The organism is Leifsonia poae, assembly GCF_020009625.1.
In the GTDB taxonomy this organism is placed as follows: Bacteria; Actinomycetota; Actinomycetes; order Actinomycetales; family Microbacteriaceae; genus Leifsonia; species Leifsonia poae_A.
Genome location: NZ_JAIHLP010000002.1, coordinates 1,436,036 through 1,892,465 on the forward strand (window position 1 = coordinate 1,436,036; position 456,430 = coordinate 1,892,465).

Here is a 456,430-nt window from a genome sequence, read left to right on the forward strand (position 1 = left end):
GCGACCTCGCCGAACGGCTGCAGCCGGTCGGCGCGACCTCAGCCGTCGGCGCGGAGCACCGTGCGCAGTTCCCGGCGCGAGGTGAGACCCAGTTTGGCGAGCACGTTGCGGATGTGGAAGTTCACGGTCGGCACAGAGAGGTAGAGGGTCCGGGCGATCTCGGCGTTCGTCATGCCGCTCTCGGCGAGTCGAGCGACCTCGCGTTCACGGGCGCTCAACGATTCGAGACGTTCGAAGTGTGCCGACGACGAGTCCTGGCCGTCGAGCAGTGCGATCGTGCGACGCAGCGCCGGACCGGCCCCGAGCCGGCGGTATGCGGCCGCGGCCGATCGCAGCATCCGCTCGGCCGTCCGCCGGTCGCCGGTGGCCAGCAGCAGCCGACCGGCGTCGAACTCGGCCTGCGCCCGGGGCGCGGGAAGAGTCGATGATGCGGCAGCGGCACGGTATGAACGCAGGGCACGCTCGGTGAGACCGTACGCTTCGGCGACGCGGCCTTCGAGCCAGTCGAGGGAACCGTAGATGGGCGTCCATCCGGCACCGGCGAGCCCCCGGAGCCGGGTGAGCTCGCGATCGGCTTCCTCTGCGCGCCCCAATGCCGCGAGCGCATCCACCCGGAAGCTGAAGATGCTCGCCCCGGCCAGCCAGCGCCCGCCGATCCGTTCGTCCGAGAGCGCGTCAAGCACTCCCTCCGGCCGGTCGGCGGCCCGGGCGTTCTCGACGGCGGCGAGCAGTTCGAGTTCGACCCCGAAAGTGTCGTAGTCGGTCACCGTTACCTCGACGGCTGTGCGGAGGTCGGCTGCGTGCGTCTGCTCGTCTCCGGCCACCGCGGCGAGCACGGCGCGAAGCAGGTAGATCAGCGGACGCGACGAGACGTCGATGCTGTCGAGAGCGACGAGGGTCGCTGTCTCGAGCAGGGAAGCAGCGTCGATCGGGCACCCGAGAATCCAGTAGCAGTAGGCAAGCAGCACCCGGGCGTGGCCGAGACTCCAGCCCGCGACACCGGAGGCGGCGATGGCCAGCCCGCGCTCCAGGTCGGCGGCTGCGGCCTCCACGACGCCGACGCCGGCGAGCACCCCGGCTCGGCAGGTGAGGGCGTCGACGAGCGCCGGGGAGTCGGCGGCGGTCGAGATCGCCGCCGACAGAGCGCCGATCTCGGCCCCGACCCGCTCGGCGTCACCGAGTCGGGCCGCGGCGACGATCGTGAGCCCGATGCAGCGCAGCTCGACGTCTTCGGGCGTCAGCAATGGTGCCAGCCGCGGGTCGCTCACCGTGCGGGGACCCTCGGCCAGCTCGACCGCGAAGGAGCGCGTGCGATCGAGCATCCCGAGGAGCGGACGGTAGTCGTCGGTGGTCAACTGGACCATCACGGCCATCATCGAGGCGTGGGTCTGCAGCAGGAGAGCGTCCGGATGCTCGATCGGCGCCGAGAGCAGTTCGGCGGCGAAGCCGGCCGCCCACGCGGTGTCACCGGTGATCTGCCGTGTCTGCAGCAACGCCAGGTCACGCACCGGGTCGCTCGGCATCCGCTCGAGGTCGGGGATGAGGTCGATGACCGTCGGACTCACCAGGGTCGCCGCGGCGAGCAGGCAGGATTCGACGACGAGCTCTGCGCGCAACCCGACGTCGGCGAGCTCAGCGGCCTTCCGGAGGTAGCCGATCGCCCGATCGGGGTGACCGCCCGCCGCTGCATCGCCGATCAGGCGCCGGAGTTCGGTGAGAAGGGTGGTATCGATCGTGCGGGCCGCGTTCAGTCGGCAGAGGAAGGCCCGATGCGAGTTCGGGAGCACATCCGCGGCCGCGCCCAGGATGACACGACGCCGCTCCTCCGGCAGACGTGCGAGCACGTCTGCACAGTAGAGATCGTGGAACGGCGCGACAGCACCTGCGCCGGCCGGGATCAGCAGGCCCGCGGCCAGGGCGTCGTCGATCCCGGCCTCCTCGCCGAGCGCAGACGCCACCGCCACGAGCTCGGAGCGGGCGACCGCATCCCGAAGCACGGCCGCGATCTCGACCGCGACGACCACGTTCGCCGGCTGTCCGGCATCCACACGCTGGAACGGGTTCTGCGGCGGGGCGGCAAGGGTGACGTCTTCGTCCCAGTGCGCTCGCGCCGCATCCGCCGGTCGTTCCATGGAGGAGACGACGACATCGATGAGCACGGGCAGACCGCCCGAGCGTTCACGGATGCGCTGGGCAAGTCGCAGCGATACCTCGATGTCGTGCACTCTCGACACGTAGTCGCGCACATGCGCGGCATCGAGCGGTTCGAGACGCACCGCCCGAACGGTGCTCCAGGCTGCTTCGTCGGCCGAAACGATCTGGGCGCCGATCTCCGCCGTGCGCGGGTCGTGGCCGCTGAGCACCAGGCAGACACCGCCGTGCGCCACGCGACTGAGCACGAAACGGAGCACCGCGAGGGAAGCGTCGTCGATCCACTGCGCATTGTCGATGACCACGATCAGCCGACGGGCGGGCGAAGTGTCGCGGGCGAGCGCGGGCAGGAGCACCCGGGCGACCGCGAGTGGGTCGGGCGACCCTGATTCGCCGAGGATGCCGAGCCGCAGGCCCGCTGCGTGAGCGAGCTTGTCGACGAGCCCGAACGGAAAATCCTTCTCGAAGGCGTCTGCCCCGACTGCGACGACGCGGTGTCGCGAGGCGGCCGCCGCGAACTGTCGGGTCCAGGTGCTCTTCCCCACACCGGTCAGCCCGGTGACGCTGACGAGCGTTCCGCCCGAGCGGCGGGCCTCATCGAAGACCGCCGCCGGGCGGTCGGCTTCGGCCAGGGCGGGGTGCGGCACAGCCGCGGGGGACACAGGCATCGGTGCACCCTTCCTTCGGTGAGCGCGGTGGCGAGCGAATCGGACTCGGCGGCGCAGCTGGGGACATCGTAACCGTTCGCGGGATCACCACCTGTTCACAGTGAATAGGTATCGGCATCGCGGCGTCAAATATCGGATTCCCGGTCCTACGGTTGGCCCGTCTCGCCGATCGAAGGATGTTCAGAATCATGGTCTCGCCCTCCTCGCGCGCCCGGCGCGCGTTCCCCCTCCTGTCTGGCGCCGCGGCCGCGGCACTCCTGCTGAGCGCGGTGGCTGCCGCCGCGCCGGCGACCGCGGCCACCGTGGTCGCCCCGGCGTACGTCGGCAGCACCAGCGGTGTGCCGTGGATGGTGCCGGCCGGTGTGCACACGATCCAGGTCGAGGTCGCCGGGAGCGCGGGCGGCGGCGGCGGACCGGTGAACTTCCCCGGCACGAGCTGGGCCCTGACCACCGACGGGAACGGCGGAGCGGGCGGCCTGCTCATCGAGACGATCCCCGTCACGCCCGGTCAGACCCTGGTGTTCTACACGAGCACCCACGGCGGACCGGTGGGATCGGCCCACGACGAGGGCGGCGGCGGCGCGGGATGGCTGCCGGGCGGCTCCGGCAACACCGGCTCCCTCCAGGGGCACTCCGGGGGCGGAGGCGGCGGCGCGAGCGCGGTTCTGCTGCGAACCGACACCGGCGACCAGCCTGTGGTCGTCGCCGCCGGCGGTGGCGGAGGTGGAGGTGCCGGTGGCGCGTTCGTCGGCTACGAGGGCGGCACCGGGGGCGCCGCCGGGGAGCCCGGAGGCGACGGCACGGGGGCGGGTCACGGCAACGGCCACGGTTTCGCCGGGAACGGCGGCGGCGGAACAAGCGGCGGAAACGCCGGAAGCAGCAGCAGCGCCGGCGGGGGCGGCGGAGGCGGCGGCGGCATTAATGCCGGATTCGGGGGCGGCGGAGGCGGCGGGGGCGGCGGAGGCGGCGCCGGCGGGTCGGGCGGGCAGAACTGGATCGCGCCGGATGCAGGCATCACCCAGTCCGCATCCACGTATTGGAACGGCGACGGTTACATCAGGCTGAGCTACACCGTCGCGCAGGCGACCTCCATCACGGTCGCGTCGACGACGAACCCCTCGGTCTTCGGCGCCCCGGCGGATCTGACGGCGACCGTCACGAACGGCGACGGCGCGACGATCCCCACGGGAACCGTCAGCGCGGTCGAGGCCGGCCAGGTGCTCGCCACCGCTCCGCTCGACGAGACCGGCGTCGCGCGGTTCCCTGGCCTGGTCACGACGGTCGGCGACCATCCCCTGACCTTCGGCTACGACCCGGGCACAGACCCGTTCGCGGCCGCGACGACCACGGCCGACCAGGTGGTCGACCCCGCGCCGACGCACTTCGCATCCCTCGGCACGAGCGGTGGGGGCATCGTCGGCGAGGCCGTGACCATCACGGGAACCATCGCGGTCGGAGCGGCGCCCGGAGCATCCGGCCCCGACACCTCCGGCCCCGTAGCGCCTGCGGCCGCCACGGCTGCGGCGCCGGTCGCCGCACCGACCACAGTGCTCCCCACCGGTTCGGTCGTCATCTCGAAGGCCGGTGGCGTGCTCGCAACCGTGCCGCTGAACCCCGACGGAACGTTCACGTTCAGCCCGGCCTGGGCGGTCGGAACCCTCGCGCTCACCTTCGACTACTCCGGAGACGCCAACTACCTGGCAGCCTCACCCGACTCGCTGGATGTGGCGATGGCACCGGGGGCGACTCGCACCGCCCTCTCGCTCGGCGTCGGCGCGCTGCAGCCCGGACAGTCGACGACGGCCACGATCACGATGGCGCCCCAGAAACCCGCGGCGATCGCGCCGACCGGAACACTGCAGCTGCTCGTCGATGGGCTCCCGTTCGGCATCCCGAGCACGGTGGATGCGACAGGGACGGTCACTGTTCCGCTCGCCGGTCTGTCCGCCGGCAAGCACACGGTGCGCGCGGCCTACCTCGGTGACCCGGCCTTCACCGCCTCGCAGAGCGACCCCATCGTCCTCACCGTGAGCAACCCCGGGATGCTGCTCGCCCAAACCGGCTCCGACCTGAACCCGGTCGCCGCCGTGCTCTATGCGGTGCTGCTGGCCACGGCCGGAGGAGCCCTGTGGCTCTCCGGAACGCGGCGATCGCGACGGAACGACACCGTCGGCCGCTGACAGACGCACCACGAGCCGACCGAGGGGGTCGTCGAAGCCGAACGGCTCCGACGGCCCCCTCCCTCGTTGTGGGGCGGTGCCCCCATCCCCAAGAACACACCCCTCGTTAACCTTCCGTTTACCGCTGCGGGGGACTCTGGTCAGACACCGGGAATAGCGTCACACGCGGGTCGCACCGACCCCGTCCTGTTGTTACTGATCCCCGGAAGGGACAACTGTGAAACTCAAGCGTTATGGCGCTCCTCTGGCCATCCTGGCCGCCGCCGCCATCTCCCTCACGGCCTGTGCGTCGAACGAGGGCAGCACCCCGTCGACCACCACCGCCGCGCCGTCGAGTCTGTCCGGCACGCTGAACGGCATCGGTTCGTCGGCACAGGGAACCGCGCAGACCACCTGGATCGCCGGATTCCAGCAGGCGAACCCGAAGGTCACCGTCAACTACGACCCGCAGGGCTCCGGCGCCGGACGCACCTCGTTCATCTCGGGTGCCGCCGACTTCGCCGGCTCCGACGCCGCGCTGAAAGACACCGAGCTCTCCGGCACGTTCGCCGCGTGCGCCGCCGGCACCAAGGGCATCGACCTGCCCGTCTACATCTCCCCGATCGCGATCGCGTACAACGTCGACGGCCTGAAAGACCTGAAGCTCGACGCTGCGACCATCGCCGGCATCTTCAGCGGCGCCATCAAGACCTGGAACGACCCGAAGATCGCCGCCCTGAACTCGGGTGCGACCCTCCCGTCTGCGGCCATCACGGTTGTGCACCGCTCCGACGACTCGGGCACCACCCAGAACTTCACCGACTACCTGGCGGCGAACGCTCCGGATGTGTGGACCAAGCCGGCCGCGCAGACCTTCCCGTACACCGTCGGTGACGCCGCCAAGGGCACCTCGGGTGTCGCGGACGCCACGAAGAACGCCAAGAACTCGATCACCTACATCGACGAGTCGGGCTCCGCGGGCCTCAGCATCGCGCAGCTCAAGGTCGGCGACAACTTCGAGAAGATCAGCGCCGAGGGTGCCGCCGCCGTCGTGGCCGCCTCCCCGATCGCCTCGGGTCGCGAGACCAACGACCTGGCCATCGCCATCAACCGCAAGGACACCACCAAGGGCGCCTGGCCGCTCGTCCTCGTCAGCTACGTGATCGCCTGCCAGGAGTACAAGGACTCCGCCAAGGCCGACCTCGTGAAGGGCTACGCCAACTACATCGTCAGCGACGCCGCCCAGAAGGCCGCCGCCGAGCAGGCCGGTTCGGCCCCGCTGTCGAGCGACCTCGCGTCGAAGGTCACCAAGGCCATCGCCAGCATCAAGTAACACCCACCGCTCGGCCTGGGTCGCGCAAGCGCCCAGGCCGAGCGGCGAACCCGCCCCGCGGGATCGAAACGCAAGACCCCCTCATACCCGATGAGAGATAGGCAGGAATGACCGCCGGAACCGCAGGTGCCATCAGACCGAAGGCGAAGATCCGCCTCGGCGACCGCGTCTTCTCGACCAGCACCATCGTCGCTGGATCCCTCATCCTCGCCGTGCTCGCCGCGGTCGCGATCTTCCTCGTCGTGCAGAGCCTTCCGGCCATCTTCGCCAAATCGGGAACTCTCCCGGGCGGCGCCACAAACTTCTGGACCTATGTCTGGCCGCTCGTGTTCGGAACGGTCTGGGCGGCATTCCTCGCACTCCTCATCGCGACCCCGCTCTCGATCGGCATCGCGCTCTTCATCTCGCACTACGCGCCGCGCCGCGTCGCACAGACCCTCGGCTACGTCATCGACCTGCTGGCCGCCGTGCCGTCGGTCGTCTTCGGCCTCTGGGGCATCGCGACGCTCGCCACGTTCGTTCAGCCGTTCTATGTCTGGCTCGGCGCCAACGTCGGCTGGTTCCCGCTCTTCGCCCCGCCGATCTCCGGCACCGGGCGCACCATCCTCACCGCGGCAATCGTGCTCGCCGTGATGGTGATCCCGATCATGACCGCCATCTGCCGGGAGATCTTCCTGCAGACCCCGCGGCTCCACGAGGAGGCCGCGCTGGCGCTCGGCGCCACCCGGTGGGAGATGGTGCGCATGGCCGTGCTGCCGTTCGCCCGCTCCGGCATCATCTCGGCGATCATGCTCGGCCTCGGCCGCGCCCTCGGCGAGACGCTCGCCATCGCTATGGTGCTCTCCCCCGCGCTCGTCGTGAAGTTCGCCGTGCTGCAGGCGCAAAGCCCCAACACCATCGCCGCGAACATCGCCCTGCAGTTCCCCGAGGCGACGGGCGTCTCGACGAACGCGCTCATCGCATCCGGTCTCGTGCTGTTCGTCGTGACGCTGCTCATCAACATGCTCGCCCGCTACATCGTCAACCGCCGCAAGGCCTTCTCGGGAGCCAACTGATGACCACCGCGACGCTGAACCGGCCGATGGCCAACTCGCTCACCGCCGGCAAACTCCCCCGCGGTTCGGCCTGGATGATGCTCGTCGGCTCCTGGGTGGTCTTCGGCGCCGTCTTCGGCATCCTCGCGGCCAGCGGTGCCACCAAAGACTTCAACATCGTCGGTGCGGTCTTCTTCGGAACCGTGCTGTTCGACATCGTCATCTTCTGCACCTCACTGCTGGTCGAAGGCTCCCGCAAGGCGAAGGACCGCCTGGTCACCTCGCTGGTGGCCACGGCGTTCATCATCGCGCTGCTGCCGCTGATCTCGCTGATGTGGACCGTCATCACCAGCGGCCTCGCCCGGTTCGACCTCACCTTCTTCACCGAGTCGATGCGCAACGTGATCGGCGACGGCGGCGGCGCGCTGCACGCGATCGTCGGCACCCTGCTGATCACCCTGGCCGCGGCGGTCATCTCGGTGCCGATCGGCCTACTCACCTCGATCTACCTCGTGGAGTACGGGCGCGGCGTTCTCGCCCGCGGCATCACATTCTTCGTCGACGTGATGACGGGCATCCCGTCGATCGTCGCCGGCCTGTTCGCCTACGCTCTGTTCGCGCTGTTCTTCGGCCCGGGCATCCGCAGCGGGTTCATGGGCGCAGTCGCCCTCTCGGTGCTGATGATTCCGGTCGTCGTGCGCTCCAGCGAGGAGATCCTCCGGCTGGTGCCGAACGAGCTGCGGGAGGCCTCGTACGCCCTCGGTGTGCCCAAATGGCTCACCGTGCTGAAGATCGTGCTCCCGACTTCGCTCGCCGGCCTCACCACCGGCATCATGCTCTCGATCGCCCGCGTCATCGGCGAGACGGCGCCGTTGCTGATCGTGGCCGGCTTCACCACCAGCATGAACTACGACCTCTTCTCAGACCGGATGATGACCCTGCCGGTCTTCGTGTACACCCAGTACACGCAGGCGGCGGGCCTGCACGCCCAGGCCTCCATCGACCGTGCCTGGACCGGCGCGCTCGCCCTCATCATCATCGTGATGCTGCTCAACCTCGTGGCCCGCATCATCGCCAAGATCTTCGCCCCCAAGTACGGCCGCTGAACCGCCCCCGTTCTGACAACCCAAGGAACCCACGTGTCCAAGCGCATCGAAGTAACCGACCTCAACGTCTACTACAGCAGCTTCCTGGCGGTCGAGGGTGTCTCGCTCACCATCGAGCCCCGCACCGTCACCGCCTTCATCGGGCCGTCCGGATGCGGCAAGTCGACGTTCCTACGCACCCTGAACCGCATGCACGAGGTGATCCCGGGCGCCCGCGTCGAGGGCGACGTCTCCATCGACGGCAACAACCTCTACGGTCCCGGCGTCGACCCGGTGCTCGTGCGTCGCCAGGTCGGCATGGTGTTCCAGCGCCCCAACCCGTTCCCGACCATGTCGATCCGCGACAATGTGCTCGCGGGGGTGAAGCTCAACAATCGCCGCATGAGCAAATCCGAGGCCGACGAGCTCGTCGAGACTTCGCTGAAGGGCGCCAACCTCTGGAACGAGGTGAAGGACAGGCTCGCCCTCCCCGGCTCCGGGCTCTCCGGCGGCCAGCAGCAGCGCCTCTGCATCGCCCGCGCCATCGCCGTCTCCCCCGATGTGCTCCTGATGGACGAGCCGTGCTCGGCCCTCGACCCGATCTCGACGCTCGCGATCGAGGACCTCATCGAGGAACTCAAGAACGACTACACGATCGTCATCGTCACCCACAACATGCAGCAGGCGTCGCGCGTCTCCGACCGCACCGCGTTCTTCAACATCGCCGGAACCGGCAAGCCGGGCAAGCTCATCGAGTACAACGACACCAACCTGATCTTCTCCAATCCCTCGGTGCAGGCCACCGAAGACTACGTCTCCGGCCGCTTCGGCTGATCCGCCGGCCGCCGGCTGCCGCTCGCCGATCCGCCGCCCGCCGGCTGCCGCCCCAGCCCCGCGAACCCGCACAAAGAAGCGCCCGAGTCCACGAATTGTTCGTGGACTCGGGCGCTTTTTCACGATTTCGTGCGTACTCGCGGGGCGGGGGCGGGGCGGGCGGGGCTAGGACGGGATGGCGACGATGGGGGCGGTGGTCGGCTGGGTGGAGCCGCCGTGCGGCTCCACGGTGACGCCGACCGTGTCGCCGGGGGCCATGGTGCCGGTGAGAACGCGCCAGGTGGTCGTCTCGCCGGTGGGGCTCATGGTCCCGGCCGCGGTGGCTTTGCCGTCGCGGATGTACCAGAGCTCGTAGGTCTTGTCGTTCGGCAGGCTGGGCAGACCGTTGGCGATGAGCGCCGAAGTGCCGAGTTCACCCGACCAGACGAGCGTCGCACTCCCACCGCCGGTGACATCGGCGGTCGCGCGCTGGGCGTCGGGCGCCGAGTTGATGGCGGCGAGCGCGCTGGCCTGCTGCTGCTCGAACGAGTTGCCGCCGGCGAGGGCGCTGCCGAGGAAAGTCCCCCCGACGAAGAGCACGATCGCGGCGGCGGCCGCAGAGACGATGGCGACCGGGCGCGAGAACCAGCGTGCACGAGCCTTGGTCTCGGCCGGGGATGCGGTGGGCGCGAACTCGGTGGCCCCCGCGGACGTGGTGGCGTGCGCGGGCACGGTGGCCTGCGCGAACTCGGTGGGCGCGAACTCGGTGGGCGCGAACTCGGTGGGCGCGAACTCGGTGGCCCCCGCGGACGTGGTGGCCTGCGCGGGCACGGTGGCCGGCTCGGCCACGGTGGCCGGCTCGGCCACCACATCCGGGGCCGCCGAGAGCTGCGGCGTGCTCGCCAGCTTCGCGAACAGCTGCGACTTCAGCGCGGGCGACGGGGTCACCGGTTCGGCCGCCAAACCCAGTTCGGCGGCTACGTCTTCGAAGGAGCGCGCCTCATCGGCGGTGTCGGCGCCGAGCTCATAGCCCAGGCGCGCCGGGGTGCGCGGATCCGCATCCGTCATGGTGTCACCCCCAGCTCCTGTCTTAGCCGTATCATCGCATCGCGCAACCGAGTTTTCGCTGTGCCCAAAGGGATGCCGAGACGCTCGGCCACCTCACTCTGGCTGAGGCCGCCGTAGTACGCGAGCGAGACGGCCTGGCGTTGGGCTTCCGACAGTTTGGCCATCGCCACCTCCACCCTTTCGTGCTCGACTCGCACCTCGACCGTTTCGGCGACCTGGTCGTATTCGGTCGGGAGGTCGCGGATCCCGATGCTGGTGTCCCTGTCCCGCGAGGCCTGGGCCGAGCGGATTCGGTCGATCGCGCGTCGGTGGGCCATGGTCATGATCCACGTCATCGCTCGACCCTTATTCGGATCGAACCGCGAAGCGGATTGCCAAACCTCCAGGAAGACCTCCTGCGTCACTTCCTCGGACTGCGCGTGGTCGACGAGCACGCGACGCACAAGACCGAGAACACGGGATGCGGTGGAGTCGTACAGCACCGAGAACGCGCCCTGGTCGCCGGTGGCGGTCTGCGCGAGGAGGTCGTCGAGGGAGACGACGGCCGCGTCATCCACATGGTCTCCGCTCTCGCTCGGCATGACTCCAGCATTGCAGATCCGGGGGTTTCCGTCTCGAACACACCCGAGACGATGAGAGGCCGGGCCGCAGAACGCCTCTCGGCGCGAGGCCGCTCGGAGCGGCTAATTTTGGAGCCCGGGGTTACTGCGGCCCGGCCTCCACCAAGTTTACCCGAGCCGCTCCCCCGTCCCGCGCGGGTGCGGCGAAATGCGTCCCATCCGCTTCGTTTGGGACACACTTCCCAGCTTTCGCGGCAGGTCAGTCGAGTGAGTCGGTGCGCCAGAGGCGCGCGCAGGAGGTCAGTTCTTCGGCGGTGCGCGAGAACCGGAGGGCACGCGTGGTCAGTTCGCTCGCCCGCTCGGGCGCGCTTGCATCCTGGTCGTCAGCGACCGAAGTGCATCCCGCCGCCGTCACCCGGCAGAACGCCGCGGCCCGGTCGAGCGCGACAGCGAAGTCACCCTCGAACAGCCCGCGCAGGATGCGGTCGGCGAGTTCCGTGATCTCGGCCGGCCCGGTAGGGGTCGATGCACCGGCCACCACGGGGTCGATCGTGGCAACCACCTCGCTGCCGCGCTGGAACAGCAGGGCGGTCCCCGCCGCATCCTGACGGATCAGCAACCGCAGAAGGTAGATGCGCCACAGAGCACCCGGCAGGCTCTTCGCATTCGAGCGCGACCACAACTCGGCGATCGCGTCGATTCCGTGCGAATCGGTGAACGCGACAAGGCGGTCCACGACATCCGTGTCCGGCTCGGCGCGGACCCGCGCCAACAGCGCATGCGCCGTCTCATGCGCGACACGGCTGATCTGGGCCGGATCTTCCCCACCCAGGAACGCCTCGAACATCCCGCTCGGAAACGTCGTCGGCTTGTGGAAACGGTCGGTCATGGCCTCCATTCTGCGCCCGTGACGAAGCACCCCGAAATCCACGATAGATTAGACACGTATGGGCCTGTAGCTCAGTTGGCAGAGCATCGGACTTTTAATCCGCGGGTCGTGGGTTCGAGCCCCACCGGGCCCACCCTTACTATCACTGGGGTCCCAGCCCATCGCTGGCTTTCAAGGCCGTGTGTTATGTCGCCGCGCGTCGGTAAGGAACCTGCCTCAATAGATCGGTGACACTTCGGGCTTTCTTGGTGGTGATACTTCTCCTCGATGTTTGAGGGATGAGTCGTGTTGAGCCTGTTGATCCTCGTGTCCGTCTCGCGATCGCCCAGTGGCCGCCGGATGCGCCGCGGGGAGCGGTGACGACGTTCTGTCTGGAGCACGGGATCGCAGCCTGAGTGCCCTGACGCCCCTCGCAAGCTGGAGAAGTGGTACGATATCTTGTACCACTAGGAGGACTCATGGCCATCACAGCAAGCGAGGCTCGCAGCGATCTGTTCGGCCTCATCGAACGTGTCAATCTCGACCAGACCGAAGTCGAAATCACGTCCAAGCGGGGTTCGGCCGTGCTCATGTCGAAGGACGAGTATGACTCGCTGCTGGAGACGACCTATCTACTTCGCTCCCCCAAGAACGCACGACGCCTCATGGACGCCATTGAGAGCGCCCGGGCGCGAGACTTCACCGAGCACGACCTGGCCAGTGAGTGACCGCAAGCTCGCCTGGACAGTGGGCGGCTGGGAGGACTACATCCACTGGCAGGGCCAGGACCGGCGAACGCTCAAGCGAATCAACCTCCTGATCGAAGACATCCTGCGTGACGACCCGTTCGAGGGCGTCGGCAAACCGGAACCGTTGAAACACGCACTGGCTGGCGCGTGGTCCCGACGCATCGATGAGGCCAACCGTCTCGTGTACCTGGTGGATGACGCCTACGTGGTTATTCTTCAGACTCGTTATCACTACTGACCTGAAGACGCCCCCAGGGCGTTCGAGATCGGTGGCTGCCCGAGCGGGTTCACTGTCGCAGACGAGGCTGCGCCGGTGACACTCTGCAACGGCGGCACGGTGTTCGCCAGCGAATTCCGCACATCACCCGCTCTCGCCCCCGGCACGGGAGGTCGCTACGACGGCGCCGAATGCGTCTCCGCCGCGTCGGCGCCTGTCGGCGGCGCATCCGTCGGCGGCGCGTCCATCGGCGGCGGTTTCCAGGCGGGCGGCGGGTCGGAGGGATGGGGCCGACTGCGGTTCGATCGGCCGCGCAGAGGGCACAGTCTGCTGAACCGCTCCCGCCCTGCATGAGATTGCGGGCGCGGTTGGCGCGCAACTGACAGTGATTCGTCCCGGGTTCTGTCCGTGGGGTTTCATCGGCCTGTGCCGGAGCCCACAGAACTGCGCCCGGAGGCCGTCGCGGGCGCTCTCCCGTGTCTCCGGTGCCCGCTAGCCTCGGAGGGATGACTTCGTCTATGACCCTCCCGCCCCGCTTCAAGAAGACCGACCGCCGCGCGCTGAGCGACGTCTCCGGCGCCGAACTGCGGGAGGAGGACACCCGCACCGCTGAACGGTTCGACGGGGACGATCTCACCGGCCGCGACCTGAGCGATGCTACCTTCGACCGCTGCGAGCTCATCGGGGTGGGCCTGCACGAGGCCGACCTGAGCGGGGCGAGCATCCTGGACACCCGGCTCGTGCGGGTGAACGCGCCGATCCTACGGGCCTCACGTTCTGTGTGGCACGACAGCATCGTCGAAGATTCGCGTATCGGCTCTGCCGAGCTGTACGACAGCACGTGGCGCGGCATCCGGTTCGAGAACTGCAAGCTCGGCTACCTGAACCTGCGCGGTTCGCAACTGCGGGACGTGCGGTTCGCGAACTGCCTGATCGACGAGCTGGACCTCGGTGATGCCACCGCGACGCGGGTCGCCTTCGTCGACACCACGATCCGCAAACTGGACCTGACCCACGCAACACTGAGCAGCGTGGACTTCCGTCAGGCCGACCTGCGGCAGATCGCCTCGGTGGAGAGCCTGCGCGGCGCGACCCTCAACGGCATCCAACTGGCCGACCTCGCCCCGGCGTTCGCGGCCAGGTTCGGCATTGTGGTCGAAGACTGAGTGGTAGAAGACCGAGTGGTCGAAGACTGAGCGGTAGAAGACCGAGTGGTCGAAGACTGAGCTGCCGGGCTCAGTCCACGCCGGTGACCCGGGCGCGCTCCAGGACGTAGCCGACCGCCACGGCTCCGGCCACACAGAGCATCACCGGTGCGAGCATTGCGGCGCCCTGGTTGGTGAACTCCATCACCAGCAGCAGGGCCGTCAGGGGCGCCCGCATGGTGACGGCCAGGAACGCGGCGGCGCCGATGAGTGCGAAGACGCCGACGGGGGCGCCCGGCCAGACGAGGTTCCAGAGGGCACCGACGGCGAGACCGAATGCGGCGCCGATCGCGAGCGACGGCGTGAGCGTTCCGCCGGCCGCACCCACGCCGATGGTGCCGACCGTTGCCACGACTTTGAACACCAGCAGGGCCACGATGAGGAGCACCGGCAGGCTCGCGGTGAACGCGATCTGGCCGAGCGAGCGGCCGTTGCCGAGGATGGCGGGGAACCAGATCGAGAGCACGCCGACACCCGCGAACACCAGCGGCATGGCGACGAGGATGCCCCACGATCGCGGCCGATGGTTCTGCGCGACCTTCACCAGACGCACGAAGCCGACCGCCGCGAAACCGACGATCGGCCCGGCCAGGATCGACCAGACCACCACCGACGGCGACAGCGGGAACTGCGGGATGGGGTAGAGCGGCGTCGACGGCACGACGAGCCGGGCGACGAGGGCGGCGATCGCCGAGGTCACCAGGGCCGGAATGAGGGTGGCGAAGCTCATCTCGGCGAGCAGGATCTCCACCGCGAAGACCGCGCCGCCGAGTGGCACGTTATAGACGGCCGCGAGTCCGGCACCGGCTCCGCAGGCGACGAGGACGCGCCGTTCCCGCGCACTCACGCCGGCCTTGTCGCTCAACCAGGAGGCGACGAGCGCGCCGACCTCGCGCGGTGCGACCTCACGCCCGATGGAGGCGCCCAGGCCGACGATGATCACCTGCAGGGCCGCGTTGGCCAGGGTGGTGAACCACGGCATCCGTTTGCCTTCGACGGCTGCCTCGACCGAGACGACGGCCACCTCCGGCCGGCGCCGACCCCAACGCCGCAGAGCCCACCAGCCGACGGCGCCGAGCACGCCCGCGATGGTGAGCGACACGACACGGTTGACCGGGGAGGACAGTAGCAGGCCGTCGATGAAGCTGCCCTCGGTGTAGCCGAATGCGAGGTGCTGGATGCCGTGCAGTGCCAGGTAGACGAGCGCGCCGCCGATGCCGGAGCCCACCCCGACGAGTGCGGTCACGACGACCAGGCGGAGCAGCCATTTCGGCGTGCTGGGGAGAGCGGGGCGCACTCGCTCAAGACTAGTCGGGGCGAGGGAAAAGTTCGCGTGTCGGCGGCAGACCCTTCAGGCGGCGTTCGCGTGCGAGCCGCTGTCGCGGATGCTCTCGATCAGCGCCCGGTATCGCCCCGGTTCGAGCCCGAAAGTGCGGCGGATCGCCTCCTCTTTGGCGGCGAGGGCATCGGCCGTGGCCGGGTCAGGGTGCTCGGCTTCGAAGAGCAGCAGGAGTCTCTCTCGGGGCGTCGGCATGCCGCCATCCTCCCCGCAGCCTCCGACATTCGAGGCGGCGCTGTTCAGATGTCGGCGTTTCAGGGCGATATGCCGCGGAGAGTTCCGTGGCGACGGAACTCTCCGCGGATGTGGGCGAAAACTCCTGCGACCGCGAGCGCCCGCGAGCGCGAGCGCGAGAGAGCGCTGCAGGCGGGGCGACGGGGGTGGGCGGTCAGGATGCGGCGAGCGCTCCCACGGTCAGCAATGAGATCGAGGTCGAGGTGCACGCGGTCACATCCGCATCCTTCACGAACAGCGACTCCGTCGACCCGGGCGGGTACACGCGGAAACCGTCGGCCTGCTGAGGCTTGCAGTCGTCGGTCGAATAGTTGAGCGCCTGGGTGATGCGCAGCGGCGCCTGCACCGAACCGCCGGGGCTGAGCGTCACCGTCGCGTGCGGAGTCGAGCGGTCGAACTCGGCGGCCTTGCCCAGCTGTGTGCCGTTCCCGTCGCCGACGAAGGAGACGCCCGGCCAGCCCTGCAGGGAGCATTGAGCGCTGCCGTTGTTGGTCAGCACGATGGTCACCTCCACGCTGCCGGCGGCCCCTCCGCCGCCTTTGCCGATCGTTCCGGTGAGGTCGGCGGTCGCGCACTGCCCGTCGATCGGGATCGGCGAACTGGATCCGGTCGGGCGCGGCGACGTCGTCTCCGTCGGAGATGACGAAGACGACGGCGATCCGGACGGAGTGCCGGAGGTGGTCGCGCATCCGGTGAGGACGACCGCGACGGCGGCGATGAGCAGGGACATCCTGACGGTGTGGGAGGTTGCCATGTACCCATCAGACCACTATCCGAAGGTGAACGAGTAGGCCTGGATCGAATTCGGCACCGAAACCGTGATCGTCCCCGACCTCGAATCGGCCGTTTTCACGAGTTCGTACGAGTTCGGTGTGCCGCTCACGGTGAGACTCTTCTTGACACCGTCGACCGTGTAGTCGACCGTGCCGCTGCCCGCAAGGACCATGCGCACTTCGTTGCCGGTGTACGAGAGGCGGATGCGCGCATCCGGCCCCGTGGGCTGCACGTACTGCGTCTCGAGGCTCCACGATCCGTCGAGTGCGAAATGGTTGGCCGCGAGTTCGGCGGGGAAGGCGAACTGTTTCGTGAGCGCGGAGTACTTCTCGCTTCCGCCGAAGTTGACCTGTTTCGTCGTGCCCAGATAGCTCTCGGGGGTGGTGCTGCCCGACTTCGGCGTGGTGTCGGCGACCTCGGTGGCGGCCGGCAGTCGAACGCCCGGGTTCGCGGCGGTGAGGAGCTGTCGGATCAGCTGCTCGGTCTGGGCGTAGTTGCCCTCCCCGAACTGCACATTGCGCACGACGCCCTTCGCGTCGATGAGGTAGTGGGCGGGCCAGTACCGGTTGCGGTAGTTGGTCCACGTGCTCAGATCGTTGTCGATGGCCACCGGGTAGGTGATACCGAAGCCTTTGGCTCCGGCCTCGACGTTGGCCGGCACCTTCTCGAACGCGTACTCGGGCGAGTGGATGCCGATCACATCGAGTCCGGCCGCCTTGTACGCCTTGTTCCAGGCGACGACATGCGGGATGGAGCGCTGGCAGTTGATGCAGGAGTACGCCCAGAAGTCGACGAGCACGACTTTGCCTTTCAGCTGCGAAAGAGCGATCGGCTTGTTTCCCGGGGTGTTGAACCACTGCTGGATGCCGGTGATGTCGGGCGCGGTGCCGCAACTCTCCAGGCTGCTCGCATCGTTCGTGCACTTGGAGAGGTCTTTGTTCTGGGCGTTGACGATGCCGCCGAGGTTGAGGGCCTTGCTCACCTGGTCGGAGTTCGAGAATTGGTCTTGCAGGGCGCTCGTGTAGTCGGGAACGAGCCGCTGCAATGCCTGCGGCAGGTTGAACACGAGACCGACCGCGAGGGCGATCATCAGCGCGCCGCCGGTGATGCGGATGCCCTTCTGGTGCTTGCGGAACGTCTTCACCCGTTCGGCGACCCGGCGACCCGCGAGAGCGAAGATGAGCAACGGAATGGCCGCGCCGAGCGCGAACGTCACTGTGAGCACGATGGTCTCCGGCCCGATCCGACCGGTGGATCCCGCGACGGTGATGGCCGCGAGCACCGGTCCGGCGCAGGGCACGTAGACGGCGCCGAGCGCGATTCCGAGCACGAACCCGCCGCGCTCGGTTCCCACATTCTTCTGCGGGATCCACGAGAACGGCTTCTCGAGGTACTCCTCGATCTTGGGGACGATCAGGCCGACACCGATCAGGACGAGCACGACGATGCCGGCGTAGCGGAGCACATCCTGAGGCAGATGGAGCAGGGCGAGGAGCAGTGAGCCGATGAGGGTGAACACGCTGAAGCTGACCACCAGGCCGAGGATCACCAGGTAGGGGCGCCAGCGCGAGACGGGCGGCATCTCCGTCGAACCACGGGCGCCCTGCACACCGCCCGAGAAGAAGATGACCGGCAGAACCGGCAGGATGCACGGCGAGATGCCGGTGATCAGGCCGCCGAGAAAGCCGATGAGGGCGAGGGTGAGATACACGGGCAGGCCTTCCGATAGGGATGCCAGGGGTTCGGAACGACACCGGATGCCGGATTGATTTCGTTTCTCTCCAATCCGTTCCCGCCGCAGCCTCCGAATGCCCCGATGTAGGCCGCCCCCAGCAGCGGTCGATCACACACAAAGGAGTAGTTCCCATGCGAGTTCAGAAGCGTCACATCATCGCCGTTCTGGCACTCGCCGCAGCGGCCACCCTCGGTCTCTCGGCGTGTTCGTCCGGCAGCAGCGGCTCGGGCTCGTCGAGCAGCTCATCCAAGGAAGCGAGTTCCTCCCCGAGCGCCTCCGCGATGGATCCGGCTGCCGATCTCGTCGGCAGTGGTTGCGCAGCCTACGCCAAGGCCGTTCCGACCGGCGCGGGCTCGGTCACCGGCATGGCACAGGACCCGGTGGCGGTCGCCGCCTCCAACAACCCCCTGCTCACCACCCTCGTCGCGGCCGTGTCGGGCAAGCTCAACCCCGATGTCAACCTCGTCAACACCCTGAACGGCAGCGAGTTCACCGTCTTCGCTCCGGTCGACACGGCCTTCGCGAAGATCGCCCCGGCCACCATCGACACTCTGAAGACTGCGGCCGGCGCGGACACGCTGAAGAGCATCCTCACCTACCACGTCGTCGCCGGGCAGATCGCTCCCGACCAGATCGACGGCACCCACAAGACCGTCGAGGGCGGCACCGTGACGGTCACCGGCAGCGGCGACAACATCATGGTGAACGACGCCAAGGTCATCTGCGGCGGCGTGCACACCGCGAATGCCACGGTGTACCTCATCGACACCGTGCTGATGCCGCCGGCCAACTGATCCCCTCCGTCTGGCCACGGCATCGACGTTCGGCCCGTCCCTTCGGGGGCGGGCCGTTCGTTGTGCGGGCGCGGAACGTCCGTGCAGACTCGCCCACGGATGGGATGATAGGCGGATGAACTCCATCGTCACCTGGGCCACCCGCTTCTGGCCGATCGTCGTGCCGATCGTCGGTGTGGTGTTGCTGGTGGCGGTGTGGACCGTTTCGCTCGGTCCGGTGCTCGTGGTGATCGTCGCCATCGTGCTCGCGGGCACCGTGCTCGCGGCCGTGCAGCACGCGGAGGTGGTGGCCCACAAGGTGGGCGAACCGTTCGGCTCCCTGGTTCTGGCGGTGGCGGTCACCGTGATCGAGGTCGCGCTCATCGTGACCTTGATGTCGAGCGGCAAAGACTCGTCCACCCTGGCGCGCGACACGGTCTTCTCGGCCGTCATGATCACCATGAACGGTATCGTCGGCCTGTCGCTGCTGATCGGGGCGCCCCGGCGCGGCACGACGCATTTCAATCCTGAAGGCACGGGTGCGGCCCTGGCGACGGTGACCGCGCTCGCCGCACTGACAATGGTGCTTCCGACGTTCACCGAGACGCCCGGGCCGCAGTTCTCGACCAGTCAGCTCGTGTTCGCGGCTGTCGCATCCGTTGCGCTGTACGCGATGTTCGTGATCACGCAGACGGTGGCCCACCGCGGCTTCTTCCTTCCCACCAAGGCCAACGGCAAACCGCTCGACGATGACGAGCATGCTGCGGTGCCGTCGACCCGCACCGCGCTGACCAGCCTCGGCCTCCTCATCGTGGCGTTGGTCGCGGTGGTGGGTCTGGCGAAGCTGGAGTCGCCCTCGATCGAGAGCGCCGTCGCGGCGGTGGGCTTCCCGCAGTCGTTCGTCGGCGTCGTGATCGCCCTGCTGGTGCTGCTCCCGGAGGGCATCGCCGCCGCGAAGGCGGCCTCGCGCAACCGGATGCAGACGAGCATGAATCTGGCACTGGGGTCGGCGATGGCGAGCATCGGCCTCACCATCCCGTCGATCGCGATCGCGTCGATCTGGCTGACCGGGCCGCTGCTGCTGGGGCTCGGCGCCAGTCAGATCGTGCTGCTCACCCTCACCGTCGTGGTGAGCGCGCTCACCGTCGTGCCGGGGCGGGCGACCCGCCTGCAGGGCGGTGTGCACCTGGTGCTGTTCGCGGCGTTCCTGTTCCTGTCGATCGTCCCCTGACGGGCTGACCGGGCGGGCCGCCAGCGTCGACCGGCCGTTACGGCCTCGGTGAACCCTGTCGCACGGCCGCGTCGAACAGCGTCTCGGCGGCAAGCTTCGCCGCGAGCGGGGTTCCCCCGCAGAGTGCTGCGCTGGCCGAGGCCCCGTCGAACAGCAGCGTCAGCTGCACGCCGAGCACGTGCGGCGCGGCCGCACCGGCGGCCAACGCCTGCCGTTCGAAGAAGTCGGTGAGCTGCAGTTTGAAGCCCTGGGCGACGACGGCCGCGGGATGGTCGCGGTCGCGCAGCTCGGTGGCCACGTTCACGAAGGGGCAGCCGTAGAAGTCGCTCGCCTCGGCTGCGGCGTGCAACGCATCGTAGACGTGAAGCACGCGCTCCCGTGGGCTGAGAGTGTCGTCGGTGTCGAAGTAGGAGGCGACCACTCGTGGGCCGTACTCGCTGAGCATCTCGGCGACGATCGCATCTTTGCCGTCGAAGTGCTGGTAGATCGAGCGTTTGGAGACCTCGGCTTCGATCGCGAGCTTGTCGACGCCGACCGCGTGGATGCCGTCGCGCAGGAAGAGTCGTGCCGCCGCGGCCAGCACGCGCTCGCGCGGCCGGGGTCTTGTCGTCGGCTCGATCACGGTCATGCGTTCGATTCTACGGACGCGGTTGCCAAAAGTAAACCGATCTGTGTACAGTACACAGATCGGTTTACATCTCGAAAGGACCCTCATGACCCGCATCACCGGACAGATCGCGCTCGTCACCGGCGCCAACCGAGGGCTCGGCGCGGCCTTCGTCGCCGAACTCCTCGAACGCGGTGTCGCCAAGGTCTACGCAGCCGCCCGCGCCCCCGAGAGTGTGGCTGTCACCGATCCGCGCATCGTCCCGATCGCGCTCGATGTGACCGACGAGGCGAGCATCGCCGCCGCGGCCGTCGCCACCGCCGACGTGACGCTCCTGATCAACAACGCCGGCATCGCCGTCAACCAATCGCTCGTCTCCGGCGACCTCACCGAGATCCGCCGTGAATTCGACACCAACTTCTGGGGTCCGGTGCTCGTGACACGCGAGTTCGCGCCGATCATCGCCGGCAATGGCGGCGGGGCCATCGTGAACATGCACTCCGCGCTCAGCTGGCTGGCGGTCGGCTCGTACAGCGCCACAAAGGCCGCGCTCTGGTCGGCCAGCAACTCCGCGCGGGTCGAGCTCGCGCCGCACGACATCCAGGTCGTCGGCGTGCACGTCGGCTGGGTCGACACCGAGATGGCCGCGAACGCCGACGGCGTCAAGGTTCCCCCGGCGCAGGTCGTGACGGAGGCGCTCGACACCGTCGAGGCCGGCGGAGCGGAAGCGATCGTCGGTGACGTCGCCCGCCACGTCAAATCGAAGCTCCACGAAGATGTGCGGGTGCTGTACCCGCAGCTCACCGCGAGCTGAGCCTCCCGCTACCCTCTGCCGCCCTCGGCATCGGTCGGAGTCAGCCGGTGAATCCTTCGGCACGGATCCCCCACGAGACCGTCCAGGTCTCACCGGGGGCGAGCCAGCGTACGCCACGACCGGTGTTGAACGCGTTGGCCGGCGCCGTCATCGGCTCGATCGCGATGGCGACGTCGGAGGCGGTGTCCGTTGCGAAGGTGCGCGAGGTGTACACCTGCACGTAGCGGAACGCCTCGTCTCCCCACACGACGACCCGGCGGCCGTCCGGGGCGGCGAGGATGTGCGATGCGCGGCCGGCGGTGACCGCCACATCCGCGAAGCCGTCGTCGAGCCGGAGGCCGCCGACCGCGCGACCGGAACGCAGGTCGAACTCCGTGCCGTCGACGGCGGACTCCCCCACGACATTGAGACGCTCGTCCACCTCGAAGTGCGTCGCGGCGGCGACGGTCACGGTCAGCTCGCCGGTGGGCACATCCCCGATCTTCGGGTACGGATGCGCGCCGAGCGCGACCGGCGCCGGCGCCTCCCCCGCATTCGTCACCGTGTGCGTGACAGCGAGGCCGTTCGCCTCGAGCTCGTGTCGCACCGTCGTGTCGAGCAGGAACGGATAGCCGGGCTCGGGAACGATCACGGCGGCCTGCGTCACTGACGACGCGGTGCGTTCCACGAGCTCGTAGGGCCGATAGCGCAGCAGACCGTGGATCGCGTTCCCCTTCGCCGGCTCGGTGAGCGCGAGCTGCCGCAGCACGCCGTCGTGCGTCCACGCGCCGTCTTTCACCCGATTGGGCCAGGGCGCCAGCACGATCCCGCAGCCCGACGGCGGCGTCGCCGACTCGGGAAACGGCTCGGTCAGGTCGACGTCACCCAGGCGCAGGCGGCGGAGACCGGCGCCCACCTGCGTGACGGTCGCGCTGAGGGTGCCGAAGGTGAGCTCGTGCTGGTTTCCGGTGGGGGCTCGCATGGATCAAGCGTAGGCCGCGGAGAACCCGCCCGAACGATTCCGGTCGGCCTCAGCCGGCGACGGTCACGGCGAGCCCGGCCGCGCGCAGCTCCGACACGGCGTTCGGTGCCGCCGACGATCCGGTGATCAGCTCGTCCACCTCGTCGAGCGTGGCGATCCGCCCCAGATGGGTGCGCCCCAGCTTCGACCCGTCGGCCACGACGACGGCACGGGTGGCCGCGCCGACCATCACCCGCTTGAGGTCGGCTTCGGGAAGGTTCACATTGGTGATGCCGCCGCGGGGATGCACGCCGGTGCAGCCGACGAAGGCCAGGTCGGCGTGCATCCGGTCGAGCAGCACGGAGGCGAGCGGCTCGACGAGGGAGTGCTGCAGGGGTCGGAGGGTGCCGCCGGTGACGACCACCTGGAAACGTGGGATCGCATGTTCCAGCTCGAGCGCGATCGTGAGCCCATTGGTGATCACGGTCACTCCGTCGAGGTCGGCGCGTTCGACGAGGGCGCGGGCGATGGCGGTGGTCGTGGTCCCCACATCGAGGATGAGGCTGGTGCCCGATTCGACGACAGCGGCTGCGGCCTGGGCGATGCGGCGCTTCTCGTCGGCGGAGGATTCGAGGGATTCCTCGAAGCTCGGCTCCCGGATTCCCACACCGCGCAACACCGCGCCGCCGTGCACCCGGCGGATCGACTGCTGCTGGTCGAGTTGGTCGAGGTCGCTGCGAACGGTGACGTCCGAGACCTGGAACGCCTCGCTGAGGTCACCCACGCGCACGAAGCCGTGTCGGCCGATCAGGTCGAGCATCCGCTCGCGGCGGAGCGCGGCGGGCAACGTTTCGGTCATATGGCAATGCTCGGCCGCTTCCGTATACTTGTCAATACGAAAGCCATTGACGACAAATACTTTCGAAACCGAAAGGGGTGGAGATGCCTCCCATCACGAAGCGTGAGCACCGGCTGTCCGACGGCCGCGACCTCATCTACTACGACGACGCCGACACCTCCCTCGCACCCGAACGCGCCGACGACCTGCGCGAACCGTCCGCCCGCCCCGCTACGGCCACCATGCGCCAAGATCCGCTCACCGGCGAATGGGTGTCGATCGCGGCGGCCCGCCAGAACCGGGTCTTCCTCCCCCCGGCGGAGTTCGACCCGCTCGCCCCGGCCACACCCGCCAACCCCTCGGAGGTGCCCAGCCGGTACGACGTCGCGGTGTTCGAGAACAAGTCGCCATCGTTCGGGCCGCTGCTCCTCGACGAGAACGCCCCGACAGGGCTCGACGATCTCGCGACGATCGGGCTCGGCCGCACCCGCACTTCGGTCGGACGCTGCGAGGTCGTCTGTTTCAGCCCCGAGACCAGCGGATCCTTCGGCAGCCTCACCCCGTCGCGCGCGCGCACCGTGATCGAAGCCTGGGCCGACCGCACGGCCACGCTCTCAGCCATGCCCGGCGTGCGCCAGGTCTTCCCCTTCGAGAACCGCGGCGAAGCGATCGGCGTCACCCTGCACCACCCGCATGGGCAGATCTACGCCTACCCGTACGTGACGCCGCGAACGGCCGCGCTCATCCGTTCTCTCGACAACTACGGGCCCACCCTGTTCGCCGACATCCTCGAACGCGAGCGCAGCTCCGAGCGCGTCGTGCTCACCGGCGAGCACTGGACAGCCTTCGTACCGTTCGCCGCGCGCTGGCCGATCGAGGTGCACATCCTCCCCCACCGGCACGTGGCCGACTTCACCGAGACGAACGCGGCGGAACGTGACGAACTCGCCACGCTCTATCTACGGGTTCTTCGTGGCGTCGACGCTCTCTACGACAGCCCCACCCCCTACATCGCGGCCTGGCATCAAGCGCCCGTCGGTGTGCGCCGCGACGAGATCCGCCTCATGCTGCAGCTCACCTCGCCCCGGCGCGCCGCCGACAAGCTCAAATTCCTGGCCGGCTCGGAGGCCGCCATGGGCGCTTGGATCGGCGATGTGCCCCCCGAGAAGGCCGCGGACCAGCTGCGTGAGGCCATCGCCCGCGCCGATCGGGACAACCCGGTCGGAACGCTCCCGGCACCCGTGACAGGATTGATCACCGCCGGCGGAGCACCGGGAATGCCCACCCCCGCAGGCCACGTTCCTCTCGACGAGCCCACCACCGCATCCCCCCGAAAGGCCCCCCGATGACCGACCTGCGTCAGGACACCCTCGACAGCTTCGCCGAGATCTTCGGACGCCCGGCCGATGGCCTCTGGTCGGCCCCGGGCCGCGTGAACCTCATCGGCGAGCACACCGACTACAACGAGGGCTTCGTCTTCCCGTTCGCCATCAACCGGCGCACCATCGCCGCCCTCGGCCTGCGCGACGACCGTATCGTGCGCGTCGGCAGTTCCTTCGCCGATGAGCTCGTCGAGATCGACCTCTCCGACCTGCGCCCCGAGGCGCTCAGCGGCTGGTCGTCGTATCCGCTCGGCCTCGCCTGGGCGCTCGGCGAGTTCGGGGCCGACCTGGATGCGGTGCCGGGCTTCGACCTGCTCCTCGACTCGAACGTGCCCGTCGGCGCCGGTCTGTCGTCATCCGCCGCGATCGAGAGCGCGGTGGGTTTCGCCCTGAACGACGTCTGGCAGCTCGGTCTCGACCGCCGCACCCTCGCACGCGCCGGACAGCGCGCCGAGAACGTGGCCATCGGCGCACCCACCGGCATCATGGACCAGTCGGCTTCTCTGCTGGGCGAGCGCGACGCCGCCGTCTTCCTCGACTGCCGTTCCCTGCACGCCGAGATCGTGCCGCTCGGGCTCGAGGCGGCTGGGCTCGAGATCGTGATCATCGACACCCGGGTGAGCCACGCGCACGCCACCGGCGGCTACGCCGAACGCCGGGCATCCTGCGAGGCAGGCGCCCGCGCGCTCGGCGTCGAGTCGCTGCGCGATGTGGGCGTCGACGACCTCGACCGGGCCCGCGAGATCCTCGATGAGGTGACGTTCCGCCGCGTGCGCCACGTCGTCACCGAGAACCAGCGCGTGCTCGACACCGTGCGCACGCTCCGCGAGCAGGGTCCGACCGCGATCGGCGACCTGCTCGACGCCTCGCACCGGTCGATGCGCGACGACTTCGAGATCTCGGTGCCCGAGCTCGACCTCGCCGTGGAGACCGCCCAGGCGAACGGTGCGATCGGCGCCCGGATGACCGGCGGTGGCTTCGGCGGTTCGGCCATCGCCCTCGTGCCCACCGACGCGCTCTCCCGGGTGTACGTCGCGCTCGACGGCGCCTTCGCCGAGCATGGCTTCGGTCAGCCCGATCTGTTCACCGTCACCGCATCAGAGGGCGCAAAGCGCGAGAATTGACGGTATGACCGCTGCCGAAGTCACCTGGTTGAACGACGACACCGTACAGCTCCGCCAACCGAAGACCTCGCATTGGGAGGCGCCGTTCCTGTTCCTGCTGTTCGGACGCAACCGGGCAATCCTCCTCGACTCCGGCGCCACCGCCGACGAGGCGGTCTTCCCGCTGCGGAGCACGGTCGAGAAGCTGATCCAAACCTGGCTGCGACGGAATCCCGCCCGGTTCATCCGGCCGTATCCTCTCGTGGTCGCGCACACGCACGCCCACGGCGACCACATCGCGGGCGATCCGCTGCTCGCCGACCGGCCCGGCACCACCCTCGTCGGTGTGACCCCCGCCGAAGTCATCTCGTTCTTCGGCTTCCCCACCTGGCCGGATGCGGTGGTCGAGTTCGACCTCGGCGACCGTGTGCTCGATGTGATCGGCGCCCCCGGCCACGAGTCGTCGGCCGTCGTCTTCTTCGACCGCGCCACCGGCATCCTGTTCACCGGTGACACCGTCTGCCCCGGCAACCTGTACGTGCGCGACCGGTCCCCGTTCGTGGCCACGATCGACCGACTCATCCGGTTTCGGGATGCGCCTCCCGCCCCCGTGCGCACTGTTCTCGGCGCACACATCGAGATGTCCACCGAACCGGGCGTCGATTACCCATCTGGAACGGTCGACCAACCGAACGAGGCACCACTGGCCCTCCCGCCGAGCATCCTCGACGACATCCGCAAAGCGCTCCGTAAGCCGGGCAAGCGCGTCGTGCGCGACCGATTCATCGTGGTGGACGAGGCCCGGGCCGAAGCGTCATGATCGCGCCCGCGTGATCGCGCGAACCCACTCGTAACCGAGGAGCAGCGGTTTCACCGGCCAATTCTCCCCCGCACGATAGTCGTCGGCTCTGCTCAGCCGGGCCGCGAGCTCGGGGGACTGTTCCATCAGGTATCGCCGCGCCCGCAAAGCGTGGAACGTATTCGACGCGATCGTGATCGACGGCGCCGACTCCAGAAGCGGGATCGAGAAGAGAATGTTCTCCCAGGTCGAACGCGCCCGCTCCTCCAACACGATTCGCTCCCTCGGAACGCCGAGCTCGACGGCGTACTGTGCCATCACCGCGGCCTCGGACCGGCCGCCGCGGGTCGCCGCGCCGCTGAAAACGAATCGGGCGGTTTCAGGGTCTGCCGACCGCACCGCGATACGGGTGCGCCATCGCTGCATCGCGTTCGAGCGACCGGTCGCCGCAGAACGGTACCCGAGCACGAGCACCACCTCACCGGGCTCCCGGCGGCCGGGGTCGAGGCGTCCGACCGGCAACGCCCGACTCGACGCACGCCAGGTGCACACCTCTGCACCCGCGACGATGGTGAATGCGACTGCCACACCGACCATCACGAGAACGCGCCCGATCGACCGTCCGGTGCCCTTGTCCGCTCGCCTCGCCATCCCCCATTCCAACACGCTCCGCCCCTTCCCCACGCAATCCCGACGGACGACCCGCTCACCCACGCCGGAAGGTCGGTCGCTACGGATTCCTCAGCGGCGTGTCGCAGGGAACGTCCTGCGGGTGCCTAGGCTGGCGGGATGAGCATCCTGAGCCTCGCCGACGGCAGCACCCCCAGCCTCTCCGAAACCGCCTGGGTCGCCCCAGGCGCCATCCTGGTCGGCCGCGTGCGGCTGCTCGACCACGCGAGCGTCTGGTACAACGCTGTGCTGCGCGCCGAGGCGGAGGAGATCGTGATCGGCGAGCGCAGCAACATCCAAGACAATGTCTCCTGTCATGTCGACAGCGGGTTCCCGCTCACCCTCGGCGCTGATGTCTCTGTCGGCCACAACGCGGTGTTGCACGGCTGCACCATCGAAGACGGAGTGCTCGTCGGCATGAACGCCACCGTGCTGAACGGCGCGGTCATCGGCGCCGGCTCGCTGCTCGCCGCCGGCACCGTCGTTCTGGAGGGCGCGATCGTGCCGCCGGGCTCCCTCGTCGCCGGCGTGCCCGGCAAGGTGCGCCGCGAGCTCACCGAGGAGGAGCGCGCCGGAATCATCGCCAATGCCGCCGCCTACCTGACCCACACCGCCGAGCACCGCGCCTGATCGGCGAGCCCGTCAGCGGCCACCTCGGCCACCTCGGCCACCTCGGCCACCTCGGCCACCTCGGCCACCTCGGCCACCTCGGCCACCCTGTTCTCAGGTGTTCGCCGCCGGCAGCTGCCGCAGCCACCTGAATACAGGACGGGTCGGCCGGTCGGAGTCGCGAACGCCTGAAAACAGGACGGGTCGGCCGGTCGGAGTCGCGAACGCCTGAAAACAGGACGGACCGGCCGGTCGGAGACGCGAACGCCTGAAAACAGGACGGACCGGCCGGTCGGAGACGCGAACGCCTGAAAACAGGACGGGCCGGCCGGTCGGAGACGCGAACGCCTGAAAACAGGACGGGCCGGCCGGTCGGAGACGCGAACGCCTGAAAACAGGACCGCGCAGGCCGATGTGGGGAACGCTAGTCGGCCAAGGCCCGTTCTGCGGACTCGACCACGTTCTGCAGCAGAAGCGCCCTGGTCATCGGTCCGACACCGCCGGGGTTCGGCGAGATCCAGGATGCGACCTCGGCCACATCCTCGGCCACATCGCCCGCGACCCGGCTCTTGCCGGTGACGGGGTCTTCGATGCGGCTCACGCCGACGTCGAGCACGACCGCGCCTGGTTTCACGTTCGCCGCCGTCACCAGACCGGCAACGCCGGCGGCGGCCACGATCACATCGGCGCGGCGCAGGTGCGCATCCAGGTCGACGGTTCCCGTGTGGGTGAGCGTGACCGTCGCGTTGATCTCGCGGCGGGTCAGCAGCGAGCCGATCGCCCTGCCCACGGTGACCCCGCGACCGATCACGACCACGTCCTTGCCCGACAGCTCGATGCCGTGCCGCAGCATCAGGTCGATCACGCCACGCGGGGTGCACGGCAGCGGGGTGGTGATCGGACGGTTGACGTTCAGCACCAGCCGGCCGAGGTTCGTCGGATGCAGGCCGTCCGCATCCTTGCCCGGGTCGACGAGCTCCAGGATGGCGTCGGTGTCGATGTGGGGCGGCAGCGGCAGCTGCACGATGAAGCCGGTGCAGTCAGGGTCGCCGTTCAGCTCTTCGACGACAGCTTCCAGTTCTGCCTGCGAGGTGTCTGACGGCAGGTCGCGCCGGATGGAGGAGATCCCCACCTCGGCGCAGTCGCGGTGCTTGCCGGCGACATACCATTGCGATCCAGGGTCGTCCCCGACCAGGATCGTTCCCAGTCCCGGGACCACGCCACGCTCCCGCAGCGCACTCACGCGCTCCGTGAGCTCGGCCTTGATCTCGGCCGCGGTCTTCTTCCCATCCAGAATCTGTGCGTTCATCACACTCTCCAAAGGTCAAGCGATCGAGTCCAGGGTTCCGCGCGGAAAACCGTCGCGGATCCGCGCGAAACTCTGGACTCGATGACGGATCGGATCAGATCGAGGAGGGCAGCTCGACCGGGAAGGCGTCCTGACCGGACGGGGTCAGGCCAGGGTAGAGCGGGAAGGCGGCCGTCAGCGCACCGACTCGGGCTCGCAGCGCCGGCAGATCGGCGCCCGGCTTCAGCGCCGCCGCGATGACCTCGGCGACCTCGGTGAACTCCACGTCGCCGAAGCCACGGGTGGCCAGCGCCGGCGTTCCGATGCGCAGACCGGAGGTGACCATCGGCGGACGCGGGTCGAACGGCACGGCGTTGCGATTGACGGTGATACCGACCTCGTGCAGCGCATCCTCGGCCTGCTGGCCGTCGAGCGGCGAGTTGCGCAGGTCGGCGAGCACCAGGTGCACATCGGTGCCCCCGGTGAGCACATCGACGCCGCCGGCCTTCGAGTCTTCGGCGGTGAGGCGGGCCGCCAGGATCTGCGCACCGCGGATGGTTCGCTCCTGCCGGTCACGGAACTCATCGGTCGCGGCCAGTTTGAACGCCGTCGCCTTCGCGGCGATCACGTGCATCAGCGGGCCGCCCTGCTGGCCCGGGAACACGTTCGAGTTGAGCTTCTTCGCCAGCTCCATGTCGCGCGCGACGATGAACCCCGAGCGGGGCCCGCCGATCGTCTTGTGCACGGTCGAGCTCACGACATCGGCGAAGGGGACGGGAGAGGGATGCAGTCCCGCCGCCACGAGACCGGCGAAGTGCGCCATGTCCACCCAGAGCTTCGCGCCGACCTCGTCGGCGATGGCGCGGAACGCGGCGAAGTCGAGGTGCCGCGGGTAGGCCGACCAGCCCGCGATGATGACCTGCGGCTTGTGTTCGAGGGCTTTGTCGCGCACCACGTTCATGTCGACGAGGAAGGTCTCCGGGTCGACACCATACGAAACAGCGTTGTAGAGCTTGCCCGAAAAGTTCAGCTTCATGCCGTGGGTGAGGTGGCCGCCGTGAGCGAGTTCCAGTCCCAGGATGGTGTCGCCCGGCGTCGCGATCGCCGACAGAACGGCAGCGTTCGCGCTGGCGCCCGAGTGCGGCTGCACATTGGCGTACTCGGCGCCGAACAGGCTCTTCGCCCGGTCGATCGCGAGCTGCTCGGCGATGTCGACATACTCGCAGCCGCCGTAGTACCGACGGCCGGGGTAGCCCTCGGCGTACTTGTTGGTGAGCACCGAGCCCACGGATTCGAGCACCGCGCGCGGCACGAAGTTCTCGGAGGCGATCATCTCGAGGTAGTCGCGCTGGCGGCCGAGTTCGAGTTGGAGGACCTCGGCGATCTCCGGGTCGACCTCGGAGAGGGGCGCGGTGAAGCTGGAGGGAAGTGCGTCAGTCAAAACTGGCTCCTTAGGACAGGGAGGGGGACAGAAATCCGTATCGACCCAGGCGCGCGGCCGATTCCGCCCCCGCTGATCAAAGGCATGTGTCGCTTCCCAATGGTGACCATTTGAGCGCCAGTCGCGACGCCGCCAAGCATAGCAAAACCCGCTCGGAGGTCGAGACCTTGCCGATTCGTTAGGACCCCTGCAATACTCGCTGGTGGCCGTCCCGCGGGCGGGCAGCGTCGGCCGCCACCCCCAAAGCTCTTACCCAGCAGAAGGAGAACGCGTGTCCGCGAACCAGCGAGTGTCCGTGATTCCGCAGCCGGTGTCGGCCGAAACGCGTGACGGCGCCCCGTTCACACTGGCGCCGACCGCCCGCATCAGCGTCGCCGGTCCGGGCGCCGCCGAGGTCGCCGGCCTGCTCATGGCCGAGCTCGCCTCGGACTGCCGCCGCGACCTCACGGTCGTGCACGAGCCGCCGGTCTACGGCGACATCGCGATCGTCATCGCCGAAGACGAGGTCGCCGAGGAGCACCGTGCCGAGGGGTACAGTCTCACCGTCACGGCCGAGGGTGTCCGCATCGGCGCCGCCACCGCGGCCGGGGCGTTCTGGGGCGTGCAGACCCTGCGGCAGCTCGTGCCGGTGGAGTGCGCGACGGATCCGCTGACGATCGCGCCGCTGAGCATCCGCGACCACCCCCGTTTCGGCTACCGCGGGGCGATGCTCGATGTCGCCCGCCACTTCTTCGGCCCGGATGCGGTCAAACGGTTCATCGACGCCATCGTGCTGGTCAAGGTCAATCACCTGCACCTGCACCTCACAGACGACCAGGGCTGGCGTATCGAGATCGAGAGCTGGCCGAACCTGACCGCGCACGGCGGGTCGACCGGCAGCGACGGCAGTCCCGGCGGGTTCTTCACCCAGAGCGAGTTCCGCGACCTGGTCGCGTATGCCGCCGAGCGGCATGTGACGATCGTTCCCGAGCTCGATATGCCGGGCCACACCAATGCCGCGCTCGCCTCCTACCCGGAATTGAATCCGTCGGGTGTCGCTCCGGAGCTGTACACGGGTTCGAAGGTCGGCTTCAGCACTCTGCAGACCGGTGACCCGACCACCGACCGTTTCCTCGCCGATGTGATCGGTGAGGTGGCAGCCCTCACTCCCGGTCCCTACCTGCACATCGGCGGCGACGAATGCCTGAGCACCTCCTCCGAGGATTTCCTCGGCTTCATCGCCCACGCTTCCGCCCTGGTGGCCTCTCAGGGCAAGACGGCCGTCGGGTGGCATGAAATGGGTAAGAGTGAGAACCTGCCGAGCGGTACCGTCGGCCAGTACTGGGACTTCCTGACCCCGCGCGGCTCGTCCGGCGATGAGACGCTCTCCTTCGTGAGGCAGGGCGGCGCCGTGATCATGTCCCCGGCCGATGTGTCGTATCTCGACATCGTCTACGAAGACGGGGACCGTCTCGGCCAGGATTGGGCTGACGGCCCGACCGAGCTCCGTTCGGCCTTCGTATGGGATCCGGCGCGCATCGTTGCCGGTCTGGGCGACTCCCACCTCCTCGGTGTCGAGGCGCCGCTGTGGACCGAGACGATGGCGACGGTCGAGGATGTCGAAGAGATGGTCTTCCCCCGTCTCGCCGCGGTCGCCGAGGTCGCGTGGTCAGTGGCGCCGGCCGACACCGAGGCGGTCGAATCCGCCCGTGATTTCGCCGATTTCGCCGACCGTCTCGCTGCGCTCGGCGAGCATTGGGCCGCCGCGGGCATCGCGTTCCGCCGGGTGCCCGGGGTGCCGTGGCGAGACACGGTCTCGGCCTGACGGGCCCGCTCCCGCAGGCTCAGGGGTAGCCGAGGTACCAGAGCAGCACCAATGCCACCGGCTGCAGGGCGATGCCGACGATGAGCACGATCATCCGCGCACGCCGATTGTGGGTGAGCGCGGGGGCGCCGGCGAGCGGCGCCAGAGGCATCAGCAGTCGGAAGAGGCTCTGCTGCGGGAGGAACACGGCGAACAGGTAGAGGCCGTAGCTCGCCGAGAAGGCCACCACTTCGAGCCCGAGCACCCGGACCGATGGGCGGCTGAGCAACCAGCTGAAACCGAAGATGGCGGCGACGACCAGCAGCACACCGAGCACGTTCGCGTACTTCCAGGTGAAGAGGAACCACGGCGTCAACGGGATGAAGGACACCCGGCCGATGAAGCCCGTCCACCACGAGAGCTCCGTCTGCAGATACGCGTCGGGGAAGCCGGTGACGGCGGAGGCGATCAGCGGCCAGACCAGTCCGGCCGCAGCGGTCACCGCCCCGGTCACGACGATCGCGACCTTCTGGCGCAGCGGGAACGGTTCGACCGCTGCCACGGCATCCGGCCCCGCCTGCGCCGCGCGCCGCTGCTGCACGATCCGCACGAGGAAGATGACACCCAGTGCCAGCGGCAGCGCGAGCTCCCCCGGTTTGGTGAATGCGGCAGCGACCCCGAGTGGCAGCGCCCACCAGTAGCTGCGCGCCATGATGGCCCAGAGTGCGGCGAACATCAGGAAGAAGAACAGACTCTCGGCATATGCGATCTGCAACACGAATGAGAGAGGGCCGAAGCTGAAGAGCACGGCCGCCCACAGTCCGCTCGTGGCGCCGACCCGCGAGGCGACGAGCCGGTAGAGCACGAGCGTGGCAGCGGCGCCGAACAGGGTCGCCACGATGACCCCGGCCGGGTAGAACCCGAGCCCGCTGACAGCCATCACTCCGCGCGCGATCCACGGGAAAAGTGGGAGGAACGCCCAGGCGTTCTGCACGACGTTGCCGGCGTCGTCGGTGGGGATGGTGGTCGGGTACCCCTGCTCGGCGATCCGCCGGTAGTACGACGCATCCCACGATCCGGAGAACGTGAAGAAGGTGGGGTCGGCGCGTGAACTCGCGAACGGCCAGTGCTCGGCGGTCGCGACGAGGAACAGGGTGAGCATCAGCGCGGTGGTCAGCACCCGCGACGACGCATAGACGACGAGGACGACGACCCACCATCGGGCGTCCCGTCCGGCCACCCGGATGCGCAACGGCGACGACGCCCCGCCGGCAAGTTCGCCGAGTCGTTCCCTCACACTCATGATCCTCAGTCTGCCCACTCCGGTCTGCGTGTACGTCGGAAGCCCGGAACCGATGGTACGCCGAGTCGGCAGCCGTCGCGCACGAGCCACGGCACCGCGGAGACCTGGGCTCGCTACGGCTCGCAGGCGACCGCATCGCGCCACACGCGCGGTCGCCTGCGAACCGGTCCTATTTGACGCTGCCCTGCGTGAGACCGCCCACGAGACGCTTCTCGATGAGCATGAACAGCACCACGACGGGGATGATCGCCACGATCGACACCGCGAACACGTACTGCCAGGCCGCGTCGTATTGCCCCACGAACTTCGTGAGGGCCACCGAGAGCGGCTGGTTCGCGTCCGTCGACAGGATCACCAGGCTCGCCGCGAACTCGTTCCACGACGCCACGAAGGTGTAGATGATCGCGGTGACGATTCCCGGCCACACCAGGGGCAGCTGCACGCGGAACAGCACCGACCATTTGCCTGCACCGTCGAGCTGGGCTGCCTCGTCGACCTCCTTCGGCACGCCGGCGAAGAAGTTGTGCATGATCCAGATCGCGAACGCGAGGTTGAACGCCGCATTGATGAGGATCATCGCCAGCCAGGTGTCATTCAGGCCGAGCGCCACCATCTCTTTGAAGAGGCCCGTGGCGAGCACGGTCGGCTGCAGCATCTGCGTGACGATCACGAGGAAGAGGAACACCCCGCGCCCCGGAAACCGGAACCGGGCCGTGTAGTAGGCGGCCGGAACGCAGACGACGAGCACAAGGGCCGTCGCGAACACCGAGATCACGATCGTGGAGATGAGGTTCTCAGGCAGCGGCGTCTCCGGCGTCGACCACATCGTGATGTAGTTCTCCGGATGCCAACTGGTCGGCAGATAGGTGGGCGGCACGGCGAGGATGTTGTTGCGGCTCTTCAGCGAGCCGACCAGCATGATCAGGTACGGCGCCACGAAGATGAGCGCGATCACCAGACCGGCGACCATCCGCCCGACGATTCGACCCGAGAAGCGGTTGCCGGCCGATCTGCGGGGGCGCGGCGGCCGCACGGGTGCGGCGAGGGTGGTGGCCGGCGCGGTCACGAGACCTCCTTCATCGGCTTGACGATCCAGAGGTAGAGCGCGACGACCACCAGCACGATCAGGAAGTTGATCACGCTGAGGGCGCTGGAGAGGTCGATGCGCTGCTCCCCCTGCAAGAGTTTGAACACGTAGGTGGTGGTCGTGTCCGCCTTGTAGCCGGGGATCGAGCCGGTCATCAATTTGAGGATCGGCAACGAGTTGAACACATTGATGATGTTGATCAGGCTGGCCAGTGCGACCGCGTTCCGCAGGTTGGGGAGGGTGACACCGAAGTAGGTGCGCACCGATCCAGCCCCGTCCATCTTCGCCGCCTCGAGCATGTCACCCGGGATGCCGGCGAGCCCGGCGAGTAGCGTATAGGTGGTGAAAGGCAGCGACACGAACACGGCGATCGCGATCGAGGAGAGGAAGGCGGGGAGCGGCTCCTTGGTGAACCCGAACGGTTCCGCGAGGATGTGCACATCCACCAGGAACTTGTTGATGATGCCGTAGAACGGGTCGAGGCCGTAGACGAACACGGTCGTCGTCATCACCACACTGGCCGCCCACGGGATGAGGATCGCCATGCGCACCCACTGCCGGCCGGGGAAGTTCTTGTTGAGGAACTGTGCAAGCGCCAGCGAGATCACGACCGTCAGAATCACGACCGCGACCACCCAGGCCAGCGTGTTCAGCAGGATGCCCGGCAGCTCCGGCCGGGAGAGCACGGTGATGTAGTTGTCCAGGCCGGCCGGCCCCTGGTCCACACCCACCTGCGAGATGTGCCGCGTGGAGTTGAAGATCATGTAGCCGGCGGGGAACAGCACGACGCCGAAGATCAGGATGAGGGCGGGCAGCGTCCACGGAACGGCACGCCAGAGGTCGCCGGCCCCCGAACTCGATCGCCGGGGTGGCGCCCCGCGACGGGGGCGGCCGCTGGCCGCCCCCGTCCGGGTGTTTTCGATGGTCTGACTCATGCCGGCGCGGCTACTTGCCGTCGGCTTTCGCCTGGATCGCCTTCAGCAGGGCGGACGGGTCTGCGCCCTGGCCCAGCTGACCGATCTGGCTCTGGATGGCACCCTGCGCCGCCGCCCAGTTCGGGTTCGTCGACGGGTAGAACTTCGCGTTCGGCAGCAGGTCGAGGAACGGTTTGATCGTCGCATCCGTTCCCATCTCCTCAGCGCCCGACTTGGTAGTGGGCAGGAAGCCTTCGGCTCCGACCCACTTGGTGTAGACCGCGGGAGTGTAGAAGTAGTCGAGGAACTTCTTGATCGAGTCGGTCTTGTCGGTCTTGTTCTTGAACGCCATCAGGTGGTCGGCGACACCCAGGGTGAACGCCGAACCGTCTTTGGTGGGGATCGGCGCGATGCCGTAGTTGAGGTTCGGGTTGCTCTTCTTGATCTGGCCGACGATCGGCGGCAGGCCGATCTGCATGCCGACCTGCCCCTGGATGAAGACGTTCATCAGCGGAGTGCGGTTCGTCGAGCCCGGGTTCTGCTCCGTGACGCCCGCCTTGATCAGCTTCTGCATCTCGGTGGCGCCGGTCACGTTCTCGGGGCTGTCGATGGTGAGGGTCTTCGCGTCGCCGTATCCCCCGCCGGCGCCGTAGAACCAGATCGCGGTCTCGGCCTGCGCCTCTTCGGCACCGAGCGGCATGCCGTAGCCGACGGTTCCGGAGTTCTTCAGCTTGGTAGCGTCGGCTTCCAGCTCGTCCCAGGTCTTGGGCGGTTCGCTGATTCCCGCCTTGGCGAAGAGGTCTTTGTTGTAGAACAGTGCACGGGCCGAGGCGATGAACGGCAGACCGTACTGGGTTCCGTCGATACTGGCGTTCTTGGCGAACGCAGGCTGGAAGTCGGCGAGGGTCTTCGCGTCGACGATGTCTTTGGCCGGGTAGAGCAGGTTGTCCGCCTCGAATCCGGCGAAGGCGTCGATGTTGAGGATGTCCGGCTGCTTGTTCGCCTGGATCTTCGTCTTGATGACGTTGTTGATGTCGGTCCACGCTTCGACATCGAGGTTCACCTTGATGTCGGTGTTCTTCGCCTCGAAGTCCTTGATGATCTGCTGCCACTCCGCCTTGGTGTTGTCGGAGTAGCTCGCCACCATCAGGTTGAGCGTCTTCGCGTCGCCGGACGAGCTGTTGGAGCCGCCCCCGAATCCACAGGACGCGAGTGTCATGGTGGCGGCCGACGCGATCGCGATCGCCGCCCCCCATCGCAGAGACTTCTTCATTGACTTCCTCACTCTCGATTGGAACGGACCGTCGCCGATAGAGGAGCATTCTGCGCGACAGTGCGTCTTGAATGATGCTTTGTGACTTATTAGTTGCAATAGCCGTCACTTGCATTCATCTGATGCTCGAATCATTGCGCGATCCCTCGCCTCGGTCAAGCAGGGAGGCCAACATCGTTACATGGCGTTTACACAGGCCGCTCAGAGAACCCGGCAATCCGAATTGAGCGATTGAAGATGATCACTAGACAGCACTATCGCTCATAAGTGATCATTGAAGTACCACCCTTAGAAACAGGAGACGAATCAGTGACGGAACGATCCACGCTGGGCGCACACATGGAAGCCGAGCTGAGCTCGCAGCCCGAGACCTGGGCTCGCGCCGCCGAACTGCGCGACGAGCAGAAACTGCTCCCCTCCGCCGGCGAGCGCGTCGCCATCGTCGGCTGCGGAACCTCGTGGTTCATGGCGCAGTCCTACGCCGCGCTCCGCGAGAGCGCCGGACTCGGCGTCACCGACGCGTTCGCCGCCTCGGAGGCGCCGACGGGATCGTCGATCTTCGCCGGGCGCGAGTACGACGCCGTCGTCGCCATCACCCGCTCGGGCACCACGACCGAGGTCCTCGAACTGCTCGACCTGGTGCGCGCATCCGGTGCCAAGACCCGCACGATCGGCATCGTCGGCGACCCGCAGACACCCCTCGTCGACCTCGTCGACGAGGTGGTGAAGCTGCCCTTCGCCGATGAGCAGTCGGTGGTTCAGACCCGTTTCGCCACCACCGCGCTCGCCTTCCTCCGCGCCTCCCTCGGCGAGAACCTCGATGCCGCCATCGCCGACGCAGCGGCCGCTGTCTCCGAGGAGCTCGACGACGCCCTACTCGGCGCCGACCAGTACACGTTCCTCGGCGCCAACTGGACTGTCGGACTGGCCCACGAGGCCGCGCTCAAGATGCGCGAGGCCTCCCAGTCGTGGACCGAGTCCTACCCGGCCAAGGAGTACCGCCACGGCCCCATCGCGATCGCCGCCCCTGGGCGCGTGACCTGGATGTTCGGGCACGCTCCGCAGGGGCTGGCCGACGATGTCGCCGCGACCGGCGCTCACTTCGAGAACAGCCAGCTGGACGGACTCGCCGATCTCATCCGGGCGCAGCGGGTGTCGCTCGCACGGGCCCGCCGCTTCGAACTCGACCCGGACAGCCCCCGCAACCTCACGCGATCTGTCATTCTGGCCTCGTGAAACCTCTGTCGTCCTCTTCTGCCGGCGCCGATCTCGGCGCCGGCGGCGCTGTACTCGCCTTCGATGTGGGCGGCACCGATATGAAAGCCGCTCTGGTAGACGGCGCCGGTGCGATCCGTGCGCTCGAGCGTCGGCACACGCCGCACGACGGCGAACACACCGCCGAAGCCGTGGTGGCCGCGGTCGCCGAGCTGTCCGCCAGGTTCCGTGCCGAGCATCCTGAGATCGAACCGCGCGCGCTCGGTCTGCTCGTCCCTGGCCACGTGGACGACGTCGCCGGTGTCGGGATCTTCTCCGAGAATCTCGATTGGCACGACTTCCCTTTCCGCGATCGCGTGGAGGAGGCCGTCGGTCTGCCGGTCTCGTTCAGCCACGACGTGCGCGGCGCGGGCGAGGCCGAACACCGGCTCGGCGCGGCCGCACCGTACGACGACGTCGTGGTCATGGCCATCGGCACGGGAATCGCCGGCGCGATCTTCGTCGACGGAAAGCTGTATGCCGGCGGCGGTATGGCCGGCGAGATGGGCCATTCGCGGGTGGCCGACGGCCCCGACTGCGCCTGCGGCGGCCGTGGCTGCCTCGAGGCGGTCGCCTCGGCCGCCGCCATCGCCCGCCGCTATACGGCCGCCTCTGGCCGGGCCGCCTCCGGCGCTAAAGAGGTGCTCGAACGAGCGCGAGCCGGCGACCAGGATGCGATCGAGGTCTGGGAGAGCGCACTCGACGCGCTCGCCCTCGGGCTCTCGCACACTGTCGCCCTGCTCGCCCCCCAGGCGATCGTGCTCGGCGGCGGCCTGGCGCAGGCCGGCCCCGCCCTGTTCGAGCCCCTGACCGCGCGACTCGACGCGCTCCTCACCTTCCACCGCCGTCCTCAGCTCCTCCCGGCCAGCATCGGCGAAGACGCGGGCGTGATCGGTGCCGCCTTGCGTGCGCGTGACCTTCTCGCCACCCGCACGCCCCTGGAGGCCGGCGCGTGATCCTCACCGTCACCCCCAACCCGGCGATCGACGTCACCTACCGGGTGTCCGCCCTCGACATCGGCGAATCCCACCGGGTCTCTCCGGCCACGCGCGCCGGGGGCAAGGGGATCAATGTCGCCCGCGTCATCGCCCAGACCGGCGGGCATGCGTTCGCGCTGACCACCGCCGGGGGCGCTGCGGGTCTCCGACTCGCCGACGACCTGCAGGCGAGCGGGCTTCCGCATGAGCTGATCCCGGTCGCGGCGCCGACCCGCAGCAGCGTCGCGATCGTCGACGGCGCGAGCGGGCTCACCACGATCTTCAACGAGACCGGCGACCCCCTGAGCGAGAAAGAGTGGACGGCGTTCGACGACGCCGTTGACAGGCTCGCCGTCGCCGCCACCTGTCTCGTCGGCTCGGGAAGCCTCCCGCCCGGTGCGCCCATCGACTTCTACGCGCGGCTCGTGCGCGTCGCCTCCACCTGCGGCATCCCGAGCATCGTGGATGCCACCGGCCCGGGTCTGCTGCTCGCGGCCGAAGCGGGCGCCGACGTTCTCAAGCCGAACCGCAGGGAGCTGGCCGAAAGCACCGGCGAAGACGACCCGATCGTCGGCGCGGCCCGCCTGCTCGAGCGGGGCGCCGGGCTCGTCCTCGTCTCCCTGGGCGAACAGGGGATGCTCGCTGTTCCAGCCTCGAACCCGTCTCGAGCTCTGCGCGCCGCGCTCCCCCAGCCGCTGCACGGCAACGCCACAGGCGCCGGAGACGCCGGTGTCGCCGCCGTCGCCGCTTGTCTGGCAGCCGGCATCACCGACCCCGCGACGCTTCTCAGCCGTGCCACCGCCTGGTCGGCGGCGGCCGTTCTCGCGCCACTCGCCGGCGAACTCGACCCGTCGTATGCCGACCTCGAAACCCGACTCGAACTCACCCCATACCCCCAGAAAGCCGACTGATGCCGCTCGTCTCCACCGCCGACCTCCTGCACGCCGCCGCCGCCCGACGCACGGGGATCGGCGCGTTCAACGTCATCCACCTCGAAACGGCCGAAGCACTCGTGGCCGCAGCGGAGGATGCCAGGCTGCCGGTCATCCTGCAGATCTCGCAGAACTGCGTCTCGTACCACGGCGGCCTGGAGCCGATCGCCCGCGCCACGCTCGCCGTGGCGGCCGGATCGCAGGCGAACGTCGCGGTGCACCTCGACCACGCCGAAGACGAGCAGCTCACCCGACAGGCCATCGACCTCGGTTTCGGCTCGGTGATGTACGACGGCGCCAAGCTCGACTATGAGCGGAACGTGGAGGCGACCATCCGCGTGGTGGAGTACGCCCACGCGAACGACGTCCTCGTGGAAGCCGAGCTCGGCGAGATCGGCGGAAAGGACGGCGCTCACGCCCCCGGCGTGCGCACCGACCCCGGCGAAGCACGCCGCTTCGTCGACGAGACCGGCGTCGACGCCCTCGCTGTCGCCGTCGGCAGCTCCCACGCGATGACGGAGCGCACCGCCACGCTCGACCTGGACCTCATCGAGCGTCTGCACGCGGCTGTTCCCGTTCCCCTCGTGTTGCACGGCTCATCCGGGGCCTCAGATGAGACGATCGTCTCGGCGATCCGTTCCGGCATCACCAAGGTCAACGTCTCCACCCACCTGAATGGCTTCTTCACCGACGCCGTCCGCCGCTTTCTGAGCGCGAACCCCGAGGTGGTCGACTCGCGCAAATATCTGCGCGAAGGGCGTTCCGCGGTGGCAGCCGAAGCGGCCCGTCTCCTCACGCTGTTCGCTGTGACGGAATCGGCCACACCCGGGAGGGCACACACGTGATCGAAGCATCAGCGTTGACGACGCGGCTGCGAGCCCGTCGATGAACAGGGCCGAGCGGTTGAACGCGGTGCTCGACCTCCTCGCCGAGTCGGGTCAGGTCGAGGTGGAGGACATCGTCGTCAAGCTCGACGTCTCGGCCGCCACCGCCCGCCGCGACCTCGACGCCCTCGCCTCCCAGCAGCTGCTCACCCGCACTCGCGGCGGCGCGGTCGGCCAGTCGGTGGCCTACGACCTCCCCATCCGCTATAAGCGCGAGCAGCACGCCCCCGAGAAGCTGCGCATCGCCCAGGCGGCCAGCGCGCTCGTTCCGCGCGGCTCCGTCGTCGGCCTGTGCGGTGGCACCACGAGCACCGCCGTCGCGACGGTGCTCGGGTCGCGACCCGATCTGATGGAGCCGTCGCCGCATCCGAATCTCACCGTCGTCACCAATGCGATCAACATCGCGGCCCAGCTGGTGATGCGACCGCAGATCAAGACGGTCGTCACCGGCGGAGTGGTCCACGCCCGCTCCTACGAGCTCGTCGGCCCCTACAGCGATGTCGTGCTGGAGAAGATCACGATGGATATCGCCTTCATCGGCGTCAACGGCATCGACGCCGTCGTCGGCGCCACGGTGCACGACGAGGGCGAGGCGAGCGTCAACTCGCTCATGGCGCGGCGGGCCACCCGGGCGATCGTCGTCGCCGACTCCAGCAAGATCGGCCGCAAGGCCTTCGCCACCCTCGGCGGGCCCAAGATCCTCACCACCCTGATCACCGACAGCGGTATCACCGCCGAGCAGCGGGCCGAGTTCGCCGATCACGGCATCGAGGTGATCGTCGCATGACGGGCGCCACCATCGTGCACTCCGCCCGGTTGGTCGCCGACGGGCGCCTCCACCCCGATGGCTGGCTGCGGTTCCAGGCCGGCACGACCACCGACGTCGGTTCCGGCGGCGGCTGGCGCTCCGCCATCGCCGACGACCCCTCCGTGTCGGTCGTCGACGCCAACGGCGCCTGGCTCACCCCCGGGTTCATCGACATCCACGTGCACGGCGGAGGCGGGGCGGCCTTCGATGACGGCGCCGACAGCATCCGGACGGCCCTCGACCTCCACCAGCAGCACGGCACGACCCGGGTCGTCGTCTCGCTCGTCACCGCGCCGGTGGATGCGCTCGCCGAGCGTGTCTCGGCCGTCGCGTCGCTGACAGCGACAGACCCGCGCGTTCTGGGCTCGCACTTGGAGGGCCCCTTCCTCGACATCGCCCACAAGGGCGCCCACGACCCGGCCCTGCTCCACTCCGCCTCCACCGCCGACATCGAGCGTCTGCTCGAAGCCGCCCACGGCACTCTGCGCCAGATCACGCTCGCCCCCGAACTCCCCGGGGGGCTGGATGCGGTCCGCGCGTTCAGTTCCGCCGGCGTCGCGGTCGCGGTCGGGCACACCGGCGCGGACTACCGCCAGACGCGGGACGCCTTCGAGGCGGGCGCGAGCATCCTGACGCATGCCTTCAACGGTATGGACGGCATCCACCACCGCGCGCCCGGCCCCGTGGCCGCCGCTACGCGCACGCCGGGGGTGACCATCGAGATCATCAACGACGGTGTCCACGTGCACCCCGAGGTGGTGCGGATGACGTTCGCCTCCGCCCCGGGACGCGTCGCTCTGATCACCGACGCGATGGCCGCCGCCGGCGCCCGCGACGGCGACTACATCCTCGGCTCGCTCGCCGTCGCCGTGCGCGACGGTGTCGCACGCCTCGTCGAGGGCGGATCGATCGCCGGCTCGACGCTCACCCTCGACAGTGCCCTGCGACGCGCCGTGACCGAGGTGGGCATCCCTGTGGAGGATGCGGTGCGAGCCCTCAGCGAAACCCCTGCGCGGGCGATCGGGCGCGGGCACGACCTCGGGCGGCTCGCCCCCGGATACGCCGCCGATGTGCTCTTGCTCGACGACGACTTCCACGTCATCCGCTCCTGGACGGACGGCGTTCCCCTGCCCGCGCCCCTGCCCCGCTAGCAGCCACCCGGACCCCTCCTGTTTTCAGGATGCAGCGGCGAGCGACGACCGCTCAGCCCTGAATTCAGGCTTGCTTGGTCACCGTCGCGGCGATTCACCTGAAAACAGGGGTGCCTCGGTTGAAAACAGGGGTGCCTCGGTTTCGCCCTGCTGCGCGGCGTGGACGAACTCCCTGACCAAGGTCACGGATTTCACCCCCGGCGAGCTCTCGACCCCGCTCGACACGTCGACGCCCCAGGGCCGCAGGGTTCGGATGCGCTCGGCGACATTCCCCGGCGTCAGTCCGCCCGCCAGCACCCAGTCCCGGCTCGGCGGCCGCTCGACGAGCCCGCCGCCGTCGAAAAGCCGCCCCGCGCCCGGTTCGGGGGCGTCGAGCAGCAGGTGGTCCGCCGGGTGGGGAGCCACCTCGCGCTCCGGCGCATAGTCGCGAGCCGCCATCGCCCGGATGGTCGGCCACCCCCGCTCACGGAGCTCCCGATGATCGGCGGCCGGCTCGGCGCCGTGAAGCTGCACCACGGCGACGCCGGACAGCTCGGCGAGCGCGACGACCTCCGCCAGCGGCTGGTTGCGGAAGACGCCGACCGTGAGCACGCCGCGCTCCCGGGCGTGCGCGACGAGAGGCGCCGCGTCGACCGCGGGAACGGTGCGCACGCTGCCCGGCGCGAAGACGAAACCGACCGCATCCGCACCCGCGCCGACGGCGGCGTCGACCGTCTCCCGATCGCGCAGACCGCACACCTTCACCCACATGTCTCCAGGCTAGTGGGGCCCCGCTACGCTGACCGCATGGCATCCGTGGGCTTCGTTCGAGACCTCATCCGACCCGACACCGGGCACGGGGCGCACCGGGTCACCTACGTCGAACTCTTCTTCGATCTCGTGTTCGTCTTCGCGATCACGCAGCTCTCGCACATCCTGCTGCACCAGCAGACCGGCCTCGACCTCCTGCACACTGTCATGCTCGCCGCGGCCGTCTGGTGGGTGTGGGTGTTCACCACATGGGCGGCCAACTGGCTCAACCCCGAGACCGGGTGGGTGCGCGGGCTGCTCATCGTGCTGATGCTGCTCGGGATGTTGCTCTCCAGCGCCATCCCCGAAGCGTTCGGCGACAAGGCCGCGCTGTTCGCCTTCTCTCTGGTGCTCATGCAGCTGACCCGGAGCGTCTTCACCTTCCTCGCCTTCGCGCGCGACCACCCCGAGCACGCGGTCAATTTCATCCGCATCACCGTGTGGCACGTGCTGCCGGGTGTGTTCTGGATCGCCGGCGCCCTCGCACCGGAACAGGCCAGGCTCTGGCTCTGGCTGGTGGCGCTGCTGATCGACTATCTCGGTCCGCGCATCCGGTTCTGGACGCCCGGGCTCGGACCCTCGCCGCTGAGCACCTGGAACGTCTCAGGCGAGCACATGGCCGAGCGGGTCAGTCTCTTCCTCATCATCGTGCTCGGCGAATCCATCATCGTCACGGGCACGGCGTTCGCCGAACATCCCCTCGACGGGGAGCATGTGCTCGCCTTCCTCGCGGCGTTCGCCGGAACAGTGCTGCTCTGGCTGCTCTACTTCAACCACGGCGAGCGCGGCGGCAGCGAGTTCATCTCGAACGCGCCGGAGCGGGGGATGATCGCCCAGACGGCGTACACATACATCCCCTTGCTGATGATCCTCGGCGTCGTGCTGGCGGCGGTGGCCGACGGGCTGATCCTCGAGCATCCGTCGGGCGCGGCCGGTCTCTGGCTCGCCTGGCTCGCCTGCGCAGCTTCGGCCGTGTACCTGCTCGGCAATCTGCTGTTCCGGCGCGCGGTCGGCGGCCGCTGGCTGTACGGCAACCTGGCCGGCATCGTCGTTCTGGTCGGACTCGCAGTGGCGGGGCCGCTGCTGTCGGCGCTGGCCCTGAGCTGGCTCGTGAACGTCGTCCTGTTCGGTGTGGTCGTCGCCGAGGAAGTCGTGTGGCGCAGGGAGGCGGGCCGGGCTGCGTAGCCCGGCCCACCTGTCTCCGCTCCGTCCCCCGCGGATCCCCCACCGGAGCTGACCAGGGTTCGGGTCGATGATCAGCTCACCCCACGGACGGGCCGTCGCCCGGGGGTCGGAACCGGTTCGAAGAACACGGTCACATGGGAAGAGACGCAGGAATCACCGGATCATGACGCGACTTCTCGAAGTTTTTTCCACCGGGGATAACGTGCGAAATATCAGACGTTTTTCAGCAAATCTCGGGCAGAATGGGGCGGTGGTGCGGCCACTCCCGAAGGCTGCCGACTCGCGCTGAAAGGGCTCGTGTGAATCACAATTCCGGGCCCGCTGATCCCGAGCGGTCCGACGCCGAACTCGTCGAGCTCACCCGCGCCGGCGACCGCGAGGCGTTCGCCGAACTCTGGCGACGGCACGCCCGCGCCGGGCTCACGGTCGCGCGTTCCTTCACGAGCACGTTCGACGCCGACGACCTCATCTCCGAGGCGTACGCCAAGATCTACCAGGCGATCGCCGCCGGCAAAGGACCGACGACCGCGTTCCGCGCCTACCTCTTCACCACGATCCGCAACATCGCCTCCTCCTGGGGCCGCGCCCGCCACGAGACCCCGATCGACGACGCGGAGACGATCGAGGATCCGGCGTTCAGCGAGGCGAGCACCATAGCCGCGCTCGACCGTTCCCTCACCGCGACCGCGTTCCGCAGCCTGCCGACCCGCTGGCAGGAGGTGCTCTGGTACTGCGAGGTCGAGGCGATGTCCCCCCAGGATGTCGCCCCGCTGCTCGGGATGAAGGCGAACGCCGTCGCCGCCCTCGCCTACCGGGCGCGCGAAGGACTGCGCCAGGCCTGGATCCAAGCCCACATCGCCGCCACCCCGGCCGACTCCGACTGCCGCTGGACCACCGAACGGTTGGGCGCCTACGCCCGCAAGAGTCTCGGCAAGCGCGACACCGCCAAACTCGAAGACCATCTCGCCTCCTGCGCCAAATGCACGATCGTGGCCGCGGAAGCGCACGAAGTCGGTTCCCGCCTCGCCCTCGTGCTGCTGCCGCTCACAGTCGGCGTCGGCGGGGCTGCCGCCTACGCGGCCTGGACGCAGACGGGCGCGAACTCCGTGAGCTACGCGCTCGGCGCATCCGGGGCCGTCATGCCGGCGAGTGCCACCGGTCACACGGTCGTCGCGACCGGCGCAGCGAGCACGGGCACGGGCACGACCGGAGTGGGATCGGCGACCTCGGCGTCTCACGGCGCGACCGGTTCGGGAAGCGGTTCCTCGACCGCCGGGCTGACCATCACGGGCCTTCTCGTCGCCGCCGCCATCGTCGGCGGCGTCGTCTTCGGCCCTCAGCTGTACCGGCAATTCTTCGAGCCGACCTCCGATGTCGCGACGGCCAGCGGCGACAACGTTCCGGCACCCGAGACACCGCAACAGCCGAAAGCGTCACCCGCCCCGACAGCGACCCCACCGTCGGCGCCACCGGTCCCGACCCTCCCCGTGGTCCCGGTCGTGGCCCCGACCGCGCCGCGAAGCGCACCCACGCCCGCGACCATCCCACCGGTGGCCGCGCCACCCACGACCGCACCGCCCACCACGCCACCGATCGTGCCGCCGGTGACCCCTCCCGCGGCCCCCGCAGTCACATCCCCGGCCGCCGACGCGAACATCACAACGGCCGCCCATTCGCTCGACGCGTCCGGCACCGCCGTCCCAGACGCCACGATCACCGTCACCGCCGTCTCCGGTCGTACCCGCTCCGCACCGATCACGGTCGGCATCACAAAGGCGGATGCGGCCGGGCGCTGGGGGCTCACCCTCGACCTTTCGGCGCTCACCGACGGGCCCTGGACCGTGAGCTTCGTCCAGACGACGGCCGACGGCGCCTCCGCGGCGCAGACGCGCAACCTGACCATCGACCGCTCTGTCGGAGCCCCGGTCATCAGCGCCGTCGACACCGGCTCCGACGCCTCCGCCGACCTGCTGGCGCCGATCGTCAGCGGAACCGCCGCACCCGGCGCCACCGTGCGCATCCTCGACAATGGAACGCTGCAGACCACGGTGACGGCCGACGGCAGCGGGGCGTGGATCACGCCCGAACTGACCGGCGTCTCCCCCGACTACGCCCTCACGGCCGAGCAGACGGATGGGCTCGGCAACGTCTCGCCCGCCAGCGCCGCGACCACCGGCCACATCCAGACCGCAACACTGACCGCCGACGGCGCCACCGGAAAGATCGCGCTCACGGTGCAGGGCCAGCAGAACGCCACCGTGCGGATCTTCGCTGACGGGAACGCCTCCAGCTACACTCTGCCCCTCGGCGCCGATGGCATCGCCAGCAATGTGTACGACTCCGTCATCACCGGCCCCCGGATGATCGGCGTCGCCTACATCGACGGCGCGCGCCGCGGCCTTCTCGTCCAGGTGCCGATCGTCGTAGCCTGAGGCCCGCCTCTCCGGGCGCTACCCCTCGACGGACGCAGGGGACTTCGTCATCCGCCCGATGACGAGCACGAGTACGAGCGCCGCGACAAGCAGCGCGATGTAGAGCATCGGCAGGGCCAGCAGCCCACCGGCCCCGAAGACGAGGGAGCCGACCAGGGCGCCACCGCCGATCCCGACGTTGAACGAGGTCGTGTAGAGCGCACTCGCCGTGTCGCGGAAGGCGGGGGATGCGGTGTGCAGCAGACGGGTCTGCAGCAGGGGCGGCAGGGCGCCGAAGGCGAGCCCCCAGACGATGAAGGCGCCGATCGCGAGTACCGGGATGGCCGCGAACACAGCGAGGGCGGCGACGGAGGCACCGGTGACCACGAGGGCGAGGATCAGCCCCAGCTGCGGCCTCAGACCGAATACCGACCCGGCGATCACCAGCCCGACGGCGCCGGCCACCCCGTAGAGGAAGAGCAGCCCGCTCACATTCGCAGACGGGATACCCATCTCATCGGTGAGGAACGGCACGACGAACGTGTAGAACGTGTAATGGCCGATCATGGTGACCGCGGCCACCAGGCACACCATCACCACGGCGACGACCGTCGCGTCTTTGGGGCGGGCCTCGCCGCGTCGGCGGCGGGGAAGCGCATCCGTCTCGCGTTCCACCGCGGGCAGCACCTTCCACACCACGACCGCGCCGATGAGCATCAGCACAGCGAGGATACCGAAGGCCGCACGCCACCCGAACACATGCCCGGCGAAAGTGCCGAGCGGCACCCCGAAGATGAAGGCGAGCGTTCCGCCGCCGACGGTGATCGAGACGGCACGGCCGATCTGCTCCTTCGGCACGAGGTGGCCAGCGTAGGCACCGACGATCGACCAGAACATGCCGTGCGCGATGCCGCCCAGCACGCGGGAGACCACCACGAAACCGTAGCTGGGGGCGAGGGCCGTGAGCAGGGTGCTGACGGCCAGCACGACGAGGATGCCCACCAGCATCCCGTGCCGGGGCCAATGCTTCGTCCACGCGGTGAGCGGTGTGCTGGTGACCACGACGGTGAAGGCGAACACGGTGACCAGCAGACCGATCTGCGCTTCGCTCACCCCGAGCGACCGGCTCATATCGGGCAGCAGCCCGGTGGGCATCGTCTCGCCGGTGATCGACAGGAACACGGCGGCGGCGAGCGCGAGGAGTCCCGCCCACGGGAAGGGAGGGGTGGAGAGATTTGGCGACGTTGAAGTGGCAGACATGGCGAACTGTCCAACGAACGGCGTTCCCCGGCTGGTCCGATCGTGACCGGAACGGCGGGTCGACTACGCGCCCATGTGCGCGCCCAGGGCCGTGCGGTCACCGCCGGCCGCCAACGAGTTTAGCGGAAGACACGGGCCGGATGCCCGACCGCTCGTCATCCGCGCTCCTCCTGCCGCCGGATGGACGCCCGCCCGAACAGCACTGTTCCCAGGTATCCGATGACGAGCGCGACGAGGACCCCGAGGTTGGCGTACGCCCAGTCGCCCGACCTCCCGCCGAGACCGAACGGCGCGAGCAGGTAGCCCTGCCAGGCCAACCAGCCGGCCGAGGTATTGGTCACGAGACCCCAGCCCAGCGCGGTACCGAGCGCGATGAGGGAGATGGGCAGCCGACGCACGCTGCCGTACCGGCCGCGCCGGTCGTAGAGCTCCTTCTCGGCGTAGTCGCGCCTGCGCAGGCTGATGTCTGCGACGAAGATCCCGCACCAGGCGGCGATCGGAACCCCGAGAGTGATGAGGAACCCTTGGAACGGGCCGAGGAAGTCGCTCGCGAAGAACACGACGAAGATGGCTCCGGCCGTCATGATGACCCCGTCGATCCCGGCCGCGACGTACCGCGGGGCGCGCAGCCCGGCGCTCAGCAGAGCGAGCCCGGAGGAGTAGATGTCGAGCACGGCGCCGCCGACCAGCCCGAGTACAGCGACGATCACGAACGGCACGAGGAACCAGGTGGGCAGCAGCGAGGCGAGCGCACCGATCGGATCGGCGGCGATCGCGGTGCTCAGCTTCGTCGATGAACCGGCCAGCAGCACGCCGAAGACGAAAAGGATGACCGGGGCCAGCGACGAGCCGAACGTGGTCCAGCCGACGACGCCCCGGCTTCGTGTCGAGCGGGGGAGGTAGCGGGAGTAGTCGGCCGCCGCGTTCACCCAGCCGAGACCGAACCCAGTGAGCATGAACACGAATCCGCCGATCACGTGCGGAAGATCGCCAGCCGGAAGGGCGGCGACCGCACCGAGGTCGATGTGACCGAGCACAAGCACGATGTAGACCACGGTGAGCACGCCGGTGACGACGGTGATCACCTTCTGCATCCGCATGATCAGGGTGAAGCCGACGACCCCGCCCGCGATGATCAGCGCGGCCACCACGATGAGGGCGACGATCTTTGTGAGCACACCGCCCTCCCAGCCGAGCCGGGTGAACACGGTGGCGGTCGCCAGCACGGCCAGGGCCGTGAGCACCGTCTCCCAGCCCACCGTGAGCAGCCACGAGAGCACGGATGGAACCCGGTTGCCCTCGACGCCGAACACCGCGCGGCTGAGCACCATCGTCGGCGCCGACCCGCGTTTGCCCGCCAGAGCGATGAAGCCGCAGAGCAGGAACGAGATGACGATGCCGACGACGCCCACGATCGTCGCCTGCCAGAACGAGATGCCGAACCCGAGCAGGAACGAACCATAGCTCAGGCCGAACACCGACACATTCGCCCCGAACCACGGCCAGAAGAGGTCACGGGCACGCCCCGTCCGCTCGCTCTCGTGGATGGTGTTCAGACCGTTCAGCTCCACACCCAACCCGGCGGCCGGCGCGCTGGCACGGTCGGGGCTGTCTTCGTCGACGCTCGTCATGCACCGATCCAACTTCACTGCGCGTCGCGCGTCAATCGGGGCGACGCCGTTCGCCGGCCGCGGGGTGCAACTCCCGCTACCCTGAACGAGTGAACGTCTCCCCCAGCTCGCCCACCGAACCCCAGCCCAACCATTGGGTGCTCACCTTCAGCTGCGCCGACAAACCCGGCATCGTGCACGCCGTGAGCGGCGCGATCGTCTCCGCCCGCGGCAACATCACCGAGAGCCAGCAATTCGCCAGCACCGACACCGGCCGGTTCTTCATGCGGCTGCAGGTGGAGTCCGAGGCGACGCGCGACGAGTTCGAGAGCGCGCTCGCGCCCGTGGTCGAGCAGTTCGGCATGGTGCACAACGTCGACAATGTGGGGCGTCCCCTGCGCACGCTGGTGCTCGCATCCACCGCCGCGCACTGCTTGAACGACCTGCTGTTCCGTCAGCGCGCAGGCCAGCTTCCCATCGAGATTCCGCTGGTGCTCTCCAACCACGGCTCCCTCCGCGACCTCGCCGGGTTCTACGGGGTGCCATTCGAGGCGCTCCCGGTGTCGGATGCGGCCGGCAAGGCGGCATTCGAGGCCCGCGTCCTGGAGGCGGTCGAGCAGTACGACATCGAACTCGTGGTGCTCGCCCGGTACATGCAGATCATCTCCCCGGAGCTCTGCGAGCGCCTCGCCGGCCGGGCCATCAACATCCATCACTCGTTCTTGCCCGGTTTCAAGGGCGCCAACCCGTACCGCCAGGCCCATGCGCGCGGCGTGAAACTGATCGGCGCCACCGCCCACTTCGTCACGAGCGACCTCGACGAGGGCCCGATCATCGAGCAGAACGTGGTGCGGGTCGACCACTCGCGCAGCGTCGCCGAGCTGGTGGCGATCGGTCAGGACGAGGAGAGCCGCACGCTGACGCAGGCGGTCAAATGGTTCGCGGAGGACAGGGTCCTGTTGGACGGGGCGCGAACGATCATCTTCCGGTGACGCCGGGCCTGCGTCGGCCGGTCGCCTTTAGACTGGTTTCGTGACCTCCACCCCGCAACCCCAGAGCGACATCACGATCGGCCCCAACGGCATCCTCCGGTTCCTGCTGGAGCTGTTCGCTATCGTCTCTCTCGGTTTTTGGGGGTTCGTCGCCTGGCCGCTGCCGTGGAACATCGTCATCGGCATCGGTGCCCCGGTGATCGCCATCGTGCTGTGGGGGCTGTTCCGCTCCCCCAAGGCCGTCTTCCGCATCGACCCGTTCGGCCGGGCGCTCGTCGAGGTCGTCGTGATGGCCGCCGCCGCCTTCGCTTGGTGGGATCTCGGCCAGCCGGTCGTCGCGATCGTCTTCGCCGCGGTCGCCACCGTGAGCGGTGTGATCAACGCCCGCTCGGAGTTCCGATGAGCCGGAGGGCAGCATGACCGGTCTCGTCGTCCACAGCGCCCGCAAAGTGGATGCGGACGGGCTCGTCGATGACTTCTGGTTCGTCGCAGACGGCGGCGTCATCATCGCCACCGGGAGCGGAACCGGCTGGCATGCAGCGGCTCACGGGTCTGGCCGCGAGATCGTGGACGCGGGCGGACACTGGCTCACTCCCGGATTCATCGACCTGCACTGTCACGGCGGTGGCGGGCATCCATTCGACGACGGCCCCGAGCAGATGCTCGAGGGTCTCGCCACCCACCGCGCCCACGGAACGACGCGCTCGCTGGTGAGCCATGTCGCCAACCCGCTCGCCGCACTGCGCGAGAGCCTCTCGATCGTCGCCGACCTCGCCGAGACCGATCCGCTCGTGCTCGGTTCGCACCTCGAAGGCCCGTTCCTCGCCCCGGCCCGTCGCGGCGCCCACGATGAGGCCTTCCTGCGCGAGCCGGGCCCGGAGATGGTGGAGGAGCTGATCGGCGCCGCCCGAGGCTCGCTGCGCCTGGCCACGATCGCCCCCGAGCTGCCCAACGCCTTGGAGAGCATCGGCGTGCTCATCGAGGCCGACGTCGTGGTCGGGATCGGCCACACCGAGGCCGACTTCGAACAGGCGACGCGCGCGTTCGAGGTGGGTGCCCGTGTGCTCACCCATGCGTTCAACGCGATGAACGGCATCCACCATCGGGCTCCCGGCCCTGTCGTGGCCGCGTTCGAGAACCCCGAGGTGACCCTCGAGCTGATCCTCGACGGCCTGCACGTGCATCCGATGGTCGCCAAGCTGGCGTTCACGGCCGCGCCGGGGCGGGTCGCCCTGGTGACGGATGCGATGGCCGCCGCGGGCGCCAGCGACGGCGATTACCGCCTCGGCTCCCTCAACGTGACCGTGCGCGATGGCCTCGCGGTGCTCTCGGGAACGTCCACGATCGCCGGTTCCACGCTCACGCAGGATGTGGCCCTGCGCAATGCGGTCACTCTCGTCGGGCTCGACCCGCAGCGCGCGGTCGAGGCGCTCACGCTGACGCCGGCCCGCGTGCTCGGCGAAGACCATCGGCTGGGCCGGCTCCACGCCGGCTACGCGGCGGATGCGGTGCTGCTCGACCACGAGTGGACCGTGCAGCACGTCTTCGCCGACGGCGTCGCCCTGCGCTGACCCGCCCGCAGCCCTCCGCCCCGGCTGCCGCCCCCGCCCGTCCGCCCACCGCCCGTCCGCCCACCGCCCGTCCGCTCACCACCCGTCCGCTCACCACCCCACCCTCCTGTTTTCAGGACATCCCCGCCTGCGACGACCGGTGGCACCTGAATTCAGGAGCCGGCAGCCCTCAGCCGCGCGCCTCTCCTGAGAACAGGTCGGTGCCGGAGACTGACGGAGACCGACGGAGACCGACGGAGACCGACGGAGACCGACCGAGACCACCGGGCCGAGCCTGCGCGCGGGGATCAACTTGCGTCGCCCGGCGCCAGCACGGTGACGAGCACGTCCACCAGCCGGCGCACATCCGCCTCCATGTCGATCGTCGGGTCGAGCAACCACTGCACCTGCAGCCCGTCGAGGGTGGCCGCCACGATCCTCGCCACCCAGGGAGCATCCGACTCGGTGAGACGCGGCTCGTCCGCGATGAGGGTCTCAGCGAGCCGCGCGTAGCGTTCGGCGAAGTATGCGTGGGCGGGATGCGCGGGATCGGAGGAGGCCGCAGCCAGGTCTGTGAACAGCTTGACCAGTCCCGGGGTCTCGGTGTTCTCGCGCACGATGGCGGTGAGTCGTTCGACACCCGAACCGGTGTGACGTTCGTCGCTGCTGCGGTCGCGTTCGGCGAGCACTCCGACCAGCAGGGCGTCTTTCGAACCGAAGTGGTGCAGCAGTGCCGCCTCGGTGAGGCCGACCCGTCCGGCGATCTCGCGCAGGGTCACACCCGAGGCGCCCGCGCCCGCGTAGGCGTCGAGTGCGGCCTCGAGGATCTCCTGTTTGCGGCGCGCGGTCTTGGCGTAGGGTCCGCGGGGGGCTCGGGCGGTCATCGCACCAGCGTAGCGGCGTTCACGCTCAAACCTTTATCGAGTTCAGTTTTAACGCTACGGTGGCGACAGCCGGCGACGACCGGTCAGACCCGTGCGAAGGAGCATCCGATGACCCAGCCCGCGTTCCACCTGCCCGACGGCTTCCTGTTCGGCGCCTCCACGGCGGCCCATCAGACCGAGGGCAACAACATCGCCAGCGATTGGTGGGGGTTCGAGCACAGCGGGCATCCGGTCATCCGGCAGCCGAGCGGTGACGCCGTCGACAGCCTGCACCGCTGGCCTGAAGACATGGATCTGCTCGCCGGGCTGGGTTTCAACGCCTACCGGTTCAGCATCGAGTGGGCCCGCATCGAACCCGAGCAGGGGGAGTTCTCCCGCGCAGCTGTCGACCACTACCGCCGCATGGTCGACGGCGCCATCGACCGCGGACTGAACCCGGTCGTGACGCTGCACCACTTCACCTCGCCGCGCTGGTTCACCGATGGCGGCGGCTGGAGCCGAGCGGATGCGGTCGACCGCTTCCAGCGCTACCTCGAGCACGCCACTCCGATCGTCGCCTCCGGGGTGTCGCATGTCGTCACGATCAACGAGCCGAACATTCTGGCGATCATGTTCGCCGTGCTGAACGGCGGTCTGCCGCCCACGGACGAAGCGGGCGCGATGCTCGGCCTGCCCGAACCCGACGCCGGCGTGCGCGATGGCCTGATCGCCGGCCACCGCGCGGCCCGCGCCTACCTCGCCGATGCCGTCCCCGGTCTGCAAACCGGCTGGAGTGTCGCCAATCAGGCATATCAGGCCGAACCGGGGTTCGAGGCCGAGACCCGCGCATACTCGCAGAGCAGAGAGGGTGTCTTCCTCGAGGTCAGCCGAGACGACGATTTCGTCGGCGTGCAGTCGTACACCCGCACCAGGATCGGCGCGGGCGGGCCGCTGCCCGTTCCGGACGGGGTCGAGCGCACCCTCATGGGCTGGGAGTTCTACCCGGCCGCCCTCGGCGAGGCGGTGCGGGCCACAGCGGCTGCCGTTCCGGGCGTGCCGATCCTCGTCACCGAGAACGGGATCGCCACCGACGACGACGAGACGCGCATCCGGTACACCTCGGGCGCACTGGCAGGCCTGGCGGCGGCGATGCGCGACGGGATCGATGTGCGCGGTTACCTGCACTGGAGCGCCATCGACAACTACGAGTGGGGAAGCTTCGAGCCGACTTTCGGCCTCATCCACGCCGATCGGGAGACGTTCGCGCGCACGGCGCGGCCGTCGGCCCACTGGCTGGGCGCCCTCGCCCGCGAGGGGGTGCTCCCGGCGGAGTGACGGCGCCGGCCGCGCCGAACGACCTCTTGACCTCGGACCGGCTCGGAGCTACGCTATGGATGTTTAATCGATTAACACGAGAGTCCGTTTCACTGCTTAATCGATTAAACAGATCGTGATCGACACGGGCAACGCCGACCGAGAGAGACGCCATGACGAAGACCGACCCCAGCCGCGCATCCGTCACGCTGAAAGACGTCGCCGCGCTCGTCGGCGTCACCAGCGCCGCAGCATCGATGGCACTCGCCGGCAGCTCTCGGATCAGTCAGAAGACGAGGGAGGCGGTCAAGAAGGCGGCGGACGACCTCGGCTATGTGCCGAGCGCGGCAGGCCGAGCACTGCGAAACCAGCGCGCCGGCGCGATCGCCCTCATCGTTCCGAACACGTCGAAACACGTGTTCGGGCACAGCTACTTCATGCACGTCCTCACGGGCATGTCGACGGAGGCAAACATCCGCGACCTGCAGGTCGTGCTCTCCACCACCACCGAGCAGGCCGGAGATGTCGCGGCATACGACCGCGTCGTGCGTTCCCGCAGCGCCGACGGCGCGATCGTGACCAGTGCGGCGGTGACGGACTCCAACCTCGAAGACCTCGTCGCCAGCGGTCTGCCCGTCGTCCTCATCGGCAACTTCCCTTACCTTCCTCGTGCCGTGACCGTCGGCATCGACGACGTCGCCGCCGGTCGCGAGATCACCGAGCACCTGCTCGCACAGCACGGATGCACGCGGCTCGTCCATGTCACCGGGCCGCTCGACCACCAGACCGGCATCGACCGGCGCGACGGCTTCCTCGCCGCGATGGACGAAGCCGGCCTCGGTGATCAGGCCGTCATCGTCGAAGGCGACTTCAGCGAAGAGGCGGGTCGCGCCGCCGTCGAGACCCTCCTGGACGAAGGCGCAGTTTTCGACGGGATCGTCTTCGCGAATGACGATATGGCCTTCGGCGGCCTCGAGGCGCTGACGGCGAGAGACATCCCGGTGCCCGGAGGGGTGCCGATCGTCGGCTTCGACGATTTTGGGCTCTCCCGGGTGACCACCCCCGGGATCACGACGATGCACACCCCCGCCGAAGAGATGGCCGCCCTGGCCTCCCAACGGCTCTTCGACCTCATCGAGGGGGTCGAAAACGTGCCGGCCCGCAGCGAGCTCCCGGTGCGCCTGGTCGCACGTGCCTCCTGCGGCTGTCTGCCCGGCTGAACCCCGCCCGACCATCCCCACCACCCACCACCCACCACGAAACCAGCAATCCGCAGCACCCGAACACCACAACCCCTGCCCCACCACTCGAAGGAGAGTCCCATGAGAACAACGAAGGCCCTGATCGCGCTCGGAGTCGCGTCATCGCTGCTCGCGCTGACCGCGTGCTCCGGCACGACATCCAGCTCGTCCGGCGGCAAAGTCGACCTGACCGTCTGGACCGGTTTCACCGGCGGAGACCGCCCCGGCTATGAACAGATCGTCAAAGACTTCAACGCCTCGCATCCGAACATCACGGTGACGATGACCGTGCAGCCGTGGGACACGATCCAGCAGAAGCTCCCGTCGGCCTGGCTCACCGGTCAGGGGCCCGACATCGCGGCCCCGAGCAGCGACCCGAACGCCATCGCGCAGTACGTGAAGACGAACTCCGTGCTCCCGCTCACCGCCACCGGTGACGGCGACGACAAGATCAACGTCTCCAAGCTCGCCCCCGGCACGGTGAAGGAGTTCACCTACAACGACAAGCTGTATGCGATCCCCGCCAACTTCGCCACGCTGAGCCTCTACTACAACAAGAAGGCCTTCGCGGCGGCCGGCATCGCCGCGGCGCCGACCACGCTGGCGGAGTTCCAGGACGACGCCAAGAAGCTCACGCTCGAGCAGGGCCAGAAACAGTATGGTCTGGTGCTGGCCGACAATCAGACGATCCAGATGTGGCCCGTGCTGCAGTGGCTCGCCGGCGGCGACATCGTGAACGACAAGAACTGCAGCGTCGTGCAGACCACGGCCGGCCAGAACAGCCTGAAGCAGTGGAGCGACCTCGTCGTGAACGACAAGATCTCCCCGGTCGGGCTCACCGGCGCCCAAGCCGACTCGGTGTTCTCCGCAGGCAAGGCCGCGATGGAGATCAACGGCCCGTGGGCCGCGGCCGGCTACAAGGCCGCCGGCATCGACCTCGGCATCGCGACCATCCCGGTCGGCGTGAGCGGAAAGGTCACGCTCGGCTCCACGGCGCCCCTGGCGGTCTCGGCCAAGACAAAGCACCCGCAGGAGGCCCAGGAGTTCCTCGCCTACTGGACGAGCAAATCCGTGCAGCAGAAGTTCTCGCTGCTCACCGGCTTCCCGCCCCTGCGCACCGACCTCAGCGACGACGCCAAACTGAAAGCCGACCCGACCGTTTCCGTCTTCGCCAGTCAGGTTCCTGATGCACGTCTCTACCTGCCGCACGTGCCGAACGCCACGCAGGTCGACGCCAACGGCTACGTGCCCCTGATCGGCCAGATCACCCGCGGGCAGTCCGTCGACTCGGCGACACAGTCGGCGGCGAAGACCATCGACGGCCTGACGGGGTGCAGCGGCCAGTGACCACCCACACCACCGACCGGGCCCGGTCCAGTTCCCCGCTGGACAGGGCCCGGCCCTCCCGGCGGGCGCCCGCCGGCCCCGCTGGGCGCCGCCGGCGGCGTCGATTCCAACCCGCTTGGCTGTTCATGGCGCCGAGCATGCTCATCCTCGGCGTGTTTGTGCTGTTCCCCATCCTGCAATCGCTCTACTACAGCTTCTTCAACTGGACCGTCGGGGCGACCACCCAGGAATGGGTCGGCTTCGGCAACTACATCAAGCTGTTCCAGGACCCCCAGTTCTGGAACGCTCTCGGTGTCACGCTGATCTTCACCGTCGTGTCGGTCGTCCTGCTCGTGGTCCTCGGCTTCGGCACCGCACTGGCGCTCCTCCGCGAGAACCTCGCCAGCCGGATCGTGCGCTCGGTCTTCTTCTTCCCGACCATCGTCTCGCTCGTCACGATCGGACTGGTCTGGAAATTCCTCCTCGACCCGGACATCGGTCTCGTCGGCGGCATCACTCACCTGCTCGGCCTGCCGCCGGTCGCCTGGCTGCAGTCGACGACGCTCGCACTGCCGACGGTCATCTTCGTCGACGTCTGGAAGAGCGTCGGGTTCGCCATGATCCTGTTCGTCGCCGGGCTCAAAGGCGTTCCGGCCGAGCGCTACGAAGCCGCCCGGCTCGACGGGGCCGGCAACGGCCAGATCATCCGGTACATCACCCTTCCGAGCATCCGGCCCACGCTGCTGTTCACCACCCTGATCCTGACGATCCAGTCGCTGCAGGTCTTCGACCTCGTCTATGTCATGACCGACGGTGGGCCGGTGTTCCACACCGACACCCTGGTGAATCTGATCTACCGCGACGGCTTCGTGAACTTCCAGACCGGGTATGCATCCGCGATCTCGTGGGTGCTGTTCGCGATCATCATGCTCATCTCCCTCCTCCAACTCCGATTGTTCAGGTACAACGATGTCGACTGAAGCCCGCCTCACCAGTCGTCGCCGGGTGAGCGCTCCCCGAGCGTTCGGCGCCTCCCTCAAATGGGTCTTCCTCGGCATCGGTGTCGTCGTCGCGATCGTGCCGTTCATCTGGATGGTCTCGGGGTCGTTCCGCAGCGAGTCGGATCTCTTCGGCAACCCGGCGAGCCTGTTCCCGACGACCTTCACCCTGCACGGCTACATCGCCGTCTGGGAGCAGCTCCCGTTCCTCCGACTGCTGGCCAACTCGTTCATCTTCGCCGGCGTCACGACCGCGCTCTGCCTGCTCTTCGACTCGCTGTGCGCGTATGCGCTGGCGCGGTTGCACTTCCGCGGCCGCAACGTGGCGTTCGTGCTCGTGATCGCGACGCTGATGGTGCCGTTCCAGGTCACCCTCATCCCCGTTTTCATCGAGCTCTTCCACTTCGGGTGGCTGAACACCTACCAGGGGCTGATCATCCCCCGGGCGACCAGTGCGTTCGGCATCTTCCTGCTCCGGCAGTTCTTCATCAGCATCCCGACCGAGCTCGACGAGGCGGCGAGGATCGACGGTGCCGGACATCTGCGCATCTACTGGAAGATCATCATGCCGCTCGCGAAGCCGGCGCTGGCCACCGTCGCCATCCTGAACTTCATGGCGTTGTGGAACGACCTGCTCTGGCCGCTCGTCGTCACCAGTTCCCCCGACATGCTGACGCTGCCGGCCGGGCTCACCCTTTTCGGCGGCCAACATGTCACCGATCACGCGGTGCTACTCGCCGGCGCCACCATCTCCCTCCTGCCCATCGCCCTCGGCTTCTTCTTCGCTCAGAAGTACTTCGTCGCCGGCGTGGCCACCACCGGACTGAAATGAGCTCATGAACGACAGATTCGACAGCGACCGCTTCGTCTGGCTGGCCGGCATCGAAGACACCTGCGTCTATCCGCCCGGGGAGTTCGAGATGCGCCCCCTCGACGAGTACGACCTCACCGAGCACACCCTGCACTGGCGGGAAGACCTCGACGCGGTGCGGAGCCTCGGCGCCTCCGCTGTAAGGTACGGCGTCAACTGGCCGCTCGTGCATCCGGCGGAGGGTGAGTTCGACTGGACCATGCTCGACGAACGCCTCGACTACGCGACCCGGGAGCTCGGTCTCACCGTGGTGGCGGATCTCGTGCACTACGGCACACCCACCTGGCTCACCGCGTCGTTCGCCGACGCGCGCTACCCCGCGGCGGTCGCCGACTTCGCCGGTCGTTTCGCCGCCCGATACCGCGGCGTCGTCGACCACATCACCCCGCTCAACGAGCCGCTGACCACGGCATCGTTCTGCGGATTGCGAGGAATCTGGCCGCCGGCCCTCACCGGCTGGGACGGCTGGACGCGGGTCACCCTGGGAATCGTGCACGGGATGGCCGCCACGATCGATGCGGTCCGGGCCGCCAACCCGGAGGCCGTCATCGTTCATGTCGAGGCGTCCTCGCTCTACCGTTCGGACGACCCCGGGCTGCAGGCGCATGCGAACCTCCTGGAGAGCGTCGGCCTGCTCCCCACGGATCTCCTGCTCGGGCTGGTCGGTCCCGACCACGACCGTCACGACTGGCTGCTCGCTCACGGCGCGCATGCCGACGAGCTGGCCCGTCTCACCGAGAACCCGCCCACGATCGACATCATGGGTGTCAACTACTACCCCGACCTCTCGCCGCGGACTCTGACCGGGCCGGCCTCCGAGGTGGTGCAGCACGCGACGAACCGTTGGACCGACGGGCTGGCGCAGAGCCTGCGCCGTTACGAGGCGCGCTACGGTCTCCCGCTCCTCATCACCGAGACGAGCATCGAAGGCGACGACGAGACGCGGACCAGCTGGTTCGATGCCTCGACACGGCTCGTCGACGAACTCCGAGAGGATGGCATGGACATCCGCGGCTACACCTGGTGGCCGCTGCTCGACTTCGTCGACTGGTCGTATGCGACCGGAGGTCGCAACGTCGAGGAGTTCGCCCTCCCCGACGAGCTCGTTCAGGCCCGCCGATCGTCCACCGATGTGCTCGCTGCGCCCGACGGGACCGCGGACACCGTCGTCGCGAAGACGCCGTTCCTGCGCCGGATGGGGCTGCTGCGTCTCGACGAGACCCCCGATGGCAGCCTCGACCGCGTCTGGACGGATGCCGCCCACCGGTACCAGCAACGGGCCGCAGAGAGCCTCGCCGCCTCCGACGCGGACGAGTCGCATGCTTGAGCCGGTTTACGACGGCTATTTCGCCGACCCGTTCCTGGCCCGCTTCGGCGACGAGTATTTCGTCTACGGCACCGCCGATCCCGCCCGTGACGACGGCACGACGTTCGAGGTGCTCCGCTCCCCCGATCTGCGCCACTGGCGATCGGCCGGCTCCTGCCTGGTGCCGGTGGCGCTCGAGCTCGGTGCCGACTACTGGGCGCCCGAGGTCGCCTTCGCCGACGGATCGTATTGGCTGTACTACTCGGTCGGGCACGGCATCGACGGCCACCACATCCGGGTCGCACGCTCGTCGTCCCCGATCGGGCCGTTCGACGACCTCGGGCTGAACCTCACACCCGACGAGTCGTTCGCGATCGACGCGCATCCCTTCCTCGACGACGATGGATCGTGGTATCTGTACTTCGCCGCCGATGTGCTCGACGGCGAACGTCCGGGAACGCACCTCGCCGTCGCGCCCCTGCACGGGATGACCCGGCTCGGCCCGACGACCGCCGTGCTTGCCCCGGATGCCGACTGGCAGCTCTATGAGCGCGACCGGCTGCTCTACGGTCGACGCCGCGATTGGTACACCCTCGAGGGCCCGACGGTCGTCAAGCGGGAGGGCGGCTATCGGCTGCTCTTCTCGGGGGGTTCGTGGGAGGGCGCCGGCTACGGCGTCTCGGCGGCCACCGCTTCGTCGCCGCTCGGGCCCTGGCTGCACACGTCTCGAACGGCCGAGGTGCTGAACTCCGCCGACACCGGGCTGATCGGACCGGGGCACTGCTCCGTGCTCCACACCCCCGACGGCCGTGACCTGCTCGCGTTCCACGCCTGGAATCCCGACCGCACCAAGCGCCAGTTCTACCTCACCGACCTCCCCCGCTGAGCGCCGCTCCCCCGCCCGGCGCACGAGCGGGTCGCGTCAGAGCGTCTGCCAGGCGGGCTTGTTCGCGTAGGCGTACCGGTAGTAGGCGAGGTTCTGCAGCCGAGAGGCGGCGGCCTCGTCCACGATCACCGTCGCGTGCGGGTGCAGCTGGATGGCGGAGCCGGGGTTGCTGGCCGAGACCGGCCCCTCGACGGCGCCGGCGACCGCATCCGCTTTGCCTTCGCCGAAGGCGAGGAGCAGCAAGTGCCGGGCGCGCAGGATGGTGCCGAGCCCCTGAGTGATGCAGTGCATGGGAACGTCGGCCTCGCTGGCGAAGAAGCGGGCGTTGTCGCGGCGGGTCTGCTCGGTGAGCGTCTTGACCCGCGTGGCCGAGGCGAACGAGGAGCCGGGCTCGTTGAACCCGATGTGCCCGTCGGTGCCGATGCCGAGCACCTGCACGTCGACGCCGCCGGCGGCGGTGAGAGCCTCCTCGTAGTCCGGTCCGGCGTGCTCGATGCCGTCGAGGGAGCCGTTGGGAACGTGGATGAGGGCCGGTGTCAGACCGAGCGGCTCCACCACCTCGCGGGTGATGACCGAGCGGTAGCTCTCCGGGTGCCCCTCCGGCAGCCCGACGTACTCGTCGAGCGCGAACCCGCGCACCCGCGAGACATCGAGCCCGATGTCGGCGACCCGGGCGGCGAGCGCCCGGTAGAGCGCGAGCGGCGTCGATCCGGTGGCCAGGCCGAGCACGGCATCCGGGGTGCGCTCGATGAGGTCGACCATGATCTGCGCGGAGAGTTCCCCCGCGGACTGCTGGTCGGAAACGACGACGATCTCTGCCACTTAGTTCTCTCCTACGAGTGCCGCGCCGATGGCCGCGGCTAGTGATCCTTCTGGGACGAGCCGCACGCGATCGGGGAGCGCGAGCGAAGCCAGGAACGGCGACGCCTGCGCCCACGAAGCGAGCACCTCGTGGACATCGCACAGCAGGCGGTCCCCGAGGTGGCTGAGGCCACCACCGATGACGACGGTCTCGACGTCGACGGTCAGCACGAGGACACGCACCGCGGAGGCGATGCCCGCAGCCAGCCTAGCCTTGATCGCGCGCGCCTCCTCGTCGCCGTCGGCGGCCGCGGCGAACAGTGCGCGAACAGGGAGTGGATCGTCGGTGCGCCACTGCCGGGCGATGCCCGAACCGCTGGCCACCGTCTCCAGACAGCCCCGCTGCCCGCAGGCGCAGAGCGCGCCGTTCGGGTCGACCGGGATGTGCCCGATCTCGCCGGCGATGCCCCGTGATCCGCGCCAGACCCGGCCGTCGACGACGAGACCGGCCGCGAGTCCGGTGCCCAGGTTGAGGTAGGCCAGGGTGCCGGTCAGGCCCATCAGATGCCAGGCGCCGAGCGCCGCCGCCTTCACGTCGTTCTCGATGCGCACACCGACGCCGAGACGTCCGGCGAGTTCGCCGCCGAGTTCCAGCCGGTCGAGCCCCAGGTTCACCGCGTGGGCCACGTGGCCGGATGTGCTGTCGACGAGGCCCGGGATGCCGATGCCGATCGATTCGAAGCCGCTGGCGGCGAGCCCGGTGAGCTCGCCCAGCCGGGAGACGGCCGAGACAGCGGTCTCCACGACGGCCGCCGAACCGAACCCGGTGGCGAGCCGGATGCGCTGGGCCAGGCGACCGGTCTCGTCGAGTGCCACGGCATCCGTCTTGGTGCCGCCGATGTCGATGCCGAGTCTCACGAGCCGGTGTCCAGCAGGGTCAGCAGGGCGCGGCCGATCAGTCGGGACGCCCCGAAGGTCGCGAGGTCGGCGTATGCCCGGTCGTCGCTCGGCCAGCCCATATCGACGACGAGCACCGCGTCGCGTTGCGCGCGCAACCGGTCGATGGCCTCGCGGGCGAACGCGTGACGGTGGTTGTCCTTGCCGATGACGAGCACGGGTGACCGGGCGGCGAGAACGAGCTCGGGGTTGTCGTCTTCGGTGATGACGACGGCGGGGTTGGCGGTGAAGGCGCGGGCGAGCGGCGCATCCGGTTCGGCCTGCGCTTCGGCGAACGGCCCCCAGGGTGCGACACCGACGGCGATGTTCGCAACCGTGTCGATGCGCACCACCGAGTATCGAGCAGCATCGGCCCGGATCCACTCGGCGGCGGCGGGGCTCACGTCGAACGTCTCGATCGCCACGGCCACGTCGGCGGGGTCGATGGCGCCACGGGCATCGTCCGGCGGCACCGGGATGCTCTGCCGCTGCGCATGCAGGTCGGCGGCGAGGGCGAGCACACGGCCGGCGGCTTCGGCGACCCGTGCGCCCGTCAGGCGGCCGGCGTCGATCGCCTCGGCAACGGCCCGCTCGATGCTGTCGAGTTGTTCGTCGGTGTTCTCCGTGCCGATGCAGAGCAGATCGCATCCCGCGGCGAGCGCGAGCACGGCGGCCTCCGGAATGCCTTTCTCCCCGCTGGCGCCTTTCATGTCGAGGGCGTCGCTCACCACGACGCCGTCGAACCCGAGCTCGTCGCGCAGCAGGCCTTGCACGATCGTCGGGCTGAAGGTCGCCGGCCGCTCCGCGTCGAGCTGCGGCAGCAGGATGTGCGACGTCATGATGGTGCGCGCGCCGGCTTCGATCACCGCACGGAACGGTCGCAGCTCGCGCTCGCGCAGGTCTTCGTGCGCGAGGTCGACGACGGGGAGGACGAGATGCGAGTCCTGGGCGGTGTCGCCGTGACCCGGGAAGTGTTTCGCGCAGACCGCAACGCCGGCCGACTGGAGTCCCCGCGTCCAGGCGGCGCTCTGCTCGGCGACGACCTGCGGGGTGGAGCCGAAGCTGCGCACCCCGATCACGGGGTTGTCCGGGTTCGAATTGATGTCCACATCCGGGGCGAAGTCGAGGTTGCAGCCGACGCGGCGCAGCTCCCAGCCGACCCGGCGGGCGATCGACTCCGTGTATGACACGTCGCCGCGGCGACCGAGCACCGCGTTGCCGGGGTAGGGCGATCCCGCCTCATGGTGGAGGCGAGTGACGTCACCGCCTTCTTCGTCGATCGCGACGATGGCGTCGGGGTTGGCCGCGTAGATCGCGTCGGTCAATCGTCGCAGTTGCTCGGCCGAGGTGATGTTCTGCCCGAATACGCACACGCCGCCGAGACCGTCGCGCAGACGTTCGGCCAGCCAGTCGGGCAGCGTGGTTCCGACGAATCCGGGCAGCAACGTGGCCGCGATGTCGGCGCGTCGCCGGGTTCGGATATCGGGATGCTCGGCTGTCGCGGCCGTCGGTCCGCCGCTCTGCGGGGTCTCGCTTTCAGGCATGTTTGTTAGTAAAGCTTACGAACATCTTCCTCGCAAGCCGCGGAAACCAAATTGCTCTGAACACCGAACAAACCAGGAGCGTTATCAATTCTTTACGCCGTCCGACTTGACAAACCGTTTGTAAGGGAGGTGTACTAACAAAACCACCGGGGCATCGGCCCCGTCGCGATGAAGCAACGAGGAGGAGGTGCCGCAATGCTGAACAGCCAGACGCCGCAGCGCGACCAGGCCCCGGCCTTCCCGACAGCCGCGTCCCCGCTCGGACGCCGCTCCCTCCGCGTGACCTCGAAGGCCCTCCCGGAGCACAACCGGCGGCACAACCGGTCCCTCATCCTCCAGACCCTCTTCCACGGCGGCTCGATGAGCCGGGCCGACCTCGCCCGCGAATCGGGTCTCACCCGGGTGACCGTCTCAGACCTGGTCAGCGAACTCGCCTCCGAAGGCATCATCCAGGAGCTCGGCCCGCGCACCGGGGCCCGCGTCGGCAAACCGGCCCGGATGATCGGGATCGACGAGAACGCGTACACCGTGATCGCCCTCGACCTCTCCGCCGACGACCGATTCGTGGGAACGATCGTGACCCTGCGCGGTGCCATGGTCCACCGTCTCGAGGTGCCGATCGCCGAGACCACCGGCGGCGGCGCCGTCGAACTCGCGCTCGCGCTCGCCCGCGACCTGCTGAAACGCGCGACTGTGCGCATCCTCGGCATCGGGATCGGAACGCCCGGAATCGTCGGGCACGACGGCGTGGTGCGCGAGGCTCCGAACCTCGGCTGGGTGGATGTCGACCTCGCCGGGCGCTTCCGCGCCGAGTTCGGCGTGCCGATCCACGTCGGGAACGACGCGAACGCCGCCGCCCTGGCCATCCACACGTTCCGGGAGAGCTCGGCCGAGAGTCTCATGGTCGTCACCATCGAGCACGGCGTCGGAGCGGGGCTGATCATCGGAGGCGCGCTCGTCGAAGGCGAACAGTTCACGGCCGGCGAGATCGGGCACGTCGTCGTCGACGAAACCGGCGACGCCTGCGCCTGCGGTCGCATCGGCTGCCTCGAACTCGCCATCGCCGTGCCCCGACTCAAGCGCCGGCTCGCCGACGCGCCCGCATCAGACCGGGACAGCGTGCTGGCCGATGCCGGCCGCGCGCTCGGCGTCGCAATCGCCCCGGTGATCAGCGCCCTCAACCTGAACGAGGTCGTCCTCTCCGGGCCCGCCGACCTCGTCGAGGGAGCATTCCTCGACTCCGCCCGCGACACCATCCGCGCCCGCACGCTCTCCGCCGTCAGCAACGGGCTCGATATGAGCCTGGCCCAGCGCAGCGACGAACTCGTGCTCCTCGGCGCGACGGTGCTCGTGCTCTCCGCAGAACTCGGTGTGTCATGACCCCGGTCGAACACACCCCCACGATGTCTGGGTCGCGTGCCCAGTCGTCGGGAGAGGCTCGCCTCCCCCGACACCCAGCGTGTTCGCCTCATCCGCGCGCACGGACCTTTCACCAAGACGCGGAGCAACCGCGCTCAACAACTAGGAGATAAATTGCGCAAGTCACGCATCACGGTGGTCGGCGCCATCGGCATCGCCGCCGCGCTGGCCCTGAGCGCCTGCTCCGGCGGCGGATCGGGGAGCTCCGGCTCCTCCGACGGCACGATCGGCAAGGTCGACGGCAAGGGCAAGACCATCACGGTCTGGGTCATGACCGGCGACCTCACGCCGAAAACACTCGACGCCATCAACACCGAGTTCACCAAAGAGACCGGGGCGAAGGTCAAGGTCGAGACCCAGCAGTGGACGAACATCGCCACGAAGATCACCACGGCACTCGCGACGAGCACGCCGCCCGATGTCCTCGACATCGGCAACACCCAGGTCGCGACCTTCGCCTCCAGCGGGGGCCTGCTCGACCTCACCAAGTACAAGAGCGACCTGGAGCAGGGCCAGACCTGGCTGGGCGGCCTCGTCGAGCCCGCAACGGTGAATGGCAAGCTCTACGGCGTTCCGTCGTTCGGCGCCGCGCGTGCGGTCGTCTACAACAAGGACATCTGGTCGAAGGCCGGCATCACAGCGGCGCCGACGACCTATGACCAGCTCAAGGCCGACCTCGACAAGGTGAAGGCCGCGGGCACCGCCAGTGACTTCTCCTCGTTCTACCTCCCCGGTCAGTACTGGTACGCGGGCCTGCAGTGGATGTGGGACGCCGGCGGCGACATCGCCACCCTCAGCGATGGCAAATGGAAGGCCGGATTCTCCAGTTCCGACTCGCAGAAGGGCCTGACCGAGTACAAGGCGTTCCAGAACGCCTACTCGTCGACCGCGAGCCAGTCGCTCAACACCGACAAACCCGACCAGGACCAGCTCTTCGCCGACGGCAAAGCCGGCGCCATCCTGGCCAACAACTGGGAGCTCGCCGCCATCACCAAGGACAACCCGTCGCTGACCAACGACAAGCTCGGCTCGTTCCCGCTGCCGGGTGCCTCCGGCAAGAACCAGCCGGCGCTGCTGGCCGGCTCCGACTGGGGCATCGCCCAGAAGAGCAAGAACCAGGATCTCGCTCTCGTGTGGTCGAAGATCGCCGCCAGCCCGAAGATCCAGAACGACTACGTCTTCGGCAACGACAAGTGGATCCCGAACAGCGTCGAAGGCTCGAAGAGCGCCGTCTCGAGTGGCAAGCTCGACGACAACCAGACAGCGTTCTTCACCGCCGCCCAGAACTCGAAGGCCACCCCGGCCTCCGGCAACTGGGCTCAGCTCGAAGACCCCGGCATGAAGCAGTTCTTCCAGTCGATCGCAACCGGAAGCAAGTCGGTCGCCGATGCCACGAAGGCCTGGGATGACACGGTCAACTCCACGCTGAACGGCTAGACCAGAACCCAACAGAAAGCAATCATGAGTTCCTCTACTGCGACATCCATCGCAGGCGAGGGCGTGGCTGCCGCCCCCCGTGGGCGGCGGCCTCGCGCCCCTCGCCGCTACTCCAAACAGTCGCGCACTGCTCCCTCTGGCTCTTGAGCCCGGCCGGGATCGTCATGCTCGCGCTGATCGCGGTGCCGATCATCTTCCTGGTCTTCACCTCGTTCACCGACTACGACCAGCGCTCCCTGTTCACCGGTGAGTTCAGCGGCGTCGGATTCGCGCAGTACGCAAAGATCTTCATCGACCCGAACTTCTGGTGGTCGCTCGTCCTCACGGTGTTCTTCACCGCGGCACTCGTGATCGGCAGCCTGGTGATCGGCGTCGGGGTCGCGCAGATCCTCACCCGCCTCGGCACCGGGATGCGCTACGTCGTGACCATCGTGCTCATCTTCGCCTGGGGCATGCCCAACGTCGCCTCCTCGCAGGTCTGGAACTGGCTGTTCCAACCGGGCTACGGCGTCGTCAACTGGCTGCTCACCCAGACGCACCTCTTCGGCGACCTCACCAACCTCGCCTGGTCGAACAACACCTGGCTCGCCCTCACCTGCATCTGGATGCTCGTCGTGTGGCAGGCCGTGCCGTTCATCGCCCTCACCACGTATGCTGCGCAGACCCAGATCGACCCCGCCTACCTCGAGGCGGCCCGCCTCGACGGCGCGAGCGAATGGCGCTCCTACTTCTCGATCGTGCTCAACTTCCTCAAGCCGACGCTGCTGCTCATCACTGTGCTGTCGATCATCTGGGACTTCAACGTCTTCAACCAGATCTGGCTCGTCACGCAGGGCGGACCTGACAACACGACGGCGACCCTCGGCGTGTGGACCTACCTGACCGCCTTCACCAACTTCAAGATCGGCACGGGCGCGGCCATCTCGGTCGTCACCACGATCATGCTGCTGATCTTCACCGCGTTCTACATCCGCAATCTGCTCCGTTCGGGGAAGACCTGTGAGCTCCATGACCGTCACCTCGCCCGACCTCATCGACGTCGAGTCCGGCGCCCGCGTCGCGGTGAACCCGCGCCGACGCCGCCGCAAACGGCGGGTCGGCACCAACGTCCTCGCGATCGTGTTCAGTCTGATCTGGATCTTCCCGGTCTACTGGATGATCAACACCGCTCTGAAGCCGCGCCCGGAGGTGATGACGCCGACGCCGCTGTTCCTCCCCGTGCATCCGACCCTCGACAACTTCATCGCCGCCGTCACGCAGACGAACTTCTTCGAAGCGCTGCGCAACAGCGTGATCGTCGTCTTCGGCGCGCTCATCGTCGCGGTCGCCCTGTCACTGTTCGCCTCCGCGGCGCTCAGCCGGTTCCGGTTCCGCGGCCGCAAGACGATCATGGTCATCATCCTGGCCATCCAGATGCTCCCGGGAACGGCGCTCCTCATCCCCCAGTTCCTGATCTTCAACGATCTGAACCTCGTCGGAACGTTCGCCGGTCTGATGCTTGCCTACGTGGCCACCGTGCTGCCGTTCTCGATCTGGGTCATGCGCGGGTTCTTCGTCGCGATCCCTGTGGAGATCGAGGAAGCGGCGATGATGGACGGTGCGAGCACCTGGCGCACGCTCTGGAGCGTGCTGTTCCCCCTGGTCGCTCCCGGTGTCATCTCGGCCAGCGTGTTCGGGTTCATCACCGCGTGGAACGACTACCTCGTGGCGTACACCTTCATGAAGGAACCGTCGCAGTACACGCTCCCTATCTGGCTCTCCTCGTTCTCCACACCGACGACCGGAACGGACTACGGCGGGCAGATGGCCGCCTCGGTGCTGTTCGCGCTGCCCGTCGTCATCTTCTTCATGATCATCCAGCGCAACCTCGTCACGGGGATGTCTGCGGGTGCGGTGAAGGGCTGAGTACCCGATCTCAGCGAAAGGCCCGGTGGATGCGTCCACCGGGCCTTTTTCACTGCGTTCGACGTCGTGCCACTACTTGCATTCGTCGGTGACGCTCGTGACGCCGGACTGGAACGCCTTGAGCTTGTCCTGAAGCGCGCTGGGGTCGATCGACGTCGGATCGGCCACGCCTTTCTTGATGAACTCGGTGTAGTCGTCCACCGCGCCGGCCGCCTCCGAGGTGGCCTTCTTGACGTCGGCGTTGGTGATCTTCGCATCGATCGCCTGGAACTTCGAGTCCAACTTCTCCATCAGCGCGGACGCTTTGGAGGGGTCGCTCATCGCCGACCCCAGTTCGCTCTGAATGCTGACGAATTCCTCGAAACCGCGCTTGACGATGTCGCACGCCTCGGAGTGCGACTGCGCGGGCTTGTCCCCGCCGGCCTTCGCGCCGCCGGAGCCGCCGGAGCCGCCGGCCGAACAGCCGGTCAGGGCGAAGACGGTGGCGAGTACAGCCGTGGCCGCGATCGTGTGTCGGTGTGCGTTCTTGTTCATGTCATCCCCTCGAGTCGCGGCTGGTCGGCCGCGCCAAGCACCCCCCAAAATGGTCTGGTGCGCAGATACGAACATAGCGAATTCATAGGATGCTGTCATATCGCCTCGTGAACAGCTCAGGGGCGCACGGAAAAGGGCCCGGTGGATGCATCCACCGGGCCCTGAACACCTGTCTGACGACTAGCCGAGTCGCGCTTTCAGGTTGTCGCCGATGGCCGCGAGGAACTCCTCGGTCGTCTGGTACGGCTGGTCCGGGCCGACCAGGAGCGCGAGGTCCTTGGTCATCTTGCCGGACTCGACCGTCTTGATGACCACGTCTTCGAGCGTGTGCGTGAAGTCGATCAGGTCCTGGTTGCCGTCGAGCTTGCCGCGGTGCGCAAGGCCGCGCGTCCAGGCGTAGATCGAGGCGATCGGGTTGGTCGACGTCGGCTTGCCCTGCTGGTGCTGGCGGTAGTGACGGGTGACCGTCCCGTGCGCGGCCTCCGCCTCGACGACCTTGCCGTCCGGCGTGGTGAGCACGCTGGTCATCAGGCCGAGCGAGCCGAAGCCCTGAGCCACGGTGTCGGACTGCACGTCACCGTCGTAGTTCTTGCAGGCCCAGACGTATCCGCCCTCCCACTTGAGGCTGGAGGCGACCATGTCGTCGATCAGGCGGTGCTCGTAGGTGAGGCCGGCGGCGTCGAACCTCTCTTTGTACTCGGCGTCGAACACTTCCTGGAAGAGATCCTTGAAGCGGCCGTCGTACGCCTTGAGGATGGTGTTCTTCGTCGACAGGTAGACCGGGTACTGACGGTCGAGACCGTAGTTGAAGGAGGCGCGGGCGAAGTCGCGGATCGACGCATCCTGGTTGTACATCGCGAGCGCGACACCGGCTCCCGGCGCCTGGTAGACCTCGAACGATCGGGCCTCGCCGCCGTCGGAGGGGGTGAAGCTCAGGGTGAGCGTGCCCGGGCCATCGAAGGTGAAATCGGTGGCGCGGTACTGGTCGCCGAACGCATGACGACCGATGACGATCGGCTTGTTCCAGCCGGGGACCAGCCGCGGGATGTTCGAGATGATGATCGGCTCACGGAACACGACGCCGCCGAGGATGTTGCGGATCGTCCCGTTCGGGCTGCGCCACATCTTCTTCAGGCCGAACTCCTCAACGCGCGCCTCATCGGGCGTGATGGTGGCGCACTTCACGCCGACACCGTGCTTCAGGATGGCGTTGGCCGCATCCACGGTGATCTGGTCGTCGGTCTCGTCGCGCTTCTGGATGCCGAGGTCGTAGTACTCGAGGTTCACGTCGAGGTACGGGTGGATGAGCGAATCTTTGATGGCCTGCCAGATGATGCGCGTCATCTCGTCGCCGTCGAGCTCGACGACGGTGCCTTCAACCTTGATCTTTTCCAATGGATCTCCTCAAGTCTGTGCCATGTTTTGGCCGAGAACAGCTTACCCGAGTCGAGCAACTATCTTGACATCGAGATAGTTTTCTGTGCATTCTCCCTGCGAGCCACAGGAGTGCGCTGTCAGCGAAACCGACGACTATGCCCGCGTCACCCGCGCGGGTTACCCTTTCGTCATGGCTGAGTTGAGACTGGAAGAGTTGAGCGCGTCGAACGTCGTGGCGGCGAACGCCCTCACGATGAAGCCGGGGCAGGAGCAGTTCGTCGCTCCGGTCTCGTACTCGGCGGCAGCCGCCGTGACCAACCCGGTGACCTCGTGGCAGCGCGTCGTTCGCGACGGCGACGAAGTCGTCGCGTTCATCATGGGCAACTTCGACCCGAACGCCGAGAGCGAAGAGTTCCGCTCGATCCTCTGGCGCATCAACGTCGACGCCGAAGACCAGGGGCGCGGCGTCGGAACGTTCGCTGTACAGGCGCTGGCCGACGAAGCGCGAGCCCGCGGGCTCGACCGCATCTACGTGATCTGGGAGCCTGGAGAGCTCGGCCCGGAACAGTTCTTCCTGCGCAGCGGGTTCCTGCCCATCGGCGAGACCCAGTACGGCGAGACGATCGGTGCCCTCGACCTCTGATCCGCGCGCGCTCGAGGAGGAGCCCTTCGTCGACCGCGTGCTCGCCGTCGTCGAGTCCATCCCGCCCGGCCGAGTGATGACCTACGGCGATGTCGCGGCGACTCTCGGTTCACGGGCAGCGCGGATGGTCGGACAGATCATGGCGTACTACGGCTCGGATGTGCCCTGGTGGCGGGTCGTGCGCGCCAGCGGGCATCCCCCGGCGAACCACGAGCACATCGCGCTGCCCTTGTACCGCGCCGAGTCGACCCCACTGCTGGGCGTCGGCGGCGCCGCCTACCGCGTCGATGTGAAGCGGGCCAGGTATACGCCCTGAGGCGAAGATCATCCGTAAGACCGATGAATCACACAGAATCATCCGCTTGAGTGGAACTCCACAGCTTGCATTCTCGGGAGATCACGTGCGCCATATCCGACTCGCCGGTCTTCTCGTGGCCACCTCGGCGACGGCGATCGCCCTCAGCGGATGCTCCGTCATCGCCGCTTTCACGCCCCACGTCGACTCCGACATCTTCGACACGGCGAAAGAGCTCACCCCGAGCGTCACCGCCGCGTTCGGCTCGCCCGCCTTCATTCCCGCCGACGCCACGATCATCCGGGTCGATTACGACACCGAAGGAACGGGCGCCATCCTCACGTACACCTCGAAGACGCATTTCGCCGCCGGAACCTGCACCAAGACCACGTCGATCCCCAAACCGAGCGTGCAAGACAGCTGGTGGCCGGTCGATGGGATGCCCAAGGAGGCCCAGAGCTGCCCGGGCGGGTGGGCCGCCTTCGCCATCGGCGACCAGGTGTACGCCAGCGTCGCCAAGAACTGACCCGGTGCCCCGCCGCGCGTCGGCGGCACGCGACTAGGTGTAGTGCCCAGGGACGTTGTTTGATTTGGCATCCGTGACATGGCGAGAACCTCCGGGCCAGAGTGGGAGTTGCTTAGACACTCACTCGAAACCTGGAGGTTCTCGTGTCTCACGGTAATGCGGCTTTGACGCCGCGGCAAAGGTTGCGTGTTGCGCGACTGATCATCGACGAGGGCTGGACCGTCGCTGCGGCGGCTGACTACTTCCGTGTTTCGTGGCCGACCGCCGCGAAATGGGCACGCCGCTACGTCGAACTCGGCCCGGAGGGGATGACAGATCGGTCCTCCCGCCCGCACGCGCATCCGAATCGGACCCCGCAGCTGCTGGTGAAGAAGATCGTGCATCTGCGGATCAAGAAACGCCTTGGTCCGGTGCAAATCGCTGGCCGGCTGGGGATGCCGGCGTCGACCGTTCACGCGGTTCTGGTGCGTTGCCGTCTCAACCGGCTCACCCATGTCGATGTGAAGACCGGGGAACCGGCCCGACGTTACGAACACGACTACCCCGGATCGCTGATCCATGTCGATGTGAAGAAGCTCGGCAACATCCCCGACGGCGGCGGGTGGCGGTTCGTCGGCCGAGCCCAGGGCGACAGGAATCGGGCGAAGACGCCGCGCAAAGACCGCAACCAGTACTACAACCCGAAGATGCGACACGCGTTCGTGCACACCGTGATCGATGACCATTCCCGCGTCGCCTACGCCGAGATCCACGACGACGAACGCGCTGAGACTGCGATCGGAGTCCTCCAACGGGCGACGTCCTGGTTCGCCGATCGTGGAGTCCGCGTCGAACGCGTCCTCTCCGACAACGGCTCCGCCTACCGCTCCCACGCCTGGCGACACGCCTGCACGGACCTCGGCATCCGCCCGAAGTTCACCCGCCCCTACCGGCCGCAAACGAACGGCAAAATCGAACGCTTCCACCGCACGATGAGCGACGGATGGGCATTCGCCCGCCACTACAACTCCGAGTCAGCCCGCCGCGCAGCCCTCCCCGCCTGGCTCCATCACTACAATCAACACCGACCCCACACCGCCACCGGAAAGCTCCCGCCCATCACCCGGCTATCGAGCAACCTACCTGGGCACTACAACTAGGTCAGAGGGATCGTCAGCTCGACGATGGTACCGAGGCCGGCCACGGACTGCACCTCGGCGTGACCGTCGACCGCCTCGACCCGGTCGCGCACACCTTCGAGTCCGCCACCGGGTTCCACCCGCGCGCCGCCCTGTCCGTCATCCTTGACGACGACGGAGACCGTGTGGTCGCTGCGGGTCACGGTGACGGCGCAATTGCGGGCGCCGGAGTGCTTCGCCGCGTTGGCCAGGCACTCGGCCACGCAGTAGTAGATCGTCTCTTCCACCACTTCGCTGAGCCGGTCCGGGATCTCCACCCGCACCTCCACCGGCAGGTGGCTGCGCTGTGCCAGTTCGTCGATGGCCGAGCGAAGGTCGCCGTCCGTGAGCACGGTCGGGTGGATTCCGCGGGCCAGCTCTCGCAGCTCGCGCAGCGCATCCGCCAGCTGCGCCGACGCGCGTTCGAGGTCGGCGACGAGCTCCCCGTGACCGGCCGACTGCGCTTTCGATGTCGCGATGCGCAGGCCGATCGCCAGAGACACGAGCTGCTGCTGGGAGCCGTCGTGCAGGTCGCGCTCCAGCCGGCGACGAGCCAGGTACCCCTCCTCCACGATGCGCAGGCGGGAGTCGCGCACCTCCTGCAGCGTGCGCTCCAACCGGTGACGCAGTCGGTCATTGTCCACCGAGAGCAGCAGAGCGGAGGAGACGGCGTCGAGCAGACGGTCATCCTGGCTGAGAGCCACGTCGTGCTCGATCAGGGCGATCGGGCCCTGATCGGAGTCGATGTCGAGCGTCGAGCGTCCCGGACGGTCGACGACGCTGCCGTTGGGCCGGCGCTCTCCGCCGGAGGTCTCGTAGCCGTTGAGCTGTTCATCCCACCAGTAGACCCGCAGGGAGTTGTCGTGCAGTGTGCGTGCGAGGCTCGACTCCCAGAGCGAGCGGTCGACCTTGTCGCGGGCGACGATCACGAGGTCGGCGACCCGGGAGCGCAGCCCGCGCGCGTAGAACACCCCGGCCACGAACGACGGCGGGATGAGCGCGATCGCGAACGGTGGGATGAACTGCAGCCAACCGCTGTCCCAGTCGAGCGCGAAACTGAGCGAGTCCTGCACGGTGCCGTAGCACCAGAGCAGCAGCGCCAGGGGCATCACGAACGCCACCCGCCGCGCGGGAAGGGTGCTCGACACCCACCGCATCGTCAGCCGCACCGCCACCGTGAGCATCAGGGCGAGCCCGACGACGCGCCAGGCGACTCCCAACCAGAAGTCGGCGTCTTCGCTGGGCAGCACGGCGTAGACGTTCGTCACACAGCCGCAGTCGGCGGGAGCGGGCGACGAGAACAACAGGATTCCCACGAATCGCACGAGGAAGGCCGCCATCACGACGAGCACCACGATGCGGTCGAACCGGGCGAGGATGCGACCGCCCGGGTAGCAGAGCACGAGGATGCCGACGAGCACCGCCCACAGATCGGTGACGCCCTCCAGCACCGGCCACACCCAGCCGTTCGAGCGGGTGATCGGATACCAGGCGCCCGCCGCCCAGAACAGCGAGGCACCGACCATCACCCAACCCGCGATCGGGCTGCGCACGATCTTCCAGGCGATGATCGCGCAGACCGCGTAATCGACACCCACGAGCACGAAGACGATTGCCCATCCGAGACCCTGCGGCCGAGGGCCGTAGTCGCCGGTGACCGCGCTCACCACCTGGGCGAGCACGTTCGAGCCGATGGCCAGCACCACGGCGAGCGCGCGGAGCCAGATGCGCGCGGCCCTCATCTCAGCTGTCCCGGCCGAGGAAGCGCAGCACGGCGAGCACGCGCCGGTGACCCTCGGCGGAGTCTTCCACATCGAGTTTGGCCATGATGTGACCGATGTGCGACTCCACGGTGCGCAGGCTCAGATGCAGCTCGGCCGCGATGCCCGCGTTCGACTTGCCTTCCGCCATCAGCCGGATGACGTCGCGTTCGCGCGCCGACAGCGTATCGAGCGACGCTTCGGCGGTGTGTCCGCTGACCAGCAGCGAGACGACCTCCGGGTCGACGACGGAGCCGCCGGCAGCGACCGAGCGCACCGCATTGACGAGGGTGTCCGCGTCCGCCACGCGGTCTTTGAGCAGATAGCCGGTGCCGCTGCCCGCGCTCATCGCCCGGATCGCGTACGCGGCCGTGGTGTACATCGAGAGCAGCAGAACGCCGACGGTGGAGCCGGAGGCGCGGAGCTGTTCGAGCGCCCGGAGACCCTCATCGGTGTGCGTCGGGGGCATCTTGATGTCGAGCACGACGGCGTCGATGCCGGAGTCGGCGGAGACGACGGCGAGAAGCTCCTCGGCCGTGTCGACCGACGAAACGACCTCGACCCCGCTGGCGCGAAGGATCTGGCCGATCCCCTCTCTCAGGAGGACGGCGTCATCGGCGACAGCGACCCGAAGCGCGCGAGATTCTCTATTGACACCCGCAAACACGCCGCTTACCTTAGCAGGCTGCGGATCGCCTCGCCGGTCAGTTCCGCTTTGCTGATGAAGCCTTCCGCCCCACTCTCTTCGACCCGGTGGCCGTAGTCACGCGAAGCCCGGCTCGATGTGAGCACGACGGCCGCACCAGTGGCATGCATGGCGGGAACCAGATCGAAGCCGCTGGCATCGGGCAGGCCGACATCGAGCAGGACGAGATCGGGAGCGAGTCGACGGCTCACCTCGATGCCACCGCGACCGGTGTCGGCGTCGCCGACGACAGCGAAGCGTTCGAGCCGGAGCAATTCGGTGGCCTGTGCGCGGAATCGTGCGTGGTCGTCGACGATCACAACACGGAGGCACATGTCCACCATCATCGCGTGTGGAGGGCCTGAGGCGCATCCGTGCTACCACCGAGCCGAAACAGGGGGCCCCCCGGATGCGGGGTTTCTGGGCGAAGGCCACCATGACTACTACGCCGACCAGAACCCGAGGGATGCCGGCTGGCCCGACAGGCGGCATCCCCTGGTCTCAGCGCGACAGCGAGGAGAAAGGCACATGTTCACCGCAACCCGCCCCGCCCGGCCCGGCCGCTCGACACCCGACGATGCGCCGCCGACGGGGTCGGTGGACCACAGCCCCTCGCGCTTCGACGGCGCCGGCGAACCCGACTTCGCCGGCCTCGTCGAGCGTCACGGCGTTCCGCTCGTCGTGCTCGACATCGGCCGGGCCGCGCGTCAGTACCGCGCGGTGTGCGCGGCTTTCCCTCTCGTGGAGGTGCACTACGACGTGAGCGCATTGGCGCATCCCGCCCTCATCGAAGCGATCGCGAGCAACAGCGGATACTTCGAGGCCGCCCACGATGGCGCCCTCGCAGCGCTCACCTCCGGCGACGTCGACCTCTCGCGGGTGCTTCATGCCACTGCGACGGCGAATCCGCAGGCGCTCGTCGCGGCCTACAACGCCGGCGTCCGCCGGTTCGTCGTCGACAGCCCCGCGGAGATCGAGCGGTTCGTCGGATTCCCGAGCGATCTGAGCCTCATCGCGCGGCTGCGTCCCGAGCACAGCCCCCGCGCCGCTCACGCACTCCCGCGTGGCATCCGCGCGGGCGACGCCTCGCACCTCGTACGCTTCGCCTCGACCCTCGGCATTCGCGTGGCCGGGTTCTCGCTCGGCGTCTCCGCTGAGGCCGGCGCAGGCGAGTACATCGCCGGAATCGCCCGAACGGTCGCCCTCATGGCGGACATCGAGTCGGCGACGGGGTGCAGATTCGACACTCTCGACCTCGGTGAGGGGTTCCCGGGCACGGCCGGACACCGCGCCGCGGATGCTGCCGAACTCGCCCGCGGCATCCGCGCCATCGTCTCCCCCGCGACCTCGCACGTGGAGATCACGGCCTCGGCCGACCGCGCCGTCACGGGCGGCTGCATCACCGTGATCGGTGGCACCGTCGAACGTGATGTCGATCCGCTGGTCGCAAGCGACTGCATCGACCGCGGCGCCGAAGTGGCGATCGTCGGCGGCCGACGGCCGGCCGCTCTGCTCCCCTTTTTCCGCGCGGTCACGCAGAGTGGTCATCGCATCCTGCGCGGAACCCGAACCTGGTCTTCGGCGGGCTGAACCTCAACCCCTCGCCCGTCGGAGACTCAGGACCACTCGCCCGTGCGGGACGTGCGGCTCGAACGAACGAACCGCACGTCTCGCGCGAGTCGAGGGATCAGACCAGCGAATCCCGCCAGGCCGCGTGCAATTGCGCGAACCGGCCGGTGCCGGAGATGAGGTCGGCCGGGGTGCCGTCCTCGACGATCTTGCCGTGCTCCATGACCAGAACGCGGTCGGCGATCGCCACCGTCGACAACCGGTGCGCGATGATCACCGCGGTGCGGTCGGCGAGCAGCGTTTGCAGCGCCTCCTGCACCAGGCGCTCACTCGGGATGTCGAGCGAGCTCGTCGCCTCATCCAGGATGAGCACCGCCGGGTTCGCCAGGAACGCCCGGGCGAACGAGATCAGCTGACGCTGCCCCGCGGAGACCCGGCCACCACGTTTGTTCACGTCGGTGTCGTAGCCGTTCGGCAGACCCCGGATGAACTCGTCGGCTCCCACCGCCTCGGCGGCCCGGACGATCTCTTCGCGTGTCGCATCCGGTTTGCCCAATGCGATGTTGTCAGAGACCGATCCGCTGAACAGGTAGGCCTCCTGCGTCACCATGACGATCGCGCGGCGGAGGTCCTTCGGGTGCAGATCTCGAAGATCCACGTCATCAAGCTGCACCACGCCGGCGGTCGGGTCATAGAACCGGGAGATCAGCTTGGCGAGGGTCGACTTCCCGGCACCGGTGGATCCGACGAGAGCGATGGTCTGCCCCGAAGGGATGTCCAGGGTGAAGTTGGGCAGGATGACGCGGTCTTTCTTGTAGGCGAACGTCACCCCGTCGAACCGCACGTGGCCGGTCGACTCCCACAGGTCCTTCGGCTTCACCGGGTCGGGAACCGTCGGCTCCTCCTCCAGCACACCCGAGATCTTCTCGAGCGCTGCCGCGGCCGATTGGTAGGAGTTGTAGAACATCGCCATCTCCTCCATCGGGTCGAAGAACCGACGCGTGTAGAGGAGCACCGCCAGCAGCACGCCGATGGCGAGCTGCCCGTCGGCCACCCGGAAACCACCGATCAGGAGCACGACACCCACCGTGACGTTGCCGATCATCACGAGCCCCGGGTCGAAGATCCCGAACAGCTGGATGACCCGCGCGTTCACGTCGCGGTAGTCCTCGACGAGGTCGCCGAACTCCTTCTCGTTGCGCTTCTCCTTGCGGAACGCCTTCACGGCGCGGATACCCGTCATCGTCTCCACGAACTGCACGATCAGCTTCGCCGACGCCACCCGCGAGATGCGGAACAGCGCCTGCGACCGCTTCTGGAACCAGCGCGTGAGGATGTACAGCGGCACCAGCGAACAGAACAGCACGACACCGCTCTGCCAGTCCATCGTGAACAGCATGATCGCGATGAACAGCATGTACAAGAAGCCCTGCACGAGCTGGTTGATGCCCGAGTCCAGAAGCTCGCGGATCGAATCGAGGTCGCTCGTCTGCCGCGAGATGATGCGGCCGGACGTGTACGACTCGTGGAACTCGAGCGAGAGCTTCTGGGTGTGCAGGAACACCCGCTTGCGCAGGTCGAACAGGATGGCCTGGCTGATCCGCGCGCTGAGCACCGTGTACCAAGCGATCAGCACGGCGCCGATGATTCCGGTGAACAGGTAGGCGATGCCGGCCGCGGCCAGCGGGAACCAGTCCTGTTTCAACAGGGCGGGAAGCCCGTTGTCGATGCCGAACGCGATGATGGCCGGTCCGGCCACCTGTCCGGCCGTGCTGACGACGACGACGATCGCCGTCAGCAGAAGCCGCGTCCTCAGCGGGCGCAACAGCGAGCCGAGCAGACGCAGCGAACGCTGGCGGATCTGCTTGCTCTCCACCTTGGTGAAGTCGTTGCGCTCTTCGCCCTCGACTCCGGTCACGGTTGCGGTGCTCATAGGTTCACCTCCTGAAGGATCTCTTCGTTCTCTTCGTCCTCGAGACTCGAGATGACGAAACGGTAGTGCTCGCTCGAGGCGAGCAGGTCGTGGTGGGTGCCGACCGCGGTGATGCGGCCCGCCTCCAACAACGCGACCCGGTCGGCGAGCATCACCGTCGAGGGACGGTGCGCGACGACCAGCGCGGTGGTGGAGGCGAGCACCCGGCGCAGTGCCGCCTCGACGAGCGCCTCGGTGTCGACGTCGAGCGCGGAGAGTGGGTCGTCGAGCACGAGGACCGTCGGATTCGCGGCGACGGCCCGCGCGAGCGCGAGCCGCTGACGCTGCCCGCCCGAGAGGCTGAGACCCTCCTCGCCGACCTTCGTCTCGACGCCCTCCGGCAGGTCGTAGACGAAGCCGGCCTGGGCGATCTCCAGCGCCTCGGTGAGCACGCGTTCCGCCTCCGTCGAGTGCACGTCGATATCGTCGCGGCCGAGCAGCACGTTCTCCCGCACCGATGCCGAGAACAGCGTGGCGTCTTCGAACGCCATCGCCAGGTTCTTGCGCAGGTCGTAGCGAGTGAGGTCGCGCACATCCACGCCGTCGATCCGGATGGATCCGCCGGTGACGTCGTACAGCCTCGTGGTGAGGGCCGTGAGCGTCGACTTCCCGCATCCGGTCAGGCCCACGAGGGCCATCGTCTCGCCCGGCTCCACCCGCAGATCGACGCCGTCGAGCAGGTCGGGGTAGCGCTCGGGCGAGTCCTGGTAGCGGAAATGCACGGCGTCGAACACCAGCTCTCCACGCGGGTCGACGATGTGCTTCGGATTCTCCGGGTCTTTGATGGTGTTGACCTCGTCCATCACGTCGAAGAACCGGTCGGCCGCGGTGCGCGTGTCGAACGTCATCGACAGCAGGAAGCCGATCGACTCGACCGGGAACCGCAGCACGGTAGCCGTGGCGAAGAACGCGACGAGATCGCCGACGCTGAGGTGACCCTGCGACGACAACCAGACACCGACCACCAGGCAGATGCCGAACGCCACGTCCGGCACCAGCAGCAGCCAGAGCCAGATACCGGCGATCGCCTTGGCCTTCTCGATCTCGGTGCCGCGCAGCTCCTCCGCCTGCGAGGCGAAGTTCTTGAGCGCGTATTTGCCGCGACCGAACGCCTTGAGCACCCGGATGCCGTGCACCGACTCCTCGACGGCCGTCGCCAGGTCGCCGGCCTGATCCTGGCTGCGGCGGGCGATCACCGAGTACTTGCCCTCGAAAATGAACCCGTAGATCCAGATCGGGATGGAGCACACCAGGAAGATCAGGCCGAGCAGCCAGTTCCAGCTGATCAGGATGGCGAAGCCGACGACGATCGTGACCACGTTCACCACGAGCAGCACGACGCCGAACGAGATCCAGCGGCGGATGAGGTTGAGGTCGCTCACGGCGCGCGACAGCAGCTGGCCACTCGGCCAGCGGTCGTGGAACGCCACGGGGAGGTCTTGCAGCTTGGCGTAGAGCCCGTTCCGCATCCTCGCTTCGACGTGGGTTCCAGGCGTGAGCACGAACCACCGCCGTAGCGAGATGAAGACCGCTTCGGCCGCGCCCAGCCCGACGACGAGCAGCGCCGCCGGCCAGACCTGGTTCGAGTCGCCCGAGTGGAGCGGGCCGTCGACGAGCCAGCCGAGCACCTGCGGGATGCTCAGCGCGACCAGGCTCGCCAGCAACGCTGCGACCATGCCGAGCAGGATGCGGGGCGCAGCCGACTTGGCGAACGGCAGGATGCGCATCAGGGTGCGCACGGTTCCCGCCCTCTCCTTCGTTTCTCTTTGAGGTGGATGCTGATGTTCAGCGACAGACATTGTTGATCCGATTTCTTTTGTCGAGAGTGAGTTCTTCTTCGCTCGGCGGCGTTCGGCGGTGCGGAAAGCCGAGGGTCGCCGATGGCGTCGTCCGAGACGCGCCGAGAGGTCGCCGGATTCCCGCCTTTTCGGGAGGTGTGAACAGCCGACCCGGTGGGCCGCGTGTTCGCCGGCGACGTTCGGCCGGAATCGCTTTACAGCCTGGGACCTACCAGGCCGGGGCGAGATCCGGGGACGCAGCGCCAACGGCGGCGGCGACGGGTTCGAACACGGTCACTGTTCGTGCGATACCTGTCGTTGTCATGGCGTCCTCCTCAGCCCAAGTGCGTTCAGTAGAGCCGCGCCGACAGATTTCTGACGCACGGCAGCCCTACAGCCTATGACTGTGTCTCGGGCCGGCGCAAGGGTGATGCGAAGAAAGTTCTCAGCGGATGCGGATCGACAGGCAGGTCACGCAGCCCTCGAGCTTCTCGAACTCCGAGATGTCGACCTGCACGACCCGGTAGCCGAGGTCTTCGACGAGCGCGACCGACTTCGGCGCGGACGACGACATCAGCACGGTGTCGTCCGAGAGCACGACGACCGCAGTGCCGTGGGCCTCCGGAACCGGCAGGAAGCGTTCGAACACCGACACGGAGTCGACGAGGGGCTCATAGCCGATGACCGTGCCGTCGGGCAGGGCGGTCACAGCGGTCTTCAGGTGCAGCGCCTTGGTCACGGGGACGGCGACGACGGTGTAACCGAGCGGGGCGACGAGCGCGCGCAGCTGACGGATCCCCTCGGCGTTGGTGCGGCCGCCGCGGCCGACGTATACGGTCTCGCCGACCTTCAGGACGTCGCCGCCGTCGAGCGTTCCCGGCGCCTCGATGCGCTCCAAGCGCAGACCCTGGGCACGCAGTGCCGCCTCGGTCCCCGGCGCCTCCGGCCGACGCTCCTCAGCGCCGGACAGCGCGATCACGGCCGTGTCACCGAAGACGATGGCGGTGTCCTCCACGAACACCGAGTCGGCCAGGCGATCGGCGCTGGTGACCTCGACGGTCTGCCAACCGGCCTCCGAGAGTGCTGCGACATACGCATCCCACTGCTTGTCGGCCAGCTCGGCGTCGATGGCCTCGCGCTCGATGTGGGTGACGACGCCCTCGGCGAGGTTCGTCGCCGGGATGCGCACCAGGGCGATCTTGCGGTCGGGCTCGAACCGGCTGCGCATGGACTCGACGATGCGGAAGAGCCAGCGGCCGAACGTGGCCGTGAGCGTGGCGACCACCACGGCGTAGAGCAGGTTGCCGCCGAGCAGCGTGCCGAACACGGCGCCGATCAGTCCACCGCTGAACGGCGAACCGCCGGAAGTGGCGGTCACCAGCGTGCCGACCACCGGGGCCAGCACGGCGGCCACGACGCCCGCGATGAGTGCCGTCCACCAGCGGTCGAACGCACCGATGATGGCCGCGATGAACAGCACGGCGAAAGCGAACACGCTCGTCAGCGAGTAGTAGTTGCTGACCGCGACGATGAGAGTCCCTGACGGGGCCGTCGACGTTCCCAGCGAGCCGATGAAGTAGGTGACGATCATCGCGGCGTGCGCGATGATCGCCACCACGAAGGCGACGACGAAGGATGCGATGAGCCGGCGGCCCCACGAGATGGTCATGGGAACCAACCCTAGCGGAGCGTTTCTATGCGTTCGCTGGTTCGCGCAGCCGCGCCAGGGCGATCTCCTCGGCCGCCTCCAGCGTCGTGATCCTCCGACCCTCGGCGACGGTGAAGATCTCGGTCACGGTGTCGCCGATCGCCTCGACCCGCTGCTGTGTCGCCTCCGCCGACGGCAGCACATCGCTCATCATCGACAGGAAGATCACCCCGCCCGCGTTCACGACGAAGTCCGGGGCCCACAGGATTCCGCGATCGGCCAGTCGCTGCGCCCCCGACCGGTGGGCGAGCTGGTTGTTCGCCGGTCCGACGACGGCCTTCACCCGCAGTTCGTCGATCACCCGGTCGGTGAGCACACCGCCCACACCGGCCGGCACGAACAGATCGCCCTCCACTGTGTGTGCGAGCTGCGGGTCGACCCAGGTCGCACCGAGGGCGTCGGCCAGCGCCCGCTTCGCCGGGTTCACATCCGTCACCGTCAGCTCGGCGCCTTCGCCGGCGAGTCGCATCGCGATGATCGAGCCCACGTGACCCAGGCCGAGCACCGTGACCCGGCGACCGGCGACCGAACGCGTCCCCACCGCCTTCTCGAGGGTGGAGAGCAGGCCGGCATAGACTCCCGCGGCCGTCGCGTCGCTCGGCTCGCCGACGCCGCCCTGCGACGACGGCAGCCCGCAGACGTGCGCGGTGCGGGTCGCCACGACGGCCATGTCTTCCGCGGACGTCCCCACGTCCTCGGCGGTCATGTACGCGCCGCCCAGGCTCTCGACGGCGTCACCCAGGTCGAGCATCGCGTCGTGACGCTCCTGAGCGGTGAGAACGACGCCCTTCGGCACGTAGACCACGGTCTTGCCTCCGCCACGGTTCAGCCCCGCGGCGGCATTCTTGAGGGTCATCCCCTCGGCGAGGCGCAACGAATCGTTGACCGCTTCAGCCCAGCTGTCGTAATTCCACACCCGGCAGCCGCCGAGCGCGGGGCCGAGCACGGTGGAATGCACCGCGACGCTGATAGTGAGACCGCTCCGCCTCCCCTTGACGACGTGCAGCGTTGCGTGCGGCAGGTTCACTCCGGTCGTTTCGACCAGGTCGATGGGCAGGACAGACATCGGTGTCTCCTCGTGGGATCGTGACGGTGGTTGCGGCCTTCTGGGCCGCCGACCATTTTGCCACGCCGCGCATCGCTGCGCATCCCCGAACCCGACGCGGGATCAGTGGAAGAAGTGGCGCTCCCCGGTGAAGTACATGGTCACGCCGGCCGCCTTGGCCGCGGCGATCACATCTTCATCGCGGATGGAACCACCGGGCTGCACGATGGCCCGTACACCCGCCGCGATGAGGATCTCGGGGCCGTCCGCGAACGGGAAGAACGCATCCGACGCCGCGACCGAACCGACCGCGCGCTCGCCCGCGCGCGTCACCGCGAGGTTGCAGGAGTCCACCCGGTTCACCTGGCCCATGCCGACTCCGACGGATGCCCCGTCGTTCGCGAGGAGGATGGCGTTCGACTTCACGGCGCGGCAGGCCTTCCACGCGAACTCGAGGTCGGCGCGAGTCGCCGCATCGGCCTCCTCGCCCGAGACGAGGGTCCACCCCTCGGAACTGAACTCGGTGAAGCGATCGGCGTCTTGCACCAGGACACCACCGGAGATCTGCTTGAACTCGGACGGCGTGCGGGCGTAACCCGCGGGAAGCTGCAAAATGCGCAGATTCTTCTTCGTCTGCAGCAGTTCCAGCGCTTCCGGCTCGAACGCCGGGGCGATGAGCACCTCCGTGAAGATGCCCTTCACCGTCTCGGCCATCGCGAGGGTGACGGTGCCGTTCGCCGCGATCACGCCGCCGTAGGCGGAGACGGGGTCGCAGGCATGGGCCCTCTGATGGGCGACGGCGATGTCATCGTCGACCGCGATGCCGCACGGGTTCGCGTGCTTGACGATCGCGACGGCGGGCGAATCGAAGTCGTAGGCGCTGCGGAGGGCCGCATCCGCATCGACGAAGTTGTTGTACGACATCTCTTTGCCGCCGAGCTGCGTGGCCTGGGCGATGCCGTGACCGGCCGGGTCGACGTAGAGCGCGGCCGCCTGGTGCGAGTTCTCCCCGTAGCGCAGCGTCTGCTTGAGCTCGGCCTGCACGGCGAACTGCGCCGGGAACTCGGCGGCGGAAGGCGCATCGCCGGCGAACCACGCGGCGACGGCGCCGTCGTACGCCGCCGTGTGGGCGAACGCCTCGGCGGCCAGGGTGCGCCGCTGCTCGAACGAGGTTCCGCCGGCGGCGATCGCCTCGACGATGCGGCCATAGTTCGACGGCGAGACCACGATGGCGACGTTGGCATGGTTCTTCGCCGACGCGCGAACCATCGCCGGGCCGCCGATGTCGATCTGCTCCACCACATCGTTGCCGACGGCGCCGCCGGCGACGGTCTCGATGAACGGGTACAGGTTCACGACGACGAGCTCGAACGGCTTGATCTCGAGATCTTTCAGCTGGGCCTCGTGCGACTCCAGTCGCAGATCGGCGAGCAGTCCGGAGTGGATGGCCGGGTGCAGCGTCTTCACGCGCCCGTCGAGCGACTCGGGGAACCCGGTGACGCTCGCCACATCGGTGACCGCGTGGCCGGCGCCGCGGATCGTCGCGGCGGTGGTTCCGGTGGAGACGATCTCCACCCCGGCGTCGACGAGCGCCTGCGCCAAGTCGAGCAGGCCGGTCTTGTCGCTGACCGAGATCAGTGCACGGCGGATCGGGACGATGTCCCGTTCACGGTAGAGGCTGGCGTCGTGGCGGGGTCCACTCATACTCTGGCGAGCTCCTTGAGGTCGATGTGTCCGTTGGCGATGTCGAGGACGGCGTCGATGAGCAGCCGCCGCTCCACAGGTTTGATGCGCTCGTGCAGCGCCGCCTCGGTGTCTCCGGGCAGCACGGGCACGCGCTCCTGACTGATGATCGGGCCGGCGTCGACGCCGTCGTCGACCACGATGAGGCTCGCGCCGGTCTGCGCGGCACCGGCGGCGAGCGCATCCCGCACGCCATGCGCCCCGGGGAACTCGGGCAGATAGGCGGGATGCGTGTTGATCAGGTTCGGCGTGAACGCGGCGACGATGCGCGGCGGAACCAACCGCATGAACCCCGAGAGGATGACGAGATCGGGCTGCCACTGCTCGATCTGCTCGAGCAACGCATCGCCCCACGCCTCGCGGTCGTCGAACGACGAGAACGGCACGGTGAACGAGGGGATGCCGAATGCTTCGGCGTGCGCGAGACCGTCTGCATCGCGATCGGCGCCCACCGCCACCACCCGGGCCGGGAACTCGGCGTCTTCAGACGCTTCGAGCAGGGCACGCAGGTTCGACCCGCCACCGGAGATCAGCACGACAATCGAGAGCACGCCCCCAGCCTACCCATTCCGCCCGACCACACCGTTCTCGATCGCGGGCCAGCGGCGCGCTTCAGCGGCGCGGGCGGGAGCGTGTGAGCGCGCGGGTCGCGAGGGCGATGAGCGCGGCCACGGCGACCTCGGCTGCGGCGATCGAGCCGACCAGCCAGGGATCGGGGCCGACGGTGTGCAGGCGGCCCGGGCCGAGCGCACCCGACGACCACCAGGCGAGCAGCCCGAGCTCGCTGCCCGCGACGACACCGATGCCGAGCGCGGTGAAGACGAGCCACCCGAGGCCGTGCGCGGCGCGCGCCTCGACGATCCGGGAACGCAGCAGCACCGCGGCGAGGAAGCCCGCGATCAGCGGGACCAGCACGCCGACGAGGCCGAACGCGAAGCCGCCGGGCGGGATCACCCCGAAGAGGGGAAGACCGGGGATCGGCCCGAGGTCGGTGCCGATCGGGCTCACCGAAGAGCCGGTGCCGATCGCGAAACCGGGGCCGACCAGCCATGACGCCAACCAGATCACGAGGTTGGGCAGCACGGCGAGCTGGCCGATGGTGAGCGCGGCGCCGCCCAGTGCCCCGGTCTGCAATTGCTCATAGAGGCCGATGATCGAACCGAAGTTGCCGATGATCAGCACCGCGAGGATGATCGCGGCACCGGCGATCACGAGTGCGGCGGCTGCGGTGCCCGCACGCAGGGCGGCGGAGGCGCCGGAGAGCACACCGTCGGGAACCGCCTCAAGCCAGCGGCGCACCACGACCGTGACCATCCCGGCGGAGCGACCGCGGTCTGCGGTGGCCCCGATCGCATCCGCTCCGGCGCGGGTCGAGCCGGCACCCGCCGGCCGGCCGCTCGCCGCCGACGAGCCGGCCGGTGCCGGAGCTCCTGTCGCTCCCGCCACCGCTGAGCTTCCGGAGTTCGAGACTCCGCCGGCCGAGACGCCCGCCGGGGTTGCCGATGCGCCGCCCGCTCGTGCTCGCAACGCTGCGAACCCGATGCCGCACACCACGCCCAGCGCATACACGAACGGGGGAAGCAGGATGCCCTGCCAAACCGAGGGCCGAACGGGTGCGCTTCCGGCGGTGAGCGTGACGATCGTTGCGAGTGCGGCGAACGTGACCACGGCGCTGACGGCACCGGTCACGCGATAGGGCGTCTCCGCCGCCCGGAGCCCCGTGCGCACACCGAAGCCGGCAGTCAGTGCCGCGAATCCGAGGGCGGCCATCGTGATCTGGAACGGCACCGTCGCCCCCGGGAGGCCGAGGCTCGCGCCGAGCTGCGCATCCAGGACCACCGTGAGGTTCACTCCGTGGCCGACCAGCCAGATGTCGGCGGAGGCGCGCCAGAAAGCGAACCAGTCACCCGCGAGATGGTACTGGGCGGCCCAGAGGGCGGTCAGCGGGACCAGGCAGAGACCGATGCCGACGGCGACGACGATCACCGCTTCCAGCGCGGCGAGAAGGGCGACGGTTGTGCGATTCATGACCGACAGGAGCCTACCCGTCAACGCCCGCCTGACCGCCTCGACACTTCGTGTGCTCAGGGGACGGTGAGGACCGGCGTCTCGTCGTCGACATTCTCGGGCACCGTGATCACGGGACGCTGCACCAGCTCCAGCACCGCGATCACCAGGGCGGCGAGCACCAAGGTCCAGATGATGAGCCCGGGCGTGAGGGGGCGCACGAGCAGTACGATCGCCGATGCGATCACGGCGACGGCCGCGCGCAGCAGAGCACGCTGGGCGTAGATCCACTCCCCGGTGCGGCCGGTGCTGATGCCGTGCCGTTCGGCCGCCTGGCGCACCCAGGAGATGCCGGACCCGAAGAACCCGCGCAGCTTGCGGGGAACCGCGAACGGCCCGGAGTACCAGGCGACAACGGCGACGAGCACGGCGAGCACCAGCACAGACACACCGGTGTCGTTCATCGAGGTGGTCACTGTTGCGAAGAGCGTTCGCGCCACGGGCGCGGGGATGAGCGACGGCGACACCGAACCAACGAAGACGAGCCGGCCGATCGCGAGACCGGCCACGATCACCACCATGCCGAGGGCGAGAGCCACCGCCGACCAGACCAGAGCGAGGGCACGACGGCGGGCGACGACCACGCCGGCCGCAAGGAAGAGCAGCGAGATCCACGGCAGCCAGGCGCCGGCGGCGACCGCGAGACCGTAGAACAGCTGGAGGGTCGGGAGCGACGAACTCTGCGCGATCGTGATCGTGCGATCGACGGTGGGGATCTGCGCGGCGAAGGTCAGCCCCTGCTGCACCAACAACTGTTTGACCCGGTCGATGATGGGCCCGAGCTGCACCCCGACCGAGCCGTCGGAGCCGACGGCGACCGCCGCCTTCGGGTCGCCCTGCATGGTGGCGACGAGCTGGCTGTGACTCACGCGCAGGGCGTCTTGCCAGACCTGGGCGAACGCATCGGACTCGACGAACGTGGTGATGGTGGACCGGACGAGAGACAGGATGCCCTGCGCGGCCGGGCCTTTCAGCGCGTCCAGAGCCTTCGTGGCGACCGGCCCGGTGCCGAGCGAGGTGATGCCGTCGATGACCTGCGAGGTGAACGCCGGGATGTCGACATTCTGCTGGATCACGTCGAGCGTCTGATCGGTCACGAACGACTGCACGCCGGGATCATGGGCGAGCGGCGCGTAGGTGGCGACGAACGAGTCGGTGTTCGTCAGCTCGACCTTGGCCCAGGATGCGACGACCGCCACCGGGGCCAGCACGGCGCCGATCACGATGAGGGCCGTGGCGAGAACAGTCCACCCCCAGCCGCGGCGGTGTGGGCCGGCCTGGACCTTCGCGGCGACCGACCCGTCGAGCGGAGGAAGAGGTAGCGTCGGATCGTTCTCGAGTGCGCCGCGCAACGAGGCATTCTCGCTTTCGAGCTGTGCGATCTTCGCGAGAAGCTCTGCGTTGGTCACGCGTGCCATACCTACCCCGATCCCCTGGTTTCTGCTCACTTTAGCGCCGCATCCGCGCGCTGCGAGCACAAAAGAGGGCCTCGTGGAAAAGTCCACGAGACCCTCACTTGTGGAGGAGCCGACTAGAGAGCCGCCAGAACCTCGCGCAGCAGCGTGGCGGTCTCTGACGGGGTCTTGCCGACCTTCACGCCAGCCGCTTCGAGGGCCTCCTTCTTGGCCTGCGCGGTGCCCGCGGAGCCGGAGACGATGGCGCCGGCGTGGCCCATCGTCTTGCCCTCGGGAGCCGTGAACCCGGCCACGTAGCCGACGACCGGCTTGGTGACGTTGGCCTTGATGAAGTCGGCCGCACGCTCCTCGGCGTCGCCGCCGATCTCGCCGATCATCACGATCGCCTTGGTCTCGGGGTCGGCTTCGAATGCGGCGAGAGCATCGATGTGCGTGGTGCCGATGATCGGGTCGCCGCCGATGCCGATGGCGGTCGAGAAGCCGAGATCGCGCAACTCGTACATCATCTGGTAGGTGAGCGTTCCCGACTTGGAGACGAGACCGACCGGCCCCTTGCCGGTGATGTTCGCCGGCGTGATGCCCACGAGCGACTCACCGGGGGTGATGATGCCAGGGCAGTTCGGCCCGATGATGCGGGTCTTGTTGCCCTTCTCCTGGGCGTAGGCCCAGAACTCGGCGGAATCTTGCACGGGAACGCCCTCGGTGATGATGACGAGCAGGGGGATCTCGGCATCGATGGCCTCGATCACCGCATCCTTCGTGAAGGCCGGCGGGACGAATGCGATCGACACATCCGCTCCGGTCTTCTCGATGGCTTCGGCGACCGTGCCGAACACGGGGAGCTCGACCTCGCCGTGCGTGACGGTGGTGCCCGCCTTGCGCGCGTTGACACCGCCGACGACCTGGGTGCCGGCTTTCAGCATGAGGGCGGTGTGCTTGGTGCCCTCACCGCCGGTGATGCCCTGCACGATGACCTTGGAATCCTTGTTGAGGAAGATAGACATGTTCTTCTCGCGCCCTTACTTCGCAGCCAGTTCGGCGGCCTTGTCGGCGCCTTCGTCCATGGTGAGCGCCAGCGTCACCAGCGGGTGAGCGGCCTCGGTGAGGATGCGGCGACCTTCGTCGACGTTGTTGCCGTCGAGACGCACCACGAGCGGCTTGTTCGCCTCGTCGCCCAGGATCTCGAGCGCCTTGACGATACCGTTCGCCACTGCGTCACAGGCCGTGATGCCGCCGAAGACGTTCACGAAGACGCTCTTGACCTGCGGGTCGTTCAGAATGACGTCGAGTCCGGCTGCCATGACGGCGGCGGATGCGCCACCTCCGATGTCGAGGAAGTTGGCCGGCTTGACACCCTTGTGCTTCTCGCCGGCGTAGGCGACGACGTCGAGGGTGCTCATCACGAGCCCCGCGCCGTTGCCGATGATGCCGACCTCGCCGTCGAGCTTCACATAGTTGAGGTCGCTGGCCTTGGCCTTCGCCTCCAGCGGATCCGCGGCGGCCTTGTCTTCCAGCGCCTCGTGGTTCGGGTGGCGGAAGCCGGCGTTCTCGTCGAGCGTCACCTTTCCGTCGAGGGCGATGATGTCGCCCTCCTCGGTCAGCACGAGCGGGTTGACCTCGACCAGCGTCGCATCCTCGCCCTTGTACACGTCGTACAGCGTGACGAACACAGCCGCGACCTTCGCGACGAGCTCCTCCGGGAACCCGGCGGCCTTCGCGATCTCGATGGCCGTGGCCTCGTCGACGCCCGTGATCGGGTCGACCGCGATGCGCGCGAGCGCCTCGGGCTTCTCAACCGCGAGCTGCTCGATCTCCATACCGCCCTCGACGCTGGTCAGCGACAGGTAGGAGCGGTTGGCCCGGTCGAGCAGAACGGAGAAGTAGAACTCCTTCGCGATACGCGCCCCACCGGCCACCATCACGCGGCGCACGACGTGGCCCTTGATGTCGAGGCCGAGGATGGCCTTTGCCGCCTCTTCCGCCTCATCGGGGTTCTTGGCGACCTTGACGCCGCCGGCCTTCCCACGACCACCGACCTTGACCTGTGCCTTCACCACGACAACACCGCCGAGCTTCTCGGCGGCCGCGCGCACCTCCTCGGGGGTGTCCGCGATGATGCCGGGAAGAACCGGCACCCCGTACTGCTCAAACAGGTCTCTGGCCTGATACTCGTATAGATCCACGGTTATCCAATCCGCTGGTGCCGGGCGCGCTTCTGGCGCTGCCTTGTGCTTTTCCTTCGGCGTTTCCGACGCAAAGTAGCTCGACGCCGAGACAAATTCGCCAGTGAGAACTCTAGCGCGTCCGGCTGAACGCCCGCGCAACGGCCGGGGACGGACGAGCAATTCCTCCACAGTCGAGAACCATGCCCATTTCTCCACCGTTCCCATCCGGCGCATCCCACCGCCACCTGGTCCGGGCGAGCGTGGATCCCATGACTCATCGCATCACGACATTCGTCACCGCCTTCGCCATCACCGCCTTCCTCCTCTTCGTCACGGTCGTCGCCTCGGCCTCGGGTGCGCGGGCGCTCACCTCGAACGGACACGGCGCCGGCTACCTCTCGAACACCGGATGGTGGCTCGGCTCCTACTCCCTCGACGACGGCTCACGCGGCTTCTGCCTCCAGGCCGGCCGCCCCAGTCCCATCGGCCACCTCTCCGACTATGTCGACGGCGACACGCTCGGCTGGTTCACGCCCGATCAGGCCGCGAAACTGGCATACATCTCCCGTTCCTGGGCGGCCACCACAGATCGGACCACGGCCGCAGCCGGGCAGATCGCCACCTGGATGATCTCCGGGCTGAACGGCAAGACACCGGAGGCGTACGCCGAACGAGCCGGCGCGGATGCCGCCGTCGTACTCGCCCGAGCCCGCGCCATGCTCGATCAGGCCGAGCGCGAAGCCAGCCGGGGTGTCACCGCGACGACGACGATCGAGCTGTCCGAGACGGGCGCCGGCCGGATGCGGGTCGACCTCGCCGTCGGTCGGCTCTCCGGTGAGGCTCTGGCCACCCCCGGCGCGCAGAGCGGCCGCGTCGAGCTGACGGGTGCGAGGTTCGCCGATGGAACAGACACGGCCGAGGTGCAGAACGGAGTCGATCTTCCGATCGTCCCGACCGGAACCGCATCGACGGTGACCGTGTCTGCGCGGGCGACCTTCGCCTCGCTCCCCTACGGCAGCCAGCTCCGGGTCGCCGTCCCCCGCAACGATGCGCAGGCTGTCCTCGTCGCCATCCCTGCCAGCGCCGGGGCCACGGCCTCCGCCGATCACACCGGAGCCTCACCGTTGCCGTTTCAACCGCGGGTGTCAACAGTGACCAGCGCCGCCACGGCGACCCCCGGTTCGACCGTCACCGACCATCTCACTGTCGATGTCGAGCTCCAAGACGACCTCCTACCCACCTGGGCGGTGTACGAGACCGCCGACGGCTTCGAGCCGGTTACTGCCGTCATCGAGAGCCGGCTCCTCGGGCCGATCGCCGGCGGTATCCGGCCGGCACCGACTGTTCCAGTCGACGCACCGGTCGTCTGCACGGTGGAGGTCGTCGTCACCGGCCCCGGCGAATATGAGACACCGCCGTGCACACTCACCGTCCCCGGTGACTACGTCTGGGTGGAGATCATCGATCCCGCACGAACGCCGGCCGACCAGGGCGGAACCCGGATGCGCCCCTGGAAGTCGTCGTTCGGCGTCGCTTCGGAGATCACACGCGTGCCGGCGCCGCCGACAACGGCCGCGGCGACCGAGCTGGCCGACACCGGATCTGCGCCCGCGGGCGGCGTGTGGGCGGGCGTCGCCGCCGTCGTGGGCGGGTCCGCCGTCGCGGCACTCGCCGCCGTCCGCAACCGGCGCACGAGCCACGCATCGAAGCGGGTGCGGTCATGATCGCGCTCCGGCGCACGCCCCTCCGTTCCGACTCTTCGCAGACTTCCCGTGCAGGATGTGGGCGTGAACACTCCGCTCGCGGGCTCCCTCACGGCCACAGACGTCGCCGGCGAGGCGCTCTACCTGGCCGGGGGCGGCCGAGCCCTCCTACTGCAGATCGCGCATCCGGCGATCGGCCGCGGGGTGGTGGAGCACAGCGACTTCGCCCATCGCCTGATGGAGAGACTGCACGCAACGATGACTTTCGTCTACGCCTCGGTGTATGCCACCCCCGAGGAGTTCGCGGCCGTGCGCCGCTCGGTGAACCGCGCCCACGCGCCGGTGCACGCGGAGGCCGACGGCGAGCGACCCTCCTACAACGCCTACGATCCCGAACTTCAGCTGTGGGTGGCCGCGACGCTGTACGAGACGATGATGACACTGTACGAGCGGTTCTTCTCCCCCCTCCCGGCCGCCGACGCCGACCGCATCTATCGGGAATTCACGTCACTCGGCTCGGCGCTGCAAGTTCCACAGCAGAACTGGCCGGCCGATCGCGCGGCCTTCGCCGACTACTGGCAGGAGACGCTGCGAACGCTGCGGCCGACCCCCGACACACGGAAGGTCGCCCGTCAGATCCTCTATCCCCGAGGGGTGCCGCTGTGGCTCCGAGGGCTCTTCCCCCAAGCCCGCCTGGTGACGGCCGGGCTCCTTCCGGAGCGGTTGCGCGACGACTTCGGCCTCCCCTGGAACGACCGCACCGCCCGCCGCTTCGAACGATGGATGCGCGTGGCCGAGGCGGTCTATCCGCGGCTCCCCACATCCCTGCGCCACCGGCCGAAAGAGCTGTACCTGAGGCGCTTGCGTCGCACTCTCCGAGACGAGAAGGCCACACGAGCCCGCTGACGGCGACGCGAACGATCCGAAAGCCACACGTTCAGCTCTCACCCCTGCGACCGCCGCAACCTCCCCTCCCGCTCGAACCAGCTCGCCCCGAGCACGAGAAGCATGCCGACAGCGGCACCGAGAGCGGTCTCCAACACCCGGTCGACAGCCAGCACGCCGAGTGGCACCGGGCTCACCAGATGCGAGACCGACAGGGCCATCGGCGTGACGAACACCAGAGCGGCGCCGTAGTGCCGGCCGACGAGGATCTCGGCGAACAGCTGGCAAACGACGATGATGACGATGATCACGATCGGGGAAGGAGACCAGAACAGCAGCACGACGGTCGCCACCACCCCCGCGACCGTCCCGACGACCCGATGCACCGCGCGGGAGATCGAATGCGCGGCCCGCGCGGGCGGGATCACCGCGACGAGACTCACGACCGCCCAATAGGCATGGCCGAGGCCGAACAGCAGAGCGACCCCTCCGGCGATCACGACGCCGACGACGTTCTGCGCGATCGCCAGCCAGACCCGCCCATCCCGAACAGCCCCACGATCCACGACCGGGCGCCGAGTGAGGTCTTTGAAGAGCTGAGCCCCCACCGTGCCGTTCGGCGAATCGCTCGGCGCCGAATCGCTCGGCGCCGACTCGCGCGACACGTGCGAGGCCCGCCGCGCATCAGCCCGAGCACGCAGGTGCCGAACGCCCCAACCAGACATCGTCAACAGCCACGAGAAGGCGGCGGCGGCCGCGGCGAGGCCGAGACGCAGGCCCACCTCCGAACCGGGGGTCGGGATCGCGCCGCACACCAGCAGCGCGAAGACGAAGAACAGCGGTTGGGCGGGCAACAACTGGAAGGTCGCGGCGAGCAGGATGCCGGCCGCCACGACGACGAGGAGCGCCGGGATGAGCAACCACAGCGGCTCGCCCGCCAGGGCGACCAGAACGCCCAACGCGATAGCGACGAGAAGAGCCACCCCGGCAACGGAAACACTGCGGATGCGCAACCGGTACGGCTCGTTGCGTCCGTACAGGGCGGTGAACGCGCCGAACGTGGCATACGCTGCCAAATCGAGACGGTCAACCGCGAGCAGGATGAGCAGCGGCACGGCCACGGCGAGAGCAGCGCGCGCCCCCACCTCGATGCTGACAGGAGCAGGCGAGGCCGATACGCCCGCGGTCGGCATCAGAGCTTTTCGATCGGAGCGATCTTGATGAGGAGCTTCTTCGCGCCCACCTTCTCGAACTGCACATGAGCCACCCGTTTGGCGCCCTCACCGGTCACATTCGTCACACGGCCGTCACCGAAATCCGTGTGGCGGATGCGGTCGCCCGAGACGAGCTCGAGGTCACCGTTGTCGCGCACCTGACCCGTCACCCGGTTGGGCCACTCGGCTTTCGGGCGGGAGGCGGCACCCGACGAGAACCCGCTCGACGTCAGGCTGTCGTTCCACCGCGAACCGGTGCCGCCGGCCAGACCAGGCTTGCGTGCGTTGAGCGCACGCGACTGCGTTCCACCGCGGCCATTGGCCATGCCGGGCGACTGCTTCCACTCGATGAGATCGGCCGGGATCTCCTGAAGATACCGGCTGGGCATGGCGACCGCGGTCTCACCGAACTGGGCCCGGGTCATCGCCAACGACAAGAACAGCCGCTTCTTGGCCCGAGTGATGCCCACATAGAACAACCGGCGCTCCTCGGCCGGGCCGCCCGGCTCGTTGGCAGACATGCGGTGGGGAAGAAGATCCTCCTCGATGCCGGTGAGGAAGACCGCGTCATATTCGAGGCCTTTCGCCGTGTGCAAGGTCATCAGCGAGACCGTGCCACTGGAGTCGTCGATCTCATCGGCGGCCGCCACCAGCGAGACCTCGGTGAGGAAGTCAACCAGACCGCCGTCCGGGTTATTGCGCGCGAACTCGCGGGTCACGGCCACGAGCTCGTCCACGTTCTCGGCGCGGGCCTCGTCTTGCGGGTCGCGGCTGTTGCGCAGCACATCGAGGTAGCCGCTCCTGTCGAGCAGGAAAGAGAGGATGTCGGCGACGGCGGAGACACCCGCCGGATTCGCCGGGTCGATCATGGCGGCGGCCTCGTCGAGCAGCGCGGACAACTGCAGGATCGCCGCCGTGACTTTGGGACCGAGACCGAGCGACCCGGCGTCGCGCATCGCCTGCCGGAACGTGACCCCGTTGTCGTCCGCATAGCTGCCGAGCTGGGTCTCGGTGGCCGGACCGATACCGCGTTTCGGCGTGTTCAGAATGCGCCGCAGAGCGAGCATGTCGTCGGGGTTGGCCACCGTGATCAGGTAGGCCATCGCATCCTTGATCTCGGCACGCTCGTAGAACTTCGTTCCACCCATGATGCGGTACGGCAGCGCGGACCGGATGAAGATCTCTTCGAGCGCACGGGTCTGGGCGTTGGTGCGGTAGAAGACGGCGATGTCTTTGTACGCCATGCCCCCACCGTGCAGCTTCTCGATCTCATCGGCGACGAACTGGGCCTCGTCGTGCCCGGAATACCCCGTGAAGCCGACGATCTTCTCACCGTCGCCCACCGCAGTCCACAGCTTCTTGTCTTTGCGGTCGAAATTGTTGGCGATCACCGAGTTGGCGGCGCTCAGGATGTTCTGGGTCGAGCGGTAGTTCTGCTCCAGCAGCACGACCTTGGCGCCCGGGAAGTCCCGCTCGAACTCCACGATGTTGCGGATGTCGGCACCGCGGAAGGCGTAGATGGACTGGTCGGAGTCGCCGACGACGGTCAGCGAGGCGCCGGGGATGACACCCACCGCATCGCGCATGGACTCGACGTGGTGGCCCTGCGCCTCCAACTCGTCGGCGATGGCGGGCGCGATGGGCATGGTCAGCTCGCGGATGAGGGAGTACTGCGCGTGGTTCGTGTCCTGGTACTCGTCGACCAGGATGTGCCGGAACCGACGCTGGTAAAGCGCGGCGGTCTTCGGAAACGCCCGGAACAGGAAGACGGTCTCGGCGATGAGGTCGTCGAAGTCGAACGCGTTGGCGGAGCGCAGCTGGCGGGTGTACTGCCGGAAGATCTCGAGGAACATAACCTCCTGCGGGTCGCTCAGGTTGGCCGTGCGGGCATACGTCTCGATGTCGGTCAACTCGTTCTTGAGCTTCGAGATGCGGTTGGCGGCCCCAGCGACAGTGAAACCGAGGGTGTCGGCGTCGAGCCCCTTGATGATGCGCTTGAGCAGGGCGCGGCTGTCGCCCGAATCGTAGATGGTGAAACTGTTCGTCTTGCCGATCGTCTCGGCCTCGCGGCGGAGGATGCGAACGCACGCCGAGTGGAACGTCGAGATCCACATCCCCTGGGCCGCGCCACCGAGGAGGGCCTCGACGCGTTCGCGCATCTCGGCCGCAGCCTTGTTGGTGAACGTGATCGCCAGCACTTGGCTCGGCCACGCCTCGCGGCTCTCGATCAACCCGGCGATGCGTCGGGTGAGCACACTCGTCTTGCCCGAGCCGGCGCCGGCGACGATGAGAAGAGCCGCGCCGCGGTATTCGGCCGCCACGCGCTGCTGGGGGTTGAGCCCGGCGAAGAGCCTCTCTTTGGCGGCGTCACCGCCCTCGGCGCCCGAACCGCGTGCAGACCCGGCACCGCGCGCAGAGCCCGCGCCCGCGTCGCCGCCCGACGGCCAGCCGTCGAGGATGATCGGGGTGGCGGAGGGCACAGCGGGGGTGGGCGAAGGACCGGGGTCGGAGAGGCTCGTCATGTCTCCACCGATTTTAGTCGCCGCCACCGTCATCCGCGGTCGCCCGCGAACCGAGGGCACCGACGTGCCCCGCGCACGCCGAAAGCACCGACGACCGGAACCGCCGACTGCACGAGGATGCCGCGGCTCAGTGCCCGTCGCGCACGGCGACGGCGAGATCGGGGTGGTCGGCGAACACCCCGTCCACGCCCGAACGCAGCACAGCGGAATACATCTCCGCCCAATCGCCCCAGGCACTCGTGAGCTCACCGACCCGGAACTCCGGGGGCAGGAACGCGTTCTCGGGCCGAAGCGTCCAGCAGTAGACACCGAGCCCGGCGGAGTGCGCCGAGTCGACGAGGTCGAATGCCAGCGCCTCGTCGTCGTCCGGCGCTGCCGGGACCCGCTTGGTGGGGAGCAGCAGCGAGGTCTCGACGCTGATCCCGTCCACCCGGTCGGCGGGGGCGGCCGACGCGAGCGCGTAGAGGCCCATGGCAGTGAGGTCGTCGCTGTACGCCGGGGCGGCCGAACCGAGCGCCGCCACCCGATCGGCCGGGGCGCCCGCCGCTTCGAGCAGGTAGACACGCCGGCCGCGATGGCCCCGCCGGTAGAGCTGCCCCAGCACCGTCTTCTCGAAGCTCTCGACCACGAGTTCGGGGTTGTCGGCCCAGCCGGCCTCGGCCAGCTCCGCCGAGAACAGTTCGTCCAGAGGCAGGCCGATCGACTCGAAATAAGTGGCGTGTTTGAGCTCGGCGACGATTCCGAGCAAACGAGCGACGTCTTGTGACGCACGGTCGACGATGTCGAAGAGGTCGCGCATCCGCAGAATCGGGTAGCGGCCGTCGAAGGTCGAGCTGGCCTGCCGAACGCCCGCCAGCCTCTCCCTGGCACGCAGAGTGGCCAGCTCCGCCCAGGTGAAGTCCTCGGTGAACCAGCCGGTGAGCCGAGCGCCGTCGATCTCCTTCGTGGTGCGGCGGTCCGCGAACTCGGGATGCGTGGCCACGTCGGTCGTGCCCGAGATCTCGTTCTCGTGCCGCAGCACGAGAACGCCGTCTTTCGTGGCCACCAGGTCGGGCTCGACCGCATCGGCACCGAGCGCGAACGCCAACTCGTATGCCGCCCTCGTGTGCTCGGGGCGGTAGCCCGATGCGCCCCGATGCCCGATCACGAGCGGGGCCGTGTGCGCTCGCATGGACCGATCCTAGCCCGCGCTCGGGGGCTGGTCGCCCGCGCATCCGGGTGACAGAATCGTCCCGTGTCCGCCCCGGAATCATCCGTGCCGTCCCGCTGGCGCGAGCCCGCCACCCGACTCGAGCTGCACTGGGGGCGCTACCGGCCGCGCCTGATCGGGGGTCTCGCCGCGGTCGTGGCCGGAACCGGGCTCATCCTGATGACGAGCGCCTACAGCCTGCCGCTGCTGCTGATCGGCTCCCTGCTGCAGCCGGCCGGGTGGGCGGTGCTGCCGTCCACGATCGGGCGTCGGGTGGCGGTGGTCGTCCCCTGCCTCGGTTTCACCTGGCTCATGCTCGGCGGCTCCGGGTTCGCCTGGTGTTTCACCGTCCCGCTGGCGGCCTGGCTCCTGGTGCGGCTGCGCCCGCTGCTGTCGTTCGTCGTCCTCGTGTTACCGATCGTCTCCAGCCTGATCCTGGCCCGCGTCGTGACCGACTACTGGCAGACCTGGGTGTCGATCCTGGTGAGCACCCTGGTGATCGTGGCGGCGGCCTGGCTGGGCCGGCTCCTCGCCATCCTGGCCGATTCAAGGCAATCTGTCAGACCTCTCAGAAACGCACCGGATAGATTGGACTGAAACGCGGTCATCCCCCGACCCACGACGTGAGCAAGAGGACCAAATGTCTACCTCGAATCCGGCATTTTCGCGAACGCCCGCCTTCCAGAGCGGAGCGACGGCGGCGACACTGAGCGCCGAGAACCTGCAGGAGATGTACGAATCCCCGTCGGCCAACGCGGTCGACACCGACCGCATGACGGTCGAGGACACCGTCGTCAAGACGGCGATCAGCTTCGGCGTCCTGCTCGTCGGCGCCCTCATCGGCTGGGTCGTCCCGGTGCTCTGGATCCCGGCCGCCATCGTCGGCCTGGTGCTGGCGTTCGTCAACATCTTCAAGAACCGTAAGAAGCCGTCGCCGGCGCTCACCCTCGCCTACGCCGGTGCACAGGGTGTCTTCATCGGCGGCATCTCCGTCTTCTACGAGTCGGAGTGGGGCGGCATCGTCCTGCAGGCCGTCATCGGAACGGTCGTCGTGGTCGGCGTCACGCTCGCGCTCTTCGCCAGCGGCAAGATCCGCGCCTCGGCGAAGGCCACCAAGGTCTTCTTCATCGCCATGATCGGCTACCTGCTGTTCTCGGTGATCAACATGATCCTCGTCTGGACGGGCGCCAACAGCGACCCGTGGGGCTTGAGCGGTTCAGTCAAGATCTTCGGCATCCCGCTCGGGCTGGTCATCGGCGTTCTCGTCGTGATCATGTGCGCATACTCCCTCGTGCTCGACTTCGACGCCATCCAGCAGGGCGTGAAGAACCGGGCCCCGCGGGTCTGGGGCTGGGCCGGCGCGTTCGGCATCATGGTCACCGTGATCTGGCTCTACTTCGAGCTGCTCCGCCTCTTCGCCATCGCGCGAAACTAGCGGCACACGAACGAGAAGAAGGGCCGGGATGCGCATCGCATCCCGGCCCTTCCGCCGTTGACGGGGAGGGTCACTCCCACTCGATCGTTCCCGGTGGCTTCGACGTGACGTCGAGCACGACCCGGTTCACACCGTCCACCTCGTTGGTGATGCGGTTGGAGATCTTGGCCAGAACATCGTATGGCAGTCGCGTCCAGTCGGCGGTCATGGCGTCTTCGCTGGAGACGGGGCGCAGCACGATCGGATGGCCGTAGGTGCGCCCGTCGCCCTGCACGCCCACGGAGCGGACATCGGCGAGCAGCACGACCGGGCACTGCCAGATCTCGGCGTCCAGGCCGGCGGCGGTGAGCTCCGCGCGAACGATCGCGTCCGCATCCCGCAGCAGCTCGAGGCGCTCGTGGGTGACCTCGCCGACGATGCGGATGCCGAGACCAGGGCCGGGGAACGGCTGGCGGCCGACGATGACCTCCGGAAGACCGAGCTCACGGCCGATGGCGCGCACCTCGTCTTTGAACAGCGTGCGCAGCGGCTCCACCAGTTCGAACTGGAGGTCTTCCGGCAGGCCGCCGACGTTGTGGTGGCTCTTGATGTTGGCCGTGCCGGTTCCGCCGCCGGACTCGACGACATCCGGGTAGAGGGTGCCCTGCACCAGGAACCGGATGGGGTCGCCCTCGCTGGCCGCCTCGGCGATCAGATCGCTCTGGGCCTGCTCGAAGGTGCGGATGAACTCGCGGCCGATGATCTTGCGCTTGGTCTCCGGGTCGCTCACGCCGGCGAGCGCGTCGAGGAACTGCTTCTCGGCGTCGATCGTGACCAGGCGCACACCGGTGGCCTTGACATAGTCCTCTTCGACCTGCCGACGCTCGTCTTTGCGCAGCAGCCCGTGGTCGACGAAGACGCAGACGAGCTGGTCGCCGACGGCCTTGTGCACGAGGGCGGCCGCCACAGCGGAGTCGACCCCGCCGGAGAGACCGCAGATGACCTTGCCCGAGCCGACCTGGGCACGGATGGCCGCCACCTGGTCGGCGATCACGTTGCCGCTGTTCCAGTCGGCGGGGATGCCGGCGGCGCGGTGCAGGAAGTTCTCGAGCACGGCCTGGCCGTGCGCCGAGTGCTTGACCTCGGGGTGCCATTGCACGCCGTAGAGCTTCCGCTCGTCGTTAGCGAACGCCGCCACGGGTGTGGATGCCGTGGAGGCGAGAACCTGGAAGCCCTCGGGCGCGCGCGACACGGAGTCGCCGTGGCTCATCCAGGCGGTCTGCTCGTCGGGCTGCCCCGCCAGCAAGCTGCCCGCTCCGTGACTGGCCGCGTCGGTGACGGTGACGTCGGTGGAACCGTACTCGCGCTGACCGGTGTGGGCGACCTCGCCGCCGAGGGCGGTCGCCATGACCTGGAAGCCGTAGCAGATGCCGAGCACGGGCACGCCGAGGTCGAAGATCGCCGAGTCGAACTGCGGCGCACCCTCTTCGTAGACGCTCGACGGTCCGCCCGAGAGCACGATGCCGACCGGGTTCTTGGCGGCCACCTCGGCCGCCGTGACGGTGTGCGGCACGATCTCGGAGTAGACGCTCGCCTCGCGGACGCGTCGGGCGATCAGCTGCGCATACTGTGCGCCGAAATCGACGACGAGAACAGGGCGGGTGGCTGCGGGCTCGGTACTAATTTGATGCCTCCACGAGGGTCGCTTCTTCGGCCTCCCGGCCGGCCAGATAAGACTTCACCTGCTTGCTGATGCGGGCTTCGACGAAGAACGACAGGAACGGGATGACACCGCCGAGGGCGATCTCCACGAACTTCACGGCGTTCCACCGCATCAGGCTCCACAGGCGGAAGTCGGAGAACAGGTAGACCACGTACAACCAGCCGTGCGCGATCAGGATGCCGGTGCTGAGGTCGACACCCGTCGGAGCCACTGCCGTCTTCACCGGCACGAAGGCGAACACACCGTAGTTGCTGAACGCGAAGAGCTGGTAGCCGAGGATGTACTTGATGACCATCTCCACGCACAGCAGCAGCAGCATGATGCCGGTCACGTACGCGAAGACCTGGTAGAACTTGAGGGCCCCCCGGATCTTCGGGAAGTCTTCAGGTTTGGGGGCGAGGGGCATGGGTCCAGTCTACTTTCCTAAAGCCGGGCCGCCGGCTCGCGCTCCAGCTCCCGCAGCTCGTCTTCCTTCTCTTTGGCATCCTTCACGAGACGGAACCAGAAGAAGATGGCGAACCCGGCGAACACGATCCATTCGGCGGCGTAGAAGATGTTGAGCCAGTTGAGCGTGCTCCCCTGGATCGGCGGCGGCGAATCGATCTTCACCAGCCCCTCCGGCGGCGTGCGCTCGACGACGTATGCAGAGAACACATCCGTGCCGTCGACTCCGGTCCAGAGGTTGTAGAGCGCCGCGGCCGACATGGTGGACATCACGGTGGGATGCGCCTTGTCGGTGGGCACCACCGGTGCCTCGGTCGGCAGCAGCCGACCGACGATGGTCTGCGAGGTTTGCGGTTCGTTCGCCAGGCGGGCGAGCACCGACTCGGCGGTGGCCTTGTCGGCCGCCCATCCGCGGGCGACGGCCATGGCGACCGGATGCCCGTCGGCATCGTCGCCCTGAACGGTCACGTGGGCCACCACCCACCAGCCGGCGGTGCCGTAGTTCAACCGGCCCTCCAGCAGCTGGTAGTCGGTGGGCACGAACGACCCGGTGAAGGTCACATACTGACCGGTGGCCTTCTCCTCGATCGGACCGTTCGGTTTCGCCACCTGAGCGAGCGGGAGCACGGTCTCGCTCGGAGCGTCGATCACCTTGCCCGACTCGATGGCTCGTTCGAGCTGCCACTGGCCGAGCGCAGCGAAGCCGGCGGCCAGTGCGAGGCAGAGGACGAGCGCACCGATCCAGCGAGGGCGCAACATCATTCGGAACAGCGTCGTCTCTTCGCTGTCGGTGGTCTCGCTAATGGTTCAGTCCCGCTTTCGGTCCCCGGTGATGTCTTGCTGCTGCATGGCCTGGTCGACCACCCGGTCGATGGCCTGCCGGGTGTCGTCGGAGTGCTTGTCCGACTCGAGGTCGGCTGTCGCCGCTTCCACGAGCGCGATCTCCTCGTCGAGCATGGGATCGCGTTCTTTGGTGGCGGAGCGCTTCTTCTTCGATGATTTTCCGGTCCGCAGAATCATCCCACCGATCTTCTCGGAGTTTGCTGCGAGCAGGGGGCCGATGACGGCCATGATGAGCACGTAGAGCCCCGCGAACGGCTGTATTCGCTCATCCAGCCCCGCACTCAACGATAGCGTCGCGAGGATCAGGGCGAACTCTCCGCGGTTCTGGAGGATGACGGTGGTGTTGATTCCCGCTTGCGCGCCCATCCCGTTCAGCCAGGCCACGAACTGGCCGGCGAGGATGTTGAGCACGATCGTGAGCACCACGGCCAGCAACACAGGCACGACCACGTCAGGGAACTTCGCGGGGTTGAGTGCGAGACCGAAGTTGAGGAAGAAGAAGGCGGCGAACACGTCGCGCAACGGGATGGCGATCTGCTCGATCTTCTTGCGGTACTTCGTGGCACCGAGGACGAGCCCGATCAGGAACGCGCCGATCGCATCCGTGACCCCGAGCACCTCGCCGATGCCGGCGAACAGCACCGCGAAGCCGAAGAACAGGATGGTGAAGAGTTCGTCGTCTTTGGTGTGGAACAGCCGCGAAACATACCGCCCGCCCCACCGCGCGATGGTGAACATCACCACGAGGAAGGTGAACGCGATCGCGAGCTTGCCGACGATCGGCCAGAAGTCGGTCTCGCCGCTCAGCACCACCGAGACGATCGCGAGGTAGATCGCGATGAAGATGTCTTCGACGACGGTGACGCCGAGGATCATCGGTGTCTCTTTGTTGGCGAGCCGCTTCAGCTCGATGAGCAGCTTGGTGACGATGGCGCTGGAGGAGGTGGCCGTCATCCCAGCCACGATGAGCGCCTCACGGGTGCCCCAGCCGAGCATGAACCCGAACGCGAGGCCGACACCCATGTTGACGACGATGTACGAACCGCCGGAGATGATGAGTTTGCCGAAGTTGCCGAAGAACTCGTCTTGATCGAACTCGAGTCCGAGATTGAACAGGAGCAGGATCAGACCGAAGATCGCGATCAGTTCGATGTAGTTCGACTCGAAGTTGAGCGGGAACCAGCCGGTGTGCGGGCTGGCCAGCAACCCGACGAGCATATAGATGGGAATCGCGGGGAGACCGATCAGCTTGCCGAGACGCCCGAGCACGTAGGCCACGAGCAGGAGGATGCCGAGAATGATGAGGTCTTCGCCGAGATGCATGACTACCCCCCGGGCGGTGCGTCTACGGTGATGCGCGCGGGCAGTTCACCGGTACGGAAGAAAGCGAACGCCTTCGCCACTTTCTCGGGCGATCCGGCGACGACGAGGGTGTCACCGGGGAAGACCTTGAAGTCGGGGGCGGGCGCCGGGTTGGCGGATTCGCCGCGCACGACGGCGACGACGGTGAGCCCGACGAAGCCTCGGTCGCCCGGCGCGCCGAGCTGCTGGCCGGCGATGTAGTCCTCGTAGTCGACCGAGAACCAGTCGATGCTGAGCCCGGGGATCTGGTCGAGGGCGGTGAGCGACTCGGTGATCTGCGTTCCGCCGAGCAGCTCGGCGAGGGTGTGCGCCTCGTCTTCGCTCAGCCGCAGCGAGACCTTCGTCACATCAGCGCCGTCTTCGTGATCCGAGAAAGTGATCAGGTCACTGTGTCCCGACCGGTGCGCGATGACACCGACCTTCCCTCCGTCATCGGTGACGAAGGTGTGCAGCACCCCGACCCCGGGGAGCTTGACCCGTCGAACGTCAACCATTTTCCGTCTCCATAAACATTGGGGGCAGTCAGAAAAGAATACCGGACCCTCCTGAAGGTGGCTCCGGGTTTCGTGGTGTAGTGGGGCCGTGCGGTCGGCGCGCACCGGTTTCGACCGGGTCGCACACCGACCGCCGCCCGCGCTACTCGCCCGCCTGCGCGGGCGGTTCCGTCGAGCGTTTCGTCGACGCCGGCTTGGTGGCAGCAGGTTTGGTGGGGGCCGGCTTGGTGGAGGCCGGCTTGCGCGGGGCGCGTGCCCGCGTCGCCGCGCGAGCCTCCTTCGCCATCTTCGCCGCAGCGGCGTCGACGTCCACGATGTCCGGCGCTTCGAGACGGATGCGGTCGGCCGACTCGTCGTCGGGCTGCAATTGGCTCGCACGTTCGGCGGCGACCCGCTCGAGGTAGGTCTGCACCTCACGATCTTCGCGCGCCTTGTTCCAGCCGAGCACACCGGCCATCAGTTTCGCCGCGACCGGTGCGGCGGAGACGCCCCGGTCCCAGGCCTCGATCGAGATGCGGGTGCGCCGGGCGAGCACATCCTCCAGGTGCAGGGCACCCTCGTTGGTGGCCGCGTAGACCACCTCGGCTCCGACATAGTCGTCAGCGCCGGGCAGCGGTTCGGCCAGCGCCGGATTCTCGCGGATCAGGGCGAGGATGTCTTCGGCCAGCGTGCCGTACCGATTCAGGAGGTGCTCGATGCGCGCGACGTGCAAGCCGCTCTCGGAGGCGATCCGTCCGCGCTTGTTCCAGGCCGCCTGATAGCCCTCAGCACCGACGAGCGAGATCTCCTCCGTCGTGCTGCGCGGGATCTTGCCGTCGAGCGCGTCGACGGCCGCGTCGATCGCATCCTTCGCCATGATGCGGTAGGTGGTCCACTTGCCGCCGGCGATCACCACGAGGCCCGGAACCGAGTGCGCCACGAGGTGCTCCCGGGAAAGCTTCGAGGTCTGCTCCGACTCGCCGGCCAACAGCGGGCGCAGACCGGCATAGACGCCCTCCACATCCTCGCGCGTCAGGGGCACGCCCAACACGGAGTTGACGTGCGCCAGCAGGTAGTCGATGTCGGCCGCGGTGGCGGCGGGATGCGCCTTGTCGAGATGCCAATCGGTGTCGGTCGTGCCGATGAGCCAGTGGCGTCCCCACGGGATGACGAAGAGCACGCTCTTCTCGGTGCGCAGCAGAAGCCCCATCTTCGACTGGAACCGGTCGCGCGGAACGACGAGGTGGATGCCCTTCGACGCCCGTACCTTGAACTGGCCGCGCTCCCCCACCATCGCCTGGGTGTCGTCGGTCCAGACACCGGTGGCGTTCACCACCTGCTTGGCATGGATCTCGAACCGCTCATCGGTCTCCAGATCGTGGGCTTGCACGCCGACGACGCGTTCGCCGACCTTCAGAAAGCCTTCGACGCGCACGCGGGTGGCGACATGGGCGCCGTAGTGCGCCGCGGTTCTGGCCAGGTTGGCCACGTAGCGGGCGTCATCAACCTGGGCGTCGTAGTAGGTGATGCCGCCCACCAGCGCGTCGTTCGCGAGGCTCGGGATGGCGCGCTGCACCTGCCGCTTGCTCAAGTGGCGGTGGTGCGGCACCCCCGGCGGCCTCAGTCCTGTGTAGGAGAAGATGTCGTACAGCAGCATGCCGGCCCCGACATACGCCCGCTCGACGACCCGCTTCTTCAACGGGTAGAGGAAACGCACCGGTTTCACCAGGTGAGGGGCGATCCGCTGCAGCAACAGACCGCGCTCGATCAGTGCCTCGCGCACCAGACGGAAGTCCAGCTGCTCGAGGTAACGGATTCCGCCGTGCACCAGCTTCGACGACCGGCTCGAGGTGCCGGACGCGAAGTCCCTGGCCTCCACGAGACCCACCGAAAGCCCGCGGGTCACGGCATCGACGGCGCTCCCGGTGCCGACGATGCCGCCACCGACCACGAGGATGTCGAGTTCGGTCTCTTTGAGCGCGCGGATCGCGTCGGCGCGTTCGGCCGGGCCGAGTCGTGACGAAAACGACACGGTGGGGGTTGAAGTGGACTCGTTCATGACCATCGTTCTCTCCCTTTCCCAGCCGTCCTCGGCCGGGTGCTCTAGTGCGCGTTGTACGGCGCGACGACGACTTCGACGCGCTGGAACTCCTTCAGATCCGAGTAGCCGGTGGTGGCCATCGAGCGCCGCAGCGCCCCGACCAGGTTCGCGGTGCCCTCGGCGACGGGGGCCGGACCGTAGAGGATCTCCTCCAGCGGTGCCACCTGGCCGACGGCGACACGGTTGCCGCGCGGAAGCTGCGAGTGGTGCGCCTCGGCGCCCCAGTGCCAGCCACCGCCGGGAGCGTCGGTGGCGCGGGCCAGCGTCGAACCCAGCATCACCGCATCCGCACCGCAGGCGATCGCCTTGACGATGTCGCCCGAACTGCCGAGGCCGCCGTCGGCGATGACGTGCACATAGCGTCCGCCCGACTCGTCCATGTAGTCGCGTCGCGCGCCGGCCACGTCGGCCACGGCGGTCGCCATGGGCGCGTGGATGCCGAGGGTCGATCGGGTCGTGGAGGCCGCTCCCCCGCCGAAACCGACAAGCACGCCGGCGGCGCCGGTGCGCATGAGGTGGAGGGCGGCGGTGTAGGTGGCTGCGCCGCCGACGATCACCGGCACATCCAGCTCGTAGATGAACTTCTTGAGGTTCAGTGGTTCGACGTTCTTCGAGACGTGCTCGGCCGACACGGTGGTGCCGCGGATGACGAACAGGTCGACACCGGCCGCCACGACGGTCTCATAGAGCTCCTGGGTGCGCTGCGGGGAGAGCGCGCCGGCAACGGTGACGCCGGCCTCGCGGATCTCCGCCAACCGGCTGGTGACCAGCTCGGGCTTGATCGGCTCGGAGTAGATCTCCTGCATCCGCGCCGTCGCCTTGGCGGTGGGCAGGTCGCGGATCTCCGCGAGCAGGGGTTCCGGGTTCTCGTACCGGGTCCACAGACCCTCCAGGTCGAGTACGCCGAGCCCGCCCAGCTGTCCCATCATGATCGCCGTCGTCGGCGACACGACCGAGTCCATCGGCGCCGCGAGGAACGGAATGGAGAACTGGTAGGCGTCGATCGACCACGACACCGAGACATCCTCGGGGTCGCGGGTTCGCCGGCTCGGCACAACCGCGATGTCGTCGAAGGCATAAACGCGGCGAGCGCGCTTGGCGCGCCCGATCTCAATCTCCATACTCACCCGATCAGTCTATGGCGAGGGCGCGCCGGATGCGCCGAACGCGTCGTTCGCGGCAGAGTGTACGCATGACGATCCAGGCCGATCCCCTCGAGAAGCTGCGCACCAGGACGAGCGAAAAGTGGCGAGCCTACCCCGACGATGTGCTCCCCCTGTTCGTCGCCGAGATGGACTATCCGCTGGCCGAGCCGATCGCCGCGGCCCTCCGCTCCGCGATCGACCGCTCCGACACGGGATACATCGGCCCGGACGACCGGGTTCAGCGAGCCTTCGCGAGGTATGCCGCCGACACCTGGGACTGGCCGGTGGAACCGCACCGGGTCAGCACGACGACGGATGTGAGCGTCGTCATCGTCGAATCGCTGCGGCTGGCGATCCGCCCGGGCGACCGCGTGATCATCACTCCGCCGGTCTACCCGCCGTTCTTCGGAATGATCCCGGAGGCCGGTGGCGTCGTCGAGGAGGTACCCCTGCTCGTCGGCGACGACGGCTGGTCGCTCGACCTCGCCGGCATCGAGCGCGCGTTCGCGGCCGGCGCCCGGGCCCTGCTACTCTGCAACCCGCACAACCCGCTCGGCCTGGTTCACAGCCGCAGCGATCTGACAGCGCTGGCCGATCTCGCGGCCCGGTTCGACGCGGTCGTCGTCAGCGACGAAGTGCATGCGCCGCTCACCCACTCCGATGCCGAGTTCGTCCCGTTCCTCGATGTCTCCGACGCCGCTCGTGAGCACGGCATCGCCGCGCACGCCGCCAGCAAAGCCTGGAACCTCGCCGGACTCAAATGCGCGCAGTTCGTCACCGCGAGCGACCGGATGACCGACCTCCTCAGCGCCCTGCCGTTCGAGGTCGAGGTGCGCACCAGCCACTTCGGGCGGATCGCCACCGAAGCCGCCTACACCGCCGGCGGCCCCTGGCTGGCCGAGGTGCTCGCCGACGTCGAGATGAACCGACGGCTGCTGGCGACCCTCCTCACCGAGTACCTTCCCGGGGTGCGCTATCGGGAGCCCCGGGCGAGCTACCTGGCCTGGCTCGACTTCCGGGCGCTCGGCTGGGGCGACGACCCGAGCATCCCGGCGCTCGACCGCGGTCGTGTGGCGCTCATCCCCGGCCCCGCTTTCGGCGCTCCCGGTGCCGGCTTCGCTCGCCTCAACTTCGCCTGCTCCCCCTCGATCCTCACCGAGGCCGCCCTTCGCCTCGCCGCCCTGGACCCCCTTCGTTGACAGGCGGCAGACGCATCGAGAACAGCGCGAAATCGATGCTTCTGCCGTCTCTCAGCGGGCCCGCGTGACGCGAGACTCGGTCCAGACCGGGGTCCCGGATTCGGTGACGGTACCGTCGGCGCCGAAGACCAGGAAGCGGTCGAAGCCGCGAGCGAACCAACGGTCGTGCGTGACGGCGACGACGGTGCCCTCGAAACCGCGCAGCCCGTCCTCGAGGGCCTCGGCCGACACGAGGTCGAGGTTGTCGGTGGGCTCGTCCAGCAGCAGCAGAGTGGCACCGGAGAGTTCGAGCAACAGAATCTGCAGTCGTGCCTGCTGCCCGCCGGAAAGCGACTCGAAGGTCTGCTCGCTTGAAGAAGCAAGGCCGTAGCGGTCGAGAACGCGACTCGCCGCATCCCGGGGCAGGCCGGCACGGAAGTCGTCTCCGCGGTGCAGGATCTCGAGCAGGCTGCGCCCGACCAGCTCCGGATGTTCGTGGGCCTGCGCGAACAGGCCGGGCATCACGCGCGCGCCCAGCTTCGCGACACCGGTATGCGGAACGGGTGAGCCCGCCTGATCCGCCGAGGCGAGATGCCCCGCAGCCGGATCGGGGTCGGTTCCGCCGGAGGCGAGCAATCGCAGGAAGTGCGATTTGCCGGAACCGTTCGAGCCGAGCACGGCCACCCGCTCGCCGAACCAGATCTCACCGCTGAACGGGCGCATGAGACCGGTCAGTTCGAGGTCGAAGAACTCCGCCACGCGGCGGCCGGTGCGGGCCCCGGCGAGGCGCATCGTCACGTTCTGCTCGCGCGGCCTGGCCTGAGGCGGCCCGGCCGCGAGGAACCGGGCGAGCCGCGACTGCGCCGCCTGGTAGGCATTCGCGAGGTCGCTGTTGTATTTCGCCTTCTGCTTGAACCGCAGCACCAGCGCCTTCAATTTGGTGTGTTCCTCATCCCAGCGACGGCGGAGTTCGTCGAGCCGCGCCATCCGTTCGTCCCGCGCAGCGTGGTAGCCGGCGAATCCGCCACCGTGCGTCCACGTGGTGTTACCCGCTGCGCCGAGCTCCAGTGTGATGATGCGCTCTGCTGCATTCGCAAGCAGTTCCCTGTCGTGCGAGACGACGAGAACGGTCTTGGGCGTGGCCCGGAGCTGCTCCTCCAGCCACCGTTTGCCTGGAACATCGAGATAGTTGTCCGGCTCGTCGAGCAGGAGCACCTGCTCCGGGCCGCGCAGCAGGGCCTCCAGCACCAGCCGCTTCTGTTCACCGCCCGAGAGCGTCGTCACATCGCGGTGTTGAGCACGCTCGAACGGGATGCCGATGGCCGCGATAGTGCAGCTGTCCCAGACCACTTCCTGGTCGTATCCGCCTGCATCCGCGTACTCTGCGAGCGCCGAGGCGTACGCCAGCTGCGTGTCGGTCTCATCGCGTGCGATGATCGCCTCTTCAGCGGCCGCCAGCGCGTCCGCCGCGTTCCGCACAGCGCGGGGCGCGACCGACACCAGAAGGTCGCGCACTGAACGTCCGTCGCGAACGTGTCCGATGAACTGGTCCATCACGCCCAGGCCGCCGTCGATGCCGATGCTTCCTGCATCCTGGCCGACCTCGCCCCGGATGATGCGCAGCAGCGTGGACTTTCCGGCCCCGTTTGCACCGATCAGGGCCGCGACGGTGCCATCACCCACGCGGAACGACACGTCGTCGAGCAGCGGGCGGCCATCGCCCAGCGCATAACCGATCCCCGACACGTCGATGTAGCCCACGTGAGTTCCCTCATCCGATGCGAGCCCGGCCTCCGGGCGCCCGTGTCGACCGAGCCTTCCAGCCTAGACGGCGGAAACACGAGATGCCAGTCTCTGCGGAGCCTGCGCGGGACCCGCCGAGACCGGCATCGCGCGAGGCGTCAGCGACGGTAGTTGGGCGCTTCGACGACCATCTGCACATCGTGCGGGTGCGACTCTTTGAGCCCGGCCGCGGTGATGCGCACGAACTTGCCGCGCTGCTTGAGCTCGGGGATGGTGCGGGCGCCCACGTAGAACATCGACTGGCGCAGCCCGCCGATCAGCTGATAGGCCACGGCCGCGAGCGGACCACGGTAGGGCACCTGGCCCTCGATGCCTTCTGCGATCAGCTGCTCATCGCTCGGAACGTCCGCCTGGAAGTAGCGGTCGCGTGAGTACGAGGTCTTCTTGCCCCGGGTCTGCAATGCGCCGAGCGAGCCCATCCCGCGGTAGTTCTTGAACTGTTTGCCATTGACGAAGACGAGGTCGCCTGGCGATTCGTCGCACCCGGCGAGCAGGGAGCCGAGCATGACGGTGTCAGCGCCGGCGACGAGGGCTTTCGCGATATCGCCCGAATACTGCAGGCCGCCGTCGGCGATGAGCGGAACCCCGGCCTCGCGCGCCGCGAGGGAAGCCTCGTAGACGGCGGTGACCTGCGGGACTCCCACACCGGCGACCACGCGGGTGGTGCAGATGGAGCCCGGGCCGACGCCGACCTTGATCGCGTCCGCACCGGCGTCGATGAGCGCCTGTGCGCCCGAGCGCGTGGCCACGTTGCCGCCGATGACATCCACATGGGAGGCGCGCGGCTCGGACTTGAGCCGTCGGATGATGTCGAGCACACCGGCGCTGTCACCGTTGGCGGTGTCGACGACGATCACGTCGACTCCGGCGTCGACGAGCGTCATAGCGCGGTCCCAGGCGTCGCCGAAGAAGCCGATCGCGGCGCCGACACGGAGACGGCCCTCGGCATCCTTGGTGGCGTTCGGGTATTTCTCGCTCTTGTCGAAGTCTTTCACCGTGATGAGGCCGCGCAGCTTGCCGTCCGCGTCGATGAGTGGAAGCTTCTCGATCTTGTGCTGCGCGAAGATCGCGACGGCCGAGTCGGGGTCGATGCCGACCGGCGCGGTGATGAGCGGCTGGCGGGTCATCACATCGCGGACGAAAGTCGTAGTGCGTTCGAACGGCGAGACGAATCGCATGTCGCGGTTCGTGATGATGCCGACGAGTGTTCCGTCCCCCTCGACGACGGGCAGACCGCTGACCCGGAACTGACCGCACAGTGCATCCACCTCTTCGACGGTGGCATCGGGTGTGGTGGTGACGGGGTTCGTGATCATCCCGGACTCGGAGCGCTTCACCTTGTCGACGTAGGCCGCCTGGTCTTCGATCGAGAGGTTGCGGTGCAGGATGCCGATGCCGCCGTGCCGCGCCATCGCGACGGCCATGCGTGACTCGGTCACCGTGTCCATCGCGCTCGACAGCAGCGGAGAGGCCACCGTGATGCGCTTGGTGAGGCGGGAGGACGTATCCGCCTCGCTCGGGATGACATCGGTGTGCCCGGGCAGGAGCATCACGTCGTCGTAGGTCAATCCGATGAAGCCGAACGGATCCGTCTGATCCATTTCACCCCTTTTGCGTCGCGAGAATGGGAGAATCCGCCCGCCTCGGCGCCACGGATAATCAATGGTAACGGCAGAATGGCGGGGTTTTATTCCGTGCGGCCGGCCGGGATTCGCTGCAGAGACGACGAAGGCCCGGATGCCGAAGCATCCGGGCCTTCGCGGGGGCTGTCGTCAGCGGACGACGACGGCCAGAACGTCGCGGGCGGAGAGGACGAGCAGGTCGTCGCCACCGAACTTGACCTCGGTTCCGCCGTACTTGGAGTAGATCACCTTGTCGCCGACGGCGACGTCGAGCGGGATGCGGTTGCCGTTGTCGTCGATGCGACCGGGGCCCACGGCGACGACTTCGCCTTCCTGCGGCTTCTCCTTGGCGGTGTCAGGGATGACCAGACCAGAAGCAGTGGTCTGCTCAGCCTCGACCTGCTTGATGACAATGCGATCCTCGAGCGGCTTGATGGAGACCGACACGGTTGACCTCTTTCTTACTAACACTGACTAGACGAAGACTGGAGTTAGCACACTCGCACTGAGAGTGCTAAGTCGAGTTTAGAGGGTTCATTAGCAGTCACGCAACGTGAGTGCCAAGAGGGTAGCGTGAAGGCATGGAACGCTCGGAGCTGCTCGAGGTGCTGTCCGCCGACGGCCTGCGGTTGCTCGACGCCCTGCCGCCCTACCGTTCGGCCGACGATGTGCTCAGAACAGTGAGCGATCTGCGCAAGGCCGGGCACTCCCCAGCCCTGGTCGCCGCCGTTCTCACACAGGCGAAACTCCGGGCGAAGGCGCAGTCGAAGTTCGGGCCGTTCGCCGATCGCATGCTGTTCACCGAGGCGGGACTGGAGCAGGCGACCCGCCTCGCCGTCGCCGCCCGGCACGCCGGCCGGTTCGCATCGGCCGGGTTCGGCCGCATCGCCGACCTCGGCTGCGGCATCGGCGGCGATGCGATGGCCGTGGCAGCTCTCGATCTGGAGGTCACCGCCGTGGAGGCGGACGAGGTGACGGCCGCGATCGCCAGCTACAACCTCGCGCCGTTCTCGAACGCCACCGTGCTGCACGATCGGGCCGAGAACATCGACCTGCGCGGTATCGACGGCGTTTTCCTCGACCCGGCCCGCCGCACGGCCGGCCACGGCCAGACCTCGCGCATCAGCGACCCCGACGACTATTCGCCGTCTCTCGGCTTCGCCTTCGAAATCGCCACGGGGCGATCGGTGGGGGTGAAGCTCGGCCCGGGTCTCGATCGCGACCTCATCCCGTCGTCCGCAGAAGCGCAATGGGTTTCCGTTGACGGGCAGCTGGTGGAGATGGGCCTGTGGTTCGGCGCGCTCGCCCGCCCGGGCATCCGACGCGCCGCCCTGCTGGTCACCTCGGACGACGCCCACGAGTTGACGGCCTCCCAGGACAGCGAAGACGCCGACACCGGACCGCTCGGCGAATACCTCTACGAACCCGACGGCGCCGTCATCCGCGCGCGCCTGATCGGCGATCTCGCCCGCGCGCTCGACGCCCGGATGCTGAGCGACGGCATCGCCTACCTCACCGGCGACACGGCGGTCAGCACCCCGTTCGCCGTCGGCTTCCGCGTGCTCGAGACGCTCCCGTTCCAGGAGCGAGACCTCAAGCGGGCCCTCCGCGAGCGCGGCATCGGCACGCTCGAGATCAAGAAGCGGGGGGTGGATGTCGACCCGGCCGCGTTGCGCAAGCGCCTATCGCTGAGCGGCACGGCCTCTGCCACGATCGTGCTCACCCGCGTCGGCGGCAAACACACGGCGCTCCTCGTCGAGCGCCTCGCCCGCTGACCCACCGACCGTGCGGCACGGACCGCCCCGCAACGACGAAGACCGGGCCGACGCTCGCGCGTCGCCCGGCCCTCGTGTGTCGGAAGATCAGTAGTTGTATCCGCTGGACGACAGCGCGAGGATCGCGATGATCAGCACGGCCCAGATGGCGAGCGAGAAGAAGATGCTCACGAAACCGGTGATGATACCGGTGAGCCAGAAGCCCTTGGCGGCCGGTTCCTTCTTCTTGCCGATGAAGCCGAGGATGACCGCGGCGACACCGAACGGGAAGCCGATGCCGTAGACCCAGCCGAGTACGACGCCGATGATGCCGCCGACCATCGACAGGATGCTGAGGATCGGGGACTTCGCCTGCGGGGCGTAGGGCTGCGCATAGCCGGGGGCGGGCTGACCATAGACCGGGGCGCCGTAGCCGGGCTGCTGGGCGTACGGCTGCTGCGGCTGGCCGTACGGCTGCTGCGGCTGGCCATAGGGCTGCTGCGGCTGGGCGTACGGCTGCTGCGGCTGGCCATAGGGCTGCTGCGGCTGGCCGTATGGCTGCTGCGGCTGCTGCGGCTGCTGGCTGTAGTCAGGCTGCGCAGTCGGTGCGACCGGAGGCGCAGGCGGGGCGACCGGAGGCGCGGGCGGAGCGTCGGAGACGGGCGCGGCAGGCGGGACCGGCGGAACGGCACCCGTGTTCTGCTCGGCCGCAGGGGCGGGCGGAACTGCGCCAGTCTGAGCGTTGGGATCCACCGGCTCGGCGGGCACGTTCGGATCGGTCATGAGGCCAATCTCCTTTTCTGAGAAACTGCTGTAGCGCTGCAATAGTGGCAGGCGGGTCTCAGAGGTGTCAACGAAGATGGCCCCCCGGTCGCGCCATCCCTTCAGACTATCCGTCGAGCGGCGTTTCATGCGGTACTTCGCAGAATTCGGCACGACGGTACGAGAGGGCGTCGTACCGCTCGCTCAGCCCTCGACGTGGATCCGGGTGACCGGCAGTGTCGAGTCCGCCGCGAACCCGAGCGTGCTCGGCGGCCGGCCGGCCATGATCAGCTGCGCACCGAGAGCCGCGATCATCGCACCGTTGTCGGTGCACAGCGACAGGGCCGGGATTCGCAATGCGACGCCCGCCGCCGCCGCACGTTCCGCCGCGACCTCCCGAACCCGCGCATTCGCGACGACCCCGCCGCCGAGCAGCAGCCGGGGGACCCCGTGATCGCGGCAGGCCGCCATGGCCTTCGTGAGGAGCACATCCACCACCGCTTCGCGGAAGCTCGCGGCGACGTCGGCGACGGGAACGGGTTCGCCCGCATCCTGCCGCTGCTCCACCCAGCGCGCGACCGCGGTCTTGAGGCCGGAGAACGAGAAATCGTAGCGATGGGCCTCGAGGTCTTTCGGCTTGGTGAGGCCACGGGGGAACCGGATGGCCTTGGGGTCGCCATCGACCGCCACCCGGTCGATCTGTGGCCCTCCCGGGTACGGCAGGCCGAGCACTCGCGCCACTTTGTCGAAGGCTTCGCCGGCGGCGTCGTCGATGGTCTCGCCAAGCAGCTCGACATCGGAGACGAGGTCGCGCACCAACAGCAGCGAAGTATGTCCGCCGGAAACCAGCAGGGCGATCGTCGGCAGCTCGACCGGATGCCCCGGGCCGCCGGCCGCATCCATGAGGTCGGCCCCCACATGGCCGACCAAGTGGTTGACGGCGTAGATCGGCTTGCCGAGCGACACGGCGAGAGCCTTCGCCGCACCGACACCGACCATGAGCGCCCCGGAGAGACCGGGCCCGCAGGTCACGGCGATGGCGTCGATGTCGGCCAGCTCGATCCCGGCGTCCGCGACGGCGGTGCGGAGCGCTGGGGTCAGCGCCTCGAGGTGGGCGCGCGCCGCCACCTCGGGAACCACGCCGCCGTAGCGCGCGTGCTCATCCATCGACGAGGCGATGGTGTTGGCGAGCAGGGTCGTGCCGCGCACGATGCCGATCCCGGTCTCGTCGCACGAGGTCTCGATGCCGAGGACGAGCGGGGCGGGATGCGAGGGGTCGATGCGATTCATGCGGTTGTCGTCTCCGGACGGGGAACGACGAGACGCATCACGATCGCGTCTACGTCGTCGGGCTGGTAGTAGTGCGGGCGCACGCCGATGTCTTCGAAGCCGAGCTCGCCGTAGAGCGTCTGGGCTCCGGGGTTGTCGGCCCTCACCTCGAGGAACACCTCGCGGGCACCACGCTTGCGGGCCTCGCCGACGAGCGCCAGCATCAGTGTGCGTCCGAGGCCGCGCCGGCGGGCGGGCTCGGCGACGGCGATGGTCTGGATGTCGCCCTCGGCCGCGCCGCGCGGCGCGAGTAACCCGGCGTACGCGTCGATGCGCTCGGGATGCTCCGGGTCGAACGCGACGAGGTAGTACGTGTGCTCGCTCCGCACCTCGGAACGCATCGACCGCTCCGACCAGGCGTCGGTCGCGAAGGTCGACCGCTCGATCGCCATGATGGCGTCGACGTCATCGACGGTGGCGCGCCGCAACTGCCAGACAGTGGTGGGCGGTTCCTCTGTCATGCGCCGGCCCGGCTGGCTGACCCGCTCATGCGCCGGCCCGGCTGGCTGACCCGCTCATGCGCCGACCCCGGTCATGCGCTGACCCGCTCATGCGCTGACCCGCTTGGGGCCGTTCGACAGCGTCACGTCGGGCGAGCGCAGGTAGAGGGGCTCGTCGGCGGCGAACGGACGGCCGTTCGCGAATTGGAGCTCGGCGAGCATCCCGAGCGCCCCCGCCGAGACCACCGTCGCGTCGAAGCGCGGAAGCGCGGCGTGAGGAATTTCATCCGGTTTGGCGAGCCCGGGACCGTCTTCACGGATCGGCAGCCCGGCCTCGTCGACACCGACGTAGGCCGACCAGTAGCGCTCGCGGCGTCGCGCATCCGTGACCACGAGCAGCCCGCCGGTGTGACCGGAACGGTACCGCTCGAAGGCGACCGCGTCATGGCTGACCGCCGGGACGAGCGGCTTGCCCGCGCCGAAGGCGAACGCCTTGGCCGCGGCGATGCCCACACGCAGGCCGGTGAACGGCCCGGGACCCATGCCCGCGACGACCCCGGACAGGTCGGCGACCGGAACGCCCGACTCCCGCAGCACGGCCTCGATCAGCTCGCCGATGACCTCGGCATGACGCATCGTGTCGGACTGTGAGCGCTCGGACAGGATGCCGCCCTCCCGATCGACGACGGCAGCGCTCGTTCCGGCGGAAGTGTCGATCGCGAGAAGCATGATTCCAGCCTAGGCGCAGCGGCCAACTTCTAGCGTTCGCCGGTGCCGATGCCGGACCAGCGCCCTCCGAACCCGGTGATCGCGACCTGACGGGGTTCGTCGGCGTCGAGGTCGGCATCGTCTTCGATGTCGTCGTCTTCGGCCGGGTCGTCGTCGTCGGGCAGGGCGGGGATCTCGGCGGCTGGGGTCGCTGCCCCGGTCGGACGGGCGATGTCCACCTCCAGCCACGATTCGGCGATGCCGTCGAGCATCCCGCTGCCCCACTCGACCACCACGATCGAGCGGGCGAAGTCGATGTCGAGGTCGTCGAGCTCGAGAGCACTGCCGAGCCGGTATGCGTCGACGTGCACCAGCGGTGCTCGGCCCACCAGGCTGGGATGCGTGCGGGCGAGCACGAAGGTGGGGCTCGTCACCGGCCCGCGCACCTGGAGCCCGTCACCGATCCCTCGCGTGAGCGTGGTCTTGCCGGCACCGAGCGGGCCGCTCAAGACCACGAGATCGCCGGCGCGGAGGATGGCCGCGAGCTCGATGCCGAGCGTGTGCATCTGCGCAGACGTCTCGACCACCCGGGTTACCGGCGGCCACACGAAACCGGTCACGGTCGCCCCACGTAGGTGCGCCGCACCCGGGAACCGATGCGGGTCACGATCTCGTAGTTGATCGTGCCGGCCGCCTCCGCCCAATCCTCCGCCGAAGGCACTCCAGTGGTCGGGTCGCCGAAGAGCACGACCTCGTCACCGACCTGCACGGCATGATCGCCGACATCGACGACGAACTGGTCCATCGCCACGCGGCCCCTGACCGGGAAAGTCCGGCCCCCGATCGCCACCGTCGCACGATTCGACGCGTGGCGCGGGATCCCCTCCGCATAGCCGAGCGGAACCAGCGCGAGCGTAGTCTCCTGCTTCGTGCGATACGTGTAGTCGTACGAGATGCCGGTGTCGGCCGGCACGCGGCGCACAGCCGCGACGCGACCGCGGAGAGTCATCACCGGTCTCAGGCCGAGCTCGGCGCTCGTGACCCCCTCGAACGGTGCCAGACCGTAGATTCCGATGCCGAGTCGCACCAGGTTGAACCGGGCATCCGGGATGCGCAGGGCGGCGGCCGACGCGGCGAGATGCCGCAGCTCGGGCGTGAGCCCGGCCGCCGCGGCGGCGGCGAGACCCCGCGTGAAGACGGCGATGGCGATGGCGTCGTCCTCCGGCGAGGCATTCGACACATGGCTGAAGATGCCGCGCACGACGATGTCGCCCGCGCGCTCCAGCGCGCGCGCCTTCGCGAACGCCTCCGCCCATTCGGGCTCGGAGACGCCGTTGCGGCTGAGGCCCGTCTCCAGCTTCACTTGCACGAAGGCCTGACCGTGCAGGCGGCCCTCCGTCACGAGCCGTCGGCGGGCGGCGGCCACGGCGTCGAGCTGGGCCGCCGACGAGACGCCGATATCGATGCCGGCCTCGATCGCCGGAAGGAAGTCTGCATCCGGATCGTGCAGCCAGGCCAGGATCGGCGCGTCGATGCCGGCCTCGCGAAGCTGCACGGCCTCGCCGAGGTCGGCGACTCCCAGCCAGTCCGCTCCCCCGGCCAACGCGGCGCGCGCGCACTCCACAGCGCCGTGACCGTAGCCGTTCGCCTTGACCACGGCCATCAGGTGCTCCGTGCCGACGACCTCGCGCAGGTGCGCCACATTGGCGGTGAGGGCGGCCAGATCGATCACGGCCTCACGGAACGCCGGCGGTTCAGCCACGGTCGGCCCTCTCGGTCACGACGAACGCCATCGCGACGCCCGCATCATGCGTCATCGACACGTGGATGTTCGCGATGCCCCGCGCCCGCGCGTCGCGCTCGACGACGTTGTGAAGCACGAAACCGGGGTCGCCCTCGCCGTCGGCGACGATCTCCATGTCATGCCAGCGAACCCCCTCCGATCCGCCCAGCGCCTTGATCAGCGCCTCCTTCGCCGCGAACCGCGCGGCGAGCGAATGCACCGGCAGGCGGCGCTCCGCCTCGGTGAACAGCCGCTCCCGCAGGCGTGGGGTGCGTTCGATCGCGCGGGAGAAGCGCGCAAGATCGACAACATCGACCCCGATACCGGCGATCATGGGCGCCTACTCGACCGTGACCGACTTGGCGAGGTTGCGCGGCTGGTCGACATCGAGACCTTTGGCGGCCGACAACTCCATCGCGAAGATCTGCAGTGGGACGACCGCCAGCAGCGGCTCGAACAGGGGGGCGGCCAGCGGGATGCGGATGACCTCGTCGGCGAACGGCAGCACGGCCGCGTCCCCCGCCTCGGCGATCGCGATCACGCGGGCGCCGCGGGCGCGGATCTCCTGGATGTTCGAGACGACCTTCTTGTGCATCTCATCCGACCAGCGGGGGCTCGGCACCACCACGAACACGGGCTGGCCCGGCTCGATGAGCGCGATCGGCCCGTGTTTCAGCTCGCCGGCGGCGAACCCTTCGGCGTGGATGTAAGCGAGCTCCTTCAATTTGAGCGCACCCTCGAGAGCGATCGGGTAGCCGACGTTGCGGCCGAGGAACAACACGGAGCGCGTGTCAGACATCCACTTGGCGAGCTGGGCGATGGCATCGTGCGATTTCAGCACCTCGGCCACCTTTTCCGGAACCGCCGCCAGCTCGTCGATCGCGTCGCGCTGTGCCGCGTCTGACAGGGTTCCGCGCACCCGCGCCAGGTGCAGGCCGAACAGGTACAGCGCGGTGATCTGGGCGACGAACGCCTTCGTCGACGCGACGGCGACCTCCGGGCCGGCGTGCGTGTAGAGCGCCGCATCCGATTCGCGCGGGATGGTGGCACCCTGCGTGTTGCACACCGAGATCGTCTTGGCGCCGGCCTCGCGGGCGTACTTGACAGCCATCAGCGTGTCCATCGTCTCACCCGACTGGCTGATCGAGATGACGAGCGTGCTCGGCGTGATCACCGGCTCGCGGTAGCGGAACTCGTGGCTGAGCTCCACCGAGACGGGAACCCTGGCCCACTTCTCGATCGCGTAGCTGCCGACCATCCCCGCATACGAGGCGGTGCCGCAGGCGATGATGGTGATGCGGTCGATACCGGCGAGCAGCTCGTCGCCCAGCGAATCGAGCTCGGGGATGTGCACGGTGCCGTCGACGAGACGGCCGCGCAGGGTGTTCGCCACCGCATCCGGCTCTTCGGCGATCTCCTTGGCCATGAACGACGACCAGCCACCCTTCTCGGCGGCCGCCGCATCCCAGGCCACCTCGAACGGCTCGACCTCGACCGGGGCGCCGGTGAAGTCGGTGACCGAGACCGACTCGGGCGTGATCGTCACGATCTGGTCCTGACCGATGGCCATCGCGTGGCGGGTGTACTCGACGAAGGCGGCGACATCGGAGCCGAGGAAGTTCTCGCCTTCGCCCAGACCGATCACGAGCGGGGAGTTGCGACGCGCCCCCACGACGACATGCGGCTGGTCCTTGTGCAGCGCGAGCAGGGTGAACGCACCCTCCAGACGCGAGACCACCCGGCGGAACGCCTCGTTGAGGTCGCCGGTCGTGCGGTACTCCCGGCCGAGCAGCACCGCGGCGACCTCGGTGTCGGTCTCCGATTCGAAGGTGAAACCGTCGGCGAGCAGCTCGTCTTTGAGCGTCGCGAAGTTCTCGATGATTCCGTTGTGGATGACCGCCAGCCGGCCCTCGTCTCCCAGATGCGGATGCGCATTGCGATCGGTCGGGCCGCCATGGGTCGCCCAACGCGTGTGCCCGATCCCGGTGCCACCGTCGGGGATGGGGTGCTCTGCCAGGTCTGCGCGGAGCATGGCGAGCTTGCCCGACTTCTTGGCGGTATTGAGCCCGCCGTCGGGAGCGATCACCGCGATGCCGGCCGAGTCGTACCCGCGGTACTCCAGACGTTTCAAACCGCCCAGAAGCACCTCGAGGCTCTTATCGGTACCGACGTACCCCACGATTCCACACATGCAGCCGATTTTAGCCTGGGCCGACACCCTAGACTTGTCGCCTATGGCGGAGCACGGCACAGCACAGGGCGGATCCACAGGCAACGGCGATTCGTCGCCGTTCGTCGAACTGTCCCGATCCGATTGGTCCGAGCTCGCCCAGAGCACCCGGCTCCCGTTGAAGGAGACCGAGATCGTGCAGCTGCGCGGCCTCGGCGATCCGCTCGACATGCGCGAGGTCGAAGAGGTCTATCTGCCGCTGAGCCGCCTGCTCAACCTCTACGTCGGCGGGGCGAAGCAGTTGCACCGGGTGACCAGCCAGTTCCTCGGCGAACGGGCGGCGAGCACGCCGTTCGTGATCGGTGTCGCCGGTTCGGTCGCGGTCGGAAAGTCCACGATCGCCCGCCTGCTGCGGGAGCTGCTCTCCCGCTGGGACGACACCCCCCGCGTGGAACTCGTCACGACCGATGGCTTCCTGCTGCCCAACGCCGAACTCGAGCGGCGAGGGCTGATGGAACGCAAGGGGTTCCCCGAATCATACGACCGCAAAGCCCTGCTGCGGTTCGTCACGGCCATCAAGAGCGGCGCACCCGAGGTGCGCGCGCCGTTCTATTCGCATCTCAGCTACGACATCGTGCCGGATGCGGAGATCGTCGTGCGCCGCCCCGACGTCCTCATCGTGGAAGGTCTGAACGTGCTGCAGCCCGCCGGTGGCGGCAATCGGCTCGCCGTGAGCGACCTGTTCGACTTCAGCGTCTACGTGGATGCGCGCACCCGCGACATCGCCCACTGGTACGAGGAGCGCTTCCTCAAGCTGCAGCGCGGAGCCTTCGCCAATCCGAAGTCGTACTTCCACCGGTTCGCCGAGCTCACCGAGGAGCAGGCGCGCAGCCGCGCGGCGGGGATCTGGAACAGCATCAACGAGCCCAACCTCACCCAGAACATCCGCCCCACCCGCTCGCGAGCCAAACTCGTGCTGCGCAAGGGCACCGACCACACCGTCAGCTCGGTCCTTCTCCGCAAGCTGTAGCGGGCTCGTGTATCTGAGGTCGTTAAACCACGAGTCGTGAGGCTCTGGCCTGGGCGGCTCTGGTGCCGTAGTCATGAGGCATGGGTACTCCTCGCTCTCGAGCCGCTGAGCTGTTCGGCACCCGGGTTCGCGAGGCGCGCGTGAAACTCGGTCTGAGCCAGGAGAACATCGCCAGCCTCGCCGATATGCACGTCACGAACTACGGCCGGATCGAGCGCGGCGAAGCCAATTGCGAACTGCACACGATCGTGCGCTTGGCCACCGCGCTCGACACCGATCCGGGCAGCCTGATCGCCGGGCTCTACGGCCCCGGCATGCTCCCCGGCCGTCGCCGCGCATTCTCCGCAGCCGACTTCATCGCCGCCCAGCGCGCAGCAGAGTAGCGCCGCACCGACCCCAGCCCCGCCGACCCCAGCGGTGCCGACCCCAGCGGGGCCGGCGCGCTACAGGCTCAGGCGCTCGCGCACCACGTCGGCGAGTTCGTGCGCCAGACGCTCCGCCGTCTCCTGGTCAGCGGCCTCCACCATGACCCGAACAAGCGGTTCGGTGCCGGAGGGGCGCAGCAGAACGCGACCGGTGTCACCCAGCCCGGACTCCGCATCCTGCACGGCCGCCCGCAGCACCTCGTCGGTGTGCACGGCGTGGTGGTCGACGTTCTTCACGTTCACCATGAATTGCGGGTAGACCGTCATCGCCTTCGCCAACTCGCCCAGCGTCTTGCCCTGACGGGCCATCTCGCTCAACAGGTGCAGCCCGGTGAGGATGCCGTCGCCGGTGGTCGCGAACTCGCGCATGATCACGTGGCCCGACTGTTCCCCACCCAGCGAGAAGTCGTGTTCGTTCATCTCTTCGAGAACGTAGCGGTCGCCGACGGCGGTCTCCACGACGCGGATGCCGTGCTCCCTCATGGCGATCTTGAGCCCGAGATTGCTCATCACGGTAGCGACGAGGGTGTTGTCGCGCAGCTTGCCCCGCTCGGCCATGCCGATCGCGAGGATGGCCATGATCTGGTCGCCGTCTACCACGTTGCCGTCGGCGTCGATGGCGAGGCAGCGGTCGGCGTCGCCGTCGTGGGCGATTCCGACATCGGCGCCCGCTTCGAGCACGGCCCTCGCCAGGTTGTCCAGGTGGGTCGAGCCGACGCCGTCGTTGATGTTCATGCCGTCGGGCGAGTCGCCGATCACGGTGACGCGGGCGCCGGCATCCGTGAAGACCTCGGGCGAAACCCCGGCAGCGGCGCCGTGGGCGCAATCGAGTACGACATGGATGCCGTCGAGCCGGTGCGGCAGACTTGCCAGCAGGTGCACCACGTAGCGGTCTTCCGCGTCGGCGAACCGGCGGATGCGACCGACAGAGGCACCGGTGGGAGCCAGCTTCTCGAGGGCGAGATGCTCCTCGATGCGGTCCTCGACGACATCCGGAAGCTTGGTGCCGCCGCGGGCGAAGATCTTGATGCCGTTGTCGGGTGCCGGATTGTGCGACGCCGACACCATCACGCCGAAGTCGGCGTCGATGTCGGCGATCAGGTACGCCGCGGCAGGAGTCGGGATGACGCCGGCGTCGAGCACGTCGATGCCCGAGCTGGCGAGCCCGGCCGCGACAGCGGCCGAGATGAACTCGCCCGAGACACGGGGGTCACGGGCGACGATGGCCACCGGGCGTCTGCCGGCGGCACGCCGCGCCTCCGCGCTGCGGCCTTGCGTCAGAACAGCAGCAGCTGCCTGAGCAAGGCCGAGCGCGAGGTCGGCGGTGAGGATACCGTTTGCGAGTCCGCGGACTCCGTCGGTTCCGAAAAGGCGTGGCATGAACCGAAGCCTAAGCGTTCGGGACGCTTAGCGCTTGGAGAACTGCGACGCCTTGCGGGCCTTCTTGAGACCAGCCTTCTTGCGCTCGATGACGCGAGCATCACGAGTGAGGAAGCCGGCCTTCTTGAGGATGGCACGGTTGTTCTCGCGGTCGATCTCGTTCAGCGCACGGGCGATCGCCAGACGCAGCGCGCCGGCCTGACCCGAGGGGCCACCGCCGGTGATGCGGGCGACGACGTCGTAGCCGCCGATGAGGTCGAGGACCTTGAACGGGTCGGTGATGAGCTGCTGGTGCAGCTTGTTCGGGAAGTAGTCGGCGAACTCACGGCCGTTGACCGTGATGGTGCCGGAGCCCGGAACGAGGCGCGCGCGGGCGATGGCCTGCTTGCGACGTCCGACGGCGGCACCGGGAACGGTGAGCACGGGACGCTGCGCCTGGGGGGCCTCGCTGGCCGGGGTCTCAGTCGAGTAGGACTCGACGGTGTCGGCCTGAGCCGACTCGATGCTGTCTGCGATCTTCGCCACGATGGTGATAATCCTTTGTCTCTAAGTCAGAAGGGTCTGCTGGCGCGCTACTGCGCGACCTGGCCGAGGGTGTACGGCTTCGGCTGCTGGGCGGCGTGCGGGTGCTCGCTGCCCGTGTAGACCTTCAGCTTGCGGAGCTGGGCGCGGCCGATCGAGTTCTTGGGGAGCATCCCGCGAACAGCCTTCTCCACAGCGCGGATCGGGTTCTTCTCGAGGAGCTCGGCGTAGGTGACGGCCGAGAGGCCACCCGGGTAGCCCGAGTGACGGTAGGCCTTCTTCTGCTCCGCCTTGGCGCCGGTGAGGGCGACCTTGTCGGCGTTGATGATGATCACGAAGTCGCCCGAGTCCATGTGGGGGGCGAACGTCGGCTTGTGCTTTCCACGGAGGAGAGCGGCGGTGTGGCTGGCGAGACGGCCGAGCACGACATCGGTCGCGTCGATGACGACCCAGTCACGCTGGATCTCGTCTGCCTTCGGGGTGTAAGTGCGCGTCACAGTAGTGGCTGCTTTCTGTATCGAACGGAGGTGTTCGTGAATCCCACTCCAGGGCGGTTTCCACCTCGATGAGGCGAGAACCGAACGTTCGGAGGGCTCACGTTCGTGTGTCGCGCCGCCAGGGCGCGGACACCAAGGGTCAATACTACGCGAGCGACGGGATGCGGGTCAAACCGCGCCCCCTGCCACCGGTGGCGGGTTGTTCTCAGCCCTGGGGCTGAATCCTGGCCGAACCTGCTGCAGGCGCGCCACTCTGCCTCTAGCGTGAAGGCCATGAAGCAACTCCTCCTCCGCGGACAGGTCTACCTCGACGCCGTCATCGCCGTGGCGTTCCTCCTCTTCTGGTCGGTCGCCGAGGCCGGGCGGCATCAACTGGTTCCCGGCACGCGCTCGATCGAGGCGCCGTGGTGGGCGGCTCTGACCCTCACGGCCGTCGCCATCGCCCTCTGCCGACGGTTCCCGGTCTGGGCGATGGGCGTCACCATCGCCACGCTCGTCGGGCAGTTGCTGTTCCCCTCGGCGGTCTTCACCGATTCGTCGGTTGCGGCGTACGGCGGATTCCTTCTGATCATCGCCGGCGTGAGCGCCAGCGTGCCGCCACGGCTGAGGGTCCTCTCCATCGGCTTCGCCGTGTTCGTCGCGGCCGGCGTGTCCGGACTCCTCTGCCGATCATGGTGGTCGGACTCCTGGCCGTCGCAGATGCGCTTCTACGATGACGCCGGCACCGTCGTCGGCAATCGCATCGCGATCGTCTCCGGGTGCGTCGTGCTCGTCGCGGTCGCCTGGTTCCTCGGGTTCCTCGCCCGGGTGTGGCAGCAGAAGCTGCAGGACGACCGCATATTGGCAACGACGACACGGGAACTGCAGCGGGCCGAGGTGGATCTGCTCGTCTCCAGCGAGCGCGACCGCATCGCCCAGGATGTGCACGACATCATGGCGCACTCGCTCTCGGTGATCATCGCCCAGGCCGACGGCGCCCGGTTCGTCGCGGCCCGTCGGCCCGAGGCCGTGACCGGCTCGCTGGAGAGCATCGCGACCTCGGCCCGCACATCGCTCACCGAGGTGCGGATGCTCATCGAGTCGCTGGTGTCCGATCCGGTCGGTCACTCCAACCCCGCGCTCGCCGACATCGACGAGCTCATCGAGCGGATGCGCGCCGCCGGCCTCGAGGCCACCGTCGAGCGGTTCGGCGACGCCGCGCCCCTCACGGCAACCCAGGAGCTCGCCGCCTACCGCATCGTGCAGGAGGGGCTCACGAACGCGCTCAAGCACGCCGGACCGGCCGCGACAGCGCGGGTGGTCTTCGACTGGCGCGGCACCGGTCTCGCCCTCACGATCGCCTCGAACGGCGACGGGGATGGCGCCGATGCCGAGCCCACCACCCGGGGCCGCGGGGTGTACGGGATGCGCGAACGTGCCCGCCTCGCCGGCGGCTGGCTCACAGCCGGTCCCGATGACGAGGACTCCACCGGGTATCTGGTCACCGCCTACCTGCCCACCGAGCTGGTGGCGGCGGGAGCATGAACGCCATCCGCGTCGCGATCGCCGACGACCAGGTGCTGTTCTGCTCAGGCGTGCAGATGCTGATCGAGTCTCAATCCGACCTCGCCTTCGCCGGCGCCGCCCACGACGGGGTCGCCGCCGTCGACCTGGCCGCCCGGGAACGCCCGGATGTGCTGCTGATGGACATCCGGATGCCGCGCCTCGACGGCATCGAGGCCACCGAACGCATCGTGCAGGCCGCCGGGGACGCGGCCGACGCGCCGAAGGTGATCGTGCTCACCACCTTCCACCGCGATGAGGCCGTCGCGAGAGCCATCCACGCGGGTGCGCACGGGTTCCTGATGAAGGACACGACGCCGGAGTTCGTTCTCGCGTCGATCCGCATCGTGCACTCGGGCAGTCCGTGATCGCCCCCAAAGACACCGCCGAGCTCTTCCGCGCCCCCGGCTCGGCGGTGCGGCGACCGGCCGAAGAGACGCTCGACCCGTTGTCGGCTCGCGAACGGGAGGTTTTCCTGCTCGCCTCGCGCGGACTCAGCAACGCGGAGATCGGGGAGGTCTCGTTCATCAGCGAGGCGACGGTGAAGAGTCATATGCGCAGCATCCTGGCGAAACTCCAGCTCACCTCGCGTGTGCAGCTCGTGGCCTTCGCCTACGAGAACGGTCTCGTGCGTTAGCGTTCGGCGGATGCGGGCTGCAGCGAGCGCAGGGCGCGCGTCTGCTCGGCCCGGATGGCGAGACCGACGTCGTCCGGATACCCGACCTGAATGAGGGTGAGCCCGCGCGCCGGCATCACCCGGAACAGGTTGCTGCCCCGTCGGCGTTCGTCGCGCAGTTCGGCCACGGCGTCGAGCTCCAGTTTGCCCTCGCCGACGGCGACGCAGGCGCCGACCAGGGAGCGGACCATGCTGTGGCAGAACGCGTCCGCCTTCACCTCGGCGACGAGCACACCGTTGTCGTCCCGGCGCCAGCCGAAGGTGAGAAGCGTGCGGATGGTCGTCGCGCCGATCCTCGGCTTGCAGTAGCTCGCGAAGTCGTGAAGGCCGAGCAGGCTGAGTGCTGCCGCATCCATCGCCGCCTCGTCCAGTTCGACGGGCACCCACGTCGTCCGGTGGCGTTGCAGCGGGTCGCGTGTCGACCGGGTGTCGGCGACCCGGTACTCGTACCGACGCCAGATGGCCGAGAAACGCGCATCGAACCCGGCGGGCGCCACGGTGACCGAACCGAGCACGATGTCGGCGACCGGGCCGAGGATGCCGTTGATGCGTCGCCCGAGCACGGTCGCCGCATCCGACGGCACCGTGTTGCCGCGTTTCCGAACGAGGCTCGCGACCTGCTCGGGGCTCAGATCGACATGGGCGACCTGTCCGACGGCGTGCACGCCGGCATCGGTGCGCCCGGCTACGGTGAGCCTCGGGGCGTCGCCGTGACGGCGGAAGATCGTCGCGAGGGCGGCCTCGATCTCCCCCTGCACCGTGCGGGCGCCCGGCTGGCGGGCCCATCCGTTGAATCCGGTGCCCTGGTAGGCGATGTCGAGGCGAAAACGGGTCGGCGCCAGGTCAGTCACACCACAATTGTAGGGAAGCGCCGACACTGTCAGGAGGCGTTGTTATCGTGGAGGGTCTCTCTGCCAGACCTTCCCGCTATGACCCCCACCATCATTTCTCCTCCTCGATCCGCGCCCGCCCCCGGCCGGCCGCCGGCGACCGCGGCCGCGCGCCCGGTGGTCGCCGCGCGCCGCTACGCCGGGCTCGACGGCCTGCGGGCGTTCGCCGTCTCGGTCGTTCTCGTCTACCACCTGTTCCCGGGCGTGCTGCCCGGCGGGTTCATCGGTGTCGATGTCTTCTTCGTCATCAGCGGCTTCCTCATCACCAGCCTTCTGCTCCGCGAGCACACCGGAACCGGCCGCATCGACCTGCGGCGGTTCTGGGTGCGGCGGGCGCGCAGGCTCGTGCCGGCCATCGTCGTGCTGGTGCTCGTCTGTTCGAGCGCCGCCCTCCTGATCGGCGGAGACGTGCTCGTCGGGCTCGGCCGCCAGGTGCTGGGCGCGGCGACGTTCAGCGCCAACTGGCTCTCGATCGCCGCCCACGCGAGCTATTTCAGTCAGGATTCGCCGGAACTGTTCCGCCACCTGTGGTCCCTCGCCGTCGAGGAGCAGTTCTACCTCCTCTGGCCGCTCGTTCTCGTAGCGCTCGCGCTGGTGCGACCGTGGTGGGCCCGGCTGGCGATCGTGAGCACTGTCGCAGTGGCTTCTGCCCTCGCGATGGCCCTCCTCTACACGCCGGGAGGCGACCCGACCCGCGTGTACTTCGGCTCGGACACGCACAGCTTCGGGCTCGCGGCGGGCGCCGCGCTCGCGATCATCGTCGCGCGCATCCGCCCCGTCGACCTGGATGCGGGCGAGAGCACCCTGCAGGTGTTCGTGCGCCGCTGGCTCCCCGGGCTCGGGCTGCTGTCGCTCGGCGGACTCCTCGCCGCGGCGATCGCGATGCACGACGACGCCGCGTTCACCTACCGAGGCGGTCTCGCGCTCGTCACCGTCCTCAGCGTTCTGGCGATCTGGGCAGCGGTCTCCTCCGGATCGCGGCTGGGTCGGCTGCTCGAGCTGCGTCCACTTCGTTACGTCGGCGCCCGGTCGTACGGCCTCTACCTCTGGCACTGGCCGGTCTTCATCCTGGTGTGCGCGTTGGTGCCCGATGAGCACGACCCGGTCATGGCACCCCTGGTCGGAATCGGTTCGCTCGCGATCGCGGTGGCGGCCACACTGTTGTCGTACCGGTCGATCGAGTTGCCCATCCGGCGGCACGGGATGCGCGGCGTAGTCCGGTACGCCGCCCAGCGGATGCGCGCCTCCTCCGCCGGGCGTGCGCGCGGAATCGCGACCGCGGCCGCGACCGCGCTCCTCGCCGCTGCCACGGTCGCCGCCATCGCGCTGGCCCCGGCCGCGACGGGCGCACAGACGTTCATCGAGAACGGCAGGGCGGCACTGCAGAAGCCGTCGGCCGCGCCCTCTGCCATGCCGACGCATCCTCTCCCGGCGCCCACGCCGCATCCCGTCGCCGCCGGGCCCGAGATCTCAGCATTCGGCGACTCTGTGATGCTCGCCTCCGCGCCGGCGCTGCAGGAGTCGTTTCCCGGCATCGCGGTGGACGCCGTCGTCTCCCGCCAGATGAACGCGATCCCCGACCTCGTTCGCACGGCCGATGCCGCCGGCGCCCTGCGCCGTGTCGTCGTCGTGGGGCTCGGAACGAACGGGCCGATCTCCCCCGACACGCTCGAAACCCTGCGCCGGGCCGTCGGGCCCGCCCGACAGCTGGTGCTGGTGACCGTGCAGGCCCCGCGCTCGTGGACACCCGGCGTCAACGCGACCCTCGGCGCCTTCGCCGCCGCGCATCCCGAGCAGGTCGCTCTCGAAGACTGGCAGGCGGCGATCGCACCGCGCCTCGACCTGCTCGCCGACGACCAGATCCACCCCGGGATGAGCGGCGGCCGCGTCTACGCGGAGGCACTGCACGCGGCGCTCGTGCGCCTCTCAGAGGTGGCGCCGGCACCCGTCGGCCACCCGTGGGACAGGATCGACACCGGATCCCGCTGAGCGCCCGACCCTTGCCGCCCACCGCGGACCGCCGCCGCGAGGGGGTCAGAACTCGCGCACCAGGCAGAGCTCCAACGTCGAGCGGGTGAAGCCCATCCGCGTGTAGAGTCCGAACGCGCCGGACGGGTTCTCGGCATCGACGTCGAGGGTCACCCTGTCCCAGCCGAGCGCTGAGCACGCCTCGAGCGTCCGAGCGAGCAAGGCCGGAGCGATCCGCTTGCCCCGCCACGCGCGCGTAGTGCCCACAGCGCCGATGTAGGCGCCGGTGAACCCCTGACCCGCCCAGTCGTCCTCGTTCACCTGGCAGAGGACGAAACCGACGACCTCCTCGCCGTCCACGCCATCCACGACGGCGAGGAACGAGATGTCCGGGCGGAAGGTTCCGCCGATCCAGGCCCGCCACTGCTCCCCGCTCATCGGCTGGCTTCCCCAGTGATCCCGGAACGAGTCGGTGCGGGCCGCGTGCGTCGCCTCCGAGAGCGACTCGCTGAAGGGCACGATGCGCACGCCGGGGGCCGGCTCGACCGACGGCACAGGCTCGCTCAGCGCCCGCTCCAGTGCCACGAAATAGCGGGTGATCCGGAAGCCCGCGTGCTCCAGCAGGCGCGCCGTCTGCGGGGCGCGCTCGTCCGCGTAGGCCAGCATCCAGGCCGGGAGAGACTTGTCAGACCCGGCGAGTTGCTGCAGGGCGCGCCGCTGCGACCATTCGACGAGTTGACGTCCGATCCCGCGCTCGCGGAACTCGGGATGCACGCCGCCCTCCAGAAAGGAACGCACCAGCGTCTCCTGCAGCGGCGGCATGACGATGAGACCCACCGCCACAGCCCGCCCGTCGGCTGTGAGTCCGAGCAGGGAATCCTTCCCGAGGTCGACGAAAGAGTACCCGAGGTGCTCCGCCACCTCGTCGCGGGTGCTCAGATAGTTCGGGTGGTCGGCGGCGTCGATGGCCTGTTGCAGCCGCCACACCGCATCCACATCGTCGGCGGTCACAGCACGCCACTCAGCGATCAGGGGATGCGTCGGGCGGTAGGTCTGGGGCGACGCGACCCGTTCCCTCACCGGCTTCAGGTCGTCTGCGGTCTCGGCCATGCCTTCAGCCTACGCAGGGCGGTGGTGCCCGAGAACAAAAAAGGGGCCCCGCATCCGTGCTGACGGATGCGGGGCCCTCTCGGTGAAACTGCTTACGCCTTCTCGGTCTCCGCCTCGGCGGTGGTCTCCTCGGCCTCGGTGACCTCGGCGTCAGCCGTGGCCTCCTCGACGACCTCGGCCTCGGCGGCCTCGGTCTCGACCGACGCCTCCTCGACCGGAGCCTCTTCGACCGGAGCCTCTTCGACCGGAGCGGCCTTGGTGCTCGACTTGGTCGACTTCACCTTCGGGGTGACCGGCTCGAGCACGAGCTCGATCTGCACCATCGAAGCGTTGTCGCCCTTGCGGAAGCCCAGCTTGGTGATGCGGGTGTATCCACCCTCGCGCTCCGCGACGAGCGGGGCGATCTCGGTGAACAGCTCGTGCACCACACCCTTGTCGTGGATGGTGGCGAGCACCCGGCGACGGGCGTGCAGGTCGCCGCGCTTCGCGAACGTGATCAGACGCTCGGCGATCGGACGCAGGCGCTTGGCCTTCGTCTCGGTGGTCTTGATGCTCTTGTGCGTGAACAACGCAGCCGCCAGGTTGGCGAGCATCAGGCGCTCGTGGGCGGGACCGCCTCCGAGGCGGGGGCCCTTGGTGGGCTTAGGCATGATCGGTTATCTCCAGGTTGAAAAGTCGAAAGGCGTCGTCAGAAGACAAGCCTCAGATGGTGGTCTCGTCTTCTTCGTAGCCGCTGTAGAAGTGCGCGCCGTCGAAGCCGGGAACCGAGTCCTTGAGCGACAGGCCCATCTCGGTGAGCTTGTCCTTGACCTCGTCCACCGACTTCTGACCGAAGTTGCGGATGTTCATGAGCTGCGTCTCCGACAGCGAGACGAGCTCGCTGACGGTGTTGATGCCCTCACGCTTGAGGCAGTTGTACGAGCGGACCGACAGGTCGAGGTCCTCGATGGGCATCGACAGCTCGGAGCTGAGAACGGCGTCGACCGGCGCGGGGCCGATCTCGATGCCCTCAGCAGCGGTGTTCAGCTCGCGGGCGAGACCGAACAGCTCGGTCAGGGTGCGACCGGCCGAAGCGATGGCGTCGCGGGGGCTGATCGCCGGCTTGGTCTCGACATCGACCACGAGGCGGTCGAAGTCGGTGCGCTCACCGGCACGAGTGGCCTCGACACGGTAGGTGACCTTGAGGACGGGCGAGTAGATCGAGTCGATCGGGATCTGACCGGCTTCGCTGTACTCGTTGCGGTTCTGGGTGGCCGACACGTAGCCGCGCCCACGCTCGATGGTCAGCTCGACCTCGAACTTCGCCTTGTCGTTGAGCGTGGCGATGACCAGCTCCGGGTTGTGGATCTCCACCCCGGCCGGAGCCGAGATGTCGGCCGCGGTGACCTGGCCGGAGCCGGTCTTACGCAGGTAGGCCGTGATCGGCTCGTCGTGCTCGCTGGAGACGACGAGACCCTTGATGTTCAGGATGATCTCGGTGACGTCTTCCTTGACACCCGGAACGGTGCTGAACTCGTGCAGAACACCGTCGATGCGGATGCTCGTCACGGCGGCGCCGGGGATCGAGGAGAGGAGCGTGCGACGAAGGGAGTTGCCGAGCGTGTAACCGAAGCCCGGCTCGAGGGGCTCGATCACGAACCGTGAACGGAACTCGGAAATGTTCTCTTCGGCGAGCGTAGGACGCTGTGCAATGAGCACTGTTGATTCCTTTCGGCTAAGTGTCCGCTATATGACACTTGCGTTAGTGGGTATTGAGTTGTCGCCCGCCATCGGCGACGACCGCAGCGCGGTCGTCGCCGATGGCGGCGGAAGAGAACTGCTTAGACGCGGCGACGCTTGGGCGGGCGGCACCCGTTGTGCGCCTGCGGGGTCACATCGTTGATCGAGCCGACCTCGAGGCCGGCGGCCTGCAGCGAACGGATCGCCGTCTCGCGACCCGAGCCCGGGCCCTTCACGAAGACGTCGACCTTCTTCATGCCGTGCTCCTGAGCCTGGCGCGCGGCCGACTCCGCAGCGAGCTGCGCGGCGAACGGGGTCGACTTGCGCGAGCCCTTGAAGCCGACGCCGCCCGAGGAGGCCCAGCTGATGACCGCACCGGTGGTGTCGGTGATCGAGACGATGGTGTTGTTGAACGTCGACTTGATGTGGGCCTGGCCCACCGCGATGTTCTTCTTTTCTTTCTTGCGCGGCTTGCGAACGGCCGACTTGGGTGCTGCCATGATTTCTCCTGAATCCTAAAGGCGAGGCTGCTGGCGAAGGCCTAGCGAGCCTTCTTCTTGCCGGCCACGGTGCGCTTCGGGCCCTTGCGGGTGCGAGCGTTGGTCTTGGTGCGCTGACCGCGGACCGGGAGGCCCTTGCGGTGGCGGATACCCTCGTAGCTGCCGATCTCGACCTTGCGGCGGATGTCGGCGGCGACCTCGCGGCGAAGGTCACCTTCAACCTTGAAGTTGCCTTCGATGTAGTCGCGGAGAGAGACGAGCTGGTCGTCGGTCAGATCCTTGACGCGGATGTTGCCGTCGATGCTGGTGTCGGCGAGGGTCTTCAGAGCCCGCGTGCGGCCGACGCCGTAGATGTAAGTGAGTGCGACTTCCACGCGCTTCTCGCGCGGGATGTCAACGCCTGCTAGACGTGCCATTTTTGGCTTCTCCTGTGATGAGTGGAGGTGTGGGGCGGTTCCGGTGCTCCGGCCTCCAACCGGGGGTGTCCCCTGCTCGCGCAGGTTCTGGAACCGCTTTTCTTTGCTCGATATTGAGTTGTGTCGGCCGGCGGGATTCGCATCCCACCGGCCCGGCTGCTAGCCCTGGCGCTGTTTGTGGCGCGGGTTCTCGCAGATGACCATGACCCGCCCGTTGCGACGGATGACCTTGCACTTGTCGCAGATCTTCTTGACGGAAGGCTTGACCTTCATGTTTCTCGTACCTTTGTTCGCTGTCCTCGTACCGCGCCAGGGGCTACCCGGTGGCGCGGCCGTTACTTACAGCAGCCTTTACTTGTAGCGGTAGACGATCCGGCCGCGGGTCAGATCGTAGGGGCTCAGCTCAACGATCACCCGGTCCTCGGGGAGGATCCGGATGTAGTGCTGACGCATCTTGCCGGAGATGTGGGCAAGAACCTTGTGGCCGTTCGTCAGCTCAACGCGGAACATCGCATTGGGCAGAGCTTCGACAACAGATCCTTCGATCTCGATGACACCGTCTTTTTTGGCCATAGCCTCACTGTCGCTAAAAGTATGGGTTGCTGGTCGTGCGTTGATTGTGATGACGGCACGCGAAAAGCGCGGCCAAGACACCAAGGATCAATCCTAGGGGAATGTCTGGATTTTCGCGAATCCTTGTGTAGGATTCCGCGTTCGCCCTGCGCGCACAGTCGCGCTCAGGCGATCGGCACGGGGGTGATCCCGAGCGGTGCGAGGCCGGCAGCACCGCCATCGTCGGCGGTGAGCACCCAGATGCCGTCTTTATGCACGGCCACGCTGTGCTCCCAGTGGGCGGCGGCCTTGCCGTCTTCGGTGGCGACGGTCCAGCCGTCGTCCTTCACGTACGTGTCGGGGCCGCCCAAGACCACCATCGGCTCGATCGCCACTACGAGCCCGGGGCGCACCTCGGGGCCTTTCGCGCGCACGCGGTAGTTGAAGACCGGCGGTTCCTCGTGCATCCGCCGACCGATGCCGTGCCCGATGTAGTCGGTGAGGATGCCGTAGTCGCCCTGCGACAGGATGTAATCCTCCACCGCCTCCCCCACCTCGTTGAGGTGGGCGGCGGTCGCGAGTCGGGCGATACCGCGCCAGAGCGACTGCTCCGTCACATTCGAGAGGGTCTGCCTCTGGGCCACGACCTCCGGATGCGCTGGGTCGGGCAGCACGAAACTGCGCGCTGCGTCCCCGTTCCAGCCCTCCAGGATGGCGCCGCTGTCGACCGAGACGATGTCACCGGGCTGCAGGATGCGCCCGCCCGGGATGCCGTGCACGACCTCGTCGTTCACCGATGCGCAAATGGTGTGGTGGTAACCCTGCTCCAGCTTGAAGTTGGGTCGCGCGCCCCGCGCCACGATCGCCTGCTCGGCGATCGAGTCGAGGTCGAGTGTCGAACGCCCGGCCGCGATCGCGGACTGCACCGCATCGAGCGAGGCCGCGGTCGCGAGACCGGGCGCCACCATCAACCGGAGTTGTGCGGGCGACTTGTAGAGCGAACGCCGGAAGACCAACGGACCTAGGCCACCGACTCGTCGCGCTCGGAGGCAGGCAGGATGCCGCGCTCGGTGAGCGCGGACTTGATCCGCTCGGCGACCTCATCGATCTCTCCGAGACCGTCGACCTCGATGAGCAGGCCGCGTTCGCGGTAGACGTCGACGAGCGGGGATGTCTCGCGCAGGTAGACCTGCTGCCGGTGGCGGATGGCCTCCTCCGAGTCGTCGGCGCGCCCTTGTTCCTGAGCACGCTTGGTGAGGCGGGAGACGATCTCCTCCTGGTCGGCGACCAGCTGGATCACCGCTTCGAGCTTCTGACCGTTCGCGTGCAGCAACTCGTCCAGGTAGTGCACCTGCTCCAGCGTGCGCGGGTACCCGTCGAGCAGGAAGCCTGCTCGGGCGTCCTCCTCGGCGATGCGGTTCTTGACGAGTTCGTTCGTGAGCGAGTCGGGAACGTAGTCGCCCGCATCCACGATCGCCTTGACCTGAACGCCCAGGGGCGTCTGGTTCTTGATGTTCGCGCGGAAGATGTCGCCTGTGGAGATGTCGGGGATGCCGTAGGTGCCGGTGATCCGCGACGCCTGCGTTCCCTTGCCGGCCCCCGGGGGACCCACGATCAGCATTCGGGTCATCGCAGCAACCCCTCGTAGTGCCGCTGCTGCAGCTGGGAGTCGATTTGCTTCACCGTCTCCAGGCCGACGCCGACGATGATCAGGATGGACGTGCCACCGAACATGAAGTTCTGACTCGCACCGAGCAGAGCGAAAGCTATGAGCGGGATCAGCGCGATCAAACCCAGATAGATCGAACCGGGCAGGGTGACGCGGGTCAGTACGTAGTCGAGGTACTCCGCGGTCGGACGACCGGCGCGGATGCCCGGGATGAAGCCACCGTACTTCTTCATGTTGTCGGCGACCTCTTCAGGGTTGAAGGTGATCGCCACGTAGAAGTACGTGAACCCGACGATGAGGAGGAAGTAGAGCAGCATGTAGAGCGGGTGATCGCCCTTGGTGAGGTAGTTCGTGATCCAGGTCACCCAGGGCGCGGGGGCCTTGCCGGCCGCCGGCTGGTTGAACTGGGCGATCAGCGCCGGCAGGTACAGCAGCGACGAAGCGAAGATCACGGGCACCACACCGGCCATGTTGACCTTGATGGGGATGTACGTGTTGTTGCCGCCGTACGTGCGCCTGCCGACCATGCGTTTCGCATATTGCACGGGGATGCGCCGTTGCGATTGTTCGACGAAGACCACGGCCGCGACGATCAGCAATCCGATCGCGGTGACGATCAATAACGTCTCGATGCCCTGCGACTGCTCGATGGCCCACAGGGAGCTCGGGAACTGCGCCGCGATCGACGTGAAGATCAGCAAGGACATGCCGTTGCCGATGCCGCGCTCGGTGACCAGCTCGCCCATCCACATGATGAGGCCGGTGCCGGCGGTCATGGTGATGACCATCAGCATGATCGCGTACCAGGAGTCGTCCGTGATGAGCTGCGTGCACTGCGAGACCGCCGTGGTCCCGAACAGGGCGCCGCTGCGGGCGACGGTGATCAGCGTGGTCGACTGCAGGACGCCGAGCGCGATCGTGAGGTAGCGGGTGTACTGCGTGAGCTTGGCCTGGCCGGCCTGGCCCTCTTTGTAGAGGGTCTCGAAGCGCGGGATGACCACGCGCAGCAGCTGCACGATGATCGACGCGGTGATGTACGGCATGATGCCGAGCGCGAAGATCGAAAGCTTGAGGAGCGCGCCACCCGAGAACAGGTTGACGAGCGAGTAGAGACCGGAAGTGTCCTGGTTGGCGTTGAGGCAGGCCTGGACATTGCCGAAATCGACGAACGGCGCCGGGATGAAAGACCCCAGACGGAAGAGGGCGATGATGCCCAGGGTGAAGGCGATCTTCCGGCGAAGATCTGGCGTGCGGAAGATCCGCGCGACGGCGCTAAACAAGTTGCGTCCTGCTTTCCTGTAAGGAGTCAGCCGGGTGACCAGATTTTCTGATCACCCGACTGCACTACTTTACGGGGTCGGTCGGGATCCGGTGGTTCCCATGACCCTGGTGACTACTTGATCGAGCCACCCGCGGCGACGATCTTCTGCTCAGCAGAGCCGGAGACCTTGTCGACCGCGACATTCAGCTTAACCGCAATGTCGCCGTTGCCGAGAACCTTGACCTTCTCGTTCTTGCGAACAGCGCCCTTGGCGACGAGATCGGTGACGGTGACGTCACCGCCCGACGGGTAGAGCTCGGCGAGCTTCTCCAGGTTCACGACCTGGTACTCCACACGGAACGGGTTCTTGAAGCCGCGAAGCTTCGGAGCCCGCATGTGGAACGGCAGCTGACCACCCTGGAAGCCGGGACGCACCGAGTAGCGCGCCTTGGTTCCCTTGGTGCCGCGGCCGGCCGTCTTACCCTTCGAGCCCTCACCGCGTCCGACGCGGGTGCGGTCCTTCTTGGATCCGGCGGCGGGGCGCAGGTGGTGGACCTTGAGCACGTGCTCACGGGTCACCGGAGCCTCGGCGGCCTTCTTGGCGGGAGCCTTCGCAGCCGGCTTCTCAGCCTTGGCAGCGCTGGTCTCGTCCTTCGAAGCGGCGGCGGCCTTGGGGGCAGCAGCCTTCGCGGGCGCCTTCTTCTCGGCGGCCGGCTTCTCGGCGGCGGCCTTGGGAGCCGCAGCCTTCTTCTCGGCAGCAGCCTTGGGGGCGGCAGCCTTCGCCGGCGCCTTCTTCTCGGCGGCCGGCTTCTCGGCGGCAGCCTTCTTGGTTGCTTCGTCAGCCATTAGTCAATCTCCTCGACCTTGACAAGGTGAGCGACGGTGTTGACGTACCCGCGGTTCTGCGAGGTGTCCTCACGGACGACGACGTCACCGATGCGCTTCAGACCCAGGCTGCGAAGAGTATCGCGCTGGTTCTGCTTCTCACTTACTTTGGACTTGATCTGCGTGATCTTCAGACGAGCAGCCATCAGGCACCTGCCTTCGCGGTCGCGGCGGCCTCGGCCAGCGCTGCCTCAGTACGAAGCAGGCGCGCCGGGGCGACCTGGTCGTAGTCGAGTCCACGGCGGGCTGCGACGGCACGAGGTTCCTCGAGCTGCTGCAGCGCCGCAACGGTCGCGTGCACGATGTTGATCGTGTTCGACGAGCCGAGCGACTTGCTGAGGACATCGTGGATTCCGGCGCACTCGAGCACGGCGCGCACAGGACCACCGGCGATAACACCGGTACCGGCGGCGGCGGGGCGCAGGAGCACCACACCGGCGGCGGCCTCACCCTGAACGGGGTGGGGGATGGTGTTGCCGACGCGAGGAACGCGGAAGAAGTTCTTCTTCGCCTCTTCGACACCCTTCGAGATCGCCAGCGGCACCTCACGGGCCTTGCCGTAGCCGACACCGACGAGACCGTTTCCGTCACCGACCACGACGAGGGCGGTGAAGCTGAAACGGCGTCCACCCTTGACGACCTTCGAGACGCGGTTGATCGTCACGACGCGCTCGAGGAACTGGCTCTTGTCCTGGTCGCGGCTTCCGCGATCACGGTTGGGGTTGCGCTCACGGCCGCCGCGGCGAGCCTCACGAGGCTCCTGCGTGCTGGTCGTGGAGGCCGCAGTCTCCACCGGCGCCACGGCGTCGGCTGTCTGCTCAGAGGCCACGGTCTGCTCCTTGTTGTTCTGTTCGTCGCTCACAGGTTCAATCCACCCTCTCGAGCTCCTTCGGCGACAGCGGCGACGCGACCCGCGTACTTGCTGCCACCACGGTCGAATACGACGGCGTCGATGCCCGCGCTCTTGGCACGCTCGGCGACGAGTTCGCCGACCTTGCGGGCCTTGGCGGTCTTGTCACCGTCGAAGCTGCGGAGGTCGGCCTCCATGGTCGACGCCGACGCGAGGGTGTGACCCTTGCTGTCGTCCACGACCTGCACGAAGACGTGACGGGCCGAACGGTTGACGACGAGACGGGGACGGACCGCGGTGCCCTCGACCTTCTTGCGAAGGCGGGTGTGGCGACGCGTACGCGCAGCGGTCTTGCTCTTTCCTCTGGTTCCGAGAGCCATGGTTACTTACCAGCCTTTCCGGCCTTGCGACGGACAACCTCGCCGGCGTAGCGCACACCCTTGCCCTTGTAGGGCTCGGGCTTGCGGATCTTACGGATGTTGGCGGCAACCTCACCGACGGCCTGCTTGTCGATGCCGCTGACGGTGAGCTTGTTGTTGCCCTCCACCGTGAACGTGATGCCCGCGGGCGGCTCGACGTTGACCGGGTGCGAGAAGCCGAGAGCGAACTCGACGCCCGCGCCCTTCTGGGCCACGCGGTAACCGGTGCCGACGATCTCGAGTCCCTTGGAGTAGCCCTCGGTGACGCCGATGATCTGGTTGTGGATCAGGGTGCGGGTCAGGCCGTGCAGCGAACGCGAAGCGCGCTCGTCGTCGGGGCGGGTGACGAGCACCTTGCCCTCTTCCAGCTTGACCTCGATCGGGGTGGCGACGGTGAGCTGAAGCTCACCCTTCGGCCCCTTGACGGTGACGGCCTGGCCGTCGATCTTCACATCGACCCCGGCAGGGACGTCGATGGGCAGTCTTCCAATACGCGACATGACGGACTACCAAACGTAGGCGAGGACTTCCCCACCCACGCCCTTCTTCTCAGCCTGCCGGTCGGTCAGAAGACCGGAGGAGGTGGACAGGATGGCGACGCCGAGCCCGCCGAGGACCTTGGGGATCTCGGTGGACTTCGCGTAAACGCGGAGTCCGGGCTTCGAGACGCGCTTGATGCCGGCGATGGAGCGCTCGCGGTTCGGACCGAACTTGAGGCTCAGAGTGAGCGTCTTGCCGACCCGCGCATCCGTGACCTCCCAGGCGGCGATGTAGCCTTCCGCCTTGAGGATGTCGGCGATGTGCGACTTGAGCTTCGAGTGCGGCATCGACACGGTGTCATGGTGCGCCGAGTTCGCGTTGCGCAGTCTGGTCAGCATGTCTGCGACCGGATCTGTCATTGTCATTGCAGATGTTTCCTTTGGTTCACCAGGTTTCGTTCACCCGTTACACGAGTGACGACCTGTGGTGGAAGCGGGCCGGCCGGATCGGCCGGCCCGACAGGGGAGAACTAGTTCGACGCGTCGTTCGAACGGAAGGGGAAGCCGAGCTGCTTGAGCAGCGCACGGCCCTCTTCGTCGTTCCTCGCGGTGGTCACCACAGTGATGTCCATTCCGCGAACGCGGTCGATCCGGTCCTGATCGATCTCGTGGAACATCGCCTGCTCCGTGAGACCGAAGGTGTAGTTGCCCGTGCCGTCGAACTGCTTGTCCGACAGACCGCGGAAGTCGCGGATACGGGGAAGGGCGAGCGAGAGAAGACGGTCGAGGAACTCCCACATGCGGTCGCCACGCAGCGTGACGTGTGCACCGATCGGCTGACCCTCACGCAGTTTGAACTGCGCGATCGACTTGCGGGCCTTCGTGACCTGCGGCTTCTGGCCGGTGATCTTGGTGAGGTCGGCGACCGCACCATCCATCACCTTGCCGTCGCGCGCAGCCTCGCCGACACCCATGTTGACGACGATCTTCGTCAGACCCGGCACCTGGTGCGGGTTGGTGAAGCCGAGGTCCTTCGCGAGCTGCGCCGAGATCTCGTTCTTGTACTTCTGCTTGAGACGCGGCTGGATTTTGCCAGCGGCGGTTGCAGTGTCGGTCATTACAGGTCCTTACCAGACTTCTTGGCGTAACGAACGCGGACCGTCTTGGCGACGCCGTCCTTCGTCACGGTCTCCGTGCGGAAGCCGACGCGGGTCGGCTGCTTGGTCTCGGGGTCGACCAGGGCGACGTTCGACACGTGGATCGGGGCCTCGTGGGTCTCGATGCCGCCGGTCTTGGTGCCGCGCTGGGTCTGTCCGACGCGCACGTGCTTGGTCACGAAGTTCACGCCCTCGACGATGATGCGGTTCTTCTCGACCTGCACCTCGATGACCCGACCCTGCTTGCCGCGATCTCCGCCACGAGCCTGGGTCGCACCAGTGATGACCTGCACGAGGTCACCCTTCTTGATGTTCTTCGCCATGACTTAGATAACCTCCGGTGCCAGCGAGATGATCTTCATGAACTTCTTGTCGCGGAGCTCGCGACCGACCGGTCCGAAGATACGGGTGCCGCGCGGGTCACCGTCGTTCTTCAAGATCACTGCGGCGTTCTCATCGAACTTGATGTACGAGCCGTCCGGGCGACGGGTCTGCTTGACCACACGCACGATGACGGCCTTGACGACGTCGCCCTTCTTGACGTTGCCGCCCGGAATCGCGTCTTTGACCGTCGCGACGATCGTGTCGCCGAGACCGGCGTAACGACGGCCCGACCCACCCAGCACGCGGATGGTGAGCAGCTCTTTGGCGCCCGTGTTGTCGGCGACCTTGACTCGGGATTCCTGCTGAATCATTTGGCCTTCTCCAGAATCTCAACCAGGCGCCAGCGCTTCGAGGCACTCAGCGGACGGGTCTCGTTGATGAGAACGAGGTCGCCGATGCCGGCGCTGTTGTTCTCGTCGTGCACCTTCACCTTGGAGGTACGGCGGATGACCTTGCCGTACAGGGGGTGCTTCACGCGGTCTTCGACCTCGACGACGATGGTCTTGTCCATCTTGTCGCTGGTCACGTACCCGCGGCGGGCCTTGCGGTATCCACGGACGAGGGCCTCGTCGGCCGCCGACTCCGCGGCCGCAGCCTTGGTGGTCTCAGCCATTACTTGGCCTCCTCAGTCTCGGTCTCGGCCTCGGCTGCCGGAGCAGCCTCCTTCTCGGCCTTGGTCTTCGTGGTCTTCTTCGCGGTCTTCGCGGCGACGACCTCGACGGGGGCCGGGGTGGGCCGAATGCCGAGTTCACGCTCACGGATGACCGTGTAGATGCGAGCGATGTCGCGCTTCACGGCGCGCAGGCGGCCGTGGCTCTCGAGCTGACCGGTCGCGGACTGGAAGCGCAGGTTGAACAGCTCTTCCTTGGCCTTCTTCAGCTCGTCGACGAGTCGCTCGTCTTCGAAAGTGTCGAGCTCAGCGGATGCGAGCTCCTTGGATCCGATCGCCATTACGCGTCGCCCTCCTCGCGCTTGATGATGCGTGCCTTGAGGGGCAGCTTGTGGATTGCACGGGTCATGGCCTCACGAGCGAGCTGCTCGTCGACACCCGAGACCTCGAAGAGGACCCGGCCCGGCTTGACGTTCGCGACCCACCACTCCGGCGAACCCTTACCGGAACCCATGCGGGTTTCGGCCGGCTTCTTCGTGAGCGGACGGTCGGGATAGATGTTGATCCACACCTTGCCGCCACGCTTGATGTGACGCGTCATGGCGATACGAGCGGACTCGATCTGACGGTTGGTCACATAAGCGGGGGTCAGGGCCTGGATGCCGAACTCGCCGAAGCTCACTTTCGTGCCACCAGTGGCCTGGCCGGAACGGCCGGGGTGGTGCTGCTTGCGGTGCTTGACTCTACGTGGGATCAACATGGTTATGCCTCAACTCCTGCGGCGGCCGGCGCGGTCTCGGCGGGGCGTTGCCCCGTCCACCGCGACGCGGACGGTCGTTGCGCTCGGGGCGGGTCGACTTGGTGTTCGCCTGCTCGCGAGCGAGTTCCTTGTTCGTGATGTCGCCCTTGTAGATCCACACCTTGACACCGATACGACCGAACGTGGTCTTGGCCTCGTAGAAGCCGTAGTCGATGTTCGCGCGGAGTGTGTGCAGGGGCACGCGGCCCTCGCGGTAGAACTCCGAGCGGCTCATCTCGGCGCCGCCGAGGCGACCCGAGACCTGGATGCGGACACCCTTGGCGCCGGCGCGCTGGGCACCCTGCAGACCCTTGCGCATCGCGCGGCGGAAGGCCACGCGGGCGGAGAGCTGCTCGGCGATGCCCTGAGCGACGAGCTGAGCGTCGGCCTCGGGGTTCTTCACCTCGAGGATGTTCAACTGGATCTGCTTCTTCGTGAGCTTCTCGAGGTCGGCGCGGATGCGCTCGGCCTCGGCGCCACGGCGACCGATCACGATGCCCGGACGGGCGGTGTGGATGTCGACGCGGACGCGGTCACGGGTGCGCTCGATCTCGATGCGCGAGACACCCGCGCGGTCGAGCGACGTCTGCAGCAGACGACGGATCTTGACGTCCTCGGCGACGAAGTCGCTGTAACGCTGGCCCGGCTTGGTGCTGTCGGAGAACCAACGCGACACGTGGTCGGTGGTGATTCCCAGACGGAAGCCGTATGGATTGACTTTCTGACCCATTACTTGCTCGCCTTCTTCGAAGCCTTGGCAGCCTGGACCTCATCCGGCGTCGCGAGGACGACCGTGATGTGGCTGGTGCGCTTGTTGATGCGGAAGGCTCGGCCCTGCGCACGCGGCTGGAAACGCTTGAGGGTCGTACCCTCGTCGACGAATGCGCTGCTCACGTACAGGTCCTGCTCGTCCAGGTAGGTGTTCGAAGCGTCGGCCTTGACTCGCGCATTGGCGATCGCCGAGGCGACGAGCTTGTACACCGGCTCGCTCGCACCCTGCGGGGCGAACTTCAGGATGGCCAGGGCCTCCTGTGCCTGCTTGCCGCGGATCAGGTTGACGACGCGACGAGCCTTCTGGGGGTCACGCGGATGTGTCGCACGCGTGCGATCGACTCCACCATTTCTCTCCTCCTTACGCCACCGCGTTAGCGGCGGCGACCCTTCTTGTCGTCCTTCACGTGTCCACGGAAGGTGCGGGTGGGCGCGAACTCGCCGAGCTTGTGCCCAACCATGGTCTCGGTGACGAACACCGGGATGTGCTTGCGACCGTCGTGCACCGCGATGGTGTGACCCAGCATGGCCGGGACGATCATCGAGCGGCGCGACCAGGTCTTGATCACGTTCTTGCTGTTGGCCTCATTCGCCACAACGACCTTGCGAAGCAGGTGGTCGTCGACGAAGGGGCCCTTTTTGAGACTGCGTGGCATCTTCTACTCCTACTTACGCTTCTTGCCGGCGGTGCGGCGACGAACGATGAGCTTGTCGCTTTCCTTGTTGGGGTGGCGGGTGCGGCCTTCCTTCTGGCCCCACGGGCTGACCGGGTGGCGTCCACCGGAGGTCTTGCCCTCACCACCACCGTGCGGGTGGTCGACCGGGTTCATGGCGACACCGCGGACGGTCGGGCGAACGCCCTTCCAGCGCATACGGCCGGCCTTGCCCCAGTTGATGTTCGACTGCTCGGCGTTGCCGACCTCGCCGATGGTGGCGCGGCAGCGGGCATCCACGTTGCGGATCTCGCCCGACGGCAGACGGAGCTGCGCGTAGGGACCGTCCTTGGCGACGAGACGAACCGACGCACCGGCGGAGCGGGCCATCTTGGCGCCACCGCCCGGCTTCAGCTCGATCGCGTGGATGACGGTACCGGTGGGGATGTTGCGCAGCGGCAGGTTGTTGCCCGGCTTGATGTCCGCTCCGGCGCCCGACTCGACGATGTCGCCCTGCGACAGCTTGTTCGGGGCGAGGATGTAGCGCTTGGTGCCGTCCACGAAGTGGAGCAGCGCGATGCGCGCCGTGCGGTTGGGGTCGTACTCGATGTGTGCGACCTTGGCGTTCACGCCGTCTTTGTCATTGCGACGGAAGTCGATGACACGGTACTGGCGCTTGTGGCCACCACCGATGTGACGGGTCGTGATGCGACCCTGGTTGTTGCGGCCACCGGTCTTCGAGAGCGGGCGGAGCAGCGACTTCTCGGGCGTCGATCGGGTGATCTCGGCGAAGTCGGCGACGCTCGAACCGCGGCGACCGGGGGTCGTGGGCTTGTATTTACGAATAGCCATGTCTGTTTTCCTCTAGATCCCGGCCTTAGCCAACTGCCGTGAAGATGTCGATGGAACCGGACTTCAGCGTGACGATCGCACGCTTGGTGTCCTTACGCTTGCCCTGGCCGAACTTGGTGCGGCGGGTCTTGCCCTGACGGTTCAGGGTGTTGATCGACGCGACCTGGACCTTGAAGATGCTCTCGATGGCGAGCTTGATCTCGGTCTTGTTCGAGCGCGGGTCGACGAGGAAGGTGTACTTGCCTTCGTCGATCAGGCCATAGCTCTTCTCGGAGACGACGGGGGCGATGATGACGTCGCGCGGGTCCTTGTTGACGGGCATTACGCGTTCACCTCTTCCTTGTTGGACTTCGACGCGATGAACGCTTCGAGCGCACCCTTGGTGAAGACGATGTCGTCGCTCACCAGAACGTCGTACGCGTTCAGCTGGTCGAAGTGCAGCACGTGCACGGTCGGGATGTTGCGGACGCTCAGGGCGCTCACCGCATCGTCGCGCTCGAGCACGATGAGCACGTGCTTCGAGGTGGCGACACCGGTCAGGTACTCCACGACGGCCTTGGTCGACGGGGTCTCACCGAGGGCGAGCGACTCGACGGCGTGCAGCCGGCTTCCGCGGGCGCGGTCGCTGAGGGCACCGAGCAGGGCGGCGGCGATCATCTTCTTGGGGGTGCGCTGCGCGTAGCTGCGGGGCACTGGTCCGTGGACGATGCCACCGCCGGTCATCTGAGGGGCGCGGATCGAGCCCTGACGAGCGCGACCGGTTCCCTTCTGCTTGAACGGCTTGCGGCCGGCACCGGAGACCTCACCACGACGCTTGGTCTTGTGGGTTCCCTGACGCGCAGCGGCGAGCTGGGCGACGACCACCTGGTGGATCAGCGGGATGTTGGTCTGAACGTCGAAGAGCTCGGCGGGGAGCTCGACGGAGCCCGCCTTCTTGCCCTTGACGTCGAGGACGTCAATCGAGGTAGCCATGGAGACTAGGCCCCCTTCACTGCGTTGCGGACGAATACGATGCGGCCACGGGCACCGGGAACGGCTCCCTTGACCAGCAGGAGGCCCTTCTCGGCGTCGATCGCCTGAACCTTGAGGTTCAAGACCGTGACGCGCTCGCCACCCATGCGACCGGCCATGCGCATGCCCTTGAAGACACGGCTCGGGGTCGAGGAGGCGCCGATGGAACCCGGCTTGCGGTGGTTGCGGTGAGCACCGTGCGAGGCGGAGACACCCTTGAAGTTGTGACGCTTCATCACACCGGCGAAGCCCTTGCCCTTCGACGTTCCGACGACGTCGACCAGCTGGCCGGCCTCGAAGGTCGCGTCGACGGTCAGCTCCTGGCCGGCGCTGTAGTCAGCGGCATCGGCGGTGCGGACCTCGGTGAGGTGACGGCGCGGCGTGACGCCGGCCTTGTCGAAGTGTCCGGCGGACGGCTTGTTGACCTTGCGCGGGTCGATCTGGCCGTAGGCGATCTGAACGGCGTTGTAGCCGTCGACCTCGGGGGTGCGGACCTGGGTCACGACGTTCGGCGTGATCTCGATGACGGTCACGGGGATGAGCTTGTTGTTCTCATCCCAGACCTGGGTCATTCCGAGCTTCTTGCCGAGGAGGCCACGGGAGGTCTTGGTTTCGATGTTCGACATGGCACTCCCCCTTAGAGCTTGATCTCGATGTTGACGTCGGCCGGCAGGTCGAGACGCATGAGCGAGTCGACGGCCTTGGGCGTCGGGTCGATGATGTCGATGAGGCGCTTGTGTGTGCGCATCTCGAAGTGCTCGCGGCTGTCCTTGTACTTGTGGGGCGAACGGATGACGCACACCACGTTCTTCTCGGTCGGAAGCGGCACGGGGCCGACAACGGTCGCGCCCGCACGGGTCACGGTGTCGACGATCTTGCGCGCCGAGGTGTCGATGACCTCGTGGTCGTACGACTTAAGCCGAATGCGGATCTTCTGTCCCGCCATGTCTGACTCACTCTCTTGTTATGGCGTCTTACGAGCCCGATTCCCGAAGGAGCCGGCCTCGCATTGGACGCAGGTGGCGAACGGGGGCGTTCGCCGCTGGTCTTTCTTTCACTCTTCTTCTGTCAACTCACCGACCCCCGCGCTCGGGCGTGTCGCCCGTTTCGAGGACAGAGATGACCCGTGTTCTCGAAGGAGGTCGATTAAGCGTTGCTCTGCTACCCGCGGCCTAACCATCTGCCGCTGATCGAATGAACGACCTCGCGGTGGGCTATGCACTGCCTGGCAGTGATCCGTTCGGAGCACGCGCGAGCGCACTCGTTCCGAAGTGTTGAACTAGACAAGTTTGCCAGAGTATTGGCTTCGCTGCAACCCGGGCGTGTCGCGGACGACGAAGAGCGGGGCCGTGCGACTGCCCGACCCCGCTCGAATGACGCCTCGCGCCGTCACTCCTTGCTGTTGCCTGTGGTTCCGCTCACGCGGTTCCCGAACTCTCCGCCCGGGGGCCGGTCAACGGTTCGGCCTGGTTTGCGAGGTTGTGGATACCCATACGCTCTCCCTTGTTCGGCGGTCCGTCCGGTGTGAACGGTGACCTTATTCTGCGCCGCTGCGGCGGTGAGGTAAACCCCTAGTGAACATCACCGCGACGGCGACGCATCCAGAGCACCAGTCCGGCGCCCAATCCCAGCAGCACGGCGGCTCCGGCGAGCGGACCCATCGTGTCGCTGCCCGTGTCGGCCAGCCCGGTGGAGGAGCCGCCTGCGGCGACGGTCGTGGTCACGGCCGGGTCGCAGTGCGTCGAGGGCGGCGGGTAAGCCACGGTGGATGCGGTGGTCGGGTTGATCCGCACCTCGACGACCGCACCGGTGCGCAGGTCGTAGAACGGTGCGGCCGGGTCGAGCACCCAGGTGCCGTCACCCAGCTGGCGCCAGCCCGGCCAGCCGTTGCCGTGGCCGCTCGCGTCCACGCTGGCTCCCGGCCAGAGCTGGGTACCGGTGATGGTGTCGCCGTTCACCCAGCCGCTCGGCAGAGTGACGTAGTTGACCTTGCTCGCACCGTTGGCGAGCAGCGCCGCCTCATCTCCGGCCGGGATGCTGGTATTGCGGGCGGCGTACGCGTCGGCCGTCCACCAGATGAGCGCGATCTTCGGTGCGGTCGTCAGGTTGTACGGCGTGATCGAGTACGACACCACCGGGGCGTCGTTCACACACAGTGCCTGAGCGCTCACCGCGATCGACTTGACCTTCGTCGTGTCGGTCGAGCAGTTGTCCGAGGTGTCGGAGTCGTGCTGGGCGCTGGTGACACAGGCCCGGTTGTCGATGTTGGGATAGGGAACATCGATTCCGGACCGCGAGAGGTCACCCACGGAGGCCCGGAAGGTCAGGACAGCCGTGGCCCCGGGGTTCAGAGAGCCCGAGTACACGAAGGTGAGCGTCGAGCCCGCCTCGGTCACACTCCATCCGGGCGGCGCCACGAGGGAGCCTGCCACGAAGGTCAGCCCCGCGGGCAGTGCGTCGGTGACCGTGACCCCCGTCGCCGCATCCGTTCCGGTGTTGCCGACGGCCAGCTGATAGTCGATGACCTCGTTCTTCCCCGAGTCGATGACTCCGCCTTCACCGCCGTCCGTCGTGGAGTGGGTCTTCACGATGTTCAGGTTGACGCTGGGCACGCGGTGGGTCGTCTCGCAGCCCGGCTGATCGCTCGGTTGCGGGCCGTATGGCGGCGCCGGCGGGCAGGAGCCGCCCTGGCCCGGCGTGACGACATTGTCGATGACGACACCGGCGGCGTCGTCGTTCACGATCACCGAGAACGACACCGTCTCGCTCGCCCCCGCCTCGAGCGTCGGGACCTGCCAGGTGAGCTGATTCCCGGAACGGCTGAGCGCAGCCGGCAGGGTGCCGGTGAGATGGGCGTTGTCGAGCACGTTGCCCAGCGAGTCGACCGCTGTCGCGCCCGTCACCTCGGCATCCGAATCGTTCTTCGCCGTGAGCGTGTAGGTGATGGTCTGACCGGGTTCCACGACCGAGCCGCTGGCCGGGTCCGCCGTCTTGGTCAGCGTCCAGTGCGGGGTCGGGTGGTCGGTCGTGCAGCTCTCGTCGCACACACCTCCCGGCGGAACGGTCAGCACGTTGACGATGTGCACGCCATAGGCGCCTGCGTTCACCCGCACGGTGTAGCTCAGGCTGAGCGAGTCGTCGAAACCGGTGATGGTCCACACCAGGTTCGTGCCGACGATCGCGGCACTCCCCTGCGTGGGCTCGAGATCGCCGACGAGTGTCGCGTTATCGAGCACCTTCGACATGTCGTCGGTGATCACCAGCGAGTTCGGGAGCATTCCGCCGGTGTACTGCACGTTGAGCGTGTAGGTGATGAGCTGACCGGGAACCACCGTCGTGCCGGAGGCCGGATCGCTCGTCTTCGAGACCGACCAGGCGGCCGGGATCTCGCGGTTGACGACGACGCAGCGAACATTCTGGTTGCCGGGGACGTTGACCTTGAAGCCCAGCGTCCCGACGTTGACGACGGTGCCGTCTGCGTAGGTGCAGACCGCATTGAGACCGCCCTGCTGCACGAGCTGATAGTTGTCTTTCTGGGTCTCAGCGACGGTCACGGGCACCGAGGTGGCGCCCGCGGGCACGGTGAGCGTGTACGTCACCGAACCGGTGGCACCATTCGTGGTGAGCAGCTGCGGGCTGTAGGACAGCCCCGTGCTCGTCGCGGTGAACGCCCAGCCGGCCGGCGTGCTGTCGATAAGGGTACCGTCGGCGTTCTCGATGTGCTTCACGACCGAGAGCGTTCCGGTGGTGGAGCCGCTCGACGAGCCAGGAGGGGTCGACGGCGAAGGGCTCGGAACAGCGAGCGCCTTCGTGCTCGGCGCGGTCGGCGGAACCACCGGTGCGGCGGGTGCGCTCGGCGACGGAGTCGCCGCCGGCGTCGAGGACGGCGCTGGATCAGGTGACGGGGCCGCCGATGGGGCCGGAGCCGGATCAGCCGCCGGCGTCGCCGACGGGGAGGGATCAGGCGTCGGCGTCGTCGAGGCGGTCGGCGCAGACGCCGCAGGAGAGGAGGCGGGAACCGCATCCTCCGCATTCGCCGGAGCCGTGAAGCCGGTGATCGCCAGCGCGAGCACGATGGCCGGCGCGGCGATGCGCGCGGTCCAACCGGTGAGACGGAAAGGCGTTCGGGCGCGCTTCTCGGTCGATTCGTCGTCGAAGTGGGCAGAGCTGTGCTGACGTCGCATGTTGGGGACCCCCTTGGCAGGTGCGAGCCATCCTCAGTTCGGGTATTGAGGTTTTCTCAGCTTAGAGGACCACGGCGCGAAAGTCTCGTATTAGTGAGAAAATCTCACTCTAGCGCATGCCCCCTTTGTGGGGACGCAACGGCACGACACAAATAGAAAAGGGGCCGGGCCGCGAACGGCCCGACCCCTTTCGGAGCAGTCGGAGACTACTTGATGATCTTCACAACGGTACCGGCGCCCACGGTGCGGCCACCCTCACGGATGGCGAAGCCGAGGCCCTCCTCCATGGCGATCGGCTGGATCAGCGCGACCGTCATGTCGGTGGTGTCGCCGGGCATGACCATCTCGGTGCCCTCGGGCAGCGTGATGACGCCGGTGACGTCGGTGGTACGGAAGTAGAACTGCGGACGGTAGTTCGCGTAGAACGGGTTGTGACGGCCACCCTCATCCTTCGACAGGATGTAGGCGGTGCCCTCGAAGTCGGTGTGCGGCGTGACCGAACCCGGCTTGACGACGACCTGACCGCGCTCGACGTCCTCGCGCTTGGTGCCACGGAGGAGCAGACCACAGTTCTCGCCGGCCCATGCCTCGTCGAGCTGCTTGTGGAACATCTCGATACCGGTGACCGTGGTCTTCTGCGTCGGGCGGATGCCGACGATCTCGACCTCGGAGTTGATGGCGAGGGTTCCACGCTCGGCGCGGCCCGTGACGACGGTTCCACGACCGGTGATCGTGAAGACGTCCTCGATCGGCATCAGGAACGGCTTGTCCTTGTCGCGGATCGGGTCCGGGATGGAGTTGTCGACGGCTTCCATGAGCTCGAGAACGGAGTTGACCCACTTCTCGTCACCCTCGAGAGCCTTGAGGCCCGAGACGCGAACGACGGGGGCGTTGTCGCCGTCGAAGTTCTGGCTCGAGAGCAGCTCGCGAACCTCGAGCTCGACGAGCTCCAGGATCTCCTCGTCGTCGACCATGTCGGACTTGTTCAGCGCGACCAGCAGGTACGGAACGCCGACCTGCTTGGCGAGCAGAACGTGCTCACGGGTCTGCGCCATGGGACCGTCGGTGGCGGCGACCACGAGGATCGCGCCGTCCATCTGAGCGGCACCGGTGATCATGTTCTTGATGTAGTCGGCGTGCCCAGGGGCGTCAACGTGCGCGTAGTGGCGCTTCGGGGTCTCGTACTCGACGTGCGAGATGTTGATCGTGATACCGCGCTGACGCTCTTCCGGAGCCGAGTCGATCGACGCGAAGTCGCGCTGCACGTTGGTGGCCGACGGGTACTTGTCAGCAAGCACCTTCGAGATCGCCGCGGTGAGCGTGGTCTTGCCGTGGTCGACGTGACCGATGGTTCCGATGTTGACGTGCGGCTTAGTCCGCTCGAACTTGGCCTTAGCCACTGGGTCCTCCTCAGGACTCTCGTGTAGAAACCCCGGCCGATGGTTTTCGGCCGGCAACTCTACGGGATTGTTTACCTATGTTACTTGGTTGATCCGGGGTTCCGGAACGCTGGCGGACCAGCGATCCGGAACCTCAAATCCGTCAGGGGCTCTCCTGCTATTCGCCCTTGTTCTTCTGGACGATCTCGTCGGCCACAGCCTTCGGGACCTCCGCGTAGCTGTCGAACGTCATCGAGTAGACCGCGCGGCCCGAGGTCTTCGACCGCAGGTCACCGATGTATCCGAACATTTCCGACAGCGGGACGTTGGCGCGGATCACCTTGACACCGCTCGCGTCCTCCATCGACTGGATCTGGCCTCGACGGGAGTTGAGGTCACCGATCACATCGCCCATGTACTCTTCCGGCGTGCGCACCTCGACCGCCATGAGCGGCTCGAGCAGCACGGGGTTCGCCTTGCGCGCGGCCTCTTTGTAGGCCATCGAGCCGGCGATCTTGAACGCCATCTCCGAGGAGTCGACATCGTGCGAAGCGCCATCGACCAGGGTCGCCTTGACGCCGACGGTCGGGAAGCCGGCGAGGACGCCGACCTGCATGGCGTCCTGGATGCCGTGGTCGACCGACGGGATGTACTCACGCGGCACGCGACCACCGGTGACGGCGTTGACGAACTCGTAGCTCGTCTCCGGCGTGACATCCATCGGCTCGATCGTGATCTGGATCTTTGCGAACTGACCCGAACCACCGGTCTGCTTCTTGTGCGTGTAGTCGTACTTCTCGACCGAACGGCGGATCGTCTCGCGGTAGGCCACCTGGGGCTTGCCGACGTTCGCCTCGACGTTGAACTCGCGCTTCATGCGGTCGACCAGGATGTCGAGGTGGAGCTCGCCCATTCCCTTGATGACCGTCTGACCGGTCTCCTGGTTCTGCTCAGTGCGGAAGGTCGGGTCTTCCTCGGCGAGCTTCTGGATCGCGGTGCCCAGCTTCTCCTGGTCGGCCTTGGTCTTCGGCTCGATCGCGACCTCGATCACGGGCTCCGGGAACGTCATCGACTCGAGGACGACCTGGTTGTCCGGGTCGCACAGTGTGTCACCGGTGGTGGTGTCCTTGAGGCCGATCACGGCGTAGATGTTGCCCGCGGTGACGAAGTCGACCGGGTTCTCCTTGTTGGCGTGCATCTGGAAGATCTTCCCGATGCGCTCCTTCTTGCCCTTCGTCGAGTTCACGACACCAGAGCCGCTCTCGACGCGACCGGAGTACACGCGAACGTAGGTGAGGCGACCGAAGAACGGGTGGACGGCGACCTTGAAGGCCAGGGCCGAGAACGGCTCGGTGGCGTCGGCGTGACGGAGGATGACCTTCTCTTCGTCGCGCGGGTCGTGCGCCTCGATGGCGGGCACGTCGAGCGGCGACGGGAGGTAGTCGATCACAGCGTCGAGCATCGGCTGGACACCGCGGTTCTTGAACGCGGAACCGCAGAGCACCGGGTAGATCTCGCTGTTAACGGTGAGCTTGCGGATGGCGCCCTTGATCTCGGCGACAGTGAGCTCCTCACCGCCGAAGAACTTCTCGAGCAGCGCGTCGTCGGTCTCGGCGACGGTCTCGAGGAGGGCCTGACGGTACTCCTCGGCCTTCTCGACGAGGTCGGCGGGGATCTCCTCGATGGCGTACTTGGCGCCCATCTGAACGTCACCCTTTGCGTCTCCACGCCAGGTGAGCGCACGCATCTCGACCAGGTCGACGACGCCCTCGAAGTTGGACTCCGAGCCGATCGGCAGCTGAAGGACCAGCGGCTTCGCGCCGAGGCGCTTCACGATGGTGTCGACGGTGAAGTAGAAGTCGGCGCCGAGCTTGTCCATCTTGTTGACGAAGCAGATGCGGGGGACGTTGTACTTGTCGGCCTGACGCCACACGGTCTCGGACTGGGGCTCGACGCCCTCCTTGCCGTCGAAGACGGCGACCGCGCCGTCGAGCACGCGGAGCGAGCGCTCCACCTCGACGGTGAAGTCCACGTGGCCCGGGGTGTCGATGATGTTGATCTGGTTCTTGTTCCAGAAACAGGTCACGGCCGCGGACGTGATGGTGATGCCGCGCTCCTTCTCCTGCTCCATCCAGTCGGTCGTCGAGGCGCCGTCGTGGGTCTCGCCAATCTTGTGGTTGACGCCCGTGTAGAACAGGATGCGCTCGGTCGTGGTGGTCTTGCCGGCATCGATGTGGGCCATGATGCCGATGTTGCGGACCTTATGCAGGTCGGTGAGCACGTCCTGTGCCACAGGGTTCCTCCGAAAAGTAGAAAGTGGAAGGGGTACCGGTTCGGATGTCGCACCCCGAAGAGTGCAACACCCGAACCGGTCGAATCATTACCAGCGGTAGTGCGCGAACGCCTTGTTCGACTCGGCCATCTTGTGCGTGTCTTCACGACGCTTGACGGCGGCGCCGAGACCGTTGGACGCATCCAGGATCTCGTTGGTGAGGCGCTCGGTCATGGTCTTCTCGCGACGACCCTTGGCGTAGCTGGTGAGCCAGCGCAGCGCGAGGGTGTTGGCGCGGTGCGGCTTGACCTCGACCGGCACCTGGTAGGTCGAGCCACCGACGCGGCGGCTGCGGACCTCGAGGGTCGGGCGCACGTTGTCGAGCGCCTTCTTGAGCGTGGCGACGGCATCCTGACCGTTCTTGGCGGCAACGCCTTCGAGCGCGTCGTAGACGATGCGCTCAGCGAGGCCCTTCTTGCCGTCGAGGAGGATCTTGTTGACGAGCTGGCTGACGATGGGGGCGCCGTATACCGGGTCTGCGACGACGGGGCGCTTGGGGGCTGGTCCCTTGCGAGGCATTACTTCTTCTCCATCTTCGCGCCGTACCGGCTGCGAGCCTGCTTGCGGTTCTTCACGGCCTGGGTGTCCAGCGCGCCGCGAACGATCTTGTAACGAACACCGGGGAGGTCTTTGACACGACCGCCGCGGACGAGCACCATCGAGTGCTCCTGCAGGTTGTGGCCCTCGCCCGGAATGTAGGCCGTGACCTCGGTTCCGTTGGACAGCTTCACACGCGCCACCTTGCGCAGAGCCGAGTTCGGCTTCTTCGGGGTGGTGGTGTAGACGCGGGTGCAAACGCCGCGCTGCTGGGGGTTGGCCTTCAGGGCGGGCGCCTTGGTCTTCGTGACCTTGGGGCTGCGGCCCTTCCGAACCAACTGCTGAATGGTTGGCACTGAACTTCTCCTTTTATGGACTGCACGGTGACAGTTGTTGCTTTGTCCGTCGGTCTCCGCACATCTGTTCCATGTTCTGGGCAGACAGGCCGGGACTTCGGGGAAACCGATCGACGCGTGATCCCGCTTCCGAAGAGTCGGGATCTGTTCGTCATCGATATGCCGTGGGGGCGCGAGACTTCCGTGCAGAAAGTTTCGGCCCATCGGATGAGTACGTGCCTGCCCGCTCGCGGCACCCGCTTTCTGGGCACCAAACGAACGCGCGACAGAGCGCACACCCGATAAATCTTAGCTCTCGGTCGGGTTGCGGTCAAATGGATGCGCGGCCCACCGGCGCGCCGTGCGCCCCTACTTCACCAATTGCGAGTAGATGGCCGTTGCTCCGTCGAAACGCACGGTTCCGATGACCGGGAACGGGATGTCGGGGGTGCCGACCTCACCGGAGTTCCCTTTTCCATCATGGGCGGTCCCTGTCATCTGCGCAGCGCCCAATTTGGTGCTGACGACCGCGTAGCCGGCCTGCGCCCACTCGCCGATCGTGAACTCCGGGCGGGTGACGATGGACCATTCGACCGAGTCGATCGTGATGCCATCTCCACTGACGGCGTGGAACGGGCATCCGTCCGGCACCATGTCGGTGGAAGCGGCGCAGGTGTCCAGATAGTCGTTCACCGCCTGGTTCGCCGCCTTCTCCCCGTCATTGGTCAGGCCGATCGACACCGCCGCCGGCTGCGGCTTCGCACCGCCGAACCCGATGGCTGTGACGCTGAACGTCGGCGCCCCGAGCATGGTGTCGGTGAAGGCGGGGTGAACGTCGTACGTTCCCGGGAAGGCCCGGAGTTCGACATCCGGACCGCTCTGCAGGGGCTGGCCGGCGATGGTGAACGGCAGCTGCTCCGGCCCGTCGAAGGCGATCGCCACCCGGGTGAGCGCGACCGGGCGCAGCTTCCAGTGGTCGAAGACGACGAAGTCCTGGCCGGTTCGGGTCAGCGCGAACGTCTGCGTGTAGGTGTGAGCGGCCTGCTTGATCGTGGCCCTGACGGTTGCGGTGCCCCCCTTCACCGTCGGTGCGGCGAGGGTGAACCCGCTGATGTGTCTCGCCGCCTTGGCGTATGCCTTGTCGGTGAGCAGCACATCCGACTCGCTCGTCGTCGTTCCGGTGAGGGCGAGCGCCCGCGACACCGTGCCGTGCACCAGGGCTTCGAGGTAGCGCGCGACGGCGACCCGCGGCGCGTTCTCGTTCATGCTGACCACGGAGGCGACGGTGGCGACCCCGCCCGCCATCACGACGACCGAGACCGCCGCCACCACCCACCAGTACCAGCGGATGCGCGGCCTCCGACGCGGCGCCCCTCCGGGTGCTGCCGCCGCCGGTTCTGCCGCATCCACCCCTGGATCCGCCGGCCGCTGGGTCGTTTCGCTCTCCGCCACGGTGATTCCCCTCGTCAAGACTGAAGCCGAGTGTAGTGGCGTGAACGACGGAGCGCGGGCACCTTTTCAGGTGCCCGCGCTCGACGATGGTTCGGGGCGGTCAGCCGCCGATTCCCTTGGCCAGTTCGCTGTCGACGTTCTGCAGCGTGTCGGCCGCTTTCGTGAGGAACTGGGACATTCCGTCGAGGCCGTTGACCGCGTCCGTGGTGCCCTTGGTGAACTGCTCGTACGAGGTGTGGAAGGCGCCGGAAGCCTGGTCGGTGACGAAGCCTCCGTTCACCAGTCCGTTCACCAGGTTCTGCAGCTCGTGCAGCTTCGCGGTGATGTCGTCTTTGCCCGAGGTCAGGCGGTTGGCGGCATCGGTCATCTCGCCGTACGTGACGTTCATGTTTGCCATGACGTTCAATCCCTTCGTTGTCCGTGAAGGTCAACCCCTCGGGCCGACCAGCTATCGGTAACCTATCGACGGCGGCCGCCGCCGGGGAATGGGGAGGACTCCCCATCCACTGTTCACGTCAGAGGGAACGGCCTGATCAGGCCGCGGATTCGCCGGTGCCGAGCGCTTCGCCCGAGCGCCAGAAGTTCAGCGCGCAGACCACTCCCGCCGCCACCAGCAGCAGGCCGAGCGCGAGGAATCCGATGAACAAGGGAAGGGCCGCGGCGAGCGCACCGGGGGCGGATCCGGGGCCGACAGCCTCCGACAGCGCCGTCGTCGACAGGGCGGCGATGAGGCCACCCAGACCGGCGAGCCACAGGTCGAAGCGCCACCGGTAGTCGAACCACCGCCAGAACCGCTGCCCGCCCGCAACGACACCGGGCCGGATGCGCCCGCCCGCCTGAGCCCTTCGGAACGCCCGCTTCTTGATCAGCGAGACGAGAGCGGCCACGGTGATGCCGAAGGCGATGGCGCCGTAGATGAGCCAGTACTGCGCGAACGCATTCTGGTCGCCGACGCTCGACGGCCAGCCGCCGGTGAACCAGGAGAGGACCGGGAGCCCGACGAGGAGCAGCGACACCAACAGACCGACGACGATCCAGATCAGATGCCACCCGTCCGAGAGCACAGAGAACCCGGAGACCATGGTGGCCTGCGGGAGAACGGTATCGGGCGGCGCGGGATTCCGACGCATCGACCCGCGTCTCAGCTGCTCACCCACAATCAGGCCGCACATCGCGAGCAGCAGGAGGATGCCGGGCAGGGCGCTCATCCCGATTGTTGCGAACCCCCGGATATCGTCGACCGCGCCGTCGTCGGTGCCTGCCGGGTTCGAGGCGAGCCCGGTGAGCACGAGGCCGCCAGCGACGAGGAGCACGAAGGCGAGCGCCGCGAGGACGGCGCCGATCACGCTGAGCACCCGGCCGAACCGACGGTTGGATTCGGCGACCCGGGCGCGGCGCCGTTCGAGCGCCTCTCCGGTGAGCTCGTCGTTCACCTGGAGATCTCCTCGGAGGTCGGGGCGGGCTCGGCCCAGGTGAGAGAGTCGACGATGGCGTCGAAGAAGACCGTGTAGAGCTCCGGGTCGTGTACGGTCGGCGCCGAGACGGTGATGCTGAGCAGCCCTTCCCCGTGCGGATACGGAACCGAGTATTCGAGGAACAGCGACGGCTCACGCAGCTCGCCGATCGCATCCTCGCCGATCTCGCTGGTCCGAGCCACCGGTCCGGAACGGTGGTCGAGGATTTCCGCGCCCGGGCGGGCGGCCATGAGGCGCGCGGCGAGGTCCGGCCCAGCGAGGTCCGGGCCGCCCGAGCCTTCGGCGGGCCACGCCCGGTCGCTCACGATCAGCGCGGCGGGCAGCGGGATGCCGGGAAGCACCTCAAGGGACATCCAGAAGGCCGTCGCCCCAGCGGTGCGGGCGCGCTCGGCCGTGCGCACGAGCTCGTCGCGCGCGTCCTTGCGCACGCGGGCCAGCCTGTCGTTGCGGCCGACGCGCTGTAAGACGAGGGCTTTGACGCGCTCGCGCATCACGTCTCCGTCGTCGAGGGGGACCTCGGCCCAGGTTCCGGGGAGCACGATCGAGTACGCCCCCTGCGGGGATCGCGCGGTGTACGTCACTCGGCCGCCTCGAGCGTGAGCGTGAGAGTGGCGACGAGGTCTTGCACATCCTGAGCCATATCGGTGAAGACCCCCAGATTCTCGGCGGATGCCACAAACTGCACCGCCTGGGCGGCATCAGGCGGGAACACGACGGCGACGACCCGCTCCTCGAGCTCCGCTCCCCCGTCGGCGCCCGCGTGGGCGATCAGGTTGTGCGAGCCGACGAGTTCGCCCGCGTCGATCTGCGTGCGCCAGGTCTGAACGGCGAAGTAGCTGTAGTCGGCATCCGGTACGACGACCGGGGCGGCGAGCGCGGCCTCGCAGCGGTCCGGCGACCCGAGCAGCTCGATCGGCGCGAGCGAGAAGGCGAGTGCGGCGCCGGCCCTCCCGATCTCAGGAAAGGGGATCCAGACCGCGGCGGTGAGCGCCGGATCGTCCATCGACCGGAACCGCGAGCGGGCCAGCTCCAGTTCGTCGGCGAGGTGGGCCTGCACCACCTCGTCGGCCACCAACGAGGAAGCGAGCGAGCGCCCCCACTCGGGATCGGAGGCGGACGCCAGCGGAATCGCGTGCCATCCGCTCGGTGTCCCGATCCCGAACGTCAGGATGTCCCTGCGTGTGCCCTCGGCCGTCAAGACGTCTCCCCTCACCGTCACGAATACGCTAGCGGCTACTTGGTGCCGGTGTGCGCGATGGTCCAGGCGTCTTTCACGACGCCGATCGTGCTGCTCGCGGCTCCGCCGATCGTGTCGGCGTCCCCCGTGACGAACGACGTGCCGGTGCCGATCGCCTGACCGATCGGGTTGCCGCCGAACCCGGTCACCGCGCCGGTGACCGTCGTCAGCGAGCTCTGGAGCTGGTAGACCGTCGCTGCGCCCGCCGTGAACCGCATCCCGGTCGTGGCGAGGCTCGGATTGTCGATGGCGAGTTTGAAGAAGCCGGCAAGATCGGCGTTGATGCCGACCCCTTTGCTGAGGCTGAGGTTGAACCCCGGGAAGGCCACCCGTGCGGCGTCCTTGATCAATTCTGGCCCCGATTTCGTGCCGTCTTTGAACGCCTGGAGTGCCGTCTTCTGCGCCTCGCTGCGCACGAACGGCGCCGTGAAAACGTCAGAGAGCGGCTTGCTGAGGGCTTCGCCCGCCGAGGAGGCGCTCATGAACTCGGAGCTGTGCGCCCCGACACCTTGCAGCCGTGCGAGCTGGCCGCTGTCCGTCACGCCGGTGCGGATGATCGCCGTCGCCCGCAGGTTCTTGGCGACCATCGCGAAGATCTTCCCGCCGAACAGGGTGACCACCGCTCCGACCGCCGCGAAGATGACATCCCCGAAGGAACCGGTGCCGTTGATCAGGTTCACGATCGACTGGACGAGGTCGATGATCGCGCCGATCGCGCCGAGAACGATGAGGATCTGCCCGAGGATGGGCACCCAGGCGAAGAAGATCGCCAACACTCCCGCCCATTTGCAGACCACTTTGAGGATGTCGAACAGGGTCGACCCCCAGTTGTCCCACCAGGAATCCTCGAGGCCGTTGTTGTGCTTGTCCACGACGTTGACGATGGCGGTGATCGCGGCTTCGGCAGCCGTGTTCTTGGCGTCGAGCGCGGCATGCCACTCGCCGTGGGCGGCCCGCAGGTCGGCGTCGGCCGTCTCGGCCGCGTCCTGCGACTTCGTGGCCGCGGTGGTCGCCGTCGCCTTGTCGGTCTCGGCGGCCGAATCCGCCGCGTGCCGCGCTGTCGCCGCTTCGCTCTTCGCGGAGTTCGCTGCCTCCTGCTTGCTCTCGATGTGCGCGATGGCGGTCGTGGCGTCGTCCTGAGCAGTGCGGAGGGCCGAGGAGTATGCAATCAGCGCATCCGCCGTCTCGCGGTAGCGGTCGTGCGCCTTGTCGATATCGCCGGCCACATCCTTCGCCGAGTCGCGGAACGAGTCGACGGCCTTGCTGACCATCGCGTCCACATCGCCGATCCTCCGCAGAGTAGTGACCGAGCGCTGGATCGCGTCGGCGATCTCGGCATAGTGCCGCGCCTTGGACAGCACGAGATCGGGGTCGCCCTTGAGCGGCTGGTACTCGACGTCACTCATCTCGACTCCTTCTCTCAGCTCGCCCGCGGCGGCGCCGGATAGTCCTGCGGCTGGCTCGCCGCGTCTTCGAGCGCCTTGGCGAGACCCTGGTCGACCTGTGTGAACCCGTCGGTGACGGCACCGACCGACTGTTCCAGCGTCTGAACGGATTCGGTCATCTTCTTGCGCTTGTCGTTCCACTTGTGGGCGAAGTCGCGGACATGACCGCTGAGCCCGTCATGGCCGGTGGCCTCGGCCACGGCGTCGCTGAAATCGTCGGCGCCCGTGAACTCCGCGACGATGGATTCGAGGTCGCTCTTCAACTGTCCGAGCAGCTCGAGATCGAGCTTCAGATCGGTCATGACGGCCCCCTTCGCGGTTCTTCAGGCTGCAGCCAACCTATCGAGGGCGTGCCGCACGGGCGATGGGGAGCGGTCCCCATCCTCGGCGACGGCCGCGCTCGGTAGGGTTCTCGGGAAGGCCCCGACCGCTCGGCGCCGATTGGGGAACACGTGCGACTCAAACTCACCCTGGCCCGCGCATCCGGGGCCGGCGACGACATCGTGGTCACCGCCGACGCCGCAGCGAGCATCTCCGAGGTGGCGGCCACCATCCAGCGGATCGACCCGCGCACCGGCACCGGCGCCTCGCCGGTCGACGCCCGCGCCCTGACGCTGCGCGCCGCACTCCCCGGTCAGCCCGAGCCGCTCATCCTGCCCCGGATGCGCCCGTCGGCGAGGCCTGGATCGGCAGCGGGGCAACCGTGAGCCTGGCCGACGCCGGTATCTACTACGCGCCGAACGATCTCGCCGACGCCCCGGTTATCGCCACCGCCCGCGTACTGAGCGGTCCGGATGCCGGCCGGGAGTTCCCGCTGCGCCGCGGGACGACCGTGCTCGGCCGCGACGGTGCCAGCGACATCGTGCTGCACGACCCGCTCGTGTCGAAGAAGCATGTGCGTCTGGAGACCGGCGACGGGGTGGAAGTCGTCGACCTCGGCTCCGCCAACGGGGTGGTCGTCGACGGCGGGATCGTCTCCCGGTTCACGATCAGGCGCTCCGAGACCCTGCTGATCGGCGACTCGGAACTGCGGATCACCGTGGCGGGGATGAGCGGGGTCGTCGCGGCACCGCCCAAGGCCGGCCCGATCTTCTTCAACCGTTCCCCGCGCGTCGAACAGCGCTACGCGGGCCAGGCCTTCCAGGCGCCGGAGGTTCCGGGAGAGAAAGAAGATCCGCCCTTCCCGCTGCTCGCCATGATCACCCCGGTGCTTCTCGGCGGGGCGATGTTCGCGCTCACCCACCAGCCGACGACACTGCTGTTCGTGCTGCTCTCCCCGGTGATGCTCGTCGGCAACTTCGTGACCGGGCGCTCCCGAGGAAAGCGCACGCTCAAGAAGGCCATCGCCGTGTTCGAGAAGCGCCTCGGAGCACTGACAGAGAAACTCGAGAAGGAACGGGAGCGCGAGATCGAGCTTCGCCGGGCCGAGTCGCCGACCACAGCGGCCGTCCTCTCGGAGGCCGTTCAGCGCGGACCGCTGCTCTGGACTCGTCGACCCGAGCATTGGTCGTTCCTCAACGTGCAGCTCGGAATCGGTTCGATGCGCTCCCGCAACACGGTCATCCACGCCGACCGCGGCGAGATGCTCGTGGAGTTCCAGGAGCGGCTCGATGCGGTGATCGCCGACCACGAGCGGGTCGACGGCGTGCCGGTGATCGACAACCTCTTCGAGTCCGGCGCCCTCGGCATCGCCGGCCCCGCCGAGCACACCGTCGGGTCGGTGAACTCGGCCCTCGTGCAGCTGACCGCGCTGCACTCGCCGGCCGAGCTGGTCGTCGCCGCGCTGGTGTCGCCGCGCTGGTCGCGCGAACTGGAGTGGCTCAAGTGGATGCCGCACACCTCCTCGCCGCACAGTCCGCTCGCCGGCGGCCACCTGGCCGACAGCGCGGCGAGCGCCGCCACCGTGCTGAGCGCCCTCGAAGGCGTCGTGGAGAGCCGGCTTGCGAGCATCCGGGGCACCGCACGACGGCGCGGGGCGATGGAGCAGGATCACGCCGCCATCGAGCGCGGGGCCGACGTGGGCACAGCGGAGACCGGCGAGGGGACGCTGTCGCCCATCCCCGCGATCGTCGTCGTGATCTCCGACGATGTCTCGCTCGACCGGGCCCGATTGGTGCAGCTCGCCGAGGCCGCGGCCGACGCGGGGATCTTCCCGATCTGGATCGGCGCGGAACCCGCCTCACTGCCCGCCGTCTGCCGCACCTACCTCGCGCACGACGGGAGCGCCGATCGCGCGACTGTCGGGTTCGTGCGCGTCGGCGAGACGATCGACGACGTGATCACCGAACCGGTCGACAGCGCGCTCGCCCTCGACTACGCCAAGCGCATGGCACCGGTCGTGGATGCGGGTGCCCTCGTCGCCGACTCCAGCGACCTCCCCCGCTCCATCTCGGCCGTGACACTGCTGGGCCACGACCTGCTCGACACCTCCACCGCGGTCATCGACCGGTGGCGGCAGAACTCCTCGATCCACGACCGCACGCCGGGATCCCCGCCCGTGAAGCGACGCGCCGGAACCCTGCGCGCGATCATCGGTTCGGCGGGGATCGACCCGATGCACCTCGATCTGCGCACGCAGGGCCCGCACGCGCTCGTGGGCGGCACCACCGGCGCCGGCAAGAGCGAGTTCCTGCAGGCCTGGGTGCTCGGGATGGCCGCGGAGTACAGCTCCGACCGCGTCACGTTCCTCTTCGTCGACTACAAGGGCGGGTCAGCCTTCGCCGACTGCGTCACGCTGCCGCACTGTGTCGGACTCGTCACCGACCTCAGCCCGCACCTCGTTCGGCGAGCCCTCACCAGCCTGCGGGCAGAACTGCACCACCGCGAGCACCTGCTCAATCGCAAGAAGGCGAAAGACCTGATCGAGCTGGAGAAGCGGGGCGACCCGGAATGTCCGCCAGCGCTCGTGCTCGTGATCGATGAGTTCGCGGCATTGGTGGGAGAGGTGCCCGAGTTCGTGGACGGCGTCGTCGACATCGCCCAGCGCGGACGCTCGCTGGGCATCCACCTGATCATGGCCACCCAGCGGCCGGCCGGTGTGATCAAGGACAATCTTCGCGCCAACACCAATCTGCGCATCGCCCTGCGGATGGCCGACGAGTCGGACAGCCAGGATGTCGTCGGTGTGGCCGACGCCGCGCACTTCGACCCGGGCATCCCCGGCCGTGGCATGGCGAAGACCGGGCCGGGCCGCCTCACCCAGTTCCAGTCGGCTTACGCCGGCGGCTGGACCTCCCGCGAGCCGGAGCGGGCCGGCATCGACGTTGCCGAACTGCGCTTCGGCGGCGAGAACCGGTGGGAGGAGCCGCGCCCGCTGGTGGATGAGGAGCGCGACCTCGGCCCGACCGACCAGCAGCGGCTCGTAGGCTCGATCGTTCGGGCTCAGACCGCCGCGCACATCCCCGCGCCGCGCCGACCATGGCTCGACGAGCTCGCAGAGGCGTACGATCTCGGCCTGCTGCGGCAGCGCACCGATGCCGAGCTGCTGCTCGGGGTGAGCGACGTTCCCGACCGACAGCAGCAGTCACCGGTGTACTTCACTCCGGATGTGGACGGCAACCTCGCCGTCTACGGCACCGGCGGTGCGGGCAAGTCCGCCGTGCTGCGCACCCTCGCCTCGGCCGCGGCGATCACCCCGCGCGGCGGCCCCGTGCGCGTCTACGCCCTCGACTTCGGAGCGGGCAGCCTGCGGATGCTGGAGAAGCTGCCCCATGTCGGCTCGGTCATCCCAGGCGACGACGTGGAGCGGATCATCCGCCTGTTCCGCATGCTGAAGACGGAATTGGAGGAGCGCGGGCCTCGCTTCGCCGAAGCCAACGCGTCGAGCATCACCGAGTATCGGCGGTTGACCGGGCGGCAGGATGAGCCGCGCATCCTGCTGCTCATCGACGGGTTCGCCAACTTCCGAGACGACTTCGAGATTCCGGCCGGCCGCTCCCTCTGGTACGACGTGTTCAAGGACATGCTCAGCGACGGCCGGCAACTCGGGATGCACGTGGCCCTCACCGGCGACCGCGCCGGCGCCATCCCCACCGCCATCCGGTCGCTCGTGCAACGCAAGGTGGTGCTTCGGCTGGCGGACGACGGCTACGGGATGCTCGACGTTCCGAGCGACATCCTCGGCCCGTCGTCGCCCCCCGGCAGGGCGATCGTCGACGGCTACGAGACGCAGATCGCGGTTCTGGGCGGCAGCGGCTCGGTGTCGGAGCAGTCCGCGGCCACCACCCGGCTGGCGGAGGCGATGCGGCGCGCGGGCGTTCCGGAGGCGCCGGCGATCGGCGCCCTCCCGCGCGAGCTGGCGCTCGACGGCCTGCCGACGGCCCACGGCGGCCTGCCGGTCCTCGGCGTCAGCGACATCGACCTCGGCCCGTTCGGTTTCGAGCCGTCGGGCACGCTGCTCGTCGCGGGTCCGCCCGCAAGCGGACGCAGCAGCACGCTGGCCGCCCTTGCCGCATCCGTCGCCCGCTTCGACCCCGAGACGCGCCTCTACTATCTGGGCAATGCGCGATCCCCGCTGGCCGGAAACGCGCTCTGGTCCGACGCGGCCACCACCCCGGATGCGGCTGCCGCGTTGGCCCGCGATCTCACCGCCGCAGTCGCCGACCCCGACACCGAGGGACGCATCGCGGTCTTCGTGGAGAGCATCGGTGACTTCCTTCAGACGCCGGCCGACTCCCCGATCGTCGAGCTGGTGCGGGCGGTGCGCCGCAGCGACCACCTGCTGGTGGCCGAGGCCGAGTCGTCGGCGTGGGGATCGTCGTGGCCGCTGCTCGGCGAGGTGAAGAACGGTCGGCGCGGGCTGCTGCTGCAGCCGGACTCGGTGGAGGGCGACCTGCTGCTGAAGACTCCCCTGCCGCGCCTGAATCGTGCCGAGTTCCCGCCCGGCCGCGGCATGTACATCGCCAAGGGCACATCCGCCCGGGTGCAGGTGCCGTTGGTCGGCTGAGCTACTCGTCGTCCCGTTCCCACGGCCAGCGCGGCCGCCCCCGCTGACGGAAACGGCCAACGAGAACCAGCTGGTAGAGCAGGGTGATGACGAACCCGGCGATCCCGGCTGTGATCGAGTACCAGCTGCCGAGCTGGTCGAATGCGAACAGGAAGTAGTGGAACGGCTGGGCCGGATCGCCCGCGGCTCCGGCCACCCCGCCGGCCGCCGCGAAGATGATGTAGGCGGCGAATCCCACCGTCAGCGCCACGATCGTCGAGATGCGCTGACGTTCCGCCGGAACGTGTGTTCCGATCGCCAGCAGGAAGCCGAACACGGTCAGCACCGCCGCGCCGCACATGACCGGGCCGACGAGCGGGCCCACGGCCGGATCGCTGATGACCTCGGTGTTCGTCGCGAGCGAGATCAGCCCGAATGCCGCGACGAGGATCGCGAGGTAGAGGAACGCGGCGAAAACCGCCACGATGGCCGCATACGAACGATCGTCACGCATGGCCGTGGCCGGCTGAGGGTCAGTACCCGCTCTGCTGCGGCGACGCGTAGGCGGCGACCGCCTGGTTCTGCGCATCGGCGAGCTGCTGGTCGTAGTCGGCCAGCGCCTCCGCATTGCGCACCTTCAGCTTGCGCCCGCGGGCGGCGAGCCATGCACCGGTCCACATCGAGATCTCGCGGGCGATCACACCGGCGATGACCGCGAACGGGCTCAGCCACAACCGGGCGAGCAGCACCGAGATCTCGGAACTGTTGAGCGAACTCGCCAATCCCGCGTCGAGCACCGAAGCGCCGACGAAGGCGAAGTAGACGAAGACGGCGACGAACAACCCGCCCAGCGTGTAGGCCCACCACCGCGCGCGGTTCACGATCTGGATGAGCACGACCATGCCCACGAAGAACGCGACAATGGGAACCCAGCCGGCGGTCTGCGCCAGGAAGAACCGGTTCAGATCGTGCAGGAACTCGCTGCCCGGCGTCAACCAGTAGCCGATGAGCACGACCGCGGCCACCCACAGAACGGCGAAGACGATGGTGCCGACCAGGGCGATCAGGATGCCGAACCCGCGGTTGCTCTTCTTCTTCGGCGGCTCTGGCCGCTGCACGAAGATCGGGGTGACGGGCTGCGCATACGCCGGCTGCGGGGCGCCGACGGGGACCGCGGGGTCGGGCGCCCAGGTGGCCTCGCCGACAGGGGCGGCCGGAGCCGGGTAGGCGGCGGTCGCGGGAGCTTCGACCGCAGCGGCAGCGGCAGCGAGCGGTGCCGCCGATTCGGCCGGGGATGCGGTGTCGACGGTGGCCGTGCCTGCGGCGGTGACGTCACCGGTCGACGAACGAGCGACCGCCGCGGCGATGTCGTCATCCGTCGCGACGACCGGTTCGGGCTCGATGGCGCGGGCCGGAGCCTCCGGCGCCGGCGGTGCCTGCGGTGCCTGCGGTGCGGAGGCGACGGTTTCGTCGGCGGGAGCGGTACCGGCCCCCGGGTGGTTCACGTGTCCGCGTGCGGAGACCGGGCTCGATGGCGGGTCGGCGACATCTGCGTCGGCGACGGCATCCGCCTCGGGCGCGACGGTCTCCGGCTTCGGCTCGGATGCGTCCGGCGTCGTGTCGCTCATGATGCCACTCCTCGATCGGCCCCCAGCGGGCGTCCATCAGTGGTGCCCACTGTAGCAACGAGGGTGACGGAATCAACGGGCGGCGTGCGGCCGTCAGGCAGATCCGTTATTTCTCAGCGGCGGCCTGCGCCGGCGTGCCTCCCGCCGCTCCGGAAGCGCTGCCGGCCTTCGCCGTCGACGCCGGAGTGATGGCGTAGATGAAGCCGCCGATCGTCGCATCGACGGAGCCCGCCGCCGCTCCCGCTGTTGTCGTCGGCGTAGACGACAAGGATGTGACGAGGAAGAGTCGCTCCCCCTTCTGCGCGCCTTCGATGAAGTTCAATGCCGATGCGAGCGTCCCCCTGACCGTCATCTGCACCGGCGATGCGAAGAAGTTGGCGGAGGTGACGAGCGGGTTCGTCACGGTCGCCGGCGCTGCGACGGCCGTCGGCGTCGGCGAGGGAGACGGGCTCGGCGTCGCGCTGGAACTCGGGGTCGAGGTCGGCGTCGGAGCGGCCGGCGGGACCACCGGCTTGTACGACTGCGCATCGGAGAACGTCAGCGCCTGGATGGTCACCCCGTTCGACCCGGCAAGGGCGTTCAGCTCTTTGACGAAAGGAGAGGAATCGGTGTCGGCGGGCACCGACGCCGCAAGCGTCGCCAGTTCGGCGTTGAGCTGCGGCAGCTTCTCGTGGTCCGACTTCAACTTCTCCAAGACCGCACGGTAGCGGTCATTCGTCTGATCGACCGTCTGACGCTGTGCGCCCGCCGTAGCCGCGGCGTCCAGCTGCGGCTGCACCCCCAGCAGCCAGCCGAAGGCGACGATCACTACAGCCGCGAGTGCGGCCCCGATCATCCAGATCCTGTTCCTGTCCATGCCTATTTCCCCTTCGGCGCGAACCGCTTGGAGTACGCGGCCTCATTGATGTGCATGACGATGTTGACCGTGTACTGGTGGGTCTGATCGTCGAGCGTGACGGACCCGGGGGTCGCATCCACGAAGCCGGGCAGGCTCGCGAGCGAGTCCAACCACGACGGAACTTGGGGGAGCGTCGGGCTCTGCGCGGTGAAGCTCAGCGTTGCGACGCGGGCCCCCTGCAACGGGACCGTCGGCTGCGTGTACGCGGTCAGCGGAGACGACGAATCGATGTTGATCGTCTGGAGCACGACCTCCGCGGGGAGCGTCGCCTGGACCTTCAGCAGATAGTCGCGCCAGTCGATCTCCGTCGAGGCGCCGACCTCTTGGGCCGCCTGCACGAGTTTGACCTCTTCCTGCACTTTCCGAACCTCGATGAACTTCTGCTGCTGCGCGAGCAGGCTGCCCGTCTCGGTCTGCGACAGCGCAAGATCGCTTTGAGCGGTGAGCGAGAGCGCGCTCGCACCGCCGACGCCGGCGAACGTCAGCACGAGCACGCCCAACACACCGACACCGAGCATTCGGTGTTGAGATCGGCTCTTGCGCTGCGCCCTCACTTCCGGCGGCAGCAGATCGACGCGGGGTTCGGCCCCCACGGCCAGGTCGAGACCGGACTGGCTCATGACCCGCTCCCCACGGCGAGGCCAAGTGCGACGCTGAGACCGGAGCGACGCATCCGCAGATCGTCCGCCTTGAGCGTGCGGGACAGAGCGAACGAGCTGAGCGGGTCGCCGACCACGACCGGCAGCCGTGTCATCTCGGCGAGCGCCTCGGGAAGACCGTGGAGCGTCGCCCCGCCGCCGGTCACGATCACCTGGCCGACGACATCGGGCTGTCGGGTGTTCACGTAGTAGTTGATCGTGTTCCGCAGGCTGTTCAACAGCTCGCTCGTCACACGATAGATGATCTCGACGGCTCGGTGGTCCTCGACCGTCGCGACCTCCGAGGCCAGGCCAAGGCGGCGTTTGATGCGTTCCGCTTCGCCCACCTCGATCTCGAGTTCGACGTGCAACGCCTCGGTGAGGTCATTGCCGCCGGTGGGGATGATCCGTACGAACTGTGGAACCCCCTCCCTCGCGACGAGGACGCAGGTCGTGTCGGAACCGATCTCGACCAGTGCCACCGTGCCCGCCACCTTCGGCCGCGAGACAAGGACCCGACTCAGAGCGAAGGGGATGAGGTCGACGTCCACTGTGGTGAGACCGGCGAGCCGGGTGGCCCGGACGTTACCGAGCACCGCCTCCTTGATCGCCGCCACGAGGAGGCCGTTGACCACCGGGCCGGACTCCCCGACCGACTCCGAGACCGGGTAGAAGTCGAGCAGGGCGTCGGCGACGGGCACCGGGAGCATCTCCTGCACTTGGAACGGCAGCGACTCCCTGATCCGCTCGATCGACATCTTCGGAACCGTGAGGTCGCGGGCGAGCACGCGCTGGTTGCCCATACCGAGCACAACGTTCTTACTCTTGAACCCGCCCAGGCTCCAGAGCCGCTTGAGTGCAGAGGCGACGGTGTTGGGTTCCAGCACTTCGCCCCGGCTCGCCGCCCCCTCAGGGAGAGGGAGCTCCGCGTAGCGCACCAGCGTCGGCCGGGCCTTCGCCGCGTCGATGAGCTCCACCGCCCGGAGCGAGGAACTGCCGATGTCGATTCCGACAACACTCGATGCCATGTCGTTCTCCTTGTCTAGGTCAGCCCGACGAGGGCGAGGTAACTGCTCCAAAGCGGTCCGCCGGCGACAACGCCGATCCAGGCTCCGGCGAGCATCCACGGCCCGAACGGGATGCCGCTCTTCCGACCGGCACGACCGGTCACCAACAGGACGATGCCGAAGAGACCGCCGAGGAGGAACGCCGCGAACGCGCCGACGAGGAGCGGGCCGACTCCGAGGAAGCCGAGGTACCACCCGAGGACTCCTGCGAGCTTCACATCGCCGAATCCCATCCCCCGCGGCGAGACGAGCGCGACGATCAGATAGAAGAGGAACAGCCCGATCATCCCGGTGACCGCCGTGAGCAAGGCGCCCGGCCGCTGCGCCAGCAGAGCACTGGCCGACAGGAGCACGATCCCGACGAAGGCGGAAGGGAGAACGATGGCGTTCGGAAGCGTACGCGTGTCGATGTCGATGGCCGCCAAGACGACACTGACAGCGGCGAGGTATAAAAAGGCGACGAGCTGAAGGACTGCCGCGACGGTGGACTGAGTGCTCGCCGCGGTTGCCAGTGCCGGCGCGGCCATCACCGCCACCGCCACGAAGAAGACGCCGGTCACGGCCTCGACGACCGGATAGCGCGCCGAGATCGGTTCACCGCAGTCGCGGCACCGACCGCGCAGGATCAGCCAGGAGAGCACCGGGATGTTGTCGTATGGACGGATCCGGCCCCCGCATCCCGGGCACGCGCTCGGCGGGGAGACGATGGACAGCCCGGCCGGCACCCGATAGGCCACAACGTTGAGGAACGATCCGATCAGGAGACCGAAGACGCCGGCCCCGATGAGCAGGGCGACGAGCCAGGCGGCAGCGAGAGGGGCGATCATCCGGCGCTCCCATTCGGCGCGAACGCCGTCTTGACCTCGACGAGAACGCTGACCCCGTAGCTCGTCGACACCGGTGACAGGAACTTGGGAGGAGCGATGTAGCGGAAACGCGGGTCGTAGACATAGTTCTTCGTGTAGCCGTTCGAACCGCTGCGAACGATTCCGCGGAACTTCTGCGCGATGGCGCCGACCACGTTGAGCGTGCCTCGACTACCACCCTTGTCGTAGTTCTGCACCTGGAAGGTGTGCGCGACGGAGAGGATCGCGGCGTCGATCGTGCGGTTCTGCCCCGTCAGCAGAGGAGTGCCGCTCGAGTTGACCGGGTTGTAGACGAAGAGCGCGTTGTTGCCGACGAGCCCGAGGATGTCCGCATTCGGGTCGACGTATGTGAGATCGCCCGTGATGTACACGTAGTTGTCGGCGGCGACCGTCTCAGCGCCACGCAGTTTGCCCTGGATGAAGACGTCGCCGTTCCGCTTGTCGTAGGACGATGTGCTCGGAGCCTTTTCGTTGGCGATCGGGTAGCCGATCCCGTTGCCGTTCGCCTGCCCGCTCGCACCGGTGCACGAGACGGTGGAACCGGAGCGCGTGCAGCTCGTGGTGCTCGGAAAGTCGGTGCTCGCCCAATAGTTGGGATCGGACGCCGTCGCCGGAACGTTCTGCACGAAGATGAGGTTCTGCGCGATCACCGGGATCGTCGCGCCCGCGGAGGAGCCGAGCTGACCGGTCGCCGTGCCGACCACGCCGCACTGCGCGGGAGTCGTTCCGCTGGTCGGCGTGGCACCGGCCACGTTGGTCGCCTTCGTCCACGGCGAGCGAACGGTCATGGTCCCGTTGGCGTTGTAGACGATCGACGTCGGGCCGGTGTAGAGGCAACCGGGGCGGGGAACATCCACGGGCAGATCGGAGCGCACCTCGTTCTTGAGTGCTCCGTTGGTGGGCGGCATTCCGACGACCGGTGAGTAGCTGGGGCTCAGCGGGTCATCGAAGACCTGCCCTGAGCATGAGTTGCCATTCGAATCCTTCGCGACGTAGCGTTTGCCCGCCGTGGGGTTGTACGACGTGGTCACGGTCTGCTTGAACTCGGCACTGCAGATGCGGATCGCGTCATTGGAGTGCACGGGGCCGTTCACGACATCCCCGCTATCGAAGGCGATCTCACTGCATCCTGAGGACGGTCGCCCGGCCCAGTAGTACTTCGTGCAGCTCGTCGGATCGGCACCGCTGAGGGACGGATCCTGGATCTCGTAGTTCGTGAAGTAGAGGAAGTCGATGAAACCCTGCTGCTTGAGGTTGACCACGACACTGCGCGTCTCCGTGCCCGAGCGACCCGTCGAACGGAGCCGGAGCACGCCGGTCGATGCGTACTTCGAGCTGTCCACTTCATAGCGGAAGGATCCGGCCGAGGCGCCCGAGCTGGCGGGAACATCCGCCCAGGTGCCGCTCGTTCCCAGACCGAAGGCCGGGTTCGCCTGGTTTCCGATTGGAAGCGACACGCTGCTTCCCGCGCTGAAGGTGGACGCCGGATTACCGTACTGCTGATAGGTGTTGTCGTTCGCCAGACGGCTCTCATACTCTTCGACGCCGGCATACGCGGCGGCCATCGCGTTGTTCCAGTTCTGGTCGGAGCGCGCCTTCTTCATACCGCCGACGGAATACGCCAACGCTGTGGCGACAAGCACCATCAGCACGGCGCCGATGCCGATCACCATGATGATCGCGACACCGCTCTGATCCTCCCGCAGCCGGCGCCACCGGCCAAGCCCGGTCACGATCCCCCCACGCTTCTCGCGAGACCGAGATTCGGGATGCCCACGGTGTTCTGCAGCGCCACCTGCTGCGACGAGTCGGTGAGGCTCGACTGCACGGTGAGGGCCACCTGCACCGCAGCGATCGACCGCAGGGTCGTCGGATCCACGATGCCGCCGACGGGCACCGGGATCACGCTGCCGTCCGCTTTGAGGTAGGTGTAGACCGGCGCTCCTGCGGTCGACACGGTGGAGGCCAGGGTGCGGACGGAGGTCGGCGGGGTGTGCACCAGATCGGTCGGGAACGTCCAGTACCCGTTCGCGTCGAGGGTCGCCGCCCAGCGGGTCTCCTTCAGCACGCCGGACGCGATCGAGAGGTCGATCTCGACCGGCAGCTCGGCCGAACCGTCGAGGTTGATGTACGCATAGATCGTCAGCTGCTGGCCCGTCGCCTTGACGAAAGCCGGATCGTTCAGCGCCTGACCGTTCACCGGGTTGTCTGTTCCCGCACGGATGACACGAGAGACCTCGTTCATCGCGTTCGAGGCCTGCGCAGAATTCTGGTGCACGTCCCTCCCGACAGACATCGCCCGCATCGAGCTGATGTAGAGGCCGGTGACGACGGAGATGAAGAGGGAGAGCAGCCCGATCGCGACGATCAGTTCGGCGAGGGTGACGCCCCGTTCGTCGTCACGGAGGCGACGGAGGGCGCGCGACCTCATGAGACCGGTCCTCTCGGGTCGAAGGTGATCACGTTCGACCCGGTGAGCACGACCTTCGTGTTCACCGGTGTCATGCCGCTGGTACCGACCTGGTTGGTGGTACCCGTCGTCGTGGTCGCTTGATAGAGCTTCCACGAACCGTAGGGAAGGGCGATCGTGTAGTTCCCCGTGGTCGTCAGGGTGAAGGAATACGTCACGCCGACGGCGCAGCCCGGGTCTCCCGTGCCGGGAGCAGTTGCCTGCGAGACGGCGTTGAGCGATTTTCCCTTCGTCACGTCGAGGGCGACGGTCACGACCCCCATCGGGACCCGCGCGGCGGCCGGCGGCGCAGCACCGGGCGCGGCCGCCACCGGGGCCGGTCGTTGGCCGGCGTAGGTGACGCCGGCGACGACCGTCGACGGCCAAGCCAGTGGATCGACGGAGGCGCAACCACCCGACGGGAGCGTGGGGTCGACGTACTTACCGGCCAGCATCGTGTAACCGTCAGCGAATGGATGCAGCTTCGCGACGCCGGTCGTCGCCTTGGCCACATATATCCCGTAACTGTTCAGATAGCTCACGTCGAGGTTCGACGGCAGCAAGACGGGCGGCGATGCCGGCGCATTGACGGCGAAGTTCGTCGTGAAGAGTCCCGCGTTGTCGAACTGGAAGCCGGCGGAGGCGGATGCTCCCGCGACCACTCCCACTGTGGTCGTCGCCGAGTTGAGGCTCTGGTCGGAGGAGATGTACCCGGACTTCGAGATCGTCACGTCGTAGGTGCCCGGGGTGACTTTGAGAATGTAGCTGCAGCCTTGGACGTCGGTGGCGGCCGGAGTGACCGTCAGGGCGGCGGCCGTGTTGCCGCTGACGCCGGTGGTGGGCACGGCGTTGACCGCGACACCGGGCATCCCGGACCCGTTGGCGCCGATGACGTGCACGAGGATCGTGCCCTTGGTCGGGTCGTTGATTCGGCTGTTCGGGGCAAGGATGGTATCGGCCATCGCGGGGACGTCGGTGTTGCGCATCCCGTCCCAGCTCACCGAGACGTTCACGCGCTTGTAACGGAGGGTATTGCCGCCGGCGTCGGCGCCACAGGCCGCCGTGGTGCTCGAGTTGGTCACCCAGTTGGTCTTTCGATCGACGCGGAAGGTGACACCGCCGACGACGATCGTCTTCGACTGCGGCAGATCGTTGACCGTGAAGATGTCGTCCACGGAGCGGACCAGGTCGATCTGCGAGGCGGCGAGGTTGACGGCGGTCTCGCGGTCCTGCGCATCCCGGACGTTGACGAGGCTGGCGGTGACGCCGAGCGCGACACCGACGGAGATGATCGCGAAGATCGTCATCGCGACGAGGATCTCGATGAGAGTCAGGCCGGTCTCGTCGCGGGCGGCCGGGGAGAGTCGGCGGCACAGGCTGCGGAAGATGTTCACGGTTCACCTCCTTCGTTCGGGTTCAGGAGTCTGGTGCAAAGGGGTGGGGGTGAAGCGGCGCGATACGCGCGGCTCCACCCCCGATGGAAAGGCGTTCTACTTCGCTGCGGTGAACGTGCCGTCCGCAGCGCAGGTTCCCTTGGCCGCCCCGAGCTTGTCAGTGGCGGCGTAGGTCGTTGACGTGACACCGGAGTCGCCCTCGACACACCATGAAGTGTTGTCTCCCGCAACCGTCAGAACCAGGCTCTTGGTATTAGCCCCCTTGGTCAGTCCGTAGTTGGAATTGAGGCTGGTGATGTCACCTGCAGTCGGGAGCGCGCCCTTGTCGGTCTGGTAGGCCACGATCGCCGTCTTCGCGTTCGTCACGTCGGACTGGACGGCGCTGTCTTTGGCGTTGTTCTGGATGCCGAGGTAAACGGGGATCGCGATCGCGGCGAGGATGCCGATGATGATCACGACGACGAGGAGTTCGATGAGCGTGAAGCCCTTCTCATCCTGTTCGAGAAGGCCCTTGCGGCGAGCGTTCAGCTTGCCCATGAGTCGGAAGTACATTGCGGTGTCCATTCGGTCGGGGATGCAGGTTGCGGACGGGGCGAGTCCCTTCCGGTGGCTTGATGCTATTTGGCAGGAAACTCTCGGCAGAATCCCACGAAAGGGGGTGATTTCACTCAGTTTTCACCCCAGTTATAGGGGGAAAACGGCGAGGCGACTCCCAGATAGGGGGTGCTATTTCACTAGGCTGGAGATTTGGAAGATCGGCATGTAGAGCGCCACGACCATGCCGCCGATCACCACACCGAGGAACGCGATCATCAGCGGCTCGATCATCGCGGTGAGCTGCTCCGTGGCCGCAGTGACCTCTTGGTCGTAGAAGTCCGCGATCTTGTTCAGCATCGTCTCGAGCGAACCGGAGTCCTCTCCCACGGCGATCATCTGCGTCACCATCGCCGGGAAGACGGGTTGCTGGGCAAGGGGCACAGCGATGGACTCCCCCTGCCTCACCGACTCCGCGACACGGTTGAGCGAGTCTTCGATCACCCAGTTGCCGCTCGTCTCACCGACGATCTTGAGGGCCTGCAGAATCGGCACGCCCGAGCCGATCATGTTCGAGAAATTGCGGCTGAATCGGGCGACGGCGATCTTTTTCAGCAGCGGGCCGAAGACCGGGATCCTGAGCTTGATCGGGTCCACCCGCATCCGGACGCGCTCAGCGTTCTTGTTCTTCGACCACCAGACGGCCGCGACGATCGCGAACACCAGCAGAACCGGAGCGATGTAAACCATCGCGTGCGAGAGCTGCACGAGGATCTCGGTCGGCAGCGGGAGCTGGCCGCCCAGCGACGTGAACATGTTCTCGAACACGGGGACGATGAACAACAGCATGGCCACCACGGCCAGCAGCGACAGGATGAGCACGATCACCGGATAGGTGAGCGCCGACTTGATCGTGCCTCGGAGCTTCACTTCCTTCTCGAAGTTCGTCGCGATCGCGTCGAGGGAGGAATCGAGGAACCCGCCGGTCTCGCCCGCCCGAACCATGTTGATCATGAGAGGCGGGAAGGCCTCGGAGTGTTTGCGCATCGCATCCGAGATCGAGACCCCGGTCTCGACGTCGTCCCTGACACTGCTCATCATCTTCGCGAGCTTCTTGTTCTCGGTCTGCTCCGCGACGATGTTCAGCGTGCGCAGCAGGGAGAGTCCCGAACCGATCATGGTGGCCATCTGGCGGCTCATGATGGCGAGGTCCTTCAACTTGACCCCACTGCCGAAGCCGAGACTGATCTCACGGTTCAGACCGGTGCCCTCGGGCGCCTCCTCGATCGAGACCGGGGAGAGCCCCATGGTGCGCAGCCGCGATGCAACCGCTGACTCGCCCGGCGCATCCAGGCGCCCCTTGACGATCTTGCCGTCGGCGTCGCGACCCCGATAGGCGTAGGCCGTGGTGGAAGCCATCTATCGCACCGATCCCGAGTAGCTGTCGCCGAAATCCGGGCCGCTGGCCGCAATGGCCTGCCCGGAGACGTCGATGGACGACTCCACCCGCTGGATCAGGCGGCCGATCCCCTCCGTGTCGTGCGCCTTCTCCAGAGCCGCCCGCCGGGTGATCGTGCCGTTGTTCACCAGGTCGGCCAGATGCTGGTCCATCGTGTGCATCCCTGAGTCGCGGCCGGCCTGCATCATCGAGGCGATCTGGTATGTCTTGCCCTCGCGGATGAGGTTCGCGATGGCAGGGGTCATCATCAGCACCTCCGTGGCGACGACGCGACCCCGACCCGATGCCCGTTTGACCAGAGTCTGGCAGACGACACCCTGCAGAGTGGCGGCCAATTGCGCGCGCACCTGGTCCTGCTGGTGCGGCGGAAAGACGTCGATGACGCGGTCGATGGTCTGCGGAGCGTCCTGCGTGTGCAGGGTCGCGAAGACGAGGTGCCCGGTCTCGGCCGCGGTCAACGCCACCGAGATCGTCTCCAGGTCGCGCAACTCGCCGATCAGGATGACATCGGGGTCTTGGCGGAGCACATGCTTCAGGGCGTTGTTGAAGCTGTGGGTGTCGTGGCCGACCTCGCGCTGATTGACGATCGCCTTCTTGTGCACATGCATGAACTCGATCGGGTCTTCGACGGTCACGATGTGGTCGGCGCGGGTGCTGTTCACCAGGTCGATCATCGCAGCGAGCGTCGTCGACTTGCCCGAACCCGTCGGTCCGGTGACCAGCACGAGACCGCGCGGAAGCTGGGAGAAGCCGCCGATGCTCTCGGGGACGCCGAGCTCGCGCAACTGTTTGATCTCGGTCGGGATCAGACGGAAGGCCGCACCGACGGAACCGCGCTGCTGGTAGAGGTTGACGCGAAAGCGAGAGTTCGCCGAGATGGTGAATGCGAAATCCAGCTCCAGCTCGCGTTGGAACGTCTCGAGCTGACGAGGGGTGAGCAGGCTGGTCAGAGCATCGGCGATGCGCTGTGTTCCCCACGGTTCGGTGGATCCCGCCGGGGTGAGGGCCCCGTCGATGCGGACCATCGGCGGCGCACCGACGGTCACGTGTAGGTCGGAGGCGCGCTGATACACGACTTCCCGGAGTGCTGCGACGAGCTGAGGGTCGGCCTTGGCCAGGGCCTCCCGTTCGACCGGAGAGAGCGTCTCGTCGATCGTCTCCGGTGGGCGTGGGGCCATCGGATGCTCGGCCGGCGGCTGAACCGGCACGTCGGCGGCGCGGCGCCCCTCGGGCACGAGCCGCTGCGCCGGTGCGGGCGGCGCGGCCGGGTCGGCCGGGGCGAACGACGGCGGCGGCGCAGCGAACGACGCCTGCGGCGGCGCAGCGAACGACGGCGGCTCCCAGGCTCCCGGCGGCGTCACCGGGATCTCGTAGATCGGCTTGCTCACGGGTTCTCCCCATCCTGCGTCGGACACTAGGCCACCACTCTCAGAATCTCGTCGACCGAGGTGAGGCCGAGCTTGGCCTTCTCCCAGCCGTCCTGTCGCAGGGTGAGCATCCCCTGCTCCTGCGCTGCGCGCGCGATCTCCGCGCTGGACGCGCGACCGACCGCGAGACGCTCGATCTCTTCGGTCACCGCCATCACCTCGTGCACGGCGATGCGGCCGCGGTAGCCCGTGTTCGAGCAGGCGGCGCAGCCGACCGGCGCGAAAACGAGCGGAACCTCGTCGTCGTCGAGGCGGAACCGCAGCCGTCGCAGATCGTCGGCGTCGTAGGTTCCCGGCTGTTTGCACCGGTCGCAGAGACGCCGGGCCAGCCGCTGCGCCACCACGCAGTCGAGGGCGGAACCGACCAGGAACGGCTCGATGTCCATCTCCGTCAGACGCGTCACGGCGCTCGGCGCATCATTGGTGTGCAGGGTGGAGAGCACGAGGTGGCCGGTCAGCGAGGCCTCGATGGCGATCTGCGCGGTTTCGTGGTCGCGGATCTCGCCGAGCAGCACCACATCCGGGTCGCTGCGCAGGATGGAGCGGAGAGCACTGGCGAAGGTCAGCCCCGCCTTCGGGTTCACCTGCACCTGGTTGACCCCGGGCATCCGGTACTCGACAGGGTCTTCGACGGTGATCACATTGATCTCGGGTCGGGCGACCGCGTTCAGCGTCGTGTAGAGCGTCGTCGACTTGCCGGAACCGGTCGGCCCGGTGACGAGGATCATCCCGTACGGCTTCGAATAGGAGGCCCGGTACGTCTCGAAATTGCGCTCCAACAGGCTGAGGTCGCGCAGCGTCATGCCCGTGTTGGTGTTGTCCAGGATGCGCATGACGACCTTCTCGCCCCACACTGTCGGCAGGGTCGCGACGCGGAGGTCGATCTGCCGGCCGCCGTGCACGACCGACATGCGGCCGTCCTGCGGTTTGCGGCGCTCGGCGATGTCGATGTCGCTCATGATCTTCAGGCGCGAGATGACGCCGTTCTGGATGCTCTTGGGCGCGCTCTGCATAGCATGCAGCACCCCGTCGATGCGGTACCGCACACGCACGTCGTGCTCGGCCGGCTCGATGTGGATGTCGGAGGCGTGGTCCTGGATCGCCTGGCTCACCAGCAGGTTCACGAAGCGCACGATCGGGGCGTCATCGTCGGTGGCGTCGCCGATGCTGACGGTGACCTCCTCGACCGGAGCGCTCTCCTCCTCCATCGACGTGGTCAGGTCGCTGAGTTCGTCGTCGGCACGGATGTAGCGGTCGATCGCGGCGAGCAACTCGGCCGACTCGGCGACCGCGGGCGCCACGCGCATCCGGGCCGCCGCTCGCACATCGTCGATCGCGAATACATTGCCCGGGTCGGCCATCGCCAGGATCACCGTTCCGTCGGCGACGCCCAGCGGAAGCACGGTGTGACGTCGGCAGAGGGCCCCGCTCACCAACGCGACCGCCGCCCGGTCGACCGGGTAGTCGGCGAGCTCGACGAACGGCAGGCCGGCCTGAGCCGCGCGGGCCTTGGCCAACTGGAGTTCGCTGATCGCCCCGCGGGCGACCAGATCGCGCACGGCGGCGTCATCGGCGGCCGGCTCGCTCGTCACCGAGTCGAGGTATTCGATCGGCAGGTGGCCGTGGAGGATCAGGATTTCTGTCATGGACGCCACGGATGGCCTCCTCGTTCAAGGACGGTGCCGGGGCGTGTCGGGTGTCACGGCAGGGTGCGGCTGTCGGGGGATGCGGTGCACAAGCGGTGGAGCGAGTGAAGCTGACGGTGAAGCGATGTCACACTATTCGCACGCGTCACGGCGGCAACAGCCCCGCTTGCGGGTGCCCCGCACCCGGGGGTCAGCACTTTCCCAGGTTCGCCGGGCGGAAACGTCCTGCGTCAGCGACGCCCGGGAACGTCAGCCCGGCGGCTCGCCAGGTAGACCAGCACGCCGGCCACAACGGCCGAACCCATGGTCGTGATCCAGAACGGCAGAGTGGTCGCGGCGGAACCGGTGGACGCACGCACGATACCGACCACGAACGAGACGACGGCCGCGACGAGCAGCACCCCCGCGATGCCGACCATCACGCGGCCGACCGTGTCGGTGTATTCGAGGAGCTGACGCCACATCCCCCCATTCTCCCCCATCCGCACCGAGTGCTCGTGCGTTAACGGCGAACGGCCCCGAGTGCGGTGCACTCGGGGCCGTTCGACAGCGGAGCCTAGTTGTAGGTTCCGGGGGTGTAGTCGTCCGAACTGAAGCTGTCGAAGTCGACGAAGCTCAGGTCGTTCTCGCTGAAGGCAGAGTCGTCAGCGAAGATGCGGTTCGGGTAACGCTCCGCCTTCGCCTCCTCGGTGGCCTCGACCGTGACATTGCGGTAGCGGGCCAGGCCGGTACCGGCCGGGATCAGCTTTCCGATGATCACGTTCTCTTTCAGACCGATCAGCGGGTCGGACTTGCCTTCCATGGCCGCCTGCGTCAGAACGCGGGTGGTCTCCTGGAAGGACGCGGCCGACAGCCACGACTCGGTCGCGAGCGACGCCTTGGTGATACCCATGACCTCCTGGCGAGCCGACGCGGTCTTCTTGCCCTCGGTGAGAGTGGCGCGGTTGACCTCGTTGTACTTCGAACGGTCGACGAGCTCACCGGGCAGCAGGTCGGTGTCGCCGTGCTCGACGACGGTGACCTTGCGCAGCATCTGCCGCACGATGACCTCGATGTGCTTGTCGTGGATCGGAACACCCTGCGAGCGGTACACGCCCTGCACACCACCGACGAGGTGCTTCTGCACCTCACGGACACCCTTGACGCGAAGAACTTCCTTCGGGTCGACGGCGCCGACGATGATCTGCTGGCCGAGCTCGACGTGCTGACCGTCCTCGACGAGGAGGGTCGAACGCTTGAGCACCGGGTAGACGTGCGGCTCGTCACCGTTGTCGGGGGTCAGGATCACCTTGCGGCTACGATCCGTGTCCTCGATGGTGATGCGGCCGGCGGCCTCGACGATCGGCGACGCACCCTTGGGGGTGCGGGCCTCGAAGAGCTCCTGCACACGCGGCAGACCCTGCGTGATGTCGTCAGCGGATGCGGAACCACCGGTGTGGAAGGTACGCATCGTGAGCTGGGTTCCCGGCTCACCGATCGACTGGGCCGCGATGATGCCGACGGCCTCGCCGATGTCGACGAGCTTTCCGGTCGCGAGCGAACGGCCGTAGCAGGCAGCACACACACCGACGGCCGACTCGCAGGTAAGCACGGAGCGCACCTTGATGTCGGTGACACCGGCCGCGACCAGCCTGTCGATGAGCACATCGCCCACATCGTCTCCGGCCTTGGCGACGACCTTGCCCTCGGGGGACACGGCGTCGGAGGCCAGGGTACGGGCGAACACCGAGTTCTCGACGTTGGCGTCGCGGACGAGCACGCCGTCCGCTCCGGCCTCGGCGATCGGCAGTTCGAGACCCCGCGACGTGCCGCAGTCGTCTTCGCGGATGATGACATCCTGCGAGACGTCTACCAGACGACGGGTCAGGTACCCCGAGTCGGCCGTACGGAGGGCCGTGTCGGCCAGACCCTTACGGGCACCGTGCGTCGCGATGAAGTACTCCGCCACCGACAGCCCCTCGCGGTACGAGGAGATGATCGGGCGAGGGATGATCTCACCCTTCGGGTTGTTCACGAGGCCTCGCATACCGGCGATGTTGCGCACCTGCAGCCAGTTACCACGAGCACCCGAGGTGACCATGCGGTTGATGGTGTTGTCGGCCGGGAAGTTGGCGCGCATGGCCTCGGCGACCTCGTTGGTCGCCTCGGTCCAGATCTTCACCAGTTCCTGACGACGCTCGAGGTCGGTCGTGAGACCCTTCTCGAACTCGGCGGTGACCTTGGCGGCCTTCTTCTCGTAGCCGGCCACGATCTGCGGCTTGTTCGGCGGCGTGAGGATGTCGCTCAGTGCGACGGTCACACCAGACCGGGTGGCCCAGTAGAAACCGGCGTCCTTGATGCGGTCCAGCGTCGCCGCGACCTCCACCTTCGGGTAGCGCTCGGCCAGCGCGTTCACGATGCCCGAGATCACACCCTTGTCGGCGACCTCTTCCACGTACGGGTAGTCCGCCGGGAGCGCCTCGTTGAAGAGGGCGCGACCGAGGGTCGTCTGCACGATGGCGGTGACGCCCTGAACGCCGGTGTCGGCCGCATCCGAGGGCACGTAGTCCTCGAGACGGATCTTCACCTTGGCGTTGAGGTGCAGCGAACCCTGGTCTTTGGCGAGGATCGCCTCGGAGACCGACGAGAACGCACGGCCCTCACCCTCGGCACCCTCGCGGATGGTGGTGAGGTGGTGCAGACCGATGATCATGTCCTGGGTGGGCAGGGTCACCGGGCGGCCGTCGGACGGCTTCAGGATGTTGTTCGAGGCGAGCATCAGAATGCGTGCCTCAGCCTGAGCCTCCACCGAGAGCGGAAGGTGCACAGCCATCTGGTCGCCGTCGAAGTCCGCGTTGAACGCGGCGCACACGAGCGGGTGCAGCTGGATGGCCTTGCCCTCGACGAGCTGAGGTTCGAACGCCTGGATGCCGAGACGGTGCAGCGTGGGCGCACGGTTCAGCAGAACGGGGCGCTCGCGGATGATCTCCTCGAGCACATCCCACACCTGCGGACGCGAACGCTCCACCATGCGCTTGGCGGCCTTGATGTTCTGAGCGTGGCTCAGATCGATCAGGCGCTTGATCACGAACGGCTTGAACAGCTCCAACGCCATCTGCTTGGGCAGACCGCACTGGTGCAGCTTCAGCTGCGGACCGACGATGATGACCGAACGGCCCGAGTAGTCGACGCGCTTTCCGAGCAGGTTCTGGCGGAAACGACCCTGCTTGCCCTTGAGCATGTCGCTCAGGGACTTCAGGGCGCGGTTGCCCGTACCGGTGACGGGGCGACCGCGGCGGCCGTTGTCGAACAGGGCGTCGACGGCCTCCTGCAGCATCCGCTTCTCGTTGTTGACGATGATCTCGGGGGCACCGAGGTCGAGCAGACGACGCAGACGGTTGTTCCGGTTGATCACGCGGCGGTACAGGTCGTTCAGGTCGCTCGTCGCGAACCGGCCACCGTCGAGCTGCACCATCGGGCGCAGCTCCGGCGGGATGACCGGGACGACGTCGAGCACCATCGCGGCCGGCGAGTTGCCGGTGGCGAGGAACGAGGAGACCACGCGCAGACGCTTGATGGCGCGGATCTTCTTCTGACCCTTGCCGTTCGCGATCTGGTCGCGCAGCAGCTCGGCTTCGGCCGCGAGGTCGAAGGAGAGCAGACGGCGCTTGATCGCCTCGGCGCCCATGTAGGCCTCGAAGTACAGGCCGAAGCGGTCGACGAGCTCGTTGAAGTCCGCGTCCTCCGGCTTGAGGTCGCCGACCTTGAGGGTGCGGAACGACTCCCACACGCGCTCCAGACGGGCGATGTCCTCGTCGTACGACTTGCGGATCTGGCCCATTTCCTTCTCGGCCGTGTCCTTGACGCGACGCTTCTGGTCGGCCTTGGCGCCTTCCTCCTCCAGCGCGGCGAGGTCGGTCTCCAGACGCTGCAGACGGTCCGCGATGCGGCTGTCACGCTGGTCGGAGAGCGTCTTGATCTCGAGGCGGAGCTCGTTCTCGAGACCGGGCATGTCGGCGTGACGGCCCTCCTCATCCACCTCGATGACCATGTAGGCGGCGAAGTAGATGACCTTCTCGAGGTCCTTCGGAGCCATGTCGAGCAGGTAGCCGAGACGCGACGGGACACCCTTGAAGTACCAGATGTGCGTCACGGGGGCGGCGAGCTCGATGTGGCCCATGCGCTCACGACGGACGGAGGACTTGGTGACCTCCACGCCGCAGCGCTCGCAGACGATGCCCTTGAAGCGCACGCGCTTGTACTTGCCGCAGGAGCACTCCCAGTCCCGGCTCGGACCGAAGATCTGCTCTCCGAAGAGGCCGTCTTTCTCGGGCTTCAGCGTGCGGTAGTTGATGGTCTCGGGCTTCTTGACCTCGCCGTACGACCAACGACGGATGTCGTCAGCAGTGGCCAGGCCGATACGCAGTTCATCGAACGTTGTTGCGTCGATCAATTTTCCTTCTTTCCTGGAAAAAGTATTCGTCAGTTGGGTCTGGCGGCTTAGATTTCGTCGATCGACGACGACTCGAAGCGCGAGGAAATGTTGATGCCGAGCTCTTCGGCGGCACGGAACGCTTCGTCGTCCGCGTCGCGCAGGCTGACCTGCTGGCCGTCGGCCGAGAGCACCTCGACGTTCAGGCAGAGCGACTGCATTTCCTTGATGAGAACCTTGAAGGATTCCGGGATGCCCGGCTCCTGGATGTTCTCGCCCTTGACGATGGCCTCATAGACCTTGACGCGGCCGAGGATGTCATCCGACTTGATGGTCAGGAGCTCCTGCAGCGCGTACGCGGCGCCGTAGGCCTCGAGGGCCCACACCTCCATCTCACCGAACCGCTGCCCACCGAACTGCGCCTTACCACCGAGCGGCTGCTGGGTGATCATCGAGTACGGTCCGGTCGAACGCGCGTGGATCTTGTCGTCGACCAGGTGGTGCAGTTTCAGGATGTACATGTAGCCGACCGACACGGGGTCGGGGTAGGGCTCGCCGGAACGGCCGTCGAACAGCTGCGTCTTGCCGGAGGACCCGATCAGACGGTCGCCGTCGCGCGTGACATTCGTGGAGTCGAGCAGACCCGCGATCTCTTCCTCGGCTGCACCGTCGAACACCGGGGTCGCGACCTTGGTGTTCGGGCGGCGCTGTGCGCGGCCTCGGGCAGACGGGCGGCCCACTTGGGCTTGCCCTTGACCTCCCAGCCCTGCTTGGCGATCCACCCGAGGTGGATCTCGAGCACCTGGCCGAAGTTCATTCGACCGGGGACGCCCAGCGGGTTCAGGATGACGTCGACCGGCGTGCCGTCGGCGAGGAAGGGCATGTCTTCGACCGGAAGGATCTTGGAGATGACACCCTTGTTGCCGTGGCGGCCGGCGAGCTTGTCGCCCGCGGTGATCTTGCGCTTCTGGGCGATGTAGACCACGACGCGCTGGTTGACGCCCGAGCCGAGCTCGTCGTCTCCATCCTGCGAGTCGAAGACCTTGACGCCGATGATCGTGCCCTCTTCACCGTGGGGAACCTTGAGCGAGGTGTCGCGCACCTCGCGGCTCTTCTCGTTGAAGATGGCGCGCAGCAGGCGCTCCTCGGCCGAGAGCTCGGTCTCGCCCTTCGGGGTGACCTTGCCGACGAGGATGTCGCCGGGGCTGACCTCGGCGCCGATGCGGATGATGCCGCGCTCGTCGAGGTCGGCCAGGAGGTCCGGGCTGACGTTCGGCAGGTCGCGGGTGATCTCTTCCTTGCCCAGCTTGGTGTCGCGGGCGTCGACCTCGTACTCCTCGATGTGGATCGAGGAGAGGGTGTCGTCCTTCACCAGGTTCTGGCTGAGGATGATCGCGTCTTCGTAGTTGTGACCCTCCCACGGCATGAACGCCACGAGGAGGTTCTTGCCGAGCGCGAGCTCGCCGTTCTCGGTCGCGGGACCGTCGGCGACGACCTCGCCGACCTCGACGCGCTCACCCTCGGAGACGATCACCCGGTGGTTGTACGACGTGCCCTGGTTCGAGCGGTCGAACTTGCGCAGGTAGTAGGTCTTCGTGCCGCCCTCGTCGAGCTGCACGGTGACCGCGTCGGCCGAGATCTCGGTGACGACACCGGCCTTGTCGGCGGTGAGGACGTCGCCGGCGTCGATGGCCGCGTAGCCCTCCATGCCGGTTCCGACCAGCGGCGACTCCGACCGCAGAAGCGGAACGGCCTGGCGCTGCATGTTCGCACCCATGAGGGCGCGGTTCGCGTCGTCGTGCTCGAGGAAGGGGATGAGGGCGGTACCGACCGACACCATCTGGCGCGGCGACACATCCATGTACCCGATCTCCTCGGCGGGGACGAGGTCGACCTCGCCGCCCTTCTGACGGGCCAGGACGCGGTCTTCGGCGAAGTGGCTGTCAGCGGTGAGCGGAGCATTGGCCTGGGCGACGATGAAGTCGTCCTCTTCGCTCGCGGTGAGGTAGTCGATGGTCTCGGTGACCTTGCCGTTGACGACGCGACGGTACGGGGTCTCGATGAAACCGAACGAGTTGATCCGCGCGAACGAGGCGAGCGAGCCGATCAGACCGATGTTCGGGCCTTCCGGGGTCTCGATCGGGCACATGCGGCCGTAGTGCGACGGGTGGACGTCACGGACCTCGACGCCGGCGCGCTCACGGCTCAGACCGCCCGGGCCCAGGGCCGAGAGGCGACGCTTGTGCGTCAGACCCGCGAGCGGGTTGTTCTGGTCCATGAACTGCGAGAGCTGGCTGGTTCCGAAGAACTCCTTGATCGCGGCGACGACGGGGCGCACGTTGATCAGGGTCTGCGGCGTGATGGCCTCGATGTCCTGCGTGGTCATGCGCTCGCGGACGACGCGCTCCATGCGGGACAGACCGGTGCGCACCTGGTTCTGGATGAGCTCGCCCACCGCGCGGATGCGACGGTTGCCGAAGTGGTCGATGTCGTCCACATCGAGGCGGATGTCGACGGGCTTGCCGTCGCGCACACCCTTGAAGGTGGTCTGGTTGTCGTGCAGCGAGACGAGGTACTTGATCGTGGCGATGATGTCGGCCACGGTCAGCACGGAGTCGCTCAGCGGCGCGTCGATCCCCAGCTTGCGGTTGATCTTGTAACGACCCACCTTGGCCAGGTCGTAGCGCTTCGAGTTGAAGTAGAAGTTGTCGAGCAGCGCACGCGCAGCTTCGGCGGCGACCTGCTCGCCCGGACGCAGCTTGCGGTAGATGTCCTTGAGCGCCTCCTCTTTGGTGAGGATCGCATCCTTCTCGAGGGTCAGCTCGATCGACTGGAAGCCGGCGAACTCCGAGAGGATCTCATCGCTCGTCAGACCGAGCGCCTTGAGGAACACGGTGACGGACTGCTTGCGCTTGCGGTCGATGCGGACGCCGACCTGGTCGCGCTTGTCGATCTCGAACTCGAGCCAGGCTCCGCGGCTCGGGATGACGCGGGCCGAGTAGATGTCCTTGTCGGAGGTCTTCTCGGGGGTGCGCTCGAAGTAGACGCCCGGGGAGCGGACCAGCTGCGACACGACGACACGCTCGGTGCCGTTGATGACGAAGGTGCCCTTCTCGGTCATCAGGGGGAAGTCGCCCATGAAGACGGTCTGCGTCTTGATCTCACCGGTGAGGTGATTCATGAACTCGGCCTCGACGTAGAGCGGGGCGGAGTAGGTCTTGCCCTTCTCCTTGCACTCGTCGATCGAGTACTTCTTCTCTTCGAGGAACGGGTTGGTGAAGGAGAGCTGCATGGTCTCACCGAGGTCTTCGATCGGAGAGATCTCCTCGAAGATCTCCTCGAGACCGGTGTTACTGGGCAGATCCTGACGACCCTGGGCCTCGGCCTCGGCGACGCGCGCCTTCCACGCGTCGTTTCCGACCAGCCAGTCGAAGCTCTCGGTCTGCAGAGCGAGCAGATCGGGAACGGTCAGGGTGTCTGTGATCTTCGCGAACGAGAGACGAGATGCGTTTCGTCCGTTCTTGGGTGATGTGTTGGTGGTTGCGTTGCGCGCAGCAGCCAAGGAAATAACCTCCGTTGGGCCCCGTCGGGCCTCAAGTTACTGTCGGTCTGGGTGGGTACTGTTGTGGACGAGAACTCCCAGGGGGCAGCGCACCTGTATATGCCTTGCTCTCGCAATGCCGAGGCGCGCGCGGAGAGATGGTGTGCCGACCGCAATATGAAGGCAGAATTTATCTGGGAGCGCAAAGTACAACTATATGTCAACGAGACGCGCCGTGTCCACTCTTTTTCTTGACCCGACGCGCCGACTCCTGTATAACCACCCGGTCGACCCGATTCATTCCCGGTTCGCGGGCGGCAACGAGTCGATCGTCGCGATGATCGCCTCCTGCGGCGAGCGCGGCTCCCAGCCCAGCAACCGCCTGGCTTTCTCGGCGGATGCGCGGCGCACGACCCCGACATCGGCGGCGGCTGCGCGCACCGTCCTGCTGAACGGCGCGAGCATCCGCAGCATCCCGTCGGGCATCACCTTGGTCGGGATGCGGGAGCCGGCGTCGCCGAGATGCTCCCGCACCACCTGCGCGAGCTCGAGCGCGCTGACCGGTTCGCCCGACACCGCCAGGAACCGCTCCCCCGCCGCCTCGGGATGCGTCATCGCGAGCAGGTGCAGCGCCGCGACATCCCGAACATCCACCACCCCGAACGAGAGCCGGGGCAGCCGCGGCACACGGCCGTCGACGACGGTCTTGACCAACAGGATCGAGCTCGAATAGTCAGTGCCGAGGACCGGACCGAGGATGCCGACCGGGTTCACCGTGGCCAGTTCGAGAGGGCCGCCCCGGCGGTCGGCGCCCTGGCCGGCGACGAACTCCCAGGCCGCCCGCTCGGCGATCGTCTTCGACCGGGGGTAGGCGCCGACGTGCACACCGCTGTCGAGCTCGGTCCAATCCTCCTCGGTGAAGGCGCGCTCGGTCGGCGAATGCCCGTAGCCGATGGCCGCGAACGAGGAGGTGAGCACGACGCGCCGCACCCCCGCATCCCGGGCCGCACGCAGCACGCGCAGCGCCCCGTCGCGGGCCGGCACGATCAGCTCGTTCTCGTCGGCCGGCTCGGAGGAGGGGAATGGAGAAGCGACGTGGAGCACGAAGTCGCAGCCGTCGACGGCCTCCGCCCAGCCGTCGTCGGCCGTGAGGTCGGCGACCGCGAAGGAGAGCCGCTCGCCGGCGACGACACCGGCCGAGGCCAACTGGGCGCGCACGTCGTCGGCCCGGGATGCGGAGCGCACGGTCGTCCGCACCGCATAGCCGTCGTTCAGCAGCGCGAGCACACAGTGCGCACCGACGAAACCAGACCCGCCGGTGACCAGCACGAGGGATGTCATGTGCCGATCATCCTCCTCTCACCCGAGCACGTGCGCCTGATCCGCGCAAGGAAATCAGGAGCGCACGAGCAGATCAGAAGCGCACGAGCAGGTCAGGAGCGCACGAGGGCGATGGCTTGGGCGCGGTTCGGCACGTCCAGTTTCGCGAAGAGGGCGTTGATGTGCGTCTTCACGGTCGCGACGCTCACGAACAGGCTCGCGGCGATCTCTCCGTTGCTCAATCCCTCGCCGACGAGGGCGAGCACCTCCGCCTCGCGCGGGGTGAGCTGCGGGAACCTGTCGACGAGAGCGACCGGCGGGCGGGTGGGCGCGGCGGCGGTGAGACTGTTCACGAGCAGCGCGCCGACCTCCGGCGCGAACGTCGACTGGCCGCGGGCCACCGCGCGGATAGCGGCCGCCAATTCCGCCCGGCCCGCATCCTTGGTCAGGTAGCCGCGGGCACCGGCGCGGAGGGCACCGAGAATCGAGTCGTCGTCGGCGAATGTGGTGAGCACGAGGATCGCGGTGCCGGGCACGTCGCGCACGATGCGCTCGGTGGCGCCGACACCGTCGAGCCGCGGCATGCGCAGATCCATCAGCACGACATCCGGGTGCTCGGCCACCGCCAGCGCCACCGCCTGCTCGCCGTCGGCGGCCTCCCCCACCACGACGACGTCGGGCAGCAGCGAGAGCACGGTGACGAGGCCGTCGCGGATGATCGCCTGATCGTCGGCGACGACCACACGGATGACCGGGTCGGGGCTCATCGGGCCGTCACCTCCAGCGAGAGCTCGGCGGTCACGGTGAACCTGTCCCCCTGCACGCCGGCCGCGGCCCACCCGCCGAACGGCAGCGCGGCGAAACGCTCGCGCATCCCCTGCAGTCCGTGACCGCCGCCGCTGGCGGCGAGCTCACCGGGCACCTCGTCGGCGAGCGGGTTCGAGACGGTGAGGATCATACGGTCAGTCTGCCAGTCGACGAGCATACGAACCGGCTCGCCCGGTGCGTGCTTGCGCACATTGCTCAGCGCCTCCTGCGCGGCCCGCTGCACGGCGGCCGCCTGCGCCCGCGAGAGCGAGACCGGACGCCCGACGACCGTGAGATCGACGACACCGCCCAGCGATCGGTGCGCGACGAGAAGGTCGTCCAAGGAGGCGGCCAACGCCGCAGGTGCCACAGACTCCTCGCCGCCGGCCGACCGTTCGGGGTCGCGCAGCGCGGCGACAGCGCGGCGGGCCTCGCCGAGGCCGTCGGCCGCGAGGCGGCGCGCATCCGTCACACGGCGCCGGGCAGAGGGAACATCGCCGGACTCGAGAAGTGCCTCGACCGCATCGAGCTGGACCACCAGACCCCCGAGACTATGCGCGAGCACATCGTGGATGTCGCGCGCGATCTCCTGACGCTGCCCGAGCAGTTCGACCCGCGCCTTCTCTTCGCGCATCGCGAGATCCTGCTCGCGCAACTGTGCGATCTGCGCCTCGGACTCCCGGAACTGCCGACGGCTGAACCCGGCGAACGAGGCGAGCACCAGTCCGCCCATCATCGTGAGCACGCTGGTGACGTCGACGCCGAAAGGCACGGCTCCCAGCGGAACCAGGGCGATCGCCACCAGCGCCGTGCCGAACCCGAGCAGCACCGACCGCTCGGCCGACCCGATCAGGACGAGGACGGCCACCGCCGCCGGAGCGACGCCGATCCCGTTCGTCGGAGCCGCGACCAGAGCGCCGGCCAGCGCGGCGAGCACACTGAGCGGAACGTCGAGCCGACCGAGACCGAACAGCAGCACGGCGACGGCCCGCAGCATCCAGGCCGCCAGGGCGACGAACCCCACGACGAGAACCCAGGCGGGCAAGCCGCGCAGATCGTCGCGGAGCAGCCCGTAGGCGACCGCAGCACCGCCGATCAGGTTGAGCGCGAAAGCCCACCAGCTCGGCGGTGTCGAAGTGTTCACAGAACCATCATGCTGCGACAGCGGCGTGCCGCTCGAGACGGCTCGCGAAGACGAGGGTACGCGCGGCCCGGTTCGCGGCCAGCATCAGCAGGATGATGCCGGTCGAGGAGGCGAGATGCGACCCGGCCATCCCCGCGACGACGTCGATGCCGACCCGGACGACGATCACCAGAACCCAGAGCACGAGGCCCCAGGCGCCGGTGCGCGACTCGTAGGTGGCGATCCCCCTGTCCTTCTCGAGCACCAACGGCTGGGGCAGCCGACGGAAGTGCGCGATCGCGCCCATCCAGGCTCCGATGCCGAGCGAGATCATCAGCTCGACCACCAGCACCGACAGGTCGAGGGGGGTGAGGGTGGTCGGCTTGACGGTCTGAACCAGCAACACGACGCCGACGATTCCCATGATGGCGGGCATGCGCCACATGCGGCTGATCGAGACGGGCCGCCAGGTCATCTGACGCACCCCGATCCAGCCGATCAGCACGAGGATGAGGAGTGCGTTCCCGATGGTTTGGAGCGTCATGGGAGTGGAGCCTTTCGAAGTTCATGTCCGGTCGTCCCGGTTCTCTTCGAGTCTGGCCGCCGGGCGCGCACCGGACCACGACCCGCGGGTGGGGATCGGGTGGAGACGCGGGTGGAGATCCGCGCCGGGGCGCGACGGCGGTTGACGTGGGCGCTGCGCTCGGTGGCCCAGCCGACGACCACCGTGGCTCAGGCGCTGAGTTCGGCCAGGATGTGCCGGGAGTTCGTCGCCATGACAGGGTTCGTGCTGCGGTAGTACGGCAAGGCGATCGCGGCCTGCGACAACGCCCAGCCGCGGCCGCGATCCCAGAAGGCGTCGTCGGCGTCGAGCGCGGAACGCAGCCCCTCGCGCGATGGGGCGGGCAGCATCGACCAGGCCGCCATCAGATCGCACGACGGATCACCCAGACCGGCCGTGGCGAAATCGAGCACCGCCGCGAGACGCCCCTCCGGGTCGAGCAGCACGTTCCCGGGAAGCAGGTCGGCGTGCACCCACACCGGCTCATCGGCCCACGGCGGAGCCGTCAGCGCACTCTCCCACACCGGCAGCAACCGATCGACGTCCACCAGGTCGGCGACCCGCTCGAGGCACTCCCGCACCGGGAGGTCGAGAGCGGCGAGATCACCGCCGCGGTAGCCGCGGGGCGCATCCGTCGGGTCGATCGCCCGCAAGGCTGTGAGGAAGGCGGCGAGGTCGAGGGCGAGCCCGTCGGCGCCGGGGCGGACAGGATCGGGAATCGGAACCTCCCCGGGAAGCCAGTCGGTGACCAGCCACGGGCAGGGGTAGCAGGCATCCGGGGCGCCGACGGCCTGCACGGTCGGGATCGGCACAGGAAGACCCGGCGACAGCCGCGGAAGCCACTCAGCTTCGCGACGGATGCTCGCCCCCTCCCGCTCGACCAGCGGCATCCGCACCGCCAGGTCGTCACCCAGACGGAACAGGGCGTTCACGGTGCCGCCCGAGGCGACACGGCTCAGCGGCAGATCGGCCCAGACGGGGAACTGAGCGGAAAGCAGGCGGCGGGCGTCGGCGGCATCGAAATCGAGCTGGTCGGTGTGCATCTTCACGGGCATCCCACCCATTCTCGGGCATCCCTCCCCTTCACCACGCTGGCGGCGGAACGCCGTAGGGTGGAGGCCGTGGCAGAGAATCCGTCGGTCGTCCTGAGCCAGAGCGGCTACCGGGCCGTCATCGAACCGGACAGGTTCGTGCCGGGCGCCTACCAGCTCGTCGTCGACGGCACCCCGCAGTCTCACGTGAACCTGGACGATCCCTCGCAGCTGTTCTTCGAATACATCCAGCGGATGGGCAATGTCATCGACCTGATCGGTGAACCGGGAGAACCGATCACCGCCGTGCACCTGGGCGCCGGCGCGCTCACCCTGCCCCGCTACGTGGCGTACACGCGGCCCGGATCGCGCCAGCAGGTCGTCGAGTTGGAGAGCGACCTCGTCGACCTGGTGCGCGAGCACCTTCCGCTGCCGCGCTACGGGCAGATCCGCGTGCGGCACGGGGATGCGCGCGAGGTGCTCGGCAAATTCCCGGCCGGGCTGCGCGGCTCGGTCGACCTGCTGGTGATCGACATCTTCAGCGGTGCCCGCACCCCCGCGCATGTGACAAGCGCCGAGTTCTACGCGGCGGCGGTCTCGCTGCTCGCCCCGGCCGGTATCGTGCTCGTGAATGTGGCCGACGGCCCTCCGCTCGCGTTCGCCAAAGGCCAGATCGCCACCCTCGGCTCGGTCGTCGCCAACGTCGCCGCGCTGGCCGAGACCCAGGTGCTCAAAGGCCGCCGGTTCGGCAATGTGGTGCTGGTCGGATCGAACGCGCCCCTGCCGCTCGACTGGCTGCCCCGGCTGCTCGCGGGCGGACCGCATCCCGCCAAAGCCGTCGCCGGCGCCGAACTCACGACCTTCACCGCGGGCGCGCCGATCGTGACCGATGCGACCAGCGTGGCGTCTCCGCCGCCCGCGCGCAGCATCTTCCAGACCGGAACCCGCCGCGACTGAGCCGGCCGCTCCGCGACGGCGCAGGCCGCTCCGCGACGGCGCAGGCCGCTCCGCGACGGCGCAGGCCGCTCCTGAATTCAGGAGAATTCGATGCCGCCCGACCGCACGGTCCTGAATGAGGGACGCCGCGGTCGCGTTTCGCCGATTTCTCCTGAGAACAGGACGGGTCATTCTCCTGAGAACAGGACAGGGGCAGGGGCAGGGAGCAGGCGGGCCGGGCGGTCAGGCGTGGCGGAAGGCGACGCGCTGGCCGGGGCGGAGCTGGGCGAACCGGTCGAGGGAGCTGTCGGCGACGACGGCGATCACCGGGTAGCCGCCGGTGACCGGATGATCGGCCAGCAGCACGGTGGGGCGGCCGTCCGGAGAGACCTGAACGGCGCCGGCGACCATCGGTTCGCTCGGCAGTTCAGCGACGTTCGCGCGTTCGAGCAGGAGCGCAGGCCGGCGGTCGCCTCCGACGAGGTGGACTGGTCGCCGAACAGGGTCGAGGCGCGCGCCCACACGGTTGCTCGCCGCGCTCAGCTCCCACTCCTCGCTGTAGAAGGCGTCGATGGCTCCCGGTGTGAACCAGTCGGCTCGCGGGCCGGGATGGGCGCGCACTTCCACCCGGTCTGCCGGCGGCGGGTCGACCGGTGCGAAGTCGAGGAGCCCGACCGGGGCGAGCGGATGCGTCCCCACCGCGAGCTCGTCGCCCGCCGTGAGAGGGGCCGGGCCCAGCCCCGAGAGCATGTCGCCCGCGCGGGAGCCGAGAACCGGCGGGACATCGATGCCGCCGCGTACCGCAAGATAGGTGCGCACCCCCGCCGTCGGCACCCCGATCCGCACGACCGACCCGGCCGAAGCACGGACCGGCAGATTGGGGTCGAAAGGGACGCCGTCGAGGTCGAGCGGGCCGCTCGCTCCGGTGACGGCGAACCATGCGGGCCTGTCGAACCGGGCGGTGAACCCGCCGAGAAGGATCTCGAGCGCGGCGGTGCCTTCAGGGTTGCCGACGAGCCGGTTGCCGAAGCGCAGGGCCGCGCGGTCGAGGGCGCCCGACGGGCTCACACCGAGGTGAGCGAACCCCGCGCGGCCGAGATCCTCCACGAGGGCGAGCGGCCCCGGGTCGAGGATGCGCAGACTCACGAGACCTCCACGAAACGCACGACGGCCCCGGGCGACAGCAGCGCGGGCGGGTCGGCGGCGGCATTCCAGAGCACCGCATCCGTCGACCCGATCAGCTGCCAGCCGCCGGGGCTCGACCGGGGGTAGACGCCGCTGAACTCGCCGGCGAGCCCGACCGATCCGGCCGGGACCGTCGTGCGCGGTGTCTCGCGGCGCGGAACCACCAGCCGGTCGTGGTCGGTGACGAGGTAGCCGAACCCGGGCGCGAAACCGCAGAAGGCCACCCGCCACACCGAGCCGGTGTGCAGCGCAACCAGGTCGGCGGGGCGCATCCCGAGCAGTTCGGAGGTGGTGGCCAGGTCGGGCCCGTCGTAGCGCACCGGGATCTCGACGGCGGTTGGCGCCGATTCGGCCGCGCCCGACGCCGGAGCAGTGTTCGCCAGCCAGCCGTGCACGACGCTCAGCGGAACGACCGCCGGGTCGACCGTGACGCCGATCGTGCGGGCGGCCGGAACGATGTCGACGACACCGGCGGGGCGGGTTCGGCCGAGCACGTCGTAGAGGGCGAGCACTGCGTCCCGGTCGTCGAGTTGCACGAGCAGCGCACGATCGCCGAGAGGCAGGATGCGCCGGCCGGCCATCAGAAGGCCGCCACCCGCACACCCGCAGCGGCGAGCGCGGACCGCACCGCGACGGCCATCGCGACGGCACCCGGTGTGTCGCCGTGCACGCAGAGCGAGTCGACCTCGACGCGGAGCTCGGTTCCGTCGTCGGCGACGACAAGACCCTCCGTGGCCAGGCGCACGGCACGGTCGGCGATGGCCGCGTCACCGGCGAGCACGGCGCCGGGCAGCCCCCGGGGAACGAGCGTGCCGTCAGACCGGTAGCCGCGGTCGACGAAGGCTTCGCGCACGAACCGCAGCCCCACCTCCCGGGCCGCGTCGGCGACGGACGAGCCGGCCAGACCCAGCAGCGGCAACGAGAGGTCGAACGCGGCGACGGCGGCGACCACCGCCTCGGCCTGCTCCCGGTCGTGCACGATGCGGTTGTAGAGCGCACCGTGCGGCTTCACATAGGAGACGGAGGTTCCGGCCACCCTCGCGACGCCGCTCAGCGCGGCGAGCTGGTACAGCACCTCGTCGTGGAGCTGCCCGGGCTCAACATCCATGGTTCGCCTCCCGAACCCGGCGAGATCGCGGTAGGAGACGTGCGCGCCGACGACCACGCCGTTCTCGGCCGCGAGGCGGCAGGTCGCGAGCATGGTCGAGGGGTCGCCCGCGTGAAATCCGCACGCCACATTGGCGCTTGTCACCAGGCGAAGCATCGCGGCGTCGTCGCCCAGGCTCCAGGCGCCGAACGACTCACCGAGGTCGCTGTTGAGGTCGAGGGTTCCGTCCACTCGTCCATTGTGGCGGATGCTGATGCGGATGCGGTGGCCGTCGGCCACTGACCCGCGCGCCGCTATTCGGCGGAGGCGGCCCGGGCGCGGTGCGCGCGAACCTTCGCCCGGTTGCCGCAACGCTGCATCGAGCACCAGCGCCGGTTGGCGCCCCGGGAGGTGTCGAGGTAGATGAGCCGGCAGTCGTCGGCCGAGCACTCGCGGATGCGTCCACCCGCCTGCGGCCCGAACAGCCGCACGGCGTCTCGCGCGATACTGCCGAGGGCTTGATGCGGCCGGGCGTTGCTGCGCCCGGCCTGCCGACCGCCCCGGCAAGCACCGGTGGGATGTCGGGGGTCGCGGCGAACAGATTGACGACGTCCACATCGCCGGGGGTCAGTGGCTGGTCGAGACTGGCCCGGCGGGCGAGCCGGCCGATCGCCGTGCGGAGCGTCGCCGCATCCGCGAACTCCCGGTCGCCGGCGGTCGGTGCGACCTCGGGGAAGCGTTCGGTGAGCCAATCGTTCAGTCCTGCGGCATCACGGAGCGTCTCCCCGCCGGGTTCGTCCCGGTCGACGCCGCCCGTGAAGGCGAAGTCGAGCGCCAGGGATCCCGCGTCGAACCACCAGCGCGGCCCGTCGGTCGATTCGACCCATTGACCGGTGCCTCGGGGGAGTATCGCTTCCGTGACCATGTAACCACAGTAGTTGGTTACTCGAAGGAATGGCCCGACGGTCGTCGATCGTCAGGCGGGGGCGCCGGACTCGCTCGCGGCGGAGGCGGCCATCCGACGCTTCGCCGGAGAGACCTCGCGATGCTGCCAGGCGATGAGGTTCGCCGCATCGAACCGGCGGGAGCAGGCCCCGCAGGCGAGCGCCCGCGCCGGTTTGCGATAGCGGTAGTGGGTGTGGCCACGCGGGCAGGTGCCCACCCACGGCGCGAGATCGTCGGCGATCGCGCCGCCGTGCAGACGCTTGCCCTCATACCCCAGCTCCAGCGCGGTCGAACGCCAGCGCGGCCCGTGGCCGGCACGGGAACCGGCGAGCGCGTGCGCCACTTCGTGCAACAGGATCTGGTGGATCTCGTCGTCGTCGTACCGCGATGCGAGGTAGCGCGAGACGGTGATGCGTTTCGCCGTGTAGTTGCAGAGACCCGCGCGGGTCTTGGCGTTGTCGAAATCGAACGTCCACACCGACGGGTCGAGGTGCAGAGCGATGAGCGCGTTCGCCCAATGCCGCACACGGTCGAGGTCAGCCATCGATCCCCACCACCTCGGGGAGCGCGAGCGCCGGCCGGTCCTTCATGTTCGGCATCCTACGCGGTGACGCGGGATGCGCTCCAACGTCGAGCGCGCGCCTCACCGCACCCCGTCACGACCCGCCCCGGTCGGGTCGGACGGCTCGGCCGCTCCGGCTCCGACGGCTTTCGTGCTCTCGTCGAGGAACGACTGCACGACGGCGACGGCGATGAGGGAGCTCTCGATATCGCCCGGCGATGCGCCGAGTTTCTCGCGCAGGAACACCGCGGCCGTCACATCCGCCAAGGCGTTCTCGTAGTCGCCGGCATCGAAGGCGGTCTTCCCGCGGTTCTGTACGGCGAAGGCTTCGAGGGCCGTCCAGTCGTGGGCCCTCGCCTCGTCGACGCAACCGGTGAGCTCGGTGATCGCCTCATCGAGCTTGCCGCTGTACTGGAGCACCTGCGCGTGGCGCACGCGGGCGCCAAGCAGCTGTTCGCGCTCCCCGGTGAACCTCGCCTGACGAACGGCCTCGTTGGCGATCTCCATCGCCTCGTCGAGGCGGCCGAGCAGCCGGAGCAGCACCGTCTTCTCGTTGAGGGCGCTGAGACTGCGCAGGCCGCCGAGTTCGTCGAGGCGCAGCCCGGCCGCGCGGAGGTCGACGCGCTCGCGCAGGGTGGACGGGTCGTAGCCGAGGATGATGCTCAGGGTTCTGCTCCAGATCGCGTGGGATGGATCCAGACTAACTCGGTGGGCGACGAACACCCTGGATGCGCGCAGCGATCGACCCGGAATCGCGGCGCAGATCGTACGGGGTGGCCGAAATCGACCGGGAGCTGTGCTCACCCGGGATGGCTCACCGCCTGCGCCGGTACCAGCGTCACGCTGATCAGCTTGTCGTCGCCCCGGCGCGGATCGCCGCGCCCATCGGTGTTGTTGGTGAGCACCCAGAGCGTGTCGCCGACAGCGACCACGTCGCGCAGACGCCCGAACGTGCCGTCGAAGAAGGATTCGGCCGTGACCGGAGCCTGCCCGGCCGTCGACCAGACCGTCCAGAGCCGCTCACCACCGAGGCCGGCGAGGAAGACCGTGTCCCCCACGACCGCCAGCCCGCTCGGGCTGGCCTCGTCGGTCGGCCACTGGAACACCGGGTCGATGTACTTCGGGTCTTTTCCGATGCCCTCCACCTCGGGCCAGCCGTAGTTCCCGCCCGGCTTGATGATGTTCAGCTCGTCCCAGGTGTTCTGGCCGAACTCGCTCGCCCACATGGTGCCGTGGGAGTCCCATCCGATCCCCTGAGGGTTGCGATGCCCGTACGACCATACCGGCGAGCCCGGGAACGGGTTATCGGCCGGCACACCGCCGTCGGGGGTCACCCGCAGGATCTTGCCGCCGAGCGAGGCGAGGTTCTGAGAGTTCGCCGGGTCGGAGGCGTCGCCGGTGGTGACGTAGAGCATCCCGTCCGGGCCGAAGGCGAGTCGGCCGCCGTCGTGGTTGGTGGCCTTCGGGATGCCGGTGAGCACGGGCTCGGGGGCGCCGAGCGCATAGCTTCCCGGCACCCCGGTCAGGGCCATCCGCACGACCCGGTTGTCGCTCGCCGTGGTCTCGTAGGCGTAGAGGAACGGCGGGACCGACACTTTCTGTACGGCGAGGCCGAGCAGGCCGCCCTCGCCCCGGTGCACGACGTCGGGAACCGTCCCCGCGGTGCGGGTTCCGCCCTGCGGCAGCCGTTCGAGCACCGTTCCGCTGTCACGTTCGCTGATCAGGGCCGAGCCGCTCGGCAGGGGCACCACCGACCAGGGCGCATCCAGACCGGTCTCGAGGGTCGTCGTGGCCTCTCCCGGTTGCCAGGGGATGGCGGCCACCGGCGCGCCGGTCGCCGTCGGCACGGGGCGCGGCGGCGGGGATGCGGTGGCGGCGACAGTCTTGGTCGGCTGAGGCGAGTAACATCCCGCGAGCATCAGCAACGCCGCCACCGCCAGGGCGGCTGTGGAGACGACTCGGAATCGGTGCATGGCTCAGCGTCCCTCCCACGGCGCGGACCGTCCTGGACATGGTAGTCCACGGTCCGCGCCGTCTCGGGAGAGTGGCTCGTTACGCCTGTCCGCGCCGGCGTCTCAGCAGGAGCGCCGCGCCGAGCATGGCGAGGAGGACCCCCGCCAGGGCGACTCCGAGCGGGTCACCGCTCGAGCCTGTCGCCGCCAGGCCGCTCTTCGGGTCGGACGGATCCTTCGGGTCGAGCGGCGGCGTCACCACCACTTCGGAGCAGGCGTTGTCGGCATCGCCGGAGCAGACCCCGGTGACCTCCGGCGGGCTCCACGGACCGATCGGCGGCGTGGTGACACCGGCCTTGTTGAAGAATGTGCCCGCCGCGGGATAGCGCACGGTCACGTGCACCGCGAGCTGATCGCCGCGCTTCAGCTCGGTGACCTTCCAGGTGACGACGCCGGCGTTCTCCACACCCGCGTTGTCGGCCGAGACGAAGGTGGCGCCCGCGGGCAGGGTGTCCGTCACAGCGAAGTCGGTGGCGTCGAGCGCTCCCACGTTCGTGACCGTGATCGTGTAGGTGACCGACGCGTTCACACCGACCGTGAGATCGGCCGCGGTCTTGCTGATCGCCAACCGTCCGAACTCGTAGGTGTTCGTGATGGTGACCGTCTGATCGACCGGAACGACGCCGGCCATCGACACGGAGGCGATGCGCACGGTCCCAGACGAGATCGAGCGGGCGGCCTCGCCGTAGCTTCCCGGATCCCCGTGTTCGGCGATCGTGCACTCCGCGCCGAGCGGGATGCCGTCGATGCGGGCAGTGAGCCCGTTCGCCTTGGCCAGCACCGGTTGAGCCGACGACCCGAGATCGACCGGCACGCCGGCAACCGTGCACGCCACATCGGCGAGGAACTCGTCGGGTGCTTTGGCCGCGGCGCTGCCGTCGATGACCTTGTCGATCTGCAGCGGGCCGGTGAGCAGTGTCACTCCGGCCTTCACCGGGGCCCGTCGCACCGTTCCACCGCCGGTCAGGCCCGCGGTGGCCCCGAACTGGTTCCAGGCGAACGCGGGGCCGGCAGCGATAGACACCGGCGCGCCATCGGGAGCGTCGGCCGTGACCGGGCGGTCGAGCGTGCGGTATTTGACCGTGACAGCGGCACCCGGGGCGAGCACGCGGCCCGTCGTGGTGGTGAAGTCCAGGATCACGCGCACGCCGGTCACCGCGTTCCAGTCGCCACTGAAGGCGGTGGAGTCCGTCCACGGCACGGATTCGCAGGTCGGGTCGGCCGGCCAGGCGGTCGTCGACCCGGTACCAACGCAGACGTCCGGGGTGGTGGTGACCTGCCAGCGCGACGTGGTTCCGGCCGGCGCGTCGATGGTCATGCCGGCGGCCGGGTCGAGCACCGGGCGGAAGGTGGAGCCGCGCGGGGAACCGGTGGCGAGCATCCGGTCGCCGACGGTCGGCAGCGGCTCGACGAACACCAGCGAGTCGTAGCTCACCGTGCCGCTGTTGACCGCCTGCAGCCGCCACTCGTCGGTTCCGCCGACGACGGTGTTGGCCGCGCACGGCGCGACGTAGTAGCCGTCTTTGTCGGGCGCGCAGGTCGCCTTCGGGTCGGTGGTGTTGGTGGCGCCGCTGACCGTTCGGTCGACGACATCCCCTTTCACACCCTTCGTGGTGAACAGCGACGGACCCGAGATCGGCTGCACGAAGTTGCTCGTTCCGCACTGGCCGGAATCGAGACCGGGGAGGGTCCCCTGCCCGTTGCCGGATGTGTTCGTGCACTGGGCGAGGGTCTGGGCCGTGTTGACCACGAACCGGTTGACGGCACGATCGGTGCCGGTGAGACCCGGCTGCAGGACGAGACCGAGCTTCACCGTGAACTTCTCACCCGGCGACATGCGGGCAGCGCCGGTGGGCCAGGCGAGGGTCAACGCGCCGGTTCCCGCGTCGAACGCGGTCGTCGGGCTCGTCGAGAGCGTTCCACCGGTCGTGGTGGAGAAGACGGGTGTCTCCCCGTCCCAGGCGAGCGAGGCCGGAAGGGTGTCGACGAGGTTCTTGACGTCGAGGTAGCCGGTGCCGGTGTTGGCGAAGGTGAGCGTCCAGCTGTTGGTGTCGCCGACGTTCACCGTGTGCACATTGTTCTCCGGCGACTTGGCCACGTCGAGGGCGAACGTGCCGGGGCGCAGAGCCATCGTGGCCGTGGCGTCGTCACTGGCGTCCTTGTAGACAGCGGGGTCGTCGGTGCGGTGCGAGACCGCCGTGACGGTGTCGCTCAATGTGCTCGGGAACGGGATCGCCGAACCATCGCGTGCGGCGTCGAGCAGCGCCAGGTGCAGCACGGCCTTCGCCGTGAAGTCACCCGGAACCGTGGTGCGGCTGAACAGGCCGCCGTCGGCGCGCGAGAATACGAATCGGATGCCGGTCACGTCACCGACCGCAGTGGTGGGCAGCGTGGCGGCGGCGGATGCGGTGCCTTCGATCCAGGTGGACGCCCCCGTGGTCTGCACATCGACCCGCACCTGGTCGGCGCCGGCCGGCAGGGTGACGTCGCCGGCGGAGAGCCCGGTCAGCGCGAAGGTGTTCCAGAACGCCTGGTCGTCATCCGTCACGATCACCTGGTGGGTCGGAACTGTCGCAGTCCCCTGCGTGGCGGTGAGGGTCACGGCCACCGGCGTGTGGCGGTCGCGCTCCAGCAGCGTGCTCGGCGAGAACGTCTTCGCAGCTTTGACGCCGAGAGCGCCCGTGCTGAGGACCAGACCGGCGTTGGCGCCGTCGTTCGGCTGCGAGCCCTGCCCGGAGGGCACGAGCACGGGGTCATAGCCCTGGGTGAAGGCGTAGTTGTCGATGGCGAACGCGGTGACGTTCTGGGCCGGGGCACTGCGCAGGGTCACCCGCACCTGGGTGCTGAGCTTCATGACCAGCTTGCTTCCGGCGGCGATCGACCCTCCGGCGGTGGCCGGATCCGTGCCCTGGTAGACAACGCTCACGCCCACGACGTCGACGAGGTCGGCGGCCGCCAGGGCTTGCGCCTGCGCCATCGTGACGACAGTGGTGCTGAGTGTGCCGTCGTCGGCGCGATGCCACAGGGTCACCTGAGAGGCAGCGGTGTCGACCTGGTCGGCGGCGGGCACCGTGAAGGTGATCTTCGTGAGGTTCAGGCGCTCGAACGGGCTGGTGTTCGCATACGCCTTGCCCGCGAACGGATCGGCCGTCCAGCGGTCGGGGGCCGAGAGGCAGTCGCCCATCGATGAGCTGTCGCAGGGGGCGGGGTCGGTCACCCGGATGTACGAGGCGCGCGAGGCAGAGGCGTTCGTCGCGGTGATGGTGAAGTCGTTCGTCGGATAGTCGCCGGCGTCGACATCACCGGCTTTCGGCACGACGACCGTCTGACGGGAGCTCGTCTTGACGAGGTCGACGAGGGGCGGCTGGTCGACGAGGGAGATCTCGTCCTGCGCGTTCACCGGGCCCACGCCCGCTCCATTGCGCACGCCGGAGACCGAACTGCGGTTCCAGATCGACCCCGCCTCGGGGTCGTTGAACACGCGGTCGGCGGTCACCCAGCGGTGCGACGGGGAGCTGTCGACCCGCACCACGTTGCGCAGCTGCCAGACCAGACCGAAGCTGCGGGTCTGGTCCGACGACACGGTGGCGATGCCGGAGCCGGCCGAGGGGGCCAGCGGGTCGGCGCTTGCGGCGCGGGCGGCGTCGTTCGGCACGACGGTGAGACGGACGCCGGTGGTGGCGGCCGACTCCGCGGTGGTCAGAACGTGTCCTTTGAATCCGGATGTGCTCATCCAGCTGCCGCCTGGCGCCGGCAGCACCACCCACGCACCGTTCTCGAACAGCTCGACGGCGGACACAGCATCCCACTGCAGCAGCGGCTGGGCGGAGAAGGTGACGGGCGCGACCGCGGTCAGGTCGAACGCGTTGAACACGGTGTTCTCGGGATGGTCCTGATCGGCCGAGGGGTCGGTGACCGTCACCGAGCTGTAGCCGAGATCGGTGACGCCCCAGGCGAGCACTGTTCCGGCCTTCTCGCCCGACTGGGAGTCGAGCTGGCTGAGTGACCCGGTGAGGTCGGGCTTGGTCCAGTGCTTGGCGGCGATCAGGGAGCCGTCGCCAGTGTGGGTCTCGATGGAGGCGTCGGCGGTGGCGTCGACCTCTTTGCTGACCACGGGCGGCGCGCCCGTCACCGCCCCGGTTCCGGTTGCCTTGCCCTCGTTCTCGTAGCTGGTCGGTCCGGCGTCAGGCACAGAGGTCGGCGTGCCGCCGGCGCGCAGATCGGCGCGGGCCTGCGCGATGAAGTTCGGGCTCACCGTGGTGCCCTGGGCGAAGCCGTCGGATTTCTCGAAGGTGAAACGCAGTCCGGTGATGTCGCCGATGAGTGCCGCAGGCAGATCGCCGCGGTAGATCTGCGCGGCGGCGGTGGCGTCGACGGTGGCGAGCGTGACGTAGCTGGCGCCGCCGTCGGTCGAGTACTCGACTCGCATCGTCGAGCCGAGCGGAACCTGGGTCGGTGCGATGGCGATCGGGTTGAAGGCGTTGAAGAAGTCGGCGCTCTCGCCCGGCCGCCAGACATCCTCGACCACGATCTTCGTCGGCTTCACGAATGCGGAGTCGGTGGAGGTCGTTGTGGGGAGCTGCGCCACGACGGTCGCCCCGGGGGCGACGGCACCGGTCGGCGAGATCTTCTTGGACAGCTGCAGAGAGATGTCGGGCGAGAAGATCTTCAGAGGCGCGGTCGCCGGCGTGGTCGCGGTTCCGGCCGGGTTGGTGCCCTGAACGGCCAGCGTGTTGACCACATCGGCAGGGCTGTCTTCGGGAGCGACATAGTCGGCCAGCGGTGCGATGCCGAACTGCGCGCTCGCGACGGCCCCGATGCCGATCGAGCCCGTGTAGCCGAGCACGAACCCGGTGAGGTGGGAGGAGCCAGGAGCGGGTGGCGCCGTCGGCGTCGCGCCCGCGGGCACCGGCATCGAGATCGTGTTCCCGTTGGAGAAGTGCCACGTGACCGTCGCACCGGTCGCGCCGGTCGGATACGAGATCGGGGCGAGGAAGCCGCCGAAGGTGAGGGTCTCAGTGAAGTAGTCGAGGTCGCTGAGCGTCAATGTCGTCAGCGGACCGTTGGAGTCGTTCTTGCCCGAGATCGCCGCGGTCGCCTCGGTGCCGGCCGGGATGCGGCTCGGGGTGATCGTCTTGCCGGCGCTCACCACGACGTTCAGCGCGCCGATCGTGTACGGCGCCTGCGCCGTGTGCGAGACAGGTGTCTCACCCGGAACGGCGACCGTGCCGGTGACTTTGTTGGTGACGGTGCCTCCGGTGACGAGCGATGTGCCGGTGATGCGGTTCTCGGCCCGCTGAGCCACCATCAAGGCGACACTGCCTGAAGCGCCCCTGGCAGCGATGGTGGCACCGGTGGTGCCGGCGTAGGTGAAACGCAGCCCGGCGACGGCGGAGGCATCCACGCCATCGGGCAGACGGATGTCGGCGGCTGCGGTGGGCGGCCCGGTCTGCCATTTCCACGCGCCGGTGGCGGTGTCGAAGACGTATGCGTCGACCTGGACGGTGTCGGCGCCGGCCGGAAGGCTCACAGCGCCGAATCCGGTGAAGTCGACGAGCGCGAACGGGTTGCCCGCGTCGAGGGCGGTGGCGCCGTCGGCGGCCGCCGTCGGGTCTTGAACGGTGAGGGTCGACGCCGGCACATTGGACGTGTTCTGGTCGGTGAGTGTAATGGTGGAGGCCGCTCCGGGAGCGAACTGCTGGTTCGCGGGTGCCCAGGTCTTGCCGACCGTTCCGTCCACGGTCACCGGGATGCTCACGGTCACGTCGGCCGAGTCGCTCTTGGTGTCGGCCGTGGTCGAGGTCGCCGTCGCGGTGTTCGGGACGACGACGTTGTTGTAGGTCCACGACGGCGCGAGGTTCTGCGGTGCCTTGAGCGTCACACTGACCCGGTACGTCCCTCCGGCCGCAATGCCGACGCCGCCCGCGACGGACTGCTGGAACAGCACGGTCAGGGTGCAGTCCGGCGTGACCGTCGTCGAGCATCCGTCCAACGTCTTCGTCGCGGGCTGCGAGCTCGGGGTCACCGAACTCTCGAGGATGTCGAACCCGGCGAACTGGGCCGGCAGCGGGTCGACGAGCTTCGCGTCGACGCAGTCCGAGTCGTCACACCCGACGAGGATCGAGTAGGTGAACTCGTCGCCCGTTCCGACGGTGATCGCATCCTTGCCATCGACCTTCTTGTCGACGGTGAGCGATGCGGCCGCCGGAGCGGCCAGCGCCGGACCGGTGAGGACGGTGCCGCCGACGAGGGCGACCACGAGGGCGATCGACACGGCGCCGAGGCGCTTGAGTCGCCACGTGGCGACCGCGTGCGAGTCGCGGTGCTTTCCTCGGGTGGTGCGGCGTTTTCGGGCAGGGCTGTGTGCTGAACGGGTCACGAAATCGGGTTTTCGGGTCCACGGAAGCCGGGTGAGCGCGCACGAGGGCAACCGGGTCAATCCCCCTCGGGGCTACTCCTGGATCGGGTTCCGGGAGTTGCTTCCGTTATTCATGTATATCGACTCGGACGCGTGCCGTGGGAAAATTCCGTACCCCACTTTGTGGGTACAGTCCCCAAAATGCGGACCGATTGCCGAGCCATGCCCGAAACGACAACGCCCCTCCTTCCAGAAGAAGGAGGGGCGCCATGCGAATCGCCGACTACTCGACCACCTGCACGTCTTTCCAGAACGCCACATAGTTGCTGAAGTCCTGGCCGACCCGGTCGAACGCGGTCGGGTACGGGGTCGGGTAGCTCCACGCGCGATCCTGTAGGAGCGCATCCCCGTCTTTCACTGAGAAGTACTGGCACTCGCCCTTCCACGGACAGGTGTACGGCGTGTCACTCTTCTCGAGAAGGTCGGCGTTGACGCTCGCCGGCGGAAAATACCAATTGCCTTCGATGCGGATGAGCTCCGACTCCGGAGCCTCGGCGATCACGGTGTCGTTCAGAACAGCCTTCATGATGAAACCTCCTGGGAGAGCGAACGCGAAGCGTCCGCCGATCATTCCGAGTCGGGGCCGGCTCGGAGAACCGTCACAGCACTCACCGACCCGAGCCGGCCGAACGGGGCGACCTCGGCGGGTGCGAGACCGGATGCGATCCGCTGCTGACCCGACACCGACGCGGTGAGCAGGTGGGCGACAGCGCCGCGCAGACCCGAGAACGCGGCACAGGCCGCGGCCGCCTCCGGCGAGCTGTAGTCGATGCCGACCCCGGCGAGCGCGTCGACCACTGCGCCGGCGCCGAGCAGATCCTCGACGGCGAAACGCGACCCGCTCCGCTCGGCCGGCTCCCCCGCCGCGACGATCGAGACGAGCGCCCGGCGGCCGAGCCGCACCTGCTCATCGAGGATTCGCTGCGCCACCGCTGTGGCGTTCGTCAACCCGCCGGCGAGCAGCAGGGCTTCCGGCGCGACGCCGGGCAGGGGATCGTTCAGGCCGGCTTCCGGCGGCGCAAGCACATCCACCCATACCACGACATCGGCATCGGAGCAGACGGCGGCGGCGCCCTCCACCCCCCAGTCGAAGCGGATCTGATACTTGGCTTGGGCGGCGGCAGGCAGGGTCACCGGGCCATCGTAGCCCGACGCGAGCGCGCCCTCCCAGCCGCGACTGCACGCGGGTCGTCCGGTGACGGGCGGCGCATCTGCTGCCGGATCACCTCGAAATCGTGCCGCGAGATCTCGATGAGGCCTCGGCGCAGCTGATATCCCCAGTTCGGGTTCTCACGGGTGAACTCGAGCACGGGGATCAGGGGCCGGATGGGCGCAGCTTCGGCCTCGTGCTCCCACTCCATGCGGCGCCGCCAGGGCATGAAATCGCCGGCCGGACCGGTCATACTCGGCCCCTGCGTCGCCTGGAAGACCTCGTCATCGGCGACGCGGCCGATCGCGGTGAACTCTTTGAGCGGGTCGCCGTCGGGGTAGGAGGTCTTCGGCGAGTAGTACACGAAACCATCGGCGGTGTTCATCCGCAGAAGGGGCGCTTTTGCGCCGTGGTTCACCTGCGCGAACCCGCCCGCGACCCCGCGCAGCACGTGTTCGCGCTGCACGACGCCGAGCCAGAACCGGATGGCCATGCTCCAGTTGTAGCGCATCCGGGCGACACCGACGGCACGGAACGGGCGCCGACGGCCGATCCCGCGCAAGACTTGTGGTGTGACGCATCCGCCCACCCCGTCGAAAACGGTCGCGGCCGTTCGACGTGAAGTCGAGGGCGATCCCGCCCGGCACAGCAAGGAGACACCGTCATGAAATACATGCTCATCCTCACCGGCGACGAGAAGACCGAGTCGGGGGCCGCCCCGAGCGACGCCGATCTCACCGCGATGGGGGAATACAACCAGAAGCTCATCGGGGCGGGCGTGCTCCTCGCCGGCGAGGGCCTGCATCCGAGCTCCGAGGGCGCACGCGTGGAGTACTCCGGCGACGATCGCACAGTCGTCGACGGTCCCTTCACCGAAACGAAGGAGCTCATCGCCGGGTTCTGGATCATCCAGACAGCCGGCAAGGAGGAAGCGCTCGAGTGGGCGCGCCGCGTGCCACTCACCAGCGGGTCGGTTCAGGTGCGCCGCATCTACGACATCGCCGAGTTCGATCAGGAGCACGGCTCCGTCAAACAGGAGAGGCAGTGGCGCGAAGACGGCGGCGAGCCGCGCACGGCGTGAGAGGGCTCGAACGGTGACCGGCCACGGCGAAGGGGCGACCGCCGAGGCGCGGCGCACGGTCGAGGCCGTGTGGCGCATCGAGTCCGGCCGGCTGATCGCGGTGCTCGCCCGCCTGGTGGGCGATGTCGGCAGGGCCGAAGAACTCGCCCAGGATGCGCTGGTGGCGGCTCTGGAACAGTGGCCGCGCGAAGGCGTTCCACGCAATGCGGGCGCCTGGCTCACCGCGGTGGCCAAACGCCGGGCGATCGACGGCTGGCGACGCCAGGAGCGATTGAGCGACCGTTACGCGCAGCTCGCGCACGACCTCGCCGCCGAGCAGAATGCGGGCGATCCCGCCCGAACCGTCGACGAACCGATCGACGACGATCTGCTGCGCCTCGTCTTCGTCTCCTGCCACCCGGTGCTCACGCGGCCGGCGCGGGTGGCGCTCACGCTCAAACTGCTCGGCGGCCTCACCACCGGAGAGATCGCCCGCGCCTACCTGGTGCCTCCGTCGACCATCGCGCAGCGGATCGTGCGGGCCAAGCGCACGCTCTCGGCGGCTCGGGTTCCGTTCGAGGTGCCCGAGCGCGCCGAGTTCCCGGCACGGCTGGGTTCGGTGCTCGAAGTGATCTACCTGATATTCAACGAAGGGTACGCGGCCACCGCCGGCGACGATTGGATGCGTCCCTCGCTCTGCTGGGAAGCCCTCCGTCTCGGCCGGGTACTGGCCGAGCTGACGCCACGCGAATCCGAGGTCCACGGACTCGTCGCCCTCATGGAGTTCCAGGCGTCGCGACTCGGAGCGCGTACCACCGCAGCGGGCGAGCCGGTGCTGCTGCAAGACCAGGACAGGTCGCGCTGGGACCGCATCCTGATCGGTCGCGGCGTCGCGGCCCTGGCGCGATCGGAGCGGCTCGGTCGCGGCCGAGGACCATACGCCCTGCAAGCCGCCATCGCCGCCTGCCACGCCACCGTGCCCCACGCCGAGGCCACCGATTGGGACGAAATCGTCGCGCTCTACGGCGCCCTCGCCGAGCTGATGCCGTCGGCGGTCGTCGAGCTCAACCGGGCGGTCGCCCTCTCGATGGCCTCTGGCCCGCAGGCCGGTCTCGACCTGGTCGACCGTCTCGTCATCGACGGCGCCCTCAGCGGATACCACCTGCTCCCGAGCGTGCGAGCGGACCTGCTCCTCCGGCTCGGGCGAACGGCGGAGGCCCGGCAGGAGTTCGAGCGCGCGGCCGCACTCACGGCGAACCAGCGGGAGCGCACCCTGCTGCTGGAGCGGGCCGCCGCCTGCTGATCGCCTCACGGATTCGCGCCGAGCGGGTCAGACGATACGCGGATGAGCGAGACTTGCAGCATGCGCGTGCTGCTGAAGTTCGTTCTGGACTGCGACCCGGACGCGGCGTGGCGCGCACTGCAGAGCCCGACGGCTTTCCGCGAGGTGGCGCTCCCCTGGCTCGACTTCCGTTCCGACGAGCCCGCCGGACTGCCGGCGGTCTGGGCCGAACGCGAGTACCGGCTGCGCGTGCGCGCTCTCGGCGCGGTCACCGTGGGTACACAGGCGGTGCGGTTGAGCGTCCTCGGTGCGCGCGAGCCCGGCGTCCGCATCCTGCGCGACAGCGGCGGCGGAACCGGCGGGCTGCTCGCCGCTCTGCCGCACCTCGACCACCGCATGGCCATCTCGCCAGACCCGTCCGGGCCCGGCCCGGACGGCCGAATGCGCACGCTCTACCGCGATCGGCTCCTCGTGCGCGCCGGCGTGCTGACCCCTGTCGCCTGGTACACCCTCTGGGCGTTCTGGCAGTGGCGCGGGATGCGCCTGCGCCGGCTCGCCCCCACCTGGGCGTACGACCCGCCCGCGAATCTGGAAGGCCCACGATGAGCACTGACAGCCCGATGAGCACTGAAAGCCCGATGAGCACTGAAGGCCCGCATCCTGCCGCCTCGCGCGCCGTCACCGCGGTGCAGACGGCCGACTGGCGGCGCCGCGTCTTCGGTCTCTACGCATCCGTTCGGCGGCTGGCCGCCACCGACCCGGCCACGGCGCACGATCACTGGGTCTCCTGCCGCGACGACCTCTTCGCCTCGCATCCCGCGAGTCCGCTGCTGGAAGCCGATCGTGCGGGCTTCACCGGCCTGCCGGTGGTCGCATACGACCCCGAGTGGCGCTATGAGGTGCCGATCATTCCGGCGACCGAGCCGCGACGGATGGAGGTGGAGACCGGCACCGACGGAACCGTGCCGTTCGAGTTGCTCGGCACGGTGCGCGTTCCACTGGCGGGAACTCTCGATGTCTGGCGCCTCGGCTCATACGGGGGCGGGCTGTTCGTGCCCGTGAAGGATGCTCTCGCCGGCCGCCCCGGAGGAACCTACGGCGGCGGCCGTTATCTCATCGACACGGTCAAGGGCGCCGATCTCGGCATCGACGCCTCAGACGGTGAGGCGACGCTGGTGCTCGACTTCAACTTCGCCTACAACCCGAGCTGCGCCTACGATCCCGCGTGGGCCTGCCCGCTCGCTCAGGCGGGCAATACGCTCGCCACCGAGATCCCCGTCGGCGAACGCTACGCCCGCCCCTGACTTCTCCGTTCAGGCTCAGGAGGGGGAGACGAGGGTGAGGCGTTGCGTGGGGCGGGTCATCGCCACGTAGAGGGATGCGGCACCGCGCGGGGATTCCGCGGCCAAAGCATCCGGGTCGGCCAGCACCACGGCGTCGAACTCGAGACCCTTCGCCTCGTAGCCGGTGAGCACGGCGATCGCACGCGTGAGGCCGGCGGCACCCCGGGCGGCGTGGTCGCCGAACCGCGACTCGACCGCACCGGCGACGGCCTCCACATGAGCGGCCGGCGCGATCACGGCCACGGTGCCCGAGGCGTCGATCGCACGGTCCGCCGCAACGGCCAGTGCAACGGCCTCGGCCAGCCCCGCGCCGTCGGCGGTCACCCGGCGGATCGGCCACTCGCCCTCGCGCACGGCACGCGTGCGGGTGATCGGCAGGCCCGCCTCCTCGGCCAGCCGCTCGGCTTCGCGGGTGATCTGCGCCGGTGTTCGGTAGTTGACCGTGAGCTCCTCCAGACGCCAGGAATCCTTGAACGACGGGGTCAATGCCTCGGCCCAGCCGGTCGCGCCGGCTGCCGAGCCCACCTGCGCGATGTCGCCGACGATCGTGAACGACTTCATCGGGCAGCGGCGCACGAGCACCCGCCACTGCATCGGGGAGAGCTCCTGCGCCTCGTCGACGACGACGTGACCGTAGGTCCAGGTGCGATCGGCGGCGGCGCGCTCAGCGGTGGTGCCGTTGTCGACCTGCTCGGCGAACCCGTCGGCGAGCTGCTCGGCGTTCACCAGACCCTCCACGCCCATGTTCTTGATGGCGGCCCGGGCGTTCTCGAGGTCGCGCTTGCGCTGGCGGTCCCGCTCGCGCGCGCCTGCATCCGGTTTGCCGGGGAACGGCCCGAGCAGTTCAGCGGCCTCGTCGAGCAGAGCAGCATCACTGACCGTGAACGGCGCCGAGCGGTCGCGGGCGAGCGCCGCGCGTTCGGCGTCGCTCCACCTCGGGGTGAGCTCGGCGAGCCAGGCCGGGCGGGCGTACAGGTCTTGAAGCAGCTTCTGGGGTGTGAGCGGGAGCCAGGCCGTGTTCAACATCACCCGGACGTCGTAGGAGGTGCGCAGATCTTCGCGCAGCACCTTCACATCGGCCTCGTCGACCGTCGAACCACCGGCACGCAACTGGGCGGCGAGCGTGCCCACCAGCTCACCGAGGGCCGCCTTCACGAACGTCACCCGTGCGACGTTGTGCGGCTTCCCCCCACGCTGGGCACGGCCGAGCGCCCGCGCGATCAGATCGGGTTCCACCACCAGCTTCTCGCCGTCGATGTCGATGGTCTGCGCCTCGGCCGGCACGCGCTGCCGCGACCGCACGGCGCGCGACAGCAACCGGGCCATCGTGGCCGACCCCTTCAACCGGGCCGCCTCCGGTTCGTCCTCGACGGTGGCCTCCACCCCCGGGAACAGCTCGCCGAGCGTCTGCATGACCACCCCCGTCTCGCCGAGCGAGGGCAGCACGGCCTCGATGTAGCGCAGGAACGCCACCGACGGGCCGACGACGAGCACACCGGATGCGCTCAGCCGCTGGCGGTTCGCATACAGCAGATAGGCGGCGCGGTGCAGGGCGACGGCGGTCTTGCCCGTGCCCGGCCCGCCCTGCACGACGAGGGCGCCGCGCAGGTCGGAACGGATGATGCGGTCCTGCTCGGCCTGGATCGTGGCGACGATGTCGTGCATCCGGCCCGTGCGCTGCGTGGTCAGGGCAGCCATCAATGCGCCCTCGCCCTGGATGACCTCCGCGCCGTCGGCGCCGCCCCCCGCGCCGAGCAGAGCCTCGTCGAACACTTCGTCGTCGACGCGCACCACCTGGCGGCCGGTCATGGTGAGATGCCGGCGGGCGCGCACCCCCATCCTTTCGCTCGCGGTCGCCTGATAGAACGCGCTCGCCTGCTGCGCCCGCCAGTCGACGAGCAGCGAACGCTGGTCGTCGTCGCGCAAACCGATGCGGCCGATGTATCGGTGCGCCGAACCGTCGGAGGGCTGCTCGAGCAGCAGCCGGCCGAACACCAGCCGCGCATCCACCTCGCGCAACTGGCCGAGTTGGTCTTCGTAGAGCCGTGCGAACGCATCCCGTTCGCTGCGGGCCTGGTGGTTGCCGCCCACGCTTTCGCGACGCACACGGATGAGGCGTTCCTCGGTCTCGGCGCGCAGTTCGTCGAGTCGTCGATACAGTCCGGCCACGATGCTGCGCTCGCGTTCGAGTTCCGATTCCAGCACGCAAACCACCCTCTCGTTACCGGGCCGACAGTCTACGACCCCAACCCTGGAGAGCGCTCGGAGGTCCATCCTGTAGACTGGTGTCACTTGCGAGTCCACGAGGGACTCCCTGCGTCGCAGAACGCACCTCGCGCCGCGCCGGGCACCCGCCCCGCGGCCGTCGAACTTTTCTACGGCGAACGATCGTGCCGCACGGCACCTTCGCCATTTCACCCCCGACCGAGGCGCCGCACGAGTGCGACCCGCGGATGCACGGGGTCACGATGCCCCGAAAGGCACCACCCTTGTCTGAAACCACCTTCTCCTCCCTCGGCGTGCCCGCGCCGCTCGTCGCCGTTCTCGCGGCCGACGGGAAGACCGAGCCGTTCCCCATCCAGGCCGACACCCTGCCCGACACGCTCGCCGGGCGCGACGTGCTCGGCCGCGGTAAGACCGGCTCGGGCAAGACCATCGCGTTCGCGCTGCCGATGGTGGCGCGCCTCGGCGGCAAGCTCGCCGGCGGCAAGCGCCGCGCCGGGCGTCCGCTCGGTCTCGTGCTCGCCCCGACGCGCGAACTCGCCACCCAGATCTCGGCAGCCATGCAGCCGCTCGCCGACGCCTACGGCCTCAAATCGACGACCATTTTCGGCGGTGTCTCGCAGCAGCGTCAGGTCGCCGCCCTGCGCGACGGCGTCGACATCGTCGTCGCCTGCCCCGGCCGCCTCGAAGACCTGATGAAACAGGGCTTCGTCTCGCTCGACGCGGTGGAGATCACCGTTCTCGACGAAGCCGACCACATGGCCGACCTCGGCTTTCTGCCCGTGGTGACGCGCATCCTCGACAAGACCCCCACCGGCGGTCAGCGCCTGCTGTTCTCGGCCACGCTGGACAACGGCGTCGACAAGATCGTCAAGCGCTTCCTGCAGAACGAGGTGCTGCACTCGGTCGACGAGGCCACCAGCCACGTGGATGCGATGACCCACCACGTGTTCGAGGTCGAGACCCTCGAAGGCAAGAAGGATCTCGTCGAGAAGCTGGCCTCCGGCCTCGGCCGCCGCATCCTCTTCACCCGCACGAAGCACCACGCCAAGAAGCTGGCCAAGCAGCTGACCGCCTCGGGCATCCCCGCGGTCGATCTGCACGGCAACCTCTCGCAGGTGGCCCGCGACCGCAACCTCGCCGCGTTCGGCGCCGGGGATGTGCGCGTGCTGGTCGCCACGGATGTCGCGGCCCGCGGCGTCCACGTCGACAACGTCGAGCTCGTCGTGCACGTCGACCCGCCCATGGAGCACAAGGCGTACCTGCACCGCTCGGGCCGCACCGCCCGCGCCGGCAGCTCCGGCGACGTGGTGACGGTGATGCTGCCCAGTCAGAAGTCCGATGTGAAGACCCTGCTGCGCAAGGCCGCGATCGATGCCAAGCCGCAGACCGTCGAGGCGGGTTCGCCCGCCGTCGCGAAGCTGGTCGGCGAGACTGCCGCGTTCGTCAAGCCCGTTCCCCGCGAGGAGAACCCGCGCGGCGGCAACGGCGGCGGCGGCCGCTCGCAGGGCGCCAACGCCCAGCGCAAGCGCGCGGCCCGCGACGGTTCCGACAACGGCGGTCGCGGCAATGGCGGCGGACGCGGCAGTGGCCGCGGCAACGGCGGTCGTGACGGCGGCAACGGCGGCGGCGGTCGCGACGGCGGCAACGGCGGCGGCGGTCGCGACGGCGGCAACGGTGGACGGAACGCGGAGGCAGGCGCCGGTCGCCCGCGTCGCGACCGTTCCGGCCGGCCGGCGACCGCAGCGACCTCGGCCGGTTCTTCGGCCGGCGGCGCACAGCGCTCGTCGCAGGGTTCGCAGGGTTCGTCGCGGGGCGGCAAGTCGCGCGGCGGCAACGGTTCGAACGCCGGCGGCGGCCTCCGCGTCGGCAGCCTGGTCGGCGGCAGCACCCAGCGCGGGAACGGCTCGCGCCGCGCCCGCGGCTGAGCCCCGCGCTCTCCCGCTCTCCTGTCTCGTTGAGGGGCGGCAGATCCATCGAGATCCCCGGATTTCAGATGGATGTGCCGCCCCTCAACGGCGGTTCAGCGGCCCCTCAACGGCGTTTCAGCGGAGGGCGGCGATGCCGGCGATGACGCCGGCGATGAGGCGGTGGAAGCTGCGGTCGAGATCGTCCGGGAGGCCGAACCCGCCCCCCAGCTCGAGCATGACGAAACCGTGCACGGCACTGCGCAGCATCCGGATGGCATCGACGGTGTCCGAGTCGGGAAGACCGAACCCGCGCAGAGCGCCGGCGAGCACGGCGATGGTCTCAGCACCCCGGGCGGCGAGCTCCGCGTCGTCGGGCGAGGCGAGATCCGGCGCGACCTGGGTCGCCGAGTAGCGGCCGGGATGCGCGTGGGCGAACGCGCGCATCGCATCCGCCGCGGCCTCGAGCGCCTCCGTACCCGAACGGCCGATGGTTGCACCGGCGATCACCCGCGAGAGCTCGCCCACCGATTCGGTCGCCACCAGGCGGCGCAGATCGGAAAGGGAGCCGACGTGCTTGTAGAGGCTGGGCACCGCCACCCCGGCCCGACCCGCGACGGCAGCGAGCGTGAGCCGGTCGAATCCGGATGCGCCGCCCTCGTCGACCAGCTCGATCGCGACCTCGGTCACGACGGCCCGGGTGAGCCCGGCCCTAGGCATGTGACCTCCGGCCGACGTCCGAGAGGGTGACGAAGACTCTCTGATCAGCGCAACTCATAGCCTTTAAGCTAATGGCATTAGCCGTCGAACACAAGGACCGGACACGACGGAGTACAGTGTCGACATCGATGTTCCGGCGGCACAACCGTCCCCAGTCGATGTCAGTCACACGGACCGGATGACTCCTTCCCGGTCTGCCTCGGCGGGGATGGTCCGAAACGGCCCGTCCCGCCGCCGCCGGATCCCGTCCCAGTCGTTCGGGCCGTCCGGCGTGCCGTTCGCCGCCCGGCGATGGCCCGCACGCCACAAACCTGGCTTCCCCTCGGCCCCTCCCCGCACGCCCGTCAGCGCTGCCGGAGCCGCGCCTCCCCGCTCGTCACGAACAAGGACGCCTCCATGACCCCGGAACACCCGCACACGCCCCCAGAACTGCCGCACACACCGTCGACGACGGCGACCCCGCCCGCCCTTCCGCCCTCGACCGTCGAGATGACCGGCGCGGTCGCCGTGTTGCGCACCCTCGCCCGGCTGGGGGTGACCGACATCTTCGGCATACCCGGCAGTGCGGTGATCCCGATCTATGACGCGCTACCGGCGCAGGACCGCATCCGCCACATCCTCGTGCGCCACGAACAGGATGCCGGGCACGCCGCCGAAGGCTATGCGGCGGCGACCGGCCGCGTCGGGGTGGCGATCGCCACCTCGGGCCCGGGGGCGACAAACCTCGTCACCGCCATCGCCGACGCCTTTCTCGACTCCGTCCCGCTCCTCGTGATCACCGGCCAGGTGTTCAGCGAGCTGATGGGCACGGATGCGTTCCAGGAGGCGGACATTGTCGGGATCACGCTGCCGATCACCAAACACTCGATGCTCGTCACTCGCACGGAGGACATCCCGTCGGCGATCGCGGGCGCCTATGAGATCGCAGGGACCGGTCGCCCCGGGCCGGTCCTCGTAGACATCACGAAAGACGCCCAGCAGGGCACAGCCGTGCACGCCTGGCCGCCCGTCGTGAACCTGCCCGGCTACCGGCCGCCGGCGAAAACCCACCGCCCCAAGGCCCGTCAGGCGGCGCGGCTCCTCGCGGATGCCGAGCGCCCCGTGCTGTACGTCGGCGGCGGGGTGATCAGGGCCCGGGCGTCCGCCGCCCTGCGCCGGCTCGCCGAGCTGACCGGCGCGCCGGTCGTCACCACGCTGACCGCGCGGGGCGCGTTCCCCGACTCGCACCCCCACCACCTCGGGATGCCGGGCATGCACGGCAGCGTGCCTGCGGTCCTCGGTCTGCAGGAGAGCGACCTGATCATCGCCCTCGGCGCGCGGTTCGACGACCGGGTGACCGGTGACCCGGCCGCCTTCGCCCCGGGCGCCCGAGTCGTGCACATCGACATCGACCCGGCCGAGATCTCGAAGATCCGCCACGCGGACGTGCCCATCGTCGGCGACCTCGCCGCCGTCATCCCGGCACTGACGGAAGAGGTCGAGGCGAACCTCGCCGCGGGCGACTCCCCCGATCTGACGTCGTGGTGGGTGCGGCTCGACCGGCTGCGCGCCGACTACCCCCTCGGCTTCGAACCCACCTCGGACGGGCTGCTGAGCCCCCAGCACATCATCCGACGGGTCGCCGAGCTCACCGGCCCCGAGGCGGTCTACGTGACCGGCGTCGGCCAGCACCAGATGTGGGCGGCCCAATTCATCCCCTTCGAGCGGCCGCGCAGCTTTCTCACCTCCGGCGGGGCCGGAACGATGGGATACGCCGTTCCGGCCGCGATGGGAGCGAAACTGGGCGAGCCCGACCGTGTCGTCTGGGCGATCGACGGGGACGGCTGCTTCCAGATGACGAACCGGGAGCTGGCGACCTGCCTGCTCGAGCACATCCCGATCAAGGTGGCACTCATCAACAACTCGTCGCTCGGGATGATCCGGCAGTGGCAGAACCTGTTCTACGACGGCCGATACTCCCAATCCGAGCTGAACACCGGGCACGGCAGCGAGCACATCCCCGACTTCGTTCGAATGGCCGAGGCCTACGGCGCCCACGGCGAGCGCGTCACCCGCGCGGAGGAGGTCGACGACGCCATCCGTCGAGCCCTCACGATCGACGACCGACCGGTGGTGATCGACTTCGTCGTCAGCGCGGACGCCCTGGTCTGGCCGATGGTGCCGCAAGGGGTCGGCAACGACCGCATCCGATATGCGCAGGACAGGTCTCCGGCGTGGGGCGGGGAATGAGCCCGGCGGCCGGCGTCAGAGGCGCGACGGGAAGGCGCCGCGCGCTGTCGCCGTGATGGCGAGGGCGACGACCATGAGTGCAGCGCCGACCCAGGGCAGGGCGCCGGCGCCGGCCGCGTCGAGGGTGACCGCGCCGATGGCCGCCCCACCGGCGATGCCGATGTTGCTCGTCGTGTTCACCCAGGCGCCGGCGATCTCGGGGGAGGTCGCGTGGGTGCGCACCGAAGCGGCTTGGAAGAACGAAGGCGCGGCCCCGTAGGCCGCGCTCCACACCGCGGCGGCCAGGAGCACGGCTACGAACGACGGATACCCCAGGCCCACCCCGATCATCCCGAGCGCGGCGACGCCGATCACCGCGACACCGCTCCAGCGCGGCGAACGGTCGAACGTGGCAGCACCGAACCAGAGGCCGAGCAGCCCGCACGCTCCGATACCGATCAGGAGCGGGCCGATCGCCGCATCCGCAGAGCCCGCACCCAGCAAGACGACCGCGATGTACGTGTAGAGCACGAACTGACCGAGATAGGCCACGCCGTTCGCCGTGACCACGGCGACCAGGCGGCGCCGACCCTGGTGGGTGCCGTTTCCGGGCGGCGGATTCTCGTTGCCCACGCCGGGCAGCACGACCGCGATTCCGACCGTCGTCAACGCGGTGAGGATCGCCAGCGCGCCGAAAGCGGAACGCCAGCCGAGCACCGTTCCGAGCGAAGTGAGCAGGGGAACGCCGAGGATGAGGCCGCCCGAGATTCCGCCCGCGACGAGCGCCATCGCCCGGCCGATGAACTCGCGATCCACCAGCCGGGCGGAATACCCGATGCAGACCGAGAAGAAGAGGGCGTGCGAGATACCGCCGAGCGCCCGCCCGACGGCCACGACGGCGAAGTTCGGCGCGACGGCCACGAGGGCGTTGCTCACGACGTACAGCGTGAGGGTGCACAGCAGCATCGCCTTGCGCGGGTAACGCCGGGTCAGGACCGTCAGCGGCACGGCGAGCACCGCCACGGCCACCGCGTATACGCTCACCAGCAGGCCTGCGATGGACTCGCTCACGGAGAACGCCCGGCCGATGGCGGGAAGAAGGCCCACCGGAAGAACCTCAGTGGTCACGGCGAAGAACGACCCGGCAGTCAGCGCGAGAAGCCCGACCAGGGCAGGCCGGAGCCCGCGGGCCTGCGAGCCGGCGTCGGGGGTCAGCACGGAGCCGAGCCGTCGACGCCCGACCACGGGGCCGGCACGGCGGGCGCCGATTCGCTTCCCGCGACGCGGAACGCCTGCAGCAGGAAGTGCGCGAGCCGACGAGACGCCTCAGCCGCCGCCGGACCGCCGCCGGAGATCACACCGTTGGTCGCCTGGATCAACAGGATGAGGTCGCTGTGGTGGAGATCGCTGCGAACCGCACCCGCCGCCCGCGCCCGGTCGACGAGCAGCACGGTGGCCGCGAACGCCCGATGCTGCTGCGCGGCGAACAGGGCCGAGCCGTGAGGGCGGTCGCACATCAGCTGCGCGAAGGCCCGATCGTCGATCTGCTGGTCGACGATGAACCCGATGTAGGCGGCGAAAGCCTCGGCCGGTTCGACGAGCGCCCGTTCGGCGGCGGCTTCGGTGCGGTCGGCGTACGCGGTCATCTTCTCGTCGAGCACGGCCTCGATCAGAGCGTCGTGCGTGGGAAACCGCCGGTAGACGGTTCCGACGCCGACGCCCGCCCGCCGGGCGATCTCCTCGAGCGAGATGTCGGACCCCTCTTCGGCGAGCGCCGTTCCGGCCGCGCAGAGGATGGCCTCCCGGTTGCGGGCCGCGTCGGCTCGCAGGGGGCGCTCGTCGTGCTCGGCGGGAGTGCTCATCCACGCCAGTCTACCAAGTGGAATTGTTCCTCCAGTTGATGGGTTAGGCTGCAAATGGAATTGTTCTTCCACTCTCCGATCACCCCTTCTCGAAAAGGAACCCCATGGCCATCGCCGTCTGGATCGTCTCCGGCATCCTCGCCGCCCTCTACCTCGCCGCCGGCCTCATGAAGAGCCTGCGGCCGAAGGCAGCGCTCGCGCCGAGCCTGCCCTGGGTCGACGACTACTCCGCCGCCTCTGTGAAGGCCATCGGCATCGTTGAGGTCCTCGGGGCGATCGGGCTCATCCTGCCCTGGCTCACCGGGATCGCGGCCATGCTGACCCCGATCGCCGCCTCCGGTTTCGTGATCGTGCAGGTTCTGGCGATCGTCGTGCATATGCGTCGTCACGAGAACAAGTCGCTGCCACTCAACATCATCCTGCTGCTGGCCGCCCTGTTCGTGGCCATCGCCCGCTTCGCCGGGGCCTGATCAGTCAGCCGGGAACCTGACCCGCCAGGCGGGGTTCAGCCACGCCAGGCGGGGTTCAACCACGTCAGGCGGGGTTCAGACCAGACGGCCCACGGAGGCCAGTGCCGCTTTCAGCAGCACGCCGCGGCCGCCCTCCATCTCTTCGGAGACAGCGGGGGTCACAGCCTCTTCCGGGCGCATCCAGGTGAGTTCGAGGGCATCCTGACGGGGGTCGCAGGTTCCGGTGACGGGCACGACATAGGCGAGGGAGACCGCGTGCTGGCGGTCATCGGTGAACGGCGTGACGCCCGGCATCGGGAAGTATTCGGCCACCTGGAACGGCGTGGGGCTTGCCGGAAGCTGCGGGAACGCCATCGGGCCGAGGTCTTTCTCGAGGTGGCGGAAGAGCGCCTCGCGGATCGTCTCGCCGTACATGACGCGCCCCGAGACGAGCGTTCGGGTGATCTCGCCGACTGCGTTGGCACGCAGCAGCACACCGACTTCGGTGACCTGACCGAGACCGTCGACCCGCACCGGAACGGCCTCGACGTAGAGCAGCGGCAGCCGCCGCCGGGCCTGCTCCAGCTCGATGTCGCTCAGCCAGGCCGGACCCTGCTGGGGGCCGTCGTCGGGCGACCGCTCGGGGATCGGGTCTGGGGTGCGCACGCTCATGCCCCGATCCTACGGAACAGGGGGCGGCCGTGCGCGATCCTGCGAGAACGGTGGACAAAATCCCGGGTAGCGCCCCTGTGGAGGAGCCGGACAGTCGGAGGCAGCACAATGGAGCGACCACCCGACCCAGGAGCCCGCGTGACACTCACCCCACCCGACCTCACCATCGACCGCGACGCCGTGCTCTGGTCGGCCTCCGAACGCGACCGCGCCGGCCGCCCCCTCCTCGTGCTGCTGCACGGCTACGCCTCCGACGAAGCCGACCTGTTCGGAATCGCGGCCTACCTGCCACTCGAGCCCGTGATCGCCTCCGTGCGCGCGCCCATTCCCGAAGGTCCCGGCTTCGCCTGGTTCTCGCGGTTCACCAATGTTCCCGCCGACCCGATCGCCGCCAACGCCGACGCGGCCGCGCTGGCGGTGCTCGACTGGCTCGACGAACAACCGCCGACGCCGACCGGACTGCTCGGCTTCTCCCAGGGCGGCGCGGTGGCCTTGCAACTGCTGCGCCTCGCGCCCGACCGATTCGACTACGCCGTGCAGCTCTCCGGGTTCGCGGTGCAGGGAGACTCGGCGGGGGATGCGCGACTGGGCGAACGACGGCCCCCGGTCTTCTGGGGCCGCGGCACCCTCGACGAGGTCATCCCCGCGACCTCGGTGGCGCGGACGGCGGATTGGCTCCCGGGCCACTCCACCCTCGACGCCCGCATCTACGAGGGGATGGGCCACGCCATCTCCTCCCGCGAGCTCACCGACATCGGCGCCTTCATCCGTCATCACCTCCCCACCCCCGCCGCCTGAATTCAGGAGAAACCTCCCTCCTGAACTCAGGAGAAGCCTCGCGCTGACGCCCGCACAGCCCTGAAAACCGGACCCTGCGGTCGGCCAGAGCCCGGATGTCCTGAGAAACGGCGATGAAGGTCGTGCGGGGGAGCGCTGGGTGGTGGCGATGGATGCTGCTGAATTCGGGAGAAGCCTCCCTCCTGAACTCAGGAGAAACCTCGCGCTGACGCCCGCACAGCCCTGAAAACCGGACCCTGCGGTCGGCCAGAGCCCGGATGTCCTGAGAAACGGCGATGAAGGTCGTGCGTGAGGGTGCGGGGTGTCGGGTGTCGGTCGTTGGGGAGAGGATAGAGGGATGAGCGATGTGCTCGACCGCTTCTCCCCCGCCACGCGTGAGTGGTTCGCGGGGGCCTTCGCCGAGCCGACCCCGGCGCAGATCGGGGCGTGGGATGCGATCTCCCGTGGCCGCAATGCCCTCGTCATCGCCCCGACCGGCTCGGGCAAGACGCTCGCCTCCTTCCTCTGGGCGATCGACCGGCTCGCGGCCCGTAACGAGGCAACCTCAGAAGCGGCGGCCGCGGCGGCAACAGCGGCCACGGTCGCGGCGGCAACGGCGGCAACAGCGGCCACGACCGCGGCCGACGCAGCGGTCGTGGCAGCGCCGCGCATCCCCGGCACTCGCGTGCTCTACATCTCGCCGTTGAAGGCGCTCGGCGTGGATGTCGAACGCAATCTGCGGGCACCGCTGGTCGGCATCACGCAGACGGCGAAGCGGCTGGGCGCCGAGCCTCCGCATGTGTCGGTGGGGGTGCGTTCGGGCGACACCCCGTCGGCCGATCGGCGGGCTCTGGTGAAAACGCCGCCCGACATCCTGATCACCACGCCCGAGTCGCTGTTCCTCATGCTCACCTCGGCGGCGAGGGAAACCCTCGCCACCGTCGAGACGGTGATCATCGACGAAGTGCATGCCGTCGCGGCCACGAAGCGCGGAGCCCACCTGGCCCTCTCGCTCGAACGGCTGGATGCGATGCTGACGCAGCCGGCGCAGCGCATCGGGCTGTCGGCGACCGTTCGCCCGCCGGAGGAGGTGGCCCGCTTCCTCGGCGGCCGCGCACCGGTGGAGGTGGTGGCGCCGCCGTCGGGCAAACGGTTCGACCTGCGTGTCGTCGTGCCGGTGCAAGACATGAGCGAGCTCGGCACCTCAACCTTCTCGCCGGACTCCGACGACGGCTCTCCCTCATCGGGGTCGATCTGGCCGCACGTCGAGGAGGCCATCGTCGACCGCGTTCTCGCGCACCGGTCGTCGATCGTCTTCACGAATTCGCGGCGGCTCGCCGAGCGGCTGACGGCGAGGCTCAACGAGATCTATGAGGAGCGCATCCTCGGCGGCACGGCGGGTGACGTTTCTGAGAACGGGCCGGCCCGCCGGGCGCCCGCCGAGCTGATGGGAGCCTCCGGGCAGACCCGAGGCTCGAGAGAGGCCGTCGCCGACGAGCCCGGATCCCTGGTGCTCGCCCGCGCCCACCACGGCTCGGTGAGCAAGGAGCAGCGCGCCCTGATCGAGGACGATCTCAAATCCGGGCGACTGCGCTGCGTCGTGGCCACGTCGAGCCTGGAGCTCGGCATCGACATGGGCGAGGTCGACCTCGTCGTGCAGGTGGAGTCGCCGCCGTCGGTGGCCAGCGGACTGCAACGCGTGGGCCGGGCCGGGCATCAGGTGGGCGAGGTCTCGCGCGGGGTCGTGTTCCCCAAACACCGGGCCGACCTCATCCACTCGGCGGTGGCGAGCGAGCGGATGACGTCGGGGCTCATCGAAACCCTGCGCATTCCCACCAACCCGCTCGACATCCTCGCCCAGCAGACCGTGGCGGCGGTGGCACTGGAGCCGATCGATGCCGACGACTGGTTCGACACGGTTCGCCGCAGCGCCCCCTTCTCCACGCTGCCTCGCAGCGCCTACGACGCCACCCTCGACCTGCTGGCCGGCCGGTACCCGTCTGACGAGTTCGCCGAGCTGCGCCCCGCGTGGTCTGGGATCGCGACACCGGCACCATCACCGGGCGTCCCGGCGCGCAACGGCTGGCGGTGACCAGCGGCGGCACGATTCCCGACCGCGGGCTTTTCGGGGTGTACATGGTCGGCGAGAAGGCGAGCCGCGTGGGCGAGCTCGATGAGGAGATGGTCTACGAGTCGCGCGTCGGCGATGTGTTCGCCCTCGGGTCGACGAGCTGGCGCATCCAGGAGATCACCCATGACCGGGTGCTCGTGAGCCCCGCCTTCGGCGAACCCGGGCGGCTGCCGTTCTGGAAGGGCGACGGTCTGGGGCGGCCCGCCGAGCTCGGCCGCGCGGTCGGCGCGTTCGTACGGGAGGTGAGCACCGCCTCCCCGACGGATGCGGAACTGCGCTGCGTCGAGGCCGGGCTCGACCCATGGGCGACCGCCAACCTGCTGTCTTTCCTGGCCGAACAGAAGACCGCCACCGGGCACCTCCCCACCGACAGGACCCTCGTCGTCGAGCGGTTCCGCGACGAGCTGGGCGACTGGCGGGTCGTGATGCATTCCCCGTACGGCATGCAGATCCACTCCCCGTGGGCGCTCGCGGTGCAGGCGCGGGTGCGGGAGCGTTTCGGGGTGGACGGTGCAGCGATGGCCGCCGACGACGGGATCATCGTGCGCATCCCGGACACCGAATCGCAGCCGCCCGGCGCCGAGCTCTTCGTGTTCGAGCCGGCGGAACTGGACGAGCTCGTGACGACGGAGGTGGGCGGTTCGGCCCTGTTCGCCTCGCGGTTCCGCGAGTGCGCGGCCCGGGCGCTTCTGCTCCCCAAATACAACCCGGGCAAACGTTCACCGCTCTGGCAGCAGCGGCAGAAGGCTTCGCAACTGCTGGAGGTGGCCCGCAAGTACCCGACCTTCCCGATCATCCTCGAGACCGTACGCGAGTGCCTGCAGGATGTCTACGATCTGCCCGCGCTGAACGAAGTGACGCAGCAGATCGCCGAGCGCCGCATCCGTCTCGTCGAGTCGAGCACGGAGGCCGCCTCACCGTTCGCGCGCTCGCTGCTCTTCGGGTATGTCGCTGCGTTCATGTACGAGGGCGACAGTCCCCTGGCGGAGCGGCGCGCCGCCGCCCTCTCGCTCGACGCCGGCCTGCTTGCCGAGCTGCTGGGGCGCGCCGAGCTGCGGGAACTCCTCGACCCGGCCGTGATCGAACGCGTGGAACGCGAGCTGCAGCGGCTGGCGGCCGACCGCCGCGTGCGGGGAACCGAGGGCGTCGCCGACCTGCTGCGGATGTTCGGACCGCTCTCGGTGGCGGAGGTGGCCGCGCGGCTGCAGGGGGATGTGCCGGAAGCCGGCGACGACCCGGCCGCCGCCGGCGCGACCGCGGCCGACCCGGCCACCGCATCCGCCCACCTCACCGCTTTGGTCGATGCCAAGCGGGCGCTGCTCGTGACGATCGCCGGCGCGGAACGGTTCGTGGCCATCGAAGATGCCGCCCGGCTGCGCGATGCGCTCGGGGTTCCGCTGCCGATCGGGGTTCCGGCGGCGTTCATCGAACCTGTGGACGACCCGCTCGGCGATCTGGTCAGCCGCTACGCCCGCACCCACGGCCCGTTCGCCGCGGGCGACGTCGCCGACCGGTTCGGGCTGGGCGCGGCCGTGGCGCAGGATGCACTTCGACGGCTCGCGCACGATCGCCGTGTCGTCGACGGGGAGTTCCGCCCGCACGCGCACGGCGCGGAATGGTGCGACGCCGAGGTCCTGCGCCGGCTGCGGCGACTGTCGTTGGCGGCCCTCCGGCACGAGGTGGAGCCGGTCGAACCGACGACCTTCGCGAGGTTCCTGCCCGATTGGCAACATGTGGGCGGTTCTCTGCGGGGTGTGGATGCGGTGGCCTCGGTGATCGAGCAGCTGGCCGGCGTGCGCATCCCCGCCTCCGCCTGGGAGTCGCTCGTGCTGCCCAGCCGGGTGTCCGACTACAGTCCGGCGATGCTGGATGAGCTCACCGCCACCGGTGAGGTGGTCTGGGCGGGCGACGGCGCGCTACCCGGCGCCGACGGCTGGGTGAGCCTGCACCTCGCCGAGTCGGCCGCGCTCACGCTCGCCCCACCCATCGACCACGAGGCCGACGAGTTGCAGCGTTCCGTCCTCGCGGCGCTGGGGCGCGGCGGAGGGTTCTTCTTCCGTCAGCTCTCCGATGCGCTGGGCGCGGAGGCCGGCGCGCCGGTCGACGACACGGCGCTGGTGACCGCGCTCTGGGATCTGGTCTGGGCCGGGCGCCTCACCAACGACACGCTTGCCCCGCTTCGCACGCTCACCGGCTCCTCCGGCGCCCACAAACGCCCGAAGCAGGCGCCGCGCTCGCACCTCTATCGCGGCCGGGCCGCCGCGCGGTCGGCCATGGTCACGCGGATGGGCCCGCCCACCGTCGCCGGCCGCTGGTCGCTCCTGCCGGACCGCGACCTCGATCCGACCGTTCGCGCCCACGCCACCGCCGAAACCCTGCTCGACCGGTACGGTGTCGTCACCCGCGGCGCAGTCATGAACGAGGGTGTTCCGGGCGGGTTCGCCCTCGCGTACAAAGTGCTGAGCGGCTTCGAGGAGACCGGGCGGGCGCGCCGCGGCTACTTCGTCGAAACGCTCGGCGCCGCCCAGTTCGCGACCGGCGCCACCGTGGACAGGCTGCGCTCCTTCGCCCGCGACACCACTCAGCGGCCCGAGTACGCCGCGGTGGCACTGGCCGCCACCGACCCGGCCTCCCCCTACGGCGCTGCCCTGCCCTGGCCGGCCGTTCCCGGCGAGGCGGGCACCGGCCATCGGCCCGGCCGGAAAGCCGGAGCCCTGGTCGTGCTGGTCGACGGAGCCCTCACGGTCTATGTGGAGCGCGGCGGCAAGAGCCTGCTCTGTTTCGCCGCCCCAGACGACGGCGACGCCGAACCCGCGCTGCGGGCGGCCGCGACCGCCCTGGCCGCCCTCGTCACGCGCGGCCGCGTGGACAAGCTCGCGGTGGAGACGGTGAACGGCGCATTCGTGCTCGGCAGCCCATTCGGAGACGCCCTCGCCGATGCCGGCTTCCTGGCGACGCCGCGCGGGCTGAGGCTGCGCACATGACCACCCGGCGAGCGGCACGCTGATGCCGGAGGGCGACACCGTCTACCGCACGGCACGACTGCTGAACGACGCCCTCGCCGGCCGCATCCTGACCGAGACCGATTTCCGGGTGCCGGCTTTCGCCACGGTCGACCTCGCCGGGCAGCCCGTCGACGAGGTGCTGAGCCGGGGCAAGCATCTGCTCGCGCGGATCGGGGAGCACACTGTGCACAGTCACCTCAAAATGGAGGGGAGCTGGGAGCTGTACACCCCGGGCGGCCCGTGGCGGCATCCGGCCTTCCAGGCCCGAGCGGTGCTGCGAACCGCCCAGACGGTGGCCGTCGGGTTTCAGCTGGGTGTGCTGGAGGTGCTCCCCCGCGACCGCGAGCAGGATGCGGTCGGCCATCTCGGCCCCGACCTTCTCGGCCCCGACTGGGATGCGGACGAGGCCGTGCGCCGGCTCGCCGCCCATCCCGCGCAGCCGATCGCCGCAGCCCTGCTCGACCAGCGCAACCTGGCCGGGATCGGCAACGAGTACGTGAACGAGATCTGCTTCCTGCGCGGGATGCCGCCCACCCGCCCCGTCGCCGAAACGGACCTGCCCGCGACCGTGTCGCTCGCGCGCCGGCTGCTTCTCGCGAACCGCGATCGGCCCCGCCGGGTGACGACGGGCGACACCAGGCGTGGCCGAACGAGCTGGGTCCATGGCCGCCAGGGCGAGCCGTGCCGGCGGTGCGGAACGCTCATCGAGCGCAGCACGCTCAGCCGGGTGAGCTACAGCTGCCCGGTCTGTCAGCGCTGAGGCGGGGAACCGGTCAGCGGCGCCGTATCCATGTAGCGCACTTCGTAGCTGCGCGCCGCGAACCGCCACCCCTGCTCCGTGCGCTCGTACCGGTCGTGGTAGATCGCGTGGTTCGAGTGCGAACCGCCGTCGCGCAGCCGCCCGAACTCGGCGATGTACACGCGCCCCCGCGCGGTGTCCCCGCTCAGCTCGATCACCCCCGGATGCGCGGTCTGCACGAAGAACTCCCACGATTCCTTCAACCGTTCGATCCCGGCGCGGATCTGCTCACGGCCGACGAACTCGACGCCGATGCCCGGGATGCGCCAGATGCCGCGCGCCGTGAACTGCGAGGCGAAGCCGTCGAAATCGCCCTGCATCCCGGCGTCGGTGAACTCCGCTTGCAAGGCCAGGAGTTCGACGTGGTCCGCGAGCGTCTGCAGGTTGCTCACCGCAGCACCGTCACGACGAAGGTGGCTATGGCGAGCGCCAGGAACAGTACCGGGCTCGGAAGGCTGCGGAACGCCCCCGACCTCAGATGCACCACGACGGCGCCGATGAAGAACACGACGAGGCCGCCGGCCGCCGCGACACCGATGAACGGCACACCGAGCAGCCCGAGCAGCAGCCCGACGGCCCCGGCCGCCTGCAGCGCGGCGAGCAGGGGGATGCGGGCCGGGTCGAGGTCGACATCGCCCAGGTTGGCGACGACGAACTTCGCTCGGGCGAAGGTGGCGATGGCGGTCGCGCCGTTCGCCACGATGCAGAGAATCGTGAGAAGGAGGAACATGGTGCTCGCTTTCGTCGTGGGGCCGATACGCCCCTGCATCTCCGACGACAGAGCCCGGCCGAATGTGAGGTCGGCCGGCTGTGAGGTCGGCCGGCTGTGAGGTCGGCCGGCTGTGAGGTCGGCCGGCGCTGAGGTCGGTCGCGACGGCGCGCACCTCACACGCCGGCACCGTGCTTCGTCATCCTCGACGAGAGCACCCGTTCGAAAGGAGCGCCGCCGATGACCGATGTGACGACCGATCGCCGACTGCTGATGAACGTCGCCTACCGCCTGCTCGGCTCGGTGACCGAATCGGAGGACGCCGTTCAGGAGGCGTACGCTCGCTGGTTCGCCCAGCCCGCCGCCGCCCGCGAGGCGATCGAGTCGCCGCCCGGCTGGCTCGTCACGGTGACGACGAGGATCTGCCTGGACGTGCTCGGCTCGGCTCGGGCACGGCGGGAGCGCTACGTCGGCGAGTGGCTGCCGGAACCGGTCCCATCCGCCGCGCAGTGGACGAGCCAGTCCGACCCGCTCCGGTCGGGCGATCCCGCCGACCGGGTCACGCTCGACGAATCGCTCAGCATGGCCATGCTGGTGGTTCTGGAGGCGATGACTCCGGCGGAACGCGTGGCGTTCATCCTGCACGACGTCTTCCGCTACACATTCGCCGAAGTCGGCGAGATCGTCGGCCGGTCACCGGCGGCCTGCCGCCAATTGGCTTCCTCGGCGAGACGCCGGGTTCGGGAATCCGACCGGGGCGTGGTGTCGCCGTCGGACCAGGCCCGTGTGGTGGCCGAGTTCAAGCAAGCCCTCGACTCGGGCGACCTGACAGCCCTGCTGCGCATCCTCGATCCGGACGCGACGGCTGTGCCCGACGGCGGGGGCCACGTGCAGGCGGCCATCGAACCGCTGCACGGAGCGGAGACGATCGCCCGGTACCTTCTCGGCTTCGGCCGCATACGGCCCGACCTGCGCTTCGAGCTCGCCACCGTGAACGGCCGCACCGGACTGGTGATCCGGGATGCGGCCGGCGCGGCCCTCGCAGTGGCTGCGGTCGGGATCGTCCACGGTCGCATCGACCGGCTCTGGGTCATCCGCAACCCCGGCAAGCTCGAGGGCTGGTCCTGACGAACCGCCGCGCTCCCGACCGGCCGAAATGGCGTGCGGAAGCGCGGCGGCGAGCGTTGGCGCGGGATGCGTCAGACCGCGCCGGATGCGTCAGACCGCGTCAGACCGCGTCAGGCCGCGCCGGATGCGTCAGGCCGCGTCTTCGGCGGCGTCCTCGGACTGGGCGGCACGCACGGTCTCGAGGGCGGCCGACCACGATTCGACCTGGTCGAAGAGCGGGGTGAGCGCGGCCTCCTGCTGCGGGGTGGCCTTGAGCGCCCAGTTCTCGAAGTCGTGCGCGAGGCTGAGGCCGACCTGCGCGGTGACGGTGGCGACCTGGAGGGTCGAGAGCACCAGCCGCAGGTTCTCGACGGCGCGAGCGCCGCCGAAGACGCCGTAGCTCACGAATCCGGCGGCCTTGTTGTTCCACTCGGCGCCGACATAGTCGATGGCGTTCTTGAGCACGCCGGATGTGGAGTGGTTGTACTCGGGCGTGACGAAGATGTAGCCGTCGAACTCGTCGACCTTGGCAGCCCAGGCCTTCGTGTGGTCGTTGGCGTACTGTCCCATGCCGGCGGGCAGGGCCTCGTCGAGGTGCGGAAGCGCCCAGTCTTTGAGGTCGACGAGCTCGTACTGAACGCCCTCGCGCTGGGCGGCGTGCTCGAACACCCAGCGGGCCACGGCTTCGCCGTTGCGGCCCGGGCGGGTGCTGCCGATGATGATCGCGATCTTCGTCATGTCTGATCCTTCGTGTTTCGGTGACGTGTCATCATTCACGAACCGTGGATGCGCGCCCGGCATTCCCGCGACAGCCGAACTCAGGGCTTGCGCCCCACCGCGAACAGACGCCGGAACGGATAGACGGTGCCGTGGGGGCCGGCCGGGTACGCCCCCCGCAGCCGGGGAGCGAGATCCGCTTCGAAGGCGGCGGCATCGTGACCCAGCACGGTGAGCACCGGACGAAGCGAGGTGCCGCGCATCCAGTCGAGCACCGGGTCCGCACCCGGAAGCACCTGCAGATACGTTGTCTCCCAGGCTTCAGCACTGAAACCGGCATCGAGCAGCAGAGCGAGGTAGTCGGCCGGCTCGCCGACCGCATCCTCGTGCCGCAGCACGCCGGCCAGGCGAGAGCTCCAGCGCGGTTCGGCAGCCGTCTCCCTCAGGAGCCGATGCGAGTCGGCGCCGAAATTGCCGGGAACCTGCACGGCGAACCAGGCGCCGGCGGCCAGCGCATCCAGCCAGACAGGCAGCAGCTCGCGATGGTTCGGAACCCACTGCAGGGCGGCGTTGGTGACCACGACGTCGTCCGCCGGCCCGGGCATCCACTCGGCGATGTCGAGGAGTTCGAAGTGGAGCGTCGCCGGCGCCTGTGGAAGACCGCGGGCCTTCTCGAGCATGTCCGGCGACGAATCCAGCCCAACCACCTCGCTGCCCGGCCAGCGTTCTGCGAGGGCGGCGGTGAGCGACCCCGGCCCGCAACCCAGGTCGACCACGCGGCGCGGCGCCTCCGCCCGGATGCGGGAGACGAGGTCGAAGAACGGCAGCGACCGCTCCCTGTCGAACCGGTCGTAGGCTGTCGGATTCCAGCGGATGGCGGGCATGGGTGCCTCCTCGAACGTGATCTCTTCCGACCCTACGCGGCGGTAGGCTCGACCGGCAGCGGGAGGAGCGCACAGGGTGACCGAAGAACAGGACGGCCGAAGGCGGCACCGGCCGGGCGACACCGATCTGCCGGACTCTGCGACCGACGAGCAGCGCCGCGAGGCGGGCGACCGTCTGCGCGAGCGCATCTACGCCACCTTCACTGCTCTCGCCGTGCTGATGGCGCTCTCCGGTCATGCCCCCGAACCGGCTGCGCTCGACGTGCTCTGGACGCTCGTCATCTCGGTCGCGGGCGTGCTGCTCGCCGGGCTCGCCTCCGACCTGGTGTCGCACATGATCGTGCACAACACCTTTCCGCGGGCCCGCGAGCTGCGGCACATGCTCGCCGTCGCCTCCCGCGCCCTGTCGGTTCTGGTGGTTCCCGCGATCATGCTGGCTCTGGCGTCGTTCGATGTGATCGGGGTGCACGCGGCCATGACGGTCTCGGTCGTCGCGCTGATCGTGTCGCTCGCCGTGATCGCGCAGATCGCGGTGAGGCGAACCGGACTCGGCCACGCGAAACGACTCCTCGTCCTCGCCGGCATCGTGGCGCTCGGGATCGCGGTGGTCGCCCTCGAACAGCTCGCGCATTGACGCTTCGACGGGCGCCGAGGGCGCCGTGGGAGGATGACGTATGCCCAGCGCGCGCACCGCACCCGACCCGCGAAAGCTGACGTCCGAGGAAGAGGAGCTCTTCAACGCCTTCTATGTGATGCGCCGCGGCTTCGATCGGGCTCTCGATCTGCAGCTGCAGCGCGACCACGGCATCTCGATCTCGGAGCTCGAAGTCCTGATGGCGCTCGTGCGCTCCCCCGGGCGGCGGCTGCGCGTGCGTGAGCTGGTGACGAGCACGGGGTGGGAGAAAAGCCGTCTCTCCCACCAGGTGACCCGGATGGTCGCCCGCGGATTCGTGGAACGGCAGGACTGCGCGGAAGACAGGCGGGCCAGCTACATCCATCTGACAGGAGAGGGTCGGCGAATCGTGGTGCGCGCGCTCCCCGAGCACACGGCCACCATCCGGCGCACGCTGTTCGACCCGCTTAGCGCCGAACAGCAGCGGGAGTTCCTCGAGATCGCACGCCGGATGAACGCCGCCATCGCCGACGAGACCTCCGACGCACGCACACCATCCCACTGACGCGCACCCTCCCACTGACGCGCACCCTCCCGCTGACGCGCGCCCTCGCACCGATGCGCACCCTCGCACTGACGCGCACCCTTCCACGCCCGATGCCCGGTTCGCGTCACGACGAGCCCTGTCGTCAGGCCTCCCGCGCGTCGCCCACCTTCAGCGGCCTCACTGTTCTCAGGAGAAATGGCCACCCGTCGACCGCTGAGACCTGAAAACAGGTCCCGGCGGCGAACCCGACCCGGGGACTCCTGAAAACAGGAGCAGCGGAACCGCGGGCTCGGGCGCACGGGAGGGACGTACTAGTTGATGCAGACCTGGGCGCTGTAGTTCTTCGCGGGCGAGCTCGGGGTCGCGGCAGAACCGGAGCCCGAACCCGAGCTGGAACCACCCGATGCCGCACCGGGAGCGCTGGGCATGATCCCGTCGTCGCCGAGGATCACGGTCACGCCCGCGACCGAGGAGGTCTCCTGCACGGCGGCACCCGGCAGCAGGGCGGCGACGGCCTTGGCCTGCGACTCCTGCCCGCTCGGGTACTGCACGATCGTCGTCGCGCTGGTGTTCGCATCTCCGGGCGTGCCGGTCTTGAACCCGGCCGCCGCGAACGCCTGGGTCGCCGTGGTGGCGGCACCGTTACTGCTGCCACCGTTGAGCACAGTGACGGTCACATCAGCGGGCTTCGCGGCTGTCGCCTTCTCATACGGGCCCGGGTTGCCGATCACGCTCTGGATGAAAGCGGGCATGGCGGCGGTGTCGACCTGCACGATCGAGACATCGGTGCCATCGACGGTGATCGTCGGGGTGCCCGAGATCGGGATGGTGGCCGATTGGATCTTGCCGCCCGTGAGCCCCTGCATCTGTGCGGCCAGGGAGAGGAAATTGAGACCCGGATCGGTTTCGAGCGAGCCGCTGATCGCATCCAGCACCTTGGAGAGCTTGCCCGGATTGAGCAGCGTTCCGGCGGAGAGGAACTTGTGCGCCTCCACCGAGAGGAAGTATTGCTGACGCACGACGCGGTCGAGGTCGCCGCCCGGCAGACCGTGCCGCTGCCGCACGAACGCGAGAGCCTGATGCGCATCGAGCGTCGAGACGCCGGCCGGGAAGTCCGCCTGCGAGTATGGGTCGTTGACAGCCTGGTTGAGGCAGACCTGGATCGGGCCGAGCGCCTGCGCGATATCGTAGAAGCCGAGCAGTGAGACGCGCACATAGTGGTCCATCGTGAGACCGGTGAGGTTCTGCACGGTCTGGATCAGCAATTTGGCGCCGGCGGTGTCGCTGCCGCTGTCGCCGCGCCCGAGCTGGAAAGCCGCGTTCAGCTTGTTCATCCCGTGGCCCGGAACGTCGACCCACGAGTCGCGCGGCAGCGAGATGAGGGTCGCCGACTTCCCGTCGGCGGGCAGGTGCAGGATCATCATCGTGTCGGTGTTGGTTCCGCCGCCGTCGGAGGTGGTGCCGAGCTGGTCGAGTTCCGCCTGCGAGGCGTTGTCCGGGCGGTGGTCGTCGCCGACGAGCAGGATGTTCTGGGCCGCGCCGTCGAGGTCGTTCTTCGGCTTGTTCTCGTTCGAGATCACGTCCACGTGTTTGACGCCGTTGACGAACCGGATGTAGCTGTACGCCGCGTAACCTCCGACCACGACGAGGATGACCGCCAGCCCGAAAGCGGTCCAGCCGACGATGCGCTTGGTGCGGCTGCGGCGCTTGCGCGGCGTGCCCGCCCGCCCGGAGCGCCCGCGGCCGGGACCGTCACCGCCGTCACCGCCGTTGCCTCCACCGCCGCTTCCGCCGCCGTTGCCTCCACCGCCGCTTCCACCGTTGCCGCCACGGCCGTTGTCACCGAAGAGGTCGCCGACGTCGCCGTAGCCGCTTCCCGAGCCGGCAACCGGCGTGACCGGGCGGGCCGCAGGACGTCCGCCGGCCGGGCGGGTGGCGCGAACGGGACGCCGCGGATCGGGCGCGACCGGACGCCCGAAGACCTCGGTGGCCGGCTCGCGGTCGTCACGGGGCTCATCGGGCAGGGGGAAGGTCGGGCGTCGCACACGGAAACGTTATGCGTGCATCCCTGCGAAAGGCCTGCCCGAAACGGGGTTTCCCGACGAATCGTCAGCGGGCTCTCAGTCGAAGAGTCGACGGAACACATTCGTGTCTGCGAGATCGATCAATTCGTCTCCCCGCCCCGACATGATCGTCCGCAGCGCATAGAGCGTGAAGCCTTTCACCTGCTCCGCGGTGATCGCAGGCGGGATCGAGAGTTCCTGGCGCGCGGTCACCACATCCACCAGGGCAGGACCGTCATGCTCGAACGCGGCGCGGAGCGCATCTTCCAGGTCGTCCGGTTTCTCCACGCGCCGGCCGAAGAGGCCGATGGCGGTCGCGACATCCGCGAAGTTCGGATTGTCGAGACCGGTGCCGAAGTTCACGAAACCGGCCGCCTTCATCTCCACCTCCACGAAGTTCAGCGAGGAGTTGTTGAACACGACGATCTTCACCGGAAGCTTGTTCTGGCGCAGCGTCAGCAGCTCGCCGAGCAGCATCGCCAGGCCGCCGTCGCCCGCGAGCGCGACGACCTGCCGGTCGGGGAAGGCCGATTGTGCGCCGATCGCGTGCGGCACCGCGTTGGCCATCGTCCCGTGCGAGAACGAGCCGATGAGCCTCCGCCGCCCGTTGAGGTGCAGGTAGCGGGAGGCCCACACCACGGGCGAACCGACATCCGGGATGAACACCGCATCGTCGGTCGCGAGCTCGCCGATCAGTCGGGCCACGTACTGGGGGTGGATGGGCGTGCGGTTGCGGTCGTTGACCGCCAGGTCGTCGAGGCTCTTCCTGGCTTTCGCGTAGTGCGCCGTCGATGCGTCGAGGTGTTTGGTGTCGGAGTGCTCCTGCAGCAGCGGGAGCAGCGCATCCACAGTGTCCTTCACGCTCCCGACGAGGCCGAGATCGACGGGCGTGCGGCGACCCAGCTGCTCGCCGCGGATGTCGACCTGGATGATCTTCGCCTTCGACGGGTAGAACTGCTGGTAGGGGAAGTCGGTGCCGAGCAGCAGCAGCACATCGCAGCTCTCGCCCGATACCCGGAGGAGAAACCGAGCAGGCCGGTCATCCCCACGTCGTAGGGGTTGTCGTATTCGAGGAACTCCTTGCCCCGCAACGCGTGCACCACCGGCGCCTTCAGCTTGTCGGCGATCGCGAGCACCTGATCGTGGGCTCCCTCGGTGCCGGCCCCGCCGAGGATGGTGACCTTGCGCGCCGAGTCGAGCAGTTCTGCTGCTGCGCGCAGTTCCGAGTCGGCCGGCCGGGTCACGCGCGGCGAGAAGGTGATCGGCGCCGATTTGCGCCGCCCGACGCTGGCCTTCAGGAACACCTCGCCCGGGATGACCACCACGGCCACCCCACGCCGCTCGATCGCCGTGCGCATCGCGATCTCGAGCACTCGCGGCAGTTGCTCGGGCACGCTCACCAGCTCGGTGTAGACGCTGCACTCGCGGAACACGTCTTGCGGGTGCGTCTCCTGAAAATAGGTGCTGCCGATCTCGGGACCGGGGATCTGCGCCGCGATCGCCAGCACGGGAACCCGGCTGCGGTTCGCGTCATACAGCCCGTTGATCAGGTGCAGATTGCCCGGGCCGCAGCTTCCGGCGCAGGCCGCCAGCTCCCCGGTGAGGGCGGCCTCCGCGGCGGCGGCGAACGCGGCGGCCTCCTCGTGGCGCACATGCTGCCAGGCCACGGTGCCGGCGCGGCGCAGCGCATCCGTGAACCCGTTGAGCGAGTCGCCCGGCAGGCCGTAGACCCGCTGCACCCCCGCATCCCTGATGATCTCGACAATGGTGTCGGCGACGGTCGGCATGGTGGTCCCTCCGTGAGCGTGGATCGAACGCTCCGACCATACGCCCACGCGGTGAACGCGCCCGCGACCGGCCGCGCCCGGGCCGGCCACCAGGCTCGCGTCGGCTCGAGAGGTTCCTGCGGACCGCGGAAGATCCGCGCGCCGACCACGATCGCTGCCGGGTCGAACAGGCCGATGAGGATCGAGACGGGCACACGAACGCGCCGCATTCTCTGCGAAACTCCACGGGGACGACGGCGCGGAAGGTCAGCCCTTGGCCGCGGCGAGCGCCTTCTCGATCACGTCGAGCACTCCGATGCCGTCCGAGTACGATCCCGGCAGGAAGTCGGTGGTCGGCACGACGCGGTCGGCGGTGGCGGCCTTGAGCTGTTTGAAGGATTGCAGGGCGAACAGCTTGTCGATGTTGTTCGCCGGAGTGCCGTCGTTGTTCGTGTAGTAGATGAGGAAGTCGGCGTCGGCCAGAAGGTCGGTCTGCTCATAGGAGACCGAGTTGTTGTCGTCCCCCTTCACGGCGGTGGACGCGCTGCCGAACGTGGCTCCGAGGCTCTTCAGGATGGAGCCGACCGGGGATCCGTCGCCGTAGATCCAGTAGTTGCCGTCGTCGAAGCCGCCCTGGATGACGTCCCAGCTGTATTTGGCGAGTTCGGGCGCGTACTCCTTCTTGATGGAGGCGATCTTCTCGTCGTAGCCGGCTTTCAGTGTGTTGAGGGCGGCCGGCTCGTTGACGAATTTTGCGGTGGCGGTGGCGTACTCCGACCACCCGGTGCCGAACGGGGCGAAGGCGGTGGGGGCGATGGCTTTCAGCTTCGGGTAGAGCTTGGCGAGGTACGGCACGTCGACGCCCACGATGAGGTCGGGCTTGAGGGCGGCGATCTGCTCCAGGTTCAGGTCGGCACCGTTGGAGATCTTGGGCGCCTTCTTCCACCGGTCGAGGTAGCGGGAGGGCACATACTGCTCGCCGCTGTCTTCGACCGCGACCGGTGTCAGCCCGAGGTCGTAGAGCGACTCGGTCGTCCAGGAGTGCACAGAGACGACGCGTTGCGGGTGCACCGGGACGCTGATCTCGCCGTTGGCGGTCTTGACCGTGTGACTCGCGGCGTGGGCGGTCGAACCTGATGCGCCGGAGGAGCAGGCGGCGACACCGGCGATGAGACCGAGGGCGATGGTGGCCGCGACGACCAGGTGGCCGGCACGGGAGAAACGGGAACGGGTCATGGGGGGTGCCTTCTTTGTCGAGAGTCAGGATGGGGAGGGTCGGGCTGTGAGAGTCGGGTGGGGACCCCCTGTCACCGCGAGACGAGCTCGGGGTCGAAGGCGTGCCCCGGCGCACCGAGCGGCACGACGAGGGGTGTTCCGGCGATCGGGTCGGCGAGCACGTGCGCGGGGAGCCCGAACACGTCGCGCACCAGGCCGGGGGTCACCACATCGGCAGGGGTGCCTTCGGCCACGATGCGCCCGTCAGACATGGCGATGATGTGACTGGCATACCGGCTGGCGTGGTTGAGGTCGTGCAGTACGGCGACGAGCGTGCGGCCGCGCTCGAGGTTGAGCCGGCGCAGCAACTCCAGCAGTTCGATCTGGTGCGCGATGTCGAGGAAGGTGGTCGGCTCGTCGAGCAGCAGCAGCTCGGTCTCCTGCGCGAGCGCCATCGCCACCCAGACGCGCTGCCGCTGGCCGCCGGAGAGTTCGTCGACGAGGCGACCGGAGAGGTCGGCGACCCCCGTGGCCTCCAGAGCCTCCGCAACCGCGCGTTCGTCATCGGGCGACCACTGCCGCAGCATCCCCTGGTGGGGATGCCGACCCCGTGACACCAGGTCGGCCACCGTGATCCCATCGGGGGCGATCGAGGTCTGTGGCAGCAGGCCGAGGATGCGCGCCACCTCTTTGGTCTTGAAGTCGCGGATGTTGCGGCCGTCGAGCACCACGCGGCCTTCGTTCGGCGGGAGCAGCCGGGAGAGCCCGCGCAGCAGCGTGGATTTGCCGCAGGCGTTCGGCCCGACGATCACGGTGAACGAGCCGTCAGGGATGGCGACGCTGAGATTCTGGGCGATCACCCGTTTGTCGTAGGCGAGGGTGGCGTCCTCGGCCGCCAGGCGGGGGTCGTTCATCGGTTTCGGGCCTCTCTGATCAGCAGCCACACGAAGTAGGCGCCCCCGAGCACCACGGTCACGACACCGACGGGCAGCTCGGTGCCGCCGAGGGCGTGCTGCGCCACCCAGTCGGAGGCGAGCAGCAGCACGCAGCCGGTGGCGGCTGAGGCGGCGAGGGAGATGCCGGCGGCCCCGGCCAGGCGCCGGCCGATCTGCGGCGCGGCGAGCGCGACGAAGGCGATCGGCCCGGCGAGCGCCGTCACGGTCGCCGACAGGGCCACACCGACCACGACGAGGGCGAGCCTGCTGCGTTCGGCGTTCACCCCGAGCTGGCGGGCGGCGTCATCGCCCAGTTCGAGCATCCGGAGGGGCCGTGCGAGCAGGGCGACAGCAGGGAAGAGGATGAGCATCACGAGGGCGGCGGGAACGAGCTGCTCGTAGCCGACGCCGTTGAGGGAGCCGGCGCCCCAGTACGAGGCACTGATCGCATCCTGCAGGTCGGCCCGCAGCAGGAGCCAGGTGTTGAGGGAGCCGAGCATCGCGGTGACGCCGATGCCGACGATGATCAGCCGGAAGCCGTGCACACCGCGCCGCCAGGCCAGCACATAGACGACGGCGGCCGTCGCGAGCCCGCCGGCCAACGCCCCACCGGTGACGGCGAAAACGCCGCCGTGCAGCAGGAGCATCACCACGAGCGCGCCTGTGTATGCGCCGGCATCGAAGCCGATGATGTCGGGGCTGCCGAGCGGGTTGCGGGTGAGCGATTGGAAGATGCCTCCGGAGAGGCCGAGGGCGAGCCCGAACAGCGCGGTCAGCAGCACTCGAGGAAGCCGCCAGTCGAGCACGACGGTGGCCTCGATCCCGCTCGAACGGCCGAGCAGTGCGTCGACCACCTGCGGGATGCTCAGCTGGTACGAGCCGGTCGCCAGAGAGACGAGGGCGATCGCGATCGCCACCGTCGCGGCGATGCCGCACAGCCAGAGGAGGCGTCGCGGGATGCGGAGCGATGTGCGCCCGGCGCGCACGACCGCCTGCCGCTCGCCGAAGTCGACGCTCACAGTGTGCTCGCCCGGGTGCGACGGGCCATCCAGATGAGCACCGGCGCTCCCACGAAGGCGGTGACGATGCCGACCGGCAGCTCCGACGGCCGCAGCACGATCCGTCCGATCACGTCGGCGCCGAGCAGCAGGGTAGGCGCGAGGGTCACGCTGAGTGCGAGGATCCAGCGCTGATCGGGGCCGACGATCCAGCGCGCGACGTGCGGAACCATCAGCCCGACGAACCCGATCGGACCGGCGGCCGCGGTCGCCGCACCGACGAGGAGCGTGACACTGACGACGACGAGCACCCGGGTGAGCATCACCCTGCCGCCGAGCGACGCAGCCAGGTCTTCGCCGAGGCTGAGGGCGTTGAGCTCGCGGGAGACGGCGAACGCCAGCACCAGCCCGACGATCACGAAGGGCGCGATCGTCGCCGAGACGTCGAGCGGCCGTCCCGAGATCGACCCCGCGTTCCAGCCACGCATGCTGTCGAACGCCTTCGGATTGAGCAGCGTGATGCCGGATGCGATGCCGGAGAGTACGGCGCCGATTCCGACACCCGCCAGGGTGAGCCGGATGGGGGTTCCCCCGGAGCGCCCGCCCGAACCGACGAAGTACACGGCGACCGACACGATGATCGCGCCACCGAAGGCGAACCAGAGGTACTGGTTGATGCTGGTGAGCCCGAAGAAGGCGACCGCGATCACCACGAAAAGAGAGGCTCCGGCGTTCACCCCGAGGATTCCGGGGTCGGCCAACGGGTTGCGGGTGAGCGCCTGGATGAGCGCACCGGCGACCCCCAAGGCGAGCCCCGCCACGATGCCGAGCACGGTACGCGGAACGCGCAGGTCGCGGATCACGAGGACCTCGTCGGTGGTCGACGGACGCAGCAGGGCGTCGATCACCGCTCCGGGCGCGATGTCTTTCGAGCCGATCCCGATGCTCGCAACGATCACGGCGAGCAGCAGGAGCGCCGATCCGACCCACCACAGGGTGCGCAGAACGGTGGTGCGGCTGAGACCGCGCGTGCCGCCGGCGGCGACCGCTGTCATCCCCGGGCCTGCAGGGTCTGCAGCGCCTTTTCGAAGTCGGCGAGCAGGGCGTCGGCCATCGTGTAGCTCGCGCTGAAGAAGTAGTCGGAGGTCTCAACGTTTCCGGCGACGGCGGCCTTGCTCTTGGCGAAGACCGCGTTGGAGGTGATCGGGGCGATCGACGCCTTATCCGTTCCCTGCACGAACAGCACATCGGTGCCGCCGATGACGTCGTAGCGCTCCGGCGAGTATTCGACGTAGCCGTCCTTCTGTGTGGCGCTCGCACCGAACCTGGCCCCGGCCGCTGCGAGCACTCTGCCGTGCGATGAGTCCGGGCTGTAGAGGTACCAAGCGGTCTCGTCGCCGCTGATCATGTCGATGGTGTGCGTGGCGAGCACGTCGGCGTAGGTGGTGCTGATGGTCTTCGCGCGGGCCTCGAAGGCGCTCTTCAGTTTGTCGAGCTGGGGTGTGCGCCCCACCGCGGTCGCGGTGCTCGCCGCCTCCGACGTCCAGTTCGAGGCCGCGGGCTTCCACTCGAAGATCGCCGTCGGGGCGATCGCGGCGAGCTTGGCGTATGCCGCCTTGTCGGTCTTGTCGGCGAAGTCGTCGCCGATGATGAGGTCGGGTTTCAGGGATGCGATCTTCTCGAGGTCGGGTTTGCCGTTGCTGTCTTCGACCACCGGGATGTCGGCGAACGCCTTGTCGTAGGCGGGCAGCGGCGGAATGTACGCCGTGCGCCCGACCGGCAGGATGCCCAGGTCGGCGAGCGCCGTGGCCTCCGGGTAGCCGATCGCGACGATGCGTTTCGGCGACGCCGGCACCGTGACCTTGCCGTACAGGGTCTCGACGGTCGGACCGTTCGCGGCGGGTGTCTCGGCGGAGGTCGTGGTCGCGCATCCGGTGAGGGTGAGTGCCAGCACCGCCGCGGCGGCGACCGCAGCTCCCGCCCGGCGCCGCAGACGGCTCTCACGGGTCGGGCCGGTCGGGCGAGTCGGGCCGGTCGGGCGGGCGGCGGGCAGGGCGGGGCGAAAGACGTCGCGCATGGGGGAACCTCGTACGGGGTGTGGGGGCGGGCGGATCGGCGGCCCGCTGCACCGGGGACCGACGGGCCAAGTTAGGTAAGGCTAAGCAAACTTAGTGGCCGACGACCAGAGTAACCAGAACAGCTGCCACCCGCCCGTCGGGCTGCGGCCAAACGATGTCGTCAGGCGGACAGATCCGTCGGATCGAGCTGAGCGAAATAGCCCCCGGGGGTCTGTCCGGTGATCGCGCGGAACGATGCGATGAACGCGCTGGCCGACGAATACCCGACGCGCGCCGCCGCCCGGCTCACCGTGTCACCCTCGGAGAGCGCGGCCAACGCGGCCCGCAGCCTCGCGATCGTGCGCCACCGGGAGAAGCTCATGCCGGTCTGCGTCGCGAAGAGCCGGGAGAGCGTGCGGGTGCTCGCGCCGACCTCGCGGCCCCAGGCGGCGAGGTCGCGAGGGTCGCTCGGATCGGCCACCAGCGCATCCGCCACGCCGAGCGCCCGCGAGTCGGCTGGCATCGGCAGATCGATGGTGAGCGTGCCGACCGGATGAAGCAGGTCGGGCACCAGCACCTCCGCGCGCCGGCGCTCGGGGTCGGCGAGGTCGGTGCAGAGGTAGTCGATGAGCTCGCGCAGCAGCGGGGAGACGCTCACGACGGTGGGGCCGGCCAGTCGCCCGTCGCGCCGGGGTTCGAGGTAGATTCCTTGCATGGTTCCGGGGCGCACGGCCTCGGTGGTGTGCCAGACCCCAGCTGGGATCCATAGTGCGAGCGACGGCGGGAGCACCCAGTTGCGCCGGCCGATCGTGACCATGAGCACGCCTTCGCGAACCCAGGCGAGCTGGTCGAAGTCGCGGTGCACGTGGTGGTCGAACGCCTCACCTTCGGCGAGCGGGAACGTCTCGAGCACGATCGCGGTTTGGCCGGTAGTCGACATGATCGGTCAGAATATCTCAATCAGGCCAGCTCTGCGCGCCGTAGCGTTGACCGTGTGACAACTCCCGTGCCTCCCGGCTCCGAACCGCCGACCCGAGGCGCGCTGCGCTGGGTCATGCGGCGCCGGCTCGCGGGCACCGTGCTCGCGGCGGCGCTGCTCTGCGGCCACCAGCTGGGTGAGGCGCTGGTGCCGGTGATCGTCGGAGTCGCGATCGGCACCGCCGTCGCCACCGGCGAGCCGGCGGCCATGCTGTTCTGGCTGGGGGCTCTGGCCGCCGATTTCGCCTTCCTCTCCCTCTGCTACCGCTTCGGCGCGCGCGCCGGCGCGCGGCTGCGGCTCGGTGCCGCCCATGACCTGCGGATGCGCGTGGTCGCGCGCATCCTCGACCCGCGCGGCATGCGCGCCGCCGACACCGGCGAGGTCCTCACCGTCGCAACCTCCGACGCCCGCCGGGTCGGCGAGACGGTGCGGGCATTGGTGAGCGCGATCGCCGCCCTGGTGGCCGTCGTCTTCGCCGTCGCCTTCGTCGCCGCCACCTCACTGCTGCTCGCCTCCGTCGTCGCTGTCGGCGCGGTGCTCGCGGTCACCGTGCTCGCCCGGCTGAGCCGCCCCCTGGAGCGGCGCAGCGACACCGAGCAGTCGGCGAGCGCCGCCACGGCCTCCCTGGGGGCCGATCTGGTGGCCGGGCTGCGCACGATCAAAGGGCTCTCGGCCGAGCGGGCGGCGAGCGACCGCTACCGCCGTCAGAGCAGGCTCTCGCTGGGCCATGCCGTTCACGCCGGCACATTCGAGGGCACCCTCGACGGCGTGGCCGTCGCCGTCGTCGGGCTGTACCTGGCGGTCGTGGCGATTCTCGGCGCCGCGCTCGCGCTGAGCGGCGCGCTCGGCATCGGCGCGCTGATCGCCGTGCTCGGCCTCGCCCAGTTCATCGTTGGGCCGCTGCAGACGCTCGGCTCGTTCGGTGTCCCGCTGGCGCGGGGGCGCGCGAGCGCCAAACGACTCGACGCCCTCCTCGCGCGGCCGGTCGCGCTGACCGGATGCGCCCCTCTCGGCGCCGGTTCAGCGATCGCCGACCTGCGGGTGGAGCAATTCGGTCTGAGACTCACCGGCGGGCGGATCACCGGCGTCGTGCTCCCCGAGCCGCGCGACGCGGTGACCCTTGTCGACCTGCTCGCGGCCGAGGCGCTGCCTGAATCCGGTCGCGTTCTGCTCGGCGATGCGGACACGGCGACGACGGATCCGGAAGCCTGGCGTGCCGTCGTTCTTGCGACCCGGCACCGCGAGATGCTCTTCGACGACACTCTCGCCGACGCGGTGCTGGCCGACGGCCGCGCCGAACTGTGGTCGGAGACCATCGTCGCCTCCGCGGTCGACGACATCGTCGGCCGCCTACCCGAGGGCGAGTCCACGCGCCTCGGCGAGCAGGGCGGCCGGCTCTCCGGCGGCGAGCGGCAGCGCGTGGTGCTGGGACGCTCGCTGGCCGCCGACCGCGATGTGCTCGTTCTGCACGATCCCACCACAGCGGTCGACACCGTGACGGAGGCGATCATCGCCCGCGGCATCCGGCGAATGCGCGATTCGCGTACGACGGTCATCATCGCAACGAGTCCGGCCCTGCTCGAGAGCTGCGACACGGTGCTCTTCGTGCACCGCGACGGGGTCGCCGAGGGTACCCACGCCGAGCTCGCGAGCGCCGACGGCCCCGTGGGCGCCGCCTATCGGCGGGCGGTGCTGCGTTGAGTGTTCCCTTGCCCACAGCCTCGACCCGCGTCTGCCTGGCCGTGCTCACCCGATCTCTTCTGCGTACCCCCTGGCGTGCCGCGTTCGCAGCGCTGTCATTGCTCGGCGGGGCCCTCACCTCCCTTGTTCCGCCGCTCGCCGTCGGCGCGATCGTCGACGACCTCACGAACGGCCGTGGCCTGCCGGCCCTGTTCGTCGCCGCCGGCGTGCTCGCGGCCGCGGTGCTCGCCCAGGCCGCGCTGACGATGGTGTCCGCCCGGCTGGTGGTGCGTCTGACCGAGCCGGTGCTCGCCGATGTGCGCGAGCAGGCGATGGCGGCGGCGCTCGTGGCGGAGGGCCGCACTGTCGAGGAGGCGGGCTCGGGAGATCTGGTGGCGCGTCTGACCGGCGACATCGAGCGGCTGTCGGATGCGGCGGGCAGCACGCTCATTGGCTTCGTCTCGTCGGGGCTGGCGCTGGTGGTGACCCTGGCCGGTCTCGCCGTGCTCGACTGGCGGTTCGCCGTGGCCGGCCTCCTGGCCGTTCCGCTCCAGCTGACCTCGCTTCACTGGTACCTGCGCTCCTCTGGCCCGGTGTATCGCCGCACCCGTGTCGCCGAGAGCGAGCGGACGCAGGCTGTGCTCGAGGCGGTGACCGGCGCCGCGACTGTTCGCGCTCTGCGGGGGACCACGGCCCGGCACGAACGCATCGCCGCCGCCTCCGAGCGGGCGTGGGCGCTGGAAGCGGAATCGGTGCGGGTGTCGACCCGCTTCTACGGCCGCCTCAACGTTGCCGAGTTCGTCGGGCTGGGCGGCATCCTCGCTATCGGCTTCTGGCTCGTGCCGGCGGGTGTGGTGAGTCTGGGCGCGGCCACGGCCGCAGCCCTGTTCTTCACCCGGCTGTTCGACCCGGTGAACACGCTCCTCGGGCTGTTCGACACCGTGCAGCAGGCCGGTGCGGGACTGACCCGCGTCGTGGGTCTGATCCGGATGGGAGGCGAAGCCGATCCGAGCCCGGTCAGACCCGCCAACACCGCCAGCACCGCCAGCACCGAACAGTCTGCGCTCGTGCAGCCCGACATCCACCTCGCGGAGGTGAGCGTGGTGTACCCGAACGGGCACCGCGCCCTCGACGGTGTGAGCCTCCGGGTCGCGGCCGGCAGCACGGTGGCGATCGTGGGCGCCAGCGGCGCGGGAAAAAGCACTGTGGCCGCGGTCATCACCGGCGGTGTGCGGGCCTTGAGCGGCTCTGTGCTCGTCGCGGGGGCACCACCGGGTGAGGCGAGTGGCGTCCGCGCGACCCTGCTCACCCAGGAGACGCATGTCTTCGCCGGCCCACTCGCCGAAGATCTTCGCCTGGCCGCACCGGCGGCGACCGACGACGAGCTCACAGCCGCCCTGCGGCTGGCCGGTGCCGACACCCTGCTCGACACGCTGCCGAGCGGTCTGGCGACCGTCGTCGGAGCGAACGGGCTACGGCTCACCGCCGCCGAGGCCCAGCAGATCGCGCTCGCACGCCTCGTGCTGCGCGATCCGGCCGTCGTCGTGCTCGACGAGGCGACCGCCGACGGAGGGAGCGCCGCCGCGGTCGCCCTTGAGCAGGCGGTGGGCAGGATCACCGCCGGACGGACGACCGTCCTGATCGCCCACCGGTTGTCGCAGGCGGCGACGGCAGACCGCATCCTCGTGCTCGACCACGGCAGGGTCGTCGAAGACGGCGACCACGAGACCCTGCTCGCGGCGGGGGGCGCCTACGCCGCGCTCTGGGGTTCGTGGGCGGCGGCCCGCGCACGCGGCTGAGTCGAACGACGACGCTCGACCCGACGAGGCTCAGCCCGCGAGCTGCGGCGGGGTCGTGCCGATCCCGCGCACGCTGCCGACCGTCTCGCCCTGCGGGTAGAAGACCACGCAGGTCACCAGGCGAACGCCTGCCGACCAGGCGGTCGCATCCGGGGTGTAGAACGAGTAGTCGAGATCGGATGTCTCGTAGCCGACCCCGACGTAGCCGGTGAACGCACTGCCGCACTGGTCGGAGGCGGAGGCACTGATCGCCTCATCGCCGGGATACCCGCTTCCGGTGAGCATCGGCAGGGCGTAGACCTCGGAGGTGTGGGCTGTTGAACAGGGAACGACCATCACGTTCCCCGCCTCGGGCTGCTGGGAGCCTGCGATGTCGGTCAGGCAATCGCCGATGACGACGGAAGAGAAGGGCGTGGGCACTCCGGCCGGTGGAGACGGCGTCGGCGTCGCGGCGACCGGCGGGCGCGCCGTGACCGTCACCGTGACCGGCGGAGGTGTCGGACGCGCCACGCATCCGGAGAGGGCACCCGCGAGCGCGGCGCTCAGCGCGAGCGCGGCGATCCCGACCCCTCCCGTCCGACGCGCCATCATTCCCCCACGATAATCGACTCGGATGCGCTCACCCTCGTCAGGTCTTCGCACGGTCTACCCGGCGCGGAGGCTTCCGTACCAGTCGGCCGCGCGGGCGTCGACGACCGGCGTGGCCGGTTCGGTTCGGCCCGCCAGCGACCAGAGGGCGCGGGCGTCGTACCAGTGATCCGTGGCGATGAGGTCGATCTGGTGCGCGCTGAGCCCGGTCGCGATCAGCTGAGGCTCGGCGACGGCCCGGGGCACCGAACGGGACGACAAGCCGAGACCGACAGCTCGATCGGCCGCCTCCCCCAGACGCACGATCGGCACGGGGAGGGCGGCGGCGTGGAAGACGCGCTGCGCAGGGTGGGACTCCGCGGTGGCGAGCGCCACCAGCAGAGCGCCCAGATCGCGCACATCCAGGGCGGAGGTCAGGGCGGCGCCGCCGTCGATCCAGCCGTCCAGCATCCGGTTCACCCGCACCAGGGCGGGCACCACCCAGCGATCGCCCGGACCGAAGGTGAGGTCGGGGCGCACGACGAACCCGCCGGCCTCCAGCACGATCTCCTCCGCGGCGACCCGCGACCAGCTGAGGGACGACTCGGGGTTCACCGGCAGTTCACCCTCCACGACACCTCGATGTGTGCCGCTGCCGTAGACAGCCACCGTGCTCGTGTACACGATCCGTGAGACCCCGGCCGCCCTGGCCGCTGCCACGAGCACACGGGCTCCCTCGACATTCACCACACGCTGGAAGTCCGGATCGCGGCCGACGTACCCGGCCGTGTGGACGATGGCGTCGACCCCCTCGCAGGCCCGTGCGACGGCATCAGGATGCGCGAGGTCGGCGATCACGGCATCCACATCGCCCGCCCGGATCTTGGCCGGATCCCGAACCATCCGGCGAACGCGGATGCCGGACTCGACCGCTGCGTCCGCCGTCGCAGACCCGACGAACCCGGCCGCGCCCGTGACGAGCAGGTTCGGGGTGGAGGGTGTGGATTCGCTCATCGGGGTCCGTTCATCGATTACGGTGAGTACAAGCCGTCCTCGGCGCGAATGCTGGGAACGACACCACCGCTCGCCGACCACAGGAGATGTCTCGAATGGTGAAACAGGCGCGAGCACAGATCACACGAGACGCGATCATCGCCGGTGCAGCCGTCGCGTTCGAGCGCTTCGGGTACGGGATGGCCTCGATCGCCGACATCTCCGCCGCCGCCTCGGTGACCAAAGGCGCCCTGTATTTCCACTTCGAATCCAAAGATGAGATCGCGCATGCGGTCATCCTGCGCCAGCACGAGATCTCCTTCAGTGCCGGGGCCGCGATCCTCGAGCGCGGGCTGCCCGCACTCGAGACCATGCTGCGCCTCTGCGCCAGCCTGGCCGGGCAATTGATAAGCGACCCGATCGTGAAGGCCGGCATCCGGCTCACCACCGACGTCTCCAACTTCGAGCGGCCCGTCTCCGACCCGTACAAAGACTGGCTCTCCACCTTCGAACAGCTCGCGGTGCGAGCCATCGAGGAGGGCGATGTGGCACCCACGATCGACCCCGGGATGCTCGCCCATTTCATCATCCCGGCCTTCACAGGTGTGCAGCTCGTCTCGGAGACGCTGACCGATCGCGACGACCTGCTGCAGCGGGTACGCGAGATGTGGATCGTCCTCCTGCCGGGCATCGTGCCGGCCGACCGGTACGCCGACCTCAAAACTCTTCCCTCGCAGATCCTGCCCGGGTAGGCCGCGCGACAGCGGTGCCGGTCATGGCGGCCCGCTCCTCCTGGCGCACCTCGAATGCGATCTCGCCGGCGGTGCCGGCGGCGGCCGACGCCGCATCGCCGAGCCGGGTCACCGTGACCGACGCCGTCGGCGCCAATTCGACGACAGTCCCGAAGCTCGCGTCGAACGATGCGAAGTCGAGCTCGGGCCGGCCGAGCAGCAGCCGCGCGGACTGACGCACCGCATCCATGAGCAGGACACCGGGAACATGGTCGAGCGGGTGATCGAAGTAGATCGGATGCCGCGGGTCGACGATGATCGCTCGCCCGCCCTCCGATTCGGTCCCCGACACGAGCACATCGTCGGCGGTCGTCACGCCCACCGCCTCCGATTCGGCGCGCGACCCGGGTTCGGGCGGCGGCCCGAAACCGCTCGGCGCGGCGCCGCGGCGCAGTCGGCGATAGGTCTCATCGTCGACGATCGTGGCGTCGCCCCGGCCGTCGGCGACCGGACGCCCGTTCCAGCTCAGCTCGACGTTCGCGCGCAGAGTGCGCACTCGACCGGATCCGGTGCGCCGAACGCCGTCCACGCGCACCCGGGCGAGCAGTTCCGGTGGCGCGGTCAACGGCGCAAGACGATGCTCGGTGACGGCATAGCGCATCCCCGTCATGAGGAAACGGTCGGTCAGAGACACGTCGTAGCCTTCGTGGGCGATCAGGATGGTGAGCTGCCGCACCGTCTCGGCGACCAGCGCACCGTCGACGGTGCGGTCCGGCCGGCTGTAGAGCGAATGGCGGCGGGGCCACTGCACACCGCATTCGAACAGGTCGGGTGCGGCGGCGACGACGTCGGTCGCGAAAACCTCCGCGACGGCGGCGCGATGCACCAGGGTTCGCCTCACGGTGGAGTCGAACCGCACCACGCGGGTGCGATCGAGGTTTCGAGCAACCATGCTCATCGGGGTCCTTCGGTCGGGTCAGGCCGAAAGGTGCCGACGGACCGTCACACCCCCAATCTGCGACGGTCGGCGCGAAGACTGACGTCGGCACCTTTCTTCCAGAATAATACGCTCAACCGGACGAACGGTTTTTTTCATCGCCGATCGGCATCCCCCGTTCGGGTGGCATCAATCGTCGTAGACGAAACCCCGACCGGCCCGGAATCGGCGCTCGCCACCCTCGAACGGTTCCTGGTCGTTGTAGTGCGTCTCGCGCCGCTCCGACTCGGCGAGCAGCGCCTTCTCGACCAGGTGGGACCAGCTGCGGTCGCGCTCCGAATGCGAGGTCGCCTCGAACGCCGCCCGCGAACGCCGACGGACCGACGCCCGCACGTACACAGTGATCCGCACGAGCGGATCGTCCTGCGCGTCCCCGTCGAACCGTTCGTCGGCGCTCACCTGGCTCATGGTTGCGCCTGGAGCGCCTTCGCCTTGAGCACCTCGAACTCGGCTGCGGTGATCGTTCCGGCATCCAGCAACGTCTTCGCCTGCGCGATCTGGTCGGCCGGGCCGGCGCCGGCGACAGCGCGGATGGAGGAGTCGATCGCCTGCCGACCGCGCGACTCGACGACGGCGGTGCGTTCGGCCATTCCGCCACCCCGGGCGATCAGGTACACGAGCGTGGTGAGCACGGGGACGAACACCAGGAAGAGCAGCCAGACCGCCTTGAGCCACCCGTTCAGTGCCCGATCGCGGAACAGGTCGAGCACCACCGAGAACAGAGCCATCAAATAGGCGACGGTGATGAAGACGAGGAAGAAGATCTCGACGATCCCCCAGAAATTGTTCCACAGAGTCATTGCAGTCCTTTCGAGACGAGTCTGTGCCCATCGTCCCGAGGAATGCTCAGCGGAACACACCAGATGTCGCAAACCGATCGTCGCGGCGGCGCGGAATCGTGGTGTCCGGGCGACGAAGACACTCAGCGGCTATCGGCGAAACGGGTGAGCGCCGTGCCCGGCTCAGTCGGAGGGTCGGCCCGGACGGCGCCCGGCGGCCGACCGAACGCGGCCTGGAATGCGCGCCGCATCCGGGCCTGCGTGCCGAAACCGCTGGCCGCGCCGACCTCGTCCAGCGACAGCGAGCGCCATTCGGGGCTCGTGAGCAGAGCGACCGCCTCGCGCAACCGGTGGTCGCGCAGCTCCCGCGCCACCGTCGTTCCCGCATCGGCGAGCACCCGCTGCAACTGCCTGGTCGAGATGCCCTGCGCGGCGGCGATGTGCGCACCGGTCAGGTCGGCCCGTTTGGCGTTCACGCCGATGTACTGAAGCGCACGGCCGGACCGCATCGCCGCGCTGTTCTCGTCGGGCTGCTCGTCACCGATGGACCCGAGCACCATGGCGCCCAGCATCTGGCTGACGATGCGTTGGGTCATCACCCCCTCGACCGAACCCGGGCGGGAGAACTCCCGGGCGATCGTGCTCACGAAGGCGACCACTGCATCCCGGAACACCCCCGGCCGGACCACGCGCAGATCGGGTTCGAGCCCGGGGACGCCGACCGGGGCAAGCGCACCCCGCCGCGTCACGATGATCAGCAGGACCACCGGCTCGGCATTCTCGAACTCATACGGGTCGAGGCCGGAGACGAGAGCCACGTCACCGGCTTCGAGCACGATTTCCCGCCCGCGCTGACGCACGACCATCCGCCCCGAACGCAAGAAGAGGTAGCTCGTTCCCACCAGCAGGGAGGCCACCTGCTCGGCGCTGCGCGCGACGAGCGCCTCGGATTGGCGCAGCCAGGTGATCGCCATGGCGTCGTAGACGACGACATCGATCTCGGCATGGAACCGTTCGACGTCGTCGACACGGATCGTCGAATGCCAGGCGAAGAACTCGATCGCCCGACGTCCGCTCAGCTCGGCCCGGGCGGGGAGCCTCGGGGTGAAGAAATGCGTGTCGGACGCCACGGCTCGACGCTAGCGCACGAGGGCGGCGCGCGTCGGCCCGTGACGGCAACGCACGAGGTCGGCGCGGTCACGCCTTCGGCGCGGCCCACTCGAATCCGTCGGGGTCGGTGAACGGGCCGGCGCTGCCGGCGACGGTGATCCGGTGCGACCCGGCGCCCTCGGGAGGCACACCCGCATCTTTCGCAAGCGCCCGCCGTGCGTAGAGGCCCAAACCGATGGGGCTCGACGGGGTGGCGAACTCGACATACTTGCCGAAACTCTTGCCGACCGTGAAACCCCTGTTGAGATAGAACCGCTTGCTGGCGGCCACGTCTCCGGAGCCCAGCAGGAGGACGACCTTGTCGACGGTGCGGCTGGGCTCGGTGGTGTCTTTCTTGGTCGATGTCGCCACCTTCCAGAGGGTTCCGTCCGGTGCTGCGACGACGCCGCCGACACCCCACAGCGTCCTCTCCAACGGCTTCACGGCGGTGGCGCCTGCAGCGAGGGCCGCGTCGAGCAGGGCGCTCACGTTCCCAGGCTGGGAGACGATGAGCGACAGGGTGAACGCCCGGAAGCCGCTCGTCGGGGCGTCGGATGCGCGCACCCGCACCCGCGCGCCCAGCCCGAAGGCGGCGGCGTAGAACTGCTCGGCGGCGACGGGGTCGGCCGTCTCGATGGTCACGGATTCGATGGATGTCATACGACCAACGCTAGGCAGCGGCGAGCATCGGGGCTTCTCGAATCCTGCTCGATGCCGTGGCCGGTCAGGGTCGTGACCGACAGTGACCGACAAGACCTATCCTCCGCTCAGTCCACCGTGCCGCTCGGGTTCGCCTTGATGGCGCCGCTGGTCACGGCAACCCCGCCCGTTCCCGTCGGGACTCCGTCGACCGCCGCCCCGAACTCGGGCGTGTACTGCCGGCTGTGACGGAAGGTGTCGATGAACCGCTGCAGGCGCGGGTCGTCCGCGGAGGTCAAACGCAGCTGGTGCCCCCACGAGGAGACGACGATCTGGCTGGGAAGGTCGGTGTTCGGCCACGGGCTCAGGTCGATGTAGCGGTTGCCCTGGCCGGGCGCCACCGTCGGCTCGGGGATGATCGATTGGGCGCGAACGAACCGGCGGAGCGCTGCGATGTCGTTCTTCGCCAGATCGGATTGGTAGGTGATCCACACCGCGCCGTGCTCCAGGTTGTGCACGGCCCGCTCGCTGGGGATCGGTTTGTCGTAGACGCCCGCGTTCATCCAGACCGGATTGTGCGGACCGCCGACCGGCGGGGTCACCGTGTAGTCGACCGGACCGGTGACATGGTCGTTCTGCAGGCCGCCCCAGGCCAGCACGCCCGGGATGCCGGATGTGTCGGTCACCCGCTCGGGCGTCTGCTGCACGGTCACCGCTCCCGTCGGCTTCTGCGGGATGATCTCTCCGGCATTCGCTGAGCGCGGCGCACCCGAGACGACCACGGCGATGATGGCGACGACCGCCAGGAAGGCGACGACCCCGCCCGCGGCGGCGAACGACCACTTGCGGCGGGAACTGGCCCGTTCGGCCCGCCGGATCTCCTCGATCTTCGCCTGACGCCGCGCGGCCTGTTCGCTCGTCGATCTCGCCACGGGGCGTCTCCTGTCTCGGGATGGGACTGCACCGACCGAGCGGTGGCAGCGGCTTCGAGCTTGTCATCGGCCCCGCCTCGCGCGATGAACGCTGACTGGAGCCCGGCCGGGAATCCGCTCCGCCGGCCTGAGAAGCGTCTCAGGAGCGCGCGGCCGACTCGCTAGGGTGGGCTCGTGACCGAGACCTTCCCGGCGACCGTCGACTACACCGCCCTCACCGAGCCGATCACCGTCGCCGAGGTGAAAGCGTTCCGGCGGGCGGCGCGCGCATCCAGCACCGGCATGCGCACGGTCCGAACGATCGCGACCGTCGGCGTCGCCGTCGTGATCGGCTGCCTGGTGCTGGCCATCGCCGTCGCCGGATTCTCAGAAGGCTCCCCGCCGGTGACCGCGGGCCTGCTCGCCCTGGGACTGGCGGCCGTCGCCGTGGCGTGCGTCGCCGTCGTGCTCGCTTCGCGGGCCCGCTGGGGCGCCTGGATGCGACTCGACCGGTTCGCCCGCGCCAACCGGTTCGCGTTCAGCTCGCGCTCAGAGGCGCCGGCGTATCCGGGGTCGATTTTCTCGCAAGGCTCCGACCGGGCGATCCGCGACCGCATCACCAGCACCACAGGCCACACCTTCGATCTCGGCACCCTCGACTACGTGACCGGGTCGGGGAAGTCGCGAGAAGAGCACCACTGGGGATATCTCGCGGTGCGGCTGGACCGGCCGCTGCCGCACATGGTTCTGGATGCGAAGAGCAACAACGGATTCTTCGGCACCACGAACCTGCCCGAGGGGTTCTCGCGCGCCCAGCGGCTGTCACTGGAGGGCGACTTCGACCGCTATTTCACCCTCTACTGCCCGAAAGAGTATGAGCGGGATGCGCTCTATGTCTTCACGCCCGACCTCATGGTGCTGCTGATCGACGAGGCGCAGAACTTCGACGTCGAGATCGTGGACGATTGGATGTTCGTCTACGCCGCCACACCGCTGCGCCTCGTCGAGCCCGCGGTCGCCCGGAGGATGTTCCGCATCCTGGCCACGGTCGGCGCGAAGGCCACAGACAGGGCCACCCGCTACTCGGACGACCACGCCGGCGCGCTGCCCGGGCGCACCATCGCCCCTGCCGGGCGCCGACTGCGCACCTCGTTCCCCGTCATCGGAGCCGTCTTCGCCGTGCTTCTCATCGGCTACGGCATCGCCTCCGCCATCTTCAATTGGTGACCGGCCTTCAGGATCGCGGGTAAATGTCCTACAATTGGCTCTATTGTGATGAGCATGAGTAGTCCAGTCACCAAGAACGTTCCCCTGTCGACGCAGATCGCCGACCAGCTGCGCGAGCGCATCGCGAGCGGTGAGCTGCCGGTGGGCTCGAGGCTGCCGACCGAGGCCGAACTCGTCGAGACCCTGGGCGTGAGCCGCAACAGCGTGCGCGAAGCCACCCGCTCGCTCGTGCACTCGGGGTTGCTCGTCTCCCGCGCCGGCGACGGAACGTACGTCCGTGCGCAGAGCGAGCTCGGACCGGCCCTGCAACGCCGTGCCGAGCGTGGCCGCACCGATGACGTGATCGAAGTGCGATCGATGTTCGAGCGGTTCGGCGCCGGCGCTGCCGCCCTGCACGCCACCGACGACGACATCGCCGCGATGCGCGCGGCGCTGATCCGGCGGAACGAGGCGCAGGATGCGGTCGAGCACGTCGCGAGCGACCTCCAGTTCCACCGCGCCGTGATGGACGCCTCCGGGAACGCCCTCGCTGCCGAGCTGTACCGAAACCTGCACGATATCGAGGCGCACCTGCTGCGGGTCACCCCCACCGGTGGGGACCTCACCGACTTCCTCAGCCGCATCCGGAGCCTGAACGCGGCCCACGACCGCCTGCTCGAGGCGATTGAAGCCCACGACCCCGAGACCGCCGAACGGATCGCAGGAGATCTCGTGGCCGAGGCGCACGCCCTCGACGCGATCGAGGGAGAGGACGCCCGATGACCACGGACTCCGTCCCGGTCATAGCGGCTAAGACTCCCGGCACCAATACCCCGACTACGTACCGCGCCCCCAGCACGAAGCGCACACTCGGCACGAAGAGCACCCGCGGCACGAAGAGCACCCGCGGCTGGCTGCTGTTCCTCGGCCTCCTCCTCATCGCCGCGAACCTGCGGGCGAGCATCACCGCGGTCGGGCCCGTGCTGGGCGGCATCCGCGACAGCCTGCAATTGTCGGCGCTCACCGCGTCGGTGCTGATCAGCATCCCCCTGGTCGCCTTCGCCATCGTTTCGCCGGCGACCCCCTGGATCGCCCGCCGGCTCGGCATCGAACGGGCGCTCGGCGTCTCGCTGGCTGTGCTCGCGATGGCGATCGTCGTGCGATCGCTCCCCTGGCTGCCCGGCCTCTGGATCGGCACGGCGCTGCTCGGCGCGGCGATCGCCGTGATCAACGTGGCTCTGCCCTCCCTGGTCAAACGCGACTACCCGGCGAGGATCGGGCAGGTCACCGGTCTCTACTCGGCGGTGCAGTCGGCCACCGCGGCCGTGGCCGCCGGCATCGCGGTTCCCCTCGCCGGTGTGGCGCAGGAGGGGTGGCGGCTCTCGCTCGGCGTCTGGGCGGGGCTCGCGCTGATCGCTCTCGCGGTGTTCGCGCCGCAGCTGCGGCGGCGCACCCGCGCATCCCTCGCTGCAGCGCACCAGACCACAGCCAGCACGCAGGGCGCCCCCGATGCCGCCGTGCGACACCGTTCGCCGTGGGGCTCGGCGCTCGCCTGGCAGGTCACCCTGTTCATGGGTCTGCAGTCCACGGTGTTCTACAGCCTGATCACCTGGCTCCCCTCGATCGAGCAGGCGGCCGGCATCCCGGCGGCGACGGCCGGATTCCACCAGTTCCTGTTCAACGGCGTCGCGATCGCCGGCAGTCTCACCTGCGCGGCCGTCATCCACCGCTGGCGCGACCAACGCCCGATCGCCATCGCCGCGACGGCGCTGCTGACGGTGGCCGTGACCGGTGTGCTCGTCGCGCCTGCGCTGACCGGCGTCTGGGTGTGCTTCGGCGGTGTGGGCGGCGGCGCGGCGATCGTGCTCGCCCTCTCGCTCTTCGGGCTGCGCACCGGCCACCACGATCAGGCCGCCCGCCTCTCCGGGATGGCGCAGTGCCTCGGCTATGTCCTCGCTGCCACCGGCCCCATCGGAATCGGTCTGCTCCACGACCTCACCGGTGGCTGGGGCATCCCACTCGGCGCCATCCTCGTCGTGCTCGCCGCGCAGTTCGTGGCCGGAACGCTGGCCTCCCGGGCGAGAGTCATCGGCACGACATCGGTACACTGACTGCGGGGGCGGTCGCGACAGGCGCGACCGAGGGAACACCGGGGAGTGAGCCGTGGCGGCACGCAAAGACAAACAGGTGACGATGCGGCTCGTCTACATCGACTTCTGGTCGAGCCTCAAACTGTCGTTCCTGGTGGCGATCGTCGTCGCGGCGCTGACGATGCTGATCTCGTTCCTCGGCTGGACCGTTCTGGACAAGACAGGTCTCGTCGACACGGTATCGACGCTGCTCACCGATATCGCCGGGTCCAAAGGGTCTGCCCTGGTGTCGGGCCTCACCTTCTCGAGCGTGATGACCTTCGCGCTGGTGATCGCGCTGCTGCAGCTCATCGTCGTGACCGCGCTCGGCGCCATCTTCGCCGCTCTCTTCAACCTCGCCTCCCGGGTCACCGGCGGCGCGAAGGTGCGGTTCGGCAACAAGTGACCAACTCCCGGCCCGCTGACCGCGGCCGGGTCAGGCTTCGACGGCGGCCAGCCTCTGGAGGCCGCCGACCAGCAGCGTGACGCCGAACTCGAAGGCGTCGGCCTGCGCGCCCTGCTCGTCGAGCGCATCCGGATGCGCCCCCTCAGCGAGCACACCGAGGCTGTCGTACTGCAATCGCTGCTGCTCGTGCGAGACGTGCCCGAGCACGAAGTGCAGCAGGGCGGTGGCGGCTCGAGCGCTGGTCTCGGCATCGAAACCACCCGCCTCGATCGCTACGGTGAACCGGTCGAGCGGGGCAGCGGCGCCGAGTCCGAGCGCGAAGGTGCTGGAGACGACTTCTGCGCCATCGCGGTAGGCGAGCAGTGCATCTCTCAGCGCCGCCGCCTCGGAGCGGGTGCGCTCCACCCAGTCGACATCGCCGGATCGGGGGTGGTCGCGCTCGACGATGCGGTCCGCGATCTCGGCCAGCAGAGTCTGCTTGTTCGGGAAGTGCCAGTAGAGCGCGCTCGGCTGCACCTCGAGGGCGGCGGCGAGGCGGCGCATCGTCAGGTCGGGAAGGCCGTACTCGTCGAGGATGCGCAGGGCGGCCTCGGCGACATCGTCGCGCGAGTGCCGAACGTTTCTGGGGCTGCCTTCCGATTCCTGCACCTCGCCAGTATAGTGAACGCAGTTCAGGTGAACGCTGTTCAGGTGAACACTGTTCACGACCCGAGAGAACGAGGACCCCATGAGCCGACTGCGCCTCGACGCGACCGATATCGCCCGGATCGCGGTGTTCGCCGCCATCGTCGCCGTACTCGGCCTGCCCGCCGGGTTCAGCGTGTTCGGCTCGGTGCCGATCACCGCCCAGACACTCGGCGTGATGCTGGCCGGTGCCGTGCTCGGGCCCTGGCGTGGCGCGCTGTCGATGCTCGTCCTCCTCGTGCTCGTCGCCCTCGGGCTCCCCCTCCTCGCGGGCGGACGCGGCGGCATCGGCGTCTTCGTCGGACCGTCCGCGGGGTACGCCATCGGCTGGATCTTCGGCGCCCTCGTCATCGGCGCCATTGTGCACGCCGGAGGGCGCCCGCTCACCTGGCCGCGCACCGCCCTCGGTGTCGTCACCGGCGGCATCCTCGTGGTCTACGCGTTCGGGATCCCGGTGCAGGCCGCCGTCACGCGGCTGCCGCTGGCCGAGACCGCCCTGCAGGCGACCGTGTTCCTGCCCGGCGACCTGATCAAGGCGGTGCTCGCGACGATCATCACGATGACGCTCGTGCGCGCCTATCCCCGGGCGTTCCGAACCGGTGCACGCCGGCCGCCGCAGCGGGTGGAGCCGGAGACGGCCGCCGCCGAGCCCTCGGAGACGCGCATCCCGTGACCCTGCTGACGCACGCCGAGCTCACCGAGCGCGTGGCCCGGGCCTCGACAGCGCTCGGGTCGGCAGCGGGTCCGGCGCTCCGGGGCCGAATCGTCCCGGTGAACACTGCCGACCCGACGGACGCGATCGCGACGGTGCTCGCACTGCGAACCGTCGGCGCCCTCCCCCTGGCCACCGACGACCGTTGGAGTGCCGGCCAGCACGACGCGGTGCGCCGCCTGGCCGAGGCCGGCGCGCATCCCGGGCAGGCGTGGGCCACGCTCACCTCGGGCAGCACCGGCGCCCCGCGCGTCGTGCTCCGAACCGACGAATCGTGGACGGCCTCACATGCGCCGGTGGCCGAGTTGCTGGGGCTCACCCCCGACGACGCCCTCTTTCTGCCAGCGCCGGCAGCCTCCTCCCTGACCCTCTTCTCACTTGCTCACGCGTTCGCGGCCGGGGCCTCGCTCGTGCTCCCGCGGGGCCACACCGTCGTGGCCGACGATCTGGCCGACGCCACGCTCGTCCATGGCACACCGCGCTCCCTCCGCAGCATCGTCGATGCGATCGAAAGCGGCGCGCCACACCGGATGCGAGCAGCACTCGTCGGCGGGGCACACCTCGACGCCGGCCTGAGAAGCCGTGCCGAAGGGCTCGGTCTGCGCGTCATCGCCTACTACGGAGCGGCAGAGCTCTCGTTCGTCGCGGTCGATGTCGACGGCCGCGGACTCCGCGCGTTCCCCGGTGTCCTCCTCGAGACGCGCGGCAACGAGCTCTGGGTGCGCTCCCCCTTCGTCGCATCCTGCTATGCCGACGGCACCGGGCCGCTCCGCCGCGACGGATCGGGATGGGCGACTGTCGGCGACCGTGCCCTCCTGCGAGACGACCGACTCGAGCTGCGGGGTCGTGGCGACGACGCGATCCTCACCGCTGCCGCGACCGTCGTGCCGGAGGATGTGGAGACCGCGCTTCGCGCGATCGACGGTGTCGCCGACGCTGTCGTGTTCGGCCTGCCGCATCCCGGCATCGGCGCGCTCGTGGCGGCCGTCGTCGAACCGGACGGAACGCATCCGCTGCCCGCCGCCGCCGTGTTGCGCGCCCGCGCGGCGGAAACCCTTCTGCCGGCGCAGCTGCCACGACGCTGGTTCGCCGTCGACGCCCTTCCACGGACCGTCAGCGGCAAGCCCGCGCGCGCCGAGATCGTGCGGCGGGCGCTGGCCGGGGAGGTGAGTCGGCATGACCGCTGATCCCGTGGTCGTCGCCGCGCGCCGCAGCCCCATCGCCACCCGGGGCCGCCGGTTGAGCGGCGTCGCCGTCGACGCGCTGGCCGCCCCGGTCATCCGCGCCGCCGTCGACGACGGATTCGACGCGCTGGGGGAGCGGCGGACGCTCGGCGACGTCGTCTTCGGCAACTGCATGGGCCCGGGAGGGAACACAGCCCGGGTAGCCGCCCTTGCCGCCGGGCTCGGCGTGCAGGTGCCCGGAATGACGATCGACCGGCAGTGCGGCAGCGGCCTGGCCGCCGTGATCGAAGCGGCGACGGCGCTGAAGGCCGGCGACCACCGGCCCCGCATCGCCGGTGGCGTGGAGAGCGCCTCCACCGCGCCCGTGCGCTCGATCGACGGCGTCGGCTACGACCGGGCCCCCTTCACCCCGGCCGGCTTCCCCGACCCCGAGATGCCCCGCGCCGCCGACGATCTCGCCGCCGCCCTCGGCATCGACCGGGAGCGGCAGGATGCGTACGCCGCGCTCAGCCATCGCCGAGCGGTGACGGCCGCTCTGCGCGGGGCGTTCGACGCCGAGGTCCTCCCGTTCGCAGTGTTCGGAGCCGGCGGAGACCGCGCCGCCGGAACAAGCCCGGCCGGCGTCGTCGACGACGCCGTCGGTTCGGTCACCGAACGTGGCCTCCCCCGCTTCCCTCCGCTGTTCGAGAACGGCACCGTCACGGCCGGGAACTCCTGCCGTGTCAGCGACGGCGCCGCCGGTGTGTTCCTCGTGCCGGGCGACGACCGGCGTTCCGCGCCCGGTCTCGCCCTGCGCGCGCACGCGACCGTCGGCTGTGATCCCGCCCACCCCGGTCTCGGCGCCGCTCCGGCGATCGCCGCCGCGCTGGACCGCGCCGGCGCCGACCTCGCAGCGGTCGCGGCGTTCGAGATCGTCGAGGCGTTCGCCGCCCAGCTGCTCGCCGTGCTCGGCCGGCTCGGATTGGACGACGCCGACCCGCGTGTCTGCACCGACGGCGGCGCCCTCGCACTCGGTCACCCGTGGGGCGCCAGCGGAGCCGTGAGCGTCGTGCGGCTGTTCTCGCGCCTGGTGCGCGGCGGCGCCCCCGCCGGCACGCTCGGGGTCGCCGCGGCCTCCGTCGGTGGCGGGATGGGCGTGGCGGCCGTCTTCGAGGTGGTGCGATGACCGCCGACGACTCGCGCAGACTCTCGCTTCAGAACGTCAGCGTGCACCTCGGCGACCGCGCCGCGCTCGACGCCGTCACCCTCACCCTCGACCAGCCACGCATCGCGGTGATCGGCGCCAACGGCTCCGGCAAGTCCACCTTCGCCCGACTGCTCGGCGGTCTCGTCGCCCCGACCGGCGGGCGGCTGAGCGTGCACGGGCTCGACCCTGTGCGCCAGTCCTCCGCTCTGCGCCGCCGGGTCGGCATCGTGTTCAGCAACCCCGACGCGCAGATCGTCATGCCCACCGTGGCGGAGGATGCGGCCTTCTCCCTGCGCGCCGAGCGTATCCCCCGCGCCGAGAGCGCCGCCCGCGTGACGGCGGCGCTCGCCCGGTTCGGCCTGACCGAGCTCGCCGATCGCGCCGCCCACGACCTCTCCGGCGGCCAGAAGCAGCTGCTCGCGCTCTGCGGGGCGCTCATCCGCCGCCCCGCCCTGGTGATCGCCGACGAGCCGACGGCCTACCTGGATGCGCGCAACAGCCGCATCATCGCCGACCACCTCCTCGGCGATCACGGCGGCCAGCTCGTGCTCGTCACCCACGATCTGCGCCTGGCCGGCCGCTGCGATGTGGCCGTGCGTTTCGATGACGGCCGGCTGACCGACCTCGGCGACCCCGCAGCCGTGATCGACCGGTACGAGACGAGCCTGCGATGCTGACCCTCTATCGCCCGGGGTCCGGTTGGCTCCACCGCGCCCCCGCCGGGCCGAAAGCCGTCGGACTGCTGCTGGTCGTGCTCGGAGTCTCCCTGCTGCCGTCGACGCTGCTCGCGGCCGGGATCGCAGCCCTCGCCACCGTCGTCGGGTATCTGGCCTCCGGTCTCGGCCTGCGCGAGCTCGGCCGCCAGATTCTGACGGTGCGCTGGGTGATCGTGGTCACGCTGGGAGCCCAGCTGCTGTTCCTCGGCATCGAACCTGCCATCGCCAACACGTCCCGCGTGGTCGCCGCGCTGCTGCTCGCCGCCCTGCTCGTGCTCACCACACGGGTCTCCGCCCTCCTCGACGCCTTCGAGCGGGCCTTGCGGCCCTTCGCCCGGGTGGGGGTCGATCCGCAGCGGGTCGCCCTCGTTCTCGCGGTCGCCCTCAACACCGTGCCGGTTCTCGGCCGGCTCGCCGGCGGCGTGCGCGAGGCCCAGCGTGCGCGCGGCACTCGGGCAGGGCTCGTCACATTCGTCGTACCGTTCCTGGTCGTCTCGCTCAAACACGCCGACGAACTCGGCGACACTCTCACGGCGCGGGGCATCGGATGACCGGGATGCGCATCCACGGCCGCCCGGTCGACGACCAAACCCGTTGCGTGCACTATGCGACCGAGCTGGATGTCGTCGCCATCCGGTTCCGTTGCTGCGGCGACTACTACCCCTGCCACCTGTGCCACGAGGAGTGCGCCGGCCACCCCGCCGAGCAGTGGCCGCTCGCTGAACGGGACCGGCTCGCGGTGCTCTGCGGCGTCTGCTCGACCGAGCTCTCCATCGCCGGGTATCTCGAGACGACCGGCTGCCCGGCCTGCGGCGCCGACTTCAACCCGGGCTGCCGCCTGCACACCGGCCTCTATTTCGAAACGGCCTGACGCGCTGCCGAGTGCGGCGGAGTCCATCACGGCGGGCGCGGCCACCGATTCGGGCGGGATCTTCCGAGTGTCCCACTCCGATCAGAGATATCAGAGAGCGAGGACGACTTTGCCGCGTGCCCGGCCGTCGCCGACGTGGCGCACGGCCTCCGCCACGGCGGCCAGCGGATACACGGTGTCGATCACCGGATGCACGACCCCGGCCTCCACGAGCCGTCCCAGCTCGGCCAGGTCGGCCGCGTTCTCCCTGGAGACGAGACCGCGGAGCCTCTGCCGGGTGAACGGGTCGGCCAGCGCGGCACCGAGGACGCGTCCCATGCCGCCGAGCGGTGAGCCGTTCGCCTCGCCCCCGACGATGACCAGGGAGCCGGCAGGAGCCAGCACCTTTCTCAGCCGGGCGAGCGGCCGGTTTCCCGCCGTGTCGATGATCGCATCCCAGCGTTCGGGCAGCGCGGTCACGTCGGTGTCGGTGTAGTCGATCACGCGTTCGGCGCCGAGCTCGCGCACGAGAGCGGCTTTGCCGCCGCTGCAGACCCCGGTCACGGTCGCGCCGAGGCCGACTGCCAGCTGCACGGCGAAGGTGCCGACGCCGCCGGCCGCGCCGATCACGAGAACCCGCCGGCCCGCCGTCACATCCGCCGCACGCACGGCCTGCAGAGCGGTGACCCCGGAGATCGGAACCGCGGCCGCCTGCTCGTAGCCGAGCCCGGTCGGCAGGGCTGCGAGCTCACCCTCAGCCACCCGCAGGTATTCGGCGAACGCGCCAGGGGCACTGCCGAACACATCATCACCGGGGCTGTAGCGCCTCACGGCGGAGCCGACCGCCACGACCCGGCCGGCGAAGGCGAGGCCCCGAACGGCGGACGTGGGACCGCGCATGCCGAAGCCGATCACACGCATGAGCAGGGGGCGCCCTGTCGTCAGGTGCCAGGTGCCCGCATCCACGCCCGCCGCGTGAACCCGCACGAGCACATCGCCCGCCCCGATCAGGGGAACCGCCGTCTCGGAGACGCTCAGTTCTTCGACCGGCCCGTAGCGGTGCTGCACGACGGCAGCCATCGTCTCAGGGAGCCTGTCAGCCATGGGAGCCCCCTTCTGCCGACGCATCGGCCGGGTACTGGAAGACGGAGTCGAGCGGAACGCCGAACACCCGTGCGATCTGGAATGCCAGTTCGAGCGACGGCGAATATCTGCCCTGCTCGATCGCGATCACGGTCTGCCGGGTGACGCCGATGCGGTCGGCGAGCTGGGCCTGGGTCATCTCACCGGCGGCGAAACGAAGCGCGCGGATGCTGTTGGTGACGCTCGTGGGCTTCACCATGTGGGGACCCCCGTGCGGTATGCGACGACCCGGGCGATCGACCCGACCACCGCGGAGAGCACGAAGGCGAGGTAGACCGCGTTCGCGATCCAGAAGGTGTCCGCCTGGAGCAGCGCGAGCAGCAACGCGGCGACGGCGCCGATGATCACGAACGACTGGCCGACGGTGTCGCCGAATCGCTTGATCTCGCGGTCTCTCTGGTCCCGCCGCTGCCGCCCCGTGGGCGAGGTGGCGGTGATGGGGATGCTCAGGATGATGTTCGCCACGATGGCGCCACCGACCGTCCAGAGCAGCACGGGAGCGTAGTCGGCCGCCACGAGCGGGCCGCCCGCGGCGCCGAAGAGCACCACCCCGACATAGACCGCGTATGCCGCGACCGCGGTGATCAGGAACGCCCAGGCGTTCTTCTCGTCGTAGGACATCGCGCCTCCCGGGTAAAGAATCTTTGACACCTTCAAGGTAAAACAGTTCTGACATCATGTCAAGAATCATTAACATTCTGCCGCGATGTCACGAGTCGGCATCTCAGGCCATCCGCCGCTGAGCATCGCATGTCCCCCGCCCGTGAGAAGGTGGAGGCATGCCCGAGGCCGCCCGTTCGATCGCCGGCTGGAAGGCCGGCATCGCCGAGCTGTCCCGGCCGGCCGCGGCCGCGCGCACCGCGGCGACCACTCTGGGGCTGCAGTTCGAGCTGCGGGAACGGCTCAGCGCTCCCGGCGGGCGCTGGGAGGCTCCGAAATCGCGCACGGTCACCGCATCCCGTGCGGCCGCCACCACGAACGGCGGAGGCGGCACCCTCCGGCTCGGTGTCCGCCCGGTCACCCGCAGCGCCACCGGCAACTGGGTGCGCGGCTCCCTCACCTGGACGAGCCTGCCCCACTCGCTGAACCGTCTTGGCGTCGGCGCGGAACAGCACCGCTGGTTCGTGCAGTTCGCCGCGCTCCACCGCTCCGTGCGCGATGTCTATGTGCCGGGCGACGCCGAATGGCTGTTCCTCGACGACTTCGCCAGCCGCCTCCTCTGGCCGCTGCTGGCCGAGGGCGAACAGCTCGGGATCGCCCTCGTCAGCGGCAAACGCGAGACCTCCGTCCGCCTCGCCGATAACGCGCGGGTGACCATCGATGTCACCGCCGGCGAGACGGCCGAGCTGCGCCTGCGTCCGATGACCGTGATCGACGACCGGGCGCATCCGGCCGGCTCCGTCGGAGCGATCGACGACCACGGGGTCTACGCCTGGGAGTTCTCGCCGGAGCCCCGCTTCACCCTCGCCCCCACCACAGCGCCACTCAGCACCGAGCAGCGGCGGCTCCTCGGCGCACCGGACCCGATCGACGTTCCGGCCGCCGACGCCGGCGAGTTCCTCCAGCACTACTACCCTCGACTGCGGCGGATCGTCGAAGTCGTGAGCTCGGACGACTCGGTGACGTTCCCCGAGATCGTGCCACCCCTGCTGGTGCTCACCGCCTCGTTCGCGGAAGGCGATCTGCTCGACCTGGACTGGGCGTGGGAGACGGACGGCGAGCGGGAGGCACTGCCCGCGCATCCCCTTCCCGCCGACCTCGACCAGACGCTGGGCGCCCCGCCGCAGAAGAAGCGCCTCAGTGGCGCCGCCGCAGCCGACTTCGCCGCGAGCGTGCTCCCCGCGCTCGAACGACGCAGCGACCTCCGAGTGGATGTGCTGGGCGCGCGCCCCGACTATCGCGAGCTGACCGAGACCCCGCGCCTCGTCGTCACCACCGTCGAGACCGACAAGCGCGACTGGTTCGACCTGGGCGTGCTCGTCACGGTGGAAGGGCGCACCATCCCGTTCACACCGCTCTTCACTGCGCTCTCGAAGGGCCGCGACAAGCTGCTGATGGTCGACAAGACCTACCTCTCGCTGAAGCAGCCGGTGTTCGACGAGCTGCGCCTCCTGATCATCGAGGCCGGCTCGCTCGACGAATGGGAGACGGGCCGGCTGCGGATCAACCGCTACCAGGCTCACCTCTGGTCGGAATTCGAAGAGCTCGCCGACGAGACCCGGCAAGCCGAGTCGTGGCAACGCACCATGACCGGGCTGCGCAGCATCAGGGCGGGCGAGACGCTCGACGCGACACCGGTGCCCGAGACGATCGCCGCGACACTGCGCCCCTACCAGGTGGAGGGGTTCCGCTGGCTCGCCTTCCTCTGGGCCCACGCGCTCGGGGGCGTGCTGGCCGACGACATGGGTCTCGGCAAGACGCTGCAGACGCTCGCACTCCTCGACCACGTGCGAGAGACGACCCCGGCCCCCGACCGCCGGCCGTTCCTCGTCGTCGCGCCCACCTCAGTCGTCGCCAACTGGGCGGCCGAGGCGGCGCGATTCGCCCCGCGCCTCAGGGTGACAACGCTGACGACGACCCTGGCGAAAGGGCGCACCACACTGTCCGACCTCGCCGCCGGAGCGGATGTCATCATCACCTCCTACGCGCTGTTCCGCCTCGACGCCGTGGCGTACCGGGCGCGGGAGTGGGCCGGACTCATCCTCGACGAGGCACAGCTGATCAAGAACCGCCGCTCCAAGGCGCACCAGGCCGCGGTGGAGCTGAGCACCCCGTTCAAGTTGGCCATCACCGGCACCCCGCTGGAGAACGACCTGATGGATGTGTGGTCGATCTTTCACGTCGTCTCGCCCGGCCTGCTCCCCAGCGGCGTGCGGTTCGGCGACCAATACCTGAAACCTCTCGCGGCCGGCGAGCGCCCCGACCTCATCCGCCGGCTCCGCGACCGGGTGCGACCGCTGCTGCTGCGACGCACCAAAGAGGCCGTCGCATCCGAACTCCCGGAGAAGCAGGAGCAGGTGCTGCGCGTCGACCTCGCTCCGCGGCATCGGGCGCTCTACGACCGTTTCCTGCAACGCGAACGGCAGAAACTGCTCGGCCTGGTGGAAGACCTCGACCGCAACCGGTTCATCGTGTTCCGCTCGCTCACCCTGCTGCGCATGCTCGCACTCGACGCCTCACTGCTCGACGAGCAGTACAGCGACATCCCGTCGGCCAAACTTGATGTGCTGCTCGACGAACTCGACGAGGTGATCGCCGGTGGGCACCGAGCCCTGATCTTCAGCCAGTTCACCAGCCTCCTCGGCCGGCTCAGAGCCCGCCTCGACGAGCGGGGCATCCGCTATGACTACCTCGACGGCACGACGCGGCGGCGACCCGAGGTCATCCGCCGGTTCAAAGAGGGGACGGCTCCAGCCTTCCTGATCAGCCTGAAAGCCGGCGGATTCGGTCTCACCCTCACTGAGGCCGACTACGTCTTCCTACTCGACCCGTGGTGGAATCCGGCCACCGAGGCCCAGGCGATCGACCGCACGCACCGCATCGGGCAGACCGCGAACGTGATGGTCTATCGAATGATCGCGACCGACACGATCGAGGAGAAGGTCCTCGCGCTCCAAGACCGCAAAGCGCGGCTCTTCGACGCCCTGATGGACGACGAGAACGCCGCCCTCGGTGCGGCACTCACCGCCGATGACATCCGCGGTCTCCTCGACGACTGACCGTCGAACACGGAGCGACGGAATGGATGCCGCCGCCGAACGCTTGTACGGTGCATGACAACCGTAGGAATCATCGGAGCCGGCCACATCGGCACAGCGCTCGCCCGCACCTTCATCGAGCACGGGTACACCGTGACCATCGCCAACTCCCGCGGCCCGGAGACGCTGGCCGACCTCGTGCAGGATCTCGGTCCGGCTGCGACCGCCGCGACCGCCGCCGAGGCCGCTGCCGCGGGCGACTTCGTCGTCGTCACCGTTCCCCTCAAGAACTACCGGGACCTCCCCGTCGAGCCGCTGGCCGGGAAGATCGTCATCGACACGAACAACTACTACTGGGAGCGCGACGGCCACATCGCCGAACTCGACGACGGCACCGCCACGGTCTCGGGCCTGCTGCAGGCGCACCTGCCCGCCTCGAAGGTCGCCAAGGGGTTCAACCACATCGCCTCGGGCGACATCCAGACGGATGGCACGCCCACCGGCACCGAAAACCGGCGCGCGCTGGCCACGGCGAGCGATCACGACGAGGCCGCGGAGCTCGTCACCCGCATCTACGACGAGTTCGGCTACGACACCGTGAACGTCGGCCCGCTTGCGGAGAGCTGGCGCGTCGAGCGCGACCGCCCTGCCTACGTGGTGCGACAGAACCGCGCCGAGCTGGAGGAGAACCTCAAGAAGGCCCCCCGCACCATCTAGCTCCCTGTCGTTGAGGGTCGGCACAAGCACCGACTTCCGTGCTTGTGCCGCCCCTCGACTGATTAGGCGGCCGGGGCGGGAGAGGCGGCGATGATGGCGGCGACGATGGATTCGGCGGCAGCAGTGGCGTCGACGGAGAGTGCCACCCGAATCGAGCCGGAGGGGTCGGGATGGAAAGTGCTGCGACCTTCGTGCTCCCCCTCAGCGACCAGGGAGATCCGGCCGACAGGCCCGAACGCGAACAGCTCGGGACGCAGCATCGTCAGCACGGTCACCGGGTCGTGCGGCACATTCCATTCCTCGTTCCAGAAGTCCCACCACTGCTGCACATCGGCTTGCAGGGAGGCACCGAGCGGCCCGGCCCCGGCGATCCGGCCGAGCTGGTCGGCCCGGATCTCGAGTCGGCGGGTGACCTCGAGACCGGTGATCGTCGTGGGGATCCCGGCGGCGAACACCCGCTCGGCCGCGGCAACATCGCTGCGGAGGTTGTGCTCCACCTCGTCGTCGGTGAACGCGCCGCCCATGATCCAGAGATGCCGGACGGCTTCGGCGAAACCGTCGACCTCGATCGCGGCCGCGATATTGGTCAACGGCCCGATCGCGATGACGTCGATCTCGCCGGGGCGCGCCAGCACGGTCTGGGTGAGGAAGTCGACCGCCGGCAGCGGATCGACGTGCTCGGTCTCCAGGTCGGCATGGAGACTCCCCTCGTGGCCGGCCCACCAGACCTCACGGCCGGAGCGCGGCTCACCGATCCCGGCGTGCACGGCGATATCCCGACCGGCCAGCGAGGCGAGGCGACGGGCGAGACGGGCACGGAGGAGCACATCCCCGTACACGGTGGTCACGCCGAGGAGGTCGATCTCCTCCGTGCCGAGGATCTGCGCGAGCGCGAGGGCGTCGTCGACGTCACTGCCGATGTCGGTGTCGAGGATGACGTGGTGTGTTTCAGGCATGGGTGTCTTTCGGAAAGGAGCGGAAAGGAGGTGAACGGCTGACTATTTGATGCCGGTGGTGCTGACCGACTGGATGAAGTAGCGCTGGCAGGCCACGATGATCGCCAGCGGGATGACCGTGAGCACGATCGACCCGGCGAACAGCACGCCGTAGTCGACGTTGAACTGGCCCTGCAGATTGGAGAGCGCGACCGGACCGACGATGTGGTTCTGGTCTGTCCCCATGAGCAGCGGCCACACGTAGGCCTGCCATTGGAACAGGAACAGCGTGAGGCCGGCACCGATGAGCGAGGGACGCGAGAGTGGGAGGTAGATCCTGGTGAAGATCCCCCACCAGCCCAGCCCGTCGAGCCGCCCCGCCTCCACCAACTCGGTCGGGATGGCGAGGAAGAACGTGCGCAGCAGGAAGATGGCCATGCCATTCCCGATGCCCGGCAGGATCAGCCCGGCGAAGGTGTTCTGCAGATCCCAGTCGCGGAAGAGGTTCGCCAGCGGGATGGCGATCGAGTCGAACGGGATGAGGAAGCTCAGGATCACGATCGAGAAGACGGCCGTGCGCCCGCGGAACGGGATGGCCGCCAATCCGAACGCGGCCATCGCGCAGATGACCAGCCCGAGGATCACGGTGGCGATACTGACGAAGAGCGAGTTGCCCACTGCCCGGCCGAGATCGCTGCTCAGCAGGCTGACGTAGTTATCGAGAGTCGGGCTCACCGTGAAGAAAGTGCGCCACTGGAGGGGGTCCAGGTAGCTGAACGTCTCGGCGCCCGGCCGCAGCGAGTTGACGAGGGTCCACCACAGGGGCAGCAGGAAGAGCAGCCCGACGATCGCCGCGGCGATCGTGAGTGCCAGGTAGGAGGCGGTCCGGCGCCGTGATCGGCGGCGGGCGGGTGAGGCCGTGGTCATGAGTCTTCGCTCCTCAGCAGCCGGAACTGGAGGGCGACGATCGCGATGGTGACGATCACCAGGATGATGACCTCCGCCTGCGCCTTGTTCAGGTCGCCGAGGGTGTACGCCCGGTTGTAGATGTCGTACATGAGAAGGTTCGTCGATCCTTGCGGCCCGCCTTTCGTCAGGATCTGCACGGGTGCGAAGACGAGGAAGTTCGAGACAGTGTCGGCCACGAGCACGAACGCGAGCGGGCGGCGCACCAGCGGGAAGGTGATGCTCCACAGCTGCCGCCAGGCCGAGGCGCCGTCGAGCGAGGCGGCCTCGTAGTACGAGCCCGGGATGTCGTTGATCCCGGCGATCAGGAAGAGCATCCAGTACCCGACCCCCACCCACGACAGGAGCACGATGATCGAGCCCAGCGCCTGCTGCGGCGAGGTGAGGAAAGGCTGGGCGGGAAGGCCGAGCTGACGCAGGAACGAGTTCGCCAGGCCGTCCGGGCGGTAGATGACGCTCCAGATGACCGCGGAGACGGCCGGCGGAACGGCGATGGGAAGGATCACCAGCGATCGCCAGACCCGGGATCCCGCGGCGCGCTTGGTGTAGAGCACCGCGAGGAGGAAGGCCACCGCGATCTGGATCGGGTTGATCAGGATCGTGAAGACGATCGTCACGAGAAGGGCGTTGCGGAAGTCGGCGTTCGCGAAGAGATCCACGTAGTTCTGCACGCCGACGAACACGGTTCCGCCGGCCAGCAGGCTTTGCCGGAACAGGCTGTCCCACAGGGCGCTGGCGGCCGGGGCGAGCCGAAGCACGACGAGGCTGAGCAGCGCCGGGCTCAGGAACAGCAGGGCGACGACGGCCGGACGCGACCGCAGCGGGACCGTGCGTCGCCTCCCGCCGCCGGCCGTCACACCGGAACGCGCGCGAACGCGCGTTCCGGTGTGCTGGGTGCCGACGCTCATCTCAGCTGGCTCCAGGCGTCTTTGAGCTGCTGCGTGGCCTGCGTCAGCCGGGCATCCACGGGCGCCCCATTCCGGATGTCGGCGAAGGCCTTGTTCATCACGGACTCGAACTGCACGTAGCCGACGGAGACGGGGCGCGCCACGGCCGTGTGGTCGATCTCATAGGTGATGAGGTCGGCGACCCCGGCACTCTTGGCGCCGCCGAGCTTCTCCAGTGTCGGCAGGTACTCGGCCGCGGCCTTCGAGTTCGCGGGGATGATCGTCGTCTTCTCGGTGGTGGAGAGGTTTCCGGCCGGGTCGAGCGCCGCGTATTCGAGGAACTTCTTCGCCGCATCCTTGTTCTTCGACGCCGGGTTGATGCCCCACGACCACGATCCGGTCGGAGTGACCTGCTTGCCGCCTTCGAAGTACGGCATGGGGGCGACCCCCCAGTCGAACGTGGCGCTTCCCGCGAAGTTTCCGACATCCCACGGCCCGCCGACGAAGAAGGCGACATCGCCGTTGGTGAAGACGGGGCTGGTCTGGAAGCCGCCGACGCCGCGGGGCGAGAGCCCGGATGCGAACGAGTCGGCATACCACTGCATCGCCTTCTTCCACCCCGCGTTGGCCACATCGGGGGTGAGCATGTCTTTGCCGGTGATGCCGGAGCCGCCGCCGGCGGATTCGACGAGCGGCTGCAGCTGGTAGTAGGCCTCGACCTGTTCGAGCAGCAAACCGTTCTTGATCCCCGCAGCCTGCGCCTTTTTCGCGGCCGCTTCGGTCTGTTCCCAGGTCCATCGCTGCGCAGGGTCGGCGGAGGGTGCGGTGACCCCTGCCTTGCTCAGCGCATCCTTGTTGTAGAAGAGCATCTGGGTCGAGTTCCAGACCGACAGGGCCCACATCTTGCCCTTGTAGAGGTTGATCTTGTACTGGGCGCTCGACGTCGCGGCCTTCGCCTGGGGCTCGAGGGCGCTCAGGTCTTCCAGGAATCCTTGGGCGGCGAGCTGGGAGACGTTGGGCTGGTCGACGGCGAACACGTCGATCGTGGTGTCTTTGGCTCCGAGCCGCTGCTGCAGCGTGCTGCTGAGCTGGTCGAACGGAACCTGGGTGTACGTGACCGTGATGGTCGGGTTCTTCTTCTCGAATCCGGCGATCACCGGTGCGAAGGTCGCCGGGTCTTCCGGACCCAGGAACTGCACCGTGGATCGCCCGGTGGATGCGGGGGCCGACGAGCAGCCTGCGAGCACCAGGCTCGCGGCGACGACGGCAGCTGCTGCCAGGGACAAACGCCTCATTGTGTCTTCCTTTCGGGGGCGAGCTTCGACTATCTAAGCGGATAGAACTAATCGGTTAGATGACGATATCCCGACCGCAGACGGGGCGCAAGCCCCTATGATCAAGGTTATCTAATCGTTTAGAGGGGGGAGCCTCGCATGATCACGGGACGGGATGTGGCCGAGCGGGCGGGAACGTCGACAGCGGTGGTCAGCTATGTGTTCAACAATGGCCCGCGGAACGTCTCACCGGCCACGCGGCAGCGCGTGCTCGATGCCGCCGCGGAGCTCAACTACCGCCCGAACGTCGTGGCCAAAGCCCTGAGCGCCGGCCGCACCGCATCGATCGGCCTCATCGTGCCGGACATCGCGAACTCCTACTTCGGCGAGCTCGCCCGCGCCATCGAAGATGCTGCGCTCGACCGCGACAACCTCCTCCTCATCGGCGACTCGGCGATGAACGCGGAACAGGAGCGACTGCACATGGCGTCCTTCGTCGACCGTCGGGTCGACGCCGTCATCCTCGTCTCGCTGCTGGACGAGCCGGACATCTCACTCTTCCAGCAGGCCGGCCTCCCTGTCGTCGTACTGCACCCCATCGACGAGACCAAGAACGTCTCATCCCTGACCATCGACTACGAGAAGGCCGCCCACAGCGCCACCGCCCACCTCCTGGCACACGGCTACCCGTCGATCGGCCTCCTGAACGGCCCCGGCGACTCGGCCGGATCCCGGCAGCACCTCCGCGGGTTCACCCAGGCGATGGAGGAGGCCGGCCGGCCGGTCACCCACGTCCGCTCGTCGAGCATCTCGCGGGCTGACGCCGCAGAGACGGCCCTCGCCTGGCTGCGCGAGTCGGAGCACCCGCGGGCGCTTTACGCCACGACCGACGAACAGGCCTTCGGAGTGCTCTACGCCGCGTACGAGTGCGGCCTCTCCGTTCCGGGAGACCTCGCCGTCGTCGGCTTCGACGGAACCGCCCACTCCGGTTTCGCCGTCCCCCCGCTCGCCACCGTCAAGCAGCCCGTCGCCGCGATCGCCGACCGCGCGATGACCCTGCTGGTCGATCTCGGCGGCGAGGAGACCGTGCACGAACTGTTCGACTTCGAATTCGTTCCGCGCGCCTCCTGCGGCTGTTAGCGGTCGGCGCAGCGCCGATCCACGTCTCAGAGATTTCTGGGGGCGCGACGCGCAGGCTGGTGCGCGTCCCCGCCGCGTGATCGGGCGGAGGCGGAGAGTGAGGGTTCCCCATGTCAACTGCGCTTCTCGCGCCGGCCGGGCGCCGCGCCGATGTGCGCGGCATCCTGCGCCCATTCCGGCATCCGCGTGCCGTGTTCGTCGTCTGCGTTCTGGTCGCGCTCGTGCTGCTCACCGCCGCCATCGCACTGTCGGGCTCGGCCGCGTGGTCCCGAACCGAGCTCGGGTTCGACCAGGCGCTCAGCCGTGGCCATGTTCCCGCCCTGGACGCGGTCGCACTCACCATCGGCTGGGTGCTCTCTCCCCTGCAAGGTCTCGTACTCGTGATCCTCGTCTCGCTCGGCGTGCTCTGGCGAACCCGGGATGCGATGGTCTTCCTCACCTTCGCCCTGACGGTCGCCGGCGGCTGGTTGAGCTCCGAACTGGTGAAGATCATCGTGCACCGCGCCCGCCCCGACTACCACCTTCTCGCGCATCCGCTGTCGACGGAGGTGAACAACGCGAGCTTCCCCAGCGGTCACACCTGCCTCGCCACCGCCCTGGCCGTCGGCATCATCCTGCTGCTGCGGGGGCGGCGCTCGCAATGGATCGCCATCGCGGTCGGCGCTGTCGGGGCCATCGTCGTGGCCTGGTCGCGCCTCTACATCGGCGCGCACTACCCCGCGGATGTGGTCGGCGCGGTCGTCTACACGACCGCGGTGATGTTCGCCTTCCTGGCCGTCTGGACCCAGTGGCTCGCCGCGCCGGTGGAGCGCCTGCTCCTGCGGCCGAGGTCTGCTCGCTGACCCTCCCGCGCACTATGCAATAATCTGCGTATGGATGCAGATAAGCAGATTTGCGGCCGTCAACCGGACAGCCAGTATGTCGAACTCGCGGTCGAAGTCTTCGGGATGCTCGCGGATGCGACCAGGGTGCGGATCATCCTCGCGCTGCGAGACCAGGAGCTCTCGGTGAACCACCTCGCCGACATCCTTGACAAGACCCCCGCCTCCGTCTCCCAGCACCTGGCGAAGCTGCGCCTCGCCCGCATGGTCTCGACCAGGCAGGAAGGCACCCGCGTCTTCTACCAGCTGGCCAACGAACACACGCGACAGCTGGTGTCGGATGCGATCTTCCAGGCCGAGCACACGCTCGGTGGCAGCCCGCGGCACCACCATGCGGGCGCCGTCGAGCGCGAAGAATGACCGCACACGACCATAGCCACGAGCACGAGCACGAGCACGAGCACGGCCACGAGCACGGCCACAGCCACGGCCACGGCCACGGCCACGGCCACGGGCATCCGGCCGGCATCCGCGGCGTGCTGCGCGGCCTCTTCCTCCCCCATTCGCATGACGCCGCCGACTCCATCGACGATGCTCTGGAGGCGAGCCGCGAGGGCGTCCGTGCCCTCAAGATCAGCCTCTTCCTGCTGCTGGCGACGACGGTGCTGCAGTTCGCCGTCGTGCTGCTCAGCGGGTCGGTCGCCCTGCTCGCCGACACGGTGCACAACTTCTCGGATGCGCTCACCGCCGTCCCCCTCTGGATCGCGTTCGTCTTGGGACGCCGCGCCGCCACCCGCCGCTACACCTACGGCCTGGGCCGCGCCGAAGACCTCGCCGGTCTGTTCATCGTCGCCGTCGTCGCCCTCTCCGCGATCGTCGCGGCCTGGCAGTCGATCGACCGGTTCCTTTCGCCGCATCCACTGCACAACCTCTGGTGGGTGGTCGCCGCCGGGTTCGTCGGATTCGCCGGCAATGAGGTGGTGGCGGTCTACCGCATCCGGGTCGGGCAACGCATCGGGTCGGCGGCTCTGGTCGCCGACGGCGTCCATGCCCGGCTCGACGGGTTCACATCGCTCGCCGTCGTTCTGGGAGCGATCGGCGCTCTCCTCGGCTTTCCGCTCGCCGACCCGATCGTGGGGCTGCTCATCTCGATCGCGATCGTCGTGCTGCTCGCGGGAACGATCCGGAGCATCGGACGCCGCCTCCTCGACGGTATCGAACCCGAGCTGCTGCACCGCGTCGAGCACGCACTGGAGCACACACCGGGCGTGCGCGGCGTCACGGAAGTCCAGTTGCGCTGGGTGGGCCACCGTCTGCAGGGCGGGGCGACCATCGCGCTCGGCGAGCTGAGCCTGGCAGCCGCCGAGACCATCGCCATCGACGCGACCACGCGGGTCAAGGCCGACGTCGGCTCCCTGGACGACTTCCGCATCCGCTCAACTCCGTGAGCGATGTGCACTCCCCTGAGCGATGTGCACTCGGCGCGGGGAGGGCCGCGTAGCCTGGTCACGTGCCAGCATCCCGCCCGCATCGCGTCGCCGTCCTCGTGCTGGAGGGCGCCAAGCCGCTCGACGTCGGCATCCCGGCGCAGGTGTTCACCACCCGCGCGAGCATGCCGTACGACGTGCGCGTGTGCGGTGCCTCCCCGGGACTGGTGACCGGCGGCGACGGGCTGTCGTACCACGTGGCGGACGGCCTCGAAGCACTCGAATGGGCCGACATCGTCTTCATCCCGGGCTCCCGCTTCCCCGACCGCGATGACCCGCCGCGGGCCGTCGTCGATGCCCTCATCGCAGCCCACGAACGGGGCGCCAGGCTCGCGGCCATCTCGACCGGCGCCTTCGCCCTCGCCGCGACAGGGCTCCTCGACGGAAAACGCGCCACGACGCATTGGCACTACACGCGCGCTCTCGCGGCAAAGCATCCGCTGGTCCGCGTCGACGAGAACGTGCTGTTCGTCGACGAGGGCAGCGTTCTCACCTCGGCGGGCGCCGCCTCCGGCATCGACCTGTGCCTGCACATCCTGCGCGGCGACCTCGGCGTCGCGGCCTCCAACCATGCAGCCCGGCGGCTCGTCGCGGCGCCCTACCGGAGCGGCGGACAGGCGCAATACGTGCCGCGCAGCGTGCCCGACCCGCTCGGCGAACGATTCGCCTCGACACGCGAATGGGCGCTGCACCACCTCGCCGAACCGCTCACCCTCACGATTCTCGCCCGCCATGCCGCGGTGTCGCCGCGCACCTTCTCGCGGCACTTCGTCGCCGACACGGGATACACCCCGATGCAGTGGGTGATGCGCGCGCGCATCGACGTCGCGCGCGAACTGCTCGAGCGCTCCGCCCTGAGCGTCGAACAGATCGCCGCCGACGTGGGGCTCGGCACCGGCGCCAATCTGCGGATGCACTTCCAGCGCATCCTCGGCACCACTCCCAGCGAGTACCGCCACACCTTCGCACCCGGAGACTGACCTCGCCAGCACCGACATGTGGCGCATATGTCGGCTCCACCGCGGCGCTTCCAACGATTCGGCACACATGTCGGGCGCCATGGTCGTGGCGTGAGCGGGTGCGGGCGGGTGCGAGTGGCGTGATCCTTTCGAACCATGGCGCTCTCGCCTCTGGCAGGGAGCCGCGGGGGCGGTGATGCTGGTCACGACCGGAAGGAAACATCCATGACCCGCATCGCCATCAACGGTTTCGGACGCATCGGACGCAACGTGCTGCGCGCCCTGCTCGAACGCGACAGCGACCTCGACATCGTCGCCGTCAACGATCTGACCGAACCCGCCGCGCTGGCCAAGCTCCTCGCCTTCGACTCCACGGCGGGCCGCCTCGGCCGACCGGTGACGGTCGACGGGAACACTCTCGTCGTCGATGGCCGCCGCATCGCCGTGCTCGCCGAACGCGACCCGGCGCAGCTACCCTGGGCCGAACTCGGTGTCGATATCGTCCTCGAGTCGACGGGACGCTTCACTTCGGCGACGGCCGCAGGCGCGCACCTCGATGCGGGAGCGAAGAAGGTTCTCATCAGTGCGCCGGCCGACGGCGCACAGGTGACGCTCGCCTACGGCGTCAACACCGACGCCTACGACCCGGCCGTGCACACGATCGTCTCCAACGCATCCTGCACGACGAACGCCCTGGCCCCGCTGGCCGCGGTGCTCGACGAGCTCGCCGGCATCGAACACGGCTTCATGACCACTGTTCACGCCTACACGCAGGAGCAGAACCTGCAGGACGGGCCGCACCGAGATCCGCGCCGCGCGCGCGCCGCCGCCGTCAACATCGTGCCGACGACGACCGGGGCGGCCAAGGCCATCGGCCTCGTGCTCCCCGGCCTCGACGGCAAACTGTCGGGAGACTCCATCCGCGTGCCGGTTCCGGTGGGGTCCATCGTCGAACTCAATACGACCGTCGCCCGCGACGTGACCCGCGAAGACGTGCTCGCCGCCTACCGCGCCGCCGCCGACGGGCCGCTCGCGGGCATCCTGGAGTATTCGGAGGATGCGCTGGTGTCGTCCGACATCACCGGCAACCCGGCCTCCTCGATCTTCGACTCCGCACTCACCCGGGTCGACGGCCGCCACATCAAAGTCGTCGCCTGGTACGACAACGAGTGGGGCTTCTCGAACCGGGTCGTCGACACCCTCGGACTCCTCGCCGGCTGAGCGCGCATCCGCACCCCCTCACCGGGTTGTCGCGAATCGCCGTGTGATCGTTCGATCGCACGGCGATTCCCGACAACTCGCCGGCGGGGCTAGAGTCCAGACCCGGGCGTCGCCGTCGAGCCGGGCTGCGACGGCGGCCGGCCGATCACGGCGCTCGCCTTCACCACCCGGGTCGCTGTGACCGTCGTGCCCGAGCGTTTGCCGACCACGACCACGGACTCGCCCACAGTGAACCCGGAGGCTCTCTCGGGGGATGCCGGTGTTCCGAACGTCGTCGACGACCTCACCTCGACTGTGACGGTGCCGCCCGCGACGGTGTCGACCGTCCAGGTCGAGCCGGAGATCGAGGCGATCGTGCCGCGGACCACCCCGCCGCGCGCCGCGCCGGGAAAGCCCCGCCCGCCGATGCCCGAATGCGCACCGAATCCCGATCCGCGCGCGACCGCGGACGAATGCGAGCTCGTCGCGCTGGTGATCGCGTAGGCGCCGAGCGCGACCCCGACGGAGACGACGACGAGGGCGAGCACCCCGGCCGTGATCGCGAACCCGAGGCCGTGGCGGCGATAGAACGGCTCCCGAGCAGCCGAGGCGAACGGGGCCGGGGGCTCCTGCTGGGCGGGTGGTGGAACGGCCGACCACGGCTGCTGGCCCTGCTGCTGCGCGGGCGGCTGGTCCGGTCCGGGGACCGGCGGCGGTGGCGGGTTCTGTTCCATCTGCCAAGCACATCACACCGATCTCAGACCTCCGCTGGGAGTTCGTCACGGATCTGCGAAGATTCAGACGACAGGCCCGCGACCGACGACGAAGGGGCACAGCCGGTCGGCTGTGCCCCTTCGTCGTGCGGGTGAGGCTAAACGTGCAGGCGACGCCGGCGACGGACGACGACGAGCGCCGCTCCGAGCAGGATCAGCAGCCCTGCGATCGTCAGCGGAGCGACCGTGTCTGAACCCGTAGCCGCGAGAACCGCTGCGAGGCTGAGCGAAACAGACTTCACGGCACCGGAGGTCTGACCGGTGACGACCAGCGTGTGCGAGCCGGCCTCCAGCTTGCTGAGCACAGCGGGGCTCAGCGTGATCTGGGCGACACCGTTCACGACCGGGAAGGTGCCCACGAAGATCGGCGTGGAGTACAGGTACACGTCGACGAACGAGTCGAGCGCGGCCCACGGGACGTTTGGCGTCTGGGTCTTCGACGGGTCGAGGTCGCCGGCCGGCAACCCGGTCGTGGTCTGCGGCAGGGGCAGCGCGCCCTTCGAGGCGAGGTACGTGGGGAGGTCGTTCGAGTTGGAGACCGGCGCCGGGGCGGCGGGCTTCTTCGGGGCGGTCACCTGTGCGGTCACCGGCGTGGAGACGGTGGTCGGCTGGAGGCCGGGGAGTGTCCCGGTGACGAGCACGCCGATCGCACGGGTGAGGACGTCGTTGGTCACGGTATAGCTGGTCGAAGTCTGGCCGTCGATCGGGCCACCCATCTGGCCGCCGTTCCAGTACCACTCGTACGTGAAGGCCGTTCCGGCGGGCCAGCCGGCCGTCGAGACGGTCAGCGTCTTGCCGACGACGGGCGTGCCGCTGATGCTGGCGGTGCCGGCGGAGAGCGCATCCTGCACGAAGGCGTAGCTGGAACCGTTGAAGGTCAGGCCCGTGACGACGCTGGTGAGGCCGTCATAGGTCAGCACACCGAAACCGAGAACTTGGACGGTGCTCTCGTCGAGCGCGCTGAGGAACTCGCCGAGGGTCGCTTCAGCATCTTTCGCGTAAGCCGGGGTGCCGGCGTCGTCGTTCGCGGGGATCGCGGTGCTGGTCGCCCACAGCTGGTTGAGGTCGGCGACGTTCTCGCCGACGGTCGGCGCCGCAGGGCGCAGCGTGGTGAACGACGGGGAGGCGCTGTCGCCGTAGAAGACGGGGAGCTGGAAGAAGGCGGGACCGGTCTTCGTGGTCCACGACACCTGCCCGGCGTTCACGGCCGACTCGAGGTCGACGCCGGAGACCCGCTGCCCGGGCGTGAACCCGTAGAGCACCTGCGACACGTTCGAGAGCTTCAGACCCTCGGAGGTGATGCTGTAGTTGGCCGATGTGGCGTCGGCGTAGCCCTGGTGCCAACCGGGGTAGGTGTTCTCGTTGGGGCGGATGTCGCTGGCGTGCACCTCGATGGGGCCGGCCGCCTGTGCGGGAGCGGCCCCCACGAGGGCCGCGCCACCGGCGAGGACCAGGCCGAGTGCGAGGGAGATGCCCCGGGAGACCCGGGAGTGCTGTCTGGTGTGGTTCACGTCTTCGTTACCTTATTCACGTCGTCTGTCCGGGTGCCGGACGGGGAAACCTGAACAAGTACCGCGAGTAATACTTGCATTCCCCCGGAGCAGTCTATGGGTATGCATGTGAACGCGCACACACCCCCGAGTGAGGGTGATCGTGGATCAGGTCGCCGGCACCTGCAGTCGCTCGTCGTGCACCGGAATCAGCCGACGCAGCTGGGTCACGTGCTTGGGCGTGAGCTCATCGAGGGAGGCGACTTCGAGAAGCTGCATCGTGCGCCGAACCTGGTCACCGAGGATTTCGATGGTGCGGTCGACCCCGGCGCGCCCGCCCGCCATCAAGCCGTACAGGTAGGCGCGGCCGATGAGGGTGAACTTGGCGCCGAGCGCGTACGCCGCGACGATGTCGGCACCATTCATGATGCCGGTGTCGATCGCGATCTCGGTGTCCGAGCCGACCTCCTTGACCACCTGAGGGAGCAGGTGGAACGGGATGGGCGCACGGTCGAGCTGACGACCGCCGTGGTTCGAGAGCACGATGCCGTCGACACCGAGGTCGACGAGACGCCGCGAGTCTTCGACGTTCTGAACCCCCTTGACCACGATCTTGCCGGGGAAGAGGTCGCGGATGATCGTGAGGTCGTCGAAGCTGATCGAGGGATCCATTGCCGCGTCGAGCAGATCGCCGACCGTGCCGCCGGTGGCGGAGAGCGACGCGAACTCGAGTTTCGGCGTCGTCAGGAAGTCGTACCACCACCACGGCCGCGGGATGGCGTTGACGATCGTTCCCAGGGTCAGCTGAGGCGGGATCGAGAAGCCGTTGCGCTTGTCGCGCAGCCGCGCCCCGGCAACGGGTGTGTCGACCGTGAAGAACAGAGTGTCGAATCCGCTCGCCGCGGCTCGCCGCACGAGCTCGTACGAGATCTCGCGCTCGCGCATCACGTAGAGCTGGAACCAGTTTCGCCCGGTCGGGTTGGTGGCCTTGACGTCTTCGATCGAGGTCGTGCCGAGCGTGGACAGCGTGAAGGGGATGCCCGCGGCGGCTGCGGCCCCTGCGCCGGCGATCTCCCCCTCGGTCTGCATGAGCCGGGTGAACCCGGTGGGCGCGATGCCGAACGGCAGGGCCGAGTGTCCGCCGAAGATCTCGCAGCCGGTGTCGACCACCGACACGTCGCGCAGGATCGAGGGGTGGAACTCGATGTCCTGGAACGCCTGGCGCGCCCGGGCGAGCGAGAGCTCCCCTTCGGCGGCGCCCTCGGTGTAGTCGAACGCCGCCTTCGGAGTGCGCCGCTTGGCGATCGCGCGGAGGTCCTCGATGATGAGCGCGCCCTGCAGGCGCCGCTTCTTGCCGTCGAACTCCGGCTTCTTGAACTTCATGAGCTCCAGGAGCTCGGCCGGTTTCGGGAGTTGACGCGTGACCATGTGCGGATGCCTAACGGGATTCGTGGTGGACGGGGGTCGCCGACGGGTCGGCGGGGGACGCATCGCGGTAGTACCCGCTGATGTGGTCGTGGATGCGCGTGCGGGCACCGTCGACGTCGGCGGCGACGATCGCGTCGAGCACGGCGCGGTGCTCGGCGCGCAGCCGGTCGACCATCGCCGGCCAATCGGGGATGCGGTCGGCGCCGGCGAGCACATAGCCTTCGATCGAGGTGCGCAGGCCCGACATCATCGCCGCGACGACCGTGTTGCCGGAGGCCTCCGCCAGCGCCAGGTGGAAGTTCGCGTCGAGCGCGAGGAATTCTGCGGGCGACAGGGCAGGGTCGTCCATGGCGGCGAGGAGTCGCTCGGCGTCGCTGAGGTCGACGTCGGCGGACCGCTCTGCAAGGTCGACGGCGACGGCCGTCTCCAGCAGCAGTCGGGTGCGCACCACGTCGGCGACGGGGAACCCGCTCGCCGCGACCTGCAGACGCATGAGGGACTGCATCCCGCCGTCGGGACGTGCGACGATCCGTGCGCCGGAGCTGGGGCCCGAGCCGGTCTGCGTGCGCACGAGGCCCATCGCCTCGAGCACCCGGATCGCCTCACGGACGCTCGAACGCGCTACACCGAGGTCGGTGGCGAGCGTCCGCTCGGCCGGGAGGTGGTCGCCGAGGCGCAGCCGCCCGTCGACGAGTCGTGCCTCGATGTGCGCGAGCACACCCTCCCAGGCGCGGGGTTCGGTCGTCATCGCGGCTCCGTGATGTGGCAGGACCATGTGGTCCGTCCACATGGTCCTGCCACACTAGCTCTCGTCCGCGGTGGGACGCAACCGATTCGACCCTCCGGCCGCCGTCAGTTCGCCAGGCCGCCTTGCGTGTATCCCTCGATGAACTTCTTCTGCAGCAGCAGGAAGACAAGGATCACCGGGATGGCCATGATCAGTCCTGCGGCACTGACCAGCGCCCAGTTCGGCGAGAAGTTCTGCTGGAACGAGTACAACGAGAGCGAGACCGGCAGCTTGTCGCTGTCTTGGATGAAGGTGACGGCGAGCAGGAACTCGTTGTACGCCTGCAGACCGGCGACGAGAGCCACCGTGAGGATGCCCGGCCAGATCATCGGGACGATCACGCGGGTGAAGAGCCGGAACTCGCCCGCACCGTCGAGCCGGGCCGCCTCCTCGAACTCCACCGGGATCGCGAGGAGGAAGGCTCGCAACAGCATGGTGGCGAACGGGCTGTAGATCGCCCAGTAGATGACGATCAGACCGAACTGGGTGTTGTAGAGGCCGAGCGTCGACCACCAGCTGAGCAGCGGCACGAGGAAGAGCTGGATCGGCAGCGAGGTCGAAACGAGGATGTACAGAATCCAGACCCCCTTGCCGGGCAGGTCGAGTCTGGTCATCGCATAGGCGGCCATGCTCGCGATGATGCAGACGCCGAGCGCTGTGCTCACCGAGATCAGGAGACTGTTGAGCAGCCCCTCCCCCATGTTCGCGTCCGTGAACGCCTGCGCGAAGTTCTCCCAGCGCCACTCCTTCGGCAGACCGAGGGGCGACTGGCTGATCTCCGAGGGCGATTTGAGCGCATTGAAGAAGAAGATCGCGAGCGGCCCCGTTGCGTAGACGGCGAGCACGACGAGGATGATCCACGTGAGCGGACGCAGACGGCGGGTCGGTCGCCGCCGGGCAGCCGGTGCGACGGCCTGTGCCCGCACGCGGGCGACGGTGTTCGAGGTCATCTCTAGACGTCCCAATCGAGTTTCTTGCGGAGGAAGAGGTATGCGGCGACCACGATCGCGCTGATGGCCGACAGGAGCATCGCCATCGCAGAGGCATACCCGGCGCGCTGCTCGGAGAACGCCGTGCGGTAGAGGACGGTCGCGAGCACATCCGTCGATCCGGCCGGGCCGCCCTGGGTCAGGATGAAGATGTAGTCGAAGACGAGGAACGACCAGATCACGGTCATCAGCATGAGGAACATGAAGGTCGGCCGGATGCCGGGGAGCGTGATGTGCCAGAACTCGCGCCAGGCGCTCGCCCCGTCGAGCCGGGCCGCCTCGTAGAGCGCCGGGTTCACGCCCTGCATCGCCGCGAGGAAGAGCACGAGCAGGAAGCCCCACCACTGCCAGTTGTTCACGAACGCGACAGCGCCGAGGGCCAGTGTGGGATCGCCGAGAAAGTTGACCCCGTCGAAGAAGGTAAGTCCGAGGTTCGACAGCGCCGGCCCGATGCCCTGCGTGGGGCTGAGGATCTGTCGCCAGATGGTGGCGGAGACGATCGTGGCGAGAACATACGGGATGAAGTAGAGCACGCGGAACAGCGCCTGGCCCCGCTGGATGCGCGAGAGCAGGAACGCCCCGAGCAGCGCCATGCTGATGGGCACGACCAGGAAGAACAAGGTCCAGAGCAGGTTGTGCCCGACAGCGGAGAGCACATCCGGATTCTGGAAGAGCTCGATGTAGTTCTGCAGGCCGATGAAGTGCGCTTCGCCGAGACCGTCCCAATCGGTGAACGAGAAGACGAACGACGCGATGCCGGGGCCACCGATGACGAGCAGGTTGACGATGACGAGCGGGAGCACGAAGAGCCAGGCCGCGCGCCGGGTGCGGTGCCGCCGGGGCCGGCGCGAAGCCGACCCCGAACGGACTGCCGCGGTGGTGGTCACTTCTGGGCGCCCGACGGGGCGAACGGCGTGATCACCTTGCCGGCGGCCTTTTCACCGTCGAACGTCTTCTGCAGACCGGCGAGGTAGTCGGCGGGCGACTCCGAACCGGTGATGACCTTGTCGAACTCCGTGTAGAGGTAGGAGTCGGTGGCGGCCGGGAAGAAAGTCCAGCTGGCATAGCCGAGGTTCGTCGACGTCGGGATATCTGTGTACAGACGCGAGACGCGCTTGTCGACGCTCGACGGGATCGACGAGACATCGGTCAGCGGCGGTGGGTTCTCGCCCGTCTTGGCCAGGTAGGCGTACGACTTCGCCGGGTCGTTGACGAGCGAGTCGATGAACGCGGCAGAACCGTCTTTGTTCTTCGAGGCGGCGTTCACCGAGAGCGAGGTGCCGATGGCCAGCGGGTAGACGCCGGGCTTGACCGAGTCGCTCAGCGACGGCAGCGGAGCCCAGTCCCAATCGGCGTCATTCCCGGCCTTCTGCCCGAAGAACGTCGAGGCCGACCCGAACGACCAGGTGCCGGTCATGTACATCGCGACCTTGCCGTCGGCGAGACCAGTGAACATGTCGGTGTCGGTGTTGGTGAACCAGCGGTCCTTGCCGCCGCCCCACCAGCCCTTGTCGATCTGCTCTTTGAAGGTTGTGATCGCGTCGACGTACGCCTTGTCGGTGAACTTCGCCGCGCCGGTGAGCGTGTCATAGAGCTTCTTCGGACCGACGGCGGCATTGAGCACGGCCGTCAGGTACCACTCGCTCTGCGCTTTGTACCCGCTGTTGCCGGCGCCGACCGGAATGAGTCCGGCGTCGGAGGCCGCCTTCGCGACCTTGTCGAACTCGGCCGCGGTGGTCGGAACCGTCCAGCCGTGCTTCTTGAACACGGCAGGGTTGTAGAACATCACCACGGATCCGTATCCGACCGGCACGGAGGTGAGCTTGCCGTTCACTTCGCTCGCCTGGTAGGCCCAGGGCTGCAGTTTGCTCTTCCAGTCGTACTTCTCCGCATACGAGTCGAGGTCGTCGATACGCTTGGCGGAGGCGAAGCCGAGGGCGCTCGACGGGCCGGCCGCGTAGACGACGTCGGCGCCCCGGCCGGCCGAGACCGCGGTGTCGGTGAGCGAGCCGAGGTTCTGCAGTTGCTTCACGTCCATCGTGACCTGCGCGTCCTTCGACTCCTTGTTGAAGGAGTCGACGAAATTCTGTTGGAAGTACTTCTGGGTGTCCGTGCTGGAGAACGCGGCCCAATACGACACCGAGCCGCTCGCACCGGAGCTCGAGGAGCATCCGGCGAGCACAGCCAGTGCGGCGGCCGCAGCGACGGCCGCGGTCAGTCGCCTCTTCATCGATTGCATGACTTACCTTTCTTGGGGGGTTGGTGCGGTGGAACCGCGGATCACCAGACGGTTGGAGAGCGTGATGTGCTGTGTCGCAGCGCCCTCGTCGGTCTCGGCGAAGCGGGTGAGCAGGAGACGCGCGGCCGTGCGGCCGATCTCCCGCGCCGGGTTCTCGACGGTCGTGAGGCTCGGAGAGATGAGCGCGGCGGCGTCGATGTCGTCGTAGCCGGTGACCGCCACGTCGCCGGGCACGGAGCGGCCGAGTTCGCGGAGACGCTCGATGGCACCGATCGCGATGAGGTCGTTGGCGCAGACGACGGCGTCCCAGCCGCCGTTCCGGGCGAAGAGGGCGTCGACGCCCTCCCGTCCCCCCTCGCGGGTGAACGCGGTGAACACGGCGTCGTCCGCTGCCGTCGCGTGGCCGGCCGCTGACAGCGTCGAGCGGTACCCACGCAGTCGCAGCACGTTCGGGTGCGCGTTCTCCTCGCCGCCGATGAAGGCGATCCGGCGGCGACCGGTCGACAGGAGATGTTCGACCACCTTGGCGAAGCCGCTCTCGTCGTCGGATTCCACGTAGTCGCTTCCCGCGATCTCGACGTCGCGTCCGAGGGCGACCACCCGCGTTCCCGAGTCGGCGATGCGCGCGAGATCGGCCTCGGAGAGACCGTAGGTTCCGAGGGCGATGCCATCCACGCGGCGCGCCAGCACATGGCGCAGCACCTCGCCGATGTTCGCCGAGGGGAGCGCCGCGTCATTGACTGAGAGCAGGTAGCCGGCGGGGAGGAGCACATCCTGCATGCCCGCGGCGACGAGCGGGTAGAACGGGTTGGTGATGTCCGGTACGATCAGCGCGACCGACTCCGTGCGGTGGCTGCGAAGGCTCCTGGCGCCCGGATGCGGCCGGTAGTCGAGCTTGTCGATCGCTGCCTCGACCCGCGTGCGGGTCTGCGCGCTCACCGGACGGTTGCCGCCGAGAACCTGGGACACCGTCGAGACGCTCACCCCGGCCTCCTCGGCGACGGCGGCGATTCCTGACGGCTTCTTCGTCGGCACTTCTCACATCCTCGTTGTGTCATAACGTTTTGCGTGGCAACGTCGATAAGCATGAACGAGACGCACCTTAAAGTCAATATTCGTTTCTCCTGCATCGATCGGGTCCGCTAGAGTTACCCACCATGCACGCAAAACGATGTGGAAATCCATGGTGAACCGCGACCGCGCTCGGGGCGCCTTCGTCGGCCTCGCCATCGGCGACGCCATGGGGGCGCCGACCGAGGGGATGACCATCGAGGCCATCCGCCAGACCTTCGGCCGCGTCACCGCACTCGCACCCGATGCCGCGGGAACCGACGACACCGAGTACGCGGTGCTGTGCGCCCGCGGCATCCTGGAGCACGGCTCCGCCCTCACGGCCGCCGACGTCGCCGCCACCTGGATGAGCGCCGTCAGCCGCCAGCAGGGCGGCTTCTACGGAGCCGGGTTCAGCGAAATGGTTGCCATCGCCAATCTCGGCGCCGGGCTCACCCCGCCGACCTCCGGTCTGCTCAGCTACGAGCGCTGGAGCGACGGCGCCGCCATGCGCGTCACCCCGATCGGCATCTTCGCCGCCGGCTCCGCGGACGAGGCCTGCCGACTGGCAGCCATCGACGCGAGCGTCAGCCATTCGGCCGACGGAGTGTACTGCGCCCAGGCCATCGCCGCCGGTGTATCCACCGCCCTCGTCTCCGACGACCACCGGGCCGTCATCGACGCCGCCGTCGCCGCCCTTCCGGCCGACTCCTGGTCGCGCCGCCTCGTGGATCGCGCCCTCGATATCGCCGCGTGCTCGGCGTCGGCCGACGAAGCGTCCGACGAGCTCTACCGCGAGATCTCGCTCTTCCACTACCCGTGGGCAGACGCCGCGCCCGAGGCCACCGCTCTGGCGCTCGGCCTGTTCTCCGCCGCGCGCGGTGACTTCCGGGATGCACTCCTCGCCTCGGTGAACATCGGTCGCGATTCCGACACCATCGCCGCGATGACCGGCGCGCTCGCCGGCGCCCTCATCGGCTACGACGCGCTCCCCCGAGAGTGGTCGGAGCCCGTGCTCACGGTGCACGGCCGGTGCATCGTCGACACTGCCGGCACCGACCTTCTCGACATCGCCGACCGACTTGTCGACCGTTCCGCCCGCGAGCGCGACACCACCCAGGAAGGGGCATACCGTGCCTGACCTCGACGCCCGCATCCACGGCGGACTGCTCGGTCTCGCCATCGGCGACGCCATCGGTCTTCCCGCCGACTACCACCGCTCGATCCGCTCGCCCTGGGTGCGCTCCCGACTGTGGGAGGCGAGCGCCGACCTCGACCGATCGCGTGTCTCCCGCCCGCTCCTGCCGTTCGTGCTGAGCAGCACGGACGAGCCGCGGCTGGTGCCGACCGACGACACGGAGGCCGCCGTCCTGGCTCTGCGCGTTCTGCTCGACACGACCGACCACGGCGATGGCGCCCTCTTCACCGGCTGGTCGCGCCACGCTCTGGCCGAAGACGCCTGGGGCGGTGTCGCGGAGCGGTCCGCGGCGATCAACGCCGGTCGGGGACTGCTACCGCCGCACACCGGGAACGACAACCCCGCCGACATCTCCGACAGCGCCGTTCCGGCCGGCCTCGCGATCGGGCTGGCGTTCGCCGGCGAACCGGAACTGGCCGCCGACCACGCGGAACGGTGGGCGAGCATCACCCATGCACGCGATGGCGTCTGGGCCGCGGTCGCCGCTGCCGTCGCCACCGCGCTGCTCGCGGCCGGCGCCACGGCCGACGATGCCCTGGCACAGGCGGTCGCGACGATCCCGGTCGGCTCCTGGCTCGCCACCGATCTCACTCGCCTCGCCGAGATCGATCTCGGCGACCCGTTCCTCGCCCTCCCCCGCCTTCTGGAGGTCGCAAGCCCCCGGGCCTACAGTGCGGGCGGCTCCGCCCCGGAGACACTGCCCTTGGCCTTCGCGCTCTTCCGCGCCACGCTCGACCGGCCGACCACGGCCATCCCGTTCGCGTCGACGATCAGCCGGCACAGCGACAGCCTCCCCGCGTTCGTGGGAGCCCTGGTCGGCGCCCACCACGGCGCGTCGGCGTTCGGCGACACCTGGCCCGGCGCGCTCGACGAGGTGCACGGCCTGTTCTATCCGACGCTCGCTGGTCAGACCCTCACCGGGCTGACCGCCGAGCTCATCGCCCGGGCCACGCACCGCGCCTGACCCTGCTCCGGGCCGATATCCGCGCCCGGGCAGGAACGGCGCCTCACCGGATGCCGAAACGGAGGAGTTGACCTCGATGAATTGTTGCGCTAAATTTTAGCGCAACACATGGAGGTGGAGAATGCCGATCACCCGGCCCGTACTTGCGGATGTCGCCCGGCTGGCGGGCGTCTCCGCCATGACCGTGTCCAACGTGATGACGGGCAAACCCGGCGTGGCCGCGGCGACACGGCAAAAGGTCACCGCAGCGGCCGACGAGCTCGGCTACGTTCCGAACGTCGCCGCGCGCGGGCTGGCTCGCGGGCGGACAAACCTCATCGGCGTCCTCAGTCACGATCTGACGGTGCAGTACTCCTGGGAGATCGTGAGGGGCATCACCGACGAGCTGGCCGAAGCCGGGCTCGAGATCCTCATCTCCGCCACCTACCAGGATTCGTCGCGCGAACTGGAGCGGGTGCGATTCCTGTCGTCGGGCGTCGTCGACGGCCTGCTCCTCATCGGCCCCGTGCTCGATGCCGAGACGAGCGACGCCATCGCTGCCGCCGCCGTGCCCGCGGTGATCGTCGACCCGAGGCTGCTCCACTCGTCACTACCGAATATCTCTGCCGACAACCACGGCGGCGCACTCGCGGCCACACGACACCTCATCGCCAAGGGGCACCGGAGGATCGGGATCATCGAAGGCGATCCCGAATTCGATTCGTCGCGCGAGCGCCGTCGCGGTTACCTCGACGCTCTCGACGAGGCCGGAATCCGATCCGACGACAGCCTCGCCATCGCCGGCGACTTCACCCAGGCGGGTGGATTCGCGGCCGCGACCGAACTCCTCGACCTCGCACAGCCGCCGACCGCGATCTTCGCCACCGCCGACGTCTCCGCGATGGGGGCGATCGACGCGGCACGCTCGCGCGGGATGGACGTGCCGCGCAACCTCTCCGTCGTCGGCTTCGACGACATCCCACAGGCATCCGTCGCCTTTCCCGCACTGACCACCGTGCGACAGCAGCTCGAGAAGTCCGGCCGCGAGGCGGTTCGTCTCCTCATCCGCCTCATCGAGGGGGTGCCCTCGCAGCCGGCACTCTCCGTCGAACTCCCCACAACACTGATCGAAAGGGAAACCGTGGCACCATTCACCCCGAACGGAGGAGAAGAACGATGACCGACGCGTTCGTCATGTCCTACTTCACCTCCGCCTCCGAGGCCCTCCACCTCGCGACGAGTGCGGACGGCGTCTCGTGGACCCCGTTGAACGGCGGCGCGCCCGTTCTGCGATCGGAGGTCGGGGCCGGGGTCATCCGGGATCCGTACATCGCGCGCGGCTCCGACGGCCGCTTCCACCTGCTCGCCACGAATGGGTGGAATTCGACCTCGATCGTTCACGCCGCCTCCGACGATCTCGTCGAATGGGATGCGCAGACGCTCGTCCCCGTGATGTCCACGGTGCCGTTCGCCCAGAACTCCTGGGCCCCCGAGTTCTTCATCGACCCGGACACCGGCCTGCACCACGTCGTGTGGTCGTCGTCGCTGCATCCGAACAGCGCCGCCTGGCAGGACGCCGCTCGCGACTCCACGATGGACCATCGCATCTGGACGGCGTCGACCGCCGACTTCGTCACCTGGTCTGAGCCGTCGATCTTCTTCGACCCCGGATACACCGTCATCGACGCCTCGGTGATCCCCGACGGGAATCGGTTCCTGATGGTGTTCAAAGACGAACGCGGCGACAACCGCACGCGAGAAGGCTATAAGGGGCTTCGGACCGTGACCTTCGACCGTCCCGGGCAGCCGTTCTCATCCCCGTCCGACCTCATCACCCGTCAACCGGCCGAAGGCCCCACTCTGTTCCGGGCCGGCGGCGGGCTGATGCTGATGTTCGACCTCTTCCTCGACGGCGAATACGCCGCACTCCGCGGTGACGGAGCCGGCCACTGGGTCGCGGTCGACGGATTCGAGGGCGCCCCGGGGCGCGGCACGGTGCCGTTCTCACGGTCACCCTCGATGAACTTCTCCGACTCGAAAGAGGCACAACTCTTCGAGCCGGAGAAGCCCCACCACTCGCTTCGGCGAGTGACTGATGCAACGACGCAATCACACGAAAGGTTCGACCCGATCATGAAACTCAGTGCAAAACGACTCATCGCGATGGGAGTGGCCGCAGCAATCGTACCGCTCGGCCTCACCGCATGTTCGTCCGGCGGATCCAGCAGCAGCGACACGCTCACCGTCGTCAGCTGGAAGGGCGAGGGAACGAATGTCGGCGGGATGCCCGACATCAACAAGGCGTTCGAGAAGGCGTACCCGAACATCAAGCTCGACTTCAAATACGTCGACTCGGCCTCGTACGACACCTACAACAACCCCCGGCTCGCCGGCGGGAACGCCGCAGACGTGCTCATGCTCGACCGCGCCCACATGCTCTCCTGGAGCAAGCAGGGCTTCCTCGCCGATCTGTCGAGCCAGTCCTGGGTTTCGAGGATGGACCCGGCGCTGAAGCCGTTCAACCAGGTCGACGGCAAGACCTATCAATTCAATGCGGAGAGCGTGCCGATCGGGCTGTACGCGAACACCGACCTGCTCAAGCAGGCCGGCATCGACAGCGTGCCCACCACCTGGGACGGCTTCCTGACGGACCTGAAGACGCTGAAGAGCAAGAACCTCGGCGGCTTCATCGTCCCCAACAAGGGCGCCTGGATGGGTGAACAGCTCTCCCTGCTCCTCGCCGCACAGCACGTCAAGACGGACTGGCCGGCACAGTACGACGCAGGAAAGGCCACGTTCGACCCGTCGTGGACCCCGGTGGTGGATCAGATCAAGCAGCTGTTCAGCACCGGCGTCGTCGACCCGCAGCTCTCCCTCGGACTCGACCCGAACGTCGACGGCATCCCGCAGTTCGAGGCGGGCAAGTGGGCGTTCATGGTGCAGGGGTCGTGGGCGCTCGGCGCCGTCACCAGCGCGGCGAAGTTCCCGGTGACGATGAACGCCTTCCCCGGCGGCGACACGGCCAAGGCCTTCAACTTCGTGGGCTCCGGGTGGGGCATCAACGCGAAGGCGAAGAATAAGTCGGCGGCCGAGACGTACATCAACTTCCTCACGAAGCCGTCCACCGCGACGATCTTCCTCAAGGCGGAGAATGCGTTCAGCACGCTGACCGATGTGCCCTCGCCCACCTCGGATGCTTTCGCCCCCATCTCGGCCAGCCAGAAGTCCGGCGATATCGTCCCCTCCTTCGCGGAGGCGCTCAACGCCCCCGACGCAGAGGTCGGCATCCAGAAGGGAATCGAGAACATCTTCGCCAACCCGACGGCGCCCGCTTCCGCCACCATCACCATGCTCAACTCGTTGGTCAAACCCACCGCGCTGAACTGAACCGCCCTGCCGGGCCCGGACACTCCGGGCCCGGCAGTCCACGCAGCTCTGGAGAACTGATGAGACTGACCCGAACGACCGCGTGGATCTTCGTGATCCCCGCCCTCGTGCTCTACCTCGCCTTCACGGTGTATCCCGCCATCAGCGGAATCGCCATCAGCTTCACCGACCGCATGGGCGTGGTCGGCGGAAACTTCGTCGGCTTCGACAACTACGTGCAGGCGTTCACCGACCCCGCCGTTCTCGCCGCCCTGGGAAACACCCTCGTCTTCACGGTGGTGACGGTCGTGCTGCAGAACGTGGGCGCGCTGGCACTGGCCGCCTGGATGCAGCGTCACGTGCGCATCCGGAGCTTCGCGCGCGTCGGCACCCTGGTTCCGTCGATGATGGCCTTCGTCGCCGTCGGATACATCTGGACGTTCATCTACTCGCCGCTCTCCGGCCCGCTGAACGTCATGCTCAAGGCCGTGGGGCTCGGCTCGCTCGCCAAGGTGTGGCTCGGCGACCCATCTACTGCGCTCCTCGCGATCGCCGTGACGAATGTGTGGATGTACCTCGGATACTCCGCCACCATCTACCTCTCCGGCTACCTCTCCATCCCCGAGACCGTCCTCGAAGCCGCCCAGATGGACGGCGCCCGCGGCTGGGCGCGCTTCCGGTCGATCGAGTGGCCGCTACTGGCACCGGCGTTGACAGTGAGCCTGACCCTGTCGGTGATCGGATCGCTGCGGGTGTTCGACCTCATCCTGGTCATGACCCAGGGCGGCCCCGTCAATTCGACGCAGTCGCTCAGCTACGTGATCTACCAGGAGAGCTTCAGCCAACTGCACTTCGGGTACGGAACGGCGATCGCCGTCATCCTCCTCGTGCTCACCGTGATCGTGGCCTTCACGCTCACCACCGTTCTGCGCCGACGGGAGGTCGCCTGGTGACCACGATCAAGACCCGCCCCGACATTCGATTTGCGCCGCCGACCGCGCACCCGTCAGAACGACGACGCGTACGCCCCGGCCGGATCGTCAGCGCGACCCTCCTCCTGCTTGTGACCGTCGTCATCCTGCTGCCCGTCATCCTGCTCCTCGTGAACTCAGTGCGCACCGACGGCGATGTCGCAGCCCACCCGATCGGATTCCCTTCCCCCTTCGCCTGGGGAAACTACGCCTTCGTCTTCGACCAGATGAATTATCTGCGCAGCATCGGCAACACCCTGCTCATCGCCGCCTCATCGGTGGTGCTGATCATCATCACCGCGTCGGCCGCCGCCTGGGCGATCGCCCGGCATGTGCGCCGCTGGACCCGGGCGATGTACCAGCTCTTCATCGCCGGCTTGACGATCCCGGTGTTCGTGATCACGACCCCGCTCTACATCCTGATGCAGCAACTCGGCCTCCTCGACACCTACATCGCGCCGATCCTGATCTACACGGCGTTCAATCTGCCGTTCGCCCTCTTCTTCTACGTGAGCTTTCTGCGAAGCATCCCCGAAGAACTCGAAGACGCAGCGGCGATCGACGGATGCGGTCCGTTCCGCACCTTTTGGCACGTCATCTTCCCGCTCCTGCGCCCAGCGACGGCCACGGTGATCATCTTCGTCATCCTCAACATCTGGAACGACGTCACCATCCCTCTTCTCTTCCTGACCTCCGATGACCTGAAAACAGTGACGCTCTCGGTGTACTCGTTCGTCGGCACGAACGGCACCGTCCAAGCCTCCCAGCTGTTCCCAGCCGTAGTGCTCGCGACTGCTCCTCTGGTCGCCGTGTTCCTGTTCTTGCAGCGGCACATCGTCGCCGGAATCACCGCCGGCGTCGGCAAATGACCGAAGCGTCCGCATCCTCACCGTAAAATGGTGCCGCCACCAGCCGCGCTCCGCGGAGCGCACAAGGAGTCCCCGTGTCCCTCTCCCGTCCCGTCCTCACCGATGTCGCACGAATCGCCGGTGTGTCGCCGATGACGGTGTCCAATGTGATGAACGGCAAAGCCGTCGTCGCGGAGAGCACGCGGCGCAAGGTGCTCGACGCCGCTGAATCCATCGGCTACGTTCCCAACATCGCCGCGCGCGGGCTGGCCCGCGGCCGCACCAACCTCATCGGCGTGATCTCGCACGATCTCACCGTGCAGTATGCATGGTCGATCGTGCAGGGAATCACCAACGAGCTCGCCGATGAAGGCGTCGAGCTCCTGCTCTCGGTCACATACCAAGACGCGTCCCGTGAAGTCGAACGCATCCGTTTTCTCACAAGCGGCCTCGTCGACGGGGTGATCCTCATCGCTCCGGCACTCGAGCCCGAGGCCCTGACCGTTCTCGCCTCCTCCCGGGTTCCCGCCGTGGTCATCGATCCCCGCCGACTCGATGTGCCCCTCCCCCGGGTCATCGCCGACAACTACGCGGGCGCTCGGAGTGCGGTCGACCACCTCACCTCGCTCGGCCACCGACGGATCGCCATCATCGACGGGGATGCGAGCTTCGACTCGGCCGCCGAACGCCATCGCGGCTATGCCGACGGCCTCCTCGCCGCCGGCATCACCCCGGATCCCGCTCTGACGGCCGTCGGGGATTTCACCCAGAGCCGAGGGTTCGCCGCCGCCCTGGAACTCCTCGACCAGCCGTTGCCCCCCACCGCCATCTTCGCCACGGCGGATGTCTCGGCCATGGGCGCCGTCGACGCGGCACGGTCCCTCGGGCTCGACGTTCCCCGCGACCTGTCCGTCGTCGGCTTCGACGACATCCCCCAGTCCGCGCAGTCGTTCCCGGCTCTCACGACTGTGCGTCAGCCTCTGGAAGTCATGGGTCACCGGGCGGTGCGGATGCTCATCGACCTCATCGACGGCGGCGCCGCGACCCCGGATCCTGTTCGGCTCCCCACTGAACTCGTGGTGCGAGAGACCGTCTCTCCGGCCCGCACCCTCTAGCCTCCCGCCGAACGGCGCGGCAATCTGCCTGGCGGTTGCGCGTTCACGAGCCCGTTCGCCACCATGCTCTCGGCCGCGGCGACGATCGCCTCCTTCGGGTCGCGCGGGCTCCAGCCGAGCACCCGGCGGGCCTTCTCGTTCGATGTCTTCTTGGAGCCGCCCTGATCATGGCCCCGATCTCGCCCATCGCCAGTGCCGGACCGGCGGAGAGGAGGAAGCGCTGGCCCGCCGCATCCGGGTTCGTCATCGCGAGGATGCGGGCCGCGGCGACATCTCGCACATCGACGACCGGGATGAAGAGGTGCGGAAACCCGGGCATCCCGCCGGTGAGCATGGACTGGACGATGTGGTTCGAACCCGTGATGTCAGACCCCCGGCCGGACAATCCAGGGGCGCGGCTCAGGCGGGCGCGCTCCTCCGGAGCACGGCGAGCGCCGCGAGCTCGTCTTCGATCCCGCCGCCCTCGTGGCTGTTGTACCGCCAGAGCCGGATGTCCTTCCGGCCCGCGTACGCGTCGTACGCGCCGAAGACGGTCGAGGGCGGGCAGGTGGGGTCCATCATCGCCGCGGAGAAGCTGATCGGCACATGGGATCCGCGGGCGAAGTTGACGCCGTCGATGTAGGAGAGCGTGCGGAGCGCCCCCTCCGCGCGATCGCGGTGCACGGCGAGGTAGCGGCCGACCTCCCGATACGGGTCGTTGTCGGTGATGGTGACCGCCCGCGGGATGTCGCAGAGGAAGGGCACGAACGCGAACGCGTGGTGGAGTTCCGGCACGAGCGCGGCCGCAGCGAGCGCGAGGCCGCCGCCCTGGCTGAACCCGAGCACCGAGACGCGGATCCCGTCGATGGTGGGATGCGCTCGGGCCGTGTCGACGGCGCGCACCGCATCCGTCATGAGGCGCCGGTAGTAGAGGGTCTCGGGCGCGTCGATGCCTCGGGTGAGGAAGCCGGGAGCCGCCGGCCCGGAGACGGCGTCGTCCGAAGTGTCCCCGGTGCTCCACGTCGAGCCTTGGCCGCGCGTATCCATCTGCAGATGCGCGAATCCCGCCGAGGCCCAGAACAGGTTGTCGACGGCGTGGCCACGCCCGCCTCCGTAGCCGACGAACTGCACGACCGCCGCCAGCGGGCCGTGCGCGCCCGCCGGCACCCGCAACCAGGCTTTGACCGGCTGCCCGGCGAACCCGGAGAAGGTGACGTCGAAGACGTCGATCGTTGTCAGTCCGCAGTCGACCCGCTCGACGATCGGGGCGACGGCGGCCGCGCGGGCCTCCTGCACCGTTCTCTCCCAGAACTCGTCGAAGTCGACCGGTCTGGTCAGTGCGCTGCGGTAGGCGCGCAGAGCGGGCTCATCGAGATCGGTGAACACGTCCGCGCCTCAGCCTTTGAGGCCGGTCTGCGCGAGACCCTGCACGAACTGCCGCTGGGCGACGACGAACACGATCAGCACGGGGACGGCGGTCATCGTCGCCGCAGCGAGCTGAACGTTCCACATGGGTCCACTGTAGGCGTCGACGAAACGGGTGAGCGCCTGCGGGAGCGTGAACAGTTCGGGCGATGTGAGGTAGACCGTCGGCTCCAAGTACAGATTCCATACGTTGAGGAAGGTGAAGATCGCGACAGCCGCCAGTGCGGGACGCGCCAGGGGCATCGCGATCCGCCACCAGATCGCGGGACGTCCCAGCCCGTCGAGTCGGGCGGCCTCCTCGAGCTCGACCGGGAGCGAGATGAAGAACTGCCGCATGATGAAGGTCGCCAGCACGCTGGGCGCGCCGAAAGAGGTCACCAGGATGAGCGGCCAGTGCGTGTTGACCAGCCCGAGCGTGTTGAACATCTGGAACAGCGGGACGATGGTGACCTCGCTGGGGATGAGGAGACCGACGAGCACGACGAGGAACAGCACATTCTGCCCGGGGAAGCGGATGCGCGCGAAAGCGTACCCCGCCATCGACGAGATGGTCATGGTGACGACGGTCACCACCACCGCGATGTATGCGCTGTTGAAGTACTGACGGGCGAAAGGCTGGAAGGTGAACGCCTTGACGTAGGCCGCCATTGTCGGGTCGAGCGGGATCAGGGACGGCGGGAAGGCGAAGATCTCGTTGACGGTCTTGAACGAGGAGGTGATCATCCACCACGTCGGGAAGAGGAACGGGACCGCCATGACGAACAACACGATGTAGAGCACGGCGCGTCGGCCGGGTCGTCGGCGCCGCTGGGGCGTCGGGTGCGTTTCAGTTCTCATAGAAGACCCATCTCTTGCGCAGTTGCCATTGGACGACGGTGAGGACGAGCACGATGACGAAGAGCAGAATCGCCAGGGTCGACCCGTAGCCGAAGTGGTGGAAGTCGAAGGCCTGCTGGAACAGGTAGTACACGAGCACGGTCGTCGACAATCCGGGACCGCCGGCGGTGAGCACCGCGATCTGGGCGAAGACCTGCAGGGCGCCGACGATGGTGATGATGACCGTGAGCAGGATGGTCGGCGAGATCAGCGGAAGCGTGATCCGCCGGAACAGCGTCCCCGCCGTCGCGCCGTCGACCCGTCCGGCCTCGTACAGCTCCTCCGGAACGCCCTGCAGCGCCGAGAGGAAGAGGATCATGTTGAGCCCGACGTTCTTGAACACCTGCACGACGATGACCGCGGCGAGGGCGGTCGGCCCGCTCTGGAGCCAGTTGGGGCCCTCGATGTGGAAGACGCGCAGGAAGCCGTTGATGCCGCCGTTGTCCTGCAACAGAAAACCCCAGACGATGGTCCAGGCGACGATCGAGACCACGACGGGCGAGAAGAACACGGTGCGGAAGAACGCGATCCCGCGACCCTTCCGGTTGAGGAGCACCGCGAGCAGCAGGGCGAGCGGGATGTTCAGGCACACCAGCCCGACCGAGAACACGGCGGTGACACCGAGTACCTCCCCGATCTGCGGGTCGGCGAGCAACTGCCGGTAGTTGTCGGCCCCGACGAACTGGATCGTGCCCGACAGCACGTTCCACTCGTGGAAGCTGTAGTAGACGACGAGTCCGAGCGGGATCAGCACGAAGGCGACGATGCCCAGCAACTGCGGCGCGATGAACAGGTAGCCGGTGAGGTTCTCGCGTCGTCGGAGGGTGAGAAAGCGGCGGCCGGTGGAGCGCGCCGTCGACCCCCCGGCCCGGGCGCGAGCCCGGGCCGGGGAAGCCTCGGCCGTGTCGGTCACCGGGATCATGACCCCAGCAACGGTTTGATCGCGGTGCAGACGCCCTGGAGGACGGCCGGCACGTCGGCGCCGGCCTGCCACATCGGGTCAAGCGCGGTCTTGACCTTGGCCGCGATCTCTGCGGAGCTGGTGTGGCTCGGTTTGGTGATCGCACCCGTGAACGACGGGAGCACCGCATCCTGGATCTGCTGCTTGCTGAGCGTCTTGTTCGAGGCCGACAGTGTGTCGACGTTGAGCAGCGAGGTGCGGGGCGGCGGGAAGTACTGGGCCAGTTGCTTCGCGTTGGACGGGTTGGTGAAGAAGGCGAGGAACTGCTTCGCCTCGTCGGCGTTTTTGCCCTTCGCGAGCACACCCACCCCGGCCTGCCCGATCACGTTCTGTTGGCCGTCGGGCCCCTCGGGAAGGGGCTGCATGTCCCACTTGAATGCATCCGTCAGCAGCGTCGCACGCGAGATCTGCGTGACCGTGAACGCGCTGTCGCCCGCGAAGAAGTCTGCCTTCGTGCCCGGGCCGGGGAACGCCTTCTGCTGGAAGATCGCGTTGTGCAGGTAGGTGAACGCATCCTGCATCTTCTTCGACGTGAACGTGCAGGTCTTGCCGTCGGCCGACCAGGGCGCCGCGCCGAAGGAGGCCCACACCGTCGCGAGGTTCGACCAGGTCACGTAGTCGAAGTCCCGGATCACGATGCCCTGCTTGCCGGTCTTCTGGTTGACCTGCTGGCCGATCTCGGCGAGATCCTTCCAGTTCCACTTGCCCTGCGCCTTGAGCTCGGCCGACGTCGGCTCTCCCGCGGCGGCGAGGATGTCGTCGTTCGCGAACATCACGAACGGCGACGTCGAGAACGGGTAGGCGTACAGCTGGCCGCCGGTCGTCCACAGCTTCGTCGCGTCGCTGCTGATGTCGGAATAGTCGTACCCCTTCGTGCTCTTCAGCGTGTCGCTGAGCGGAGCGAGCACACCCGAGCTGACGAAGTCCGGTGCGTCCGCCTCCATCACCCAGGCGAGGTCGGGCTGCTGCCCGCCGGCGATCTGGGTGGTGAGCGTCGTCGTGTAGTCGGCGGCGGGGAGGGAGTCGAAGGTGATCTTCCCGATCTCCGGGTGCGTCTTCTTGTAGTCGTCGGCGATCGACGCGAACAGGGCGAGCTGGGTGGGATCGGCCGTCCAGGTGGTCATCCGCAGGTCGACGCTCCCCGCCGCCGCTTTCGTCGTCGGTGGGGAGGAGGGGCTGCTGCAGGCGGAGAGAGCTAGCGCGGTGACGGCGATGACCGCCGCTCCCGCCAGCTTCGTTGCTGGTCTCATTGGTGCTCCTTGGTCAGTAGCCGGTGACGTCGGGCCAGTGCAGCTCGACGCCGTTCGCGGCCAACAGGGATTGGAACTCCTCCAGGGCGGAGGGAGTGTTGCGGACCGCGCGAGGATCCATCGCACGGTCCAGGCAGAAGGCCGCTAGCCAGCCCACTGCCTCGCCGATCCCCCACTCCACCGGGTGCAGCCGGAAGGCGCCGTTGGTGATGTGGGTGGTTCCGACGTTCTTGCCCGCGGGGAGCAGGTTCCGCATCCGGATCGGGATGAGGGCTCCAAGCGGGATCTCGAAGGGGACGGAGGCGACGTCGATGTAGTTGTCGCCCCCGGTGGAGGGGTGCAGGTCGATGCGGTACATGCCGACCCCGACCGAATCGGGGAAGGTCGCCGGCGCATCGCTGCCGCGGGCGGCGATGGAGAGGTCGCCCTCGACCACCGTGTACTCCGCCACGATGCGCCGGGACTCGCGGATGTACGGCGCCTGGGCGAAGCCGTCTTCGGTGCCGGTCACGTCCGGGCGCAGCCGGAGGCCAGGCCATCCGGCGCCCCCGTCCGGGCGCGGGGCCTCGGTCTGCAGCCAGTAGAGCATGGCGCGGGACTGCGCCTTCGCGGCGTCGAGGTGCTCCTGCGCATCCGGGGTGTCGATGACCGACCCGTCGATGTAGTCGATCATCGGCCAGTTCACCAGCACGATGTCGCTGTCGAGGAACCCGGGCTCGAGCGTCTTGCGGGCGAGCATCCGCCGGAAGATCCAGAGTTCGCTGTCCCCGCCGTCGGAGCGCTGATCGGCGACGGCGGCGAAGGGGTCGTCGTCGATGGTCGGCGTGAAGGTACGCGTCTCGATGTCGAGGGTGCGGGGATGCGGGGCGGTGAGGCTCATCATCGGGGCACCCCAGAAGTCGGGCTGCATTGCCCGCCACCGCTCGTAGTCGTCGGGCTTCTCGATCACGTGGTCGCCGTCGACATGGTCGATGACGAAGCACCACGAGATCGCCTGAACGTTCTGCGGGTCGGCGCTCTCGGGGGCGCTCGGCTCACCGGTCTGGGCGCGGCTCTCGCTCCCGACCACGTATTCGGTGCCGGTCAGGGGCAGCAACTCGCCGGTCTCGGTCGCGTCGACGACGAGGTCGCCGCTGAGCACGAGGGTCTCCCCGGTGTCGAGCCGGCGCACGGTGACGGAGACGACACGGTCGCCGTCCACCGCTGCGCCGACGGGGACGGCGGGCTGCACGATCCGCAACCGTCCGGAGCTGCGGTAAGGGGCGAGCATCCGCTCGATGACGGCGACACCGGCCCGCGGCTCGGCGCAGAGCCGGCTGACGAGCCCGGCACCCGGGTTGAGGTGGCGTTGGGCTCGGGCCGCGGGCGATAGGGGGTAGTTCTGGCGGTAGTAGTCCCGGATACCGTCCCGCAGGCCGCGGTAGGAGGCCGTCGACCCGAACTGCTCGATCCAGGTGTGCTCGTCGAGGGTGACGGCCTGGCTGGTCAGCTGGCCGCCGAGCCAGGCGTACTGCTCGGTGAGGATGACGCTGCGGCCGGCGCGGAGCGCTGCGAGCGCCGCCGAGACGCCGCCGAGGCCGCCGCCGATGACGAGGAGATCGGCTCGTTCCGCGGTCATCGGGCGGCGCCCATCGACGGTGCGGCGAGCGTAGCGCCGTCGATGACGGTGCAGTCGAGCAGCTGTCGCAGGGGCAGCTCGGCGGCGCCGGCCCGCGGCCCGTTGAGGAGCTGGTCGAGGAGCGTGACCGCGACCGACCCCAGCTCGGTGCGCGGCGCACTCAGCCGGGTGAAATCAAGGGTCTGGGCGCCCCGGCCGCGCTCACCGAGCACGACCACCGAGAGGTCTTCCGGAACCCGGATGCCCTCGGCTGCGGCGAGAGCGTGCAGCTCCTCCGCATCCGTGGGATCTTCGACGAACAGCACAGTTGCTTCTCCTTCTCTGAGGCGGCGCCAGGCATCCCCGACACCCGCTTCGGTGGTCTCCGTCTCCCCGAGGGCGACGCCCGCCCTCGCCAACTCGGCGGTCAGAGCGTCGTGACGGTCTCTCGATGATTCGGCCGTCAACGAGAGGTGCGCGTAGAAGGCGCTCCGATGGCCCGCCTCGACGGCTTTACGCGCCAGGGTCTGGGTGGGGGTGACGTAGTCGACACCGACGTAGGCGATCCCGTCGACGTCGCGGCGACCGATGGCTACGAAGGCGTACCCGCTGTCGCGCAGGCGGGCGAGCTCGTCCGCATCCATCTCGCTCCCGAGCAGCAGGCAGCCGTCGGCGAGTCGGAGTCGACTGTTCTCGTTGAAGATCTGGCGGCGCCCGTCGGTGAGGGGCGCGCTGGTGAACATCAGGAGGTCGAAGCCGAGCGCTTCCGCCCTGCTCTCGATGCCGGTCAGCAGCGGCGTGTAGAAGTCGGAGGTTTCGTTCGGGAAGGCGTGCTCGTAGGTGAAGACGCCGACGAGGTTGTTCGCGGCGCCGGCGAGGCTGCGCGCCACCGGGTCGGCGACGTATGTCGTCTGCCGGATGACCGCGAGAACGCGTTCGCGGGTCTCTTCGGGGATGCGTGCACCGTTCTCGGTGCGGCCGTTGAGCACGAGCGACACGGTCGCCTGACTCACCCCGGCGAGTTCTGCGATTCTGCGCTGCGTGATGCGCGGTGTCCGGCTCGACGTCATGGCTGTTCTCCTCGCTGAGACATCTGGTGTGCGACCGAGCATAAACGACGCTCATGCGCATTAGCAAGCTGCTTATAGGTATTAGCTTCTTGACACGACCACTCAGGAGGGACGACCATCTGGGTCAGGACATCGGGGCGGGCGGATCCGCCGCCCGGTCGACGACGACCGCGCCCCACCCCACTCGAAAGGCTCAGACATGTCACCGACCGACTCCGCCGCGCTCTCGCGCCGCACCGTCATCCTGGCCGGCGCGGCCGCCGTTCCCGTCCTCGCCGCGGGGTCTGCCCTGCTCACCGCGACGCCGGTGCACGCCGCGACCGCCGCCGATTTCGCCCTCGTCCGCACGCAGTGGCTGGGCACACTGATCGGCGACTACAGCCTCACGGATGCGACGGTGCAGAACTACGTGACCGCTTCCGCCGCCGAGGCGCAGACGCTGTGGACCTCGCTCGTCACCACCGCGAACCGCACCTACCTGTGGGCCGACCTGAACAGCAGCAGCGTCTCCGCCATCCAGCGCAACGCCATCGGCCGGTTGCGCGCCCTGGCGCTCGCCCTGAGATCGCCCGGCTCCTCGCTCTACCAGAACGCCGGCCTGAAGGCCGATCTGCTCGCGGCCGTCGACTGGTTCCTCGCGAACAAGTACGGCGTCACCAGCATGTACGACAACTGGTGGGACTTCCAGATCGGCATCCCGCTCGCCCTCAACGACTTCTGCGTGCTGCTCTACGACGACCTCACGGCAAGCCAGATCGCGACAGCCATGACGGCGATCAAACGCTACGCACCGACACCGACGTCGACCGGCGGCGCCACCTCGACCGGAGCCAACCGCAACTGGGCGTGCTCCATCGCGATCCTGCGCGGCGCGCTCAGCCAGGACAGCGCGATCATCGCCGACGCCAAGACGGCGTACACGACCGTCTTCCCGTACGTCTCAGGCGGCGACGGCTTCTACACCGACGGCGGCTTCATCCAGCACAAGTACTTCTCGTACAACGGCGGCTACGCCGTCTCGCTGCTGCAATACCTCACGTATTCGATGGTGGCGACCGCCGGTACCCCGTGGGCGTTCACGGCGCCGCGCGTGGCGGAGGTCTACGACTGGGTGCAGCACAACTACGCCCCGTGGATCTACGCGGGCGCGTTCATGGACATGACGAGAGGCCGCGGGCTCTCCCGCTTCTACGAGACCGATCACCGGGTCGGGCGGCTCACCATCGCCACCCTCCTTCAGCTCGCCGCGGTGTTCCCGGCCGCCCAGGCGCTGACGGTGCGCGCCCAGTGCAAGGGCTGGATCGACGCTGATGCATTCCTCCCGTTCTTCACCTACGACAAGGCCCCGATCGAGCAGGTGCGGCTGGCCTCCATCGTGCAGGGCAGGGCCGTGATGGCGGATGCGGGCATCGCGGCCGCCGCCGAATCCACCCAGACCGTGGTCGCGACCTCGATGGCCCGTGCCGTTCACCGACGCCCCGCGTTCCCCTACGCCGTCGCGATGGACAGCACCGTGATCAAGCCGTACGAGAGCGCCAACAACGAGAACCTCCAGGGCTGGTACACCGGCGAAGGCGCCGTCTACCTGTACCTGCCCGGTCAGACCGGGCAGTGGGCGAACCAGTACTGGCCGACCGCCGACAAGTACCGCATCCCCGGCACCACCGTCGACACCAAAACGCTCGCTCTCGGGGCCGGCCGCGGCTCGGCCAACACCTGGACAGGAGGCGCGCTCCTCGACGGCGACGCGGCGCTCGGGATGAGCCTGAAGTTCGCCGTGCAGACGCTCACCGGCCGCAAGTCGTGGTTCTGCCTCGATGATGTGATCGCCTGCCTCGGGGCCGGTATCTCGAGTACAGACGGCACCACCATCGAGTCGATCGTCGAGAACCGGAACATCGGCCCAAACGGCCAGACCATTCCCGTCGTCGACGGAGCAGCCGTGCTCGCCACTCCCGGAAGCAGCCCGAGCACGCTGCACCCGAACTGGGCGTGGATCCCGAACACGGGCGGCTACGTGTTTCCCGGCGGCACCACGATCAAAGCCATGCGCGAAGACCGCACCGGGAAGTGGACCGACATGGACCACCGCGGCGTGTACGACGACACCACGACCTACTCGCGCCGGTTCGTCACCTTCTGGTTCGACCACGGTGTGAGCCCGAGCAATGCCGGGTATGCCTACCTCCAACTCCCGGGGGCGACGCAGGCGCAGACCGCCGGGATGGCGGCGTCGACGGAGGTGGCCGTCGTCGCCAACACGGCGGAGGTCCAAGCCGTGACCCGCGCCGGAACGGGAACGACGATGGCCAACTTCTGGACGGCCGGCGCGCCGAAGACCGCAGGAATCCAGCTCGACAACCGAGCCTCCGTGGTCGTGACCCGTACCGGCGGTCGGCTCTCGATCGCGGTGAGCGACCCGACCCAGGTCGTCGCCGGTGCCGTGACCGTCACCATCGACGGCCCCGCCACCGGCGTCGTACAGGCCGACCCGGGCGTGACAGTGCTCGCGCTCACGCCTAACGTGAAGCTCTCCGTGGATGTCACGGGCGCGGCTGGAGCGTCCTTCGTCGCGCGGTTCAGCGTGTGACACGCGACGCCCGCGGGAGGGATCAGGGGACACTATCGACCTGTCGCGCGGCGTCGAGGTCTCCCTCAAGGCCGTCCCGGGGCGGCCAGTCGTATCCGGCGGCGCCCGCGCGGCTCGCGCCAGATCAGCTGGCCGAAGCGGTTCGTGTAGCGCAGCTCGCTCGTCGCGACGCCGATGGCGGCGAGTTGGCCGCCCAGGCCGAGCTCGGTGAGCTCCCGCACCGCGTGGGGCAGCAGGTTGATGCCGACGCCGAGCGGGCGCAGCGCGGCCACCCGCTCAACAACCTCCGCCGTGCGGAACCCGGCAGAGCGGAGGCTGAGCGCCGCGCACAGCCCGCCGACCCCGGCCCGGCCCCGGCCCCGGCGATCACCGTTCTCATGACTCCTCCGCTCGCCCGGCCTTCGGCACCGAATCGATGAGCAGTCGGGTGTACGGATGCTGCGGATGCTCGAGCAGCGCCGTAGTGCGCCCGCGCTCGACGATCTCGCCCCGGCGCATGACCACGGTGCTCTCGCAGACACGGCGGACAACGGCCAGGTCGTGGCTGATGAACAGCACGGTCAGGTTGCGAGCCCGCCGGATCTCCGAGACCACATCGAGCACCTGGGCCTGCACCGAGACGTCGAGGGCGCTCGTCGCCTCGTCCATGACGAGCACCTCGGGCTCGATGGCGAGGGCCCGCGCGATGGCCACCCGCTGCCGCTGCCCGCCCGAGAGCGTGCGCGGTTGCGCCTGGGCGTGCTTCTCGCCGAGCCCCACCTGGGCGAGGAGGTCGAGCACCCGGGTGCGCGCATCCCGCGTGGTCAGAACGGAGTGCAGCCGGAGCGCGTCCTCGATGGCACGGCCCGCCGGTATGCGCGGGTCGAGCGAGAGGTAGGGGTCTTGGAAGACCATCTGCACGCTGCGGGCGTGGGCGAGCCGCTCCCGTCGGTTCCGCGGTCGGACCGTCCTCTGCGCCCCGTCGACCCGGATGTCACCGGCATCGGGGAGTTCGAGGCCCACGATCATGCGGGCGAGGGTCGACTTGCCCGAACCCGATTCTCCGACGACGCCGAGCGCCTGCCCCGGCGGGACGGTGAGAGACGTCTCGATGACGGCCCGCACCGGCTCCTTACCGCGCGGGTGGTACGTCTTCGACAGCGACCGGACGTCGAGCATCACCGACTCCGGCGTCGCGGGCGTCGGAGCCGGCTCGGCCGTTGTGGCCCGCGGCGAGACCGCACCCACCGGGGCGAGGGTCGGAGTCGCCGCGACAAGACGCCGGGTGTAGTCGGCGCGCGGATGCAGGAACACCTGCACGGCGTCGCCCTCCTCCTCGATCCGGCCGGCGCTCATCACCGAGACCCGGTCGCAGATCGAGGCGGCGAGGTTGAGATCGTGGGTGATGAACAGCATCCCCATGCCGCGCTGGGCGCGCTGCTCGGTGAGCACGGCGACGATCTCGGCCTGCGTGGTGACGTCGAGCGCCGTCGTCGGCTCGTCGCAGACGAGGAGCTGCGGAGACCCCGCAAGCGCGCCCGCGATCATCACGCGCTGCAGCATCCCGCCGGAGAACTCGTGGGGGAACTGGCGCAGATGCTCCTCGGGCCGCGGCAGCCGGACCGCGTGGAGCAGCTCGACAGCGCGCGCCCGCGCGTCGGAGGCCGACCAGCCCTCCCCCAGCCGCAGCGCCTCGGTGAGGTGGTCGCCGATCGTGCGCATGGGGTTGATCCCGGCCCGGGGGTCCTGGAAGATCATGGCCGCGCGCGATCGTCGCAGCCGCAGGAGGTCCTTGCGCGGGGCGTGCAGAACCTCGGTGTCGTCGAGCCGGACCGAGCCGGTGGTGATCGCCCCGTCCGGGAGGAGGCCGAGAACGGCACGCGCCGTGAGCGATTTGCCGGAACCCGATTCACCCACCAGGCCGACCGTCTCACCCGGTGCGATGTGAAGCGAGACCCCGTCGAGGAGGCGCGCTCCGGTCGGGAGGTCGAGGGTGAGCCGCGAGATGTCGAGAAGCGTCATGCGGCTGATCCGCCTCCGATCCGGTCCGAGAGTTCTTCGCCGACGATGTTGACCGCAACGACCACGATCACGACGGCGAGCGCCGGCACGATGGCCGGCAGGAGGTGGCCGCCGACGATGCCGGCCTGGGATTCGTTGATCATGGCGCCCCAGTCCGCCGTCGGTGCCTGCACACCGAGCCCGAGAAAGGACAGGCCCGCGAGTTCGGCGAGCACGTAGCCGAAATTCAGGGTGGATTGCGCCCCGACGATCGGCGAGACGTTCGGGAGCACGCGACGCAGCGCGATCCAGCCGCCGGAGAAGCCCTGCACCCGATAGGCGGACACATAGGGCCGGTTGCGTTCGGCGAGTACCAGCGAACGGGTGAGCCGGGCGACGAACGGAGCGTACGCGATACTCATCGCGATCACCGGGGCGACCAGCCCCTTTCCGAACAGGGCGACGGCCATGATCGCGATGAGCAGCGACGGGAACGCGAACAGCACGTCGAAGACACGGCCGAGCACGGCGTCGATCCAGCCCCCGCGCCAGGCGGCGAGCAGCCCGAGCAGGATCCCCGCCGCGGTGGACGCGATCACAACGATGAGCGGACCGAGCAGCGCGGTGCGCGCTCCGAAGATCAGCCGGCTGAGCGTGTCTCGGCCGAGCCCGTCGGCGCCGAGCCAATGCGCCGGGCTCGGGGAGGCGTAGATCGCGGCGAAATCGATGTGGTCGGGTTCGTAGGGGGCGACGAGTGGGGCGAACACGGCGGCGAGGGTCATGACGACGAGCACGACGACACTGATCGTCCAGGTGATCCGCGGGCGTCGGGTTCGGGATGCGCGCAGCACCTTCACGGCCATGGTGGGTGTTGTCATCGGGCTCCGGCTCCAGCTGCTGATCGGGGGTCGATCACGGGTTCGAGAACGTCGACGATCGCGTTGACGACGACGAAGGCGGTCACGACGAGGAGCACGATCGCCTGCACGACGGGAAAGTCGAGACGGTCCACGGACTGCACGAGCAGCGAGCCGATGCCCGCGATCCCGAACGCCGACTCCACGATCGTGCTCGCGACGAGCAGGCCGGCGACGAGCACACCGCTCACCGTGAGGATGGGGCCGAGCGCGTTGCGGAGCACATGGCGGCGGATGACCGTGATCCGCGCGAGCCCCCGGCTCGTCGCCACCTCCACATGCTCCCGCCCGAGCTGATCGACCATCGAGGTGCGCGTCACCTTGCCGATCAGCACGATGAACACGATCGCCAGGGCGATCGACGGCAAGACCAGGTGGTAGGCCGTGTCGATGAAGCCGTCGCCGGACCCGAACGACGGAAACCAGCCGAGCTGCACCGAGAAGATCGCGATGAGCACGATCGAGCCGACGAACGACGGGATCGCCGCCAGCACCGTGAGCAGGATGAGGATGGCCCGGTCGAGGATCCGCCCCTTGTTGAGCGCAGCGACGACACCGGCCGCCAGACCGACCACGGTGATGATCACCCCGGCCATCAGCACCAGCCCGAACGTCACCGGAAGCCGCTCACCGATCACCGTCGACACATCCTGCCGGTATTGCAGCGACCGGCCGAAGTCGCCGTGGAGGATCCCGCCGACCCAGTTCAGGTACTGCTGCCAGGGCGGCAGATCGAGCCCGTATTGGGCCGTCAGGTCAGCGATCGTCTGCGGGTTCGGCTTGCGACCGCGCAGCAGGAAGCTGATCGGGTTTCCGGGAACGAGGAAGCGGGAGAAGAAGACGAGCAGCGAGGCGAGGAACAAGGTGAGCAGCAGGGAGCCGAGCTTGCCGAGCACCCGGCGGGCGACGCTCACAGCGCCGTCCGCCCGACGCTCGACGAGCCCACTCCGCTAGCGTGCGCCAATTGTGGCCGCCCACGGGTAGTAGAGGAAGGCGACCGACGGCTGCACCCCGGTGATGCGCTTGCCGAGGTAGACCGACATCGGGGCCTCGAACAGCGGCAGCCACGGCAGCTGCTGGTCGGCGATCCGTTGCGCCTCGGCCGACTTCTCGGATCGCGCCGCCGGGTCGTCGATCCCGACTGCGTCGTTGACCAGCGTGTCGAAGGCGGGATCGGACCAGTTGCCGTAGTTGCTGTAGTCACCGGTGCGGAGCACACCGTACATCTCCAGCGGGTCGGGTGACGAGAGGTACCACGAGGTGTAGAAGAGGTCCGCGTCGGCGCGCGCGGTCGGGTCGGTGAACAGCGTCGTGTAGGTGTTCGGCGTCATCGTGTCGATCTTCGCTTTCAGCCCGATCGACTGGGCGGCGGCCACCGTCGCCTGCGCGACGATGCTGAAATCGGTGCTGATCGGCGCGGTCTTGATCACGATCTGCTTGCCGGTCGCACCCGCCTTCTCGACCAGGGCCTTCGCCGCTTTCACGTCGTAGGGGTACTTCTGCAGGCCGTCGAACGCCGTGGCCATCGCATCCTTGCTCGCCCCCGACCACACCGACCGGGTCGTCAGCGCGTCGGTCACAGTGCCGTACCCCTTCACGGCCGCATCCACGATGCCCTGACGATCGAGCGCCATCAGCAAGGCTTTGCGCACATTCACGTCACCGAGCGGGCCTTTGAGGTTGCCGACGATGAGACTGTTGACCGCCGTGTTCAAACCGAAGTAGAGCGAGCCCGACCCGGAGGACTTCAGCTGGTCGACACCGTCCATCGGGACCATCCAGGTGCCGTCCACCTGCCCGGACGTGAGTGCGTTCGTGCGGGCGGTCGCGTCGTTCATGAACAGGATGTCGACCGTGCCCGCCTTGGCGCGCAGTTTCGGGTCCCAGTACTTCGCGTAGCGCGTGAGGGTGATGCTCTCCCCCGATTTCCACGAGGTGAGCTCGAACGGACCTGTGCAGTTGACGCCGCCGGTCGAGTTGCCGTAGTTCTCGCCCTTCTCTTTGAGGGTCGCCGCCGACTCCACGACGCCGGCCGAGCCGCCCATCGCGAGGTTGAACTGCGAGTCCGGCTTGGTCGTGGTGACCGTGACCTCCATCGGCCCCGTCTGGTCGATCGACGACACGTTCTGGTAGACGGAGAACCACGATGAGCCGACCGCTGGGTCGAGGTGCCTGCGCATGGAGGCGACCGCGTCGGCCGCGGTCAGCGCAGTGCCGTCGTGGAAGGTCACACCAGGCCGGATCTCGTACACCCAGGTCTCGGGGGTGGGATGGCTGAACGAGGCGGCGAGCCCCGGCGAGAGCGTCCAATCGGGGTTCAATCGCAACAGCGACTCGCAGACATTGGCGAGCACCTGGTTGTCCGGGTAGTCGAACGCATGCGTGTAGTCGAGCGAATACGGCTCCGCATAGAGCGCCCAGCTGAACGAGTCGATGTCCCCCGATGGCGCCGGGGTCTGCGCCGTCAGCTGGTAGGCGGGCTTCGCTGTGCTCGCCGTCGGTGGCGTCGAGGAACACGCGGCGAGCATGAGCGCCGCGCTGAGGGCGACGGCGACGGCGACGGTTCGACGCCGGCGCCGGTTCACACGGGTTGAGAACATGGTGCGCTCCTAGGGGTGGGGGATGGGATGGGTCGGGTCAGATCTCGCGGGAGTAGACGGGGTCGCCGTCGACCCAGGTGGACACGACTTCGGAGAGGTGGATGTCTTCGACCGGGGCGGCGAAGGGGTCTGGATCGATCACGACGAGGTTCGCGCGGTAGCCCGGCGCGATCCTGCCGGTGTCGTGGTCCCGGTGGTTCACGAACGCCGAGCCCGATGTGTACGCTGCGAAGGCCGTAGCGAGGTCGAGGCATTGGCCGGCGCCGCCGAGCGGTTCGTCCCCGCTGCCCGGCGACACCCGGTTGACGGCGATGTGGATCGCTTCGAGCGGGTTCGCGCTCGAAACCGGCCAGTCGCTCCCAGCCGCGAGCCGAGTGCCGTTGCGATCGAGGTCCCCGAACGGGTACTGGCGCGTCTTGGCCTCGTCTTGCAGGAAGGGGAGTGTCAGCTGATCGAGCTGCGGCTCGTGACACGCCCAGAGCGCCTGCAGGTTCGCGGTCGCATCGAGCTGGGCGAAGCGGGGGACATCTTCCACCGCCACGACCTGGAGATGCGCAAGATGGTGCCGGCCGTCGGTCGGACCGTTGGCCTCCCTCGCGACGGCGAGGGCGTCGAGCGCCTCCTGTACGGCGCGGTCCCCGAGAGCGTGGAAGTGCACCTGGAAGCCCTCCCGGTCGAGAGCGGTCACATAGTCGCGCAGCAGCACGGGGTCGACGAACGACAGCCCGCTGTTGTCGGTGTCGCGACCGTGCGCATCCCGGTACGGCGTCTTCATCGCCGCGGTGTGGTTCTCGGCGACACCGTCGACCATGATCTTCACCGTTCCGAGCCCGAACCGATCGGAGCCGCCGGCGAACTCGGCCCGCCGAGCGATCATCCCGTTGATCTGCTCGGCGCCGCCGGAACGGTACCACCACTGCGCACCGACGACGTGGGCGATCAGGGTACCCTCTGCGAGCGCCCGCCGGTACACACCGAGCGTGTCGTTCATGCCGGCCGCGTTGCCGATCAGCGCATCCTGCCAGCCTGTGATGCCCAGGGCGAGCAGCTCGTCCTGGGCGCGGAGCAGACCGGCATAGGCGAGGTCGTCGTCCGGCTCCGGGAGCACCGAGTCGAAGAGGTCGCTCGACCCCTCGTGGAAAGTGCCGGCCGGGAACCCGTCGGCCCCACGTTCGATGCGGCCGTCTTCCGGGTCGGGCGTCGCCGCGTCGATGCCGGCGAGGCGGATCGCGGCGGTGCTCGCCCAGACGCTGTGGTGGTCGCGGCTGCTGAGGAGCGCCGGCCGGTCGCCGATGGCGGCGTCCAGGGCCTGACGCGCGGGCGTGCCGCCGGGAAAATGGTCCATGGACCAGCCGCCGCCGAGGATCCACCCGTCGGGGTTCGCGGCCGCGTAGTTTGCGACCTGCCGCACGGCATCGTCGGCACTCTCGGCGTCGGACAGATTGCACTGGAGGAGTTCGATGCCGCCGCCGACCGGGTGGATGTGCGCGTCCTGGAAGCCCGGTGCAACAAGCGCGCCAGCGAGTTCGACCAGACGGGTCGATGCTCCTCGGAACGCGTCGAGCTCGCCCTCCGGCACGATCGACACGATGGCGCCGTCGCGCACGACCACCGCCTGGCCGTTCAGGGGGTGCCCGGTTCCGGTGAACACCGGGCCTCCGGTGAAAATGGTGTCGGCTGCCGTCACTGATCGCTCCGTCTCGTCGTCGAACGTGGATTGAGTGGGATGCTATGCGCGCCGATCTGCCAATGTCAACGGTGTTGACAACATCGTTGTACAAACTAGGGTGTGACTATGACGGAAGCCACCAGCACGCCCGGACCAGCGAAGCAGCGCCTCACCCGCGACCGCATCGTGCAGGCCGGGCTCGACCTCGCTTCCGGCGCCGATGTGTCGGCGATCTCCGTGCGCACCATCGGCGCCGCCCTCGGGTTCGACCCGACGGCGGCCTATCGGCACTTCCCCAACAAGCAGGCGCTGATGCAGGCCCTCCTCGACGAAGTGTTCACGCGCATCCTGCGCCGCGTCGACCGTACCGGCGGCTGGCAGGCTCGGCTGCGGGAGCTCGCCGCCGTCACCCTCGACGAGTTCACCGCATACCCCGCTATCGCCATCGAGGCGACCGTGCTCACCACCAACGGCCCAGGCGAGACCGAGACGATGGAGGTCGTACTCACCGCCTTCGCCGAGGCCGGGCTCGAAGGCGCCGATCAGGTGCGCCAGTACGCCCTCTTCTCGTCGTTCATCCTCTCGATGGCCGCCGGGATCGCGCACGCCCGCAGCAGCCACACTGGCCCACCCGCCGACTCGAACCTCTGGTTCGAAGGCCCGCTCCTCGTCGACCCGACGAGACACCCCTCGCTCGCGAAGGCCGCCGCCGAACTGGTCACCCTGCGCGACCACGACATCTACCGGTTCGGCGTCGACTCGATCATCGAATCCGCCGAGCAGCGCAGCGCCGACTGACCGTCAGCGCAAGATCCCGCGCCGCCGCGCCTCGGAGACGGCGGCCGTGCGGGAGGCCACATCGAGTTTGGTGAAAACGTGCGCCAGATGGGATTTGACGGTGGTCTCGCTCACGAACAGCTCAGCCGCGATCTCGGTGTTCGAACGGCCGGCCGCGACCAGCTGGAGCACCTCGATCTCACGGGAACTGAGACTCACCCGGGGTGCCCGGAGCCGATTGAGCAGTCGGGTCGCGATCACGGGGGCGAGGGCGCTCTCTCCGGCCGCCGCCGCACGCACGGCGGCGATCAGTTCATGCGGCGGCGCATCCTTCAGAAGGTATCCGCTGGCCCCGGCCTCGACAGCGCCCAGGATATCTGAATCGGAGTCGTAGTTGGTCAGCACCAGCACATGGGGCGGATCGTCCAGGGCCCGGATGCGCCGGGTCGCGTCGGCGCCGGTGCTGCTCGCCTCCGCACCGAATTGGAGATCCATCAGGACGACGTCCGGCCTCTCCCGTTCGGCGGCGGCGACCGCACGGTCGGGTGTGTCCGCCTCGGCGACGATCGTGAAGTCGTCCTCCAGGGCGAACAGAGCCACGAGCCCCGCGCGCACGATCGGATGATCGTCGGCGACGACCAGGCGGATCATGCGCCCTCACCGGGTGGATGCGCGGTGCGGGCCATATGCAGACTCTACGCTCGTCGCCCGCGGTGTCATCGTCCGAAAGGAGGATCGCCCGTTCGTCTGTTCGGGCACGGAACGGTGTTCCGACCGACGATGACCGCGACCGCCCCGAACGGAAGAGTGGAGAGCGTCACCGAATGCGGTGACGGGAAAGGACTCCGCATGTTCGTCGCCCTCCGCGACCTCCGCTTCGCCCGCGGCCGATTCATCCTCATCGGGTCCGTCGTGGCTCTCATCACCGTGCTCGTCGGCTTTCTCAGCGGCCTGACCGGCGGCCTCGCCACGCAGAACATCTCGGCCGTGCTCGCCCTCCCCGGCGACCGGATCGTGTTCTCCGCACCGGCGGCCGGCGACAGCGGTGCCAGCTTCACCGACTCCACCATCACCGAGAAGCAGGCGAAAGGTTGGTCGAAGGCCGGCGGCGTGACCGATGCGCGGCCGATCGGGATCAGCCAGACGCGCGGGGAGGCCGGTGACACCCGGGCCGCCATCGCCGTCTTCGGTGTCCAACCCGGGTTCGACACGTCCGCGCCGACCGGCGACGGGCGGCTCAGCCTCTCCGATCCGGCAGCGAAAGCTCTCGGGGTCACGGCCGGCGACGATGTCACGATCGCGGGCACCAGCTATACCGTGCAGACCGTCGCAGGCGACGGCTGGTACAGCCACACACCCGTCGTCACGATGACCCTGCACGATTGGCAGGCCTACTCGGCAGCAACCGGAAACCCGGGCGCCTACGCCACGGTGCTCTCCGTCTCGGGAACGCCCGTTTGGTCGGCCACAGACTCCGCCAACGCGACGGTGTCGGAGACGACGCTCGGCTCGCTGACCGCGCTCAGCGCCTTCCGATCCGAGATCGGCTCGCTGCTCCTGATGGTCGCCATGCTGTTCGGCATCTCCGGACTGGTGATCGGCGCGTTCTTCACGGTCTGGACCATGCAGCGCAAGGGCGATATCGCGGTGCTCAAAGCTCTGGGCGCCACCACGGCGTCCCTCGTCCGTGACGCGCTCGGGCAGGCACTGATCGTGCTCCTGCTCGGCATCGGAGTGGGCCTGGGGCTCGTCGCCCTCTTCGGCACCCTCGCCGGCTCGGCGCTTCCGTTCCTGCTCAGTCCGGTCACCACTCTCCTTCCCGGCGTGATCATGATCGCGCTCGGGCTCGCCGGAGCCGCCTTCGCCCTCCGTTCCGTCACCTCCGCCGACCCCCTCACCGCCCTCGGGAGCAACCGATGATCCGCCTCGACTCCATCACCCTGACCTTCCCCGACGGCGACGGCCGCGTCACCGCTGTCGACGATGTCTCGCTGACCGCCCAACCCGGCACGGTCACCGGCATCACAGGCCCGAGCGGCTCAGGCAAGTCGAGCCTGCTCGCCGTTGCGGCCACGCTCATCCACCCGGACTCCGGCCGCGTGCTCATCGACGACGTCGACGCCACCGCCCTGAGCGCCGGCGAGGCGACCGCGCTCCGCCGGGAGACGATCGGCATCGTCTTCCAGCAGTCGAACCTGATCCCCTCATTGACCGCCCGTGAGCAGCTCGGCGTGATGAACGAACTCGGCGGCCGCGGCAGCCGAGGCCGCCGCCGGGCAGTCGCAGCCCGCGCCGACGAACTCCTCGATGCCGTCGGGCTGGCCGATCAGCGGGCCAAACGTCCCCATCAGCTCTCCGGCGGGCAGCGGCAGCGGGTCAACATCGCCCGCGCCCTGATGAACGATCCCAGCGTGCTCCTCGTCGACGAGCCCACCAGCGCTCTCGACCAGGAGCGCGGCGCCAGCATCATCGACCTCATCCTCCGCCTCACCGACGAACTGAACACCTCGACGCTGCTCGTCACCCACGATCTCGTCCACCTGCCCCGCATGCACGGAGTCGTCAACCTGGTCGACGGGGCCGTCGTCGAGGACGTGCTCGCGGCCTAGAGTGCGTCACCGCATCGGCGGCACGCGTCAGTCTTCGCCGTACCTCACGAGATGGTTCGAATAGGCGCCATCCACGACGATGGAGGCGCCGGAGATGTAGCGGGCCGCGTCGCCGGCGAGGAACACGGCGACATCGGCCACCTCCTGGGGCACGCCGACACGGCCGAGCGGGATCCAGGACGCGAACCGGTCTTCGCCGACGGCCCCGATCAGATCGCGATTCATGTCGGTCCGGATGGCGCCGGGGGCGATCGAGTTCACCCTGATGCCCTCCGGACCGAGCTCGATCGCCGCCGTGCGCGTCAGGGAGGCCAGCCCGGCCTTCGCCGACGCGTATGCGCCGTTCCCGCTGACCGGGACCGACTCATGGATCGACGTAACGTTGATGATCGAGGGCGCACGGCTCTGCCGGAGCAGTGGCACGCACAGGCGCATGAGGGCCGCGGGCGCCACGAGGTTGACTTCGAGCACCCGTGCGAAATCGTCGGTCAGCAGCTCGGAAACGGTCGCCGACGCCTCGAAGCCCGCGTTGTTGACGAGCACGTCGAGCCCCCCGCGCTCGGCGATCTCGGCCACGATCCGGTCGGGCGCGTTCCGGTCGGCGAGGTCGGCGACGACCGCCTCTCCGCCGATCTCGCGCGCGATCCGCTCCACTGTCTCCCGGCGCCGGCCGTGGACGATGCAGGTGGCCCCGGCGGCGGCGAAGGCGCGCACGATGGACTCCCCGATTCCCGCACTGCTACCCGTGACGAGGGCGCGGATGCCTCGGAGCGGTGAGTCGGTCATCCTCAGATCCTCTCGATGGTGTTGCGCAGCCACGTGCGGCGGGTCTCCCCCGGTGCGAGCACAGGGTCGCGCCCGTCGTCGCGGTCGAAAGCCCGCCCCTGCACGCTACAGTTCGCGGGCTCGATCGCGCACACATACGAGCCCGGGGCGCGGCGCTGCCAGTGGAACAGCCGGGGCAGGGTGCGGGCGTCCCAGGCGACCGTGGTCTGCATCCCGAGCCGCGAGGAGCGCAGGGCGACCGTGGCGATGTGGTCGGCGCCGACGATCGGTTGGTGCTCCGTCACCGTGTCGGGCTCGACAGAAGGGGAACCCATGGGCACCGATCCGGGCGCGGCAGTGAACGCGGCACCGTCGCGGTGAAGCAGAACGGAGTCCGGCCCGAGAAAAGGGTGGCCGATGTTCAGGTGGTACAGAAGCGGGGCCTGCAACCGCTCGGCGCTCAGGTTGGTGGCGACATCCTCGAGTTCGACGACACCGGCGCCGATCGGGAAGGTGAGCCGACGCCGCACCCGGATGCCGCGGCCCAGACCGACGGGTTCGTGGAGTGTCCCCGCGACCACGATGCGCCCGGCGCCGGATTCGTCGACCTGCCGGTCGACGGAGAGGTCGGTCGCGGCGAGCTCGCTGAATCGACCGTGGCGGCCATGACCTTCGCTCGGCAACCCGACGTTCTGCAGACCGCAGGTGGTGAGCAGCCCGCCGGCCCAGCCATCGTGCCACCCCTCTCCGGCGTCGCCCGAGCCGGGAGGGCGCTCACCCATCGCCGACAACCAAGCCACGGGCTCTCCGCCGAACCAGGCCGCCCCGAGGTCGAGCCCCCGATCGAGCAGCACACGGGCGTGCACTCCCCCGGCCGGCGCGACCGCGAGAACCCGGCTTCCGGCGCCCGGCCCGTCGGCGACCACCTGCATCGCCGTGTGCGCCAGAACATCGTCGGTCGCGGTGACCTCGCGGACACCCGGCATCACAGAACGCCGAAGGTGCGGAACGCGTCGGATGCGAGCATCCCGTCGGCAACCGCCTGCCGGAACTCCAATTCGCTGGAACGCTTCGCCAGGGCCGCCTCGACGATCTCCGCCGCCCGAGCGGCCGGTACGACCACGACGCCGTCGGAGTCGGCCACGACGAGGTCGCCGGGCTCGATGCGCACACCGTCGATCGCGCAGGGCACCCGGTGCGCTGTGATCTCGTGCCGGCCCATGCTGTCGTAAGGGATCGTGCCGCCCGAGACGACCGGGAAGCCCAGCCCCCGCACCTGCCGAGTGTCACGCACGAGTCCATCGGTGATGGCACCGGCGGCCCCGCGGGCGATGCACGCCGTGCTGAGCAGTTCACCCCACACGGCGATGTCGCGGGCACGCTGGGTGGGCGTGATGAACACCTCGTCGGGGCCGATTGCATCCAGCGCGGCTACGAGGCCAGCGAACGGCGTCTCCGGAACGTCGAACACGCGGCGGATGGTGACCGGGAACGCGTACCCGGCGATGACGGTGTCCGCCTCGAGCGGGACGAGTCCGGCCGCAAGGCATTGGTGCCGGAGTCCGACAGCATCCAGCATGTCAGAGAGCACGGAGGAACCGAGGTGGGCCCGCACCCGGGCCAGATCGATGGTCACCATGCCGGCATCACCGGGTTCCATTCGGGGCGGAATCGATCGGCCCCGTTGCCCGAGTCGCCGGCCACGTAGAGGTTCGCGTAGCGACCGCTGCGGTGCAGCTCCCGGTACTGCTCGACCTTGTCGTCGTCGAGCTCGACACCCCAGCCGGGACCATCCGGAGGGGCGAGCCGCCCGTCGCCGGTAGGGAGCAGCCGCGGGCCGGCGATCACATCGTCCACGAGGTGGTGGTGGTGGGCATCGACGGCGAGCGTGAGCTGCGGGATGGTCACGCCGGTGTGCGCCATGACCGCCATGCCGATGCCGAGCTCGATGCCCGAGTGCATCCCCATGCCGAGACCGTGGATGCGGCACAGATCGGCGAGTGTCTTGGTCTGCAGCGGACCGCCCCAGTACCACGGGTCGGAGAGGATCACATCGACGCTGCCGAGGGCTAGGGCGCTCGGGATGTCATCGAAATCGACTACGCACATATTCGTCGAGAGCGGGAGAGCCGTCTTCGAGCGCACCTCGGCCATCCCGGCCTGCCCTGCCACCGGATCCTCCAGATACTCCAGACCGATCTCGGCGAGCTGGCCGAGCAACCCCATCGCCGTCGCCGGGGCCCAGGCCGCGTTCGGGTCGATGCGCAGCTTGATTCCGGGAAGCAGATCCCGGATGGCGCGCAACGTCTCCACCTCGATCGCCGGCTCCTGCACGCCCGCTTTCAGCTTCACCGTTCCGAACCCGTAGCGCTGCACCAGGTCGTAAGCATGCCTGGCCATCTCATCCGGTGTCGTGACGGCAGCGTGCGTCGGCGACTCGTAGCGGTAGAAGCAGTACGCCGCCAGATCGATGTGGTCGCGAACGGCCCCGCCGAGGATCTGGTGGGCCGGCACCCCGAGCGCCTTTCCGATGATGTCGACGCAGGCCATCTCGATGGCGGAGGCGACCAGCGGGTTCTTACTCCAGTAGAAGCGCTCGGTGATGCGCATCCGGATGCTGCCCGTCTCGAGCGCGCTCAGACCGACGACGACGCTGCCGGCGCGGATCACCTCCTCCGCGCTGGCCGCCGTCTCGGCGAGACCTACGAGCCCGTCGGCGGTGTGCACCTTCACGATCGTTCGGGTGAACGCTTCGTGCACACCGTACGAATGCCGGATGGGCGCCTCGATGGGCAGTGTCACCTCGAACGCTTCGATGCGTCCGATCCTCAATTTGTCCACGATTCTCCTTGGTCTATCGGGCGCGGAGAGCGCCGAGCCGGATGGTCTGAATCCGCCAGGCGGGAAGGGTGATGGTCAGCGCGCCATCGGCGGCGTCGACCGTGTGCTGGGGCCGGCCGTCGAGGTCGGTCAGAACGGCGCTGTCGCCCACCGCCCGGCCGCGGAGCCGCACGGTCGCCGGCCGATCGGACTGGTTGACGAGACGGGCCGTCACCTCGTCGCCGTCGAGGAAGAGCGCCGAGAGCCGAACGGGTTCGCCCTCGTTGGTCAGCAGCTCCACCCGTTCCGGTGCCCCGGCGGCGACGACGCGGGGTTCGCGCCATGCGATGTCGGCCAGCTCAGGAACGTCGGCGCGGCGCCAGTCGGCATCGGTCGCGAGCAGGGTGAATGCCCAGGAGGTGCGCCCCGGGTTGGTCCACGCCATGCGCGGGTCGCCGCACGACGGCGCAGTGCGCAGCAACACCGCCTCCAGGGTCCCGCCGTCGTGGCGGAACGCGGGATGCGTCGTGAGCACGGCAAGTCCCGGCTCGGCCTGCGGCCAACCGACATGCACCCAGTGCTGCACCTCACGGTAGGCGGCGAGGTCGTCTGCCGAGATCTCGTCGGGCATGAGCGGATGCTGCTCGGCCGGAACCTCGAGCCAGCCGGATGCGTGGAACGGCGTGCCATGCGTGACCTGCGCCCGAGGGGCGGCGGCCAGCGGAAGCCGGATCTGCCAACGCTCGAACCCGGGCCAGTCGACGACGGTCTCGACGTCGACCCGTCCCGACCCCGCCCACACCCGCACGCTGGTGGTCCAGACCACGTCGAGCAGGCGCCAGCGGATGGCGGCGCGGGCGACGATCGGACCCGCGTCGAGCAGATCGACTCCGAGCACCACGGCGTCGATCCGGCCGGATTCGTCGGTCGCCAGGGTCACATCGTTGCCGAGTTCGGGCACGGCGTACGCACCGCCGAGCGGCACCACCCGGTCGCTGCCCGAGCGCACATCCCGGATCGTCGTCGCTCCGGTCGCACGATCGATCGTCACCTCAACCGAGTCCGTGCCGATGCGGACCGACTCGGCGTTCCGGTCGGTGAATGGCGCCGTGCGGCTGCCGTCGACCTCGAGAGGCCGAGCGCCGACTCCGGTGACCGGGTCGAGAGCCAGGGCGATCGTGCGGGTTCCGTCGTCATCGAGGAGCGACTGCCAGGATCCCGCCGGCTGCGAGCGGAGCCAGGGTTCGAGCGCATCCGCGGTCTCGGCGTCGACGACGACCTCGGAGGCGTTGTGCCCGAGTCGGGTGCGCAGCACCGATGGTTGCGTCGACCCCTCGGATCCGAGCGCATGCTGCAGCACGTCGAGCGCGTAGCCGCGAGCGCGATCGTGCCGCACCTTCTTCTGGAAGATGGAGAGCGGGCCGTCCTGGCCGCCACCGTTGTGGTCCTGGGTGAACACGTGCATCCGCCACAGCCATTCCCATTCCTTACCCGCCGGCGGGGTGTCGGGGGCGGCGAAGTAGGCGTCTTCGGCGAAGAGACCGCGCCAGGCGCCGGCCGATTCGGGCAGAGCGGGGCGCCCGGCGGCGACACCGATCACGCTGGCGGTCTCGGCGTCGAGCAGGAGCTCTTCGAGTGCGCGCACCCGGTGGAAGAACCGCATCTCCTCATCCGGGGCGACGCCCCAGACGCTCGGGAGCGAACCGGTGACCTCCGGAAGTTCGGTGTCGGAGTCAAGGTACGGGGCCAGAACTGTCGCGGGGATGGCGTAGCCGACATCGACGCCCGATGCGCGGTACTGGCCCACGTATTCGCGCTGGTCCTTGCCGTAGCGGGTGGTGAAGTCGGCGGCGGTGGTGAGGTCGCCGGCCGAGCCGGAGACCGGGATCACGCCGTGCGGGTAACGGCCTTCGACGTCATCGAACGAGAGGGATGTGCCGGAGTTGACGAATGCGTCACCGCTCGCGCGCGGGTCGAGCCCGGAGCCGTCGAGCGGGATGAACACATAGTGCCAGGGCCAGGTGAGCATGGTCAGCGCCGAACCGTCGGGGGCGCGGTGCCGCCATATCCGGCCCTCCTGGAAGAGTTTGCGGCTCGTGACGTAGTAGCCGATGCCGGCCTGCGAGTAGATCTGCGCGGTCTGGGCGTTGAGTCCGGGGAGGTCGGGGTGGGCCGCCAGCTTCGTTTCGATCCCCAGACGGTCTTTCGCCCAGGATCGGCCGATCTGGATATTGCGGATGATCGACTCGCCGAGCACCAGGTTCTCCCAGCGGTCGATGTAGGCGGCACCGATCTCGAGCCGCCCTTCTGCGATCAGCCGACGAACCCGCCCCTCGTATTCGGGGTGCTCGGCGAGGAAATGCTCGGCGAAGATCGCGGTGTCGATGACGAAGGTCTCGTCCCCCGATTCCACGGCCCGGTCGACATACGAGCGGATGACGTCGTCACCCCGCCGGAGGCAGTTGCGGTAGTCGCCCAGCCAGAACAGGTCGAGGTGCGAGGAGGGGATGATCGCGACGGAGGGCGCCGGAGTCACAGGGATGGTCCTTTCGATCGTCATTGTCAGCCTTTGACCGCGCCGGCCAGGCCGTTGGAGAAGTACTTCTGCAGGAAGAAGAAGAGGATCAGCGGGGGCAGCGCAGCGAGCGTGGCCGCCGCGAGCAGCAGGCCCTGATCGGTGGTGTGCTCACCGATCAGGCCGGAGAGCGCGACCGGCACGGTGCGGTTCGCTCCGCTGAGGAGGATGAGCGCGAAGAGCAGTTCGCTCCAGCAGCCGATGATGCACCAGATCGCGACGGCGGCGATTCCGGGCGCGGCCATCGGCATCACGATTCGCACCAGCGTGCGCACGGAACCGCTTCCATCGACATCCGCCGCCTCGAGCACCTCGCGGGGGATCGCCGAGAAGTGCCCGGTGATGATCCAGACCGCCACCGGCAGCTGGAAGGCGATGTAGATGAGGGTCACCCCCGGCAGCTGGTTCACGAGCCCGAGGTTGGTCCAGAGAATGAAGATCGGCACGAGCGTCGCCGCCTGCGGCAGGAGCTGCGTCACCAGGCTGAGCGAGAGAAGCGATCGGGTGCCGCGGAACCGGAGGTGGGTGACCGCGTAGGCGGAGGCGCTCCCGAAGACGACAACGAAGAACGTCGTCGTGAGTGCGATGATCAGCGACTGCAGCGTCGCCGGAAGCAGCGAACCCTCCTCGAAGACCTTGTTGTACTGGTCGAAGCTCAGCGACTGCGGCCAGAGCGTCACCGGGATGCGGGCGAGTTCGGCGGAGGACTTCAGCGAGGAGGTGACCATCCAGTAGACCGGGAGCAGCGTTCCGATCAGAACGAGACCGAGAACGATCGCCGCCGTCCAGGGGAACCGGCGGAGGGAGACGGTTGCCGTCGTCATGAGCGTGCCTGCTTCCTGGTCGCCCGGAGGTAGAACGCGATCGCGATGCCGGTCAGGGCGATGGAGAGCACCGAGTATGCGGCCGCCTGGTCGAAGCGGTTGAACTTGAGCGCCGACTCCCAGATGGCGAACGGCAGTGTCGTCGTCGCATCCCCGGGCCCGCCGTTGGTCAGCAGGTAGGCGAGGTCGAAGTAGTTGAACGTCCAGATGAAGGCGAGAAGCGAGGTGGTCGCGAGCACGGGCCGGATGCCCGGCAGCAGCACGTGCCAGACGACCCGCAGGTACGAGGCGCCGTCGACTCGAGCAGCCTCGACGACCTCCTTCGGCACGGTCTTCAGACCGGCGGAGAGCATAAGCATCCAGTACGGCGCCGACTTCCAGGTGTTGACGACGATCAGGCTCAGCATCGCGAGTGTGGGCGTCGACAACCACTGGACGGGCTCGACACCCACCAGGCCGAGCAGCCGGTTCGCGAGCCCGGAAATGGGGTTCAGGATCGCGAGCCAGATCGTCGCTACCGCCACACCGGGCATTACCCACGGGGTGAGCAGCAGAGGCCGGATCACTTTGGCCGCGCGGGGGAACGCCTCCAGGGCGAGGGCGGAGACCAGCCCGACGATGAACTGGAGTACCAGCGAGCCGAGCGTGAAGATCAGCGTGCGGCCGAGCGTTGCCACGAGGGCGCCGCTCTCGAAGACCTTGATGTAATTGTCGAACCAGACGAACTCGCCGTCCTGCGGGCTGAGCCGATCGATATGCAGACTGATCCACACGTTGTAGCCCAGCGGATAGAGCAGCACGAGGGCGAGGGCGATGAACGCCGGGAGGGCGAACGGCCAGGCCTTCGCACGTCTGATGCGGGTTCCGCGCCGCGGTGGACTCGTCAGGGAGTCCACCGCGGCGGGCGCCGCATCCGTTGACATCTGCGTCGTCATCGGATGCCGGCTCTCAACCGAGGATCTGCGTGTTGACCTGCTGGTCGAAGTCCTTCAATGCGGATTCGGCCGACTTCGTCGGGTCGACGATCACGGGGATGATCGTCTTCTCGAACGCCGCGGAGACCTCGGCGATCCGCGAGACGGGCGGCATCGGCAGCCCGGCGTGGGGAAGGATCTCGTTGTACGCCTTGTAGAACGGGTCGTCCGACCAGGGCGAGGTGCTCAGTCCGTCTTTCAGCGGCGGAAACGCCTCGGCCTTGTTCAGGTCGATGAGGTTCTGCCGTTCCATGATGAAGGCGAGGAGCTTGCCGGCCGCCGCTTGGTGCTTCGAGTTCTTGAAGACCCCGATCTGCCAGCCGCCGGCCGTCGAACCGGACGGGTCGCCGGCGTTCTCCACCGGGACGACCGCCGTCTGGTAGTCCGTGCCGTACGTGATGTTCGGGTTGTTGGTCTCCAATGAGGCCTTGACCCATGGCCCCCCGAGCATGAACGCCAGCTTGTTCTGAGCGAAGAGCTGCGCCAGCGTGTCTCCGGTCATGTTGTCGGTGCCCGGCGGCACGGCGCCGGTCTTGACGATGTCCTGGATGAGCTTGACAGCCGCCAGCGTTCCTGCGGAGTCGCCCGCGACCGCCTTCGACGTCTTGCCGTCGCTCTTCAGGATCTCGCCGTCGGCGCCCTTCATGTACGGTCCGACCGTCTCATAGGTCAGGGCGTAGTCGGTGTCGCTGGGGAAGCCGTAGCCGTAGACGTCGCCGCCGGCGAACTTCTTGACGTCGGTCAGGAGTTCCGCCCAGGTGGCCGGAGGCTTCTCGATGCCTTTCGCCTTCAGCAGGGTCGGGTTGTAGAACAGCGCACGCGTGTCGGTGGTGATCGGGAGCGTCATCTGCTTGCCCGCCACCTTTCCGACGTCCACCAGACCGGGGATGAGCTCCCCCGTGTCGATCTTGTTGTCCGAGATGATCGTGTCGAGCGGGGCGAGGAAGTTGCCGCCGGCGAACGTCTGGATGTCGGTGTGGTTGACCCGGCCGAGGTCTGGCCCCTGACCGCCGCGGAACTCGGTGGTCAGTTTGGTGTTGTAGTTGGCCAGCGGCGTCTGCTCGACCTTCACCGTGATGTTCGGGTTGGCCTTCTGGAAGGCGGCGATCAGGGGTTTCTCGCCCTGGTCGAAGATTTCCGCCGTGGTGGACGTGGCGTAGGTGATCGTCACCTTGCCGGTGTCGGACCCGCCGCTGCTGCTGCAGCCGGCCAAGGTCAGGCCGACGATCGCCAGCGTGGCGAGTCCTAGTGCTGTGGTGCTCCGGGAACGCATTCGAGCTCCTTTGCTCAGGTGAGGGATTCGTTCGTGTATGTGAACAGTGTTTCCTATCGGACACACTACGGAGACCGATCAGCCCTGTCAATGTTCAACAGGATGAATATTGTTCCATATTTGGAACAGATGTAGAGTACAGCCATGACGATCTCCGTCCCGCAGACTCCCACCGGGGTCAAATCCGCCGAGCGGACCCTCGATGTTCTGGAACTCCTGGCATCGACCGACGAGCGGCTGACACTGTCCGAAATCGCCCGACGCCTCGGCACACCCAAGAGCAGCCTCCACAAGCTGCTCGGCACCATGGAGCGCCGCGGGTGGGTGGAGACCGATGAGATCACGCACACGCACTATCGCGTCGGCCTGCGCGCCCTCCTCACCGGGACGCGCTACGTCGACATCGACGAAGTGGTCCAGCTGTCGCAGCCCCTCCTGACGACGATCACCGAGACCGCCCAGGAGGCCTCCCACCTCGGCCGCCTGGACGGAGCCGACGTCGTGTACCTCGCCAAACGCGAGTCGCCGCATCCGCTGCGGATGTACAGTGCGGTCGGTCGCCGCCTTCCCGCCCACGCCACGGCGATGGGCAAGGTCATGCTCGCCCAGCGCCCTTGGGACGACGTGGACGAGCTTCTCCCCGCGCGACTCGCGGCCCTCACCCCCGCGACGATCACGAGTCGCGCCCGCCTGCGCGAAGAACTCGAACGGACCCGCGAGCGCGGCTACGCCGTCGACGACGAGGAGAGCGCCGAGATGATGCGCGCGGTCGCCGTCGTCCTCCCCACCCGGGGCACGACGAACGCCATCAGCGTCTCCGCACCTTCTGCTCGCCTCTCCGCCGACAAAATCGTCGAGTACGCGGACCTCCTGCACCGACTCGTCGACGGGTATCCGAGGTAGCGACGACGCCGAGCGAGCCCGGCGAGCTTCGCCTCGATCGTTGTCTCAGGGCACGGAGAGGCCTACCCTGTCGGACGTGACCGTGATCGACTGGCTGCTCGATTCCGACCCCGCCCTGCGCTGGCAGGTTCTACGCGACCTCCTCGATGCGCCGCCCGACGAGGTCGAGGCGGAACGCGCCCGCGTCGGCACGCAGGGGTGGGGCGCCCGGTTGTTGGCACTGCAGGATGCGCGTGGTCACTGGGACGGCGGCACATATCGCCCCGGGTGGGTGGACGAGTCGAAACCGTTCTTCGACGCCTGGACCGCGACCACCTTCTCGCTCCAGCAGCTGCGCGACTTCGGCTTGGATCCGGCAAGCCTCCCCGCACGAACGGCGATCGCGCGCGTGCGGGAGAACGTGCGCTGGGATGCGCACACACCGTTCTTCGCGGGCGAGACCGAACCGTGCGTCAACGGCATGGTGGCCGCGATCGGTGCGTACTTCGGCGAGAACGTTGACCGGGCCATCGAGCGACTCGTCTCGGATGCGCTGCCCGACGGCGGATGGAACTGCTGGGCCGAGTACGGCGCCACGGTCTCTTCGTTCAACTCGACCATCGGCGTGCTCGACGGCCTGCTCGCCTGGGAGAAGGCGGGCGGAACCTCGGAGGCCGTCACGAATGCGCGCCGGCGAGGGGAGGAGTATCTACTCGAACGCGGTCTGCTCAGACGCCGCTCGAACGGCCGCCTGGTCGATCCGCGCTTCACGATGCTGTCGTATCCGAACCGCTGGTACTACGACGTGCTCCGCGCCCTGGAACACTTCCGCTCCACCGGCCTCCCACCCGACCCGCGCTGCGCGGAGGCCGTCGAGCTGGTCGCGTCCAAACGTGACGGCGCGGGCCCGTGGATGCTCGAGAACACCCACCAGGGGCCGACCCACTTCGATCTCGACGCGGGCGAAGGCCGGCCGAGCCGGTGGGTGACCCTACGCGCGCTCCGAGTCGTGAACTGGTGGGAGGCGGCCGGAGCCTAGGGTTCGATTCGGTCGCTCGTCGTCAGCGCGTCGAACGCCGGCAGGAGGATGGCCGCGATCGCGGCCGGGGATGCCTCGCGCAGTTCCGCGACCTCCACGAGCTCCCGGGCGACCGTGACCCCGATGGTGACGGCGAGCAGCAGGGCCGCGCGAAGGTCGGCGTCGTCGGCGCTGATCATCGAGGCGAGGGATCGGATGCGGTCGTCGATCTCCGCCCGGGCGAGTTCGGCCGCTTCGGGGTGCGTCAGCATCGAACGGAACATCGCGAGCGACGTTTCGGGTAGCCCGGAGATCTTCATTCCCAGGTTCTCGAGCATCACCTCGGCCGGCGAGATCGGGCCGGCGCCCGCATCCGGTTCGACATCGTGGCGGACGGCCGCCGCGAAGAGCTGCTCCTTCGCCCCGTAGTAGTGCGAGACGAGCCGGGGGTCGGCGGAGGCCAGCGTGGCGATGCCGCGGATGGTCGTCCTCTCGTATCCGCGCTCGGCGAAGAGCGTGCGGGCGGCGTCGAGGATCCTCTTCTGAGTGTCGCGACGCTGCGTGCTGCGCGACGTTTCGGCATCCGGCATGAATTCATTCTACGGAAGGTGAATGAATCGACGATTTCGTTCTACACTTGCGGAACGAAACCATCGAAAGGTGTCTCATGATCGTCTCCGCACTCGTGATGTTCGTCGTCGGTCTCTTCGGCGCCAACGGAGTACCGCATTTCGTCAAGGGGATCACCCGATCCCCGTATCCGATGATCTTCAGCAATCGCCCCGTTCCCAATCTGCTCGCCGGCTGGGGGTCTCTCGTGGTCGCCGGACTGCTCTGGATGATCGCCCGACCCGAGGCGCACCCGTGGCCGGCCTTCGCCGGATGCGCCCTGGGGGCGCTCGCCATGGGTCTCTTCCATGCCGGCCCCGGCGCATTCGGGCGCGCCCCTGCCGCGCCCGACCGGCGGGAGACTTCCGGCGACCGACCTGATTGACATCCTCCCGCGGCGCAATTAGTATACGAATCATGGATGCATCAATTATGCGGAGCGCGGTGGACTCATCGACGTCCGACCTCGTTTCGAGTCTCGGTTTCATTGTCGGTCGGGTGTCTCATCGAATGACCGCAGAACTCGCCGCGCGATTCGAGTCCCTGTCGTTCACGCCGACCCAGTGGCGGGTGATGGCCAGCCTCTGGAACGACGACGGCCAGACCCAGAAAGAGATCTCGCAGAAGACGGCCATCGACCCCGCGACCCTCACCGTGATGCTGAAGCGGATGGAAGAGCGCGGTCTCGTGACGCGACGACGCGACCCGGCGAACAATCGGCTGCAACGGGTCTATCTGGTCGACGCCCGCCCGGCCGAGATCCAGCGCGTGCGCGAGACCATCAGCGCACACATCGCCGCGGTGAACGCGGTCGCCACCGAAGGATTCGACGACTCCGAGCGGGCCGTCCTGATCCGCCTCCTGACCCGGGCGCGCACCAACCTGGAGCCGTCCGCCGAACACCCTCAGTCGCACAACGAACCCAAGGGAGACATCGCATGACCGACTCGACGATCACACCGCCCCTCGACAAACCCGAACAGCGGCCACCGGTGCCCGCACGGCGCTGGCCCCTCCGCGTGGCCGGGGTCGGCTACAGCGTCGCCTGGATCATCGGCCTCCTCCTGACCTCGTCCTCAACGGATGTGACCGCCGACGGTTCGGCGATCATCCGTGAGGATGCACCCCAGACCGCCACGCTCACGCTCCAGTTCCTTCTGACCGAGGGTGTCGCGGCCCTCGCCCTCCTGATCGTGGTGATCGGGTTCTGGCGGGCGACAGAACGGGGTGGAGCGCGGAGCACCGCACTGATCGCCGGCGTGATGGCGGTCGCCGTCTCCCTGACACAGACGGTGCTGGGCGTCTGCCTGATCGAGATCGCGGTGCGCGGTCGCAACGCCTCTCTGGCGAGTTCGCTGACCTTCACCCTGAACGAGCTCGACGGGCTCAAGATGGTGTTGCTCGCCGTCCTGGTGTTCGCGATCTCCGCCGCACGCTGGCGACGACAGGTGCGATTGCCTCTCTGGCTCCTCCCGACCGGGCTCGTCACCGGCATCGCCCTGCTCGCCTCCGCGATCGGCTACCTCGCGCGCAGCAACGCCTTCTCCGTCGCCGCGTGGGTCTCGCTTCCCCTCCTGCTGATCTTCGTCACGGCCGTCGGACTGTGCGTGCGACCGGTCGAGCAGCGTGAAACGCTGGGAGACCGCCGGTGACCGCCATCCTGGATCTGACCTCGGCGGCCCTCGTCACCGTCGACCTCCAACACGGGATCCTCCGCCGCCTCCCCGGCGAACTCGCCGCTCCGGCTCTGGCGAACTCGGTGAGACTCGCCGAAGCGTTCGCCCGCGCCGGTCGGCCGGTCATCGCGGTGTCTCTCGACTTCGAGCATCCGTCGGCCGCACCGGTCAATGCCGGGGCGGATGTCGTTCCGCCGGCACGTGACGTGCGACCAGGCGATGCGACGATTCCGGAGGAGCTGATCGGGTCCGTCTCGCATCAGGTGTCCAAACCCCGGTGGAGTGCCTTCGGAAGCTCCACCCTGTCACTCGTCCTGGCCGAGCTCGGCGCCGAGACGATCGTCCTCTGTGGACTGGCGACAGGCGTGGCGGTAGAGTCGACGGCGCGGTCCGCCTTCGAGCGCGGCCTCCGGGTCGTCGTGGCCACCGACGCGGTGGCGGACGCACCCGAACGACACAAGAACTCGCTTGCTTTCGTCCTTCCCCTTCTCGCGGCGCTGCGCCCAACCGATACCCTCATCGCTTCGCTGCCGTCGAACACCGCGAGGGTTGAAGGGTGACGATGTCTCAACGCACGGCTGACGAGGTACGCGAACCGACGCACCCGGGCTCGCCGGTCGGTCTCCCGGCGCTCGACGTCGAACGGGCGCGGCGGGAGACGCCGGGAACGCTCCGGGTGGCGCACCTGAACAATGCCGGCGCGGCACTGCCACCGCTGCCGGTGACCGAAGCCGTGGTAGCGCACCTGCATCGCGAGTCCGAGAGCGGCGGGTATGAGGCCGCAGCGGCCGCCGGCGATCAGATCGCCGGGACGTACACGTCGATCGCCCGGCTCATCGGCGCCCGAATCGAAGAGATCGCCGTGGTGGAGAACGCCACCCGCGCGTGGGACATGGCGTTCTACGCGATGTCGTTCGAACCGGGCGACCGCATCCTGGCCGCCCGCTCCGCCGAATATGCGAGCAACGTCATCGCGCTTCTGCAGGTCGCTGCCCGAACCGGCGCGGTGGTGGAGTTCGTCGACGACGACGAACACGGGCAACTGTCGGTGGCCGACCTGCGCCGTCGCCTCAACGACCCCGCCGGCCCCATCAAGCTCATCGCCATGACGCATGTGCCGACGCACGGCGGGCTGGTCAACCCTGCCGAGCAGGTCGGCGCGCTCGCCCGCGAGGCCGGCGTACCGTTTCTGCTCGACGCCTGTCAGTCGATCGGGCAGCTGCCCATCGACGTGGACCGGATCGGCTGCGACCTGCTCTCGGCCACCGGACGCAAATTCCTGCGAGGACCCCGCGGAACCGGATTCCTCTACGTGCGCGCGTCAATCCTCGACAGGCTCGAGCCGCCGTTCCTCGACCTGCACGCCGCTACCTGGACGGCACCGGACCGGTACGTCATCCGCCCGGACGCGCGCCGATTCGAGTCGTGGGAGACCAACTACGCCACCAAGATCGGCCTGGGGGCCGCCGTCGACTACGCCCTCTCGTGGGGGCTCCCCGCCATCGAGGCCCGCGTCACCGCGCTCGCCGACCGGCTGCGAACACGATTGAACAGCGTGGACGGGGTGCAGGTGCGGGATCGGGGCCTGCGGCGTTGCGGCATCGTCACCTTCACGGTCGACGGGGTGTCCGCCCACGACGTGCAGCGCAGCCTGTCCGGGCGGCGGGTGAACACCAGCGTGTCACTCGTCGAGCACGCCCGCCTGGATCTTCCCGCCCGCGGACTGCCCGACCTGGTCCGCGCATCTGTGCACTACTACAACACCGACGACGAGCTCGATCAGCTCATCGACGCCCTCCCAACTCCGCGACCGATCCGATCGGGAGCAGGCCGGTGAGCGGGCGAATGAGCGGGTCATCAGACCTGGTGCCGTCGTCCAGGATCGGTCAGGTGGCCCTGGTCACCGGCGGTTCGGCCGGGCTGGGCTATGCCATCGCTGCCGCTCTCTCCGGCGCGGGCTGCGACGTCGTCCTTGCGAGCCGTTCGGCCGCGCGCTGCGAACAGGCCGCCGAGCGATTGAGCGCAGAGACCGGGCGCACCGTGCGCGGCATCGGATGCGACGTCACCGACGAGACCGAGGTCGACCGACTGGTGGAATCGGTTCTCGCCTCGCAGGGGCGGCTCGACGTGCTGGTCACCAGCGCGGGCGTGCAGGCCCGCGGCACGATCGACGAGCTCGACCTTTCGACCTTGCGCACCTGTCTCGAGGTGAATGTCATCGGCACCTGGCTGGCATGTCGCGCGGCCGTCCAGCCGATGCGCGAGGCCGGCTACGGGCGCATCCTCACCCTCGCCAGTGCACTCGGCCTCGTGGGGGCGGCGGGCCGGTCCGGATACGCGGCGAGCAAAGGGGCCGTCGTCCAGCTCACCCGGAGCCTGGCGGTCGAACTCGCGGAAACCGGAATCACCGTCAACGCGCTCGCTCCGGGTCCGTTCCGCACCCCGCTCAACGCCGGAGTCGATGACGACCCGCACGTGCAGAATTTCCTGGCGACCGAGATCCCGATGCACCGGTGGGCCGACCCCCGTGAACTGACCGCCGCCGCGCTCCTGCTCACCAGCCCCGACGCCGGCTATCTCACCGGAACCGTCCTCCCGGTCGACGGAGGATGGACGGCGCACTGAACCGCCGTCGCGCGGAGACCGGCCTGAGCCCGTTGTGCACGAGCGCCGGGAAGCGTCCGGCCGGCCGAGGTCGGCGAGGAGCGCGCCGACGATCGATTTCGCGTCGTCATGGTCGCCAGAGAGGGAAGGCCCGGTCCGGGGCGCCGTGGATCTATCCTGAGGGACATGTCGACAGCGCAGGTGGTCGGTTCGAAGGTCTCGGCGTGGGCGCCGATGGCGATTCCCGCTTTCCGCGTGCTCTGGTTCGCCCAGCTCGGAAGCAATATCGGCACCTGGATGCAGACGGTCGGAGCGCAGTGGTATCTGGTCGATGCCGCCGCGGGGGCGACCGTCATCGCCCTCGTGCAGACAGCGAGTCTGGCCCCGGCGATGCTGTTCTCACTGCCGGCCGGCGTGCTGGCCGACTCGTTCGACCGCCGCAAGCTCCTGATCTGGGGAAGCGTGGCGAGTGCTGTCGTCGCCGTCGTCTTGACCGTCATCGCCGCAGCCGACGCACTGACCCCGTTGACCCTGCTCACTCTCACCTTCCTACTGGGGGTCACCTCGGCACTCACCTCGCCCGCGTGGCAGGCCATCCAACCCGAACTGGTGCCCCGCGAGCAGATCGGAGCGTCGTCGGCGCTGGGCGGTGTCACCGTGAACGGCGCACGGGCCGTCGGGCCGGCCCTCGCCGGCCTCGTCCTGTCGGTGTCGGGAGCTCCGGTCGTCTTCGGCATCAACGCACTCAGCTTCATCGCGGCCGCGATCGCGCTCACCTGGTGGAAGAGGCCTCCACAGGCCGACCTCGACGATCGTGAGCAGTTCAACCCCGCCCTCGTGGCCGGCGTCCGCTACGTCGCCTCTGCGGGGCTGATCCGGCGCATCCTGCTGCGGGCCGCCCTGTTCGCTCTGCCGGCCAGCGCGCTGTGGGCACTGCTGCCGGTCGCCGCCGGGCGGCTCGGCGTCGGCTCCGGCGGCTACGGTCTGCTACTCGGCGCACTCGGTGTGGGCGCCGTGGCCGGGATCTTCGTGCTCCCCGTCGCCCGGCGGCACCTCTCCGACAATGTCGTCATCGCCGTCAGCCCGCTCCTGTTCGCCGTCGGAGTAGTCGCGGTGGCGTATCTTCCGTTCGTGCCGGCGCTCCTTCTTCTGGTGCTCTCCGGCGTGGCCTGGATCGGGACGTTGACCGTGCTGAACGCGGCCCTCCAGCTGACGCTCCCCCAGTGGGTGCGCTCGCGCGGAGCATCCGTCTACATCCTGGTGTTCATGGGCACCATGGCGATCGGCTCATTCCTCTGGGGCCTCGCCGCCCAGGTGCTGGGAACGAATACCGCACTGGTCGCCTCTGCGGTTCTGCTGCTCCTCGTCGCCGCGAGCACGCGCATCCTCCCCCTGCTCCACGGCACCGGCACGATCGACCGCTCGATCACACTCACCTGGGCGACACCGACCCTCATCTTCGAACCCAAACCGACCGACGGGCCGGTGCTCGTCACCATCACCTACACGGTGCGGCCAGACGCGATCACTGCGTTCAAGGATGCGATGCGAGCGGTCGAGAAGTCGCGCCGCCGCACCGGCGGCTACCGGTGGCGCCTCTACCGGAGCGGCGATGATCCGGATGTGATGCTGGAGTCGTTCGTCGTCCCTTCCTGGGGCGAGTTCCGGCGCCAGCAGACGCAACGACTCACCGGCGCCGACCGCGAGATCATCGCCGACGCCCTCACCCACGTCGATGGCACCCCGACTGAGCGGCGCTTCTTTCAGACCGAAACACGGTGATGTCCGGCCGCACGCGTGGCGCGCCGAGACGGCCGCGAAGTCGGTGCCGAAGAGTTCGTCCGGGCCGAGTCGGGTGCCGAGATAGCGACTCAGCCCGGCGACACGGGAGGTGCGGGAGCCATCTCACACCAATTGGGCGGGTCGCCTCCGGGTGGTGTCCGGGCGCTCAGCCCTGCGCCGAAGGCAGAGCGTTGAGCGCGCGGATCACTCGATGCAGGGAGCCGACCGAGAACTGGTCCAGATGCAGCACCACGCGGGGCAGGTCGAGCCGATCGTGGTCGGCCCGCTCGGGTGGGAGCGGATCCGTGCGATCGACACCGCCCGAGAGCAGAAGCGATCGGAACTCGTCGGAGAGAGCCGCGAGTTCGGCGTCGGTGGGCGCGTGGCGGAGCCGGAGCACCAACCGTTCCCCCACCCAGCGGAGTGAGTCGTAGTTGCGCCAGAACCCGAGGATCTCCGCCACGGCGGCGTCGACCGAATCGGTGATCAGCACACGGTCGAGGTCACCGGAAGAGATGAAGCCGCCCGTGACGAGCTCATCCGTCACGAAACGCTCGAGCCCGCGCCAGAACGTTCCGCCGGGCTCGTCGAGGAGCACGATCGGCGTCGGCTCCGCTTTGCCGGTCTGCTGCAGCGTCAACAGCTCGAAGGTCTCGTCCAGGGTTCCGAAACCACCTGGCACGCAGACGAACCCGCGCGACTCCTTCATCAGCATGAGCTTGCGGGTGAAGAAGTACTTCATCGACACCAGGTGAGAATCTTCGGCGATCACAAGGTTCGCCTTCTCCTCGAACGGAAGACGGATCGACACACCGATCGACATCTCCCGACCTGCGCCCTCGGCGGCCGCCTGCATGATCCCCGGCCCCGCCCCCGTGACCACCATCCAGCCTGCGGCCGAAAGCGCCGCGGCGACATCGTGCGCTTCGCGATACTGCGGGTCCTCCTCCCGGGTGCGGGCCGAACCGAAGATCGTCACTTTCGGAACGTCGTCGAAGGGTGCGAACAACCGGAAAGCGTCGCGCATCTCGGAGAGTGCAGCGGAGGCGATCTTCAGATCGAGCCGGTCCGTGCCATCGACCCCGAGCTGCACCCCCGTCTGCAGTATCCGCGTGATCAGTGCACGATTGCCTCGGATTCCGGCATCGTCGACCAGCCGGGAGATGTCATCGCGAAGAGCGGAGGGAAACGTTGCGTCGGTCACGATCCCACCTTGCCACGAAGAGGGCTCGCCGTCGCGAGCGGGTTCCGCACGCACGGGGCGCCGAGCGTTTAGCGGTAGATGTCGATGGGGATCGCGGTGCGCGATTCTCGCGCCCACGGTGCGTCGACGGCGTCGACGTCGAGCGCGGCGAGGTCGTTGAGCAGCATCCCGTAGGCGATGAAGGTCTTGACCCGCAGCGGCTCGAGGCCGCTGAGTTCGGCCACCGTCGTCCAGAGGCGGGCGAAGGCGTCTCTGACCTGCTCGCGCACGATCGGATCAGCGCAGGCGGCGAAGGCCTGCTGTTGCAGCAGCAGGGTCGTGCGATCGCGAAGCAGCAGTTTGTATTCCTCGCCCATCATCATGAGAGCCTCGGGCCCGCGCGTCTGCCCGGCCGCGGCGACCATTCCGTCGGTGGTTCGGTCGAAGGCGGCCACGGCGACTTCGCAGAACAGCGCCACCTTGGTGCCGAAGAGGCGGAAGATGTAAGCCTGGCTGATGCCGGCCAAGCGGGCGATGGCCTCCACCGAGGTGCCGTGCAGCCCGCGTTCGGCGAACTCTCGCGCCGCCAGTTCACGAACCTGGTCGCGGCGCTCCGCTGCGGAGGATCGAGGCGATGTCATAGGTTCATACTATCTTGTGAGTAGTTACTCACTACTCACAAATGGAGAGAAGCAATGATGAAGAATCGCGAAACCACCCTCGTCGATCAGTGGACGGATATGTGGAACCTCATCCTCCCCGCGACCCAGGTCGTCGCCGCCGACGCCCGCGTGTACTTCGGGCGCCAACCCGCCACCGCACGCGCAACCGTCACCACAAGCGCGGCCGAACTGCAGAGCGTTGTGGAAGAGATCCAGACCGCGATACCAGGAATCCGCTACGGACACCGCAGCGCACCGACGCTGAGCGCCGACTCGGATCAGGCGTCCGGACTGATCACATTGCTCTGGGAGGTCGCCGCACCCGGCGTCTCGGCCCGCAGCGGCATCGACCTGCTGAGGTACCGCGATGACCGCATCACCGAAGTCTGGTCGATCACCGGCGACCTCGAGCTCCCACCGCTCGACTGAACCACGCTCGAATCTCGGGATACCCTCGAAGACCCCCGAACACGACGAGAACCGGGTGGTCCGAGTTCTCGTCGCGGCCGGCGAGGGCCGCTCGGCGGGCGGTCGGTCAGCGCCCGGCGCCCTCGGTCGGATACTCCACGTAGGCGAACGCCGAACCGTCGGGCGCCCAGCTGTTCACGTTGATCGTTCCCTGACCGCCGTTGAACTCGGCGACGGTTCGAGCGTTCGGCCAGTCGCCACCGTCGACGAGCATCAGCCGAACGGGCCGGTCGGCCGGGTGCCCCTCGGTTCCTTCGGGGAAGCTCAGGTATACCGCGCTGTCATGCGTCGGGGCGAGGTGGGGAAACCAGTTGACCCGTTCGTCGAAGGTGAGCTGTTCGAGCCCGGTGCCGTCTGGCCGGATCCTGGCGATCTGCGCCCGACCTCTCTCGAACTGCTCGGTGTTGAAGTAGATCCACCGACCAGTGGTGTCGTACTCGCATCCGTCTGCCGGACCGGGGTGCGTGGTGACCGCTCGGTCGCCGGTGCCGTCGACCGCGACCGTGTGGATGGTGGCCCGTGCGTACCAGTCGTCCCCGTCCGGCTCGAGTCGCACATACGCGAGAGTCGATCCGTCCGGCGAGACGCCGTGCAGAAAGTGCAGCGGACCCTGCTCACGAGTGATCCGGCGTGCCGTGCCACCAGCGAGTGAGGCCTCGTAGAGATGGAAGTCGTTCGCCGAGACGAAAATCGTGCCGTCATCGGTGGGCGAGAGAACGTGGTCGTTGTTCAGCTCGGGGACACCGTCGATGATGATCGGGTCGGGAGGGGCCGAGCCGTCCGCGGGCAGCGACCAGAGTCGGCCGCGGCCGTTCACGATCAGCCGACCGTCGCGCGTCCAATTGGGTGCCTCGAAGAGCGTCTCAGTGGTCTCAAAGACGGTCCGCCCTGCACCGCGCGCACAATCGAAGACCACGATCCGGCAGGTCTGCCCGGGCAGAAGCTCTCGATACGCCGTGGAGGTGTCGACCGTCGCCGTGCCTTCCGCCGTGCCTTCCGCCGCCGCATCTCCCGTCATCGCTCGCCGCCGAACGGGACGAAGTCGAACTCCTGAAAGGCGGCGACTTCAGGAATCCAGCGCGTGCCCACGAACGCGCGGTGGTCGGGATGCGCGTCGTAGGCGGCGTAGGCCGCCTCATCGGAGAAGTCCATGGAGAACTGCCAGCGGTATTCGCTCTGCGTTCCGATCTGACGGGCGATGCGGAAGGCAGACACCCCGGGAACACTCGGCAGCACCTCCGCCGCGGCCGAGAGGAAGTCGCGTTCGGCTTCGCTGTCGGCCGTGTGGACAAGCGCGAAGCAGACGGTGTGCTGAATCATGGGAGCCTTTCGTCGTCGAGGAGTGAGCGACAGCTCCGCCAGCTTAGCTCGTGCCAACTCAATCTTGGCGGAGTGGTCGTGGCGCTGTACACCGATGATTCAGCACGAACTAATAGCTCGTGCTATCCCGCCGAAACCGTACAACGACTCAAGGAGGAGCCGAAACCATTCCTGGCAGAAAAAGAACCACCCGCCACGACGAACCCGCCTCGATCATCGGCGGCGTGCTCGTCTTCTTCCTCGGCCTCATCGGCTTGGCCGCGTCGACGGATGTGCTCGGCCTCACCCTGTCGTGGCTCGTGGTTCAGATCGCGTCGAACGCCGTGACCGCCGCCCTCATCGCGAGCTTCGCCGACAATGTGCCGCAGGTGCTGCGCGGCCGCGCCTCCAGCGTGATCGCCCTCGCCCAGAATCTGACCATCCTCGCCCTGCTCGGTGCGCTCGTGATCATTCCGATCAAGCGCGTGCGCTGAGCGTCGGATGGCGGGCGCAAGTCGTTCCCCTGTCGTGGCGGATGCGATAATCGCGAGCATGGAGACAGGAGGAACGGCCTCGCATCCGTCCGCCCCGGGCGGTGTCCGCCGGCCGACGATGACGGATGTCGCCGAACGGGCCGGCGTCTCGCGGCAACTCGTCTCCATGGTGATGCGCGGCCTGCCCGGGCCGAGCGAGAGCTCCCGTCGGCTGATCTTCGACGCCGCGGCCGAGCTCGACTTCCGCCCGAACGCCTCCGCCCGGCTGTTGCGCCAGAAGCGCACCCGCCTGATCGGCGTGATGATCGCGTCCTCCAACGTCTTCGAACTGCGCGTGGTCGAGCGGCTCCTCGAGCGCGCGGCTGATCTCGGTTTCGGTGTCGTCCTCGGCCCCATGACCGAGCGGCGCTCGACGGAGGTGGTGCTGTCGCAGCTGATCGAGCAGCGGGTCGAAGCGCTCGCCTGCTTCAATCCGGATGCCGACTCGCTCACCTTGAACCGGGCGCTCGACACGATGCCCGTCGTCTGGCTCGGCGAACGGTCGGATGACGCCCGCGCGGACGTCGTGAGAACAGACGACGACGCCGGGCTCCAGCTCGTCGTCGACCATCTCATCGGACTCGGCCATCGTGAGATCGCGTACGCCGGTGGGGTCGGAGGCCGCGTCGGACCGGACCGCGCTGAGACCTACCGCCGCGCCATGACCGCGAGAGGGCTCGCCGATTTCATCGATGTCCTCGACGTCGGATTCGGCGAGGCCGACGGCGCCGCCGCGGCCGAGGAACTGCTCTCGCGCCCGCAACTTCCGACGGCCGTGATCGGGTCCAGCGACCACTGCGCCGCCGGCCTCCGGGCGGTCTTCGCCCTCGAAGGAATCGACGTGCCGGGCACGGTCTCCGTCACCGGCTACGACGACAGCGATATCGCCGAGCTTCCGTACAACTCGCTCACCGCGGTCAGACAGGATGTGGATCTCACGGTCGACGCCGTCCTCGCGGCGATCACACGGCGGCTCGACGACCCGGAGCTCCCGCCGAAGGAGGTCCCGACCCTGGCGACCCTCGTCGTGCGCGGGTCGACCGGGACGGCACGACCCGCCTGAGGATCCGGCTACGACTCCAGGTGGAGCTGCAACGCTTCGACGACCAGATCGTGCTCGACATAGTCGTTGACGCCCGACGCCACCATGACGCCCACCTGAGTCGCCCCGATGCGGATCGGAACCGCTCCGCCGTTGTAGGCGTAGAGCAGCGGGTCGACACCCATCGCCGCGCTCGATGCGGTGACCCCGTAACTCTCGAGCCGCTTCGCCATGAGAAGCGAGCTGACATCGTAGCGTCGGACGACGGCGACCTTGCGGTTCATCCACCCGTCATTGTCGGCGGTCGTGCCGGCGAGGGCGGCCTGGAAGACCAATTGCTGGCCGATCCAGACCGAGGTCGAGATGGTGAGACCGCGCGCTCGCGCGAGACCGATCAGTGAGGTTCCGACCTCCCAGGCGTCTTCATGGTCGAAACGCGAGAAGCGCAGGCGCTCATCCTGCTCGCCCAGGGTCGCCAGCATGTCGACCGCATCCCGGATCATGCTCCGACCACGCTTCCGGCCACGCCGGTGACGCCGAGTCGCCGGCGGGCCTCGTCGATGGTGCCGATGATCGAGATCGTCTCGTCGAGGGTGTGGAGCGGCGACTCGGTGCGCCCCTCGCCGACGTACGAGGCGAGCGCGGTGGCCTCATAGCCGAGCCCTTCGTGCAGCGTGGCGAAGGTCGTGTCCGTCCAGGTCTCCGTCTCTTCCGTGCCGATCGATCCCGCTGCGATGGTGACGCCCGACGGTCCGAAGAACGGACTGTGGACATCCACGCGGCCGCGGGAACCGATGACGGTGGCCCGGACCGGCATCGACGAGACCATCGAGGTGGCGACGAGAGCCGTGGCCCCCGATGCGCTTCCGAGGAGGAGAGAGGCGCGCGCATCCACCCCGGTGACCGTCAGGGCGCCGTCGACCTCCAAGCGTGTCGGCGCACCGAGCACCGACGAGACGAACGACAAAGGGTACACGCCGGCGTCGAGCAATGCGCCGCCGCCGAGCTCGGGATTCCACATGCGGTTGTCGGCATCGAATGGGGCCGCGAAGCCGAAGTCGGCGGTCACCAGATGGATGTCGCCGAGCGTTCCGGCGTCGAGAACCTGGCGAAGGATGTCCGACTGCGGAAGGTAGCGCGTCCACATCGCCTCCATCGCGAAGACACCCGCACGGCGGGAGGCCTCAGCGATGTCGCGCGCCTCCCGGGCGTCGAGAGCGAACGGCTTCTCGACCAGCACGTGTTTGCCCGCGGCGATGGCGGCGAGGGCGACCTCACGGTGAGACGTGTGCGGAGTGGCGATGTAGACGACGTCGATGTCAGGGGAGCCGACGAGCGCCTCGACGGATTCCGAGATCCGCGCGATTCCGTGCTCGGCGGCGAACGCCGCCGCCTTGGCGCCGTCACGCGCCGTCGCGGTGACCATCCGCTGGTCGGTGTGAGCGTGGAGCGCGTCGGTGAAGGCGCCGGCGATCCACCCGGAGCCGACGACCCCCCAGCGCAGGGGCGGCGCGTCCGTGCGCGCGATGAGGCGGGGGACGGGGAGGAGTGTCATCGTCGAATCCTTGCGTTGTCGGTCGTGAGGCGTGCCTCAGGGAAATTTAGCACGAGCTAAGCGCTCGGCGCGCCACAACGTACCAGGGATGTTCTCGGGCCGTCTCCGATGCGGTGGCCACGTTCCACCCGCTCGGCGAAGCCACCGCCGACGCAATTGCCGGGCCTCCGTTCAGGGTCGGGCCGCGATGACCTCGGCGAGCGCCCCCACCGCGCGGTACCCGGATGCCACCGCCCCGGACAGCGACTGCGCGAGGCCTGTGTGCTCCCCTGCGATCGCGACACGTCCGGACGCGCGGGTGAAGGCTTCCGCGTCTTCGATGCGCCAGTCCAGCGATGGCGCGCTGTATGCGCCGCGCGTCCACGGATCGTCCGCCCAGGTCGATAGCAGCACCTCGCCATCGATCTCCATATCGGGCCGCAACTCGCGAAGTGCGTGCACCCACGCATCGGGCCCCTCCGTCACGCTGAGCGCATCGAGCGCGGCTGGTCCTCCCGCAAAGCAGGACAAAGCTGGGATCCGGGTCACCCCGTCTGCAGAGAGCGACTGCCACGACCACCAGGTGTGGTCGGAGCTCTGCACGGCGTTGTCGTCGTCCATGCGCGCCAGGGGCACCGCGAGCTTCGCCGCCACGCCCATGAAGCGATGATCAAGCGCCCGTTGCTGCGCCGGGTCGAGGGGGAAGCCGAGTTCGAGGGCACGAAGGAGGGGCAGCGGCACGGCCAGCACGACGGCATCCGCGCGCATCCGTGAGCCGTCCGCGAGGACGACCTGCACGCCGGCCGGCGACTGGTCGACGCCGGTGACGGGGTGCTCGAGCCTGATGCGACCCTCCAGCCGGCGCGCGATCTCCAGCGTCAGCGATTGGTTGCCTGCCACCAGGCGTCCACCATCTTCGATGTACCCGCCCACGGTCGACGACTCGTGGCCGAGCACAGCCGCGGCGCTCACCCGCGCGGGATCGGCCGCGGCGGAGGTGATCGTTCGGCGGTAGACCGCATCGTCGATATAGCCTGGCCCGAGCGCCTCGGCGAAGACAGCCTCCAACGACACCCCCACCATGCCGTCGGCGCTCATCGACGCGAGCGTGTCCGTGACGGTTCGGGATGTCGCGGCGAGTTCGGCGAACGTGATGGTGCTGCCGCGCAGCGTGCGCCGCCCGTAGCGCACATTGTGCGTGAGAATCGGCACCCCCACCTCGGCTGCGAGGCGGCGAATCGGGAACTCCGTCGGGAAGATGTACTCGCCGCCGCGCTCGACGACCGTGCCGTTGTCCAGTCGCTGAGACCAGGTGCGACCGCCGACACGGTCGCGCGCTTCGAGGACCCGAACGGTGTGACCCGTCTTGTGCAGCTCCCACGCGGCCGTCAGACCGGCCAGCCCAGCGCCGACGACGATCACATCCATCGTTGTGCGACCTCCCGCACCGCATCGGCCACCTGCCGGCACGACCAGCGGAACAGTTCGGGTTCTATCGTCAGGGCGGGCTGCATCCGGTACAGCGACTTCGAGGGCTCACTGATGGCGAACACCCCGCGCCGCATCGCGCCCAGGTGAACGGCGTGCTGGAACTCGGGCGCGGGCTCCACGCTGTCCCGCCCGCTCACGAACTCCAGGCACGCCCAGGCACCGATGGCTCGGGCGTCGCCCACCTCGTCTACCTCGCTCACGAGCGGAAGGAATTCTTCGAGCGCGATGCGCTCCAGCTCGTGAGTGTTCGCCAGCACGGATCCGTCTGCCAGCAGGTCGAGACCGGCGATTGCTCCGGCGCACGCCGCAGGCTCCCAGGCATACGTGCCGCCCAGGTGGGACGACGAATCAGCCATCATCTCCTCGGTGCCCATGACGCCGGCGATGGCCTGGCCGCCGCCGGTGACCCCTTTGCCGACCAGCAGCAGATCCGGCTCGAGCCCCCAGCGTTCGGCGGAGAAGACGGTTCCGCAGCGACCGATGCCCGTCTGCACCTCGTCGAGCAGGAGCTTCCAGCCATGACGTCGGCACAGGCTGGTGAGCCGGTCCCAGAACGCCTGCGAGGGTGCGAGGATGCCGGCCTCCCCGGCCACCGGCTCGATCAGCACGCCGGCGATCTGCCCGGGCTCAACCTGATAGCGCAGCACCCAGTCCTCGAGATAGTCGAGGCAGAGTGTGTCGTCGTATGGGCCGGGGCCCTGGTGGAATGGGGCTCGGAACGACTGCGGATACGGGATGAGCACGACGCCGGGCACATACTGCGCGATGCCGCTGGTGTTTCCGGGCAGGTCGGTCGAGACCGATGCCGTCAGGTAGGTCGATTCGCCATGGTATTGACCGAGGAAGCTCAGGATGATGGGTCGCCCCGTCGCCTCCCTGGCGAGTTTCACGGCGCCCTCGACGGCCTCCGTGCCGGTGACCGTCGGCGCGACACGGGTGATCCCGGCGGGGGCGAGCGCCACGAGACGTTCGGCGAGTGTGACGACGGGCTCGCTGGAGAGGTACTGCGAGATCTCCATCCCGTAGCGATCCCACGCGTCGTTCATCGTCTGACGCACGTGCGGAGGCTGGGCGCCGTAGGGGGCGGCTCCCCATGCCGAGACATGGTCGGCGAAGACGTTCCCATCGACATCCTCCAGCAGATGGCCGCGCTTCGCGCCCAGCACGAACGGAACGTTCTCAGCGTCGCGCAGCGGACCCTGCAGGACCGCATCTTTGCGATCGAGCAGCTCCGCGCTGCGCGGGCCGGGCAGAGCAGTGTCGACGTGGGGCCATTCGGTGATCGTAGAAGGCATGGACCCACATTGAACCGTCATTCAACGCTTGTCAAGGGCCGTACATCCTGAGCCGATCAGGTGCCGATCAGGTGCCGAGCAGCCGGTCGCGCAGATCGAACGCGAGATCGAGCGCGTACTCGGGGGTGACCGTCGAATCGGCGAGCTGGATCTGGATCGAAAGCCCGTCCAACAGCGCCGTGATCATCCGGGCGGCATGCTCGGCATCGATGCCGGCGCGGAACTCGCCGGCATCCTGCCCTTGCTGGATGATGCCGGCCACGGTCGCGAACCAGCGGCCGTCGAGCTCGGTGCGGCTGCGAGCGGCCTCGGCGTCGTGTGCGGCGCGAATCCATATCTCGAACCAGAGCGCCCAGCCCTGTGGGAGGTTGACCGACGGTTCGGGTGAACAGCAGATCGTGATGAGCTCGGCGAGGCGCCCAGCCGCATCGGGGATGTCGCGCAGCCGCGCCGAGACCAGATCGTAGAAGCGGTCCTCAGTGTAGGTCAGCGCCTCGGTGAGCAGATGCTCACGCGTGCCGAAGTAGTGCACGAGGAGCGGTGCGCTCACCCCGAGATGTCGAGCGACGTCTGACAGCCGCGTGTTCGCGAAGCTGCGCTCCGCGATCATCTGGGCCGCAGCCTCGAGAAACTGCGCCCGCCGCCCTGGACTCAGTCCTTCCTCGCCCATGATCGCCCTCCGTCGGGGAACACCACGATGGCGCGGTATTCCGGATCACCCCAGCGCGCGACCCGGTCGACGGTCGCCGGAGGCAAAGGCAGCGCGAAGGTGTCTGCCCACGTCTCGCCGTTCTCGGCATCCACCCACGGATCGGACACGACCAGCTCCTCGCCCACGATGTCGTATGCGAGGATCCAGTGCGGTGAAGGGTCGTTGATGAGTGCGGTGAGATCGATGAGGATGCCGACATAGTTTCCAGCGCGCACCAGGTCTGCGATCTCGGCGATGTCGACCCACCGATGTTCGATAGGGATTCCCAGCAGATCGGCATGGCGACGCTCATCGGCCTGCAGGTCTTCACGAAGCCGCAACTCGCCCGGACGATCCGCGAAGTCTTCGAGGAGCACCGGTGCGTCCGTGCTCAGGATCACTCGAGGGGTGCGCGCCGGATCGCTGTGGGCGCGCATCGCCGCAACCGCCAGCCCGATCGGGTCGCACGCGGGCAGGTTCGTCGCCTGGCGCCAGAAGTCGATCTCTGTTGCGTGATTGTCCGCACCATCGGCGGTGAATGATCCCGTTCCGGTGGCGTGCAGCGCGCCCAGCGCGGTGACGGCGCCACAGGTCACCTCGGTGGTCTGTCCGTAGTACGGGACGGACCGCACGGGGCGGGATTCCGGCCACCACGACCAGACGTCCACCGCGGCGGGATCGTCGGGGCGGGTGCTGGGGACGGAGGGCACGGGTGGCGGTTCGTGCACGAACCCGGCGGCGAGGAGGTGATCCTGCCGCGCGGGCGTCAGGAACGATGCCGCGGCGAGGTCCTCGATGAGCAGCAGAGCGGGTCGCGGCGCCGCATTCGTCGCGCCGGCGCCGTCTGATGTGTCGGCGGCGCGCGATACCTCAACCTGCAGCTCCAGGATGAGCTCGGCGAACGCCTCGTCGGAGTCGGCGACGACGTCGACGACCTTCCGATATGCAGCCCACGGTCGGCTCATCGTCAGCGCCGCCGCGCGCGCCGGGCCGTCGTCGACGCGCACACTCAGCGTGCCTGGGCGCCAGTACTCGGGAACGGACCGCCACACGGCCTCGCGCACTGAGCGATCCGCGAGTTCGTCGGGCAAATGCGCACCCGGCGCCCAATTCGTGGTCATGTGATCATCCTGTCATCTCGGTGGGTGTCGACCCCGCGATGCTGTCGCGCTGTGCGGCGGCGAGCAGCAGCTGGGTGTACGGGTGATGCGGTGCCGAGAGCACCTGCTCGGTCGTCCCTCGCTCCACTACTTCGCCCTCGCGTAAGACGACCACTCGATTCGCGATTCGCGCAACGACTCCGAGGTCGTGGGTGATGAACAGGATCGCGAGATCGAGGCGCTCGCGCAGCCCCTCGAGCAGCGCGAGGATCTGCGCCTGAACCGATACGTCGAGGGCGGACACGCTCTCGTCGCAGATGAGGAGTTTCGGTTCAGGCGCGAGTGCGCGCGCGATCGAAACCCGCTGTCGCTGCCCTCCGGAGAGTTGGGCGGGTCGCCGGTCTCGCAATGCGGGGTCGAGCCCCACGAGGGTGAGGAGCTCGTCGACGCGGTTCGCGCCCTTCCCGGCGGCCCGAAGCGCTTCCGCGAGCGCAGAGCCGACCGTGAACGAGGGATTCAGCGTCGAGTACGGATCTTGGAAGACGACCTGAACCTGGCCGGGCGTTCGGCCTTTGCGCCCGGACGGAAGCCTCAGCCCTTCCAGCTCGACGGTGCCATCATCCGGACGTTCCAGCCCCGCGATGCACCGCGCGAGGGTGGACTTGCCAGAGCCGGACTCACCGACGACCGCAACGACTTCGCCGGCGGAGACATCGACGGAGGCCGATCGCAGCGCGTGGTTCGCGCCGAATCGCTTGGAGATGTTCGAAACGACCAACACCGGCCTCGGGGCGCCCGTGAGCGGTGCGACGGGGTCGGCGAGGGCCGGGTTGGAGTCGATGAGGGCCTGGGTGTACGCGTTCGCCGGCGCTGTGAGCACGCGTTCCGCGGTACCGCGCTCGACGACCTCGCCGTGGCGCATCACGATCACGTCATCGGCGCGCCCGCGCACGACCCCCAGGTTGTGGCTGATCAGGATCAGGCTCATCCGGTGCGAACGCTGGAGCTCGTGCAGCAGGTCGAGGATCTCCCCCTGCGTACTGGCATCCAGCGCCGTCGTCGGCTCATCGGCGATGAGCAGGCGCGGCGCCGCCGCCAGAGCCGCCGCGATCGCGACGCGCTGACGCATCCCGCCGGAGAGTTCGAACGGGTATTGCGAGGCGACTCGGGAGGGAAGGTGCACCTCATCGAGCCGGCGCATCATCTCGTCGCGCAGCGCGCCGCGAGGGTGCTTGGTGCCGCGTTCCGCGCCGGCTCTCACGGATTGCAGGGTCCACTGGATCTGATCGCCGCACCGGTAGAGCGGGCTCAGGCTGGTGAACGGATCCTGCAGGAGCAGAACCGCGCGCCGACCGCGCACACGAGACCAGACGCTCGTGCTGGTTCCCGAGAGGTCGTACGGATAGTCGTCGATCGTCGCCGTGCCCTGCGCGGTCACCCCGCGCGGCAGCAGCCCGGTGATCGCACGGGCGGTCATCGACTTGCCCGAGCCGGACTCGCCGATGATAGCCGTCATGCTCCCTGCCGGGACGGCCAGATCGAGCGGGTGGACGATGGTGCCGTTCGGCCCCTGAACGCTCAGGCCCGACACCGTGAGTCCGGATACCGCAGCGGGAGTCTCGCTCATTGCAGCCCCCGCTCACGCAGGGCGTCGTCCAGGCCGTCGCCGACGACGTTCACTGCCATGGCGACGAACACGATCAACAGCGCTGGGACAACGAGCATCGCCGGATTCTCGGTCATGATGCTCTGCCCATCCGAGATCTGCCGCCCCCAGTCCGGCGTTCCCGGAGCGACACCGATGCCGAGGAAAGACAGTGAAGAGAGCGTGACGAGCGCGATCGCGATGTTCAGCAGGAAGTTCGTGACGATCAGGGGCCACACGTTCGGCACGATGTGCCGGTACATGATGGTGAAGCGCGACAGAGAGAGCATCTGTGCTGCCTCGACGTACGGCCGCGGCGCCTGTTCGGTCACCCCGGCACGAACGATGCGGATGTCGGAGGGGCAGAACAGGAAGATCAGAAGAACGACCGTCACCCAATATCCGGCCCCGAAGATCCCGGCGACGACCAGCGCCACGAGCATCACGGGCAGGGACAGCAGGATGTCGACGATGCGTCCGATGATCGTGTCGGCGGTGCCACGCAGGTATCCGGCCAGCGTGCCGAACACGATGGCCAGCACCATCGATCCTGCGGCGATGACGACGGGACCGATCGTCGCAGAGCCCGTCCCCGCGAGAGTGAACAGCAGCACGTCGCGGCCGAGCGAGTCGGTTCCCAGCGGGTGGCCGATCGTTCCGGGCGGGAGTGTCGTGTCGAGGATGTGCTGGGTGGTGGCCGCCGATTGCAGAAGCGGTGAAACGATGGCCGCGATGGCGATGACGACCAGGAAGCCGGCCGAGACCATGACCGTCCAGCTGCGGTGCTTCGCCGGGCGGGCGCGCCAGCGCCCGCGTCGCACGGACGCTGGGCGCTTCGCCGACCCGCCGGTGCCGTGCGGCCCATCCGATTCGGTTCCACCGAGAGCGACCGGCGTGATCGGGCTGCTCATCGGGTCAGCTCCCTCGCGCGAACCCGCGGATCGAAGACCAGGTAGCTGAGGTCGACGACGATGGTCACGATTGCGATGGCCGCGGCGATCACGAGGGTGAGGGCCTGCACAGTGGGGAGATCTTTGAACAGCACAGACTCCTCCAAGAGCTGTCCGATCCCCGGCAACGAGAAGACCGTCTCCACGATGATCGTGCCGCCGATGATGAAGGTCAGGATGAGACCCGCGCTGGTGACGATCGGAATGAGCGCGCCGCGCAGAGCGATCCGCTGCACGACGCGTCGATGCAGCCCTCGTGCACGAGCGAAGGTGATCGCATCGCTGTCGAGCTCGCGGATCACGGCGGCGCGTGTCATCCGCATGAGAATCGCACCGATCCCCGCGGCCAGCACGATGGACGGCAGCATCAGATGCCAGAGCTGGTCCCAGAATCCACTGCCCGACCCGTACGCCGGAAAGATCGGCAACAGCATCGCGAAAAGGTAGATCCCGAGAATCGCCAGCGCGAAGGTCGGGGCCGACAGTCCGGTCAGGGTGAGTGCGCTCGCGACCCGATCGACGGCGCTACCGCGATGCCACGCACTCAGGATGCCGAGCGGCACCGAGGAGGCGACGGCGATGACGAAGGAGACGACGATCAGGATGATGGTCACGCTGCTGCGGTCGGCGAGCACCTGGGTGACGGGCTGCTGCAGCCGAATGGAGGTGCCGAGATCACCGTGCAGCACCCCGCCCAGCCAGCGGAAGTACTGCACGAAGAACGGATCGTCCAGGTGGTATTGCGCCCGGATGGCGGCGATGGCCCCCGGCGTGCTCGGCCTGTTGCCGAGCAGGTTCTTGACCAGATCGCCGGGCGCGAGATACATGAGCGCGAAGGTGAGGAACGAGATCACCAGCAGGATCACCACGATGCCGAGCAGGCGCAGCGCTATGGTCCTGCCCAGACGCAGCGACTGGCTGGTTCTCGTGTCGGTCATTTTGCCTTGGCTGCAAAGAGATCGGGGCCCCATGTCGTCAGGAACGAGTATGGACTGTAGCCCTTCATCCCGATCGTGTTGCTGAAATAGGTGAGCGACTTGCCCCACCAGATCGGCACGTTCACGACCTGCTCAGCGTTGATGTCTTCGAGCTTGAGAAGGGACGCGATCCGCGCCTTCGGGTCCTTCTCTGCAGCGGAGGAGGTGAGGAGATCATTGGCGGTCGTGTCGGTGAAGTTGTTCGGGTTGTCCGGGCCGAGGAGGTAGCCGTTGATCTCGGAGGGGTCGGCCGTCGTGGAGAAATACCACATGAAGCCAAGGCCGTGTTTGCCGTCGCCGATCGTCGCCAACCACTGCTCGATCGGCACCTCGGAGACGGAGACTTTGATGCCGATGGTCTTGAGGTTCTCGGCGATCGCCTGAGCGGCCAGGCCGATCTGCGGTCCGGTGTTCGGATAGGTCAGGTCGACGCTGAAGCCCTGCGGTACCGACGACTCGGCGAGCGCGGCTTTCGCCTTCTTCATGTCGAACGTGCGCTGCGGAACCTCGGCGAGCAGTTTCTGCGCCTGCGCGGCAGTGTATGAGGGCGCAAGCGACTCCGGGGTCATGATCGCCGTTGCCGGCCGTCCGAGCCCACGCAGCAGATTCTTGACGATGACGTCCCGATCGATGCTGTACGCGATGGCCTCGCGAACATGGATGTCGTTGAAGGGCTTCACATGCTGGTCGAAGATGAGGCCGACGTAAGAGAGGTCGTTGACCGCTTCGATACGCGAGTTCTTGATTCCCTGCCACTGCGTGAGCTGGGTGATCGGCACGTTGAAGCCGATATCGATGTTGCTCTTCTGCGCCGCGACGAGACGCGTGTTGTCATCCGTGATGAAGTCGATCACGATCTTCTTCACCTTGGGCACACCGCCCCACCAGGTATCGACCCGCTCGAGCGTCACGTGCGAGTCGGGAACGAACTCGGTGACCTTGTACGGTCCCGTGCCGAGAATCAGCGACTGGCTGGTGCCCACCTTTCCGTCGTGCTCCTGCCAGAACTTCTTCTGGGTGACGGCGATGGCGCCGGCGATCGACATGTTCACCAGGAATCCGGCATCCGGATGTTTCGTCGTGACCGTGACCTCATCGGCGCCGGTGACCGCCACCGAAGCCATGTTCTGCAGGTAGTAATACGTTCCCGGTGACGCGGTCGGATCGGCCGCCTCCTTGATGCTGAAGGCGACATCCTCTGCGGTGAGGGGGTCGCCGTTCTGAAACTTCGCGTCCGTGCGAAGCGTGAACACGTAGGTTGTGTCGTTCGGTGTGGTCCAGCTCTTGGCCAGCGCCGGCAGCATCTTTCCGGCGGCGTCGCGGGTGACGAGACCCTCCTGCACCGTGGAGATGACGTTGTAGTTGAGGATGCCGTCTTCAACGCCCGGATACAGGCTCGAAAGAGATCCCGGCAGACCGATCGTGACCTGGTTGACCTCAGCGCCGGTGTTCTCGAGCGTGACCTTCGGACCGTCGACGTTCGCCTCCGTCGTGCGCGGCGCTGCGGTGCACGCAGCGATTCCGAGCGTCATCACGATGCCCACGACCAACGCGCCGATTCGGCGTCTCGCCGGGCGCCCAGCGCCTGCTGATGAACTCATCACGATGCTCCTTCGCACGAACGGTCTTCGCACGTTATCGCACTGGCGTTGAATTGTCATTAGATGATTTTGAATTGCCGTTCAACCGTGTCGAGCCCCGTCTCGCACGGCGCGATCGACCTCGTCTCTGTACACCCGCCGTCGGCCGCAGCCCTTCGCGTCACACACACAGGAGACGACCGGCACCCTCAGAGTTAGAGTGGTTGCCCTGGCATCGCGCGGCGAGGGAAGGGAGCCACATGACGGATGAGTCGACGTGGCCGGCGCTCCCGGTGGCCTCCTGGACTCCGACCCGGGAGACGCTCCATATGTGGACGCAGATCATCGGGAAGATCACGATGGCTCTGGCATCGCCGATCAACCACTGGTGGCACGTGACGTTCCGGGTCGGTGCGCGCGGACTCACGACGGGTGGGATCCCTGTCGGCCCACGCATGTTGGAGATCGCGTTCGACTTCGTCGACCACATCCTGGTGGTGCGAACCAGCGACGGGGGAATGGTTTCGCTCCCCCTCCCCGGCCTCTCGGTCGCGGAATTCTATGCAGATGTCTTCGCGGCGCTCCGCCGGCTCGGCGTCGAGGTCGCCATTCAGCCGACTCCGAATGAAGTCGAGATCGCCATCCCGTTCGCGGAAGACACCGTGCACCGCACATATGTCGCGGAGCACGCGAACGCGTTCTGGCGGCAGCTGATCCAGGCCGATCGCATCCTCGCGCGGTTCCGTTCCGGCTTCCTCGGCAAGGCCAGTCCCGTGCACTTCTTCTGGGGCTCACTGGATCTCGCGGTCACTCGGTTCTCCGGGCGCACCGCCCCACCGCACCCCGGCGGCGCACCGAACTGCCCCGTGAGGGTGATGAGGGAGGCCTACTCCCACGAGCTCAGCAGTGCCGGATTCTGGCCGGGCGGTGGCACCGAGGGCGCGTTCTACTCCTACGCCTACCCCGCTCCGAACGGTTACGCCGACGCGGACCTGCCCGAGGGCGCCTCGTTCAGCACTGAGTACGGCGAGTTCCTACTGCCGTACGAGACGGCCAGAATGTCGACCGACCCAGACGGCACCGTGCTGGCGTTCCTCGATGCGACCTACCACGCAGCCGCCAGCCTCGGCGAGTGGCCGCCTGGCATGGAGTTCCCCGATCACGAGTAAGGAGTGCACGATGACCGAAGACATCGACACCAGCGTCCCGCCGAGCGGAGCCGGCTGCCTCGACTGCGACAACGCCGGCGGGTGGTGGGTGCATCTGCGCCGCTGCGCCGAGTGCGGCAATGTCGGCTGTTGCGACGACTCCCTCTCCCGCCACGCGCGTGCCCATGCGACCGCGACGGGTCACCGCTACATTCAGAGCTTCGAACCCGGTGAGGACTGGTTCTGGGACTACCGCACCGACCAGTACGCGGAGGGACCGCAGCTCGCTCCGCCGACGAGTCACCCGGAGGAGCAGAGCGTTCCCGGCCCGGCGGCTCGGCTCCCGCGCGACTGGCAGGCCATCCTTGCGTCCCGCTGAGGGGAGGATCCCCGTGCGCCCCTACATGGACAAGGCAATGCGCGAGGCGTGGGGCGCCGCGCGGGAATTGTCGTCCGTCGTCTCCGAAGCCGCGCTCCGTGCAGGCCTGACCCCACAGGAGGCGGAGCTCATCAAAGTGCGTGCGTCCCAGCAGAACGCGTGCGCCTTTTGCCTCGACCTGCACTCCCGGGAGGCGCGCAAGGTCGGAGTGCCCCAGCAGAAGCTCGACATGCTGCCCGCGTGGCGCGACGCTCAGCTTTACAGCGAACGGGAGGAGGCGGCGCTCGCGATCGCCGAAGCGGCCACTCGACTGCCGTTGACGGAGGATTCCCGCGCCGATCTCGTCGCCGCGCAGACCGTGCTGGGTGATTCCGCATACATCGCCGCAGAGTGGATCGCTGTGACGATCAACACGTTCAACCGCGTCTCGATCCTCAGCGGACACCCAGTGCAAGCGCGCGACGCCGACGGGAGGCTGCTTCCATAACGTCAGCGATTTCCGCTTCGCTGCTGGCGCCGCGCGGACCGCACGAGGAGTGCTGCGGCATCGACCGGTTGAAACCGCCCTCCCTACCAGCGCTGTGCGGTGGCGCCTATGATTCGGGGGCGATCGGTGGGCGCAGGAGCTGGATCAGTCCATCGATGTAACCGCGGAATTCGGCAGCGATATCGATGTCCGGGTCGAGCAGCCATTGCGTCTGAAGCCCGTCCATGACGGCCACTATCTGACGTCCGATTCGAACCGGGTCCGTATCCCGTCGGAACTCACCGGCGTCGATTCCACCCCGCACGCTGTTCGCCATCGTGTTGCACAGCGTGCGATAGCGTTCGCGCGCCCACTCGGCAGCTGGATGGTCGATTGTCACAGATTCGCCGACCATGACCATGAACAGTCGGGCGAGATCGGGGGCAGCGGAGTTGAGCTCCATGAGGCGGAGATTGTATTCAAGGTCTGCAACCCCGACCGGTGAGCCCGCTTCCTCCCAACGCCGGTTTGACTGATCGTCGCGGCTGCGAAGGATCTCGATGAGAAGTTCGTCCTTCGACGGGAAGTGGTGACGCAGGCCGGTCTCGGAGATCTCCGCGCGCTCGGCGATTCGGGTCATCGCGGCACCCCGATACCCAAACTCGGCGAACTCACGGAGCGCAACCCCGAGGATACGGTCGCGGCTGCGCCTTCCAGACTCGTAGGTGCCAGATGCCGGTCGCCGTGCGGCGGGGTTTTTGGGCATGTCGGAAGTATAGGCTCCGACGGGAAAACAACAGATTGGTAACAAACAGTGACTGGTCACTGTTTTCACCCTACGTTGGTCTCATTCACGAAGGAGAGATCACCGGTGACGACGACAGGCACAGTTCCGCCCACCTCTCTCACCCGACGGGTCGCGGCGCTCACGGGTGCCGATGGATGGCGAACGGCCGAGCTCCCCTCCGCCGGCCTTCCCTCCCTTGCCCTCTCCGACGGACCTTCCGGAGTTCGCGGCGGCGCGTTCGGCACCGAGGCATACGGCACTCTGCTGCCCAACGCGACGGCGATCGCCGCCAGCTGGGATGAACAGCTGGTGCATCGTGCCGGTCTGCTTTTGGGCAGCGAGGCCCGACGGGCGGGGATCGACTGGTTGCTCGCCCCTGTTCTCAACCTCCACCGGACACCATTCGGCGGTCGACACTTCGAGTGCTTCTCCGAAGATCCGCTCCTGACATCCGAGGTCGGCGTTGCGATCATCCGTGGCATCCAATCGGCGGGGGTGTCGGCGACAGCGAAGCACTTCGTCGGCAACGAGAGCGAGACCGGGCGGCTCGACTACGACGCCCGCATCGATGAGCGCACCTTGCGCGAACTGTATCTCGCCCCCTTCGAAGCCGCGGTGCGCCGCGGCGGCGTCGATGCCGTGATGGCCGCCTACAACAGCGTCAACGGCATCCGGGCAACCGAAAACCGTCGACTCCTCACCGACATCCTGCGGGAGGAGTGGGGCTTCGGCGGCGCTGTCGTTTCAGACTGGGGGGCCGCCCGCACCACCGTCGAAACTGCGGATGCGGGCGTCGATCTCGTGATGCCCGGTCCCGACGGCCCGTGGGGTGACGCGCTCGTCGACGCGGTCTGCGGCGGCGCGCTCCCCGAACGCGTGATCGACGACAAGATCGCCGCGCTCCGCTCCGTCGCTGAACGTCGCGCCGTGAACGTGGCGTCCTCTGCTGAGGGCACAGATGAGCTCCTCGTCACGCTGGCCGCCGACGGCATGGTGCTGCTGGAGAACGACGGCATCCTCCCGCTCGATCGTCCGACAAGGGTGGCACTGATCGGCCCCGGCGCTTCGGAGCTCACGCTGCAGGGTGGAGGGAGCGCGCGGGTGCGCCCCGTGCCGATGCCTTCGCTGGATGCCGAACTCGCAAACCTACTCGGGCCAGCAACCACGATCGTCGTGGAACCGGGAACATCGATCCGTCGCAGCCTGCCTCCCCTCGACGATGCGCGCATCTGTTCGGGACTCGCTGTGACCTTCGAACGCGAAAACGGCACCGTCGCCGGGTTCAGGACACTCCAGCACGCTGACATCGTGTTCGATGACGCCGTCCCCGAGGGCACCGCACTCGTGCGCGTCGTGACACGACTCCGTCTGGCCGAGCCCGGCAGTCACCAACTCGGCATCCGCGGGAATGGCGAGTTCGCGATACGAATCGCGGGCGCCACACCCGAGCGGTTCACCCTCCCCGTGCCCGACCGCGATCCGCTCTCGCCTCTCGTGGAGCCGTCCGAGCATCGCGTCACCGTCACCGGAGGCGCGGATATCGACGTCGAGATCTCGCTTGTCTGGGATGCGGCCGCCGAATGGCATCTCGTCGACCTCGGCCATGCCGCCCCCGCGCTCGAGGACGACGAACTGTTCGAGCGCGCGGTGCGCGCCGCCGCACACGCGGACGTAGCGATCGTCGTGGTCGGCACGACTGCCGAGTACGAGTCTGAGGGGTTCGACCGCGACTCGTTGAGCCTCCCCGGGCGGCAAGACGACCTGGTGAGAGCTGTCAGCGCAGTCTGCACTCGCACCGTCATCGTCGTGAATGCGGGGAGTCCCGTCCTCCTGCCCTGGTCTGATGAGGTCGCTGCTGTGCTCTGGGCCTGGTTCCCTGGGCAGTGCGGCGCGCGAGCGATCGCTGAGTGCCTCGTCGGCTCCCGCGAACCCGGCGGCCGGCTCACCACCGCGATCCCCCGCGAGATCGAGGCGCTGCCCTCGGTGCGACCGGTGGCCGGTGTCATTCCCTATGCAGAAGGGGCGCGTTTCGGCAGCCGGGGCCCGATCCCGGTGCACTACCCCCTGGGGTACGGGCTCGGCTACACCACATGGCACACGGTCTCCGCCGCGGCCCGGCGCGACAGCGCAGGCGCCGTGGCCGAGGTGACCGTGCGGAACACCGGTGACCGGATGGGCAAACATGTCGTTCAGTTGTTCCTCGACGTGCCCGATGAGGCACCGCGCCTCGCCGGATTCGCGACCTGTGTCGTCTCCCCGCGCACCGAAGTCGACGTAACCGTCGTCGTGCGCCCCGAAGCGCTCCGACGGTGGCACAACGATGAGTGGCGACCCCTCTCCGGCCCGTTGCGCCTGCTTGTCGCTGGCGCCGGCGGTCCGCCCCTTCTTATCGACATCGCTCCGGCCGACACCGCAACACGAGACTCATCCTCACCCGAACCATCCGCATAACCCCCTCGAAAGGAAACCGCCATGGTGATCAACGACGACGCCGCTGCGCCCGCAACCCAGACCGCACCACCCGTTCCCCTCGTGCCAGACGCACGTCCCGCTGTCGGTGGTCTCGCCGTCACGCTCCCGATCGTGATGCTGACACTCTTCGTGGTGTGGACCGCCGTGCCGAGCATCCTCATGCCGGTGCAGGTGCAGGCTCTCACCGGCAGCACCGATGTCGGCGCTCTCGCCCTGGCGAGTGTGCTCGGAACGATTGCCGCAGCTGTCGCCAACCCCGTCTTCGGACGGCTTTCCGATCGCACCCGCTCGCGCTTCGGCCGCCGCAGCCCGTGGATCGTCGGCGGCGCGCTCGCTGGCGGGGCGATGCTGTTGCTGCAGGCTTCGGCGCCGTCCGTCGTGCTCCTCGGGCTGTGCTGGGCCGGCACGACACTCACGCTGAACGCGTTCCAAGCCGCATACGTCGCCATCGTCCCCGACCGCGTCCCCGTGCGCCGGATCGGCCTGGTGTCTTCGCTGGTCGGAGCGGGAATGAACGCCGGGGTGCTCCTCGGGTCGCTGATGTTCGTCTTCTTCCCCGAGCTCGCTGGACCGGCAGGCTACACAATCCTCGCCGCCCTCGTCGTCGTGGTCGCGGTCGCGTTCGTCATCATCAGCCCGGACACGGACTCGCGCGCGCTTCCGCGGGAACCGTTCCGCCTTCGCGGCTTGCTGTCCACGTTCTGGGTGAGCCCGCGGCAGTTCCCCGACTTCGCCTGGGTGTTCCTCGCCCGGGTGCTACTCATGTTGGGCTACTTCCTTCTCTTCGCGTTCCTCATGTTCGCTCTGCAGGACTACATCGGCCTGCCCGCCGACCAAGCGATCGGGCAGGGTGCGCTCCTGTTCAGCGTCAATGGCGCGGCCTCCATCGTGGGCTCCCTCATCGCCGCTCCGTTTGCGGACCGCGGCGGTCGACTGAAGACCTTCGTGCTCATTGCCGGGCTCGGACTCGCGGTGTCGCTCGTCGTGCCGCTCCTTCAGCCGACCATGACCGCGATGTACATCTTCGCCGTGATCAATGGGCTTGCCTTCGGCGTCTACATGGCCGTCGACACCGCCCTCGTCAACCGTGTGCTTCCCGTCCGTGCCGACGCGGGCAAAGATCTCGGGCTGATGAACATGTCGATGGTCATCCCTCAGGTTCTCTCCGCTTCGCTCGGAGCCCTCATCGTCACGCTGGTCGGCTACTCCGGACTCTTCGCGGTCGCCGCGGCGATCGCGCTCGCCGGCGCGCTCGCCATCGTGCCGGTGCGGAAGCTCGTCTGATGCGGCACCCCACCACGGATCGGATCGTACGCACCACGGCCGGCTCCGTGCGGGGGGTGCCGTCCGCCGGCGGGTCAGCGTTCCTCGGGATTCCGTATGCGCATGATCCCGTCGGCAAGCGGCGGTTCGCTCCACCACTCGCCCACACGGGTTGGGGTGGAATCCGGGCAGCGGACGCGGTCGGACCCGCGGCACCGCAGACCGAGGATCTCGGCCGCCGCGAGATGTTCGACCTCCCCGACTACGAGACAGACGAAGCAACCTGCCTCACCGTCAATGTCTGGACTCCCGGGGTGGAGGGCCCCCGGCGCCCCGTGCTCGTCTGGATCCATGGCGGCGCCTTCTCCTGGGGTTCCGGAGGGGACCTCGTCTACGACGGCGCGCGTCTGAGCACCCGCCGTGACGTTGTCGTCGTGACGCTCAACTATCGGCTCGGCGCTCTCGGTTTCCTCCGCTTGCCGGGAGCGCCCGGTTCCGGTGCGCTCGGGCTCCTCGACCAGATCGAGGCGCTGCGCTGGGTGCGCGCGAACATCGCAGCGTTCGGTGGCGACCCCGATATGGTGACCCTGTTCGGGCAGTCTGCGGGCGCCGTGAGCATCGCAGCGCACCTCGCCGCTCCGGAATCGCGCGGCCTGTTCCAGCGCGCGATCCTCCAGAGCGGTAGCGGCGAAATGCTTCTCGACGCCGCCGAGGCCGACGAGCGCGCCACGGAGTTCGCGAGCATCCTGGGTATCGAACTCACCGACCTCGCCGCATTCCGGGCGCTTCCTGTCGCGGACATCCTCCTCGCCCAGGCCGAGTTCGACCGCAGGCTGGAAGATCGGGGCCAGCTCGCGGCCTTCCTCCCTGTCGTCGACGGCTCAGTCCTCGACGAGCAGCCTCTGGATGCGATCAGGGCCGGTCGTTCCGCCGACGTGCCGCTCATCCTCGGCGCCGCCAGAGAGGAGGGACGACTGTTCACCGAACTGATCGACGGACCGGAGTTCGAGCCCACGGACGCTCTCGCTGTTCTCCGGGGAGCCTATGCCGACCCCGATGCGGCAGCTGCCGGCTACGCCGCCCAGGAACGATGGACCGATCCACGCAGCATCATGGCCGCCGTGCTCGGCGACGAATTGTTCCGCGCTCCCACCGACCGCCTCGCGCACGCGGCGGCAGCCAGGAGCGCGGTCTGGCGGTATGAGTTCGCCTACCGTTCCGGGGCGGAGGGCAAAGAGCTGGGAGCCTGTCACTCCCTTGAGCTGCCCTTCGTCTTCGACCTGCTCGACACCCCCGCCGCGCGTCGCTTTGCAGGCAACGACGCACCACAGGCCCTCGCCGAGTGGATGGGCGCCGCGTGGGGCGCCTTCGCGTCCGGGCGCGACCCGGGATGGCCGCGATACGACGACGAGGACCGATTAACCCTCATCCTCGACGACCAGATCTTCGTGATCTCCGACCCTCTGGCCGAACGGCGGAGCCTCTGGACCCGGGCGGGATTCGGGCTCACGCAACCGTCGTGAGGCATCTCCCAAGCGCGAAGACGCCAGCGACGACAACGCCGTTCACCGCAAGAGCCAGAAACAGCGGTTGGAGGGGTTCCTTGCTCGTCGGCCCCTACTCCTCTCCAGCGGCGGTGAGCGCCGTGGTCGCTTCGACACCGGCGTCACTCACACGGCGGAGGAATGCGGTGATTGCGTCGAGCTGCGTGTCGTCGTAGTCGGAGCAGAGCTCGTCGACGAGCGCGTTCATCCCCGCGTACAGACCGAGGACCTCGCTGTTGCGGTCGGGGAGAACCCGGATGAGCACCGCACGTCGATCGACGGTGTCCCGATCGCGAACGATCCAACCGTCGCGTTCGAGCCTGTCGAGGATCCCGGTCATCGTCGCGGGACGGGCCCCCGAGAGCTTTGCGAGAGCGGTCGGACTGAGCGGCCCGTGGATCGAGATGAGGTCGAGGCAATCGAAGTCCGTATCCCTCACCTGAACCCGCGCACCGATTCGGTGATTGAGAACCGACAGTTGCACACGGACGTCCCGGAGCGCGTCGCGGACAGCGTCGGCACGCCTGCTCTGCTCCCCCGAGGGTGACCATTCGGTTTTCATATGCTACCGTTTCCGTATTATACGAGTTCTAGAACCAGCATAGCGGAAGGAGACTGCGATGAAGATCGTCGTGTTCGGAGCGAACGGCCCCACCGGCAGGTTGATCACGAGAAGAGCGCTCGAGGCCGGGCACTCGGTGACCGCGGTGACCCGCCGCCCTGAAGAGTTCCCCCTGCGCAACGACACACTGCGCGTCGTCGGCGCGGACGTGCATGACCCGGCCTCCGTCGATGAGGCGGTTCTGGGTCAGGATGCGGTTCTCTCCAGTCTCGGAGTGCCGTACGGCAAGCAGCCGGTGACCGTCTACTCCGAGGGTGTGCGAAACATCATGGCGTCGATGACGGAGCATGACGTCCGGCGTCTCGTCTGTGTGAGCGCGAGTCTCGCTGATCCCGGCGCCGGGCCGCACGGCGGATTCTTCGTCGACAAGGTGGCGGGCCCGATCGTCTCCTACTTCGGCCGCACCGTCTACGCCGACATGGTGCGGATGGAGGCTCTGGTCCGCGCCAGTGACCTCGATTGGACCATCATGCGCCCCAACGGCTTGTTCGAGACCTCGTCGGTCACCGACTACCGAATGGCCGAGGGCTACCTCAACGCGTCATTCACCTCCCGCGCCGACCTGGCCGACGCGATGCTTCGCCAGCTGTCGTCGGACGAGTATCTGCGGAAGATCTGTGCAGTGGCCACCGTCGCGGAGAAGCCGCGCATCCTCCAGCTCCTCCTCCGTGAGGGTGGCGGGAAGAAGGCGGCAGCATGATTCGCCCAGTCCTCCGCTTCCTCAGCGACGGGTTCACCGGGCTGTTCGCCGGCTTCCTCGTGGGCGTCCTCGTGTTCGAGCTGTCGCTGCGTCGCTTCGACGGCAGCGTCTACGCCCAGACCCAGCAGGTGACCCTGATCGCACTGCCTGTCCTCGCCTCCGCGCTCCTGATCCCGGCGATCATCACCACCGGCGCCCTCGTCGCGCTGCAGCTCCGTGTCAAGGACCTGCGTTTCTGGCTGACGCTCGGTGCGCTCGTGCTGCTGCTCGTCGCCCTCGTCGTCACCCTTGTCGTCAACGTGCCCATCAACCTCGCGGAGGGCGGCTGGAGTGTCTCATCGCCACCGCACGACTGGGCGGCGACGCGGGACCGCTGGCAAATCGGACACGCCGTCCGCACCGTGGCAGCCGTTCTGGCGTTCGGTCTGCTCGGGGTCGTCGCCCAGCTTCCACGTCCGGCTGCCGCAAGCACCCGGCGATGAGCGGGGCGAGCTCCCCGGTCGACGTGATCGTCGTCGGGGCTGGGCCGAGCGGACTCGTTGCGGCGCTGCGCCTGATGGATCTCGGGCTCACCGTCCTGATCGTCGACGCCGCAACAGCACCGGCGCAGGAATCCCGTGCCGCACTGATGCACGCAGCGACCATCGAGATCCTGGCCGAGATGGGCATGATCGAGGAGCTCCTCGAGCGCGGGGTGCGCACAAGGGCGGTCACGCTCGCCGACGGCGGACGACGACTGGCCAGGGTTCCGTTCGACGAACTCGACAGTCCATACCCTTTCGCGCTCGGAATCCCGCAGAACGAGACGGAAGCGATACTCAGCTCGCGGCTGGAACAGCGCGGACAGCGGGTCATACGCGGCGTGCACGTCCACACCATCGGCCTGATCGGCGAGGCGTACCGGGTCAAAGGCACGCGCGTCCACAGCGACGAGCCGTGGGAGGCGAGCGCCGCATACGTGGTCGGCGCCGACGGCAAGAACAGCACCGTCCGCGAGCACGCCGGCATCCCGTATGACGGCGCCTCCTACGACGAAGACTTCATCCTCGCGGATGTCGAACTCGCCCCGTCCCCGATGCCGGCGGACGAAGCGCGCATCACCCTCTCCCCACACGGGGTGACAGTGATCGGGCTCCTGCCATCGGGTCGACACCGGATAGTCGCGACAGCACCCCGAGGGCGGGAGACTCCCCGCGAACCCGACCGGGCATACCTCGACGACCTCCTCCGCACCCGCGGTATCACCACGAACACCCGGGACGCACCCGCGTGGTCCGCACGGTTCAGGATCAGCCATCAGATCGCCCGACGATTCCGCGCGGGCAACATCCTGCTCTGCGGCGACGCCGCCCATGTTCACAGCCCCGCAGCCGGTCAGGGCATGAACACCGGCATCGCCGACGCCTTCGAGCTCGCACGCAGGATCGCCGAGGCGCGGGCAGGCGACACGGACGCGCTCGACGAATATGAACGAGTGCGGACCCACGCCGCCGAAGCCGTCGTCGCACTCACCGACCGCATCACCAGGATCGCACTCGTTCGGACACGCCCCGCCCGCCTGTTCCGCAACACCGCGATCCGCCTGCTCACCCGGCAACCCGGCATCCGCCGCGCTCTTGTCCGATCGATCTCAGGCATCGACCGCAGCCCGCTCCCGCGCCCTATCCCGCCGATGAAGGACGTTCGATGAACCGCATCCCACTTCCTGCCGACCTCTCCCCGGTGGAACGCTCCGCCCTGCTGCCTGCGCTCGCGCGCGCACGCGACGCCAGCGAGCCGGCTCCGATCCTGGGCGACCAATGGTCCCGAACGGTCGTGGACCGGTTGGCCGTGGAGTGGGAGGGCCTCGGGTTACCCCACAAGGAGAGCTCCACAGTCGCGACGCGTGGCCGAATCATCGACGATGCGTGCCGCGCCTTCCTGGAAGCGCACACCGACGGCGTCGTCCTCGACCTCGGTTCGGGGCTCGACGATCGGGCGCAACGGGTGAACCCCACGGCCGGATCCATGTGGTTCGACCTCGACCTTCCGAGCATCCTGGCCGTGCGTCGACGTCTGCCAGAGCGGCCGGAGGTGGCAGCCGAATATCGCGAGCTCGAATCGGATGCGGTTTCCTCCGAATGGCTCTCCGCCATCCCCCGGGACCGGCCGCTCGCGATTGTGGCGGACGGCTTCTTCCCATTCCTCCCACCGGCGGCGTCCCGACAACTGGTCCACCGACTGGTCGACAGGTCTCCGAGCGGCCAATTGATCATGAACGGCTACACGACTCTCGCCCGATCGCTGATGCCCCGGGTCAAGGCCATCCGCGACCTCGGCATCGACACCGCCTGTGGAACGGCATTCGACGATCCGCATGAACCCGAGAACTGGCACCCGCGCATCAGGCTGGTGGAGCGGACAATGCTCAGCCGCTCCGCGTACGTCGACAAGATGCCCAGGTCGGTACGCACAGGCATCCGTGTGATGAGCGTGTTTCCGCGACTTGCAGATCGCAGCGACATGGGCGTTCTGCGGTTCACGTTCTGACCAACTCACCGAGCGAGACGGGAACGCCGTGAGGTTTGCAGTCGCCGCGAGACAAGAACCGGCTCGACCCGCCTCGCGCCCACCGCTGCCAGAGTTCCTCCCCTCCATACGCTCCTGGCACCCATCGGAAGGGGATGGTTTCATCGACCGAAACGGTCTCGATGACCTGCCGTCACGGTATGAGGCGCCGCCACGACCGTGTCAAACCATCGCTCAGTCCGGGGCCGAACGATCACTGGAGTCGGGCCCGAGTGATCCCATCCCCGACATCCGCCGACTTCTCGTCGGTCCCCTTGATCACCCAGTACACGACCACCAGCGCGAGCACACCGACCACGGGTGCCAGGAAACTGGCGTAGGGCACGCCGAGTGGGGCATGGCCGACCGCGAACACCGAGACATCCCATAAGCCGTGCAAGAGCATCGCCCAGATCAATGACCCGGTCACCCGCCGCACGATGTAGAACGCGGTTCCGGAGGCGAACGCGACCGCGACCTGCACGAGCGTGCCGCCGAGCGGCGCGCCCAAAGCAGCGTTGATGAGATGCATCGCACCGAACAGGACGCTGGAGAGGAACCACGCCCATCCTTCGTGGAGACGAGATCGGAATGCGGTGAGCACGAGACCGCGGGCCATGATCTCCTCGTTGAAGCCGACCAGGATGCCGAGCGAGACGAGCGCGAGGACAAAGGATGCGTCGAACTTCGACCAATCGGTGCTGAAGATGTTCACCAGAGCCACGATGGCCAAGACGATCGGCACGAAGATGGGCCATTTGTGGTGCGAGCGCTTTCGCTCGAACAGCGCCGGGCGCCACCAGCCCAGCAGCGACGTGGTGATCACCAGCAGGACGGCGCCGACTGCCAGGTCGACCACCGCCCCCTTCCAGGTCTCCTCTGCCGTTGCGCCGATCCTCGTGTACGGGACGCCCATCAGCTTGGTGACCAGAAAGATCACGACGACATAGCCGATCCAGATCGCGAAACCGATCCAGAGACGAGGGCGTACGCGCATAGATGTGGCCTTTCCGAAGGGTTGGTGAGGTCAGCCGAAGAAGAAGAAGTTGGTGCGTCGCTGCTTACGGTCCCCGCAGAATACCGCATGCCGTGGTGACCCAAGTCCTCTTCGATGGTGACCTGTACGCGGTTGCAGTCGCTCCGGATGCGGCTCGTGCGAATTCAGATGTAGTCAACATGTCGTCAAACGACTATGAGCCGCCAAGCGAAACGCCCCGGATCCCAGTGTTTTCAAGGGATTCCGGGGCGTTCAATTGGCGGTACCGGTGGGATTTGAACCCATTTACCACCACTGAGCACCTCGGCGATCTGAGCCCTGAGCCCCGTAAAAATGCGGATCTATCGACCGACAGCTCACGCTTGCTCACACCTCACAACAGGTGTTCCTGCACCAAATTGCACCACGCCGCTGCAGTCAGAGATGCTCGGCGCGCTGGCGACTCAGAGCATCAGTCACGTTGTCCAAGTCGTCCGGGAAGAGGGCCGCATATGTGTCGAGGGTGACCTTCGCCGACTTGTGGCCGAGCATACGCTGAACCACTTTGACGTTCGCGCCCGCGCTGATCGCGAGCGAGGCAGCCGTGTGTCTCAAGTCATGGGGTGTGACCCGGCGAAAATCGGGATCGACCTTCATGCAACGCCTCACAGCGCCGGCGAACCACCCTTCGTAGGCGTGCCCACCTCTCAGGAAGGTACCGTCCTCGGCGGGCCATAGTCGGTCGTCCGGGGCCTTGCCTTCGCAGGCGGCGGCGACTTCCGCATCTAGGAAATCCGGGTAGGCGATGGTCCGCCGCTCATGCGTCTTCACGCCACCCAGGATCTGCCGATAATTGACCTCGGCAACAGCCTCACGGATGTTCACTCGCCGCCGAGCAAGATCGACATTTCGCACGCGAAGCGCCGTCGCCTCACCCCACCTCAGCCCGGTGTACGCAAGGAACCGCACGATCGTCGGGTGGATCGACGTGGAAGCCAGTGCCTCTACCTGCGAGTGAGTCAGGAAGACTTCGTCAGGGATGGGCTTCTTCTTGATCGTGATGCCCCGCGACGGGTTCTTCGTCACACGGTTGTCCTCGATCGCATCGTCAAAGATGCCGGCGAGCAAGTCACGTGCGCGCCCTACCGTGGTGTGCGAGCGTCGCTCGCCAAGCTCTGTCAGCCAAATCTGGACATCGCGTTTGGTGATTGCGCCGACCGGGTAGTCTCCCCACCGCGGCAAGACGTGCACGCGCCATGCACTCTCCACCGAGTGAAAGCTGCTCTCGGTTACCTTCGCCCTATGGCGGTCAACCCACTCCGCACCAAGCTGAGCGATGGTTGCTCGAGCGTCGGCCCGATCGACATACGCACCTCGAAGTTTTGAGACCTCGACAGTGGCGAGGTGTGCCTCTGCGTCACGCTTCAACTTGAAGCCTCGGTCATGTCCGCGAGTGCCGTCAGGCTTCGTATACCAAACCTCGTACAGCCGCCCCTTAGTTTTCGTGCTGTACGGCTTGACTGTGCCCACGTAGCTCCCCTTGGGTATCGATTCTGGTGATCAGTTGTGAGCTTACGGGTTGTTCTGTGTATAGTTGCCGCACGCCTGAATGATGTAAAAGGGCCAGGGTCAACAACGACCCGAACGTGTGGATACGCCAAGCAACCGCTAACGGGTTCGGCTAAGTAGGTCCCTCGAAGGTAATCACTTCGAGGAATCCCTATGTCAACATCCACCAATACCAGCACCGCTGTACTCGACTCGCTCCTCAGCTCGGCCACTCTGGCGAAGCGGCTGTACACCACCGAGCGCAACCTGAGCGAATGGCGCATCACCGGCCGCGGCCCCAAGTTCATTCGCGTAGGCCGCACGCCGCTCTATCGACCTGAAGCCGTCGACGAATGGCTGCTGAGCCAGGAGCACGCGAGCACCTCCGAGGAGGTGCGCTGATGGGTCGCGTAGCCGTCACGGACGTCGCTGTGGAAACTGTGGATTCCACTCTCTCCGATCCTCTGACCACCACGAATTCGAGCGGATTCCAGGCGGGGGGCACTGTGCTTGTGCCCCCCGCCCAACCGACTGTGGAAACTGTGGATTTCAACGCGAATGTTGCTCTCCCGACCGATCTCGCTGCGTCCGACAACTCCGCCTCGCTCAATTCCGATCCGTACGCCCCGGGTGGTCCATGGCACTATGCCGAAAGCTTGAAGGGTCGGGTCTTCATGATCACGACTGACTGGGCGCATCCCGATTCAGGCGATGTCATCATCACTCCGGCAAAGGTCGCCGAAGTCGTCGCGCGCAAGGGCAACCTCCGCACCGCATGGATCAGCCATGACAAGGATCCCTATACGGCTGAGGATCTCGAGAAGAATCCTCGCGCTGTCGTCGGCCAACCCAAGCCATCGCACGTCCACATCGTCGAGGAGCGAAAGAATGAGACGCGGCTTGGTTCCGTAGCGCGGGCGTACGGCTTGTCCCCGAATTTCATCAAGGTGAAGAAGGGGCACGGCGTTTTCCTCGACCTGGTCGAGTACCTGACACACGAACATTCGAAGCAGACAGCGCTCGGCAAGTACCGCTACGACGATTCTGAGGTCCAGGCAAACTTCGAATTTCGCGAAGAAGTCGATGAGCACGTCGCTGGACGGTCCACCGGTACCAAGATCCGCAGCTCGAAGAAGCTCGATGCCCTCTATCTCGATGTCATGCACGGGGAGCTGACTTTGCGTCAGGTGCGCCAGGAGCACCCGCTGGAGTACGCGCGGAACCTGCGAAAGTTCCACGACCTTCGACGCGATTTCATGTTGTCGAGCCCACCGCCGAGCGTCCGAGTCAACTACTACGTGTTCGGCCAGTCAGGCGCCGGGAAGTCCACGCTCGCACGCATGTTCGCGCGGGCTCTCTACCCGCACCTTGACGCAGAGGAATGCTACTTCGACGCCGGCGATCCGAAGGTGATGGCCCAGAACTATGGGGGTCAACCGGTCATGATCCTTGACGACTACCGACCCAAAGACCTGATCTTCGGTTTCGGGAGCCGCACGTCGGTTTGGCGGGCATTTGATACGTCGCCCGGAAGGGCTGATGTGAATATCAAGAATGGGGCTGTCCGCATGGTCCAGTCCGTCAATATCGTCACCGGGGTGGTGCCGTACGAGCAGTTTCTGACCGACCTCGCTGGGAGCTACCAAGGCCCCGACGGAGTCGCTCACGAAGCGGAGGACGACCGTCAGGCATTCAGACGATTCCCCTTTGTCGCGGAGGTGACGCCCGAGACGTTCGAGTTCTACGCGAATAAGGGATTCTTTGACGGAACGGACGAGTATCGCCAATTCCAACAGCTCTTCACGATGAAGTGCAGCATGCGACGGATCGCTAAAACCCTGGACTCCATCGAGTCCGAGAAGGGAAAGGACGAGTTCCGCATTGCCCTTGGCGAAAGGGTACTCGGCGGGATGATCGCATCACACCAAGACGTCCGCCCTAAAGGCTCCATGCTCGCGGCCGACGCGATCGCAGAGCTCGACACGGTTACTGCTCTCACAGGTGACGAGATGGCGGCCGACAAAGCCAGGAGGGTTTTGGACGCGGAGGCCGCCGAGGAAGTAGCCCGACTTGAGGCCAAGAAGCTCTGGGAGGTGCGTGGCGATGGGTCGGCTATCTATCAAGGCTGACTCGACCGGGCCGGTTGCGGCCTTCCGTTTGCCCAGTGGCTGCTTCAATGCGGAGCGATTGGCAGCCGACGCTCGGTCAAGCGACCAGCGTGACCGGGTAGCAGGGCACCGTTCCCGGTGCCCTCGACACGCAACGCGCGTCGGCGCCCCGCAGGGCACCAGGAACTTTGAAGAGCGGAGCGAGATCAAAGTGTATGGGGCTACACCTTCTGCTGCCGCGAAGGAGACCATCACCCTCCGGAAGGAGCACTGGGGTGGTGGTCGGAGTCGCGGCAGCAGAAGCCCCTCGGGAGAGTCGCCGAAGGCATCGAGGGGTGCGACGACGAAGTCGGTGCACCCCTCGATGAGCGTCGAGCGTGGTGAAGCATGAGCTACACGATGACGTTCGACGTGTCCCACAAGGTGGGACTCGGAGGAGGACACTTGCAGAGCTTCTTTCGCCACATAGCGCGGGACGTGGATTCAGAAGCAGGATTCCCGTTCGCGCACGTCAACAAGAACATCGTCCCGGAACGTACGCGCTTCAATTTCACAAGAGTGAACGACGGCGCAGGCGGCTTCCGCGCACTCCAGTCGGTCGACGGTCGACCGCCATCCCATGAGTTCGATGACTACCTGCAAAGTCGCCTAGCGACGGTGAAGAGGACCCTCCGTAAGGACGCAAAGCCGATTCGCGGCGTCATTCTGCAGCTCGACCCAAAGTGGTACGACGATCACAACCCTGATTGGCGCGAGCGCGGAATGAACCCTGAAGCCATCGGCTACATGAATGCTGCGATGGCTTGGGCCTGCGAGGAACTGGGGCATCAGAACATCGTCGGCTTCTCCCTGCATCTCGACGAGTACAGCCCTCAGCTCCAGGTTCTGGTGACACCTGTCACCGAGGACGCACGGCTCTCGCAGAAGGATTTCTTCCCAGGGCCGTGGGACTTGGCACGACAGCACAAGGAATTGCGCGAACATATGGATGCCGCCGGCTACGACGTCGAGTTCGGTGTCACGGAACGCTCGAAGGAACACCTCAGCAGTAGCGAGTTCCAGGCAAAAGCCGACCGGCTACGCGATGCCGCCGATGACGTCGAGGACGAAAAGGCGACCTACGAGACCCTTCGCGTCAGTCTCAAGAACAGGGAGTCCAACCTTGACCGACGAGAGTCCGGCATCTCGGCGAGGGAGCTCGAGCTCGCGGCTACGCGCGCGGAGGCAGCTCAGGCGATCGATGCGGCGCACGAAGCAGAGCGAAGCGCGCGGAGCGCGCGGCTTGCTGCGGAGCGAGAGCGAAAGGAGGCGGAGCTCGAGCGCGATCAACTCCGGGCGACGAATGAGCGACTGCAACAGATCCCTCCGGACATCGAGCGTTGGCTCGACAAAGCGAAATTCGGAGGGAAGCCAGCTCGCGAGTACTTCGATGCAGCCGCAGAGAAGGCAAGGGCCACGCGTAGCGAGGTGAAGCTGCTCATCGATGGAGACCGAGGGCCGTTCCGAGGACCACGCCGGCGTCAGAAAGAGGAGGACCTTGACCTCAGTTGATCATTTCGGATCGGGCGGCGTCAACGACGACACTGGCCGCGTCCGGCGCCGACTCCCTGATGAATCGCGCCGGCGATACATCATTCAGGAGCGGGTTCATTCCTTTGAACCAAGATTGAATTGTGACCGGGTCCCAGAGTTGGAGAAGAATGCCCAGCGCACGAAAGGCCGTCCGCAGTCTGGTGGCGTTTTCGACGTCGGGAACGTCTCGGCCGGTTGCCCAGGCGGTCGCCGTTGCAGTTGTGCTGACTCGCCCGATGTACGCCACGAGACGGATTCCGAGTTGGTCCCGAAGCTGCGTCACGACCTGATCGATCGGAAGACTTCCGGATGCTTCGTTTGCGTGAAGCCCGCGCCAATCGTCATCATTCTTCATGGGTCCATGCTGGCTCAAAGAACGCGCCAACGGGATCCAACCGAAGCGGAACTGTTAATCATCTGGGAAGCCAGAATGACCGCGAGCCCCTGGATGCCTTACCCAATTCGTCAGGTCTGCTCGTATCCGAGCACATCGGGATACCCAGCCGCGTTCGCCGTCCGATTTGGCTCGGTGAAGCTGACTCGCATCCTCGTCGCAATGGGTCTAGCTTGCCTCTCATGCCGCCATCTAATCCCATTCCCATCAGCGCCAACGGTCGAATTGGTTCTGTAGATAGCAGCACCCATGCCTGAGTCGTCTTGGCGCGATGTCTGGCCTGAGTTCAGGCTGAAGTTGGTCGATGAGACAGCTCGGTGCCTGGCAGATCAACAACCGTGGGCGACCGGTCGGCGAGGTCGCGGTTGGGACGCCCTGTCAGTAGCGGAACAACACAATCTGACTGAGTACGTTGCTCGCGTCTTTCTCGCGCAGGATCAAGCAGCTCACAACTTGTTCGGCGTTCCCGACGATGGCGATGATTGAATGCCGCCCAATTCTTATCCAATTTGGTGGCGATCTGTCTCAGTGCCGCCCCCAGCAAGCTGGAAGTATCAGTTCGAAGAGTTCACCGGCGAAGGGTCTGCAGGCGAGTGGGCATTGGCCGCGGCGATTGTCATCGCGGACGTGCGTGCACGAACATCACACGGCCCGACATTCGGCGAACTCTTCCTCCAGCTACTACCCGATACGAATGGCCTTCCGGGGCAATTCCCGGACGGAATGGAATACATCGAGCGCCGGCGCGCGGTCAGCGGCTTTCGACTGCACACCGCGATCGAATGGCACCGTCAAGGGATGGTCAGGTGGAGCACGGGAGTTGAGCGGAGCCTTCAAGTCGGACGACGGTTCCATATGCTGTCTCATACTCACCAACGCACGGTCTTTTGCGAGCTCAGCGACGCGCTCGGACCCACGCTGGTCTCGGCTCTTTTGGGAGCAGAGAGCGTGAGGCGGCAACATAACTCGGCAAGTCACGGTGGCGTAAGACTCACGCCTGTCGAATGGAAGAGGTTGAAGTTCGCATACGCGATGTGGAATTTGTTGGAAGCCAGCGAAGGCCCTGATGTCGCGCGACGGTGGTTCGTCGGTGGCAACGCTCGACTCGGCCAATCCACACCGGTCATGGCCATCCGCAACGATCGCCACGTCCAAGTGCGATCGGCTATCGAATCGTTTATCCAGGACGCCGTCGACGAGTAAGTGGCCGACGGCGGGTCACATGGGCCAACGGCGATGTGCCTACCTTCATAATCCATCGTGGAGATCTAGGTAGGGCTTTAAAGCAGGCGTCGCTCAGCTGGGCAGTTCCGATCGATGCGCGCGTTGTAGCGCGGACTTAATGAGCCAGCCAGAAGCCCCAATCACCGGAATCACGAGTACCGCCACGGTCCAAATAACATGCTGCGCTCCCGTTAGCGACCTCGATCTTGTGAGCGAAACGAGGGCGGTAATCGTCAGCGCCGCCCAGAGGATGAGAATAGCTGGTCCGAAGAACTCGAATCCGCTTGGCAATACTGGGTCGCTGGGCATGTCTCAGATCCTTCCGCCGATCTGGGAGCCGTTCATGGAGAAGCCTCCGCGCGGATCCGGTGACGGCTGCGGCTCGTCGAAGTGCGGGTTCGCCGCACCCGGCAGGCTCTGTGGCACCACTCGGAGACGCACGGCCACGACGATCGCAAGGACCGTCACTGCGAGCAACACGACACCGGTAGCGAGAAGCGCCCAGCCGGCGGCGTTCCCCGTCGACGCCATGATCACGCCGATGGGTCCGGTGAGCCATGTCCCGAGGCCGGCCACGCATGCAAACACCACCAGCCATGCGACCCGCCGACGGCGGCGCTGGGACTGCTCGAACTCGTTCGTCAGTGCGCTCATCAGAGTTACCCCCTTGTCCAAAACATAGTGGATCTGGGTTGCGTTCGGCAGGAATTACTGGGTCGCCATGAGGAGCCTCAGACTCCTCGCTCACGAGCAGATCCGATGCCGGGACCAGGTCGTGGCTCCGGAGCCAACCCCTCGGGCACGTGTGCCTACCGCTTGCCGAACGGCAGCATCATCACGTCGGTGTCAGGGACGCGAACGAAGCCGGCACGCTCCCAATGGCGGCGGAGGCCCTCGAACTTCACGATGTCCACGACGAGCTCATCCGAGTCGTCATGCGAGATGCTCGCTGGGATCAGAGCGACGATGTCACTGCGGAAGATCCGGCCAATGCCGCGGACAAAGTCGTGGCTGACGCGAGATCCGCGGTGCTCCTCGAGTACTTCGACGAAGTCGATTATCACCAGGCTCTCGGCGAACAGTGAGTCCTCGTCGACCTCGGCGACGCGATCACGGTCCAGGAAAGCGCCGCCGGCAGCCTCCAGGCTGCCGCTCTCTGCGTCCAGCGAGTCGAGCCACTCCCCGTGGAGGTTCACGCGCGCCAGTCGGGCCGTCGCGAGCACAGTCTCGCTCCCGTCCTCGTCGTCACCGAGGTCCCAGCGTTTGAAAGTCGCGTGCCAGAGTTCAGTCTCCAGCTGACCGTAACGACTACTGAACGTCAGCTCGAGAACCTTGTCGTCACCGATGATCTCGCTCAGATCTTCCAACTGATGCCTCTTTCCCCTGCCACGCGCTGTCGATTGACGAACCACACCTATCCACGCCAGCCGCCGTTGGTGTGGCTCGGGCGAACATATCGATCATTCGTGTCCAAACTTCGCCGTCCACCGGTCGTACAGCACGGGTTTGTGAAGCATGGCCAGAGCAATCGGAAGAGTCGCCCGCGGGTCTTGCTTCCTTAGCTGAGTCAGAAGTTCACCAGCCATCGCGTATCTCCCGTGTTGCCGGGCCCACAGAAGTCCTGCCCACCCGATTGCGATGCCAAGGCCGGCAGTGACAACGGTCGCGTTGAACGCGGCCCCATTGCCACTCGTGTTGAAGACAATCGCCAGGATGAATCCGACAATGACGGCAAGCTCGAACACCGCGAAGCTGACCCATCCGATCGCCTGCCACCGCCTCCAGCGGATGGCGGTGGGTGTGCCGAAGCGGGACGCCCGATCATCGAAGGTGCCGCGCGGCGCCGGCACAAACGCTTCGCCAGTAGCCGGCTTACGACGCTTCCACCGGAGGATGAAGATGATCCCGCCGATGGCGAGAAGCCCGGCAGAGATCACGACGGCATCCCACGCACCCCACGGGTCCTCCGAGTTAGGGTCCGAGGAGACGCCGACCGAGATCCTCCAGAGCCCAAATCCGGCAACCACCACCAACGCCGAAATGACGTACGGCCGCCAGTTCGTCATGATCCCCCTCCGAATCGCTCAGCGATGCGCCACCAGGCGCGGCTCCGCAGAGCATCCTGCCGCGCTTCCACGTGACCCGGGATCCCGGGGGACTGCTGTCCTGCTCGGTCATGGCGTAATCCTGTCAGAACGTCCGATCGAATGCTTTGCAGGACGCACGTCGTTCTGAAGCCAACCAGGTCCCAAAAATCTTTGACGTCGCTGCTGGCTGAGAGGGTGGGTAGACCGTAGAGTATGCTCGGCGCGGTCAGCGCTCCGGACAACGAGAAGGGCGCGCCTGTGACGAGGGCGAAGCAGCGCGGATTGCGGCTCCTGCACACTGCGCTCGTCGTCGCCCTCGTGTCGACAGTTGCGGGTTGCACGTTCCCACCGGTCTCAGCGACAAGGCTGACATCCACACCGTCTCCCGCACCGAGCGCGGTCGCCATCGCGATGCCCGACCTGGGTCCATCTCCGGCACCCGCTCCGCAGACGCCGGAGCAAACCGAACAGCTACGACTGGCCAATGCCGACCTGGCTTGGAAGCAAGTCATCTCCGAGTACCCGGCCGCCGTCCGGCCCTCGGCCAGCTTCCAGGGATACATCTCTCAGGCGACGGAGGTGGCCGTACTGACGAAGTGCTACACCGATCACGACGTGGCAAACTACCCCGACTATCCGGTCGGCGCGAAGAAGGGCGACAAGCCTCACGGCGTTGTCCCCGAGATCAGTAACGAGGAAGGCGCAATCGGTCTGTACATCTGCCAGGTCGAACACCCCTACCCGCCGACCTTGCCGCCCACACCCGAGCAGCTTGGGTGGCTGTACGACTACCTCACGAAGTTCCTCGTCCCCTGCTACCAAGCGAACGGGGTCACGAATCCCCCACCGCCCTCTCGCGAGGAGTTCGTTGCCAAATGGCCCAACCAAGGCTGGTATCCCGACGACGGCGGCGGGGCCGACCCAGAACGAATTCGCGTGATCACCGAAGTCTGTCCACCGCCGAAATGAGGGGTGAAGGTGGAAGTCACATCAAGTAGAGAGAAGGGTGCCTCCGTGGCAAGGAAACACAGTCGTTTCGGGCAGCTCACATCTGCGGCGGTTTGCCTTCTAGCGCTTGGAGCGCTGGCAGGATGCGCGACAACTGCCTCCGCGGAACCCAATGCGAGTTCGACACCCACGCCGACCCCGCTCGCGGTGACCGTGCCGATGCCCGACCTCGGGCCGTCGCCGGCCCCCGCGCCGCAGACGCCAGCGCAGACCGAGAAGCTGCGGCTCGAAAGAGTCGAGCAGCAATGGCAGCTACTCCTTGCCCAGTATCCGTCAGCTGTTCGACCGCAGGTGACATTTCAGGGATACATCACCGATGCGACTGAGATGGCCGTGATGAAGTCCTGCTTGACACAGCAGAATGTGCCGATCGGCTACGGCTACCCTGTGGGAGCGAAGAAGGGCGACAAACCCACGAGCGTGGGGGGTCAGGCCAGCAACGAGCAGGAGGCGGTCGGACTCTACATCTGTTCGGTCGAGCACCCTTACTCTCCTAACCCGCCATTGACGCCACAACAGCTGGGGTGGTCCTACGACTACTTCACCAAGTTCCTGGTGCCGTGCTACGAGGCCAACGGAGCCGTCGTCCCGCCTGCACCGTCGCGGGCGGACTTCATCGCGAATTGGCCGAACCAGAACTGGTTTCCCACTGCCGGTAGTATCACCGATCCCGATAAGGCTGCCGCGGTCGCGAAAGCCTGCCCAGCGCTGAAATGAGGGCTCCTTCAATCGGTTGGATTATCGTCGCGTGTGTCCTCCTGGCCGGCTGCACAGCCAACGATTCGGTTGGACACATCGGCGAAACCCGACCCGTACCGTCAGCGAATCCCGCGACGGCCACGAACTCGCAAACCGTCGCAACAGGCACACTGGCATCGGCGGATGGTGCAACGCGCGGAACGGTGAAGATTGAGGAGACTGACGGAGACTTCAGTATCACTGTCTCGAACTTCGCGACCAGTCATCCAGGTCAGGTCTCCATTCTGCTCAACGAGCCGGAAACATCGGTGTGCGAGCAGGCGGCGTACGCCTGGAACGCTGGTGAAACAGCTCCGGAACGTGTGCTCACGGCCCGGCTGCCAGCAAATTCGCCCGGGTGGACCAACCCCAGCAACTTTGTCGCCCTCACAATCGCACAAAGCGATCCTCTCTCGTCCGAGGGATGCGACATCAAGGGGATCGCGTCCGCGCCTCTGACGTGGACATTGACCGACCCGCGACCGTCGCTCCGACCCACCGATTCAGGCATCGAACCAGGTGCACAAGGGGAGGCAACTTCCACTGGCGGAACCCCAACCTCGTATCTGGTCGCTGCCGACGACACATATCGTGACATCGCGAAACGGTTCGGAATCTCAGTCGACGACCTCGAGTACCTCAACCCCGACCGCGCCCAAGGGGACTACGCCCACCCGACCGCCAACCCGGGAACGTCTCTCAACCTAGATCCGGCGAACCGCTGACGATGGACACGACGAAGTCAAGGAGACAATTGAGGTGAACGATCAAAGCCCGTCCAGCGAGGAGACTCGAGGCCGCCTCCTAGCGAAGTTTGCTCCGCCAGGCGTTGGACTGCGTCTGGGTTATGCGCCCGTGAACACCAGCTGGCCCTTCCCTCGAGCCTTCGATATCTACGAAAACGGAATCCTCGTTCGTTCCCTCGGCACCTCAGCTTGGATACCGCGGGGTGCGATCCAATCCATTCGGCGCGGGCCCGGATACGTGAGGATCAAGTGGGAACTAGGCGGCGGCACGGCATCCGCGACGGTCAGCAATTGGTTCCGCATCGGTCGCATAGAACGGGCACTCAAGGCAGCCGGATACACCGTCGGCTAGAGGTACCGTCGGAGTGGCCGTAGGTATAGACCCGGGAACGAATCAGGCAGTCGACTGATAGCTGTGCTCGGCAGTTACGGCCGATAGTCTTCTCGCTTCTCTGACAAGGCACGCGCGCTCGGGTCGCTGGAATGGCCGCCGTTCAGGGCGTAACCGAGATCGAATACGACCTCGACCGCACGGCTGAGGATCCGCCAAGCGACTGCCAGCACACGCCCAACACCTCGAACGAACCTCATCGTCGACCTCCGTGGTGCTGAGTGTAGCGTCGTGGCTCCTCAGAATGCTCAGCTGACAACCGTCCCGGGATCATGTTCCGCCGAGCTGGCTCATCAAGTTCCGGGATTCACGCGGCTCATACGATGACTCCAGGCAGCAACGCGCCAGATTAAGACCGGGACCAATCCAGCCAGGCTGATCACCACGAGCCAAAATCCCCAAATGAGCAGATCGTGGACGCCGCTCTCGCCAACGCCGTCGTAGTTCGCCGCCCTCACCCAAGCCATTACCAAAAGCGTCGATCCGAGAAAGAACATGGCACCGAGGACGACCCCAGCAACAACGTCCAAAAGCCGGGAGTGAAGATCGCTTCATCATCGGTCTGGCCCATGCGCCTCAAGCTACCTCATCTCGAAATCCATCGCGACGTCGACGAGGCGATCGACTGGTGGCCAAGAACCCCGCCACATGGGTTGTCCGTGGGCACACCTCAGCAGAACGGCTGATCGTTACTCGGCACCAAGCAAGCCCATCACTGACTGCGCCGCGACGACGAAATTGTCCAGACCTCTCACAAGGACAAACTTCGTGGCGGGAAAACAATCTACGATGACGGCCGACAGCTCAGCCTCATCTCACTTCAAGGGTCTGGTTTTTGACCCTCGATAATCAGAGTTATCGGGACTATTCGACGTGACGCTCAAGGACCGTCGCATTTGGCGATCCTTTTGCTCAGCCGGTTGCTTGAGCGAGCTTCCACGCCCGGCGGTTATCGCATGTTCGCTTTCCCCCATTCCTGGTTACTCCGGCGTGGGCCCGGCTGCTGCGGGCGCTGATCTAGTTGACTCACCTACATCAGCGGGGCGATTCAGATCTAGGGTTTGAGGAACATTGGCTGCACCTACTCTTTCTGCGGAGCACGTCGCCGCAGCATTCGATGCGCCGACGGCGGCGTACCTAGGATCAGGCACATTCGGCGAGACGTGGAAGGTCGAGTGCGAACTCGACGGCGAGCGTGCTGAATACGCCGTGAAGCTCCTGCGCCCGGAGTACTTCCGGGTACACCTAGTCGCTCGAGAAGTGAACGGGTTGCTCGAATTCGACGACCCGGGAATCGTGAAGCTCCACAGCGTCCGCGAGGTGGAAATCGCCGGCACTGCTCACACAGCACTCCTCTGCGAGTACATCGCCGGCGGAGACGTCATCACCAACCTCCGCAGTCACGCTCCCTCACATAGTGAGGCGATCGCGTTCGCGCGCTCACTTATGGCAGCTGTAGCCGTCGTGCACGGTGCGGACAGAGTTCATCGAGATCTCAAGTTAGAGAACATCATCCTCCGCGACGGCGATTGGGCACATCCGGTGTTGATCGACTTCGGCCTGTCGAAGGGAGCCGGCGACGCCACCCAGACCTTGTACCCGTCGTTGGTCGGGTCGCGCCCGTTCATGTCGCCCGAACAGCTCGCTGGGGAACGGGCTCGCAAACAGTCCGACCTGTGGGCGTGCGGTGTAATCATCTACTTCGTTCTCGCGATGCGTCACCCATTCATCGATGATTTTCGCGGCCTATCGGAGGACGACATCGCGGATCTTGTCGCCGGACCGCCCCGCCCTCTTCCCGATGAAACGCCCTCGGCACTCGCCGATGTAGTTCTTCGACTACTCAGCGAGGAGCCGTTCGCTCGTGGAACCGCGAAGCGAGCAGCAAAAGATATCCGGAAGGCCTCGAAATGACAGATCAGCCCGCTTCGTTCGGAGCTTCCCTCAAGAAGAGCCTGCGCGGGAACACGCCCGTCTACATCATTCAGAAGAGCCATCAATTCAACAGCCGGATCGGCGAGGTCTTCGAGACGCTGCACGATGACCACGGGTCGAAGTTGGGCCTCGGATTGAGTGTGAAGCTGGCTGCGTTTAAGCCGCAGCAGCTCCATGACTTCTTTAGCGAGCATTCTTCGGTACCACTGCGCATCGCCGACCCTGAGCTTCATCGTCACCCCTCGTCCGGCTGGGAGGGAGTTGAACGAATCAGAGCTCGTGCGACCCCGCTTCCCTGGAACTTCTACTCCGTCTTGCATCAAAAGCCCAACGCGCCATGGATTCGGGAAGTGATCGAGTCGCAGCTGAACTACGGCGCGACCGTGGCACTGTCAGCAACTGGGTGGGTGGACGCCGCGAAGGCGACGAAGTCACTGGCCGACGCTATGAGTGTTGTCGCCGCTAGTCGAGACCTCATCGGGGCTGAGACACCGATGTTCGTCAACCTCACGTTCGACTCGCGGTGGCTGACCGACAAGGAGCTCCGCGGCATTCTTCTCCAAGAGATCGTCGAGAGCTCCGAGAAGCATTGGTACCTCCGCTTTTGGTGGCCGCTGATCACGTACCGCTATGGGCAGCTTCTCGACACAGAAGTACTTCGCGGCTACCGGCTCCTCGCCCGGACAGCGGCATTGGAAGGCAAACGACTCTACCTGCCCAACTCTGGGCTGACGGGTTGGCTGATGACGTCGTTCGGCGCCGCAGGGTTCTCCACCGGATCGGCGTGGCCGGATCAGGCATTCGGCCGGGAACGGATCATGGGTGGTCGCAAGGGTCAGAAGCCGCCGCCCCACACGCCGCGACTGTTCGATCGATCGATCCTGCACACCATCGACTATGCGATCTTCGAACGGCTGGCCGCTATCCCCTCGCACAAGCAATATCCGACGAGTTTTTTCCCGGACGATCGCAGAGACCGAGCATTCGAAGGAACTCGCCGCGCTCCACTACCTGGTCAGCGTCGGCCACTTGCAGGCAAAGCTCAACGGCGACCGTCAGATGGAAGCCGCAAGGTCGGTCCATCGCGGGGTTATGTGGCTGAACTCGCTGGAGCCACTAGACCGCCCGTCCGGGGGCGCGTATCCCGCACACCTGGCGATTTGGCGCGAGCTTCTCAACTAGACGTTGGTCCGCGGTGGGTACCAACCAAACACTGGTGACACCTGACCGGCTCGCTCACCTCGCAGATAGAGGGACAAGCATCGCTCGGCGATCAGGGCTCGCCCTATGCGCGTCTGCGTCGCAGAAAGCACCCGCGAGGGTCGCGCGACAACCCTTCGGCGCTCGTTCGCGGGGTCGACGAGGATGACGCCGATTCCGCGCTGACGCATTCCTTCCACTTGATCGGATGCTCGTCGAATCGTTTGGGCATCGAGTGCGATGTATGCCGCATCGGCAGACACCTGCTGGTGACGTGCCTGATTGAACGCGCGTAGCCAGTCCCGCAGCTTTGCCTCCACCGTGACGACGCGACCACCAACGAACTCCGCAGCAGGGCGCAGTAGAAGTTTGGGGCCGACGGCTTGCATCCAACCCAGCTGTTCGAGCATAGGCAGGACGGAACGACGCAGATAGTCGCGACTAAGCCGGGTGTCAGCACACAATTCATCGACCGTGCGACCGCCGCCAGATAGCGCGAAGACAACACGAACTTCGACATCGGTTGTCAGCGGACGGATCCCCGCTTGGTGACGCGCGCCGATCTTGCCGAAGTCGAAGCGAACGGCCGTCAGGTCCGGTACGCCGCGCGCTGCGGGCACCTCGCGGAATGTAAGGACACGCGAGTCACCGGCCCTAAAGGTGAGGTCAGCGAGCGCCGGCTCGAGAGCATCAACCAGCTCGGCTTCATACCGGAAACCCGCACCGCTTCGTGTCTGCACGATTTCCACGGTCGATCCTTCCTAGCCCCAGTATGCGGATACTAATCCGAGCCTCCGACGAAAGTCAGGGACTAGTTCAGCACTGCCAGCGTAGTAGACGTCTCGAGGAGGCCCAGTTCGACAGGCGAGCTCGGATTCTCTCGACTCGCATAAGCGCATATCTCAAACCCATGCACCACAGATGCACCACGAGCTGGCTAATAACGCAGAAAAACCCCGGCTAACCGGGGCTTTTCTATGGCGGTACCGGTGGGATTTGAACCCACGGTGGGCTCTCACCCACACAACTTTTCGAGAGTTGCACCTTCGGCCGCTCGGACACGGTACCGCCGACTACTGTACGCGAAAGGGGGCAGGTCGCGCCAATTGGGGCGGCCGTGGCGGCTGCGAGAACACCGTGAGACGCACGGGATGCCGGAGTACAGTTTGGGGGATGGCGACGAAGAAGAGGTGGGCCCTGGTCGGGGCCGGGCTGTCGACACTCGCGGTGGGGATCGGCGCTTGGGCGGGAGTGCGTAAGGCCCAGGCGCGGTTGGAGCTCAACCGTTCGACGCTGAATGAGACGCTGCCCGTGCACTCCAAGTGGTGGCGCGACCATGCCAAGACCGAAGGCGAGCTGCTCTACGTAGCGCTCGGCGACAGTGCGGCGCAGGGCATCGGGGCGTCGGAGCCGAAGAACAGCTACGTCGGGGTGATCGCCGACCACATCCGGGAGGTCACCGGGCGGTCGGTGCGCGTGGTCAACCTCAGCGTCTCCGGGGCGACGGTGGCGCTCGCTGTCGCCGACCAGCTGCCGCGTTTCGCCGGGTACGAACCGGATGTGGTGACGGTTGCGATCGGGGCCAACGACATCGGGGCGTTCGACCCAGACCTGTTCGAGGCCGGTATCCGCCAGGTCTTCGACGCCCTCCCCGACGACACCATCGTCGGCGACCTCCCGTGCTTCTACCTCCCGTGGAACGAGAAGAAGGTCGCCGTGGGCAATCGCATCCTGCGGGAGGTGGCGGCCGAACGTTCGCTCACGGTCGTTCCGCTGCACGACACCATGAAACGACAGGGGCTCCGCGGCATCGTCACCCAGTTCGCGAAAGACCTGTTCCACCCGAACGACCACGGCTACCGCGTCTGGGCTTCCGCCTTCCTGCCTGCGGTGACCGCCCACGTCGGCGCTCGGTTCCCGCGAGAGGCGGCGACGCCGCCACCGCTCGAGTCGACGAGCCCCACGGCCTGATCACAGCGTTGCCGGCTCAGCCCGGCACGACCTCACCCGGCGCGACCTCACCCGGCGCCGGGGCAAGGTTGGTGAGCACGGTCCCCCAGGACGGGAAGATCACCATGTGACCAACATCGGCCACGAGCTCGACCCGCGCATCCGGCAGTGCCTGTCGGTACCATTCCGCATGGGCCTGACCGGCCAGCGGGTCGGCTCGACCGTTCACAATGAGGGTCTTCGCCGCCACCCCGGCCGGATCGAAGCCCCAGGGGCGGGCCGAATAGCTGAGGATGTCGGCGGCGACGCCGTGCGCACCCTGCCGGTATGCCTCCCGCAGCATGCGGCCCAGCCTGTCTCTCGCGCCCGGGCGGGCGAGCGCCGCCTCATCGACGGGGGCTTCCCCGAGCAGGGCGAGCGGAACGTCACCCGCATCGTCGGCCGCACGCACGGCGTCGACCTGCCCGGCGAGCATGCCGGTCAGCTCTGCGACCGCCGCATCCGGCGGCAGGGTGGCGAGCTGGTCTGACATCGCCTGCAACGGCGGGTCGATCCACTGCACCGCCTCGTTGGGAGCCGGAGTGGCGACGATCGCAACGCGGTCGACCAGATCGGGATGCCGCGCGGCGAACGCCAGCGCGGTGCGCCCGCCGGCCGACCAGCCGACGATGCCGATGGTGCGCCGGCGGACGATTCCGGATGCAGCTTCATCTCGCATCATCGCACGCAGATACTCCGCGATGTCGTCGGCCGGGCCGGTGACACTCGGCCACTCGTCGACGGGCAGCGGGTCGGAGGAACCGTAGCCCGGGCGATCGAACGCGAGGATGTGCACCTCCCGCGCGGCCGAGACGGTGGGATCGGGGTCGAACGTCGACGAGCCGGGGGCCGGATGGCAGAACACGACGATGCGCTCCGCCGCAGGATTGCCCGAGGTGGTGACGCCGAGCTTGCGACCGGACTCCAATGTGAAGATGAGATTCGCCATGGGGCCATTGTGCTCCCGGCTTCTGACATCGAGCAGAAGTTGTCCACAGGCCGGGGGATCGGGAGCCGGATGACGGTGGTCGGCCATACAGTGAAGGCGGATCGAGGAGGAAGACGTGGCACGAGCTCAGCTCAGCTTCCGCTGCACGGAGTGCGGTTGGACAACGGCCAAGTGGGTCGGCCGGTGCGGCGAGTGCCAGGAGTGGGGAACCGTGGCCGAGTCGGCCGCCCCCACGGGCGTGCTGCGCGCGCTCAAACCCGTCACGATCGGGGTCGACCGCGCCGCACGGGCCATCACCGACATCGAGGCCGACTCCGTTCGGCACTGGCCGAGCGGCATCGCCGAGTTCGACCGCGTGCTCGGCGGCGGCATCGTTCCCGGGGCGGCCATCCTGTTGAGCGGCGAACCGGGTGTCGGCAAGTCCACGCTGCTCCTCGAGGTCGCGTCGCGCGCGGCCCGGGCGCGCTCGCGAGTGCTCTATGTCAGCGCAGAGGAGTCGGTCAACCAGGTCAAGATGCGGGCCGAACGCACCGGGGCCATGCATGACGACCTCTACCTCGCCTCCGAGACCGACCTGGCCACCATCGTCGGGCAGATCGATGCCCTCGATCCGCAGCTCGTCATCGTCGACTCCGTGCAGACGGTTTCGAGTTCCAATGGCGAAGGCCTGGCGGGCGGCCCCAGTCAGGTGCGCGAGGTGGCGAGCACCCTCATCCGCGTCGCCAAAGACCGAAACCTGCCGGTTCTGCTCGTCGGACACGTCACCAAAGACGGCTCGATCGCCGGCCCACGGCTGCTGGAGCATCTCGTCGATGTGGTCTGCCAGTTCGAGGGCGACCGACAGACGTCGCTGCGATTCGTGCGCGCCCTGAAGAACCGGTTCGGTCCGACGGATGAGGTCGGATGCTTCGAGATGACCGGTGACGGTATCGCCGAGGTCGCCGACCCGAGCGGGCTGTTCCTCAGTCGCACGACCACGCCCGTCTCGGGAACATGCGTCACCGTCGCGATGGAAGGGCGCCGGCCGCTCCCCGTCGAGGTGCAGGCACTCGTAGTCGCGACGACGGCTCCCAACCCGCGTCGGGTCACCAACGGGGTCGACTCCTCCCGTGTGGCGATGCTTCTGGCGGTGCTCGAACGGCGGGCGGGGATCCGGCTCGGCGACAAAGACGTCTATGTCTCCACCGTCGGCGGCGTGCGCCTCAGCGAGCCGGGTGCCGACCTCGCGATCGCGCTCGCCATCGCCTCCGCCGCCAACGAGAAACCGATCCCGCACACCCTCGCCGCTTTCGGGGAGATCAGCCTCGCCGGCGAGATCCGCCCTGTCGCGAGCGGCAAACAGCGGGTGGCCGAGGCCGCCCGGCTCGGCTTCACCACCCGCATCGACTCGGCGAGCGAGAGCATCCGTGAAGCCCTGCGCGTGGCATTCACCGTCGGCGCGACCGCCCGCGAACGCGAACTCGACGCCGCATTCTGATCGCGACAGCCATCGACCGGCATCGCCTCACCCCGTTCAGTTCAGGATGAACTGCTTGGTCTGAGCCGACTGGATTCCGCCAACCGACGTCTGCAGGTGATACGAGGCGCCCCCGGCAGGAACCGGATCACGCTTGTCCTTGCAGGTGGACGGGTCGGAGCGGGTGCGATCCCACTCGATCGGCGTCTGCGAGGAGATCGTCTTGCCCGGCTGCAGCAGCACCTCGGCGTCGACCTTGTCCGTCTGGCAGTCGGTCGACTTCCAGTAGACCTCACTGCCGCTCGTGATCGTGAACACCTGTTGCGAGGTCCCCGCATTGATCTTGCAGGCCGTCGAACCCGTGTTGGTGATCGACACCGACAGTTTGGGCTGAGCACCGGCCGCGTAGGTCGACGCATCCGTCACGGCTTGAACGGTCACGTCGCCCGGGGTGCAGGCGGATCCGCTCGCTTTGGTCGGGTCTGTCGGAATCGTCGTGCCGTCTGAGACAGGCGTCGACGACGGGGTGGGCGTGGGAGCACCGGCAGGGGAGCCGTTCGACGAGCCGGGGCGCACGACGATGAGCACGATGACGACGATCACGGCCAGCACACCGAGCCCGAGAAGCAACCGGCGGCGCCAGTAGACTTTGCTCGGCTGCGGGCCGACAGGGTTCTTGAACGTCGACATGCCTGCAGGATAACGGCGAGGCGACCGAAAGCGGCGGCAACTCGCTAGAGCTGCTTCAACATCCGGGTGTTTCCAAGGGTGTTCGGCTTGACGCGAGCCAGATCGAGGAACTCGGCGACGCCTTCGTCGTGCGAGCGCACCAGCTCGGCGTACACCTCAGGGTCGACGGTCTCGTCGCCCATATCTTCGAAACCGTTGCGCTCGAAGAACCCCACCTCGAACGTGAGGCAGAACAGTCGGCTCAGCCCGAGCTCCCGGGCTTCCTCCTCCAATCGTGCCAGGAGAGCCCGGCCGACCCCTTTGCCCAGCCATTCTTGGGCGACCGCCAATGTGCGAACCTCGGCAAGGTCGCGCCACATCACGTGGAGCGCCCCGCACCCGATGAGCTCGCCGTCGGCGGTCTCGGCCACCCGGAACTCCTGCACCGACTCGTAGAACACGACGGCATCCTTGCCGAGCAGGATCCGTCGCTGCACCAGCGGCTCCACGAGCTCCTGGATGCGCGTCACATCGTCTGTGCGCGCCCGACGAATGCTGTACGCGGGGCTGACCGAATTCACGCCCCCAACCCTACCGCCCGCGCTCCTCCCGCCTGTTCTCTCCCCTGCGCCCCACACACGTGAGGGGCGGCAGAAGCACCCAAACGGCTACGAATGGATGGATCTGCCGCCCCTCAACGGGATGGACGGGACGGTGTCAGGCGCTTTCGCCGGAGGCGGCGAGGTCGGGCGTGACCGAACCGACGCCGATCGCGGCCGCCGAGTTGATCCCGGCACCGATCGGCTCCTTGCGCGACTCGGTGGTGAACACGAACTCGCCGTCCTTGAAGTCGACGTGCACGTGGTCGCCCGCGTTCAGCTCACCCTGCAGGATGCGCTCGCTCAGCCTGTCTTCGATCTCGTGCTGCACCGCGCGACGCAGGGGGCGGGCACCGAGGGAGGGGTCGAACCCGACCTCGATGAGGTGCTCCTTGGCCGGAACGGTCAGCTCGATGGTCATGTCGCGGTCGAGCAGGCGGGTCGACAGTCGCTTGATGAACAGGTCGACGATCTGCAGCAGTTCCGCCTTGTTCAGCTGCGGGAACACGATGATCTCGTCCACACGGTTCAGGAACTCGGGCTTGAAGTTCTTCTTCAGCTCATCCTTGACCTTGGCACTCATCCGGTCGTAGCCGGTCTGCGTGTCGCCCTCCACCTGGAAGCCCACAGGCCCTCCGGTGATGTCTTTCGTGCCGAGGTTCGTGGTCATGATGATCACGGTGTTCTTGAAGTCGACGACGCGGCCCTGGCCATCCGTCAGACGCCCCTCCTCCAGAATCTGGAGGAGCGAGTTGAAGATGTCCGGGTGGGCCTTCTCGATCTCGTCGAACAGCACGACGCTGAACGGCTTGCGGCGCACCTTCTCGGTGAGCTGCCCGCCCTCTTCGAAGCCGACGAACCCGGGAGGGGCGCCGAACAGTCGCGAGACCGTGTGCTTCTCGCCGTACTCCGACATGTCGAGGGAGATCATGGCCGACTCGTCGTCGAACAGGAACTCGGCGAGCGCCTTCGCCAGCTCGGTCTTTCCGACGCCGGTGGGGCCGGCGAAGATGAACGAGCCGGAGGGACGCTTCGGGTCCTTCAGGCCGGCACGCGTGCGGCGGATGGTCTTGGAGAGCGCCGCGATGGCCTCCTCCTGACCGATGACCCGCTGGTGCAGGGCCTTCTCCATGAACACGAGGCGAGCGGACTCCTCCTCGGTGAGCTTGAACACCGGGATGCCCGTGGCTTGGGCCAGCACCTCGGCGATGAGTCCCTCATCCACCTCGGCCGTGGTCTTCACATCGCCCGAACGCCACTGCTTCTCGAGGCGCAGTCGCTCGCCGAGAAGGTTCTTCTCCTCGTCGCGCAGGCTGGCGGCCTTCTCGAAGTCCTGGTCTTCGATCGCAGCCTCCTTCTGGGAGCGCACGGCCGAGATCTTGTCGTCGAACTCGCGCAGCTCCGGCGGGGCCGAGAGGATCGACAGGCGCAGGCGGGCGCCGGCCTCGTCGATCAGGTCGATGGCCTTGTCCGGCAGGAAGCGGTCTTGGATGTAGCGGTCGGCCAAGTTGGCGGCGGAGACGATCGCACCGTCGGTGATCGAGACCTTGTGGTGCGCCTCGTACCGGTCGCGCAGCCCCTTGAGGATGTTGATCGTGTGCGGCAGCGACGGCTCGTTCACCTGGATGGGCTGGAAGCGGCGCTCGAGGGCCGCATCCTTCTCGAAGTGCTTGCGGTACTCGTCGAGCGTGGTGGCGCCGATGGTCTGCAGCTCGCCGCGGGCGAGCAGCGGCTTCAGGATGCTCGCCGCATCGATCGCGCCTTCGGCTGCGCCCGCACCCACCAGGGTGTGGATCTCGTCGATGAACGTGATGATGTCGCCGCGGGTGCGGATCTCCTTGGTGACCTTCTTCAGGCGCTCCTCGAAGTCACCGCGGTAGCGGCTGCCGGCAATGAGCGAGCCGAGGTCGAGCGTGTAGAGCTGCTTGTCTTTCAGCGTCTCCGGAACGTCTCCGCGCACGATGGCCTGGGCGAGGCCCTCGACGACGGCAGTCTTGCCGACGCCGGGCTCACCGATCAGCACGGGGTTGTTCTTGGAGCGCCGGGAGAGGATCTGCATGACCCGCTCGATCTCTTTCTCGCGCCCGATCACCGGGTCGAGCTTGTTGTCGCGGGCGGCCTGCGTCAGGTTGCGGCCGAACTGGTCGAGGATCTGGCTGCCAGCCTGCGCGGTCGCCTGATCGTTGCCGCCGACCTGCACCTGCTCCTTGCCCTGGTATCCGCTGAGGAGCTGGATGACCTGCTGGCGCACCCGGTTGAGGTCGGCTCCGAGCTTCACGAGCACCTGGGCGGCGACGCCCTCGCCCTCTCGGATCAGGCCGAGCAGGATGTGCTCGGTGCCGATGTAGTTGTGGCCGAGCTGCAGGGCCTCGCGAAGCGAGAGCTCCAGCACCTTCTTGGCGCGCGGGGTGAAGGGGATGTGCCCGGTCGGCTGCTGCTGGCCCTGGCCGATGATGTCCTGCACCTGCTCGCGCACGGCGTCGAGCGAGATGCCGAGCGATTCGAGCGCCTTGGCGGCGACTCCCTCACCCTCATGGATCAGGCCGAGCAGGATGTGCTCCGTCCCGATGTAATTGTGGTTGAGCATCTTGGCTTCTTCTTGGGCCAAGACGACGACGCGGCGGGCTCTATCGGTGAATCTCTCGAACATGTCTACTCCTCCGACGCCTTGCAGGTGTGGCGTCGATACAACGAGAGTAACCATCGTTTCCCCCGGTTATCGCCTCTGTTCGCCGTGGGCGTGACGCGATCAGGAGATGTGGAGGATCAGCCCTGCAGGCCCGGCAGGGTGAGGGTGGAGTCGGGCAGCTTGATCGTGACGTCGGAGGTCGTGCTGATGCCGCTCGGCGTGGCGAACACCGTGGTGTGGGGAACGTAGTCGCGAGTGCAGACACCGCCCGGCGCCGGTTCGAGGGTCGCCTTGAGCTGGTTGCTCGCCGTCACCGACACGGAGGCGACCTTGGGCGGGCAGCTCGAACTGCCGTAGAGCGCGACCGCGAACTGAGCGCCGTCTTTCAGCCAGACCGCGAAGGCGGCGCCGCCGGCACTGCTGGCCGGCGCCTCGACGCCTTTCGGTTCGCCCGAGTAGTCGTTGAGCGGTCTGCTGCTCGCGGTCGAGCATCCGGCGAGCACGAGGGCGAGCGCAACGAGACCGACGGCCGCGAACGGGCCACGAACGCGGGCGGAGGGGCGGGCTGCGACGGAGGTGGTGGGCACGCGACCATTCTAGGAAGCACCGGTGCCGCCATCCTGGACGCGTCCTAGGATGCTCGTGTGAGCAACCTGGAGCGCGACCCCGCCGAGCTGGTGGCGGGCGGAAAGACGGTCGCCGTCGACCGGCCCGTCGAGATCCTCGAATCGCGCGAGGTGCCGCTCGGCGGCCCCCGGGCGATGACCGTGCGGCGAACGCTCCCCCAACGTCGACGCTCCCTGATCGGCGGCTGGTGCTTTCTCGACCACTACGGCCCCGACGATGTCTCGGTGAGCGGCGGGATGCGCGTGCCACCGCATCCGCACACGGGGCTGCAGACCGTGAGCTGGCTGTTCGAGGGCGAGATCGATCACCGCGACAGCGTGGGAAGCCATGCTCTCGTGCGCCCGGGCGAGCTCAACCTGATGACCGCCGGCCGGGGGATCAGCCACTCCGAGGTGTCGACGGAGACCACCACCGCCTTGCACGGCGTGCAGCTGTGGGTGGCGCTGCCCGCTGCGTCACGGGATGTGGCCCCATTCTTCGAGCACCACGTTCCCGTGGTGGGTCGGCTGGGCGAGGCCGAGGTGCGAACCTTCGTCGGCTCGCTCGCCGGGAGCGGGACCGCCGCCGCTGTCTTCAGCCCGCTGGTGGGCGCACAGCTCGTCGTTCCGGCCGGCGCGCACATCGTCGTCCCTGTCGATCCCGGATTCGAGCACGGCATCCTCGTCGACCGCGGCGAGGTGTCGGTTGAGGGCGTTCCTGTTCCTGTCGCCCACCTCGCGTACCTCTGCCCCGGTCGATCGACGATCGAGGTCGAGGTCGCCGCGGGCGGTTCGGAGGCGACGTTGATCCTCCTCGGCGGGGAGCCTCTGGGCGAGGAGATCGTCATGTGGTGGAACTTCATCGGGCGCAGTCACGACGAGGTCGTCGCCGCCCGCGACGATTGGCAGCGGGAGGTGATCGGGGGCGCCGATCCCGGCGGTCGCTTCGGCGAGGTGGCCGGGTTCGACGGTTCTCCGCTTCCGGCGCCGGAGCTGCCGACGGTGCGGTTGAAACCGCGGGGCTGACCCTGACGAACGGCGTCTCCTCTGTGCCCATCACGGCACTCGGCCACAACGGTTACTGTGCCTCTGCTCACCGACGACAGGCTCGCCACCGCCGCACAGCGATGGTGCGAGCTGCGTCCGATGAGGGAGCTACTGCAGTGCTGAGGTGAGCCGCGCGAGGTTGTCGAGCACCGTCGAGCGCAGCGGCTGCCGCATCCACTCGTCGAGAGTCAGCTCCCGGCTATCGCGACGATAGCCATCCTCGACCTTGCGCATCTCCTCGACGAAGGAGCGGCCCCGCACCATGAGCGAGACCTCCATGTTGAGCTGAAAGGAGCGCATGTCCATATTGCTGGAGCCGATCACGGCGACGTCGTCATCGATCGTGAAGTGCTTGGCGTGCAGAATGTAGGGCTTCTTGTACATCCAGATGCGCACGCCGGCCCGCAGCAGCACCTCATAGTACGAACGTTGGGCGTGGTAGACGAGCGCCTGATCGCCGATCTCAGAAACGAACAGGTCCACCGCGATCCCCCGCTGGGTCGCCGTCGTGATCGCAGTGAGCATGGACTCATCCGGAACGAAATACGGCGAGGTGATCACGATGCGCTCCTGCGCATAGTAGAGCAGTGCGAGGAAGAGCCGCAGGTTGTTCTCGCCCTCGAAACCCGGGCCGCTCGGCACGACCTGAGCGTCGAGCGCGTCGCCGCTGACCTCGCCGGTGACCGGTTCGGTCTCGCGCCGAAGCAGTTCACCGGTCTCGCTGTACCAGTCGGTGATGAAGATCGCATTGAGACCGGCGACGATCGGCCCCTCGAGGCGGACGATCAGTTCCTTCCACTTGAGACCGCGCCGAATGTTCGACCGCTTGTTGTAGCTGCGGTCGATCACATTCTGAGAACCCATGAAGCCGACGGCACCGTCCACGATGAGCAGCTTGCGGTGGTTGCGAAGGTCGGGGCGCTGATATTTGCCCTTCAGCGGCTGAACGGGCAGCATCAGCTGCCACTTCGCACCCATCTCGGTCAAACGCGTGATCGTGCGCTTGTAGTCGCGCGTGCGGTAGGAGGCGATGTGGTCGAGCATGACCCGAACGGTGACCCCCCGCTTCACGGCCCCCTCTAGCGCGTCGAAGAACGGCTTCGTCGTCTGGTCGCAGCTGAGGATGTAGAACTCGACATGCACATAACGCTGCGCCCCGTCGATCTCCGCCGTCATCGCATCCAGCGAGGCCTGGTAGTCGCCGTTCAGGCTCGCAGTGTTTCCACCCACCAGGGGCATCGCCCCGAGGTTGCGGTTCAACTGCACGACGGATTCCAGCCAGGGTGGCCAGGGGTGGTCCCGCCGCACGCGTTCGATGCCCTCGGTGCTTTCGATGATGAACCGATTGATCTCCGCCTGCTTCTCACGCCGACGCTTCGGCAGCTTGTAGCTGCCGATCAGCAGGAAGAACAGAACGCCGATATACGGGATAAGGAAGATGGCGAGCAACCAGGCCGTCGCCGATGTCGGTTTGCGATTGCGCGGCACGACGATCACCGCGATCACACGGATCACGAAGTCGACCAGCAGAGCAAGACCGACGATGATCGTCGTAAGGAGCCCCGCATCCACGATGCGAACCTCCCCTCGACCGGCCGGAGCAGGGCGCCGAACGCGCACCGCTATCGCTACCGTATCGAAGGCGGACGACGAAAAGGGAGAACGACGGACGCGTTCGCCCAGACTCGTTTGCCCCGACTGGTTCACTCAGGCGCGTTCACTCCGGTCGGCGTGATTGCGCCGAAAACGAGGCAGCGCTGCTACGGCTTGGTGGAGAGACCGCGACGCGCGCGCTCCTCCGCCTCCATGCGGGCGTACACCTTGCGCTCCGTGCGGTCAGCTCGAACGATGGCGCGCATGATAAGCCAGAAGAGCAGACCAACGAGAACGGTCGGTGCGAGCGACCAGACAATCCCTGCCACGACATCATTCATAACCCGATAATGGTAGCGCGCTCACCTGTGAACGGAGTCCATCACGCCCCCCATCTCCACCTTCCTGACGACCTGGCGGTTCGACCCCGTCGCCTTCGTCGTGCTGCTCGCTTCAGCGGTCGCCTATCTGGCGGGCATCGCCACGCTGCGGCGGCGCGGGCATCGCTGGCCGCTGCGCCCGACGATCTTCTACTTCGTGTTCGGACTGGGATCGTACGCCTGGATCTCGTTCGGCTTTCTCGGCGCATACAGCACCGAGCTGCGGTGGGCGTTCACGACCCGCATCGCTCTGCTCCTCTTCGCCGTGCCGGCGCTCGTCAGCCTCGGGATGCCCATCGCGCTCGCCCGCGTCGCCCTGACCGGCCTCCCCCTGCGGATCACGAACGCTGTGGTGAACTCCCGGGTGGTGCGCCTGTTCGGCAATGCGATCTTCGCCCCCGTGTTCGCCGTCGCCGTCTTCCTCGTGTTCCTCACCCCGTTCGCCGCCGTTCTGCGCGAAAGCCCGGGGTGGGAGTGGACGATCACCGTGATCGCGCCGCTGGCCGGCCTGCTGATGGTGCTCCCGATCGCGGCGCACGCGGTCATCCGAACCGGCCTGTTCATCACGATCGAGTTCCTCCTGGCCTTCGTGGAACTGCTGCTCGACGCGATCCCCGGCCTCCTGCTCCGGCTCAACGACACCGTGCTCGACCACGCGCCGGCGATTCTCGGGCCACTGCCGCTCTGGTTTCCGAACGCGCTGCACGATCAGCACCTCTCGGGTGACTTCCTCTGGTTCATCGCCGAGATGGCGGACGTGCCCGTGCTGATCTTCCTGTTCATCCGGTGGATGCGACACGACAAGCGTGAGGGCAAGAAGCTCGACGAACTCACCGACGAGCAGATGGAGGCGCTGACGCGGGCGCACCTGAACGCTCCCCGCTAGGCCGGGTCGGAGACGACGGCCCCTCGCGCTCGGCCCCTCTGGCCCCCTCTGGGGCCTGCCCTCTGACTACTCTGGCGCCTGCCCTCTGGCTACTCTGGCGCCTGCCCTCTGGGGTTACTTGACGAGCGGGAAAAGGATCGTCTCGCGGATTCCCAGCCCGGTCAGCGCCATGAGCATCCGGTCGATGCCCATGCCCATGCCCCCCGACGGCGGCATTCCGAATTCGAGTGCTCTCAGGAACTCCTCGTCCAAGCGCATCGCCTCGCCATCGCCGGCGGCCGCGAGCTTCGCCTGCTCGACGAAACGCTCGCGCTGCACAACCGGGTCGACCAGCTCGGAGTATCCCGTCGCCAGTTCGAAGCCGCGGGTGTAGAGATCCCACTTCTCGACGACGCCCTCGCGTGAGCGGTGCGCGCGCACGAGCGGGCTCGTGTCGATGGGGAAGTCCATCACGAAGGTCGGGCGCACGAGGTCGTCCTTCACGAAGTGCTCCCAGAGCTCCTCGACATACTTTCCGTGCAGCGGGTGCTCGATCTCAACGCCCTCCACAGCCGCGATCTCGCGCAGTCTCTCCACCGGTGTCGCCGGAGTGATCTCTTCGCCGACCGCCTCCGACAGGCTGTCGTACATGCGAATACGATCCCAGTCCCCGCCGAGGTCATACTCGGTGCCGTCGGCCCAGATCACCGTCGTAGAACCCGAGATGGCCTTCGCCGCATTCTGGATGAGCGTCTGCGTCAGGTCGGCGATCGAGTTGTAGTCGCCGTACGCCTGGTAGGCCTCGAGCATCGCGAACTCGGGCGAGTGGGTGGAGTCGGCGCCCTCGTTGCGGAAGTTGCGGTTGATCTCGAACACGCGATCGATGCCGCCGACGACCGCGCGCTTCAGGTACAGCTCGGGGGCGATGCGCAGATACAGATCGGTGTCGAAGGCGTTGGAGTGCGTCACGAAAGGGCGGGCGGACGCGCCACCGTGCATCACCTGCAGCATCGGGGTCTCCACCTCGATGAAGTCCCGTTCGGCGAACGTCTCGCGCAGACTCGCGACCGCCTTCGCCCGGTTGATCACGTTGGTGCGCGCCTGGTCGCGGGCGATCAGGTCAAGGTAGCGGTTGCGCACCCGGATCTCTTCGCTGAGCTCGTTGTGAAGGTTCGGCAGCGGCAGCACCGCCTTCGAGGCGATCTCCCACTCGGCGACCATGATCGACAGTTCGCCGCGGCGGCTGGAGATCACCTCACCCGAGACGAACAGGTGGTCGCCGAGGTCGACGAGTTCCTTCCACGCGACGAGAGACTCCTCACCCACGGAGGCGAGGGAGACCATCACCTGGATGCGGGTGCCGTCGCCGGACTGCAGCACGGCGAAGCAGAGCTTTCCGGTGTTCCGCAGGTGAACGACGCGACCGGCGATGCCGACGATCTCACCGGACGTCTCGTCGGCCTGCAGGTGGCCGAACTTCTCGCGAACGGCGGGGATCGTGGTGGTGACCGGAACGGACACCGGATACGCGCCGCCCGCCGGCGTCGCCGCCTCAGCGATCAGGCGCTCGCGCTTGGCCAGGCGAACCGCCTTCTGCTCGCTGATCTCGTCAGCAGAGAGTTCAGGCTCGGTGGTCTGCGCGTCCGTCATGAGTGTCTTTCGTTCGGTTCGGATGGGGGGTCAGCGGGTCGTCGGGAGACCGATCTCAGGAGGACGACGGAATGCTGATGCGCTCGTTGTCGATCAGCCTGGTGCTCCCGAGACGTGCCGCGACGAGCACGACGGCGGGGCCGTGGTGCCCGGCGTCGACGGTCTGGAAGGTGTCCGGGTCGACGACCACGAGATAGTCCAGCTTAACGGCTGCTTCACTGTCGAGGCGCGCGCGCGCGGCGGCGAGCACCGCATCCACCCCGCCGGCCGCGGCCTCGGCGGCGGCGGCGAGCGCCTGCGAGAGCGCGACGGCGGCGAGGCGCTGATCGTCGTCGAGGAAGCGGTTGCGGCTTGAGAGCGCCAGGCCGTCCTTCTCTCGCACGGTGTCGACGACGGCGATCGTGACGGGCAGGTTCAGATCGCGTACCATGCGGCCGACCAGGTGCACCTGCTGGGCATCCTTCTGGCCGAACACGGCGACGTCGGGCGCGACGATGTTGAACAGCTTGGCCACGACCGTGAGCATCCCGTCGAAATGCCCGGGTCGCACGGCGCCCTCATACAGAGCCGCCACCGGTCCGGCCGAGATCCGCGTCTCCGAGGGGCCGTCCGGGTACATCTCCGTCGCGCTCGGCGCGAACACCAGGTCGGCGAGGCCGTCGAGCCGGGTGACATCGGAGTCGAGCGTGCGCGGATACCGGTCGAGGTCTTCACCGGGGCCGAACTGCAGGGGATTCACGAAGACCGACACGACGACGATGCCGCCGAGCCCCCGCGCCTGCGCGACCAATTGGAGGTGTCCGTCGTGAAGCGCCCCCATAGTCGGCACGAGCACGACCCGGGACGCCGGCGCGTCCGAGCTGCCCTCGCGCAGCGCCGTCTCCCGTCTCTCCGCGATTCGGCGGCGCAGCGCGGCGATGGTGGTGACGACCTCAGGCATCGGCTCCCCTACGGTCGCCGCATCCGTCGGATGCGCTGACGAGAAACGACCGACAACCAGGCTACTCGCGCCGACCGGCCGGCGAGTCATCGTCGCCGTCGTCACCGTCTCCATCGTCGAGCGGGTCGTAGTCGCCGAGGATCGCCGAGACGTCGAGCGAGGCGGTCGGTGAGGCATGGGCGAGCGCATTGTCGACGGTGGAGCGCACGAGCGAGCTGAGGAACCCGCCCGCGTTGTCGACCCCGATCCCCCGCAGGATGCCGGTGGACTGGTCCACGATGGCGCGGGAGAACGAGGTGGCCGTGGCGATCGCCTCGGCGTAGGCGGCGCGATCGGCTTCGGCGATCACCACCGGTTCCCCGCCCATCTCCACGACGAGGGCCTGCGCGATCGGCAGCACCGGAGCCGGGGCTGTGACGGCGAAGTAGGTCTCGGTGAGTCGGGCGAGGTCGAGCGTCGTTCCCGTGAATTCGAGGGCCGGATGCACGGCGACGCCGATCGCGCCGGCCGCCATCGCCGGCGCGAGCACCCGCACGCCGTAGCCGGGCGCGGTGTGGAGCACGATCTGTCCCGGCTGCCACGTTCCGGTGGCGGCGAGCCCGGCGACGAGTCCGGGCAGTTCGGCGTCCGGCACGGCGATGATCACCAGCTCGCTGCGTTCGACGAGCACCGGCACGTCAAGGATGGGCGCGAACGGCAGCACGGCCTGCGCCCGGTCGCGGCTGGCCTGCGAGACGGCGGAGATGCCAACGACGGCATGCCCGGCCCCCGCGAGCGCCGCCCCCAGGATCGGTCCCACCCGGCCGGCCCCGATGATTCCGAGCCCGAGCCGTCCTGATCGTTGACTCATAGCTGCTCCTGCTCCGTGTGGGGTGGCGGGGCGGTGGTCGGCACGTCGGGCGTCGACCGCACATCACCCCAGCGATGGCTCGTGTCGGACTGCGCCGAAGCGATGGCGCCCGAGGCCACGCCGTCGAAGAGCAGAAGGCTCTGCTCGCGGTCGACGGCCGCCAGGCGCGGGTGCACCGGACCGGAGACCGTGTGCAGCCGGGCCTCGGCCAGACCGAGCATCCGCTCGATCGGGCCCTGCGTGAGCTCAAGGCTCTGCAGCCGCGCGAGGGGGACGAGCGCCAGGCTGCGCCAGACGAACCCGCGCCGGAGCAGGATGATGCCGTCGTGGATGCTGTACCCCGTTCGCTGCCACGACAGTGGGCGCAGCCAGGCGGCCCGGCGCGGACTGCCGACGAACCCGTCGCGGCCGCGGGAGGTCATGCCCGCGGCGATCACGGCGCGATGCTCTTCGGTGGCGAACTCGGGCAGCACGAGCGCGAGCACACGGGCGACATCGCCGGCGTCGCCCACGGGGAGCATCGTGGTGTTGGGCTGTCCCGCCGCACCCTTCTCTTTCGAGTGGCCCGCCGTGTCGATGCGGATCTGCCACCAGCCGAACGGCCGCCACAGCAGCGGTTGCATCACCTCGACCGCATGGATGCGGCCGGGCGGGAGCGTCTCGTTGCTGGTCGTCAGCAGACCGAATCCGACCCGCACCCCGTCGCGGGTGCCCGCGATCGAGTACCGCAGTGACTTCGTGAAGCGGTTGAGGTAGAAGCTCGCCGAGCCGAGGAGTCCCGGCAGCACCACGAACAGCAGCCACAACCGCCCGGTCGATGCCCCGACGATGAGCAGCACGACCACCACGAGCAGGAAGATCGTGAACCCGCTCAGCACGAGCGACCCGAGCAGCCGCAGCGGCGGGATCTTCACCACCGAATGCGGCGGGGCCGCATCCGGGTCGAGTTCGGGCGAGAGGAACTCGGTGACGCGACGGTTGACGAGATCCGACACTGCGGCCTGGCGGCTCCCCGGAACGGGTCGCCCGACGACGCCAGGTGTGTTCGGGTCGGTTGCACCGGCGGCGAGCCCGGTCGACAGGTCACCGTCGACACCCTCCGCGTCGCCGGGAGTCACCGCCCGTTCGGCGGCCTTCACCCCCGAGGCCAGCCGCAACACATCCGCGCGGAGCCCGTCGGCGAGCGACGAGCCGAGGTAGGCCAACTGAACGTTCGCGTCGTGCCCGGCCACCGAGATGTCGAGCTTCGCCGCGCCGAACACGCGGGCGAGCAGCGGGCGCACCACATTGATCCCCTGGATGCGATCGAGCCTGGCCTTGCGCTGCGTGCGGAACAGGATGCCGCTTCGCACTTCGACCGCGTCGCCGGTGATGCGGAACGTGTGCATGCGCCAGGAGAGGTAGAACGCGCCGAGGCAGAGGATGAGCACCACTGCCACTGCGAGCAGCGCCCAGCCTTCCCAGCCCCGGTTGTAGATCTCGTCGATCGGGTCGCCGCCGTAGTCGGGGGCCCCACGAAGAAGCTGACGATGCGCTCGCGCAGGTTCGAGAGCACGAAACCGAGCACGGCGACGAACACGATGCCACCGCGCAGCAGCGGGGTCGCGGGGTGCAGACGATGCCATTCGCCGTCGGTGAACCGCTCCGCGGCGCGCTCCGCCGGCGTCAGACCGGCCCGGCCGGGAAAGCCCGCTCCGGTCGGCTGGCCCGCCCCTGTCGGCTGGCCCGCGCTCACAGCCCTGCCCGTCTGCTCTCCGCCAGCTCCACCAGCCGGTCGCGCAACTCGGCGGCCACCGGTTCCGGCAGACCAGGGATGATCACCCCGGTGGAGGCGGCGGCGGTCACGAACTTGAGGTCGGCCAGCCCGAGCACCCTGCCCACCGGCCCCCGATTGATGTCGATGAGCTGCATGCGACCGTACGGCACCGACACGAAACGCTGGAACATGATGCCGCGACGGAAGAGAAGGTCGTCGTCGCGCATCCGGTAGCCGATCGAGCGGGCGCGACGCGGCGCGATGATCAGGCTGATCACGGCGATGACGATGACGGCGGCCAGCAGGATCCAGCCCCACTCCCATCGCGCAACGAGCCAGAAGAACGTCGCGCCCGCGCTCGCCACGACGCCGCTCACGAGCGTTCCCACGATCACGACGACCACGTACTTCGGCGAGACCCGGTTCCAGTCGCCGATGGCGAGGTCAAGGCGTCTTGGCATGGGCGTTCTCCGGGTGGTCGTCGTCGTCCTCGGGCGGAAGCGTGCACATGTGCTCGGCGACGAGCCCGGCGATGAGCAGAACGGCCGAGCCCACGGTCGCCGCGACGGACAGCCAGATGGCGTTGCCGGCCGGGAGCACGGCCCGGCTCAGCAGGTAGATGAGGATGCCGACTCCCGCGCCTGTGAGCAGTGCCCCGGCCAGGCTGCACGCTTTGGCGAGCACGACCACGCGCATGGCTTGGAACGGGTCGATCGGCCGACCCGCCCGGCCGTGGGTCGCGCGACGGATCGGGATCGCGAACGCGACGACGATCACGGCGATGACGACGAGCGTGATCGGCAGGGTGAGCGGGGGGATGAATACGGCGACACCGCTGCCGGCGGCGCCCAGTTCGATGAGGAAGCCAACGACCGCGCCGGCGACGCCGAGGCCGATCAACGGGGTCGGTCGAGAGCGTTTCATGCTGGATCCCCCTGATCGGCGGCCGGTGCATACAGGGTGACCGTGTCGGTGGCGCGCGCGGCGAGTTCGGCGACGGCGCCCTGCCCGGGGAGCACCGCATCCGGGTCGACGTCGAGCCAGGGCACGAGGACGAAGGCGCGCTCGGCGGCCCGCGGATGCGGGAGCGTCAGCCGCTCGTCGTGCGACTGTCGGCCGTCGAAGTCGACGATGTCGACGTCGAGGGTGCGGTCGCCCCAACGCTCGTCGCGCACCCGCCCGAAGTCGTTCTCCACCGCGTTTACCGCGTCGAGCAGCGCAGTCGGCCCGAGGGTCGTTCTGATTCCGGTGACCGCGTTCAGATAGGCCGGGGCGTCATGGTCGACGCCGTCCACCTTCAGGGCAGGTGTCTCGTAGAGCGACGACAGCCGCTCCACCCGGATGCCGGGCACGGCGTCGAGCGCGGCGACGGCGGCGCGGATCGTCGCCTCCCGATCCCCGAGATTGGCGCCGAGCGCCAGCACGGCCGGCACTGCCGGTCGCAGGCGCTGAGGTTTGGGATGCACGGCGCCGGTCATGATCGCGCCCGTCGGATGCGCACGGCGACATCGGTGAACGGCACCTCGATCGGGGCGTCCGGCTTGTGCACGGTCACCTCGACGGTCTCGACGGCCCGATGTTCGAGCACGACCGTCGCAACCCGTTCGGCGACGGTCTCGATGAGGTCGACGGGGTCGCGACGCACTGCATCCGCCACCTCGACCGCGAGTTCGCCGTAGTGCACGGTGGCTTCGACATCGTCGCCGGCTGCCGCGGCCGCCAGGTCGAGCCAGGCGGTCACGTCGATCACGAAGTCCTGCCCGTTCTGTCGTTCGAAGTCGTAGACCCCGTGGTGGGCGCGCACCCGCAGACCGGTGAGGATGATCGAGTCGGTTCCGTTGATCGAAGCTGGCTTAGTCATCGGTTCCAGCTTGCCATGCCCGCACCACTTCGAGGGCGAGACTGGTCGAGACCACATCGTGCACCCGTACTGCCCAGACTCCGGCCTGAGCGGCGAGGGCGCTGATCACCGCGGTCGGGGCGTCGCGGTCAGCCGCGGTCGCCCCCGCGGGCAGGAGTGACCCGAGGAACCGTTTGCGGGAGGCACCGATCAGCACGGGGTAGCCGAGCGTCTCGAACGCCCGCAGATTGCCGAGCACCTGCCAGTTGTGCTCCGCCGTCTTCGAGAACCCCAGGCCGGGGTCGATGATCAGCTTCGACGGGTCGACGCCGCGCTGCACCAGGTCGGTGAGGCGCGTCGACAGCTCGGCGCGCACCTCGGCGGTCGTGTCGGTGTAATGGGCGAGCGAGTCCATGGTGTCGCTCTGGCCGCGCCAGTGCATCACCACGTACTGCAGCCCGGTGTCGAGCACCGCGGCCGGCATCTCCGGGTCGGCCAGACCACCGGAGACATCGTTGATGATGGCCGCGCCCGCGTCGGCGGCTGCTCGGGCGGTGGAGGCGTGCATCGTGTCGACGCTCACGGTGATGCCACGGCCGGCGAGGGCGCGGATCACCGGAATGACGCGGGCCTGCTCGTCGACCGGATCGACGTGGTGCGCACCCGGCCGGGTGGACTCCCCGCCGACGTCGATGATGTCGGCGCCCTGTTCGACGAGTTCGACGGCGTGATCGATGGCGGCGCCCGGTTCGAGCCAGAGGCCGCCGTCGCTGAACGAATCCGGCGTCACGTTGAGGACGCCCATGATGAGCGTCACGCGACGCCACGCCCGATCAGGGCCACGAGCTCGGCGCGCGCGGCCGGCTCGGCGAGAGCGCCGCGACTTGCCATGGTCACCGTGCTGCTGTCGGTCTGACGGGCGCCGCGGGTCGTGACGCACTGGTGCACCGCATCCAGAACCACGAGAACACCCCGCGCCCCGACACCGCTCTCGATCGTGTCGGCGATCTGCTCGGTGAGGCGCTCCTGCATCTGGGGCCGCCCGGCGAGCGCCTCGATGACGCGCGGGATGCGGCCCAAGCCGATCACCCGATCGCTCGGCAGGTAGGCGACATGGGCCACCCCGAGGAACGGCAACAGGTGATGCTCGCACACCGACCGGAACCTGATGTCGCGCACCAGCACCGCTTCGGCGTCGTGGCCTTCGAGGGGACCGGCTCGCCGAGTTCGGCGAGCGGGTCTTTGCCGAGACCGGCGAAGAATTCCTCGTAGGCGTCGGCCACCCGGCCCGGGGTCGTTTCGAGGCCCGCACGCGACGGATCCTCGCCGATGGCGGCGAGGATCTCGGCGACGGCCGCCTCGATGCGCGAACGATCGAATCCGGTCATGCGCGCTGCGGCTCTACGCCGTGGCCGGGCGCGGCTTGCGCACGGGGGTGCGCTTCGGCTTCGACGGCGGCTCCGAGTCGATACCGCCGTCGACGGCGCCCGCATCGATCGGGGCTTTCGCCTTCGGGTAGTCGATCGGGGGCAGATCGGGAAGCGGTCGCTTGTCGCTCGAGAGCCACTGCGGGCGCTCGGGCAGCTTCACGATGTCTTTGAAGATCTCCGCGATCTGGTGGTGGTCGAGGGTCTCCTGCTCGAGAAGTTCGGCCGCGAGCCGATCGAGGATGGCCCGGTTCTCGTTGATCACCTCGAACGCTTCGTCGTGCGCCTTCTCGATCAGGGCGCGAACTTCGGCGTCGACCCGCTCGGCGATGCGCTCGGAGTAGTCGCGCTGGTGCCCCATGTCGCGGCCGAGGAACATCTCACCGTTGGCCTGGCCGAGCTTGACCGAACCGATGTCGGCGCTCATGCCGTACTCGGTGACCATCTTGCGGGCGATCGACGTGGCCTTCTCGATGTCGTTCGAGGCGCCGGTCGTGGGGTCGTGGAACACGACTTCCTCGGCGACACGGCCGCCCATCGCGTAGGCCAGCTGGTCGAGTAACTCGTTGCGGGTGACCGAGTACTTGTCTTCCAGCGGCATGACCATCGTGTAACCGAGGGCGCGGCCGCGCGGCAGGATGGTGATCTTGGTGACCGGGTCGGTGTGACGCATCGCGGCGGCGGCGAGGGCGTGGCCGCCTTCGTGGTACGCCGTGATCAGCTTCTCCTGATCTTTCATGACGCGGGTGCGCTTCTGCGGGCCGGCGATCACACGGTCGACGGCCTCGTCGAGGGCGCGGTTGTCGATCAGCTGGGCATTGGAGCGCGCGGTGAGCAGCGCGGCCTCGTTGAGCACGTTGGCCAGGTCGGCGCCGGTGAAGCCCGGCGTCTTGCGGGCGAGCACTTCGAGGTCGACCGAGGCGGCAAGCGGCTTGCCGCGGCCGTGCACCTCGAGGATCTTCTTGCGTCCGAGCATGTCCGGCGCGTCCACGCCGATCTGCCGGTCGAAGCGACCCGGGCGCAGCAGCGCCGGGTCGAGGATGTCGGGACGGTTGGTGGCTGCGATGAGGATGACGTTGGTCTTCGGGTCGAAGCCGTCCATTTCGACGAGCAGCTGGTTCAGCGTCTGCTCGCGCTCATCGTGTCCGCCGCCCAGGCCGGCGCCGCGGTGACGGCCGACCGCGTCGATCTCGTCGACGAAGATGATGGCCGGGGAGTTCTCTTTGGCCTGCTGGAACAGGTCACGGACGCGGCTCGCACCGACACCCACGAACATCTCCACGAAGTCGGAACCCGAGATCGAGTAGAAGGGCACGCCGGCCTCGCCGGCCACTGCGCGGGCGAGCAGGGTCTTACCGGTTCCGGGAGGGCCGTAAAGCAGAACACCCTTCGGGATGCGCGCACCGACCGCCTGGAACTTCGCGGGCTCCTTGAGGAAGTCTTTGATCTCCTCGAGCTCCTCGATCGCCTCGTCGGAGCCGGCGACGTCGTCGAAGGTGACCTTGGGGCTCTCCTTGGTGACGAGCTTGGCGCGCGACTTGCCGAACTGCATGACCTTGTTGCCACCGCCCTGCATGCCGGAGAGCATGATCCAGAAGAACACGCCGATCAGCAGCACCGGGATCAGGAACCCGAGCGCCGAAAGCAGCCAGTTGGGCTGGGGGACCTCGTCGTCGAAGCCCTTGCTCAGGTTGGCGCTGTCCACCGCGTTCACCACGTCGGTGCCGCGGGGCGTGACGTAGTAGAACTGCACCTGCGTGCCGAGCGTCTTGTCAGGAGCCTTGAGCGTCAGATCGACACGGTTCTCACCGTCGATGATCTTCGCACTGGCGACTTTGTCATCCTTGAGGAGCTGCAGACCCTGCTGGGTCGTCACCCCTTTGAAACCCGACATCGTGATCAGGCTCGACCCGATCCACACGATGAGGATGGCCAGCACGATGTAGAGAATCGGCCCGCGGAAGATCTTCTTGGCGTTCATGGTGCTGCAAGGGTATCGCGCCAGGACTGTACGTCGACTGCGTGTTCGCTCTGCGCGTGCTTAGTGCGCCCGCAGGAGGCGAAACCCTGTCTCAGCTGTAGACGGCGGGGGCGAGGATGCCGACGCCACGCAGGTTGCGATACCGCTCGGCGTAGTCCAGACCGTAGCCGACGACGAACTTGTTGGGGATCTCGAAGCCGACGTACTTCACGTCGATGTCGACGCGCGCGGCGTCGGGTTTGCGGAGCAGAGCGCAGATCTCGATCGACTCCGGGCCCCGCGAGTGCAGGTTCGCCAGCAGCCAGGAGAGCGTGAGACCGGAGTCGATGATGTCTTCGACGATGAGCACGGTCTTGCCATTGAGGTCGGTGTCCAGATCTTTCAGGATGCGCACGACACCGCTCGACGCGGTTCCGGAACCGTAGGAACTGACCGCCATCCAGTCCATCGTCACGGGGATCTTCAGCTCGCGCGCCAGGTCGGCCATCACCATCACCGCACCCTTGAGCACCCCGACGAGCAGCACATCCTTGCCGGCGTAGTCGGCCTCGATCCGGCGGCTCAGCTCGGCCAGACGGGAGCGGATCTGCTCCTCGGTGATCAGAATCTCGGTCAGGTCGTCGTGAACGTCCGTGAGTTCCATGAGGGAGGTGCTGTCCTTAGCTGTCGGGAGAAAAGATGAGCAGTCCGTTCTGCCTCACAACTCTAACGCCTGGGAGGCTGAGCGATTTCTGGCCGTGCCAGTTCGTGATCAGCTCAGCGACCGCCACCGTGTGCGCCCGACTCAACGACACCCCGAACTCGGCCGACACCACGAGACGGATGATGCGGTGCCGCAGCGCGGGCGGGTCGGCGGCCAGACCGCGCACATCGAGCGCCACGCCACCCTCCTCGGTCTGGCTCACCAGTTCGAGCGCCCAGTCGAGGGCGAGCGTGTCGAGCGCTTCGTCATCCTCCTGCAGCTGCTGCGCCGTGCGTGTGAGGGCCTCGGCGATGCCCGGGCCGAGCTCCCGCTCCAGCACGGGGAGAACGGATGCGCGCACGCGCACCCGCGCATACGCGGGGTCGGCGTTGTGCGGGTCCTGCCAGGTGTCGAGCCCGCTGTCGACGCAGAAAGCCCTGGTCGTCTCACGCCGCACGCCGAGCAGCGGGCGCAGCAGGCGGCCGGTGTCGGTTCGCATCCCCTGCAGGCTGGTCGGTCCGGATCCGCGCGCCAGCCCCAACAGCACCGTCTCGGCCTGATCGTCGAGGGTATGCGCCAGCAGGATGCGTTCCGCACCGGTGCCGGCGAGCGCCCGGTCGAAAGCGGCCAGTCTGGCACTTCGGGCGGCCGCCTCGGGACCGGCAGCGACCGCATCCACACTCACCTTCTCGACGAGCACAGGGTCGAGACCGAGCCCACGCGCCTGCTCGGCCGCGCGGGCGGCGACCTCGGCCGACCCCGGCTGCAACCCGTGGTCCACGACCACAGCGCCGGCGCGGAGTCCCGCCCGGGGTGCCTCGAACGCGACGGCCGCCGCGAGCGCCAAAGAGTCGGCTCCGCCGCTCAGCCCCACGAGAACGAGCGCTCCCTCGGCGAGCGGATGCGGTCGCTGCGGCCCGTGATCGTCGTGCGGGTCGGGTGCGGGCAGCGCGGCGGCCGCGGCGAACCCTTCGCGTACGGCCCGCCGCACATCCGCCATCGGCGGCGTGAGGCGCGGGCGACGGGCGGGCTCGGAAGCAACGGGATCCACCCCTCAACGGTAGCGGGCGAGGCGCGCACAGCATCGGGCGGCTACGCTTTCCCCTGACAGATTTCACCGAAGAGGAGAGAACCACATGGCCGAGTACGACGCCATCATCGAGATCCCCAAAGGCAGCCGCAACAAATACGAGGTCGACCACGAGACCGGTCGGGTCTACCTCGACCGGGTTCTCTTCACCGGCTTCGTGTACCCCACCGACTACGGGTTCTTCGAGAACACTCTCGGGCTCGACGGTGACCCGGTCGACGTTCTCGTGCTGCTCGAGTACCCTCTGTTCCCGGGCGTCGGCGTGAAGGTTCGCCCCGTCGGCGTGCTCAACATGAGCGACGAGGCCGGCAGCGACGCCAAGGTGATCGCCGTGCCGTACAAGGACCCGCGCTGGCAGCACATCCAGAACGTCCAGGACGTTCCGGAGTCGCTGCGCAAAGAGATCGAGCACTTCTTCGAGCACTACAAAGACCTCGAGCCCAACAAGTGGGTCAAGATCGAGGGCTGGGGCGACGCCGCCGAGGCCGAGCAGATCGTCGAAGACGGCATCAAGAAGCTCGCCGCCGAAGGCCACTGACCTTCTGCACCCGCGAACGCAGAACGCCCCCGGATCGTGAGATCCGGGGGCGTTCTTGGTCGGGCGGGCGGGCGCCGGCGTCAGGACGAGGGGCGCGCCACCTGGCCCCAAGGCGAACCCCAGACCGACTGCACCTTGACGACATCGCCTTCGGTGGGCGCGGCGATCATCATGCCGTTCCCGATGTAGATGCCCACGTGGTAGAAATTGCCGGGCCCGTCGCCCCAGAAGATGAGGTCGCCGCGCTGGCGCTGACTGTACGACACGATCTGGCCACGGCCTTGAGCGGTGTACCACTGATTGTTCACGGAGTGCGAACCGATGGAGATCCCCGCGTAGGCGTAGGCCTTCATCGTAAGACCGGAGCAGTCGAAGCTGCCGGGGCCCTCACCGCCCAGCACGTACGGTTTGCCGAGCTGCGCGTAGGCGTACGAGATGGCGGTCTCGACGACGTTGCCGTTCGGCGGGGCGACCGGGCCGCCTCCCCCGCCGCCACCCGGGTTGCTGCCCCCTCCACCGGAGTTGCCCCCACCGGAGTTGCCCCCGCCACCGGCCGGAGGGTTGTTCGCTGCCGCCTTGGCGCGGGCATCCGCCTCCTGTTGGGCCTTGATCTGCTGCCCGTGAAGGTAGGCCGCTTCGGTCTGCGTCGAGGTGTTCTTGAGCGTCGCGAGCTGCGACACCAGCTCGGTGGACTTCTGCTGCTGCGTGGCGAGCGCGGTCTGCACCTGCGTCTGCGCCGTCTGCGCGGCCGCGAGTGCATCGCTCGCCTTGGTCGCCAGGTCTTCGCGCGCGGTCTTCGCGACCTTCGCCTGCGCAGTGAGCGACTCCGCCGTGTTCTTGTCGGTGGTGGCCTGCTCGTAGACCTCCTTCGACTGCGCCGTCAGCTTGGTCATCGTGCCGAGCTGGTAGAGCAGCTCGTCGGCGGCCGAGCCGGAGCCTCCGCCCTTCAACATCAGGTCGACGGAGACGTCGCCGCCCCCACCCGACTTGGCCATGTGCGAAGCGAGAAGGCCGGCGCGCATCTGCGACGTCTTGGCCTTGGCGGCGGCGGATTCGGCCTGGGTCTGCAGGTCGGCCGCCTTCGCGGTGGCCGCGGTCAGCGCATCCTTGGCCTGGAAGTAGCTCTCGGCCGCCTTCTCTGACGCGATACGCGCAGCGTCGACCGACGTCTGCAGCCCCGAGATGAGAGAGGTGATGTTGGCGACCATCGACTGCTGGTTCTGCACATTGCTCTTCGCCTGCTGCACGTCGTTCCACGACGGGTAGTCGGCGGCGCTCGCCGGTGGGGTGATGACACCGATGGATGCCGTGACGACACCCATCACCCCCGCACCGATCGCGATGCCGGGCCGCAGTCGCGGCGTTCTGTCGTTGTGGCTAGCCAAGAGGCGCCTGCCTTTCCCTCATGAACGGGATTCCGTCGATCTTCTCATCGTTGACGCGCACTTCGTAGTGCAGGTGGCATCCGGTGGATGCACCTGTGGTGCCGACGCGCGCGATCGGCTGCCCGGCCCCGACCGTCTGGCCGTTGCCGACGAGGATCCCCCCGTCGCGGATGTGGGCGTAACCGGTCTTGATGCCTCCTCCGTTGTCGATGAGGACGAAGTTGCCGTACGAACCGCTCCGACCGGCGAAGATGACCGTGCCGCTGTGCGCGGCATAGATCGGCGCGTTGCAGTAGGCACCGATGTCGATGCCCAGGTGGTACGTGCTTCCGATGCCCCCACCGGGCGACGGTCGCGCGCCGAACCCGTCGGTGATCGGCCCGGCCGCAGGAACGGCCCAGCCCTGCGGGCCGACATAGCCGCCGGGCAGCCCGCCAGAACCTGCGGCGGCCGCGGCCGCGGCGGCCGCAGCGACACCCGCCTGATACCCCGAGACCGTTGTGGCGGTCTTGTCTTTCAACGCGGCGAGCTGCGCCTGCATCACCACGATCTGCTTCTGCTGTTCGGCCAGCTTGAGCTGGGCGGCGTTCGCAGCCTCAGCCGCGACCTGGAGGGCCTGGGTCGCCGCCACACGCAGCTTATCGCGCTCGACCTTCACGACCTTGGCCTGCGCCGCGAGCGCCCTCGCCGAGTTCTGCGCCGTCTTCGCGTCGGAGTACACCCGGTCCGACTGTTCCACGAGCTTGGACATGCTGCCCAGGTCTGAGAGGAGCTTCTCCGGCGTCGTCTTCGAGGCGCCGTTCCCGCTCAGGAACAGATTGGCGGTGAGGTTTCGGCCGCCGCTGCGGTAGAGCTGGGCGGCGAGCTTGCCCGCCTGCTCGCTTGCCGCATCCGCCTTGGCCTGGCTGTCGTCGGCCTGCTGCGAGATGAGGGAGGCCTGGATGTTCGCGGCGTCGAGCTTCGCCTGCGCGACGTCGAGCTCTTCGCCCCGCTTCACGGCCTCGGCCTGAGTGGTGGCGACCTCGCCCTTCAGCTGCGAGATGAGGGAGGTGATGTTGGTGACCTGCGCGGCCGCCGCCGACTCGTTGGACTTGGCGTTCTGAACGTCTTGCCAACTCGGGTAGTCGGCGTATGCGGGGGCCGCCACGGCACCCACCATGGCGATCACAGCCACGGTGATGGCCGCTAGAGCAGAGCGCACCCGCCATCCGCGCGCGTCCGGCGCCCCGAGGGAGTTCCTCCGACGGGTCTGGGGGGAGACCGTTTCAGTGCGTTTCATCGTTCCTCGAACCCGTGTGCTCGTGCGCGGCTTCAGTCACATGAGTCACACAGGTCCCGTTGTCAACAGGTGCAACTTTAGCAACAAGCCCCGTTTCTGCCCAGGTCGGCGGGCGAAAGGGGGGTCTGTGAACAGGGACGCTGTGCGGCTTCAAGGACGCCCGGGAGGGCCGTCGTCAGCGAATCTAACCCGAGGTCGGCCCCGATCCGTGGCGATTCGTGGGCTGGTCGCCGGATCCCCCAGAACAGCGACGTGCCCGGGCTGCAAGGCCGATTGGCATTCGGCCGGGAGATTCCGTATGCTTACTCGTCGGTGGTCATGCGGATCGCGGAAGCGGCCCGAGGCTGTCCGGCCCCATCGTTTAGTGGCCTAGGACGCCGCCCTTTCACGGCGGTAGCACGGGTTCGAATCCCGTTGGGGTCACTGGCACAACATATAATTGAACAGCTTCACTATGAGGCCCTGTAGCGCAGTTGGTTAGCGTGCCGCCCTGTCACGGCGGAGGTCGCGGGTTCAAGTCCCGTCAGGGTCGCCACGGCGCGAAGCCCTTCCGAAAGGAAGGGCTTCCGTCTCGAGGCCGGTCTCACCGGTTTCGGCTCTGTAGCTCAGTTGGTAGAGCGTTCGACTGAAAATCGAAAGGTCACCGGATCGATGCCGGTCGGAGCCACTGCCCCGTTTCCAGGCTTCTACTGGGAGCGGGGCTTTTCTGCGCGCGCCGCGTCGTCATTGAAGAGATCCGCGTAGACATCGAGAGTACCGCCGATGCACGCGGCTGTGAGGTTCGTCGAGGGGCTCGGCCACGACGGATTCCTGCAGGACGCACAAGTCCTGCTCGTGAATGTCTTTCCACCGACAGAGCGCCGTGGCGGAAGCCCGAACCAGCCCTTTCGAGATCGAGCGACCACACAATGGCGTTAGAGAGCTTCCGCGTAGCGAAGACCTCCAACCGTTGTCTCAATCGGCGCAAAACCGGCGGCTGAGACGAGGAAGTCAACCGGGCCGCTGTCTATGCGGCGCACGACAGCCAGTGCTCGACCGTCGAACGTCGCGTGCTCGACTCCGGCGTAGTTCGAGCTGGGTGCCGGGTCGGCTGCACCGAAAGCGAGGAGTTCGCCCCCACCGGAGACCTGCACGGTCAGTGCTTGGTCGCGGTCGGTAAAAACACGACCTTCTGAGTCGGCGAGTGAGATGTCGACGAAGACGAGCCTGTCATCTGGGACGCCGGGATCAGCCTCGATTTTGAGAACCGGCACACCTGTCGCGGTCCGGAGGCTGTAGACCTCCGCCCTGTCTCCGCCGCGAATGGCGGTCGCGATCAGCTCGCCAGCCTCGTACGGTACCTGGAACTCGGCCTTGAAGCGGTTCTGTGGGCCTGCTGCCGCAACGTCGAACACCTTGCCGTTGAGTGCCAGTTCGACCTCGTCGGCGTCGCTGTATACCTCGACAGTCAGCGCTTGGCCTTCATTTCCGGACCACGTCCACGAGGCGATACTGTCGCTCCACGTCCACGGTCCCGCGTAGAAGGACGCGCCTTCGGGTCGCGGTCGCTGAACGGCGATGTACGGTGCGGTGCGCAGGCCGAATACGATCTCGCGATAGTACGAAGCCGGGCGCCTGTTTCCAATCAGGTCAAGATCGCCGCACCAGGCCGCGATCCACGGGAAGGGGCCGCCGTGAGTGGGCGTTTCGCCTTCCAGTAGGTACTGTGGTCGGCCGATGCCGACTTCGCCGAGGTAGTCGAAGCCGGTCCATGTGAAGTCGCCGATGACGTGGCTGTTCTCTTCTACGAGCTTCCAGTTGACGTCTATATGGGTAGGGAAGGTCTCGGTGCCCACAATGACACGATTCGGGAAGAGTTCCTTGTCGATTTCGTAGCGGGCGTCGAGGTAGTTCATCCCGGCGATGTCAAGCACACCGAAGGACTCGGCCGTCTTCTCCGTCACCATCGGCGAGGCGCCGATCATGTTCATGAATTCGCCCGGACCGGACATGAGCGTGTTGATTCCGGCGCCGTCGCCGGCTCCAGCGCCTCTCTCGGCGGCAAGCCTTTTGATGTCGTCCATGACGGCCAGCATTCCGTTGACGGCATTCGTCACGAATCGTGTCGGATCGAGTTCACGCACTTTCTCGGCCAGGGCGCGGCCCGTCAGTCCGCCTTCGGGAGCACCGGTTTCGGGGATCTCGTTCCCGATCGAATACATGATCACTGATGGGTGGTTGAAGTCCTTTGCGACTAAGGCTTCGACGTCGCGCTCCCACCACTCGGCGAAGTGGAGCGAGTAGTCGTTGGGCATCTTTCCCGAGGTCCACATGTCGAACGTCTCGTCCATTACATACATCCCGAGTCGGTCGCATGCTTCGATCAGCGATGCGCTGAGCGGGTTGTGGGCTGAGCGGATGGCGTTGAAGCCCGCCTCCTTGAGAAGGCGGACACGGCGTTCCTCCGCAGCTGCGAAGGTGGCCGCGCCGAGGATGCCGTTGTCGTGGTGGATGCACGCGCCACGTAGTTTCACTGTCTCGCCATTGATTCTCAGGCCGTGCACGGGGTCGACCTGAAGGCGTCGGATACCGAATTCGGTGGCGGAGTGGTCGATCGGATCGTCTTCGAAACGAATATTGGCTTCGGCTGTGTACAGCATTGGGGACTCGGCTGACCAGAGGGTCGGGTCGGCGACGTAGAGTCGCTGCCGGCTGATGCTCGTGGCGTGCGCTGCAATCGTCACTCGTGCCGTTCCATTGGCGATCTCGGCGCCTGCCGGGTAGGCGAGAACCGCCTCGACGTCTACCGTGATCGGACGGTTGCGGGAGTTCTCGACGACGATCTCCACCTCGACGATCGCGCCCTCGGCGTCGAGGTCCGGAGTCGAGACGCGCAGCCCGTTCGTCGGGATGTGCACGTCGGATCCGGTGTGCAGCCACACATCTCGGTAGATGCCGGCGCCGGTGTACCAGCGCGAGTCTTTGCCGCTTCGAGCCTCGACCTCGAGGAGGTTTTCCTCTCCAGGGAGAAGGAACTGGTCGGCGTCGATGGTGAATCCGGAATATCCGTAGGGTCGCTGGCCCGCGAACGCGCCATTAATGTACACCATCGCGTCGCGGTACACGCCTTCGAACTCGAGCACGACCCTGCTGCCTTCGAGCTCGGCGGGGACACTGAAGAACTTGCGGTACTGGTACGCGCCATCCGGAAAGTACGCGACAGCGCCGTCGCCGTTCGGGTCTCGCTCTCGCGCGATCTGAGCGTCGTGCGGAACGACGACATCTGTGTAAGGGGTAACCTCGCCGCCGAGCTCGGCAAACGGGTTGACCTTTTCGCGGAACTGCCATCCGTCGTTGAACGGTGAACGCTTCATCGGATTTCCTCCAGTAGGACTTGGTCAGTCATCGTGTGCCGGATCAGGTCGAGAATCCCGAGGGTCTCGAGACTGTCGGCAAGTGGGTGGGTGGGGTGCTGGGTGAGTCCGGCCTCGATGGCCTCCCCGACGGCGGCGAGCATGGGCACGTACCCGAAGCCGTGCCTCTCGAAGGAGGTGACGTCTGGAGGGCCCAACGCGTTTCGGATCGAACCGCTGCGCGTCTCGAAACTCGCGGCGGCCCAGAATGGCGCGGGCACGGTGATCCAGCCGTCGGTGCCACTGATGGACGCGCTCGGCTCCAAGTACTCCACCATCGACGCACCGAGCTGGGCGAACCGGTGGTTGTCGTACGCCAGGGTGATGTGCTCAGTCAGGTCGACGCCGTCCGGTCTGATTCGCCCCGTTGCGGTAAGGGAGCTGGGCCGGCCGAGCACGTCGACAGCCAGCGTGACCGGGTAGATGCCTTGGTCGAGCAAAGTGCTGCTCGACCGCTCCCCACTCCATCGCTCCGAGTCCGGCTCGTCGAACGGCAGACCGAACGACGCGCGCACGCTCCGCACCTCGCCGATGCTGCCAGCAGCGAGGGCGTCGAGCATTGCGCGGTAGGCGGGATGGAAACGCATCCACATTGCCTCCATCGCAAATCGTCCGCTGTCGTGGGCAGCCGCGACGATCTGTTCCGCGTCAACTGCTGTTGCGGCGATGGGTTTCTCGATCAGTACATGCTTGCCCCTCTGCAGAGCCGAGATCGCGAGCTTCGCGTGCGTCGAGTGGGGCGTCGCGATGTAGACGATGTCGACTTCGGACTCATCGAGCATGGCGTTGAAGTCGTCATAGGCGCGTTCGAAGCCGAATTCGTCGCTGAGTTTGGCTGCCCTCGCCGCGTCCCGGGAGCACACCGCGTAGCGTCGCGCTCCCGGGACGAGGGCAAGATCAGCCGCGATGAGCCGGGACACCTGGCCGGTGCCCACGACCGCCCAGCCGAGTTCGCTCTGTTCCGTCATCGGAGGGCTCAGTCAGGCTTGTGCGTCGGCGTCGTGTCGCTCCGCACGTCGCGCGGCAAGGTCCCGCTGGATCTGCGGCAGATTCTTGTCGATGTTGAGGAACCAGATGATGACGCCCATCAGCACAGCGACGATCAGGGGCAGCCACAGGTAGAGGAAGACCTCCATGCTCACGGCTGACGCTGGTTGGGTCGCTTCCTGCCCGTTGTAGTTACCAGCGGCGAGCAGCCAGCCGACGAGTGCGACACCGAGACCCGCTCCGAAGTTCTGGCCCGCGGTCGCGGCAGCGTAGGTCATTCCGTCGAGGCGTACTCCGCTTTTCCACTCGCCGTAATCGACGACATCAGCGACCAGGGCGAACAGTCCCGCGGCGATAGGAATGCCGCCGACGGCGCGCACGAGGCCCCCACTTATGAGCAAGGTCAGGTTGGTCGGATCGATCAGAGAGATCAGCGCACCGACGACGGTGACGACGACGCCGATGAGGATGAGCCTGCGCTTGCCGAATCGTCCGATGACGGCCGGCATGAACCACAGCCCGATGATGAGCGGGAGGATCTGGATGAGGCCGAGGAAGCTGTAGATGTTGGGGTCGCCGAGCACGTCTTTCGCGTAGTAGATTCCGACGCCTGCTGCTCCGGTGAGGAGGTAGTTGAGCAGGAAGAACCCGAACGCGAGGAAGAAGTACGGGTTGTGGAACAGGATGCGCAGCGTGGCGCCGAGGGGCAGCTTCTCACCGTCATCCTTCTTGATGGTGCCCTTGACTCGTTCCTTGGTGCCGAAGAAGACGATAAGGAAGGTGACGGCGGAGATCACACCGTAGACGATCGAGATGAACGTCCAGCCGCCCTGGCCTCCGCCATTGGCGGTGACGATCGGGATGGTGATGAAGTTCACCACGAGGGTAGTCACGAGCGCGAAGAAGGTGCGGATGACCGTCAAAGAGACACGCATCTTCGAGTTGCTCGTGATCACGGAGAGCAGCGTGTGATACGCGAGGTTCGATCCGACGAAGCCGACGCCAAGGCATAGGAAGTACATGACGAAGGCGTAGACCTCTTTCGCCCCGGTCGGCATCCCGGCCGGGATGTTGAACAGCAGGATGAAGGAAATGACGACCACAGGAGCGCTGAACAGGATATGAGCTCTCCATTAACCCAGACGCCGAGCCTTGAGGGGCCTCTTCGCGCGAAAAGCGCGCGTTGCCCGTGCTTGTCCTTCACCGCGACGGTGAGCAGGAAGCCGGCCATGACGGGGAACACGATGACGCCATTGATCTGACCTCCGAACATGACGGTTGTGACGGTCGCGACCAGGCCCGCCAGGAGAACGATCGTTTCGACCATCCCCAACCCCGAGAGGCCCGGGGTTGTCGGACCTTCACAAAGCGGAGGGAACGGGATTTGCCAGCCCTGCTGAGGTATTGGCCTGGCAAGCCTCCGTCCAGGGGAAGGACCAAACCCTTTCCGTTTACACATCCGACGGCAGCACCGTAATCGGGGAGTTCGTCGTCAAGGCCACCTCCGGGGTAGTCATCCAGAAGTAGCGAGCGATGAAGGAGGGGCACGCGGCCGAATCTTCGGTAGCGTGCCCCTCTGCTGCGCTTGGAACCAACACCGAACTGCTGGACATTACAGGATATGAACGCCGAACCGACCGACCTCGACCTGCTCAGGCAGGCCAGTGAGGGCGATGGCGATGCGTTCGCCCGGCTCTTCCGTCGTCACCGCGACCGGGTATTTCGACACACGCTGAGGTTGGCTAACACTCCCTCTGACGCGGAGGACCTTGTCGCCCTAACGTTCGCCGAGGTCTGGCGCAAGCGAAACCGCATCAGTTCGGACGACTCATCCATTCTCCCGTGGCTGCTCGTCACTGCGTCGAACTTGGCACGAAACAACGTGCGCGCGTTCCGACGGCACCAGGCACTCCTTGCCAAGATGCCCGCGCCGGAGCCGATCGCTGACCACAGCAGCGACGTCTTGGATCGCCTCCAACACGACGACATCGCGGCCCGGGTCCGGGAGTCTTTCGAACGACTCGACGACCGTGACCGCGAGATCTTGAGCTTGTGCGTCCTGGAGGAAATGAGCACCCAGCAGGTCGCCAACCTGCTCCGCGTGCCAACAGGCACGGTGAAATCTCGGCTCTCTCGGGCCCGGACCCGCCTCGCGGAGATCGTCGCGATCGACCTCTCCGCCGAAGAGATTAGGAGCATGCAATGACCGTCATCTTCGATCCGAAACGCAGCGCTGCCCTCGAAGCAGCCTTCGCCGCAAAAGTCCGTTTCGACACCAATCCCACACAAATACGCCGGGTCCACCGGCAGCGATGGATACTCGGCGGAGCCGTCACCGCGGGCGCGGCGCTCAGCGTCGCTGCCTCGGCTGTCGTCATCGGCCTTCCCGGATGGTCTGCCCTTCCCAGCACGGATCCGAGCGCGTCGCCCTCGTACGCGCCGGTCCCCGACTGGCCGAAGAATGCCAATGGACAAACCTACGGTGTGCAAGGCTCCAGCCCCATCGCGCCCGACCTTATCGAGGTCCAGGGCGAAGACACGACCGGGAACCCGGTGAACGGCTACATGTTCAGTCGGGATCTCACCCGCGCGGAAAACGGCGGTCCGGAACCGACGTCACCAGCTCAAGCGCTGAAGCAACAGCAGGAGCGCCTGAAGAACTATCCGAACGGGCAATGGCTTCCGGTCTACAAGAGCGACGGCGAGACCCGTATCGGTCGCTTCCTCGTCGGGTCAGGGAACTGAGATGGCCACGCGTCAACACAATCGGGCGCCCTCGACCGGGGAGACACCCTCACTCGATTTCGGCGGACGCACGTATCCCTAGCGTCCGCCACAGGTCTCCGCGAGCATGACAAGGGGCTTATCGGCGCGGACTGAGGACGGTGCCCGCCGCCCAGTGCCTAGGGGTAGGCGGCGGCGGGCACCTACCGACCCGATGGAGTTTGAAGAGGTCCGCGTAGACATCCAGAGTCGTAGTCGCTGAGGCGTGGCCGAGCATTCGTCGGACCGACCTCACATTCGTTCCCGCCGATGCTTCCCGTGACAGCTAGAGCCGCCCGCCGCGTTTCAGCGCTGCGGCAAGAAAGCGGATCGCGTCGCGGGTCCGTTCTTCGGTGAACTCTCCGGTATGCCCTGCTCCGTCCACGACCCGATACTCGTGCGGAACCTCGAGGTCGACCAAAAGCTGGTGGAGAAACTGGGCTCCCTCGTGAAGGAGAAATTCGTCGGCTCCGCCGCAATCAATGAGCACAGGCAGCTGAGCGAGGCGAATCGCGTCGGCGTTTGCGCGCAACCGACCGTAAACGCTGTTGGAGTTGTACGCGATGCGGTCGCCGCAACCGGCTCCCATCGCGCTGTGCAGCTTGCCGAGAACACCGGGAACGTTCCGCTCGGGAACGGCGTCGATTGTTTCGGCCGGGAACACGGCGGGAGATACCGCTGCGACCGCCGCGTAGCGTGACGGACAGCTGAAAGCGAGCTTGAGTGCTCCGTACCCACCCATTGACGAGCCGATCACCGCAATGGCGCTGAACTCTCCGAAGGTCTTTGCGACGTGCAGAGGAAACTCATCCGCCACCAGCGTTTCCCACGCCGCCCCAGGGCGGTCGATGTAGAACCCCCGAGCGTGGGCGTGCTGGGACAAGCCACTACGGCACGCGGCAGTTCCCCTCGACTCCATAGCTCCTCGTAGAGCGGCTGTACAAATTCGAGCGATGCGGACGATGCCCTGGCACCGTGCAGGTGAAGCACCAACGGCAGCGTCTCGTTGCTTCGCCAATTCGGGGGTGTGAGCACTCGATAGTCGACGGAGTCGGCCACGGAGGCGGAATCGAAACGTCCCTCGCGGAGATGGCTGGAAGGGAAGGTCACTTCGTCTTCTCTCGTCGTCGATGGTGCACGCGTGGGATGCCCGATAGGTTCTTGAAGCCCTCAGACCGGGGGTTCCGGATCGTACTGGATGCCACGGCGAACTTGTCTGGCGCGCTCTCGATTCGAGAAACGCTCGACGAGCCGGAGCGCCATGTCGATACCGGCCGAGACACCGGCCGAAGTGATCGTGTCCCCGTCTTCAACGAATCTGTCATCCGGACGGACCGTGATCGTGGGATCGAGTTCACTGAGTCTGTCAACGGAAGCCCAGTGGGTTGTGGCCGGCCGATTGCGCAGGATCCCCGCGGCAGCGTAGACAAGGGCGCCTGTGCAGACGCTCGCCATGAGCGGCACATGCGTTCGCTGCTCCCGCACCCACGCCAGATGATCAGCTCTCAACAGAGCTGGACGGGTCCCTTGACCCCCGGGATAGATCAGCACTTCTAGGGCCGGTAGTTCAGAGCTGCGGAGGTCCGGAAGAATGCGCAGGCCCTTCGCGCACGTTATGGGGTCCAGGGAGTCAGCGAAGGTGAAGACATCGAAGCCATCTTCCGGGTAGTTGCGCGCCCAGTACGCCAACACTTCCCACGGCCCCGCTGCATCAAGCTCTTCAACCCCGTCGAAAAGGAAGATCGCGATGTTCTTTCGTGCTGACACAGTTTCTGCCTTTCACCGGCACGCGGCAGCGCTGCATGCCGTCACAGAGTATCGGGATGATCCGCCTTGTCAGCGCCGGGCATCCTCGCCCGTACTGGGAACCGGGAGCGCGATCGAGTAGAAGTGCCTCAAGCGGTTGAATACCGCACAGTCTTCGATGACATCGAACCGTCGTCACCGTGACCTCAGTTGCGCTCGGCAGTCACGATCTGCGCGGACACATCCGTGTCTTCACTCACGTGATAGGAAGCGCACACGCGGTGGTATCCGTCTGCGATGAGGAGAGGCGTGCCGCCAAGGGCGCCGCGAATGAGTAGGACCGGGCTCAATGCCTTCCCCTTGCGAACCCTCTTCAAGTCCTTCGCTACGTACGGGTCGTCGAGAGGAAGAAGTGGCAGCCGTGCGGCCCGCAGAACATCCTTCGCTTTGTGGAACACGATAGGTTGCTCGGCCAGCCCCTCGGCGAGCGAGCGCGCTTGTGCAGGGTCGGTGATGAGGCTGAGGAACGAAATCGCGGCGGGGTAGTCGTGTGGTTCAGGATCGTGTGACCAACGCACTTTCATGGGGACCTCCTGCTAGTTTCGGCAAGAGTACTCCCGGGAAGGAGATGTCGTGGTCGCAGAGCATCTTCCGTTGTCACCGCTTCAGCGGCAGCAGGTGAACCAGTTCGACGACCCGGCTCACGAGGTGCGCCGACTCGTTGCAGAGACATTCGGCACCTTCCTTCTGGTCCTGGTGGCCGCAGGAGCAACTGTTGTGAACACGATCAGCAACGGCGCCGTCGGTCGCGTCGCGGAGGTCACCGCACCCGGCCTCATGGTCACGGCGATCGTGCTCTTCATGGGTGCGAATTCGGGCGCGCACCTGAACCCGGTCGTCACCATCGCATTCGCTCTCCGCACCGATTTCCAATGGCGCCGTGTTCCCGGTTATGTACTCGCTCAACTGGTGGGCTCCGTCGCTGCCGTCGGCGTCTTGCGTCTGACGTTTGGGGATGGAACCACCCTCGGTCTCACCGCACCGGGGCCCGGGTTCAGCACAGGACAGGCACTGGTGGTGGAGGTGCTTCTGACATTCGGACTGGTCAGTGTCATCCTCGGCGCGGCTTCGGGTGCGCAGAACATCGGCGCTCTCTCCGCGGTCGCAGCCGGCGCCTACGTCGTGCTGGCTGGCCTGTGGGCCAGCCCCGTCAGCGGCGCCTCGATGAACCCCGCGCGCTCCTTCGGGCCCGCGCTCCTGAGCGGGAATCTCACCCAGCTGTGGATCTACCTGGTCGGGCCGTTGGCCGGCGCGCTTCTCGCCTGCGGTATGGCACAAGTCCTTCGCGGGCGCGGAGGCGGCCAAACCGAATCCCACGCCGCCCAGGGCACCCCGTAGTCGACACTGCGGCAGATCCTGACCGATCGGCTTCATGCGAAAAGGCAAGCTACGAGGGTGATTCGGCCCCGCTGGACGTTCTCACAAGCGACACGAGCGTCCCCGAACGGGCCGACTGGCACATTCTTATCCCGGACTCACGCAATCGAAGCGTCCTCGCGAACGAGTTTCGAACGAGCTGGACCGAAGCCATCCCAGCCCCAGACAGTGTGACGAATGCCCGAGAGTCGCAGCAGGGTCGGGCTCGGTCGGGTGAGCAATCGTCGGCAACGTCTGGTCGTCCAGAACAAGGCCGAGCCACTTCACCAGCATCGACGCCTCGTGAGGCGATGGAGGTTGTCGTTCGGGCGCCCGAACCGACCAGAGGGTAGTTTGAAGCCCGCTTCGCCGGCGCTCTCGAACTAATCGATCGAACGCGACGAGGTACCACCGTTGAACCGTGTTCACCAACGCATGAGGGTCGACTCGACGTTCCTTGGATTGCCCATCCCGATGCGTGTGCAGGAACGCCACCCGGCGTCGCAGCAGACACGATCTCGCCAACTCACCGAGGAGGCTCATATCGACCGTGGTGTCATCGAGTAGGTCGAGACCGTCAACGGGCACGTCGACAGTCACCTCGCCAACGGCATCGACAGCCCACCGCACCCGGGGAGGTAGCGATGTCAGGATCTTGCCGAGTGCGCTGGCTGCCAAAGTCTGGTGTGAGCCCTCTTACCAGCGCCGCAGCGCGAGTACACAGGCCAAGGCCTCGTCCGTCGAAAGAAAGATCGGCGGCAGAACAGCGCCGGGTTCCAATGAGTACCCGCCATCGACGCCGAGCCTTGCGTCGATCGGATAGCCGAGATCCCGGACCCGCGCCACGTCTCGCCGCACGGTTCTCGTGGTCACGCCAAGATCCACCGCGAGCCGGTCGCTGGCGACGAAACGGCTTCTTTGGAGCATCCCCAGCAAGACAAAGGTCCGCGACGTTGTATCCCACACGCACTGATCGTCCTCCGCGCAGTCCTCGCACGCTCGCTGCACAACTGTCGCCCGGCGGCCGATGCCCCGGTGTCGGGAGGCCACGACACAATTACGGCACTAGGAGGGGTTGTGCGTGTCGTGCCATTCGATGTGGTCGGCCGCCCAGGTGTCCGGTCGACCGATTCGTCGGATCGATCTGTTCGCCGCCATGAGGATGACACCCAGAAGGAGAACCGCGCCGAACACGGCAATCGACGCGTTGACGCCGATGGCCACGAGCAGCGCTCCCGCGACGATGGGTGATACCGGTGTGACGAGTACGGCCGAGAGGGACAGGACTGAGTTCATGCGACCCTGCAGGTCGTGTGGTGTCACGGCGACGGCGTATCCGATGATGCCGGCGTTGAGCGGTGGGACGAAAACTGTCGCGACCCCGATCCAGATCAGATACCAGCCGTAGGTGCTCGTCGCCGCGAGCCCAGCTACACCGGTGACCATGAAGAGAAGGCAGGCGATCGCGAGCGGGCCGGCGGGCAGCCGTTTGACGAGCGGGCCGGCGAGGATCGAGCCGAGCACCATCGCACCGCCGGCCACAGCGTTCACCAGCCCGATCTGAACCGGCGACGTGCGAATGGAGATCAGGTGCAGGTTGAGCGAGTACAGCACGCCGCCGAACCCGAGATTCAGCAGGGCGAAAGTCACCAACCCCGTTCGCATGAACGAGACGCTCATGACGAATCGGAGGCCCTCGCGCAGGGAGGTCACTGGTGAGCTGGAGGCCGCGCGCGTCAGGTCTCCATTGAGAGGCTTGCGAACCAGTGCCGCGCAGATGCCGGCAACGGCGTACCCCACGGTGCTGGCGATGAGCGGCCAGGCGCGACTGAATCCGTAGAGGACGCCGCCCACTGGGCCCGCAATGAGAGTCGCTACGGCCGAGCGGCCTTCCATCGCCGCCATCGCGGACCCCAACTGATCGTCGGGCACGACCTGGCGGATACCCGCACTCTCGGCCGGTTGATAGAACGACCCGAGGACCGCGGAGATGAACACGACGACGCCCAATTGCCACACAGTGAGGATCGACAACACGTCGGCGACCACGAGCGAGCCCCAGACGACAACGCCGAGGACCGAGCAGACGACGAGAAGGCGTCGGCGATCGAAGCGATCGGCGATGACACCGGCGGGAAGAGTGGCGATCAGCGCACCCAGCTCTCCCACGGTTGCGACAACGCCGGCCGCGACCACCGACCGCGTCATGGCGAACGCGATGAGTGGCACGGCGAACGACGCCAGACCGGCCCCGATGATCTGCGTGGTCTTTCCAGACATCAGCAGCAGATATGCCGAGTTCGACCAGAGGCTCGGTGACGTCTCGGCGACGGGCCCGCTGACGGGCGATTCGATGCTCATGACGACGACCATAATTGCGCAAGAAAGATTGCGCAATACTTGCTGTATGAATTGCTAGGCTGGTCCAATGGTCGAGCCGTCGTTTCATGTGACCGATCCCGGCATGCTGCGCGCGCTTGCGCATCCGTTTCGTCAGCGCATCCTCTGGGAGCTCGCCGTTCGAAAGTACGGCCGCGCCGCCGACCTGGCCGTCGTGATGGGCGAGCCGGCGAACACCATCAGCTACCACCTCCGCGCGCTCGCACAGGCGGGCTTGGTCGAAGGCGCGCCCGAGTTCGCGCGCGACGGCCGCGACCGGGTGTGGCGGCTGACGCATCCCGAAGGGCTCTCCGCATCATCAGACTCGCCGGCCGCCGACATTCTGGAGACGGAACAGCTCGAGTGGATGCGCGACATCGTCACCGAACGACTCCCCCGCCAACCCGGCGCGGCGCGCGGAGTGTACCTGGGCGCCGCGATGCTGACCGAAGCGGAAGCGAATCAGATGTTCGAGGAGGTCGTCGAGGTCCTCGAACGTTGGCGCGAGCACGGCGCGCAGGTCGTCTCGAACTACCCGGCCGATGTATCCCGAATCTTCCACCGCATCGCGGCCCTGGTCGGGAACCGCTGACGGTCCCGGTGGCGCGCGTCGCCCTTGTGATCGGCCGGGCTCGTCAGGCCAGCTTCGCGCCCTTGTGAAATCCTTTTAATCAACTATATTGTCAATATGGTTGAAGATATAAACGCGGCGGCGATCGCGACCGCCATCCAGAACAGCGTCGCGGTGTTCACCCGGCATCTACGACAACTGCCTCCGGGCGGCGAGCTCGCGTTCACGGAGCTTCTGGCGCTGTCTCGGCTCGACCAGCTGGGACCGTCTACGGCGAGCGATCTGGCTCGCGCAGAACACATCACGCCACAAGGAATGGGCGTCACGGTAGCGGAGCTGGAGCGACGAGGACTCCTCCAACGGCAGGGCGATCCCCGGGACAAACGACGAGTGCTGCTCGCCATGACCGAGAACGGGATGCGCGCGCTTGCCGATCGGCGCGACACCCGCACGGACCAGATCACAAAGGTGCTGATCGAGAGCTTCACGAGCGACGAGCTGCGCGCACTGCTCACCGCGGCACCCCTGATCGAACGGCTCGGCGCGGGCCTGCTGCGATGACGCTGAAGGCCACGACATCGCAGGCGTTCGGGTGGCGATTCGTGCTGCCGCTCCTGGCCGGATCTGTGTTGAACCCGATCAACACCTCCCTGATCGCTACAGCATTGGTGCCGATCGCGGCGGGCATCCATGTCTCGGTCGGGAAGACCGCGGTGCTGGTCTCCGCGCTGTATCTGGCCAGCGCGATCGCCCAGCCAACGGGCGGGAAGCTCGCGGAGGAGTTCGGGCCTCGTCGCGTGCTGATCGTTGGGATGCTGTGCGTACTGGCCGGCGGCCTGATCGGCGGATTGGGGCAGAACCTGACCACGCTGGTGATCGGCCGCGTGCTGATCGGAGTGGGTTCCGCCGCCGTGTACCCCTCGGCAATGGCACTCATCCGCCGGCGGGCGAGCGCGGCAGGACTGGACACGCCCCCCGGCGGCGTACTGGGCGCTCTGGTGATCACCGGCAGCGCCACCGCCGCGCTCGGTTTGCCGATCGGCGGCGTGCTGGTCGACACCTGGGGCTGGCGCACCGCGTTCCTCATCAACATCCCCGTCGCCGCCGCCGCATTGGCGATGACACTGGCCTGGGTTCCCCGCGACGCACCGATCGCCGGGCCGGTGTCGGTGCGTGAGGTCGCGACGCGCATCGACGTGGCCGGAATCGTCGGATTCGGCGGGACGATCGCCGCGCTCCTGGTCTTCCTTCTCGACCTACCGCAGGTCAACCTGCCCGCGCTCATCGCCGCCATCCTGCTCGGTGCCGCCCTTGTGTGGTGGGAACGGCGCGCAACCCGACCGTTCCTCGATGTACGCCTGCTCGCCAGCAACCGGGCCCTGACCCGGACGCACCTCCGCTATGCGCTCGGGGCGCTGTGCGTGTATAGCGTCTTGTACGGGCTCACCCAGTGGCTCGAAGCCGGCCGTGGCATGTCCCCCAGGGAAGCCGGCCTGCTCCTGCTGCCCATGAGCGGGCTGGCCGCGATCCTCGCCTGGCCGGTCTCCCGCCGCAATCTGGTTCGCCTTCCGCTGATCGCCGCAGCCGCAGCGTGCCTGGTGGCGTCGGCCGGCGTACTCTTCCTCGCCGCGAACACCCCTATCATCTGGATCGCGATCATCACTCTCGGCTTCGGCGTCACTCTCGGATGCGTGGTCTCCGCGAACCAGACGATGCTCTATCAACAGGTGCCAGCCGAGCAGATCGGCACCGCATCCGGCCTCTTCAAGACCTTCGGTTCCATCGGCTCGATCGCTTCCTCCGCGGTCATTGCGATCACCTTCCACGCCGGAGCCAACGACGCCGATCTGCACCTGCTCGCCGTGATCATGATCATCGTCAGCGCACTCGGCGCCGTGCTCGTCTTTGCAGACCGGAGCATCATGACGTACCACCGAACTATTCGGACTCGATGAGACCTTTCAACACGTCGAGGACGTTCGGACTACTCTCATCGGCGACATCATCGGCGCCGCCCGAGCCCGGTTCGCGGTTGTCTTCCTGGACAACAGATAGCTTCGTGCCGTGACCAGCACGCTCGAGAAGGTAGGTCACGAAAAGATAGTTCTCAGGACGATCCTCCAGTCCCGGGCGCGGGAAGAACAACGAGTATCGAACCTTGTGGGGCTCGCTCACCTCGAGCACGGTTCCCCACTGTTCGAAGACCTGTCCGTCCCACTCGTTTCGGAAGCGAATGGCACCGCCGGGCTGCCAGTCCGTGATCAGCTCACTGCCATATTGCCATTGCCGAACCCGTTCGGGCTCGACGAGCCATCGCCACACGCCTGAAGGCGAGGCAGCAACAAGAACCTCTGAAGTGTTGATCGTCATGTCAAGCGACGTTAACACCACCGTCACGTCGACGGTGCTCTGCGCGGGAGTGAATCATCCGACGGGAATACCGACGCGCGCTCGTTCGAGCGCGGCTCGAAGCGTTCCCAGGGTAGCTCCAGCTTCCCGAATCTGATCGGGCGCGAGCTCGATTGACACGAGATCCACCAGCGTGTCCTGGAACGAGACCTCGGCTTCCGCGAGCAGCGCCGCCCCGGTTCCAGTGAGGCTGACGAGGGACGAGCGACCGTCAGCGGGATTCGGATGGCGCTCCACCCAACCGCGGGCTTCGAGACGGTCGACACCCTTGCTGATGGCGCCGATGCCCGCTGCGAAGTTTGTGGCGACGTCCGCGACGCGCGCCCCTGGATGGGCGTCGAAGTAGCGCAAGAACTCGAACTGCGTCGCGACGATTCCGTGTTTGCCGCGTAGTCGCTCGGTGAGCGCGTTGTAGAGACGCGTCTCGCAACGCACCAGGTCGTCAAAGAACGAAGCCAGCTCGCGCGTCGTCGAAGTAGATGCCATGGCATATAGTCTAGCAACAGATGCCCGGGCATGCAGTTCGGGAGTGCACCAAGGAGCTTCCATGAGCCGGCAACAGAGACACGCACTTGATGAGACCCTGCGCCAAGCCCCGCAGCCATCCGGCCCGGTTTCAGTCGAGCGGATGCGGGAGGGCTTCGCGCACTTCATGAGCGGATTCCCGATTTCCGCTGGAGTCACCCGCACTCCGGTGGAACTCGGACATCGCCCGGCAGTCCTGGTGGAGCCGACGGGGGAACGACGATCCGGCACGATCCTGTACTTCCACGGGGGCTCCTTCTCGCTCGGCTCCCCCGAGACGGCGATGGCGCTCACTGCCCATCTGGTCGAGCGCAGCGGCGTGCGGGCGCTCTCGCTCGACTACCGTCTCGCCCCCGAACACCCGTTCCCCGCAGGGCTCGACGACGGCTTGGCCGCATATCGAGGTCTGCTCGACGACGGCATCGACTCCGCCTCGATCGTGTTCGTCGGAGACTCCGCCGGCGGCGGACTCACGGTGACGACCTGCGTGGCCGCCCAGGAGGCCGGGTTGCCCATGCCCGCCGGCCTGGTCGCCTTCTCACCGGGGCTCGATCACACGCGCTCCGGTGCGTCCATGTTCACGAAAGAGGGCATCGATCCACTGTTCACCCGCGAGGCGATGGCCCGCACCGGTGAGCTGTATCTCGGCGGCCGGAATCCGGCCCAGCCCCTGCTCGCACCCGCAATACTCGCCGACCTGACCGGCTTTCCACCGATCCTGCTTCAGGTCGGAACGAACGAGCTGTTGCTCGACGACGCGGTGCGGCTCGCAGAACGCGCCCGAAACGCGGAAGTCGACGTGATCCTCGACACTGTCGCTCATGTACCCCATGTCTTCCCGGCATTCGTCGGAACGATCGACGAAGCCGACGAAGCGATCGATCGCGCGGCGCTCTTCATCACGCAGCGCCTTCGAAATCGGTGACCGCACCGTTGGCGAACGGTTTGGCCGCGACAACCTCCACCCCCACGGTCGACCCGCTGGGGGCGAGGTAGGAGGCCCTCTGGCCCGGGTATCTGCCGATGATCGCCGCGCCAAGGGGAGACTCCGGCGAGAACACGTCGATCGTGATCGACGGGTCGCGTGTCAGGAGTTCCCTCGTCCCGATCAGGAATGTGTGGGACGTTCCGTCGGTGTCGAATCTGACGGTGACTTCCATGCCGGGTTCCACCAAGCCGTCATCCGGCTTCGTGCCCACTTCGGCCTGACGCAGCAGGATCTCGATCTCCCGAATCCGGCCATCCATCCGCGCGGTCTCGGCCAGGCTGTTCGCATGCGAGGCGTTCAGCTCCTCCAACTCACGGGTGAGCTGTCTCCGAACGTCCAGGGTCATCCACACCACACGATTCAGGTCGGACATCGCCGATCGCCACCTTTCACTGCCCTCGAGATGAATCCCCCACCATAGCCCGAAACAGACGCGACCGGGCCGAATTTTTGCTGATCAGCGGGAAGATGCTTTCCGTCACGGAATGGGCTATGGTCATTCGAACCACGCCAGCTGACGAAGGGAAGCGTGATGCACATGTCAGGACGGTCACCCCGCGGAGGAAACGCGAAGAAGGAACCGAAACTCACCCTCAAGGAAAAACGAGAGGCCAAACGCGAACGCGCGGAAGAGACGTTCATCAAGCCGCGCAAGAGCCGGTAGGGCACCGACAGCGACGTCTGTCCTCGCGGGGCGCCGCCACTCTCAGTGGCGTCGCCCCGCGCTCTGCACCCGGCGCGCCGACCTCGCCGTCGACGGCGGATTCCTCGCCTGAGGCGGCCCCCACCGTCTTCAGCGAGCGCGGTCCCGCGCCGCCTGGTAGATCGTCGCGAAGTGCGCGAATGAGCCCGCGATGGTACTGCGGAAGCGCGCCTCATCCGTCTTCCCGGCCAGTCGGTCGATGAGAGGCTGCTGCCAGATGCTGCGACCGATGGCGAAACCGTCGAAACCCGGGGTCGGGGCCGCCACCGAGAGCCAACGATCGAGCTGATCCCGGCCGGCATCGCGCCCGAGGACGATGCACTCGACCCGGTCTCTGCCATTCTCACGCGCCGCATCCGCGACCTCCGCCGCCGCGTCGGCCGAGTCGTATCCCTCCAGCTTCCAGATCGCCGGCTCGATGCCGGCCCTGTGGTACTCCCTGATCAGCTGGACGGTCATCGCCGGGCGAAGCGTGTCGTCGAAGGTCTGCTGATCGGGCGCTCCCGACTCCGACGCCTGGGGCACGAGAAGCTCGATGACGAGCCTGCGACCGGCCGCATCCAGAGCCTGGCTGACCTGCGCCAGGCGCTCCAGCTGCGTCAGGCGATCAGTGGCGGCGAATCCGGGATTGTCCCGGATCAGCACCTTCACGAAATCCGGATCGAATGCTGCGACGTGGTCCAGCCACTCCGACGAGGCGAAGTCGCCGTATTCGAGTTCGAAGAACGGCCGCCCAGACCGCTCGATCGGCATGAGGAGGGCGAAGCCATGATGCCGAGCACGACGGGCAACCTCCGCGCCGTAGCGTTCGTCGACGAGTACCCCCGGACGCACGCCGGGCGGAAGGTCGGGCATCCCACTCACGGCCGCCTCGAACACCCTCAACTTGTCGTCGCCGATCCGGCCTTCGGCCGCCGCATCCACGTCACCAGGGATGCCGTAGACCTGGGAGACGAGAGAAGCGCGATGATCCATCGCCAAGACGGCGAGTGGACGCGAACCCCCGCCGACCCCGCCGACCGAACCGTTGAGTCTGGTGCCTTCCGACATCGTTCCCACCACCGTCTCTCGAGAAGTGAAACCCTGGCCCCTACTCTCCACCGGTCGCAGCCCCCGGCGCCAACAAAATCGCCGCCACTCGCGCGGACCGAAACGCCCACCATAGCGCAACGCGGTTGTGCTAACATCGGCGCAGCGAGCGAGGGGCAGACATGTATTCAGTGCCAGACCAGTCGGGGCGGCGAATCGTCGTCACAGGCGCCAATAGTGGAACCGGAATGGAGGCCACCAAGCGTCTGGCCGGCGCTGGCGCCGCGGTCATCCTGGGCGTGCGCTCCCTTGAGAAGGGGGAGGCCGCGCGGGCGGCAATCCTCACCGCCGCGCCGGGCGCCGAGCTCGATGTGCGCCGGATCGACCTCGCCGACCTCGCGAGTGTGCGGGCGTTCGCCGACGAGATCCTCAGTGAAAGCCGGCCACTGGACACATTGATCAACAACGCCGGCGTGATGACACCGCCGAGGCGGTTCGAGACGACGGACGGCTTCGAGCTTCAGTTCGGAAGCAACTTCCTCGGCCCGTTTCTGCTGACGAATCTGCTGCTGCCCCGACTGCTCGAATCCCCGGCAGGCCGGGTCGCGACGATGTCCAGCCTCGTGGCACACCGCGGGAAGATCCGGTTCGGCGATCTCAACTGGCACGACTCCTACCGACCGGGCGCAGCCTACGGGCAATCGAAGCTGGCGGACCTGCTGATGGGACTGCACCTCGCCGATGTCGCACACGAGAATGGGTGGCCTCTGCGCTCCACGATCGCCCATCCGGGATACACGAGGACGAACCTGCAGGTGGCCGGCAGGAACCTCGCGCGCAGCGCGCAAGACGCTCGACCACCCGCGCGCCGCACCCTGCTGCCGTCGCAGGACGTCACGCAGGGGGCGGAGCCCATCCTTTTCGCGGCCGCCGATCCATCCGCCGGACAGGGCGAGTACTTCGGACCGAACCGGACGCTCACCGGGCCGACCAAACGGATCGGGATCCCCCGCGCGGCGCGGCAGGGGCCGGACTTCGCCGCATCCCTGTGGGCCGTGGCCGAAACACTCACCGACGCCCCGAGCCTGCGCGGCATGGGCTGAGCACGAACCCCGGATGCCGACCACCGACCACGCCCCGGCCACGCCCGTCCGCAGTAACGCAACACGGGTGCGGTAACCTGGGTCCATGTCCACCATCGACTTCACCCGGGCCAGAAGCGCCGACGCGAAACAGGTTCGCGAGGCGGCCATCCTCGCCTCAGCCGTCGAACTGGCGACCGAGCGGGGTGTGCGAGAAGTGACGCTGACCGCTATCGCGGAGGGCGTGGGGATGCACAAGTCCACGATGCTGCGATATTTCGAGACCCGCGAGGAGATCTTCCTTCGGATCGCGGCCGATGCCTGGGATCGATGGACGGCCGAGATGACATCGACCCTCGCCGCGATGGCGCCTGCCGGCGACGGGGACGCACCGTCATCGGCTGCCATCGCATCCACCATCGCCCGGTCGCTCGCCACGCGGCCGCTCTTCTGCGATCTGCTCGCCCACACCGCCCTGAATCTCGAGCGCCACGTCTCCGACGACACCGTTCGCGCCTTCAAACGTCGCGTCATCGCAGACATCGCAACGGTGGCCGATGCGATCACGGTACTCACGGGCATCGCTTCACGAAACGCAGGTGAGGTGGTCACCGTGGCGACATCGATGGCCGGCGCCCTCTGGCAGATGGCCGCGCCGACGACTCATCTGGCGGCGCTCTACACCTCCGACCCCGAACTCGCTCACTCCGTCGTCGAGGTCGAGCCCCGGCTCTCCGGCATCGTCGGCGCGCTGATCGACGGCTTCCCCCGGGAGCCCCGTCCTTCGCCCGCGACGTAGCGACCGATTCGGCGCCGGTTCGCGCCGGGCGTCGAACCGCCGTCGGTACCTTCCCTGTGCGTGAAGCGCCGACGGCCGATCACCGCGGCGAGCGCGACATAGGCGTACATGCGATCCCCTCTCCCCGGTGGGCCCCACTCCCGAGTCAGATGGAGGTGTATCCGCCGTCGATGATGATCTGCTGCCCGGTGAGGTAGCTCGACGCGTTCGACGCTAGGAAGACGACGAGACCGGTGAGATCTTGCGGTGTCGCCATCCGGCCTTGCGGGATGCGCGAGATCCAGTCGGCCTCGAGCTCCGGCTCGCGATCGATGATCTGCTGGGTGAGGTCGGTGAGCACATAGCCGGGTGCGATCGAGTTGACGCGGATGTCTGAGGACGCCCATTCGACGGCAAGAGACGTGCTGAGATGGGCGACCGCGGCCTTCGAGGAGTTGTACGACGCCGCCCACTGCGGAACGTTCACGATCTCGCCCGACATGGACGAGATCAGCACCGCGCTCCCGGGCAGGTCGGAGGCGAGCAGGCCCCGCCCGAAAGCCTGTGCCGAGAAGAACGTCCCGGTCAGGTTGACGTCGATGACCTTCCGCCACTGCGCGGCCGTGACGTCGATCGAGTCGCCGTTGATCTCGATGCCGGCCGCCGTCAGAAGGACCTGCGGAACGCTGAGACGTTCGGCGATCGCCTCGAACGCGGTGTTCGTCGCATCCTGGTCGGTGACGTCGAGGCGCTGCCCGAACGCGTGCACGCCGAACTCGTCCTCGATCCGCTGGGCGGCCTCCTCGACCGTGTCGAGGAGGTCGAGGAGCGCGATGTCGGCACCTTCCGCCGCCAGCGATCGCGCGACCGCGAAACCGATCCCGCGAGCCCCTCCCGTGATCGCTGCGGTCTTGCCTTTGAGGTTGGTGTCCATCATTTTCTCTTTCTGTTGTTGTCGGTGGTCGTCACAGGTCTGTCGTGGTGTGTGCGTCATCCCAGCCGGCCCGGGCGCCGGCGATGAACTCGCCCGCGGCGCTGAGCGGGTTTTCGGCGGAAAGGACTCCGCTGGTCGAGCCGGTTCCGTCAGCACCGGCGGCCATGATGTCTCGAGCGACCAGCGCCGAGGAGACGCCGCCCGCGTGCATGGCGAGCACGCCGTCGTCGATTCGCCGCATGGCCGCGGTGATCGGCCGGATCCAGTCCCGCTCTCCGGGACCGCTCGTGCCGATCAAGGCAGGCGGCTCGAACAGCACGGCCGTCGGGCGGAGGGCGGTGTGGCTCAGCGCCTCGCGCTCTGTTCCCGCGCAGACGATGGTCAGAAGGCCCGCATCCCGTGCCCGGACCACCGTCGCTGCCAGCGTCTCGGCATCCAGTGGGGCGGCGTCGTGGTTGAGCATCACGCCCACCGCACCGGCGTCGAGCAGCGCCTCCGCGGTGATGCGCCCGAAGGAGGGACCGAGCGGATCGCAGTCCATGCTCTGGGCGAAGACGCGGATGCCCGTATCCAATTCGGCGATCGGTGCGACCATCGCGTTCGGCACGGTCAGGACCACGTCGACGCCGTACTGCCGCGCCGCGGCACCGGCAGCCCGGGCGAGTTCTTCCAGTTCGCGGCGGCGAAGCAGGTTCTTCGGCCCGATCTCGAAGAACGGCGCCCTCAGCGGCTCGGTCATGCGCCGATGAGCCTTCGCAGCCGATCCGCCGCCGGGGGGAGGCTGAGTGCAGGGTCGCCTTCGGTGGAGCATTCGAGATTCAGGAACCCGCGGTACCCCACCTCGCGAAGCGCGCCGATGATGGCGGGCCAATCGAGATGCCCGTGGCCGGGCAGCAGCCGGTTGCTGTCCCCGAGGTGCACGTGGACGATGTGCTCCCCTGCGTCACGCAATGACTGCGCGGGGTCGACCTCCTCGATCGACATGTGGAACAGGTCGGGCAGGAGACCGGCGTTGGGGTGCCCGACCGCCTCGATGATCCGGACGTTGTCGGCGACCTGATTGAGGTAGCCGCTCTCGTAGCGGTTTATCGGTTCGAGGAGCACACGGCCTTCGGTGCCGTCGACGATGCTCAGCATGTCGCGGTAGAACTCGACGAACGCCTCCCGCTGCGCCGCGCTCAGCTGCTGGAACGGCTCGAACAGGGGAAGCGGAATCTGCGGACCGTACTCGAACTCGATCTCGGTCACGGCACCGAGCTCGGCACAGACGCCCGCCGCTTCGCGGTACATCGCTCGACATCGTTCGCGCAGAATCGGGTCTGACGACATCGCGTTTCCGTAGATCTCATCGGTGAGCACGAACTCGACAGGTCGGATGCCCGTGCGGCCTTCCAGAGAGGCGAGCTCGCGACGCACATCCTCGTCCCAGGTCTCGAGCGGTTGGAACACCGCGATCGCGTCGTATCCCCACTCGCTGAGGAGCTCGGCCTTCGCCGTCAGGGTTGTCCCCGGAACCATCGGGGACGAGCAGCACAGCTTCATCGTGTGTCCTTCTTCTCGGTGCCAGAATTCTCGGTCGGTGCGCCAGGGTCGCCGAAGAGACGCTGGAGGTAGTTGTCGAAGCGGGCGTACCGCGCAGCGCGGCGGCCGTCGTCGGAGGGTCGGTACCGGATGGCGGGCGGAGCATTCAGCCGGGACGCATCCTCGAAACCGTCGAGCACCCCGGCCGTGACCAGCGCGAGGGTCGCGGCTCCGCGGCAGGTCGCCTCGAGCTCGTCGGGCACGACGACGTCGACACCGCAGACATCTGCTTTCAGCTGATTCCAGAACGCGGATGCGGCACCGCCGCCGGTCGAGACGAGCTCCTGCGCCGGGTCGGCGGCGAAGTACTCGACATTCCGCCGCAGCAGATGGGCGATCCCCTCCTCCACCGCATAGGCCAGGTCCACACGATCGTGGCCGAGGTCGAGATCGAGGAAAGCTCCTTTGGCCTGCGTGAAGTAGTCGGGAGGGTTGATCCCCGTCAGATAGGGCAGGAACATGGGCGGGTTGCGGTGGTCTCGCGCCCGCAGTTGCTTCTCCAGTTCCGGGTACGACATCCCGCCGAGTCCCTGGATGCGGTACCACTCCAGCGCAGCGCCCCCACCGTCGACACCGTTGAAAAGCACGGTATCGCCCGGGCGGAGGCCAGTGTGGAAGGAGACCTTGCGCTTCGGGTCGAATCGCCAATCGGGGGCGAGAAGGCAGAGGGAGAGCACGGTTCCCGCCGACTCGCTGACACTGCCTCCGCCGTAGGAACCGGTTCCGACCATCGCGCAGAAGTGGTCGAGGGCCCCGATGTTGACCCGGTATGTCGTCATCGGCGGCAGCAGGGCTGCAACCTCGTCCGAGACGAGTCCCAGATCGGTTGCCGCCGGCACGACCGGCGGAAGTCTGTCGGCGGGTGTCGAGCAGAACTCGATCATCTCGTGCCAGTAGCCGCCGTTGGGCACATCCCACAGGTAGGTGAACCCCCGGGTCGAGACCTCCCCGACAGCCGTGCCCGTGAGCCGGAAGACGATGTAGTCCTTGATCATGAGGATCGAGTCGGCCGACGCGATGGCCTCCGGCTCGTATCGGCTCAGCCAGCGGAGTTTGGCGGCAGGCCAGGTCGCCGAGGGGAACGGCTCGCCCGTGACGGCGAACGCCTCGTCGAGGCCGAACCGATCGCCGAGCTCGACCGCCTCGGCGACGGCCCGGTCGTCGAGCCAGGACATGCCCGGCCGCACCGGTTCGCCGTCCCGGTCGATCAGCACCAGCGATTCGGCCTGACCGGTCAGGACGATGGTCGCCTCACCGTTCCCGACTGCTCCGGCCCGGCGGGCGCAGCGGCCGATGAGCTCGATCACCGAGTCGAAGAGGCTCTCCGGGTCGAACTCGACGCGCACCCCTTCGCGCCGGTACACCGCGGGGGTGGACGCAGTGGCGAGTCGGCGGAGTTGCTCGTCGTACAGCACCGCTTTGAGGTTCGTGGTGCCGAGGTCGACGGCGTAGACGAGCACGCTCAGCCCGCGATGACCTGGAAGTGGACGGTGCGCGTGCGCGCGCGGACCGAGTCGAGGTCACCGAAGTACACGCGGCCGAACTCGCCGAGCACCAATCGGCCGCCGGTGATCGGAACGGTCTCCGACCGGCCCAGGATCGAGGAGAGGATGTGACCGTCGGTGTTCAGCCCCCACTCCGGCAACTCGTTCCGCAGTTCGCCGGCGTTGCGGATGTGGATCGGGCCCGGGTGCAGATACTGGCCCTCGTGCCGGGTCGGCGGAGCAATCGTGGCGAGAACGTTCAGGGTGTCCTGCAGGAGCAGTTGTGTGCCGTAATAGGTCGTGTCCTCGGACTCCTCCTGGAGGATCACGCAGCAGCTCGTGTGCGGCGAGTACGCCACCGCAATTCCCTCGGTGACACCGGCCGCGGCGACGAACTCCTCCAGCTGCGCAGTCACATCGAAGAACTCCTGACGAGCGGGAGTCTCCACGGTGATCGAGTGACCCTGACTGCGCATGTCCTGCCTGCTTTCGTTTGTGCGACGGCTTGGGAGTTCAGTCTGGGGCGGCCCCCGCGCCCGGCGGAAACAGCTAGTTACAATGACCACATAACGAGGGCTTATCAATGGAACAGGCGAGATGCGATCCTTCCCCGACGTGAACCTGCGCGCGCTCCGCTACTTCGAGGCGCTCGGAACCGAGCTGAACTACCGACGCGCAGCAGAGAAGCTGTTCATCACGCAGCCGGCCCTCTCCTCGGCGATCCAGAACCTCGAGCGGACCATCGGGGATCGGCTGTTCGACCGGGACACCCGCTCGGTCGCCCTCACGGCGACGGGGCGCGAATGGCTCCCCCATGTGCGCAAGGCCCTCGCGGAGGTCGACTCGGCGCTGGAAGCCGTGGCCATGCTGGTCGACTACTCCCATGTGCGGTTGGGCTATCTCATCGGAACGGGAGCCGATCTGCTCTTCCAGCTGCTCGACAGCGTGGAGCGGGTCTTCCCCGACATCACCATCGAGACGGTCGAGTACGACTTCTCCGATCCGACGGCAGGGCTGGCCTCCGGCGCCACCGACATCGCTCTGCTCCGCCCTCCGGTCGACGTGCCGGACATGGAGCTGGCGATCGTCGCCGAGGAGACGTGGGTGGCGTGTCTTCCTCGCGCGCATCCCCTCGCCGGCCGCACAGAGCTGCGGATCGAAGAACTGCTCGACGAGCCGATCGTCGTCGCCCCCAAATCCGCCGGACGATGGCGCGAGTACTGGTATGCCGCCGACGCGCGCGGCGGCAAGCCCCCGATCATCGCCGCCGAGGCGGCCACCTACGAGGCGGAGACCACCCTGGTCGCCCGCGGAGTCGGATTGAGCTTCACCACCTCCTCGATGGTGCGCCTGTATGACCGCCCCGGCATCCACTTCGTTCCGATCTCAAATCGACCCGTCAGCTACACCGCCATCGCCTGGCGACCGGAGCGGCTGACGACCCCCGCACGCCGACTCGTCGAACACATGCTCTCCAGCTCCCAGCAGGAACGCCCGACCGATTGATTCACTCCGCTTATGAATAGATAAGAGCTCCGACCTTCCACCGCATGGCACCTCCTCGGTTCACTTACTGAACAACCCGCGGGTCGACCGCCTCGGCCGGCAACGAAGCTAGGAGACGTTATGGTCAACTCGACCACACCCGAAGAGCACTCGCTGACCCCTCCTCCCCGCACCGTCGGCGAAGACGAGGATGCCCGCCTCGAAGAGTTCGGCTACAAGCAGAAGCTGGATCGTTCCGTCGGCAGGATCGCCTCGTTCGCGATCGGCTTCTCGACGATCAGCGCCACGACGGCCGTGTTCACCGGCTTCGCGGCCGGCTACCTCAACGCCGGATCGCCGTTCATCTGGACGCTGTTCCTCGCGATCCCGGTGTTCCTCCTCTGGACCCTCATCGCGGCCGATGTGGCCGCGAAGATCCCGCTCGCCGGCTACGCCTACCAGTGGACGAGCCGGCTGAACGGCTCGACATTCGGATGGTTCACCGGCTACGCCGCCCTGATCGGCTGGGTGAGCGGCATGACCAGCCTCGGCTACATCTTCGCCGGATACCTGGGCAGCGTGTTCGGCTGGGATCTCACCCAGCCTCAGCAGATCTTCATCGCGATCGGCGTCGTCGCCGTCTGCGTGCTGATCAACGCCTACCGTGTGCGCCTGGCGACGATGATCAACAACATCGGCGTCGGATTGGAGATCGTCGTGACCGTCGGCGTGACCCTGACCATCGGCATCGTCCTCATCGTGGTGCCCGACAATGCGCAGCCGTTCTCCTCGCTGTTCATCGGCAAGAGCCCCGACGAAGCGACCCCCTACATCCTGGCGTGGCTGTCCGCCTCCCTCGGCCCGTTCTTCGGGCTCGTCGGTGTCGAAGCCGTCGCCGATGTGGCCGAGGAGACGAAGAACGCGCGGCGGGTGATCCCCCGAACGATGTTCTACTCCTTCGCCGCCTCGTGCATCATCGAGTTCCTCATGTACCTCGTGTATGTGCTCGCGATCAAGAACCCGGCAGCGCTCGCCACCTCCACCGCGCCGATCGAAGAGATCATCGACCAGCAGTTGGGCCCGGTTTTCGCCCGTATCGTCGTCGCCATCGCGCTCACGAACATCCTCGTGTGCCTGTTGTCGAATGTGCTCGTCGGCACCCGGTTGCTGTACTCGCTCTCCCGCGACAACATGATGCCGTTCTCACGCTCTCTGCGACACGTCGCCCCGAAACGGAAGACACCGTCGACGGCCGTGATCACGCTCGGTGTGGTGTCGGTGCTGCTGCTCCTCTCGGCATTGATCAGCGTTCAGGCGTTCAACTACTTCCTCGGGATCGCCACGCTGGCCTTCTTCACCACCTATGTGCTGCAGACGATCGGGCTGCTCATCGCCGCCATCCGCCATCGGATCCCCGCCGCCGAGCCTGGAACGTTCGACCTCGGACGTGCCCGGATCCCCCTCCTGATCATCAGCCTCGTCGTCTTCCTCGCCGTCGAGTTCGCCCTCCTCTTCCTTCCCGCATTCGCGGGCAACGGGTACGTCTTCGGAGGAATCGTCGTCCTGGCGTTCCTGTGGTGGCTCCTCGTGCTCCGCAAGCGCCTCAAGACCGGACAGGCCGGGCCGCGGTTCGCGCAGGAGCACCCGGACGAGCCGCTCGCCACCGCGCTGGGGACGGGGACCTTGGTCACCGAGCTCCCGGAGTAGCGGCGACCACCGCGTCCGATCGACGATGACTGCCGCTCCGCCTTCATACGGTGGAGCGGCAGCGGCGCTCACACGCCGAGGTTCAGGTCGACGATCTTGGATGCGCCGCCTCCGTCCTGCAGGGCGGCCGTGCCGTTGCCCGTCAGGTTGTTCGAGGTGATGAGGTAGTCGTCGACAGCGGCGGCGATCTTCACCCCGACGCCGGTGGGCTTCGCACTCGGATAGTTGCCGTTCGTGCGGATCGAGTTGCCGCTGATCACTGTGCCGGATGCGTCGGAGTCGAGGAGCACACCGTAGCCGCCGGCCGTCCCCTGCCCGTTCAGGCTGATGTCGCTTCCGGTGATGGTCCACGCTCCCGACTCCGCGAAGATGCCGGAACCGAACCCGTTGAACATCTTGCAGCCCGAGACCGTGACATTTGACGGGTGCAGGATCGCACCGGGGTGGACGCGGAGCAGGCAGCCGTCCGGGTGGCCCGCCTGGCCGTCGAAACCGGAGTTGCTGAACCATGTGTTCTGGAAGGTCAGCACGTAGACGCCGTTGGTCTTGATTTCGACGTTGTGCCTGTACGACCCGTCGAGGACGGCCTCATTGAAGATGATCTCCCGGTTCGCCGTTCCGCCGATGGCGTCATCGATGAGCACATTGGTTCCGTTGAGGTAGCAGAGGAACTCGTCGAAATAGACGCCGCCGACACCGCCGCCGACGTGCACGCCGATCGGGGTGAACGAACACAGCGTGCCGCCGGTGATCCAGATGTCGGCGCCGACCTGATTGCCCCAGCAGGTGATCCCCTTGTTCTGCGCCATGATCTTGCAGTTCTCCAGCACAACGATCGTGAAGTCGTGGAAGGTGAACGAATCCCACAGATTGTTGGGGTCGGAGTACACCCGCGAGACGGCGTGGATGTTGCACACCCGCATGTCCTGAACGCCATCCATGGCGAGGGCGGCTCCGCTGGTCTTCTTCACCGTCGACCGGATCGCGAAGTCGGTGAACAGGCCGTTCGCAACCAGCGGCGCAGAGGACGACGCCCGTGCAACCCGGATGATGTCGCCGGCCACGAAGGCGGCCGCGATGATGGTCGAGGCCCCCTCCCCTTTCATCGTCATGTTCGATCCCGAGATCAGCAGCGTCGACGTCGTCTTGTAGGTGCCGGAGGGCAGGTAGACGGCGCCCCCACCGGCCGTCTGCGCCGCCGTGATCGCGCTCTGGATGGCCCTCGTGTCGTCAGTGGTGCCGTTGCCGGCCGCGCCGTAGTCGGTCACGTTGTAGACGTTCGGCACACCGGACGGAACTCGCTTGGGCTTCGGCTTGGCGACCCCGACCGCGGCGGCCGGTTCGGCGGCTGCGACGACGGGGACGAGCGCGGCGGCGGCCACGATCCCACCCGCCGCAGCGTGGCCGAGGAATGTCCGGCGGCCTGTGGTGCCGGAGGTTCCGGCTGAAGATGATGACGCTCGGTTCATGACTCCTCCTCGAGTCTCTGTGGACGTGCGGATGGGTACGGCGTAGTGCGTGGAGCGTTGTACTGGTGGAACGAACGGGGAACGGCGCCGGCTCAGGCGCCTGAGAGGGCGAACCGCAGATAGGCGAGCCGGTCGGCGATGGCGCGCTGTGCCGTTCTGGTCTCGGTGAGCCCATCGAAACCGTGGAAGGCGCCGGCCCACAGGTGCGCCTCCACGGGGACACCGGCCCGGCTCAACCGGGCGGCGAACTCCAGCTCTTCATCGCGGAAGAGATCGACCTGCCCGATCTCGATGAAGGTCGGCGGGAACCCCGCGAGGTCGGTCGCGCGTGCCGGGACGGCCTCGACGGGGAGCGCATCCGTTCCGGCGAGGTACATCGCCCAGCTCTGCAGGTTCGACGGCCGGTCCCAGAAGTGGGCCAGATCGATCTCGTGCGTCGACGGCTGGGTGTTGCGATCGTCGAGCTGCGGCTGCACCAAGACGAGGGCGTCGGGGCCGTCGCCACCACGCTCCCGCAGCCGGAGGATCAGGCTCGCGGCGAGCAGCCCGCCGGCGCTCCCACCCATGACGACGGTGCGGCTGAGGCCGGTCTCGGCACCGAGGCCGCCGGTGAGCATCCACTCCCAGACGGCGTGCACATCGTCGAGCGCCGCGGGATAGGGATGCTCCGGTGCGAGCCGGTAGTCGGGGATGACCATGGTGCAGCCGAGTCCGAGGGCCGTGCGGACGTTCGAACCGAGCACGGACAAGTGACTCCCGGCGATCAGACCGCCGCCGTGGATGTTCAGCACGACGCCGCGTTGCGGGTCGCCGGCGGGCGGGCGCACGACGATCACGGGCACACCGCCGACGACCACTTCATCGATCTGCGCCCCGGTCTGCTCCCGCACCTCCGCGACGGACTCCTCGTACTCGCGCATGGCGGCGCGAAGCTCGGTGACGCCCTGCGGCCCGTCCACGAACGGGCGGGACGGCTCGCCCGTGGGGAGGTGTGCCGCCAACTCGGCCGCGATCGGCGGGCGCGGGCTCACTTGAGCGCTCCCGCGACCATGCCCTGCGTGATCTGCCGGTTGAACAGCACGAATAGGAGGAACGGCAGCGCCGCCGACAGCAGTAGACCGGCCGCGATGATCGCATCCTGAACCAGGGTCGGGTTCTGCACACTCTGCCGCAGGAGGGTAATGGCAACCGGGAGCGTGCGATGGTCCGGACTCGACATGATCAGCAGTGAGAAGAGCAATTCGTTCCACAACCCCAAGAAGGTGAACGTCCCGAGCGTGATGAACGCAGGGCGGGCGAGTGGGATCGCGACGCTGCGGAAGACACGGAACGGGGATGCGCCGTCGATCCGCGCAGACTCGACCAGTTCCCGCGGGATCGCCAGGAAGAAGGTCGCCATCATGTACACACCCGCCGGGATACTGAGCCCCACGTAAAGCAGGACGAGGCCCGGATAGGTGTCGACGAGACCCAGGTCGAGGATGACCTTGAAGATCGGCGGGATGAGCACCGTCACCGGCAGCACCATGATGATCATGATCAGCCGCAGCAGCGCGCCCCGGAACGGGAACCGCAGGAACGCGAATGCGAACCCCGACATACAGCCGAGGATCACCGTCAGGATCGTGCCGGCACCGACCGTGACGACACTGTTCACGAACGAGATTCCGAGGTCGCCAGAGAGTGCGGTGAAGAAGTTCTGCAGCGTCGGCGGGATGGGGAGGCCGAGCTTGTTGTCGACATAATCCTGCGGAGTCTTCAGGGAGGTGAACGCCATGAAGACGAACGGGTAGATGGTGGACACGGCCACGGCTGCGCAGATGATCACCACCGCGAACCGCGCGGGTGAGAGCCGACGCCGGCGGCGGCCGGGACGGGGCGAGGGTGCGGGTGCGGTGTCCTCGTCGGCCACGCGCGGAGAGTGCAGAACGGTCACAGTGGGGTCCCCGAATCGTCGAACATGTTCTCTCCCCGCCGGCGGGAGAGCCGGAGGAAGATCACGAGCAGGATGCCGATCAGCAGGAAGAGCGTGATGCCGATCGCGGTTGCGTATCCCGGCGCCCCGTACCGGAACGCCTGGTTGTAGATGAAGAGGTCGACGGTCGTCGAGGAGTATCCCGGTCCGCCCTGCGAGAAGGCGTACCCGAGCACGATCGCGGAGGAGAACGCCATGATGACGACCATCACCGTCCAGTACTCGACGACGCCACGCACCGAGGGGACCGTGACGTACCAGAACCGCTGGATCCAGTTCGCGCCGTCGATGCGCGCGGCCTCGTAGAGGCTCTCATCGACCGATGAGAGCCCGGCGCTGAACAGGAGCACACCCAGGCCGAAGGTCGACCAGATCAGCATCCCGGCGACGATCCACATGACGAGGGTCGTGTCGACAGTCCAGTTGACGGCGAGTGCACCGAGACCGATCGACCTCAGCGCGATGTTGAGCGGGCCGTCCGGGCCGAGGATGATCACGAAGAGCACACCGATGACAGCCGGAGAGACCAGCACCGGGAGCACATAGGAGATCTTGAAGAAGGGCGCCCCGGGAATCCGGTCGTGGATCACGGCCGCGAGCAGCAGTGGCACCAGGATCCACACTGGAGCGAGGATCAGAATCTTGCCTGTGTTCCCGAGCGCAGTCAGGAGCACCGGGTCGTGCAGCATCCTGTCGAAGTTGTCGAGACCGTTGAAGACCGGCTGACGGATGCCGTCCCACTGGGTGAAGGCGATGAACGCCCCCTGGATCACCGGCCAGATCCGCAGCAGGACGATGATGAGCAGCGACGGCCCGAGGAACAGGGCGAGCGTTCCGAACGACGAGTACTTGCGCACCCGGCGTCTGCCGCCGGTGACACCCACCGGCGTATCGGCTCTCACATTCGTGCTCATCATCGTCCTGATCTCCGGTCTACTTGGCCATGAGGACCGGGAACTGCTGCTTGCGCGAGTCCTCGGTCGCCTGCAGCGCATCCTTCAGAGTGGTCTGCCCGAGCATGACGAGCTCGAGCTGGCTCTGATAGATGTCGTTCGTCTTCGAGTCCTGCATGTTGTGCACCGGAAGGAAGGTCTTCTCCCCCTTCTTCAGCATGTCGACGAGCGGGGCGGCGCCCGCGTGCGTCTTCAGGAACTCATCGAGACTGACTCCCTTGTTGTTGGGGAAGTAGCCGGCCTTGTCGAGCCGTTCCTGCTGGAACTTGGCGCTCTCCTGGAAGAGCGCGAGCTCGGCCGCAAGCTTCTTGTGCTGCGAGAAGGTCGTCACCGCCCAGACGTTCATGGCGCCGGCCGGCAAGAACTCGGGCTTCCGGGTGTTCTCGATCGACGGGATGAACTTCACGTACGGGCCGATCTTCGGGTCCTGCATGTAGGCGAACTGACTGTAGATGGTGAACTGCATGGCGGCTTTGCCGTCTTGGAACTTCTGGAACCCGTCCGGGTACCAGGGCGTCGCCGGCATGTTCGGGTCGAAGCATTTGCCGTCGACGAGCTTCATGACGCCGGCAGCGGCGTCGGAGAAGGGCGGGGCGTTGAACGGCGCCGTGTATGTGGCCGTCTTCTGCGCTTGCGCGGTGGTGGCCGATCCGGCATAGAGGGTGGAGGTGGTCCAACCGCTGAGGTAGCCCTCCTTGTTGCCGCCGCCGATCGGGGTGATGCCGGCGGCGTTCAGCGCCGTGCACGCCTTGAGGATCTCATCGGTCGAGGTCGGCGGCTTGTCGGGATCGAGTCCCGCCTGCTCGAACAGCTTGGTGTTGTAGGAGATGCCGAGGCCTTGGAGGCCGATCGGAACGCCGTACGTCTTGTCGTCGAAGGTGACGCCTTCCCAACCGGAGAGGCTGTCGCGTTCCTTCTGCGAGATGTACTTGTCGATCGGGACGAGCGAGGGCTTCAGCGTCAGGACGTCCCCCCAGGCCCAGATCATCACGAGGTCGGGGCCGTTCTTCGATTGCGCTGCAGCCTGCATCAGCTGGTGGATCGTGGCCGGGTCGGCCGGCTGGGCGATCCGGTCGACCTTGACGCCCGGATGCTCCTTCGCGAACTCGGTGTCGACCTTGTCCATGACGGCTTTCCAGTTCTTGTCGCTGCCGACGAGGAGGTCCCAGACCTTGATGGTGCCTGTCGAGGACCCATCGTCGTTGCCGGCAGACGAGCCCGACTGGGCGCAGGCTGCGAGGCCGAAGGCGATGGCTGCCGTGGCGGCGATCGACAGTGATCGCCTCATCTTGCGTTGCATTCCGACTCCATTTCTGTGGTGGTGCACGACTCGCTCCGGGGGAAGCGAGGGTCAGTTCGAGCCGAGGCCCGCGGTCAAGGGGGTGCCCTCGCGTTTCTCCCACCCGACGGCGAAGAGGTTGAAGGTCGCACCGTTGCTGGGGTGTTCGGCTGCACGTTCGCGGTCGAGGCGGACGCCGAGACCGGGTCGGGTGGGAGCGGCGAAGCCGCCCGTTGCCGGGTCGACCGACAGGGGGGCGTCGACGAGGTCGAGCACCCAGGAGTCGGCGAAGTCGTTGAAGTGCTCCAGGATCTGGAAATTGGGCGTCGCGATGCCGAAGTGGACGTTCGCGGCGGTTCCGACCGGGCCGCAGACGTTGTGCGGCGCGAGCGGCACGTTGTATGCCGAGGCCCACGACGCAACGCGGCGAAGCCCGGTGAACCCACCGAAGTGGGTGAGGTCGACCTGAAGGGTGTCGACGAGGCCCTCCTCCAGCAGAGGGGCGAGTTCTTCGAGCTCGTGGATGCGCTCGCCGGTGGCGATGGGGAGCCGGGTGGAGCGTCGCACGTTCCGCAGCCCGTGGATGTTGCCCGGCGGGACCGGCTCTTCGAGCCAGGTCGGCGCGAGGTGGTCGAGCGCTGCGGCAGCGCGGGTGGCGGTGGCCGAGCGGAACCGGCCGTGCATCTCGATCATGATCTGCACATCGTCGCCGATAGCATCCCGAACCGCCTCGACGATGCGCACCGAACGGTCGAGTTCGGATGTGCTGAGGTCGGCCGAGGCAGCCCCGAAGGGGTCGAGCTTGAGTCCGCGGTAGCCGCGGGCGACGACGGTCTGCGCCAACTCGGCGATCGCCGCCGGGTCGCGGTCACCCTGGTACCACCCGTTCGCGTAGGCGGGCACGACGTCGCGGAATTTGCCGCCGAGCAGCCGCCAGATCGGCTGACCGCACGCCTGGCCGATCAGGTCCCAGCACGCGATGTCGATCGCGGCGAGCGCAGACTGCGCGACCTCGCCGGCCCGGCCGTACTCTTTCCAGAGAACACCCCAGGCGATGCGCTCCACATCGAAGGGGTCGGTTCCGATCACGTATCGCTCGGCGAGTTCCTGGATCGCGGCGAGGAGGGTCTCGGTCTTGTTCACCATCCGCACCTCGCCGACACCCACCCGGCCGTCGTCCGTCTCGACTTCGACGAACGTCAGCTCACGCCATGGCGTGCCGACGACTGTCGTGACGATCTGCGTAATCTTCATCGATCCACCCTCGTGTCGTTCCGCGGGCAACGGTGCCCGACGAAATGAAAGTATCAGATAGGTTGCACCCAAAGTCAACAATAGATTTTGAAGCAGCTCTATCGTTGGCGGCGCGAAGGGGTCCGCCATGCCCCGCTTTCAGCGCATCGTTGCAGGCAGGGGGGAACCCTGCGACGGCCGTCGGTGCGTCGCCGCTCAGCACCGAATCAGTGCGGGCGGGAAGCTCAGCGCAGGGCAGCGGTGAGGTCGCGCTCGGTGCTGCGGAGGTGCACCCGCATAGCGGCGGCCGCGCCGGCCTCGTCGCGACGCTCCACGCAGCCGAGGATCGTGGCGTGCTGGTCGAGCACCTCGTCCAGACGGCGCCCCAGGCGCTCGTGCCCGAGAACACTCTGCACGCGGGACGAACGCTGCGAGTCCGAAAGCTCCTCGATCAGGATCGTGAGAAGCTGATTGCCGCTCGCGGCGGCCAACAACTCGTGGAACTGCACATCGGCTTCGATGAAGTCCTCCGGCGCGTCGATCGAGCGCCTCATGCCGTCGATCGCGGCCTGCATGGCCGTGAGGCTGGCCCGGCTGGCATTGCGGGCGGCGAGAACGGCCACCTGCACCTCGATCGCCTGACGCACCTCGAGCAGGTCGAGCAGAGCACGCGGATCGCGGCGGATCGCGGTGCGGAAGAAGTCACCGACACCCTTCCCGTTCGGTGCGGCGACCACGGGCTTCCGGCCATTGTGGACCTCGATGAGCCCGCGTGCGCTCAGCTGGCGCATGCCCTCGCGAACGGTCAGGCGACTCACGCCGAGATCCTGCGCCAGCGCGCCCTCCGACGGAAGCTCATGGCCCGGCTCCAACTCGTCGAAGACCAACTCCTCGACGCGCTCGACGACGCGGCGCATTGCGCTGCTCGCGGCGTCGGCCCCTTCGCCGTTCGGCTTGCTCTGACTCATTCGCGTCCTCTGTCCGAGATCCCCCAAGGGTAGACCGCTCGACCGTGCGGCGCGACGCCGAACTCACCCTTGACGAATCCAACCTATCAGATAGAGTTTCCTTGCTGCGGGCGCACACTGCGATCCGCATCCGTTCTCAAGGAGGAGAAATGAGCGACCGACGACCCCTGACCGCAGCCGTGATCGGGGCCGGAGCCGGCGGCACCCTGAGCATCGACGCACTCATCGCATCAGACGACTTCACCCTGGTCGCCGTCGCCGATATGAGCGAGGCGGCCCTCGAACGGGTCCGTGCGAAAGATGCTGCGATCCGGACATACACGAGCGCCGAAGAAATGTTCGCCTCGAGCCCGAGCGATGTGGTGTGCGTCTCGACGTATGCTCCGACCCACCTACCGCTCACCCGCGCGGCTCTCAGCATCCCCGGCCTGAAAGGGCTCCTCGTGGAGAAGCCTCTCGGCGACACCACGGCGGCCGGCCGCGAGATCCTCGGATTGATCAAAGACGCCGACCTGCCCGTCGTCGTTCCGCACGGCCTCATGGCCCAGGCCGCCGCCCTCGAGATCGTCGAGCGGGTGCGTCGGGGAGACATCGGTCCGCTCCGGGTCGTCGAGATCGAGTGCACTAGCTGGGACATCATCAACGCCGGCATCCACTGGCTGCAGTTCTTCGTCTCGCTGACCGGAGGAGAGCCGGTCGAGTTCGTGCTCGCCGCGGCCGACGCGTCGACGAAGACATTCCGCGACGGAATGCAGGTCGAGACGGACGCGATCACCCTCGCCCGCACCGAATCGGGCGTGCGCGTGCTCATGCACACGGGTGACTTCGTGCCGATGTCCCGGAACGACACCGTCGCGCTCTTCCGCATCGTCGGCGACAACGGGTTCATCGAGTTCGGGGCGTATGAGCCGTATTACACTCTCGTGACCCCCGGGCACGATCGCGTGCGCATCGACGTCACCCCGTTCGAGGTGAGCGGCCACCAGCGGCACCTCGAACACCTCGCAGCGCAGATCGCCGACGGGAGACGTGACTACAGCATCCCGGACTCGTCGCTCCAAGCCCTGGAGATCGTGGAGGCGGCCTATCGGTCGGCGCGCGAGCACGGCACTGTCACCCTCCCCGTCGACGACGCGCAGCCGGACCGACCCGACGACTGGAACCCCGGCGCCCCCTACTCCGGCACCGGCGGCGGACGCAACGGACGTGAGCTCTGATGGCGGCCCGCATCGGTGTCATCGGCGCGAGCTGGCGGGGCGAGTACTTCATCCGAGCGGCCTCGATGCTCCCCGAGCATTTCGAGATCGCCCGCGTGCTCACGCGAAGCGCATCGTCCGCCGAGCGCGTCTCGGCGAAGTGGGGCCTCGACGCGACGACGTCACTCGACGATTTCCGCACCGGCGACTACGACTTCGTCGTCGTGGCCGCGCCGCCGGAGACCGCGCCGGAACTCACGGTGGCCCTCGCCCGCGCCGGCCACGCCGTTCTGACAGAGACACCGCCTGCGCCGACGCGCGAATCCCTGTTCGCGTTCTACGAAGACGTCAAGGATCTGCGGGTGCAGGTCGCCGAGCAGTACCGGTTCCAGCCCCACCTTGCGGCACGGCTCGCCCTCGCCCGCTCCGGCCGGCTCGGCGACATCTCCTTCACCCGGATGTCGGTCGCCCACGGGTATCACGGCGTGAGCCTCATCCGGGCCTTCCTCGGCGCGGGATTCGAACCGGTCGACATCGCCGGATGGGCGGCGGAGATGCCCGTCCTCTCCGTGCGCGGGCGCGACGACTGGCAGGACGAACCGGCGGCGTATGTGCCGAGCCGCACCTTCGCACGGCTCGGCTTCGGCGACACCACCGCCCTCTACGAATTCGACTTCGAGCAGTACTTCTCCCCCCTCCGCCCACGCCACATCGAGGTGTACGGCGAGCGCGGTCAGCTCGCCGACGACGAGGTCTCCTCGGTCGTCGGTCCGCGCCACGTGACGACCGGCCGCCTGCAACGCACCGCGACGGGAGCGGACGGTGACCTCGAGGGCTGGTTCGTCGACTCCGTCTCCTGGGGCGACGACGTGCTCTGGCGCAACCGTTTTCGGGGTGCGCGACTCAACGACGACGAACTGGCGGTAGCGGAGCTCATGCACCGGATGGCCGAATACGCCGCGGGTGGGTCTCCGGTGTATCCCGCGGCGGACGGCTGCCACGACCAGCTCCTCAGCCTCGCGATCAATGACGCCGTCGCATCCGGTTCGCCCACGCGTGTCGTCGACGCGCCCTGGGCGAACGAAACGAGCGTGCTCGCGGCGGGTCCCTCGGCATGAGCGAGCTGATCGACTGGGGCAACTCCACCGTTCGCCTCCGCGTCTCGCTGGAGGCGGGCCGCGCCGTCATCGTCGGGCTGGATGTCGCCGGGCGCGTGCCCGACGACATCCCCGCCAGGACCGCCACCGCTCCCGCCGAGGTCCTCATCGCCGGCGGGCGCCTCCCCAGGGGCAGCGCCACGTCGCCCTGGGCACCTCGGAGTCGCTCCGGTATGTGAGCCACCGGGTCACCGCGACGACGGGCGGTTCGGAGCTGGAGATCGTGCAGAGTACTCCGGAGGGGGTGCGGCTGCGCTCCGTCTTCACGCTTTTCGGCGAGCTCCCGATCGTGCGGGCGCAGCAGGAGGTCGTCAACGACTCCGCCGCGCCCATCACCCTCGAGCATCTGTCGAGCCTGACGCTGAACGGGTTCGCCCGGTTCCGCGACGACGACTGGCGGGAGCGGGTGCGGCTGCGGATACCGCACAACACCCTGTTCGCTGAGTTCAATTGGACCGAGCACACGCTCCCCTCGCTCGGAATCGTCGACGTCGGATTCACAGAGGAGGGGGTGCACTCGTCGAAGTCGCGGGTGTCCGTCTCGAGCATCGGCACCCAGCCGACGACCGAGTACCTGCCGATGGGCGCCCTGGAGGACCTCGGCAACGACCGCACCTGGGCCTGGCAGATCGAAGCGAACGGCTCGTGGCAATGGGAGGTCGGAGACCACCTCGCCTCGGTGTACCTCTCCGCGAGCGGACCGAACGATCAGGAGCACCACTGGCACCGCGCTCTCGCTCCGGGCGAGTCATTCTCCGCCGTTCCGCTCGCGATCGCCTGCACGCCCGGCCGCCTGGAAGACGCACTGCGCCCGCTCACCGAGTATCGGCGGATCGTGCGACGCCCCAACGCGGACGACGAGCGCTTGCCGATCATCTTCAACGATTTCATGAACGCATTGATGGCCGACCCCACCGAGGAGAAGCTGTTGCCGGTGATCGCGGCCGCTGCCGCGGCCGGAAGCGAGTACTTCTGTGTCGACGCCGGCTGGTACGCCGACGAGTCCGGGTGGTGGAACACCGTCGGAGCATGGACGGAGTCGTCAGCGCGGTTCCCGAACGGTTTCGTGCGGGTCTTCGACGCCATCCGTGAACACGGCATGATCCCGGGCCTCTGGCTCGAGCCCGACGTCGTCGGCGTCGAGAGCCCGGTCGCCGACCGCCTCCCCCCGTCGGCGTTCTTCGCCCGACACGGCGCGCGCATCGACAGCCAGGGTCGGCACCAGCTCGACTTCCGCTCGGCGGCCGTGATCGCCCGCATGGACGCGGTTGTCGACCGGCTCGTCGCAGACTACGGATTGGGCTACCTCAAGTTCGACTACAACATCAACGGCGGGGTCGGGTCGGATCTGGGCACGAGCAGCGCCGGCGACGCCCTGTTGGAGCACCACCGCGGGTTCCTGCGGTGGATTCGCGGGCTCTTCGAGCGCCACCCGGGTCTCGTCATCGAGAACTGTTCGAGCGGCGGCGCACGTATCGACTATGCGTCGATGACCGAGTTCTCCATCCTGTCGACCAGCGACCAGACCGACCACATCAGATCGGCGACGATCGCAGCCGGGGCACCGAGCGGCGTCACGCCGGAGCAGGCCGCCGTGTGGGTCTACCCGCAGCCCGAGTTCGGGGAGGAAGAGCTCCGGTTCTCCATCGTGAACGGTCTGCTCGCCCGCCCCCAGCTCAGCGGTGGGATGTGGAAGCTCGACTCCGCCCAGCTCGGCACGGTCGCGGAGGCGATGGCCGTGTACCGCACGTACCGTGAACGCATCCCGGGCATGCTCCCGGTCTGGCCTCTCGGGCTGCCGGGCTGGTACGACGACTGGGTGGCGCAGGGCCTGATCGACGACGAGGGCCTGCTGCTCGCCGTCTGGAGGCGGGGCGGCGAGGACACCGTGCGGATCCCGCTCGGCGATCTCGCGCCGAACCGGCGGGGCGGCGTGCTGTTCCCGACGGACGTCGAGACCGGGATCGCCTGGGACGGGGATGCGATTCTCGTCACGCTGCCGGCGGAGCGGGCAGCACGCCTCCTGCGGATCGGCTGATCTTCGCCGCACCTCCTGTCGTCGCGCGATCCCGATTATCGGAATATCGATCCGATAGAATGGACTCGATCGTCGCGCTCGACAGGAGGTGCTCGCATGGCATCGAATCCACACCCCGCCACCGTCGAGACCGGCACGAAGCGCCTGGTCGGCTCCGACCGCGTGCTCGCCGTCCTCGTCGCCCTCGCCGAAAGACCCGAGGGGGCGACGCTCGACCAACTCACCCAGGCGGTGGACAGCCCGAAATCGACCGTGCATCGGGCGCTCGCCTCGCTTCGCCGCGCCAACTTCGCGGCCCAGCTCGGCCGCGGGCTGTACGTGGTCGGCGACGAGTTCGTACGGCTGGCGTTGGAGAACCAGGCCGCCCGCCCCGAGCGGCTCGCGATCGAGCCCGTCCTCCGGCGGCTCAGCGAACGGTTCGACGAGACGGCGCACTACGCCGTGCTCGACGGAACCGAGGTCGTCTACCGCGCGAAGGTCGACCCCGCCTCGGGTTCGGTGCGGCTGACCTCGGTGATCGGCGGCCGCAACCCGGCGTACCGAACCGCTGTCGGCAAGCTCCTCCTCAGCCGCCTCTGCCACGACCGGGGCGAGCTGGCCGCCGTCGTGGGCCGTGGACCGTTCGCGCAACCCACCGCGAACACCATCGGCACGCTCGACGGACTGTGGCACGAACTCGAGGTCACCCGCGACCGCGGCTGGGCCTCCGACGACCAGGAGAACGAGCTGGGCATCAACTGCATCGCTGTGCCCGGCAGATTCGGCCCGGGCGGCGCCGTCTCCGGAGCCGTCAGCGTCAGCGCCCTCGCCTTCCGTCGACCGTTGAAAGATCTGATCGACACGGTCGGCGAAATCCGCACGATCGTGGACGGCCCCTCGACCGGGGCGACCGGTCAGTAGGTCGCGCGTCCACCGCTGATGTCGTAAACCGCGCCGGTCGAGAAACTCACCTTGTCAGAGGTGAGCCAGGCGATCAGCTCGGCGACTTCGGCCGCGGTGCCGACCCGCTTCATCGGGATCAGGCTGGTGATGTGCGCAAGCACTTCCGGCGAGGTGTCGTCGTTCATCGGGGTGGCGATCACGGCTGGTGCGATCGCGTTGACGAGCACGCCCGTCGTCGCGAGCTCCTTCCCGGCCGACTTCGTGAGACCGATGACCGCCGCCTTCGACGCCGAGTAGATCGACAGGTTCGGGTTGCCGTCTTTGCCAGCCATGCTCGCGATGTTGACCACCCGCCCCCATCCCCGTTCGACCATCCCGGGCACGAAGGCTCGCATCATCGCGACCGTGCCGACGACGTTGACGTCGAGAACGGTGCGCCACTGCTCGGAGGTCGTCGACACCAGCGGTGTGTTCGGCCCGACGATCCCCGCCGAGTTCACGAGGATGTCGACGGCTCCGATCCGGGCGGCGGCCTCAGCGACGGCCCGGTCGTCGGTGATGTCGAGGACGACATCGCAGTCGCCACCGAGATCGACACGGACGACGTCGACGCCGTCTTCGCGGAGTCGGGTGGCGGTCGCGGCGCCGAGGCCGCTCGCTGCGCCGGTGATGAGTGCACGTGTCATGGGTTTCCTCCAGAGCTTCGGATGTCGATGTGGAACTTGGGCCCCGGCCCGGCATGCGCGGGTCGCTGCCCCGCAAGGATCGCGGGCACGTCGTCGAGCGACACCGTTGCCGCCACCAGCCCTCGGGGATCGACGGCGCCGGATGCGTAGGCGTCGATCGTTCCGGTCAGGCCGGGCGAGGCGCTCAGGATGCCGACGGCGGTGACATCGGCCAGAGCGAGAGCGCGCGTATCGATGAGACTCGGGCTGCCCGCGAGCCCGACGAGCACGATCCGTCGCCCCGGCTCGACCAGCTCGACGGCGCGCCTGGGCAGCTCCGGGGCGTTCGATGCGTCGATCACCGCATCCCACGGCAGCTCGGGCAGCTCGGGCAGCTCCGCATCCGACCACGCGTTCGCGAAGCCGAGCGACCGGGCGAATGACAGGGAGCGCTCGCTGCGCCCGAGGAGGTGCACCTCGGCACCGCGGGCACGGGCGAACATCGCAGCGAGCAGTCCGATGGTTCCGGCCCCGAACACGAGCACGCGCTCGCCCGGGCCGTCGCGGCGGCCTCGGCCGCCCGGAAGGCGTTCCCGCCGGGTTCGACTAGAGCCCCCGCAGCGTCGTCGACGGAGTCGGGGAGCGCGTGCAGCGAAGTCGCCGGCACCGCCACCTGTTCGGCGAGCGCTCCCGGCCGGCCGTCGCGCACCCCGAGCTCGCCACGGAAGGCGCACACATGCTGGTACCCACGGAGGCACCGACGGCACACTCCACAGCCGAGCATGGTGTCCCCGGTGACGCGGCGGCCGAGCCAGGCGGGGTCGACGCCGTCGCCGACCTCGGCGACCGTCCCCATCCATTCGTGACCGATCCGCACCGGGTAGGTCGTGACGCCATCATGGAGGTACTGCATCTCGCCGGTGAAGAGCTCCACATCGGTGCCGCAGACCCCGGCGCGGTGAACGTCGACGACCACATCGCCGGGGGCGGCGACCGGGCGCTCCACCTCCCGCACCTCCGCGTGCCCGGGCCGGTGACGACGAGTGCTCTCATCGCGGTGGGATGACTGTCTGACGCTGGGTTCCCAGGCCGTCGATCTCCAGGGTCATCACGTCGCCGGCCTGCAGCCAGATCTCGGGGCGGAAGCCCATCCCGACTCCGGGCGGAGTGCCGGTGTTGATGAGGTCGCCGGGTTCGAGGACCATGAACTGGCTGATGTAGTGCACGATGAAGTACGGGTCGAAAACCATCGTGGAGGTCGAGCCGGTCTGTCGGCGCACGCCGTTGACGTCGAGGCGCATCCCGAGTTCCTGCACATCGCCGACCTCATCCTGCGTGACCAGCCAGGGGCCGGCCGGGTTGAACGTCTCCGCTGACTTGCCCTTGAGCCACTGGCCGCCGCGCTCGATCTGGAAGGCGCGCTCGGAGACGTCGTTGACGAGCGTCCAGCCGGCGATGTGGTCGCGCGCCTGCTCGACCGAGTCGAGGTAGCTGGTGCGCTTTCCGATGACGATGCCCAGCTCGACCTCCCAATCGAGCTTCGTCGCGCCGCGCGGGATTCGCACGTCGTCGTTCGGTCCCACGATGGTGTTCGGCGATTTGGTGAAGAGGATGGGCTCGGTGGGAACGGCCTGCCCGGTCTCCTTCGCGTGGTCGCTGTAGTTCAGCCCGACGCAGATGATCTGGTGGGGGCGTGCGATGGGAGCGCCGATCCGTTGACCGGCGAGCGGGATCCGCGGCCCGGAGGCGACACGATCCGCCACGATGGGCGCGATGCGCTCCAGACCGCCGGACCCGAAGAAGCTCTCATCGAAGTCGTCGACGATGTCGGAGAGGTCGACAAAGTGCGCCTCGCCGGCGAGGGCCGCGGGAGCCTCCTGGCCGAACCGGCCGATACGGAGCAGTTTCATGCTGGACCTTTCGTGGGGTGTTGTCTCGGTGAGGCGGGCGTACCCGACCAGAGGGCGACCGGCGCGCCGCTGACTCCCGGCCGGAGGGTGAAGAGGCGACCCGAGTGAGGGTCGTCGCGCAGTTGCTCGGACGTGAGATCTTCTCGAGCCGTCGTGATGACGAGAGTGCCGAGGTCCGCCCCGGCGAAAGCGACCGAGGAGGTGTGCGGAGCCGGCACGTCGACCCGGCCGACGATCTCGCCCGCCGGGGAGTAACGGAGCACCCGTCCTGCTCCCCACAGCGCGAGCCACACATGGCCGTCGGCGTCGACCGTGAGGCCGTCCGGTAATCCGTCGCCAACGGTCGCGAACACAGCGCGCTGCCCGGTCGCACCGGTCACGGGGTCGTAGTCGCGCATGTACACGAGGCGCGCGAAGGTGTCGACGTTGTACATTCGGCTGCCGTCCGGCGACCAGCCGATGCCGTTGGACAGGGTGAGGTCGTCATCGATGACGGTGACCCGGCCGTCGGCTTCGAACCTCAGGAGGGACTCGGTGCGGGCGTCGCTCTTGGTACCGGCGACCAGGAGCCCGGCCGGGTCGGGCTTGCCGTCGTTGAAACGACGATCGATCCCGGTCAGGATGCTCGGACCGGCTGTGAGGGTGCCGTCCGGCTCCCGGAAATGGAGCCGGTCCGCGCCGGCGACGACGAGCCGGCCGTCGGTGGAGACGGCGACGGCGCCTGCGACGGACGGAAAGTCGATCCGGTCGGTGATGAGCACATCGCCGCGCGCGTCGAGCCGGCCGTCGAGCACGGCGCCGTCCAGGATGTCGACCCAGAGCAGCCGCTCGCGGACCGGATCCCACACCGGCCCTTCGCCCAATTCGAACCCCGTGTCGGTCGCCGGCCGCGGGACTCCAGGGTCGAAGATGCCGCCCGGCGCCGTCATGCCGCACCCCGCATGGGCTGCGTGGTCGGCAGGTCGTCGACGAGCGCGTCGAAGACCAGCCAGGCGACCTCCTCGACGCGGGCGGACTCGAGCCGGTAGACGCGGGCCGGCCGACAGCTTCCGCTCACGCGTCGGATCTCGTAGCGGATCACCCCGATGCGCTCCAATGCGTCGAGATGACAGGCCAGACCGTTGCGGGTGCAGCCGACGTGTTCCCCGAGCTGTGACACCGTCGCCGTGCCGTGCGCCGCGAGCGCACGGAGTACATCGAGGCGGATCGTGGGGAGGCCGAGGGCGGCCGCGACCGCCGCGGGGCTCTGCGCCGCGTCGCCCGCCGGAGGGGGTTCGATGGTGTCTTCCATGACGCCGTTTCTCGTCGAGTGGTGCCGGATCCGTTGCGTTCGCTATCATAGCCGTATTCCATTTGGCAGATACAAATTTCATTTATTGGAAGAGGCCGATGACGCACTCCGACATTCTCGCTCCGACGGCCCCAACCCTGACGGATGCAATCGCCTCCGCCTGCTCCGACGTCCGCACGCGCGCCGTCGACAGGCTCGCCCGAGCACACGACGCGTCACACTACGTGCTGACGCCGCAGGCGGTCGCCATCCCCCGGGACGCCGCCGAGGTGTCGCGGGTCATGGCGGCCGCCCGCGGGCAAGGGAACCCGGTGACCTTCCGTTCGGGCGGGACGAGCTTGTCCGGCCAGGCCGGAACGGCAGGCATCCTGGTGGACACCCGCCGCCACTTCCGCCGCATCACCGTCGAGGACGACGGTCTGATGGTGCGAGCAGAGCCGGGCGCGACGGTGCGATCGGTCAATGCGCGACTCGCGCGTTTCGGCCGCAAACTCGGCCCCGACCCCGCCTCCGAGATCGCTTGCACGATCGGAGGTGTCGTCGCCAACAACTCGTCGGGGATGTCCTGCGGCACTCACGCGAACTCCTACCGGACGCTGGCATCGGCCATCCTCGTTCTTCCGTCCGGCACGGTCATCGACACGGGGTCGGCTGATGCGGCCGCGATGCTGCGCGAACGGGAACCCGCCCTCCACGACGGGCTCCTCAGGCTCCGCGACCGCATCCGAACCGACCCGGAGTCGGTCGCGACCCTACGACGCCTGCACGCGATCAAGAACACGATGGGCTACGGGCTGAACGCCTTCCTCGACCACGACGAGCCACTGCGGATCCTGGAGCATCTGGTGATCGGTTCGGAGGGGACCCTCGCGTTCGTCGCCGAGGCGAGGTTCTCCACGGTGCCCGTCCTCCCGCACGTCGCGACGGGACTGCTGATCTTCTCCGATCTCGCCGAAGCCACGGCCTCGCTCCGCACGCTCGTCGATGCCGGTTTCGCGACGATCGAGCTGATGGATGCGGCCTCCCTGCGGGTGGCGCAGCAGGACCCGGAGGCACCGGAGGTGTTGCGCGACCTCGAGGTGGACCTGCACGCGGCGTTGCTCGTCGAATTCCAGTGCGAGACTGCAGAAGAACTGGCGGAGCGACGAGCGAGGGCTCCCGGCATCTTCGCCGGGCTCCCCCTCTCCGCCCCTGGCTCCCTGACAGACGATGCGACGATCCGCCAGCGGCTCTGGCACATCCGCAAGGGGCTCTTCACGGCCGTCGCCGGCGCCCGACCGTCTGGCACGACCGCGCTCCTCGAAGACATCGCGGTGCCGGTCGACGTGCTGGGAGCCACCTGCGCCGGCCTGATCGAGCTCTTCGAGCGTCACGGCTACGGCGATGGCGTCATCTTCGGGCACGCGAAGGACGGCAACATCCACTTCCTGATCACCGAGCGCTTCGACGATCCGCGGAGCCTCATCCGCTACGAGGCGTTCACCGAAGAGATGGTCGACCTCGTCCTCGCTGCGGGCGGAACGCTGAAGGCGGAGCACGGCACCGGACGGATCATGGCCCCCTTCGTGCGCCGGCAGTACGGCGACGAGCTGTACAGCGTCATGTGGGAGGTGAAGCGGCTCGTCGACCCCGGGCTCCAACTCAACCCGGGGGTTCTGCTGACCGACGACCCCGCGGCGCACACCCGCAACCTGAAGATCGCCCCGACGGTCGAGAAGGAGGTGGACCGCTGTGTCGAATGCGGCTACTGCGAGCCGGCGTGCCCGTCACGCGACCTCACCTTCACCCCGCGCGAGAGGATCGTCGTGCGGCGCGAACTCCAAGCGGCACGCGATCGCGGAGACAACGCCCTGGCGCGCGAACTCGAGAAGGACTACGAGTACGACGGCGTCGAGACCTGCGCGGTCGACGGGATGTGCCAGACGGCGTGCCCCGTGCTCATCAACACCGGTGACCTCGTGCGGCGGTTGCGCGCTGAGACCGCGGCCGGGCCCGTCAAGGCCGGGGGAAAAACTGTCGCGAAACACTGGGATGCCGTCACCCGCGCCGGCGCCATCGCGCTCGACGCGGCGGACATCCTGCCGACCGCGCTGCCCGCGCTCGCGACCAAGCTGGGCCGCGCGGCACTCGGAACCGATGTCGTGCCTCTCTACACCGACGACCTTCCGGCGGGCGGGAAGCGCCGTCCGACCCTCACCGCGGCGAATCCCGAGGCCATCTACTTCTCGTCCTGCACCACCACCATGTTCGGCCCGGTCGGCGACGACGGGGTTGCCGAATCCTTCCTCCGACTCGCCGAGCGTGCGGGCGTCACCCTGTCGACGCCGGACGATCTCCCCTCCCTGTGCTGCGGCACACCCTGGAAATCGAAAGGTCTGACCGGCGGCTACGAGGCGATGAAAGCGAAGGTCACCGCCTCACTTCTGCGTGCGACGGAGGGCGGCCGACTGCCGGTGGTGTGCGACGCATCCTCGTGCACCGAGGGACTCGACATCCTCCTGAAGGCGGCGGGTGAGCACGGCATCCACGTGATCGACGCCGTCGCCTTCGTCGCCGAACGGATCCTCCCGCACCTCCCCGCCGGCACCCTCCTGCCATCGGTCACCCTGCACCCGACCTGCTCCTCCGCCCGGCTCGGCATCGACTCCGCCCTCCACCAGGTCGCCGCGGCTACCGCCGAGACGGTCACCGTGCCCGACGACTGGGGTTGCTGCGCCTTCGCCGGCGACCGGGGCATGCTCCACCCCGAGCTGACGGCATCGGCGACGGCTGGGGAGGCGGACGACGTCCGCGCCCTCGACTCGACCCACCATGCCTCCCTCAACCGAACCTGCGAAATCGGTATGGCCCGCGCGACCGGCAAGCCCTACCGCCACATCCTGCAACTACTGGACGAGACGCTCGGGTGACGCCCGCCGCCTGGACGCCCGTCACCGAGTGACGAGCCTCCAGACGGCGAAGAGCGGGTCTAGGCGATGAAGTCCGCCGTCAGATCGACCGCATGCTCGTAAGGAGCATCGTTCTTGTGGCCGCTCACGGCATACGGCAGCAGCAGTTCGCGGATGTGTTCCGCCCCCAGCCGGCGACGCAGGCCCAACGCGGCCACGCCGTCGTCCAGATGCTCCGGCCGGGTGGCACCGAACAGTACCGTGGAGACGGCGTCGTTCGAGAGGCAGAAGGCGAGAGCCAGCTGCGCCGCACTGCACCCGAGGCCCGCGGCCACCTCCTGGAGGTCGGGGACGAGAGCGATTATCTGCTCGCGGATATTGCCGGTGTCGATGCCGATCCTGCGCTCGGGCGCCAGTTTGCCGGCGAGGATACCGCCTTCCATCGTGTCGGACGCCATCAGCGTGATCCCGGTATCCCGGTGCAGCGTTTGGAACTCGCTCCCCTCCACCACCGCTTGGCGCGCGATGCTGTACTTGAGCTGCACGCCCTGCGGGGTGGGCAGACCGAGCCCGCTGAGGTGTTCGTAGGCGATCCGGAGCTGCTCCGGCGACCAGTCCATCCCGCCCCAGGCGCGCGCGCGGCCACTCACGACCAGATCGGCCACCTCTTCGGCGATCGCCTGCACATCCATCCCCGGCCGCGGGTGCTCGGAGAGGATCACGTCAACGTCGTTCAGCCCAAGGCGCACCAGCGTCGCGTCCAGCTGTGCCGCGAGCGAGCGCTCGGGATAGCTGGAGAACCAGGTCTTCTCCACGATGCGGTATCGCTCGCGGGGCGCCCCGACCACCTCGAGGATCCGCCCGAACAGCACCTCGGTGTGCGGCTTGTCACGGTAGTAGGCCACATCGAAGGTGTCGATCCCGAGCTCCAGGGCGTGCTGCACCAACGCGACGCCGGCCTCGAACGAGAGGCGCGAATAGGTGTTCCACGATCCGATCGAAAGGATGGACACGTCGGGTCCATCGGGGCCGAACGTGCGCCGCTGCACTGCGGCCCCCGTCGCGGGGGTGGTCTCGGTCGTCATCGTCATGTTTCTGCTCTCCTTCTGTTCTGTGGTTCTTATCGCTCTGCACCCGTGAGGGGCAGATGTCATTCCGCCAGTACCCGCACGAACGCTTGGGCCCTCGGATGTGTGGGGTTCAGCAACACCTCGTCGGGCGTTCCCGCCTCGACGATGCGGCCGCCGTCCATCAACGCCACCCGATCAGCGACATCGCGCGCGAACGCCATCTCGTGGGTGACGATCATCATGGTCATGCCGCTGTCCGCCAGCCTGCGCATCACCTCCAGCACCTCGCCGACGAGCTCGGGGTCGAGCGCGCTCGTCGGCTCGTCGAACAGCATCATCCGCGGCTTCATCGCCAGCGCGCGGGCGATCGCCACGCGCTGCTGCTGCCCACCGGAGAGCTGACTCGGGTAGGCGTCGCGCTTGTCTGCAAGACCCACCGACGCGAGAAGGTCGAGCGCCTCGGCGACGGCCGCCGCGCGCCGCCGACGCTGAACGTGCACCGGCCCTTCGATCACGTTCTCGAGCGCGGTCAGATGCGGGAACAGGTTGAACCCCTGAAACACCATGCCGAAGTTCCTCCGCTGCACCGCACGCCTCGCTTCGGAGAGCTCGGAGAAGCGGTTGCCGTCTTTGCGGTAGCCCATCAGCTCGCCGGAGAACCAGATCTCGCCGTCGTCGATCGTCTCCAGTTGGTTCACGCAGCGCAGCAGCGTGCTCTTCCCGGAGCCCGACGGCCCGATGAGGCACAACACCTCGCCTTCGGAGACCTCGAGCGAGACACCCTCCAATACCGCCAGCTCGCCGAAGGCCTTGCGCAGATCGAGGATGCGCAGCAGTGGTTCGGTCGTGGTCATTGTGCCGCCTCCGTCTTCTTGAGCTTCCAGGGGGCGACCGCCTTCTTGGTCACCCGGAAGCCGCGCCCGAAACGCCGCTCCAGGAGGTGCTGTCCGATCATCCCGATACTGGTGATCACCAGGTACCAGATGCAGGCCACGAGCAGCAACGGGATCGTCTGGTAGGTCTGCGAATAGATGAGCTGCACGGTCGTGAGCAACTCGGTGTAACCGATCACATAGACCAGCGACGTGTTCTTGAACAGGGTGATGAGCTCGTTGCCGAGCGGCGGGATGATGACCCGAACCGCTTGGGGCAGGATGATGCGGAACATCGCCTTCGTCCGTGTCATCCCGATCGCGGTCGCTGCGTCGAATTGCCCGCGAGCCACAGAGAGGATGCCGCCGCGGTAAATCTCGCCGACGTACGCGCCCTGGATAATCGTCAATCCGATGATCGCCGCACTGAACTGCGAAATGAGCTTGTTCGTGTCGAAGGCGATCAGGGTCGGTCCGAAATGCGGAACCCCGATTGCGAAGACCGGGAGCAGCGCCGCGGCGAAGAAGATGAAGAGCAGGATCACGAGGGCGGGGATCGCCCGCACGATCCAGATGTAGAGCGCTCCCACCCAGCGGAGCACAGGATTGCTCGACATCCGCAGGTAGGCGACGATGCCGCCCATCAACAGGCCGGTGACCGCGCTGATGACCGTGAGCATCGCCGTGCTCGCGAGGCCGCGCAGCACATCCGCTCGGAAGAGGTACTGACCGACCACGGCCCAGTCCCAGCGAGGGTTGCCGACGAGGAAGTCGACGAACGTGGCGGCAACGAGGGCAAAGACGATGCCGGCGATCCACCACGAGAGGTGCCTGCGCCGCACGAAGATGCGCTTCTCGGCGGAGGGCGGTCGCGAGGGCGCGACCGCCTCCGGGAGTCGTGTGTCGATCATCGTCAGAACTTCGACCCGTTGATCTCGATCTTCTTCAACGCGATCGACTCCTGCCCGTACTTCGCGAGGATCTTCTGATACGTGCCGTCATCGACCATCGACTGCATCGCCTTTTGGATCGCCTTCGTGAGGTCCTCGTCGGCCTTCGGGATGCCGACACCGTACGGCGCGAGCCACTGATAGTCCCCGGTGACCTGATAGAGCCCGGGGTTCTCTTTGACGAGGTAGTTCGCATCCGCGATGTCGTCGTAGGCGACCTCGACGCGGCCGCTGCTCAGCGCAAGGATGCTCGTCGGGCCGTCGGCGTAGGCTTGCACGTCGATCGCGGGCTTGCCTGCGGTGACGCATTTCGCCTGGTACTCGTCGATGACGGTCTGCTGATTGCTGCCTTTGACGATCGCGATCGAGTGACC

433 protein-coding genes, 5 tRNA genes, 9 pseudogenes and 1 riboswitch (1 of these 448 only partly in view) are annotated in these 456,430 nt (G+C 67.9%); of the genes and pseudogenes, 162 read left to right on the plus strand and 285 right to left on the minus strand.

Translation table 11 applies throughout. The features are described from left to right. Positions 1–38 precede the first annotated feature (38 nt). On the minus strand, positions 39–2,819 hold the full coding sequence (locus K5L49_RS07470; RefSeq protein ID WP_223691602.1) for a helix-turn-helix transcriptional regulator: 2,781 nt from the start codon (positions 2,817–2,819) through the stop codon (positions 39–41). 188 nt (positions 2,820–3,007) lie between these two features. Here K5L49_RS07470 and K5L49_RS20025 point away from each other — a divergent pair, with 188 nt between their 5' ends. The 5 genes from K5L49_RS20025 (at position 3,008) to pstB (ending at position 9,264) form a co-directional block, all read left to right on the plus strand. Next, positions 3,008–4,999 (plus strand): Ig-like domain-containing protein, encoded by a 1,992-nt coding sequence (locus K5L49_RS20025; RefSeq protein ID WP_263298832.1) that lies wholly within the window; start codon positions 3,008–3,010, stop codon positions 4,997–4,999. A gap of 217 nt (positions 5,000–5,216) precedes the next feature. Next, positions 5,217–6,311: a phosphate ABC transporter substrate-binding protein PstS gene (pstS, locus tag K5L49_RS07480; RefSeq protein WP_223691603.1), complete on the plus strand. Its 1,095-nt coding sequence runs from the start codon at positions 5,217–5,219 to the stop codon at positions 6,309–6,311. A gap of 107 nt (positions 6,312–6,418) precedes the next feature. Then, positions 6,419–7,366, plus strand: coding sequence for a phosphate ABC transporter permease subunit PstC (gene pstC / locus K5L49_RS07485; protein WP_223691604.1), 948 nt, complete (start codon positions 6,419–6,421; stop codon positions 7,364–7,366). After that, a complete protein-coding gene (pstA, locus tag K5L49_RS07490) occupies positions 7,366–8,451 on the plus strand; it encodes a phosphate ABC transporter permease PstA (RefSeq protein ID WP_223691605.1) in 1,086 nt (361 codons plus the stop codon). Before pstC ends, pstA begins: the two co-directional genes overlap by 1 nt. A gap of 33 nt (positions 8,452–8,484) precedes the next feature. Beyond that, positions 8,485–9,264 carry a phosphate ABC transporter ATP-binding protein PstB gene (gene pstB, locus K5L49_RS07495; protein WP_223691609.1) on the plus strand — a complete coding sequence of 260 codons (780 nt, stop codon included), beginning with the start codon at positions 8,485–8,487 and terminating at the stop codon, positions 9,262–9,264. A 165-nt stretch (positions 9,265–9,429) separates the two neighbouring features. Here pstB and K5L49_RS07500 read toward each other — a convergent pair whose 3' ends face one another. From K5L49_RS07500 to K5L49_RS07510, 3 genes are all read right to left on the minus strand, one after another. After that, on the minus strand, positions 9,430–10,311 hold the full coding sequence (locus K5L49_RS07500) for an anti-sigma factor (protein WP_223691611.1): 882 nt from the start codon (positions 10,309–10,311) through the stop codon (positions 9,430–9,432). After that, the gene (locus K5L49_RS07505; RefSeq protein ID WP_223691613.1) at positions 10,308–10,892 is read right to left on the minus strand and encodes a sigma-70 family RNA polymerase sigma factor; all 585 of its coding nucleotides are present in this window, start codon (positions 10,890–10,892) and stop codon (positions 10,308–10,310) included. The genes K5L49_RS07500 and K5L49_RS07505 overlap by 4 nt, the downstream gene beginning before the upstream one ends. Positions 10,893–11,130: 238 nt before the next feature. Then, positions 11,131–11,760: a DNA-directed RNA polymerase subunit beta gene (locus K5L49_RS07510; RefSeq protein WP_223691615.1), complete on the minus strand. Its 630-nt coding sequence runs from the start codon at positions 11,758–11,760 to the stop codon at positions 11,131–11,133. Between the two features lie 60 nt (positions 11,761–11,820). On the opposite strand from K5L49_RS07510, the gene K5L49_RS07515 reads away from it, so the two are divergent. From K5L49_RS07515 to K5L49_RS07535, 5 genes are all read left to right on the plus strand, one after another. Next, positions 11,821–11,893 (plus strand) — tRNA-Lys (locus tag K5L49_RS07515). A 325-nt stretch (positions 11,894–12,218) separates the two neighbouring features. Beyond that, positions 12,219–12,467, plus strand: coding sequence for a type II toxin-antitoxin system Phd/YefM family antitoxin (locus K5L49_RS07520; protein WP_223691617.1), 249 nt, complete (start codon positions 12,219–12,221; stop codon positions 12,465–12,467). Further along, on the plus strand, positions 12,460–12,726 hold the full coding sequence (locus K5L49_RS07525; protein WP_223691619.1) for a Txe/YoeB family addiction module toxin: 267 nt from the start codon (positions 12,460–12,462) through the stop codon (positions 12,724–12,726). Before K5L49_RS07520 ends, K5L49_RS07525 begins: the two co-directional genes overlap by 8 nt. A 75-nt stretch (positions 12,727–12,801) precedes the next feature. After that, a complete protein-coding gene (locus K5L49_RS07530) occupies positions 12,802–13,059 on the plus strand; it encodes a hypothetical protein (protein ID WP_223691621.1) in 258 nt (85 codons plus the stop codon). Between the two features lie 152 nt (positions 13,060–13,211). Continuing rightward, positions 13,212–13,871 (plus strand): pentapeptide repeat-containing protein, encoded by a 660-nt coding sequence (locus K5L49_RS07535; protein WP_223691622.1) that lies wholly within the window; start codon positions 13,212–13,214, stop codon positions 13,869–13,871. Between the two features lie 70 nt (positions 13,872–13,941). Here K5L49_RS07535 and K5L49_RS07540 read toward each other — a convergent pair whose 3' ends face one another. The 4 genes from K5L49_RS07540 to K5L49_RS07555 all read right to left on the minus strand — a co-directional run bounded on the left by K5L49_RS07540 (position 13,942) and on the right by K5L49_RS07555 (position 17,968). Then, positions 13,942–15,207 carry a chloride channel protein gene (locus tag K5L49_RS07540; protein ID WP_223691624.1) on the minus strand — a complete coding sequence of 422 codons (1,266 nt, stop codon included), beginning with the start codon at positions 15,205–15,207 and terminating at the stop codon, positions 13,942–13,944. A 54-nt stretch (positions 15,208–15,261) separates the two neighbouring features. After that, complete coding sequence (locus tag K5L49_RS07545; RefSeq protein ID WP_223691626.1) at positions 15,262–15,444, minus strand: DUF3263 domain-containing protein; 183 nt, start codon at positions 15,442–15,444, stop codon at positions 15,262–15,264. Between the two features lie 193 nt (positions 15,445–15,637). Continuing rightward, a complete protein-coding gene (locus tag K5L49_RS07550) occupies positions 15,638–16,237 on the minus strand; it encodes a DUF4232 domain-containing protein (RefSeq protein WP_223691628.1) in 600 nt (199 codons plus the stop codon). Positions 16,238–16,252: 15 nt separating this feature from the next. After that, entirely contained in the window at positions 16,253–17,968 is a 1,716-nt protein-coding gene (locus K5L49_RS07555) for a cytochrome c biogenesis protein DipZ (protein WP_223691630.1), read from the minus strand. Positions 17,969–18,123: 155 nt separating this feature from the next. On the opposite strand from K5L49_RS07555, the gene K5L49_RS07560 reads away from it, so the two are divergent. Together K5L49_RS07560 and K5L49_RS07565 are read left to right on the plus strand one after the other, a co-directional pair. Further along, on the plus strand, positions 18,124–18,786 hold the full coding sequence (locus tag K5L49_RS07560) for a fasciclin domain-containing protein (protein WP_223691632.1): 663 nt from the start codon (positions 18,124–18,126) through the stop codon (positions 18,784–18,786). Between the two features lie 115 nt (positions 18,787–18,901). After that, positions 18,902–19,996, plus strand: coding sequence for a calcium:proton antiporter (locus tag K5L49_RS07565; RefSeq protein WP_223691634.1), 1,095 nt, complete (start codon positions 18,902–18,904; stop codon positions 19,994–19,996). Positions 19,997–20,033: 37 nt separating this feature from the next. Here the strand turns inward: K5L49_RS07565 and K5L49_RS07570 are convergent, their stop codons facing one another. After that, positions 20,034–20,624, minus strand: coding sequence for a TetR/AcrR family transcriptional regulator (locus K5L49_RS07570; RefSeq protein WP_223691636.1), 591 nt, complete (start codon positions 20,622–20,624; stop codon positions 20,034–20,036). 85 nt (positions 20,625–20,709) lie between these two features. On the opposite strand from K5L49_RS07570, the gene K5L49_RS07575 reads away from it, so the two are divergent. Further along, entirely contained in the window at positions 20,710–21,417 is a 708-nt protein-coding gene (locus tag K5L49_RS07575; protein WP_223691638.1) for an SDR family oxidoreductase, read from the plus strand. Positions 21,418–21,457: 40 nt separating this feature from the next. On the opposite strand, the gene K5L49_RS07580 is transcribed toward K5L49_RS07575, so the two are convergent. Beyond that, entirely contained in the window at positions 21,458–22,378 is a 921-nt protein-coding gene (locus tag K5L49_RS07580) for an aldose 1-epimerase family protein (RefSeq protein ID WP_223691639.1), read from the minus strand. Positions 22,379–22,427: 49 nt separating this feature from the next. After that, the gene (locus K5L49_RS07585; RefSeq protein WP_223691641.1) at positions 22,428–23,216 is read right to left on the minus strand and encodes a DeoR/GlpR family DNA-binding transcription regulator; all 789 of its coding nucleotides are present in this window, start codon (positions 23,214–23,216) and stop codon (positions 22,428–22,430) included. An 83-nt stretch (positions 23,217–23,299) separates the two neighbouring features. Here K5L49_RS07585 and galT point away from each other — a divergent pair, with 83 nt between their 5' ends. The 3 genes from galT to K5L49_RS07600 are packed head-to-tail and all read left to right on the plus strand — an operon-like array spanning position 23,300 to position 26,500. Then, positions 23,300–24,544 (plus strand): galactose-1-phosphate uridylyltransferase, encoded by a 1,245-nt coding sequence (gene galT, locus K5L49_RS07590; RefSeq protein ID WP_223691643.1) that lies wholly within the window; start codon positions 23,300–23,302, stop codon positions 24,542–24,544. Further along, positions 24,541–25,701: a galactokinase gene (gene galK / locus K5L49_RS07595; RefSeq protein ID WP_223691644.1), complete on the plus strand. Its 1,161-nt coding sequence runs from the start codon at positions 24,541–24,543 to the stop codon at positions 25,699–25,701. Before galT ends, galK begins: the two co-directional genes overlap by 4 nt. A gap of 4 nt (positions 25,702–25,705) precedes the next feature. Next, the gene (locus K5L49_RS07600) at positions 25,706–26,500 is read left to right on the plus strand and encodes an MBL fold metallo-hydrolase (RefSeq protein ID WP_223691646.1); all 795 of its coding nucleotides are present in this window, start codon (positions 25,706–25,708) and stop codon (positions 26,498–26,500) included. Here K5L49_RS07600 and K5L49_RS07605 read toward each other — a convergent pair. After that, a complete protein-coding gene (locus K5L49_RS07605) occupies positions 26,495–27,130 on the minus strand; it encodes a YdcF family protein (protein WP_223691647.1) in 636 nt (211 codons plus the stop codon). The two genes, K5L49_RS07600 and K5L49_RS07605, sit on opposite strands and share 6 nt — an antisense overlap. A 138-nt stretch (positions 27,131–27,268) precedes the next feature. Here K5L49_RS07605 and K5L49_RS07610 point away from each other — a divergent pair, with 138 nt between their 5' ends. Further along, positions 27,269–27,778 carry a gamma carbonic anhydrase family protein gene (locus K5L49_RS07610; protein WP_223691649.1) on the plus strand — a complete coding sequence of 170 codons (510 nt, stop codon included), beginning with the start codon at positions 27,269–27,271 and terminating at the stop codon, positions 27,776–27,778. A gap of 403 nt (positions 27,779–28,181) precedes the next feature. Here the strand turns inward: K5L49_RS07610 and K5L49_RS07615 are convergent, their stop codons facing one another. Next, the gene (locus K5L49_RS07615) at positions 28,182–29,066 is read right to left on the minus strand and encodes a bifunctional methylenetetrahydrofolate dehydrogenase/methenyltetrahydrofolate cyclohydrolase (protein ID WP_223691651.1); all 885 of its coding nucleotides are present in this window, start codon (positions 29,064–29,066) and stop codon (positions 28,182–28,184) included. Positions 29,067–29,160: 94 nt separating this feature from the next. After that, positions 29,161–30,486, minus strand: coding sequence for a serine hydroxymethyltransferase (gene glyA / locus K5L49_RS07620; protein WP_223691653.1), 1,326 nt, complete (start codon positions 30,484–30,486; stop codon positions 29,161–29,163). Between the two features lie 36 nt (positions 30,487–30,522). Next, a riboswitch (ZMP/ZTP riboswitch) is annotated at positions 30,523–30,621 on the minus strand. Between the two features lie 136 nt (positions 30,622–30,757). On the opposite strand from glyA, the gene K5L49_RS07625 reads away from it, so the two are divergent. Further along, positions 30,758–32,290, plus strand: a complete 1,533-nt coding sequence (locus K5L49_RS07625) for a beta-N-acetylhexosaminidase (protein ID WP_223691655.1) — start codon at positions 30,758–30,760, stop codon at positions 32,288–32,290. 19 nt (positions 32,291–32,309) lie between these two features. On the opposite strand, the gene K5L49_RS07630 is transcribed toward K5L49_RS07625, so the two are convergent. From K5L49_RS07630 to K5L49_RS07645, 4 genes are all read right to left on the minus strand, one after another. After that, positions 32,310–33,572 carry a hypothetical protein gene (locus K5L49_RS07630; RefSeq protein WP_223691656.1) on the minus strand — a complete coding sequence of 421 codons (1,263 nt, stop codon included), beginning with the start codon at positions 33,570–33,572 and terminating at the stop codon, positions 32,310–32,312. Between the two features lie 169 nt (positions 33,573–33,741). Then, a complete protein-coding gene (locus tag K5L49_RS07635) occupies positions 33,742–34,638 on the minus strand; it encodes a carbohydrate ABC transporter permease (protein ID WP_223691664.1) in 897 nt (298 codons plus the stop codon). After that, the gene (locus K5L49_RS07640) at positions 34,635–35,594 is read right to left on the minus strand and encodes a carbohydrate ABC transporter permease (protein WP_223691666.1); all 960 of its coding nucleotides are present in this window, start codon (positions 35,592–35,594) and stop codon (positions 34,635–34,637) included. The genes K5L49_RS07635 and K5L49_RS07640 overlap by 4 nt, the downstream gene beginning before the upstream one ends. Before the next feature lie 10 nt (positions 35,595–35,604). Next, positions 35,605–36,846 (minus strand): extracellular solute-binding protein, encoded by a 1,242-nt coding sequence (locus K5L49_RS07645; RefSeq protein ID WP_223691674.1) that lies wholly within the window; start codon positions 36,844–36,846, stop codon positions 35,605–35,607. A 339-nt stretch (positions 36,847–37,185) separates the two neighbouring features. Between K5L49_RS07645 and K5L49_RS07650 the strand changes: the two genes are divergently transcribed. Genes K5L49_RS07650 through nagA (K5L49_RS07675) form a run of 6 tightly spaced genes read left to right on the plus strand, consistent with a single transcriptional unit; the run spans position 37,186 to position 42,852 of the window. Continuing rightward, positions 37,186–38,082 (plus strand): SIS domain-containing protein, encoded by an 897-nt coding sequence (locus K5L49_RS07650; RefSeq protein ID WP_223695262.1) that lies wholly within the window; start codon positions 37,186–37,188, stop codon positions 38,080–38,082. Beyond that, positions 38,079–39,056 carry an ROK family protein gene (locus K5L49_RS07655; RefSeq protein WP_223691676.1) on the plus strand — a complete coding sequence of 326 codons (978 nt, stop codon included), beginning with the start codon at positions 38,079–38,081 and terminating at the stop codon, positions 39,054–39,056. The genes K5L49_RS07650 and K5L49_RS07655 overlap by 4 nt, the downstream gene beginning before the upstream one ends. Next, a complete protein-coding gene (locus K5L49_RS07660) occupies positions 39,053–39,988 on the plus strand; it encodes a 1-phosphofructokinase family hexose kinase (protein WP_223691678.1) in 936 nt (311 codons plus the stop codon). Before K5L49_RS07655 ends, K5L49_RS07660 begins: the two co-directional genes overlap by 4 nt. After that, entirely contained in the window at positions 39,988–40,854 is an 867-nt protein-coding gene (locus K5L49_RS07665; RefSeq protein ID WP_223691680.1) for a class II fructose-bisphosphate aldolase, read from the plus strand. Before K5L49_RS07660 ends, K5L49_RS07665 begins: the two co-directional genes overlap by 1 nt. Before the next feature lie 40 nt (positions 40,855–40,894). Continuing rightward, positions 40,895–41,680 carry a DeoR/GlpR family DNA-binding transcription regulator gene (locus K5L49_RS07670; protein WP_223691682.1) on the plus strand — a complete coding sequence of 262 codons (786 nt, stop codon included), beginning with the start codon at positions 40,895–40,897 and terminating at the stop codon, positions 41,678–41,680. Beyond that, positions 41,677–42,852 (plus strand): N-acetylglucosamine-6-phosphate deacetylase, encoded by a 1,176-nt coding sequence (gene nagA, locus K5L49_RS07675; protein WP_223691684.1) that lies wholly within the window; start codon positions 41,677–41,679, stop codon positions 42,850–42,852. Before K5L49_RS07670 ends, nagA (K5L49_RS07675) begins: the two co-directional genes overlap by 4 nt. A gap of 78 nt (positions 42,853–42,930) precedes the next feature. Here the strand turns inward: nagA (K5L49_RS07675) and K5L49_RS07680 are convergent, their stop codons facing one another. Beyond that, positions 42,931–43,602: a phosphoribosylanthranilate isomerase gene (locus K5L49_RS07680; RefSeq protein WP_223691686.1), complete on the minus strand. Its 672-nt coding sequence runs from the start codon at positions 43,600–43,602 to the stop codon at positions 42,931–42,933. Positions 43,603–43,638: 36 nt separating this feature from the next. Here K5L49_RS07680 and K5L49_RS07685 point away from each other — a divergent pair, with 36 nt between their 5' ends. Continuing rightward, the gene (locus K5L49_RS07685; protein WP_223691688.1) at positions 43,639–44,826 is read left to right on the plus strand and encodes a low temperature requirement protein A; all 1,188 of its coding nucleotides are present in this window, start codon (positions 43,639–43,641) and stop codon (positions 44,824–44,826) included. A gap of 299 nt (positions 44,827–45,125) precedes the next feature. Then, positions 45,126–47,258, plus strand: a complete 2,133-nt coding sequence (locus K5L49_RS07690) for a sigma-70 family RNA polymerase sigma factor (RefSeq protein WP_223691689.1) — start codon at positions 45,126–45,128, stop codon at positions 47,256–47,258. An 18-nt stretch (positions 47,259–47,276) separates the two neighbouring features. Here the strand turns inward: K5L49_RS07690 and K5L49_RS07695 are convergent, their stop codons facing one another. Then, positions 47,277–48,497 (minus strand): MFS transporter, encoded by a 1,221-nt coding sequence (locus tag K5L49_RS07695; RefSeq protein WP_223691691.1) that lies wholly within the window; start codon positions 48,495–48,497, stop codon positions 47,277–47,279. Positions 48,498–48,652: 155 nt separating this feature from the next. After that, on the minus strand, positions 48,653–50,128 hold the full coding sequence (locus K5L49_RS07700; RefSeq protein WP_223691694.1) for a purine-cytosine permease family protein: 1,476 nt from the start codon (positions 50,126–50,128) through the stop codon (positions 48,653–48,655). Positions 50,129–50,217: 89 nt separating this feature from the next. On the opposite strand from K5L49_RS07700, the gene purU reads away from it, so the two are divergent. The 3 genes from purU to nagA (K5L49_RS07715) are packed head-to-tail and all read left to right on the plus strand — an operon-like array spanning position 50,218 to position 52,670. Further along, positions 50,218–51,099 carry a formyltetrahydrofolate deformylase gene (gene purU / locus K5L49_RS07705; RefSeq protein WP_223691695.1) on the plus strand — a complete coding sequence of 294 codons (882 nt, stop codon included), beginning with the start codon at positions 50,218–50,220 and terminating at the stop codon, positions 51,097–51,099. A 40-nt stretch (positions 51,100–51,139) separates the two neighbouring features. Next, on the plus strand, positions 51,140–51,502 hold the full coding sequence (locus K5L49_RS07710; RefSeq protein WP_223691697.1) for a YrdB family protein: 363 nt from the start codon (positions 51,140–51,142) through the stop codon (positions 51,500–51,502). Between the two features lie 13 nt (positions 51,503–51,515). Next, positions 51,516–52,670, plus strand: a complete 1,155-nt coding sequence (gene nagA, locus K5L49_RS07715) for an N-acetylglucosamine-6-phosphate deacetylase (protein WP_223691699.1) — start codon at positions 51,516–51,518, stop codon at positions 52,668–52,670. A 287-nt stretch (positions 52,671–52,957) separates the two neighbouring features. Here the strand turns inward: nagA (K5L49_RS07715) and K5L49_RS07720 are convergent, their stop codons facing one another. Then, positions 52,958–53,533 (minus strand): TetR/AcrR family transcriptional regulator, encoded by a 576-nt coding sequence (locus K5L49_RS07720; RefSeq protein WP_223691701.1) that lies wholly within the window; start codon positions 53,531–53,533, stop codon positions 52,958–52,960. 108 nt (positions 53,534–53,641) lie between these two features. On the opposite strand from K5L49_RS07720, the gene K5L49_RS07725 reads away from it, so the two are divergent. From K5L49_RS07725 to K5L49_RS07755, 7 genes are all read left to right on the plus strand, one after another. Then, positions 53,642–54,847 carry a family 1 glycosylhydrolase gene (locus K5L49_RS07725; protein ID WP_223691702.1) on the plus strand — a complete coding sequence of 402 codons (1,206 nt, stop codon included), beginning with the start codon at positions 53,642–53,644 and terminating at the stop codon, positions 54,845–54,847. A gap of 152 nt (positions 54,848–54,999) precedes the next feature. Then, entirely contained in the window at positions 55,000–56,046 is a 1,047-nt protein-coding gene (locus tag K5L49_RS07730) for a LacI family DNA-binding transcriptional regulator (protein ID WP_223691704.1), read from the plus strand. Between the two features lie 102 nt (positions 56,047–56,148). Beyond that, on the plus strand, positions 56,149–57,414 hold the full coding sequence (locus tag K5L49_RS07735; RefSeq protein WP_223691706.1) for an ABC transporter substrate-binding protein: 1,266 nt from the start codon (positions 56,149–56,151) through the stop codon (positions 57,412–57,414). Between the two features lie 125 nt (positions 57,415–57,539). Beyond that, positions 57,540–58,373, plus strand: a complete 834-nt coding sequence (locus K5L49_RS07740; RefSeq protein WP_223691707.1) for a carbohydrate ABC transporter permease — start codon at positions 57,540–57,542, stop codon at positions 58,371–58,373. Further along, positions 58,363–59,223 carry a carbohydrate ABC transporter permease gene (locus tag K5L49_RS07745; protein WP_223691709.1) on the plus strand — a complete coding sequence of 287 codons (861 nt, stop codon included), beginning with the start codon at positions 58,363–58,365 and terminating at the stop codon, positions 59,221–59,223. Before K5L49_RS07740 ends, K5L49_RS07745 begins: the two co-directional genes overlap by 11 nt. Before the next feature lie 4 nt (positions 59,224–59,227). Then, positions 59,228–60,589 carry a family 1 glycosylhydrolase gene (locus tag K5L49_RS07750; protein ID WP_223691711.1) on the plus strand — a complete coding sequence of 454 codons (1,362 nt, stop codon included), beginning with the start codon at positions 59,228–59,230 and terminating at the stop codon, positions 60,587–60,589. Then, a complete protein-coding gene (locus K5L49_RS07755) occupies positions 60,582–61,454 on the plus strand; it encodes a glycoside hydrolase family 43 protein (RefSeq protein ID WP_223691713.1) in 873 nt (290 codons plus the stop codon). Before K5L49_RS07750 ends, K5L49_RS07755 begins: the two co-directional genes overlap by 8 nt. Before the next feature lie 36 nt (positions 61,455–61,490). On the opposite strand, the gene K5L49_RS07760 is transcribed toward K5L49_RS07755, so the two are convergent. Genes K5L49_RS07760 through nagZ form a run of 3 tightly spaced genes read right to left on the minus strand, consistent with a single transcriptional unit; the run spans position 61,491 to position 64,735 of the window. Next, a complete protein-coding gene (locus K5L49_RS07760) occupies positions 61,491–62,276 on the minus strand; it encodes a glucosamine-6-phosphate deaminase (protein ID WP_223691714.1) in 786 nt (261 codons plus the stop codon). Beyond that, entirely contained in the window at positions 62,277–63,173 is an 897-nt protein-coding gene (locus K5L49_RS07765) for an ROK family protein (RefSeq protein ID WP_223691715.1), read from the minus strand. Next, the gene (nagZ, locus tag K5L49_RS07770) at positions 63,170–64,735 is read right to left on the minus strand and encodes a beta-N-acetylhexosaminidase (protein WP_223691716.1); all 1,566 of its coding nucleotides are present in this window, start codon (positions 64,733–64,735) and stop codon (positions 63,170–63,172) included. Before nagZ ends, K5L49_RS07765 begins: the two co-directional genes overlap by 4 nt. A gap of 195 nt (positions 64,736–64,930) precedes the next feature. Between nagZ and K5L49_RS07775 the strand changes: the two genes are divergently transcribed. From K5L49_RS07775 to K5L49_RS07790, 4 genes and pseudogenes are all read left to right on the plus strand, one after another. Then, positions 64,931–66,115: an ROK family transcriptional regulator gene (locus tag K5L49_RS07775; protein ID WP_223691717.1), complete on the plus strand. Its 1,185-nt coding sequence runs from the start codon at positions 64,931–64,933 to the stop codon at positions 66,113–66,115. 153 nt (positions 66,116–66,268) lie between these two features. Next, positions 66,269–67,591, plus strand: a complete 1,323-nt coding sequence (locus tag K5L49_RS07780; RefSeq protein ID WP_223691718.1) for a sugar ABC transporter substrate-binding protein — start codon at positions 66,269–66,271, stop codon at positions 67,589–67,591. 410 nt (positions 67,592–68,001) lie between these two features. Beyond that, positions 68,002–68,499, plus strand: a pseudogene (locus tag K5L49_RS20650) (carbohydrate ABC transporter permease); the annotation flags it as partial. 100 nt (positions 68,500–68,599) lie between these two features. Then, the gene (locus K5L49_RS07790; protein WP_223695263.1) at positions 68,600–69,496 is read left to right on the plus strand and encodes a carbohydrate ABC transporter permease; all 897 of its coding nucleotides are present in this window, start codon (positions 68,600–68,602) and stop codon (positions 69,494–69,496) included. Between the two features lie 72 nt (positions 69,497–69,568). On the opposite strand, the gene K5L49_RS07795 is transcribed toward K5L49_RS07790, so the two are convergent. Then, the gene (locus K5L49_RS07795; protein WP_223691719.1) at positions 69,569–70,030 is read right to left on the minus strand and encodes a hypothetical protein; all 462 of its coding nucleotides are present in this window, start codon (positions 70,028–70,030) and stop codon (positions 69,569–69,571) included. Between the two features lie 180 nt (positions 70,031–70,210). Continuing rightward, on the minus strand, positions 70,211–71,425 hold the full coding sequence (locus K5L49_RS07800) for an NADP-dependent isocitrate dehydrogenase (RefSeq protein ID WP_223691720.1): 1,215 nt from the start codon (positions 71,423–71,425) through the stop codon (positions 70,211–70,213). A 172-nt stretch (positions 71,426–71,597) separates the two neighbouring features. Between K5L49_RS07800 and K5L49_RS07805 the strand changes: the two genes are divergently transcribed. From K5L49_RS07805 to K5L49_RS07820, 4 genes are all read left to right on the plus strand, one after another. Beyond that, complete coding sequence (locus K5L49_RS07805; protein ID WP_223691722.1) at positions 71,598–72,050, plus strand: GNAT family N-acetyltransferase; 453 nt, start codon at positions 71,598–71,600, stop codon at positions 72,048–72,050. Continuing rightward, on the plus strand, positions 72,034–72,366 hold the full coding sequence (locus tag K5L49_RS07810; RefSeq protein ID WP_223691723.1) for an MGMT family protein: 333 nt from the start codon (positions 72,034–72,036) through the stop codon (positions 72,364–72,366). Before K5L49_RS07805 ends, K5L49_RS07810 begins: the two co-directional genes overlap by 17 nt. Before the next feature lie 85 nt (positions 72,367–72,451). Beyond that, a complete protein-coding gene (locus K5L49_RS07815; RefSeq protein ID WP_223691725.1) occupies positions 72,452–72,871 on the plus strand; it encodes a hypothetical protein in 420 nt (139 codons plus the stop codon). A gap of 143 nt (positions 72,872–73,014) precedes the next feature. Next, on the plus strand, positions 73,015–74,010 hold the full coding sequence (locus K5L49_RS07820) for an IS481 family transposase (RefSeq protein WP_223691726.1): 996 nt from the start codon (positions 73,015–73,017) through the stop codon (positions 74,008–74,010). Here K5L49_RS07820 and K5L49_RS07825 read toward each other — a convergent pair. Genes K5L49_RS07825 through K5L49_RS07835 form a run of 3 tightly spaced genes read right to left on the minus strand, consistent with a single transcriptional unit; the run spans position 74,007 to position 76,808 of the window. Then, positions 74,007–75,770, minus strand: a complete 1,764-nt coding sequence (locus K5L49_RS07825) for a sensor histidine kinase (protein ID WP_223691727.1) — start codon at positions 75,768–75,770, stop codon at positions 74,007–74,009. The genes K5L49_RS07820 and K5L49_RS07825 overlap by 4 nt on opposite strands. 1 nt (position 75,771) lies before the next feature. Beyond that, a complete protein-coding gene (locus K5L49_RS20405; protein ID WP_223691728.1) occupies positions 75,772–76,455 on the minus strand; it encodes a response regulator transcription factor in 684 nt (227 codons plus the stop codon). A 5-nt stretch (positions 76,456–76,460) separates the two neighbouring features. After that, entirely contained in the window at positions 76,461–76,808 is a 348-nt protein-coding gene (locus tag K5L49_RS07835; RefSeq protein WP_223691729.1) for a response regulator transcription factor, read from the minus strand. A 193-nt stretch (positions 76,809–77,001) separates the two neighbouring features. On the opposite strand from K5L49_RS07835, the gene K5L49_RS07840 reads away from it, so the two are divergent. Next, positions 77,002–78,063, plus strand: coding sequence for a hypothetical protein (locus tag K5L49_RS07840; RefSeq protein WP_223691730.1), 1,062 nt, complete (start codon positions 77,002–77,004; stop codon positions 78,061–78,063). Between the two features lie 97 nt (positions 78,064–78,160). Here the strand turns inward: K5L49_RS07840 and K5L49_RS07845 are convergent, their stop codons facing one another. The 10 genes from K5L49_RS07845 to sucC form a co-directional block, all read right to left on the minus strand. After that, positions 78,161–79,975, minus strand: coding sequence for an ABC transporter ATP-binding protein (locus K5L49_RS07845; RefSeq protein ID WP_223691731.1), 1,815 nt, complete (start codon positions 79,973–79,975; stop codon positions 78,161–78,163). Further along, a complete protein-coding gene (locus K5L49_RS07850; protein WP_374107679.1) occupies positions 79,972–81,813 on the minus strand; it encodes an ABC transporter ATP-binding protein in 1,842 nt (613 codons plus the stop codon). Before K5L49_RS07850 ends, K5L49_RS07845 begins: the two co-directional genes overlap by 4 nt. A gap of 424 nt (positions 81,814–82,237) precedes the next feature. Then, positions 82,238–83,461, minus strand: coding sequence for a dimethylargininase (gene ddaH / locus K5L49_RS20410; RefSeq protein ID WP_308116528.1), 1,224 nt, complete (start codon positions 83,459–83,461; stop codon positions 82,238–82,240). 25 nt (positions 83,462–83,486) lie between these two features. Beyond that, positions 83,487–84,566: a Glu/Leu/Phe/Val dehydrogenase family protein gene (locus K5L49_RS07860; protein ID WP_223691732.1), complete on the minus strand. Its 1,080-nt coding sequence runs from the start codon at positions 84,564–84,566 to the stop codon at positions 83,487–83,489. 102 nt (positions 84,567–84,668) lie between these two features. After that, the gene (gene purH, locus K5L49_RS07865; protein ID WP_223691733.1) at positions 84,669–86,249 is read right to left on the minus strand and encodes a bifunctional phosphoribosylaminoimidazolecarboxamide formyltransferase/IMP cyclohydrolase; all 1,581 of its coding nucleotides are present in this window, start codon (positions 86,247–86,249) and stop codon (positions 84,669–84,671) included. Next, the gene (purN, locus tag K5L49_RS07870) at positions 86,246–86,839 is read right to left on the minus strand and encodes a phosphoribosylglycinamide formyltransferase (protein WP_223691734.1); all 594 of its coding nucleotides are present in this window, start codon (positions 86,837–86,839) and stop codon (positions 86,246–86,248) included. The genes purH and purN overlap by 4 nt, the downstream gene beginning before the upstream one ends. Positions 86,840–86,900: 61 nt before the next feature. After that, entirely contained in the window at positions 86,901–88,316 is a 1,416-nt protein-coding gene (locus K5L49_RS07875; protein ID WP_223691735.1) for a cell division protein PerM, read from the minus strand. Positions 88,317–88,372: 56 nt separating this feature from the next. Beyond that, positions 88,373–89,773 (minus strand): hypothetical protein, encoded by a 1,401-nt coding sequence (locus tag K5L49_RS07880; protein WP_223691737.1) that lies wholly within the window; start codon positions 89,771–89,773, stop codon positions 88,373–88,375. A 113-nt stretch (positions 89,774–89,886) separates the two neighbouring features. Then, a complete protein-coding gene (gene sucD / locus K5L49_RS07885; RefSeq protein WP_223691739.1) occupies positions 89,887–90,774 on the minus strand; it encodes a succinate--CoA ligase subunit alpha in 888 nt (295 codons plus the stop codon). A 15-nt stretch (positions 90,775–90,789) separates the two neighbouring features. Next, positions 90,790–91,953, minus strand: coding sequence for an ADP-forming succinate--CoA ligase subunit beta (sucC, locus tag K5L49_RS07890; RefSeq protein ID WP_223691741.1), 1,164 nt, complete (start codon positions 91,951–91,953; stop codon positions 90,790–90,792). Between the two features lie 251 nt (positions 91,954–92,204). On the opposite strand from sucC, the gene K5L49_RS07895 reads away from it, so the two are divergent. After that, positions 92,205–93,659: a hypothetical protein gene (locus K5L49_RS07895; RefSeq protein WP_223691742.1), complete on the plus strand. Its 1,455-nt coding sequence runs from the start codon at positions 92,205–92,207 to the stop codon at positions 93,657–93,659. A 63-nt stretch (positions 93,660–93,722) separates the two neighbouring features. Beyond that, complete coding sequence (locus K5L49_RS07900; RefSeq protein ID WP_223691743.1) at positions 93,723–94,544, plus strand: oxygenase MpaB family protein; 822 nt, start codon at positions 93,723–93,725, stop codon at positions 94,542–94,544. A 38-nt stretch (positions 94,545–94,582) separates the two neighbouring features. Here the strand turns inward: K5L49_RS07900 and K5L49_RS07905 are convergent, their stop codons facing one another. The 3 genes from K5L49_RS07905 to K5L49_RS07915 form a co-directional block, all read right to left on the minus strand. Then, a complete protein-coding gene (locus K5L49_RS07905) occupies positions 94,583–95,716 on the minus strand; it encodes an FUSC family protein (RefSeq protein WP_223691744.1) in 1,134 nt (377 codons plus the stop codon). Then, on the minus strand, positions 95,716–98,259 hold the full coding sequence (locus K5L49_RS07910; protein ID WP_223691745.1) for an ATP-dependent helicase: 2,544 nt from the start codon (positions 98,257–98,259) through the stop codon (positions 95,716–95,718). The genes K5L49_RS07905 and K5L49_RS07910 overlap by 1 nt, the downstream gene beginning before the upstream one ends. A gap of 127 nt (positions 98,260–98,386) precedes the next feature. Then, positions 98,387–99,430 (minus strand): glycerophosphodiester phosphodiesterase family protein, encoded by a 1,044-nt coding sequence (locus tag K5L49_RS07915; protein ID WP_223691746.1) that lies wholly within the window; start codon positions 99,428–99,430, stop codon positions 98,387–98,389. 63 nt (positions 99,431–99,493) lie between these two features. Between K5L49_RS07915 and K5L49_RS07920 the strand changes: the two genes are divergently transcribed. Together K5L49_RS07920 and K5L49_RS07925 are read left to right on the plus strand one after the other, a co-directional pair. Beyond that, entirely contained in the window at positions 99,494–100,045 is a 552-nt protein-coding gene (locus tag K5L49_RS07920; RefSeq protein WP_223691747.1) for a hypothetical protein, read from the plus strand. 43 nt (positions 100,046–100,088) lie between these two features. Continuing rightward, positions 100,089–100,883 carry a Bax inhibitor-1/YccA family protein gene (locus K5L49_RS07925; RefSeq protein ID WP_223691749.1) on the plus strand — a complete coding sequence of 265 codons (795 nt, stop codon included), beginning with the start codon at positions 100,089–100,091 and terminating at the stop codon, positions 100,881–100,883. Positions 100,884–100,953: 70 nt separating this feature from the next. Here K5L49_RS07925 and guaA read toward each other — a convergent pair whose 3' ends face one another. From guaA to K5L49_RS07960, 7 genes are all read right to left on the minus strand, one after another. Then, the gene (gene guaA / locus K5L49_RS07930) at positions 100,954–102,546 is read right to left on the minus strand and encodes a glutamine-hydrolyzing GMP synthase (RefSeq protein ID WP_223695266.1); all 1,593 of its coding nucleotides are present in this window, start codon (positions 102,544–102,546) and stop codon (positions 100,954–100,956) included. Further along, complete coding sequence (locus tag K5L49_RS07935; RefSeq protein ID WP_223691751.1) at positions 102,542–102,991, minus strand: DUF3817 domain-containing protein; 450 nt, start codon at positions 102,989–102,991, stop codon at positions 102,542–102,544. The genes guaA and K5L49_RS07935 overlap by 5 nt, the downstream gene beginning before the upstream one ends. A 17-nt stretch (positions 102,992–103,008) precedes the next feature. After that, positions 103,009–103,791, minus strand: a complete 783-nt coding sequence (locus tag K5L49_RS07940; RefSeq protein ID WP_223691753.1) for an SURF1 family cytochrome oxidase biogenesis protein — start codon at positions 103,789–103,791, stop codon at positions 103,009–103,011. A 45-nt stretch (positions 103,792–103,836) separates the two neighbouring features. Continuing rightward, the gene (locus K5L49_RS07945) at positions 103,837–105,195 is read right to left on the minus strand and encodes a cation:proton antiporter (protein ID WP_223691754.1); all 1,359 of its coding nucleotides are present in this window, start codon (positions 105,193–105,195) and stop codon (positions 103,837–103,839) included. A gap of 2 nt (positions 105,196–105,197) precedes the next feature. After that, positions 105,198–105,728 carry a cation:proton antiporter regulatory subunit gene (locus K5L49_RS07950; RefSeq protein WP_223691756.1) on the minus strand — a complete coding sequence of 177 codons (531 nt, stop codon included), beginning with the start codon at positions 105,726–105,728 and terminating at the stop codon, positions 105,198–105,200. 142 nt (positions 105,729–105,870) lie between these two features. Next, on the minus strand, positions 105,871–107,766 hold the full coding sequence (locus K5L49_RS07955) for a glycerol-3-phosphate dehydrogenase/oxidase (protein WP_223691757.1): 1,896 nt from the start codon (positions 107,764–107,766) through the stop codon (positions 105,871–105,873). A gap of 44 nt (positions 107,767–107,810) precedes the next feature. Beyond that, the gene (locus K5L49_RS07960; RefSeq protein WP_223695267.1) at positions 107,811–108,929 is read right to left on the minus strand and encodes a GuaB3 family IMP dehydrogenase-related protein; all 1,119 of its coding nucleotides are present in this window, start codon (positions 108,927–108,929) and stop codon (positions 107,811–107,813) included. Positions 108,930–109,000: 71 nt separating this feature from the next. On the opposite strand from K5L49_RS07960, the gene K5L49_RS07965 reads away from it, so the two are divergent. Then, a complete protein-coding gene (locus K5L49_RS07965; protein WP_223691758.1) occupies positions 109,001–110,152 on the plus strand; it encodes a MalY/PatB family protein in 1,152 nt (383 codons plus the stop codon). A 51-nt stretch (positions 110,153–110,203) separates the two neighbouring features. Here K5L49_RS07965 and K5L49_RS07970 read toward each other — a convergent pair whose 3' ends face one another. The 3 genes from K5L49_RS07970 to groES form a co-directional block, all read right to left on the minus strand. Continuing rightward, a complete protein-coding gene (locus tag K5L49_RS07970; protein WP_223691759.1) occupies positions 110,204–111,892 on the minus strand; it encodes an ABC-F family ATP-binding cassette domain-containing protein in 1,689 nt (562 codons plus the stop codon). A gap of 140 nt (positions 111,893–112,032) precedes the next feature. Further along, positions 112,033–113,535: an IMP dehydrogenase gene (gene guaB / locus K5L49_RS07975; RefSeq protein WP_223691760.1), complete on the minus strand. Its 1,503-nt coding sequence runs from the start codon at positions 113,533–113,535 to the stop codon at positions 112,033–112,035. 171 nt (positions 113,536–113,706) lie between these two features. Then, positions 113,707–114,003, minus strand: coding sequence for a co-chaperone GroES (groES, locus tag K5L49_RS07980; protein ID WP_022893833.1), 297 nt, complete (start codon positions 114,001–114,003; stop codon positions 113,707–113,709). Between the two features lie 134 nt (positions 114,004–114,137). On the opposite strand from groES, the gene K5L49_RS07985 reads away from it, so the two are divergent. Continuing rightward, positions 114,138–115,331 (plus strand): class I SAM-dependent methyltransferase, encoded by a 1,194-nt coding sequence (locus K5L49_RS07985; protein WP_223691761.1) that lies wholly within the window; start codon positions 114,138–114,140, stop codon positions 115,329–115,331. Positions 115,332–115,418: 87 nt separating this feature from the next. On the opposite strand, the gene K5L49_RS07990 is transcribed toward K5L49_RS07985, so the two are convergent. The 8 genes from K5L49_RS07990 to glmS form a co-directional block, all read right to left on the minus strand. After that, positions 115,419–116,093 carry a DUF4190 domain-containing protein gene (locus K5L49_RS07990; protein WP_223691762.1) on the minus strand — a complete coding sequence of 225 codons (675 nt, stop codon included), beginning with the start codon at positions 116,091–116,093 and terminating at the stop codon, positions 115,419–115,421. Positions 116,094–116,276: 183 nt separating this feature from the next. Then, the gene (tsaD, locus tag K5L49_RS07995; protein ID WP_223691763.1) at positions 116,277–117,362 is read right to left on the minus strand and encodes a tRNA (adenosine(37)-N6)-threonylcarbamoyltransferase complex transferase subunit TsaD; all 1,086 of its coding nucleotides are present in this window, start codon (positions 117,360–117,362) and stop codon (positions 116,277–116,279) included. Beyond that, the gene (gene rimI / locus K5L49_RS08000) at positions 117,359–117,862 is read right to left on the minus strand and encodes a ribosomal protein S18-alanine N-acetyltransferase (protein ID WP_223691765.1); all 504 of its coding nucleotides are present in this window, start codon (positions 117,860–117,862) and stop codon (positions 117,359–117,361) included. The genes tsaD and rimI overlap by 4 nt, the downstream gene beginning before the upstream one ends. A gap of 87 nt (positions 117,863–117,949) precedes the next feature. After that, entirely contained in the window at positions 117,950–118,570 is a 621-nt protein-coding gene (gene tsaB / locus K5L49_RS08005; RefSeq protein WP_223691767.1) for a tRNA (adenosine(37)-N6)-threonylcarbamoyltransferase complex dimerization subunit type 1 TsaB, read from the minus strand. A 29-nt stretch (positions 118,571–118,599) separates the two neighbouring features. Then, positions 118,600–119,169: a tRNA (adenosine(37)-N6)-threonylcarbamoyltransferase complex ATPase subunit type 1 TsaE gene (tsaE, locus tag K5L49_RS08010; RefSeq protein ID WP_374107680.1), complete on the minus strand. Its 570-nt coding sequence runs from the start codon at positions 119,167–119,169 to the stop codon at positions 118,600–118,602. Then, a complete protein-coding gene (gene alr / locus K5L49_RS08015; RefSeq protein WP_223691769.1) occupies positions 119,166–120,311 on the minus strand; it encodes an alanine racemase in 1,146 nt (381 codons plus the stop codon). Before alr ends, tsaE begins: the two co-directional genes overlap by 4 nt. Continuing rightward, positions 120,304–120,666, minus strand: coding sequence for a holo-ACP synthase (locus K5L49_RS08020; protein ID WP_223691771.1), 363 nt, complete (start codon positions 120,664–120,666; stop codon positions 120,304–120,306). Before K5L49_RS08020 ends, alr begins: the two co-directional genes overlap by 8 nt. Positions 120,667–120,672: 6 nt before the next feature. Further along, positions 120,673–122,523 carry a glutamine--fructose-6-phosphate transaminase (isomerizing) gene (gene glmS, locus K5L49_RS08025; RefSeq protein WP_223691773.1) on the minus strand — a complete coding sequence of 617 codons (1,851 nt, stop codon included), beginning with the start codon at positions 122,521–122,523 and terminating at the stop codon, positions 120,673–120,675. A gap of 43 nt (positions 122,524–122,566) precedes the next feature. Between glmS and coaA the strand changes: the two genes are divergently transcribed. After that, the gene (gene coaA / locus K5L49_RS08030; RefSeq protein WP_223691775.1) at positions 122,567–123,532 is read left to right on the plus strand and encodes a type I pantothenate kinase; all 966 of its coding nucleotides are present in this window, start codon (positions 122,567–122,569) and stop codon (positions 123,530–123,532) included. Positions 123,533–123,612: 80 nt separating this feature from the next. Then, the gene (locus tag K5L49_RS08035; protein ID WP_223691776.1) at positions 123,613–123,915 is read left to right on the plus strand and encodes a helix-turn-helix domain-containing protein; all 303 of its coding nucleotides are present in this window, start codon (positions 123,613–123,615) and stop codon (positions 123,913–123,915) included. 60 nt (positions 123,916–123,975) lie between these two features. On the opposite strand, the gene glmM is transcribed toward K5L49_RS08035, so the two are convergent. The 3 genes from glmM to rplM are packed head-to-tail and all read right to left on the minus strand — an operon-like array spanning position 123,976 to position 126,356. Further along, positions 123,976–125,337, minus strand: a complete 1,362-nt coding sequence (glmM, locus tag K5L49_RS08040; RefSeq protein WP_223691777.1) for a phosphoglucosamine mutase — start codon at positions 125,335–125,337, stop codon at positions 123,976–123,978. A gap of 27 nt (positions 125,338–125,364) precedes the next feature. Continuing rightward, entirely contained in the window at positions 125,365–125,862 is a 498-nt protein-coding gene (gene rpsI, locus K5L49_RS08045; RefSeq protein ID WP_223691778.1) for a 30S ribosomal protein S9, read from the minus strand. A 47-nt stretch (positions 125,863–125,909) separates the two neighbouring features. Continuing rightward, positions 125,910–126,356 carry a 50S ribosomal protein L13 gene (gene rplM, locus K5L49_RS08050; RefSeq protein ID WP_223691779.1) on the minus strand — a complete coding sequence of 149 codons (447 nt, stop codon included), beginning with the start codon at positions 126,354–126,356 and terminating at the stop codon, positions 125,910–125,912. A gap of 273 nt (positions 126,357–126,629) precedes the next feature. Between rplM and K5L49_RS08055 the strand changes: the two genes are divergently transcribed. Together K5L49_RS08055 and K5L49_RS08060 are read left to right on the plus strand one after the other, a co-directional pair. After that, positions 126,630–127,880 (plus strand): sensor histidine kinase, encoded by a 1,251-nt coding sequence (locus K5L49_RS08055; RefSeq protein ID WP_223691780.1) that lies wholly within the window; start codon positions 126,630–126,632, stop codon positions 127,878–127,880. Then, positions 127,877–128,535, plus strand: a pseudogene (locus K5L49_RS08060) (response regulator transcription factor). Before K5L49_RS08055 ends, K5L49_RS08060 begins: the two are co-directional and overlap by 4 nt. Here the strand turns inward: K5L49_RS08060 and truA are convergent. After that, positions 128,532–129,425 (minus strand): tRNA pseudouridine(38-40) synthase TruA, encoded by an 894-nt coding sequence (gene truA / locus K5L49_RS08065; RefSeq protein WP_223691785.1) that lies wholly within the window; start codon positions 129,423–129,425, stop codon positions 128,532–128,534. The pseudogene K5L49_RS08060 and the gene truA overlap by 4 nt on opposite strands. A gap of 78 nt (positions 129,426–129,503) precedes the next feature. Here truA and K5L49_RS08070 point away from each other — a divergent pair, with 78 nt between their 5' ends. Continuing rightward, on the plus strand, positions 129,504–131,453 hold the full coding sequence (locus K5L49_RS08070; protein WP_223691787.1) for an acyltransferase family protein: 1,950 nt from the start codon (positions 129,504–129,506) through the stop codon (positions 131,451–131,453). 45 nt (positions 131,454–131,498) lie between these two features. On the opposite strand, the gene K5L49_RS08075 is transcribed toward K5L49_RS08070, so the two are convergent. From K5L49_RS08075 to K5L49_RS08225, 31 genes and pseudogenes are all read right to left on the minus strand, one after another. After that, positions 131,499–132,542: a GNAT family N-acetyltransferase gene (locus tag K5L49_RS08075; protein ID WP_223691789.1), complete on the minus strand. Its 1,044-nt coding sequence runs from the start codon at positions 132,540–132,542 to the stop codon at positions 131,499–131,501. Between the two features lie 92 nt (positions 132,543–132,634). Further along, on the minus strand, positions 132,635–133,192 hold the full coding sequence (rplQ, locus tag K5L49_RS08080; protein ID WP_223691790.1) for a 50S ribosomal protein L17: 558 nt from the start codon (positions 133,190–133,192) through the stop codon (positions 132,635–132,637). 52 nt (positions 133,193–133,244) lie between these two features. After that, a complete protein-coding gene (locus K5L49_RS08085; RefSeq protein ID WP_055894825.1) occupies positions 133,245–134,240 on the minus strand; it encodes a DNA-directed RNA polymerase subunit alpha in 996 nt (331 codons plus the stop codon). A gap of 122 nt (positions 134,241–134,362) precedes the next feature. Next, positions 134,363–134,761: a 30S ribosomal protein S11 gene (rpsK, locus tag K5L49_RS08090; protein WP_055821293.1), complete on the minus strand. Its 399-nt coding sequence runs from the start codon at positions 134,759–134,761 to the stop codon at positions 134,363–134,365. A 41-nt stretch (positions 134,762–134,802) separates the two neighbouring features. Continuing rightward, entirely contained in the window at positions 134,803–135,177 is a 375-nt protein-coding gene (rpsM, locus tag K5L49_RS08095; protein ID WP_223691792.1) for a 30S ribosomal protein S13, read from the minus strand. A 159-nt stretch (positions 135,178–135,336) separates the two neighbouring features. Continuing rightward, complete coding sequence (gene rpmJ / locus K5L49_RS08100) at positions 135,337–135,450, minus strand: 50S ribosomal protein L36 (protein WP_021759549.1); 114 nt, start codon at positions 135,448–135,450, stop codon at positions 135,337–135,339. A gap of 78 nt (positions 135,451–135,528) precedes the next feature. Continuing rightward, a complete protein-coding gene (infA, locus tag K5L49_RS08105) occupies positions 135,529–135,750 on the minus strand; it encodes a translation initiation factor IF-1 (protein ID WP_021759551.1) in 222 nt (73 codons plus the stop codon). A gap of 164 nt (positions 135,751–135,914) precedes the next feature. After that, positions 135,915–136,745 carry a type I methionyl aminopeptidase gene (map, locus tag K5L49_RS08110; RefSeq protein WP_223691793.1) on the minus strand — a complete coding sequence of 277 codons (831 nt, stop codon included), beginning with the start codon at positions 136,743–136,745 and terminating at the stop codon, positions 135,915–135,917. Positions 136,746–136,750: 5 nt separating this feature from the next. After that, positions 136,751–137,359 (minus strand): adenylate kinase, encoded by a 609-nt coding sequence (locus K5L49_RS08115; protein WP_223691795.1) that lies wholly within the window; start codon positions 137,357–137,359, stop codon positions 136,751–136,753. Then, entirely contained in the window at positions 137,356–138,678 is a 1,323-nt protein-coding gene (gene secY, locus K5L49_RS08120) for a preprotein translocase subunit SecY (protein ID WP_223691797.1), read from the minus strand. The genes K5L49_RS08115 and secY overlap by 4 nt, the downstream gene beginning before the upstream one ends. A 113-nt stretch (positions 138,679–138,791) precedes the next feature. Further along, positions 138,792–139,505 carry a 50S ribosomal protein L15 gene (gene rplO / locus K5L49_RS08125; RefSeq protein ID WP_223691799.1) on the minus strand — a complete coding sequence of 238 codons (714 nt, stop codon included), beginning with the start codon at positions 139,503–139,505 and terminating at the stop codon, positions 138,792–138,794. After that, positions 139,505–139,690, minus strand: coding sequence for a 50S ribosomal protein L30 (gene rpmD / locus K5L49_RS08130; RefSeq protein ID WP_223691801.1), 186 nt, complete (start codon positions 139,688–139,690; stop codon positions 139,505–139,507). The genes rplO and rpmD overlap by 1 nt, the downstream gene beginning before the upstream one ends. Continuing rightward, positions 139,690–140,346, minus strand: coding sequence for a 30S ribosomal protein S5 (gene rpsE / locus K5L49_RS08135; RefSeq protein ID WP_223695269.1), 657 nt, complete (start codon positions 140,344–140,346; stop codon positions 139,690–139,692). The genes rpmD and rpsE overlap by 1 nt, the downstream gene beginning before the upstream one ends. A gap of 56 nt (positions 140,347–140,402) precedes the next feature. After that, positions 140,403–140,774 (minus strand): 50S ribosomal protein L18, encoded by a 372-nt coding sequence (gene rplR, locus K5L49_RS08140; RefSeq protein WP_223691803.1) that lies wholly within the window; start codon positions 140,772–140,774, stop codon positions 140,403–140,405. Between the two features lie 2 nt (positions 140,775–140,776). Beyond that, positions 140,777–141,313, minus strand: a complete 537-nt coding sequence (rplF, locus tag K5L49_RS08145; protein ID WP_223691805.1) for a 50S ribosomal protein L6 — start codon at positions 141,311–141,313, stop codon at positions 140,777–140,779. Between the two features lie 6 nt (positions 141,314–141,319). Then, positions 141,320–141,718 carry a 30S ribosomal protein S8 gene (rpsH, locus tag K5L49_RS08150; protein ID WP_223691807.1) on the minus strand — a complete coding sequence of 133 codons (399 nt, stop codon included), beginning with the start codon at positions 141,716–141,718 and terminating at the stop codon, positions 141,320–141,322. A 104-nt stretch (positions 141,719–141,822) separates the two neighbouring features. Then, on the minus strand, positions 141,823–142,410 hold the full coding sequence (rplE, locus tag K5L49_RS08155) for a 50S ribosomal protein L5 (protein ID WP_223691809.1): 588 nt from the start codon (positions 142,408–142,410) through the stop codon (positions 141,823–141,825). Further along, entirely contained in the window at positions 142,410–142,772 is a 363-nt protein-coding gene (gene rplX, locus K5L49_RS08160; RefSeq protein WP_223691810.1) for a 50S ribosomal protein L24, read from the minus strand. The genes rplE and rplX overlap by 1 nt, the downstream gene beginning before the upstream one ends. Before the next feature lie 3 nt (positions 142,773–142,775). Continuing rightward, positions 142,776–143,144 (minus strand): 50S ribosomal protein L14, encoded by a 369-nt coding sequence (rplN, locus tag K5L49_RS08165; RefSeq protein ID WP_223691812.1) that lies wholly within the window; start codon positions 143,142–143,144, stop codon positions 142,776–142,778. Continuing rightward, entirely contained in the window at positions 143,141–143,446 is a 306-nt protein-coding gene (rpsQ, locus tag K5L49_RS08170) for a 30S ribosomal protein S17 (RefSeq protein ID WP_223691814.1), read from the minus strand. The genes rplN and rpsQ overlap by 4 nt, the downstream gene beginning before the upstream one ends. Then, positions 143,446–143,784, minus strand: a complete 339-nt coding sequence (rpmC, locus tag K5L49_RS08175; protein ID WP_223691816.1) for a 50S ribosomal protein L29 — start codon at positions 143,782–143,784, stop codon at positions 143,446–143,448. Before rpmC ends, rpsQ begins: the two co-directional genes overlap by 1 nt. Further along, positions 143,784–144,203: a 50S ribosomal protein L16 gene (rplP, locus tag K5L49_RS08180; RefSeq protein WP_223691817.1), complete on the minus strand. Its 420-nt coding sequence runs from the start codon at positions 144,201–144,203 to the stop codon at positions 143,784–143,786. Before rplP ends, rpmC begins: the two co-directional genes overlap by 1 nt. Further along, entirely contained in the window at positions 144,187–144,972 is a 786-nt protein-coding gene (gene rpsC / locus K5L49_RS08185; protein WP_223691819.1) for a 30S ribosomal protein S3, read from the minus strand. The genes rplP and rpsC overlap by 17 nt, the downstream gene beginning before the upstream one ends. Next, positions 144,972–145,363: pseudogene (gene rplV, locus K5L49_RS08190) on the minus strand (50S ribosomal protein L22). Before rplV ends, rpsC begins: the two are co-directional and overlap by 1 nt. A gap of 24 nt (positions 145,364–145,387) precedes the next feature. Then, complete coding sequence (gene rpsS / locus K5L49_RS08195; protein WP_223691821.1) at positions 145,388–145,669, minus strand: 30S ribosomal protein S19; 282 nt, start codon at positions 145,667–145,669, stop codon at positions 145,388–145,390. 9 nt (positions 145,670–145,678) lie between these two features. After that, entirely contained in the window at positions 145,679–146,518 is an 840-nt protein-coding gene (gene rplB, locus K5L49_RS08200) for a 50S ribosomal protein L2 (RefSeq protein ID WP_223691822.1), read from the minus strand. 25 nt (positions 146,519–146,543) lie between these two features. Further along, positions 146,544–146,840, minus strand: coding sequence for a 50S ribosomal protein L23 (gene rplW / locus K5L49_RS08205; protein ID WP_223691824.1), 297 nt, complete (start codon positions 146,838–146,840; stop codon positions 146,544–146,546). Next, positions 146,840–147,490, minus strand: coding sequence for a 50S ribosomal protein L4 (gene rplD, locus K5L49_RS08210; RefSeq protein WP_223691826.1), 651 nt, complete (start codon positions 147,488–147,490; stop codon positions 146,840–146,842). Before rplD ends, rplW begins: the two co-directional genes overlap by 1 nt. 5 nt (positions 147,491–147,495) lie before the next feature. Next, a complete protein-coding gene (gene rplC, locus K5L49_RS08215; protein WP_223691828.1) occupies positions 147,496–148,155 on the minus strand; it encodes a 50S ribosomal protein L3 in 660 nt (219 codons plus the stop codon). 11 nt (positions 148,156–148,166) lie between these two features. After that, the gene (gene rpsJ, locus K5L49_RS08220; RefSeq protein WP_005050520.1) at positions 148,167–148,475 is read right to left on the minus strand and encodes a 30S ribosomal protein S10; all 309 of its coding nucleotides are present in this window, start codon (positions 148,473–148,475) and stop codon (positions 148,167–148,169) included. 625 nt (positions 148,476–149,100) lie between these two features. Beyond that, a complete protein-coding gene (locus tag K5L49_RS08225; RefSeq protein ID WP_223691830.1) occupies positions 149,101–151,257 on the minus strand; it encodes a DUF11 domain-containing protein in 2,157 nt (718 codons plus the stop codon). Between K5L49_RS08225 and K5L49_RS08230 the strand changes: the two genes are divergently transcribed. Further along, positions 151,247–151,705 (plus strand): hypothetical protein, encoded by a 459-nt coding sequence (locus K5L49_RS08230; RefSeq protein ID WP_223691832.1) that lies wholly within the window; start codon positions 151,247–151,249, stop codon positions 151,703–151,705. The genes K5L49_RS08225 and K5L49_RS08230 overlap by 11 nt on opposite strands. Positions 151,706–151,919: 214 nt before the next feature. Here the strand turns inward: K5L49_RS08230 and tuf are convergent, their stop codons facing one another. The 11 genes from tuf to K5L49_RS08285 all read right to left on the minus strand — a co-directional run bounded on the left by tuf (position 151,920) and on the right by K5L49_RS08285 (position 162,207). Further along, a complete protein-coding gene (tuf, locus tag K5L49_RS08235) occupies positions 151,920–153,113 on the minus strand; it encodes an elongation factor Tu (RefSeq protein ID WP_223691834.1) in 1,194 nt (397 codons plus the stop codon). 157 nt (positions 153,114–153,270) lie between these two features. After that, complete coding sequence (gene fusA, locus K5L49_RS08240) at positions 153,271–155,385, minus strand: elongation factor G (RefSeq protein ID WP_308116530.1); 2,115 nt, start codon at positions 155,383–155,385, stop codon at positions 153,271–153,273. An 87-nt stretch (positions 155,386–155,472) separates the two neighbouring features. Then, complete coding sequence (rpsG, locus tag K5L49_RS08245; protein ID WP_163287610.1) at positions 155,473–155,943, minus strand: 30S ribosomal protein S7; 471 nt, start codon at positions 155,941–155,943, stop codon at positions 155,473–155,475. Continuing rightward, positions 155,943–156,317, minus strand: coding sequence for a 30S ribosomal protein S12 (rpsL, locus tag K5L49_RS08250; RefSeq protein ID WP_055787040.1), 375 nt, complete (start codon positions 156,315–156,317; stop codon positions 155,943–155,945). Before rpsL ends, rpsG begins: the two co-directional genes overlap by 1 nt. A 348-nt stretch (positions 156,318–156,665) precedes the next feature. Continuing rightward, entirely contained in the window at positions 156,666–157,748 is a 1,083-nt protein-coding gene (locus tag K5L49_RS08255) for a hypothetical protein (protein ID WP_223691838.1), read from the minus strand. A gap of 100 nt (positions 157,749–157,848) precedes the next feature. After that, complete coding sequence (locus K5L49_RS08260; RefSeq protein ID WP_223691839.1) at positions 157,849–158,145, minus strand: WXG100 family type VII secretion target; 297 nt, start codon at positions 158,143–158,145, stop codon at positions 157,849–157,851. A gap of 136 nt (positions 158,146–158,281) precedes the next feature. Then, the gene (locus K5L49_RS08265) at positions 158,282–159,181 is read right to left on the minus strand and encodes a hypothetical protein (protein WP_223691840.1); all 900 of its coding nucleotides are present in this window, start codon (positions 159,179–159,181) and stop codon (positions 158,282–158,284) included. Continuing rightward, a complete protein-coding gene (locus tag K5L49_RS08270; protein ID WP_223691841.1) occupies positions 159,178–159,804 on the minus strand; it encodes a hypothetical protein in 627 nt (208 codons plus the stop codon). The genes K5L49_RS08265 and K5L49_RS08270 overlap by 4 nt, the downstream gene beginning before the upstream one ends. Beyond that, positions 159,801–160,442 carry a hypothetical protein gene (locus K5L49_RS08275; protein ID WP_223691844.1) on the minus strand — a complete coding sequence of 214 codons (642 nt, stop codon included), beginning with the start codon at positions 160,440–160,442 and terminating at the stop codon, positions 159,801–159,803. Before K5L49_RS08275 ends, K5L49_RS08270 begins: the two co-directional genes overlap by 4 nt. A gap of 14 nt (positions 160,443–160,456) precedes the next feature. Next, complete coding sequence (locus K5L49_RS08280) at positions 160,457–161,884, minus strand: putative T7SS-secreted protein (RefSeq protein WP_374107704.1); 1,428 nt, start codon at positions 161,882–161,884, stop codon at positions 160,457–160,459. Next, positions 161,881–162,207, minus strand: coding sequence for a hypothetical protein (locus K5L49_RS08285; protein WP_223691847.1), 327 nt, complete (start codon positions 162,205–162,207; stop codon positions 161,881–161,883). Before K5L49_RS08285 ends, K5L49_RS08280 begins: the two co-directional genes overlap by 4 nt. Before the next feature lie 150 nt (positions 162,208–162,357). Here K5L49_RS08285 and K5L49_RS08290 point away from each other — a divergent pair, with 150 nt between their 5' ends. After that, on the plus strand, positions 162,358–162,612 hold the full coding sequence (locus K5L49_RS08290; RefSeq protein ID WP_223691849.1) for a hypothetical protein: 255 nt from the start codon (positions 162,358–162,360) through the stop codon (positions 162,610–162,612). After that, complete coding sequence (locus tag K5L49_RS08295; RefSeq protein WP_223691851.1) at positions 162,609–166,850, plus strand: FtsK/SpoIIIE domain-containing protein; 4,242 nt, start codon at positions 162,609–162,611, stop codon at positions 166,848–166,850. The genes K5L49_RS08290 and K5L49_RS08295 overlap by 4 nt, the downstream gene beginning before the upstream one ends. Before the next feature lies 1 nt (position 166,851). On the opposite strand, the gene K5L49_RS08300 is transcribed toward K5L49_RS08295, so the two are convergent. From K5L49_RS08300 to K5L49_RS08400, 21 genes and pseudogenes are all read right to left on the minus strand, one after another. Beyond that, on the minus strand, positions 166,852–167,343 hold the full coding sequence (locus K5L49_RS08300; RefSeq protein WP_223691853.1) for a DUF6121 family protein: 492 nt from the start codon (positions 167,341–167,343) through the stop codon (positions 166,852–166,854). 19 nt (positions 167,344–167,362) lie between these two features. Beyond that, positions 167,363–168,457 (minus strand): hypothetical protein, encoded by a 1,095-nt coding sequence (locus K5L49_RS08305; protein ID WP_223691855.1) that lies wholly within the window; start codon positions 168,455–168,457, stop codon positions 167,363–167,365. Positions 168,458–168,563: 106 nt separating this feature from the next. Continuing rightward, entirely contained in the window at positions 168,564–169,313 is a 750-nt protein-coding gene (locus K5L49_RS08310; protein ID WP_223691858.1) for a hypothetical protein, read from the minus strand. A gap of 2 nt (positions 169,314–169,315) precedes the next feature. Further along, entirely contained in the window at positions 169,316–169,975 is a 660-nt protein-coding gene (locus K5L49_RS08315) for a hypothetical protein (RefSeq protein WP_223691859.1), read from the minus strand. Beyond that, complete coding sequence (gene pilM / locus K5L49_RS08320) at positions 169,972–171,021, minus strand: type IV pilus assembly protein PilM (RefSeq protein WP_223691861.1); 1,050 nt, start codon at positions 171,019–171,021, stop codon at positions 169,972–169,974. Before pilM ends, K5L49_RS08315 begins: the two co-directional genes overlap by 4 nt. A 14-nt stretch (positions 171,022–171,035) precedes the next feature. Next, positions 171,036–171,887, minus strand: coding sequence for a prepilin peptidase (locus K5L49_RS08325; RefSeq protein ID WP_223691863.1), 852 nt, complete (start codon positions 171,885–171,887; stop codon positions 171,036–171,038). Next, positions 171,884–173,659, minus strand: coding sequence for a hypothetical protein (locus tag K5L49_RS08330; protein WP_223691865.1), 1,776 nt, complete (start codon positions 173,657–173,659; stop codon positions 171,884–171,886). The genes K5L49_RS08325 and K5L49_RS08330 overlap by 4 nt, the downstream gene beginning before the upstream one ends. Beyond that, complete coding sequence (locus K5L49_RS08335; protein ID WP_223691867.1) at positions 173,656–174,357, minus strand: PulJ/GspJ family protein; 702 nt, start codon at positions 174,355–174,357, stop codon at positions 173,656–173,658. The genes K5L49_RS08330 and K5L49_RS08335 overlap by 4 nt, the downstream gene beginning before the upstream one ends. Further along, positions 174,354–175,769: a type IV pilus modification PilV family protein gene (locus K5L49_RS08340; RefSeq protein WP_223691869.1), complete on the minus strand. Its 1,416-nt coding sequence runs from the start codon at positions 175,767–175,769 to the stop codon at positions 174,354–174,356. The genes K5L49_RS08335 and K5L49_RS08340 overlap by 4 nt, the downstream gene beginning before the upstream one ends. A gap of 96 nt (positions 175,770–175,865) precedes the next feature. Then, the gene (locus K5L49_RS20415) at positions 175,866–176,333 is read right to left on the minus strand and encodes a type II secretion system protein (RefSeq protein ID WP_308116531.1); all 468 of its coding nucleotides are present in this window, start codon (positions 176,331–176,333) and stop codon (positions 175,866–175,868) included. 162 nt (positions 176,334–176,495) lie between these two features. Beyond that, entirely contained in the window at positions 176,496–177,722 is a 1,227-nt protein-coding gene (locus tag K5L49_RS08350; protein WP_223691871.1) for a type II secretion system F family protein, read from the minus strand. Further along, the gene (locus K5L49_RS08355) at positions 177,723–179,150 is read right to left on the minus strand and encodes a type IV pilus twitching motility protein PilT (RefSeq protein ID WP_308116532.1); all 1,428 of its coding nucleotides are present in this window, start codon (positions 179,148–179,150) and stop codon (positions 177,723–177,725) included. It lies immediately after the preceding gene. Positions 179,151–179,176: 26 nt separating this feature from the next. Continuing rightward, positions 179,177–180,844, minus strand: a complete 1,668-nt coding sequence (locus K5L49_RS08360; protein ID WP_223691873.1) for a GspE/PulE family protein — start codon at positions 180,842–180,844, stop codon at positions 179,177–179,179. 221 nt (positions 180,845–181,065) lie between these two features. Beyond that, on the minus strand, positions 181,066–181,299 hold the full coding sequence (locus K5L49_RS08365) for a hypothetical protein (protein ID WP_223691875.1): 234 nt from the start codon (positions 181,297–181,299) through the stop codon (positions 181,066–181,068). Between the two features lie 92 nt (positions 181,300–181,391). Further along, positions 181,392–185,267, minus strand: coding sequence for a DNA-directed RNA polymerase subunit beta' (gene rpoC, locus K5L49_RS08370; protein WP_223691877.1), 3,876 nt, complete (start codon positions 185,265–185,267; stop codon positions 181,392–181,394). A gap of 47 nt (positions 185,268–185,314) precedes the next feature. Beyond that, positions 185,315–188,808 (minus strand): annotated as a pseudogene (gene rpoB / locus K5L49_RS08375) (DNA-directed RNA polymerase subunit beta). Positions 188,809–189,084: 276 nt separating this feature from the next. Next, a complete protein-coding gene (locus K5L49_RS08380) occupies positions 189,085–190,128 on the minus strand; it encodes an SDR family oxidoreductase (protein ID WP_223691879.1) in 1,044 nt (347 codons plus the stop codon). Between the two features lie 92 nt (positions 190,129–190,220). After that, complete coding sequence (locus K5L49_RS08385) at positions 190,221–190,874, minus strand: response regulator transcription factor (protein ID WP_223691881.1); 654 nt, start codon at positions 190,872–190,874, stop codon at positions 190,221–190,223. After that, the gene (locus K5L49_RS08390) at positions 190,871–192,058 is read right to left on the minus strand and encodes a sensor histidine kinase (RefSeq protein ID WP_223691882.1); all 1,188 of its coding nucleotides are present in this window, start codon (positions 192,056–192,058) and stop codon (positions 190,871–190,873) included. Before K5L49_RS08390 ends, K5L49_RS08385 begins: the two co-directional genes overlap by 4 nt. 7 nt (positions 192,059–192,065) lie before the next feature. Continuing rightward, the gene (locus tag K5L49_RS08395) at positions 192,066–192,581 is read right to left on the minus strand and encodes a hypothetical protein (RefSeq protein ID WP_223691884.1); all 516 of its coding nucleotides are present in this window, start codon (positions 192,579–192,581) and stop codon (positions 192,066–192,068) included. A gap of 188 nt (positions 192,582–192,769) precedes the next feature. Next, the gene (locus K5L49_RS08400) at positions 192,770–193,654 is read right to left on the minus strand and encodes an aminoglycoside phosphotransferase family protein (RefSeq protein ID WP_223691887.1); all 885 of its coding nucleotides are present in this window, start codon (positions 193,652–193,654) and stop codon (positions 192,770–192,772) included. Between the two features lie 66 nt (positions 193,655–193,720). Here K5L49_RS08400 and K5L49_RS08405 point away from each other — a divergent pair, with 66 nt between their 5' ends. Next, positions 193,721–194,587 carry a spermidine synthase gene (locus K5L49_RS08405; RefSeq protein WP_223691889.1) on the plus strand — a complete coding sequence of 289 codons (867 nt, stop codon included), beginning with the start codon at positions 193,721–193,723 and terminating at the stop codon, positions 194,585–194,587. Between the two features lie 222 nt (positions 194,588–194,809). Here the strand turns inward: K5L49_RS08405 and K5L49_RS08410 are convergent, their stop codons facing one another. From K5L49_RS08410 to K5L49_RS08465, 12 genes and pseudogenes are all read right to left on the minus strand, one after another. Next, a complete protein-coding gene (locus tag K5L49_RS08410) occupies positions 194,810–195,712 on the minus strand; it encodes a 5-oxoprolinase subunit C family protein (RefSeq protein ID WP_223691891.1) in 903 nt (300 codons plus the stop codon). Next, positions 195,709–196,332 (minus strand): 5-oxoprolinase subunit B family protein, encoded by a 624-nt coding sequence (locus K5L49_RS08415; protein WP_223691893.1) that lies wholly within the window; start codon positions 196,330–196,332, stop codon positions 195,709–195,711. Before K5L49_RS08415 ends, K5L49_RS08410 begins: the two co-directional genes overlap by 4 nt. Next, a complete protein-coding gene (locus K5L49_RS08420) occupies positions 196,332–197,090 on the minus strand; it encodes a LamB/YcsF family protein (protein WP_223695272.1) in 759 nt (252 codons plus the stop codon). Before K5L49_RS08420 ends, K5L49_RS08415 begins: the two co-directional genes overlap by 1 nt. A 62-nt stretch (positions 197,091–197,152) precedes the next feature. Next, entirely contained in the window at positions 197,153–197,329 is a 177-nt protein-coding gene (locus K5L49_RS08425; protein WP_223691895.1) for a CGNR zinc finger domain-containing protein, read from the minus strand. A 101-nt stretch (positions 197,330–197,430) separates the two neighbouring features. Further along, positions 197,431–197,763: pseudogene (locus K5L49_RS08430) on the minus strand (ABATE domain-containing protein); the annotation flags it as partial. Between the two features lie 51 nt (positions 197,764–197,814). Continuing rightward, complete coding sequence (locus tag K5L49_RS08435) at positions 197,815–198,327, minus strand: SprT-like domain-containing protein (protein ID WP_223691896.1); 513 nt, start codon at positions 198,325–198,327, stop codon at positions 197,815–197,817. Positions 198,328–198,426: 99 nt separating this feature from the next. Next, the gene (locus K5L49_RS08440) at positions 198,427–199,068 is read right to left on the minus strand and encodes a tetratricopeptide repeat protein (protein ID WP_223691898.1); all 642 of its coding nucleotides are present in this window, start codon (positions 199,066–199,068) and stop codon (positions 198,427–198,429) included. Positions 199,069–199,145: 77 nt separating this feature from the next. Next, positions 199,146–200,318 carry a PQQ-dependent sugar dehydrogenase gene (locus K5L49_RS08445; protein WP_223691900.1) on the minus strand — a complete coding sequence of 391 codons (1,173 nt, stop codon included), beginning with the start codon at positions 200,316–200,318 and terminating at the stop codon, positions 199,146–199,148. Positions 200,319–200,397: 79 nt separating this feature from the next. Next, positions 200,398–206,736 carry a DUF5979 domain-containing protein gene (locus K5L49_RS08450; RefSeq protein WP_223691901.1) on the minus strand — a complete coding sequence of 2,113 codons (6,339 nt, stop codon included), beginning with the start codon at positions 206,734–206,736 and terminating at the stop codon, positions 200,398–200,400. A gap of 262 nt (positions 206,737–206,998) precedes the next feature. After that, positions 206,999–207,301, minus strand: a complete 303-nt coding sequence (locus tag K5L49_RS08455; RefSeq protein WP_223691903.1) for a DUF427 domain-containing protein — start codon at positions 207,299–207,301, stop codon at positions 206,999–207,001. 41 nt (positions 207,302–207,342) lie between these two features. After that, entirely contained in the window at positions 207,343–207,909 is a 567-nt protein-coding gene (locus K5L49_RS08460) for a 2-phosphosulfolactate phosphatase (RefSeq protein WP_223691905.1), read from the minus strand. Then, a complete protein-coding gene (locus tag K5L49_RS08465; RefSeq protein ID WP_223691909.1) occupies positions 207,906–208,487 on the minus strand; it encodes an EVE domain-containing protein in 582 nt (193 codons plus the stop codon). The genes K5L49_RS08460 and K5L49_RS08465 overlap by 4 nt, the downstream gene beginning before the upstream one ends. A gap of 102 nt (positions 208,488–208,589) precedes the next feature. Here K5L49_RS08465 and K5L49_RS08470 point away from each other — a divergent pair, with 102 nt between their 5' ends. Genes K5L49_RS08470 through K5L49_RS08485 form a run of 4 tightly spaced genes read left to right on the plus strand, consistent with a single transcriptional unit; the run spans position 208,590 to position 211,571 of the window. After that, on the plus strand, positions 208,590–209,006 hold the full coding sequence (locus K5L49_RS08470) for a YciI family protein (protein ID WP_223691910.1): 417 nt from the start codon (positions 208,590–208,592) through the stop codon (positions 209,004–209,006). Positions 209,007–209,019: 13 nt separating this feature from the next. Further along, positions 209,020–210,288, plus strand: coding sequence for an RNA polymerase sigma factor (locus K5L49_RS08475; RefSeq protein ID WP_223691914.1), 1,269 nt, complete (start codon positions 209,020–209,022; stop codon positions 210,286–210,288). 42 nt (positions 210,289–210,330) lie between these two features. Next, complete coding sequence (locus tag K5L49_RS08480; RefSeq protein ID WP_223691915.1) at positions 210,331–210,873, plus strand: hypothetical protein; 543 nt, start codon at positions 210,331–210,333, stop codon at positions 210,871–210,873. A 32-nt stretch (positions 210,874–210,905) separates the two neighbouring features. Beyond that, entirely contained in the window at positions 210,906–211,571 is a 666-nt protein-coding gene (locus tag K5L49_RS08485) for a DUF1684 domain-containing protein (RefSeq protein ID WP_223695273.1), read from the plus strand. Between the two features lie 15 nt (positions 211,572–211,586). Here K5L49_RS08485 and K5L49_RS08490 read toward each other — a convergent pair whose 3' ends face one another. Further along, positions 211,587–213,815, minus strand: a complete 2,229-nt coding sequence (locus K5L49_RS08490) for a HelD family protein (protein ID WP_223691916.1) — start codon at positions 213,813–213,815, stop codon at positions 211,587–211,589. 284 nt (positions 213,816–214,099) lie between these two features. On the opposite strand from K5L49_RS08490, the gene K5L49_RS08495 reads away from it, so the two are divergent. Next, entirely contained in the window at positions 214,100–215,761 is a 1,662-nt protein-coding gene (locus K5L49_RS08495) for a DEAD/DEAH box helicase (RefSeq protein WP_223691918.1), read from the plus strand. 117 nt (positions 215,762–215,878) lie between these two features. Here the strand turns inward: K5L49_RS08495 and K5L49_RS08500 are convergent, their stop codons facing one another. Then, a complete protein-coding gene (locus tag K5L49_RS08500; RefSeq protein WP_223691919.1) occupies positions 215,879–216,460 on the minus strand; it encodes a TetR/AcrR family transcriptional regulator in 582 nt (193 codons plus the stop codon). Positions 216,461–216,856: 396 nt separating this feature from the next. On the opposite strand from K5L49_RS08500, the gene K5L49_RS08505 reads away from it, so the two are divergent. Beyond that, complete coding sequence (locus K5L49_RS08505) at positions 216,857–218,689, plus strand: acetolactate synthase large subunit (RefSeq protein WP_263298838.1); 1,833 nt, start codon at positions 216,857–216,859, stop codon at positions 218,687–218,689. 15 nt (positions 218,690–218,704) lie between these two features. On the opposite strand, the gene K5L49_RS08510 is transcribed toward K5L49_RS08505, so the two are convergent. Then, positions 218,705–219,886, minus strand: a complete 1,182-nt coding sequence (locus tag K5L49_RS08510) for an MFS transporter (protein ID WP_223691921.1) — start codon at positions 219,884–219,886, stop codon at positions 218,705–218,707. After that, positions 219,880–220,530, minus strand: a complete 651-nt coding sequence (locus K5L49_RS08515) for a TetR/AcrR family transcriptional regulator (protein ID WP_223691923.1) — start codon at positions 220,528–220,530, stop codon at positions 219,880–219,882. The genes K5L49_RS08510 and K5L49_RS08515 overlap by 7 nt, the downstream gene beginning before the upstream one ends. A 104-nt stretch (positions 220,531–220,634) precedes the next feature. Here K5L49_RS08515 and K5L49_RS08520 point away from each other — a divergent pair, with 104 nt between their 5' ends. Further along, positions 220,635–221,000, plus strand: coding sequence for a DoxX family protein (locus tag K5L49_RS08520; protein WP_223691925.1), 366 nt, complete (start codon positions 220,635–220,637; stop codon positions 220,998–221,000). Between the two features lie 75 nt (positions 221,001–221,075). On the opposite strand, the gene K5L49_RS08525 is transcribed toward K5L49_RS08520, so the two are convergent. Beyond that, a complete protein-coding gene (locus K5L49_RS08525; protein WP_223691927.1) occupies positions 221,076–221,651 on the minus strand; it encodes an NUDIX hydrolase family protein in 576 nt (191 codons plus the stop codon). Between the two features lie 138 nt (positions 221,652–221,789). Here K5L49_RS08525 and K5L49_RS08530 point away from each other — a divergent pair, with 138 nt between their 5' ends. The 3 genes and pseudogenes from K5L49_RS08530 (at position 221,790) to K5L49_RS08540 (ending at position 228,324) form a co-directional block, all read left to right on the plus strand. Continuing rightward, the gene (locus tag K5L49_RS08530) at positions 221,790–222,449 is read left to right on the plus strand and encodes an alpha/beta hydrolase (RefSeq protein WP_223691929.1); all 660 of its coding nucleotides are present in this window, start codon (positions 221,790–221,792) and stop codon (positions 222,447–222,449) included. Between the two features lie 337 nt (positions 222,450–222,786). Continuing rightward, positions 222,787–227,543 (plus strand): annotated as a pseudogene (locus tag K5L49_RS08535) (ATP-dependent helicase). Between the two features lie 22 nt (positions 227,544–227,565). Then, positions 227,566–228,324: a DNA-formamidopyrimidine glycosylase family protein gene (locus K5L49_RS08540; RefSeq protein ID WP_223691931.1), complete on the plus strand. Its 759-nt coding sequence runs from the start codon at positions 227,566–227,568 to the stop codon at positions 228,322–228,324. Here the strand turns inward: K5L49_RS08540 and K5L49_RS08545 are convergent. Both K5L49_RS08545 and K5L49_RS08550 read right to left on the minus strand, forming a co-directional pair. Then, on the minus strand, positions 228,315–228,755 hold the full coding sequence (locus K5L49_RS08545; RefSeq protein ID WP_223691933.1) for a nuclear transport factor 2 family protein: 441 nt from the start codon (positions 228,753–228,755) through the stop codon (positions 228,315–228,317). The genes K5L49_RS08540 and K5L49_RS08545 overlap by 10 nt on opposite strands. Beyond that, complete coding sequence (locus K5L49_RS08550; protein ID WP_223691935.1) at positions 228,752–229,093, minus strand: DoxX family protein; 342 nt, start codon at positions 229,091–229,093, stop codon at positions 228,752–228,754. The genes K5L49_RS08545 and K5L49_RS08550 overlap by 4 nt, the downstream gene beginning before the upstream one ends. A gap of 219 nt (positions 229,094–229,312) precedes the next feature. On the opposite strand from K5L49_RS08550, the gene sigJ reads away from it, so the two are divergent. Continuing rightward, on the plus strand, positions 229,313–230,200 hold the full coding sequence (sigJ, locus tag K5L49_RS08555; RefSeq protein ID WP_223691936.1) for an RNA polymerase sigma factor SigJ: 888 nt from the start codon (positions 229,313–229,315) through the stop codon (positions 230,198–230,200). Positions 230,201–230,329: 129 nt separating this feature from the next. Here the strand turns inward: sigJ and K5L49_RS08560 are convergent, their stop codons facing one another. Next, a complete protein-coding gene (locus tag K5L49_RS08560; protein WP_223691937.1) occupies positions 230,330–230,917 on the minus strand; it encodes an NADPH-dependent FMN reductase in 588 nt (195 codons plus the stop codon). Between the two features lie 80 nt (positions 230,918–230,997). Then, positions 230,998–231,780 (minus strand): trans-aconitate 2-methyltransferase, encoded by a 783-nt coding sequence (locus K5L49_RS08565; protein WP_263298839.1) that lies wholly within the window; start codon positions 231,778–231,780, stop codon positions 230,998–231,000. A gap of 76 nt (positions 231,781–231,856) precedes the next feature. Between K5L49_RS08565 and K5L49_RS08570 the strand changes: the two genes are divergently transcribed. Then, a complete protein-coding gene (locus K5L49_RS08570; RefSeq protein WP_223691938.1) occupies positions 231,857–232,414 on the plus strand; it encodes a hypothetical protein in 558 nt (185 codons plus the stop codon). A gap of 40 nt (positions 232,415–232,454) precedes the next feature. Further along, positions 232,455–232,958: a MarR family winged helix-turn-helix transcriptional regulator gene (locus K5L49_RS08575; RefSeq protein ID WP_223691939.1), complete on the plus strand. Its 504-nt coding sequence runs from the start codon at positions 232,455–232,457 to the stop codon at positions 232,956–232,958. Between the two features lie 293 nt (positions 232,959–233,251). Here K5L49_RS08575 and K5L49_RS08580 read toward each other — a convergent pair whose 3' ends face one another. From K5L49_RS08580 to K5L49_RS08615, 8 genes and pseudogenes are all read right to left on the minus strand, one after another. Next, complete coding sequence (locus tag K5L49_RS08580) at positions 233,252–234,985, minus strand: LCP family protein (RefSeq protein ID WP_223691940.1); 1,734 nt, start codon at positions 234,983–234,985, stop codon at positions 233,252–233,254. A 75-nt stretch (positions 234,986–235,060) separates the two neighbouring features. Beyond that, positions 235,061–236,790: pseudogene (gene poxB, locus K5L49_RS08585) on the minus strand (ubiquinone-dependent pyruvate dehydrogenase). Positions 236,791–237,036: 246 nt separating this feature from the next. Beyond that, a complete protein-coding gene (locus K5L49_RS08590; RefSeq protein WP_223691941.1) occupies positions 237,037–238,005 on the minus strand; it encodes an ABC transporter substrate-binding protein in 969 nt (322 codons plus the stop codon). A 71-nt stretch (positions 238,006–238,076) separates the two neighbouring features. Continuing rightward, positions 238,077–238,898 carry an ABC transporter ATP-binding protein gene (locus K5L49_RS08595; protein ID WP_223691943.1) on the minus strand — a complete coding sequence of 274 codons (822 nt, stop codon included), beginning with the start codon at positions 238,896–238,898 and terminating at the stop codon, positions 238,077–238,079. Next, positions 238,895–239,938, minus strand: coding sequence for a FecCD family ABC transporter permease (locus tag K5L49_RS08600; protein WP_223691945.1), 1,044 nt, complete (start codon positions 239,936–239,938; stop codon positions 238,895–238,897). Before K5L49_RS08600 ends, K5L49_RS08595 begins: the two co-directional genes overlap by 4 nt. Further along, complete coding sequence (locus tag K5L49_RS08605) at positions 239,935–240,972, minus strand: iron chelate uptake ABC transporter family permease subunit (RefSeq protein WP_223691947.1); 1,038 nt, start codon at positions 240,970–240,972, stop codon at positions 239,935–239,937. Before K5L49_RS08605 ends, K5L49_RS08600 begins: the two co-directional genes overlap by 4 nt. Next, entirely contained in the window at positions 240,969–241,994 is a 1,026-nt protein-coding gene (locus K5L49_RS08610; protein ID WP_223691948.1) for an ABC transporter substrate-binding protein, read from the minus strand. The genes K5L49_RS08605 and K5L49_RS08610 overlap by 4 nt, the downstream gene beginning before the upstream one ends. Positions 241,995–242,155: 161 nt before the next feature. Then, positions 242,156–242,914 (minus strand): AraC family transcriptional regulator, encoded by a 759-nt coding sequence (locus K5L49_RS08615; protein ID WP_223691950.1) that lies wholly within the window; start codon positions 242,912–242,914, stop codon positions 242,156–242,158. Between the two features lie 54 nt (positions 242,915–242,968). On the opposite strand from K5L49_RS08615, the gene K5L49_RS08620 reads away from it, so the two are divergent. Further along, positions 242,969–244,654: an ABC transporter transmembrane domain-containing protein gene (locus K5L49_RS08620; protein WP_223691951.1), complete on the plus strand. Its 1,686-nt coding sequence runs from the start codon at positions 242,969–242,971 to the stop codon at positions 244,652–244,654. 8 nt (positions 244,655–244,662) lie between these two features. After that, positions 244,663–246,432, plus strand: a complete 1,770-nt coding sequence (locus K5L49_RS08625; RefSeq protein WP_223691953.1) for an ABC transporter ATP-binding protein — start codon at positions 244,663–244,665, stop codon at positions 246,430–246,432. A 30-nt stretch (positions 246,433–246,462) separates the two neighbouring features. Here K5L49_RS08625 and K5L49_RS08630 read toward each other — a convergent pair whose 3' ends face one another. Together K5L49_RS08630 and K5L49_RS08635 are read right to left on the minus strand one after the other, a co-directional pair. Then, positions 246,463–247,023, minus strand: a complete 561-nt coding sequence (locus tag K5L49_RS08630) for a septum formation family protein (RefSeq protein WP_223691955.1) — start codon at positions 247,021–247,023, stop codon at positions 246,463–246,465. Between the two features lie 54 nt (positions 247,024–247,077). Continuing rightward, positions 247,078–248,013, minus strand: a complete 936-nt coding sequence (locus K5L49_RS08635; protein ID WP_223691956.1) for an NAD-dependent epimerase/dehydratase family protein — start codon at positions 248,011–248,013, stop codon at positions 247,078–247,080. Between the two features lie 95 nt (positions 248,014–248,108). Between K5L49_RS08635 and K5L49_RS08640 the strand changes: the two genes are divergently transcribed. Then, positions 248,109–248,744: a ScbR family autoregulator-binding transcription factor gene (locus K5L49_RS08640; RefSeq protein ID WP_223691957.1), complete on the plus strand. Its 636-nt coding sequence runs from the start codon at positions 248,109–248,111 to the stop codon at positions 248,742–248,744. Here K5L49_RS08640 and K5L49_RS08645 read toward each other — a convergent pair. The 6 genes from K5L49_RS08645 to K5L49_RS20420 form a co-directional block, all read right to left on the minus strand. Next, positions 248,710–249,675: a ScbA/BarX family gamma-butyrolactone biosynthesis protein gene (locus tag K5L49_RS08645; protein ID WP_223691958.1), complete on the minus strand. Its 966-nt coding sequence runs from the start codon at positions 249,673–249,675 to the stop codon at positions 248,710–248,712. The two genes, K5L49_RS08640 and K5L49_RS08645, sit on opposite strands and share 35 nt — an antisense overlap. Before the next feature lie 174 nt (positions 249,676–249,849). Then, positions 249,850–250,128 (minus strand): ParB family protein, encoded by a 279-nt coding sequence (locus K5L49_RS08650; protein ID WP_223691959.1) that lies wholly within the window; start codon positions 250,126–250,128, stop codon positions 249,850–249,852. Further along, positions 250,125–250,520, minus strand: a complete 396-nt coding sequence (locus K5L49_RS08655) for an SHOCT domain-containing protein (protein ID WP_223691960.1) — start codon at positions 250,518–250,520, stop codon at positions 250,125–250,127. Before K5L49_RS08655 ends, K5L49_RS08650 begins: the two co-directional genes overlap by 4 nt. Positions 250,521–250,642: 122 nt before the next feature. After that, positions 250,643–251,629 (minus strand): AraC family transcriptional regulator, encoded by a 987-nt coding sequence (locus tag K5L49_RS08660; RefSeq protein ID WP_223691961.1) that lies wholly within the window; start codon positions 251,627–251,629, stop codon positions 250,643–250,645. 67 nt (positions 251,630–251,696) lie between these two features. After that, entirely contained in the window at positions 251,697–252,308 is a 612-nt protein-coding gene (locus K5L49_RS08665) for a glyoxalase (protein ID WP_223691962.1), read from the minus strand. Between the two features lie 107 nt (positions 252,309–252,415). After that, positions 252,416–253,219 carry a DUF3105 domain-containing protein gene (locus K5L49_RS20420; RefSeq protein ID WP_223691964.1) on the minus strand — a complete coding sequence of 268 codons (804 nt, stop codon included), beginning with the start codon at positions 253,217–253,219 and terminating at the stop codon, positions 252,416–252,418. 174 nt (positions 253,220–253,393) lie between these two features. Here K5L49_RS20420 and K5L49_RS08675 point away from each other — a divergent pair, with 174 nt between their 5' ends. Genes K5L49_RS08675 through K5L49_RS08690 form a run of 4 tightly spaced genes read left to right on the plus strand, consistent with a single transcriptional unit; the run spans position 253,394 to position 256,939 of the window. Then, positions 253,394–254,425 (plus strand): DUF3137 domain-containing protein, encoded by a 1,032-nt coding sequence (locus tag K5L49_RS08675; RefSeq protein ID WP_223691965.1) that lies wholly within the window; start codon positions 253,394–253,396, stop codon positions 254,423–254,425. 54 nt (positions 254,426–254,479) lie between these two features. Further along, positions 254,480–255,187: a FadR/GntR family transcriptional regulator gene (locus K5L49_RS08680; RefSeq protein WP_223691971.1), complete on the plus strand. Its 708-nt coding sequence runs from the start codon at positions 254,480–254,482 to the stop codon at positions 255,185–255,187. Beyond that, a complete protein-coding gene (locus K5L49_RS08685) occupies positions 255,184–256,515 on the plus strand; it encodes a CynX/NimT family MFS transporter (protein WP_223691973.1) in 1,332 nt (443 codons plus the stop codon). The genes K5L49_RS08680 and K5L49_RS08685 overlap by 4 nt, the downstream gene beginning before the upstream one ends. Before the next feature lie 52 nt (positions 256,516–256,567). Further along, positions 256,568–256,939, plus strand: coding sequence for a DUF3566 domain-containing protein (locus tag K5L49_RS08690; RefSeq protein ID WP_223691974.1), 372 nt, complete (start codon positions 256,568–256,570; stop codon positions 256,937–256,939). Positions 256,940–256,969: 30 nt separating this feature from the next. Here the strand turns inward: K5L49_RS08690 and K5L49_RS08695 are convergent, their stop codons facing one another. Continuing rightward, positions 256,970–257,587 carry a TetR/AcrR family transcriptional regulator C-terminal domain-containing protein gene (locus tag K5L49_RS08695; protein WP_223691976.1) on the minus strand — a complete coding sequence of 206 codons (618 nt, stop codon included), beginning with the start codon at positions 257,585–257,587 and terminating at the stop codon, positions 256,970–256,972. A 79-nt stretch (positions 257,588–257,666) separates the two neighbouring features. Between K5L49_RS08695 and K5L49_RS08700 the strand changes: the two genes are divergently transcribed. The 6 genes from K5L49_RS08700 to K5L49_RS08725 are packed head-to-tail and all read left to right on the plus strand — an operon-like array spanning position 257,667 to position 262,292. Next, on the plus strand, positions 257,667–258,296 hold the full coding sequence (locus tag K5L49_RS08700) for a biotin transporter BioY (protein ID WP_223691977.1): 630 nt from the start codon (positions 257,667–257,669) through the stop codon (positions 258,294–258,296). Then, positions 258,293–259,522 (plus strand): AMP-binding protein, encoded by a 1,230-nt coding sequence (locus K5L49_RS08705; RefSeq protein WP_223691979.1) that lies wholly within the window; start codon positions 258,293–258,295, stop codon positions 259,520–259,522. The genes K5L49_RS08700 and K5L49_RS08705 overlap by 4 nt, the downstream gene beginning before the upstream one ends. Then, positions 259,512–260,684 carry a thiolase family protein gene (locus K5L49_RS08710; RefSeq protein ID WP_223691981.1) on the plus strand — a complete coding sequence of 391 codons (1,173 nt, stop codon included), beginning with the start codon at positions 259,512–259,514 and terminating at the stop codon, positions 260,682–260,684. Before K5L49_RS08705 ends, K5L49_RS08710 begins: the two co-directional genes overlap by 11 nt. Further along, entirely contained in the window at positions 260,681–261,382 is a 702-nt protein-coding gene (locus tag K5L49_RS08715) for an energy-coupling factor ABC transporter ATP-binding protein (RefSeq protein ID WP_223691983.1), read from the plus strand. Before K5L49_RS08710 ends, K5L49_RS08715 begins: the two co-directional genes overlap by 4 nt. Then, entirely contained in the window at positions 261,376–261,972 is a 597-nt protein-coding gene (locus K5L49_RS08720) for a CbiQ family ECF transporter T component (protein ID WP_223691985.1), read from the plus strand. Before K5L49_RS08715 ends, K5L49_RS08720 begins: the two co-directional genes overlap by 7 nt. After that, positions 261,969–262,292 (plus strand): CHY zinc finger protein, encoded by a 324-nt coding sequence (locus tag K5L49_RS08725; protein WP_223691987.1) that lies wholly within the window; start codon positions 261,969–261,971, stop codon positions 262,290–262,292. The genes K5L49_RS08720 and K5L49_RS08725 overlap by 4 nt, the downstream gene beginning before the upstream one ends. 90 nt (positions 262,293–262,382) lie before the next feature. On the opposite strand, the gene K5L49_RS08730 is transcribed toward K5L49_RS08725, so the two are convergent. The 3 genes from K5L49_RS08730 to K5L49_RS08740 are packed head-to-tail and all read right to left on the minus strand — an operon-like array spanning position 262,383 to position 264,065. After that, entirely contained in the window at positions 262,383–263,375 is a 993-nt protein-coding gene (locus K5L49_RS08730; RefSeq protein WP_223691988.1) for an NAD(P)-dependent alcohol dehydrogenase, read from the minus strand. Next, the gene (locus tag K5L49_RS08735) at positions 263,368–263,613 is read right to left on the minus strand and encodes a helix-turn-helix transcriptional regulator (protein ID WP_223691990.1); all 246 of its coding nucleotides are present in this window, start codon (positions 263,611–263,613) and stop codon (positions 263,368–263,370) included. Before K5L49_RS08735 ends, K5L49_RS08730 begins: the two co-directional genes overlap by 8 nt. Then, positions 263,607–264,065 carry a hypothetical protein gene (locus tag K5L49_RS08740; protein ID WP_223691991.1) on the minus strand — a complete coding sequence of 153 codons (459 nt, stop codon included), beginning with the start codon at positions 264,063–264,065 and terminating at the stop codon, positions 263,607–263,609. The genes K5L49_RS08735 and K5L49_RS08740 overlap by 7 nt, the downstream gene beginning before the upstream one ends. Positions 264,066–264,193: 128 nt before the next feature. Between K5L49_RS08740 and K5L49_RS08745 the strand changes: the two genes are divergently transcribed. Together K5L49_RS08745 and K5L49_RS08750 are read left to right on the plus strand one after the other, a co-directional pair. Beyond that, complete coding sequence (locus K5L49_RS08745; RefSeq protein ID WP_223691993.1) at positions 264,194–267,133, plus strand: DEAD/DEAH box helicase; 2,940 nt, start codon at positions 264,194–264,196, stop codon at positions 267,131–267,133. A 54-nt stretch (positions 267,134–267,187) separates the two neighbouring features. Then, positions 267,188–267,829, plus strand: coding sequence for an NADPH-dependent F420 reductase (locus tag K5L49_RS08750; protein WP_223691994.1), 642 nt, complete (start codon positions 267,188–267,190; stop codon positions 267,827–267,829). Positions 267,830–267,891: 62 nt separating this feature from the next. On the opposite strand, the gene K5L49_RS08755 is transcribed toward K5L49_RS08750, so the two are convergent. From K5L49_RS08755 to K5L49_RS08770, 4 genes are read right to left on the minus strand one after another with little or no spacing between them, the layout of a single operon-like run. After that, entirely contained in the window at positions 267,892–268,785 is an 894-nt protein-coding gene (locus tag K5L49_RS08755) for a nucleoside hydrolase (protein ID WP_223691995.1), read from the minus strand. 42 nt (positions 268,786–268,827) lie between these two features. Further along, on the minus strand, positions 268,828–269,691 hold the full coding sequence (locus K5L49_RS08760; RefSeq protein ID WP_223691996.1) for a carbohydrate ABC transporter permease: 864 nt from the start codon (positions 269,689–269,691) through the stop codon (positions 268,828–268,830). Then, positions 269,688–270,638 carry a carbohydrate ABC transporter permease gene (locus K5L49_RS08765; RefSeq protein WP_223691998.1) on the minus strand — a complete coding sequence of 317 codons (951 nt, stop codon included), beginning with the start codon at positions 270,636–270,638 and terminating at the stop codon, positions 269,688–269,690. Before K5L49_RS08765 ends, K5L49_RS08760 begins: the two co-directional genes overlap by 4 nt. Further along, complete coding sequence (locus K5L49_RS08770; protein ID WP_223692000.1) at positions 270,635–271,912, minus strand: ABC transporter substrate-binding protein; 1,278 nt, start codon at positions 271,910–271,912, stop codon at positions 270,635–270,637. Before K5L49_RS08770 ends, K5L49_RS08765 begins: the two co-directional genes overlap by 4 nt. A gap of 138 nt (positions 271,913–272,050) precedes the next feature. Here K5L49_RS08770 and K5L49_RS08775 point away from each other — a divergent pair, with 138 nt between their 5' ends. The 6 genes from K5L49_RS08775 (at position 272,051) to gap (ending at position 277,519) form a co-directional block, all read left to right on the plus strand. Continuing rightward, entirely contained in the window at positions 272,051–273,031 is a 981-nt protein-coding gene (locus K5L49_RS08775) for a LacI family DNA-binding transcriptional regulator (protein WP_223692001.1), read from the plus strand. Positions 273,032–273,141: 110 nt separating this feature from the next. Further along, positions 273,142–273,873: a phosphatase PAP2 family protein gene (locus K5L49_RS08780; RefSeq protein ID WP_223692004.1), complete on the plus strand. Its 732-nt coding sequence runs from the start codon at positions 273,142–273,144 to the stop codon at positions 273,871–273,873. 30 nt (positions 273,874–273,903) lie between these two features. Then, complete coding sequence (locus K5L49_RS08785; protein ID WP_223692012.1) at positions 273,904–274,272, plus strand: ArsR/SmtB family transcription factor; 369 nt, start codon at positions 273,904–273,906, stop codon at positions 274,270–274,272. After that, positions 274,269–275,300 (plus strand): cation diffusion facilitator family transporter, encoded by a 1,032-nt coding sequence (locus tag K5L49_RS08790; protein ID WP_223692013.1) that lies wholly within the window; start codon positions 274,269–274,271, stop codon positions 275,298–275,300. The genes K5L49_RS08785 and K5L49_RS08790 overlap by 4 nt, the downstream gene beginning before the upstream one ends. Before the next feature lie 62 nt (positions 275,301–275,362). Then, on the plus strand, positions 275,363–276,319 hold the full coding sequence (locus K5L49_RS08795; protein WP_223692015.1) for a GlxA family transcriptional regulator: 957 nt from the start codon (positions 275,363–275,365) through the stop codon (positions 276,317–276,319). 204 nt (positions 276,320–276,523) lie between these two features. Beyond that, positions 276,524–277,519 carry a type I glyceraldehyde-3-phosphate dehydrogenase gene (gene gap, locus K5L49_RS08800; RefSeq protein ID WP_223692016.1) on the plus strand — a complete coding sequence of 332 codons (996 nt, stop codon included), beginning with the start codon at positions 276,524–276,526 and terminating at the stop codon, positions 277,517–277,519. Between the two features lie 89 nt (positions 277,520–277,608). Here the strand turns inward: gap and K5L49_RS08805 are convergent, their stop codons facing one another. From K5L49_RS08805 to K5L49_RS08840, 8 genes are all read right to left on the minus strand, one after another. After that, complete coding sequence (locus K5L49_RS08805) at positions 277,609–278,232, minus strand: hypothetical protein (RefSeq protein ID WP_223692018.1); 624 nt, start codon at positions 278,230–278,232, stop codon at positions 277,609–277,611. A gap of 137 nt (positions 278,233–278,369) precedes the next feature. Beyond that, the gene (locus K5L49_RS20425) at positions 278,370–279,782 is read right to left on the minus strand and encodes an LPXTG cell wall anchor domain-containing protein (protein ID WP_223692020.1); all 1,413 of its coding nucleotides are present in this window, start codon (positions 279,780–279,782) and stop codon (positions 278,370–278,372) included. A gap of 147 nt (positions 279,783–279,929) precedes the next feature. Further along, entirely contained in the window at positions 279,930–281,189 is a 1,260-nt protein-coding gene (locus K5L49_RS08815) for an alpha-hydroxy acid oxidase (protein ID WP_223692022.1), read from the minus strand. A gap of 10 nt (positions 281,190–281,199) precedes the next feature. Then, on the minus strand, positions 281,200–281,937 hold the full coding sequence (locus K5L49_RS08820) for a FadR/GntR family transcriptional regulator (RefSeq protein ID WP_223692023.1): 738 nt from the start codon (positions 281,935–281,937) through the stop codon (positions 281,200–281,202). A gap of 104 nt (positions 281,938–282,041) precedes the next feature. Further along, positions 282,042–282,926, minus strand: coding sequence for a carbohydrate ABC transporter permease (locus K5L49_RS08825; protein ID WP_223692025.1), 885 nt, complete (start codon positions 282,924–282,926; stop codon positions 282,042–282,044). A gap of 2 nt (positions 282,927–282,928) precedes the next feature. Further along, the gene (locus tag K5L49_RS08830) at positions 282,929–283,852 is read right to left on the minus strand and encodes a carbohydrate ABC transporter permease (RefSeq protein ID WP_223692026.1); all 924 of its coding nucleotides are present in this window, start codon (positions 283,850–283,852) and stop codon (positions 282,929–282,931) included. Continuing rightward, a complete protein-coding gene (locus tag K5L49_RS08835) occupies positions 283,849–285,204 on the minus strand; it encodes an ABC transporter substrate-binding protein (protein ID WP_223692028.1) in 1,356 nt (451 codons plus the stop codon). Before K5L49_RS08835 ends, K5L49_RS08830 begins: the two co-directional genes overlap by 4 nt. A 3-nt stretch (positions 285,205–285,207) precedes the next feature. Continuing rightward, positions 285,208–286,239 carry a LacI family DNA-binding transcriptional regulator gene (locus tag K5L49_RS08840; RefSeq protein WP_223692030.1) on the minus strand — a complete coding sequence of 344 codons (1,032 nt, stop codon included), beginning with the start codon at positions 286,237–286,239 and terminating at the stop codon, positions 285,208–285,210. A gap of 148 nt (positions 286,240–286,387) precedes the next feature. Between K5L49_RS08840 and K5L49_RS08845 the strand changes: the two genes are divergently transcribed. From K5L49_RS08845 to K5L49_RS08875, 7 genes are all read left to right on the plus strand, one after another. Continuing rightward, entirely contained in the window at positions 286,388–287,395 is a 1,008-nt protein-coding gene (locus K5L49_RS08845; RefSeq protein ID WP_223692031.1) for an ADP-ribosylglycohydrolase family protein, read from the plus strand. Beyond that, on the plus strand, positions 287,388–288,416 hold the full coding sequence (locus K5L49_RS08850; RefSeq protein ID WP_223692033.1) for an ADP-ribosylglycohydrolase family protein: 1,029 nt from the start codon (positions 287,388–287,390) through the stop codon (positions 288,414–288,416). The genes K5L49_RS08845 and K5L49_RS08850 overlap by 8 nt, the downstream gene beginning before the upstream one ends. A 121-nt stretch (positions 288,417–288,537) precedes the next feature. Beyond that, positions 288,538–289,575 carry a LacI family DNA-binding transcriptional regulator gene (locus K5L49_RS08855; protein WP_223692035.1) on the plus strand — a complete coding sequence of 346 codons (1,038 nt, stop codon included), beginning with the start codon at positions 288,538–288,540 and terminating at the stop codon, positions 289,573–289,575. Next, entirely contained in the window at positions 289,572–291,782 is a 2,211-nt protein-coding gene (locus tag K5L49_RS08860) for an extracellular solute-binding protein (protein WP_223692037.1), read from the plus strand. The genes K5L49_RS08855 and K5L49_RS08860 overlap by 4 nt, the downstream gene beginning before the upstream one ends. Positions 291,783–291,841: 59 nt before the next feature. Continuing rightward, a complete protein-coding gene (locus tag K5L49_RS08865; RefSeq protein ID WP_223692039.1) occupies positions 291,842–292,714 on the plus strand; it encodes a carbohydrate ABC transporter permease in 873 nt (290 codons plus the stop codon). Continuing rightward, entirely contained in the window at positions 292,711–293,601 is an 891-nt protein-coding gene (locus K5L49_RS08870; RefSeq protein WP_223692041.1) for a carbohydrate ABC transporter permease, read from the plus strand. Before K5L49_RS08865 ends, K5L49_RS08870 begins: the two co-directional genes overlap by 4 nt. A gap of 74 nt (positions 293,602–293,675) precedes the next feature. Continuing rightward, positions 293,676–294,695 (plus strand): LacI family DNA-binding transcriptional regulator, encoded by a 1,020-nt coding sequence (locus K5L49_RS08875; RefSeq protein ID WP_223692043.1) that lies wholly within the window; start codon positions 293,676–293,678, stop codon positions 294,693–294,695. A gap of 399 nt (positions 294,696–295,094) precedes the next feature. Here K5L49_RS08875 and K5L49_RS08880 read toward each other — a convergent pair whose 3' ends face one another. Genes K5L49_RS08880 through K5L49_RS08905 form a run of 6 tightly spaced genes read right to left on the minus strand, consistent with a single transcriptional unit; the run spans position 295,095 to position 301,853 of the window. Beyond that, positions 295,095–296,060: an acetylxylan esterase gene (locus K5L49_RS08880; RefSeq protein ID WP_223692044.1), complete on the minus strand. Its 966-nt coding sequence runs from the start codon at positions 296,058–296,060 to the stop codon at positions 295,095–295,097. Between the two features lie 9 nt (positions 296,061–296,069). Further along, positions 296,070–296,936: a carbohydrate ABC transporter permease gene (locus tag K5L49_RS08885; RefSeq protein WP_223692046.1), complete on the minus strand. Its 867-nt coding sequence runs from the start codon at positions 296,934–296,936 to the stop codon at positions 296,070–296,072. After that, positions 296,926–297,897, minus strand: coding sequence for a carbohydrate ABC transporter permease (locus tag K5L49_RS08890; RefSeq protein WP_223692048.1), 972 nt, complete (start codon positions 297,895–297,897; stop codon positions 296,926–296,928). The genes K5L49_RS08885 and K5L49_RS08890 overlap by 11 nt, the downstream gene beginning before the upstream one ends. After that, positions 297,894–299,186, minus strand: a complete 1,293-nt coding sequence (locus K5L49_RS08895) for an ABC transporter substrate-binding protein (RefSeq protein WP_223692049.1) — start codon at positions 299,184–299,186, stop codon at positions 297,894–297,896. Before K5L49_RS08895 ends, K5L49_RS08890 begins: the two co-directional genes overlap by 4 nt. A 13-nt stretch (positions 299,187–299,199) precedes the next feature. Further along, the gene (locus K5L49_RS08900) at positions 299,200–300,804 is read right to left on the minus strand and encodes an FAD-dependent oxidoreductase (protein ID WP_223692051.1); all 1,605 of its coding nucleotides are present in this window, start codon (positions 300,802–300,804) and stop codon (positions 299,200–299,202) included. Then, positions 300,801–301,853 (minus strand): LacI family DNA-binding transcriptional regulator, encoded by a 1,053-nt coding sequence (locus tag K5L49_RS08905; protein WP_223692052.1) that lies wholly within the window; start codon positions 301,851–301,853, stop codon positions 300,801–300,803. The genes K5L49_RS08900 and K5L49_RS08905 overlap by 4 nt, the downstream gene beginning before the upstream one ends. 199 nt (positions 301,854–302,052) lie before the next feature. On the opposite strand from K5L49_RS08905, the gene K5L49_RS08910 reads away from it, so the two are divergent. Then, positions 302,053–304,443 carry a polysaccharide lyase 8 family protein gene (locus K5L49_RS08910; protein ID WP_223692054.1) on the plus strand — a complete coding sequence of 797 codons (2,391 nt, stop codon included), beginning with the start codon at positions 302,053–302,055 and terminating at the stop codon, positions 304,441–304,443. Between the two features lie 65 nt (positions 304,444–304,508). Here K5L49_RS08910 and K5L49_RS08915 read toward each other — a convergent pair whose 3' ends face one another. The 6 genes from K5L49_RS08915 to K5L49_RS08940 all read right to left on the minus strand — a co-directional run bounded on the left by K5L49_RS08915 (position 304,509) and on the right by K5L49_RS08940 (position 311,627). Further along, positions 304,509–304,715 carry a hypothetical protein gene (locus tag K5L49_RS08915; protein ID WP_223692055.1) on the minus strand — a complete coding sequence of 69 codons (207 nt, stop codon included), beginning with the start codon at positions 304,713–304,715 and terminating at the stop codon, positions 304,509–304,511. A 103-nt stretch (positions 304,716–304,818) separates the two neighbouring features. After that, positions 304,819–306,444, minus strand: a complete 1,626-nt coding sequence (locus K5L49_RS08920) for a dipeptide ABC transporter ATP-binding protein (RefSeq protein WP_223692057.1) — start codon at positions 306,442–306,444, stop codon at positions 304,819–304,821. Continuing rightward, positions 306,441–307,301 (minus strand): ABC transporter permease, encoded by an 861-nt coding sequence (locus tag K5L49_RS08925; protein ID WP_223692058.1) that lies wholly within the window; start codon positions 307,299–307,301, stop codon positions 306,441–306,443. The genes K5L49_RS08920 and K5L49_RS08925 overlap by 4 nt, the downstream gene beginning before the upstream one ends. After that, positions 307,298–308,254, minus strand: a complete 957-nt coding sequence (locus K5L49_RS08930; protein WP_223692060.1) for an ABC transporter permease — start codon at positions 308,252–308,254, stop codon at positions 307,298–307,300. Before K5L49_RS08930 ends, K5L49_RS08925 begins: the two co-directional genes overlap by 4 nt. A 36-nt stretch (positions 308,255–308,290) precedes the next feature. Beyond that, complete coding sequence (locus tag K5L49_RS08935) at positions 308,291–309,940, minus strand: ABC transporter substrate-binding protein (protein WP_223692062.1); 1,650 nt, start codon at positions 309,938–309,940, stop codon at positions 308,291–308,293. A gap of 37 nt (positions 309,941–309,977) precedes the next feature. Beyond that, positions 309,978–311,627 (minus strand): amidohydrolase, encoded by a 1,650-nt coding sequence (locus K5L49_RS08940; protein WP_223692063.1) that lies wholly within the window; start codon positions 311,625–311,627, stop codon positions 309,978–309,980. Positions 311,628–311,735: 108 nt separating this feature from the next. On the opposite strand from K5L49_RS08940, the gene K5L49_RS08945 reads away from it, so the two are divergent. Further along, positions 311,736–312,407 carry a TetR/AcrR family transcriptional regulator gene (locus K5L49_RS08945; RefSeq protein WP_223692065.1) on the plus strand — a complete coding sequence of 224 codons (672 nt, stop codon included), beginning with the start codon at positions 311,736–311,738 and terminating at the stop codon, positions 312,405–312,407. A gap of 3 nt (positions 312,408–312,410) precedes the next feature. On the opposite strand, the gene K5L49_RS08950 is transcribed toward K5L49_RS08945, so the two are convergent. Next, positions 312,411–313,037, minus strand: a complete 627-nt coding sequence (locus tag K5L49_RS08950) for a response regulator transcription factor (RefSeq protein ID WP_223692066.1) — start codon at positions 313,035–313,037, stop codon at positions 312,411–312,413. 198 nt (positions 313,038–313,235) lie between these two features. Here K5L49_RS08950 and K5L49_RS08955 point away from each other — a divergent pair, with 198 nt between their 5' ends. Next, on the plus strand, positions 313,236–314,306 hold the full coding sequence (locus K5L49_RS08955; protein WP_223692068.1) for an FtsX-like permease family protein: 1,071 nt from the start codon (positions 313,236–313,238) through the stop codon (positions 314,304–314,306). Continuing rightward, entirely contained in the window at positions 314,303–314,995 is a 693-nt protein-coding gene (locus tag K5L49_RS08960; protein ID WP_223692069.1) for an ABC transporter ATP-binding protein, read from the plus strand. The genes K5L49_RS08955 and K5L49_RS08960 overlap by 4 nt, the downstream gene beginning before the upstream one ends. 27 nt (positions 314,996–315,022) lie before the next feature. Here the strand turns inward: K5L49_RS08960 and K5L49_RS08965 are convergent, their stop codons facing one another. Genes K5L49_RS08965 through K5L49_RS09000 form a run of 8 tightly spaced genes read right to left on the minus strand, consistent with a single transcriptional unit; the run spans position 315,023 to position 324,226 of the window. Beyond that, a complete protein-coding gene (locus K5L49_RS08965) occupies positions 315,023–315,781 on the minus strand; it encodes an SDR family NAD(P)-dependent oxidoreductase (RefSeq protein ID WP_223692071.1) in 759 nt (252 codons plus the stop codon). A gap of 2 nt (positions 315,782–315,783) precedes the next feature. Continuing rightward, entirely contained in the window at positions 315,784–316,746 is a 963-nt protein-coding gene (locus K5L49_RS08970; RefSeq protein ID WP_223692073.1) for a DUF4432 family protein, read from the minus strand. Then, positions 316,746–317,399 (minus strand): RraA family protein, encoded by a 654-nt coding sequence (locus K5L49_RS08975; RefSeq protein WP_223692075.1) that lies wholly within the window; start codon positions 317,397–317,399, stop codon positions 316,746–316,748. Before K5L49_RS08975 ends, K5L49_RS08970 begins: the two co-directional genes overlap by 1 nt. Next, positions 317,393–318,601: an enolase C-terminal domain-like protein gene (locus K5L49_RS08980; RefSeq protein ID WP_223692077.1), complete on the minus strand. Its 1,209-nt coding sequence runs from the start codon at positions 318,599–318,601 to the stop codon at positions 317,393–317,395. The genes K5L49_RS08975 and K5L49_RS08980 overlap by 7 nt, the downstream gene beginning before the upstream one ends. 13 nt (positions 318,602–318,614) lie before the next feature. After that, entirely contained in the window at positions 318,615–321,140 is a 2,526-nt protein-coding gene (locus K5L49_RS08985) for a glycoside hydrolase family 38 N-terminal domain-containing protein (protein WP_223692079.1), read from the minus strand. Positions 321,141–321,142: 2 nt separating this feature from the next. Next, positions 321,143–321,979 (minus strand): carbohydrate ABC transporter permease, encoded by an 837-nt coding sequence (locus tag K5L49_RS08990; RefSeq protein WP_223692081.1) that lies wholly within the window; start codon positions 321,977–321,979, stop codon positions 321,143–321,145. Beyond that, entirely contained in the window at positions 321,976–322,914 is a 939-nt protein-coding gene (locus tag K5L49_RS08995) for a carbohydrate ABC transporter permease (RefSeq protein WP_223692082.1), read from the minus strand. Before K5L49_RS08995 ends, K5L49_RS08990 begins: the two co-directional genes overlap by 4 nt. Before the next feature lie 13 nt (positions 322,915–322,927). Beyond that, positions 322,928–324,226 (minus strand): ABC transporter substrate-binding protein, encoded by a 1,299-nt coding sequence (locus tag K5L49_RS09000; protein ID WP_223692084.1) that lies wholly within the window; start codon positions 324,224–324,226, stop codon positions 322,928–322,930. 144 nt (positions 324,227–324,370) lie between these two features. On the opposite strand from K5L49_RS09000, the gene K5L49_RS09005 reads away from it, so the two are divergent. Continuing rightward, a complete protein-coding gene (locus K5L49_RS09005; RefSeq protein WP_223692086.1) occupies positions 324,371–325,129 on the plus strand; it encodes an IclR family transcriptional regulator in 759 nt (252 codons plus the stop codon). Between the two features lie 76 nt (positions 325,130–325,205). After that, complete coding sequence (locus K5L49_RS09010; protein ID WP_223692088.1) at positions 325,206–326,147, plus strand: hypothetical protein; 942 nt, start codon at positions 325,206–325,208, stop codon at positions 326,145–326,147. Here the strand turns inward: K5L49_RS09010 and K5L49_RS09015 are convergent. Continuing rightward, entirely contained in the window at positions 326,144–326,716 is a 573-nt protein-coding gene (locus K5L49_RS09015; protein ID WP_223692089.1) for a TetR/AcrR family transcriptional regulator, read from the minus strand. The two genes, K5L49_RS09010 and K5L49_RS09015, sit on opposite strands and share 4 nt — an antisense overlap. Positions 326,717–326,793: 77 nt before the next feature. Between K5L49_RS09015 and K5L49_RS09020 the strand changes: the two genes are divergently transcribed. The 7 genes from K5L49_RS09020 to K5L49_RS09050 all read left to right on the plus strand — a co-directional run bounded on the left by K5L49_RS09020 (position 326,794) and on the right by K5L49_RS09050 (position 332,797). Beyond that, a complete protein-coding gene (locus tag K5L49_RS09020; RefSeq protein ID WP_223692091.1) occupies positions 326,794–327,120 on the plus strand; it encodes a hypothetical protein in 327 nt (108 codons plus the stop codon). Between the two features lie 125 nt (positions 327,121–327,245). Next, complete coding sequence (locus K5L49_RS09025) at positions 327,246–327,677, plus strand: MarR family winged helix-turn-helix transcriptional regulator (protein ID WP_223692093.1); 432 nt, start codon at positions 327,246–327,248, stop codon at positions 327,675–327,677. After that, on the plus strand, positions 327,674–328,387 hold the full coding sequence (locus tag K5L49_RS09030; protein WP_223692095.1) for a hypothetical protein: 714 nt from the start codon (positions 327,674–327,676) through the stop codon (positions 328,385–328,387). Before K5L49_RS09025 ends, K5L49_RS09030 begins: the two co-directional genes overlap by 4 nt. After that, positions 328,384–328,971, plus strand: a complete 588-nt coding sequence (locus K5L49_RS09035) for a cysteine hydrolase family protein (protein WP_223692097.1) — start codon at positions 328,384–328,386, stop codon at positions 328,969–328,971. The genes K5L49_RS09030 and K5L49_RS09035 overlap by 4 nt, the downstream gene beginning before the upstream one ends. Positions 328,972–328,973: 2 nt before the next feature. Next, positions 328,974–330,248, plus strand: coding sequence for an aminotransferase class V-fold PLP-dependent enzyme (locus K5L49_RS09040; protein WP_223692099.1), 1,275 nt, complete (start codon positions 328,974–328,976; stop codon positions 330,246–330,248). 8 nt (positions 330,249–330,256) lie between these two features. Continuing rightward, positions 330,257–331,036: an SDR family NAD(P)-dependent oxidoreductase gene (locus K5L49_RS09045; RefSeq protein ID WP_223692106.1), complete on the plus strand. Its 780-nt coding sequence runs from the start codon at positions 330,257–330,259 to the stop codon at positions 331,034–331,036. Between the two features lie 165 nt (positions 331,037–331,201). Further along, positions 331,202–332,797, plus strand: coding sequence for an MFS transporter (locus K5L49_RS09050; RefSeq protein WP_223692108.1), 1,596 nt, complete (start codon positions 331,202–331,204; stop codon positions 332,795–332,797). A 166-nt stretch (positions 332,798–332,963) separates the two neighbouring features. On the opposite strand, the gene K5L49_RS09055 is transcribed toward K5L49_RS09050, so the two are convergent. Continuing rightward, positions 332,964–334,004, minus strand: coding sequence for an LOG family protein (locus K5L49_RS09055; RefSeq protein WP_223695276.1), 1,041 nt, complete (start codon positions 334,002–334,004; stop codon positions 332,964–332,966). 65 nt (positions 334,005–334,069) lie between these two features. Continuing rightward, the gene (locus K5L49_RS09060) at positions 334,070–334,621 is read right to left on the minus strand and encodes a TetR/AcrR family transcriptional regulator (RefSeq protein WP_223692110.1); all 552 of its coding nucleotides are present in this window, start codon (positions 334,619–334,621) and stop codon (positions 334,070–334,072) included. A 57-nt stretch (positions 334,622–334,678) separates the two neighbouring features. On the opposite strand from K5L49_RS09060, the gene K5L49_RS09065 reads away from it, so the two are divergent. Beyond that, complete coding sequence (locus tag K5L49_RS09065) at positions 334,679–335,071, plus strand: hypothetical protein (protein ID WP_223692111.1); 393 nt, start codon at positions 334,679–334,681, stop codon at positions 335,069–335,071. 106 nt (positions 335,072–335,177) lie between these two features. Here K5L49_RS09065 and K5L49_RS09070 read toward each other — a convergent pair whose 3' ends face one another. Together K5L49_RS09070 and K5L49_RS09075 are read right to left on the minus strand one after the other, a co-directional pair. Then, positions 335,178–336,128: a TolB family protein gene (locus tag K5L49_RS09070; protein WP_223692113.1), complete on the minus strand. Its 951-nt coding sequence runs from the start codon at positions 336,126–336,128 to the stop codon at positions 335,178–335,180. Continuing rightward, a complete protein-coding gene (locus K5L49_RS09075) occupies positions 336,125–336,430 on the minus strand; it encodes a Dabb family protein (RefSeq protein ID WP_223692115.1) in 306 nt (101 codons plus the stop codon). Before K5L49_RS09075 ends, K5L49_RS09070 begins: the two co-directional genes overlap by 4 nt. A gap of 224 nt (positions 336,431–336,654) precedes the next feature. Between K5L49_RS09075 and K5L49_RS09080 the strand changes: the two genes are divergently transcribed. Both K5L49_RS09080 and K5L49_RS09085 read left to right on the plus strand, forming a co-directional pair. Beyond that, positions 336,655–336,903 (plus strand): hypothetical protein, encoded by a 249-nt coding sequence (locus K5L49_RS09080; RefSeq protein ID WP_223692117.1) that lies wholly within the window; start codon positions 336,655–336,657, stop codon positions 336,901–336,903. Between the two features lie 58 nt (positions 336,904–336,961). Further along, complete coding sequence (locus K5L49_RS09085; protein ID WP_223692118.1) at positions 336,962–338,005, plus strand: LacI family DNA-binding transcriptional regulator; 1,044 nt, start codon at positions 336,962–336,964, stop codon at positions 338,003–338,005. An 8-nt stretch (positions 338,006–338,013) separates the two neighbouring features. Here K5L49_RS09085 and K5L49_RS09090 read toward each other — a convergent pair whose 3' ends face one another. From K5L49_RS09090 to K5L49_RS09135, 10 genes are all read right to left on the minus strand, one after another. Then, on the minus strand, positions 338,014–338,487 hold the full coding sequence (locus tag K5L49_RS09090) for a heme-degrading domain-containing protein (protein ID WP_223692119.1): 474 nt from the start codon (positions 338,485–338,487) through the stop codon (positions 338,014–338,016). Then, complete coding sequence (locus K5L49_RS09095) at positions 338,484–339,539, minus strand: Gfo/Idh/MocA family protein (protein ID WP_223692121.1); 1,056 nt, start codon at positions 339,537–339,539, stop codon at positions 338,484–338,486. Before K5L49_RS09095 ends, K5L49_RS09090 begins: the two co-directional genes overlap by 4 nt. A gap of 171 nt (positions 339,540–339,710) precedes the next feature. Next, positions 339,711–340,946 (minus strand): flavin monoamine oxidase family protein, encoded by a 1,236-nt coding sequence (locus K5L49_RS09100; RefSeq protein WP_223692122.1) that lies wholly within the window; start codon positions 340,944–340,946, stop codon positions 339,711–339,713. Further along, positions 340,937–342,304, minus strand: a complete 1,368-nt coding sequence (locus tag K5L49_RS09105) for an aspartate aminotransferase family protein (RefSeq protein ID WP_223692129.1) — start codon at positions 342,302–342,304, stop codon at positions 340,937–340,939. The genes K5L49_RS09100 and K5L49_RS09105 overlap by 10 nt, the downstream gene beginning before the upstream one ends. A gap of 67 nt (positions 342,305–342,371) precedes the next feature. After that, the gene (locus K5L49_RS09110; protein WP_223692135.1) at positions 342,372–342,974 is read right to left on the minus strand and encodes a TetR/AcrR family transcriptional regulator; all 603 of its coding nucleotides are present in this window, start codon (positions 342,972–342,974) and stop codon (positions 342,372–342,374) included. Continuing rightward, positions 342,956–344,116 (minus strand): peptidase C39 family protein, encoded by a 1,161-nt coding sequence (locus tag K5L49_RS09115; protein ID WP_223692137.1) that lies wholly within the window; start codon positions 344,114–344,116, stop codon positions 342,956–342,958. Before K5L49_RS09115 ends, K5L49_RS09110 begins: the two co-directional genes overlap by 19 nt. 4 nt (positions 344,117–344,120) lie before the next feature. Beyond that, positions 344,121–345,722 (minus strand): ABC transporter ATP-binding protein, encoded by a 1,602-nt coding sequence (locus tag K5L49_RS09120; protein WP_223692138.1) that lies wholly within the window; start codon positions 345,720–345,722, stop codon positions 344,121–344,123. Beyond that, a complete protein-coding gene (locus K5L49_RS09125; RefSeq protein ID WP_223692140.1) occupies positions 345,719–346,651 on the minus strand; it encodes an ABC transporter permease in 933 nt (310 codons plus the stop codon). Before K5L49_RS09125 ends, K5L49_RS09120 begins: the two co-directional genes overlap by 4 nt. Next, positions 346,648–347,628: an ABC transporter permease gene (locus K5L49_RS09130; RefSeq protein WP_223692142.1), complete on the minus strand. Its 981-nt coding sequence runs from the start codon at positions 347,626–347,628 to the stop codon at positions 346,648–346,650. The genes K5L49_RS09125 and K5L49_RS09130 overlap by 4 nt, the downstream gene beginning before the upstream one ends. Next, the gene (locus K5L49_RS09135; protein WP_223692144.1) at positions 347,625–349,268 is read right to left on the minus strand and encodes an ABC transporter substrate-binding protein; all 1,644 of its coding nucleotides are present in this window, start codon (positions 349,266–349,268) and stop codon (positions 347,625–347,627) included. Before K5L49_RS09135 ends, K5L49_RS09130 begins: the two co-directional genes overlap by 4 nt. 239 nt (positions 349,269–349,507) lie before the next feature. Here K5L49_RS09135 and K5L49_RS09140 point away from each other — a divergent pair, with 239 nt between their 5' ends. From K5L49_RS09140 to K5L49_RS09150, 3 genes are read left to right on the plus strand one after another with little or no spacing between them, the layout of a single operon-like run. Next, entirely contained in the window at positions 349,508–350,416 is a 909-nt protein-coding gene (locus K5L49_RS09140; RefSeq protein ID WP_223692146.1) for a DUF5996 family protein, read from the plus strand. Between the two features lie 10 nt (positions 350,417–350,426). Further along, positions 350,427–350,774: a UBP-type zinc finger domain-containing protein gene (locus tag K5L49_RS09145; RefSeq protein ID WP_223692148.1), complete on the plus strand. Its 348-nt coding sequence runs from the start codon at positions 350,427–350,429 to the stop codon at positions 350,772–350,774. 13 nt (positions 350,775–350,787) lie between these two features. Further along, the gene (locus K5L49_RS09150) at positions 350,788–351,261 is read left to right on the plus strand and encodes a carboxymuconolactone decarboxylase family protein (protein WP_223692149.1); all 474 of its coding nucleotides are present in this window, start codon (positions 350,788–350,790) and stop codon (positions 351,259–351,261) included. A 106-nt stretch (positions 351,262–351,367) separates the two neighbouring features. Here K5L49_RS09150 and K5L49_RS09155 read toward each other — a convergent pair whose 3' ends face one another. Next, complete coding sequence (locus K5L49_RS09155; protein WP_223692151.1) at positions 351,368–352,075, minus strand: TetR/AcrR family transcriptional regulator; 708 nt, start codon at positions 352,073–352,075, stop codon at positions 351,368–351,370. A 36-nt stretch (positions 352,076–352,111) separates the two neighbouring features. Between K5L49_RS09155 and K5L49_RS09160 the strand changes: the two genes are divergently transcribed. The 3 genes from K5L49_RS09160 to K5L49_RS09170 are packed head-to-tail and all read left to right on the plus strand — an operon-like array spanning position 352,112 to position 357,285. After that, positions 352,112–354,478 carry a glycoside hydrolase family 3 protein gene (locus K5L49_RS09160; protein WP_223692152.1) on the plus strand — a complete coding sequence of 789 codons (2,367 nt, stop codon included), beginning with the start codon at positions 352,112–352,114 and terminating at the stop codon, positions 354,476–354,478. Positions 354,479–354,499: 21 nt separating this feature from the next. Then, positions 354,500–355,783 carry an MFS transporter gene (locus K5L49_RS09165; protein WP_223692154.1) on the plus strand — a complete coding sequence of 428 codons (1,284 nt, stop codon included), beginning with the start codon at positions 354,500–354,502 and terminating at the stop codon, positions 355,781–355,783. Further along, positions 355,783–357,285: a carboxylesterase/lipase family protein gene (locus K5L49_RS09170; RefSeq protein WP_223692156.1), complete on the plus strand. Its 1,503-nt coding sequence runs from the start codon at positions 355,783–355,785 to the stop codon at positions 357,283–357,285. Before K5L49_RS09165 ends, K5L49_RS09170 begins: the two co-directional genes overlap by 1 nt. Positions 357,286–357,379: 94 nt before the next feature. Here K5L49_RS09170 and K5L49_RS09175 read toward each other — a convergent pair whose 3' ends face one another. Continuing rightward, positions 357,380–357,745 carry a MarR family winged helix-turn-helix transcriptional regulator gene (locus tag K5L49_RS09175; protein ID WP_223692157.1) on the minus strand — a complete coding sequence of 122 codons (366 nt, stop codon included), beginning with the start codon at positions 357,743–357,745 and terminating at the stop codon, positions 357,380–357,382. Between the two features lie 181 nt (positions 357,746–357,926). Between K5L49_RS09175 and K5L49_RS09180 the strand changes: the two genes are divergently transcribed. Genes K5L49_RS09180 through K5L49_RS09195 form a run of 4 tightly spaced genes read left to right on the plus strand, consistent with a single transcriptional unit; the run spans position 357,927 to position 361,157 of the window. Next, on the plus strand, positions 357,927–358,628 hold the full coding sequence (locus tag K5L49_RS09180; protein ID WP_223692159.1) for an NAD(P)-dependent oxidoreductase: 702 nt from the start codon (positions 357,927–357,929) through the stop codon (positions 358,626–358,628). Continuing rightward, a complete protein-coding gene (locus K5L49_RS09185) occupies positions 358,625–359,110 on the plus strand; it encodes an anthrone oxygenase family protein (RefSeq protein ID WP_223692160.1) in 486 nt (161 codons plus the stop codon). The genes K5L49_RS09180 and K5L49_RS09185 overlap by 4 nt, the downstream gene beginning before the upstream one ends. Next, a complete protein-coding gene (locus K5L49_RS09190; protein ID WP_223692162.1) occupies positions 359,107–360,318 on the plus strand; it encodes an FAD-dependent oxidoreductase in 1,212 nt (403 codons plus the stop codon). The genes K5L49_RS09185 and K5L49_RS09190 overlap by 4 nt, the downstream gene beginning before the upstream one ends. Next, positions 360,315–361,157, plus strand: coding sequence for a class I SAM-dependent methyltransferase (locus K5L49_RS09195; protein WP_223692164.1), 843 nt, complete (start codon positions 360,315–360,317; stop codon positions 361,155–361,157). The genes K5L49_RS09190 and K5L49_RS09195 overlap by 4 nt, the downstream gene beginning before the upstream one ends. Before the next feature lie 232 nt (positions 361,158–361,389). Here the strand turns inward: K5L49_RS09195 and K5L49_RS09200 are convergent, their stop codons facing one another. After that, entirely contained in the window at positions 361,390–362,172 is a 783-nt protein-coding gene (locus K5L49_RS09200; RefSeq protein WP_223692165.1) for a CPBP family intramembrane glutamic endopeptidase, read from the minus strand. Positions 362,173–362,589: 417 nt separating this feature from the next. Next, the gene (locus K5L49_RS09205; RefSeq protein ID WP_223692167.1) at positions 362,590–363,681 is read right to left on the minus strand and encodes a tyrosine-type recombinase/integrase; all 1,092 of its coding nucleotides are present in this window, start codon (positions 363,679–363,681) and stop codon (positions 362,590–362,592) included. Between the two features lie 192 nt (positions 363,682–363,873). Here K5L49_RS09205 and K5L49_RS09210 point away from each other — a divergent pair, with 192 nt between their 5' ends. The 3 genes from K5L49_RS09210 (at position 363,874) to K5L49_RS09220 (ending at position 367,358) form a co-directional block, all read left to right on the plus strand. Next, entirely contained in the window at positions 363,874–364,101 is a 228-nt protein-coding gene (locus K5L49_RS09210; protein ID WP_223692169.1) for a helix-turn-helix transcriptional regulator, read from the plus strand. Positions 364,102–364,241: 140 nt separating this feature from the next. Continuing rightward, on the plus strand, positions 364,242–365,828 hold the full coding sequence (locus K5L49_RS20430) for a hypothetical protein (protein ID WP_223692171.1): 1,587 nt from the start codon (positions 364,242–364,244) through the stop codon (positions 365,826–365,828). Between the two features lie 366 nt (positions 365,829–366,194). Next, on the plus strand, positions 366,195–367,358 hold the full coding sequence (locus K5L49_RS09220) for a plasmid recombination protein (RefSeq protein WP_223692172.1): 1,164 nt from the start codon (positions 366,195–366,197) through the stop codon (positions 367,356–367,358). On the opposite strand, the gene K5L49_RS09225 is transcribed toward K5L49_RS09220, so the two are convergent. Further along, positions 367,351–367,734, minus strand: a complete 384-nt coding sequence (locus K5L49_RS09225) for a hypothetical protein (protein ID WP_223692174.1) — start codon at positions 367,732–367,734, stop codon at positions 367,351–367,353. The genes K5L49_RS09220 and K5L49_RS09225 overlap by 8 nt on opposite strands. A 567-nt stretch (positions 367,735–368,301) precedes the next feature. Between K5L49_RS09225 and K5L49_RS09230 the strand changes: the two genes are divergently transcribed. Continuing rightward, entirely contained in the window at positions 368,302–368,976 is a 675-nt protein-coding gene (locus tag K5L49_RS09230; RefSeq protein ID WP_223692176.1) for a hypothetical protein, read from the plus strand. A 93-nt stretch (positions 368,977–369,069) separates the two neighbouring features. On the opposite strand, the gene K5L49_RS20655 is transcribed toward K5L49_RS09230, so the two are convergent. From K5L49_RS20655 to K5L49_RS09250, 4 genes are all read right to left on the minus strand, one after another. Further along, positions 369,070–369,306: a PLDc N-terminal domain-containing protein gene (locus K5L49_RS20655; RefSeq protein ID WP_223692178.1), complete on the minus strand. Its 237-nt coding sequence runs from the start codon at positions 369,304–369,306 to the stop codon at positions 369,070–369,072. A 3-nt stretch (positions 369,307–369,309) separates the two neighbouring features. Further along, entirely contained in the window at positions 369,310–369,651 is a 342-nt protein-coding gene (locus K5L49_RS09240; protein ID WP_223692179.1) for a hypothetical protein, read from the minus strand. Between the two features lie 155 nt (positions 369,652–369,806). Then, positions 369,807–370,364 carry a hypothetical protein gene (locus K5L49_RS09245; protein ID WP_223692181.1) on the minus strand — a complete coding sequence of 186 codons (558 nt, stop codon included), beginning with the start codon at positions 370,362–370,364 and terminating at the stop codon, positions 369,807–369,809. A gap of 93 nt (positions 370,365–370,457) precedes the next feature. Further along, positions 370,458–371,063, minus strand: coding sequence for a hypothetical protein (locus K5L49_RS09250; RefSeq protein ID WP_223692182.1), 606 nt, complete (start codon positions 371,061–371,063; stop codon positions 370,458–370,460). A 234-nt stretch (positions 371,064–371,297) separates the two neighbouring features. Here K5L49_RS09250 and K5L49_RS09255 point away from each other — a divergent pair, with 234 nt between their 5' ends. The 6 genes from K5L49_RS09255 to K5L49_RS09280 all read left to right on the plus strand — a co-directional run bounded on the left by K5L49_RS09255 (position 371,298) and on the right by K5L49_RS09280 (position 377,122). Continuing rightward, positions 371,298–372,053: a hypothetical protein gene (locus K5L49_RS09255; RefSeq protein WP_223692184.1), complete on the plus strand. Its 756-nt coding sequence runs from the start codon at positions 371,298–371,300 to the stop codon at positions 372,051–372,053. A 186-nt stretch (positions 372,054–372,239) separates the two neighbouring features. Next, on the plus strand, positions 372,240–372,809 hold the full coding sequence (locus tag K5L49_RS09260; RefSeq protein ID WP_223692186.1) for a hypothetical protein: 570 nt from the start codon (positions 372,240–372,242) through the stop codon (positions 372,807–372,809). A 185-nt stretch (positions 372,810–372,994) separates the two neighbouring features. After that, the gene (locus tag K5L49_RS09265; protein WP_223692187.1) at positions 372,995–373,555 is read left to right on the plus strand and encodes a LysM peptidoglycan-binding domain-containing protein; all 561 of its coding nucleotides are present in this window, start codon (positions 372,995–372,997) and stop codon (positions 373,553–373,555) included. A gap of 825 nt (positions 373,556–374,380) precedes the next feature. Continuing rightward, a complete protein-coding gene (locus K5L49_RS09270) occupies positions 374,381–374,653 on the plus strand; it encodes a hypothetical protein (RefSeq protein WP_223692189.1) in 273 nt (90 codons plus the stop codon). Positions 374,654–375,038: 385 nt separating this feature from the next. Further along, positions 375,039–375,881, plus strand: a complete 843-nt coding sequence (locus K5L49_RS09275) for a serine/threonine-protein kinase (RefSeq protein ID WP_223692190.1) — start codon at positions 375,039–375,041, stop codon at positions 375,879–375,881. Then, positions 375,878–377,122, plus strand: coding sequence for a hypothetical protein (locus K5L49_RS09280; protein ID WP_223692192.1), 1,245 nt, complete (start codon positions 375,878–375,880; stop codon positions 377,120–377,122). The genes K5L49_RS09275 and K5L49_RS09280 overlap by 4 nt, the downstream gene beginning before the upstream one ends. Here K5L49_RS09280 and K5L49_RS09285 read toward each other — a convergent pair. Continuing rightward, a complete protein-coding gene (locus tag K5L49_RS09285; protein WP_223692194.1) occupies positions 377,081–377,851 on the minus strand; it encodes a hypothetical protein in 771 nt (256 codons plus the stop codon). The genes K5L49_RS09280 and K5L49_RS09285 overlap by 42 nt on opposite strands. 229 nt (positions 377,852–378,080) lie before the next feature. Continuing rightward, positions 378,081–378,170 (minus strand) — tRNA-Ser (locus tag K5L49_RS09290). Between the two features lie 105 nt (positions 378,171–378,275). Between K5L49_RS09290 and K5L49_RS09295 the strand changes: the two genes are divergently transcribed. Further along, positions 378,276–379,073, plus strand: coding sequence for an SGNH/GDSL hydrolase family protein (locus K5L49_RS09295; RefSeq protein ID WP_223692196.1), 798 nt, complete (start codon positions 378,276–378,278; stop codon positions 379,071–379,073). Positions 379,074–379,089: 16 nt separating this feature from the next. Here K5L49_RS09295 and K5L49_RS09300 read toward each other — a convergent pair whose 3' ends face one another. Next, complete coding sequence (locus K5L49_RS09300) at positions 379,090–380,040, minus strand: alpha/beta hydrolase (protein ID WP_223692198.1); 951 nt, start codon at positions 380,038–380,040, stop codon at positions 379,090–379,092. A gap of 115 nt (positions 380,041–380,155) precedes the next feature. Between K5L49_RS09300 and radA the strand changes: the two genes are divergently transcribed. Next, positions 380,156–381,517, plus strand: coding sequence for a DNA repair protein RadA (radA, locus tag K5L49_RS09305; RefSeq protein WP_223692200.1), 1,362 nt, complete (start codon positions 380,156–380,158; stop codon positions 381,515–381,517). Positions 381,518–381,553: 36 nt separating this feature from the next. Here radA and K5L49_RS09310 read toward each other — a convergent pair whose 3' ends face one another. The 4 genes from K5L49_RS09310 to K5L49_RS09325 form a co-directional block, all read right to left on the minus strand. Continuing rightward, positions 381,554–382,186, minus strand: coding sequence for a hypothetical protein (locus K5L49_RS09310; protein WP_223692202.1), 633 nt, complete (start codon positions 382,184–382,186; stop codon positions 381,554–381,556). Between the two features lie 44 nt (positions 382,187–382,230). Next, the gene (locus K5L49_RS09315; RefSeq protein ID WP_223692203.1) at positions 382,231–382,746 is read right to left on the minus strand and encodes an amino-acid N-acetyltransferase; all 516 of its coding nucleotides are present in this window, start codon (positions 382,744–382,746) and stop codon (positions 382,231–382,233) included. Positions 382,747–382,882: 136 nt separating this feature from the next. Then, positions 382,883–385,414: an ATP-dependent Clp protease ATP-binding subunit gene (locus K5L49_RS09320; RefSeq protein WP_223692204.1), complete on the minus strand. Its 2,532-nt coding sequence runs from the start codon at positions 385,412–385,414 to the stop codon at positions 382,883–382,885. 116 nt (positions 385,415–385,530) lie between these two features. Further along, a complete protein-coding gene (locus K5L49_RS09325; protein ID WP_223692206.1) occupies positions 385,531–385,980 on the minus strand; it encodes a hypothetical protein in 450 nt (149 codons plus the stop codon). Positions 385,981–386,037: 57 nt separating this feature from the next. Here K5L49_RS09325 and K5L49_RS09330 point away from each other — a divergent pair, with 57 nt between their 5' ends. Next, the gene (locus tag K5L49_RS09330) at positions 386,038–387,024 is read left to right on the plus strand and encodes a pirin family protein (RefSeq protein WP_223692208.1); all 987 of its coding nucleotides are present in this window, start codon (positions 386,038–386,040) and stop codon (positions 387,022–387,024) included. A gap of 129 nt (positions 387,025–387,153) precedes the next feature. Here the strand turns inward: K5L49_RS09330 and cls are convergent, their stop codons facing one another. Next, the gene (gene cls, locus K5L49_RS09335; protein ID WP_223692209.1) at positions 387,154–388,617 is read right to left on the minus strand and encodes a cardiolipin synthase; all 1,464 of its coding nucleotides are present in this window, start codon (positions 388,615–388,617) and stop codon (positions 387,154–387,156) included. A gap of 188 nt (positions 388,618–388,805) precedes the next feature. Then, on the minus strand, positions 388,806–388,967 hold the full coding sequence (locus K5L49_RS09340; protein WP_223695347.1) for a hypothetical protein: 162 nt from the start codon (positions 388,965–388,967) through the stop codon (positions 388,806–388,808). Between the two features lie 112 nt (positions 388,968–389,079). Here K5L49_RS09340 and K5L49_RS09345 point away from each other — a divergent pair, with 112 nt between their 5' ends. After that, positions 389,080–389,904 carry a cytochrome c oxidase assembly protein gene (locus tag K5L49_RS09345; protein WP_223692210.1) on the plus strand — a complete coding sequence of 275 codons (825 nt, stop codon included), beginning with the start codon at positions 389,080–389,082 and terminating at the stop codon, positions 389,902–389,904. Positions 389,905–390,018: 114 nt separating this feature from the next. Here the strand turns inward: K5L49_RS09345 and lysS are convergent, their stop codons facing one another. The 13 genes and pseudogenes from lysS to tilS all read right to left on the minus strand — a co-directional run bounded on the left by lysS (position 390,019) and on the right by tilS (position 402,009). After that, complete coding sequence (gene lysS / locus K5L49_RS09350) at positions 390,019–391,533, minus strand: lysine--tRNA ligase (protein WP_223692211.1); 1,515 nt, start codon at positions 391,531–391,533, stop codon at positions 390,019–390,021. Between the two features lie 55 nt (positions 391,534–391,588). Then, positions 391,589–392,473, minus strand: coding sequence for a pantoate--beta-alanine ligase (gene panC, locus K5L49_RS09355; protein WP_223692212.1), 885 nt, complete (start codon positions 392,471–392,473; stop codon positions 391,589–391,591). Positions 392,474–392,534: 61 nt separating this feature from the next. Continuing rightward, the gene (locus tag K5L49_RS09360; protein ID WP_223692213.1) at positions 392,535–393,323 is read right to left on the minus strand and encodes a Rossmann-like and DUF2520 domain-containing protein; all 789 of its coding nucleotides are present in this window, start codon (positions 393,321–393,323) and stop codon (positions 392,535–392,537) included. Continuing rightward, positions 393,320–394,948 (minus strand): PH domain-containing protein, encoded by a 1,629-nt coding sequence (locus K5L49_RS09365; protein WP_223692216.1) that lies wholly within the window; start codon positions 394,946–394,948, stop codon positions 393,320–393,322. The genes K5L49_RS09360 and K5L49_RS09365 overlap by 4 nt, the downstream gene beginning before the upstream one ends. 106 nt (positions 394,949–395,054) lie before the next feature. Then, positions 395,055–395,540, minus strand: a complete 486-nt coding sequence (locus K5L49_RS09370) for a PH domain-containing protein (protein WP_223692218.1) — start codon at positions 395,538–395,540, stop codon at positions 395,055–395,057. Continuing rightward, positions 395,524–396,003 carry a DUF3180 domain-containing protein gene (locus K5L49_RS09375; RefSeq protein ID WP_223692219.1) on the minus strand — a complete coding sequence of 160 codons (480 nt, stop codon included), beginning with the start codon at positions 396,001–396,003 and terminating at the stop codon, positions 395,524–395,526. The genes K5L49_RS09370 and K5L49_RS09375 overlap by 17 nt, the downstream gene beginning before the upstream one ends. Beyond that, a complete protein-coding gene (folK, locus tag K5L49_RS09380) occupies positions 396,000–396,557 on the minus strand; it encodes a 2-amino-4-hydroxy-6-hydroxymethyldihydropteridine diphosphokinase (protein ID WP_223692220.1) in 558 nt (185 codons plus the stop codon). Before folK ends, K5L49_RS09375 begins: the two co-directional genes overlap by 4 nt. Next, complete coding sequence (gene folB, locus K5L49_RS09385; protein ID WP_223692221.1) at positions 396,554–396,940, minus strand: dihydroneopterin aldolase; 387 nt, start codon at positions 396,938–396,940, stop codon at positions 396,554–396,556. The genes folK and folB overlap by 4 nt, the downstream gene beginning before the upstream one ends. Continuing rightward, positions 396,933–397,736 (minus strand): dihydropteroate synthase, encoded by an 804-nt coding sequence (gene folP / locus K5L49_RS09390; RefSeq protein ID WP_223692224.1) that lies wholly within the window; start codon positions 397,734–397,736, stop codon positions 396,933–396,935. Before folP ends, folB begins: the two co-directional genes overlap by 8 nt. After that, a pseudogene (folE, locus tag K5L49_RS20785) lies at positions 397,733–398,307 on the minus strand (GTP cyclohydrolase I FolE). Before folE ends, folP begins: the two are co-directional and overlap by 4 nt. Positions 398,308–398,320: 13 nt before the next feature. Beyond that, entirely contained in the window at positions 398,321–400,327 is a 2,007-nt protein-coding gene (ftsH, locus tag K5L49_RS09400) for an ATP-dependent zinc metalloprotease FtsH (protein WP_223692232.1), read from the minus strand. A gap of 91 nt (positions 400,328–400,418) precedes the next feature. Then, on the minus strand, positions 400,419–400,970 hold the full coding sequence (hpt, locus tag K5L49_RS09405; RefSeq protein WP_223692234.1) for a hypoxanthine phosphoribosyltransferase: 552 nt from the start codon (positions 400,968–400,970) through the stop codon (positions 400,419–400,421). A 16-nt stretch (positions 400,971–400,986) separates the two neighbouring features. Beyond that, positions 400,987–402,009 carry a tRNA lysidine(34) synthetase TilS gene (tilS, locus tag K5L49_RS09410; protein WP_223695277.1) on the minus strand — a complete coding sequence of 341 codons (1,023 nt, stop codon included), beginning with the start codon at positions 402,007–402,009 and terminating at the stop codon, positions 400,987–400,989. A 136-nt stretch (positions 402,010–402,145) separates the two neighbouring features. Here tilS and ppa point away from each other — a divergent pair, with 136 nt between their 5' ends. After that, complete coding sequence (gene ppa, locus K5L49_RS09415) at positions 402,146–402,637, plus strand: inorganic diphosphatase (protein WP_223692236.1); 492 nt, start codon at positions 402,146–402,148, stop codon at positions 402,635–402,637. Between the two features lie 80 nt (positions 402,638–402,717). On the opposite strand, the gene K5L49_RS09420 is transcribed toward ppa, so the two are convergent. Further along, positions 402,718–404,022 carry a C40 family peptidase gene (locus K5L49_RS09420; RefSeq protein ID WP_223692237.1) on the minus strand — a complete coding sequence of 435 codons (1,305 nt, stop codon included), beginning with the start codon at positions 404,020–404,022 and terminating at the stop codon, positions 402,718–402,720. Then, on the minus strand, positions 404,015–405,223 hold the full coding sequence (locus tag K5L49_RS09425) for a M23 family metallopeptidase (protein WP_223692239.1): 1,209 nt from the start codon (positions 405,221–405,223) through the stop codon (positions 404,015–404,017). Before K5L49_RS09425 ends, K5L49_RS09420 begins: the two co-directional genes overlap by 8 nt. Before the next feature lie 428 nt (positions 405,224–405,651). Between K5L49_RS09425 and K5L49_RS09430 the strand changes: the two genes are divergently transcribed. The 3 genes from K5L49_RS09430 to K5L49_RS09440 all read left to right on the plus strand — a co-directional run bounded on the left by K5L49_RS09430 (position 405,652) and on the right by K5L49_RS09440 (position 405,968). Next, positions 405,652–405,724: transfer RNA gene (locus K5L49_RS09430), tRNA-Glu, on the plus strand. A 35-nt stretch (positions 405,725–405,759) separates the two neighbouring features. Continuing rightward, positions 405,760–405,836 (plus strand) — tRNA-Asp (locus tag K5L49_RS09435). 59 nt (positions 405,837–405,895) lie between these two features. Beyond that, positions 405,896–405,968, plus strand: a tRNA-Phe gene (locus K5L49_RS09440). A gap of 247 nt (positions 405,969–406,215) precedes the next feature. On the opposite strand, the gene K5L49_RS09445 is transcribed toward K5L49_RS09440, so the two are convergent. The 3 genes from K5L49_RS09445 to K5L49_RS09455 are packed head-to-tail and all read right to left on the minus strand — an operon-like array spanning position 406,216 to position 410,801. Further along, positions 406,216–408,654 (minus strand): glycoside hydrolase family 2 TIM barrel-domain containing protein, encoded by a 2,439-nt coding sequence (locus tag K5L49_RS09445; protein WP_223692241.1) that lies wholly within the window; start codon positions 408,652–408,654, stop codon positions 406,216–406,218. Further along, entirely contained in the window at positions 408,651–409,661 is a 1,011-nt protein-coding gene (locus K5L49_RS09450) for a Gfo/Idh/MocA family protein (RefSeq protein ID WP_223692243.1), read from the minus strand. Before K5L49_RS09450 ends, K5L49_RS09445 begins: the two co-directional genes overlap by 4 nt. Before the next feature lie 12 nt (positions 409,662–409,673). Beyond that, the gene (locus tag K5L49_RS09455; protein WP_223695278.1) at positions 409,674–410,801 is read right to left on the minus strand and encodes an MFS transporter; all 1,128 of its coding nucleotides are present in this window, start codon (positions 410,799–410,801) and stop codon (positions 409,674–409,676) included. A 500-nt stretch (positions 410,802–411,301) separates the two neighbouring features. Here K5L49_RS09455 and K5L49_RS09460 point away from each other — a divergent pair, with 500 nt between their 5' ends. Further along, complete coding sequence (locus K5L49_RS09460; RefSeq protein ID WP_223692245.1) at positions 411,302–411,886, plus strand: RNA polymerase sigma factor; 585 nt, start codon at positions 411,302–411,304, stop codon at positions 411,884–411,886. Beyond that, positions 411,883–412,425, plus strand: coding sequence for a hypothetical protein (locus tag K5L49_RS09465; protein ID WP_223692247.1), 543 nt, complete (start codon positions 411,883–411,885; stop codon positions 412,423–412,425). Before K5L49_RS09460 ends, K5L49_RS09465 begins: the two co-directional genes overlap by 4 nt. 304 nt (positions 412,426–412,729) lie before the next feature. On the opposite strand, the gene K5L49_RS09470 is transcribed toward K5L49_RS09465, so the two are convergent. The 3 genes from K5L49_RS09470 to K5L49_RS09480 form a co-directional block, all read right to left on the minus strand. Next, positions 412,730–413,362, minus strand: a complete 633-nt coding sequence (locus K5L49_RS09470) for a YqiA/YcfP family alpha/beta fold hydrolase (RefSeq protein WP_223692249.1) — start codon at positions 413,360–413,362, stop codon at positions 412,730–412,732. Between the two features lie 251 nt (positions 413,363–413,613). Then, a complete protein-coding gene (locus K5L49_RS09475) occupies positions 413,614–414,210 on the minus strand; it encodes a DJ-1/PfpI family protein (RefSeq protein ID WP_223692251.1) in 597 nt (198 codons plus the stop codon). 185 nt (positions 414,211–414,395) lie between these two features. After that, entirely contained in the window at positions 414,396–414,773 is a 378-nt protein-coding gene (locus K5L49_RS09480; RefSeq protein ID WP_223692252.1) for a hypothetical protein, read from the minus strand. Positions 414,774–414,822: 49 nt separating this feature from the next. Here K5L49_RS09480 and K5L49_RS09485 point away from each other — a divergent pair, with 49 nt between their 5' ends. Next, the gene (locus K5L49_RS09485; RefSeq protein ID WP_223692254.1) at positions 414,823–415,587 is read left to right on the plus strand and encodes an MIP/aquaporin family protein; all 765 of its coding nucleotides are present in this window, start codon (positions 414,823–414,825) and stop codon (positions 415,585–415,587) included. A gap of 126 nt (positions 415,588–415,713) precedes the next feature. Here K5L49_RS09485 and K5L49_RS20670 read toward each other — a convergent pair whose 3' ends face one another. The 3 genes from K5L49_RS20670 to K5L49_RS09500 all read right to left on the minus strand — a co-directional run bounded on the left by K5L49_RS20670 (position 415,714) and on the right by K5L49_RS09500 (position 417,966). After that, entirely contained in the window at positions 415,714–416,148 is a 435-nt protein-coding gene (locus tag K5L49_RS20670; protein ID WP_223695279.1) for a WYL domain-containing protein, read from the minus strand. Between the two features lie 153 nt (positions 416,149–416,301). Then, positions 416,302–416,571 carry a helix-turn-helix transcriptional regulator gene (locus K5L49_RS09495; protein ID WP_223692256.1) on the minus strand — a complete coding sequence of 90 codons (270 nt, stop codon included), beginning with the start codon at positions 416,569–416,571 and terminating at the stop codon, positions 416,302–416,304. Between the two features lie 99 nt (positions 416,572–416,670). After that, positions 416,671–417,966 carry an MFS transporter gene (locus K5L49_RS09500; RefSeq protein WP_223692264.1) on the minus strand — a complete coding sequence of 432 codons (1,296 nt, stop codon included), beginning with the start codon at positions 417,964–417,966 and terminating at the stop codon, positions 416,671–416,673. A gap of 67 nt (positions 417,967–418,033) precedes the next feature. Here K5L49_RS09500 and K5L49_RS09505 point away from each other — a divergent pair, with 67 nt between their 5' ends. From K5L49_RS09505 to K5L49_RS09515, 3 genes are all read left to right on the plus strand, one after another. Beyond that, positions 418,034–418,576 carry an ArsR/SmtB family transcription factor gene (locus tag K5L49_RS09505; protein ID WP_223692266.1) on the plus strand — a complete coding sequence of 181 codons (543 nt, stop codon included), beginning with the start codon at positions 418,034–418,036 and terminating at the stop codon, positions 418,574–418,576. A 96-nt stretch (positions 418,577–418,672) separates the two neighbouring features. Then, positions 418,673–419,116, plus strand: coding sequence for a MarR family winged helix-turn-helix transcriptional regulator (locus K5L49_RS09510; protein WP_223692267.1), 444 nt, complete (start codon positions 418,673–418,675; stop codon positions 419,114–419,116). Next, on the plus strand, positions 419,113–420,510 hold the full coding sequence (locus K5L49_RS09515) for an MFS transporter (protein ID WP_223692268.1): 1,398 nt from the start codon (positions 419,113–419,115) through the stop codon (positions 420,508–420,510). The genes K5L49_RS09510 and K5L49_RS09515 overlap by 4 nt, the downstream gene beginning before the upstream one ends. On the opposite strand, the gene K5L49_RS09520 is transcribed toward K5L49_RS09515, so the two are convergent. Then, the gene (locus tag K5L49_RS09520; protein WP_223692270.1) at positions 420,494–420,925 is read right to left on the minus strand and encodes an SRPBCC family protein; all 432 of its coding nucleotides are present in this window, start codon (positions 420,923–420,925) and stop codon (positions 420,494–420,496) included. The genes K5L49_RS09515 and K5L49_RS09520 overlap by 17 nt on opposite strands. A 54-nt stretch (positions 420,926–420,979) precedes the next feature. Next, the gene (locus K5L49_RS09525; protein WP_223692271.1) at positions 420,980–421,450 is read right to left on the minus strand and encodes a MarR family winged helix-turn-helix transcriptional regulator; all 471 of its coding nucleotides are present in this window, start codon (positions 421,448–421,450) and stop codon (positions 420,980–420,982) included. 61 nt (positions 421,451–421,511) lie between these two features. Between K5L49_RS09525 and K5L49_RS09530 the strand changes: the two genes are divergently transcribed. Continuing rightward, complete coding sequence (locus tag K5L49_RS09530) at positions 421,512–422,414, plus strand: alpha/beta hydrolase (protein ID WP_223692272.1); 903 nt, start codon at positions 421,512–421,514, stop codon at positions 422,412–422,414. Here the strand turns inward: K5L49_RS09530 and K5L49_RS09535 are convergent. After that, complete coding sequence (locus K5L49_RS09535; RefSeq protein ID WP_223692273.1) at positions 422,389–422,850, minus strand: GreA/GreB family elongation factor; 462 nt, start codon at positions 422,848–422,850, stop codon at positions 422,389–422,391. The two genes, K5L49_RS09530 and K5L49_RS09535, sit on opposite strands and share 26 nt — an antisense overlap. 420 nt (positions 422,851–423,270) lie before the next feature. Next, positions 423,271–424,230: a 2-deoxy-5-keto-D-gluconate 6-phosphate aldolase domain-containing protein gene (locus K5L49_RS09540; protein ID WP_223692274.1), complete on the minus strand. Its 960-nt coding sequence runs from the start codon at positions 424,228–424,230 to the stop codon at positions 423,271–423,273. 161 nt (positions 424,231–424,391) lie between these two features. On the opposite strand from K5L49_RS09540, the gene K5L49_RS09545 reads away from it, so the two are divergent. Both K5L49_RS09545 and K5L49_RS09550 read left to right on the plus strand, forming a co-directional pair. Continuing rightward, entirely contained in the window at positions 424,392–425,312 is a 921-nt protein-coding gene (locus K5L49_RS09545; protein ID WP_223692275.1) for an SDR family oxidoreductase, read from the plus strand. Positions 425,313–425,397: 85 nt separating this feature from the next. After that, a complete protein-coding gene (locus K5L49_RS09550; protein ID WP_223692276.1) occupies positions 425,398–426,090 on the plus strand; it encodes a TetR family transcriptional regulator in 693 nt (230 codons plus the stop codon). 145 nt (positions 426,091–426,235) lie between these two features. Here the strand turns inward: K5L49_RS09550 and K5L49_RS09555 are convergent, their stop codons facing one another. Genes K5L49_RS09555 through K5L49_RS09575 form a run of 5 tightly spaced genes read right to left on the minus strand, consistent with a single transcriptional unit; the run spans position 426,236 to position 430,544 of the window. Continuing rightward, a complete protein-coding gene (locus tag K5L49_RS09555) occupies positions 426,236–427,006 on the minus strand; it encodes an SDR family oxidoreductase (RefSeq protein WP_223692277.1) in 771 nt (256 codons plus the stop codon). A gap of 28 nt (positions 427,007–427,034) precedes the next feature. Then, complete coding sequence (locus K5L49_RS09560) at positions 427,035–427,742, minus strand: triose-phosphate isomerase (RefSeq protein WP_223692279.1); 708 nt, start codon at positions 427,740–427,742, stop codon at positions 427,035–427,037. Further along, positions 427,739–428,545, minus strand: a complete 807-nt coding sequence (locus K5L49_RS09565; protein WP_223692281.1) for a sugar phosphate isomerase/epimerase family protein — start codon at positions 428,543–428,545, stop codon at positions 427,739–427,741. The genes K5L49_RS09560 and K5L49_RS09565 overlap by 4 nt, the downstream gene beginning before the upstream one ends. Beyond that, the gene (locus K5L49_RS09570) at positions 428,542–430,044 is read right to left on the minus strand and encodes an FGGY-family carbohydrate kinase (RefSeq protein ID WP_223692283.1); all 1,503 of its coding nucleotides are present in this window, start codon (positions 430,042–430,044) and stop codon (positions 428,542–428,544) included. The genes K5L49_RS09565 and K5L49_RS09570 overlap by 4 nt, the downstream gene beginning before the upstream one ends. A 2-nt stretch (positions 430,045–430,046) precedes the next feature. Next, positions 430,047–430,544, minus strand: coding sequence for a YjbQ family protein (locus K5L49_RS09575; protein ID WP_223692285.1), 498 nt, complete (start codon positions 430,542–430,544; stop codon positions 430,047–430,049). 121 nt (positions 430,545–430,665) lie between these two features. On the opposite strand from K5L49_RS09575, the gene K5L49_RS09580 reads away from it, so the two are divergent. Both K5L49_RS09580 and K5L49_RS09585 read left to right on the plus strand, forming a co-directional pair. Continuing rightward, on the plus strand, positions 430,666–431,574 hold the full coding sequence (locus K5L49_RS09580) for a LysR family transcriptional regulator (protein WP_223692287.1): 909 nt from the start codon (positions 430,666–430,668) through the stop codon (positions 431,572–431,574). 120 nt (positions 431,575–431,694) lie between these two features. Then, a complete protein-coding gene (locus K5L49_RS09585; RefSeq protein ID WP_223692288.1) occupies positions 431,695–433,260 on the plus strand; it encodes an APC family permease in 1,566 nt (521 codons plus the stop codon). Positions 433,261–433,328: 68 nt separating this feature from the next. On the opposite strand, the gene K5L49_RS09590 is transcribed toward K5L49_RS09585, so the two are convergent. From K5L49_RS09590 to K5L49_RS09620, 7 genes are all read right to left on the minus strand, one after another. Beyond that, positions 433,329–434,729: a glycosyl hydrolase family 28-related protein gene (locus K5L49_RS09590; protein ID WP_308116533.1), complete on the minus strand. Its 1,401-nt coding sequence runs from the start codon at positions 434,727–434,729 to the stop codon at positions 433,329–433,331. A 92-nt stretch (positions 434,730–434,821) separates the two neighbouring features. After that, positions 434,822–435,760 (minus strand): alpha/beta hydrolase, encoded by a 939-nt coding sequence (locus K5L49_RS09595; protein WP_223692290.1) that lies wholly within the window; start codon positions 435,758–435,760, stop codon positions 434,822–434,824. Beyond that, on the minus strand, positions 435,757–436,641 hold the full coding sequence (locus tag K5L49_RS20435; RefSeq protein ID WP_223692291.1) for a carbohydrate ABC transporter permease: 885 nt from the start codon (positions 436,639–436,641) through the stop codon (positions 435,757–435,759). Before K5L49_RS20435 ends, K5L49_RS09595 begins: the two co-directional genes overlap by 4 nt. 20 nt (positions 436,642–436,661) lie before the next feature. Beyond that, positions 436,662–437,618, minus strand: a complete 957-nt coding sequence (locus tag K5L49_RS09605) for a carbohydrate ABC transporter permease (RefSeq protein ID WP_223692292.1) — start codon at positions 437,616–437,618, stop codon at positions 436,662–436,664. 19 nt (positions 437,619–437,637) lie between these two features. Continuing rightward, on the minus strand, positions 437,638–438,957 hold the full coding sequence (locus tag K5L49_RS09610; protein ID WP_223692293.1) for an ABC transporter substrate-binding protein: 1,320 nt from the start codon (positions 438,955–438,957) through the stop codon (positions 437,638–437,640). A gap of 51 nt (positions 438,958–439,008) precedes the next feature. Next, positions 439,009–440,190, minus strand: coding sequence for a mandelate racemase/muconate lactonizing enzyme family protein (locus K5L49_RS09615; protein ID WP_223692294.1), 1,182 nt, complete (start codon positions 440,188–440,190; stop codon positions 439,009–439,011). 224 nt (positions 440,191–440,414) lie between these two features. Continuing rightward, positions 440,415–441,137, minus strand: coding sequence for a FadR/GntR family transcriptional regulator (locus tag K5L49_RS09620; protein ID WP_223692295.1), 723 nt, complete (start codon positions 441,135–441,137; stop codon positions 440,415–440,417). 149 nt (positions 441,138–441,286) lie between these two features. On the opposite strand from K5L49_RS09620, the gene K5L49_RS09625 reads away from it, so the two are divergent. The 5 genes from K5L49_RS09625 to K5L49_RS09645 all read left to right on the plus strand — a co-directional run bounded on the left by K5L49_RS09625 (position 441,287) and on the right by K5L49_RS09645 (position 446,428). After that, positions 441,287–442,354: a Gfo/Idh/MocA family protein gene (locus K5L49_RS09625; RefSeq protein WP_223692296.1), complete on the plus strand. Its 1,068-nt coding sequence runs from the start codon at positions 441,287–441,289 to the stop codon at positions 442,352–442,354. Further along, the gene (locus K5L49_RS09630; protein ID WP_223692297.1) at positions 442,354–443,451 is read left to right on the plus strand and encodes a Gfo/Idh/MocA family protein; all 1,098 of its coding nucleotides are present in this window, start codon (positions 442,354–442,356) and stop codon (positions 443,449–443,451) included. The genes K5L49_RS09625 and K5L49_RS09630 overlap by 1 nt, the downstream gene beginning before the upstream one ends. Next, positions 443,448–443,669 (plus strand): hypothetical protein, encoded by a 222-nt coding sequence (locus tag K5L49_RS09635; RefSeq protein ID WP_223692298.1) that lies wholly within the window; start codon positions 443,448–443,450, stop codon positions 443,667–443,669. The genes K5L49_RS09630 and K5L49_RS09635 overlap by 4 nt, the downstream gene beginning before the upstream one ends. Beyond that, positions 443,666–445,528, plus strand: coding sequence for a glycoside hydrolase family 36 protein (locus K5L49_RS09640; RefSeq protein ID WP_223692300.1), 1,863 nt, complete (start codon positions 443,666–443,668; stop codon positions 445,526–445,528). Before K5L49_RS09635 ends, K5L49_RS09640 begins: the two co-directional genes overlap by 4 nt. Before the next feature lie 96 nt (positions 445,529–445,624). After that, on the plus strand, positions 445,625–446,428 hold the full coding sequence (locus K5L49_RS09645) for an IclR family transcriptional regulator (protein ID WP_223692302.1): 804 nt from the start codon (positions 445,625–445,627) through the stop codon (positions 446,426–446,428). On the opposite strand, the gene K5L49_RS09650 is transcribed toward K5L49_RS09645, so the two are convergent. From K5L49_RS09650 to K5L49_RS09675, 6 genes and pseudogenes are all read right to left on the minus strand, one after another. Further along, positions 446,422–447,096 (minus strand): SDR family NAD(P)-dependent oxidoreductase, encoded by a 675-nt coding sequence (locus tag K5L49_RS09650; RefSeq protein WP_223692304.1) that lies wholly within the window; start codon positions 447,094–447,096, stop codon positions 446,422–446,424. The two genes, K5L49_RS09645 and K5L49_RS09650, sit on opposite strands and share 7 nt — an antisense overlap. Further along, a complete protein-coding gene (locus tag K5L49_RS09655; RefSeq protein WP_223692306.1) occupies positions 447,093–447,614 on the minus strand; it encodes a zinc-binding dehydrogenase in 522 nt (173 codons plus the stop codon). The genes K5L49_RS09650 and K5L49_RS09655 overlap by 4 nt, the downstream gene beginning before the upstream one ends. A 155-nt stretch (positions 447,615–447,769) precedes the next feature. Next, positions 447,770–448,090: pseudogene (locus K5L49_RS20075) on the minus strand (alcohol dehydrogenase catalytic domain-containing protein); the annotation flags it as partial. Between the two features lie 34 nt (positions 448,091–448,124). Beyond that, entirely contained in the window at positions 448,125–448,985 is an 861-nt protein-coding gene (locus tag K5L49_RS09665) for a fumarylacetoacetate hydrolase family protein (protein WP_223692308.1), read from the minus strand. Beyond that, a complete protein-coding gene (locus tag K5L49_RS09670; RefSeq protein WP_223692309.1) occupies positions 448,982–449,914 on the minus strand; it encodes an SMP-30/gluconolactonase/LRE family protein in 933 nt (310 codons plus the stop codon). Before K5L49_RS09670 ends, K5L49_RS09665 begins: the two co-directional genes overlap by 4 nt. Continuing rightward, positions 449,911–450,276, minus strand: a complete 366-nt coding sequence (locus tag K5L49_RS09675; protein WP_223692311.1) for a helix-turn-helix domain-containing protein — start codon at positions 450,274–450,276, stop codon at positions 449,911–449,913. The genes K5L49_RS09670 and K5L49_RS09675 overlap by 4 nt, the downstream gene beginning before the upstream one ends. Positions 450,277–450,374: 98 nt before the next feature. On the opposite strand from K5L49_RS09675, the gene K5L49_RS09680 reads away from it, so the two are divergent. Further along, on the plus strand, positions 450,375–453,185 hold the full coding sequence (locus K5L49_RS09680; RefSeq protein WP_223692313.1) for an FAD-binding and (Fe-S)-binding domain-containing protein: 2,811 nt from the start codon (positions 450,375–450,377) through the stop codon (positions 453,183–453,185). Positions 453,186–453,244: 59 nt separating this feature from the next. Here K5L49_RS09680 and K5L49_RS09685 read toward each other — a convergent pair whose 3' ends face one another. The 4 genes in view from K5L49_RS09685 to K5L49_RS09700 are tightly spaced (at most 59 nt apart) and all read right to left on the minus strand, a layout consistent with a single transcriptional unit that may run on beyond the window. Beyond that, complete coding sequence (locus tag K5L49_RS09685; RefSeq protein WP_223692314.1) at positions 453,245–454,255, minus strand: aldo/keto reductase; 1,011 nt, start codon at positions 454,253–454,255, stop codon at positions 453,245–453,247. 59 nt (positions 454,256–454,314) lie between these two features. After that, complete coding sequence (locus K5L49_RS09690) at positions 454,315–455,088, minus strand: amino acid ABC transporter ATP-binding protein (protein ID WP_223692315.1); 774 nt, start codon at positions 455,086–455,088, stop codon at positions 454,315–454,317. Continuing rightward, positions 455,085–456,017 (minus strand): amino acid ABC transporter permease, encoded by a 933-nt coding sequence (locus K5L49_RS09695; RefSeq protein ID WP_223692317.1) that lies wholly within the window; start codon positions 456,015–456,017, stop codon positions 455,085–455,087. Before K5L49_RS09695 ends, K5L49_RS09690 begins: the two co-directional genes overlap by 4 nt. Positions 456,018–456,019: 2 nt before the next feature. Next, positions 456,020–456,430, minus strand: partial view of an ABC transporter substrate-binding protein gene (locus K5L49_RS09700; RefSeq protein WP_223692318.1) — the 3' end only. The gene runs 483 nt beyond the window's last position; 411 of the gene's 894 nt are visible here — the last part of the coding sequence; its start codon lies off the right edge, out of view; its stop codon occupies positions 456,020–456,022.

Bases quoted from the DNA above. Each gene is read 5' to 3' on its own strand.
- K5L49_RS09565 (WP_223692281.1), bottom strand. From the start codon at position 428,545: ATGAAGCTGTGCTGCTCGTCCCCGATGGTTCCGGGGACAACCCTGACG.
- K5L49_RS07840 (WP_223691730.1), top strand. From the start codon at position 77,002: ATGTTCACCGCAACCCGCCCCGCCCGGCCCGGCCGCTCGACACCCGAC.
- K5L49_RS08780 (WP_223692004.1), top strand. From the start codon at position 273,142: ATGTCAACTGCGCTTCTCGCGCCGGCCGGGCGCCGCGCCGATGTGCGC.
- glmM (WP_223691777.1), bottom strand. From the start codon at position 125,337: ATGCCACGCCTTTTCGGAACCGACGGAGTCCGCGGACTCGCAAACGGT.
- K5L49_RS08565 (WP_263298839.1), bottom strand. From the start codon at position 231,780: ATGCCCGCCATCCGCTGGAATCCGACAGCCTACGACCGGTTCGACAGG.
- K5L49_RS07910 (WP_223691745.1), bottom strand. From the start codon at position 98,259: ATGACGAGCCTCTCCGACCCCGGTCCTTCGCCCACCCCCGCTGTGCCC.
- K5L49_RS09280 (WP_223692192.1), top strand. From the start codon at position 375,878: ATGACAGATCAGCCCGCTTCGTTCGGAGCTTCCCTCAAGAAGAGCCTG.
- K5L49_RS09140 (WP_223692146.1), top strand. From the start codon at position 349,508: ATGACGGATGAGTCGACGTGGCCGGCGCTCCCGGTGGCCTCCTGGACT.
- pstC (WP_223691604.1), top strand. From the start codon at position 6,419: ATGACCGCCGGAACCGCAGGTGCCATCAGACCGAAGGCGAAGATCCGC.
- K5L49_RS09560 (WP_223692279.1), bottom strand. From the start codon at position 427,742: ATGACCGAGCCGCTGAGGGCGCCGTTCTTCGAGATCGGGCCGAAGAAC.
- folB (WP_223692221.1), bottom strand. From the start codon at position 396,940: ATGACTAAGCCAGCTTCGATCAACGGAACCGACTCGATCATCCTCACC.
- K5L49_RS08655 (WP_223691960.1), bottom strand. From the start codon at position 250,520: ATGACTCTGTGGAACAATTTCTGGGGGATCGTCGAGATCTTCTTCCTC.
- K5L49_RS07950 (WP_223691756.1), bottom strand. From the start codon at position 105,728: ATGGTTGACGTTCGACGGGTCAAGCTCCCCGGGGTCGGGGTGCTGCAC.
- K5L49_RS09365 (WP_223692216.1), bottom strand. From the start codon at position 394,948: ATGGCATCGTCTGCACCCCGCGACCCCGCTGCTGCGCGGTGGCATCGT.
- K5L49_RS07585 (WP_223691641.1), bottom strand. From the start codon at position 23,216: ATGACCGAAACGTTGCCCGCCGCGCTCCGCCGCGAGCGGATGCTCGAC.
- K5L49_RS08845 (WP_223692031.1), top strand. From the start codon at position 286,388: ATGGTGAACCGCGACCGCGCTCGGGGCGCCTTCGTCGGCCTCGCCATC.
- K5L49_RS08925 (WP_223692058.1), bottom strand. From the start codon at position 307,301: ATGACAACACCCACCATGGCCGTGAAGGTGCTGCGCGCATCCCGAACC.
- K5L49_RS07600 (WP_223691646.1), top strand. From the start codon at position 25,706: ATGACCGCTGCCGAAGTCACCTGGTTGAACGACGACACCGTACAGCTC.
- K5L49_RS09020 (WP_223692091.1), top strand. From the start codon at position 326,794: ATGATCGTCTCCGCACTCGTGATGTTCGTCGTCGGTCTCTTCGGCGCC.
- K5L49_RS07990 (WP_223691762.1), bottom strand. From the start codon at position 116,093: ATGACCGATCCGAACGTGCCCGCCGAGCCGGTGGATCCCAACGCTCAG.
- rpsJ (WP_005050520.1), bottom strand. From the start codon at position 148,475: ATGGCGGGACAGAAGATCCGCATTCGGCTTAAGTCGTACGACCACGAG.
- K5L49_RS08945 (WP_223692065.1), top strand. From the start codon at position 311,736: ATGACGGAAGCCACCAGCACGCCCGGACCAGCGAAGCAGCGCCTCACC.
- K5L49_RS09005 (WP_223692086.1), top strand. From the start codon at position 324,371: ATGACGATCTCCGTCCCGCAGACTCCCACCGGGGTCAAATCCGCCGAG.
- K5L49_RS07640 (WP_223691666.1), bottom strand. From the start codon at position 35,594: ATGAGTCAGACCATCGAAAACACCCGGACGGGGGCGGCCAGCGGCCGC.
- K5L49_RS08895 (WP_223692049.1), bottom strand. From the start codon at position 299,186: ATGAGACCAGCAACGAAGCTGGCGGGAGCGGCGGTCATCGCCGTCACC.
- K5L49_RS07940 (WP_223691753.1), bottom strand. From the start codon at position 103,791: ATGATGTTGCGCCCTCGCTGGATCGGTGCGCTCGTCCTCTGCCTCGCA.
- K5L49_RS09130 (WP_223692142.1), bottom strand. From the start codon at position 347,628: ATGACCGACACGAGAACCAGCCAGTCGCTGCGTCTGGGCAGGACCATA.
- K5L49_RS09375 (WP_223692219.1), bottom strand. From the start codon at position 396,003: ATGAAACGCTCTCGACCGACCCCGTTGATCGGCCTCGGCGTCGCCGGC.
- K5L49_RS09015 (WP_223692089.1), bottom strand. From the start codon at position 326,716: ATGCCGGATGCCGAAACGTCGCGCAGCACGCAGCGTCGCGACACTCAG.
- K5L49_RS07700 (WP_223691694.1), bottom strand. From the start codon at position 50,128: ATGACGAGCGTCGACGAAGACAGCCCCGACCGTGCCAGCGCGCCGGCC.
- rpsC (WP_223691819.1), bottom strand. From the start codon at position 144,972: ATGGGTCAGAAAGTCAATCCATACGGCTTCCGTCTGGGAATCACCACC.
- K5L49_RS07755 (WP_223691713.1), top strand. From the start codon at position 60,582: ATGCTTGAGCCGGTTTACGACGGCTATTTCGCCGACCCGTTCCTGGCC.
- K5L49_RS08615 (WP_223691950.1), bottom strand. From the start codon at position 242,914: ATGTCGACTACCGGCCAAACCGCGATCGTGCTCGAGACGTTCCCGCTC.
- K5L49_RS08070 (WP_223691787.1), top strand. From the start codon at position 129,504: ATGACCCCCACCATCATTTCTCCTCCTCGATCCGCGCCCGCCCCCGGC.
- K5L49_RS09210 (WP_223692169.1), top strand. From the start codon at position 363,874: ATGTCAACATCCACCAATACCAGCACCGCTGTACTCGACTCGCTCCTC.
- K5L49_RS09165 (WP_223692154.1), top strand. From the start codon at position 354,500: ATGGTGATCAACGACGACGCCGCTGCGCCCGCAACCCAGACCGCACCA.
- K5L49_RS07835 (WP_223691729.1), bottom strand. From the start codon at position 76,808: ATGTGCCTCCGTGTTGTGATCGTCGACGACCACGCACGATTCCGCGCA.
- K5L49_RS08755 (WP_223691995.1), bottom strand. From the start codon at position 268,785: ATGCCTGAAACACACCACGTCATCCTCGACACCGACATCGGCAGTGAC.
- K5L49_RS08715 (WP_223691983.1), top strand. From the start codon at position 260,681: ATGACCGCCGACGACTCGCGCAGACTCTCGCTTCAGAACGTCAGCGTG.
- rplB (WP_223691822.1), bottom strand. From the start codon at position 146,518: ATGGCTATTCGTAAATACAAGCCCACGACCCCCGGTCGCCGCGGTTCG.
- K5L49_RS07805 (WP_223691722.1), top strand. From the start codon at position 71,598: ATGGCTGAGTTGAGACTGGAAGAGTTGAGCGCGTCGAACGTCGTGGCG.
- K5L49_RS08550 (WP_223691935.1), bottom strand. From the start codon at position 229,093: ATGTTCCTCCTTCTCACGATTCTCTGCATCGTGGCGAACGGCGCGACC.
- K5L49_RS09025 (WP_223692093.1), top strand. From the start codon at position 327,246: ATGACCGCAGAACTCGCCGCGCGATTCGAGTCCCTGTCGTTCACGCCG.
- K5L49_RS07505 (WP_223691613.1), bottom strand. From the start codon at position 10,892: ATGCCGAGCGAGAGCGGAGACCATGTGGATGACGCGGCCGTCGTCTCC.
- K5L49_RS08595 (WP_223691943.1), bottom strand. From the start codon at position 238,898: ATGAACGACCCCCGCCTGGCGGCCGAGGACGCCACCCTCGCCTACGAC.
- K5L49_RS08760 (WP_223691996.1), bottom strand. From the start codon at position 269,691: ATGACCACGGCCTCACCCGCCCGCCGCCGATCACGGCGCCGGACCGCC.
- K5L49_RS09190 (WP_223692162.1), top strand. From the start codon at position 359,107: ATGAGCGGGGCGAGCTCCCCGGTCGACGTGATCGTCGTCGGGGCTGGG.
- K5L49_RS08765 (WP_223691998.1), bottom strand. From the start codon at position 270,638: ATGAGCGTCGGCACCCAGCACACCGGAACGCGCGTTCGCGCGCGTTCC.
- K5L49_RS09500 (WP_223692264.1), bottom strand. From the start codon at position 417,966: ATGAGCATCGAATCGCCCGTCAGCGGGCCCGTCGCCGAGACGTCACCG.
- K5L49_RS07615 (WP_223691651.1), bottom strand. From the start codon at position 29,066: ATGAACGCACAGATTCTGGATGGGAAGAAGACCGCGGCCGAGATCAAG.
- rplQ (WP_223691790.1), bottom strand. From the start codon at position 133,192: ATGCCTAAGCCCACCAAGGGCCCCCGCCTCGGAGGCGGTCCCGCCCAC.
- K5L49_RS07570 (WP_223691636.1), bottom strand. From the start codon at position 20,624: ATGACCGTGATCGAGCCGACGACAAGACCCCGGCCGCGCGAGCGCGTG.
- K5L49_RS08075 (WP_223691789.1), bottom strand. From the start codon at position 132,542: ATGGCCGAGACCGCAGACGACCTGAAGCCGGTGAGGGAACGGGTCGCG.
- K5L49_RS09575 (WP_223692285.1), bottom strand. From the start codon at position 430,544: ATGCGCAGTCAGGGTCACTCGATCACCGTGGAGACTCCCGCTCGTCAG.
- K5L49_RS08445 (WP_223691900.1), bottom strand. From the start codon at position 200,318: ATGCACCGATTCCGAGTCGTCTCCACAGCCGCCCTGGCGGTGGCGGCG.
- K5L49_RS07790 (WP_223695263.1), top strand. From the start codon at position 68,600: ATGACCGTCACCTCGCCCGACCTCATCGACGTCGAGTCCGGCGCCCGC.
- K5L49_RS07875 (WP_223691735.1), bottom strand. From the start codon at position 88,316: ATGAATCGCACAACCGTCGCCCTTCTCGCCGCGCTGGAAGCGGTGATC.
- K5L49_RS07665 (WP_223691680.1), top strand. From the start codon at position 39,988: ATGCCGCTCGTCTCCACCGCCGACCTCCTGCACGCCGCCGCCGCCCGA.
- K5L49_RS09185 (WP_223692160.1), top strand. From the start codon at position 358,625: ATGATTCGCCCAGTCCTCCGCTTCCTCAGCGACGGGTTCACCGGGCTG.
- K5L49_RS08485 (WP_223695273.1), top strand. From the start codon at position 210,906: ATGAGCACTGAAGGCCCGCATCCTGCCGCCTCGCGCGCCGTCACCGCG.
- K5L49_RS09120 (WP_223692138.1), bottom strand. From the start codon at position 345,722: ATGAGCGAGACTCCCGCTGCGGTATCCGGACTCACGGTGTCGGGCCTG.
- K5L49_RS08975 (WP_223692075.1), bottom strand. From the start codon at position 317,399: ATGGTGACCATCGATCTGGCCCGGGTGCGGGCCCACCTCGGTTCCTCC.
- K5L49_RS08415 (WP_223691893.1), bottom strand. From the start codon at position 196,332: ATGGCCGGCCGGCGCATCCTGCCTCTCGGCGATCGTGCGCTGCTCGTG.
- K5L49_RS09665 (WP_223692308.1), bottom strand. From the start codon at position 448,985: ATGAAACTGCTCCGTATCGGCCGGTTCGGCCAGGAGGCTCCCGCGGCC.
- folK (WP_223692220.1), bottom strand. From the start codon at position 396,557: ATGACCGGCGCCGTGCATCCCAAACCTCAGCGCCTGCGACCGGCAGTG.
- K5L49_RS08605 (WP_223691947.1), bottom strand. From the start codon at position 240,972: ATGACAGCGGTCGCCGCCGGCGGCACGCGCGGTCTCAGCCGCACCACC.
- K5L49_RS09180 (WP_223692159.1), top strand. From the start codon at position 357,927: ATGAAGATCGTCGTGTTCGGAGCGAACGGCCCCACCGGCAGGTTGATC.
- K5L49_RS08455 (WP_223691903.1), bottom strand. From the start codon at position 207,301: ATGAAGGCTGTTCTGAACGACACCGTGATCGCCGAGGCTCCGGAGTCG.
- K5L49_RS07550 (WP_223691628.1), bottom strand. From the start codon at position 16,237: ATGGCAACCTCCCACACCGTCAGGATGTCCCTGCTCATCGCCGCCGTC.
- K5L49_RS08910 (WP_223692054.1), top strand. From the start codon at position 302,053: ATGTCACCGACCGACTCCGCCGCGCTCTCGCGCCGCACCGTCATCCTG.
- K5L49_RS09680 (WP_223692313.1), top strand. From the start codon at position 450,375: ATGACGCACTCCGACATTCTCGCTCCGACGGCCCCAACCCTGACGGAT.
- rpsK (WP_055821293.1), bottom strand. From the start codon at position 134,761: ATGGCAGCACCCAAGTCGGCCGTTCGCAAGCCGCGCAAGAAAGAAAAG.
- K5L49_RS09470 (WP_223692249.1), bottom strand. From the start codon at position 413,362: ATGGAGTCGAGGGGAACTGCCGCGTGCCGTAGTGGCTTGTCCCAGCAC.
- K5L49_RS08815 (WP_223692022.1), bottom strand. From the start codon at position 281,189: ATGGTCACGCGTCAACTCCCGAAACCGGCCGAGCTCCTGGAGCTCATG.
- K5L49_RS09520 (WP_223692270.1), bottom strand. From the start codon at position 420,925: ATGACGATCAACACTTCAGAGGTTCTTGTTGCTGCCTCGCCTTCAGGC.
- K5L49_RS08685 (WP_223691973.1), top strand. From the start codon at position 255,184: ATGACCACGGACTCCGTCCCGGTCATAGCGGCTAAGACTCCCGGCACC.
- K5L49_RS08950 (WP_223692066.1), bottom strand. From the start codon at position 313,037: ATGATCCGCCTGGTCGTCGCCGACGATCATCCGATCGTGCGCGCGGGG.
- K5L49_RS09040 (WP_223692099.1), top strand. From the start codon at position 328,974: ATGTCTCAACGCACGGCTGACGAGGTACGCGAACCGACGCACCCGGGC.
- K5L49_RS08935 (WP_223692062.1), bottom strand. From the start codon at position 309,940: ATGTTCTCAACCCGTGTGAACCGGCGCCGGCGTCGAACCGTCGCCGTC.
- K5L49_RS08230 (WP_223691832.1), top strand. From the start codon at position 151,247: ATGTGCTTCACGACCGAGAGCGTTCCGGTGGTGGAGCCGCTCGACGAG.
- K5L49_RS09585 (WP_223692288.1), top strand. From the start codon at position 431,695: ATGGTCAACTCGACCACACCCGAAGAGCACTCGCTGACCCCTCCTCCC.
- K5L49_RS09360 (WP_223692213.1), bottom strand. From the start codon at position 393,323: ATGAGTCAACGATCAGGACGGCTCGGGCTCGGAATCATCGGGGCCGGC.
- K5L49_RS08775 (WP_223692001.1), top strand. From the start codon at position 272,051: ATGATCACGGGACGGGATGTGGCCGAGCGGGCGGGAACGTCGACAGCG.
- K5L49_RS08990 (WP_223692081.1), bottom strand. From the start codon at position 321,979: ATGACGACGGCAACCGTCTCCCTCCGCCGGTTCCCCTGGACGGCGGCG.
- K5L49_RS09070 (WP_223692113.1), bottom strand. From the start codon at position 336,128: ATGACGGGAGATGCGGCGGCGGAAGGCACGGCGGAAGGCACGGCGACG.
- K5L49_RS08905 (WP_223692052.1), bottom strand. From the start codon at position 301,853: ATGACGTCGAGCCGGACACCGCGCATCACGCAGCGCAGAATCGCAGAA.
- K5L49_RS08640 (WP_223691957.1), top strand. From the start codon at position 248,109: ATGGTGAAACAGGCGCGAGCACAGATCACACGAGACGCGATCATCGCC.
- K5L49_RS07685 (WP_223691688.1), top strand. From the start codon at position 43,639: ATGGCATCCGTGGGCTTCGTTCGAGACCTCATCCGACCCGACACCGGG.
- K5L49_RS08435 (WP_223691896.1), bottom strand. From the start codon at position 198,327: ATGGCTGACCTCGACCGTGTGCGGCATTGGGCGAACGCGCTCATCGCT.
- K5L49_RS07565 (WP_223691634.1), top strand. From the start codon at position 18,902: ATGAACTCCATCGTCACCTGGGCCACCCGCTTCTGGCCGATCGTCGTG.
- K5L49_RS09220 (WP_223692172.1), top strand. From the start codon at position 366,195: ATGAGCTACACGATGACGTTCGACGTGTCCCACAAGGTGGGACTCGGA.
- K5L49_RS08720 (WP_223691985.1), top strand. From the start codon at position 261,376: ATGCTGACCCTCTATCGCCCGGGGTCCGGTTGGCTCCACCGCGCCCCC.
- nagZ (WP_223691716.1), bottom strand. From the start codon at position 64,735: ATGCCTGAAAGCGAGACCCCGCAGAGCGGCGGACCGACGGCCGCGACA.
- K5L49_RS08790 (WP_223692013.1), top strand. From the start codon at position 274,269: ATGACCGCACACGACCATAGCCACGAGCACGAGCACGAGCACGAGCAC.
- K5L49_RS09590 (WP_308116533.1), bottom strand. From the start codon at position 434,729: ATGAACCGAGCGTCATCATCTTCAGCCGGAACCTCCGGCACCACAGGC.
- K5L49_RS08710 (WP_223691981.1), top strand. From the start codon at position 259,512: ATGACCGCTGATCCCGTGGTCGTCGCCGCGCGCCGCAGCCCCATCGCC.
- sucD (WP_223691739.1), bottom strand. From the start codon at position 90,774: ATGTCTATCTTCCTCAACAAGGATTCCAAGGTCATCGTGCAGGGCATC.
- K5L49_RS08260 (WP_223691839.1), bottom strand. From the start codon at position 158,145: ATGGCAAACATGAACGTCACGTACGGCGAGATGACCGATGCCGCCAAC.
- K5L49_RS07500 (WP_223691611.1), bottom strand. From the start codon at position 10,311: ATGACGGATGCGGATCCGCGCACCCCGGCGCGCCTGGGCTATGAGCTC.
- K5L49_RS08480 (WP_223691915.1), top strand. From the start codon at position 210,331: ATGAGCGAGACTTGCAGCATGCGCGTGCTGCTGAAGTTCGTTCTGGAC.
- K5L49_RS09605 (WP_223692292.1), bottom strand. From the start codon at position 437,618: ATGAGCACGAATGTGAGAGCCGATACGCCGGTGGGTGTCACCGGCGGC.
- K5L49_RS08645 (WP_223691958.1), bottom strand. From the start codon at position 249,675: ATGGTTGCTCGAAACCTCGATCGCACCCGCGTGGTGCGGTTCGACTCC.
- K5L49_RS08115 (WP_223691795.1), bottom strand. From the start codon at position 137,359: ATGACCCGAATGCTGATCGTGGGTCCCCCGGGGGCCGGCAAGGGAACG.
- K5L49_RS09460 (WP_223692245.1), top strand. From the start codon at position 411,302: ATGAACGCCGAACCGACCGACCTCGACCTGCTCAGGCAGGCCAGTGAG.
- nagA (WP_223691699.1), top strand. From the start codon at position 51,516: ATGACCGGTCTCGTCGTCCACAGCGCCCGCAAAGTGGATGCGGACGGG.
- K5L49_RS09310 (WP_223692202.1), bottom strand. From the start codon at position 382,186: ATGTCGACGTTCAAGAACCCTGTCGGCCCGCAGCCGAGCAAAGTCTAC.
- K5L49_RS09145 (WP_223692148.1), top strand. From the start codon at position 350,427: ATGACCGAAGACATCGACACCAGCGTCCCGCCGAGCGGAGCCGGCTGC.
- K5L49_RS09645 (WP_223692302.1), top strand. From the start codon at position 445,625: ATGGCATCGAATCCACACCCCGCCACCGTCGAGACCGGCACGAAGCGC.
- K5L49_RS09110 (WP_223692135.1), bottom strand. From the start codon at position 342,974: ATGGGCGAGGAAGGACTGAGTCCAGGGCGGCGGGCGCAGTTTCTCGAG.
- K5L49_RS07860 (WP_223691732.1), bottom strand. From the start codon at position 84,566: ATGTCTGTCCTGCCCATCGACCTGGTCGAAACGACCGGAGTGAACCTG.
- rplC (WP_223691828.1), bottom strand. From the start codon at position 148,155: ATGTCGAACATCGAAACCAAGACCTCCCGTGGCCTCCTCGGCAAGAAG.
- K5L49_RS08920 (WP_223692057.1), bottom strand. From the start codon at position 306,444: ATGACGCTTCTCGACATCTCGCGGCTCACCCTCGACCTCCCGACCGGA.
- K5L49_RS08610 (WP_223691948.1), bottom strand. From the start codon at position 241,994: ATGCGCGACGTCTTTCGCCCCGCCCTGCCCGCCGCCCGCCCGACCGGC.
- K5L49_RS08525 (WP_223691927.1), bottom strand. From the start codon at position 221,651: ATGAGCGTGCGCACCCCAGACCCGATCCCCGAGCGGTCGCCCGACGAC.
- rplD (WP_223691826.1), bottom strand. From the start codon at position 147,490: ATGGCTACCTCGATTGACGTCCTCGACGTCAAGGGCAAGAAGGCGGGC.
- rpsQ (WP_223691814.1), bottom strand. From the start codon at position 143,446: ATGGCTGAGACCACCAAGGCTGCGGCCGCGGAGTCGGCGGCCGACGAG.
- K5L49_RS09105 (WP_223692129.1), bottom strand. From the start codon at position 342,304: ATGCCTTCTACGATCACCGAATGGCCCCACGTCGACACTGCTCTGCCC.
- K5L49_RS08700 (WP_223691977.1), top strand. From the start codon at position 257,667: ATGAGCCGACTGCGCCTCGACGCGACCGATATCGCCCGGATCGCGGTG.
- K5L49_RS20655 (WP_223692178.1), bottom strand. From the start codon at position 369,306: ATGCCCAGCGACCCAGTATTGCCAAGCGGATTCGAGTTCTTCGGACCA.
- K5L49_RS09480 (WP_223692252.1), bottom strand. From the start codon at position 414,773: ATGAAAGTGCGTTGGTCACACGATCCTGAACCACACGACTACCCCGCC.
- rplO (WP_223691799.1), bottom strand. From the start codon at position 139,505: ATGGCTGACGAAGCAACCAAGAAGGCTGCCGCCGAGAAGCCGGCCGCC.
- K5L49_RS08055 (WP_223691780.1), top strand. From the start codon at position 126,630: ATGAAGCAACTCCTCCTCCGCGGACAGGTCTACCTCGACGCCGTCATC.
- K5L49_RS08825 (WP_223692025.1), bottom strand. From the start codon at position 282,926: ATGACCTCGAACACCGTCGCCCGCGTGCGGGCACAGGCCGTCGCACCG.
- K5L49_RS07850 (WP_374107679.1), bottom strand. From the start codon at position 81,813: ATGTCTGTCGCTGAACATCAGCATCCACCTCAAAGAGAAACGAAGGAG.
- K5L49_RS09510 (WP_223692267.1), top strand. From the start codon at position 418,673: ATGGTTGAAGATATAAACGCGGCGGCGATCGCGACCGCCATCCAGAAC.
- K5L49_RS08835 (WP_223692028.1), bottom strand. From the start codon at position 285,204: ATGCAATCGATGAAGAGGCGACTGACCGCGGCCGTCGCTGCGGCCGCC.
- K5L49_RS08985 (WP_223692079.1), bottom strand. From the start codon at position 321,140: ATGACGATCGAAAGGACCATCCCTGTGACTCCGGCGCCCTCCGTCGCG.
- hpt (WP_223692234.1), bottom strand. From the start codon at position 400,970: ATGGAACTCACGGACGTTCACGACGACCTGACCGAGATTCTGATCACC.
- K5L49_RS07795 (WP_223691719.1), bottom strand. From the start codon at position 70,030: ATGAACAAGAACGCACACCGACACACGATCGCGGCCACGGCTGTACTC.
- K5L49_RS09650 (WP_223692304.1), bottom strand. From the start codon at position 447,096: ATGACACGTGCACTCATCACCGGCGCAGCGAGCGGCCTCGGCGCCGCG.
- K5L49_RS08965 (WP_223692071.1), bottom strand. From the start codon at position 315,781: ATGACCGACTCACCGCTCCGAGGCATCCGCGCCCTCGTCACGGGTAGC.
- K5L49_RS08730 (WP_223691988.1), bottom strand. From the start codon at position 263,375: ATGGCTGACAGGCTCCCTGAGACGATGGCTGCCGTCGTGCAGCACCGC.
- K5L49_RS08770 (WP_223692000.1), bottom strand. From the start codon at position 271,912: ATGAGGCGTTTGTCCCTGGCAGCAGCTGCCGTCGTCGCCGCGAGCCTG.
- rplF (WP_223691805.1), bottom strand. From the start codon at position 141,313: ATGTCGCGTATTGGAAGACTGCCCATCGACGTCCCTGCCGGGGTCGAT.
- panC (WP_223692212.1), bottom strand. From the start codon at position 392,473: ATGCCTGAGGTCGTCACCACCATCGCCGCGCTGCGCCGCCGAATCGCG.
- K5L49_RS07670 (WP_223691682.1), top strand. From the start codon at position 40,895: ATGAACAGGGCCGAGCGGTTGAACGCGGTGCTCGACCTCCTCGCCGAG.
- K5L49_RS09635 (WP_223692298.1), top strand. From the start codon at position 443,448: ATGAGCGAGCTGATCGACTGGGGCAACTCCACCGTTCGCCTCCGCGTC.
- K5L49_RS08310 (WP_223691858.1), bottom strand. From the start codon at position 169,313: ATGGACAGGAACAGGATCTGGATGATCGGGGCCGCACTCGCGGCTGTA.
- ftsH (WP_223692232.1), bottom strand. From the start codon at position 400,327: ATGAACGCCAAGAAGATCTTCCGCGGGCCGATTCTCTACATCGTGCTG.
- K5L49_RS07945 (WP_223691754.1), bottom strand. From the start codon at position 105,195: ATGCATCTCGGCGAAGACCTCATCATTCTCGGCATCCTCCTGCTCGTG.
- rpsG (WP_163287610.1), bottom strand. From the start codon at position 155,943: ATGCCTCGCAAGGGACCAGCCCCCAAGCGCCCCGTCGTCGCAGACCCG.
- K5L49_RS07880 (WP_223691737.1), bottom strand. From the start codon at position 89,773: ATGGCACGCGTGACCAACGCAGAGCTTCTCGCGAAGATCGCACAGCTC.
- K5L49_RS08560 (WP_223691937.1), bottom strand. From the start codon at position 230,917: ATGACGAAGATCGCGATCATCATCGGCAGCACCCGCCCGGGCCGCAAC.
- K5L49_RS09255 (WP_223692184.1), top strand. From the start codon at position 371,298: ATGCTCGGCGCGGTCAGCGCTCCGGACAACGAGAAGGGCGCGCCTGTG.
- K5L49_RS09075 (WP_223692115.1), bottom strand. From the start codon at position 336,430: ATGATTCAGCACACCGTCTGCTTCGCGCTTGTCCACACGGCCGACAGC.
- rplN (WP_223691812.1), bottom strand. From the start codon at position 143,144: ATGATTCAGCAGGAATCCCGAGTCAAGGTCGCCGACAACACGGGCGCC.
- K5L49_RS08725 (WP_223691987.1), top strand. From the start codon at position 261,969: ATGACCGGGATGCGCATCCACGGCCGCCCGGTCGACGACCAAACCCGT.
- K5L49_RS08520 (WP_223691925.1), top strand. From the start codon at position 220,635: ATGGCCATCGCCGTCTGGATCGTCTCCGGCATCCTCGCCGCCCTCTAC.
- ddaH (WP_308116528.1), bottom strand. From the start codon at position 83,461: ATGACCATCTCGTGGGGCCGCCGGCTCATCGCATCCTTCGTCGTCGCC.
- rimI (WP_223691765.1), bottom strand. From the start codon at position 117,862: ATGACAGAGGAACCGCCCACCACTGTCTGGCAGTTGCGGCGCGCCACC.
- K5L49_RS09030 (WP_223692095.1), top strand. From the start codon at position 327,674: ATGACCGACTCGACGATCACACCGCCCCTCGACAAACCCGAACAGCGG.
- K5L49_RS09615 (WP_223692294.1), bottom strand. From the start codon at position 440,190: ATGAAGATTACGCAGATCGTCACGACAGTCGTCGGCACGCCATGGCGT.
- K5L49_RS08865 (WP_223692039.1), top strand. From the start codon at position 291,842: ATGAGACTGACCCGAACGACCGCGTGGATCTTCGTGATCCCCGCCCTC.
- lysS (WP_223692211.1), bottom strand. From the start codon at position 391,533: ATGACGGACGCGCAGACCACCGAGCCTGAACTCTCTGCTGACGAGATC.
- K5L49_RS07725 (WP_223691702.1), top strand. From the start codon at position 53,642: ATGACCCAGCCCGCGTTCCACCTGCCCGACGGCTTCCTGTTCGGCGCC.
- K5L49_RS09550 (WP_223692276.1), top strand. From the start codon at position 425,398: ATGTCCACCATCGACTTCACCCGGGCCAGAAGCGCCGACGCGAAACAG.
- galT (WP_223691643.1), top strand. From the start codon at position 23,300: ATGCCTCCCATCACGAAGCGTGAGCACCGGCTGTCCGACGGCCGCGAC.
- K5L49_RS08020 (WP_223691771.1), bottom strand. From the start codon at position 120,666: ATGATCGCCGGTATCGGGGTCGATGTTGTCGATCTTGCGCGCTTCTCC.
- K5L49_RS08805 (WP_223692018.1), bottom strand. From the start codon at position 278,232: ATGGAACAGAACCCGCCACCGCCGCCGGTCCCCGGACCGGACCAGCCG.
- K5L49_RS08820 (WP_223692023.1), bottom strand. From the start codon at position 281,937: ATGACGACCGAACCCCGCGCCTGGGAGGGTGTGCTCGCGCACATCGAG.
- K5L49_RS09515 (WP_223692268.1), top strand. From the start codon at position 419,113: ATGACGCTGAAGGCCACGACATCGCAGGCGTTCGGGTGGCGATTCGTG.
- K5L49_RS08650 (WP_223691959.1), bottom strand. From the start codon at position 250,128: ATGAGCCAGGTGAGCGCCGACGAACGGTTCGACGGGGACGCGCAGGAC.
- gap (WP_223692016.1), top strand. From the start codon at position 276,524: ATGACCCGCATCGCCATCAACGGTTTCGGACGCATCGGACGCAACGTG.
- K5L49_RS09100 (WP_223692122.1), bottom strand. From the start codon at position 340,946: ATGGATGTGATCGTCGTCGGCGCTGGGCTGGCCGGTCTGACGGCCGCG.
- K5L49_RS09370 (WP_223692218.1), bottom strand. From the start codon at position 395,540: ATGCCAAGACGCCTTGACCTCGCCATCGGCGACTGGAACCGGGTCTCG.
- K5L49_RS08380 (WP_223691879.1), bottom strand. From the start codon at position 190,128: ATGACATCCCTCGTGCTGGTCACCGGCGGGTCTGGTTTCGTCGGTGCG.
- coaA (WP_223691775.1), top strand. From the start codon at position 122,567: ATGGCGGAGCACGGCACAGCACAGGGCGGATCCACAGGCAACGGCGAT.
- ppa (WP_223692236.1), top strand. From the start codon at position 402,146: ATGGCCGAGTACGACGCCATCATCGAGATCCCCAAAGGCAGCCGCAAC.
- K5L49_RS08470 (WP_223691910.1), top strand. From the start codon at position 208,590: ATGAAATACATGCTCATCCTCACCGGCGACGAGAAGACCGAGTCGGGG.
- K5L49_RS20670 (WP_223695279.1), bottom strand. From the start codon at position 416,148: ATGAGCCTCCTCGGTGAGTTGGCGAGATCGTGTCTGCTGCGACGCCGG.
- K5L49_RS20025 (WP_263298832.1), top strand. From the start codon at position 3,008: ATGGTCTCGCCCTCCTCGCGCGCCCGGCGCGCGTTCCCCCTCCTGTCT.
- pilM (WP_223691861.1), bottom strand. From the start codon at position 171,021: ATGGCATCGAGTGTTGTCGGAATCGACATCGGCAGTTCCTCGCTCCGG.
- K5L49_RS07985 (WP_223691761.1), top strand. From the start codon at position 114,138: ATGGAACGCTCGGAGCTGCTCGAGGTGCTGTCCGCCGACGGCCTGCGG.
- K5L49_RS08325 (WP_223691863.1), bottom strand. From the start codon at position 171,887: ATGATCGCCCCTCTCGCTGCCGCCTGGCTCGTCGCCCTGCTCATCGGG.
- K5L49_RS09125 (WP_223692140.1), bottom strand. From the start codon at position 346,651: ATGAGCAGCCCGATCACGCCGGTCGCTCTCGGTGGAACCGAATCGGAT.
- K5L49_RS07470 (WP_223691602.1), bottom strand. From the start codon at position 2,819: ATGCCTGTGTCCCCCGCGGCTGTGCCGCACCCCGCCCTGGCCGAAGCC.
- K5L49_RS08665 (WP_223691962.1), bottom strand. From the start codon at position 252,308: ATGACATCCATCGAATCCGTGACCATCGAGACGGCCGACCCCGTCGCC.
- K5L49_RS09675 (WP_223692311.1), bottom strand. From the start codon at position 450,276: ATGGAAGACACCATCGAACCCCCTCCGGCGGGCGACGCGGCGCAGAGC.
- rpsS (WP_223691821.1), bottom strand. From the start codon at position 145,669: ATGCCACGCAGTCTCAAAAAGGGCCCCTTCGTCGACGACCACCTGCTT.
- K5L49_RS09445 (WP_223692241.1), bottom strand. From the start codon at position 408,654: ATGAAGCGTTCACCGTTCAACGACGGATGGCAGTTCCGCGAAAAGGTC.
- K5L49_RS09505 (WP_223692266.1), top strand. From the start codon at position 418,034: ATGGTCGAGCCGTCGTTTCATGTGACCGATCCCGGCATGCTGCGCGCG.
- K5L49_RS09555 (WP_223692277.1), bottom strand. From the start codon at position 427,006: ATGATGGACACCAACCTCAAAGGCAAGACCGCAGCGATCACGGGAGGG.
- K5L49_RS07955 (WP_223691757.1), bottom strand. From the start codon at position 107,766: ATGAACGAGTCCACTTCAACCCCCACCGTGTCGTTTTCGTCACGACTC.
- K5L49_RS08630 (WP_223691955.1), bottom strand. From the start codon at position 247,023: ATGATGGCGCGTCGGACGGGAGGGGTCGGGATCGCCGCGCTCGCGCTG.
- K5L49_RS09250 (WP_223692182.1), bottom strand. From the start codon at position 371,063: ATGACGAACTGGCGGCCGTACGTCATTTCGGCGTTGGTGGTGGTTGCC.
- K5L49_RS07735 (WP_223691706.1), top strand. From the start codon at position 56,149: ATGAGAACAACGAAGGCCCTGATCGCGCTCGGAGTCGCGTCATCGCTG.
- K5L49_RS07730 (WP_223691704.1), top strand. From the start codon at position 55,000: ATGACGAAGACCGACCCCAGCCGCGCATCCGTCACGCTGAAAGACGTC.
- K5L49_RS08735 (WP_223691990.1), bottom strand. From the start codon at position 263,613: ATGGTGAAGCCCACGAGCGTCACCAACAGCATCCGCGCGCTTCGTTTC.
- K5L49_RS07695 (WP_223691691.1), bottom strand. From the start codon at position 48,497: ATGTCTGCCACTTCAACGTCGCCAAATCTCTCCACCCCTCCCTTCCCG.
- K5L49_RS09115 (WP_223692137.1), bottom strand. From the start codon at position 344,116: ATGACCACGAATTGGGCGCCGGGTGCGCATTTGCCCGACGAACTCGCG.
- tilS (WP_223695277.1), bottom strand. From the start codon at position 402,009: ATGGCGGATGTGCGGCGGGCCGTACGCGAAGGGTTCGCCGCGGCCGCC.
- K5L49_RS07960 (WP_223695267.1), bottom strand. From the start codon at position 108,929: ATGGAGATTGAGATCGGGCGCGCCAAGCGCGCTCGCCGCGTTTATGCC.
- K5L49_RS09225 (WP_223692174.1), bottom strand. From the start codon at position 367,734: ATGAAGAATGATGACGATTGGCGCGGGCTTCACGCAAACGAAGCATCC.
- infA (WP_021759551.1), bottom strand. From the start codon at position 135,750: ATGGCCAAAAAAGACGGTGTCATCGAGATCGAAGGATCTGTTGTCGAA.
- K5L49_RS07935 (WP_223691751.1), bottom strand. From the start codon at position 102,991: ATGCCCCTCGCCCCCAAACCTGAAGACTTCCCGAAGATCCGGGGGGCC.
- K5L49_RS08855 (WP_223692035.1), top strand. From the start codon at position 288,538: ATGCCGATCACCCGGCCCGTACTTGCGGATGTCGCCCGGCTGGCGGGC.
- K5L49_RS07575 (WP_223691638.1), top strand. From the start codon at position 20,710: ATGACCCGCATCACCGGACAGATCGCGCTCGTCACCGGCGCCAACCGA.
- K5L49_RS09170 (WP_223692156.1), top strand. From the start codon at position 355,783: ATGCGGCACCCCACCACGGATCGGATCGTACGCACCACGGCCGGCTCC.
- K5L49_RS09050 (WP_223692108.1), top strand. From the start codon at position 331,202: ATGTCGACAGCGCAGGTGGTCGGTTCGAAGGTCTCGGCGTGGGCGCCG.
- K5L49_RS08785 (WP_223692012.1), top strand. From the start codon at position 273,904: ATGGATGCAGATAAGCAGATTTGCGGCCGTCAACCGGACAGCCAGTAT.
- K5L49_RS07720 (WP_223691701.1), bottom strand. From the start codon at position 53,533: ATGACCGCCCGAGCCCCCCGCGGACCCTACGCCAAGACCGCGCGCCGC.
- K5L49_RS08285 (WP_223691847.1), bottom strand. From the start codon at position 162,207: ATGACCGATCTGAAGCTCGATCTCGAGCTGCTCGGACAGTTGAAGAGC.
- K5L49_RS07630 (WP_223691656.1), bottom strand. From the start codon at position 33,572: ATGAGTGTGAGGGAACGACTCGGCGAACTTGCCGGCGGGGCGTCGTCG.
- K5L49_RS07740 (WP_223691707.1), top strand. From the start codon at position 57,540: ATGGCGCCGAGCATGCTCATCCTCGGCGTGTTTGTGCTGTTCCCCATC.
- K5L49_RS09200 (WP_223692165.1), bottom strand. From the start codon at position 362,172: ATGCGCGTACGCCCTCGTCTCTGGATCGGTTTCGCGATCTGGATCGGC.
- K5L49_RS09540 (WP_223692274.1), bottom strand. From the start codon at position 424,230: ATGTCGGAAGGCACCAGACTCAACGGTTCGGTCGGCGGGGTCGGCGGG.
- K5L49_RS09545 (WP_223692275.1), top strand. From the start codon at position 424,392: ATGTATTCAGTGCCAGACCAGTCGGGGCGGCGAATCGTCGTCACAGGC.
- K5L49_RS08505 (WP_263298838.1), top strand. From the start codon at position 216,857: ATGACCCCGGAACACCCGCACACGCCCCCAGAACTGCCGCACACACCG.
- K5L49_RS09320 (WP_223692204.1), bottom strand. From the start codon at position 385,414: ATGTTCGAGAGATTCACCGATAGAGCCCGCCGCGTCGTCGTCTTGGCC.
- tsaD (WP_223691763.1), bottom strand. From the start codon at position 117,362: ATGAATCGCATCGACCCCTCGCATCCCGCCCCGCTCGTCCTCGGCATC.
- K5L49_RS08385 (WP_223691881.1), bottom strand. From the start codon at position 190,874: ATGAGCCCCGACCCGGTCATCCGTGTGGTCGTCGCCGACGATCAGGCG.
- rplR (WP_223691803.1), bottom strand. From the start codon at position 140,774: ATGGCTCTCGGAACCAGAGGAAAGAGCAAGACCGCTGCGCGTACGCGT.
- K5L49_RS08350 (WP_223691871.1), bottom strand. From the start codon at position 177,722: ATGGCTTCCACCACGGCCTACGCCTATCGGGGTCGCGACGCCGACGGC.
- K5L49_RS08400 (WP_223691887.1), bottom strand. From the start codon at position 193,654: ATGCCCGTGAAGATGCACACCGACCAGCTCGATTTCGATGCCGCCGAC.
- K5L49_RS07610 (WP_223691649.1), top strand. From the start codon at position 27,269: ATGAGCATCCTGAGCCTCGCCGACGGCAGCACCCCCAGCCTCTCCGAA.
- K5L49_RS07905 (WP_223691744.1), bottom strand. From the start codon at position 95,716: ATGCCGACCGCGGGCGTATCGGCCTCGCCTGCTCCTGTCAGCATCGAG.
- K5L49_RS09045 (WP_223692106.1), top strand. From the start codon at position 330,257: ATGAGCGGGTCATCAGACCTGGTGCCGTCGTCCAGGATCGGTCAGGTG.
- K5L49_RS07825 (WP_223691727.1), bottom strand. From the start codon at position 75,770: ATGAGGGCCGCGCGCATCTGGCTCCGCGCGCTCGCCGTGGTGCTGGCC.
- K5L49_RS09135 (WP_223692144.1), bottom strand. From the start codon at position 349,268: ATGAGTTCATCAGCAGGCGCTGGGCGCCCGGCGAGACGCCGAATCGGC.
- K5L49_RS09000 (WP_223692084.1), bottom strand. From the start codon at position 324,226: ATGCGTTCCCGGAGCACCACAGCACTAGGACTCGCCACGCTGGCGATC.
- K5L49_RS07645 (WP_223691674.1), bottom strand. From the start codon at position 36,846: ATGAAGAAGTCTCTGCGATGGGGGGCGGCGATCGCGATCGCGTCGGCC.
- K5L49_RS20415 (WP_308116531.1), bottom strand. From the start codon at position 176,333: ATGGACACCGCAATGTACTTCCGACTCATGGGCAAGCTGAACGCTCGC.
- nagA (WP_223691684.1), top strand. From the start codon at position 41,677: ATGACGGGCGCCACCATCGTGCACTCCGCCCGGTTGGTCGCCGACGGG.
- K5L49_RS08300 (WP_223691853.1), bottom strand. From the start codon at position 167,343: ATGCGTGACGATCGTTCGTATGCGGCCATCGTGGCGGTTTTCGCCGCG.
- K5L49_RS09060 (WP_223692110.1), bottom strand. From the start codon at position 334,621: ATGACATCGCCTCGATCCTCCGCAGCGGAGCGCCGCGACCAGGTTCGT.
- K5L49_RS09450 (WP_223692243.1), bottom strand. From the start codon at position 409,661: ATGACGGAACAGAGCGAACTCGGCTGGGCGGTCGTGGGCACCGGCCAG.
- K5L49_RS08750 (WP_223691994.1), top strand. From the start codon at position 267,188: ATGACAACCGTAGGAATCATCGGAGCCGGCCACATCGGCACAGCGCTC.
- K5L49_RS08745 (WP_223691993.1), top strand. From the start codon at position 264,194: ATGCCCGAGGCCGCCCGTTCGATCGCCGGCTGGAAGGCCGGCATCGCC.
- K5L49_RS07545 (WP_223691626.1), bottom strand. From the start codon at position 15,444: ATGCCGACGCCCCGAGAGAGACTCCTGCTGCTCTTCGAAGCCGAGCAC.
- K5L49_RS07560 (WP_223691632.1), top strand. From the start codon at position 18,124: ATGCGAGTTCAGAAGCGTCACATCATCGCCGTTCTGGCACTCGCCGCA.
- K5L49_RS08890 (WP_223692048.1), bottom strand. From the start codon at position 297,897: ATGATCCCGGTGACCGACACGGCCGAGGCTTCCCCGGCCCGGGCTCGC.
- K5L49_RS09090 (WP_223692119.1), bottom strand. From the start codon at position 338,487: ATGATCCGGGATGCGGTCGACATGCTGGCGACCCTGGGCGAGCAGGAT.
- rpmD (WP_223691801.1), bottom strand. From the start codon at position 139,690: ATGGCTGCTCGTCTGAAGATCACGCAGATCAAGTCCAAAGTAAGTGAG.
- K5L49_RS09625 (WP_223692296.1), top strand. From the start codon at position 441,287: ATGAGCGACCGACGACCCCTGACCGCAGCCGTGATCGGGGCCGGAGCC.
- rpsM (WP_223691792.1), bottom strand. From the start codon at position 135,177: ATGGCACGTCTAGCAGGCGTTGACATCCCGCGCGAGAAGCGCGTGGAA.
- K5L49_RS07605 (WP_223691647.1), bottom strand. From the start codon at position 27,130: ATGGCGAGGCGAGCGGACAAGGGCACCGGACGGTCGATCGGGCGCGTT.
- K5L49_RS08860 (WP_223692037.1), top strand. From the start codon at position 289,572: ATGACCGACGCGTTCGTCATGTCCTACTTCACCTCCGCCTCCGAGGCC.
- K5L49_RS09685 (WP_223692314.1), bottom strand. From the start codon at position 454,255: ATGACGATGACGACCGAGACCACCCCCGCGACGGGGGCCGCAGTGCAG.
- K5L49_RS09240 (WP_223692179.1), bottom strand. From the start codon at position 369,651: ATGAGCGCACTGACGAACGAGTTCGAGCAGTCCCAGCGCCGCCGTCGG.
- K5L49_RS08305 (WP_223691855.1), bottom strand. From the start codon at position 168,457: ATGAGCGACACGACGCCGGACGCATCCGAGCCGAAGCCGGAGACCGTC.
- K5L49_RS08680 (WP_223691971.1), top strand. From the start codon at position 254,480: ATGAGTAGTCCAGTCACCAAGAACGTTCCCCTGTCGACGCAGATCGCC.
- K5L49_RS08960 (WP_223692069.1), top strand. From the start codon at position 314,303: ATGATCCGCCTCGACTCCATCACCCTGACCTTCCCCGACGGCGACGGC.
- K5L49_RS08635 (WP_223691956.1), bottom strand. From the start codon at position 248,013: ATGAGCGAATCCACACCCTCCACCCCGAACCTGCTCGTCACGGGCGCG.
- K5L49_RS07965 (WP_223691758.1), top strand. From the start codon at position 109,001: ATGACGATCCAGGCCGATCCCCTCGAGAAGCTGCGCACCAGGACGAGC.
- K5L49_RS09295 (WP_223692196.1), top strand. From the start codon at position 378,276: ATGGCGACGAAGAAGAGGTGGGCCCTGGTCGGGGCCGGGCTGTCGACA.
- K5L49_RS09670 (WP_223692309.1), bottom strand. From the start codon at position 449,914: ATGACGGCGCCGGGCGGCATCTTCGACCCTGGAGTCCCGCGGCCGGCG.
- K5L49_RS07750 (WP_223691711.1), top strand. From the start codon at position 59,228: ATGAACGACAGATTCGACAGCGACCGCTTCGTCTGGCTGGCCGGCATC.
- K5L49_RS09610 (WP_223692293.1), bottom strand. From the start codon at position 438,957: ATGCAACGCAAGATGAGGCGATCACTGTCGATCGCCGCCACGGCAGCC.
- K5L49_RS09195 (WP_223692164.1), top strand. From the start codon at position 360,315: ATGAACCGCATCCCACTTCCTGCCGACCTCTCCCCGGTGGAACGCTCC.
- purH (WP_223691733.1), bottom strand. From the start codon at position 86,249: ATGAGTGGACCCCGCCACGACGCCAGCCTCTACCGTGAACGGGACATC.
- rplW (WP_223691824.1), bottom strand. From the start codon at position 146,840: ATGCCCGTCAACAAGGACCCGCGCGACGTCATCATCGCCCCCGTCGTC.
- K5L49_RS07925 (WP_223691749.1), top strand. From the start codon at position 100,089: ATGTCTACCTCGAATCCGGCATTTTCGCGAACGCCCGCCTTCCAGAGC.
- K5L49_RS09300 (WP_223692198.1), bottom strand. From the start codon at position 380,040: ATGGCGAATCTCATCTTCACATTGGAGTCCGGTCGCAAGCTCGGCGTC.
- tsaB (WP_223691767.1), bottom strand. From the start codon at position 118,570: ATGCTTCTCGCGATCGACACTTCCGCCGGAACGAGCGCTGCCGTCGTC.
- K5L49_RS07745 (WP_223691709.1), top strand. From the start codon at position 58,363: ATGTCGACTGAAGCCCGCCTCACCAGTCGTCGCCGGGTGAGCGCTCCC.
- K5L49_RS08955 (WP_223692068.1), top strand. From the start codon at position 313,236: ATGTTCGTCGCCCTCCGCGACCTCCGCTTCGCCCGCGGCCGATTCATC.
- K5L49_RS08575 (WP_223691939.1), top strand. From the start codon at position 232,455: ATGCCCAGCGCGCGCACCGCACCCGACCCGCGAAAGCTGACGTCCGAG.
- K5L49_RS09690 (WP_223692315.1), bottom strand. From the start codon at position 455,088: ATGACCACGACCGAACCACTGCTGCGCATCCTCGATCTGCGCAAGGCC.
- K5L49_RS07510 (WP_223691615.1), bottom strand. From the start codon at position 11,760: ATGACCGACCGTTTCCACAAGCCGACGACGTTTCCGAGCGGGATGTTC.
- K5L49_RS08540 (WP_223691931.1), top strand. From the start codon at position 227,566: ATGCCGGAGGGCGACACCGTCTACCGCACGGCACGACTGCTGAACGAC.
- K5L49_RS07845 (WP_223691731.1), bottom strand. From the start codon at position 79,975: ATGAGCACCGCAACCGTGACCGGAGTCGAGGGCGAAGAGCGCAACGAC.
- K5L49_RS08515 (WP_223691923.1), bottom strand. From the start codon at position 220,530: ATGAGCACTCCCGCCGAGCACGACGAGCGCCCCCTGCGAGCCGACGCG.
- rpmJ (WP_021759549.1), bottom strand. From the start codon at position 135,450: ATGAAGGTCAAGCCTTCCGTCAAGAAGATCTGCGACAAGTGCAAGGTC.
- K5L49_RS08590 (WP_223691941.1), bottom strand. From the start codon at position 238,005: ATGACCCGTTCCCGTTTCTCCCGTGCCGGCCACCTGGTCGTCGCGGCC.
- K5L49_RS09620 (WP_223692295.1), bottom strand. From the start codon at position 441,137: ATGAGTCAGAGCAAGCCGAACGGCGAAGGGGCCGACGCCGCGAGCAGC.
- K5L49_RS07650 (WP_223695262.1), top strand. From the start codon at position 37,186: ATGGAAGCCGAGCTGAGCTCGCAGCCCGAGACCTGGGCTCGCGCCGCC.
- rplP (WP_223691817.1), bottom strand. From the start codon at position 144,203: ATGTTGATCCCACGTAGAGTCAAGCACCGCAAGCAGCACCACCCCGGC.
- K5L49_RS08885 (WP_223692046.1), bottom strand. From the start codon at position 296,936: ATGAGAACTGAAACGCACCCGACGCCCCAGCGGCGCCGACGACCCGGC.
- K5L49_RS08900 (WP_223692051.1), bottom strand. From the start codon at position 300,804: ATGACCGCGGAACGAGCCGATCTCCTCGTCATCGGCGGCGGCCTCGGC.
- K5L49_RS09530 (WP_223692272.1), top strand. From the start codon at position 421,512: ATGAGCCGGCAACAGAGACACGCACTTGATGAGACCCTGCGCCAAGCC.
- K5L49_RS07895 (WP_223691742.1), top strand. From the start codon at position 92,205: ATGACTCATCGCATCACGACATTCGTCACCGCCTTCGCCATCACCGCC.
- K5L49_RS08335 (WP_223691867.1), bottom strand. From the start codon at position 174,357: ATGAGGTCGCGCGCCCTCCGTCGCCTCCGTGACGACGAACGGGGCGTC.
- K5L49_RS07580 (WP_223691639.1), bottom strand. From the start codon at position 22,378: ATGCGAGCCCCCACCGGAAACCAGCACGAGCTCACCTTCGGCACCCTC.
- galK (WP_223691644.1), top strand. From the start codon at position 24,541: ATGACCGACCTGCGTCAGGACACCCTCGACAGCTTCGCCGAGATCTTC.
- K5L49_RS09065 (WP_223692111.1), top strand. From the start codon at position 334,679: ATGAAGAATCGCGAAACCACCCTCGTCGATCAGTGGACGGATATGTGG.
- K5L49_RS08970 (WP_223692073.1), bottom strand. From the start codon at position 316,746: ATGCCGGGTGTCCGCGAGGTCACCGCGACCGACGATGTTCTGGCGCAC.
- rplE (WP_223691809.1), bottom strand. From the start codon at position 142,410: ATGACCGACACTGCAACCGCCGCTGGCAAAATCCAGCCGCGTCTCAAG.
- K5L49_RS09085 (WP_223692118.1), top strand. From the start codon at position 336,962: ATGGAGACAGGAGGAACGGCCTCGCATCCGTCCGCCCCGGGCGGTGTC.
- K5L49_RS07520 (WP_223691617.1), top strand. From the start codon at position 12,219: ATGGCCATCACAGCAAGCGAGGCTCGCAGCGATCTGTTCGGCCTCATC.
- K5L49_RS07915 (WP_223691746.1), bottom strand. From the start codon at position 99,430: ATGCGAGCGCACACGGCCCCGCTCGTGATCGGGCATCGGGGCGCATCG.
- rplX (WP_223691810.1), bottom strand. From the start codon at position 142,772: ATGGCGAAGAACATCAAGAAGGGTGACCTCGTGCAGGTCATCACTGGT.
- K5L49_RS09580 (WP_223692287.1), top strand. From the start codon at position 430,666: ATGCGATCCTTCCCCGACGTGAACCTGCGCGCGCTCCGCTACTTCGAG.
- K5L49_RS07680 (WP_223691686.1), bottom strand. From the start codon at position 43,602: ATGTGGGTGAAGGTGTGCGGTCTGCGCGATCGGGAGACGGTCGACGCC.
- K5L49_RS08315 (WP_223691859.1), bottom strand. From the start codon at position 169,975: ATGAGCCAGTCCGGTCTCGACCTGGCCGTGGGGGCCGAACCCCGCGTC.
- K5L49_RS09630 (WP_223692297.1), top strand. From the start codon at position 442,354: ATGGCGGCCCGCATCGGTGTCATCGGCGCGAGCTGGCGGGGCGAGTAC.
- K5L49_RS07775 (WP_223691717.1), top strand. From the start codon at position 64,931: ATGCTGAACAGCCAGACGCCGCAGCGCGACCAGGCCCCGGCCTTCCCG.
- rpmC (WP_223691816.1), bottom strand. From the start codon at position 143,784: ATGGCGATCGGATCCAAGGAGCTCGCATCCGCTGAGCTCGACACTTTC.
- K5L49_RS09465 (WP_223692247.1), top strand. From the start codon at position 411,883: ATGACCGTCATCTTCGATCCGAAACGCAGCGCTGCCCTCGAAGCAGCC.
- pstA (WP_223691605.1), top strand. From the start codon at position 7,366: ATGACCACCGCGACGCTGAACCGGCCGATGGCCAACTCGCTCACCGCC.
- rpsH (WP_223691807.1), bottom strand. From the start codon at position 141,718: ATGACAATGACAGATCCGGTCGCAGACATGCTGACCAGACTGCGCAAC.
- K5L49_RS08395 (WP_223691884.1), bottom strand. From the start codon at position 192,581: ATGACGCTCCAAACCATCGGGAACGCACTCCTCATCCTCGTGCTGATC.
- K5L49_RS07535 (WP_223691622.1), top strand. From the start codon at position 13,212: ATGACTTCGTCTATGACCCTCCCGCCCCGCTTCAAGAAGACCGACCGC.
- glmS (WP_223691773.1), bottom strand. From the start codon at position 122,523: ATGTGTGGAATCGTGGGGTACGTCGGTACCGATAAGAGCCTCGAGGTG.
- K5L49_RS08365 (WP_223691875.1), bottom strand. From the start codon at position 181,299: ATGTGGCGTCAGCTCCTCGAATACACCGACACGGTCGGCCGCGTGATG.
- K5L49_RS08500 (WP_223691919.1), bottom strand. From the start codon at position 216,460: ATGCCTAGGGCCGGGCTCACCCGGGCCGTCGTGACCGAGGTCGCGATC.
- K5L49_RS09095 (WP_223692121.1), bottom strand. From the start codon at position 339,539: ATGACACTCCTCCCCGTCCCCCGCCTCATCGCGCGCACGGACGCGCCG.
- K5L49_RS08035 (WP_223691776.1), top strand. From the start codon at position 123,613: ATGGGTACTCCTCGCTCTCGAGCCGCTGAGCTGTTCGGCACCCGGGTT.
- K5L49_RS09525 (WP_223692271.1), bottom strand. From the start codon at position 421,450: ATGGCATCTACTTCGACGACGCGCGAGCTGGCTTCGTTCTTTGACGAC.
- K5L49_RS08995 (WP_223692082.1), bottom strand. From the start codon at position 322,914: ATGACGACGCAGATGTCAACGGATGCGGCGCCCGCCGCGGTGGACTCC.
- K5L49_RS09535 (WP_223692273.1), bottom strand. From the start codon at position 422,850: ATGTCCGACCTGAATCGTGTGGTGTGGATGACCCTGGACGTTCGGAGA.
- guaB (WP_223691760.1), bottom strand. From the start codon at position 113,535: ATGGATCAGACGGATCCGTTCGGCTTCATCGGATTGACCTACGACGAC.
- K5L49_RS09695 (WP_223692317.1), bottom strand. From the start codon at position 456,017: ATGATCGACACACGACTCCCGGAGGCGGTCGCGCCCTCGCGACCGCCC.
- sigJ (WP_223691936.1), top strand. From the start codon at position 229,313: ATGACCGATGTGACGACCGATCGCCGACTGCTGATGAACGTCGCCTAC.